Annotated in this window: 324 protein-coding genes, 9 tRNA genes, 1 rRNA gene and 1 other RNA gene; 161 read left to right on the top strand and 174 right to left on the bottom strand. The window is 72.4% G+C overall.

The annotated features are described in order from the left end of the window. The 5 genes from ABZ898_RS09220 to ABZ898_RS09200 form a co-directional block, all read right to left on the bottom strand. A partial coding sequence (locus ABZ898_RS09220; RefSeq protein WP_361654680.1) for a sugar phosphate nucleotidyltransferase occupies positions 1-230 on the bottom strand: 230 nt, incomplete at its 3' end. Positions 231-326: 96 nt separating this feature from the next. Then, positions 327-4,577: an Rne/Rng family ribonuclease gene (locus ABZ898_RS09215; RefSeq protein WP_361654677.1), complete on the bottom strand. Its 4,251-nt coding sequence runs from the start codon at positions 4,575-4,577 to the stop codon at positions 327-329. Positions 4,578-4,840: 263 nt separating this feature from the next. Next, positions 4,841-5,617 (bottom strand): TIGR03936 family radical SAM-associated protein, encoded by a 777-nt coding sequence (locus tag ABZ898_RS09210; protein ID WP_361654674.1) that lies wholly within the window; start codon positions 5,615-5,617, stop codon positions 4,841-4,843. Between the two features lie 46 nt (positions 5,618-5,663). Then, the gene (locus tag ABZ898_RS09205) at positions 5,664-6,821 is read right to left on the bottom strand and encodes a hypothetical protein (RefSeq protein WP_361654671.1); all 1,158 of its coding nucleotides are present in this window, start codon (positions 6,819-6,821) and stop codon (positions 5,664-5,666) included. A 38-nt stretch (positions 6,822-6,859) separates the two neighbouring features. Then, positions 6,860-7,474 carry a hypothetical protein gene (locus tag ABZ898_RS09200; RefSeq protein WP_361654668.1) on the bottom strand — a complete coding sequence of 205 codons (615 nt, stop codon included), beginning with the start codon at positions 7,472-7,474 and terminating at the stop codon, positions 6,860-6,862. A gap of 183 nt (positions 7,475-7,657) precedes the next feature. Here ABZ898_RS09200 and ABZ898_RS09195 point away from each other — a divergent pair, with 183 nt between their 5' ends. Then, positions 7,658-8,911: a dipeptidyl aminopeptidase gene (locus ABZ898_RS09195; protein ID WP_361654665.1), complete on the top strand. Its 1,254-nt coding sequence runs from the start codon at positions 7,658-7,660 to the stop codon at positions 8,909-8,911. A 118-nt stretch (positions 8,912-9,029) separates the two neighbouring features. After that, positions 9,030-9,383 carry a DUF805 domain-containing protein gene (locus ABZ898_RS09190; RefSeq protein WP_361654662.1) on the top strand — a complete coding sequence of 118 codons (354 nt, stop codon included), beginning with the start codon at positions 9,030-9,032 and terminating at the stop codon, positions 9,381-9,383. 121 nt (positions 9,384-9,504) lie between these two features. On the opposite strand, the gene ABZ898_RS09185 is transcribed toward ABZ898_RS09190, so the two are convergent. From ABZ898_RS09185 to ABZ898_RS09135, 11 genes are all read right to left on the bottom strand, one after another. Next, positions 9,505-11,460, bottom strand: coding sequence for a TIGR03960 family B12-binding radical SAM protein (locus ABZ898_RS09185; protein WP_361654659.1), 1,956 nt, complete (start codon positions 11,458-11,460; stop codon positions 9,505-9,507). A 119-nt stretch (positions 11,461-11,579) separates the two neighbouring features. Next, positions 11,580-13,079 carry a CYTH and CHAD domain-containing protein gene (locus ABZ898_RS09180; RefSeq protein ID WP_361654656.1) on the bottom strand — a complete coding sequence of 500 codons (1,500 nt, stop codon included), beginning with the start codon at positions 13,077-13,079 and terminating at the stop codon, positions 11,580-11,582. A 98-nt stretch (positions 13,080-13,177) separates the two neighbouring features. Continuing rightward, positions 13,178-14,374 (bottom strand): rod shape-determining protein RodA, encoded by a 1,197-nt coding sequence (rodA, locus tag ABZ898_RS09175; RefSeq protein ID WP_361654653.1) that lies wholly within the window; start codon positions 14,372-14,374, stop codon positions 13,178-13,180. Continuing rightward, positions 14,371-16,620, bottom strand: coding sequence for a penicillin-binding protein 2 (gene mrdA / locus ABZ898_RS09170; RefSeq protein ID WP_361654650.1), 2,250 nt, complete (start codon positions 16,618-16,620; stop codon positions 14,371-14,373). The genes rodA and mrdA overlap by 4 nt, the downstream gene beginning before the upstream one ends. Positions 16,621-16,736: 116 nt before the next feature. After that, complete coding sequence (gene mreD, locus ABZ898_RS09165; RefSeq protein ID WP_361654648.1) at positions 16,737-17,411, bottom strand: rod shape-determining protein MreD; 675 nt, start codon at positions 17,409-17,411, stop codon at positions 16,737-16,739. A gap of 13 nt (positions 17,412-17,424) precedes the next feature. Continuing rightward, the gene (gene mreC / locus ABZ898_RS09160; RefSeq protein WP_361654645.1) at positions 17,425-18,381 is read right to left on the bottom strand and encodes a rod shape-determining protein MreC; all 957 of its coding nucleotides are present in this window, start codon (positions 18,379-18,381) and stop codon (positions 17,425-17,427) included. A 162-nt stretch (positions 18,382-18,543) separates the two neighbouring features. Continuing rightward, the gene (locus tag ABZ898_RS09155; RefSeq protein ID WP_361654642.1) at positions 18,544-19,563 is read right to left on the bottom strand and encodes a rod shape-determining protein; all 1,020 of its coding nucleotides are present in this window, start codon (positions 19,561-19,563) and stop codon (positions 18,544-18,546) included. A gap of 341 nt (positions 19,564-19,904) precedes the next feature. After that, entirely contained in the window at positions 19,905-20,318 is a 414-nt protein-coding gene (ndk, locus tag ABZ898_RS09150; protein WP_361654640.1) for a nucleoside-diphosphate kinase, read from the bottom strand. A 61-nt stretch (positions 20,319-20,379) separates the two neighbouring features. Beyond that, positions 20,380-20,745, bottom strand: a complete 366-nt coding sequence (locus ABZ898_RS09145; RefSeq protein WP_361654638.1) for a DUF4233 domain-containing protein — start codon at positions 20,743-20,745, stop codon at positions 20,380-20,382. A gap of 12 nt (positions 20,746-20,757) precedes the next feature. After that, positions 20,758-22,272, bottom strand: a complete 1,515-nt coding sequence (locus tag ABZ898_RS09140; RefSeq protein ID WP_361654636.1) for a folylpolyglutamate synthase/dihydrofolate synthase family protein — start codon at positions 22,270-22,272, stop codon at positions 20,758-20,760. Positions 22,273-22,448: 176 nt separating this feature from the next. Next, positions 22,449-25,073 (bottom strand): valine--tRNA ligase, encoded by a 2,625-nt coding sequence (locus tag ABZ898_RS09135; protein ID WP_361654633.1) that lies wholly within the window; start codon positions 25,071-25,073, stop codon positions 22,449-22,451. Positions 25,074-25,210: 137 nt separating this feature from the next. On the opposite strand from ABZ898_RS09135, the gene ABZ898_RS09130 reads away from it, so the two are divergent. Further along, complete coding sequence (locus ABZ898_RS09130; protein ID WP_361654631.1) at positions 25,211-26,248, top strand: hypothetical protein; 1,038 nt, start codon at positions 25,211-25,213, stop codon at positions 26,246-26,248. Between the two features lie 69 nt (positions 26,249-26,317). Here the strand turns inward: ABZ898_RS09130 and clpX are convergent, their stop codons facing one another. The 5 genes from clpX to ABZ898_RS09105 form a co-directional block, all read right to left on the bottom strand. Next, complete coding sequence (clpX, locus tag ABZ898_RS09125; protein WP_361654628.1) at positions 26,318-27,604, bottom strand: ATP-dependent Clp protease ATP-binding subunit ClpX; 1,287 nt, start codon at positions 27,602-27,604, stop codon at positions 26,318-26,320. Between the two features lie 170 nt (positions 27,605-27,774). Next, complete coding sequence (locus ABZ898_RS09120) at positions 27,775-28,440, bottom strand: ATP-dependent Clp protease proteolytic subunit (protein ID WP_161189721.1); 666 nt, start codon at positions 28,438-28,440, stop codon at positions 27,775-27,777. Positions 28,441-28,510: 70 nt separating this feature from the next. Next, positions 28,511-29,116 (bottom strand): ATP-dependent Clp protease proteolytic subunit, encoded by a 606-nt coding sequence (locus tag ABZ898_RS09115; RefSeq protein WP_031182283.1) that lies wholly within the window; start codon positions 29,114-29,116, stop codon positions 28,511-28,513. Positions 29,117-29,478: 362 nt separating this feature from the next. Continuing rightward, the gene (gene tig / locus ABZ898_RS09110) at positions 29,479-30,852 is read right to left on the bottom strand and encodes a trigger factor (protein ID WP_361654625.1); all 1,374 of its coding nucleotides are present in this window, start codon (positions 30,850-30,852) and stop codon (positions 29,479-29,481) included. Between the two features lie 175 nt (positions 30,853-31,027). After that, positions 31,028-31,104: transfer RNA gene (locus ABZ898_RS09105), tRNA-Pro, on the bottom strand. Between the two features lie 180 nt (positions 31,105-31,284). Between ABZ898_RS09105 and ABZ898_RS09100 the strand changes: the two genes are divergently transcribed. Next, positions 31,285-31,355: transfer RNA gene (locus ABZ898_RS09100), tRNA-Gly, on the top strand. A 76-nt stretch (positions 31,356-31,431) separates the two neighbouring features. Here ABZ898_RS09100 and ABZ898_RS09095 read toward each other — a convergent pair. Further along, positions 31,432-31,626 carry a hypothetical protein gene (locus ABZ898_RS09095; protein ID WP_361654622.1) on the bottom strand — a complete coding sequence of 65 codons (195 nt, stop codon included), beginning with the start codon at positions 31,624-31,626 and terminating at the stop codon, positions 31,432-31,434. Between the two features lie 442 nt (positions 31,627-32,068). On the opposite strand from ABZ898_RS09095, the gene ABZ898_RS09090 reads away from it, so the two are divergent. Next, the gene (locus ABZ898_RS09090) at positions 32,069-33,277 is read left to right on the top strand and encodes an acyltransferase family protein (RefSeq protein ID WP_361654620.1); all 1,209 of its coding nucleotides are present in this window, start codon (positions 32,069-32,071) and stop codon (positions 33,275-33,277) included. Positions 33,278-33,285: 8 nt separating this feature from the next. On the opposite strand, the gene ABZ898_RS09085 is transcribed toward ABZ898_RS09090, so the two are convergent. From ABZ898_RS09085 to ABZ898_RS09070, 4 genes are all read right to left on the bottom strand, one after another. Further along, complete coding sequence (locus ABZ898_RS09085; protein ID WP_361654618.1) at positions 33,286-33,744, bottom strand: HD domain-containing protein; 459 nt, start codon at positions 33,742-33,744, stop codon at positions 33,286-33,288. Between the two features lie 23 nt (positions 33,745-33,767). Then, positions 33,768-34,940: a PP2C family protein-serine/threonine phosphatase gene (locus ABZ898_RS09080; RefSeq protein ID WP_361654616.1), complete on the bottom strand. Its 1,173-nt coding sequence runs from the start codon at positions 34,938-34,940 to the stop codon at positions 33,768-33,770. 263 nt (positions 34,941-35,203) lie between these two features. Further along, a complete protein-coding gene (locus tag ABZ898_RS09075) occupies positions 35,204-36,013 on the bottom strand; it encodes a DNA-formamidopyrimidine glycosylase family protein (RefSeq protein ID WP_361654613.1) in 810 nt (269 codons plus the stop codon). Positions 36,014-36,084: 71 nt separating this feature from the next. Beyond that, entirely contained in the window at positions 36,085-36,570 is a 486-nt protein-coding gene (locus ABZ898_RS09070) for a ribose-5-phosphate isomerase (RefSeq protein WP_361654610.1), read from the bottom strand. A gap of 245 nt (positions 36,571-36,815) precedes the next feature. On the opposite strand from ABZ898_RS09070, the gene ABZ898_RS09065 reads away from it, so the two are divergent. Next, positions 36,816-38,240, top strand: a complete 1,425-nt coding sequence (locus ABZ898_RS09065; protein ID WP_361654607.1) for an amino acid permease — start codon at positions 36,816-36,818, stop codon at positions 38,238-38,240. Between the two features lie 304 nt (positions 38,241-38,544). On the opposite strand, the gene ABZ898_RS09060 is transcribed toward ABZ898_RS09065, so the two are convergent. Next, entirely contained in the window at positions 38,545-39,123 is a 579-nt protein-coding gene (locus ABZ898_RS09060) for a biotin transporter BioY (RefSeq protein ID WP_361654605.1), read from the bottom strand. Between the two features lie 301 nt (positions 39,124-39,424). Here ABZ898_RS09060 and ABZ898_RS09055 point away from each other — a divergent pair, with 301 nt between their 5' ends. After that, complete coding sequence (locus tag ABZ898_RS09055) at positions 39,425-40,807, top strand: amino acid permease (RefSeq protein WP_361654602.1); 1,383 nt, start codon at positions 39,425-39,427, stop codon at positions 40,805-40,807. A 246-nt stretch (positions 40,808-41,053) separates the two neighbouring features. Here the strand turns inward: ABZ898_RS09055 and ABZ898_RS09050 are convergent, their stop codons facing one another. Next, on the bottom strand, positions 41,054-41,716 hold the full coding sequence (locus tag ABZ898_RS09050; RefSeq protein WP_361654599.1) for a DsbA family protein: 663 nt from the start codon (positions 41,714-41,716) through the stop codon (positions 41,054-41,056). 153 nt (positions 41,717-41,869) lie between these two features. Between ABZ898_RS09050 and pepN (ABZ898_RS09045) the strand changes: the two genes are divergently transcribed. Continuing rightward, positions 41,870-44,440, top strand: a complete 2,571-nt coding sequence (gene pepN / locus ABZ898_RS09045) for an aminopeptidase N (protein WP_361654597.1) — start codon at positions 41,870-41,872, stop codon at positions 44,438-44,440. Positions 44,441-44,646: 206 nt separating this feature from the next. Beyond that, complete coding sequence (locus tag ABZ898_RS09040) at positions 44,647-45,684, top strand: hypothetical protein (RefSeq protein WP_361654594.1); 1,038 nt, start codon at positions 44,647-44,649, stop codon at positions 45,682-45,684. Here the strand turns inward: ABZ898_RS09040 and ABZ898_RS09035 are convergent, their stop codons facing one another. Together ABZ898_RS09035 and ABZ898_RS09030 are read right to left on the bottom strand one after the other, a co-directional pair. Then, positions 45,685-47,442: a TIGR03767 family metallophosphoesterase gene (locus tag ABZ898_RS09035; RefSeq protein ID WP_361654591.1), complete on the bottom strand. Its 1,758-nt coding sequence runs from the start codon at positions 47,440-47,442 to the stop codon at positions 45,685-45,687. A 207-nt stretch (positions 47,443-47,649) separates the two neighbouring features. After that, positions 47,650-48,150, bottom strand: coding sequence for an NUDIX hydrolase (locus ABZ898_RS09030; protein ID WP_361654589.1), 501 nt, complete (start codon positions 48,148-48,150; stop codon positions 47,650-47,652). 200 nt (positions 48,151-48,350) lie between these two features. On the opposite strand from ABZ898_RS09030, the gene ABZ898_RS09025 reads away from it, so the two are divergent. After that, positions 48,351-51,647 (top strand): S8 family serine peptidase, encoded by a 3,297-nt coding sequence (locus tag ABZ898_RS09025; RefSeq protein WP_361654586.1) that lies wholly within the window; start codon positions 48,351-48,353, stop codon positions 51,645-51,647. 332 nt (positions 51,648-51,979) lie between these two features. After that, positions 51,980-52,996, top strand: coding sequence for an aspartate-semialdehyde dehydrogenase (locus ABZ898_RS09020; RefSeq protein WP_361654584.1), 1,017 nt, complete (start codon positions 51,980-51,982; stop codon positions 52,994-52,996). A gap of 49 nt (positions 52,997-53,045) precedes the next feature. Here the strand turns inward: ABZ898_RS09020 and ABZ898_RS09015 are convergent, their stop codons facing one another. Beyond that, positions 53,046-53,537: a DUF1203 domain-containing protein gene (locus ABZ898_RS09015; RefSeq protein WP_361654581.1), complete on the bottom strand. Its 492-nt coding sequence runs from the start codon at positions 53,535-53,537 to the stop codon at positions 53,046-53,048. Positions 53,538-53,649: 112 nt separating this feature from the next. On the opposite strand from ABZ898_RS09015, the gene pepN (ABZ898_RS09010) reads away from it, so the two are divergent. Next, on the top strand, positions 53,650-56,220 hold the full coding sequence (gene pepN, locus ABZ898_RS09010; RefSeq protein ID WP_361654579.1) for an aminopeptidase N: 2,571 nt from the start codon (positions 53,650-53,652) through the stop codon (positions 56,218-56,220). 132 nt (positions 56,221-56,352) lie between these two features. Then, positions 56,353-56,895: a UTRA domain-containing protein gene (locus tag ABZ898_RS09005; protein WP_361654577.1), complete on the top strand. Its 543-nt coding sequence runs from the start codon at positions 56,353-56,355 to the stop codon at positions 56,893-56,895. On the opposite strand, the gene ABZ898_RS09000 is transcribed toward ABZ898_RS09005, so the two are convergent. The 3 genes from ABZ898_RS09000 to ABZ898_RS08990 all read right to left on the bottom strand — a co-directional run bounded on the left by ABZ898_RS09000 (position 56,874) and on the right by ABZ898_RS08990 (position 59,310). Further along, positions 56,874-58,316, bottom strand: coding sequence for an FAD-dependent monooxygenase (locus tag ABZ898_RS09000; RefSeq protein ID WP_361654574.1), 1,443 nt, complete (start codon positions 58,314-58,316; stop codon positions 56,874-56,876). The two genes, ABZ898_RS09005 and ABZ898_RS09000, sit on opposite strands and share 22 nt — an antisense overlap. A 115-nt stretch (positions 58,317-58,431) precedes the next feature. Continuing rightward, complete coding sequence (locus tag ABZ898_RS08995) at positions 58,432-58,677, bottom strand: hypothetical protein (protein ID WP_361654572.1); 246 nt, start codon at positions 58,675-58,677, stop codon at positions 58,432-58,434. 48 nt (positions 58,678-58,725) lie between these two features. After that, a complete protein-coding gene (locus ABZ898_RS08990) occupies positions 58,726-59,310 on the bottom strand; it encodes a TetR/AcrR family transcriptional regulator (RefSeq protein ID WP_361654569.1) in 585 nt (194 codons plus the stop codon). A 116-nt stretch (positions 59,311-59,426) separates the two neighbouring features. Between ABZ898_RS08990 and ABZ898_RS08985 the strand changes: the two genes are divergently transcribed. Continuing rightward, on the top strand, positions 59,427-60,026 hold the full coding sequence (locus tag ABZ898_RS08985; RefSeq protein ID WP_361654566.1) for a hypothetical protein: 600 nt from the start codon (positions 59,427-59,429) through the stop codon (positions 60,024-60,026). A 5-nt stretch (positions 60,027-60,031) separates the two neighbouring features. Here ABZ898_RS08985 and malQ read toward each other — a convergent pair whose 3' ends face one another. Then, positions 60,032-62,149: a 4-alpha-glucanotransferase gene (gene malQ / locus ABZ898_RS08980; protein ID WP_361654563.1), complete on the bottom strand. Its 2,118-nt coding sequence runs from the start codon at positions 62,147-62,149 to the stop codon at positions 60,032-60,034. After that, on the bottom strand, positions 62,150-62,362 hold the full coding sequence (locus tag ABZ898_RS08975; RefSeq protein ID WP_361654720.1) for a hypothetical protein: 213 nt from the start codon (positions 62,360-62,362) through the stop codon (positions 62,150-62,152). It abuts the gene before it with no gap. Between the two features lie 421 nt (positions 62,363-62,783). Between ABZ898_RS08975 and ABZ898_RS08970 the strand changes: the two genes are divergently transcribed. The 4 genes from ABZ898_RS08970 (at position 62,784) to ABZ898_RS08955 (ending at position 65,871) form a co-directional block, all read left to right on the top strand. Beyond that, entirely contained in the window at positions 62,784-63,206 is a 423-nt protein-coding gene (locus tag ABZ898_RS08970; protein WP_361654560.1) for a hypothetical protein, read from the top strand. 381 nt (positions 63,207-63,587) lie between these two features. Beyond that, complete coding sequence (locus tag ABZ898_RS08965) at positions 63,588-64,556, top strand: hypothetical protein (RefSeq protein WP_361654557.1); 969 nt, start codon at positions 63,588-63,590, stop codon at positions 64,554-64,556. Beyond that, the gene (locus ABZ898_RS08960; protein ID WP_361654554.1) at positions 64,511-65,131 is read left to right on the top strand and encodes a hypothetical protein; all 621 of its coding nucleotides are present in this window, start codon (positions 64,511-64,513) and stop codon (positions 65,129-65,131) included. The genes ABZ898_RS08965 and ABZ898_RS08960 overlap by 46 nt, the downstream gene beginning before the upstream one ends. Next, positions 65,128-65,871: an ATP-binding cassette domain-containing protein gene (locus tag ABZ898_RS08955; protein ID WP_361654551.1), complete on the top strand. Its 744-nt coding sequence runs from the start codon at positions 65,128-65,130 to the stop codon at positions 65,869-65,871. The genes ABZ898_RS08960 and ABZ898_RS08955 overlap by 4 nt, the downstream gene beginning before the upstream one ends. A 44-nt stretch (positions 65,872-65,915) precedes the next feature. Here the strand turns inward: ABZ898_RS08955 and ABZ898_RS08950 are convergent, their stop codons facing one another. Next, on the bottom strand, positions 65,916-66,452 hold the full coding sequence (locus tag ABZ898_RS08950; protein WP_361654548.1) for an HNH endonuclease: 537 nt from the start codon (positions 66,450-66,452) through the stop codon (positions 65,916-65,918). A 305-nt stretch (positions 66,453-66,757) separates the two neighbouring features. On the opposite strand from ABZ898_RS08950, the gene ABZ898_RS08945 reads away from it, so the two are divergent. From ABZ898_RS08945 to ABZ898_RS08935, 3 genes are all read left to right on the top strand, one after another. Continuing rightward, the gene (locus ABZ898_RS08945; protein WP_361654545.1) at positions 66,758-67,852 is read left to right on the top strand and encodes a mechanosensitive ion channel family protein; all 1,095 of its coding nucleotides are present in this window, start codon (positions 66,758-66,760) and stop codon (positions 67,850-67,852) included. 118 nt (positions 67,853-67,970) lie between these two features. Beyond that, positions 67,971-69,236 (top strand): 6-phospho-beta-glucosidase, encoded by a 1,266-nt coding sequence (locus ABZ898_RS08940; RefSeq protein ID WP_361654542.1) that lies wholly within the window; start codon positions 67,971-67,973, stop codon positions 69,234-69,236. Continuing rightward, a complete protein-coding gene (locus ABZ898_RS08935; RefSeq protein WP_361654539.1) occupies positions 69,227-70,219 on the top strand; it encodes a BadF/BadG/BcrA/BcrD ATPase family protein in 993 nt (330 codons plus the stop codon). The genes ABZ898_RS08940 and ABZ898_RS08935 overlap by 10 nt, the downstream gene beginning before the upstream one ends. Here the strand turns inward: ABZ898_RS08935 and ABZ898_RS08930 are convergent. After that, positions 70,197-70,613 (bottom strand): SMI1/KNR4 family protein, encoded by a 417-nt coding sequence (locus tag ABZ898_RS08930; protein ID WP_361654536.1) that lies wholly within the window; start codon positions 70,611-70,613, stop codon positions 70,197-70,199. The two genes, ABZ898_RS08935 and ABZ898_RS08930, sit on opposite strands and share 23 nt — an antisense overlap. Before the next feature lie 320 nt (positions 70,614-70,933). Between ABZ898_RS08930 and ABZ898_RS08925 the strand changes: the two genes are divergently transcribed. The 7 genes from ABZ898_RS08925 (at position 70,934) to ABZ898_RS08895 (ending at position 81,653) form a co-directional block, all read left to right on the top strand. Continuing rightward, entirely contained in the window at positions 70,934-72,250 is a 1,317-nt protein-coding gene (locus ABZ898_RS08925; protein WP_361654533.1) for a hypothetical protein, read from the top strand. 14 nt (positions 72,251-72,264) lie between these two features. Next, positions 72,265-73,299, top strand: a complete 1,035-nt coding sequence (locus ABZ898_RS08920; RefSeq protein WP_361654717.1) for a glutamate ABC transporter substrate-binding protein — start codon at positions 72,265-72,267, stop codon at positions 73,297-73,299. A 49-nt stretch (positions 73,300-73,348) separates the two neighbouring features. Next, the gene (locus tag ABZ898_RS08915) at positions 73,349-74,650 is read left to right on the top strand and encodes a hypothetical protein (protein WP_361654530.1); all 1,302 of its coding nucleotides are present in this window, start codon (positions 73,349-73,351) and stop codon (positions 74,648-74,650) included. Then, complete coding sequence (locus ABZ898_RS08910; protein ID WP_361654527.1) at positions 74,647-77,100, top strand: tetratricopeptide repeat protein; 2,454 nt, start codon at positions 74,647-74,649, stop codon at positions 77,098-77,100. Before ABZ898_RS08915 ends, ABZ898_RS08910 begins: the two co-directional genes overlap by 4 nt. Before the next feature lie 2 nt (positions 77,101-77,102). After that, the gene (locus ABZ898_RS08905; RefSeq protein WP_361654524.1) at positions 77,103-78,413 is read left to right on the top strand and encodes a PP2C family serine/threonine-protein phosphatase; all 1,311 of its coding nucleotides are present in this window, start codon (positions 77,103-77,105) and stop codon (positions 78,411-78,413) included. A 141-nt stretch (positions 78,414-78,554) separates the two neighbouring features. Next, a complete protein-coding gene (locus ABZ898_RS08900) occupies positions 78,555-79,880 on the top strand; it encodes a VWA domain-containing protein (protein ID WP_361654521.1) in 1,326 nt (441 codons plus the stop codon). Positions 79,881-79,922: 42 nt separating this feature from the next. Next, entirely contained in the window at positions 79,923-81,653 is a 1,731-nt protein-coding gene (locus ABZ898_RS08895) for an FHA domain-containing protein (protein ID WP_361654518.1), read from the top strand. Between the two features lie 10 nt (positions 81,654-81,663). Here the strand turns inward: ABZ898_RS08895 and ABZ898_RS08890 are convergent, their stop codons facing one another. Further along, on the bottom strand, positions 81,664-82,641 hold the full coding sequence (locus ABZ898_RS08890; protein WP_361654515.1) for a methyltransferase domain-containing protein: 978 nt from the start codon (positions 82,639-82,641) through the stop codon (positions 81,664-81,666). Between the two features lie 96 nt (positions 82,642-82,737). Here ABZ898_RS08890 and ABZ898_RS08885 point away from each other — a divergent pair, with 96 nt between their 5' ends. Beyond that, complete coding sequence (locus ABZ898_RS08885) at positions 82,738-83,142, top strand: globin (RefSeq protein ID WP_361654512.1); 405 nt, start codon at positions 82,738-82,740, stop codon at positions 83,140-83,142. Positions 83,143-83,159: 17 nt separating this feature from the next. Here the strand turns inward: ABZ898_RS08885 and ABZ898_RS08880 are convergent, their stop codons facing one another. From ABZ898_RS08880 to ettA, 3 genes are read right to left on the bottom strand one after another with little or no spacing between them, the layout of a single operon-like run. Further along, positions 83,160-83,843 (bottom strand): hypothetical protein, encoded by a 684-nt coding sequence (locus ABZ898_RS08880; protein ID WP_361654510.1) that lies wholly within the window; start codon positions 83,841-83,843, stop codon positions 83,160-83,162. Beyond that, a complete protein-coding gene (locus tag ABZ898_RS08875) occupies positions 83,840-84,256 on the bottom strand; it encodes a thioesterase family protein (protein WP_161149682.1) in 417 nt (138 codons plus the stop codon). Before ABZ898_RS08875 ends, ABZ898_RS08880 begins: the two co-directional genes overlap by 4 nt. Before the next feature lie 7 nt (positions 84,257-84,263). Further along, the gene (gene ettA, locus ABZ898_RS08870) at positions 84,264-85,928 is read right to left on the bottom strand and encodes an energy-dependent translational throttle protein EttA (RefSeq protein ID WP_361654507.1); all 1,665 of its coding nucleotides are present in this window, start codon (positions 85,926-85,928) and stop codon (positions 84,264-84,266) included. Between the two features lie 341 nt (positions 85,929-86,269). Here ettA and ABZ898_RS08865 point away from each other — a divergent pair, with 341 nt between their 5' ends. Beyond that, on the top strand, positions 86,270-86,689 hold the full coding sequence (locus ABZ898_RS08865; protein ID WP_361654504.1) for a hypothetical protein: 420 nt from the start codon (positions 86,270-86,272) through the stop codon (positions 86,687-86,689). 44 nt (positions 86,690-86,733) lie between these two features. Here the strand turns inward: ABZ898_RS08865 and ABZ898_RS08860 are convergent, their stop codons facing one another. The 4 genes from ABZ898_RS08860 to ABZ898_RS08845 form a co-directional block, all read right to left on the bottom strand. Continuing rightward, positions 86,734-88,104 (bottom strand): Cys-Gln thioester bond-forming surface protein, encoded by a 1,371-nt coding sequence (locus tag ABZ898_RS08860; protein ID WP_361654714.1) that lies wholly within the window; start codon positions 88,102-88,104, stop codon positions 86,734-86,736. A 302-nt stretch (positions 88,105-88,406) separates the two neighbouring features. Then, on the bottom strand, positions 88,407-88,961 hold the full coding sequence (locus ABZ898_RS08855) for a single-stranded DNA-binding protein (protein WP_361654501.1): 555 nt from the start codon (positions 88,959-88,961) through the stop codon (positions 88,407-88,409). 439 nt (positions 88,962-89,400) lie between these two features. Continuing rightward, positions 89,401-91,242: a YfjP family GTPase gene (locus ABZ898_RS08850; protein WP_361654498.1), complete on the bottom strand. Its 1,842-nt coding sequence runs from the start codon at positions 91,240-91,242 to the stop codon at positions 89,401-89,403. A gap of 3 nt (positions 91,243-91,245) precedes the next feature. Continuing rightward, positions 91,246-92,856: a dynamin family protein gene (locus ABZ898_RS08845; protein ID WP_361654495.1), complete on the bottom strand. Its 1,611-nt coding sequence runs from the start codon at positions 92,854-92,856 to the stop codon at positions 91,246-91,248. Between the two features lie 271 nt (positions 92,857-93,127). Here ABZ898_RS08845 and ABZ898_RS08840 point away from each other — a divergent pair. The 6 genes from ABZ898_RS08840 (at position 93,128) to ABZ898_RS08815 (ending at position 95,701) form a co-directional block, all read left to right on the top strand. Further along, a tRNA-Arg gene (locus ABZ898_RS08840) sits at positions 93,128-93,200 on the top strand. A gap of 294 nt (positions 93,201-93,494) precedes the next feature. After that, positions 93,495-93,746 (top strand): hypothetical protein, encoded by a 252-nt coding sequence (locus ABZ898_RS08835; protein ID WP_361654492.1) that lies wholly within the window; start codon positions 93,495-93,497, stop codon positions 93,744-93,746. Between the two features lie 61 nt (positions 93,747-93,807). Next, entirely contained in the window at positions 93,808-94,239 is a 432-nt protein-coding gene (locus ABZ898_RS08830) for a hypothetical protein (protein WP_361654489.1), read from the top strand. Between the two features lie 113 nt (positions 94,240-94,352). Further along, a complete protein-coding gene (locus ABZ898_RS08825) occupies positions 94,353-94,700 on the top strand; it encodes a hypothetical protein (protein WP_361654486.1) in 348 nt (115 codons plus the stop codon). A gap of 79 nt (positions 94,701-94,779) precedes the next feature. After that, the gene (locus ABZ898_RS08820; protein WP_361654484.1) at positions 94,780-95,163 is read left to right on the top strand and encodes a DoxX family protein; all 384 of its coding nucleotides are present in this window, start codon (positions 94,780-94,782) and stop codon (positions 95,161-95,163) included. A gap of 235 nt (positions 95,164-95,398) precedes the next feature. After that, positions 95,399-95,701 carry a chaplin gene (locus ABZ898_RS08815; protein ID WP_361654481.1) on the top strand — a complete coding sequence of 101 codons (303 nt, stop codon included), beginning with the start codon at positions 95,399-95,401 and terminating at the stop codon, positions 95,699-95,701. A gap of 95 nt (positions 95,702-95,796) precedes the next feature. Here ABZ898_RS08815 and ABZ898_RS08810 read toward each other — a convergent pair whose 3' ends face one another. The 5 genes from ABZ898_RS08810 to chpG all read right to left on the bottom strand — a co-directional run bounded on the left by ABZ898_RS08810 (position 95,797) and on the right by chpG (position 98,640). Continuing rightward, positions 95,797-96,663, bottom strand: coding sequence for a tyrosinase family protein (locus tag ABZ898_RS08810; protein WP_361654478.1), 867 nt, complete (start codon positions 96,661-96,663; stop codon positions 95,797-95,799). After that, positions 96,647-97,147, bottom strand: coding sequence for a tyrosinase family oxidase copper chaperone (locus ABZ898_RS08805; protein ID WP_361654475.1), 501 nt, complete (start codon positions 97,145-97,147; stop codon positions 96,647-96,649). The genes ABZ898_RS08810 and ABZ898_RS08805 overlap by 17 nt, the downstream gene beginning before the upstream one ends. A gap of 99 nt (positions 97,148-97,246) precedes the next feature. Continuing rightward, entirely contained in the window at positions 97,247-97,738 is a 492-nt protein-coding gene (locus ABZ898_RS08800; protein WP_361654472.1) for a DUF5949 family protein, read from the bottom strand. 157 nt (positions 97,739-97,895) lie between these two features. Then, the gene (locus tag ABZ898_RS08795; RefSeq protein WP_161149687.1) at positions 97,896-98,183 is read right to left on the bottom strand and encodes a hypothetical protein; all 288 of its coding nucleotides are present in this window, start codon (positions 98,181-98,183) and stop codon (positions 97,896-97,898) included. Between the two features lie 217 nt (positions 98,184-98,400). Continuing rightward, on the bottom strand, positions 98,401-98,640 hold the full coding sequence (chpG, locus tag ABZ898_RS08790; protein WP_361654470.1) for a chaplin ChpG: 240 nt from the start codon (positions 98,638-98,640) through the stop codon (positions 98,401-98,403). 569 nt (positions 98,641-99,209) lie between these two features. Here chpG and ABZ898_RS08785 point away from each other — a divergent pair. The 8 genes from ABZ898_RS08785 to ABZ898_RS08750 all read left to right on the top strand — a co-directional run bounded on the left by ABZ898_RS08785 (position 99,210) and on the right by ABZ898_RS08750 (position 108,445). Continuing rightward, entirely contained in the window at positions 99,210-100,373 is a 1,164-nt protein-coding gene (locus tag ABZ898_RS08785; RefSeq protein WP_361654468.1) for a glycosyltransferase, read from the top strand. A 38-nt stretch (positions 100,374-100,411) separates the two neighbouring features. Further along, entirely contained in the window at positions 100,412-101,782 is a 1,371-nt protein-coding gene (locus ABZ898_RS08780) for an exopolysaccharide biosynthesis polyprenyl glycosylphosphotransferase (protein ID WP_361654711.1), read from the top strand. Between the two features lie 3 nt (positions 101,783-101,785). Next, the gene (locus ABZ898_RS08775; protein ID WP_361654465.1) at positions 101,786-103,093 is read left to right on the top strand and encodes an O-antigen ligase family protein; all 1,308 of its coding nucleotides are present in this window, start codon (positions 101,786-101,788) and stop codon (positions 103,091-103,093) included. Next, complete coding sequence (locus tag ABZ898_RS08770) at positions 103,090-104,748, top strand: lipid II flippase MurJ (protein WP_361654462.1); 1,659 nt, start codon at positions 103,090-103,092, stop codon at positions 104,746-104,748. The genes ABZ898_RS08775 and ABZ898_RS08770 overlap by 4 nt, the downstream gene beginning before the upstream one ends. A gap of 67 nt (positions 104,749-104,815) precedes the next feature. Next, a complete protein-coding gene (locus tag ABZ898_RS08765; RefSeq protein ID WP_361654709.1) occupies positions 104,816-105,505 on the top strand; it encodes a polysaccharide deacetylase family protein in 690 nt (229 codons plus the stop codon). Next, complete coding sequence (locus ABZ898_RS08760; RefSeq protein ID WP_361654459.1) at positions 105,505-106,662, top strand: glycosyltransferase; 1,158 nt, start codon at positions 105,505-105,507, stop codon at positions 106,660-106,662. The genes ABZ898_RS08765 and ABZ898_RS08760 overlap by 1 nt, the downstream gene beginning before the upstream one ends. Continuing rightward, entirely contained in the window at positions 106,659-107,315 is a 657-nt protein-coding gene (locus tag ABZ898_RS08755) for a lipopolysaccharide biosynthesis protein (RefSeq protein ID WP_361654456.1), read from the top strand. Before ABZ898_RS08760 ends, ABZ898_RS08755 begins: the two co-directional genes overlap by 4 nt. After that, positions 107,312-108,445 (top strand): GNAT family N-acetyltransferase, encoded by a 1,134-nt coding sequence (locus ABZ898_RS08750; protein WP_361654453.1) that lies wholly within the window; start codon positions 107,312-107,314, stop codon positions 108,443-108,445. Before ABZ898_RS08755 ends, ABZ898_RS08750 begins: the two co-directional genes overlap by 4 nt. On the opposite strand, the gene ABZ898_RS08745 is transcribed toward ABZ898_RS08750, so the two are convergent. The 4 genes from ABZ898_RS08745 to ABZ898_RS08730 form a co-directional block, all read right to left on the bottom strand. Continuing rightward, complete coding sequence (locus tag ABZ898_RS08745; RefSeq protein ID WP_361654450.1) at positions 108,442-109,704, bottom strand: glycosyl hydrolase; 1,263 nt, start codon at positions 109,702-109,704, stop codon at positions 108,442-108,444. The genes ABZ898_RS08750 and ABZ898_RS08745 overlap by 4 nt on opposite strands. Positions 109,705-110,008: 304 nt before the next feature. Then, positions 110,009-110,989 carry a chaplin family protein gene (locus ABZ898_RS08740; RefSeq protein ID WP_361654447.1) on the bottom strand — a complete coding sequence of 327 codons (981 nt, stop codon included), beginning with the start codon at positions 110,987-110,989 and terminating at the stop codon, positions 110,009-110,011. Between the two features lie 121 nt (positions 110,990-111,110). Then, positions 111,111-111,338 (bottom strand): chaplin ChpD, encoded by a 228-nt coding sequence (gene chpD, locus ABZ898_RS08735; protein ID WP_130333422.1) that lies wholly within the window; start codon positions 111,336-111,338, stop codon positions 111,111-111,113. Between the two features lie 269 nt (positions 111,339-111,607). Continuing rightward, a complete protein-coding gene (locus ABZ898_RS08730) occupies positions 111,608-112,018 on the bottom strand; it encodes a rodlin (RefSeq protein ID WP_361654444.1) in 411 nt (136 codons plus the stop codon). Positions 112,019-112,302: 284 nt separating this feature from the next. Between ABZ898_RS08730 and ABZ898_RS08725 the strand changes: the two genes are divergently transcribed. Next, positions 112,303-112,704 carry a rodlin gene (locus ABZ898_RS08725; protein ID WP_361654441.1) on the top strand — a complete coding sequence of 134 codons (402 nt, stop codon included), beginning with the start codon at positions 112,303-112,305 and terminating at the stop codon, positions 112,702-112,704. Between the two features lie 226 nt (positions 112,705-112,930). Beyond that, positions 112,931-113,338 carry a rodlin gene (locus ABZ898_RS08720; protein WP_361654438.1) on the top strand — a complete coding sequence of 136 codons (408 nt, stop codon included), beginning with the start codon at positions 112,931-112,933 and terminating at the stop codon, positions 113,336-113,338. A gap of 69 nt (positions 113,339-113,407) precedes the next feature. On the opposite strand, the gene ABZ898_RS08715 is transcribed toward ABZ898_RS08720, so the two are convergent. The 8 genes from ABZ898_RS08715 to iolC form a co-directional block, all read right to left on the bottom strand. Continuing rightward, positions 113,408-114,271, bottom strand: a complete 864-nt coding sequence (locus tag ABZ898_RS08715; protein WP_361654435.1) for an ABC transporter permease — start codon at positions 114,269-114,271, stop codon at positions 113,408-113,410. Further along, positions 114,268-116,904: an alpha/beta fold hydrolase gene (locus ABZ898_RS08710; protein ID WP_361654432.1), complete on the bottom strand. Its 2,637-nt coding sequence runs from the start codon at positions 116,902-116,904 to the stop codon at positions 114,268-114,270. The genes ABZ898_RS08715 and ABZ898_RS08710 overlap by 4 nt, the downstream gene beginning before the upstream one ends. Before the next feature lie 118 nt (positions 116,905-117,022). Continuing rightward, positions 117,023-118,423 (bottom strand): APC family permease, encoded by a 1,401-nt coding sequence (locus ABZ898_RS08705; protein ID WP_361654429.1) that lies wholly within the window; start codon positions 118,421-118,423, stop codon positions 117,023-117,025. Between the two features lie 299 nt (positions 118,424-118,722). Beyond that, positions 118,723-120,225, bottom strand: a complete 1,503-nt coding sequence (mmsA, locus tag ABZ898_RS08700; protein WP_361654426.1) for a CoA-acylating methylmalonate-semialdehyde dehydrogenase — start codon at positions 120,223-120,225, stop codon at positions 118,723-118,725. A gap of 16 nt (positions 120,226-120,241) precedes the next feature. Then, positions 120,242-122,119: a 3D-(3,5/4)-trihydroxycyclohexane-1,2-dione acylhydrolase (decyclizing) gene (gene iolD / locus ABZ898_RS08695; RefSeq protein WP_361654423.1), complete on the bottom strand. Its 1,878-nt coding sequence runs from the start codon at positions 122,117-122,119 to the stop codon at positions 120,242-120,244. After that, positions 122,116-122,928: a 5-deoxy-glucuronate isomerase gene (gene iolB / locus ABZ898_RS08690; RefSeq protein ID WP_361654420.1), complete on the bottom strand. Its 813-nt coding sequence runs from the start codon at positions 122,926-122,928 to the stop codon at positions 122,116-122,118. The genes iolD and iolB overlap by 4 nt, the downstream gene beginning before the upstream one ends. An 8-nt stretch (positions 122,929-122,936) precedes the next feature. Further along, positions 122,937-123,836 (bottom strand): deoxyribose-phosphate aldolase, encoded by a 900-nt coding sequence (locus ABZ898_RS08685; protein WP_361654417.1) that lies wholly within the window; start codon positions 123,834-123,836, stop codon positions 122,937-122,939. Positions 123,837-123,972: 136 nt separating this feature from the next. Next, positions 123,973-124,938: a 5-dehydro-2-deoxygluconokinase gene (iolC, locus tag ABZ898_RS08680; RefSeq protein ID WP_361654414.1), complete on the bottom strand. Its 966-nt coding sequence runs from the start codon at positions 124,936-124,938 to the stop codon at positions 123,973-123,975. Between the two features lie 126 nt (positions 124,939-125,064). On the opposite strand from iolC, the gene ABZ898_RS08675 reads away from it, so the two are divergent. The 4 genes from ABZ898_RS08675 (at position 125,065) to ABZ898_RS08660 (ending at position 129,301) form a co-directional block, all read left to right on the top strand. Then, positions 125,065-125,979, top strand: a complete 915-nt coding sequence (locus ABZ898_RS08675; protein ID WP_361654411.1) for a sugar phosphate isomerase/epimerase — start codon at positions 125,065-125,067, stop codon at positions 125,977-125,979. A 324-nt stretch (positions 125,980-126,303) separates the two neighbouring features. Continuing rightward, positions 126,304-126,504 carry a MerR family transcriptional regulator gene (locus ABZ898_RS08670; RefSeq protein ID WP_361654409.1) on the top strand — a complete coding sequence of 67 codons (201 nt, stop codon included), beginning with the start codon at positions 126,304-126,306 and terminating at the stop codon, positions 126,502-126,504. Positions 126,505-126,679: 175 nt separating this feature from the next. Next, positions 126,680-126,919: a heavy-metal-associated domain-containing protein gene (locus tag ABZ898_RS08665; protein WP_361654406.1), complete on the top strand. Its 240-nt coding sequence runs from the start codon at positions 126,680-126,682 to the stop codon at positions 126,917-126,919. Between the two features lie 114 nt (positions 126,920-127,033). Beyond that, complete coding sequence (locus tag ABZ898_RS08660; RefSeq protein WP_361654403.1) at positions 127,034-129,301, top strand: heavy metal translocating P-type ATPase; 2,268 nt, start codon at positions 127,034-127,036, stop codon at positions 129,299-129,301. Between the two features lie 540 nt (positions 129,302-129,841). Here ABZ898_RS08660 and ABZ898_RS08655 read toward each other — a convergent pair. Together ABZ898_RS08655 and ABZ898_RS08650 are read right to left on the bottom strand one after the other, a co-directional pair. Continuing rightward, a complete protein-coding gene (locus ABZ898_RS08655; RefSeq protein ID WP_361654400.1) occupies positions 129,842-131,140 on the bottom strand; it encodes a citrate synthase in 1,299 nt (432 codons plus the stop codon). Between the two features lie 132 nt (positions 131,141-131,272). Continuing rightward, positions 131,273-133,591 carry an ATP-dependent RecD-like DNA helicase gene (locus ABZ898_RS08650; protein WP_361654397.1) on the bottom strand — a complete coding sequence of 773 codons (2,319 nt, stop codon included), beginning with the start codon at positions 133,589-133,591 and terminating at the stop codon, positions 131,273-131,275. Between the two features lie 179 nt (positions 133,592-133,770). On the opposite strand from ABZ898_RS08650, the gene ABZ898_RS08645 reads away from it, so the two are divergent. The 4 genes from ABZ898_RS08645 to ABZ898_RS08630 are packed head-to-tail and all read left to right on the top strand — an operon-like array spanning position 133,771 to position 139,252. Then, positions 133,771-134,829 carry a LacI family DNA-binding transcriptional regulator gene (locus tag ABZ898_RS08645; RefSeq protein WP_361654394.1) on the top strand — a complete coding sequence of 353 codons (1,059 nt, stop codon included), beginning with the start codon at positions 133,771-133,773 and terminating at the stop codon, positions 134,827-134,829. Next, positions 134,826-136,370, top strand: a complete 1,545-nt coding sequence (locus ABZ898_RS08640; protein ID WP_361654391.1) for a sugar ABC transporter ATP-binding protein — start codon at positions 134,826-134,828, stop codon at positions 136,368-136,370. The genes ABZ898_RS08645 and ABZ898_RS08640 overlap by 4 nt, the downstream gene beginning before the upstream one ends. Then, positions 136,360-138,312, top strand: a complete 1,953-nt coding sequence (locus ABZ898_RS08635) for a substrate-binding domain-containing protein (protein ID WP_361654388.1) — start codon at positions 136,360-136,362, stop codon at positions 138,310-138,312. Before ABZ898_RS08640 ends, ABZ898_RS08635 begins: the two co-directional genes overlap by 11 nt. 31 nt (positions 138,313-138,343) lie before the next feature. Continuing rightward, complete coding sequence (locus ABZ898_RS08630) at positions 138,344-139,252, top strand: ribokinase (RefSeq protein WP_361654386.1); 909 nt, start codon at positions 138,344-138,346, stop codon at positions 139,250-139,252. A 178-nt stretch (positions 139,253-139,430) separates the two neighbouring features. Here the strand turns inward: ABZ898_RS08630 and ABZ898_RS08625 are convergent, their stop codons facing one another. The 6 genes from ABZ898_RS08625 to ABZ898_RS08600 all read right to left on the bottom strand — a co-directional run bounded on the left by ABZ898_RS08625 (position 139,431) and on the right by ABZ898_RS08600 (position 149,243). Continuing rightward, positions 139,431-141,272 (bottom strand): glycoside hydrolase family 3 protein, encoded by a 1,842-nt coding sequence (locus tag ABZ898_RS08625; protein WP_361654383.1) that lies wholly within the window; start codon positions 141,270-141,272, stop codon positions 139,431-139,433. Between the two features lie 161 nt (positions 141,273-141,433). After that, a complete protein-coding gene (locus ABZ898_RS08620) occupies positions 141,434-142,867 on the bottom strand; it encodes a S28 family serine protease (protein WP_361654380.1) in 1,434 nt (477 codons plus the stop codon). A gap of 87 nt (positions 142,868-142,954) precedes the next feature. Next, the gene (locus ABZ898_RS08615) at positions 142,955-143,344 is read right to left on the bottom strand and encodes a hypothetical protein (protein WP_361654377.1); all 390 of its coding nucleotides are present in this window, start codon (positions 143,342-143,344) and stop codon (positions 142,955-142,957) included. Between the two features lie 105 nt (positions 143,345-143,449). Beyond that, on the bottom strand, positions 143,450-147,169 hold the full coding sequence (locus tag ABZ898_RS08610; RefSeq protein ID WP_361654374.1) for an ABC transporter ATP-binding protein: 3,720 nt from the start codon (positions 147,167-147,169) through the stop codon (positions 143,450-143,452). Between the two features lie 89 nt (positions 147,170-147,258). Continuing rightward, positions 147,259-148,272 (bottom strand): esterase-like activity of phytase family protein, encoded by a 1,014-nt coding sequence (locus ABZ898_RS08605; protein WP_361654371.1) that lies wholly within the window; start codon positions 148,270-148,272, stop codon positions 147,259-147,261. A gap of 53 nt (positions 148,273-148,325) precedes the next feature. After that, positions 148,326-149,243: a serine hydrolase gene (locus ABZ898_RS08600; RefSeq protein ID WP_361654368.1), complete on the bottom strand. Its 918-nt coding sequence runs from the start codon at positions 149,241-149,243 to the stop codon at positions 148,326-148,328. 206 nt (positions 149,244-149,449) lie between these two features. Here ABZ898_RS08600 and ABZ898_RS08595 point away from each other — a divergent pair, with 206 nt between their 5' ends. Both ABZ898_RS08595 and ABZ898_RS08590 read left to right on the top strand, forming a co-directional pair. Beyond that, on the top strand, positions 149,450-150,148 hold the full coding sequence (locus ABZ898_RS08595; protein WP_361654365.1) for an alpha/beta hydrolase: 699 nt from the start codon (positions 149,450-149,452) through the stop codon (positions 150,146-150,148). 123 nt (positions 150,149-150,271) lie between these two features. Continuing rightward, entirely contained in the window at positions 150,272-151,075 is an 804-nt protein-coding gene (locus ABZ898_RS08590) for an endonuclease (RefSeq protein ID WP_361654362.1), read from the top strand. An 85-nt stretch (positions 151,076-151,160) separates the two neighbouring features. Here ABZ898_RS08590 and ABZ898_RS08585 read toward each other — a convergent pair whose 3' ends face one another. Genes ABZ898_RS08585 through ABZ898_RS08575 form a run of 3 tightly spaced genes read right to left on the bottom strand, consistent with a single transcriptional unit; the run spans position 151,161 to position 155,340 of the window. Then, positions 151,161-152,846: a thiamine pyrophosphate-binding protein gene (locus tag ABZ898_RS08585; RefSeq protein WP_361654359.1), complete on the bottom strand. Its 1,686-nt coding sequence runs from the start codon at positions 152,844-152,846 to the stop codon at positions 151,161-151,163. Between the two features lie 5 nt (positions 152,847-152,851). Further along, a complete protein-coding gene (gene speB / locus ABZ898_RS08580; protein WP_361654357.1) occupies positions 152,852-153,823 on the bottom strand; it encodes an agmatinase in 972 nt (323 codons plus the stop codon). A 56-nt stretch (positions 153,824-153,879) separates the two neighbouring features. Next, the gene (locus ABZ898_RS08575; RefSeq protein ID WP_361654354.1) at positions 153,880-155,340 is read right to left on the bottom strand and encodes a sodium:solute symporter; all 1,461 of its coding nucleotides are present in this window, start codon (positions 155,338-155,340) and stop codon (positions 153,880-153,882) included. A 195-nt stretch (positions 155,341-155,535) separates the two neighbouring features. Here ABZ898_RS08575 and ABZ898_RS08570 point away from each other — a divergent pair, with 195 nt between their 5' ends. Continuing rightward, a complete protein-coding gene (locus tag ABZ898_RS08570; RefSeq protein WP_361654352.1) occupies positions 155,536-157,131 on the top strand; it encodes a PucR family transcriptional regulator ligand-binding domain-containing protein in 1,596 nt (531 codons plus the stop codon). A 70-nt stretch (positions 157,132-157,201) separates the two neighbouring features. Next, on the top strand, positions 157,202-157,990 hold the full coding sequence (locus ABZ898_RS08565) for a phosphatase (RefSeq protein WP_361654349.1): 789 nt from the start codon (positions 157,202-157,204) through the stop codon (positions 157,988-157,990). A 67-nt stretch (positions 157,991-158,057) separates the two neighbouring features. Here the strand turns inward: ABZ898_RS08565 and ABZ898_RS08560 are convergent, their stop codons facing one another. The 5 genes from ABZ898_RS08560 to ABZ898_RS08540 form a co-directional block, all read right to left on the bottom strand. Then, positions 158,058-158,501: a hypothetical protein gene (locus ABZ898_RS08560; RefSeq protein ID WP_361654346.1), complete on the bottom strand. Its 444-nt coding sequence runs from the start codon at positions 158,499-158,501 to the stop codon at positions 158,058-158,060. A gap of 426 nt (positions 158,502-158,927) precedes the next feature. After that, the gene (gene tesB / locus ABZ898_RS08555; protein WP_361654344.1) at positions 158,928-159,794 is read right to left on the bottom strand and encodes an acyl-CoA thioesterase II; all 867 of its coding nucleotides are present in this window, start codon (positions 159,792-159,794) and stop codon (positions 158,928-158,930) included. A gap of 36 nt (positions 159,795-159,830) precedes the next feature. Beyond that, positions 159,831-160,988 (bottom strand): acyl-CoA dehydrogenase family protein, encoded by a 1,158-nt coding sequence (locus tag ABZ898_RS08550; RefSeq protein WP_361654341.1) that lies wholly within the window; start codon positions 160,986-160,988, stop codon positions 159,831-159,833. A gap of 114 nt (positions 160,989-161,102) precedes the next feature. Further along, positions 161,103-161,678: a Uma2 family endonuclease gene (locus tag ABZ898_RS08545; protein ID WP_361654338.1), complete on the bottom strand. Its 576-nt coding sequence runs from the start codon at positions 161,676-161,678 to the stop codon at positions 161,103-161,105. A 39-nt stretch (positions 161,679-161,717) separates the two neighbouring features. After that, on the bottom strand, positions 161,718-162,314 hold the full coding sequence (locus ABZ898_RS08540) for a TetR/AcrR family transcriptional regulator (protein ID WP_361654336.1): 597 nt from the start codon (positions 162,312-162,314) through the stop codon (positions 161,718-161,720). Positions 162,315-162,400: 86 nt separating this feature from the next. Between ABZ898_RS08540 and ABZ898_RS08535 the strand changes: the two genes are divergently transcribed. From ABZ898_RS08535 to ABZ898_RS08490, 10 genes are all read left to right on the top strand, one after another. Continuing rightward, the gene (locus ABZ898_RS08535; RefSeq protein WP_361654333.1) at positions 162,401-164,017 is read left to right on the top strand and encodes a carboxyl transferase domain-containing protein; all 1,617 of its coding nucleotides are present in this window, start codon (positions 162,401-162,403) and stop codon (positions 164,015-164,017) included. Positions 164,018-164,034: 17 nt separating this feature from the next. Continuing rightward, positions 164,035-165,969, top strand: a complete 1,935-nt coding sequence (locus ABZ898_RS08530; protein WP_361654331.1) for an acetyl-CoA carboxylase biotin carboxylase subunit — start codon at positions 164,035-164,037, stop codon at positions 165,967-165,969. After that, positions 165,970-166,920, top strand: a complete 951-nt coding sequence (locus ABZ898_RS08525) for a hydroxymethylglutaryl-CoA lyase (protein ID WP_361654329.1) — start codon at positions 165,970-165,972, stop codon at positions 166,918-166,920. A gap of 5 nt (positions 166,921-166,925) precedes the next feature. Then, a complete protein-coding gene (locus tag ABZ898_RS08520; RefSeq protein ID WP_361654326.1) occupies positions 166,926-168,086 on the top strand; it encodes an acyl-CoA dehydrogenase family protein in 1,161 nt (386 codons plus the stop codon). Between the two features lie 118 nt (positions 168,087-168,204). Beyond that, a complete protein-coding gene (locus ABZ898_RS08515; protein ID WP_361654323.1) occupies positions 168,205-169,248 on the top strand; it encodes an ABC transporter substrate-binding protein in 1,044 nt (347 codons plus the stop codon). A gap of 40 nt (positions 169,249-169,288) precedes the next feature. After that, the gene (locus ABZ898_RS08510) at positions 169,289-170,134 is read left to right on the top strand and encodes a siderophore-interacting protein (protein WP_361654321.1); all 846 of its coding nucleotides are present in this window, start codon (positions 169,289-169,291) and stop codon (positions 170,132-170,134) included. A 132-nt stretch (positions 170,135-170,266) separates the two neighbouring features. Continuing rightward, the gene (desA, locus tag ABZ898_RS08505) at positions 170,267-171,709 is read left to right on the top strand and encodes a lysine decarboxylase DesA (RefSeq protein WP_361654318.1); all 1,443 of its coding nucleotides are present in this window, start codon (positions 170,267-170,269) and stop codon (positions 171,707-171,709) included. Continuing rightward, a complete protein-coding gene (locus ABZ898_RS08500; protein WP_361654316.1) occupies positions 171,693-172,967 on the top strand; it encodes a SidA/IucD/PvdA family monooxygenase in 1,275 nt (424 codons plus the stop codon). The genes desA and ABZ898_RS08500 overlap by 17 nt, the downstream gene beginning before the upstream one ends. Further along, on the top strand, positions 172,964-173,494 hold the full coding sequence (locus ABZ898_RS08495) for a GNAT family N-acetyltransferase (RefSeq protein WP_361654313.1): 531 nt from the start codon (positions 172,964-172,966) through the stop codon (positions 173,492-173,494). Before ABZ898_RS08500 ends, ABZ898_RS08495 begins: the two co-directional genes overlap by 4 nt. Next, complete coding sequence (locus ABZ898_RS08490; protein ID WP_361654310.1) at positions 173,491-175,260, top strand: IucA/IucC family siderophore biosynthesis protein; 1,770 nt, start codon at positions 173,491-173,493, stop codon at positions 175,258-175,260. Before ABZ898_RS08495 ends, ABZ898_RS08490 begins: the two co-directional genes overlap by 4 nt. Positions 175,261-175,328: 68 nt before the next feature. Here ABZ898_RS08490 and ABZ898_RS08485 read toward each other — a convergent pair whose 3' ends face one another. Next, the gene (locus ABZ898_RS08485; protein WP_361654307.1) at positions 175,329-176,897 is read right to left on the bottom strand and encodes a metallophosphoesterase family protein; all 1,569 of its coding nucleotides are present in this window, start codon (positions 176,895-176,897) and stop codon (positions 175,329-175,331) included. A gap of 164 nt (positions 176,898-177,061) precedes the next feature. Between ABZ898_RS08485 and ABZ898_RS08480 the strand changes: the two genes are divergently transcribed. Both ABZ898_RS08480 and glmS read left to right on the top strand, forming a co-directional pair. Next, complete coding sequence (locus ABZ898_RS08480; RefSeq protein WP_030816599.1) at positions 177,062-177,319, top strand: hypothetical protein; 258 nt, start codon at positions 177,062-177,064, stop codon at positions 177,317-177,319. A 25-nt stretch (positions 177,320-177,344) separates the two neighbouring features. Next, a complete protein-coding gene (glmS, locus tag ABZ898_RS08475; protein ID WP_361654304.1) occupies positions 177,345-179,162 on the top strand; it encodes a glutamine--fructose-6-phosphate transaminase (isomerizing) in 1,818 nt (605 codons plus the stop codon). 278 nt (positions 179,163-179,440) lie between these two features. Here the strand turns inward: glmS and ABZ898_RS08470 are convergent, their stop codons facing one another. Continuing rightward, positions 179,441-179,968, bottom strand: a complete 528-nt coding sequence (locus tag ABZ898_RS08470) for a universal stress protein (protein WP_361654302.1) — start codon at positions 179,966-179,968, stop codon at positions 179,441-179,443. A gap of 315 nt (positions 179,969-180,283) precedes the next feature. Here ABZ898_RS08470 and ABZ898_RS08465 point away from each other — a divergent pair, with 315 nt between their 5' ends. From ABZ898_RS08465 to ABZ898_RS08450, 4 genes are all read left to right on the top strand, one after another. Further along, positions 180,284-180,541, top strand: a complete 258-nt coding sequence (locus tag ABZ898_RS08465) for a hypothetical protein (protein WP_361654299.1) — start codon at positions 180,284-180,286, stop codon at positions 180,539-180,541. Positions 180,542-180,918: 377 nt separating this feature from the next. After that, positions 180,919-182,142 carry a helix-turn-helix domain-containing protein gene (locus tag ABZ898_RS08460; RefSeq protein WP_361654296.1) on the top strand — a complete coding sequence of 408 codons (1,224 nt, stop codon included), beginning with the start codon at positions 180,919-180,921 and terminating at the stop codon, positions 182,140-182,142. 104 nt (positions 182,143-182,246) lie between these two features. Then, positions 182,247-182,849, top strand: coding sequence for an oligoribonuclease (orn, locus tag ABZ898_RS08455; RefSeq protein ID WP_361654294.1), 603 nt, complete (start codon positions 182,247-182,249; stop codon positions 182,847-182,849). A gap of 106 nt (positions 182,850-182,955) precedes the next feature. After that, positions 182,956-183,028 (top strand) — tRNA-His (locus ABZ898_RS08450). 78 nt (positions 183,029-183,106) lie between these two features. Here ABZ898_RS08450 and ABZ898_RS08445 read toward each other — a convergent pair. Further along, on the bottom strand, positions 183,107-184,165 hold the full coding sequence (locus ABZ898_RS08445; protein ID WP_361654291.1) for a LacI family DNA-binding transcriptional regulator: 1,059 nt from the start codon (positions 184,163-184,165) through the stop codon (positions 183,107-183,109). A gap of 343 nt (positions 184,166-184,508) precedes the next feature. Between ABZ898_RS08445 and ABZ898_RS08440 the strand changes: the two genes are divergently transcribed. The 4 genes from ABZ898_RS08440 to ABZ898_RS08425 all read left to right on the top strand — a co-directional run bounded on the left by ABZ898_RS08440 (position 184,509) and on the right by ABZ898_RS08425 (position 189,271). After that, positions 184,509-185,831, top strand: a complete 1,323-nt coding sequence (locus tag ABZ898_RS08440) for an ABC transporter substrate-binding protein (RefSeq protein ID WP_361654288.1) — start codon at positions 184,509-184,511, stop codon at positions 185,829-185,831. Further along, a complete protein-coding gene (locus ABZ898_RS08435) occupies positions 185,828-186,859 on the top strand; it encodes a sugar ABC transporter permease (protein WP_361654285.1) in 1,032 nt (343 codons plus the stop codon). Before ABZ898_RS08440 ends, ABZ898_RS08435 begins: the two co-directional genes overlap by 4 nt. Then, on the top strand, positions 186,846-187,730 hold the full coding sequence (locus ABZ898_RS08430) for a carbohydrate ABC transporter permease (RefSeq protein WP_361654282.1): 885 nt from the start codon (positions 186,846-186,848) through the stop codon (positions 187,728-187,730). Before ABZ898_RS08435 ends, ABZ898_RS08430 begins: the two co-directional genes overlap by 14 nt. Positions 187,731-187,819: 89 nt before the next feature. Continuing rightward, a complete protein-coding gene (locus tag ABZ898_RS08425) occupies positions 187,820-189,271 on the top strand; it encodes a GH1 family beta-glucosidase (protein WP_361654279.1) in 1,452 nt (483 codons plus the stop codon). A 61-nt stretch (positions 189,272-189,332) separates the two neighbouring features. On the opposite strand, the gene ABZ898_RS08420 is transcribed toward ABZ898_RS08425, so the two are convergent. The 3 genes from ABZ898_RS08420 to ABZ898_RS08410 form a co-directional block, all read right to left on the bottom strand. Further along, the gene (locus ABZ898_RS08420) at positions 189,333-190,772 is read right to left on the bottom strand and encodes a cellulose binding domain-containing protein (RefSeq protein ID WP_361654277.1); all 1,440 of its coding nucleotides are present in this window, start codon (positions 190,770-190,772) and stop codon (positions 189,333-189,335) included. Positions 190,773-190,927: 155 nt separating this feature from the next. After that, a complete protein-coding gene (locus ABZ898_RS08415; RefSeq protein WP_361654275.1) occupies positions 190,928-192,304 on the bottom strand; it encodes a HAMP domain-containing sensor histidine kinase in 1,377 nt (458 codons plus the stop codon). Next, a complete protein-coding gene (locus ABZ898_RS08410) occupies positions 192,301-193,005 on the bottom strand; it encodes a response regulator transcription factor (RefSeq protein WP_361654272.1) in 705 nt (234 codons plus the stop codon). Before ABZ898_RS08410 ends, ABZ898_RS08415 begins: the two co-directional genes overlap by 4 nt. Positions 193,006-193,116: 111 nt before the next feature. Here ABZ898_RS08410 and ABZ898_RS08405 point away from each other — a divergent pair, with 111 nt between their 5' ends. Further along, on the top strand, positions 193,117-193,659 hold the full coding sequence (locus tag ABZ898_RS08405) for a hypothetical protein (protein ID WP_361654270.1): 543 nt from the start codon (positions 193,117-193,119) through the stop codon (positions 193,657-193,659). Positions 193,660-193,715: 56 nt separating this feature from the next. On the opposite strand, the gene ABZ898_RS08400 is transcribed toward ABZ898_RS08405, so the two are convergent. After that, the gene (locus ABZ898_RS08400) at positions 193,716-194,582 is read right to left on the bottom strand and encodes a fused MFS/spermidine synthase (protein ID WP_361654267.1); all 867 of its coding nucleotides are present in this window, start codon (positions 194,580-194,582) and stop codon (positions 193,716-193,718) included. Positions 194,583-194,628: 46 nt separating this feature from the next. After that, a complete protein-coding gene (locus ABZ898_RS08395) occupies positions 194,629-195,036 on the bottom strand; it encodes a hypothetical protein (protein WP_361654264.1) in 408 nt (135 codons plus the stop codon). A gap of 265 nt (positions 195,037-195,301) precedes the next feature. On the opposite strand from ABZ898_RS08395, the gene ABZ898_RS08390 reads away from it, so the two are divergent. After that, complete coding sequence (locus ABZ898_RS08390; protein WP_361654262.1) at positions 195,302-196,726, top strand: hypothetical protein; 1,425 nt, start codon at positions 195,302-195,304, stop codon at positions 196,724-196,726. Between the two features lie 33 nt (positions 196,727-196,759). On the opposite strand, the gene ABZ898_RS08385 is transcribed toward ABZ898_RS08390, so the two are convergent. Beyond that, positions 196,760-197,356 (bottom strand): histidine phosphatase family protein, encoded by a 597-nt coding sequence (locus ABZ898_RS08385; protein WP_361654259.1) that lies wholly within the window; start codon positions 197,354-197,356, stop codon positions 196,760-196,762. A gap of 214 nt (positions 197,357-197,570) precedes the next feature. Here ABZ898_RS08385 and ABZ898_RS08380 point away from each other — a divergent pair, with 214 nt between their 5' ends. The 8 genes from ABZ898_RS08380 to ABZ898_RS08345 all read left to right on the top strand — a co-directional run bounded on the left by ABZ898_RS08380 (position 197,571) and on the right by ABZ898_RS08345 (position 203,984). Continuing rightward, on the top strand, positions 197,571-198,524 hold the full coding sequence (locus ABZ898_RS08380; RefSeq protein ID WP_361654256.1) for a phosphatase PAP2 family protein: 954 nt from the start codon (positions 197,571-197,573) through the stop codon (positions 198,522-198,524). Continuing rightward, on the top strand, positions 198,505-199,614 hold the full coding sequence (locus ABZ898_RS08375; RefSeq protein ID WP_361654706.1) for a hypothetical protein: 1,110 nt from the start codon (positions 198,505-198,507) through the stop codon (positions 199,612-199,614). The genes ABZ898_RS08380 and ABZ898_RS08375 overlap by 20 nt, the downstream gene beginning before the upstream one ends. Beyond that, positions 199,605-201,203, top strand: coding sequence for a hypothetical protein (locus tag ABZ898_RS08370; RefSeq protein WP_361654253.1), 1,599 nt, complete (start codon positions 199,605-199,607; stop codon positions 201,201-201,203). The genes ABZ898_RS08375 and ABZ898_RS08370 overlap by 10 nt, the downstream gene beginning before the upstream one ends. Beyond that, positions 201,200-202,537: an AAA domain-containing protein gene (locus ABZ898_RS08365; protein WP_361654251.1), complete on the top strand. Its 1,338-nt coding sequence runs from the start codon at positions 201,200-201,202 to the stop codon at positions 202,535-202,537. The genes ABZ898_RS08370 and ABZ898_RS08365 overlap by 4 nt, the downstream gene beginning before the upstream one ends. After that, complete coding sequence (locus ABZ898_RS08360; RefSeq protein ID WP_361654248.1) at positions 202,534-202,710, top strand: hypothetical protein; 177 nt, start codon at positions 202,534-202,536, stop codon at positions 202,708-202,710. Before ABZ898_RS08365 ends, ABZ898_RS08360 begins: the two co-directional genes overlap by 4 nt. A 156-nt stretch (positions 202,711-202,866) precedes the next feature. Continuing rightward, positions 202,867-203,238 (top strand): hypothetical protein, encoded by a 372-nt coding sequence (locus tag ABZ898_RS08355; protein ID WP_361654245.1) that lies wholly within the window; start codon positions 202,867-202,869, stop codon positions 203,236-203,238. 52 nt (positions 203,239-203,290) lie between these two features. After that, on the top strand, positions 203,291-203,920 hold the full coding sequence (locus ABZ898_RS08350; protein WP_361654242.1) for a bifunctional DNA primase/polymerase: 630 nt from the start codon (positions 203,291-203,293) through the stop codon (positions 203,918-203,920). Further along, a tRNA-Lys gene (locus tag ABZ898_RS08345) sits at positions 203,911-203,984 on the top strand. Before ABZ898_RS08350 ends, ABZ898_RS08345 begins: the two co-directional genes overlap by 10 nt. 52 nt (positions 203,985-204,036) lie before the next feature. Here the strand turns inward: ABZ898_RS08345 and ABZ898_RS08340 are convergent. Beyond that, the gene (locus ABZ898_RS08340) at positions 204,037-205,251 is read right to left on the bottom strand and encodes a M6 family metalloprotease domain-containing protein (RefSeq protein WP_361654703.1); all 1,215 of its coding nucleotides are present in this window, start codon (positions 205,249-205,251) and stop codon (positions 204,037-204,039) included. A gap of 369 nt (positions 205,252-205,620) precedes the next feature. Between ABZ898_RS08340 and ABZ898_RS08335 the strand changes: the two genes are divergently transcribed. Beyond that, positions 205,621-207,435, top strand: a complete 1,815-nt coding sequence (locus ABZ898_RS08335; protein ID WP_361654240.1) for an EAL domain-containing protein — start codon at positions 205,621-205,623, stop codon at positions 207,433-207,435. On the opposite strand, the gene ABZ898_RS08330 is transcribed toward ABZ898_RS08335, so the two are convergent. Together ABZ898_RS08330 and ABZ898_RS08325 are read right to left on the bottom strand one after the other, a co-directional pair. Continuing rightward, positions 207,414-208,502: an LLM class flavin-dependent oxidoreductase gene (locus ABZ898_RS08330; RefSeq protein ID WP_361654237.1), complete on the bottom strand. Its 1,089-nt coding sequence runs from the start codon at positions 208,500-208,502 to the stop codon at positions 207,414-207,416. The genes ABZ898_RS08335 and ABZ898_RS08330 overlap by 22 nt on opposite strands. A 92-nt stretch (positions 208,503-208,594) precedes the next feature. Then, positions 208,595-209,323: a decarboxylase gene (locus ABZ898_RS08325; protein ID WP_361654234.1), complete on the bottom strand. Its 729-nt coding sequence runs from the start codon at positions 209,321-209,323 to the stop codon at positions 208,595-208,597. 297 nt (positions 209,324-209,620) lie between these two features. Between ABZ898_RS08325 and ehuB the strand changes: the two genes are divergently transcribed. From ehuB to ABZ898_RS08295, 6 genes are all read left to right on the top strand, one after another. Beyond that, complete coding sequence (ehuB, locus tag ABZ898_RS08320; protein WP_361654231.1) at positions 209,621-210,547, top strand: ectoine/hydroxyectoine ABC transporter substrate-binding protein EhuB; 927 nt, start codon at positions 209,621-209,623, stop codon at positions 210,545-210,547. Continuing rightward, on the top strand, positions 210,544-211,188 hold the full coding sequence (ehuC, locus tag ABZ898_RS08315) for an ectoine/hydroxyectoine ABC transporter permease subunit EhuC (protein WP_361654228.1): 645 nt from the start codon (positions 210,544-210,546) through the stop codon (positions 211,186-211,188). The genes ehuB and ehuC overlap by 4 nt, the downstream gene beginning before the upstream one ends. Next, positions 211,185-211,835, top strand: coding sequence for an ectoine/hydroxyectoine ABC transporter permease subunit EhuD (gene ehuD, locus ABZ898_RS08310; protein WP_361654226.1), 651 nt, complete (start codon positions 211,185-211,187; stop codon positions 211,833-211,835). Before ehuC ends, ehuD begins: the two co-directional genes overlap by 4 nt. Further along, positions 211,825-212,598, top strand: a complete 774-nt coding sequence (ehuA, locus tag ABZ898_RS08305) for an ectoine/hydroxyectoine ABC transporter ATP-binding protein EhuA (RefSeq protein ID WP_361654224.1) — start codon at positions 211,825-211,827, stop codon at positions 212,596-212,598. The genes ehuD and ehuA overlap by 11 nt, the downstream gene beginning before the upstream one ends. Before the next feature lie 217 nt (positions 212,599-212,815). Further along, positions 212,816-213,574, top strand: coding sequence for an IclR family transcriptional regulator C-terminal domain-containing protein (locus ABZ898_RS08300; protein ID WP_361654222.1), 759 nt, complete (start codon positions 212,816-212,818; stop codon positions 213,572-213,574). A gap of 88 nt (positions 213,575-213,662) precedes the next feature. Beyond that, positions 213,663-213,736, top strand: a tRNA-Lys gene (locus ABZ898_RS08295). A gap of 63 nt (positions 213,737-213,799) precedes the next feature. Here the strand turns inward: ABZ898_RS08295 and ABZ898_RS08290 are convergent. The 3 genes from ABZ898_RS08290 to ABZ898_RS08280 form a co-directional block, all read right to left on the bottom strand. After that, on the bottom strand, positions 213,800-214,414 hold the full coding sequence (locus ABZ898_RS08290; RefSeq protein ID WP_361654219.1) for a lytic polysaccharide monooxygenase: 615 nt from the start codon (positions 214,412-214,414) through the stop codon (positions 213,800-213,802). Between the two features lie 122 nt (positions 214,415-214,536). After that, positions 214,537-215,676 carry an SPFH domain-containing protein gene (locus tag ABZ898_RS08285; protein ID WP_361654216.1) on the bottom strand — a complete coding sequence of 380 codons (1,140 nt, stop codon included), beginning with the start codon at positions 215,674-215,676 and terminating at the stop codon, positions 214,537-214,539. A 91-nt stretch (positions 215,677-215,767) separates the two neighbouring features. Then, positions 215,768-217,063 (bottom strand): peptidoglycan-binding protein, encoded by a 1,296-nt coding sequence (locus ABZ898_RS08280; RefSeq protein ID WP_361654213.1) that lies wholly within the window; start codon positions 217,061-217,063, stop codon positions 215,768-215,770. Positions 217,064-217,249: 186 nt separating this feature from the next. On the opposite strand from ABZ898_RS08280, the gene ABZ898_RS08275 reads away from it, so the two are divergent. The 3 genes from ABZ898_RS08275 to ABZ898_RS08265 all read left to right on the top strand — a co-directional run bounded on the left by ABZ898_RS08275 (position 217,250) and on the right by ABZ898_RS08265 (position 221,517). Then, positions 217,250-217,323 (top strand) — tRNA-Lys (locus ABZ898_RS08275). Between the two features lie 367 nt (positions 217,324-217,690). Then, positions 217,691-219,586, top strand: coding sequence for a cellulose synthase catalytic subunit (locus ABZ898_RS08270; RefSeq protein ID WP_361654210.1), 1,896 nt, complete (start codon positions 217,691-217,693; stop codon positions 219,584-219,586). Next, entirely contained in the window at positions 219,583-221,517 is a 1,935-nt protein-coding gene (locus ABZ898_RS08265) for a kelch motif-containing protein (protein ID WP_361654207.1), read from the top strand. The genes ABZ898_RS08270 and ABZ898_RS08265 overlap by 4 nt, the downstream gene beginning before the upstream one ends. Positions 221,518-221,532: 15 nt before the next feature. Here the strand turns inward: ABZ898_RS08265 and ABZ898_RS08260 are convergent, their stop codons facing one another. The 5 genes from ABZ898_RS08260 to ABZ898_RS08240 all read right to left on the bottom strand — a co-directional run bounded on the left by ABZ898_RS08260 (position 221,533) and on the right by ABZ898_RS08240 (position 225,981). Further along, the gene (locus ABZ898_RS08260) at positions 221,533-222,525 is read right to left on the bottom strand and encodes a glycoside hydrolase family 6 protein (RefSeq protein WP_361654204.1); all 993 of its coding nucleotides are present in this window, start codon (positions 222,523-222,525) and stop codon (positions 221,533-221,535) included. Positions 222,526-222,631: 106 nt separating this feature from the next. Next, positions 222,632-223,288: a class F sortase gene (locus tag ABZ898_RS08255; protein ID WP_361654202.1), complete on the bottom strand. Its 657-nt coding sequence runs from the start codon at positions 223,286-223,288 to the stop codon at positions 222,632-222,634. Between the two features lie 12 nt (positions 223,289-223,300). Then, positions 223,301-223,906: a hypothetical protein gene (locus tag ABZ898_RS08250; protein WP_361654199.1), complete on the bottom strand. Its 606-nt coding sequence runs from the start codon at positions 223,904-223,906 to the stop codon at positions 223,301-223,303. A 106-nt stretch (positions 223,907-224,012) separates the two neighbouring features. After that, positions 224,013-224,792: an HAD-IIA family hydrolase gene (locus ABZ898_RS08245; RefSeq protein WP_361654196.1), complete on the bottom strand. Its 780-nt coding sequence runs from the start codon at positions 224,790-224,792 to the stop codon at positions 224,013-224,015. A 91-nt stretch (positions 224,793-224,883) separates the two neighbouring features. After that, positions 224,884-225,981 carry a hypothetical protein gene (locus tag ABZ898_RS08240; protein WP_361654193.1) on the bottom strand — a complete coding sequence of 366 codons (1,098 nt, stop codon included), beginning with the start codon at positions 225,979-225,981 and terminating at the stop codon, positions 224,884-224,886. Positions 225,982-226,027: 46 nt separating this feature from the next. Here ABZ898_RS08240 and ABZ898_RS08235 point away from each other — a divergent pair, with 46 nt between their 5' ends. Beyond that, positions 226,028-226,165, top strand: coding sequence for a hypothetical protein (locus ABZ898_RS08235; protein ID WP_361654190.1), 138 nt, complete (start codon positions 226,028-226,030; stop codon positions 226,163-226,165). Between the two features lie 131 nt (positions 226,166-226,296). Here the strand turns inward: ABZ898_RS08235 and ABZ898_RS08230 are convergent, their stop codons facing one another. After that, positions 226,297-227,421, bottom strand: coding sequence for an ROK family transcriptional regulator (locus tag ABZ898_RS08230; RefSeq protein WP_361654187.1), 1,125 nt, complete (start codon positions 227,419-227,421; stop codon positions 226,297-226,299). 56 nt (positions 227,422-227,477) lie between these two features. Between ABZ898_RS08230 and ABZ898_RS08225 the strand changes: the two genes are divergently transcribed. The 3 genes from ABZ898_RS08225 to ABZ898_RS08215 all read left to right on the top strand — a co-directional run bounded on the left by ABZ898_RS08225 (position 227,478) and on the right by ABZ898_RS08215 (position 229,998). Beyond that, positions 227,478-228,551 (top strand): Gfo/Idh/MocA family oxidoreductase, encoded by a 1,074-nt coding sequence (locus tag ABZ898_RS08225; protein WP_361654184.1) that lies wholly within the window; start codon positions 227,478-227,480, stop codon positions 228,549-228,551. After that, positions 228,551-229,024: a heme-degrading domain-containing protein gene (locus ABZ898_RS08220; RefSeq protein WP_361654182.1), complete on the top strand. Its 474-nt coding sequence runs from the start codon at positions 228,551-228,553 to the stop codon at positions 229,022-229,024. The genes ABZ898_RS08225 and ABZ898_RS08220 overlap by 1 nt, the downstream gene beginning before the upstream one ends. Before the next feature lie 92 nt (positions 229,025-229,116). Next, entirely contained in the window at positions 229,117-229,998 is an 882-nt protein-coding gene (locus ABZ898_RS08215) for an LLM class F420-dependent oxidoreductase (protein WP_361654179.1), read from the top strand. Between the two features lie 13 nt (positions 229,999-230,011). On the opposite strand, the gene yidC is transcribed toward ABZ898_RS08215, so the two are convergent. Both yidC and ABZ898_RS08205 read right to left on the bottom strand, forming a co-directional pair. Continuing rightward, the gene (yidC, locus tag ABZ898_RS08210; protein ID WP_361654176.1) at positions 230,012-230,710 is read right to left on the bottom strand and encodes a membrane protein insertase YidC; all 699 of its coding nucleotides are present in this window, start codon (positions 230,708-230,710) and stop codon (positions 230,012-230,014) included. A 156-nt stretch (positions 230,711-230,866) separates the two neighbouring features. Next, on the bottom strand, positions 230,867-231,211 hold the full coding sequence (locus ABZ898_RS08205; RefSeq protein ID WP_361654173.1) for a DUF6412 domain-containing protein: 345 nt from the start codon (positions 231,209-231,211) through the stop codon (positions 230,867-230,869). A gap of 205 nt (positions 231,212-231,416) precedes the next feature. On the opposite strand from ABZ898_RS08205, the gene ABZ898_RS08200 reads away from it, so the two are divergent. The 3 genes from ABZ898_RS08200 to ABZ898_RS08190 all read left to right on the top strand — a co-directional run bounded on the left by ABZ898_RS08200 (position 231,417) and on the right by ABZ898_RS08190 (position 236,109). Continuing rightward, positions 231,417-232,430, top strand: a complete 1,014-nt coding sequence (locus tag ABZ898_RS08200; RefSeq protein WP_361654170.1) for a hypothetical protein — start codon at positions 231,417-231,419, stop codon at positions 232,428-232,430. An 82-nt stretch (positions 232,431-232,512) separates the two neighbouring features. Then, positions 232,513-235,665, top strand: coding sequence for a DUF3427 domain-containing protein (locus ABZ898_RS08195; RefSeq protein ID WP_361654167.1), 3,153 nt, complete (start codon positions 232,513-232,515; stop codon positions 235,663-235,665). 141 nt (positions 235,666-235,806) lie between these two features. Further along, on the top strand, positions 235,807-236,109 hold the full coding sequence (locus ABZ898_RS08190; RefSeq protein WP_361654165.1) for a hypothetical protein: 303 nt from the start codon (positions 235,807-235,809) through the stop codon (positions 236,107-236,109). Between the two features lie 106 nt (positions 236,110-236,215). Here the strand turns inward: ABZ898_RS08190 and ABZ898_RS08185 are convergent, their stop codons facing one another. Next, a complete protein-coding gene (locus ABZ898_RS08185; protein WP_361654162.1) occupies positions 236,216-237,709 on the bottom strand; it encodes an MFS transporter in 1,494 nt (497 codons plus the stop codon). A 229-nt stretch (positions 237,710-237,938) separates the two neighbouring features. Beyond that, positions 237,939-239,201 (bottom strand): DUF445 domain-containing protein, encoded by a 1,263-nt coding sequence (locus tag ABZ898_RS08180; protein WP_361654159.1) that lies wholly within the window; start codon positions 239,199-239,201, stop codon positions 237,939-237,941. A gap of 276 nt (positions 239,202-239,477) precedes the next feature. On the opposite strand from ABZ898_RS08180, the gene ABZ898_RS08175 reads away from it, so the two are divergent. Both ABZ898_RS08175 and rdgB read left to right on the top strand, forming a co-directional pair. Then, a complete protein-coding gene (locus ABZ898_RS08175) occupies positions 239,478-240,812 on the top strand; it encodes an SGNH/GDSL hydrolase family protein (RefSeq protein ID WP_361654157.1) in 1,335 nt (444 codons plus the stop codon). A gap of 43 nt (positions 240,813-240,855) precedes the next feature. Further along, positions 240,856-241,458, top strand: a complete 603-nt coding sequence (gene rdgB / locus ABZ898_RS08170) for an RdgB/HAM1 family non-canonical purine NTP pyrophosphatase (protein ID WP_361654154.1) — start codon at positions 240,856-240,858, stop codon at positions 241,456-241,458. A 4-nt stretch (positions 241,459-241,462) separates the two neighbouring features. On the opposite strand, the gene ABZ898_RS08165 is transcribed toward rdgB, so the two are convergent. Continuing rightward, positions 241,463-241,549 (bottom strand) — tRNA-Leu (locus ABZ898_RS08165). A 39-nt stretch (positions 241,550-241,588) separates the two neighbouring features. Beyond that, on the bottom strand, positions 241,589-242,056 hold the full coding sequence (gene bcp, locus ABZ898_RS08160; protein ID WP_361654151.1) for a thioredoxin-dependent thiol peroxidase: 468 nt from the start codon (positions 242,054-242,056) through the stop codon (positions 241,589-241,591). Between the two features lie 93 nt (positions 242,057-242,149). On the opposite strand from bcp, the gene ABZ898_RS08155 reads away from it, so the two are divergent. Both ABZ898_RS08155 and ABZ898_RS08150 read left to right on the top strand, forming a co-directional pair. Next, the gene (locus tag ABZ898_RS08155) at positions 242,150-242,479 is read left to right on the top strand and encodes a DUF3618 domain-containing protein (RefSeq protein WP_217463198.1); all 330 of its coding nucleotides are present in this window, start codon (positions 242,150-242,152) and stop codon (positions 242,477-242,479) included. Between the two features lie 94 nt (positions 242,480-242,573). Beyond that, entirely contained in the window at positions 242,574-242,933 is a 360-nt protein-coding gene (locus ABZ898_RS08150) for a co-chaperone GroES (RefSeq protein ID WP_031182591.1), read from the top strand. A 67-nt stretch (positions 242,934-243,000) separates the two neighbouring features. Here the strand turns inward: ABZ898_RS08150 and ABZ898_RS08145 are convergent, their stop codons facing one another. After that, positions 243,001-245,712 (bottom strand): transglycosylase domain-containing protein, encoded by a 2,712-nt coding sequence (locus ABZ898_RS08145; RefSeq protein ID WP_361654701.1) that lies wholly within the window; start codon positions 245,710-245,712, stop codon positions 243,001-243,003. Positions 245,713-246,428: 716 nt separating this feature from the next. On the opposite strand from ABZ898_RS08145, the gene ABZ898_RS08140 reads away from it, so the two are divergent. The 4 genes from ABZ898_RS08140 to ABZ898_RS08125 are packed head-to-tail and all read left to right on the top strand — an operon-like array spanning position 246,429 to position 249,769. Beyond that, entirely contained in the window at positions 246,429-247,229 is an 801-nt protein-coding gene (locus ABZ898_RS08140; RefSeq protein ID WP_361654147.1) for an ABC-2 family transporter protein, read from the top strand. 49 nt (positions 247,230-247,278) lie between these two features. Next, positions 247,279-248,043 (top strand): ABC transporter permease, encoded by a 765-nt coding sequence (locus ABZ898_RS08135; protein WP_361654698.1) that lies wholly within the window; start codon positions 247,279-247,281, stop codon positions 248,041-248,043. Positions 248,044-248,047: 4 nt separating this feature from the next. Further along, the gene (locus ABZ898_RS08130; RefSeq protein ID WP_361654144.1) at positions 248,048-249,019 is read left to right on the top strand and encodes an ATP-binding cassette domain-containing protein; all 972 of its coding nucleotides are present in this window, start codon (positions 248,048-248,050) and stop codon (positions 249,017-249,019) included. A gap of 9 nt (positions 249,020-249,028) precedes the next feature. Then, positions 249,029-249,769, top strand: coding sequence for a DUF1707 domain-containing protein (locus tag ABZ898_RS08125; RefSeq protein ID WP_361654141.1), 741 nt, complete (start codon positions 249,029-249,031; stop codon positions 249,767-249,769). A 3-nt stretch (positions 249,770-249,772) separates the two neighbouring features. On the opposite strand, the gene ABZ898_RS08120 is transcribed toward ABZ898_RS08125, so the two are convergent. The 3 genes from ABZ898_RS08120 to ABZ898_RS08110 all read right to left on the bottom strand — a co-directional run bounded on the left by ABZ898_RS08120 (position 249,773) and on the right by ABZ898_RS08110 (position 251,359). Further along, positions 249,773-250,168 carry a hypothetical protein gene (locus ABZ898_RS08120; RefSeq protein WP_361654138.1) on the bottom strand — a complete coding sequence of 132 codons (396 nt, stop codon included), beginning with the start codon at positions 250,166-250,168 and terminating at the stop codon, positions 249,773-249,775. 141 nt (positions 250,169-250,309) lie between these two features. Next, positions 250,310-251,047 (bottom strand): ribonuclease PH, encoded by a 738-nt coding sequence (gene rph, locus ABZ898_RS08115; protein ID WP_361654135.1) that lies wholly within the window; start codon positions 251,045-251,047, stop codon positions 250,310-250,312. A 78-nt stretch (positions 251,048-251,125) separates the two neighbouring features. Next, positions 251,126-251,359, bottom strand: a complete 234-nt coding sequence (locus tag ABZ898_RS08110) for a PTS glucose/sucrose transporter subunit IIB (protein ID WP_361654132.1) — start codon at positions 251,357-251,359, stop codon at positions 251,126-251,128. A gap of 261 nt (positions 251,360-251,620) precedes the next feature. Here ABZ898_RS08110 and ABZ898_RS08105 point away from each other — a divergent pair, with 261 nt between their 5' ends. Beyond that, positions 251,621-252,886, top strand: coding sequence for a PTS transporter subunit EIIC (locus tag ABZ898_RS08105; protein ID WP_361654129.1), 1,266 nt, complete (start codon positions 251,621-251,623; stop codon positions 252,884-252,886). Positions 252,887-252,969: 83 nt separating this feature from the next. Here the strand turns inward: ABZ898_RS08105 and ABZ898_RS08100 are convergent, their stop codons facing one another. The 8 genes from ABZ898_RS08100 to clpS form a co-directional block, all read right to left on the bottom strand. Beyond that, on the bottom strand, positions 252,970-253,722 hold the full coding sequence (locus ABZ898_RS08100; RefSeq protein WP_361654126.1) for an MBL fold metallo-hydrolase: 753 nt from the start codon (positions 253,720-253,722) through the stop codon (positions 252,970-252,972). Positions 253,723-253,996: 274 nt separating this feature from the next. Continuing rightward, positions 253,997-254,389: a hypothetical protein gene (locus ABZ898_RS08095; RefSeq protein ID WP_361654123.1), complete on the bottom strand. Its 393-nt coding sequence runs from the start codon at positions 254,387-254,389 to the stop codon at positions 253,997-253,999. Positions 254,390-254,482: 93 nt separating this feature from the next. Beyond that, on the bottom strand, positions 254,483-255,433 hold the full coding sequence (locus ABZ898_RS08090) for a cysteine synthase (protein WP_361654120.1): 951 nt from the start codon (positions 255,431-255,433) through the stop codon (positions 254,483-254,485). A gap of 17 nt (positions 255,434-255,450) precedes the next feature. Further along, on the bottom strand, positions 255,451-255,729 hold the full coding sequence (locus tag ABZ898_RS08085; protein ID WP_361654117.1) for a MoaD/ThiS family protein: 279 nt from the start codon (positions 255,727-255,729) through the stop codon (positions 255,451-255,453). A gap of 162 nt (positions 255,730-255,891) precedes the next feature. Then, positions 255,892-256,314 (bottom strand): M67 family metallopeptidase, encoded by a 423-nt coding sequence (locus ABZ898_RS08080; RefSeq protein ID WP_361654114.1) that lies wholly within the window; start codon positions 256,312-256,314, stop codon positions 255,892-255,894. Between the two features lie 145 nt (positions 256,315-256,459). After that, positions 256,460-257,878, bottom strand: coding sequence for an amino acid permease (locus ABZ898_RS08075; protein ID WP_361654111.1), 1,419 nt, complete (start codon positions 257,876-257,878; stop codon positions 256,460-256,462). Between the two features lie 372 nt (positions 257,879-258,250). Continuing rightward, positions 258,251-258,859: a DUF2017 domain-containing protein gene (locus ABZ898_RS08070; RefSeq protein ID WP_361654108.1), complete on the bottom strand. Its 609-nt coding sequence runs from the start codon at positions 258,857-258,859 to the stop codon at positions 258,251-258,253. Between the two features lie 10 nt (positions 258,860-258,869). Beyond that, positions 258,870-259,178, bottom strand: a complete 309-nt coding sequence (clpS, locus tag ABZ898_RS08065; protein ID WP_361654105.1) for an ATP-dependent Clp protease adapter ClpS — start codon at positions 259,176-259,178, stop codon at positions 258,870-258,872. A 65-nt stretch (positions 259,179-259,243) separates the two neighbouring features. Here clpS and ABZ898_RS08060 point away from each other — a divergent pair, with 65 nt between their 5' ends. Then, positions 259,244-260,590, top strand: a complete 1,347-nt coding sequence (locus ABZ898_RS08060) for a nicotinate phosphoribosyltransferase (RefSeq protein WP_361654102.1) — start codon at positions 259,244-259,246, stop codon at positions 260,588-260,590. Between the two features lie 96 nt (positions 260,591-260,686). Beyond that, positions 260,687-261,280 (top strand): isochorismatase family protein, encoded by a 594-nt coding sequence (locus tag ABZ898_RS08055; protein WP_361654100.1) that lies wholly within the window; start codon positions 260,687-260,689, stop codon positions 261,278-261,280. Positions 261,281-261,311: 31 nt separating this feature from the next. On the opposite strand, the gene ABZ898_RS08050 is transcribed toward ABZ898_RS08055, so the two are convergent. After that, on the bottom strand, positions 261,312-261,617 hold the full coding sequence (locus tag ABZ898_RS08050) for a hypothetical protein (RefSeq protein ID WP_361654098.1): 306 nt from the start codon (positions 261,615-261,617) through the stop codon (positions 261,312-261,314). Positions 261,618-261,738: 121 nt separating this feature from the next. Next, positions 261,739-264,096, bottom strand: coding sequence for an immune inhibitor A domain-containing protein (locus ABZ898_RS08045; protein WP_361654095.1), 2,358 nt, complete (start codon positions 264,094-264,096; stop codon positions 261,739-261,741). Positions 264,097-264,467: 371 nt separating this feature from the next. Between ABZ898_RS08045 and ABZ898_RS08040 the strand changes: the two genes are divergently transcribed. Beyond that, positions 264,468-264,758: a hypothetical protein gene (locus ABZ898_RS08040; RefSeq protein WP_361654093.1), complete on the top strand. Its 291-nt coding sequence runs from the start codon at positions 264,468-264,470 to the stop codon at positions 264,756-264,758. 90 nt (positions 264,759-264,848) lie between these two features. Here ABZ898_RS08040 and ABZ898_RS08035 read toward each other — a convergent pair whose 3' ends face one another. Then, the gene (locus ABZ898_RS08035) at positions 264,849-265,610 is read right to left on the bottom strand and encodes an RDD family protein (protein ID WP_361654090.1); all 762 of its coding nucleotides are present in this window, start codon (positions 265,608-265,610) and stop codon (positions 264,849-264,851) included. 59 nt (positions 265,611-265,669) lie between these two features. After that, positions 265,670-267,016 (bottom strand): RDD family protein, encoded by a 1,347-nt coding sequence (locus tag ABZ898_RS08030; RefSeq protein ID WP_361654087.1) that lies wholly within the window; start codon positions 267,014-267,016, stop codon positions 265,670-265,672. Positions 267,017-267,251: 235 nt separating this feature from the next. Between ABZ898_RS08030 and ABZ898_RS08025 the strand changes: the two genes are divergently transcribed. Next, entirely contained in the window at positions 267,252-267,665 is a 414-nt protein-coding gene (locus tag ABZ898_RS08025) for an SsgA family sporulation/cell division regulator (protein WP_361654085.1), read from the top strand. Between the two features lie 26 nt (positions 267,666-267,691). On the opposite strand, the gene ABZ898_RS08020 is transcribed toward ABZ898_RS08025, so the two are convergent. Further along, positions 267,692-269,107 (bottom strand): FAD-linked oxidase C-terminal domain-containing protein, encoded by a 1,416-nt coding sequence (locus ABZ898_RS08020; protein ID WP_361654082.1) that lies wholly within the window; start codon positions 269,105-269,107, stop codon positions 267,692-267,694. A gap of 92 nt (positions 269,108-269,199) precedes the next feature. Between ABZ898_RS08020 and ABZ898_RS08015 the strand changes: the two genes are divergently transcribed. Beyond that, positions 269,200-270,678: a tetratricopeptide repeat protein gene (locus ABZ898_RS08015; RefSeq protein ID WP_361654079.1), complete on the top strand. Its 1,479-nt coding sequence runs from the start codon at positions 269,200-269,202 to the stop codon at positions 270,676-270,678. Positions 270,679-270,731: 53 nt separating this feature from the next. On the opposite strand, the gene hppD is transcribed toward ABZ898_RS08015, so the two are convergent. Next, positions 270,732-271,877 (bottom strand): 4-hydroxyphenylpyruvate dioxygenase, encoded by a 1,146-nt coding sequence (gene hppD / locus ABZ898_RS08010; protein ID WP_361654076.1) that lies wholly within the window; start codon positions 271,875-271,877, stop codon positions 270,732-270,734. A gap of 123 nt (positions 271,878-272,000) precedes the next feature. Between hppD and ABZ898_RS08005 the strand changes: the two genes are divergently transcribed. Continuing rightward, positions 272,001-272,486: an Lrp/AsnC family transcriptional regulator gene (locus tag ABZ898_RS08005; protein ID WP_361654073.1), complete on the top strand. Its 486-nt coding sequence runs from the start codon at positions 272,001-272,003 to the stop codon at positions 272,484-272,486. Positions 272,487-272,502: 16 nt separating this feature from the next. Here ABZ898_RS08005 and ABZ898_RS08000 read toward each other — a convergent pair whose 3' ends face one another. From ABZ898_RS08000 to ABZ898_RS07985, 4 genes are all read right to left on the bottom strand, one after another. Then, a complete protein-coding gene (locus ABZ898_RS08000) occupies positions 272,503-273,294 on the bottom strand; it encodes a S16 family serine protease (RefSeq protein WP_361654070.1) in 792 nt (263 codons plus the stop codon). Positions 273,295-273,344: 50 nt separating this feature from the next. Further along, positions 273,345-273,986 (bottom strand): helix-turn-helix domain-containing protein, encoded by a 642-nt coding sequence (locus ABZ898_RS07995; protein ID WP_361654067.1) that lies wholly within the window; start codon positions 273,984-273,986, stop codon positions 273,345-273,347. 315 nt (positions 273,987-274,301) lie between these two features. Further along, positions 274,302-276,095, bottom strand: a complete 1,794-nt coding sequence (locus ABZ898_RS07990; protein WP_361654064.1) for a DEAD/DEAH box helicase — start codon at positions 276,093-276,095, stop codon at positions 274,302-274,304. A gap of 148 nt (positions 276,096-276,243) precedes the next feature. Further along, a complete protein-coding gene (locus ABZ898_RS07985) occupies positions 276,244-277,647 on the bottom strand; it encodes an MFS transporter (protein ID WP_361654062.1) in 1,404 nt (467 codons plus the stop codon). A gap of 177 nt (positions 277,648-277,824) precedes the next feature. Between ABZ898_RS07985 and ABZ898_RS07980 the strand changes: the two genes are divergently transcribed. Next, positions 277,825-277,896 (top strand) — tRNA-Cys (locus tag ABZ898_RS07980). Here the strand turns inward: ABZ898_RS07980 and ABZ898_RS07975 are convergent. From ABZ898_RS07975 to ABZ898_RS07945, 7 genes are all read right to left on the bottom strand, one after another. Beyond that, the gene (locus ABZ898_RS07975; RefSeq protein WP_361654059.1) at positions 277,896-279,050 is read right to left on the bottom strand and encodes an SUKH-4 family immunity protein; all 1,155 of its coding nucleotides are present in this window, start codon (positions 279,048-279,050) and stop codon (positions 277,896-277,898) included. The two genes, ABZ898_RS07980 and ABZ898_RS07975, sit on opposite strands and share 1 nt — an antisense overlap. A gap of 181 nt (positions 279,051-279,231) precedes the next feature. Further along, positions 279,232-281,538 (bottom strand): molybdopterin cofactor-binding domain-containing protein, encoded by a 2,307-nt coding sequence (locus ABZ898_RS07970; protein WP_361654056.1) that lies wholly within the window; start codon positions 281,536-281,538, stop codon positions 279,232-279,234. After that, positions 281,535-283,115 carry a 2Fe-2S iron-sulfur cluster-binding protein gene (locus ABZ898_RS07965; protein ID WP_361654053.1) on the bottom strand — a complete coding sequence of 527 codons (1,581 nt, stop codon included), beginning with the start codon at positions 283,113-283,115 and terminating at the stop codon, positions 281,535-281,537. Before ABZ898_RS07965 ends, ABZ898_RS07970 begins: the two co-directional genes overlap by 4 nt. Next, positions 283,112-284,005 (bottom strand): FAD binding domain-containing protein, encoded by an 894-nt coding sequence (locus ABZ898_RS07960; RefSeq protein WP_361654050.1) that lies wholly within the window; start codon positions 284,003-284,005, stop codon positions 283,112-283,114. The genes ABZ898_RS07965 and ABZ898_RS07960 overlap by 4 nt, the downstream gene beginning before the upstream one ends. A 224-nt stretch (positions 284,006-284,229) precedes the next feature. Beyond that, entirely contained in the window at positions 284,230-285,903 is a 1,674-nt protein-coding gene (locus tag ABZ898_RS07955; protein ID WP_361654695.1) for a beta-N-acetylhexosaminidase, read from the bottom strand. Between the two features lie 259 nt (positions 285,904-286,162). Beyond that, positions 286,163-286,447 carry a DUF3039 domain-containing protein gene (locus tag ABZ898_RS07950; RefSeq protein WP_030810948.1) on the bottom strand — a complete coding sequence of 95 codons (285 nt, stop codon included), beginning with the start codon at positions 286,445-286,447 and terminating at the stop codon, positions 286,163-286,165. Positions 286,448-286,476: 29 nt separating this feature from the next. Then, positions 286,477-287,046, bottom strand: coding sequence for a YqgE/AlgH family protein (locus ABZ898_RS07945; RefSeq protein ID WP_361654047.1), 570 nt, complete (start codon positions 287,044-287,046; stop codon positions 286,477-286,479). Positions 287,047-287,294: 248 nt separating this feature from the next. Between ABZ898_RS07945 and murA the strand changes: the two genes are divergently transcribed. After that, entirely contained in the window at positions 287,295-288,635 is a 1,341-nt protein-coding gene (murA, locus tag ABZ898_RS07940) for a UDP-N-acetylglucosamine 1-carboxyvinyltransferase (protein ID WP_361654044.1), read from the top strand. A 66-nt stretch (positions 288,636-288,701) separates the two neighbouring features. On the opposite strand, the gene ABZ898_RS07935 is transcribed toward murA, so the two are convergent. The 10 genes from ABZ898_RS07935 to ABZ898_RS07890 all read right to left on the bottom strand — a co-directional run bounded on the left by ABZ898_RS07935 (position 288,702) and on the right by ABZ898_RS07890 (position 301,272). Continuing rightward, the gene (locus tag ABZ898_RS07935; RefSeq protein ID WP_018549700.1) at positions 288,702-288,983 is read right to left on the bottom strand and encodes an HU family DNA-binding protein; all 282 of its coding nucleotides are present in this window, start codon (positions 288,981-288,983) and stop codon (positions 288,702-288,704) included. Positions 288,984-289,249: 266 nt separating this feature from the next. Continuing rightward, positions 289,250-290,674 carry an NAD-dependent malic enzyme gene (locus tag ABZ898_RS07930; protein WP_361654041.1) on the bottom strand — a complete coding sequence of 475 codons (1,425 nt, stop codon included), beginning with the start codon at positions 290,672-290,674 and terminating at the stop codon, positions 289,250-289,252. 324 nt (positions 290,675-290,998) lie between these two features. Then, a complete protein-coding gene (locus ABZ898_RS07925) occupies positions 290,999-293,314 on the bottom strand; it encodes a UvrD-helicase domain-containing protein (protein WP_361654038.1) in 2,316 nt (771 codons plus the stop codon). Positions 293,315-293,390: 76 nt separating this feature from the next. Next, positions 293,391-294,161: a zf-HC2 domain-containing protein gene (locus tag ABZ898_RS07920; protein ID WP_361654035.1), complete on the bottom strand. Its 771-nt coding sequence runs from the start codon at positions 294,159-294,161 to the stop codon at positions 293,391-293,393. Between the two features lie 47 nt (positions 294,162-294,208). Then, positions 294,209-294,802, bottom strand: coding sequence for a sigma-70 family RNA polymerase sigma factor (locus ABZ898_RS07915; protein WP_030810966.1), 594 nt, complete (start codon positions 294,800-294,802; stop codon positions 294,209-294,211). Positions 294,803-295,073: 271 nt separating this feature from the next. Further along, on the bottom strand, positions 295,074-295,643 hold the full coding sequence (locus ABZ898_RS07910; protein ID WP_361654032.1) for a CGNR zinc finger domain-containing protein: 570 nt from the start codon (positions 295,641-295,643) through the stop codon (positions 295,074-295,076). An 85-nt stretch (positions 295,644-295,728) separates the two neighbouring features. Further along, on the bottom strand, positions 295,729-296,913 hold the full coding sequence (locus ABZ898_RS07905) for an acyltransferase (protein WP_361654029.1): 1,185 nt from the start codon (positions 296,911-296,913) through the stop codon (positions 295,729-295,731). Continuing rightward, on the bottom strand, positions 296,910-299,057 hold the full coding sequence (locus ABZ898_RS07900) for a bifunctional polysaccharide deacetylase/glycosyltransferase family 2 protein (RefSeq protein ID WP_361654026.1): 2,148 nt from the start codon (positions 299,055-299,057) through the stop codon (positions 296,910-296,912). Before ABZ898_RS07900 ends, ABZ898_RS07905 begins: the two co-directional genes overlap by 4 nt. A 29-nt stretch (positions 299,058-299,086) precedes the next feature. After that, entirely contained in the window at positions 299,087-299,944 is an 858-nt protein-coding gene (locus ABZ898_RS07895; protein ID WP_361654023.1) for a hypothetical protein, read from the bottom strand. Positions 299,945-300,306: 362 nt separating this feature from the next. Further along, a complete protein-coding gene (locus ABZ898_RS07890; protein ID WP_361654020.1) occupies positions 300,307-301,272 on the bottom strand; it encodes a LysR family transcriptional regulator in 966 nt (321 codons plus the stop codon). An 85-nt stretch (positions 301,273-301,357) separates the two neighbouring features. Here ABZ898_RS07890 and ABZ898_RS07885 point away from each other — a divergent pair, with 85 nt between their 5' ends. Continuing rightward, positions 301,358-302,542, top strand: coding sequence for an MFS transporter (locus ABZ898_RS07885; RefSeq protein ID WP_361654018.1), 1,185 nt, complete (start codon positions 301,358-301,360; stop codon positions 302,540-302,542). A gap of 74 nt (positions 302,543-302,616) precedes the next feature. On the opposite strand, the gene ssrA is transcribed toward ABZ898_RS07885, so the two are convergent. From ssrA to ftsE, 5 genes are all read right to left on the bottom strand, one after another. Continuing rightward, positions 302,617-302,985: a transfer-messenger RNA gene (gene ssrA / locus ABZ898_RS07880) on the bottom strand. Between the two features lie 109 nt (positions 302,986-303,094). Continuing rightward, positions 303,095-303,634 carry an SsrA-binding protein SmpB gene (smpB, locus tag ABZ898_RS07875; protein ID WP_361654692.1) on the bottom strand — a complete coding sequence of 180 codons (540 nt, stop codon included), beginning with the start codon at positions 303,632-303,634 and terminating at the stop codon, positions 303,095-303,097. A 78-nt stretch (positions 303,635-303,712) separates the two neighbouring features. Continuing rightward, complete coding sequence (locus tag ABZ898_RS07870; protein ID WP_361654015.1) at positions 303,713-304,909, bottom strand: S41 family peptidase; 1,197 nt, start codon at positions 304,907-304,909, stop codon at positions 303,713-303,715. A 67-nt stretch (positions 304,910-304,976) separates the two neighbouring features. Beyond that, positions 304,977-305,897, bottom strand: coding sequence for a permease-like cell division protein FtsX (gene ftsX / locus ABZ898_RS07865; RefSeq protein WP_030810990.1), 921 nt, complete (start codon positions 305,895-305,897; stop codon positions 304,977-304,979). Between the two features lie 34 nt (positions 305,898-305,931). Then, the gene (gene ftsE / locus ABZ898_RS07860) at positions 305,932-306,621 is read right to left on the bottom strand and encodes a cell division ATP-binding protein FtsE (protein WP_030810993.1); all 690 of its coding nucleotides are present in this window, start codon (positions 306,619-306,621) and stop codon (positions 305,932-305,934) included. 235 nt (positions 306,622-306,856) lie between these two features. On the opposite strand from ftsE, the gene ABZ898_RS07855 reads away from it, so the two are divergent. Beyond that, positions 306,857-307,054 (top strand): hypothetical protein, encoded by a 198-nt coding sequence (locus ABZ898_RS07855; protein WP_361654011.1) that lies wholly within the window; start codon positions 306,857-306,859, stop codon positions 307,052-307,054. A 118-nt stretch (positions 307,055-307,172) separates the two neighbouring features. Here ABZ898_RS07855 and ABZ898_RS07850 read toward each other — a convergent pair whose 3' ends face one another. From ABZ898_RS07850 to ABZ898_RS07835, 4 genes are all read right to left on the bottom strand, one after another. Beyond that, positions 307,173-308,036, bottom strand: a complete 864-nt coding sequence (locus ABZ898_RS07850) for an LPXTG cell wall anchor domain-containing protein (protein WP_361654008.1) — start codon at positions 308,034-308,036, stop codon at positions 307,173-307,175. Between the two features lie 327 nt (positions 308,037-308,363). Continuing rightward, positions 308,364-309,470, bottom strand: coding sequence for a peptide chain release factor 2 (gene prfB / locus ABZ898_RS07845; RefSeq protein ID WP_361654005.1), 1,107 nt, complete (start codon positions 309,468-309,470; stop codon positions 308,364-308,366). Between the two features lie 349 nt (positions 309,471-309,819). Next, positions 309,820-311,034, bottom strand: coding sequence for a serine/threonine-protein kinase (locus ABZ898_RS07840; RefSeq protein ID WP_361654002.1), 1,215 nt, complete (start codon positions 311,032-311,034; stop codon positions 309,820-309,822). 131 nt (positions 311,035-311,165) lie between these two features. Then, entirely contained in the window at positions 311,166-312,863 is a 1,698-nt protein-coding gene (locus ABZ898_RS07835; protein WP_361653999.1) for a protein kinase, read from the bottom strand. 374 nt (positions 312,864-313,237) lie between these two features. Between ABZ898_RS07835 and ABZ898_RS07830 the strand changes: the two genes are divergently transcribed. The 7 genes from ABZ898_RS07830 to ABZ898_RS07800 all read left to right on the top strand — a co-directional run bounded on the left by ABZ898_RS07830 (position 313,238) and on the right by ABZ898_RS07800 (position 327,138). Then, the gene (locus ABZ898_RS07830; protein WP_361653996.1) at positions 313,238-316,420 is read left to right on the top strand and encodes an FHA domain-containing protein; all 3,183 of its coding nucleotides are present in this window, start codon (positions 313,238-313,240) and stop codon (positions 316,418-316,420) included. 177 nt (positions 316,421-316,597) lie between these two features. Continuing rightward, a complete protein-coding gene (locus ABZ898_RS07825) occupies positions 316,598-317,977 on the top strand; it encodes an ABC transporter substrate-binding protein (RefSeq protein WP_361653993.1) in 1,380 nt (459 codons plus the stop codon). Between the two features lie 70 nt (positions 317,978-318,047). Further along, complete coding sequence (locus ABZ898_RS07820; RefSeq protein ID WP_361653990.1) at positions 318,048-319,328, top strand: ABC transporter permease subunit; 1,281 nt, start codon at positions 318,048-318,050, stop codon at positions 319,326-319,328. Continuing rightward, the gene (locus tag ABZ898_RS07815) at positions 319,325-320,242 is read left to right on the top strand and encodes a carbohydrate ABC transporter permease (protein WP_361653987.1); all 918 of its coding nucleotides are present in this window, start codon (positions 319,325-319,327) and stop codon (positions 320,240-320,242) included. Before ABZ898_RS07820 ends, ABZ898_RS07815 begins: the two co-directional genes overlap by 4 nt. 141 nt (positions 320,243-320,383) lie before the next feature. Beyond that, positions 320,384-322,588, top strand: coding sequence for a bifunctional glycosyltransferase family 2 protein/CDP-glycerol:glycerophosphate glycerophosphotransferase (locus tag ABZ898_RS07810; RefSeq protein WP_361653984.1), 2,205 nt, complete (start codon positions 320,384-320,386; stop codon positions 322,586-322,588). 125 nt (positions 322,589-322,713) lie between these two features. Continuing rightward, on the top strand, positions 322,714-324,915 hold the full coding sequence (locus tag ABZ898_RS07805; RefSeq protein WP_361653982.1) for a bifunctional glycosyltransferase family 2 protein/CDP-glycerol:glycerophosphate glycerophosphotransferase: 2,202 nt from the start codon (positions 322,714-322,716) through the stop codon (positions 324,913-324,915). Positions 324,916-324,921: 6 nt separating this feature from the next. Continuing rightward, complete coding sequence (locus tag ABZ898_RS07800) at positions 324,922-327,138, top strand: CDP-glycerol glycerophosphotransferase family protein (protein WP_361653979.1); 2,217 nt, start codon at positions 324,922-324,924, stop codon at positions 327,136-327,138. A 33-nt stretch (positions 327,139-327,171) separates the two neighbouring features. Here the strand turns inward: ABZ898_RS07800 and ABZ898_RS07795 are convergent, their stop codons facing one another. Beyond that, entirely contained in the window at positions 327,172-327,585 is a 414-nt protein-coding gene (locus ABZ898_RS07795; protein ID WP_361653977.1) for an organic hydroperoxide resistance protein, read from the bottom strand. 128 nt (positions 327,586-327,713) lie between these two features. Between ABZ898_RS07795 and ABZ898_RS07790 the strand changes: the two genes are divergently transcribed. Beyond that, positions 327,714-328,217 carry a MarR family transcriptional regulator gene (locus ABZ898_RS07790; protein ID WP_361653974.1) on the top strand — a complete coding sequence of 168 codons (504 nt, stop codon included), beginning with the start codon at positions 327,714-327,716 and terminating at the stop codon, positions 328,215-328,217. Here the strand turns inward: ABZ898_RS07790 and ABZ898_RS07785 are convergent. Continuing rightward, the gene (locus ABZ898_RS07785; protein ID WP_361653971.1) at positions 328,159-329,736 is read right to left on the bottom strand and encodes a glycosyltransferase family 39 protein; all 1,578 of its coding nucleotides are present in this window, start codon (positions 329,734-329,736) and stop codon (positions 328,159-328,161) included. The two genes, ABZ898_RS07790 and ABZ898_RS07785, sit on opposite strands and share 59 nt — an antisense overlap. Before the next feature lie 154 nt (positions 329,737-329,890). Between ABZ898_RS07785 and ABZ898_RS07780 the strand changes: the two genes are divergently transcribed. Then, on the top strand, positions 329,891-331,153 hold the full coding sequence (locus ABZ898_RS07780) for a glycosyltransferase 87 family protein (protein ID WP_361653968.1): 1,263 nt from the start codon (positions 329,891-329,893) through the stop codon (positions 331,151-331,153). A 25-nt stretch (positions 331,154-331,178) separates the two neighbouring features. After that, the gene (locus ABZ898_RS07775) at positions 331,179-332,771 is read left to right on the top strand and encodes a glycosyltransferase (RefSeq protein ID WP_361653966.1); all 1,593 of its coding nucleotides are present in this window, start codon (positions 331,179-331,181) and stop codon (positions 332,769-332,771) included. A gap of 30 nt (positions 332,772-332,801) precedes the next feature. Here the strand turns inward: ABZ898_RS07775 and ABZ898_RS07770 are convergent, their stop codons facing one another. Continuing rightward, positions 332,802-333,425 carry a TetR/AcrR family transcriptional regulator gene (locus ABZ898_RS07770; RefSeq protein WP_361653963.1) on the bottom strand — a complete coding sequence of 208 codons (624 nt, stop codon included), beginning with the start codon at positions 333,423-333,425 and terminating at the stop codon, positions 332,802-332,804. Positions 333,426-333,602: 177 nt separating this feature from the next. Between ABZ898_RS07770 and ABZ898_RS07765 the strand changes: the two genes are divergently transcribed. The 4 genes from ABZ898_RS07765 (at position 333,603) to ABZ898_RS07750 (ending at position 339,328) form a co-directional block, all read left to right on the top strand. After that, positions 333,603-334,511 carry an ABC transporter permease gene (locus ABZ898_RS07765; protein ID WP_361653960.1) on the top strand — a complete coding sequence of 303 codons (909 nt, stop codon included), beginning with the start codon at positions 333,603-333,605 and terminating at the stop codon, positions 334,509-334,511. Next, positions 334,504-335,334: an ABC transporter ATP-binding protein gene (locus ABZ898_RS07760; RefSeq protein WP_361653958.1), complete on the top strand. Its 831-nt coding sequence runs from the start codon at positions 334,504-334,506 to the stop codon at positions 335,332-335,334. Before ABZ898_RS07765 ends, ABZ898_RS07760 begins: the two co-directional genes overlap by 8 nt. 140 nt (positions 335,335-335,474) lie before the next feature. Beyond that, positions 335,475-337,667 (top strand): CDP-glycerol glycerophosphotransferase family protein, encoded by a 2,193-nt coding sequence (locus tag ABZ898_RS07755; RefSeq protein ID WP_361653955.1) that lies wholly within the window; start codon positions 335,475-335,477, stop codon positions 337,665-337,667. After that, positions 337,664-339,328 carry a glycosyltransferase gene (locus tag ABZ898_RS07750; protein WP_361653952.1) on the top strand — a complete coding sequence of 555 codons (1,665 nt, stop codon included), beginning with the start codon at positions 337,664-337,666 and terminating at the stop codon, positions 339,326-339,328. Before ABZ898_RS07755 ends, ABZ898_RS07750 begins: the two co-directional genes overlap by 4 nt. Before the next feature lie 7 nt (positions 339,329-339,335). On the opposite strand, the gene ABZ898_RS07745 is transcribed toward ABZ898_RS07750, so the two are convergent. From ABZ898_RS07745 to ABZ898_RS07730, 4 genes are all read right to left on the bottom strand, one after another. Further along, positions 339,336-340,733, bottom strand: coding sequence for a hypothetical protein (locus ABZ898_RS07745; protein WP_361654689.1), 1,398 nt, complete (start codon positions 340,731-340,733; stop codon positions 339,336-339,338). Positions 340,734-340,935: 202 nt separating this feature from the next. Further along, positions 340,936-345,879 (bottom strand): NAD-glutamate dehydrogenase, encoded by a 4,944-nt coding sequence (locus tag ABZ898_RS07740; protein WP_361653949.1) that lies wholly within the window; start codon positions 345,877-345,879, stop codon positions 340,936-340,938. 538 nt (positions 345,880-346,417) lie between these two features. Beyond that, positions 346,418-347,086, bottom strand: a complete 669-nt coding sequence (locus ABZ898_RS07735; protein WP_361653946.1) for an HAD hydrolase-like protein — start codon at positions 347,084-347,086, stop codon at positions 346,418-346,420. A gap of 75 nt (positions 347,087-347,161) precedes the next feature. Next, positions 347,162-347,656, bottom strand: coding sequence for a hypothetical protein (locus ABZ898_RS07730; RefSeq protein ID WP_361653943.1), 495 nt, complete (start codon positions 347,654-347,656; stop codon positions 347,162-347,164). A 344-nt stretch (positions 347,657-348,000) separates the two neighbouring features. Between ABZ898_RS07730 and ABZ898_RS07725 the strand changes: the two genes are divergently transcribed. Next, a complete protein-coding gene (locus ABZ898_RS07725) occupies positions 348,001-348,456 on the top strand; it encodes an Rv3235 family protein (RefSeq protein ID WP_361653940.1) in 456 nt (151 codons plus the stop codon). A 157-nt stretch (positions 348,457-348,613) separates the two neighbouring features. On the opposite strand, the gene secA is transcribed toward ABZ898_RS07725, so the two are convergent. Next, positions 348,614-351,463, bottom strand: a complete 2,850-nt coding sequence (gene secA, locus ABZ898_RS07720) for a preprotein translocase subunit SecA (protein ID WP_361653937.1) — start codon at positions 351,461-351,463, stop codon at positions 348,614-348,616. A gap of 384 nt (positions 351,464-351,847) precedes the next feature. On the opposite strand from secA, the gene ABZ898_RS07715 reads away from it, so the two are divergent. Further along, a complete protein-coding gene (locus tag ABZ898_RS07715) occupies positions 351,848-353,038 on the top strand; it encodes a crosslink repair DNA glycosylase YcaQ family protein (protein ID WP_361653934.1) in 1,191 nt (396 codons plus the stop codon). 10 nt (positions 353,039-353,048) lie between these two features. On the opposite strand, the gene ABZ898_RS07710 is transcribed toward ABZ898_RS07715, so the two are convergent. From ABZ898_RS07710 to mtrA, 6 genes are all read right to left on the bottom strand, one after another. Then, positions 353,049-353,795, bottom strand: coding sequence for a response regulator transcription factor (locus tag ABZ898_RS07710; RefSeq protein WP_361653931.1), 747 nt, complete (start codon positions 353,793-353,795; stop codon positions 353,049-353,051). A gap of 203 nt (positions 353,796-353,998) precedes the next feature. After that, positions 353,999-354,691 (bottom strand): ribosome-associated translation inhibitor RaiA, encoded by a 693-nt coding sequence (raiA, locus tag ABZ898_RS07705; RefSeq protein WP_361654686.1) that lies wholly within the window; start codon positions 354,689-354,691, stop codon positions 353,999-354,001. Between the two features lie 325 nt (positions 354,692-355,016). After that, on the bottom strand, positions 355,017-355,868 hold the full coding sequence (locus ABZ898_RS07700; protein ID WP_361653928.1) for a ComF family protein: 852 nt from the start codon (positions 355,866-355,868) through the stop codon (positions 355,017-355,019). Positions 355,869-356,062: 194 nt separating this feature from the next. Beyond that, complete coding sequence (locus ABZ898_RS07695) at positions 356,063-357,922, bottom strand: LpqB family beta-propeller domain-containing protein (protein ID WP_361653925.1); 1,860 nt, start codon at positions 357,920-357,922, stop codon at positions 356,063-356,065. Further along, positions 357,912-360,002, bottom strand: coding sequence for an MtrAB system histidine kinase MtrB (mtrB, locus tag ABZ898_RS07690; RefSeq protein WP_361653922.1), 2,091 nt, complete (start codon positions 360,000-360,002; stop codon positions 357,912-357,914). Before mtrB ends, ABZ898_RS07695 begins: the two co-directional genes overlap by 11 nt. Position 360,003: 1 nt before the next feature. Beyond that, positions 360,004-360,693, bottom strand: coding sequence for a two-component system response regulator MtrA (gene mtrA, locus ABZ898_RS07685; RefSeq protein WP_190045392.1), 690 nt, complete (start codon positions 360,691-360,693; stop codon positions 360,004-360,006). A gap of 226 nt (positions 360,694-360,919) precedes the next feature. On the opposite strand from mtrA, the gene ABZ898_RS07680 reads away from it, so the two are divergent. Then, positions 360,920-361,339, top strand: a complete 420-nt coding sequence (locus tag ABZ898_RS07680; RefSeq protein WP_361653919.1) for a hypothetical protein — start codon at positions 360,920-360,922, stop codon at positions 361,337-361,339. Between the two features lie 160 nt (positions 361,340-361,499). Here the strand turns inward: ABZ898_RS07680 and ABZ898_RS07675 are convergent, their stop codons facing one another. Together ABZ898_RS07675 and ABZ898_RS07670 are read right to left on the bottom strand one after the other, a co-directional pair. Next, positions 361,500-362,357 (bottom strand): hypothetical protein, encoded by an 858-nt coding sequence (locus tag ABZ898_RS07675; RefSeq protein ID WP_361653916.1) that lies wholly within the window; start codon positions 362,355-362,357, stop codon positions 361,500-361,502. Between the two features lie 6 nt (positions 362,358-362,363). Next, the gene (locus ABZ898_RS07670) at positions 362,364-362,738 is read right to left on the bottom strand and encodes a hypothetical protein (RefSeq protein WP_361653913.1); all 375 of its coding nucleotides are present in this window, start codon (positions 362,736-362,738) and stop codon (positions 362,364-362,366) included. A gap of 1,073 nt (positions 362,739-363,811) precedes the next feature. On the opposite strand from ABZ898_RS07670, the gene ABZ898_RS07665 reads away from it, so the two are divergent. Together ABZ898_RS07665 and ABZ898_RS07660 are read left to right on the top strand one after the other, a co-directional pair. Then, entirely contained in the window at positions 363,812-364,087 is a 276-nt protein-coding gene (locus ABZ898_RS07665) for a hypothetical protein (protein WP_361653910.1), read from the top strand. 380 nt (positions 364,088-364,467) lie between these two features. Further along, positions 364,468-365,226, top strand: a complete 759-nt coding sequence (locus ABZ898_RS07660; RefSeq protein ID WP_361653907.1) for a DUF6551 family protein — start codon at positions 364,468-364,470, stop codon at positions 365,224-365,226. A gap of 545 nt (positions 365,227-365,771) precedes the next feature. On the opposite strand, the gene ABZ898_RS07655 is transcribed toward ABZ898_RS07660, so the two are convergent. Continuing rightward, entirely contained in the window at positions 365,772-366,437 is a 666-nt protein-coding gene (locus ABZ898_RS07655) for a YdcF family protein (RefSeq protein ID WP_361653904.1), read from the bottom strand. After that, positions 366,434-367,228, bottom strand: coding sequence for a GntR family transcriptional regulator (locus tag ABZ898_RS07650; RefSeq protein ID WP_361653901.1), 795 nt, complete (start codon positions 367,226-367,228; stop codon positions 366,434-366,436). The genes ABZ898_RS07655 and ABZ898_RS07650 overlap by 4 nt, the downstream gene beginning before the upstream one ends. 159 nt (positions 367,229-367,387) lie before the next feature. On the opposite strand from ABZ898_RS07650, the gene ABZ898_RS07645 reads away from it, so the two are divergent. From ABZ898_RS07645 to ABZ898_RS07585, 13 genes are all read left to right on the top strand, one after another. Next, a complete protein-coding gene (locus ABZ898_RS07645; RefSeq protein WP_361653898.1) occupies positions 367,388-367,717 on the top strand; it encodes a hypothetical protein in 330 nt (109 codons plus the stop codon). Between the two features lie 2 nt (positions 367,718-367,719). Then, on the top strand, positions 367,720-369,060 hold the full coding sequence (locus ABZ898_RS07640) for an FtsK/SpoIIIE domain-containing protein (RefSeq protein ID WP_361653895.1): 1,341 nt from the start codon (positions 367,720-367,722) through the stop codon (positions 369,058-369,060). A gap of 13 nt (positions 369,061-369,073) precedes the next feature. After that, entirely contained in the window at positions 369,074-369,250 is a 177-nt protein-coding gene (locus tag ABZ898_RS07635) for a hypothetical protein (protein WP_361653892.1), read from the top strand. Between the two features lie 5 nt (positions 369,251-369,255). Next, positions 369,256-369,912, top strand: coding sequence for a DUF2637 domain-containing protein (locus tag ABZ898_RS07630; RefSeq protein WP_361653889.1), 657 nt, complete (start codon positions 369,256-369,258; stop codon positions 369,910-369,912). Between the two features lie 22 nt (positions 369,913-369,934). Further along, the gene (locus tag ABZ898_RS07625) at positions 369,935-370,123 is read left to right on the top strand and encodes a mobile element transfer protein (protein ID WP_361653886.1); all 189 of its coding nucleotides are present in this window, start codon (positions 369,935-369,937) and stop codon (positions 370,121-370,123) included. A 15-nt stretch (positions 370,124-370,138) separates the two neighbouring features. Then, entirely contained in the window at positions 370,139-370,441 is a 303-nt protein-coding gene (locus ABZ898_RS07620; protein ID WP_361653883.1) for a SpdD protein, read from the top strand. Positions 370,442-370,446: 5 nt separating this feature from the next. Continuing rightward, complete coding sequence (locus ABZ898_RS07615) at positions 370,447-370,995, top strand: GGDEF domain-containing protein (RefSeq protein ID WP_361653880.1); 549 nt, start codon at positions 370,447-370,449, stop codon at positions 370,993-370,995. A gap of 19 nt (positions 370,996-371,014) precedes the next feature. Continuing rightward, positions 371,015-371,254 carry a hypothetical protein gene (locus ABZ898_RS07610; RefSeq protein ID WP_161199553.1) on the top strand — a complete coding sequence of 80 codons (240 nt, stop codon included), beginning with the start codon at positions 371,015-371,017 and terminating at the stop codon, positions 371,252-371,254. Positions 371,255-371,347: 93 nt separating this feature from the next. Beyond that, a complete protein-coding gene (locus ABZ898_RS07605; protein WP_361653878.1) occupies positions 371,348-371,530 on the top strand; it encodes a hypothetical protein in 183 nt (60 codons plus the stop codon). Between the two features lie 5 nt (positions 371,531-371,535). After that, positions 371,536-371,706, top strand: coding sequence for a hypothetical protein (locus ABZ898_RS07600; protein WP_361653876.1), 171 nt, complete (start codon positions 371,536-371,538; stop codon positions 371,704-371,706). After that, positions 371,703-373,094 (top strand): replication initiator protein RepSA, encoded by a 1,392-nt coding sequence (gene repSA / locus ABZ898_RS07595; protein WP_361653873.1) that lies wholly within the window; start codon positions 371,703-371,705, stop codon positions 373,092-373,094. The genes ABZ898_RS07600 and repSA overlap by 4 nt, the downstream gene beginning before the upstream one ends. After that, positions 373,091-373,279, top strand: a complete 189-nt coding sequence (locus tag ABZ898_RS07590) for a helix-turn-helix domain-containing protein (RefSeq protein ID WP_030811113.1) — start codon at positions 373,091-373,093, stop codon at positions 373,277-373,279. The genes repSA and ABZ898_RS07590 overlap by 4 nt, the downstream gene beginning before the upstream one ends. Then, a complete protein-coding gene (locus ABZ898_RS07585) occupies positions 373,279-374,487 on the top strand; it encodes a tyrosine-type recombinase/integrase (protein ID WP_361653870.1) in 1,209 nt (402 codons plus the stop codon). Before ABZ898_RS07590 ends, ABZ898_RS07585 begins: the two co-directional genes overlap by 1 nt. A 233-nt stretch (positions 374,488-374,720) precedes the next feature. On the opposite strand, the gene mtnA is transcribed toward ABZ898_RS07585, so the two are convergent. Next, a complete protein-coding gene (gene mtnA / locus ABZ898_RS07580) occupies positions 374,721-375,866 on the bottom strand; it encodes an S-methyl-5-thioribose-1-phosphate isomerase (RefSeq protein WP_361653867.1) in 1,146 nt (381 codons plus the stop codon). 140 nt (positions 375,867-376,006) lie between these two features. Between mtnA and ABZ898_RS07575 the strand changes: the two genes are divergently transcribed. Genes ABZ898_RS07575 through ABZ898_RS07555 form a run of 5 tightly spaced genes read left to right on the top strand, consistent with a single transcriptional unit; the run spans position 376,007 to position 381,629 of the window. After that, positions 376,007-377,374 (top strand): hypothetical protein, encoded by a 1,368-nt coding sequence (locus ABZ898_RS07575; RefSeq protein ID WP_361653865.1) that lies wholly within the window; start codon positions 376,007-376,009, stop codon positions 377,372-377,374. Between the two features lie 4 nt (positions 377,375-377,378). Beyond that, positions 377,379-378,161, top strand: a complete 783-nt coding sequence (locus tag ABZ898_RS07570) for a DUF4129 domain-containing protein (RefSeq protein ID WP_361653863.1) — start codon at positions 377,379-377,381, stop codon at positions 378,159-378,161. After that, entirely contained in the window at positions 378,158-379,330 is a 1,173-nt protein-coding gene (locus ABZ898_RS07565) for a DUF4350 domain-containing protein (protein WP_361653861.1), read from the top strand. Before ABZ898_RS07570 ends, ABZ898_RS07565 begins: the two co-directional genes overlap by 4 nt. After that, complete coding sequence (locus tag ABZ898_RS07560; RefSeq protein WP_361654683.1) at positions 379,330-380,319, top strand: MoxR family ATPase; 990 nt, start codon at positions 379,330-379,332, stop codon at positions 380,317-380,319. The genes ABZ898_RS07565 and ABZ898_RS07560 overlap by 1 nt, the downstream gene beginning before the upstream one ends. Then, on the top strand, positions 380,319-381,629 hold the full coding sequence (locus tag ABZ898_RS07555; RefSeq protein ID WP_361653859.1) for a DUF58 domain-containing protein: 1,311 nt from the start codon (positions 380,319-380,321) through the stop codon (positions 381,627-381,629). The genes ABZ898_RS07560 and ABZ898_RS07555 overlap by 1 nt, the downstream gene beginning before the upstream one ends. 102 nt (positions 381,630-381,731) lie before the next feature. Here the strand turns inward: ABZ898_RS07555 and rrf are convergent. Further along, positions 381,732-381,825, bottom strand: a 5S ribosomal RNA gene (gene rrf / locus ABZ898_RS07550); the annotation flags it as partial.

The raw sequence follows: 381,825 nt of genomic DNA, 5'->3' as shown, positions 1-381,825 counted from the left end.
TACTTGGCCTCCAGGGCCGCCTTACGGTCGTACACGGCCTCCTTGCGGTAGCCGACGATCACCCCGACCTCGGTCAGACCGACCTCCGCGAAGTTCCCCAGCGTCAGGTCCAGCACCGTCAGCGACTCCTCGTCGCCCTCCGGGCCCACCGGCACCAGAGCCTTGGGCAGCGTGTCGGTGTAGGGGCGCAGACGCCGTCCGGCGCCGGCCGCCAGCACGAGACCTATCATCGCGGGTTCTCCTTACTTCCCCGCTCCAGCGGGGTGTGGGGGGACAGCCGTGTGGCCCTGCCGCGAGCGACAGGACCACACGAGGGGTTGTTCGGATCAGCTCTCGTCGTCCGACGCGGAGACCGCGGCGGCCTTCTTCGCCGTCGACCCGGCGGCCTTCTTGGCGGTCTTGGTGGCCGCCTTCTTGGCCGTCGTCTTCTTCGCCGTCGTCTTCTTGGCCGTCGTCGTCTTGGCGGCGGCCTTCTTGGCCGTCGTCTTCTTGGCGGCGGTGGCCTTCTTCGCGGCCGTCTTCTTCGCCGGTGCCTTCTTGGCCGCCTTGCGGGCGGTCTTCTTGGCGGGCTCGGCGTCCTCGACGGCCTCGGTCTCCGCCTCGACGGCGTCCTCCTCGGCGGCCGGCTCCGGCGCGGACGACGGGACGACCAGGACGGCCGCCTCCTCCGTCCCGCCCGGCGCGGTGGCCTTGCGCACCGCGCGGCGGCGCGGACGGGCCGGGGCGGCGCTCTCGGCGGGCGCCTCCTCGGCCGCCGGGGCGGCCTCCGGCTCCGGCTCGGCGACCGGCGCGGGCTCGGCGACGGTCACCACGGCGGCCTCGGCCCCGGCCGGCGAACCGGCGGGCGCCGACACCTTGCGGGTGACCCGGCGACGGGCGCGGCCCTTGGGCGCGGCCTCCTCGGCGGCGGGCTCGGGCGCGACCACCGGGTCCTCGGCGGCCATGGGCGCGGCCTGCGCCTCGGTGGCCTGCTCCGGCTGGACGGTACGGACGGCGCTCTCCTCGGCGGTCACCGACGCGGCGGTCGGCGCCTCCTGCTGGGCCCGCTCGAAGCGTTCGGCCTGCGCGGCACCCCGGCGGCTGCCCTCCTTCGGCGCACCGGCCGGGGCCGAGGCCCGGCGGCCGGCCCGGCGGCGCGAGCGGCCGCGGCCCGCGGCCGCCTCCGCCTCGGCGACGGAGCTGTACAGGTCCTCGTCCGGGGTGAACTCCGGCGAGGGCAGGGCGAGCGGCTCGGCGGCCTCGGCGGCCACCTCGTCGGCCGTCTCGTCCGGCGCGGGCGCCTCGGCCACGGCCGTCTCGGCCGTCACGGTGACGGTGTCGCCCTCGTGGGTGTGGCCGTCGCCGCCGCGGCCGCGCTTCTTGCGCTTGCCGCCACCGCCGCCGCCGGCGGCCGTGGGCTGCTCCATGTGGACGATGACACCGCGGCCGTTGCAGTGGACGCAGTTCTCGGAGAAGGACTCCAGCAGGCCCTGGCCGACCCGCTTACGGGTCATCTGCACCAGGCCCAGCGAGGTCACCTCGGCCACCTGGTGCTTGGTCCGGTCCCGGCCCAGGCACTCCAGCAGACGGCGCAGCACCAGGTCCCGGTTGGACTCCAGCACCATGTCGATGAAGTCGATGACGATGATGCCGCCGAGGTCGCGCAGCCGGAGCTGGCGCACGATCTCCTCGGCCGCCTCCAGGTTGTTCCTGGTGACCGTCTCCTCCAGGTTGCCGCCCTGGCCGGTGAACTTGCCGGTGTTGACGTCGACCACGACCATCGCCTCGGTCCGGTCGATCACCAGCGAACCGCCGCTGGGCAGCCAGACCTTGCGGTCCAGCGCCTTGGCGAGCTGCTCGTCGATCCGGTACGTGGCGAAGACGTCGGTCTCGCTGGTCCACTTCTGGAGCCGGTCGGTCAGGTCCGGGGCGACGTGGGAGACGTAGCCGTGGATGGTCGACCACGCCTCGTCACCGCTGACGATGACCTTGGAGAAGTCCTCGTTGAAGATGTCGCGGACGACGCGGACGGTCATGTCCGGCTCGCCGTACAGCAGCGCCGGGGCGTTGCCCGTCTTCGCCTTCTTCTTGATCTCCTCCCACTGCGCCTGGAGCCGCTCGACGTCACGGCGCAGCTCGTCCTCGCTCGCGCCCTCGGCGGCGGTGCGCACGATGACGCCCGCGTCCTCGGGGACGATCTTCTTGAGGATGGTCTTCAGCCGGGCGCGCTCGGTGTCGGGCAGCTTGCGGCTGATGCCGGTCATCGAGCCCTCGGGGACGTACACGAGGTAGCGGCCCGGCAGGGAGACCTGGCTGGTGAGGCGGGCGCCCTTGTGGCCGATCGGGTCCTTGGTCACCTGGACCAGGACCGGCTGGCCGGACTTGAGGGCGGCCTCGATGCGGCGCGGCCCGTTGGCCATGCCGAGCGCCTCGAAGTTGACCTCACCGGCGTACAGGACGGCGTTGCGGCCCTTGCCGATGTCGATGAAGGCGGCCTCCATGGACGGCAGCACGTTCTGGACCTTGCCCAGGTAGACGTTGCCGACGTAGGAGGTGGCCTGCTCCTTGTTGACGTAGTGCTCGACGAGCACGCCGTCCTCCAGGACGCCGATCTGGGTGCGCTCGCCGTGCTGGCGGACGACCATCGTCCGCTCGACGGCCTCGCGGCGGGCGAGGAACTCGGCCTCGGTGATGATCGGCACGCGGCGGCGGCCCTGCTCGCGGCCCTCGCGGCGGCGCTGCTTCTTCGCCTCCAGGCGGGTCGAGCCCTTGATGGACTGGACCTCGTCGGACGGCTCGGCGGCCTTACGGGGCTCGCGGACCTTGACGACGGTGCGCTCGGGGTCGTCGCCGGCCTCGGCCTCGCCCCCGGAGTCACCGGCACGGCGGCGACGACGGCGGCGACGGCGGCTGGAGCTGGAGCCGCCGGACTCCTCGCCCCGCGCGTCCTCGGCGTCCTCTTCCTCCTGCTCGGCGGTGTCCTCGGCGTCCTGGTCGGCCTGCTCGGCGGCCAGGTCGCCGGACTCGCCGTCCACGCCCTCGCCGTTCTCGCTGTCGTCACCGTCGAAGGCGTCGCCACGGCGGCGACGACGGCCGCCCCGGCGGCGACGGCGGCGGGAGCCGGAGTCGTCCGCGCCCTCGGCGTCGTCGGAGTCGTCGCCCTCGGCGAGGTCCTCGGCGGGCTCCTCGGCCGGCTCCGGCTTCTCCTCGGCGGCGCGGGTCTCCTCGGCGGGGGCACCGCGGCGGCGACGGCGACGGCGGCCGCTGTCGGCGCGCTCGTCGGCGAAGGTCTCGGTGGCGGCGCTCTCCTCGGGCTTCTCGGCCTCCTCCTCGCGGACACCGGCGGCCTGGGCCGCGGCCTCGGCGGCGGCGCGCTGCGGGGTCTGGAACCTCGGCTCGGTGAAGACCGGCGCCTGGAAGGTGGCGACAGCGGGGCGGCCGGACCTGCGGGGGGCGTCGCCCTCGGCGGGGGACGGCGCGGAGAACCCGCCCGCGGCCTGCCGCACGGCACGGCGACGGCGGCGGCCGCCCTCGGGCTCGGTCTGCGCGGGCTCGGACTGCGTCGCCTTGCGGGGGGCACGCGGCTCGGGCTCGACGGCCTCGGTCTTCTCCTCGGCGGCGGCCGGGGCACCGGCAGGCGCGGAGGCACGACGGGTCGCGCGGCGGCGCGAGCGGGCCGGAGCGGCCTCCGCCTCCGCCTCGGGCTCGGCCTCGGCGGCGGGAGCGGGCTCGGCGGCGGGGACCGGCTCGGCGGCGGGGGTCTCCTCGGCGGCGGCCGGGGCACCGGCGGGCGCGGAAGCGCGGCGGGTGGCGCGGCGGCGCGAGCGGGCCGGAGCGGCCTCCGCCTCGGGCTCGGCGGCGGGGGCCGGCTCGGCATCGGCGGCGGGGGCCTCGACGGCGGTCTCGGTGGTGGCGGCCTCGGCGGCGGGCGCGGTGGCACGACGGGTGGCACGGCGGCGCGGGCGGGCCGGAGCGGCCTCGGCCTCGGGCTCGGCGGCGGCCGGAGCGGGCTCGGCGGGCGTCTCGGCGGCGGGCGCGGTCTCGGGCACCTCGGCGGCCTTCGGCGCGCCGGCCGGGGCGGAGGCCCGGCGGGTGGCGCGGCGACGCGGACGCGCGGCCGGGGTCTCGGTGGCGGACTCGGCGGGCGCGGTGGCCGCCTGGTCCTCGGTCTCCTTGGCCACGGCGGCCTCCTCGGGCTTGTCGTCCTCGGTGACGACCGGAGCGGGTGAACCGGCGGGCGCGGAGGACCGGCGGCGGGTACGGCGGGGCGCGGCGGCGGTCTCGTCGGACTCGGCCTGCTCGGCGGCGGGCGCGGCCGGTGCGGCCGTCTCGGTGGTGGTTTCCGCCGTCGCCGGGGCCCCGGTGGGCGCGGAAGCGCGGCGGGTGGCACGGCGACGCGGCCGGGCGGCCGTCTCGTCAGGGGTCTCGGGGGCCTCGGCCGCCGGGGCGGCGGCCTCCGGCTCCGCGGTGGTCCCGGCGCTGCCCGCGGCGGGCGAACCCGCCGGGCGGGAAGCGGCGCGGCGACGCCTGCGCGGGGGCAGCGTGTCGCTGGGGGTGTTCAGTTCGGAGCCCTCGTTGGGCTCGGTCGGTTCGAGCATGCGGGCGTTTCTCCCGTCGGAGCTCCCGGTCGCCGCGCCTGGCCCGGGGCCGGGCTCTGAGAGCCGGCCACCGCTGACGTCCGCGGCCCGCGCTGTGCGCGATGGCCGCCGTCCGGGGCGCGGGCGCCGCACGGGAGCACTCTGTGTCCTGTCTCACCGGTTCCGTACGCCTTGTCGGTACGGCCTGGCGAAAGTCTTCTGGTCGGTGCGCTGCCCGACCCAGGTGGCTCCCGGATACGAGGGCGGCGCTACGGCGTCCGTCCCTACGCGGGACCTTCCGGCGTCGGCGCCGTCGCGGCGGCAACCGGTTCGGCCTTCGGGGCCTGGGCTGCCTCGCGGTCGGGCGCGAGCGGGTCGGTCACCGTGCCGGTCTCTTCATCGAACAGCCCCTGCGCCAGCCTGGTCACCGCTGCGGGGACCGGCGGCGCCAGGTCGGCCACGGCGCGAAGACCGGACAGGACGTCGTCGGGTCGAACGGCAGGCGTCACGTGCCGAACAACCAGGCGCAGTATCGCACAGGGCCGGTCGCTGGGCCTATCAGCCGACTCGTCCCGTGTTTCGAGGCTGACCACGGCGGCGCGGGCGTCGAAGGTGCGGACACCGTTCTTGGCCATGCGCTGCACCTCGACCGTCTCCGCGGCCATGAAGGCGTCGGTGGCGGCCTCGGCGTCCTTCGGGGTCACGCCGTCCAGCCGCAGCTCCCACACGGAGGCGGTCAGCCGGTCGGCGAGTCCGGAGGTACGGCCCTCCACGGCGTCGACGATGTCGAGCCCGGCGGGCATCGACTCGTCGAGCAGGGCGCGCAGGGTCTCGGGGTCGCGCGCCGCGGTCAGCGCGATCTCCAGGTATTCCGCCTCACTGCCCGTGCCGGTGGGTGCGGCATTGGCGTAGGACACCTTCGGGTGCGGCGTGAACCCCGCCGAGTACGCCATGGGTACCTCGGCGCGGCGCAGCGCACGCTCGAAGGCGCGCTGGAAGTCACGGTGGCTGGTGAACCGGAGGCGGCCGCGCTTGGTGTAACGCAGTCGGATGCGCTGCACCGCGGGTGCGGGCGGCGGGCCTTCGGGCTGTCGCTTGCCCAGTGTCCTAGTCCTTCGTGAGAACGGTCGTACTGCTACCAAGAGTACGTGTGTCGGGCCCGTGGGGTTCCCGCCGGTCCACCGTGACCGGTCGCCGGGGGTCGCCGAAGAGGGCCCGCCGGAGGTCCCGGCGGGTCTCGCGCAGGGTGTCGCGGGCGGAGGCGAGGGTCTGCCGGGCGACCCGTCCGACCTCGCGCGCGACCCGGGCGGCGGGCCTGAGGACACCGTCGCGCACGGCGTGGCCGACGGGGGTGAGGACGGTGCGGTACACCCAGCGCGCGGGCTCCACGAAGATCCACCGGAAGAGGGTCCCCAGAGCCCGGCCCACGACGCGGGAGACGTGCCCGGCGATCCGCCATGCGTGCCCGAGCGCGTCGGCGGTCTCGCGCCCGACGACGGCCAGGAACCGGCCGACGGGGGCGAGGACCCAGCGCCACAGGGCGAGGGCGGGCAGCACGAACAGGATGCGCAGCGTCCAGTACAGGACCGCGCCCGCGCCGGCGGCCAGGGCTCGGGCGAGCCACGCCAGGGCCCGCCCGGCCGGGGCCAGCACCCGGGTGCCGAGCCACCGCGCCGGGACCACGACCAGGTACCGGGCGAGCCGGGCGGCACCGGCGTAGAGGCCGAGCCCGGCGGCTGCCAGCAGGGTGCCCAGACCCCGTACGAGCCACGCCAGACCGGCGCCGACGGGTGCCAGCACCCAGGTGTGGAGCCACCGGGCCGGGACGACCACCAGGTACCGGACGAGCCAGGCGGCGGCCTCGAAGGCGCCGGCCCCGACGGCGGCCAGCAGTGCGCCCAGGCCGCGTACGAGCCAGGCCAGACCGGCGCCGAGCGGGGTCAGGACGTGGACGTACACCCAGGACAGCGGCACTACGACGAGCACCCGGCCGAGCCATCCCAGCGCCCTGCCCACCGGGGCCAGCACCCAGCGCCAGAGCGCGACGAAGGGCAGGACGAAGAGGGCGCGGCCGGTCCACAGCAGGGCGCGTCCCAGCGGGCGGAGCACGGTGGCGTGCAGGAACCGGGCGACGGCGGCCAGCGCGTCCCACACCAGCCGCACCGGCACCACGAGCACCAGCACGACGATGCGTACCGGCAGCCGGACGGCGACGACGAGGCATCCCTCCGGGGGCGGCGGCGCGGGTGGCTTGTCGAGGTCCATACCGGTACAGACGCCGCCGGACGGGATTCGGATGCGTGTCAGGACGCCGGGTTGAGCCGTGCCTTGTAGCTCTCCGGGTAGCGCTGGGTGAACTTGACCGCGATCACCAGCAGGGCGATGGGGATGACCCAGTTGAACCAGTCGTCCTGGCCGGGGAAGTGGATGGCGAGCCAGGTGGAGGCCGTCATCACGGCGAAGGTGACGCCCCAGAAGGTGGTGAGGACGCGGTTGATGTGCCGGAAGACGGGCGAGTCCCAGTACTGGCGCGGGGTCGACTCGCGGGCGTACTGCGCGGTGAACGGGTCGTACAGCAGGGACGCGAACGCCACGACGGCGACCAGGCCGTTGGAGATGACCTGGGCGTAGGTCTCCAGCCAGAGCAGTTCCGAGCGGTTCAGGGCGAGGGCGAGGACGGAGAGGACGGCGAAGAACACGATGCCGACCACGTCGAGGATGCGGATCTTCCCGTGCAGCAGGTCCTGGCTGGCCAGCACGAGGGAGGCGACCAGCGCGGCGAGGGCCGCGTACTCCCAGGTGCTGGGACCGGCCACCACGCCGAAGATGATCCAGGGGGCGAACGAGAGGAAGACGCTGCCGGTGCCGACGGGCTTCTTGCCGGCCGAGGTCTGTTCCGTGGTCGCCTGCTGCACCATGAGGACGTCCTCCCGTGAGGTGTGCCGTCGTGGGATGTCGCCGGCCGTTCCCCCTTCCCCATCGTCACGCCGGGCGACCCGGCCCGCACGCCGCCCGTGGTGCGGGGCGGCGTGCGGGCACCTACCGTGAGAGGTGCGGTTCCGGACGAGCGAGGGGGCTCACCCGGCATGCCTGGAGCCGTCATGAGGTATCGCTTCAGCGACAACGACCAGTTCGACTACGAGATCCTGCTCGCCCTCGGTTCGGTGTGGCGGCAGGGAGCCGATGCGGGCGAAGTGCTCGGCACCGCCGCTTCGGTGGCGGAGGGAGACGGTCAGGCGTGGTTCGACGCCTGGCTGGACCTGGGCCGCCGCGTCCGGGTGGAGGCGGAGGAGTGCGCGGCGGCCGGCCATCTGGTGAGCGCCCGCGAGGGCTGGCTGCGCGCGGCCGGCTATCTCGGCACCGCGATGGTGGGCGTGGACGCGGTCCCGGACGCGGGCAAACGCGCGGCGGAGGCGTTCGCCGAGCACCGGGCCTGCCTGGACCGGTTCCTGCTGGCCTGCGACCCGCCCGCGGAGCCGGTGTCGATCCCCTACGAGGACACCACGCTCCCCGGCTATCTGGTGAGCCCGCCCGGCACGGACGAGCCGCTGCCGGTGCTGATCGTCAACAACGGCAGTGACGGCCCGCTCAGTTCCGCCTGGACGCTGCTCGGTGCCCCGGCGGTCGAGCGCGGCTACCGCGTGCTGCTCTTCGACGGTCCCGGCCAGCAGTCGATGCTCTTCGAGCGCGGGGTGAACTTCCGTCCCGACTGGGAGAACGTCGTCACCCCGGTCGTGGACTTCCTGCTCGCCCGGCCCGACGTGGACCCGCGCCGGATCGCGCTGGCCGGGATCAGCCAGGCCGGGTACTGGGTGCCGCGCGCGCTGGCCTTCGAGCACCGGATCGCGGCGGCGGTCGCCGATCCCGGTGTGGTGCGGGTGGCGGAGAGCTGGTGGCACAACCTGGGCCCCGATCTGCGCGCGCTGTGGGAGTCCGGGGACCGTGACGCGTTCGACGCGATCATCGAGGAGGCGCTGGAGCAGAACCCGGCGCTGGCGGCGACCTGGCGATGGCGGGCCAAGCCGTACGGGGTCGACGCGCCCTACGACCTGCTGTGCGAGGTCTCGCGGTACGACCTGCTGACCGAGGTCTCCCGCGACGACCTCACCCGTGTCGTCGACCGGATCACCACCCCGCTGCTGATCACCGACCCGGAGGGCGAGCACTTCTGGCCCGGCGCCTCGCGGCAGTTGTACGACGCGCTGCCCGGTCCGAAGGAGCTGGTCCGCTTCACCGAGGAGGAGGGCGCGCATCTGCACTGCGAGCCGCTGGGGCGGGCCCTGTTCGAGGAACGGGTCTTCGACTGGCTGGACGCGCGGCTGGCCCTCGCCGGGGTCACGGGGCCGGGGGTTTGATCACCGTACGGACGCGGCCTCGTAACGCATTGACTTGGGCACGCCAAAGCTATGGATTCCGGCCACCGGTGCTGCTTCCATGGGAAGCCAATCACGCACTTCCCTGGGGGGACGAGAAATGCACTGGTACCTGGACGTGCTCAAGAAGTACGCGGTGTTCAGCGGTCGCGCGCGGCGGCAGGAATACTGGATGTTCTTCCTGTTCAACCTGATCATCAGCATCGTGCTGGCGATCGTGGACGCGGCCCTGGACACCCAGGTTCTGCAGCTCGTCTACGCGCTCGCCGTGCTGCTGCCGTCCCTCGCCGTCGGTGTCCGCCGCCTGCACGACACCGGCCGCTCCGGCTGGATGATGCTGATCGGTCTGATCCCGCTGGTCGGCCCGATCATCCTGCTCGTCTTCCTCGCCTCCGAGGGCAAGCCGGAAGCCAACGAGCACGGCGCCAACCCGAAGTACGCCCCGGCGGTCTGACACAGACCCGCCACCACGGAGAAGGGCCCACCGGACACATCCGGTGGGCCCTTCTCCGTGTGCGGTCCTCGAGGGGACTCGACGGGAGGGGCCGGTGGTGCTCACCGGCCCCTCCCTCCGCTCAGTGCGTGTGGCCGCTCGGGGCCGGGGCTGCGTTCTTCACGGCCAGGGGCAGGAGCTTCTTGCCCGTCGGGCCGATCTGGATCTGGGTGTCCATCTGGGGGCAGACGCCGCAGTCGAAGCAGGGGGTCCAGCGGCAGTCCTCGACCTCGGTCTCGTCGAGGGCGTCCTGCCAGTCCTCCCACAGCCAGTCCTTGTCGAGGCCCGAGTCCAGGTGGTCCCAGGGGAGGACCTCCTCGTAGGAGCGCTCGCGGGTGGTGTACCAGTCGACGTCCACACCGAACTCGGCCAGCGCCTTGTCCGCGCAGCCCATCCAGCGGTCGTAGGAGAAGTGCTCGCGCCAGCCGTCGAAGCGGCCGCCGTCCTCGTAGACCGCGCGGATCACCGCGCCGACGCGCCGGTCGCCGCGCGAGAGCAGGCCCTCGACGATGCCGGGCTTGCCGTCGTGGTAGCGGAAGCCGATCGAGCGGCCGTACTTCTTGTCGCCCCGGATCTTGTCGCGGAGCTTCTGCAGGCGCGCGTCGGTCTCCTCGGCGGAGAGCTGCGGCGCCCACTGGAAGGGCGTGTGCGGCTTGGGCACGAACCCGCCGATGGAGACCGTGCAGCGGATGTCGCCCGAGCCGGAGACCTCACGGCCCTTCTGGATCACGTGGGTCGCCATGTCGGCGATCTGGAGGACGTCGTCGTCCGTCTCGGTGGGCAGGCCGCACATGAAGTACAGCTTCACCTGGCGCCAGCCGTTGCCGTAGGCGGTGGCGACCGTGCGGATCAGGTCCTCCTCCGAGACCATCTTGTTGATGACCTTGCGCATCCGCTCCGAACCGCCCTCGGGGGCGAAGGTCAGGCCCGAGCGGCGGCCGTTGCGGGTCAGCTCGTTGGCCAGGTCGACGTTGAACGCGTCGACGCGGGTGGAGGGGAGCGAGAGGCCGATCTTGTCTTCGGTGTAGCGGTCGGCGAGGCCCTTGGCGATGTCACCGATCTCGGAGTGGTCCGCCGAGGACAGCGACAGCAGGCCGACCTCCTCGAAGCCGGTCGCCTTCAGACCCTTGTCGACCATGTCGCCGATGCCCGTGATCGAGCGCTCGCGGACCGGGCGGGTGATCATGCCGGCCTGGCAGAAGCGGCAGCCGCGCGTGCAGCCGCGGAAGATCTCCACCGACATCCGCTCGTGCACCGTCTCGGCGAGCGGGACCAGCGGCTGCTTCGGGTAGGGCCACTCGTCCAGGTCCATCACCGTGTGCTTGGACACGCGCCACGGCACACCGGAACGGTTGGGGACGACCCGGCCGATACGGCCGTCGGGCAGGTACTCCACGTCGTAGAACGCCGGGATGTACACCGCGCCGGTCTTCGCCAGCCTGAGCAGGACCTCCTCGCGGCCGCCGGGACGGCCCTCGGCCTTCCAGGCGCGGATGATCTCGGTCATGTCCAGCACGGCCTGCTCGCCGTCACCGATGATCGCCGCGTCGATGAAGTCCGCGATCGGCTCCGGGTTGAACGCCGCGTGCCCGCCGGCCAGAACGATCGGGTCGTCGACCGTACGGTCCTTCGACTCCAGCGGGATGCCCGCCAGGTCCAGCGCCGTGAGCATGTTGGTGTAGCCCAGCTCGGTGGAGAAGGACAGGCCGAACACGTCGAACGCCTTCACCGGACGGTGGCTGTCCACCGTGAACTGGGGGACCTGGTGCTCGCGCATCAGCGCCTCCAGGTCCGGCCACACGCTGTAGGTGCGCTCGGCGAGGACGCCCTGGCGCTCGTTGAGCACCTCGTACAGGATCATGACGCCCTGATTGGGCAGACCCACCTCGTACGCGTCCGGGTACATCAGCGCCCAGCGGACCTCGGCCTCGTCCCAGGGCTTGACCGTGGAGTTCAGTTCTCCACCGACGTACTGGATCGGCTTCTGCACATGCGGGAGCAAGGCTTCGAGCTGCGGGAAGACCGACTCGACAGACATCGCGGCATTACCTTCGTGAGCGGACTGGGGGGCATCTCCCGGCCGGAGGCTGGAAGGGTGACCATCAAGCCTAACCCGTTCGGACGCCTCCTCCGTACGCCTCCCTCCGTACGCCGGTCTCAGCGCGGGAACGCCGACCGGGCCTTCTCCCACGCGCCGGGCAGCCGCTCCTCCGTCCGCCGGGCGGCCCGCTCCTCCCGCTCGTGCAGCACCCCGTAGGTGAAGGCGCTCTCCCCCGCCGCGTGCGCCACCGCGGCCAGCTCCACCAGGGTCCGGCGGGCCAGCACGCTGTCCTGGTGCTCGCCGAGCAGGCTGGTCAGCTTCTTCGCCCTGCGGGCCAGGGCGCGGGCCGTACCGCCGAGCGCCGGGACGGCGGCCTCGGCGGCGTAGCGGGCGCGCTTGGCCCGCTTGCGGGCCTCGTGCAGGGCGTGGTCGCGGTCCTCGCCGGGCGGCAGCTCCAGCGCGGCCGTGATCAGCCCGGACAGCTTGCGGCCCTCCTTGGCCAGCGCGCGGGTGAGCACCGCGCGGGGGCTGTCCGCCGCCCTCTTGCGCAGCGGCGGATCGGCGAGGAGGGTGTCGAGGCTGTCCAGCAGGGCGAGGTAGCGGGCGGAGTCCAGCACGCCGAGCAGATGGCCCCGGGTGCTGCCGTGCCGGGCGGTGGCCCAGGAGGCGAGGCGCTCGTGGACGGGGCCGGTGACCTGGACCCGCGGCAGGGCGTCGAGGGCCTCGGTCAGCCGGTCCGCCAGCACCTCCTGGTCACGGTCGACCCCGAGTTCGCGCGCCAGCCACTTCAGCTCGGCGGCGACGGGGGCGGTGGCGTCCCGGTCCAGGACCGAGCCGAAGCCGCGGAAGGCGGACCGCATCCGGCGGGTGGCCACCCGCATCTGGTGCACGGAGTCCGGCAGGTCCCGGCGGACACCGGGGTCGCGGGCGAGGATCGCCTCGCGCTGCTCGCGCAGATACGCGAGGACGTGGTCCCCCGCCGTCACCGGCTCGGCCGTGCGCGCGGACCGGGCCCGGGAGCCGCCGGTACGGCGCAGCGCCTCGGCCACCTTCGACGACGCCTTCGACGGCCGCACGCCCGCCGCGCCTAGCCGCTCCTCCACGGCGTCCAGCAGGGCGGGGTCGGCGCCGTCGGCCAGCTCCACCTCGATCTCGGTCCAGTGGGCGGTGCCGCCGGCCCGGTTGAGCCGCTCGGCGTCCACGGTGTCGACGCTCGCCTCGGCCAGCAGCGCGCCGTCGGCGCCGATCAGGTGCCGCACGTCGCGGGCGGACCGCAGCCGCACCACGGGCACCAGCTCGGCGCCCCGGACCCGCGAGCGCACCAGCGCGGCGATCTCCCCGGGCACGGTGTCGGAGAGCGGCGCCCTGATCTCGTCCCGGACGCCGGGAGCGACGGGGAACTTCAGATGCCATCCGGCGTCCGAACCCCCGGTGCGGCGGCGCAGCGTGAGCGAGGCCGCGCCCAGCCGCTCGTCGGCGGTGTCGTAGTAGACGGCGTCCAGCTCGACCAGCCCCCGGTCGACGACCTCCGCCACCCCGCCGGCGCCGGTCAGCTCGGGCAGAGCGCCGTCCGCCACCTCGTACTTCCGCTCGATCTCCCGCTTCACGTCCGCCATGAACCGAATCTAGAACGCGTCCGCGATCTCAACCAGCCCCCGGACGCGGGTGAGGGCCGGGAGCCAGGCTCCCGGCCCTCATGAGGCATCGCTTCAGCTCACGCGGACATCGGCCGCTGCGCCCTGATCGACTGCAGCAGCCCCACCGCCACCCAGACCGCGAACATCGAGGAGCCGCCGTAGGAGACGAACGGCAGGGGCAGGCCGGTCACCGGCATGATGCCCAGCGTCATGCCGATGTTCTCGAAGGACTGGAAGGCGAACCAGGCGACGATCCCGGCGGCGACGACCGTGCCGTACAGCTCGGTCGAGTCGCGGGCGATACGGCAGGCCCGCCACATGATGACCCCGAGGAGGAGGATGATCAGGCCGGCGCCCAGGAAGCCCAGCTCCTCCCCCGCGACCGTGAAGACGAAGTCGGTCTGCTGCTCGGGCACGAACTGGCCGGTGGTCTGCGAGCCGTGGAACAGCCCGGAGCCGGTCAGGCCGCCGGAGCCGATGGCGATGCGGGCCTGGTTGGTGTTGTAGCCGACGCCCGCCGGGTCCAGCTCCGGGTTGGCGAAGGCCGCGAAGCGGTTGATCTGGTAGTCGTCCAGGATGTGCAGCTGCCACACCGCGAGGGCGCCGAGGGCACCCGTCGAGATGAGGCCGAACACCCAGCGGTTGGAGGCGCCGGAGGCGAGCAGCACGCCCAGGATGATGATGACCATCACCATGACCGACCCGAGGTCGGGCATGAGCAGCACGATCAGGATCGGCACGGCGGCCAGGCCGAGCGCCTGCAGGACGGTGCGGTGGTCGGGGTAGGCCTTGTCGCCCGCGTCGACCCGCGCGGCCAGCAGCATCGCCATGCCCAGGATGATCGTGATCTTCACGAACTCGGAGGGCTGGAGCGAGAAGCCGCCGCCGAAGACGATCCAGGAGTGGGCGCCGTTGACGGTGGAGCCGAGCGGGGTGAGCACGGCGAGGATGCCGGCCACCGAGAGGCCGTAGAGGACCGGTACCGCGTTGCGCAGGCCGCGGTGGCCGAGCCACAGGGTGGCGACCATCAGGGCGAGTCCGATGCCGGTGTTCATGAAGTGCCGGATCAGGAAGTAGTACGGGTCGCCCTGGTTGATCTCGGTGCGGTTGCGGGTCGCCGAGAACACCAGCAGGGAGCCGATCATCGACAGCGCGAGCGCCGCCAGCAGCATCGGCCAGTCGAGTCTGCGGGCCAGCGAGTCCCGGGCGAAGATCCTGGTCCAGCCGGCCCGCTCCGGGCCGTACCCGGAGACGGAGAAGGTGTTGCCGGTCATGTGCGCGTCCTCCGGCTCCCCCTCCGGCGGGGCCGCCTGCGGGTGTTGCTGTTGGTGTTGTCCGTGGGCGCCGTGGCGGCGGGCTGGTCGGCCTCCCCGTTGGCGGGGTTGTTCTTCTGCGCGGCCTCGACGTCCTTGGCCGGGTCCTTGCTGACCTTGGGCGAGGCGACCGTGCCGTCGGGGCGGACCTGGGGCAGGGTCTTCTGCGGCTCGGGCAGCATCGCCTTGTTCTTGTCGATGGAGCCGTCGCCCTGCACGCCGTACAGCGCGCTGTAGATGTTGCGCACGGCCTCACCGGAGGCTCCGGAACCCGTACCGGCCTGGGCGATCGTCATGATCACCGTGTAGTCCTTGGAGTAGGTCGCCAGCCAGGAGGTGGTCTGCTTGCCGTAGACCTCCGCCGTACCCGTCTTGCCGTGCAGCGGGATCTTGTTCTGCGGCCAGCCGCCGAACTTCCAGGCGGCGGTGCCTCGGGTGATGACGCCCGCGAAGGCGTCGTCCATGCCCTTGAGGGTGGCCTTGCTGACGGGCAGCTTGCCGGACTGGCGCGGCTTCAGCTCGCGCACCGACTTGCCGTCCGCGCTGATGACCGCCTTGCCGATGCTGGGGTGGTACATCGTGCCGCCGTTGGCGACCGCGCCGTAGATCACGGCCTCCTGGATCGGCGTGACGAGGGTGTCGCCCTGGCCGATGGAGTAGTTGATGGAGTCGCCCTCACGCATCTTGTTGCCCTCGAGGCAGTTCTCGTAGGCGATCTTCTGGACGTACGAGCCGTCCTTCTTGCCGTACTTGCACCAGGCGTCCTTGTTGGCCTTCCAGTAGTCCTGCTTCCACTGGCGGTCGGGGACGCGGCCGGTGACCTCGTTGGGCAGGTCGACGCCGGTCTCCTTGCCGAGGCCGAACTGGTGCGCGGCCTTGTAGAAGAAGTCCTTGGGCTGGCCCTTCTTGGGGTTGATGCCGCCGTCCTTCTTCCACTCCTGGTCGGAGAGGTAGTAGAAGACGGTGTCGCAGGAGACCTCCAGCGCCCGGCCCAGCGGGATCGGGCCGAAGCTCTCGCCCTCGAAGTTCTTGAAGACCTGGCCGCCCACCGAGTAGGAACTGGTGCAGGGGTAGCGGCCGTCGAAGTCGTACCCCGCCTCGACCGCGGCGGCGGTGGAGATCACCTTGAACGTCGAACCCGGTGCGGCCTGGCCCTGGATGGCGCGGTTCAGCAGCGGGTAGTCGGAGTTCTTTCCGGTGAGGGCCTTGTAGTCCTTGCCGGAGATGCCGCCGACCCAGACGTTGGGGTCGTAGTCGGGCGCGGAGGCCATGGCGACGATGCGGCCGGTCTTGGCCTCCATCACCACCGCCGCGCCGGAGTCGGCCTTGTAGTTGGTGCCGGTGATCTTGTCGAACTGCTGGCGGGCGACCTTCATCGCCTTGTCCAGCTCGAACTCCGTGACCCGCTGGATGCGGGAGTCGATGCTGGTGACCAGGTTGGAGCCGGACTCCGCGGGGTCGGCCTGGGCCTTGCCGATGACCCGGCCGAGGTTGTCCACCTCGTAGCGGGTGACGCCCGCCTTGCCGCGCAGCTCCTTGTCGTACTGCCGCTCCAGGCCGGACCGGCCGACCATGTCGGAGCGCAGGTACGGCGAGTCGGTGTCCTCGGCCTTCGTGATCTCCTCGTCGGTGACCGGCGAGAGGTACCCGAGGACCTGGGAGGTGTTGGCCTTGCCGGGCGCGCCGTACCGGCGGACGGCCTCGGGCTCGGCGGTGATGCCGGGGAAGTCCTCGGCACGCTCACGGATCTGGAGGGCCTGCTTGGGCGTGGCCTCGTCGGTGATGGGGATCGGCTGGTAGGGCGAGCCGTTCCAGCAGGGCTGGGGGGTCTCGGCGTCGCAGAGGCGGACCTTCTGCTCGACCTCCTCGGGCTTCAGGCCGAGGACGCCGGCGAGCTTGGCCAGCACGCCCTTGCCGTCGTCCTTCTGCTTGAGCAGGTCGGTGCGCGAGGCGGAGACGACGAGACGCGTCTCGTTGTCCGCGAGGGGCACTCCGCGCGCGTCGAGGATGTCACCGCGCACCGCCGGGTCCACGACCTGCTGGACGTGGTTGCCGGAGGCTTCCCGCTGGTACTCGGCGCCCTCGCGGATCTGGAGGTACCACAGGCGGCCGCCGAGGGTGCCGAGCAGGGAGAGGACAAGGATCTGGATGACGACCAGCCGGATCTGGACCCGTGGGGTCCGCCCGGTCTCGGGAATGTTGGTCACTGCTGCTGACTCCCCCTCTCAGCGCGGGAACTGGTGTGCGCGTACGCAGGATGAACGGGCGGCAGAACCGGGCGGGTTCCGCCGTTTCCTCCTCGTACGGGTGAATCCGTGGGCGGTCACAGCCGCTTGACCCCCTTGATGCGGCCGACGCGGGCCGAACGGGTGCGGGCCTTGGCCTTCAGCGCGCCGAAGCCGCGCTGGGAGCCGAGGCGCAGGCCGGTGCCGGAGGAGAGCCAGCCGGAGGAGATGTTCCCGGCCTTGGACGCCGGGCCCGACTCGGCCAGCGGGTCGTTGTCCGCGCGGCGGGCCAGCCACATCACGCCGGGCACCACGAACGGGGCCAGCAGCAGGTCGTACAGCGCGGCCGAGAACAGCAGGCCGGGCAGGCCGACATGGCGGGCGGCGGTGTCGCCGACCAGGGCGCCGACGCCCGCGTAGAGCAGGGTGGAGCCGATCGCGGCGGCGACCACGACGGCCATCGGGCCGGTCGCCGACTTCAGCCGGCCGGTCTCGGGCTTGACCAGCCCGGCGAAGTAGCCGATGACGCACAGCACGAGGGCGTAGCGGCCGGCCGCGTGGTCGGCGGGCGGCGCGAGGTCGGCGAGGAGTCCGGCGCCGAAGCCGACGAGGGCGCCGCCGACATGGCCGTACACCAGGGCGAGGCCGAGGACCGTGAGCAGGAGCAGGTCGGGCACGGCACCGGGCAGGTGGAGGCGGGCGAGGACACTCACCTGGATCACCAGGGCGACGACGACCAGCACGGTGGAGAGCAGGACGCGGTTGAGGCGCATGGGGGTTCAGCTCCTACTGCTGCTGGCCGTCGGTGTCGGCGTCGTCCGGCGCGGAGCCGTCCGCCGAGGGGGTGACCGTGACGGTCACCGTGGGCGTGGGAACCGGCTTGGGCTTGGCCGGCAGGACCTCGTCGCGCGGGTCCTTCTTCGGTCCCGCGACGACCACGCCGACGATGTCGAGCTTGCTGAAGCCGACGTACGGCGTGACGTAGAGGGTGCGGGTCAGGCCGCCGCCGGACGGGTCGACGCGGGAGACCACGCCGACCGGGACGCCGGGCACGAACGGCTTGTCGGCCTGCGAGCCGAAGGTGACGAGCCGGTCGCCCTTCTTCACCTCGGCCTTGCCGTTGAGGAGTTCCACGCGCAGCGGGCGGTCGCCCTGCCCGGAGGCGAAGCCGAGCTCGTCGTTGCCCTCCATACGGGTGCCGACGGTGAAGTCGGGGTCGTTGGCGAGCAGCACGGTGGCGGTGTCGGGGCCGACCGTGGTGACGCGGCCGACCAGGCCGTCGCCGTTGAGCACGGTCATGTCGCGCCGGATGCCGTCGTCGGCGCCGGCGTCGATGGTGATGGTCCAGGAGAAGCCCTGGGCCGCTCCTATGGCGATGACCTGGGCGCCCTTGATGCCGTACTGCCCCTGCCCGGCCACCTTCAGCATCCGGTCGAGCTGGCCCAGGCGGCTGCGGTTGCGGTCGTCGCTGCCGAGCTTGGCCTTGAGCGCCGCGTTCTCCTTCTCCATGACGGCGAGCCGGTCATGGCGGCTTCCGGAGTCCCGGACGGCGGAGACGGCGTTGCCGACCGGGTCCACCGCCGAGGACAGTCCGTTCTCGATCGGGCCGAAGGCCGCGGCCGCGGCCTGCCGGGCACCGTCGACCGGGGAGTTCCGGCCTCCGCGGATGTCCACCGTGATCAGTGCGAACGCGATGGCGATCAGCAGGACCAGGAGCAGCCGGCTCTCTTTCGTGTCCCTCACGTGCGGCGGCCGTGCCCTTCCTCTATAGGAATTCGGGGACCCCTGAGAAGCGCCGTTGCCGTGCGCGATGCGAAGGGGTCCGTTGGGGGAGCTTGTGCCTCTATATCAACGATCCGCCGCACGAGAGCAGAACGTCTCGTACGGCGGAATCGAAGTGTTGTGTCATCTGCGCGGCTGGGCGTCGAGCACCTGCTGCAGTGCCTCGAACTCCTCGACGCACTTGCCGGAACCGAGCGCGACGCTGTCGAGCGGGTCCTCGGCGATGTGGATCGGCATGCCGGTCTCGTGGCGCAGCCGCTCGTCGAGGCCGCGCAGCAGGGCGCCGCCGCCGGTCAGCACGATGCCCCGGTCCATGATGTCGCCGGACAGCTCCGGCGGGCACTTGTCCAGGGTCGTCTTCACGGCGTCGACGATCGCGTTGACCGGTTCCTCGATCGCCTTGCGCACCTCCGCCGCGGAGATGACGACGGTCTTGGGCAGCCCGGACACCAGGTCCCGGCCGCGGACTTCGGTGTGCTCGTCGGAGTCGAGGTCGTACGCCGAACCGATCGTGATCTTGATCTGTTCGGCCGTCCGCTCACCCAGGAGAAGGCTGTACTCCTTCTTGATGTACTGGATGATCGCGTTGTCCAGTTCGTCACCCGCGACGCGGATGGACTGGGCGGTGACGATGCCGCCGAGGGAGATGACCGCGACCTCCGTGGTGCCGCCGCCGATGTCCACCACCATGTTGCCCGTGGCCTCGTGGACCGGCAGGCCGGAGCCGATGGCCGCGGCCATGGGCTCCTCGATGATGTGCACCTGGCGGGCGCCCGCCTGGGAGGATGCCTCGATGACGGCGCGACGCTCGACGCCTGTGATGCCCGAGGGGACACAGACGACGACCCGAGGCCGGGCCAGATACCGCCGCTTGTGGATCTTCAGGATGAAGTAGCGGAGCATCCGCTCGGTGATCTCGAAGTCGGCGATCACGCCGTCCTTCAGCGGTCGCACGGCCACGATGTTGCCGGGCGTGCGGCCGATCATCTTCTTCGCTTCGGCGCCGACCGCGAGGATGCCACCGGTGTTGGTGTTGATCGCCACGACGGACGGCTCGTTGAGTACGATCCCGCGACCCCTGACGTACACCAGCGTGTTGGCGGTCCCGAGGTCGACAGCCATGTCACGGCCGATGAACGACATTGAGTTCCCCATCAGGATTCGACGGGCCTTCCCTGGGAGCTTTTGAGGGCTTTTCAGGTCGGCGAGGTGGGTGCGGTGACGTGAAGGCTTCCATCGTAGACGCGCCTGCACGAACACCGCGCGAGGGTCTTCGCCAATTGTCAGCAGATGGCGCGGCGCCTCGCTTGTGGAGACGGTCCATCGGGGGCACGCGTTCCCCCGAACGCCGACGCATATGCCGAGGGACGGCCGAAATGGTACGGCCGTCCGGCGGCGGGATATCCGAGAGCGCTGACGGACCCTCAGAAAAAATTCCCTAAAACTCCTTACGGCGTGGCCCGGACGGGCCCGCACCGCACCGGTCAGTCACGGCCCGGAAAGAAAATCTTCACCTCGCGCTCGGCGGATTCCTCCGAGTCCGAGGCGTGGATCAGGTTCTCGCGCACGATGACACCGAAGTCGCCCCGGATGGAGCCGGGGGCCGCGGCGATCGGGTCGGTCGGGCCGGCGAGCTGCCGCACGCCCTCGATGACCCGCTCACCCTCGACGATCATGGCGACGACCGGGCCGGAGGACATGAACTGCACCAGCGGCTCGTAGAAGGGCTTGCCCTCGTGCTCGCCGTAGTGCTGCTCCAGCGTGCCCCGGTCCAGGTTCCGCAGCTCCAGCGCGGCGATACGCCAGTCGGCCTTGCGCTCGATACGGCCGATGATCTCGCCGACCAGGCCACGACGGACGGCGTCGGGCTTGAGCAGGACGAGGGTGCGCTGGGTCACGGAAGGCTCCTTACGACTGACGTGCGGTGGCACGAGGTTACAGGGCGTGTCCACACCCTCGTCACGCAGCGTCAGCCCTGGGGGATGACCCGGCCTCGGCGGCCGCCGCGAAGCGGGCCCTGGCCTCGTCGATCTTGCGGCCGAAGTGGACCGACGCCCACCACAGGGCCGCGAACACCGCGCCCATGAAGTACATCATCGGCACGAAGAAGCCCGAGGCGATCAGGGCGAGCTGGAGTGCCCAGCCGAGGACGATGCCGCCCGGCCGCGTGACCACGCCGCACAGCAGCACGGAGAGCACCATGGCGACCCCGCAGACCCACCACACCGTGGACATGGCCAGCGAGGGGTCCTTCATGGCGACCAGACCGGCGAACCCGATGACGAAGAACTCGCCGATCAGCGTCGATGAACAGAGCGTACGCACGAGCGGTTTACCTCAGCCCTTCCGAAGCAGCAGGCGGGCCTCGCCCACCGTGATGACCGAACCGGTGACCAGCACACCGCCGCCGGTGAACTCGCCCTCCTCCTCGGCCAGGGTGATCGCCGCCTCCAGCGCCTCCGGCAGCCGGGGCTCGACCTGGACCCGGTCCTCGCCGAACACCTCGACGGCGATGCCGGCCAGTTCGTCCGCGTCCATCGCCCGGTGGCTGGAGTTCTGCGTGACGACGACCTCGGCGAAGATCGGCTCGAATGCCTCCAGCACTCCGCGCACGTTCTTGTCCGCGCTCGCGCCGACCACACCGATCAGGCGGCTGAAGTCGAACGACTCCCGCACCGCCTCGGCGGTGGCCTCCGCGCCGGCCGGGTTGTGGGCCGCGTCCAGCACGACGGTCGGGGAACGGCGGACGATCTCCAGCCGGCCCGGCGAGGAGACGGCGGCGAACGCCTTGCGCACGGTGTCGATGTCCAGCGGCTCGGCGCGCTCGGCACCGACGCCGAAGAACGCCTCGACGGCGGCGAGGGCGACGGCCGCGTTGTGCGCCTGGTGGGCGCCGTGCAGCGGGAGGTAGACCTCGGGGTACTCGCCGCCGAGCCCGCGCAGGGTGAGCAGCTGGCCGCCGACGGCGATCTGGCGGTCCACCACGCCGAACTCCATGCCCTCGCGGGCCACGGTGGCGTTCTCCTCGACGGCCTTCTTCAGCAGCACCTGCGCGGCGTCGACCGGCTGCTGGGCCATGATCACGGTCGAGTCCGGCTTGATGATGCCGGCCTTCTCGGTGGCGATCAGCTCCGGCGTCCCGCCCAGGCGGTCGGTGTGGTCCAGCGAGATCGGCATGACCACGGCGACATCGCCGTCGATCACGTTGGTCGCGTCCCAGCTGCCGCCCATGCCGACCTCGACGACGGCGACGTCCACGGGCGCGTCCGCGAAGGCGGCGTACGCCATGCCGGTGAGCACCTCGAAGAAGGACAGCCGGTGCTCCTGGGCGGTGTCGACCATCCCGATGTACGGCTTGATGTCCTCGTACGTCTCGATGAACCGCTCGGCGCTGATCGGGGCGCCGTCCAGGCTGATGCGCTCGGTCACCGACTGCACGTGCGGGCTGGTGTAGCGGCCGGTGCGCAGCTCGAAGGCGCCGAGCAGGGCCTCGATCATGCGGGCGGTGGAGGTCTTGCCGTTGGTGCCGGTGATGTGGATGGAGGGGTACGTGCGCTGGGGGTCGCCCAGTACGTCCATCAGGGCGGCGATCCGGGTGACGGAGGGCTCCAGCTTGGTCTCGCCCCAGCGGGTGGCCAGCTCGGTCTCCACCTCGCGCAGGGCGCGGTCCACCTCGGGGTCCTCGGGGCGGGCCGGTACGTCGGCCTCCGGCGGGCCGCCCTGGGTGCGCAGGGTGCGGCTGCCCGCCTCGATCACGGCGAGGTCGGGGTCGCGGTCCGTCTCCTCGGCGATGATCTCGTCGAAGGGGTCGAGGGGGTCGGGCGTGTCGTTGTTACCGGGCGAGTCGCTCACATCGCCCAGTCTACGGAGGGGGCGGTGTCTTGCGCGTGGTGGTCCGGCGGCGGGCCCGTCGTGGCTTGTCGCGCAGTTCCCCGCGCCCCTGGGTGGGCGCGGCGGCACCCCCGCGGCGCCGCGGGCAGACGACAGCCCCCGGCGTCGCGTGGACACCGGGGGCTGTCTGAATTCGGTTACGCCTGCGGCAACCGGTCCAGCTGGGACTGGAGGCGACGCATGTCTTCCTCGGACTTGGCCAGGCGGCCGCGGATCTTGTCGACGACCGCGTCCGGGGCCTTCGCGAGGAACGCCTCGTTGCCGAGCTTGGCCGTGGCGGCGGCCTTCTCCTTCTCAGCGGCGGCCAAGTCCTTCGCGAGTCGCTTGCGCTCCGCCGCGACGTCGATCGTCCCGGAGAGGTCGAGCGCCACTTCCGCCCCCGCCACGGGCAGCGTGGCCGTGGCCGTGAAGGAATCGCCCTCCGGCTGGAGACGGAGGAGCTGGCGGATCGCGGCCTCGTGCGGGGCCAGCGCCGTACCCGTCAGCGTGAGCCGCGCAGGCACCCGCTGGCCCGGCTGGAGACCCTGGTCGGCGCGGAAGCGGCGGACCTCGGTGATGACCGACTGGAGCGACTCGATCTCCCGCTCGGCCGAAGCGTCACGGAACCCGGAGTCGGAGGGCCACTCGGCGATGACCAGCGACTCCCCGCCCGTCAGCGTCGTCCACAGCGTCTCCGTGACGAACGGAACCACCGGGTGCAGCAGCTTGAGCGTGACGTCGAGGACCTCGCCCAGGACCCGCTTGGAGACCTCGGCCGCCTCGCCGCCCGCCTGGAACGTCGTCTTGGACAGCTCGACGTACCAGTCGAAGACCTCGTCCCACGCGAAGTGGAAGAGGGCGTCGGAGAGCTTGGCGAACTGGTAGTCCTCGTAGTGCGCGTCGACCTCGGCCACGACGGAGTTGAGGCGGGAGAGGATCCAGCGGTCGGTCGCCGACATCCGCGAGGCGTCCGGCAGCGGGCCCTCGACCGTCGCGCCGTTCATCAGCGCGAAGCGGGTGGCGTTCCAGATCTTGTTGGCGAAGTTGCGCGAGCCCTGGACCCAGTCCTCGCCGATCGGCACGTCGACGCCGGGGTTGGCGCCGCGCGCGAGGGTGAACCGGAGCGCGTCGGAGCCGTACTTGTCCATCCAGTCCAGCGGGTTGACCGCGTTGCCGAAGGACTTGGACATCTTCTTGCCGAACTGGTCGCGGACCATGCCGTGCAGGGCGATGGTGTGGAACGGCGGGGTGCCGTCCATCGCGTACAGGCCGAACATCATCATCCGGGCGACCCAGAAGAAGAGGATGTCGTAGCCGGTGACCAGGACGGAGTTCGGGTAGAACTTCGCGAGCGACTCGGTCTGCTCGGGCCAGCCCATCGTGGAGAAGGGCCACAGGCCGGAGGAGAACCAGGTGTCGAGGACGTCGGTGTCCTGGTGCCAGCCCTCGCCGGCCGGGGGCTCCTCGTCCGGGCCGACGCAGACGACCTCGCCGTCGGGGCCGTACCAGACCGGGATGCGGTGGCCCCACCACAACTGCCGTGAGATGCACCAGTCGTGGAGGTTGTCGACCCAGTCGAAGTACCGCTTCTCCATCTCCTGCGGGTGGATCTTGACCTTGCCGTCGCGGACCGCGTCACCGGCGGCCTTGGCGAGCGGGCCGACCTTGACCCACCACTGCATGGACAGGCGCGGCTCGATGGTGGTCTTGCAGCGCGAGCAGTGGCCGACGGAGTGGACGTAGGGGCGCTTCTCGGCGACGATCCGGCCCTCGGCGCGCAAGGCGGCGACGATGGCGGAGCGGGCCTCCAGGCGGTCCAGGCCCTGGAAGGGGCCGTGGGCCGTGATGACGGCGTGCTCGTCCATGACGGTGATGGACGGCAGGTCGTGCCGCTGGCCGATCTCGAAGTCGTTCGGGTCGTGCGCGGGAGTCACCTTGACGGCGCCGGTGCCGAACTCGGGGTCGACGTGCTCGTCGGCGACGACCGGGATGGAGCGGTCGGTCAGCGGCAGCTTGATGAGCTTGCCGACCAGGTGCTTGTAGCGCTCGTCGTCGGGGTGGACGGCGACGGCCGTGTCACCGAGCATCGTCTCGGCGCGGGTGGTGGCGACGACGATCGTCTCGTCGCCCTCGCCGTACGTCATGGAGACGAGCTCGCCGTCGTCGTCCTGGTACTCGACCTCGATGTCGGAGATCGCGGTGAGGCAGCGCGGGCACCAGTTGATGATGCGCTCGGCGCGGTAGATCAGCTCGTCGTCGTAGAGCCGCTTGAAGATGGTCTGGACGGCCTGGGAGAGGCCCTCGTCCATGGTGAAGCGCTCGCGGGACCAGGCGACGCCGTCGCCGAGGCGGCGCATCTGGCCGGAGATCTGGCCGCCGGACTCGCCCTTCCACTGCCAGACGCGCTCGATGAACGCGTCGCGGCCGAGGTCGTGGCGGGACTTGCCCTCCTTGGCGAGCTCGCGCTCGACGACGTTCTGGGTGGCGATGCCCGCGTGGTCCATGCCGGGCTGCCACAGCGTCTCGAAGCCCTGCATGCGCTTGCGGCGGGTGAGGGCGTCGATGATCGTGTGCTCGAAGGCGTGGCCCAGGTGGAGGCTGCCGGTGACGTTGGGCGGGGGGATGACGACGGTGAAGGGCGGCTTGTCGCTCTTCTCGTCGGCCTCGAAGTAGCCCCGCTCCACCCAGCGCTCGTACAGCGGCCCCTCTACGTCGGCCGGCGCGTACTGGGTCGGCAGTTCGGTCTCGGGCGCTGATGGCTGCTGCTGAGCGTTCTCGGTCACGGGGGTCAGTTTAGAGGTGCCCCGGGGTGCTCCCGAAACGCGTTTGTTCTGTAACGGTGCGGCCCCCGGTGCCACCCGCCCCCGGGCGCTGGGCAAGGATGGCGGCAACACCTGAACATCTGGAGGGGAACCCAGCCATGAGCAGCAACCAGCCGGGCCCGTACGGCGGACCGCCCCCGCAGCCGGGTCCTTACGGTCAGGCTGGTCAGCCCGGCCCGTACGGGCAGCAGCCCCCGGCCCAGCCGGGCCCCTACGGCACTCCCGGACCCTACGGCCGGCCTCCGCAGGCGCCGCAGCCCGGCTACGGCTACCCGCAGTCCCCGCCGCCCCCGCCCGCTCCCCCGGCCCCGCCCGGCGCCCCCTACGGGTACCCGCAGCAGCAGGGCGTGCCCCCGCAGCCGGGTCCCTACGCCCAGCCCCAGCAGAACCCCTACGGGCAGCAGCAGCCCCCGTACGGCGCCCCCGCCTCCTACGGCGCCCCGCAGCCCCCGGTACAGGGCCGGGCGGGCGGCAGGCGGAACGCCCTGATCATCGGCGCGGTGGCCGTGGTCGCCGCGGTGGCGGTCGGCGTCTACTTCCTGACCAGCGGCAGCGGCGGGGACGTCGCCGACGACGGCCCGCACAAGCTGGTCGCGCCCTCGACGGTGCTCTCGGAGTACAAGAAGGGCAAGAGCGGCAACGGCGCGATGACCGAGGACGACCTGAAGGACGCCGAGACCTGGGGGGTCAGCGACCCGAAGGACGTCAGCGCCGAGTACGCGGCCGGCGACGTGGACAACCCGCTGAGCAAGAAGGTGATCGAGTTCGCCGGGGTGTACGGCACGATCGCCGACCCGGAGAAGACGGTCGACGCGCTCTTCGCCTACATGAAGGACCAGAGCAGCAAGGACGCCGAGCACAAGTACACGCTGATCGGCGAGCCGAAGCGCTACGAGCCGGAGGCGCTCGGGGACGCGATCCTCAAGTGCCAGCAGGCCAAGGGCGATACGTCGGGCAGCGGTGAGGGCGTGCCGAAGGAGATGACGTTCTCCTTCTGCGTGTGGGGCGACCACAGCACGGTCGGGTTCGTGATGCCGATGGACATCGCCACCCTGGCCGCGGGCCGCACCAGCGACCCGGCGGCGGACGCCGAGCTGACCGCCAAGTTCCGCGCGGCGGTGCGGGTCAAGGCCTGAGCGGCGCACACGCGAGAGGGCCCCGGCCGGTCGGCCGGGGCCCTCTCGCGTACGACGCGTGCGACGGGGTCAGGCGGTCTTCTGCTCGCCCTGGCCCCGGCCCCGGGAGTCCCTCGGGATCAGGGTCGGGTTGACGTTGGAGTGGACGACGTCGGCGGTGATGACGACGCGGGCCACGTCCTTGCGGGAGGGCACCTCGTACATCACCGACATCAGCACCTCCTCCATGATGGCGCGCAGGCCGCGCGCGCCGGTCTGGCGGAGGATGGCCTGGTCGGCGATGGCCTCCAGCGCCTCGCGCTCGAAGTCCAGCTCCACACCGTCGAGTTCGAAGAGGCGCTGGTACTGCTTGACCAGCGCGTTGCGCGGCTCGACCAGGATCTTCAGCAGGGCCTCGCGGTCGAGGTTGTGCACCGAGGTGATGACCGGGAGACGGCCGATGAACTCGGGGATCATCCCGAACTTCACCAGGTCCTCGGGCATGATGTCCTCGAAGATGTCCTTGGACGCCAGCTCGCGCTTGGAGCGGATGGTGGCGCCGAAGCCGATGCCCTTCGCGCCGGCCCGCGACTCGATGATCTTCTCCAGGCCGGAGAAGGCACCGCCCACGATGAACAGCACGTTCGTCGTGTCGATCTGGATGAACTCCTGGTGCGGGTGCTTGCGTCCGCCCTGCGGCGGCACCGAGGCGGTGGTGCCCTCCAGGATCTTCAGCAGGGCCTGCTGGACGCCCTCGCCGCTGACATCGCGGGTGATCGACGGGTTCTCGCTCTTGCGGGCGACCTTGTCGATCTCGTCGATGTAGATGATGCCCGTCTCGGCCTTCTTGACGTCGTAGTCGGCGGCCTGGATGAGCTTCAGCAGGATGTTCTCGACGTCCTCGCCGACGTATCCCGCCTCGGTGAGCGCGGTGGCGTCCGCGATGGCGAAGGGGACGTTGAGCATGCGGGCCAGGGTCTGTGCCAGCAGGGTCTTGCCGGAGCCCGTGGGGCCGAGCAGGAGGATGTTGGACTTGGCCAACTCGATGGCGTCCTCGCGGCCTTGGCCGCCGCCGTTCTCGCCGGCCTGGACCCGCTTGTAGTGGTTGTACACCGCGACGGAGAGAGCCTTCTTGGCCGCTTCCTGGCCGACCACGTAGCTCTCGAGGAACTCGTAGATCTCGCGGGGCTTGGGGAGTTCCTCCCAGCGCACCTCGCTGGTCTCGGCGAGCTCTTCCTCGATGATCTCGTTGCAGAGATCGATGCATTCGTCGCAGATGTACACACCGGGACCTGCGATGAGCTTCTTGACCTGCTTCTGGCTCTTGCCGCAGAACGAGCACTTGAGCAGATCGCCGCCGTCACCGATGCGTGCCACGGTGTGCTTCCCCTTCGCCTGGGAGACGACTGGACACTGATGAGGTCCAACGACTCCTGGTGCTGCCTTATGTCGACGGTACCTTGCCGGGCCCCGTGTTCGGGCCCCCCTTGGCAGGGTTCACTTTGACGTGCACCCTGCCAAGCGGACCCGGAAGTGCGCAACCGCGGTCAGCGGACCGCTTCGTTGTTCATCTTGCGGGTGGAGATGATCTGGTCGACCAGGCCGTACTGGAGCGCTTCCTCGGCCGTGAGGATCTTGTCGCGCTCGATGTCCTCGCGGATCTTGTCCAGCGGCTGGTTGGAGTGCTTCGCCAGCATGTCCTCCAGCTGCTCACGCATCCGGGTGAACTCCTTGGCGATGATCTCCAGGTCGGAGAGCTGACCGCGGCCGGTGGAGCCCGCCGGCTGGTGGATCAGCACGCGCGAGTTCGGCAGCGCCATGCGCTTGCCGGGGGTGCCCGCGGCGAGCAGGATGGCCGCGGCCGAGGCGGCCTGGCCCATGCACACCGTCTGGATGTCGGGCTTCACGAACTGCATGGTGTCGTAGATGGCCGTCAGGGCCGTCATGTCACCACCGGGGCTGTTGATGTAGATCGAGATGTCCCGGTCGGGGTCCATCGACTCCAGGCACAGCAGCTGCGCCATGACGTCGTTGGCGGAGGCGTCGTCGATCTGGACGCCCAGGAAGATCACGCGCTCCTCGAAGAGCTTCGCGTACGGGTCGTACTCGCGGACGCCCTGAGAGGTGCGCTCGACGAAGCGCGGGATGATGTAACGGCTGTCGGGGCGGGGGCCCTCGTACATGCCGCTGGCGGCGCCGGGGAAGTCGTTCATGGGGTGTTCACCGTCCTGGTGGCGTTCTGGGAGCTGTCGGTGGCGTGCGTGCGTGGTGCGGCCGGGCCGGTCAGGCGCCGGTGCCGCCGCCTCCCGGGACACCCGAGGCGTGCGTGATGATCTCGTCGATGAGACCGTACTCCTTGGCCTCCTCCGGGGTGAACCAGCGGTCGCGGTCACCGTCGCGGATGATCGCCTCCACGGTCTGGCCGGAGTGCTGGGCGGTCAGCTCGGACATGCGCTTCTTGGTGCGCAGCAGGTACTCGGCCTGGATCTTGATGTCCGAGACCGTACCGCCGAGGCCCGCGGAGCCCTGGTGCATCATGATGTCCGCGTGCGGCAGCGCGAAGCGCTTGCCGGCGGCGCCGCCGGTGAGCAGGAACTGGCCCATCGAGGCCGCCATGCCCATGGCGATCGTGACCACGTCGTTCGGGATGTACTGCATGGTGTCGTAGATCGCCATGCCGGCCGTCACCGAGCCGCCGGGGCTGTTGATGTAGAGGTAGATGTCCTTCTCGGGGTCGGCCGCGAGGAGGAGCAGCTGTGCGGTGATCTTGTTGGCGATGTCGTCGTCGACCTGCTGGCCGAGGAAGATGATCCGCTCACCCAGCAGCCGGTTGTAGACCTGGTCACCGAGGCCACCACCGATGGAGGGCTCGCCGGCGGCGGTAGGCATCAGATTCGTCACGTATCCACCTGCTCGTCTTAACGACGGCGCCGGGCCGTCTCACGTCGTCCTGCCGGGGCTTGGCGGGGGGCGCTCGTAGGCTCCCCTGCCCCTCGTATTCATGGACCCTAACGCTCTGGTCCCCCGGGTGAATCCCGTGGAAGCAGGTGTTCGCCGGGGGCGTAGTGCTCCGCGGTGGGGCGGGGGCGGTTCGGGGTGCGTGGTGGCTGTCGTGTTCGGGGTGCGGGTGCCTTGTGGCCTGTCGCGCAGTTCCCCGCGCCCCCAGGACAGCGGCACTCTCAGCCGGAATGCAGCAGGCCCCCGGAAGACTCGCTTCCGGGGGCCTGCTGTCAAACGGACGTACTTCGGGCTCAGCCCTCGGTCTTCTCGTCGGCGGCCTCGGTGGCCTCGGCGGCCTCCGTGGTCTCCTCGTCCTCGTCGTCCAGGTCGACGACCTCGCCGTTGGTGTCCTTCACCGTGGCGGCCTCGACCACGACGGCCAGGGCCTTGCCGCGGGCGACCTCACCGACGAGGAGCGGCACCTGGCCACCCTCGACGACGGCCTGGGCGAACTGGTCGGGGGACATGCCGGAGGAGGCGGCGCGGCGCATGAGGTGCTCGGTGAGCTCCTCCTGGTTGACGCCCAGGTTCTCCTTCTTCACCAGCTCGTCCAGGACGAACTGGGTCTTGATGCCCTTGACCGCGGCGTCGCGGGTCTCGGTGTCGAACTCCTCGGCGGTCTTGCCCTGGATCTCCAGGTACTTGTCGAGGGTCAGACCCATCTGGCCGAGCTGGTGGTGCTCCAGGTTGTGCTTGCGGGTGTTGACCTCGTCCTCGAGGAGCTTCTCGGGGACGGGGACCTCGACCAGCTCGAGGAGCTTGTCGAGCACGCGCTCCTGGGCCTGGGTGGCCTGGTCGTACTGCTTCATGCTGGCCAGACGCTTGGTGCTGTCGGCCTTGAGCTCGTCCAGGGTGTCGAACTCGGAGGCGAGCTGCGCGAAGTCGTCGTCCAGGGCGGGCAGTTCACGGGCGGCGACCTGGGTGACCTTGACGGTCACCTCGGCCTCGCGGCCGGCGGCGGAGCCGCCCTTCAGCTCGGAGGTGAAGGTGGCCTCCTCACCGGCGGACAGGCCCTTGACGGCGTCGTCGATGCCGTCGAGCAGCTCGCCGGAGCCGATGGTGTAGGAGACGCCGCTGGCGACGCCGTCCTCGAGGACCTCGCCGTCGACCTTGGCCTCGAGGTCGATCGTCACGACGTCGCCGTCCTCGGCGGCACGCTCGACCGGGGAGGTGGAGGCGAAGCGCTCACGGAGCTGCTCGACCGACTTCTCGATGTCCTCGTCGGTGACCTCGATGGCGTCGACCTCGACCTCGATGCCGGAGTAGTCCGGGATCTCCAGGGTCGGGCGGATGTCGACCTCGGCGGTGAAGTTCAGCGTCTCGCCGTCCTTCAGCTCGGTGATGTCGACCTCGGGCTGGCCCAGCGGGGTCAGCTCGGCCTCGTTGACCGCCTCGGTGTAGAACTTCGGGAGCGCGTCGTTGACGGCCTCTTCGAGCACCGCACCGCGACCGAACCGCTGGTCGATGACCCGGGCCGGGATCTTGCCCTTGCGGAAGCCCTTCACCGTGACCTGCTGGTTGATCTTCTGGTACGCCGCGTCGAGGCTGTCCTTGAGCTCCTCGAAGGGCACCTCGACAGTGAGCCGAACCCGAGTCGGGTTCAGGGTCTCCACGGCGCTCTTCACGGTTCGGTCTCCTTGTGGCTGACTTCTTGGGTTCTGCCGGAGCCAGAAGGCACCGGCGGATAGCCGCCCGGAGGGAGTAGCAGGCCATGAGGCCGGACACACGGGCGCGCAACCTGCATAGTAACCGCAGGCGGTCAGCGCCCCAAAAGGCGATCATCACGACACCGTGAGGCAGTGGTCGGGGTGGCGGGATTTGAACCCACGGCCTTCCGCTCCCAAAGCGGACGCGCTACCAAGCTGCGCCACACCCCGTCTGGTGCGAGTCGTAGGGTACATGCCCCGGCCGGGCGCGTCCGCGCGTCGCGCGCGGCACTGTGTGACGCGCCTGTGGCGCGCCGGGGGCATCCCGTGACGCCACCACGTTCGCCCGCACGCCGGGGGACCCGCTACGATGCCTGATGTGCCGCCGTCACCGACGCGCGGTGCGCCCTCGCGGGCGTAGCTCAATGGTAGAGCCCTAGTCTTCCAAACTAGCTACGCGGGTTCGATTCCCGTCGCCCGCTCCGTATGACTCAGGGGCCCGGTCGCCGTCTCGGCGGCCGGGCCCCTGAGCCGTTCTCCGGCCGCCCCCGGACTCCGTCAGAACCTGATCGAGTTGACCATGTCCGCTATCGAGTTCAGGAAGCGGCTGATGGAGGGCGCCATCCCGGTGGAGGCGAGGAAGAAGCCGAAGAGGATCGCCACGATGGCGGGACCCGCCTTGATGTTCCCTCCTCGCATCAGCACCACCAGGATGATCGCCAACAGCAGCACCACGGACAGTGAAATGGCCACAACTGATCACACCCTCGGTCGGTTCGCTCTCCCGGCCTGGAGGCACCGTGCAGCACACCTCCGCCAGAACCATCGTGCCACCAACCAGCCCTCTGTATGCGGCTCGTGACACATCGTCGGTGAACCGGACGGGCGGGGCCGGCGGCACCCCCGGCAATTCGGCGCCTCATCCGCACTGACGGCGACGGGAATTGCCCAACATCATTTCCATACCCACACATCATTGCCGCGTGTAATTCGAATTGGGCGCGCGCTGACGGACTATGACCTCATTCGCATGGATGAATCACGACATCAAGGGGCACAAAACCGCTCTCGATGTGGCCGCGATCACGCGGTACCGGCAGGCAAGTTGTGCGAATAAGTGGGTATCCGGAGCCGATAAACGGGAGTGACCTGGATGGTTTTACGGACTCCCACGCTCGACGCTAGGGTGCCTGAGATGTTTGAAGCCTCCCCGTCCCCCGGCCAGACCCGCGCGCCCGCGTCACCGGCAGCCCAGCCGGACGCCGTGGCACCGACACCTCGTGTCCCGCCCAGCGCGGACGCACGGGAGGCCGAGTCCGGGAAGCCGGCCAAGCAACGCGACTCGTTCTTCGACAACGCGAAGTTCCTGGCGATCGTGCTCGTCGCGATGGGGCACTCATGGGCGCCGATCAAGGGCGACAGCCGCGTCCTCGAAGGTCTGTACGACGTCGTCTACACCTTCCACATGCCGGCCTTCATCATCATCTCCGGCTACTTCTCGCGCAGTTTCGACATGCGCCCGGACCGGCTGAAGCGGCTGGTCACCGGTGTCCTCGTGCCGTATCTGGTGTTCCAGACGGCCTACTCGCTCTTCCGGCACTACGTCGGCCACACCGGTGACCCGTTCGACCTGGTCTCGCCCTGGTACCTGATGTGGTTCCTGTGCGCGCTGTTCGTCTGGCGGCTGACCAGCCCCCTGTGGAAGCTCGTGCGCAACCCGCTGCCCGTCGCGCTCGCCATCGCCATGATCGGTTCGCTCTCCCCCGTGGCGGGCGGCGGCTTCGCCCTGGGCCGGGTGCTGCAGTTCATGCCCTGCTTCGTCCTGGGTCTGTGCATGAAGCCCGAGCACTTCGAGGCGCTGCGCCGCCCGTGGCTGCGGATCGTCTCGGTGCCGGTCTTCGCCGCGGCGCTCGTGGTGGGCTGGTGGGCGGCCCCGCGCATGGACGACAACTGGTTCTACCGGGAGAGCGCCGCGCAGAACCTGGGCGCGCCCTGGTGGACCGGCCCGCTCATGACGCTCGCGCTGTTCGGCGGCGCGGTGGTGCTGACGGCCTGCTTCTTCGCCTGGGTGCCGAGCCGCCGGACCTGGTTCACCGCGCTGGGCCGCGGCACGATGTACGGCTACCTGCTGCACGGCTTCGTGATCAAGTTCGCCACCTTCCACGGCTGGCTCGACAACCCCCGGCTGCACGGCCCGCTCGGCGAGATCGCCGTGACCGCGCTCGCGGGCGCCACCGTCACCGTGCTGTGCACGACCCCGTTCCAGCGGATCTTCCGGTTCGCGATGGAGCCCAGGATGGAGTGGGCGTTCAAGCAGGACGCCGCCGCGCTGGCCCGCGCGCGGCAGCAGCAGCAACAGCCGCAGCCCCAGCAGCAGCGGCAGCTGGAGAAGTCCTCCGTCTGAGGCGCCGGCTAGGCGGGGCGGTCCTGACCGAGAAGCGCACGCATCCGCGTGTACTTCTCGGTCAGTCGTTTCCGGGTCGCCTCGTCGAGGACGGCCAGCCGGTCCGGGTCGGCGTTGTGCGCGAGGTCGGACCGCTTGACCAGTGCGGCGCCCGGGGTGGCGAGGATGCGGCGCGCGTACTCCTCGGGCGGCTCGCCGGGACGCTTGGTCAGGGCGAGCACGATGGCCTTGGTGCGCGGGGTGAGGGCGGCCCCGGCCAGCCACTCCTCGCTGAGGGCGTCGTCCTCGACGGCGTCGTGCAGCCACGCCGCAGCGATCTGCTCCTCGTCCCCGCCGCGTGCGCGTACCCCCTCGGCGACGGCGGCGAGGTGTTCGGCGTAGGGGCGGCCGGCCTTGTCGGTCTGCCCGGCGTGGGCGCCGCGCGCGAGGTCCTCGATCTGGGCCAGGGTGAGCGGGTCCGGTGTCATCGCCCCAGTGTTCCAGGCGGAGTTCAGCGGACGGGTGCGGAGGCCTCGCGGCAGATCAGCAGCAGTGCGCGGTCGTCGTTGACGTCCTTGGCGACGGCTTCGATGAGGTGCCAGGCGGCGCCGTGGAAGCCGCCCGCGACATAGCGGTCGGCCTCGCCGGTGAGGCGGTCGATGCCCTCGACCATGTCCCGGTCGGACGCCTCCACCAGGCCGTCGGTGAAGAGCATGAGCACGTCCCCGGGCCGCAGGGTGCCCTTCATGGAGTCGAACTGGCCGCCGTCGTAGACCCCGAGGAGCGGGCCCTCGGCGGCCTTCTCCTCCCAGCGGCCGGTGCCCGCGCTGAGCTGGAGGCCCGGCGGATGGCCCGCGGAGTACAACTCGTAGTCGCCGGAGTCGAGATCGAGCACCAGGTGGATGGAGGTGGCGAAGCCCTCGTCCCAGTCCTGGCGGAGCAGATAGCCGTTGGCGGCCGGCAGGAAGGCGTGCGGGGGGAGCGAGCCGAGCAGGCCGCCGAAGGCGCCGGACAGCAGCAGGGCACGGGAACCGGCGTCCATGCCCTTGCCGGAGACGTCGGTGAGGACGACCTCCAGGGTGCGGCCGCCGTTGGTGCGGGCGGCGACGACGAAGTCGCCGGAGAAGGACTGGCCGCCCGCCGGGCGCAGCGCCATCTCCTGGTGCCAGCCCCGGGGCAGCTTGGGCAGTTCGCTCTGGGCGCGGATGCGCTCGCGCAGGTCGAAGAGCATGGTGCCGCCGCGCCGCCAGGGCACGCCGACCCGGCTGCGGAACTGCGCGGTCAGCAGTCCGAAGGCGCCGCAGGCCGCGACGACCAGCACGACGCCGGGGGTGACTCGCGAGGGTCCCTCGGTGTACGGGCCGAGCCGCACCGACTCCACGATGAGGGCGGTGGCGGCGGCCGCGTACAGGCCGAGCAGGCTGGCGGGGCGCAGCAGCAGTCCGCCGGCGACGATGGGGATCACGAGGGTGGCCGGGGAGCACCAGACGGAGTTGGCCAGTGTGAGGGCCATGAGGGCGGGAATGGTGAGGAGCAGACCGACCAGGGCGATCCAGTCGGGGCCGTCGCCGCGGAAGTAGTCGACCGCGCTTCTGCGCAGCGCGACGCGGACCCGGTGCCACTGCATCTTCCACCGGGCCGTGAACGTCTCGGCCTTCGCGCGCCGTTCTCGTCCTGCTGCCATCAGTTCGGGACCCTATCCATCCAGCCGGCCGCATGGCACGGGAGGTCCCACTTGTCCCCCGTGCGGGGCTCCACTTCGTGTTCCGACCATGCGGTCCGACTACACAGTGAACGGCACCGCGGGCCGTCGCGCTGCCACCAGGGCGAAATTTCCCACGTCGTCCGGTCCCGGAACGGGGGCCCGGGACAACTGAACGGGGCGCACGACCGGTTCATGGATGCGTGCGGGGCGCACGGGGCCGGCGGGCCCGGGCGGGACGGCGGTCAGCGGGTCTGACAGCCGGGACACCAGAAGAGGTTGCGGGCGGCCAGATCCGCGGTGCGGACCTCGGTGCCGCAGACGTGGCAGGGCATTCCGGTGCGGCGGTAGACGTAGACCTCGCCGCCGTGGTCGTCGACGCGGGCCGGGCGGCCCATCGCCTCGGGGGTGTGCTCGGGGCGGACGGTGTCGATGCGGTTGTCGCGCACGCCCTCGCGCATCAGCGCCACGAGGTCGGCCCAGATCGCGTCCCACTCGGCCGGGGTGATGTCGCGGCCGGCGCGGTAGGGGTCGATGCCGTGCCGGAAGAGGACCTCGGCGCGGTAGACGTTGCCGACGCCGGCGATGGTCTTCTGGTCCATGAGCAGCGCGGCGACGGAGGTGCGGCTGCGCCTGATCCGTTCGTGTGCGGCGCCCGGGTCGGCGTCGGGGCGCAGGGGGTCGGGGCCGAGGCGGTCGTGGACGGCCCGCTTCTCGGTGTCGGTGATCAGCGCGCAGGTGGTCGGGCCGCGCAGGTCGACGTACGCGGTGTCGTTGGCCAGGCGGAGCCGGACGGTGTCGGCGGGCGGTGGCGCGGGGGCCGGGCCGAAGGCGACCTTGCCGAACAGTCCGAGGTGGATGTGGACCCAGTCGCTGTCGCGGAAGCCGAGGAAGAGGTGCTTGCCGTGGGCGTCGGTGGCCCTCAGCTCGGCGCCGCTGAGCAGCTCGGCGGCGTCGGTGAACTTGCCCTGGGGGCTGGTCACCAGCGGGGCGGTGCCGAGGAAGCGCTCGGCGTAGTCGCGCGCCAGCCGGTGGATCGTGTGCCCTTCTGGCAAGGCCGGGCGTCCTTCCTGGGGTCCGGTACCGCGGGGCCCCCGCCGTGCGGGACGGCGGGGGCGGGGCGGTGTTACTGCTGGGGGTGGTGCGCCGGGACGGGCGGGAGGTCGCCGGTCTCCTCGTACCGCGCCAGCATCTCGATGCGGCGGGCGTGGCGCTCCTCGCCGGTGAACGGGGTGTTCAGGAAGATCTCGACGAACTTGGTCGCCTCGTCCTCGGTGTGCTGCCGGGCGCCGACGGAGATGACGTTGGCGTCGTTGTGCTCACGGCCGAGCGCGGCGGTCGCCTCGCTCCAGGCGAGGACGGCACGCACCCCCTTGACCTTGTTCGCGGCGATCTGCTCGCCGTTGCCGGAGCCGCCGATGACGACGCCGAGGGAGCCGGGGTCGGCCACCGTGCGCTCGGCCGCCCGGAGGCAGAAGGGCGGGTAGTCGTCCTGGGCGTCGTAGATGTGCGGCCCGCAGTCGACGGGCTCGTGCCCAGCCGCCTTCAGCCACTCGACGAGGTGGTTCTTGAGTTCGTAGCCCGCATGGTCGGAGCCGAGGTACACGCGCATGCACCGAGTGTGTCACGCCCGATTCGGGGCAGCAGCTCCGGGTTCGACAGGGGAAATGTGAGACGGGCCATAGAACCTCAAGGAAACCTCAAGTAACAATCCGGATTCAGAGGTTCCCGAATTCGTTCCCCTCAGATTCACTGGACCGCCTCGTACACCGCTCGTGCGAGGGCCCGTACGACGACGTACGACTGCTTCGCCGTTCGTTCGGGAATCGCTCCACCTGGCGCAAAGGAATTCCGTCCATGACCCAAGGTTCCGGGCTGCAAGCAGGTCTCAAGAACCGTCACCTGTCGATGATCGCCATCGGTGGTGTGATCGGTGCCGGCCTTTTCGTCGGCTCCAGCACGGGTATCGCCACCGCGGGCCCCGGCATCCTGCTGTCCTACGCCCTCGTCGGCACCCTCGTCGTCCTCGTGATGCGGATGCTGGGCGAGATGTCCGCGGCGAATCCGACCTCCGGCTCCTTCTCGGCGCACGCCGACCGCGCGCTGGGCCGCTGGGCCGGCTTCTCCATCGGCTGGCTGTACTGGTTCTTCTGGGTGGTGGTGCTCGCCGTCGAGGCGACGGCCGGCGCGAAGATCCTCGAAGGCTGGATACCGGCCGTCCCGCAGTGGGGCTGGGCGCTGATCGTGATGCTGGTGCTCACGGCCACCAACCTGGTCTCGGTCGGGTCGTACGGCGAGTTCGAGTTCTGGTTCGCCGGGATCAAGGTCGTGGCGATCGGCGCGTTCATCGTGGTCGGCGCGCTGGCGATCTTCGGTGTGCTGCCGGGTGCCGACACCGACAAGGCCGGACTGGGCAACCTCACCGCCCACGGCGGCTTCCTCCCGCACGGTCCGGGCGCGATCCTCACCGGTGTGCTGCTGGTCGTCTTCTCCTTCATGGGCAGCGAGATCGCCACGCTGGCGGCCGGCGAGTCGGAGAACCCGCAGCGCGCGGTCACCAAGTCGACCAACAGCATCATCTGGCGCATCGCGGTGTTCTACCTGGGCTCGATCCTCGTCGTGGTCTCGCTGCTGCCGTGGAACGACCCGTCGATCAAGTCCGACGGTTCCTACGTCGCCGCGCTGAACTCCCTCGGTATCGCCCACGCCGGCGAGATCATGAACTTCATCGTGCTGACCTCGGTGCTGTCCTGCCTGAACTCGGGCCTGTACACCGCGTCCCGCATGGCCTTCTCGCTCGGTGAGCGCGGCGACGCGCCCAAGGCGTTCGCGAAGACCAACTCCCGCGGTGTGCCGATGGCGGCCATCCTGGCCTCGGTGCTGTTCGGCTTCGTCGCGGTGTTCTTCAACTACAAGTTCCCCGACTCGGTCTTCCTGTTCCTGGTGAACTCCAGCGGCGCGGTCGCGCTCTTCGTGTGGCTGGTCATCTGCTTCTCGCAGCTGCGGATGCGGAAGATCATCCAGCGGGAGGCTCCGGAGAAGCTCGTCGTGAAGATGTGGCTGTACCCGTACCTCACCTGGGCCACGGCCGCCCTGATCGTCTTCGTCCTCGGCTACATGCTGACCGACACGGAGCACGACGGCCGCGAGACGGTCCTGCTGTCCCTGATGGTGGCCGCGGTCGTCCTGATCATCGCCTTCGTCAAGCAGTCGATGACGGCGAAGCGGGCCCCCTCGGAGGTCCCGGCCACGGAGGACCCGGAGAAGGTCCCGACCGCCTGACCGGTGACACCCCGCCGAAGCCCGGTGCCGTGAGGACGCCCCCTCACGACACCGGGCTTCGCCGTGTCGCCCTCCGCGGTCCGCCCTCCGGCGAGGTGAGCGGCGGGTGTACGCGGTGGTCCTGGTCCCGTCCACCGGGCGGCCCCGGGGGCGTTCACGGAGGCGGTGGGCGGGTTCCTCGGCGTCCTGCGGCCCGGCAGCCGGTGGCCGGTGGCCCGTGGCCCGTGGCCCGTGGCCCGTGGCCGGGAACGGCGAAGGCCCGCCCCCTCCGCGTGGGTGGGGGCGGGCCTTCGTCGGCGAAAGCTCAGCTCTTGTTCGTCAGCTTCCACGCCGTCGGGAGCACGCCCATCGCCAGCGCGGCCTTGAGGGCGTCACCGATGAGGAACGGGGTCAGGCCCGCCGCGATGGCCTGCGTCGCGGACATGTGGGCCGCGAAGGCGAGGTAGGGGACGCCGACGGCGTAGATGATCGCCTCGCCGAGCAGCATCGTGCCCGCCATCCGCAGCGGGGAGCGGTCCGCGCCCCGGCGGGCCAGGGCGCCGACGGCGGCGGCGGCCAGCAGCATGCCGAGGACGTAGCCGAAGGAGACCGACATGCCGGAGCCGCCCTGGGCGAACCACGGCACCCCGGCCAGGCCCGCGAGGGCGTACAGCGCGAGGGCGGCGACACCGCGGCGGGCGCCGAGCGCCGTGCCGACCAGGAGCGCGGCGAAGGTCTGCCCCGTCACCGGCACCGGGGAGCCGGGCACCGGCACCGCGATCTGAGCCGCGAGACCCGTGAGCGCCGCGCCGCCGAGCACGAGGGCGGCGTCGCGCACGCGCGAGGCGGGAAGGAGGTCGGCGAGGACGGCGCCGGGCCGGGCGGTGACGCTGGCGGTGCTCATGGGGACTCCGCGGGTGTGTGGACAGGGGGCAACACCGCGACGCTATACCGGCCCGCACCCCCCGATCACCGTCTGTGCTCGACAAAGGCGTGAACAGGGGCTTGGTGGGCTTCGCACAAAGGATGCGTCTTACACCGGCAGCGGCGTGACAACGGTCACGGAGCGACTGTGACGGGTAAGCGGACGTACGCATTCCGTATGCGGAACGTCCGCATAGCGGACACCTCCGGCGGTGCCGGGTCGGCTTCACCCAGACTGATGGAGTTTTTTACCCACCTAACGCACTGGACGAGCCGCGCCGATGCCCAGCACCACCACGCAAGCGCCCCAGGAGCAGAAGCAGGGCGTCCCGCTCTCCTCCGGCCTCAAACAGCGCCACCTGTCCATGATCGCCCTCGGCGGTGTGATCGGGGCAGGCCTCTTCGTCGGGTCCGGCGCGGGCATCGCCGCCGCCGGTCCCTCCATCGTCGTCGCCTACACCCTCTCCGGTCTGCTCGTGCTGCTGGTGATGCGGATGCTGGGCGAGCTGTCGTCGGCGTACCCGTCGTCCGGCTCCTTCTCGGCGCACGCCGAGCGGGCGATCGGGCCGTGGGCCGGGTTCACGGTCGGCTGGTCGTTCTGGGTCATGCAGTGCACGGTCGTCGGCCTGGAGGGCATCGGCGCGGGGAAGATCGTCAGCGGCTGGCTGCCGGGCACCCCGCAGTGGGCCTGGGTCGCGCTGTTCATGCTGATCTTCTGCGGCGCGAACCTCAGCGCGGTGAAGAACTTCGGCGAGTTCGAGTTCTGGTTCGCCGCCCTGAAGGTCGCCGCCATCTGCGCTTTCCTGCTGCTCGGCGTGCTGGCCATCGCCGGCGTGCTGCCGGGCACCGACTCCCCCGGCGCCTCCCACCTCACCGACTTCCTGCCCAACGGCAGCCAGGGCCTGGTCCTCGGCCTGCTCGCGTCGGTGTTCGCGTACGGCGGTCTGGAGACCGTCACCATCGCGGCGGCCGAGTCGGAGGACCCGGTCAGGGGCGTGGCGCGGGCGGTGCGCACCACGATGTGGCGGATCGCGCTGTTCTACGTCGGCTCGATGGCCGTCGTCGTCACGCTCGTGCCGTGGGACTCCGCGGAGGTCGTGGAGCGCGGCCCGTACGTCGCCGCCCTGGACACCCTCGGCATCCCCGGCGCCGGCCGGGTGATGGACGTGGTGGTGCTGGCAGCGCTGCTCTCCGCGATGAACGCCAACATCTACGGCTCCTCGCGCATGCTGCACTCGCTGGTCCATCGGGGTCTCGGTCCGAAGGTGCTGGCGAAGGTGTCCGGCGGGGTGCCCCGGATCGCCGTCCTGGTCTCGTCGGTCTTCGGCTTCGGCTGTGTGCTGCTGAGCTACTGGCGCCCGGACGACGTGTTCATGTGGCTGCTGAACATGATCGGCGCGGTCATCCTGGTCGTCTGGATCTTCGTCGGCGTCTCCCAGCTCCTGCTGCGGCGCCGGGCCGAGCGCTCCGGTGACGCGGCGCCCGCCGTGCGGATGTGGGCGTTCCCGTGGCTGACCTGGGTGGCGCTGCTGGGCATGGCGGTCATCCTGGTCCTGATGGCGAAGCAGCCCGACACGCGCGTCCAGGTCTACTCCACCGGCGGCCTGACGCTGGCCCTGGCGGCCGGCGGGTACGTCTGGCAGCGGGCGCGCGCCCGCTACTGAGCACTCCCCCTCTCCCCCTTCGAAGGCCCCCGCGTGGACGACACACGGGGGCCTTCGCGCACCCCCGCACCCGGCGCCCCGCTTTTGTTGCTAGCGTGTAGTTGCAAGTTACTTGCAATAAGGCTCCCGCCTCGTGATCGTCTTCTCAGCCTTCACCGGGCGGGCGGATGAAGGAAGCCCCCTGTGAGGACGTGACTCACAGGGGGCTTCTTCACGCGCCGGGCGGGGTGCCGGCCGGATCGCCGGTCAGAGGTTGCTGAAGTCCGGGCCGACCGTGCGGCTCCGCTTGAGCTCGTAGAAGCCCGGCACGGAGGCGACCGCGAGGGTGCCGTCCCACAGGCGGGCCGCCTGCTCGCCCTTGGGGGCGGGAGTGACGACCGGGCCGAAGAAGGCGATCTGCTCGCCGTCGGGACCGGGGACCGCGATGACCGGGGTGCCCACGTCCTGGCCGACCTTCTCGATGCCCTCCTTGTGGGAGGCGCGCAGCTCGGCGTCGAACTCGAAGTCGTTCTGGTCGAAGTAGTCGATCAGGCCGGCCGGCAGGCCCACCTCGGCGAGCGCGCCCACGACGGCCTCGCGGGTCGGCCCCTCGCCGTCGTTGTGGATACGGGTGCCGAGGGCGGTGTACAGCGGGCCGAGGACGTCGGCGCCGTGCTTCTGCCAGGCGGCGGTGACCACCCGGACCGGCTGCCACGCCTTGGTGGCGAGCATCTCGCGGTACTCCTCGGGCAGCTCGTCGATCCGGTCCTCGTTGAGGACGGCGAGGCTCATGATGTGCCAGCGCACCTCGATGTCGCGGACCTTCTCCACCTCCAGCACCCAGCGGGAGGTCATCCAGGCCCAGGGGCACAGCGGGTCGAACCAGAAGTCCACAGGGGTCTTGCCCGACGTGGTCGCGGTCTCGGACATGTCTCTCCTTGCGCAACGGTCTTTTCCAGCGGCAACATCGCCCCCGCCCCCGCAATTCCCCGCTGCCGCACGTCAGGACCGCATGGCAGGATCGTGCCGTTCGGTGCCCGGATTCCGGGGCCCGCTGTCCGCGAACACAAGGGAGTGCCGCCCGTGCCCGGTGAGAATCTGTCCCGTGACGAGGCCCGCGAGCGGGCCGCCCTGCTGTCGGTCGAGGGGTACGACGTCGCGCTGGACCTGCGCTCCGCGGTGGGCGGGACCGACGGCGAACCGCGCACCTTCCGCTCGGTGACCACGATCCGCTTCCGCTGCGCCGAACCGGGCGCCTCCTCCTTCGCCGACCTCATCGCGCCGGACGTGACCGCGGTGTCGCTCAACGGCCGCGACCTCGACCCCGGCCAGGTGTTCGACGGCTCCCGGATCGCCCTGGAGGACCTGGCGGCCGACAACGAGCTGATCGTGGACGCCCGGTGCGCCTACTCCCGCACCGGTGAGGGCCTGCACCGCTTCGTCGACCCGGAGGACGGCGAGGTCTACCTCTACACCCAGTACGAACCGGCCGACTCCCGGCGGGTGTTCGCCAACTTCGAGCAGCCCGACCTGAAGGCGCCCTACCGCTTCGAGGTCCGCGCCCCCGAGGGCTGGACGGTGTGGAGCAACGGCGCGGGCGAACTCGTGGACGGCGTCTGGCGGTTCGCGGAGACCAAGCCGATCTCCACGTACATCACCTGCGTGGTCGCGGGCCCGTACCACTACGTCACCGACGTCTACGAGCGCGTGCTGGAGGACGGGAGCAAGCTGGAGATCCCGCTCGGCGCGATGTGCCGCAAGGGCCTGGCGCCCTACTTCGACGCCGACGACATCTTCCTCATCACCAAGCAGGGCCTGGACTTCTTCCACGAGCACTTCGCCTACCCGTACCCCTTCGGCAAGTACGACCAGGCGTTCGTGCCCGAGTACAACCTCGGCGCGATGGAGAACCCCGGACTGGTCACCTTCCGGGAGGAGTTCGTCTTTAGGGGCAAGGTCACGCAGGCGTCCTACGAGGCGCGGGCCAACGTGATCCTGCACGAGATGGCGCACATGTGGTTCGGCGACCTCGTCACCATGGTCTGGTGGGACGACCTGTGGCTGAAGGAGTCCTTCGCGGACTTCATGGGCACCTTCGGCAACGTCGGCGCGACCCGCTTCAAGGACGCCTGGACCACCTTCGCCAACCGCCGCAAGGCATGGGCCTACCGCGCCGACCAGCTCCCCTCCACGCACCCCGTCACCGCCGACATCCGCGACCTGCAGGACGCCAAGCTCAACTTCGACGGCATCACCTACGCCAAGGGCGCCTCCGTCCTGAAGCAACTGGTCGCCTACGTCGGCCAGGACGCCTTCCTGGAGGGCGCCCGGCGCTACTTCGAGCGGCACGCCTACGGCAACACCCGGCTGGAGGACCTGCTGTCGGTGCTGGCGGAGACCAGCGGGCGGGACATGTCGGCGTGGGCCCGCTCGTGGCTCCAGACGGCGGGCGTCAACTCCCTCACTCCGCAGGTGCTGGTGAGCCCCGAGGGGCGCGTCGACGAGCTGGCCGTGCTCCAGGAGGCCCCCGAGTCGCACCCCGAACTGCGCCCGCACCGGGTGAAGGTGGGCCTGTACCGGCGCACCGGACAGGGCACGCTGGAGCGCTACCGGAGTACGGAGGCGGACGTCGAGGGTCCGCGCACGGTGGTGCCGGAGCTGGCCGGCGCCGAGGTCCCGGACCTGGTGCTGGTCAACGACGACGACCTCACCTACTGCAAGATCCGCTTCGACGAGACCTCGCTCGCCACCCTCCGCGAGCACCTCGGCGAGCTGACCGACCCGCTGGCCCGCGCCCTGTGCTGGTCGGCGCTGTGGAACCTGACGCGGGACGGACTGCTGCCCGCGCGGGACTTCGTGGCGCTGGTGCTGCGGTTCGCGGGCCGGGAGTCCGACATCGGCGTGCTCCAGATGCTGCACGCCTGGGCCGACACCGCCCTGGAGCGGTACGCGGCCCCCGAGTGGCGGACCACGGGCGGCGAGCTGCTGGCGCGGGGCGCGCTGGAGGGGCTGCGGGCGGCCGGGCCGGGCAGCGAGCAGCAGCTGGCGTGGGCCCGCTTCTTCGCCGCCGTGGCATCCGGGCCGGCCGACCTGGCCCTGCTGAAGGACCTGCTGGACGGCACCGAGACCGTCGAGGGCCTGACCGTGGACCAGGAGCTGCGCTGGGCGTTCCTGGAGCCGCTGGCCGCGCACGGGGTGGCGGACGAGAAGGTGCTCGCGGCCGAACTGGCCCGTGACGACACCGCGTCCGGCAAGCGCCATCAGGTGCGCTGTCTGGCCGCGCGGCCCTCGGCGGCCGTCAAGGCGCAGGCGTGGGCCCAGGTGGTGGAGTCGGACGCGCTGTCCAACGCCCTGGTGGAGGCGACGATCGCGGGCTTCGGACGGGCGGAGCAGCGGGAACTGACGGCGCCGTACGCGGAGAAGTACTTCGCGGTGATCGAGCGGGTGTGGCGGGAGCGGTCGATCCAGATCGCCATGCACATCGTCAGCGGGCTGTTCCCGGCCCACCAGGACCGGCCCGGCACGCTGGCGGCGACGGACGCCTGGCTCGCCGGGCACGCGGACGCGGCCCCGGCGCTGCGGCGGCTGGTGCTGGAGGCGCGGGACGATCTGGCGCGGGCGCTGCGCGCACAGGAGTGCGACTCCGGCCACTGATCCTTGGCCTGAGCTTCGTCGCCCGGTGACCGTTACGGAATCCGGGCACGGCAGCCCGTAACCCCTGGTCCGCCCCGAACGGACCAGGGGTTTCCGTCGCCCCATCGGCATCCGAACACCCGTCCTTTAGTCCCGTGTTGTCCGCATTCATCGACGGACGTGTAACAGCGGTTACGGGTGGGCCGGGAGTAGGGCATTCCAGAGCCATGACGCACAACACCCCGCTCTCCCCCCGCCCGCTCCACCACCTCACCGAGGTCCACCGCCGTGTGCTGACCGCCGCCCAGCTCCGCACCCACGGAGTGACGACGGCCGAACTGAACGAGCGGTGCCGGGCCGACGGCCCCTGGCGGCTGCTGCTGCCCAACGTGGTCCTGCTGCACTCCGGGGCGCCCACGAGCGAGGAGCGTCTGCACGGCGCGCTGCTGTACGCCTCCCGCGAGTCCGTGCCGGGCGTGCCGGCCCAGCCGGGCGCGGGCGACCCGCACCGGGGTGCCTACGCGGAGGCGATGCTCACCGGCCTGGCCGCGCTGGCCCTGCACGGCCTGCCGTCCGCGCCGCCGCTGATGTCCCTGGAGCGGATCGACGTCCTGGTCCCGAGGCTGCGCCGGCTGCGCTCGACGGGGTACGTGCGGGTCGTACGCACCCCGGACCTGCCGGCGGCGCACGCGGTGGCGGGACTGCCGGTGGCGCCGGCGGCGCGGGCGCTGGCGGACGCGGTGGCCCACCTGACGGACGCGGACACGGTACGGCTGCTGCTGACCGAGGCGGTGCGCGACGGCAAGTGCGAACCGGCGGCCGTGGTACGTGAGTTGTCCGAGGCGAAGCTGATGGCCCGGAGCCATGTGGCGGACGCGGTGGAGTCGCTGGTGGCGGAGGGGCGCGCGGTCGCGGAGGACCTGCTGTACCGGCTGGTGACCGAGCAGGGGCTGCCCGACCCGGTGTGGAACGTGGACCTGCGGCTGCCCGGCGGCCCCCACCTGGGCGGCCTGGACGCCTACTGGCCGGAGCAGGCGGTCGCCGTCGAGCTGGACACCCGCGCCCCGCGCCGGGACGAGGACGCGACGTGGTCGGAGTACGCCCGCAAGCGGGAGCACCTGGAGCGGCTCGGCATCACGGTCGTGCACATCACGCCGAAGAAGCTCCGGGAGTCGCCGGAGCAGCAGGCCGCGGTGGTGCGCACGGCGCTGATGGCCGCGGGCGACCGCGACCCGGCCGCGTACGTGGTCGTGCTGCCCCGCTGATCAGCGCTTTCTCAGCAGCAGTTCGGTGTTGCGGTCGGCCGGCAGCCCGGCGAGTGTCGTGAGGGCGTCGGGGGCGTTGTGGGCCAGTTCGCGGTAGAGCGAGGCCAGACCGCGCGGGGAGAGGTCGTCGCGTTCGGCGCGGTAGGGGGCCGCGGACTCCACCAGGGTGGTGAACAGCGACAGGGTGCCGTCGGCGTTGTCCACCAGCTCGACGACCCGGGCGAGCTGGGGGTGGTCGAGGTGGGAGGCGGTGGAGACCTCCCAGAAGCCGCCGCCGGAGGGCGAGCGGTGCGGGGTGACGATGTTCTGGTGGACATGGCCGTTCACCCAGGCCAGCACATTGCGGTGGGCTCCGAGGACCGAGATCAGCTCGGCCCCGTCGTGGCGGCGCTCCCGGGGCCGGGCCGGGTCGGGGCGGGTGTTGGTCATAGAGGCGCCGGTGTGGTGGCTGAACACGATGACGTGGGAGTCGGCGTGTTCCTTCAACGTCCGCTCCAGCCATCCGAGCTGGGCGGTGCCGACGGAGCCCTGGTAGTGGCCGCCCGCGTCGACGGTGTCGAGGCTGACGCCGGTCACGTCGTCGGAGATCCGGAAGGCGTAGTACCGGGTGCCCGCCGCGAGGTTGGCCAGCGTGTAGCCGTGGCCCAGCGGACCGTGGCCCCGGTGGGCGGGGTCGAAGTGGGCGCGCACGTATTCGGCCGGGGTGAAGGGGGCGCGCCGCTCGTCCGGGGTGACCTGGCGCGCCGCGCGGGCGTGGGCCTTGAGGAAGTCGCGGTACACGGTGCCCGTCAGGTCGCGTCCCGTCTCGTAGGCCCGTTTCAGTGCCTGGGCGTCGGCCGGGGTGGCGTCCATCAGCTTGCGTCCGCCGACGGACACCTCCGTGAGGTAGGGGTCGTGCCGGGCGGCGAAACCGCCGCCGAGCAGGGCGTCGTGGTTGCCGACGGTGGAGTACCAGGGGATGTCCAGGCCGGGGCTCGTGACCTCGCGGACGGCGGCGGTGAGGAAGTCGGGCAGGCGGGGGAAGCCGAGCGCCTTGTCCTGGTCGCGGACGGCGGAGCCGGGCTGCCAGTAGAGCGACAGGCCGCTGTTCTGGACGCCCTCGTAGTGTCCGGGGTCGCCGGAGTCCGGGGTGATGCGGCCGCCGCTCATCACCTTCAGGAACCAGTCGAGTTCCAGCCGGGAGTTGTTGTCGGTGTTGTCCCCGGTGGTCATGACGAACTGGAGCGGGCTGCCGGTGACCGGTCCGCCGCGCAGGGAGTTGATCCGCTCGACCAGCGAGACGGCGCCGGGCACGGTGAGCGCCTCCTGCGGGCGCCAGCCGCGTGGCGTGGCGGCGCGCAGGAACTCCATCCGCCGCGGGTGCTGCACATCGGTCAGGTGCAGGTCGGTGACCTGGACGAACGCGGCGAGGGTGGCACGCCGCGCGGAGCGCCCGGAACGGGGCTCGGCCAGTTCACCGCGGACGACGCGCGACCAGCCGGGGCCCTCGCCGAGGGTGCGGTAGGCGGCGGACCCGCGCGGCGTGGCCACGGTGGCGAGGGTGGTGCCGCGGGTGTACGGGGCGAGCGGGGCCGGGGCGGTCGTGCGGGCGGCCGGTGCCGGAACGGGCGGCGCGGCGGCCTGCGTGGCGGCGCTGCTCTCGGCGGGGCGCAGGCTGAAGCCGACGCCCGCGGCGAGCGTGACGGCTCCGGCGGCGGCGAGGACGGATCGGCGGTGGAGCCCCTGGGCGGGGGCGTCGGCAGAGCGTGAGCGCGACATGCGCGGTCTCCCCTGAGTGCGGTCCCGACGGCGGTCGCGGGCCACCGCTCGGACCGGCACCCCGCTCGCTCTGGATCGTCGGCAGCGGGGATGAAACGCGCGTGAACGCCGAAGCAACGCACGACGCCGAACACCGCACGTCGATCAGCGTGGGTCAGCGGGGAGGGCGGACCGCCGCCGAACGGCCGGACGGCGGCCCGGCGGCGGTCACTCCTCGTTCATCAGCCGGGGAAGGGCCTCCTCCGCCCCGCCCGGCGCGGCGCCGAGCCGTCCGGTGGGCGGGCGTTCGCGCCACAGGCGCAGGGCGTTGTCCACCAGGGACACCCGGGTCAGCCCGGTCACGGCCGTCAGGTCGTGCCAGGCGGCGAGGTCGGTGGAGCCGTTCACCTCGTTGCGGAGCTCCCCGCCGGTGACGCGTGCCGCGTACAGGATGCGTACGCCGTGGTGGTCGACGGGCCGGGCGGGGAAGCGGCCGGGCAGCACCACCCGGCCGGTGTGCACGCCGAGCAGGTCGGTCACCTCCACCCGGTAGCCGGTCTCCTCGGTCACCTCGCGGCGGACGGTGTCGTACGGGTCCTCCCCGAACTCCGCCCCGCCGCCCGGCAGTACCCATTCGTGGCCGCCTCCCGGCGCGGGCGAACGGGCGAGCAGGAGCTGTCCGTCCCGGACGCACACGGCGTAGGCCGCCACCCTCAACTTACGTCGCATGCGGGGACGTTAGCGCGGAGCACCGGGGAACCGATTGAATTCGGGCGGATTCGGTCCCCAACCGCACACATCGCATCGCGGGTTTTCCCCATACATGGATCTCGATTCGGTCAACGAACCCCAAAAACAGGTCGCTTGGGAAAAGCTGCGCTGGTCCGGCACTGGACCTCGCGGACAACCCTCACCGACAAAGGGATGCGATGACCCACTCCCCCGACCGTGACCCGATACCCGGCCCGAGACGCCTGGCGCGCCTGACCCTGGCCGTCGGCGTGGTGGCCGCCCTCTGCGCGGCCGGCCCCGTGCCGATGGCGCTGGCCGCCGACGCGCCGCCCGCCGCAGACCCCGGCGCCAAGTCCGCGCCCCGCAAGCTCGGCGCCGACGACGCCGACCGGCTCGCGGAGGCCAAGGCGGACGGCGCCAAGAGCGTCACGATGATGATCGCCACCGCGCCGGGCTCCACCGAGCAGGTCGCCTCGCAGCTGGACTCGGCCGGCACCGTGGGCCGCACCTTCGACAAGGTCGGCTACGTCCGCGCGACGGTGCCCACCGCCAAGGCGGACTCGGTCATCGCCGCCGCGGCCAAGCTGTCCTCGGTGCACGCGATCGACCTGCGCCAGGAGATCCCGCTGGACGACCCGGCGCCGGGCGCGGACACCGCGAAGGACGCCAGGAACGCCCGTACGGCGGCCGCTTACCCGGCGCCCGACAGCAAGACCCCGGCGAAGAACCCGTACAACCCGTCCTTCGAGACCGGTGCCGTCGACTTCGTGAAGAACAACCCGAAGGCGGACGGGCGCGGGGTCACCATCGGCATCCTGGACTCCGGTGTGGACCTCGGCCACCCGGCGCTGCAGAAGACCACCACGGGTGAGCGCAAGATCGTGGACTGGGTCACCGCGACCGACCCGGTGAGCGACGGCGACGGCACCTGGCGGCGGATGACCGCCGCGGTCTCCGGCCCCTCCTTCTCCGTCGGGTCCGGCGCGAACGCCGAGACCTTCAAGGCCCCGGCCGGCGCCTACAAGTTCAACTACCTGTACGAGTCCGCCACCACCGGCGGCGACATGCAGGGCGACCTCAACCGCGACGGTGACACCACCGACGCCTGGGGCGTGCTGTACGACCCGGCCGCCGGCACGGTCCGCGTCGACACCGACGACGACCTGGACTTCGGCGACAACGCGCCGATGAAGGCGTACAAGGACGGCTACCAGGTCGGCTACTTCGGCACCGACGACCCGAAGACGGACGTCGTCGAGCGCATCCCGTTCGTGGTCGAGGTCCGCAAGGACGTCGTCTACAACTCCTCGGGTGCCAAGGCCGATTACGTCAACATCGGGGTCATCGAGTCCGAGCACGGCACCCATGTCGCGGGCATCACCGCCGCCAACGGGCTGTTCGGCGGCAGGATGAGCGGTGCCGCGCCCGGCGCGAAGATCGTCTCCTCGCGGGCCTGCACCTGGTCCGGCGGCTGCACCAACGTCGCCCTCACCGAGGGCATGATCGACCTGGTGACCAACCGGGGCGTGGACATCGTCAACATGTCCATCGGCGGCCTCCCGGCGCTGAACGACGGCAACAACGCCCGCGCCGAGCTGTACACCCGGCTCATCGACACCTACGGCGTCCAGCTCGTCATCTCGGCGGGCAACTCCGGCCCCGGCGCCAACACCATCGGCGACCCCGGCCTCGCCGACAAGGTCATCTCGGTCGGCGCCGCCATCTCCAAGGAGACCTGGGCGTCGAACTACGGCTCGGCCGTCACGACCCCCTACGCCCTGATGCCGTTCTCCTCGCGCGGCCCGCGTGAGGACGGCGGCTTCACGCCGACCGTCACGGCGCCCGGCGCCGCGATCAACACCACGCAGACCTGGCTGCCGGGCTCGCCCGTAGCCGAGGCGGGCTACACCCTGCCGGCCGGCTACTCGATGCTCCAGGGCACCTCGATGGCCTCCCCGCAGGCGGCGGGCGCGAGCGCCCTGCTGCTGAGCGCCGCCAAGCAGAAGGGCACGGACCTCACCCCGGCCGTGCTGCGCACCGCGCTCACCTCGACCGCGCACCACATCAAGGGCGCGCAGGCGTACGAGGAGGGCTCCGGCCTGATCGACGTCGTGGACGCCTGGAACGCGATCCGCCTCGGCGCCTCGGCGCACGAGTACACGGTCAAGGCCCCGGTCGACACCGCGATCGACTACGCCCTGAAGACCCCCGGCTACGGCACCGGCCTCTACGACCGCGAGGGCGGCCTGAAGTCCGGCCAGCGCAAGACGTACGAGGTCACGGTCACCCGCACCACCGGCGCCGACCGCGCGGTCTGGCACCTGCTGAGCTTCGGCACCGACCCGGAGCGCACCTTCCGCGTCGTCGGCAGCCCCCTGGTCAGGCTGCCGCTGAACCAGCCGGTCACCGTCAAGGTGGAGGCCGCGCCGAAGTCGGCCGGGCTCAAGAGCGCGATCCTCCGGGTCGACGACCCGCTGACCGTGGGCGTCGACAAGCAGATCCTCAGCACGGTCGTGGTGGCGAGCCCGGTGGACTACACCCGCTCCTTCTCCGGCTCGGTGCAGCGCAACAGCACCCGCTCGTACTTCCTGACCGTGCCCGAGGGCGCGAAGTCGCTGGAGGTCGCCATCGGCGCCCTGAAGTCCGGCAGCCAGACCCGGTTCATCGCGATCCACCCCTACGGGACGCCGGTCGACAACACCAGTACCCCGTACTGCTACAACAACTACCTCGACGGCAACGGCTGCAAGCCCGACGTGCGCTCCTACGCCGACCCGCAGGCCGGTGTCTGGGAGGTCGAGGTCGAGTCCCGCCGCACCTCCCCCCTGCTGGACAACCCCTACAAGCTGGACGTCTCCGTGCTCGGCGCGGTCTTCGACCCGGAGACCGTGACCGTGCCCGAGGCCAAGGTGGGCGTCCCGGCCACCGCGTCCTGGAAGGTCACCAACAAGTACGCCGCGCTCGACGGCAGGCTGACCGGCGGCCCGCTGGGCTCCGCCAAGGCCGCCCGTCCGGCGATCGAGGAGGGCGAGACCGTGACCACCACGGTCGACGTCCCGGCCGGCGCCAAGTCCCTGGACGTGGTCATCGGCAAGGTCTCCGACCCGGCCGCCGACCTCGACCTCGTGGTCTACGACGCCTCCGGCAAGGAGGTCGGCACCTCCGCCGACGGCGACTCGGAGGAGGCCGTCTCCATCCCCACCCCGGCCGCCGGGACGTACACCGTCGAGGTCGTCGGCTACTCGGTCCCGGCCGGCTCCACCGACTACGACTACCGGGACGTCTTCTTCTCCGACGCGCTCGGCACCGTCTCGGTCGACGGTTCGGCTCCGGTGAAGCTCGCCACGGGCGCCTCCGCCACCGTGTCCGGCAAGGTCACGGCCGCCGCCGAGGCCCCGGCCGGCCGCGAGTTCTTCGGCCGGGTCCAGCTGGTGAACGCGCGCGGCACCGTCGCGGGCGCCGCGAGTGTCCAGATCGGCAAGGTCACGCCCTGACCTGCTGATCCTCAGGCTCAAGGGGGCGGGCGTCCTGGCGGGCGCCCGCCCCTTCGGCGTGTGCGGTGTACGTCACACCGCCGTATGGCGCCGGGCCGACCGGGCAGGGACCGGACAGCACGGCTTGCGGCCGGCCGGGCCGGGGGAGAGAACTTCTGCGGCCGTTCCCGGCGCGGCACCGCAGGTCCGCGGGCCGTCCGCCGGGTACGCGTGTCCCTGGCACCGGGCACACCGGTGCAAAGGATTGGACACGCGGCCCTGTGTCGGCCGCATGATGGAAAAGTGCCGGTCAAGCGAATGAGCCGGTATCTGAACAGACAGAGGGAGTCGTCGTGAGGGTCGGAATCGTCGGAGCCACCGGTCAGGTCGGCACGGTCATGCGCAAGATCCTCAAGGAGCGGGACTTCCCGGTCACCGAGCTGCGCCTCTTCGCCTCCGCCCGCTCGGCCGGGACCGTGCTGGACGGGGTGACGGTGGAGGACGCCTCGACGGCCGACTACTCCGGCCTCGACATCGTGCTCTTCTCGGCGGGCGGCGCCACGTCCAAGGCGCTGGCGGAGAAGGTCGCCGCCCAGGGCCCCGTCGTCATCGACAACTCCTCGGCCTGGCGCCGGGACCCCGAGGTGCCGCTCGTGGTGTCCGAGGTGAACCCGCACGCCATCGCGGACCGCCCCAAGGGCATCATCGCCAACCCGAACTGCACCACGATGGCCGCGATGCCGGTGCTGAGGCCGCTGCACGAGGAGGCCGGCCTCGAAGCGCTGGTCGTCGCCACCTACCAGGCGGTCTCCGGCTCGGGTCTCGCGGGCGTGGCCGAGCTGCACGGGCAGGCGCAGAAGGTCGTCGCCGACGCGGACAAGCTGACCCACGACGGCGGCGCGGTGGACTTCCCCGAGCCGGGCGTCTACCAGCGCCCGATCGCCTTCAACGTGCTCCCGCTGGCCGGGTCCATCGTGGACGACGGCCTGCACGAGACCGACGAGGAGCAGAAGCTCCGCAACGAGTCCCGCAAGATCCTGGAGATCCCGGAGCTGAAGGTCTCCGGCACCTGTGTGCGCGTCCCGGTCTTCTCCGGGCACTCCCTCCAGGTCAACGCCCGCTTCGCCCGCCCGATCAGCGTCGAGCGCGCGACCGAGCTGCTGGCGCAGGCACCGGGTGTCGCGCTGTCCGAGATCCCGACCCCGCTCCAGGCGGCCGGCCAGGACCCGTCGTACGTGGGCCGCATCCGCTCCGACGAGACGGTGGACAACGGCCTGGCCCTGTTCATCTCCAACGACAACCTCCGCAAGGGCGCCGCGCTGAACGCGGTGCAGATCGCGGAGCTGGTGGCGGCCGAGCTGCAGGGCTGACGCACGGAGGGAAGGGGCGCGTGCCACCCGGTGGCACGCGCCCCCTTTTTCATGCCCTCGGGACCTCGTACAGGAAGCAGCCGTACTCCACCGCCCTCACGTGCACCAGCGCCACCGCGGGGTCGGTGAACGCCTCGGTGAGGGCGGCGGCGAAGTCCTCGGCCGGGGTGACCAGGCGGCCGCCGAGGATGCGGCCGTCGCGGGAGTAGCGGCGCAGGACGCGGTGCGCCTCCGTGAAGGCGGGGCCGTCGGAGGCCGGTCCGCCGCAGGGTTCGGCGTGGATGAAGACCGGCCCCTGTTCGTCGTAGGCGCCGGGCTCGGCGCCCGTGGCGGCCGCCCAGCGGCGCAGGGGCGCGTAGGAGACCAGGGCGACGCGCTCGCCGGGTTCGGCGCAGCGCAGACAGCAGCGCAGGGGGGCGCCGCCCTCCGGGTCGGTGACCGCGCTCATCGGGCGGCCCGCGTCGTCCCGCGCGCGCAGTTCCGCGAGGACGGGCCCGTCGATGGCGCGCGCCGTGCGGGCGGTGGTGGTGTGTGTCGTCATGCCGTCGAGACTGGCCCCGCGACGGCCTGGTGACCGGCGGGATAAGGACATCGCGTTCCCGGATCTCCCGTGGAAGGATGGCGCAACCCACACATAACGAGGAGATGACCGCGTGCCTGGCACAAACCTGACTCGGGAAGAGGCGCAGCAGCGGGCGAAGCTGCTCACCGTTGACTCGTACGAGATCGATCTCGACCTCTCCGGCGCGCAGGAGGGGGGCACCTTCCGGTCCGTGACCACGGTGCGCTTCGACGTGGCCGAGTCCGGCGCCGACTCCTTCATCGACCTGGTCGCACCGGCCGTGCTTGAAGTGACCCTCAACGGGGACGCGCTGGACCCGGCCGAGGTCTTCAAGGACTCCCGGATCGCGCTGCCGGGCCTGCTCGACGGCCCCAACATCCTGCGGGTGGTCGCCGACTGCGCCTACACCAACACCGGTGAGGGTCTGCACCGGTTCGTGGACCCGGTCGACGAACAGGCTTATCTGTACACGCAGTTCGAGGTGCCGGACGCGCGGCGCGTGTTCGCCTCCTTCGAGCAGCCGGACCTCAAGGCGACGTTCCGGTTCACCGTGACGGCGCCCGAGGGCTGGACGGTGATCTCCAACTCCCCGACGCCGGAGCCCAAGGACAACGTCTGGGCGTTCGCGCCGACCCCGCGCATCTCGTCGTACATCACCGCGCTGATCGCCGGTCCGTACCACGCGGTGCACAGCGTGTACGAGAAGGACGGGCAGAGCGTGCCGCTCGGCATCTACTGCCGGCCCTCGCTCGCGGAGTTCCTCGACTCCGAGGCGATCTTCGAGGTCACGCGGCAGGGCTTCGACTGGTTCCAGGAGAAGTTCGACTACGCGTACCCCTTCGAGAAGTACGACCAGCTCTTCGTGCCGGAGTTCAACGCGGGCGCGATGGAGAACGCGGGCGCGGTGACCATCCGCGACCAGTACGTCTTCCGGTCCAAGGTGACCGACGCGGCGTACGAGGTGCGCGCGGAGACCATCCTGCACGAGCTGGCCCACATGTGGTTCGGCGACCTGGTCACCATGGAGTGGTGGAACGACCTGTGGCTGAACGAGTCGTTCGCCACCTTCACCTCGATCGCCTGCCAGGCGTCGGCACCGGGCTCGCGCTGGCCGCACTCGTGGACCACGTTCGCCAACTCGATGAAGACGTGGGCGTACCGCCAGGACCAGCTGCCGTCCACCCACCCGATCATGGCGGACATCCGCGACCTGGACGACGTGCTGGTCAACTTCGACGGCATCACGTACGCCAAGGGCGCCTCGGTGCTCAAGCAGCTCGTGGCGTACGTCGGTGAGGACGAGTTCTTCCGGGGCGTGCAGGCGTACTTCAAGCGGCACGCGTTCGGCAACACGCGGCTCTCCGACCTGCTGGGCGCGCTGGAGGAGACCTCCGGACGCGACCTGAAGACCTGGTCGAAGGCGTGGCTGGAGACGGCCGGGATCAACATCCTCCGTCCCGAGCTGGAGACGGACGCCGACGGTGTCATCACCTCCTTCGCGGTCCGCCAGGAGGCCCCGGCCCTCCCGGCCGGCGCCAAGGGCGAGCCGACGCTGCGCCCGCACCGCATCGCCGTCGGTCTGTACGACCTGGACGAGGCGGGCAAGCTGGCGCGGGTGAAGCGCGTCGAGCTGGACGTGGACGGCGAGCTGACGGCCGTGCCCGAGCTGACCGGCGTCCGCCGTCCGGCCGTGATCCTGCTCAACGACGACGACCTGTCGTACGCGAAGGTCCGCATGGACGAGGAGTCCCTGGCGGTCGTCACCGAGCACCTCGGCGACTTCGCGGAGTCGCTGCCGCGCGCGCTGAGCTGGGCGTCCGCCTGGGACATGACCCGTGACGGCGAACTGCCCACCCGTGACTACCTCTCGCTGGTGCTGTCCGGCATCGGCAAGGAGTCCGACATCGGTGTCGTGCAGTCCCTGCACCGCCAGGCCAAGCTGGCGATCGACCTGTACGCCGACCCGGCCGCCCGTGAGGCCCTGCTGACCCGCTGGACCGAGGCGACCCTGGCCCACCTGCGCACGGCCGAGCCCGGCAGCGACCACCAGCTCGCCTGGGCCCGCGCGTTCGCGGCGACGGCCCGTACCCCGGAGCAGCTGGACCTGCTGGAGGCCCTGCTCGACGGCTCGCAGACCGTCGAGGGCCTGGCCGTCGACACCGAGCTGCGCTGGGCGTTCGTGGAGCGCCTCGCCGCGGTGGGCCGCTTCGACGAGGCGGAGATCGCCGCCGAGTACGAGCGCGACCGCACGGCGGCCGGCGAGCGTCACGCGGCCACCGCCCGCGCGGCCCGCCCGACCGCCGAGGCCAAGGCGGAGGCGTGGGCGTCGGTCGTGGAGTCCGACAAGCTCCCCAACGCGGTCCAGGAAGCCGTCATCCGCGGCTTCGTCCAGACCGACCAGCGCGAACTCCTCGCCCCTTACACGGACCGCTACTTCGAGTCCGTGAAGACGGCCTGGGACTCCCGCTCCCACGAGATGGCCCAGCAGATCGCGGTCGGCCTCTACCCGTCGGTCCAGGTCTCCGAGGACACGCTCCGCAAGACGGACGCCTGGCTGACGACCGTCGACCCGACCCCGGCCCTGCGCCGCCTGATCTCGGAGTCCCGCGCGGGCGTCGAACGCGCCCTGAAGGCCCAGCGGGCGGACGCGGCTTCGGCGTAGCCGGCCAGCAGTCGAGAAGGGGCGCCCGGCACAGTGCCGGGCGCCCCTTCGCCGTCAGGCCGGCCACTCCTCCGGCAGAGCCGGACGGGTCGCCTGACGTGTGGTCCGGAGAGCCCGAATGAGGAGGACGCCGTGAGTGAGAGCAAGTGGGTCAGTGCCTCGATGCCGTATCTGACGCCGCGAGAGCGGGGGCAGACCGACGCGTGGGGCGCGGAGGCGGCTGCGCACGGCGGGAAGGGCAGCCAGCGGATCGTCCACGCCGGCGAGGTTCCCGCATCGGACGAGGTCGCCGCTCTGCTGGGAGTGGCCGCCGGAGAGGCGGTCGTGGTCCGCCGCCGGATCATCGAACTGGACGGTGTGCCAGTCGAGTTGACCGACACCTATTACCCGGCCGCCATCGCGCGGGGCACCCGTCTCGCCGAGCGGGGCAAGATCCCCGGCGGGGCGGTGACGCTGCTCGCCGAACTCGGCCATCGCGGCGTCCGTGCGCGCGAGGACGTGACGGCCCGGGCGCCCGGCCCGGAGGAGCCCGAGGCCCTGCGGCTGGAGATCGGCGAGCCCGTCCTGCGATTGAGCAGGGTCACCTTCGACGACGCCGACCAGCCCATCCAGGCCGACTTGATCGTGATGCCCGCCCATCGCCAGCAGCTTCGCTACGAGATCCGGATCGGATGACCTGGTCGAGGCGGCCCCGCATGGACGAGCAGGGCCTGTTCCAGTGATGTCGGGGACGGGGACTTCGCCGACCAGGCGATGTGGCCGTCGGGGCGGATCAGGAGGGTGGTCGGGCCGGGCCATTCGGATGCCGTGAGGTGGGGGCGGCCCGGGTTCTCGTAGGGGGTCTGGGTCAGGAGGACGAAGCCGCCCGGGCGCAGGGCCTCGTAGAGGCGGGTGCCGCCCGGCAGGGGGATGTCCGGGGCCCGTCTGCCCGTCAGGCCGTGGCCGTAGTGATAGCCCAGGCCCGTCACCTGGCGCATCGCCTTGCGGCGGAGGGCGGGGACGTGGGTCACCAGGGCCGTCGCGGCGGACCTCAGCGCCCTGGTCCACGGCCGGTCGGCCATCGCCAGGCGGATCAGGGTGCCGCTGCTGCGCAGGACCGTACGGCCCACGGGGTGGCGTTCGGTGTCGTACGTGTCCAGGAGGGACGGGGCCGCGCGGCCGCTCAGGACCGCCGCCAGTTTCCAGCTCAGGTTGGCCGCGTCCTGGAGGCCGGTGTTCATGCCCTGGCCGCCCGCCGGGGAGTGGACGTGGGCCGCGTCGCCGGCCAGGAAGACCCGGCCCGCGCGGTACGTCGGCGCCTGGCGTTCGTCGCTGTGGAAGCGGGACAGCCAGCGCGGGTCGTGCATGCCGTGGTCCCGGCCGAGGGCGAGGCGGACGATGTCCTTGATCTCGGCCAGGTCCAGCGGCGCGTCGTCGGGGACGTCGTGCGCGCGGTGCCAGCCGACCACCCGGTGGTAGCCGTCGCCGAAGGGCACGAGCAGGGCGAAGGCGTCCCCCACCGTGCCGGCGGTGAGCAGAGCGGGCGGGTCCTCGGCGAGCCGTACGTCCGCGAGGACCACGGACCGGATGACCGACCGCCCGGGGAAGGGCAGCCCCACCGCCTCCCGTACGGCGCTGCGCATCCCGTCCGCACCGACCACGTACGCGGCCCGCAGCGGCTCGGTACCCCGCGCCCGTACGGTGACGCCGGTCGCGTCCTGGGTCAGTCCGGTCACCTCTGTGTCGTACCGGAACTCGGCGCCGGCGTCCCGCGCGCGGCGCTCCAGCACGCGTTCGACCTCGTACTGCGGGATCACCAGGACGTGCGGGAAACGGGTGGGCAGGCCGGAGAGGTCGAGGGTGAGGCCGTCGAAGAGGCCGAGCCGGGTCAGCGGGTGGCCGAGGGCCTCCAGCTCGTCGGCGAGGCCCCGCATGTCGAACTGCTCCAGCGTGCGCGCGTGCAGGGCGAAGGCGCGGGTGAGGTTGCTGATGCCGCGCGGCCGTTTCTCCAGCACGGTGACCGGGATTCCGGCCTCGGCGAGGTCACCGGCGAGCAGCAGTCCGGTGGGGCCGCAGCCCACGACGACGACGCGGTCGGTACCGGTGGTGCCTGCCATCTGCGGCTCCTCGGTGGCACGTTGCCGGAGAAACACGCCAGGGCGCCGTCCGGGCCCGCGCGACGCCGTGCGTGCGCGGGCGGACCGGCGCCCTAGGTCGTGACGAAGGCGTCCGTCAGCTCTTCGAGGCGGACGAGGACGGCCGCGACTTGTCCAGCACCATCACCAGACCGGTGATGACGACGAACAGGCCCAGCGGGATCAGCACGTACAGGCCGATGGTCTCCCAGGCGGAGAGACCGGTACCGGGGTCGTCACCGTCGTCGCGGGTGAGCGCGAGCGCGGGGGACGACATGAGCAGCATCATCAGCGTCGTGCCGGCCGCCAGGGCTCCGGCGCGCAGGGCGTTCTTCTTGTCCACGTTCCCCAAGTTAGCGAACCACCGCACCGGCCGCGCGTCCGGGGTGCCCTACGCGGGGCCGGTGCGCAGGATGCCCTCGACGCCGTCCAGGAGCGTTTCGCCGATCAGCGCGGGGTCGGAGAGGCAGCCGGCCGCCATGGCTCCGTCCCGGAGCATGACGAAGTGCCGGCCCGCCGCGTCGGCGGGAGAGCACCCGGCGTCCGCCATCAGCTCCGTGGCGGTCCGCAGGAACCACTGCCGGTGGGCGAGCACGGCCCGGTGGACGGGATGCTCCGGGTCGGGATACTCGGCCGCCGCGTTCAGGAAGGCGCAGCCGCGGAAGCCGGGCGACTGGATGCCGTCGGCGATGGAGCGGCCCACCGCCCGGACCGTGTCGGCCGCGGGCAGCCCCTGGGCCCGGACGGCGGCGATCTGCGCCCGGATGCCGTGGTCGGCCTGCTGGAGGTAGGCGAGGATCAGCTCCTCCTTGCCCTTGAAGTGCCGGTACAGCGTGGCGCGGGTGACCTGGGCCTCGGCGATGATCCGGTCCACCCCGACCGAGTGGATGCCCTCGGCGTAGAAGATCCGGGTCGCCGTGCCGAGGAGACGCGCCCGCGCCTCGGAGGTGCTCCCGCTCGCTGTGCCGGTACTCATGGCAGCCACGGTAGCAGTCGGCGAGGGAGAACGTTCGGTCTTGACAGGCGCGACCGGGGTTCGTTGAATGAGAGGGGAGACCGAACGTTCTCCCTCTCTCGCCGAAAGGGCACCCCATGGACTCGTCCGTCGCCGCCCGCACCTCCACCCCGCCCCCCGCCTCCGGCCCTACGGCCCGGCTGCGCCGCCTGTACTACCTGCGCTTCGCGTTCGCCGCGGCATGGGCCGGCCTGCTCCTCGCCTCCGCCCACACGCTGAACCCCCTCAGCGCGACGCTGCTGGTGGTCTACCCCCTGTTCGACGTGGGGTGCGCCGTCGCCGACGCCAGGTCCGCCCGGGCGGAGCGCGGGCCTGTGCGCGGCCTCCGCGTGAACATCGCGCTCAGCTCCCTGGCCTGCGCGGGGCTGGTCGCCGCCGCCGCGTCCGGCATCCCGGCCGTCCTCAGGGTCTGGGGCGCGTGGGCCGTCACGGCGGGACTGGTGCAGCTCGCCGTCGGCGTCCAGCGGCGCGGGATGCCGGGGCAGTGGCCGATGATCGCCAGCGGGGCCATCTCCGTCCTGGCCGGCGCGTCCTTCGCGGCCCAGGCGGGCAGGGCCGACGCCACCCTGGGCTCGCTGGCGGGCTACGCCTTCCTCGGCGGGGTCTTCTTCCTTCTCTCCGCACTCCGCCTGGGACGAGCCGGCAACACCCGGCCCGCCCAGGGCGACACCCCCTAGTGGCCCTAACCCCCGCTGTGCTCCAGCCCCGCCCGGACCGCCGCGAGCAGCGCCCGCAGCCTCGGTGACGAGGTCAGCTCCTCCAGCGGGACCGGCCGGCCCTGCGGGTCGGCCACCGGCAGGCGCCAGTTGGGGTACTGGTCCCAGGTGCCGGGGACGTTCTGCGGACGCCGGTCACCGATGCCGTCCGGGAGCCAGACACCGACCAGGCGGGCCGGGGTGCGCAGCAGGAAACGGTGGAAGCCCTGGATCTCGGCCTCCTCGTCGGAGCCGGGCGGTCCGGCGGCGGGGCTGTCGAGCAGGCCGAGACTGCCCAGCAGGGCGAGCCATTCGGCGGTGTCCGCGACCGCGTCCGCCCGCTCGTCGGCGCCGGACCTGACGAGCAGGCCGAGCTTCTCGCGCAGGTCGACGTGCTCGCCGGTGAGCCGGGCGGCGGTGGGCGGCAGGTCGTGGGTGGTCGCGGTGGCCAGGCAGTCCGCGCGCCAGCTCTCCGGGGGCAGCGGACGTCCGTCGCCGGTCCAGTCCCGCTCGAACCACAGCACGGAGGTGCCCAGCACCCCGTGCCGCTGGAGCGTCTCGCGCACCCCGGGCTCCACGGTGCCCAGGTCCTCCCCGATCACCAGCGCACCCGCGCGGGACGCCTCCAGCGCGAGCAGGGCGAGCATCGCCTCGGCGTCGTAGCGGACGTAGGTGCCCTCGGTGGGCGGGCTGCCCTCGGGGACCCACCAGAGCCGGAACAGGCCCATGACGTGGTCGATGCGCAGCGCTCCCGCGTAGCGGAACAGGGCGCGCAGCAGGTGACGGTAGGGGGCGTGGCCGGACTCCGCGAGACGGTCGGGGCGCCAGGGCGGCAGGCCCCAGTCCTGGCCGCGCGCGTTGAAGGCGTCCGGCGGGGCGCCGACCGAGGTCCCGGCGGCGAAGTGGTCCTGCTGGGCCCAGGCGTCGGCGCCGACCGGATGCACCCCGACCGCGAGGTCGTGCACGAGCCCGATCGGCATACCGGCCTCCTCCGCGGCCCGCTGGGCGGCGCGGAGCTGGCCGTCGGTGAGCCAGGCGAGCCGGGTGTGGAACTCGACCCGGTCGGCGAGGCGGGCGCGGGCCCGCGCGGTGTCCGCGGAGCGGGGGTCGCGCAGCGGCCCGGGCCAGCTCCGCCAGTCGGGGCCGTGCTCCTCGGCGAGGGCGTACCAGGTGGCGTGGTCCTCCAGCGCCTGGCCCTCCTCGGCGCGGTAGGCGTCGTACGCCGCCTGCCGCCCCGGTCCGAGCGGGACCCGTACGACCTGCTCCAGCGCCTCGCGCTTCAGCTCCCACACCGCGTCCCGGTCGATGTGGGCGCCCTTGTCGAGCACGTCGGCGCGCAGCCGCTCGGCCCGCTCGCGCAGCCGGGGGGAGGGTTCGGTGTAGGCGTACTCCGGGACGTTCTCGACGCGCAGGTGCACCGGGTCGGGGAAGCGGCGGGAGGAGGGACGGTAGGGGGAGGGGTCGGTGGGTGCCCCGGGTACGGCCGCGTGCAACGGGTTGACCTGGACGAACCCGGCGCCGTGCGCGCGCCCGGCCCAGGCGGCCAGCTCGGCGAGGTCACCGAGGTCGCCCATGCCCCAGGAGCGGTGGGAGAGCACGGAGTACAGCTGGGCGAGGAGGCCGTAGGAGCGGCCGGCGGGGGCGGGGAGGCGCTCGGGGGCGACGATGAGGTGCGCGTGGCCGGTGCGTCCGTCGGGGGCGGTGACGGTGACGTGGTGGACGCCGGTGGGCAGGCCCTCGACGCCGGTACGGAGCTCGCCCTGCTCGGTGTCGATCCGCACCTCGGTGCCGGGCGGCAGGACGTCGAAGGGGTCGGGGGTGCCGACGGGTGTCTCCGGGCCGGGGGCCGTGGGCGCGGCGGGCAGGCCGGTCCAGCGGACCACTGTGGGCGGCAGCAGCCGGTCCCGCAGCTCGCGCTCCCGCTCGGCGAGAGCGGCGCGGACGGCGTCCGGGGTGCTCGCGTCGACGTCCAGGGCGGCCAGGGCGGCGATCACGGCGGCGGCGGGCACCGCGACCGTGACGTCCGGGGAGGGGCTGTAGGAGGTGGCGACGCCGTGCAGCTCAGCGAGCGCGCGCAGCTCCTCGTCGTCGAGCGCCGCGGCCATCTAGTCGGCCGGACCGAAGCGGACCGGGACGGGGTCGGGGTCGCCGGTGAGCGGCGCGAGGTCGGCGAGCGGGGGCTCGCTGGTCAGCGGTTCGGCGCCGGGCAGCGGCGGCTCGCTGGTCAGCGGCGCCTCCACGCAGGCGCTCTCCGCGCTGAACGCGCAGTCGGCGAGGTCGCCGGGGGTCTCCGCCTCGGGTTTCCACTGGGCGGGCAGAACGAGGTGAGCGGCCACGGGGGCCTCCTTGGTCGAGTCGGCATCGTGCGGATTACCGCAGCCCTACCCAGTGCGCGCGACGGCAGACATGGCCGTGACGAACCGCACGGTACTGATCACACTCCGCGAGCATACGGCGACGGCGGGCCGCACGCCCGGGGCCGCCACGTCGCACATCCTGGCGAATTGCCACCATTTACCACCCTCAGGCCAACGATCATGAACAATCGGTCGCCATTTCGTTCATAAGCGACATCGAAAATGTGTGATCGATCAAAAATGGTTGCCCGCCCTTGAACGGCGCTGCTAGATTTCGTCCGCTCGGGCAAAAGCCTCGGCACACGGGGGAGGAAAAAAGTGTGGGGGAGAATTATCTGCTTCACGAGTACCCACCTCCGTATTTCACAGGGGAAGAGGGAAAATGAAGCGTAGCGCACGCATTTCCATGGTCGCCGGAACCGCCGCCGTGATCACGCTCGCACTGGCACCCATCGCCGAGGCCAACTGGTCCAGCTCCATCACGGCCGCGAGCGTGGGCTTCGAGTCCCGTCGCTGGTCGGACGAGCTGTACTCGCAGATCACCTTCCACAACTGCGTCACCGACGGCTCGAAGAGCACCGACGTGCAGATATGGAACGACATCTCGCTGCAGCCGGACGAGTCCTACGACAACAAGACGTTCACCGCCTGCTTCAACGGCAGCGTCAGCAACGGCGAATGGACGGACCTGCCCTCCGGCAAGCGCGACTACTACTTCCAGATCATGAAGATCGGCGGCTCGACCTTCGGTCCGCAGCTGACCGTCGGTTCGCTCACCGTGGACACCACCAAGGCCGACGGCTGACATTCTCACCTTTGGGGGTGCCCCGCCGGGGCGCCCCCGTCTCCCCCACACGCGGTTCAGTGAGATTCCATGAAATTCAGCACCAGCCTGCGCAGCGGTAGTGTGCGATGGGCCGGCCCGGCCGTCGTCCTGTTGGCACTGCTCTATTACGTGGTGGGAGAATCTACCCCGCCCTCCGGCTTCTACCATTACGCCCCCAGCATTGTCGCGGAGCCACTGAAAACCCTTTATGCCCTGGCTTACGCGTCGGCAGCGGCGCTTTCCTGCTGGGAAAGCGGGCGCCTGCGCGAGGCGCGCGTATGGTCACTGGCTCCGGCGCGCACCAGATACCGCATCGCGGCGAACGCCCTCGCACCCGTCATAGCCCTTTCGTGGCTCGTCGTGCTGGTGCCCCCGGCGGTCTCCCTGGCCCGTTCCGCGACGATGCCGACCCCCGGCAGCCTGCTGCTGCCGCTCGCGGCGCTGGTGCTGTGCGTGGCGCACGCCGTCCTCGGCTTCGCGGTGGGGTGTGTGCTCCCCCGCCTCATCGCCACCCCGATCCTGGCCGTCGCCGACTGGATCGTCGTCGCCTTCACCCGCTCCGTGCTGCCGTACTGGCCCCGCCACGTCTCGGGACAGTTCGGCAGCATCGGCTACGGCGAGGTGCCCGACCTGGTCACCGCCGCGGTCCCGGTGCTGCTGGCGGGCGGCATCGCCCTGGGTCTGATGACACTCTGGCTGCCCCTGGGGTGGCGGGTGCTGCGGGTCGCGGTCGCGGCCGCGATCGCCGTGGGCTCGGTCCTCGGCGCCTACCGGACGGCCGTGAACTGGTCGGCCACCCCGCCGCTGACCGGCGGGAACGTGGCCATGGTGTGCGAGGGAACCGCCCCGCGGATGTGCGTGCCGGAGATCAACGCCGACCGCCTCCCGCAGGTCCAGCGGGACACCGCCGAGGCACTGCGGACGCTGCGCGCCTCCGGGGCGACCGCGGCGGACCCCGAGCTGATCACCGACAGCTACGCCGACGGCCGCCGCCAGCGGAAGTCCACCGACACCGAGTGGCGCATGGTCCTGATGAACCCGGTGCGCGACGGCACCGCGGTGTACCAGATCGTCATACGGTCCCTGCACTTCCGCTGCCAGAACGTCGACGCGGTCTCCGCGCACTCGGCCTGGCTGTGGGCGGCGATGAAGACGGGCCAGGAGGACGTCTACAACAAGCGCCGGGAGCTGGAGGGGCGCGACCCGGTGGCCGTGAAGCTGGAGCGGCAGGTGCGCCAGGACGTCGGCCGGGTCCGCGACGAGCCGGCGGCCGAGCAGACCAGGTGGATCAAGCGGACGCTCGCGTCCTGCCCGGCGAGGTCGTCGTGAGGTGGTGGTTCAAGGCCCGCAAGGGCCACGCGCTGCTGCCGCTCGCGCTGGTCCTCTTCGCGGGGGGCCTGATCGCGGTGCAGGACACCTCGGTGCTGCTGCCCTCGCTCACCGGGGCGCCCCGCGTGGCGCTGTCCCTGTTCGTGCCGGTGCCGCTGCTGGCCTGCCTGATGGCCGTCCTGGAGTCGCGGCTGCCCGCGGCGGAGGTCTCCGGCGTCCGGCCGATGACCCGGCTCGACAACCTCCTCGTGACCTCCGTCGCCGCCCTGGCGGTGCTCTGCGCGGTGCTCGTCGCCCCCCTGAACGGGACGTCCACCGCCGTGTCCTGCGGCCGCAACGCGGTGTTCCTCACCGGGCTGATGCTGCTCGGCCGGGCCTGGGCCGGGCAGACCGCAGTGATGATCCCCGTGGGGTGGCTCGTCACCGTGGTCGTCGTCGGGTTCCGCGGGAACGTGCCCCATCTCTGGACCGTCATCGCGCTCCCCGCGGACAACGTGTTCGCGGCTCTCGCGTCCCTGACCGTCTTCGCCGCCGGCCTTGCCGCCCAGATCCGTTCGTCGAGGAAAACAGCGTGACACTCGAAATCGACCACTGCACCTACGGCTACCGGCGCTGGAAGCCGCCCGTGCTGCGCGACTTCTCCTACGCCCTCCCCGACGGCCTCACCGTGCTGCTCGGCCCCAACGGCGCCGGCAAGTCGACCCTGCTGAAGCTCGCCGCCTCGGTGACCAGGCCGCAGCGGGGCCGGGTGACGCTGGACGGTGCCCCGGCCGGCACCGCCGCCTACCGGCGGTCGGTGGCGTGGATGCCGCAGGACATCGTGCCGATGCCCACGCTCACCGCGCGGGAGTACGTCGCCTACATCGGCTGGCTCAAGGGCATGAACCGCGCCGATGCCTGGCAGCAGTCCCGCCGGGCCCTGGGGCGGGTGAACCTGGCCGACCAGGCGGGGGCCCGCACCAGCACCCTCTCCGGCGGCCAGCTGCGCCGGGTCGGTGTCGCCGGAGCGCTGGTCCACGGGGCGCGCGTGCTCCTGCTGGACGAGCCCACCGCGGGCATGGACCCGTACCAGCGCCGGGTCTTCCGGGACATCCTGCGGGGTCTCACCGAGGACGTGCGGGTGCTGCTGTCCACGCACGACGTGGCCGACCTCGCGGAGGAGGCGGACCACGTCACCGTCATGTACGGGGGCAGCGTGCTGCACCACGGCGACACCGGCAGCTTCCTGACCCACACCCCGCCCGGCACCCTGGAGGGCCGCGCCGCCGAGGCCGCGTACACCGCCCTGCTCACCAGCCGGGGCGTCACCGCCTGACCTGGCCGGTTCCGCCGCCGGGCCCTGCCGGCGGCGGACGCCCCTCAGGCCGAGATCCCGTCGATCCGGGCCAGTGCCGCGTCCGCGCCGTAGGGCTGGAGGTAGGGGAGCCAGCGCGGGTCCCGGTGGCCGGTGCCGATGATGCGCCAGGCCAGGCCGGTGGGCGGGGCCGGCTGGTGGCGCAGGCGCCAGCCCAGTTCGACCAGGTGCCGGTCGGCCTTGACGTGGTTGCAGCGGCGGCAGGAGGCCACGACGTTGTCCCAGACGTGCTTGCCCCCGCGTGAGCGCGGGACGACGTGGTCGACGCTGGTCGCGACGCCGCCGCAGTACGCGCACCGGCCCCCGTCCCGCGCGAACAGCGCCCGCCGGGTGAGAGGAACGGGCCCCCGGTAGGGAACCCGCACGAAACGCTTGAGCCGGACCACGCTGGGTGCGGGGACTGTGACGGACGCGCTGTGCAGATAGGCGCCGGATTCCTCGAGGGAGACGGCCTTGTTCTCCAGGACGAGGACGAGCGCGCGGCGGAGCGGTACGACGCCGAGGGGCTCGTACGACGCGTTGAGGACCAGGACATGCGGCACGGGTGCCTCCTTGGGCGTCGGCGACGCGTGGCTCGCGCCGGGACGATCTGGTTCAGTCTCCCCTCATGCCTGGCCCCGGCGCCACCATGTGCCGGTAACGGGCTCGAAGTGTTTTCGACCACATGAGCGGCGCCTCCCGGTCAGCATGGCCTGTTCAGGCACGGGTGGGGCGGGCGGTCTGCCGTGAACGGGCGAGTGGGCGCGCGATGCCCCGTTAGTGTGGTGGTTCTGTCCGCCCGGTGACCTTTTCGTGATCTTCCCGCCACGCCGGAGCGGACCGCGCAGCACCACTGGAGGTACCCGCCGTGTCCCTGCCCGTCGCCCTACTGGCCGCCGGAGCGTCGCCGTCTCCCTCGCCCTCGGGCTCGGACCCGGCCGTGCCGTCGCTGCAGGACGCCCAGCAGAACGCGGCGAACGCGGCGAGCTGGGTGGAGCAGAACTGGTCGACCTGGCTGGCGATGGGCCTGCAGATCCTGCTCATCGTGATCATCGCCGTCGCGCTGCGCGCGGTGGTGCGCCGGGCCATCACCAAGCTGATCGAGCGCATGAACCGCACCGTGCAGGCGGTGGACCACACCGCGCTGGGCGGGCTGCTGGTCAACAACGAGCGGCGGCGCCAGCGCTCGGCGGCCATCGGCTCGGTCCTGCGGTCGGTTGCGTCCTTCGTCATCCTCGGCACCGCCGCGCTGATGGTGCTCTCCACCTTCAAGATCAACCTGGCTCCGCTGCTGGCGTCCGCCGGTGTGGCCGGCGTCGCGATCGGTTTCGGCGCCCGGAACCTGGTCACCGACTTCCTGTCCGGCGTCTTCATGATCATCGAGGACCAGTACGGCGTGGGCGACACCATCGACGCCGGGGTGGCCTCCGGCGAGGTGGTCGAGGTCGGCCTGCGCGTGACCAAGCTGCGCGGCGACAACGGCGAGATCTGGTACGTCCGCAACGGCGAGGTCAAGCGCATCGGCAACCTCTCCCAGGGCTGGGCCACGGCCAACGTGGACGTCACCGTCCGCGCCGGCGAGGACCTGGACAAGGTCAAGTCCGTGCTGGACGAGGTCGCCGAGAAGATGAGCAAGGAGGAGCCGTGGAACGAGCTGCTCTGGAGCCCCATCGAGGTGCTGGGCCTGGACAGCGTGCTCATCGACTCCATGGTCATCCGGGTCTCCGCCAAGACCATGCCGGGCAAGTCGGTGTCGGTCGAGCGCGAGCTGCGCTGGCGGATCAAGCGGGCCTTCGACAAGGCGAGCATCCCGATCGTCGGAGGTGCCACGGCCGTGGTCCCGGAGGACGAGACGGCGGACCCGTCGGCGTCGGTCGCCGCGCCCTCGGCGTTCAACAACGCCACCTCCCCGCAGACCCTCGCCACCGACCCGCTCACCACGGTCAAGCCGCCGGTGAAGTGACAGCCCCCGACGCGCCCCCGCACGCCTTCGCGTGCGGGGGCGCGCTTCGTTGACGGGATCTCCCGGCTGCGCCTAGGTTCTGCTGGCCCGAGGACCGTCGTACGCGAGGGAGTCGCCCGTGAGACTGACCGTGGTGGGTGGAGGTTCGACCTACACCCCGGAACTCGTCGACGGTTTCGCGCGGCTGCGGGACACGCTGCCGGTGACCGAGCTGGTGCTGGTGGACCCGGCGGCGGACCGGCTGGAGCTGGTGGGCGGCCTGGCCCGCCGGATCTTCGCCCGGCAGGGGCACGACGGCCGGATCGTCACCACCTCCGACCTGGACGCCGCCGTGGCGGGCGCGGACGCGGTGCTGCTCCAGCTCCGGGTGGGCGGGCAGGCGGCGCGCGAGCGGGACGAGACCTGGCCGCTGGAGTGCGGGTGCCTGGGCCAGGAGACGACCGGCGCGGGCGGCCTCGCCAAGGCGCTGCGCACGGTCCCGGTGGTGCTGGACATCGCCGAACGGGTCCGGCGGGCCAACCCGGACGCCTGGATCATCGACTTCACCAACCCCGTCGGCATCGTCACCCGCGCCCTGCTGAAGGAGGGGCACCGCGCGGTCGGCCTGTGCAACGTGGCGATCGGTCTCCAGCGGAAGTTCGCCGCGCTGCTCGGCACCGGGCCGGGCGAGGTCCACCTCGACCACGTCGGCCTGAACCACCTCACCTGGGAGACCGCCGTACGCCTCGGCGGGCCCGGCGGCGAGGACGTGCTCCCCCGGCTGCTCGCCGAGCACGGCGACGCGGTCGCCGCCGACCTCAGATTGCCGCGCCCGCTGCTGGACCGGCTGGGCGCGATCCCGTCGTACTACCTGCGCTATTACTACCTGCACGACGAGGTGGTGGGCGAGCAGCGCGTGAAGCCCTCGCGGGCGGCCGAGGTCGCGGCGCTGGAGCGGGAGCTGCTGGCGATGTACGCCGATCCGGCGCTGGACGAGAAGCCCGCGCTGCTGGCCCGGCGGGGCGGGGCCTTCTACTCCGAGGCGGCGGTGGACGTGGCCGCCGCGCTGCTGGGCGGCGGGGGCAGCCCGTACCAGGTGGTGAACACGGTCAACGGGGGCACGCTGCCGTTCCTGCCCGACGACGCGGTGATCGAGGTGCCCGCCGCGGTCGGCCCCGCCGGGGCGAAGCCGCTTCCGGTGCCGGGGGTCGACCCGCTGTTCGCGGGGCTGATGGCGAACGTGACGGCGTACGAGGAACTCGCGCTGGACGCGGCCCTGCGCGGCGGGCGGGACCGGGTGTTCCGGGCGCTGCTGGCGCACCCGCTGGTCGGGCAGTACGCGTACGCCGAGAAGCTCACCGATCTGCTCCTCTCCCACAACCGGGAGCACCTCGCGTGGGCCTGACCGGGACGGTCCTCGCCGTCGACGCGGGCAACAGCAAGACGGACGTGGCCGTGGTCGGCGCCGACGGCGAGGTGCGGGCGACGGCGCGCGGCGGCGGCTTCCGACCGCCGGCGGTGGGCGTGGACCGGGCGCTGGACGCGCTGGCGGTGCCGGTGGAGCGGGCGCTGGCCGAGGCGGGGGTGTCGCACGTCTCGCACGTCTCGGCCTGCCTAGCCAACGCCGATCTCCCGGTGGAGGAGGAGCGGTTGGCGGCGGCGGTGACCGCGCGGGCCTGGGGCGCGTCGGTGGCGGTGCGCAACGACACCTTCGCCGTCCTGCGCGCCGGGGTGGCCGAACCGCGCGGTGTGGCCGTGGTGTGCGGGGCCGGGATCAACTGCGCCGGCATGCGCCCCGACGGCCGTACGGCACGCTTCCCGGCGCTCGGCCGGCTCTCCGGCGACTGGGGCGGCGGCTGGGGTCTGGCCGAGGAGGCCCTGTGGCACGCGGCACGCGCGGAGGACGGCCGGGGCGCTCCGACGGAGCTGGCCCGCACCCTCCCGGCCCACTTCGGCCTGCCCACGACGGCGGCCCTGATCGAGTCCCTGCACCTGGGCCGTCTCGCCCCGGACCGCCGCCACGAACTGACCCCGGTCCTCTTCGCCACGGCGGCCGCCGGCGACCCGGTGGCCCGCTCCCTGGTCGACCGCCTGGCGGAGGAGGTGACCCTGATGGCCACGGTCGCCCTGACCCGCCTGGACCTCCTCACCGAGCCGACCCCGGTCCTGCTCGGCGGCAGCGTCCTGGCGGCGGGCCACCCCCGGCTCGACCAGGGCATCCGCACCCGCCTCGCGGCCCGGGCCCCGCTGGCGGAGCCCCGGTCGGTCACCGCTCCCCCGGTCCTGGGCGCGGCCCTGCTGGGCCTGGACCACCTGGACGCGACCCCCGAGGCCCTGGAGCGGACCCGCGAGCACTGGGAGGCGTCTACGGATCGAGCGCCCCGCTGACCGACCGCTCCAGGTAATCGGCGAGACTCCGCGCGACCCAGGTGCGGCTGTCGGTCTCGTGGTCCCAGACGAACACGTCGGGCCGGTCGACGCGGGCGAGAAGGGCGAAGAGGCCACCGCCGCCGGTCTCGCCGAAGAAGACCAGCGGGTCGAACGGCATGTACAGCTCGGCGAATTCGGTGCCGCCGCGCAGGGCCAGGTTCTCCGCCGCGATCCGCTCGGCGGACCAGACGAGTTCGGTGCCGTACTCGCCGGTGACGCCGTCGGCCGCCGCTAGCAGTCCGGTGAGGTCTGCGGGCAGCGGGTGCCCCAGCGCGGCGGCGCAGTCGGCGAGCGCCGTCTCGGAGGCGGGTGGCCCGGTGTCGGGCAGTGTCGCGATCAGTTCGGGCCACATGGCGGGGTCGTTTCTCCAAGTAAGGGCCGGTGGGGAACCGTTGGGGAATGGTACGGCGTGTTTCTGGACAGAGGGGGTAGAGCCCGCTTCCCTGCCTGATCCGATCAAGATGCGGTGAAGGCTGGTGCGAAGGGGGACGTGGGCGGCGATACTGGCGGCCAACGGATGACCATGGGGGAGGTCGGGTGACACAACCGCCGCAGAGCAGAGCCGGGTTGGCACCACCGGCCACCTCTGCCACCTCTGCCACCTCTGCCACCTCTGCCACCTCTGCCACCGCCACGATCCCCGCCCAGCGCGGGCCGTCCGGCGTACCCCCCGTGCGGCGCACCGCCTTCGCCGAGGGTGCCGAGCGGCTGCGTGCCGCCGCGACCACCGAGCCGGGGCGGCTGAGGGTGATCGGGGCCGTACTGGCCCTGGTGGTCGTCGCGTTCGGCGCCGTCACCGCCTGGCAGAGCGGCGAGCGGGCTACCGCCGCCGACGACGTGCTGACCCGCAGCCAGCCGCTGAGTTCGGGCGCGGCGGCGATCTACCGCTCGCTCGCCGACGCCAACACCGCGGCCTCCACCGGCTTTCTGGCGGGCCCGAGGGAGAGCGCCGCGAACCGCGAGCGGTACGAGGAGGACATCCGTACCGCCGCCTCCGGTCTGGTCCGCGCGGCCGCCGACACCGAGCCGGGCTCCCCCTCCGAGGCCACCGTCCGCAAGCTGAACCGGCTGCTGCCCGAGTACAAGGGCCTCATCGAGCGGGCCCGGGTCTACAACCGCCAGGGTTATCCGGTGGGCGGCGCCTATCTGCGCTACGCCAACGAGAAGATGCGCACGGAGATGCTCCCGGCCGCCCAGGACCTGTACACCAAGGAGAACCGGCGCCTGGACGCCGACTACGACGACGCCACCCCCTACCCCTGGGCGGCGATCGGGCTCGGCCTGCTCGCGCTGACCGCGCTGGGCCTGGCCCAGTACCGGGACTTCCGCCGCACCAACCGCGTCCTGAACCACGGTCTGGCCGCCGCCTCGGCCGCCACGGTGGTGGTGCTGCTGTGGCTGGTCGTCGGGCACACGGTCGCCCGCTCCGGCCTGTCCGACTCCTACACCCACGGCATCCGCTCGCTGAACGTGCTGCACAACGCCCAGATCGCCGCCCTGAAGGCGCGCGGGAACGAGAACCTGAGCCTGGTGGCGCGCGGGGCGGAGACCGTCGAGGTGAACGGCGCCAAGCAGGACGCGTACTACTACGCCTTCGACCGGGACCTGGCCACGCTGGGCGCCCGGCTCACCGAGGCCCGGCGGTTCGCCGACGACCGCGCGGGCGGCGAACCGGTCGGCTCGGCCCTGAAGGACACGGCCGAGTGGCGGCAGCGGCACCGCACGGCCCGCGACGAGGACGAGAAGGGCAACTACCAGCGGGCGCTGGACCTGGTGATCGGCGCCGACGGCACGACCGGCGCGTCCTTCGACGGCGTCGACCGCAGCCTGTCCCGTGCCCTCGGCCACGAGCAGGCGGAGTTCGACCGGGCCGCGACGGGCGGCCGGGACGCCATGACCGGGCTGCCCGAGGGCGCCGCCGTGCTCGGTGTGCTGGGCGCGGCGGGCGCGGTGTACGGCATCGGGCGCAGGCTTTCGGAGTACCGGTGACAGGGGGCCAGGCGATGGAGGCGGTGCGCAGGCGCACCCGGCCGCGCGGCTGGGGCGGGGTCGGCGCGATGGCGGTGCTGTGCGCGCTGGCGCTGGCGTTCGTGACGCTGCTCCCGCGCACCCAGGCGCACCCGGCGTCGGGTGTCGGCGCGCCGGGCGGCGGGCCGGTCGTCGGCACCCCGGCCCGCGCGGACGACTGCGAGGAGTCCCGGGCGCAGGACCGGACCCCGGCGCCCTCGGGCGCGGACGGCCCGACCATCGACGCCATCAAGGCCCGCGAGGGCGACCGGCGCAAGCTGATCGTCGGCGTCGACCAGAACAGCTACCGCTGGGGCTACCGCAATCCCGGCACCGAGGGCGCGGAGCTGGAGGGCTTCGACATCGACCTGGTGCGCCGCATCGCGAAGGACATCCTCGGCAGCCCGGACGACGTGCAGTTCAAGGCGATCCCGACCAGCCAGCGCATCCCCGCGATCCAGGAGGGCCGGGTCGACATGGTGGTCCGCACGATGACCATCACCTGCGACCGGCTGCGCGACGTGGCGTTCTCCGCGCCGTACTTCAAGACCGGCCAGCAGCTGCTGGTCCCGGACGCCTCCGCCATCAACGGCTACGACGGGACGCTGGCCGGCAAGAAGGTCTGCACGGCGGCCGGTTCGACGGCGTACGGCAAGCTGAAGGCGGACCGGGAGCGCGCGGCGCTGCCCGCCACGACCGACTTCTCCGCGACCGTGCCGAACCAGCTGGACTGCCTGGTCCGGCTCCAGCTCGGCGAGGCGGACGCGGTGGTCACCGACGGCGCGCTGGCCGCCAGCCAGGCCGCGCAGGACCCCACGGTGAAGGTGCTGGGCAAGCCGTTCACCACCGAGTACTACGGCGTGGCGATGAAGAAGGACGCCACCGATCTGGTGCGCCGGGTCAACCGCGTCCTGGTGGACTACCGCGGCGACGGCTGGCAGGCGTCGTACGACAAATGGCTGTCGGCCACACTGGGCGAGGACGCGCGCTCCTCCAGACCGCCCGCCCCGAAGTACCTGCGCGAGAGCTGAACCGGACACGTACGGGCCGAAGTGACCACACTGCAGCGAGAGGTGATCGATGGGCGTCACGGACCCCGCCGGGCCGGTGATGGACCGGGACGAGGTGGACCGTGCGCTGGCGCGGCTCGGCCAGGAGCACGAGGCCGTCGAGACCTCGCTGTTCGCGCTCCAGGACCACGCCGGCCGCAGGCTGCTCGAAGGAGCCGAGCTGACCGGTGTCACCAAGGAGCGGTGGGCCGCCACGGAGGCGTCGATCACCCTGCTCTGGACCTGTTTCGACGCGTACACGGCCGCCCTGCGCGAGGCCCGCGAGATCCGCTCCCGGCGCCGGTGGTCCAGCCGTGAGGACCTGGTCGAGCTGACCGGTCTGCTGCGCGGGGAGGCGGTCACGGTCGCGGGCGGCGCCTCGGGTTCTGCCGTGCTCAGCGAGAGCTTCACGCTGGCAGCCCTGGTGGACCGGATGAACGAGCTGTACGCCTCCTCGCTGGACATGGTCGTGGCCGCGGACGCCGTCTGGTCGGCGCTGCCCGCCCGGATCGACCTGCTGGCCGCCGAGCTCCAGCGCACCCGCCGGCTCGCCCACTCCGTCGGTGTCCGCCCCGGCGAACACCCCTCGGGGGACGACCTGGAGGGGATCACCCGCACCCTGACCGGGCTGCGCGAGGACGTCGTCCGCGATCCGCTGGCCCACTGGGTCCCGGCCGGGGGCGGCTCCGCGCCCGGCGGGGGCCGCCCGGACACCACGGTGTACGACAGGGAAGCGCGGGCGCTGGAGGACGTGCGCCGGGAGATCGAGGCGGTGCTGACCGTCCGCCAGGACGCCGAGGAGCGGCTGATCCGGCTGCGGGACGTGCTCTCCCGCGCCGACCGCACCCTGGCGGAGGCCCGTACCGCGCGCGGCGAGGTGCTGGCGAAGATCGCCGCGACCGAGGTGCCGGTGGTCAGCGGGCCGCCGACCGCGCTGCAGGAGCAGCTGGCGACGGCGGCGGAGTACCGGCGGCAGGCCCGCTGGCACCGCCTCTCCCCGCTGCTGGAGTCCCTCGAACAGCGGGCGGAGGACGAACTGCTGCGCGCTCGCGAGTCGTTGACGGCCGTCACCGCGCCGCTCGCGGTCCGCGCCGAGCTGCGCGGCCGCCTGGACGCCTACCGGGCGAAGGTCACCCGGCACGGCCTGGCCGAGGACCGCCTGCTGATCGAGCGGTACGACGCGGCCCGGCGGATGCTGTGGAGCGCGCCCTGCGATCTGCGCGTGGCCGAGCAGGCGGTGCTGCGCTACCAGCTGGCGGCGGCCGAACTGCTGGCCCCGCCGGACGTGCCGGAGCGGCCCGCGCCCGAGGACGGGAAGGGGGAGCGGGAGTGAGCGGCGAACGGCGCGCCTGCCAGCGTCCGGACTGCGCGGGCACCTACGAGGACATGGGCGGCGGCGAGCTGTACTGCGACACCTGCGGGCTGGCCCCCGTGGTCGCCCCGGCCGCCGGCCCGGTGCCGGACCCGGCGGGCTCGGTCGGCTCGGCGCCCACCGGCATCAACGGCGGCACCACCCGCAGTTCCTCGCAGTCCGCACGCTCGCGGCGCTCGGTGTCGGGGCGCCTGTCCCGCTCGCTGCCGGGCAGGCCCGGCAGCCGCTCGGTGTCGGTGCGCGGCTCGGGCTCGGCGTCCGGGCCCTCGGCGCGCGGGCGGCTGGGCGCCGGTCTGGTGGAGGTGCCGCAGGTCCCCAGGCCCGACCCGCGCGCGATGGTGCTGGACGGTCCGCAGGTGCCCGAGCGCAAGCGGTACTGCTCCCGCTCGGACTGCGGGGCGCCGGTCGGCCGGGCGCGCGGGGAGCGGCCGGGCCGCACGGAGGGCTTCTGCACCAAGTGCGGGCACCCGTACTCCTTCGTGCCCAAGCTGCGCTCCGGGGACATCGTGCACGGCCAGTACGAGGTGGCGGGCTGTCTCGCGCACGGCGGCCTCGGCTGGATCTACCTCGCGGTGGACCGTGCGGTGTCCGACCGCTGGGTGGTGCTCAAGGGCCTGCTGGACACCGGTGACCAGGACGCGATGGCGGCGGCCATCTCCGAGCGCCGGTTCCTCGCGGAGATCGAGCACGCGGGCATCGTCCGGATCTACAACTTCGTCGAGCACCTCGACCAGCGCACCGGCTCCCTGGACGGCTACATCGTCATGGAGTACGTCGGCGGCAAGTCGCTGAAGGAGATAGCCAACTCCCGCCGCACACCGGACGGCAGGCGGGACCCGCTGCCGGTGGAGCAGGCGTGCGCGTACGGCATCGAGGCGCTGGAGGCGCTCGGGCACCTGCACAGCCGCAACCTGCTGTACTGCGACTTCAAGGTCGACAACGCCATCCAGACCGAGGACCAGCTCAAGCTGATCGACATGGGCGCCGTGCGCCGCGTGGACGACGAGGAGTCCGCGATCTACGGCACGGTCGGCTACCAGGCGCCCGAGGTCGCCGACGTCGGCCCCTCCGCCGCCAGCGACCTGTACACGGTGGGCCGCACCCTGGCCGTCCTCACCTTCGACTTCCAGGGCTACACGACCGTGTACGCCGACTCGCTGCCCGACCCGGACACCATCGAGGTGTTCCAGCGCTACGAGTCCTTCTACCGCTTCCTGGTCCGCGCCACCGACCCCGACCCGGCCCGCCGGTTCGCCTCGGCGCGGGAGATGGCCGACCAGCTCACCGGGGTGCTGCGCGAGGTCGTGTCGCTGAGCACCGGGCAGGCCCGGCCCGCGCTGTCGACCCTGTTCGGGCCCGAAGTGCGGGTCCCGGACACCGGGTTGTTCCCGGTGCTGGACGGCGAGGTGTCCCGCCTGGGCGCCCGTGAGCTGCCCGGACCGGGCCGCGCGCCCGCCGCGCCGCCCGCGCTGGTCAGCCCCGTCGACTCCCCGGCCGCGGCGCTCGCCCTGCCCGTGCCGCTGGTCGACCCGGCCGACCCGGACGCCGGTTTCCTCGCGGGTCTGGCCGCGTCAGCGCCGGGCGAGCTGATCAGCGCGCTTCAGGCGGCGCCCGGCCAGAGCGTGGAGACCCGGCTCAGACGGGTGCGGGCCCAGCTGGAGCACGGCGACCGGCAGGCCGCGCTGACCTCGCTGGCCCGGCTGGAGGAGGAGCGGCCCGACGACTGGCGGGTGGTCTGGTACCGGGGCGTGGCCGCCCTGGTCACCGGCGACTTCGAGAGCGCCGCGCTGGCCTTCGACGCGATCTACGACGCCTTCCCGGGCGAGGCCGCGCCCAAGCTGGCGCTCGGCCTGTGCGCGGAGGTGCTGGGCCAGTCGGACAACGCCGCCGAGTACTACCGGCTGGTGTGGACGACCGATCCGAGCTTCGTCAGCGCCGCGTTCGGCCTGGCGCGCGTGCGCCTGGCGGGCGGGGACCGGAGCGGCGCGGTCCGTACGCTGGAATCCGTGCCGGAGTCGTCCATCCACTACACCGCCGCGCGGGTCGCGGCGGTGCGGGCGCGGCTGCGGCGACGCACGGCGGCCGCGGGTGACGTACCGTTCCTGGACGACCTGACCGCCGCGGCGGGCCAGGTCGAGGCGCTGGACGCGTACGGGCTCGACCCGGCGCGACGTGAGCGGTTGTCGGCCGAAGTCCTCGGCTGCGCCCTCGACTGGATACTCTCCAGGGGTGGGGGCACCGCTCCGCCGGCCACCGGCCGACGGGTGCTCGGCAGCGGTCTGGACGAGCGGAGTCTCCGCTTCGGTCTGGAGCGCGCCTACCGCACGCTGGCCCGGCTGGCGCCCGGCGGCGAGGAGAGGATCGAACTGGTGGAACGGGCCAACCGTTACCGCCCCCGGACGTGGGTGTAGTCATGTCACAGATGCCCCAGCAGGCCGCACTGCCGAAGTGCCCGAGCTGCGCGGAGCCGCTCGAACCCGGCGACCTCTTCTGCGGCGCCTGCGGATACGACCTGTCGGCCGTGCCCCCGCCGCCCGAGGACCAGCCGACGCTCACGATGACCGGCGCCGCGCGGGAGGACGTCGACTGGCCCGAGCCGGAGCAGCCCACCGGCAGCACCGAACCGCGGGCCCACCGGGCGGCGGACGTGCCCGGCACCGACTCGGGCGGCTCCCCGCTGCCCGCCCCCGGACCGGCCGCGTCCGGGGTGCGTTTCGACCGGCCCGACCGGCCCGCCGAGCCCGACGACTACCCGCTCCAGGCACCGGACCCGCGCGTCGAGCACCCGGCCGTCGAGGCGGGCGGGACCGCGCCGGTGTGCGTGGCCTGCCGCGCCGGCCGGGTGGACGGCGACGGCTACTGCGAGAACTGCGGGCACGCCCAGCCCCGCGAACGCGACCACATGGAGCGGGAGTCGGGCCCGGTGGCCGCCGTGAGCGACCGGGGGCTGCGCCACCACCGCAACGAGGACGACTTCGCCATCGCGCACACCGCGCTGCCCGACGGTTCGCCCGCCGTGCTCGCCGTGGTCTGCGACGGCGTCTCCTCCGCGACCCGCCCGGACGAGGCGTCCACGGCCGCCTCCCGGACCGCCGGGGAGGTGCTGCTGGGCGCCCTGCCGCGCGGCACGCATCCCCAGGCGGCGATGCACGAGGCGATCGTGTCGGCCGCCCGGGCGGTGGACGCCCTCGCCGGGGAGCCCGACGCGGCCCGCGAGCACGCCCCGCACCAGAACGCCCCGGCCTGCACGATCGTCGCCTCGGTGGTCGCCACCGGGCTGCTGGTGGTCGGCTGGGTCGGCGACAGCCGCGCCTACTGGGTGCCGGACGACCGCTCCGCTCCCCCGGCCCGGCTGACCGAGGACGACTCCTGGGCGGCGCAGATGGTGGCGGCCGGCCTGATGAACGAGGCGGAGGCGTACGCCGACGAGCGCGCCCACGCGATCACCGGCTGGCTCGGCGCCGACGCCTACGAACTGGAGCCGCACACCGCGTCGTTCAAGCCGGACCGGGCCGGTGTGGTGGTGGTGTGCACCGACGGTCTGTGGAACTACGCCGAGACGCCGGAGGAGATGGCCGAGGTGCTGCCCGCCGACGCGGCCGCCCGCCCGCTGCACGCCGCGCGGGTGCTGGTGGGGCACGCGCTGGACGCCGGGGGCCACGACAACGTAACAGTGGCCGTCGTGCCGTTCCCCGCGCCGCCGCAGGGGGCAGGATCGGCCTGAGGCCGTCGCCGCGCGGGCGACCGCGCGCGGACGCGGCGGCCTCGCGCACGGGGAAGCACGGGCGGACACGGAGGGGACCGGTCCGCCCGGACGCACCGCCTCGCGCCGAGCGGGGCGTGTCCTAGGGGGATGTGAACCAGCATGGCCAATTTCGCCAAGCCGGGCGGGCCGCAGTTCTCGGTGGACGTCTACCAGAACGAGTTCCTGCCGGAGGGCGGCCGCGAGGTCAACGCCATCGTGACCGTGACGGCCAGGGGCGGCGGTGCGCCCGCCGGGGCACCGGCCGGGCCGGCCGCTTCGGCCGCCGTGGTGCTGATGGTGGACTGCTCGGGTTCGATGGACTATCCGCCCGCCAAGATGCGCAACGCCCGTGACGCCACGGCCGCCGCCATCGACACCCTGCGCGACGGGGTGCGCTTCGGCGTCGTCGACGGCACCCATGTGGCGCGCGAGGTCTATCCGGGCGGGGGACGGCTCGCGGTGGCCGACCCGGCCACCCGTGCCCAGGCCAAGCAGGCGCTGCGGCGGCTGAGCGCGGGCGGCGGCACCGCGATCGGCACCTGGCTGCGGCTGGCGGACCGGCTGCTGACCGGGGCCGACGTGGCGATCCGGCACGGCATCCTGCTGACCGACGGGCGCAACGAGCACGAGTCGGCGGCGGAGCTGAAGGACACCCTCGACGCGTGCGCCGGCCGTTTCACCTGCGACGCGCGGGGCGTGGGCACCGACTGGGAAGTGAAAGAAGTCACAGGCGTCGCCTCGGCGTTGCTCGGCACGGCCGACATCGTCGCCGATCCGGCCCGGCTCACCGAGGACTTCACCCGGATCATGGAGTCGACGATGGGCAAGGGCGTCGCCGACGTCGCCCTGCGAGTGTGGACGCCGGTCGGCACGCGTATCAGATTCGTCAAGCAAGTGGCGCCCGCCGTGGAGGATCTGACCGGCCGGCGGACCGAGGCGAACCCGCGCGCCGGGGACTACCCCACCGGTTCCTGGGGCGACGAGTCCCGCGACTACCACCTCTGCGTGGAGGTCCCGGCGGCCGGACTGGGCCAGGAGATGCTGGCCGCGCGGGTGTCCCTGGTCGTGCCCCGGCCGGACGGAACGGCACAGAACGTCGGCGCGCAGGGGCTCGTACGGGCCGTGTGGACCGACGACATGGCGGCCTCGACCTCGCTCAACTCCCAAGTCGCCCACTACACCGGTCAGGCCGAACTGGCGCAGGCCATCCAGGAAGGGCTGGATCTGCGCAAAGCGGGTGATCTGGACGGAGCGACGGCCAGACTGGGACGTGCCGTTCAGCTCGCGGGGGCGTCGGGGAACGCGGATACTGCGAAACTGCTTGCGAAGGTGGTGGACGTGGTCGACGCCCCGACCGGTACTGTGCGGTTGAAGGCGAAGGTCACGGAGGCCGACGAGATGACTCTCGAGACCCGGTCCACGAAAACCGTTCGCGTCAAGAAGTGACCCTGTAGACATCGATCCCTCAGCAGAAGGGGTACCACCGACATGCCGACCTGCCCGAACGGACACCAGTCGGGTTCCGACGACTGGTGCGAGGTCTGCGGTCACCGCATGGCCGGTGCCGTTCCTCCGCCCCCGCCCCCGTCCGGCGGCGGCTACGGATTCCCGCCCCCGCGCGCCGAGGGGCGTCCCTCCTCGCCCGGCGCGGAGGCGGAGCTGTGCCCGCAGTGCCGTACGCCCCGCGAGGGCGGCGCGCCCTTCTGCGAGGAGTGCCGGTGGAACTTCCTGACCAACACCGCCACCTCCTACACCCCGGCGGCCCCGCCCCGGCAGCAGCAGCCCCGCTACCAGCCGCCGAGCGGTCCGTTCGGCGGCGGTGACGACGGTTTCGACTACCAGGGGTCGCGGCCCTCGCAGGTGAACCGGCCCGCCGAGCCGATACCCGCGTTCGACAACGAGCCCTCGGGGCCGACGCCGTTCGGCGCCGAGCGCGGCCCGGCGTCCCCGCCGCCCACCTCGGGCGGCGCCTCCCCCTTCGGCGAGCGCCGGCCGGGCCCCCCGCCGGGCTTCGGCGGCGGCCCGGGCCAGCGGCCCGGAGGCCCCGGCCCCGGCACTGGTTCCGGGCCCGGTCAGCAGGGCGGTCCGGGTGGGCCTGGTGCGCCTGGCGGGCCTGGTTACGGCGGTCCCGGTGGTCAGGGCGGTCCCGGTGGTCCCGGTGGTCCTGGCGGCTTCGGTGGCCAGCGCGGGCCGGGCGGCCAGGGTGGCCAGGGTGCTCCCGACGCCTTCGGTGGCCAGCGCGGCCCCGGCGGTCCGGGCGGCCAGGGTGCCCCCGACAGCTTCGGAGGCCAGCGCGGGCCGGGTGGTCCCGGTGGCCAGGGCGCTCCCGACAGCTTCGGCGGCCAGCGCGGGCCGGGTGGTCCCGGGGGCCAGGGTGGCCAGGGCGCTCCCGACGCCTTCGGCGGCCAGCGCGGCCCCGGTGGACCGGGCGGCCAGGGCGGCCAGGGTTCACGTGACGGCTTCGGCGGCCAGGGGGGCTTCGGCGGTCGGCGTGGGCCCGGTGAGCAGGGCGGTCCCGCGGGTCCTGGCGGCCCGTCCGGCGCGCCGCCCTTCGGGCGGGAGCCCTCCGCCTTCGGCGACGCCCCGTCCCGGCAGGCCTCGCCGGCCTCCGGCCCGTCCGCGCCGGCCGGTTTCCCGCAGGAGGGCGGCCGTACCCCGGCCGGGGGCCCGTCCTTCGGCGACGACGACTGGGTGATCTCCCCGCCGCCGTCGAACGGTCCGTCCGCGAACCCCGGTGGCGGCTACGGCTACCCGCAGTCCGGCGCCGCCCAGACGTCGGGCTTCCCGCAGGGCCGCCCGCCCGCGCAGGGTCCGGCCACCTGGACCGCGACCATCGGCCCGGACCGCGAGTACTTCATGGCGATGATGCAGCGCTCCGGCCCGGAGGCCGCGGGGCTCAACCTGCCCGCGTACTCCCCCGAGCAGCAGCGCACGCTCACCGGCAACCAGGTGACCATCGGACGCCGCCGGCACTCCACCGGCGACACCCCCGACGTCGACCTGTCGGTGCCGCCGGAGGACCCCGGTGTCTCGCACCAGCACGCGGTGCTGGTGCAGCAGCCGGACGGCGGCTGGGCGGTCGTCGACCAGAACTCGACGAACGGCACCACGGTCAACGGCTCCGACGAGCCGATCCAGCCGTTCGTGCCCGTACCGCTCCAGGACGGCGACCGGGTGCACGTGGGCGCCTGGACGACGATCACCGTCCACCGGGGCTGAGTCCCCGCGCTCACGGCAGCGGCCAGGCGTGGCGGCCCCCCGGGTCGTCCAGCCAGGCCCAGGCGCGGGGGCCGCTGACCGTGACGCCGTACCGTTCCCGGCCCGGCATCCCCGCGCCCTCCCAGAGCGCGTACGCCCGTGACGGTTCCAGCGCGCCCCGGACCAGGCCGAGCAGGAAGCGGAACGACTCCTGGTCCCGGGCCCTCCCGGGCAGGCCGCGCAGCGACACCGGCTCGTCGGGGGCCCTGCCGTCCCCGCGCAGTGGCACGAAGTAGGCGCCGGTGCGCAGGAAGCGGCCCTCGGCGCGGCCGGACTCGTCGACGCCGAGGGCGAGCAGCCCGTTGTTCAGCGGCGCGATGATCCGGGCGCCGGGCGCGCACTGGGCGATCCAGGGGCGCGGCACGGTGGGCAGCATGCAGGTGGCGATGATCCGGTCGTAGGGGGCGTGCGCGGGCACCCCGTACGCCCCGTCGCCGGTGACCACCACCGGACGGTGGCCGGCCCTCGCCAGGTTCCGCACGGCCGGGCCGGTGATCTCCTCCTCCATGTCGACGGTGGTGACCAGCGCGTCGTCGCCGAGGCGGTGGGCGAGCAGGGCCGCGTTGTAGCCGGTGCCGGTGCCGACCTCCAGCACCCGGTCGCCGTCCCGGACGCGGAGGGCGACGAGCATGCGCGCCATCAGCGAGGGCTGGCTGGAGGAGGAGACCAGCTCACCGTCGTGCAGCCGGGTGGCCAGCGGGGCGTCCGCGTAGGCGCCGCGCGCCCAGCGCTCGCGTCCGGCGGGGTCCGGGTCGTCGGCCGCGTACCGCTCGTAGCCGCCGAGGACGCCGACGTAGTAGTACGGCACGAACAGGTGCCGGGGCACCGCGGCGAACGCCTCCCGCCACACGGGGTCCGCGCTCCAGGCTCCGTCGCGGTCGATCTGCCGGACCAGCGCGGCCCTCGCCTCGGCGGCCACCTCGGTCAGCACGGAGTCGTAGGCGCCCATATGTCCACAGTAGGGGCGATCCGCGCGGGGAAGCGGCGGATGACGGCCGGTCCTACGCCTTGGGTCCTCGGCCCCCCGGTCTGAGACCATGGACGGGTGAACGAGATCCGACGTGGCACGCTTCAGGAGCAGACCTTCTACGAGCAGGTGGGCGGGGAGGAGACCTTCCGCCGGCTGGTCGGCCGTTTCTACGAGGGCGTCGCCGAGGACCCGCTGCTGCGGCCCATGTACCCGGAGGAGGACCTCGGTCCGGCCGAGGAGCGGCTCACCCTGTTCCTGATCCAGTACTGGGGCGGCCCCACCACCTACGGCGAGCAGCGCGGCCACCCCCGGCTGCGGATGCGGCACGCCCCGTTCGCCGTGGACCGGGCCGCGCACGACGCGTGGCTGAAGCACATGCGGGTCGCGGTGGACGAGCTGGAGCTGTCCGAGGAGCACGAGCGGACGCTGTGGAACTACCTGACGTACGCGGCCGCCTCGATGGTGAACACCGCGGGCTGAGGCGCCCCGCGCGCCGGTCAGCGCACGCTGACGCCGAGCGTCCCCAGGCCCGCGCGCCGCACGGCGACGGAGCCGTAGGGGGTGCGCAGCCGGAGCCACGCCCCGCAGGAGAACAGGCCGGTGTCCTCGCCCGAGGCGGGGTCGCCCGGCCGCAGGAAGCCCAGCGACTGGGCGGCGTGCACGGCGCGCACGGGCAGCGGGGTCGGGCCGACCTCGCGGGACCAGATCTCCCGCCCGATCCGGTCCAGTTCGGCCCGGGTACGCGCCTCGGGCGCCAACTCCTCGGTGCGGGAGCGGAATTCGGCCACCGACCGGGCAACGGTGCTGTGCAGCACGGCCGGCCCGGGCAGGCCCGGCTCGGGGCGCCAGCCGCCGCGCGGCGGCAGCACTCCGGCCCACGGGGGTCCGGTGACGGCGCCGGGGACGGCGGCGGTGGCCGCCCGCTCGTCCACCGACTCCAGCAGCTCACCCGCCGAGACGGTCACGTCGAGGGTGGCGTCCAGCCCGTCCTCGTACGGCTTGGCGAGGCGCACCGCGCGGACGGCGAGCACCTCGAAGGAGGGCGGCCGCCCGAACACGGCGAGCGCGGTCCCGGCGGCCTGGAGGCGTACGGCGGCGCCGCGGTCGTAGCGGAGCAGCCTGGTGAGGAAGCCGGCGAGATCTGCCGCCTCCGTCTCGTCGGCGAGGTGGAGCACCGTCATGCGGCGACGGCCTCCTCCTCGGCGGCCTCGTCCCGGTACTCCTGGAGGAACTCCCGCTCCTCCGCGGTGATCCGGCGCGGCCGCTGGGCCTCGAAGTCGAAGGGCACGACGACGGTGGAGGCCCGTACGTACACGGTGTCCGCGTCCTTCACCTCGTAGGTGATGGTGAAGGACGCGGCCCGGATCTCGGTGATCCACAGCTCGACGTCCACCGGGTGGTGCCGGTGGACGAGCTGCCGCTTGTAGTCGATCTCGTGGCGCGCCACGACCGACCCCTGCTGGAAGTCCTTGTCCGGGCGGAACAGGAAGTCGATACGGGCTTCCTCCAGATAGCGGAGGAACACCACGTTGTTGACGTGGCCGTAAGCGTCCATGTCCGCCCAGCGCAGGGGGCAGCGGTAGATGTGGCGCAAGGTGTGATCAGCCCCGGGTCAGCTTCTTGTAGGTGGCACGGTGCGGACGCGCGGCGTCGGCACCGAGCCGCTCGATCTTGTTCTTCTCGTAGGACTCGAAGTTGCCCTCGAACCAGAACCACTTGGAGTCACCCTCGTAGGCGAGGATGTGCGTGGCGACCCGGTCCAGGAACCAGCGGTCGTGGGAGACGACCACGGCCGCACCCGGGAACTCGAGCAGCGCGTTCTCCAGGGAGGACAGCGTCTCGACGTCGAGGTCGTTGGTGGGCTCGTCGAGGAGCAGCAGGTTGCCGCCCTGCTTGAGGGTGAGCGCCAGGTTCAGGCGGTTGCGCTCACCGCCGGAGAGCACACCGGCCGGCTTCTGCTGGTCCGGGCCCTTGAAACCGAACGCGGAGACGTAGGCGCGGGACGGCATCTCGACCTGGCCGACGTTGATGTAGTCCAGCTCGTCGGAGACGACGGCCCACAGCGTCTTCTTGGGGTCGATGTTCGCGCGGCTCTGGTCGACGTACGAGATCTTGACGGTTTCGCCGACCTTGATGGAGCCGGCGTCCGGCGTCTCCAGGCCCTGGATCATCTTGAACAGGGTGGTCTTGCCCGCACCGTTGGGGCCGATGACGCCCACGATGCCGTTGCGCGGCAGCGTGAAGGACAGGTCGTCGATGAGGACCTTCTCACCGAACGCCTTGGAGAGGTTGTTGACCTCGACCACGATGGAGCCCAGACGCGGGCCCGGCGGGATCTGGATCTCCTCGAAGTCCAGCTTCCGCATCTTGTCGGCCTCGGCCGCCATCTCCTCGTATCGGGCGAGGCGGGCCTTGGACTTGGCCTGGCGGCCCTTGGCGTTGGAGCGGACCCACTCCAGCTCTTCCTTGAGCCGCTTGGCGCGCTTGGCGTCCTTCTGGCCCTCGACCTTCAGACGGGTCTGCTTGGTCTCCAGGTAGGTGGAGTAGTTGCCCTCGTAGGGGTAGGCGCGGCCGCGGTCGAGCTCGAGAATCCACTCGGCGACGTTGTCCAGGAAGTACCGGTCGTGGGTGATCGCCACGACGGTGCCCGGGTACTTGGCGAGGTGCTGCTCCAGCCAGTTCACCGACTCGGCGTCGAGGTGGTTGGTGGGCTCGTCGAGGAGCAGCAGGTCGGGCTGCTCCAGCAGCAGCTTGCAGAGCGCCACGCGGCGCTTCTCGCCACCGGAGAGCTTGGTGACCGCCCAGTCGCCGGGCGGGCAGCCCAGCGCGTCCATGGCCTGCTCGAGCTGGGCGTCGAGGTCCCAGGCGTTGGAGTGGTCCAGATCCTCCTGGAGCTTGCCCATCTCGTCGAGCAGCGCGTCGGAGTAGTCCGTCGCCATGAGCTCGGCGATCTCGTTGAACCGGTCGAGCTTGCCCTTGGTCTCGGCGACACCCTCCTGGACGTTCTCCAGGACGGTCTTCTCCTCGTTCAGCGGGGGCTCCTGGAGCAGGATGCCGACGCTGTAACCGGGGGTGATGAAGGCGTCACCGTTGGAGGGCTGCTGGAGGCCCGCCATGATCTGCAGGACGGTCGACTTACCGGCACCGTTCGGGCCGACGACACCGATCTTCGCTCCCGGGAGGAAGTTCAGGGTGACGTCGTCGAGGATCACCTTGTCGCCGTGCGCTTTGCGCGCCTTGCGCATGGTGTAAATGAACTCAGCCAAGAGAAACCGTCCGGCAGCTTGAAATCAGGCAGTGGGCAGATACACCCCATCTTGCCGTACGGCCAGCCCTGTGCGGAAACCCGTATCAGCGCGGAGCCCGTGAGCTGGGGCTTCACCTCCGGCGCCGGTGACCCGGACGTCACTGCCGGTCGCGCCGGGAACACCGACCCGGCTGTCACGGACCGCCGGCCGGCGCCCCACCCGGCAGCACTTCGGCACCGGAACGCCAACACCCCCTGGCGGCAGGCTGGTTCGCGGAAATCGCGTTGACCCGCCCGAGACCGTCGGCCTAGATTTGCCGCGCCCCATCAATCGAACGTCCGTCTGATTTGGAGAGCATCATGAAGCGACGCCTCGCACTGGCCGTGGGACTCTCGGCCTCGGCGATGCTGGCCGGCCTCGTCACCGCCACCCCCGCCTCCGCCGCGACGCTTCTCGCGCGCTGCAACACGACCGGCGCCAGCGGCGGAGTGACCGTGGACGACTTCTACGGAGCCACCGACGAGATCAACTTCTTCATGGGCGTCGACGACACCCTCGCCGACGGCCACCACGCCCGCGTCCGGCTGATCACCAAGAACGCCGCCGGAACCACCAAGTACTGGGCCTGGCACGCGAACTACGACGGCGCGGGCACCAGCAAGGAGATCCGCAGCTACGCGCACGACGACAGCGGGATCTTCGACGTCGGCATCCAGGTGGCCAGGTTCGAGGGCAGCTCGCTCCTGAACTCCTGCACCAAGTGGACCACCGCGACCTGAGCCGGGCCCCGCTCAGCGGGGAGGCGTGAGCCGGTGCGGGGTCCTCACTCCCCCGCCCGGTTCTCCCGCCCGCGCAGGATCACCAGCACCGCCCCGCCGATCACGACGAACCCGATGGCCGCTCCCGTGATCACCGGCGTCAGGGCGGACCCGCCCGTGGCCGCGAGGTCGGTCCCCGTCGGGGCCTCGCCCGGCAGCGCGACCGGGGTCGGCTCGCTCAGGGTCTGGGCGGACTCGGCCGTGGCCGGGCCCTGGACGGCGCAGTCGAGGACGCCGGTGAAGCGCTGGGCGAAGCCGTTCGGTCCGGTGACGGTGAAGTCGTACGCCTGGTCCTCCTCCAGCGGGACCGTGACCGTCTCGGCCTTGCCCGGGGCGACCGTGTGCGAGGCGCCCATCAGCTGGAAGGTGAACGGCTGGTCGCCCTTGTCGGCGACCGTGACGTCCACACCGCCCTCGGCACAGTTCTTGCGGGCCGACACCGCAGGCACGGCACCCTGGGCCGCCCAGGTCGCGTCGACGGTCGCGGAGACCGTGGACTCGCTGGAGCCGGCGAGGATCTGCGTCTGGCTGCGCGACTCGGAGGCGAAGGCCCGGCCGACCGGCACGGTGGTGGACGCCTGCACGGCGACCTGGACCGTGGCGTCCGGCGCGTCCTCGGGGATGTCGAAGTAGAGCTGACTGCCGTCACGCGCGGAGGTGATCACCTTGCCGGTGCGGTCGATGATCCGCACCCCCTCGGCCGCCGCGTCCGCCGGGGGCGAGACGGTCACACCTGCGGCGTCGGTGTGCACGGTCACCGGTCCCAGCAGATCGCCTGGACGGCCGGACACCGCGGGCGGGTCCAGGGTCAGCGAGGCACGGGGCTCGGCGGCGGGGCGGGCGCTCTTCTCCAGGTAGTCGGCGAGCTTCTCCGCCCGCGGGTCGACCGCCTCGACCTTCGCCGCGTCCGAGTAGCGCCAGATGGCCACCTGCGTACCGGCCGCCGCGTCCTGCTCGGTCAGTCCGGTCGCGCCGGCCTTGCGGGCGAGGGCGGCGAGGTCGTTCACCTGCGGGTAGGAGTGCTGGAGTATCCAGCGGATGCGCCCGGCGTTGCGGTTGGCGCCCAGCGAGGTGCCGCTCCAGGGGGTCTCCTGGTACTTGGCGTCGCGCTGGGTGGGGTTGTGCACGTCGACGCAGTACGTCTGGAGGGTGCCGCCACCGTCCACCGACATGTCGAACAGGCCCGCCGGCACCCGCAGGTCGGTGCCGTCCTCGTGGATCACGGCCTCGCCGTACGTCTTGAGGCCGTTGATCGTGGCGGTCGCGCCGTTCTGCGTCTGCGGCGTCTCGTCGGCCAGGGCCGTACCGGCACCGGACAGCACACCCGCCGCCGCAAGCCCGCAGGCCAGCGCCAGGGCACCGGCCCGGACGGGCACGGTGGTCCGGGTGGACCCAGAGAACGCAGCAAGCACAGAATTCCCCTTCGAGCAGGACCCGTTGGACATGTGGGGGCGGTCCTACCAGCAGAAACACCAACCCCTGGGGGTACGCCTGGGCATCCTATGGATCAACGGACCCCCTACCCGGCGGTCAGATGGCCGGACGGGTGATCCGAGCCGTAATCGTTATCGCGGGCACACATCTTGGGCTGGGCTCATCGACAGATCCGCCACTTCACGCGGGACGTTCGAGGCGCATCGCCCGATAAGCCGCACCACGGTGCGAGTGCGCCCTGACGTCACGTCACCATCGTTGCTCGCGCGTCCTGTTGGCCTGTCACTACGGTCCGCGCCTGCCCGTCCGCGACCCCCTCCATCGCGCCCTCCAACACCGCCTCCGCAGCCGCCTCCACCGAGGCATCACCCGGCGCCTCACCCGGCGGTGTCTCCCACTGCGGCTCCGGACGCGCGACCGGCCTCGGCAGGGTCTCCGGTTTGGCGGAGCGGCGGAACGCGGCCGTGCCCCGCGTCAGATCGTGGCCGATCGTCACCGCGTCGATGTCGGCCGACGCCCACGCCTGCTGTCCCTCGCGCGCCTCGGTCCGCACCTTCAGCCGGCCCTGCACCACGAGCGGCTGCCCCACCTCCACCGACGCGGCCACGTTGACCGCGAGCTGCCTGTTGGCCCACACGGTGAAGAAGTTGGTGTGCCCGTCGGTCCAGAGGTTCTTCTCCCGGTCCCAGTACCGCGCGGTCACCGCCAGCCGGAACCGGGCCGACGGACCGCCCGGCAGCTCCCGGTACACCGGTCGCGTCGCCACGTTGCCCACCACGCACAGCACGGTCTCGTTCATCGTGAACCCCTCCCTCGCCCGGCGTTCACCGCCGGAGCAGCCGGTGCCGGTACGGGTCCGTCCCGTACGGCTTCCTGTGCCGTACGGCGCGCACCGGTCTCACTCGTGGCGCGCCGCACGGACGCCGACCGCGAGATCCGCCCGCCCCAGCTTCCTCGACTGGTCCGCCGGGCAGGCGGTGCGATCGCCGTGGCACCAGACTGCCCCGGCCCCGCCCGACCCCGCCGAGCGCTGTGGACAGCTACCGGCTTGTGGACAACTCCGCCACCCGATCAGGTGGTTCACCCCACCGGGAGCCCCACGCCGGAGCACACCGCCCGGAGCCCCCCGGCCAGATCCCGCGACCGAGGCGGTCCGAAGCCCCCAGCGGCCCCGGCGGTCCCAGCCGTCCCGCCCGTCTCGCCCGCCCCAGCCGTCCCGCCCGTTCCGTCAGGCGCCCTCACCGGCCGACCCCCACCCCCGCGATCCGCCCGTACTGCTCCCGCACCTCCCGGTACCGCAGCAGCTCCGCCGCCACCGGGTCCAGCACCCGCGCCCGCCCGCAGCTCGCCGCGGCCTCCCGCAGGCGCCGCTCCGCCTCCTGGCCGTACCGCCGTGCGGGCCCCCGCGCCGCCAGTCGGCAGCTCCACTCCACCAGCGGCCCGCCCACGATCCCGCACAGCATCAGCAGCACCGGCACACCCAGGTTGGGTGCCAGCAGGCCCGCGATCTGCCCGGCCAGCCACAGCCCGCCCACGACCTGGAGCAGGGTCATCGCGGCCTGCACCAGCACCGCCACCGGCCACCAGCCCGGCCTGGGCGGACGGCCCGGGGGAAGCCCGGCCCCGACCGCGAGCTCGTCCAGCGACTCCGACAGCCCCTGCGACCCGCGTACGGCCGCCTCGCGCACCGCCTGCGCCCAGGGCGTCGGCAGCTCCGCCGCGGCCTGGTCGGACACCGTACGGACCGCCTGCTCCACCCGCTGGCGCGCGGTCGCCTCGGCGTCGGCCTGCGGGCGCACCGGCAGGCTGCCCGTCTGCGGGCCGCCGCGGTCGTGGTACCAGCGCCACAGCCGCAGCCAGGGCGTGCCGCAGGCGCGGTTGGCGCTGCGCAGCCAGGCCCGCTCGGCGGCCTCCCCGGCGGCCGTCGCCCCGACCGCGTCCGCGAGCCGGCCGGAGAACTCCTCCCGCGCCTGTTCGCTCAGGCCGACGCCCTGGCCGGCGGCGTACACCGGGCGCAGGTCGGCGGCGGCGGCGTCCACGTCGGCCGAGACCCTGCGCGCCGCGGCGCCCCGCTCGGCGACGAACCTGCCGAGCACCTCTCGCAGATCGCCCACGCCGTCGCCGGTGAGGGCGGAGAGGGCGAGCACGGTGGCGCCGGGCTCGTCGTACTCGCCGAGCGCGATGCCGTCCTCGTCCAGCAGGCGGCGCAGGTCGTCGAGGATCTGCTCGGTGGCCTCGGCGGGCAGCCGGTCGGTCTGGTTGAGGACGACGAACATGACCTCGGCGTGGCCCGCCATCGGCCGCAGATAGCGCTCGTGCAGCGCGGCGTCGGCGTACTTCTCCGGGTCGACCACCCAGATGACGGCGTCGACGAGCCCCAGGACCCGGTCGACGTGCTCGCGGTGCCGCACGGCCGCCGAGTCGTGGTCGGGCAGGTCGATCAGGACCAGGCCGCGCAGCTGCGCCTCGGCCTCGGCGCTCTGCAGCGGACGGCGGCGCAGCCGGCCGGGGATGCCGAGGCGGTCGATGAGGGCGGCGGCGCCGTCGCTCCAGCTGCACGCGATCGGCGCGGCGGTCGTCGGGCGGCGCACCCCGGTCTCCGAGATGGGCACACCGGCGAGCGTGTTGAAGAGCTGGGACTTGCCGCTGCCGGTCGCGCCCGCGATGGCGACGACGGTGTGCTGCCCGGAGAGCTTGCGCCGGGCGGTGGCCTCGTCCAGGACGCGGGCCGCCTCGGCGAGCGTCTGGTTGTCCAGGCGCGCACGGGACAGGCCGACCAGTTCGCGCAGCGCGTCCAGCCGGGAGCGCAGCGGGCCGTCGTAGGCGAGGGGCTCCGGGGGGCCGCCCCCGGTCGCGGCGCGCACGGGGGCCTCGGGGGGTGGGGTGTCCTCGGTGGCGCGGCGGGCGATGAGTCCGTCGTCCCAGGCGCCGCTCTCGGCGGGGTCCTCGCCGTCGTCGCCGGGGCGCTGCCCGCCGCCCTCGGGACGCCGGTCGTCCTCCACGCGCGCGTGCGCCTCGTCACCGGCGGGGCCGGTGTCGTCGACGTGATCCATCTGGTCCTGTTTGGCGACGGCGGTCACCGGTCACCTCTCCTTCTGCAGTACGGACAGCGCGGCGATGAGTTCGGCCTGCGACTCGGCGTGGACGTCCAGGGCGTCGAGCGGGGAGAGCCGGCGTTCGCGTTCGCCGTGCAGGACCCGGTCGACGTGCTCGGTGAGCAGGCGCCCGGCGCGGTCGCGCAGCCGCATCGCGCCGTGCGCGCCGACCCGCTCGGCCAGCCCCTCTCCCGCCGTACGCGCCCGGCGTCCGCCGAGGACGGCGGCGGCGGCGAGCGCGGCGACCGTCTCGGGTTCGGGGGCGCTGCCGCGTTCCAGCTCGCGGACCTCGTCCTCGGCGTACTCCTCCAGCTCGCGCCGCCAGCGCCGTACGGCGAGACCGATGCGGTGCTCGGCGCTCTCCGGCGAGGGGTCGCGGTCGGCGAGTTCGGGGGCACGGGCGGCGGGTTCGCGGCGCCACGCGTCGTCGACGCGTTCGTCGGCGGCGGTGACGGCGCACAGCAGCAGCGCGGCGAGGCTCTCCACGAGGGCGTCCAGGAGTTCACCGGCGGTGCAGTCCAACGGGTAAGCGCGCCAGCGTTTGAGGGCGTCACCGGCGAGGACGGTGCCGGACTGGAGGCGGCCGCGCACGCGCGTGTGCTCGCTGTCGTACGCGCCGTCCACGGCCGAGGTGAGGCGGAGCGCGGCCGCGTACTGCGCGGCGGCCGCACCGGCCAGCTCGGGCATGCGCGTGGCCAGGGAGTCGAGCAGGCCGTACGCCGTGCGGCTGAGGGCGCTGCGGCGGGCGCCGGGGTCCTGGGCGTGGTGGTGGAGCCAGGTGCGCAGCGGGGCGACGGCGGAGGCGGGCAGGAGGCCGCCGCCACCGGCGGACTCGGGCAGCTCGGGCACCGTGAACCGGGGCACCTCGCCGAGCCCGGCCTTGGTGAGCAGGGCGCCGTACTGCCGGGAGACCTCGGCGACGACCTGGTGGGGCACCCGGTCGAGGACGGTGATCAGGGTGGCCCGGTACTCCTTGGCGGTGCGCAGCAGGTGCCAGGGGACGGCGTCGGCGTAACGGGCGGCCGTGGTGACCATGATCCAGATGTCGGCGGCGCAGATGAGCTGGGCGGCGAGGACGCGGTTGTCGGCGATCAGGGAGTCGACGTCCGGGGCGTCGAGCAGGGCGAGCCCGAGCGGGAGGGTCTCGGCGGTCTCGACGCGCAGCACGCGCGCGTGGTCCTCGCCGGGGGTCTCGCCGTCCTTGGCGGGTTTCTCCTGGTGGGGCACCCAGAGACGGGTGAGGTCGGGCAGCACGCGCATGCCGCTGAACCAGTGCTGGTCCTCCGGGTGGCAGACGAGTACGGGGGTACGGGTGGTCGGCCGGAGCACACCCGCCTCCGTGACCCGCCGTCCGACCAGGGAGTTCACCAGGGTCGACTTCCCGGTCCCGGTCGATCCGCCGACGACGGCCAGGAGCGGCGCCTCGGGCGAGCGCAGTCGGGGTACGAGGTAGTCGTCCAGTTGGGCGAGCAGCTCGTCCCGGTTGGCGCGCACGCGCGGGGCTCCCGCCAGGGGGAGCGGAAAGCGCGCGGCGGCGACACGGTCGCGCAGAGCAGCGAGTGCGTCGAGTAGCTGGGGGCGTACGTCCAAGGTCACCACATGTGAAGAATGCCCAATTTTAGGGGAATTCTGAAGCATATGGACATGCCTGCGCGCCGAAGGGACAGACCGGACAGAAGGGAGGACTGGGACGCGAGCCCCCTCCCGGCATAACGAGTGCACAACACCCGGCGCGTCAAGGCGCGAAAGCGATGCATGATTCGTACCCGCCTGCGATTATCTTGACCGCTTCACCGAACCTCCACATCGAGCCACGGAGGCGCGGCGACGGGGTCAAGGAACCGGGAGCTTTATCCTTGACCCGCACCAGGCCCCCGTAGCTCAGTGGATAGAGCAGGCGCCTTCTAAGCGCTTGGCCGCAGGTTCGAGTCCTGCCGGGGGCGCGTGTCCCAGCCCTCCCTGCGGGGAGGGCTTTTTGCTGGTCAGGGGCAGTTTCGGCAGGCGGGGTCCCAGCCGCCCCCCCTGACGATCGCGAGCAGGCTCCTGGGCCGTCCGGGCGTCACCGGGTTGTGGAGGGTGGCCGTGTCGATACGTGTCGAAATTGCGGGGTGCCCGTCAGTCGGCATTCGGCCGCTCGGACACTCCGCAAGGGTTTCCCCCAGGGCGAGGAAGGCAGGCCCCGCGAGACGTCAGCAGACTGGAAAGGCGTGCGCTTGCGCCCGGGTACTGTGCTGGTCGTGTCAGTCGAACATCTCTGTCCACGCTGCGAGCAAGACTACGTGCGGCCCTACCGCTTCAAGGCGGACGGGTCACACCTCACGCTCTGCACCGAGTGTGACTCGTTGTGGTGGCCGCACGAGACGGTCAGCGTCGCGCATGCGCACTTCCTCGACGATGTCGTCGCGGCACGCCTGGGCGTGGAGGGCGATCCGTGGGGTGACCGCGTCTGGGCTGACGTCCTCGAGCCGGAACCTGAACTCCAGCGCTGAAGTCCGCCGCCCTTTGCTCGAGCGCCAATCCGGTCGACCATACGCAGCCTGCAATAAGCCGTTGCCCTCCCCCGACCGCACCCCGAACATGGCCCGCATGAGCAGAGATTGTGAAGTCATCGTCATCGCTCGCGGTGCCGATGACGTGATGCGGCCCCTCACTCAGCCCGATGAGCATCGTCAGTGGCACCAGTGCTTCGAGCCCATCCCCGGCATGGACGCATGGGCCATCGACTTCTGGCGGCTCAACTGGTCAGGTCTGCTGCCTCACTTGGAGCAGTTGCCCTGGCCCATCCCCGGCTCGGTTCAGGTGCTGCTCCGGGATCAGGACGACGAGTGTTTCGGGCTCTGGATGATGCATGAGGGCAAGCTGAAGGAGGTTCCGCTGCCCTGCACCGTCAGGGAGGCCGATGACGTGGCTCCGCTGGGTTCCATGCTCACCCGTACCGACCGGGACGGATGCTCTGCCGCCTCTGCCGCTCCTGCCGCCTGACGGAACCATCCCCGCGCGCAGGCGCGTCCGCCGCGAAACTCCGTGGATCACGCGCCGGAGGCGTCGGTATCGTCACGCCCCCACCGGCCGACCCGAGAGAGCGACGCGACCCCATGCCGACGACCACCACCACCCTCTGGCGCCCCACCGGCCCCGAAGAGCTGCGGCTGGTGCGGGAGTCGGGCTTTCGGGTCTGGCCGCCGCGGCTGCCCGGGCAGCCGATCTTCTATCCCGTGCTGAACGAGGACTACGCGGTCAGGGTCGCGCGGGACTGGAATGTGCGGTTCGACGGCGCGGGGTTCGTCACCCGGTTCGAGGTGGAGTCGGAGTTCCTGCGCCGCTACCCCGTCCAGCGGGCCGGCGGCAGCACCATTCTCGAGTTGTGGGTGCCCGCCGAGGAGCTGGACGAGTTCAACGCGCACATCGTCGGCCAGATCGAGGTCGTGCACGAGTTCCGCTGAGCCGGGACATGTCACAAACGGAGGCCGTCCTCCGTCACATCCCCGGAAGCTGTGTCGACCGGCAAGGGAAGTGGGACGGATGAACCTCGCTCTGTGGATCAGTGCCTGGGTGCTGGCCGTGGTGGCGCTCGTCGGCGGGGTCAGCAAGACCTTCGTAACGAAGGAGAAGCTGGCCGCGGCCCACGGGGGCGGCTGGACCGAGGGGGTGGACGGCCGGAGCGTGAAGGCGCTCGGGGTGCTGGAGCTGTTCGCCGCCGTCGGGCTCGTCCTGCCCGCGCTGGCCGACCGCGCGCCCGTCATGGTGCCGGTGACCGCCGCCTGCTGGGTGCTGCTGATGATCGGCGCGATGGTCACCCACGGCCGCCGCGGCGAGTCCGGCTTCGTGGCCCTGAACCTGGCCTACCTCGCCCTCGCCGCCTTCATCGCCTGGGGACGCTTCGGGCCCACACCCTTCTCCGGCTGAGCGGAGCACGCCGTACGCCTCCGTTCCCGGACCGAAGATCCGAAGGTCCGAAGGCCCGCCGCTGCCACAACTCCCCCACCCCAGGGGACGCCTTCGCCGGGCGCGTACGAGGAGTGATGGGGGAAAGGGTGATCCGCCCCCTACCGCCCGTGACCACCTTCCCCGCGCGCCGTTGTAGAGGAAGTGTGGTGGCCGAAACCTGTCGCCACTCCCCCGAGCTACAAAGGAGAACGTCATGTCTCGCATGGCGAAGGCAGCCGTCGTGGCCCTCGGTACCGGTGCCGTGATGATCGGTGGCGCCGGTCTGGCGCTGGCCGACGCGAACGCCGGGGCCGCGGCCGTCGGCTCGCCCGGTGTGGGCTCCGGCAACGTCGTCCAGGTTCCGGTCAACATCCCCGTCAACCTGTGCGGGAACACCATCAACGTGGTCGGCCTGCTGAACCCGGCCTTCGGCAACACCTGCGCCAACGTCGGTGAGACCGAGCCGGAGCCCGAGCAGCCGATCCAGGAGACGCCCGACTACGGTTACGGCAACTGAGCCTCACCCCCCGCGAAGAGCCCCGGCCCCCTGAGCGCCGGGGCTCTTCGCATGCCCGCTCGGCCTGTCCGGCCTGTCCGGCCTGTCCGGCCGCCTCAGGCGTAGCGGTAGATCCCGCTCACGTCGTCCAGCGAGTCCGGGGTGACGTTCCACGGCGGCATCTTGTCGAACCGGGCGACGACCCGGCCGCGCTGCTTGTCGCCGGGCCCGGGCTGGGTGGCCGGCAGGTAGCGGTGGGTCTTGTGCGCCCGCTGCCAGCGGTACCACTGGTAGTCGACGAAGGCGTGGTGCAGCCAGAACACCGGGTCGTTGACGGAGGCGCCGCCGACCATCGCGCCGCCCACCCAGCGGTGCACCCGGTTGTGGTTGTGCCAGGAGGCGCTGCCGCCGCCGGTCCCCCAGCCTTCCAGCTTGTTGCGGAAGCCCCGGGTGACGGTCGAGTCCCAGGGGGCGACGTCGTACGCCGGGTCGTCCAGGGCCCTCTGCAGGTCGCTCCTGGTGGGCAGTTGGAGGGGGGCGGCGGCGCGCCCGAGGTCGCGGGTGAGGTACTTGCCGTCGGTGACGCCGACCTTGAGGTTCCAGTGTCCGGCGGCGTGGGCGAACGGCCCGGTCGTCACCTGACGGTCGCTCTTGCGTCCGTTGCCGCCGAGGAGGTCCTTCGTCCAGGGCACCGAGGCGGCGGTGCGGTCGCGGGTCCAGTCCCAGTACGGCACGGTCACCGAGGAGTCGACGCGGCGCAGGGACCGCTCCAGGTCCAGCAGGAAACGGCGGTGCCAGGGCAGGAAGGAGGGGGCCATGTGGGCGGCGCGCAGGCCCTTCTCGCCGTCCGCCGTGTAGTAGTCGATGTGCAGGCGGACGAATTCGTCGTACTCGCCGCGCCGTTTCACCTCCAGCAGGGCGTTGACGAAGCGCTTCCGCTCGGTCGCGGTGAGCGTGGCGGCGTTCTTACGCACGTACGCCATGCATGCCCCCCGCCCCGTGTCCCGCGTGCCCGCCGCCGACCGGGCCGGGCGCCAGCTCGCGCAGCCGCTCGCCGGGGCCGATCTCGTCCACGGCGGCACGGGCCGCCGCCAGCGGGGTGGCGTACGAGGTGTAGTGGTCGACCATGCTCATCCAGGTGCCGTCGGCGCGGCGCATCAGGTGCAGCGGGCGTCCGTCGACGCTGACCCGCCACTCGCCCTCGTCCCCGCCGACGGCCGTGCGGCGCGCGTCGGCCGGGACCAGGGAGCCCTGGATGCGGTGGCCCCGGTAGGTCTCGTCGAAGGAGTCGCCCTCCGGGCCCCGGGCCGGGGGCAGCGGCCGGGAGGCGGCGACCACCGGGGCCAGCGCCAGCGCGGCGGCCGAGGCCAGCACCCCGCGGGCCACCTCCCGCCGTGACGGTCTGTCCGCGCCCTCTCTGACCTGCCGTTCCGTTCCCACGGCCACACCGCCGGCACCGACGACCATCACTCACTCCCTAGTCCGCAGTAAGGCTGTCGACATCGGTAACCGTGCCGAGGGGCCCGGGGTCACCGCCCGGAGGCCATCCGGGTAGGCGGACCGGGGTCAGCCGCGCAGACTGCGGGCGGGCAGCATGACGTGGACGGCGGCGGTGAGGGTCTCGTCGGCGCCGGCGAACTCGGCCAGCGCGGCGGGGTCGACCTCGACCCCGGGGCGGCCCTCGGGCCAGGGGCGGGTGGTGAAGACGAGGTAGGCGTGGCCGCGCCGGGCGACGGCGTCGAGCCACTCGGGCGGGGCGACGGCCTGGGCGACCAGCTGGGGCAGCCGGACGACGGCCTGTCCGGCCTCGACGAGCAGGGAGACGGGCAGGCTCGGCCGGGCGGCGCCGTCGACGACGGAGCCGATGGACAGGCCGTTCATGGCGAGCAGTTGGGCGACGGCGGCCGTGGTGGCCTCCGGTCCGCCCTCGGCGTCGCCGAGGGAGTACGCCAGCAGGTAGGGCATGTCCATGCCGTCGGGGGCCTCGCCGCTCCAGGCCAGGACGACGAGGGTGCCGAGGTCCGCGGCGCGGAAGGCTTCGCTTGTGGTTGAGGTCACCGCGCGACCCTATCCACGGGCCGGGGCCCGGACGGGGGGCCGCTCACTCGTCCGGGGGACTGCCGGGAGGTGCTCCACACGATCGGGGGACGCCCGCCTCGAACACGGCAGGAGGGCCGGTCCGCGCGGCGCGGACCGGCCCTCCTGCCACCGGGGCTCAGCTCTGCAGGGGCAGACCGCCGAGCAGCGGGTTGTGCGAGTTCAGGGCGGTGGTGGCGCCCTTGACGGTGCTGAGGACGGAGTCCTTGTTCTCGGTGTTCAGCGCGTCCGACTGGTGCTGCAGCGGCATCACGTCACGCACCGTCAGGCCGCCCTTGGCGATCTGGTCGACGGCACCGTTGACGCTGCTGGGCGTCAGGTCGCCGGAGTAGGCGAACGCGGGGGCGGCGACGCCGGCGAGGGCGACGGAACCGGCCAGGACGGCGGCGGCCTTCAGGGACTTCATGATGTTCCTCTCCTCGGCAACTCGCGTCGCCCCAGGGGATGTCCGACGCCGTGTACAACGAGTCGGGGCCGGGCCGGAAACCCTGTGCGCACAAGACATATGAGATCCCCCTGACGCAAGAGGCGGTCGCAGGGGGCGGCCACACGGAAAAGCGGCCCGGCCGCCCACTCGCGCGGTACGCGCGTGCGGACGGCCGGGCCGAGGGTGCGTGACGACCTCAGTCGTTGACGCAGGTGTTGCCGAAGGCCGGGTTCAGCAGGCCGATGACGTCGATGGTGTTGCCGCAGACGTTGACCGGCACGTGGACCGGGACCTGGACGACGTTGCCCGAGAGGACGCCCGGCGAGTTCGCCGCGACGGCCTGCGCGCCGGAGTCGGCGGAGGCGATACCGGCGCCGCCGGCGACGGCCGCCACGGCGGCGGAGGTCAGGACCAGACCCTTCGCGATACGCGACATGGAGAGGTGCTCCTTGAAATTTCGAGACAAACATCCGGGCGGGCTGCCCGACGCTGTGTCAACGCGTGCCGCCCCGAGTGGTTGTGCCGCCAAAGGGGTGATCTGAACGGCGGCCGCCGGGCCCGGTGCCGTCCGTTCGCGTCGCTGCGCCGCGCGGACCCCCGCGCTCACTAGAGTCGCGGCCCTCTCCTCCGACCAGGTCCGGACGCCGTGCGCGGCGGTCACCGGCACACGCTTCCGGGAGGCACCGTGCCGCGCCGTCGTACGCCGGGCGCGCGGAAGTGGCCGTGCGCGGGTCCTGCGGGCGACGTACCGGAGCGCACGCCGTGCGCCTCGGTCCGTGTACCGGGCCCGCGCCAGGCGCTCTACGCCATGCCGTCCGGGCGGACGCCCGAGGCGGGCCGATCTCGGCCGCGCCACGCGCCGCCGGGGGTGACCAGCCGGGCCACCTGCTCGTTCCCCACCAGGACGCGGCGAGGGCCGGTGTGCTCCTCACCGCGGAGGACGCCCGGCAGCGCGGCGCGGTCCCGACCAGATCCGAGCGCCCCTGTGAGCGAGGTACCCCGCCCATGCACCAGCCAGTTCCCGACGCCCGAGAACGGGTCCTGCATCTCGCGCAGCCCGTCGACGGCGGTGTCGCGCGGGTCGTCCTCGACCTGGCACGGGCCCAGCTCACGGCGGGCGTACGCGTCGTGATCGCCTGCCCGGGCGGGCGGCTGGCCTCGGAGGCCCAGGAGATAGGCGCCGAGGTGCGGCTCTGGCGGGCCACCCGGTCCCCGGGCCCCACGCTCCCCGGCGAGGTGCGGCGGCTGGCCCGCCTGGTCCGGGAGGTGGGGCCCGCACTGGTGCACGCGCACAGCGCCAAGGCCGGACTCGCCGCCCGGCTCGCGCTGCGCGGCCGGGTGCCGACCGTGTTCCAGCCGCACGCCTGGTCCTTCGAGGCCGTCGGCGGGGCCACCGCCGCGTTCGCCCTGCGCTGGGAGCGGTTCGCCGCCCGCTGGGCCGAGCGGGTGGTCTGCGTGAGCGAAGCGGAGCGTACGACCGGCGTGCGCGCCGGGGTGCGCGCCTCGTACACCGTGGTCCGCAACGGCATCGACCTCGACCACCACTCCCCCGCGCCCGCCGCGGCGGCCCGCGCCGGGCTGCCGGCGGCGCTCGGGTCCGGTCCGCTGGTGGTGTGCGTGGGGCGGCTGTGCCGGCAGAAGGGCCAGGACGTGCTGCTGGCCGCGTGGGAGCGGGTGCTGCGCGTGCTGCCGGAGGCCCGGCTCGCGCTGGTCGGCGACGGACCGGACCGGGAGGCGCTCGGACGGCGGGCCCTGCCCGGCGTGCTGTTCGCGGGCGACGTCGCCGACGTGCGGCCCTGGTACCGGGCCGCCGACCTGGTGGTGCTGCCGTCCCGCTGGGAGGGCATGGCGCTCGCCCCGCTGGAGGCGCTGGCCTGCGCGCGGCCCGTCGTGCTCGGCGATGTCGACGGCGCCCGGGAGAGCCTGCCGCCGGAACTCGCCGGGCGCTGCCTGGTGCCGCCCGAGGACCCGGCCGCGCTGGCCGCCGCCGTCACCGGGCTGCTGTCGGACGCGCCGCTGCGCGCCGAACTCGGCGCCCTGGGCCGCCGGCACGTCGTGGCCACGCACGACGTGCGACTGACCGCCGAGCGGATCGCCGGCGTCTACCGCGACCTCCTCGGCCCCCGGCCGTCCGTGTCCTTTGAGTGCAGGGAGTCGACCCACCCGTGACCGCGGAAAGCATCGTCCCCTCCCCCAGCGCCTCCGGCATGGAGTCCGGCTACGCGGGAAGCGCCGTCCGGCCCGTCCCGGGGTTCCGGTTCCCCGCGCGGCGCCCGCACACCCCCGCCCTCTCACCGGTGCCGCTGCTCACCGCCGACCTCGCGGCGGCGCTCGCGGGCGCGGCCGCGCTGGACGTGTCCGTGCGGCGGCCGTTCCTCGTCGTGGCGCTGCTCGGTGCCGCCCTGCTGCTGCGGCCGCGCCCGGCGCGGACGGCGGCCGGCACGCTGGACGAACTCCCCTCCGTCTGGGGCCGGATCGCGGTCGGCTGGCTGGCGCTCGCCGCGCTGGCCGCCGCCCAGGACCCGGCTCATCCCCTGTCCCCGGCCGCGCTGCTGTCCGGCTGGGCGGTGCACGCGGCGGCGGCCCCGGCGGGCCGGGCGCTGGTGCACCGGCGGCGCCGGGTGCTGCGGCTGCGGCAGCCGAGCACGGCGCTGGTGATCGGCCCCGCCGCGACGGCCCAGCGGGTGGCGGCCGCGCTGCTGCGGCAGCCGGAGTGCGGGGTACGTCCCGTCGGCGTCGTCACCGACCACCCGGACGGCAGCGCCGGGCTCCCCGTGCTGACCCTGGGCGAGCAGGTGGAGCGGGCGCTCATCCAGAACGGCGTGGGCACCGTGCTCACCGTCGACCCCGCCGTGCGCACCGAGAAGGGCCCGCTGCTGCGGGCACTGGCCGAATCGGGCTGCACGGTGTGGGAGATGGACGCGGACTGCCCCGCGTACGAGATGCGCGAGCAGCTCGCCGGGTTCTCGGTGCGCCGTCTCGACCTCGGCACCCGGCGGCGCGGCAGCGTCGGCAAGCGGTTGCTGGATCTCGGGGTGTCGGGCGCCCTGCTGGTGCTGGCCGCGCCGCTGCTGCTGGGCTGCGCGCTGGTGCTGCGGTTCAGCCAGGGGCCGGGTGTGGTGTTCCGGCAGGAGCGCATCGGCCAGGACGGCCGCCCCTTCACCCTGCTGAAGTTCCGCACCTACCGCCCGGTGGACGAGCGGGAGTCGGCGACCCGGTGGAGCGTGGCGGACGAGGGGCGGATGAACCCGTTCTGCCGGTTCATGCGCCGGACCTCGCTGGACGAGCTGCTCCAGCTGTGGAACGTCTTCCGGGGTGACATGAGCCTGGTCGGCCCGCGCCCCGAACGCCCGTACTTCGTGACCCAGTTCAGCCAGTGCTACCCCGGCTACGCGGCCCGGCACCGGATGCGTGTGGGCATCACGGGTCTGGCGCAGGTCAGCGGACTGCGCGGGGACACCTCGATCGAGGACCGGGCCCGCTACGACAACGCCTACATCGACAACTGGTCGCTGTGGCAGGACGTCTGCATCCTGCTGCGCACCGCGGCGGCCGTCGTGCGCTCGACCGGGAGCTGACGGATGAGCCTCGTGCTGCCGCTCGGCCGCCCGCGGCACTGGTCCCCGGTGCTGCCGGTGCTCGCCGTGCTCGTGCTGCTCGCGCTGCCCCTCTCCTCCAGCGAGGGGGGCGGCGCGGGCCCGGCCGACGCGGCGTCGGCGCTGGTCGTCGGCGCGTGTGCGGTGCGGCTGCTGCGGGAGCGGGCCCGCCCGCTGACCGCGCGGTCCGCGCTGGTGCTGGGGCTGCCCGTGGCCGGGGCGGCGCTCGCCGCGATGGGCGCCGCCTCCCCGGGCGCCGGGGTCGCCGGACTCGGCCGCTACCTCCAGGTCTTCGTCCTGGTCCCGGCCGCCGTGCTCCTCCTGATCCGCGACCGCCGGGACTTCCGGCTGCTGGCCTGGGCGCTGGTGGGGCTGGCGCTGTGGCAGGGCGGGGTCGGCGTGAAGCAGTACGCCACCGGGACCGGTGCCTCGTACCAGGGCCGGATGATCCGCGCGGTCGGCACCTTCGGGCCGTACGACGTGATGGGCATGGCCACCGTGGTGGCGTTCGGGCTGCTGTGCGCGGTGGGACTGGCGCTGGGCCGGGGACCGGTGCGCGGGCGGGCGGTCGCGGCCGGGTGCGCGCTGGCTCTGCTGGTGCCGCTGGCGCTCTCCTTCAGCCGGGGCGCGTGGATCGCGACCGGCGTCACCCTCACCGCGCAGCTGCTGCTGGCCGGGGTGCGGCGGGCGCTGAAGGTGGGCGCGGCCGTGGTCGCGGCCGGCGTGGTGCTGGTGGGCGGCCTCGGGGTGGGCACGTCGATGCTCCAGGAGCGGATCGACAGCATCACCAAGGTCGCCGACGCCCCCGACCAGTCGGTCACCGACCGGTACACGATGTGGGCGGCCGCCACCGGCATGTGGCGCGAACACCCGCTGACCGGGGTCGGGTTGAAGGGCTTCCCGGAGTACCGGGACAGCCACGCCTCGCTCGCGCTGTCCTCGGGCAGCGACACCGAGGGCGCGGGCGTCGGCTTCCGCAGGCAGCCGCTGCTGTCCCCGCACAACATGTATCTGCTGGTCCTCGCCGAGCAGGGGCTGATCGGGCTGCTGTGTCTCGCGGGCGGCTGGCTGGCCCTGCTGGTGCTCGGCCTGCGCGGCGGCCTTCGGACGGCCCGCCGTACGGGCCGGGGCCTGGACTGCGCGCTGATCGGCTGCGGCCTGCTGCTGTGGCAGCTCGTGGACTTCGCGTACGCGGACATCGGCGGCCCCTCCACCGTGCTGACCGCGGTGTGCCTCGGTCTGGTGGCCTGGTGGGCGCTGGTGGGCGCCGCGACGGACGGGCGGGCCCGATGACGCTGACGCCCGCGCCGGGGCCGGAGACGACCGACTGGAAACCTCCGCCGCCCGAGCCCGAACACGCCCCGGTGACACGGCGGTTCCTCGCCAGGGCCGCCCTGCTCACCGCGTCCCTGTCGGCCGCCGGGGCCCTGCTCGGTCTGGTCCGGGACCAGTCGCTGGCCCGGCTGTTCGGCGCGGGGCGGGACACCGACGCGTTCCTGGTCGCCTGGACGGTGCCGGAGTTCGCGGCCACGCTGCTGATCGAGGACGGGCTGGCGTTCGCGCTGATCCCGGCGTTCAGCGTGGCGCTGGCCCGCCGCGACCAGGGCGCTCCGGGGGACCCGGTACGGGCCCTGGTCGCGGGCACGCTGCCCCGGCTGATGCTGGCCTTCACGGTGGTGGGGGCGGTGCTCGCGGCCGGTGCGCCGCAGCTCGTGCGGGTCCTCGCGCCCGGCCTGCCCGACCCGGCCCTCGCGGTGGACTGCACCCGGCTCACCTCGACGTGCGTGCTCACCTTCGGGCTCGCCGGGTACTTCAGCGCGGCTCTGCGCGCGCACCGGCGCTTCCTGGCCCCGGCCGCGATCTACGTGGCCTACAACACCGGCATCGTCACGGCGATGTTCGCGCTCGGCGGCCTGTGGGGGGTGCGGTCGGCGGCGTTCGGGGTCGCGGCGGGCGGGGTGCTGATGGTCCTCACCCAACTGCCTTTCCTGGTGGCCAGATTACGCGGCCGGCAACCCGAGGAGACGGCTCCGGCCGCCCCCTCGGCCAAGACGCACTCGGTGGACCTGCCGCTGATGGCGACCGTGCTGCTGTTCGCGCTGTGCCGTCAGTCGCAGGTGCTGATCGAGCGGTTCCTCGCCTCCAGTCTGCCGTCGGGGGCCATCTCCCACCTGAACTACGCGCAGAAGATCGCGCAGATCCCCATGACGATGTCGATGATGCTGTGCACGATCACCTTCCCGGTGGTCGCGCGGGCGCTGGCCGAGGGGGACACCGAGCGCGCCCGCGTCCGGGTGGAGCGGGACCTCGCGGTCGCCTCCGGTCTGGTGCTGCTCGGCACGGCGGCGGTCGTGGCCTGCGCGCCCCAGATCGTCCATCTCCTGTTCCAGCGGGGCGCGTTCACCGCCGGGGACACGGCGGCGACGGCGGGCGTGATGCGGGTGTACGCCGTCGGCCTGCTGGGCCAGACGCTGACCGGTGTCCTGGTCCGCTCCTACTTCTCGGCGGGCCGCCCCACCTGGTACCCGCTCGGCGCCATGACCACCGGCGTGCTCGCCACCTGCGCCATCGGCGCGGCCACCGTCGGCACATGGGGCGTCACCGGCATCGCCGCCGCCAACGCCACCGGCATCACCCTCACCGCCGCCCTGCTGCTGTCCGGGATGCGCGACCCCCGGCACGGCAGGCGGCGCGGGGTGCCGATCCGCACCCGGCGCGTGCTGCGCGAGCTGAGCCGCCCGGCGGGCGCCGCGCTCGGGGCCGCCCTGGCCGGGGCCTGGGCGGCGAGTCTGCCCGCCGGGCCGCTCGCCGGGCTCGCCGCCGGGGGCCTCACCGTGACCACCGTCTTCGTCCTCCTCGGCTGGGCCCTGGGCGCCCAGGGCTTCGCATCCGCCGTCCGTTCCGTGACCACCCACACCCGAAGGCTCGCCCATGCCGTCTTCCGTTGAGTCCGAGTCCGCCGTCCGCACCGGCTCCACGGGTCCGGGCGGAGGAAGTCCCGTCCCGTGGATCGCCATGTACCACTCCGTCGGCGACTGCTCCGACGACCCGTACCGCGTCACCGTCACCCCGGCCCGGCTGGAGCGCCAGTTGCGCTGGCTGCGCGGGCGGGGGCTGCGGGGCGTGTCGGTCGGTCAGCTGCTGGACGCCCGCGCGCGGGGCGCCGGGCGCGGACTGGTCGGGCTGACCTTCGACGACGGGTACACCGACTTCGTCACCGACGCCCTGGCCCTGCTGACCCGCTGGGAGTGCACGGCCACCCTGTTCGTGCTGCCCGGCAGGCTGGGCGGGGAGAACGCCTGGGACCCGCTCGGCCCGCGCAAGCCGCTGCTCACCGCCGACGCCGTGCGCGAGGCCCACCGCGCCGGGGTCGAGATCGGCTCCCACGGGCTGACCCACGTCGACCTCACCACCGCCGACGACTCGACGCTGCGCGCCGAGGTCGCCGAGAGCCGCGCCCTGCTGACCGAGCTGACCGGCGCCCCGGTGGACGGCTTCTGCTACCCCTACGGCACGGTCGACCAGCGGGCCGTGGACGCGGTGCGCGCGGCCGGGTACCGCTACGCCTGCGCCATCGACCCCGGCGAGCTGAGCGGCCCGCACGTGCTGCCCCGCGTGCACATCGGGCAGAACGACAACGCGCTGCGCCTGTTCCTGAAGTACCGGCTGCACCGGCTGCGCCGCCGTCCCGTGGCGGGGCTGTGATGCGGGCGCTGCACATCATCACCGGCCTCGGGGTGGGCGGCGCCGAGCAGCAGCTGCGGCTCCTGCTGCGCCATCTGCCCGTCGAGTGCGACGTGGTCACGCTGACCAACCCCGGCCCGGTGGCCGCCGGGCTGCGGGCCGACGGGGTGCGGGTGGCCGACCTCGCCATGGGCGGCAACCGGGACCTGGCCGCGCTGCCCCGGCTGGCCCGGCTGATCCGGCGCGGCCGCTACGACCTGGTCCACACCCACCTCTACCGGGCGTGCCTGTACGGCAGGCTGGCGGCCCGGCTCGCCGGGGTGCGCGCGGTCGTGGCCACCGAACACTCCCTGGGCGACTCGCAGATGGAGGGCCGTCCGCTCACCTTCGGGGTGCGGGCGCTGTATCTGGCCGGGGAGCGGCTGGGCCGCTCGACGGTCGCGGTCTCCCCCACGGTCGCCGCCCGGCTGGCCGACTGGGGTGTGCCGAAGCCGCGTATCGCGGTCGTCCCCAACGGCATCGACCTCGGACCCTTCCGCTTCGACGCCGGACGCCGGCAACGGGTGCGCGCCGGGCTGGGCGTTCCGCAGGACGCGTTCGTGATCGGCGGCATCGGCCGGCTGGCCCCCGGCAAACGCTTCGACATCCTGGTGCACGCCCTCGCCCGGCTCCCGGACGACTGCCGCCTGCTGCTGGTGGGCGGTGGCCCCGAGGAGGGCGCGCTGCGCCGGAGCGCGGCGGAGGCGGGGGTGGCCGGCCGGGTGGTGTTCACCGGCGAGGTCCCCGGGCTGCCCGACGGCTCGCCCGGCCCGGACCTGCCCTCGCTCACCTCCGCGATGGACGTGGTCGCCGCCCCGTCCCCGGAGGAGGCGTTCGGCCTGGCCGTGGTCGAGGCGCTCGCGGCGGGGCTCCCGGTGCGCTACGCCTCCTGCCCGGCCGTCGAGGACCTGCCGCCCGAAGCCGCCCCGGCGGCGGTGCGCGTACGCGGCGGGGCCGAGCGGTACGCCGCCGCGCTCGCGGAGGTCCGCGCCGCCGGACCCGGTACCCGCGCCGTCCCGGAGGCGGCCCGCCACTACTGCGTCACCCGCAGCGCCGCCCGGCTGATGGACGTCTACGCGTCCGCCCTCGCCCGTCCCGTCCCCTCGCCCCGACACCCTCACGGAGAAAGCTCCTCATGACCGAGAACTCCACCCGGCGCCACCGCACCGGCCGTGTGCCGGGCTCCCGTTCCCTGCCGCCCTGGTCGCTGGTGGCCGCCGGGGTCGTGGCGGGCGGGCTGATCGGCGGCGGGTACGGCCTTCTGAAGCCGCCCGCGTACACCGCGACCAGCTATGTCATCGCCGTCCCCGCGGAGCGCTCCGACACCTCCACCGCGCTCGGCTTCGCCCAGGCGTACGGCAGGGTCGCCACCCAGCCCGCGGTGCTCGCCCAGGCGCAGGTGCGGGCCGGGGTGCCGGTGGCGACCCTGAGCGAGAGCGTGCGCACGGCCACCTCGCCGGACGCTCCGATGGTCGCCGTCTCCGCCACCTCCACCGAGGCCGCGCGGGCCGCCGCCATGGCCAACGCGGTCGCCACCGCCCTGACCGAGCAGGCGGCGGCGAGCAGGAAGGCCACCGGCGTCGAGCTGCTGCTGTTCTCCCGCGCGGTCCGGCCGGCCGAGCCGTCCTCGGCGTCGGCCGGGGTGACCACGCTGGTCGGCGCGGGCGCGGGCGGGCTGCTCGGCGGGCTCGCGCTGCTGGTCCGGCCGGGCCGCCGCGAGGAGCCCGACACCGTGCCGGCGGCCCCGCTGCCCGGCCCGGCCCTCGCCGCCGACGCCCACAGTCGGCTATGACGGCGACGTACGCGGCGCGCCCGGCCCCGTTCGCGCGTCCCGCGCTCACCACCGAGATCGTCACCGAAGAGGCCGCGTTCGCCGCGCTCGCGCCGGCCTGGGGGCGTCTGTACCGGCGGTGCGCCACCGCGACGCCCTTCCAGAGCCACGCCTGGCTGCACTCCTGGTGGCTGTCGTACGGCCGGCCGGGCGGGCTGCGGGTCCTGCTGGTCCGCTCGGGCCCCGACCTGCTGGCCGCCGCGCCCCTGACCCTGACCCGGCATCCGCTGCCCGCGCTGGTCCCGCTCGGCGGCACGGTCTCCGACTACGGCGACGTCCTGCTCGACGACGCCGACGACGGCCGCGCCCTCGACGCCCTGACCGGGGCCCTGTGGACGGCGGCCCGCACCGCGCTGATCGACCTGCGCGAGGTACGCCCCGGCGGCGCCGCCGAGCGGGTCTACGAGCGCTGGACCGGCCCGCGCCGACGGCTGCCGGACTCCCTGTGCCTGGAGCTGCCCCCGGTGCCCATGGACGAACTGCTCGCCCGGCTGCCGTCCAACAAGGCGCAGCGGGTGCGGGCCAAGCTGCGCAAGCTGTCCTCGCTGGGGGTGGACCGGCGCACGGCCGGTCCCGGTGAGGCGGGGGCCGCGGTGACCAGGCTGCTGGAGCTGCACCGGCTCCAGTGGCAGGGACGGAGGGTGACGCCCGAGCATCTGCTGCCCCGCTTCCAGCAGCATCTGGCGCGCGCGGTGGAGCCGATGGTGCGCTCCGGGGACGCGGTGGTGACCGAGTTCCGCATCGGCGCCGAGGTGGTCGCCGTCGACCTCACCCTGCTCTCCCCGGGCCTCGCGGGCGGCTACCTCTACGGCGCCCATCCCTCGCTGCGCGAACGCAAGGCGGACGTGGCCGTGATGCTGCTGGACGCGTGCGCCGCCCACACCTCGGCGGGCGCCCACGGCACGCTGAGCCTGATGCGCGGCGACGAACCGTACAAGCACCACTGGCGCCCCGATCCGGCGCCCAGCGGCCGTCTGCTCCTGGCCCGCCGCCGCACGGCCCCGCTGCTGTCGGCCGCGCGGTACGACGCGGCGGCCCGGCGCCGCGGCAAGGCGGCGCTGGCCCGTCTCGGCGAGCGGCGCCCCGGCTAGCCGGCGTCCGGCAGGCGGTCGAACCGGAGGCAGATCCGGCCGCCGGTCCAGAACTCCACCCAGTCGCCCAGCGCCAGCCGGGTGCAGTCGGCGGGTGCCTTGGTCCCGGAGGAGGCACCGGGGTCGGGCTCCGGGACGGGCCCGGAAGCCGTCGGGCTCGGGGTGGGCGTGGGGGTCGGGGTGGGAGAGGGGGTGGTGGGGGTCGGGGTGGGTGTCGGCTGGTCGGTGCGGCCGTACAGCGTCGAGCGGTACACCCTGGCCGCTCTCGGATTCGTCGGGCACTGCCACACGCCGTGCGGGCAGTAGTCGGTGAGCGTGTTGTAGAGCGGCTTGTGCTCGTCCATCCAGGCGAGCATCCGGCGCATGTACTCGGGGTTGTCGCCGTTGCGGAACAGCCCCCACTCCGGGTACGAGACCGGCTTGCCGTGCGCCTTGGCGAAGTCCACGTGGGCCTGGAGGCCGTAGGGCTGGGTGATCTGCTCGTCGAAGGACATCCCGGCGGGCTGGTCGTAGGAGTCCATACCGATGATGTCGACGGTGTCGTCCCCCGGGTAGCACTCGGTCCACGGCACCGCGTCCCGGCCCCTGCTGGGCGCGAAGTCGAATCGGAACCGCTGTCCCGGCACCGCGCGCATGGTGGTGACGACGCGCTTCCAGTACGCCTTCCACGCCTCGGGGTCGGGCCCGCAGCGGTGGGTGTAGGTGATGCCGTTCATCTCCCAGCCGAGCACGAGCACCGTGTCGGGCACCCCGAGGCCGACCAGTCTCTCGGCCAGGGCGCGGAAGTGCCGGTCGAACTGCCCGTCGGCGGCCTGACGCAGCAGCGCCCGCACCTGGGCGTCGGACACCTGCTCCTCGTTGCGCTCCTGGAGGGGCACGTTGAGCACGAGGGTGCGGTCGGGCTTCGCGCGCCGCCAGTCGGCCCAGGCGTCCAGGAAACCGGGCTCGCCCTCGATGTCCTGCCAGCGGCCGCCCGGCAGATAGGTGTGCGCGACCTTCAGTTCGGCACCCCCGAGCCAGCGGCTGAGCCCGGAGATACGGGCCACGCCGAGCGGGCCGGAGTCGAGGAACGCGCCGAAGTCGGGCCCCGGGCCGCGGACCGGGGGCGCGGCGGTCGCGGTCGGCGCGGGGGCCGGTCGCGTGGCCGGCCGGTGCGGTCCCGCCGCGAAGCCGGGGGCGGCCAGGGCGACCGACACCGTGATCGCCGCGGCGATGAGGGACGACCGTCCTCGCCGGGTCCTGCGCCACTGTGGAGCCATGTCGGCCCCTCCCTCCGCCGTCCCTGCCCTCGCGCCGCGCACGGCGCCTTCACTGACACCCAGTCACATCCGCCGCGAGCCCGCCAGCGCGGTTACGGCTTGCGGGTGGCCGGGGCCCCCGGGTGGGTCAACGGCGAAGGCCCCGCCCGGGTTGTCGGTGCGGGGCCGCTCGGCTGGCCGCGGCCGGCCCGTCGGCGTGGCGAGGTGCCGGAGGGGAGGCGGCCCGAAAGGATGCGGTACGGCGCCGTGGCGGTACGGCGCCGTCACCACCGGGTGCCGGGCGCTCGGGTCCGGCACCCGGTGGTCACCGGTGGCGGGACGTGCTCCGGCCGCGGCGGTACAGCAAGGCTCCGGCGGCGATCAGCGCGGCGCTGGCCGCCGAAGTGACCCACATCGCGCGTGAGTCGCCTCCGGTGTCCGGAAGGTGGGGCGGTGTGGTGTGGTCCCACGGAGGGGGCGTGGTGTGCCCGCCGGGAGGTGGTGTCGTGTGGCCGCCGGGCGGGGGCGTGGTGTGCCCGGTCGGCGGAGGCGTGGTCTCCTCGCCGCCGTACGGGGGCGGAGTCGTCTCCTCGCCGCCGTAGGGAGGTGGAGTGGTCTCCTCACCGCCATAGGGGGGCGGAATCGTTTCCTCACCCCCGTATGGCGGGGGCGTGGTGTGCCCGGTCGGCGGAGGTGAGGTCTCCTCGCCGCCGTAGGGCGGGGGCGTCGTCTCGTCGTCGTCGCCGTACGACGGCGGCGGCGTGGTCTCGTCGTCGTGGCCGTACGACGGCGGGGGTGTCGTCTCGTCGTCGTGGCCGTACGACGGCGGGGATGTCGTCTCGTCGTCGTGGCCGTACGACGGCGGGGGTGTCGTCTCGTCGTCGTCGCCGTACGAGGCGGGCGCGGTGGTCTCCGGGGCGCTCGGCTCGTCGTCGCCGTAGGACGGCGGCGGTGTGGTCTCGTCGTCATGGCCGTACGACGCGGGCGGGGTCTTCACCGGGGTGCTGGGCTCGTCGTCGTCACCGTAGGACGAGGGCGGGGTCTTGGTGGGCGCCTTCGGCATCGCCGCGTCGACACAGGCGTCGGCGAGGGACGGGTTCAGCGCGGCCGCCACGTCGACGGTGTTGCCGCAGATGTCGACGGGGATGTGCACCGGGATCTTGGCGGTGTTGCCGGTCAGCGCGCCGGGAGAACTCTGCGCGGCTCCGTGCGCTCCCGTATCGGCGAGCGCCTGACTGACGTACAAGGACAGCACACCCGTCGCGGCGGCGGCCACGACAATGCCCTTGCTCAGGGTCTGTCGCAATCTCGTGGTCTTCCTGCTCGAAGAAGTGGGAAGGCCGGCCCCGGAACGCGGATTCGAAATGGATCAACGGTTCCGGGGCCGGCCTCGACGCAGCCGTGGGGCTGGTGCCTTGCGTGGTGCGTCAGTCGTTGACGCAGGCGTTGCCGAACGCCGGGTTCAGCAGGCCGATCACGTCGATGGAGTTGCCACAGACGTTGACCGGGATGTGGATCGGGACCTGGATCACGTTGCCGGACAGCACGCCCGGAGAACCGACCGCGGCACCCTCGGCACCCGCGTCGGCGAAGGCGGGAGCCGCCCCACCCAGAGCCAGGATGGCGCCGGCGACGACAGCAGCGCTCTTCTTCATGGTCTTTCCCTTCTCTGCGGTCATGCCCTGTGACGGCCGAAGCCGAGCGAGCACAACTTGAACGGCTCGCACCATGACCGGCAGGCTGTAGAACGAGGGATAGACGGCGGAAGAAACTACGGAACGCGAGTCGCCCTTCAATTCACTCGAACGCTCCCAGGGAATTGACAGATCGGAGCAACCCGAAGGCCCGGAAAAGGGCAGCGAAAAACGCCCGGACAGCACGGTCTCCCGTGCCGCCGGGCGTTTTCCCGGGGGTTGAGCGTGCGTCAGTTGTTGGCGACGCCGTTGCCCGCGAGGACGGAGATGTCGTCGAGCACGTGCGAGAGCGGCTCGTCGTTCTTCGCCTGGGTGGAGTTCTCGGCGCACTGCTGGTTCTGCGGGGAGGACAGGACGGGGATGTCCTGGACACCGACGTTGACCAGAGCCAGCACCGACTGGACATTCGCCTTGACCGGCAGGCCGACGCAGAGCTTGTTCAGGGAGCTCTGCACCAGCGTGGCCTGCGGGCTGAGGTCGCCGTTGGTCACGTTGTTGCCGAACGCCTCCGTGGCGCCGTTGCCGCTGAACGACGTGGTGCCCGTGTCGTTGCCGATGGCAAGCGCCTGAGGGGCCGCCGCCGCCGACACGCCCACGAAGGACGCGGCGACCGCCGCCGCGGCCATTGCCTTCTTCAGCATTTCGCTTTTCCTTTCCTGGCTGCTCGCCAAGACGTTTCCTGGCTGCTCGCCAAGACGTTCGTTCCTGCGGAGACATCAACCGGCGTGACATCGAATGGTTGCGGTAAGTCACCCGATCGGATCGCTCCCGGTGCACGGAGGAGACGGAATTCCCCGGACGGCGCGCGGCGGATTTCCCGTGCGCCCCGTCGGCCGTTGGGGTGAAGGGGAGCAACCCCGCACAGCGCCGGGCAGTTGTGCCGTGCACCCCCGATGGACGGGGTCTCTCCAGAAGGGAACCGCAAGTGATCAAGAAGGTTCTGGCCGCCGCCGCGGTCGCCGCCGGCGTCTCGGCCGCCGTCGCCTCGCCGGCCCTGGCCATCGGCAACGACACCGGCACCACGTCCTTCAGTGGCAACAACGCCGCGCAGTCGTTCGGCAACTCCGCCACCTACGGCAACATGAGCCCGCAGATGGCGCTCATCCAGGGCTCCCTGAACAAGCCCTGCATCGGCCTGCCCGCGAAGCTCAACCTGCAGTCCCTGGTGGGTGCGCTCAACGTCGGCGTGCAGGACATCCCGATCCTGTCCTCGCCGCAGAACCAGCAGTGCGTCGAGAACTCGACCCAGGCCAAGGGCGACGAGCCGCTGTCGCACATCCTGAACGACATCTCCGCGCTGTCCGGCAACGGCGCCGGCAACAACTGACCCTCCGAGTTCTCCCGGACCCCGCCCGGGGTCCGGCCCCACGGGCCGCCGGCACGACCGGCGGCCCGTGCGTGTTGTCCGAGGTGGCGAGGCGGCGGGGGGCGCTTGTGAACTCATCGGACTGCGCTGCCCCGATAGGGTCAAAGACCGCAACCCCGGCGGCCGGTTCCCCGTTGACGATCACGCAGCTCCTCCCCGGAGTCCGCCTTTTCGAAAGGGAACCAACATGAAGAAGCTGTGGGCAACCGCGGCCGTCGCCGCCTCCGTCGCCGGTCTCGCGGGCGCTGCCGCCCCGCAGGCTCTCGCCATCGGTGACGACCAGGGCACCACGTCCTTCAGCGGCAACGGCGCCTCGCAGTCGTTCGGCAACTCCGCCACCTACGGCAACATGAGCCCGCAGCTCGCTCTGGTCCAGGGTTCGCTGAACAAGCCCTGCATCGGCCTGCCGGCGAAGCTCAACGCCCAGTCCCTGGTGGCCCTGGTCAACGTCGGCATCCAGGACATCCCCGTCCTGTCCTCGCCGCAGAACCAGCAGTGCGTCGAGAACTCGACCCAGGCCAAGGGCGACGAGCCGCTGTCGCACATCCTGGACGACATCTCCGCCCTCTCCGGCAACGGCGCCGGCAACGGCTGACCGAAGCCCCTCGCGACGGCGGCCCACCGGATCTTCCGGTGGGCCGCCGCCCGCGTTTCCAGGGCCGGGTCAGGACACGATGTCCTTGCGGGCGAAGCCGCGGAAGGCCAGGGCGAACAGGACCAGGGCGTAGGCGAGCGAGACCGAGGCGCCCTGCGCCATGCCGGCCCATTCCGCGTGGGGCTGGAGGACGTCCGCCCAGGCGTACTGCCAGTGCGCGGGAAGGAAGTCCCGCCAGTGGCCGAGGGCCGTCACCGCGTCCAGGACGTTGCCGACGATGGTCAGTCCGACCGCGCCGCCCACCGCGCCGAGCGGGGCGTCCGTCCGGGTGGAGAGCCAGAACGCGAGCCCGGCGGTGACCAGTTGCGAGACGAAGAGGTACAGCACCACCACGGCCAGCCGTCCGACCGCGGTGCCCGCCTCCACCGCCCCGCCGGTCGGCACGAGCAGCGGACCCCAGCCGTACGCGGCCGTGCCCACCGCCAGCGCCACCACGGGCAGCAGGATCATCGCGGCCAGGCTCGTCCCCAGCCCCACGACCAGCTTGGACCACAGCAGGCGGGCCCTGGGCACCGGCGCCGCCAGCAGGTAGCGCAGCGAGGACCAGCCGGCCTCGGAGGCGACCGTGTCCCCGCAGAACAGGGCGACCGGGATCACCAGCAGGAAGCCCGCCGAGACGAAGAGGCTGACGGCGGCGAAGTTGGCGCCGGACGCGGTGGCCGTGTCCATCAGGGTGATCCGGCGCCCCCGCCCGGCCGGGTCGCCGCCGATCGCGAACGCGGCCACCAGGATCAGCGGCAGCGCGGCCAGGATCGCGCCCATGACGAGGGTGCGGCGCCGCCCGAGCTGGCGGACGAGTTCCACGCGTACGGGCAGGGTGCGGGAGGCGCGGTAGCCGGGAGCCGTCTCCGCGCTCTCGGTGAGCGTGCTCACGCGGAGCCTCCGATCAGGGTGAGGAAGGCGTCCTCCAGACGCCGGTGCGGGCCGACCGAGGCGACGGGCACCTCCAGGCGGACCAGGTCCACGACCAGTTCCGCGGCCGTGCCGCCGGGTCCGAGCCGGACCAGCAGCCCGTCCTCGGCGCGTACGGCGGAGGCGACGCCGGGCAGCGCGGCCACCTTCTCCACCAGCGGTTCGGCGACCGGGGCGCCGGTGCCGACGAGCAGGGTGTCGCCGGAGCCGACGATGTCGCGGACCGGGCCCGCCTGGACCAGCCGGCCCCGGTCCATGACGACCAGGTGGGTGCAGGACTGCTCGACCTCGGCCAGGAGGTGGCTGGAGACGATGACGGTGCGTCCGGCGGACGCGTACCGGATCATCACCTCGCGCATCTCGCGGATCTGGGGCGGGTCGAGGCCATTGGTGGGCTCGTCCAGGATCAGCAGGTCGGGCAGGCCCAGCATGGCCTGGGCGAGGGCGAGGCGCTGGCGCATGCCCTGGGAGTAGGTGCGTACCGCGCGGGCCAGGGCGTCGCCGAGTCCGGCGATCTCCAGGGCCTCGTCCAGGTGGGCGTCCCCGGGCGGGCGGCCGGTGGCACGCCAGTACAGGTCCAGGTTCTCCCGGCCGGTGAGGTGGGGCAGGAAGCCGGCGCCCTCCACGAAGGCGCCGACGCGGGAGAGGACGGGGGCGCCGGGGCGGATGGCGTGGCCGAAGACACGGATCTCGCCGCCGTCGGGGCGGATCAGGCCCATCAGCATGCGCAGGGTGGTGGTCTTGCCCGCGCCGTTGGGCCCGAGCAGGCCGAGGACCTGGCCCTTCTCGACGCGGAAGGAGAGGTCGCGTACGGCGTACCGGTCGGAGGACTTGGCGTAGCGCTTGCTCAAGTCGGTGATGGCCAGTGGGACTTCCGCCAGCTCGGGGTCGGCGGCGGGGGCGCTGGTGCGGCGGCGGACGGTGAGCAGGAGGGCGAGGGCGGCGGCGGCGCCGGCGAGGGGGAGCCACCAGACCCAGGCGGGCAGCGGGGCGGCCTCGGTGGTGACGGCGGGGGCCGTGGGCACGCTCAGGGGGCCCTTGACGGAGACCGTGTAGGTCGCGGGGGCGTTCGGGGAGGCGTAGCCGAGGTCGGTGGCGGCGAGGACCAGACGCAGGTGGTGGCCCTGCTGCACCTCGTGGTCGACGGGCGGCAGGGTGACGGTGACGTCCTTGCCGGACTTGGCGCCGGTGATCCTGAGCGGGGTCACCAGCCGGCCCGGGAGCACCTGGCCGCCGCTCGAGCCGACGTCGTAGAGCTTGGCGAAGAGGACCGCGTCGTCGCTGGTGGACTTCACGTGGATACGGGTGGTCGGGGAGCCGGTGATCCGCAGGGCGGTGCGCTGGGGGCGCGCGTCGAACTCGGCGTGCTGGCCGGGGAAGTCGAGGGAGACGCCGGTGCCGAGGGCGGAGAGCTGGGCGAGGCCGCCGATTCCGCCGAGGCCGGGCAGGGCGGAGACGGCGGGCGGGCTGGCGCCGGCCGGGTTGGCGACGCGCTGCTCGCGGCCGCCGAGGGCGAGGATGCGGGGGTCGGAGCGCAGGCCGGGGTAGGCGGCGGCGGTGGCGCCCCGGCTGCGGGTGCTGCCGTCGGTGGAGTCGACGCCGCCGGTGCGGGTGATCCGGAAGGCGGGCCCGGTGCCGGTGGCCGGCTCGCCCTTGAGGTAGTGGTCGAACCAGTCGCGCACCCGCCCCTGGACGCGGCCGGTCTCCAGGTCTCCGCCGTCGTGGCCGCCCGAGATCCAGTCGATCTTGACGGGCGCGCCGTTTGCCCGGATCGCGCGCTCGGCGGCGTCGGACTGGGCGAGGGTGAACAGGGAGTCGGTCTGGCCCTGGAAGAGCAGGGTGGGGACCTTGATCCGGCCGGCGACGGCGGACGGGGAGCGGCGCTGGAGCAGGGCTCGGGCGTCGGCGTCGGGGACGCCGGACTGGGCGACGCGCTGGTACATCGCGCACAGCTCGGTCTCGAACCGCCCGCAGCCGCCACCGGAGTTGAAGAAGACCCCGGTCCACAGCTTCTTGAACACGCCGCCCGGGAAGAGGGCGTCGGCGAGGTTCCAGTAGGTGACGGCGGGCGCGATGGCGTCGACGCGCGGGTCGTGTCCGGCCGCGAGGAGGGAGACGGCCCCGCCGTACGAGCCGCCCGCGATGCCGACGCGCGGGTCGCCGGGCTTGTCGAGGCGGACCTCGGGGCGGGCGGCCAGCCAGTCGACGAGCCGGGAGACGTCCTCGACCTCGTGCGCCGGGTCGTTGAGCCCGATCTTCCCGCCCGAGCGGCCGAACCCGCGTGCCGACCAGGTGAGTACGGCGTACCCGTGTCCGGCGAGGTCCTCGGCCTGGGCGCGCAGGTCGTCCTTGCTGCCGCCGAAGCCGTGGGCGAGCAGGACGGCCGGCCTGCGCCCGCCGCCCCCGGAGGTGAAGTAGGAGGTGTCGACGCGGGTGCCGTCCGCCATGGTCAGAACGCGGTCGCTCCGGTGGGCGCGGGGGGTGTCGGCGGCGGTCGCCGTCCAGGTGCCGGTGGCGGCCAGCAGCAGGGCGGCCGCCGCCGCGGCGGCCGCCCGCCGGGGTCTGTTCAGCAGCCGGGGCACTCGCAGTTCCATGGCCCAACGGTACGGGCCGGTCCGGCCGGGGGCGGGCGCCGCCGGGCTGAACCTCCGCCCCTCCTTCGGGAGTAGGCGCCCGCCCGGGTGTACTGCGGGCGCTGTAGCGGGAGTCGGGTCAGTCCCGGGTGTCCTCGGGGAGCGAGACCAGCCAGTGGGTGTCGCGGCGGGGCCGCAGGTACAGGGCCCAGTAGAGGGTGGCGACGGCGGTGATGCCGCCGGTCCACAGCAGGTAGGCGGGGTCCTGCCGGACGAGGACGTAGGCGAGGACGGCGATGAGCAGGACGGGCACGGCGGGCCACAGCGGCATCCGCCAGGCGGCGGTGTGCCGGTGGGCGTCGCGCCGGCCCAGCAGGGCGGCGACGGCGACGAGCAGGTACATGGCGGTGACGGAGACCCCGGTGACGCCGTAGAGGGTGTCCAGGTCGACGAAGCAGAGCAGCGCGCCGGGGACGCCGACGACGAGGGTGGCCACCCAGGGCGAGCCGAAGCGGCCGAGCCGGGACAGGAGGCTGTTGACCGGGGCGGGCCACGCCTTGTCGCGGGCGGAGGCGAACAGGACGCGGGAGTTCTGGATGACCATCACGATGCCCGCGTTGACGATGGCCAGGGCGACGCAGAGGCTGACGAAGGTTCCGACGGCGGAGTCGGACCAGGCGGTGACCATGGTGCTGAGGTCGCCCCCGGTCAGCTCGGCCAGGTCGGTGGCGCCGAGGGTGATGGCGGCGACCGGGACCAGGATGATCACGGTGGAGATGGCGAGGGTGGCGAGGACGGTACGGGCGACGTCCCGGCGGGGGTGCTCCAGTTCCTCGGAGAGGTAGACGGCGGTCGAGAAGCCCTGGGTGACGAAGAGGGCGATGGCGAGGCCGGAGACGACGAGCGCGGCGGTGACGGGGTCGGTGCCGCCGTGGGCCCCGGCGACCTGCATCGACACCAGGCTGCCGGCGCCCCGGTGGGCGTGGGAGAAGCCGAGCACCGCGACGACGGCCGCGGCGATCACCTCGAGGACGAGGAAGACGCCGGTGATCCAGGCGTTGGCGCGCAGGTCGAGCAGCCCGGCGAGGGTGGCGAGCAGCATGACGGCGGCGCCGGTGAGCGCGGGGTCCAGGTGGACGAGGGGGGCGAGGTAGTCGGCGGTGCCCATGGCGATGACGGGCGGCACGATCACGACGACCAGCAGGGAGAGCACGAACACCAGCCAGCCCGCCAGCCGTCCGGCGAGGGTGGAGACCATCGCGTACTCGCCGCCCGCACTGGGGACGAGGGTGCCCAGCTCGGCGTAGCAGAAGGCGACGGCGACGCAGAGCAGGGAGCCGATGGCGATGGTGAGGGCGGTCGCGGTGCCGAGGGTGCCGAAGAGGTCGGGCACGACCACGAAGAGGGTGGAGGCGGGCGTCACGCACGAGAGGGTCAGCAGGGTGCCGCCGACGACACCGATGGAGCGCTTGAGTTTCCGCTGACCGTCGCCGTTCTCTTCGGCACTGGCGGGCTCGGCGGGGCGGAGCGTGTCGGTCATGCGGCGTCCGATCGACTCGTGCGGTGAGGACTCGGGCGGGAGCGGTATCGCCTCCGGCGGCTCGCTGTGTGTCGTACGTCTCGCTCCCGGCGCTGCATGGAACACCGACGAAAACCGCCACGTCAATGGGTGTTCGCCTACGGAATCCGCAGCTGTCAGCCGCTTTCGGCGACGTAAACGGCAGCATCTCGCAGGCGCCCGTGCGCTTGTCGCCCGTACGGGAACCGCAGGCGGTGGCCGAAAAAAGACCGGGCCCCGAGGCAGCGGGTGCTGTCTCGGGGCCCGGATGCGCGCCCGGATCAGTGGTTGCGCGGGAAGCCCAGGTCGACGCCTGCCGGGGCGTCGGCGGGGTCGGGCCAGCGGGTGGTGACGACCTTGCCGCGGGTGTAGAAGTGCGTGCCGTCGTTGCCGTAGATGTGGTGGTCGCCGAAGAGGGAGTCCTTCCAGCCGCCGAAGGAGTGGTAGCCGACGGGGACCGGGATGGGGACGTTGACGCCGACCATGCCCGCCTCGATCTCCAGCTGGAAGCGGCGGGCGGCGCCGCCGTCGCGGGTGAAGATCGCGGTGCCGTTGCCGAAGGGCGAGGCGTTGATGAGGGCGACGCCGTCCTCGTAGGTGTCGACGCGGAGCACGGACAGCACCGGGCCGAAGATCTCGTCCTGGTACGCCTTGGCGCCGGTCGGCACCTTGTCGAGCAGGGAGATGCCGATCCAGTGGCCGTTCTCATGGCCGTCCACGGTGTAGCCGGTGCCGTCGAGCACGACCTCGGCGCCCTCGTCGGCGGCGCCGGAGACATAGGAGGCGACCTTGTCGCGGTGGACCTTGGTGATCAGCGGGCCCATCTCCGAGGTGGGGTCGTTGCCGGGGCCGATCTTGATCTTCTCGGCGCGCTCGCGGATCTTCCGCACCAGCTCGTCGCCGATGGAACCGACCGCGACGACCGCCGAGATGGCCATGCAGCGCTCGCCCGCCGAGCCGTAGGCGGCGGACACGGCGGCGTCGGCGGCCGCGTCGAGGTCGGCGTCGGGGAGCACCAGCATGTGGTTCTTGGCGCCGCCGAGGGCCTGCACCCGCTTGCCGTTGGCGGAGGCGGTGGTGTGGATGTAGCGGGCGATCGGGGTGGAGCCGACGAAGGACACCGCCTTCACGTCCGGGTGCTCCAGCAGGCGGTCCACGGCCACCTTGTCGCCGTGCACGACGTTGAACACGCCGTCCGGCAGCCCGGCCTCGGCGAGCAGCTCGCCCAGCAGGACGGCGGCCGAGGGGTCCTTCTCCGACGGCTTGAGCACGAAGGTGTTGCCGCAGGCGATGGCCAGCGGGAACATCCACATCGGCACCATCGCCGGGAAGTTGAACGGGGTGATGCCCGCGACCACGCCGAGCGGCTGCCGGATCGCGGCCACGTCGACCCCTGAGGCGACCTGGGTCGACAGCTCGCCCTTGAGCTGCACGCTGATCCCGCAGGCCAGGTCGACGATCTCCAGGCCGCGCGCGACCTCGCCGAGCGCGTCGGAGTGCACCTTGCCATGCTCGGCGGTGATCAGCGCGGCGATGTCGTCGCGGCGCTCGTCCAGCAGCGCCCGGAACCGGAAGAGGATCGAGGTGCGCTGGGCCAGCGAGGAGCGGCCCCAGGCCGTGAAGGCGTCCTTGGCGGCGGCGACCGCGGCGTCCACCTCCTCGACGCTCGCGAAGGCGACCTTGGTGGTGACCTCTCCGGTCGCCGGGTCGGTGACCGGCCCGTACGTGCCCGAAGCGCCCTCGGCGGTCTTGCCGCCGATCCAGTGGTTGACGATCTTCGTCATGTCCTCGGACTCCTTGTCACAGATGGCGGCGGCGGGCCGGCAGGTGCCGTTCGTACAGCTCGCGTGCCTCGACCGCCGACGGCCTGGTCGCGGTCTCGGCCACAGGAACATCCCACCAGGCCGCGGCACCGGGCGCGCCCGACACACTGTCGGCCGTTTCGGTCTCCACGTAGACACAAGTGGGAGTGTCGGCGGCGCGTGCCTCGGCGAGGGCGGTCCGCAGGTCGGCGACGGTCCGGGCACGCAGCACCCGCATGCCGAGGCTGGCCGCGTTGGCGGCGAGGTCGACCGGGAGCGGCGGCCCGGTGAGGGTGCCGTCCTCGGCGGGGTACCGGTAGGCGGTGCCGAAGCGCTCGGCGCCGACCGACTCCGACAGACCGCCGATGGACGCGTACCCGTGGTTCTGGATCAGCACCATCTTGACCGCGACGCCCTCCTGCACGGCGGTGACGATCTCGGTCGGCATCATCAGGTACGTGCCGTCGCCGACCAGCGCCCAGACGTTCCGCCCGGGGGCGGCGAGCTTCACGCCGAGGGCGGCCGGGATCTCGTAGCCCATGCAGGAGTAGCCGTACTCCAGGTGGTACTGGTCGCGGGCGCGGGTGCGCCAGAGTTTGTGCAGGTCGCCGGGGAGGGAGCCGGCCGCGCCCACGATGATGTCGCTCTCGTCGGCCAGGGCGTCCAGGGCGCCGATCACCTGCGCCTGGGTCGGCACGGCGTCCGGGTCCTTCGCGGCGAAGCAGGCGTCGACGCGGGCCTCCCAGCGGGCCTTGCCCTCGGTGTACCGGGCCGCGTAGGCGTCCGGCACCCGGTGCCCGTGCATCCCCAGCGCCTCGGTCAGCTCGCCCAGGCCGCTGCGGGCGTCGGCGATCAGCGGGAGCCCGGCCATCTTGTGGCCGTCGAAGGGCGCGATGTTGAGGTTGAGGAAGCGCACCCCGGGGTCGGCGAAGAGGGTGCCGGAGGCGGTGGTGAAGTCGGTGTACCGGGTGCCGATCCCGATCACCAGGTCTGCCGTGCGGGCGAGTTCACCGGCGGTGTCGGTGCCGGTGTGGCCGATGCCGCCCACGTCCTGGGGATGGTCGTGGGGCAGGGACCCCTTGCCGGCCTGGGTGGAGGCGACCGGGATGCCGGTGGCGGCCGCGAACTCGGCGAGCGCGTCCTCGGCGCGGCTGTGGTGGACCCCGCCGCCCGCGACGGCGAGCGGACGCCGGGCGGCCCTGATCACCCGTACCGCTTCGGCGAGTTCGGCCGGGTCGGCGCCGGACCTGCGGACGGTCCACACCCGGTCGGTGAAGAACTCCTCGGGCCAGTCGTACGCCTCCGCCTGCACGTCCTGCGGGAGGGCGAGGGTGACGGCACCGGTGTCCACCGGGTCGGTGAGCACCCGCATGGCCGCCAGCGCGCTCGGGATCAGCGCCTCGGGGCGGGTGATCCGGTCGAAGTACCGGGACACCGGCCGCAGGGTGTCGTTCACCGACACATCGCCCGCGTAGGGGAGTTCGAGCTGCTGGAGGACGGGGTCGGCGGGGCGGGCGGCGAAGACGTCGCCGGGGAGCAGCAGGACGGGCAGGTGGTTGATCGTGGCGAGGGCGGCGCCGGTGACGAGGTTGGTGGCGCCGGGGCCGATGGAGGTGGTCACCGCGTGGGTGGAGAGGCGGTTCGACTGGCGGGCGTACCCGACGGCCGCGTGCACCATCGCCTGCTCGTTGCGGCCCTGGTGGTACGTCATCAAGTCCCGGTTCTCCACGAGGGCTTGGCCGATCCCGGCGACGTTGCCGTGGCCGAAGATCCCCCAGACGGCGGGGACGAGCCGCTGCCGTACGCCGTCGCGTTCGGTGTGCTGGGCGGCGAGGAAGCGGACGAGCGCCTGCGCGACCGTGAGCCGGATGGTCACCGGTAACCCCCTGCGTGGTCGGGGTGGAAGCTGATCCGCCATTCCCGGTCGGCGCCGGGTCCGGCCATCACGTTCAGGTAGTACATGGCGTGGCCCGGCTGGGCGATCGACGGGCCGTGCCAGCCGTCGGGGACGAGCACCGCGTCCCCCGTGCGGACCTCGGCGAGCAGGTCGGCGCCGCCCGCGCGGGAGGGGAAGACGCGCTGGTAGCCGAGGCCGCCGTCCTCGATCTCGAAGTAGTAGATCTCCTCCAGCTCGGACTCCTCGCCCGGCTTGTGCTCGTCGTGCTTGTGCGGCGGGTAGGACGACCAGTTGCCGCCGGGGGTGACGACCTCGACGGCGATGAGCCGGTCGCAGTCGAAGGTGTCGGCGGCGGCGAAGTTGCGTACCCGGCGGGCGCAGGTGCCGCTGCCGCGCTCCTCGACGGGGACCTCCGGCGCGGGGCCGTAGCGGGCGGGGAGTCGTCGCTCGCACTTCGCTCCTGCCAGGGCGAAGCGGCCTCCCGCGCCGGAGGCGATCTGGACCCGGCTGTCGCGGGGGGCGTACGCGAAGTCGGAGACTGCCGCGAACACGCTCTCCCGGCCCCGGATATGAAAGTCGTTCCCGTCAATTTGTACGGTACATGCACCCTGGAGGGGGAGCACGATCCACTCGGTGTCACCGGTGTCGAAGGTATGGGTGCCGCCCGCCTCCAGCGCCACGACGCGCAGGCGGGTGTGTGCCCAACCCTCCTGACCTGGACCGATGTCGAGCGTGTACGGGCCGCTCGCGGCCTCGCCGTGCGGGAGATGGAGTCGGGTGCTGGTCATGCGGGCCCTCACAGCAGTCCTGCGGCGGTGTCGACGGCGGCGGCCACGTCGCCGTCCGCCGGGTACAGCAGTGTGCGGCCGACGACCAGGCCGCGCACGGTGGGGAGCCGGAGCGCGCCGCGCCACTTCTCGTACGCGGCGGCCTGCTCCTGGGGGGAGCCGCCCGTCTCGCCGCCGAGCAGGACCGCGGGCAGGGTGGTGGTCGCCATGACCTCGGCCATGTCGTCCGGGTTCTCGGTGACGGGCACCTTCAGCCAGGTGTAGGCGGAGGTGCCGCCGAGGCCGGAGGCGATGGCGAGGGAGGTGGTGACGGCCTCGGCCGACAGGTCGTTGCGCAGCCGCCCGTCCGGGCCGCGCCGGCTGAGGAACGGCTCGACGAACACGGGGAGCCGGCGCTCCGCCATCGCGTCGACGGCGCGGGCGGCGGCCTCCAGCGTGGTCAGCGAGCCGGGGTCGGTGTGGTCGATGCGCAGCAGCAGCTTGCCCGCGTCGAAACGACGGCGCTGGATGTCCTCCGGGCGGTGTCCGGTGAAGCGGTCGTCGAGCTCGAAGCGGGCGCCCTGGAGGCCGCCGCGGTTCATGGAGCCGAGGACGACCTTGCCGTCCAGGGCGCCGAGCAGCAGCAGGTCGTCGAGGATGTCGGCGGTGGCCAGCACCCCGTCGACGCCGGGCCGGGACAGCGCCAGGCACAGCCGGTCCAGCAGGTCGGCGCGGTTGGCCATGGCGAGGGGGCGGCCGCCCGCGCCGAGCGCGCCGCGCGCCGGATGGTCGGCGGCGACGATCAGCAGCCGCTCGCTCGGCCCGAGCAGCGGGCGCCTGACCCGGCGGGCGGCCGCCTCGGCGATCGCCTCGGGGTGCCGGGCGCGCAGGTGGACGAGCGCGGCGACGTCGGCCTGGGCGGTGGTCATCGCGGGGCCCCCGCGGTGGCCTCGGCGGGGCGGCCTCCGGGCGCGCTCCAGAGTCGGCGGGCGGTCGCGGCCCGCGCCCCGCGGGCGTCTCCGTCGACGGCCGCCGTGCCATGCGCCGCGCCCCTCCGGGCCGGGCTCATCGCACCGCTCCCGCCGCCAGCGCCGCCGCGATCTCGTCCGGTGTCGGCATGGCCGACGAGCACTCCAGGCGCGAGGCGACGATGGCGCCCGCGGCGTTGGCGTGCCGCATGACCGTCTCCAGGTCCCACCCGGCGAGCAGGCCGTGGCAGAGGGCGCCGCCGAAGGCGTCCCCCGCGCCGAGGCCGTTGAGCACGGTGACCGGCAGCGGCGGCACCTCGGCGCTCTCGCCGTCGCGGTGGACGGCCAGCACGCCCTTGGGGCCCTGTTTGACGACGGCCAGTTCCGCTCCGGCCGCCAGCAGCGCGCGGGCGGCGGCGTGCGGCTCCCGGGTGCCGGTGGCGATCTCCACCTCGTCCAGGTTGCCGACGGCGACGGTGGCGTGGCGCAGGGCCTCGGCGTAGTGGGCGCGGACCGCTTCGGGGTCCCGCCGGGCGGAGTCGCTCCACAGGACGGGCCGCCAGTCGAGGTCGAAGACGGTGATGCCGGACCTGGCGCGGTGGGCGAGGGCGCCGAGGGTGGCCGTGCGGCTCGGTTCCTCGCTCAGGCCGGTTCCGGTGACCCACAGGACGCGGGCCGCGCGGACGGCGTCGAGGTCGAGGTCGTCGAGGCGGATCTCCAGGTCGGGCGCCTTGGGATGCCGGTAGAAATAGAGCGGGAAGTCGTCCGGCGGGAAGACCTCGCAGAAGGTGACCGGGGTGGGCAGGCCGGGGACCGGGGTGACCCAGCGGTCGTCGACGCCGAAGCCGCGCAGGGCCTCGTGCAGGTAGCCGCCGAACGGATCGTCACCGGTACGGGTGATCACGGCGGCGCCGAGGCCGAGCCGGGCCGCCGCGACGGCGACATTGGTGGCGGAGCCGCCGAGGAACTTGCCGAAGGAGGACACCCGGGCGAGCGGGACACCGGCCTGGAGGGGGTAGAGGTCCACTCCGATACGTCCCATGGTGATCAGGTCGTACGCCATCGACTCCCCTTCGTCAGGACTCTCCCCCGGCTTTCTAGTCCGGTCCGGTGAGCCCTGTCAACGTTTTGTCCAGACATTCGGACCAGCTATTGACACTCTCTCAGGGCGGCCCGCACGCTGGCGGCCATGACGTCGATGCCGCCCTCACCGCTGTCCCGTGTCCGCGTCGGCTCGGCGCCCGACTCCTGGGGCGTCTGGTTCCCGGACGACCCCCGGCAGGTGCCCTGGCGGCGCTTCCTCGACGAGGTGGCCGAGTCCGGCTACGAGTGGATCGAACTGGGCCCGTACGGCTATCTGCCGACCGACCCCGGGGTGCTCGCCGAGGAGACCGCCCGGCGCGGCCTGAAGGTGTCGGCGGGGACCGTCTTCACCGGACTGCACCACGGACCGGCCGTGTGGGAGAAGACCTGGGAGCACGTCTCCGCCGTGGCCGCGCTGACCCGGTCGGCGGGCGCCCGCCATCTCGTCGTCATCCCCTCCTTCTGGCGGGACGACAAGTCCGGCGAGGTGCTGGAGCCGTCCGGGCTGACCCCGGCCCAGTGGCGCGACCTGACCGCGCAGACCGAGCGGCTGGGGCACGAGGTGCGCGAGCGCTACGGCCTGACGATCGTCGTCCACCCCCACGCCGACACCCACATCGACACCGAGGCCAACGTCACCCGCTTCCTCGACGCCACCGACCCCGACCTGGTCTCCCTCTGTCTGGACACCGGCCACTACGCCTACTGCGGCGGCGACAGCGTGCGGCTGATCGAGACCTACGGCGAGCGGATCGGCTACCTCCACCTCAAGCAGGTGGACCCGGAGATCCTGGCCGAGGTGCGCGCCGAGGGCACGCCGTTCGGGCCGGCGGTGGCGCGGGGCGTGATGTGCGAACCCCCCGCCGGGGTACCCGCGCTGGGCCCGGTGCTGGACGCGGCGGCGAAGCTGGACACCGATCTGTTCGCCATCGTCGAGCAGGACATGTACCCGTGCGCGCCGGACGCGCCGCTGCCGATCGCCCGGCGCACCCGAGCGTTCCTGCGGTCCTGCGGGGCCTGACCCGCACCGGTCCGCACCAGTCCGTCCCGATCCCCCAGATCCGCACGACGTGACGTTTCTGCGGATCAGCCGGACCCGTCCGGGTCAACCCGCCACGCCTGCCGCGCGTCCGCTTCCTCCGCTGCGGTCGTGTCACGAACGCACCCCTCGTGTCACATTTGTCGCGCTTACGCGGCCCCTCGGTCACACCCGGCCCACAGGCCCCGACGCACGGTCACTCAGTGTCGTTGACCGGGCACAGGCTTGGTGATCACCAGCACAGCGCCCGGCCCCCCGACGGCCGTTCCCAGGCCGCCGCCGCGGCGCGCGCAGGAGGTGCGACTCATGACCGACCGCAGGCTCTGGTCCTACAAGGAGATCGCGGCACACATCCGGGTGCAGCCGGACACCGTACGGTCCTACCGCAAGCACGGCCTGCTGCCGCCGCCCGACCTCGTCGAGAGCGGCAAGCCCTACTGGTACGCCGACACGGTGCGCGCCTGGGTCGCCTCCCGGCCCGGCAACCGGGGCCGCAAGGACGGCTGACCGCGCATCCGCGCTGCGACAAAGCGGGCTTGTGCATAGGGTTCCGGAGAATTCACCCCCACCCCGACCCCCTCTTGGGAAATACCCCCTAGGGGTATAGTGTTCGAAGGGTGGGGGTTCCCCGAGGACCCCAGGGGCATCGCCCGCCCCCACCGTGTGCGACGAGGAGAACGACATGAGCGCCCAGACCGACACCCCCGGCTCCGTCACCGCCGTCTACCAGGTGAGCGGCATGAGCTGCGGCCACTGCGAGGGCGCCGTCTCCGGCGAGCTGTCCGAGCTTCCCGGCGTCACCTCGGTGAAGGCCGTCGCCTCCAGCGGCGAGGTCACCGTCGTCTCCCAGGCGCCGCTCGACGAGGAGGCCGTGCGCGCCGCCGTCGACGAGGCCGGCTTCGAACTGACCGGCCGCGCCTGAGCACGAGCGAAGGCCGCACCCCCGCGCGGCCCCCGAGAACCTTCCCCGACCGGGCCCCGCCGGCCAGCTCATACTGGATTCCGTGAGGTCCGGTCCGATGTCTGGAGTCCGGGCATGACCAGTACCACCACACAGAGCGGGAGTACGGCCCCCGCAACGGAGGCCGGCAACCGGGTCGAGCTGCTCATCGGCGGCATGACCTGCGCGTCCTGCGCCGCACGGGTGGAGAAGAAGCTCAACCGCATGGACGGCGTGAGCGCCACCGTGAACTACGCGACGGAGAAGGCGAAGGTCAGCTTCGCCGACGGCGTCGGCGTCGCGGACCTGATCGCGGTCGTCGAGAAGACCGGGTACACCGCCGAGGAGCCCCCGCCCCCGGAGCCCGCCCCCGCCGCCGGGAAAGAGGAGTTGGCCGGTGCCGCCGGGCGCGACCCCGAACTCGCCGCGCTCAGGCAGCGCCTGCTGGTCTCCGCCCTGCTCGCCGTGCCCGTGATCCTGATGGCCATGGTCCCGGCCCTGCAGTTCGACAACTGGCAGTGGCTCTCGCTCACCCTGGCCGCACCCGTCGTCGTGTGGGGCGGATGGCCCTTCCACCGCGCCGCCTGGACCAACCTGCGGCACGGCGCGGCCACCATGGACACCCTCGTGTCCGTCGGCACGCTGGCCGCCTTCGGCTGGTCGCTGTGGGCCCTGTTCTTCGGCCACGCGGGCATGACCGGCATGCGGCACGACTTCAGCTTCACCGTCTCCCGCACCGAGGGCACCTCCGTCATCTACCTGGAGGTGGCCGCCGGGGTCGTCGCGCTGATCCTGCTCGGCCGCTATCTGGAGGCCCGCTCCAAGCGCCGTGCCGGTGCCGCGCTGCGGGCGCTGATGGAGCTGGGCGCCAAGGACGTCACCGTGCTGCGGGGCGGACGGGAGGTCCGGGTGCCGGTGGGCTCGCTCGCCGTGGGCGACCGGTTCGTGGTCCGGCCCGGCGAGAAGATCGCCACCGACGGCACGGTCGTCGACGGGGTCTCCGCCGTCGACGCCTCGATGCTGACCGGCGAGTCCGTCCCCGTGGACGTCTCCCCCGGCGACCGGGTCACCGGCGCCACCGTCAACGCGGGCGGCCGCCTGGTGGTGGAGGCGACCCGGGTGGGCGCCGACACCCAGCTCGCCCGCATGGCCCGGCTCGTGGAGGACGCGCAGAACGGCAAGGCCGAGGCGCAGCGCCTGGCCGACCGGATCTCGGCGGTGTTCGTGCCCGCCGTCATCCTCATCGCGCTCGGCACCTTCGGCGTCTGGCTCGGCGTCACCGGGGACACGGTCGCCGCGTTCACCGCCGCCGTCGCCGTGCTGATCATCGCCTGCCCCTGCGCCCTGGGCCTCGCCACGCCGACCGCGCTCATGGTGGGCACCGGGCGGGGCGCCCAGCTCGGCATCCTCATCAAGGGCCCCGAGGTGCTGGAGTCCACCCGCCGCGTGGACACCGTCGTCCTGGACAAGACCGGCACCGTCACCACCGGGCGGATGACCCTCCAGGAGGTGTACACCGCCCCCGGCGAGGACGAGAAGGAGGTGCTGCGGCTCGTCGGCGCCCTGGAACACGCCTCCGAGCACCCCGTGGCGCGTGCCGTCGCGGCCGGCGCCGAGGAGCGGATCGGTGAGCTGCCCCCGGCCGAGCACTTCGAGAACGTTCCCGGGCGTGGCGTACGCGGCCGCGTGGACGGCCGCGAGGTGGCCGCCGGACGGCTCTGGGACACCCTGCCCGAGGAACTGGCCGCCGCGCGCTCCAGGGCCCAGCAGGAGGGCCGTACGGCCGTCGTGGCGGGCTGGGACGGGCAGCCGCGCGCGGTGCTCGCCGTCGCGGACGCGGTGAAGGAGACCAGCGCCGAGGCGGTACGGGAGCTGCGCGCGCTGGGCCTGACGCCCGTGCTGCTCACCGGGGACAACCGCACGGTCGCCGAGGCGGTCGCGCGCGAGGTCGGCATCGACGAGGTCGTCGCCGAGGTGCTGCCCGAGGACAAGGTGGACGTCGTCGAGAAGCTGCGGCGCGAGGGCCGGACCGTCGCCATGGTCGGGGACGGGGTGAACGACGCGGCCGCGCTCGCCACCGCCGACCTGGGGCTCGCCATGGGCACCGGCACCGACGCGGCGATCGAGGCCGGGGACCTCACCCTGGTCCGGGGCGACCTGCGGGTGGCCGCGGACGCCATCCGGCTCTCCCGGCGCACGCTGGCCACCATCAAGGGCAACCTGGTGTGGGCCTTCGGCTACAACGTCGCCGCCCTGCCGCTGGCCGCGGCCGGACTGCTGAACCCGATGATCGCGGGAGCGGCGATGGCCTTCTCCTCGGTGTTCGTGGTCACCAACAGCCTCAGACTGCGCAGGTTCCGCTGATGCGGGCGCACATCGGGCGAGGAGAAGTAAGAGTCCCCCTGGAGTCCGGCGCGCACCTCACATAAGCTCTTCACAAGGCTCGCGCATCTTCCTTACGCTTGGGTCCCGATCCCCGTATCGGGGCTCTTGCGCACCTATGGGACGTATGCAAGAGACGCAAGTCACAGTGACGCGAACGTAACCATCGAAGGGGTTCGAAGGTCTAAGTTGGCGGTGTCAGTCCAGCGTCTTGGGGGGCGCCGGCTGGCATCTGGAGTCGTCTTGGGGGACTTCTCCAGAGATGCGTTGCCGGGGCACGTACACCGGGGAGCTTTGAGCGGCCCTCCCAGCGTGCGCTGTCCCGGCAGACCGCAACCGTTTCATGTCACTGGAGCACGACGGGTCCGCCCGTCCTGCTCAGGCGGCGAATTCAGGCGCTGCCCTCCGAGCGCCCGGCCCGGATCCCGTGGGGGGAATCCGCACCGGGGCATGGGAAGGCGCCCTGGACGTCGGCCCGTGGGGGGACCGACGCCAGGGCGCCTTCCGCTTTTTCCTGAGCTTTTAGCGCTGCTCGACCGGGACGAAGTCCCGCTCGACGACGCCCGTGTAGATCTGGCGCGGGCGGCCGATGCGCGAACCCGGCTCCTTGATCATCTCGGTCCACTGGGCGATCCAGCCCGGCAGGCGGCCGAGGGCGAACAGGACCGTGAACATCTCGGTCGGGAAGCCCATGGCCCGGTAGATCAGACCGGTGTAGAAGTCGACGTTGGGGTAGAGGTTGCGCGAGACGAAGTAGTCGTCGGAGAGCGCGTGCTCCTCCAGCTTCAGCGCGATGTCCAGCAGCTCGTCGGACTTGCCGAGCGCGGAGAGGACGTCGTGCGCGGCGGCCTTGATGATCTTGGCGCGCGGGTCGAAGGACTTGTACACCCGGTGGCCGAAGCCCATCAGGCGGACGCCGTCCTCCTTGTTCTTCACCTTGCGGATGAAGGAGTCGACGTCGCCGCCGTTGGCCTGGATGCCCTCCAGCATCTCCAGCACCGACTGGTTGGCGCCGCCGTGCAGCGGGCCCCACAGCGCGTTGATGCCGGCGGAGATCGAGGCGAACATGTTGGCCTGCGAGGAGCCGACCAGGCGGACCGTGGAGGTCGAGCAGTTCTGCTCGTGGTCCGCGTGCAGGATGAGCAGCTTGTCGAGCGCCGAGACCACGACCGGGTCCAGCTCGTACTCCTGCGCCGGGACGGAGAACGTCATGCGCAGGAAGTTCTCGACGTAGCCGAGGTCGTTGCGCGGGTAGACGAACGGGTGACCGATCGACTTCTTGTACGCGTACGCCGCGATCGTCGGGAGCTTGGCGAGCAGGCGGATGGTGGAGAGGTCGCGCTGCTTCTCGTCGAACGGGTTGTGGCTGTCCTGGTAGAAGGTGGACAGCGCCGAGACGACCGAGGACAGCATGGCCATCGGGTGGGCGTCGCGCGGGAAGCCCCGGTAGAAGTTCTTGACGTCCTCGTGCAGCAGGGTGTGCCGCGTGATGTCGTCCTTGAACTTGGCCAGCTCGTCGACGGTCGGCAGTTCGCCGTTGATGAGCAGGTACGCCACCTCGAGGAAGGTGGAGCGCTCGGCGAGCTGCTCGATCGGGTAGCCGCGGTAGCGGAGGATGCCCGCCTCGCCGTCGAGGTAGGTGACGGCGGATTTGTAGGCGGCGGTGTTGCCGTAGCCGCTGTCCAGGGTCACCAGACCGGTCTGGGCGCGGAGCTTCCCGATGTCGAAGCCCTTGTCACCGACGGTGCTGTCGACCACCGGATAGGTGTACTCGCCGTCTCCGACCCTCAGTACTACGGCGTTGTTGGTGTGCTCGCTCACGTCTTCCCTCACCGACTTAGTGCCTCATCTTCGAGGTGCCCTGACTGTCTCTACCATCCCCCATTTGGCTCAGGAGAGTGCACTCGGGGTCGCCACTTGGCCCATTGGCGGCACTCAGTGCCGCCAACCTGCTCATCCTGCCCGCTGGACGGGGGTTCCGGAAGTGCTCTGTGACCTTCGTGACTCATTTGATCGATCATTTTTGCCGACGAGTCTGAAGTCGAGCGCCGTACACCGCCGTCCGGCCGACACCGTGCGCACGGCCTGCCCGATCGCCTTGCGCGAACCCACCAGCACGACCAGCCTCTTGGCGCGGGTGACCGCCGTGTACAGCAGGTTCCGCTGGAGCATCATCCACGCCCCCGTGGTGACCGGGATCACCACCGCCGGGTATTCACTTCCCTGGGAGCGGTGAATGGTCACGGCGTACGCGTGGGCCAGTTCGTCCAGTTCGTCGAACTCGTACTCCACCTCCTCGTCCTCGTCCGTCAGCACCGTCAGACGCTGCTCGACCGGATCGAGTGAGGTGACCACGCCGACGGTGCCGTTGAAGACACCGTTCTCGCCCTTGTCGTAATTGTTGCGGACCTGGGTCACCTTGTCGCCGACCCGGAAGACCCGGCCGCCGAACCGCTTCTCCGGCACGTCCGGGCGGCCCGGGGTGATGGCCTGCTGGAGCAGCGCGTTGAGGGCGCCGGCGCCCGCCGGGCCCCGGTGCATCGGGGCGAGGACCTGCACGTCCCGGCGCGGGTCGAGGCCGAAGCGGGCCGGGATGCGGCGGGCGGCCACGTCCACGGTGAGCCGGCCGGCCTCCTCGGTGTCGTCCTCGACGAAGAGGAAGAAGTCCTTCAGCCCGTCGGTGAGCGGGTGTTGCCCCGCGTTGATCCGGTGCGCGTTGGTGACCACACCGGACTCCTGGGCCTGGCGGAACACCCGGGTGAGCCGGACCGCGGGCACCGGGCTCCCCTCCGCCAGCAGGTCGCGCAGCACCTCCCCGGCGCCGACGCTGGGCAACTGGTCCACATCGCCGACGAAGAGCAGGTGCGCGCCCGGGGGTACGGCCTTGACCAGCTTGTTGGCGAGGAGGAGGTCCAGCATGGACGCCTCGTCGACCACCACGAGGTCGGCGTCCAGCGGGCGCTCGCGGTCGTAGGCGGCGTCCCCGCCGGGCTTCAGCTCCAGCAGCCGGTGCACGGTGGACGCCTCGGCGCCGGTCAGCTCGGCCAGCCGCTTGGCGGCGCGTCCGGTGGGCGCGGCGAGCAGCACCTTGGCCCGCCGGGCGCGCGCGAGTTCGACGACCGAGCGGACGGTGAAGGACTTGCCGCAGCCGGGGCCGCCGGTGAGGACGGCGACCTTCTCGGTGAGCGCGAGCCGGACGGCCGCCTCCTGCTCGGGGGCGAGGTCGGCGCCGGTACGGCCCCTGAGCCAGCCGAGCGCCTTGTCCCAGTTCACGTCCCGGAAGACCGGCATCCGGTCCTCGCCGGTGCGCAGCAGGCGCGACACCTGGGCGGCGAGGGAGAGTTCGGCCCGGTGGAAGGGGACGAGGTACACGGCGGTGACGGGCTCCCCGCCGTCCGGTCCGGGCACCTTCTCCCGTACGACGCCGGGCTCCTCGGCCTCCTCGCCGGGGGCGGCCAGCTCGGCCAGGCACTCGATGACCAGGCCGGTGTCGACCTGGAGGAGCTTGACCGCGTCCGCGATGAGGCGCTCCTCGGGGAGGTAGCAGTGGCCCTGGTCGGTGGACTGGGAGAGGGCGTACTGCAGGCCGGCCTTGACGCGTTCGGGGCTGTCGTGCGGGATGCCGACGGACCGCGCGATCCTGTCGGCGGTGAGGAAGCCGATGCCCCAGACGTCGGTGGCGAGCCGGTAGGGCTGGTTCTTCACCACGGAGATCGAGGCGTCGCCGTACTTCTTGTAGATGCGCACGGCGATGGAGGTGGAGACCTCGACGCTCTGGAGGAAGAGCATCACCTCCTTGATCGCCTTCTGCTCCTCCCAGGCGTCGGCGATGCGCGCGGTGCGTTTGGGGCCGAGGCCGGGGACCTCGATCAGGCGCTTCGGCTCCTCCTCGATGATCTTCAGGGTGTCCAGGCCGAAGTGCCGGGTGATCCGGTCGGCGAAGACCGGGCCGATGCCCTTGACCAGGCCGGAACCGAGGTAGCGGCGGATTCCCTGGACGGTGGCGGGCAGGACCGTCGTGTAGTTCTCGCAGGTGAACTGCTTGCCGTACTGCGGATGCGAGCCCCAGCGGCCCTCCAGGCGCAGCGACTCCCCCACCTGGGCGCCGAGCAGCGCGCCGACCACGGTGAGGAGATCACCGCCGCCTCGGCCGGTGTCGACGCGGGCGACGGTGTACCCGGTCTCCTCGTTGGCGTAGGTGATGCGCTCCAGCACGCCTTCCAGCACGGCCAAATGCCGTTCGCCGGTGGGGTTTCCCGTCTTCTGCGCCATGGGGTGACGGTACCGGCGGGGGCCGACAGCGAGCCCCGGACCGGGTTCGCTCATGTGAGCGGGGTTCATCACAATCCGATTTCAGCCACTGCTGAGGGGGTTGTCCCGAGGCCGTGTAATCGATTCCAATCCTCCGGACACGTCGTTGAAAACGATTCCACAAGGAGGTGGAGCCGTCGATGGCGAGCATCAAGGACGTCGCCGCGGCGGCGGGTGTCTCCGTCGCCACGGTCTCGCGCGTGCTGAACGCTCATCCCTCGGTGAGCGCCGAGGCGCGCTCCCGTGTGCTGGCCGCCGTGGCCGCGCTGGGCTACCGGCCCAACGCCGTGGCCCGCTCCCTGCGCACCGACCAGACCCACGCGCTCGGCCTGGTGATCGGCGATGTGCTGAACCCGTACTTCACCGAGCTGGCCCGCTCGGTGGAGGAGGCCGCCCGCGACCTCGGGTACAGCGTGATCATCGGCAACGCCGACGAGCGCCCCGACCTCCAGGACCATCACGTCCGCACCCTGCTGGACCGCCGGATCGACGGTCTGCTGGTCTCCCCGGCCCCCGGTGACTCCCCGCTGCTGCTCGACGCGGCCAGCGCGGGCACCCCGGTGGTCTTCGTGGACCGCTGGATACCCGGTGCCGAGGTGCCGGTGGTCCGGGCCGACGGGCGCCGGGCGGTACGGGACCTGGTGGCGCATCTGCACGGGCTCGGGCACCGGCGGCTCGCGATCATCGCGGGCCCGGCCGGCACCACGACCGGCAGCGAGCGGGTGTCCGCCTTCCGGGACGCGATGGCCGCGTACGGGCTGCCGCTGGCGGCCGAGTACATCGGCCACGGCGACTTCCAGGCGGCCAGCGGCCGGCGGGTCACCGAGAGGTTCCTCGCGCTGCCCGAGCCGCCCCGGGCGGTGTTCGCCGCCGACAACCTGATGGCGCTGGGCGCGCTGGACGCCATCCGGGCGCACGGGCTGCGGGTGCCGGACGACATCGCGCTGGCGGTGTTCGACGACATCCCGTGGTTCGTGCACACCGAGCCGCCGATCACCGCCATCGCCCAGCCCACCGGCGACCTCGGCCGGGCCGCCGTGCGCGCCCTGGTCGACCGGATCGAGGGCCGGACCGCGCGGTCCGTCACCCTCGACGCCCGCCTGGTCGTGCGCCGCTCCTGCGGTGCCCCGGCCGCCGTACTCGTCCCTCCCCCGTCCCCCGCAACAAGGAGCAACCCCGTGCAGAGGAGCACACCGTGAGCGATCCCGACGAACTGCTGCGCGTCGAGGGCGTCCGCAAGGCGTTCCCCGGTGTGATCGCCCTGGACGGCGTCGACTTCGCCCTGCGCCGGGGTGAGGTCCATGTCCTGCTCGGCGAGAACGGCGCGGGCAAGTCCACCCTGATCAAGACCCTCTCGGGCGCCTACCAGCCGGACTCCGGGCGCATCCTGGTCGACGGCACCGAGGTCCGGGTGCGCGGCGCCCGGGACGCGGAGGCGCTCGGCATCGCCACGATCTACCAGGAGTTCAACCTGGTCCCCGATCTGACGGTGGCCGAGAACATCTTCCTGGGCCGCCAGCCGCGCCGGTTCGGCATGGTCGACCGCAAGCGGATGGAGGCCGACGCCGAGGCCCTGCTGAAGCGGGTCGGGCTGGACGTGTCCCCGCGCACCCGGGTGCGCGAACTCGGCATCGCCCGGCTGCAGATGGTGGAGATCGCCAAGGCGCTCAGCCTCGACGCCCGGGTGCTGATCATGGACGAGCCGACCGCGGTGCTCACCTCCGAGGAGGTGGGCCGGCTGTTCACGCTGGTGCGCACGCTGCGCGCGGACGGCGTCGGCATCGTGTTCATCACCCACCACCTGGACGAGATCGCCGCCCTCGGCGACCGCGTCACCGTGATCCGGGACGGCCGCAGCGTCGGCCAGGTCCCGGCGTCCACGCCCGAGGACGAACTCGTACGCCTCATGGTGGGCCGCTCCATCGAGCAGCAGTACCCGCGCGAACGCCCCGAGCGGGGCGAGCCGCTGCTCGCGGTGGAGGGGCTGACCCGTGACGGGGTCTTCCACGACGTGAGCTTCGAGGTGCGCGCCGGTGAGGTCGTCGGCATCGCCGGACTGGTCGGCGCGGGCCGTACCGAGGTCGCGCGGGCGGTGTTCGGCGCCGACCCGTACGACGCGGGCACGGTCAAGGTGCGCGGCACCGCGCTGCGGCGCCACGACGTGGACGCGGCGCTGAGCGCCGGGATCGGTCTGGTGCCCGAGGACCGCAAGGGCCAGGGTCTGGTGCTGGACGCCTCCGTGGCGGAGAACCTGGGTCTGGTGACCCTGCGGTCCTCCAGCCGGGCCGGGCTGGTGGACCGCAAGGGCCAGCACGAGGCCGCCGGGCGGATCGCCGAGCGGCTCAACGTGCGCATGGCGGGCCTCGGCCAGCACACGCGCACCCTGTCCGGCGGCAACCAGCAGAAGGTCGTCATCGGCAAGTGGCTGCTGGCCGACGCCCGGGTGCTGATCCTCGACGAGCCGACGCGCGGCATCGACGTCGGCGCGAAGGTGGAGATCTACCAGCTCGTCAACGAACTCACCGCGGCCGGTGCCGCCGTCCTGATGATCTCCAGCGACCTGCCCGAGGTGCTCGGCATGAGCGACCGGGTGCTGGTGATGGCCCAGGGCCGGATCGCGGGCGAGCTCGACGCGTCCGAGGCCACCCAGGACACCGTCATGTCCCTCGCCGTGGGCACCCCCACGGCCGACCCCACGACCGACCCCAGTAGCGAGACGGAGGCCCCCGGTGGCCACTGACACCCTCAAGAGCCGGGCGGACTCCGGCAGTTCCACGGCGGGCGGCTTCGGCCGGCTGCTGCTCGACAACGGCGCGCTGACCGCGCTGATCGTCCTCGTCATAGCCCTGTCGGTGCTGTCGGGCGACTTCCTGACCACCGACAACCTGCTCAACATCGGTGTGCAGGCGGCCGTGACGGCGATCCTCGCCTTCGGTGTGACCTTCGTGATCGTCTCGGCGGGCATCGACCTGTCGGTGGGTTCGGTGGCCGCGCTGTCGGCGACCGTGCTGGCCTGGAGCGCCACCTCGCACGGCGTCCCCGTCGCCCTCGCGGTGGTCCTGGCGCTCGCCACGGGCATCGCGGCGGGCCTGGTCAACGGCTTCCTGACGGCGTACGGGAAGCTGCCGCCGTTCATCGCCACGCTGGCCATGCTGTCGGTGGCGCGCGGTCTGTCGCTGGTGATCTCCGGCGGTGTGCCGATCCCGTTCCCGGACTCCGTCTCCCACCTCGGGGACACCCTCGGCAGCTGGCTGCCGGTGCCGGTGCTGGTCATGGTGGTGATGGGGCTGCTCGCGGCGTTCGTGCTGGGGCGGACCTACATCGGCCGGTCCATGTACGCGATCGGCGGCAACGAGGAGGCCGCGCGCCTCTCCGGCCTCAGGGTGAAGCGGCAGAAGCTCGCCGTGTACGCGCTGTCCGGTGTGTTCGCGGCCGTCGCCGGTGTGGTGCTGGCCTCCCGGCTGTCCTCGGCGCAGCCGCAGGCGGCCGACGGCTACGAGCTGGACGCCATCGCGGCCGTCGTCATCGGCGGTGCCTCGCTGGCGGGCGGCACCGGCAAGGCGTCGGGCACCCTGATCGGCGCGCTGATCCTGGCGGTGCTCCGCAACGGCCTCAACCTGCTCTCGGTCTCCGCGTTCTGGCAGCAGGTCGTCATCGGTGTGGTCATCGCGCTGGCGGTGCTGCTGGACACCGTGCGCCGCAAGGCCGGGGCCACCCCGGTGGCGGCCGGTACCGGCGGCGGGAACCGGGGCAAGCAGGCGGCGACGTACGGGCTCGCGGCCGTGGTGACGGTGGCGATCGTCGGCGCGACCTCCTTCCTGCACAATGGCTCGGCCCCGGCGAACCCGAAGCTGGGTCTGTCGCTGTCGACGCTGAACAACCCGTTCTTCGTGCAGATCCGGGACGGCGCGCAGGCGGAGGCGAAGAAGCGGGGCGTGGACCTCACCGTCACCGACGCCCGTGACGACGCCTCCCAGCAGGCCGACCAGCTCCAGAACTTCACCAGCTCCGGCTACGGCGCGGTCATCGTCAACCCGGTGGACTCCGACGCGGCCGGCAACTCGGTGAAGGCCGCGGGCAAGGCGGACATCCCGGTGATCGCGGTGGACCGCGGCGTCAACAAGGCGAAGGTGGCCGCGCTGGTCGCCTCCGACAACGTGGCGGGCGGCGAGCTGGCGGCGAAGTCGGTCGCGGAGAAGCTCGGCGGCAAGGGGAAGATCGTCGTCCTCCAGGGCCAGGCGGGCACCTCCGCCGCGCGTGAGCGGGCCCAGGGCTTCGCCCAGGGGCTGAGGAAGTACCCCGGCATCAAGGTGCTGGCCCAGCAGCCCGCCGACTTCGACCGGGCCAAGGGTCTGGACGTGATGTCCAACCTGCTCCAGGCCCACCCCGACGTGCAGGGCGTCATCGCGGCCAACGACGAGATGGCCCTCGGCGCGATCAAGGCGCTCGGCTCCAAGGCGGGCAAGTCCGTGCAGGTCGTCGGCTTCGACGGCACCCCGGACGGACTGAAGGCGGTCGAGGGCGGCACGCTGTACGCGTCGGTGGCGCAGCAGCCGAGCCAGCTCGGCCGGATCGCCGTCACCAACGCCCTCAAGGCGCTCGACGGCGGCAGGCTCGCGCCGATGGTGAAGGTGCCGGTGAAGGTCGTCACCCGGGAGAACGTGGCCGGCTTCACCGGCTGACCGCGCCTCCATATCTCTGTAGGGAGCCTTGATGTACGACTACGACCTGCTGGTCGTGGGGTCCGCCAACGCCGATCTGGTGGTCGGGGTGGAGCGGCGGCCGGGTGCCGGGGAGACGGTGCTCGGCGGCGACCTGGCCGTCCACCCGGGCGGCAAGGGCGCCAACCAGGCGGTCGCCGCCGCCCGCCTCGGCGCCCGTACGGCGCTGCTGGCGCGGGTCGGCGACGACGGCCACGGCCGGCTGCTGCTGGACTCGCTGCGCTCGGCCGGGGTGGACACCTCGGCGGTGCTGGCCGGCGGGGCGCCGACCGGGGTCGCGCTGATCACCGTCGACCCGTCCGGGGACAACAGCATCGTGGTCTCCCCCGGCGCCAACGCCCGCCTCACCGAGGGCGACGTCCAGGCGGCGGCCGGGGTGCTGGGCGCGGCGCGGGTGGTGTCGGCGCAGCTGGAGATCCCGCTGGAGACGGTGTCGGCCGTGGTGCGGGCCCTGCCCGAGGGCACCCGGTTCGTGCTGAACCCGTCCCCGCCGCGTCCGCTGCCCGCCGAGGTGCTGGCCGCCTGCGATCCGCTGGTGGTCAACGAGCACGAGGCCCGGGTGCTGCTCGGTGACGGGGAGAGCGGTGACGATCCGGCCGGGTGGGCCCGCGGCCTGCTGGCCCTCGGCCCGCGCTCGGTGGTGGTGACGCTGGGCGCGGAGGGCGCCCTGGTCTGCGACGCCTCGGGTGTGCGGGCGGTGCCGTCGCTCCCGGTGGACGCGGTGGACACCACGGGCGCCGGGGACGCGTTCACGGCCGCGCTGGCCTGGCGGCTGGGCGCGGGCGGGGAGTTGCCGGAGGCGGCCGCCTACGCGGCCCGGGTGGGCGCCGCGGCGGTCACCCGGCGCGGGGCCCAGGAGTCCTACCCGACGGCGGCGGAAGTGCCGCCGCCCGCCGCCTGACATGTTTCGAGGGGGCGTGCCCGGTCGATGCGACCGGGCACGCCCCCTCGGCTTTCCCCCTGTGCGCCGGAGCTTCGCGATCCCCCCACGGAATCCCCCCCCGAAGCCCTGACGGGTAGTACGACACCGAAGGGCGGCGAAGGGTTGCACGATCCGCGGAAGTTTTTTTCGCGGGCTCCTAGTAGGTCAGTCCGTGGCCCAGTGGATACAGGATTTGTGCCGGGTCGTCCGCCCGCGCGACCGGCACCGGGAGCTTGCCGCGCGGCTTCACCCGGCCCGCGATGACCCGTGCGGCGGCGCGGAGTTCGACGTCGGTCCAGCAGTAGGCGGCCAGGTGCGCCTTGACGTCGGCGAGCTGGGCGGCGTCGTACGGGTTGCGGATCGCCAGCGCGACCACCGGGCGGCCGGTGGCCAGCAGGCGCTGGACCAGGGTGCGCTGGGAGCTGGACGCGGTCACGTTGTACGTGGCCACGACCACCGCGTCGGCGTCCTGCGCGGCGGCGACCGCCCTGGTGACGGCGTCCGCGGTGGGCGCGGTGCCGGTGGACAGCGCCGTCGCGGTGAAGCCCAGTTCGGTGAGGGCGGTGGCCAGGACCCCGGTGGGCGGTCCGGTGGTGCCGGACGGGGAGGCCGGGTCGGCGCCGACGACCAGCACCCGGGGCTGCCTGCGCCGGTCCAGCGGGAGCAGGCGCCCCTCGTTGGCCAGCAGGGTCGTGGTGCGCTCGGCGATGCGGTCGGCGGTGGCCAGGTGCCGCTCGACGCCCACGGTCCGGTCCACACCGGCGTGGGTGACACGGGTGCCCTTGAAGAGGCCGAGCCGCGCCTTCATCCGCAGGATGCGCAGAACCGATTCGTCCAGCCGGGCCACGGTCAGCTCCCCGCCGCGGACGGCGGCCAGCACCGCGTTCCAGGCCACCTCCATGGAGGGCGGGTTGAGCAGCTGGTCCACCCCGGCCTTCAGCGCCAGCACCGGCACCCGGTCGTCGCCGTACTTGGTGCGGACGCCTTCCATGCCGAGGGAGTCGGTGATGACGACGCCGTCGTAGCCGAGTTCGCCGCGCAGGATGCCGGTGACGATCGGGTGGGAGAGGGTCGCGGGGTCGCCGGAGGCGTCGAGCGCGGGGAACTGGATGTGCGCGGTCATGACCGAGTCGATGCCCGCGGCGACGGCGGCCCGGAAGGGCACCGCGTCCAGCTCGTCCCACTGCTCCCGGCTGTGGGTGATGACGGGGAAGCCGGTGTGGCTGTCGACGGCGGTGTCGCCGTGGCCCGGGAAGTGCTTGGCGGTGGCGGCGACCCCGGCCGACTGGTAGCCCTTCACCTCGGCCGCCACCAGGGCGCCCACCAGTTCCGGGTCGGCGCCGAAGGACCGTACGCCGATGACCGGGTTGGCCGGGTTGACGTTGACGTCGGCGTCCGGCGCGTAGTCCTGGTTGACGCCCATCGCGCGCAGTTCGGCGCCGGAGACGCGGCCGGTGGTGCGCACGTCGGTGCGCGAGCGGCCGGCGGCGAGCGCCATGGCGCCGGGGAGCAGGGTGGCGGGCTTGCCGATCCGGCAGACGGCGCCGTGCTCCTGGTCGGTGGCGACGAGCAGGGGCAGCCCGCGGGGGCGGGACAGCGAGGAGTGCTGGAGCCCGTTGGACAGGTCCGCGATCTGGTGGGGGTCGCGGGTGTTGTGCGCCCAGGTGAAGTAGATGATGCCGCCGACCCGGTACCGCTCGATCAGCTCGTCGGCGGTACGGACGCCGAGTTCCTTGAGGTTGGCGTCGATGTCGGCCTGGTCGGGGGCGGTGGCGGAGTGGCCGTAGATCCGGGAGACGAAGAGCTGGCCGACCTTCTCCTCCAGCGTCATCCGCGCGATGACCGCGCGCAGCGCCGCGTCGCCCGGGGTGGCGGCGTGGGCGGTGCCGGAGGCGGTGGGGACGGCGAGGGCGGCGCCGAGGCCGGCCGTCGCCGCGAGGAGGGCCCGTCGTGAGGTCCGTGCGGTGTTTCCCGTGCTTCCCGTGCTGGCGTGGTGCACGTGCGCCCCTTCCGAAGGAGAACCGCTGAAGGAAACTTTCGGAAGTCACCAATATCCGGGAAGTTTCTTTCCGTCAAGGGAACTCACGGGGCGTCACCCACCGCGGCGGGAAACGGCGGAGGGGGCGCCGGACGGACCCGGCGCCCCCTCCCCCGGCCGTCCTACGGGCGCAGCGCGGGCTCGCGCTCCGCGTCACGGACGTCGAGCCCGCTGTCGAAGCGGGCCAGCGGCCTGGCCGCCGACGGGTCCGACTGGACCGCCGGGGACGCCACCCCGGCCCACTTCAGGATGCGCGCGGTGGCGAAGGCCCGCTCGTCGGCGACGAGCCCGGCGACGTTGGCGCCGTGGTTCATGCCGGGCGCGGTGAACACGTGGGAGTCACGGGCGCCCGCGCCGGGGCGGAACCGCTCCGAACCCCAGGGGTCGTTCTGCCCGTACACGAACAGCATCTGCCGGGCGTGGTGCCTGACCCAGGTGTCCACGTCCCGCATGGCGCCCTTCTGGAAGCGCATCGGGATGGAGCGGGGCACGAAGTTGCGCGGCGGCTGGTAGCCGTAGCGGATCAGCTTCCGCTCGATGTGCGGGAAGCCGATGGTGGGCGCGCCGAGCTGGGTGCCCGCCTGGTAGTAGTACGGCGTGTACTGCTCCAGGCCCTGGTCGGTGTAGGCGGAGAAGCCGGAGATGGTGTCGACCGAGTCCCAGATCGCGTCGTCGCTCGCGGTGGGCGCGCCGGCCGGGACCGAGTCGCAGTCGGCGAGGCCGCTGTACTGCCAGAAGCCCCACACGTAGTCGAGGACGACGGCCTCGTACGCCTTGTCCAGGGAGCCGATGGTGGTGAAGGTGTAGCCGTTGTCGGCGGCGTACTGCGCGTACCGCTTCTCCAGCGCCTCGCGGCGGACCAGGGCCTCACGCTGTACGGCGTTCAGCTTGTCGCGGCACTCCTTGGTGCCGACGCCCGCGAAGAAGCGGTCGTAGGCGGAGTCCTCGTCGTTCACCACGTCGTTGGGGGCGACGTAGGCGACCACGCCGTCCATGTCGCGGGGGTAGAAGCGCTCGTAGTAGGTGGCCGTCATACCGCCCTTGGAGCCGCCGGTGGCCAGCCAGTTGGCGGAGTACAGCGGCTTCAGCGCCTCGTGGACGGCGTGCTGGTCGCTGGCGGCCTGCCAGATGTCCAGCTTGGACCAGTCGGCCGGGGCCGGGCGGGACGGGGTGAAGAAGCGGTACTCCAGCGAGACCTGGTTGCCGTCCACGATCTGGGTGGGCTCGCGGCGGGACGGCGTGGTGGAGACGTTGTAGCCGCTGGTGTAGAAGACGGTCGGGCGGCTCACGTCCTTGTGCAGCACGGTGATCCGCTGCTGGAAGGTGCCCCTGGCCGGGTGCCGGTGGTCGACCGGCTGGGTGAAGTTCAGGACGAAGTAGCGGTAGCCGGTGTACGGCTTCTCCTCCACCAGGCTGATGCCGGGTATCGCCAGCAGCCGGTCCTTGATGTCCGTGGGTGCCGGCGGTGCGGCGGTGGCCGCCCCCGCTGTGCCCGCCGTGCCCAGTGTGCCGATGAGCACCGTGAGCGCCAGCAGCCATCTCAGCGCCTTGCGCATGCGCACTCTCCCCTGTGAGACAGATGTCCGCCGGAAGCTATCCGAGCAACTGCCTTCACACCAGAGGGGATTGGCCGGATCGTGCGATCAGCACAGAATCCAGCCGGAGCTGACCGTCCCCGTGCCGACCGCTCCGCGCACCTTGACGCACCGGTGCCCGGCGTGGACGGTCACGGGTCCGGCGTGGTGCCGGTAGCGGCCCCGGTCGGTCACCGGGCGGCCGCCGCGCGCCTGCACGCTGACCAGGAGGACGCGGGTGCCGGGCTTCGCGGCGACGGTGGTGGCGCAGACGTAGCCGTCGTCGCGGTAGAGGTGCACGGTGCCGGTGGAGAAGCGCAGGGCGCGCACCTCGCGCCCCGCGCACCGGACGCCGCCGGCCGCCTCGGCCGTCCCCGGGGCCGCGAGGGCGAACGCCCCGGACAGGGTCAGCGCCGTCGCACCGAGCGCCGCCCATCGCCGTACCGCACCGCCGTCCACGGCCGTCCTCCCCCGCCCCATGGGCACACTTTTCGATCTCCGTACTGATGTACGGACGCGTCCGGTGTGCCGGATGGTTGCACGGCCGTCAGGGAAACGCGCCGCTCAGGAGGTCACACCGACCGGCTCCTCCGGCTCCGGCCGCCCCGTGAAGGTCCGCCACATGTCGGCGTACCGGCCGTCGAGGGCGAGGAGTTCGGTGTGGTGACCGTCCTCCACGACCCGGCCGTGCTCCATCACCACGACCCGGTCGGCGCGGGCGGCGGTGGTCAGCCGGTGGGCCACCACCAGGGTGGTGCGGCGGCCCGCGAGCCGGTCGGTGGCCTGGTTGACCTGCGCCTCGGTGGCCAGGTCCAGCGCGGCCGTCGCCTCGTCCAGCAGCAGCACGTCGGGGTCGACCAGCTCGGCGCGGGCGAGCGCGATGAGCTGGCGCTGGCCGGCCGAGAGGTTGCGGCCGCGCTCGGCGACCTCGTGCAGATAGCCGCCGTCCAGGGTGGCGATCATCTCGTGCGCGCCGACCGCCCGCGCGGCCGCCTCCACCTCGGCGTCGGTGGCGTCGGGCCGCCCGTAGGCGATGGCGTCCCGGACCGTGCCGGGGAAGAGGTACGCCTCCTGCGGCACCACCCCGAGCCGGTGGCGGTACGAGGTGAGGTCGAGGGCGCGCAGATCGGTGCCGTCGGCGGTGACCCGGCCCGAGGTCGGGTCGTAGAACCGGGCGACCAGCTTGACCAGGGTCGACTTGCCCGCGCCGGTCTCACCGACGAAGGCGACGGTCTGCCCGGCCGGGATGGCCAGGTCGATGCCGGTGAGCGCCTCCTCCTCGTCGCCGTAGGCGAAGGCCACGCCCTCGAAGGCGATGTCGCCGCGCAGCGAGAGCACGTCCAGCGGGGCGTCGGCGGCCCCGGTGGACGCCGGTTCGCGCAGCAGTTCCTGGATGCGGCCCAGCGACACGGTGGCCTGCTGGTAGCCGTCGAAGACCTGGGAGAGCTGCTGCACGGGGGCGAAGAACAGGTCGATGTAGAGCAGGTAGGCGACCAGCGCGCCGGTGGTCAGCGTGGCCGCCTCCACCCGCCCGGCGCCCGAGATCAGCACGGCGGCGGCCGCGACCGAGGACAGCAGCTGCACGAACGGGAAGTAGACGGAGATCAGCCACTGGCCCCGTATACGGGCCTGCCGGTAGGAGTCGCTGCGCTCGGCGAACCGGCGCCCGCCGTCCCGCTCGCGGCGGAACGCCTGCACGATCCTGAGGCCGGCCACCGACTCCTGGAGGTCGGCGTTGACCACGGAGACCCGCTCCCGCGCCAGCTCGTACGCCTTCACGCTGGCCCGGCGGAAGAAGAAGGTGGCGATGATCAGCGGGGGCAGCGTGGCGAACACGACCAGCGCCAGCCGGACGTCCAGCACCAGCAGGGTGCCCATGATGCCGAAGAAGGTGACGACCGAGACGAACGCGGTGACCAGGCCGGTCTGCAGGAACGTGGACAGCGCGTCCACGTCGGTGGTCATCCGGGTCATGATCCGGCCGGTCAGCTCGCGCTCGTAGTAGTCCAGGCCGAGCCGCTGGAGCTGGGTGAAGATCTTCAGCCGCAGCGCGTACAGCACCCGCTCGCCGGTGCGGCCGGTCATCCGGGTCTCGCCGTACTGCGCCGTCCACTGCACCAGCACGGTGAGCAGGCCGAGCAGGGAGGCCGCCCACACCGCGCCGAGGGCGGTCCGGGTGACGCCCTCGTCGATGCCGTGCCGGATCAGCACCGGCAGCAGCAGGCCGGAGCCCGCGTCCACGGCGACCAGCAGCAGGCTGATCAGCAGGGGGCGCCCGAAGCCGTGCAGCAGCCGGCGCAGGCCGTAGGAGTCCTCGGCGCGCACCGCGCGGGCCTCGTCGACGTCCGGGGTGTCGGTGGCCGGGGGCAGCGCCTCGACCTGGGCGAGCAGCTCGGGGGTGGCCGGGGTGCCGGAGAGGGTCTCCTCCCGCGGGGTGCGGTCGCCGGTCCACAGCCGGGGGGTGACCCCGCGCTCGGCGTCGAACTCGGCGTCCAGCTCCTCGCGGACGGAGGTGTCCTCGGCCGGCTCGGCCGGGCGGGCGTGGCCCGGGGAGGGGGCGCCCAGCTCGTCGGGGTCGGTGAGCAGCCTGCGGTAGAGCGCACAGCGCTCCTGGAGTTCCGCGTCGGTGCCGACGTCGACCAGACGGCCGGCGTCCAGCACGGCGATGCGGTCGGCCAGGCCGAGGGTGGAGCGGCGGTGGGCGACGAGGAGGGTGGTGCGGCCCGCCATGACCTGGGCGAGCGCCTCGTGGATCTCGTGCTCGACGGTCACGTCCACCGCCGAGGTGGCGTCGTCCAGCACCAGCAGGCGGGGGTCGGTGAGCAGGGCGCGGGCGAGCGCGAGGCGCTGGCGCTGGCCGCCGGAGAGGGTCAGGCCGTGCTCGCCGACCTTGGTGTCGTACCCCTCGGGCAGCTCGGAGACGAAGCGGTCGGCCTGGGCGGCGCGGGCGGCGGCCTCGATCTGGTCCTGGCCGGCGTCGGGGCGGCCGTAGGCGATGTTCTCGCGGACGGTGGCGGAGAACAGGAAGGAGTCCTCCGGGACCAGGCCGATCGCGGCCCGCAGCGAGTCGAGCGTCAGCTCGCGCACGTCGCGGCCGCCGACCAGGACGGCGCCGTGGGTGACGTCGTAGAAGCGCGGGAGCAGCAGGGAGAGGGTGGACTTGCCGGAGCCGGAGGAGCCGACCACGGCCAGGGTCTCGCCGGGCCGGATCTCCAGGCTGAGCCCGTCGAGCACCGGGCGCCCGGGGTCGTAGCCGAAGGAGACGTCGTCGAACTCGACGGAGGCGGGCGCGTCGGCCGGGAGGGTCCGGGTGCCGTCCTTCAGGGACGGCTCGGTGTCGATCAGCTCCAGCACGCGTTCGGTGCCCGCGCGGGCCTGCTGGCCGACGGTGAGCACCACGGCGAGCATCCGGACCGGGCCGACGAGCTGGGCGAGGTAGGTGGAGAAGGCGACGAAGGTGCCCAGCGTGATGTGCCCGCGCACCGCGAGCCAGCCGCCGAGGGCCAGCATGGCGACCTGGCCGAGCGCGGGGACGGCCTGGAGGGCGGGGGTGTACCTGCTGTTCAGCCGGATGGTGCGCAGCCGCCCCGCGAACAGCCGGCGGCCGACCTCGCGCAGCTTCCCGGTCTCCTGCTCCTCCTGCCCGAACCCCTTCACCACGCGTACGCCGCTCACCGCGCCGTCGACCACGCCCGCGACGGCGGCGGCCTGGGCCTGGGCGTACCAGGTGGCGGGGTGCAGCCGGGTCCGGCTGCGGCGGGCTATCCAGCCGAGGGCGGGGGCGACGGCGAGGGCGACCAGGGTCAGCGGGAGCGAGAGCCAGGCCATGATGCCGAGCGAGATCAGGAAGAGCAGGACGTTCCCGATGGTCATCGGGAGCATGAACAGCAGGCCCTGGATCAGCTGGAGGTCGCTGGTGGCGCGGCCGACGACCTGCCCGGTGGACAGCTCGTCCTGGCGGCGGCCGTCGAGCCGGGTGATCGTGTCGTACATCCCGGTGCGCAGGTCGTGCTGGACGTCCAGCGCGAGCCGGCCGCCGTAGTAGCGGCGGACGTAGGTCAGGGCGTAGATCAGCACGGCGGCGGCAAGCAGGGCGCCCGCCCAGGGGGCCATGTCCCGGGTGTGGTCGCCGATCACGTCGTCGATGATCACCTTGGTGATCAGCGGGACCACGGCCATGACGGCCATCCCGCCCAGGGAGGCGCCGAGCGCCAGGACGACGTCCTTCGGATGGCGCCAGGCGTAGCCCGCCAGTCGTCGTGCCCATCCCCGTTGCGGTCCCACGCGGGTGTCCTCCGTCTGCCTGCCCGATCTTCCGTGAGGCACAAACAAGGGGGTGCGAGGGGGTATTCCGGGGGATTTCCGGGGGAGGGTCAGCCGGTGCCGGGTGCCGTCACGCGGAGCCGGTACAGGCGGGTCGTCTGGGACGGGTTCTGGTTGTCGTCGCTGACGAGGGTCACCTTCAGCCGGTGCGCGTGGTCCCGGCCGGTGACGGCCATGCCCTCGATGTTGTCCAGCAGCGGGTTGGGCTGGGGCTGGCGGGCGGTCGCGCCGAGGCTGGGGCAGTCGGCGAGGTCGGCGAGCGGGGTCCTGCCGAGGGGGCGGACTCCGGGCTGCCCGGTGAGGTGCCCGACACGGGAGGTGTCGGTGGCGTGGCGGAGGTCGGCGAGGCTGAGCCGGACGGTGTTGCCGACGCCCGCCTCGAAACCGCGCTCCAGGACGAGGAGGCGGCCGTCGGGAACGGCCCGCACCTCGGACACGCCCAGCGCGGGGCCGTCCGTCCGGTACGCGTACTGCGCGCCCGGCCGGAACCGGCCGTGCTCCCGCGTCCAGGTCTGGAAGCGGACGGTGCCGGGGTCGTCCCCGGCGAGGGCGTACTCCATGGACGCGAGGAGGGTGCGGCCGCCGGGGAGGAGGGTGAGGCCCTCGAAGGTCTGGTTGGCGGTGGCGCGCCCGGCGGGGGCGACCTGGAGGTCCGCCGGTACGGGGAGCCGCTCCAGGAGCTTGCCCTCACGGGAGTAGCGGCGTACGGAGGGCTCGGTCTCGGAGGTGACCAGCATGCTGCCGTCCCGGTCGACGGCCAGTCCCTCGGAGTCGAGGCCGCCGGGGAGCGTCACGGCCCCGGTCGGGCCCTTCGCGCCGAGGCGGAACAGGGTGGACCGGTCCGAGAGCGCGGCGAGCGAACCGTCGCGGTCGACGGCGAGGGCGGAGAGGTTGCCGACGTAGGCCCCGTCGAAGGTGGTCTTGTCGAGGGCGTCGGAGAAGCCGTCGATGGCGACGGAGGCTGAACAGGCGTGTTTCTGGCGGCTGTCGGCGTCCGCGTTCGCGGTGCCGGTGGCGGCGAGGGTGGCGGCGGCGAGGGCCGCGAGCACGGTTCGGGTGCGCATGCCGGTCACCGTAGGGCCGCGCGGTGACCGGCGGGAGAGCGCCCGGTGAAGGATCAGCCCTGCGGCGGGGCCTCGACGAACGCCTCGCGGGGCGTGTCGGTGGGGACGTACAGGGCCGTCTTCGACGCGGTCGGGACGAGGTCCTTGTGGACGGCCCTGGAGACGTTCTGGATGGTGGCGACGCCGTAGTCCATCGAGCTGTTGTCCTGCGTCAGCACGGTGATGGTGTAGTCGTGGCCGGCGCCGTTGAAGGTGCCGAGGCTGTGCACGCGCCAGCCGTGGGTGGCCCGGCTGAGCCAGCCGTTCTTGACGTGCACGGCGACGGTGGAGGGGGCGCCCGCGGGGGTGCCCCAGCGCTGGGAGGAGACGACCTGGCCCATCAGCTTCAGGATGTAGGCGCGGGAGTTGTCGCTCAGCACCGAGTTCTTGGCGGTGACGAGCTTGAGCAGCTTCTGCTCGTCGGTGACGTTGATCTGGGTGAGCCCCCAGTAGCCGTCGGCGCCGGGCGTGGTCTTCGTCATCCCGGCGGCCGACAGGAAGCCCTTGATCTTCGTCGTGCCCAGCTGCTTCCACAGCTTGCTGGTCGCGGCGTTGTCCGACTTCGTGATCATGGCGGTGGCGAGCGAGGCCTCGGTGCTCGTCAGGTACCGGTTCCGCTTCTTCGCGTCCCACAGCAGGGTCGCCAGCACGGTGACCTTGACGGTGCTGGCCGAGTCGTACGCGCTGGTCGCGCGCAGCGTGCAGGTGGTGTTGGTGCCGCGCTCGTACACCCCGAGCGCGACACTCCCCTTGCGGCCGGCGAGCGCGGCGTCGATGTCCTTGCTGAGCTTGGCGGCGAGGCCCGCCTTGGCCGAGGTGCAGCTCACCGAGGTGGTGGCGGAGGCCGGCGCGGCACTCACCACGGGTATGAGCAACGCGCCACCGAGCACGGCGGCGATCGCTCCCTTGCGTCCTGATGTCCGGTGCGTCATGCATCGGTTGACTCGTGGGGGTGGGGGAGGGTTGCACTGGCGTTCGTGAAGGTATGGGGGGCGGCTGGGGTCTTCGGGTCGACGGGCCTGCGGAGGGGACGAGGATGACGGCCTCACAGCGCGCAGGTGCGTCTGTCCGGCGCCGGTGTCCGTGAGCTGGAAAAAGGGGTCATCATCACCGCACGGTGAGCGGCTACGGTCAGCCCATGGTCAACTTCGTACTGGTGGCGGGCCTCCGCCTCGGCTCATGGGCGTGGGACGACGTCGTACCGCACATACGGGAGGCCGGGCACGGCGCGCATCCGCTGACGCTCTCCGGGGTCGCGGAGAGGCGGGGGACACCGGCCGGGCAGGAGATCCACGTCCAGGACATCGTGGACGAGGTCGTACGGCGGGATCTGCGCGATGTCGTGCTGGTGGGGCACAGTTACGCCGGTGTGCCGGTCGGGCAGGCGGCGCAGCGGATCGGGGAGCGGCTGGCCGGGGTGGTGTTCGTCGACTCCAGCGTCCCGGTCGACGGGAAGTCGTTCGTCTCGGTCTGGCCGGACGGCGGGGCGGAGATGACGGCGGCCATCGAGCGGAACCAGGGGTTCTGGCCGCCCGTCCCCGCGTCCCACTACGACGGGCACGGCCTCACCGCGGAGCAGATCGCACGGATCGTGGACGACTCCACGCCCCAGCCTGGCCTCCCGCTGACCGAGCCCGCCGTGCTGACCGAACCGCTCGGCTCGCTGCGGGCGACCTACGTCCTGTGCGGCCAGGCGGGGGACGAACCCGATGACGACGTAGTCCAGTTGGTGGCCGGCGGGCACTGGCGGCTGGTCCGGATGGACACCGGGCACTGGCCGATGTTCTCCCGGCCGCGCGAGCTGGCGCGGGTGCTGCTCGACGCGGCCGCCGAATAGGGCTCAGTACGCGCGGCTCGCCGGATCTCGACACACAAAAGCCACCTCTTCTTCACCGCCATGTATGCGTGTCCATGTCACGCTCGTTGTCCGCTCAATCAACCCGCGTAGATCGGCACCCTCATGCCCGTGACGCACATGCACCGTTGGAAGGCTCCGGCACTGGCCGTCTCGGCCCTGCTCGTCGGCCTCACCCTGCCCGCGGCGGTCGCCACCCCGGCAAGCGCGACGACGGCGGCGTACGACAGCACGTACTACAAGAACGCCGTCGGCAAGACGGGCGCGAGTCTCAAGTCCTCGCTGCACACCATCATCAGCAGCCAGAGCAAGATCTCGTACTCGGCGGTCTGGGACGCGCTGAAGGTCACCGACCAGGACCCGAACAACAGCAACAACGTGATCCTGCTCTACAGCGGCGTCTCACGCGCCAAGTCCCTCAACGGCGGCGACCTCGGCGACTGGAACCGCGAGCACACCTGGGCCAAGTCGCACGGCGACTTCGGCGAGGTGACCGGTCCCGGCACCGACCTGCACCACCTGCGCCCCGCGGACGTCCAGGTCAACAGCATCCGCGGCAACAAGGACTTCGACAACGGGGGCAGCGCGGTCAGCGGCGGGGGCGGCAGCCTCACCGACTCCGACTCCTTCGAGCCGCGCGACGCGGACAAGGGCGACGTGGCCCGGATGATCCTCTACATGGCGGTCCGCTACGACGGGGGCGACGGCTTCGCCGACCTGGAGCCCAACGAGAGCGTCAGCAACGGCAGCGCCCCGTACATCGGCAGGCTGTCCGTCCTCAAGCAGTGGAACGACGAGGACCCGCCGAGCGCCTTCGAGGAGAAGCGCAACCAGGTCATCTACGACACCTACCAGCACAACCGCAACCCGTTCATCGACCACCCGGAGTGGGTCGAGGCGATCTGGTGAGAGCGCGACGGTGGTGAACTCCCCCCTGTGGAAGGGGGGAGTTCACCACCGTCTCGTGCCGGGCGCGGCCGGGGTGTGACGCAGCTCAGTCCAGGTGGGTCGGGGCGAACATCCGCAGCAGCGCCGGGAGTACGACCACCGAGGGGCCGGGTGAGGCCAGGGCCTTGGACAGGTCCGCCTCCAGGGTCTCCGGGGACGTCCGCACGCCCGGCACCCCGAAGGACTCCGCGAGCGCGACGTAGTCCGGGCGGGTCAGTTCCGTGGCCGTGGCCTGGCCGAAGGCGTCCGTCATGTACTCGCGGAGGATGCCGTAGCCGCCGTCGTCCACGATGAGCCAGGTGACGGGGAGGTCGTACTGCCTCGCCGTCGCCAGCTCCGCGATGGAGTACAGCGCGCCGCCGTCACCGGACACCGCGAGGACCGGGCGGGCCGGGTCGGCCGCCGCCGCGCCGAGGGCCGCCGGGAAGCCGTAGCCGAGGCCGCCCGCGCCCTGGGCCGAGTGCATGGTGTTGGAGCCGCGCGGGTCGAAGGCGGACCAGGCCCAGTAGGCGAGGATCGTCATGTCCCAGAAGGACGGGGAGCCGGCGGGCAGGGCGCGGCGCACCGAGGCCAGGACGTCCTGTTCCAGGGTGAGTTCCTGGCCGGCGATCCGGTCCGCGACGCGGGTGAGCACATCCCGGACCCGGTCCGGCGCCGTCTCGTCCGTCCGCTCCTGCACCGTCTCCAGCAGGGCCTGGAGGGCGAGGCGGGCGTCCGCGTGGATGCCGAGCGCCGGGTGGTTGGACTCCAGCTTGCCGAGGTCCGCCTCGATCTGGATCACGCGGCCGCGCGGCTTGAACGTGTGGTAGTTCGAGGAGAGTTCACCGAGCCCCGAGCCGACGACCAGCAGGACGTCCGCGTCCTCCAGGAGGTCGGTCATGTGCCGGTCCTCCAGCCAGGACTGGAGGGACAGCGGGTGCTCCCAGGGGAAGGCGCCCTTGCCGCCGAAGGTGGTCACCACGGGGGCGTCCAGCTTCTCCGCGAGCTGCCGCAGCTTGCCCGAGGCGTCCGACCGTACGACTCCCCCGCCCGCGATGACCGCCGGGCGCTCGGCGTTGGACAGCAGGTCGGCCGCCACCGCCGTGAGTTCGACGCGCGGGGGCAGGTCCTCCGGGAGCGCGTCCGGGGCCGTCACCACCGGGAGGGAGGTCTGGGCGAGGAGCACGTCCTGCGGGATCTCCACCCACACCGGTCCGTGCGGGGCGGTGAGCGCGGAGCGCCACGCCTCCGCGATCGCCGACGGGATCTGCGACTGGGTGCGGACCGTGTGAACCGACTTCACCACGCCCCGGAACGACGCCGACTGATCGGGGAGTTCGTGCAGATAACCGTGCCGGCCACCGCCCAGCCCGGCGGTGGGGATCTGGCTGCTGATCGCCAGGACGGGCGCCGACGCCGACGCCGCCTCCTGGAGCGCGGCCAGCGAGGTCAGCGCGCCCGGTCCGGTGGAGAGCAGCAGCGGCGCCGCCTCCCCCGTGATCCGGCCGTACGCGTCCGCCGCGAAGCCCGCGTTGTTCTCCACGCGCAGGCCGACGTACCGCAGCGAGGAGCGGCGCAGCGCGTCGAACATGCCGAGGGCGTGCTGGCCGGGCAGGCCGAAGACGGTCGTCGCGCCCAGCCCGGCCAGGGTCTCCACGACCAGGTCGCCCCCGTTGCGGCCGGACGGTGGGTTCAGGGCCGCCTCGGTCTGCGCCTCGGTCGGCCGGAGTACCAGGTCGTGGTCGTGCGTCACTGTGCTTACGCGTCCTTCCGGGCCGCCGCGATCTGACGGCTCATGATGGTGGTGAGTTCGTAGGCCGTGTGGGAGGCCGCGACCGACGTGATCTCGGCGTGGTCGTAGGCCGGGGCGACCTCGACCACGTCGGCCGAGACCAGGTTGCAGGAGGCGAGGCCGCGCAGGATCTCCAGCAGCTCGCGGGATGTCATGCCGCCCGCCTCGGGGGTGCCGGTGCCGGGGGCGTGGGCGGGGTCGAGGCAGTCGATGTCGATGGAGATGTAGAGCGGGCGGTCCCCGATGCGCTGGCGCAGCTGGTCGGCGACCTCGTCGGCGCCCCGGCGGTAGACGTCCGCCGAGGTGACGATGCCGAAGCCCATCTTCTCGTCGTCGGTGAGGTCCTGCTTGCCGTACAGCGGGCCGCGGGTGCCGACGTGGGAGAGCGCCTCGGTGTCGAGGATGCCCTCCTCCACCGCCCGGCGGAACGGGGTGCCGTGGGTGTACTCGGCGCCGAAGTAGGTGTCCCAGGTGTCGAGGTGCGCGTCGAAGTGGAGCAGCGCCACCGGGCCGTGCTTCCTGGCGACCGAGCGCAGCAGCGGCAGCGCGATGGTGTGGTCGCCGCCCAGCGTCATCAGGCGGGCGCCGGTGCCGAGCAGGTCGTCGGCGGCGGCCTCGATGGTGTCGACGGCCTCGTTGATGTTGAACGGGTTCACCGCGATGTCGCCGCCGTCCGCGACCTGCGCGAGGGCGAAGGGGGAGGCGTCCTGGGCGGGGTTGTACGGGCGCAGCAGCCGGGACGCCTCGCGGATGGCGTTGCCGCCGAAGCGGGCGCCCGGCCGGTAGGAGACGCCCGAGTCGAACGGCACGCCGACCACGGCGACGTCGGCGCGGCCGACCTCGTCCAGGCGGGGCAGCCGGGCGAAGGTCGCGGGGCCCGCGTAGCGCGGGACGCGGGAGGAGTCGACGGGCCCGCGGGGCGTCTCGGTGCTGCTCATCGTGAAATGCCTTCTTCCTTGCGCTTCGTCGCGCATGTACTGCTTTCCGTACGACTCTACTGGTGAGCCGGGACCGGTTCGGACGGGAGTTCGGGGGACTTCCCGGCGAGGCGGTCGCGCCAGACGGCGAGGACCTTCTCGTCGGTGGGCTTCGTGGCCAGGGAGACCGCGACGTAGGCGGCGAGGGAGGCGAGCAGGCCGTAGTAGACGGGCTCGTTGGCGAGGATGCCGTACCCGGCCATCAGGGCGATCACCGCGAGGCCGCCGACGATCACCGAGGCGAGCGCGCCCTGCACGGTGCCGCGCTTCCACAGCAGGCCGCCGAGGATCGGCACGAGCAGTCCGCCGACCAGGAGGTTGTAGGCGACGGTGAGCGCCTCGACCACGTTGTTCAGGGCGATGGCGGTGCCGATCACCGCGAGGCCCATGATCAGGATGAAGGCCCGGTTGCCCTTCACCTCGTCGTGCTCCTCGCCGCCGGGCCGCACCAGCCCCCGCAGCCGGGACCAGATGTCGTTGTTGGCGACGGTCGCGCAGGCGATCAGCGCGCCGGAGGAGGTCGACATCACGGCGGCGAGAGCGGCGGCAAGCACCAGGCCCCGGACGCCGATGGGGAGTTCGTCCTTGACGATGGTGGCGAAGGCGTCGTCCGGGCTGGAGAGCTTGGGGTAGAGCACCTTGGCGGCGGTGCCGATCACCGCGCCGGCGACGGCGTAGACCAGGCAGTAGGTGCCCGCCACCGTGCCGCCCCACTTGGCGGTGCGGTCGTCGCGGGCGGTGAACACGCGCTGCCAGATGTCCTGGCCGATCAGCATGCCGAAGGTGTAGATCAGCACGTAGGTGAAGATCGTCTCGCCGCCGATGCCCAGCGGGTCGAAGTACGAGGTCGGCAGCTTCGCCTTCATCTCCGAGAAGCCGCCCGCCTTGACCACGGCGATGGGCAGCAGCAGGAGCAGCACACCGATGGTCTTGACCACGAACTGCACCATGTCGGTGAGCGTGATCGACCACATGCCGCCGAGGGTGGAGTACGCGACGACGATCGAGCCGCCGAGAATGATCGCCAGGGTGCGGTTCATGTCGAACAGCACGTCGAAGATCGTGGCGTAGGCGATGGTCGAGGTGACCGCGAGCATCAGGGTGTACGCCCACATGACCACGCCGGAGATGACCCCGGCCCGGCCGCCGTAGCGCAGGTCCAGCATCTCGGAGACGGTGTAGACCTTCAGCCGGGCGATGCGGGCCGAGAAGAACACCGACAGGGCGAGCAGCCCGAGGCCGATGGTGAAGACCATCCAGGCGCCGGAGAGGCCGTACTTGTAGCCGAGGCCGACTCCGCCGATGGTGGACGCGCCGCCGAGCACGATGGCGGCCATGGTGCCGGAGTACATGGCCGGGCCCAGTCTGCGGCCGGCCACCAGGAACTCGCTCTTCGACTTGGCGCGGCGCATGCCCCACCAGCCCATGGCCAGCATCCCGACGAGATAGACGACGATCACGGTGTAGTCGACGGCCATGGGCTGGGGCCCTCCTTCGCGCGCTGTTCCGGTGGCGTGTCGTGCGGTGGCATGGGGGTTTCGACGGCAGCGGTTCGCGGGGACATCCGCCCGTACCCGCGGCTGCCGTTCCGCTAGACACTAGGTGGCCGGAAAGCGACTGCGAAGTGTACGTTTCATCCATATGAACGGGGCTGGCAGGAGGATGTGCACACCATGTCTGAGCCGATCGCGCCGGCCGTCCCGCCGACCCCGCCGGTCGCCCTCTCCGCGCTGCTGGCCCGCGAGGACCTCGGCCTGCGCCAGATCGCCGGTCCCCCGGCCTCGGGCACCGTCATCCACTGGGCGCACACCTCGGAGATGGCCGACCCCTACCCCTATCTGCTGGGCGGCGAGCTACTGCTGACGGCCGGGGTGCACGTGCCGGAGGCGGCGGGGACCGGGGGCTACTTCGAGGACTACGTGTCCCGGATCGTCGCCGCGGGCGGCGCGGCCCTCGGCTTCGGCCTGGCCCCGGTGCACGACACGGTGCCGCGCGCGCTGGTCGCGGCCTGCGAGGCGTACGGGCTTCCCCTGATCGAGGTGCCGCCCCGGACCACGTTCTCCGGGGTCGCCCGCGCGGTGTGGCAGCTCATGGCGCAGGCCCGCCTCGCCGAACTGCGCCGCGTCACCGAGGCTCAGCAGAGCCTGGCGGCCGCGGCCTCCCGCCCCGACCCCGTCCCCTCGGTCCTGCGCCAGCTCGCCCAGCGGCTCTCCGGACACGCCCTGCTCTACGGGCCCGACGGCACGGTGGTCGCGGGCGCGGGCCGCGCTCCCGAGTCCGGCACCCGGGAGGCGCTGCGGAAGCTAACGGCGGTGGTACGGCCGGGCGGCACCGAGCGCGACGCGGGTCCGGCCGGTCCGCCCGCCGACCGCGGGCACGACGAGCACCCGCCGGCCCCGGCCGCGCCGCACATCCCCGGCGAGGGGCACACCGGCTCCCCGCACACCGGCTCCCCCACCCCCGCCTCGGCCGCCGACAGCCTCGGTGACACCCAGCTCGCCGCCTACGCGCTCGGCGGCGGCAGCGGTTTCGTGCTCGGCGTGGCCACCCGGCGGCGCGAGACGGCGGACCACACCATCGCCTCCGTCGCGGCCGTGCTCCTCTCCCTGCTGACCGGCGAGCACCAGAGCGGGGCGGGCGCGGCACGCTCCTCGGCGCTGGTCCGGCTGCTGCTGGGCGCGGCCCCGGCGGACGTGGCCGCGCTGCTGGGGGACGGCGGGCGCTGGCTCGTCGTGCACGCCCGCCCGGAGAACGGTCTGCCGGACCCCGTGGGCGCCGCCGCGCTCGGCGCGGCGCTCGGCTCGCCCCTGATCGACCTGGCCCGTGACGTCGTACGGGTCCTCGTGCCCGGTGAGCGCGAGCCGGCCGCGCAGCCGGGGTGGACGCTCGGCGTCGGCGCCCCCGCAGACCCGGCCGACTGGCCGTCGGCCGACGCGCAGGCCGCCCGCGCGCTGGCCCGCGCCCGCGCCACCCGCACGTCGCTGGTGCGGCACGGCGCCCGGCCCGGCCTGACGGATCTGGTGCCGCGCGCGCAGGCCCAGGAGCACGCGCGCACACTGCTGGCACCGCTGGCCGCGGGCCCGGCACTGACCGAGACCCTGCGCACCTGGCTGTCCCTGCACGGCAGTTGGGACCGCACGGCAGTGGCGCTGGACGTGCACCGCAACACCGTGCGCCAGCGCATCAGCCGCTGCGCGGCCCTCCTGGACACGGATCTGGACGATCCGGACGTCCGCATGGAGCTGTGGTTCGCCCTCCGTCAGGAGTAGGCGCACAAGATCCACCGGAAGAGGGGCGTCCCGGAGACGGAGGATCGTTCGCTGCCCCACAATGGGGGGCATGCCGATATCCGGGACGCCCAGCCGTGCTCAGCTCGTCGACCATCTGGTGAGGTCGCGTATCGCGGGGGACGTCGCCACGCCCCGCGAGAACAACCTCTCCCACTACCGCAGGCTGGCCAACGGCGACCGGCACTTCTGGCTCGGTCTGGAGCTGGGCGACAGGTGGACCGACGAGCAGGACGTGCTCGCGGTGATGGCCGAGCGGGTCGGCGTGAACGACGACGCCGAGCACCGGTACGGCCAGGACACCATCGACCCGGAGCTGACCGTGGCCGCGCTGGAGCGCCTCGCGCAGCGGCTGCGCAAGGCGGCCGAGGACCGGCAGCGGGTGCTGTTCGCCACCGGTCATCCCGGCGGTCTGCTGGACGTGCACCGGGCCACCGCCGCCGCGCTGCGCGCCGCGGGCTGCGAGATCGTCGTCATCCCGGAGCGGCTGCAGACCGACGAGGGGTACGTCATGCAGTTCGCGGACGTGGCCGTGCTGGAGCACGGCGCGACCCTGTGGCACACCCACTCCGGGGAGCCGATGCGCGCCATCCTGACCGGGCTCGAGCGCGAGGGCCGCGAGCTGCCCGACCTCGTCGTGGCCGACCACGGCTGGGCCGGGTACGCGGCGCAGCACGGAGTCGACGCGGCCGGGTACGCCGACTGCAACGACCCGGCGCTGTTCCTCGCCGAGGCCGAGGGCACCCTCCAGGTGGCGGTGCCGCTCGACGACCACGTGGTCAGCCCCCGCTACTACGACCCGATGACGGCGTATCTGCTCGATCAGGCCGGCCTGGTCTGAGCCCGTCCGGAACGCGGTGTGCGACCCCGCTCAGGGGGCCGCACATCGCGTTCAGGTTGCGGTGTTCCTATCGGCCGCCGCCTCCGTGGCCGCCGCCTCCGTGGCCGCCGCCACCGTGACCGCCGCCGCCGTGACCGCCGCCGCCGTGGCCGCCGCCACCCCAGCCGCCGCCGCCGTGGCCGCCGCCCCAGCCGCCGCCGTGGCCGTAGCCACCGTTGTGGTGACCGTTGCCCCAGCCGTTACCCCAGCCGTAGCCCCAGTCGTTGTCCCAGTAGTTGTTGTACCGGTTGTGGTGACGGCCGTAGCCGTAGTCGTCGTTCCACCAGCCGCGGTCGTTGCCCCACCTGTTGTGGTGACCGCCGCGGTAGTCCCTGTCGTACGAGCTGTAGGAGCTGTGGTGGCCGTTGGGGGTCGCCGAAGCGGTGCCCGCGGCGCCTATCGCGGCTCCTCCGGCCAGCAGCAGACCGGTTGCGGAAAGGGCGACAAGGCGCCTCGCGCGCTGTGATCGCATGGGAAAGTACCTTCCATCTCCATCGTCTCTCGCTGTCCCGATCTGGGCACGAGGTGGATGGCCGTCACCGCGAAGACTGAAGATTGCGGCACGGTCTTCAGGTGTCACCGCAGTGTGCTGACCGGCACGATCGTGCTCCGTCGACGCCTGCGAACCACCCGGACGCGATCACGCGATCAGGTGCTGCGGCTGAGGTTCCCGGGAAATGCGGACACCTCGTCGCCGGGCATGCCGTGTGCTGCGGCTTTCACTCATAGAGCCTAGTCCCGGATGCGTCGCGCGTCCTGTTGAGCGGTGTACCGAGTGACGGGCCCTCTCAGCCGCCACCCGCACGGCGCGCACCCCCTGGCAACCGACAGCCGCGAGGGGGTGACGAGGGTCCGGGACGACGGGTCAATTCCCGTGCCGGGCAGCGGACATGACGCCTCAGCGGGGGACGCGGACCACGCCCTCCTGGACGACGGAGATGGCCAGCGCGCCGTCCCGCGTGTAGATCCGGGCCTGGCCCAGGCCCCGGCCGCCGTGCGCGGAGGGTGACTCCTGGTCGTACAGCAGCCACTCGTCGGCGCGGAAGGGGCGGTGGAACCACATCGCGTGGTCCAGGGAGGCCCCCACGACGTCCCCGACGGCCCAGCCGCCGCGCCCGTGGGCGAGCAGCACCGAGTCCAGCAGGGTCATGTCGGAGACGTAGGTGGCGAGGACGACGTGCAGCAGCGGATCGTCGTCGAGCTTGCCGTTGGCCCGGAACCAGACCTGGCTGTGCGGCTCCCGCGGGACGCCGAACTCGCCGTACGGCGGCTCGTCCACGTACCGCAGGTCGATCGCCTCGCGCGCCTCCAGGAAGCGCTCCACGATCTCGGGGTCGAGGTGGGCGTAGCCGCGCAGGCGCTCCTGCGAGGTGGGCAGGGTGGCCGGGTCGGGCGCCGGGGGCATGGGCGCCTGGTGGTCCAGGCCGTCCTCCTCGCTCTGGAAGGACGCCGAGAGGTGGAAGATCGGCTTGCCGTGCTGGACGGCGACCACGCGGCGGGTGGTGAAGGAGCGGCCGTCGCGGATGCGGTCGACGTTGTAGACGATCGGCGCGCCGGGGTCGCCGATGCGCAGGAAGTACGCGTGCAGTGAGTGGGCGGCGCGGTCGGCGGGGACCGTGCGCCCGGCGGCGACCAGTGCCTGCGCGGCGACCTGCCCGCCGAAGACGCGGGGGACGACGGCGGAACGGGACTGGCCGCGGTAGATGTCCTCCTCGATCCGCTCGAGGTCGAGCAGATCGAGGAGGTCCTGAAGTGCCTGGCTCATGTCGTGTAGTTGTACCGGCCAGTGATTGCGGGGACCTTACAGACCCATGTCCTTGGCGATGATCGACTTCATGATCTCGCTGGTGCCGCCGTAGATGCGGTTGACGCGGTTGTCCGCGTACAGGCGGGCGATCGGGTACTCGTTCATGTAGCCGTAGCCGCCGTGCAGCTGGAGGCAGCGGTCGATCACGCGGTGCGCGACCTCGGTGCAGAACAGCTTGGCGGAGGCGGCCTCGGCGGGGGTCAGCTCGCCGGCGTCCAGCGCCTCGGTCGCGCGGTCGGCGACGGCCTCGGCGGCGTCCACCTCGGCCTGGCAGGCGGCCAGCTCGAACTTGGTGTTCTGGAAGTGGGCGACCGGCTTGCCGAAGACCGTGCGGTCCTGGACGTAACTCTTGGCGAAGCGGACGGCTGCCTTGGCCTGGGCGTAGGCGCCGAAGGCGATGCCCCAGCGCTCGGAGGCCAGGTTGTGACCGAGGTAGGAGAAGCCCTTGTTCTCCTCGCCGAGCAGGTCCTCGACGGGGACCTTGACGTCCACGAAGGCGAGTTCGGCGGTGTCGGAGGTCTTCAGGCCGAGCTTGTCCAGCTTGCGGCCGACCGAGTAGCCCTCGGACTTGGTGTCCACGGCGAAGAGGGAGATGCCGAACCGGCGGTCGTCCTCCTTCGGCGCGGAGGTGCGGGCGCAGACGATGACCTTGTCGGCGTGCACACCGCCGGTGATGAAGGTCTTGGCGCCGTTGAGGACGTAGTGCGTGCCGTCCTCGGAGAGCTTGGCGGTGGTCTTCATGCCCGCGAGGTCCGAGCCGGTGCCGGGCTCGGTCATCGCGATGGCCCACATCTCCTCGCCGGTGACGAACTTCGGCAGGAAGCGCTTCTTCTGCTCGTCCGTGGCCAGCATCTTGATGTAGGGGAGGGCGAGCAGCACGTGCACGCCGGAGCCGCCGAACTGGACGCCCGCGCGGGAGGTCTCCTCGTAGAGGACGGCCTCGAACTTGTGGCTGTCCAGGCCCGCGCCGCCGAACTCCTCGGGCACGTTGATGCCGAAGATGCCCAGCTCACCGAGCTTGTGGTAGAAGTCCCGCGGCGCCTGGCCGGCCGCGAACCACTCGTCGTAGACCGGAACGACCTCGGCCTCGATGAAGGCCCGGATGGTCTCCCGGAACGCCTCGTGATCCTCGTTGAAAACCGTACGGCGCACGCCGCCACCTCCACGTACCTCGGCATGACACAGGGCATGTCTAAGCGCTTGCTCAACCGAAGGTACCGGCGAGTACGTTCACCCGTCCAGGGTGAGCTTCCCCACCCTCGACCGTCAGCTCCCGGCCTTGCCGTACCGCTTGAAGTCGGCGGTGTCGATCAGCCAGGGGCCGAAGGGGACGGTGTCGCCGAAGATGTACGCGTCCTTGCGGGCGTAGCGGCCCTTGCAGGGGTCGGAGTGGGCCTCGATCGTGCCGGTGCGAGGGTCGACGATCAGGCAGTGGGCGATGCCCATGGCGGGATACTCCGCCAGCTTCTCGACGTAGTCATTGGCCGGGTTCAACGGAGACACGATCTCGATGACCGCCAGCACCTGGGTGGCGTCAACCGCGATGCCCTCCTCGTCCAGGGCTGCATCCGGAATGACCAAGGCGTCCGGGCGGCGCATGCGGCCCATCGCCGGGTGCTCGATCTCGGGGCCGTTCTCGCAGCTGTAGCCCGGGTGAGTGGTGGGCAACTGCCTGTTGAGCTGGTTGCGGATGCGACTGACCGTGCCCTCATGACGCTTCGACGGGCACATCATGGCCAGTATCGGGCCGGACGGACCGATCTCGACGCTCCAGGCTCCTTCGAGCCGCTCGGCGTAGGCGCCGAGCTCCTCGGCGATCGCGCGCATCTTCGCGTAGTCCATGCGGTCAGCGTACTGAGATGCCTCCTGCTGCGGGCCCGTTCAAGACCCGGCCGCCGCGAACGCCCCCCGTGCCATCCGGTGCAGCAGGGTCGCCGTCGTCGCCCGGCCCGGGAGGGTGCCTGCTCGGCCGAGGTGGGGGGTGGAATTGAGGAGGCCGAAGACCGAGTGGACCGCGGAGCGGGCCGCGGGTTCGGTCAGGGCGGGGTGGGCCTCGCGGACGACGCCGACCCAGAGTTCGACGTACTGGCGCTGGAGCTGGCGGACCAGCTTGCGGTCGCTGTCGCGCAGGCGGTCCAGCTCGCGGTCGTGGAGGGTGATCAGGGGGCGGTCGTCAAGGGCGAAGTCGATGTGGCCCTCGATGAGGGAGTCCAGCACCTCGGAGGCGCCGGCGTGGCCGTCCGTCTCCGCCAGGCGGCGGCGCGCGCCGGTCAGGAGCTGGCCGCTGATGCCGACCAGCAGCTCCGCGAGCATCGCGTCCTTGCCGGGGAAGTGCCGGTAGAGGCCGGGGCCGCTGATGCCGACCGCCGCCCCTATCTCGTCCACGCCGACGCCGTGGAAGCCGCGCTCGGCGAAGAGGCGGGCCGCCTCCTTGAGGATCTGCTGCCGCCGGGTCGGGGCGTCGGTTCTGGTGGCCATGCGGTTCATTCTAGACAGGGAGGTTAGCGGTCGTTAACCTGAAGGAAATGCGTTAACGCTCATTAACAAGGTGAGGGGTTCGCAGGATGCACGAGGCACCGGAGCTGACGAGCGCGGCAGACCCCGCGTCGGAGGCCTGGCGGGCCAATGAACAGGCCCATCTCGCCCTGGGCGAGGAGCTGCGCGCCAAGCTGGCGTCGGCGGCCCTCGGCGGCGGGGAGAAGGCGCGCGCCCGGCACACCGCGCGCGGCAAGCTGCTGCCGAGGGACCGGGTGGACGCCCTGCTCGATCCCGGCTCCCCCTTCCTGGAGCTGGCCCCCCTCGCGGCCGACCAGATGTACGACGGACAGGCCCCGGCGGCGGGGGTGATCGCCGGGATCGGCCGGGTCAGCGGCCGCGAGTGCGTGATCGTCGCCAACGACGCGACCGTCAAGGGCGGCACGTACTACCCGATGACGGTGAAGAAGCACCTGCGCGCCCAGGAGGTGGCCCTCGACAACCGCCTGCCGTGCGTCTACCTGGTGGACTCCGGCGGCGCCTTCCTGCCCATGCAGGACGAGGTCTTCCCCGACCGCGACCACTTCGGCCGCATCTTCTACAACCAGGCCCGCATGTCCGCGGCCGGCATCCCGCAGATCGCGGCCGTCCTCGGCTCCTGCACGGCCGGCGGCGCCTACGTCCCGGCGATGAGCGACGAGGCGGTGATCGTCCGCGACCAGGGCACGATCTTCCTCGGCGGCCCCCCGCTGGTGAAGGCCGCCACCGGCGAGGTCGTCACGGCCGAGGAGCTGGGCGGCGGCGAGGTGCACTCCCGTGTCTCCGGCGTCACCGACCACCTCGCGGAGGACGACGCGCACGCGCTGAGGATCGTGCGGAACATCGTCGCCACCCTGCCCGCCCGCAAGGACGCCCCCTGGGAGGTGACCCAGGCCGTCGAGCCGAAGGTCGACCCCTTCGGGCTGTACGGCGCGGTCCCGGTCGACTCCCGCACCCCCTACGACGTCCGGGAGATCATCGCCCGCGTGGTGGACGGCTCGCGGTTCAGCGAGTTCAAGTCCGAGTTCGGCCAGACCCTGGTCACCGGCTTCGCCCGCATCCACGGCCACCCGGTCGGCATCGTCGCCAACAACGGCATCCTCTTCTCCGAGTCCGCCCAGAAGGGCGCGCACTTCATCGAGCTGTGCGACCAGCGCGGCATCCCGCTCGTCTTCCTCCAGAACATCTCCGGCTTCATGGTCGGCAAGGACTACGAGGCGGGCGGCATCGCCAAGCACGGCGCCAAGATGGTCACCGCCGTCGCCTGCACCCGCGTGCCCAAGCTGACGGTCGTCGTCGGCGGCTCCTACGGCGCGGGCAACTACTCGATGTGCGGCCGCGCCTACTCCCCCCGCTTTATGTGGATGTGGCCCGGCGCCAAGATCTCCGTCATGGGCGGCGAACAGGCCGCCTCGGTGCTCGCCACCGTCAAGCGGGACCAGATGGAGGCACGCGGCGAGGACTGGCCCGCCGAGGACGAGGACGCCTTCAAGGCCCCGATCCGCGCGCAGTACGAGGACCAGGGCAGTGCCTACTACGCCACCGCCCGCCTCTGGGACGACGGCGTGATCGACCCGCTCCAGACCCGTCAGGTGCTCGGACTCGCCCTGACCGCCTGTGCCAACGCGCCGCTGGGAGAGCCCCGGTTCGGCGTCTTCCGGATGTGAGAGGGAGGGGAACTTCCGTGTTCGACACAGTGCTGGTCGCCAACCGGGGCGAGATCGCCGTACGGGTCATCCGTACGCTCCGTGCGCTCGGCGTGCGCTCGGTGGCGGTCTTCTCCGACGCCGACGCCGACGCGCGGCACGTCCGGGAGGCCGACACGGCCGTCCGGATCGGCCCGGCCCCGGCCTCGGAGAGCTATCTGTCGGTGGAGCGGCTGCTCGACGCCGCCGCCCGCAGCGGCGCCCAGGCCGTCCACCCCGGCTACGGCTTCCTCGCCGAGAACGCCGGCTTCGCGCGCGCCTGCGAGGAGGCGGGGCTCGTCTTCATCGGCCCCTCGGCCGACGCCATCGCCCTGATGGGCGACAAGATCCGCGCCAAGGAGACGGTGGCGGCGTACGGGGTGCCGGTCGTGCCGGGCTCCAGCGGCAGCGGACTGACCGACGCCCAACTGGCCGACGCGGCCCGGGAGATCGGCACCCCTGTGCTGCTCAAGCCCTCGGCGGGCGGCGGCGGCAAGGGCATGCGTCTCGTGCGGGACGTCTCCGCCCTGGAGGAGGAGATCGCGGCCGCCCGCCGCGAGGCCCGCGCCTCCTTCGGCGACGACACCCTGCTGGTGGAGCGGTGGATCGACCGCCCCCGGCACATCGAGATCCAGGTGCTGGCCGACGGCCACGGCAACGTGGTCCACCTCGGCGAGCGCGAGTGCTCGCTCCAGCGGCGCCACCAGAAGATCATCGAGGAGGCGCCGAGCGTCCTGCTGGACGAGGCGACGCGCGCCGCGATGGGCGAGGCGGCCGCGCAGGCGGCCCGCTCGTGCGGCTACCGGGGCGCGGGCACGGTGGAGTTCATCGTGCCCGGCAACGACCCGTCCTCGTACTACTTCATGGAGATGAACACCCGTCTCCAGGTGGAGCACCCGGTCACGGAACTCGTCACCGGTCTCGACCTGGTCGAGTGGCAGCTCCGGGTCGCCGCCGGTGAGCCGCTGGGCTTCGCCCAGGAGGACGTCACGCTGACCGGGCACGCGGTGGAGGCCCGCATCTGCGCGGAGGACCCCTCCCGCGGCTTCCTCCCCTCGGGCGGCACGGTCCAGCTGCTGGCCGAGCCCCAGGGCGACGGCGTACGCACCGACTCCGGGCTCAGCGAGGGCACCGAGGTCGGCAGCCTGTACGACCCGATGCTGTCCAAGGTGATCGCCTACGGCCCCGACCGCGCGACCGCCCTGCGCAGGCTCCGCGCGGCCCTCGCGGAGACGGCCACCCTGGGCGTCCCCACCAACGCGGGCTTCCTGCGCCGGCTGCTGGCGCACCCCGCGGTGGTCGCGGGCGAGCTGGACACCGGGCTGGTGGAGCGCGCGGTGGACGACCTGATCCCCGACGGGGTGCCGGAGGAGGTCTACGAGGCGGCGGCGGCCGTCCGCCTGGAGGAGCTGCGCCCCACGGGCGGCGGCTGGGTGGACCCCTTCTCGGTGCCGGACGGCTGGCGGCTGAGCGGGACGCCGAAGCCGGTGTCGTTCCCCCTGCGCGTGCCCGGGGAGGAGCCGGTGGCCCACGCCCTGCGCGGCACCGGCGCCCATGTCACGCCCGACACGGTGAGCGTCACCCTGGACGGTGTCCGCCACACCTTCCGCCGCGCCGCCGACTGGCTCGGGCGGGACGGTGACGCCTGGCAGGTGCGGGACCACGACCCGGTCGCCGCCTCACTGAGCCGCACCGCGCACGCGGGCGCCGACTCGCTGACCGCGCCCATGCCGGGCACGGTGACGGTGGTGAAGGTGGCCGTGGGCGACGAGGTCGAGGCCGGGCAGAGCCTGCTGGTGGTGGAGGCGATGAAGATGGAGCACGTCGTCTCCGCCCCGCACGCGGGCACGGTCGCCGAACTCGACGTGACCCCCGGCACCACGGTCGCCATGGACCAGGTGCTGGCCGTCATCGCGCCGAAGGAGGAGGCTTAGATGAGCGCCCTGCCCATGACCGTCCCCGAGCCCGGCCTGCCCGCGCGGGTCCGCATCCACGAGGTGGGCGCGCGGGACGGGCTGCAGAACGAGCAGACGGCCGTACCGACCAAGGTGAAGGCGGAGTTCATCCGCCGCCTGCGCGAGGCGGGCCTGACCACCATCGAGGCGACCAGCTTCGTACACCCCAAGTGGGTGCCCCAACTGGCCGACGCCGAGGAGCTGTTCCCGCAGGTCTCCGACGTGGACGCCGAACTCCCCGTGCTGGTCCCCAACCAGCGCGGCCTGGACCGGGCGCTGGCGCTCGGGGCGCGCCGGATCGCGGTGTTCGCCAGCGCGACGGAGTCCTTCGCCAAGGCCAACCTCAACCGCACGGTGGACGAGTCGCTGGCCGTGTTCGAGCCGGTGGTGCGGCAGGCCAAGGACGCGGGCGCCCATGTCCGCGGCTATGTGTCCATGTGCTTCGGCGACCCCTGGGAGGGCGCGGTACCGCTCCCCCAGGTGGTCCGGGTGTGCGCGGCCCTGAGGGACATGGGCTGCGACGAACTGAGCCTCGGCGACACCATCGGCGTGGCCACACCGGGCCAGGTCCGCGCCCTGCTCACCCTGCTGAACGAGGCGGGCCTGCCCACGGCCGGACTGGGTGTCCACTTCCACGACACCTACGGCCAGGCGCTCGCCAACACCTACGCGGCCCTCCAGCACGGCGTCACCACGGTCGACGCCTCCGCGGGCGGCCTCGGCGGCTGCCCGTACGCCAAGTCCGCCACCGGCAACCTCGCCACCGAGGACCTGGTGTGGATGCTGCGCGGCCTCGGCATCGAGACCGGCGTCGACCTCGGCCTGCTGACCGCCACCAGCGTCTGGATGGCCGGGCAGCTGGGCCGCCCGAGCCCCTCCCGCACCGTCCGCGCCCTCGGCCCCACGACCCAGCCCGACAAGGACCAGTGATCAGCATGGACCACCGCCTCAGCCCCGAGCTGGAGGAACTCCGCCGCACGGTGGAGGAGTTCGCACACGACGTCGTGGCGCCGAAGATCGGCGACTTCTACGAGCGGCACGAGTTCCCGTACGAGATCGTCCGCGAGATGGGCCGCATGGGCCTGTTCGGGCTGCCGTTCCCGGAGGAGTACGGCGGGATGGGCGGCGACTACCTGGCGCTGGGCATCGCGCTGGAGGAGCTGGCCCGGGTGGACTCCTCGGTGGCCATCACCCTGGAGGCGGGCGTCTCGCTCGGCGCCATGCCCCTCCACCTGTTCGGCACCGAGGAGCAGAAGGCCGAGTGGCTTCCCCGGCTGTGCTCGGGCGAGATCCTGGGCGCGTTCGGCCTGACCGAGCCCGACGGCGGCTCGGACGCGGGCGCGACCCGGACCACGGCCCGCCTGGACCCGGACACGGACGAATGGGTCATCAACGGCACCAAGTGCTTCATCACCAACTCCGGCACGGACATCACCGGCCTGGTGACGGTCACCGCGGTCACCGGCCGCAAGCCGGACGGCAAGCCGCTGATCTCCTCGATCATCGTGCCCTCGGGCACCCCGGGCTTCACGGTGGCCGCCCCCTATTCCAAGGTCGGCTGGAACGCCTCCGACACCCGTGAACTCTCCTTCCAGGACGTCCGGGTGCCCGCCGCCAACCTGCTCGGCGAGGAGGGCCGCGGCTACGCCCAGTTCCTGCGCATCCTGGACGAGGGCCGCATCGCCATCGCCGCGCTGGGCACCGGGCTCGCGCAGGGCTGCGTGGACGAGTCGGTGCGCTACGCCAAGGAGCGGCAGGCGTTCGGCCGGCCGATCGGCGCCAACCAGGCCATCCAGTTCAAGCTGGCCGACATGGAGATGAAGGCGCACACCGCCCGGCTCGCGTGGCGGGACGCGGCGGCCCGGCTGGTGGCGGGCGAGCCGTTCAAGAAGGAGGCGGCCATCGCCAAGCTGTACTCCTCCACGGTCGCCGTGGACAACGCCCGTGACGCCACCCAGATCCACGGCGGGTACGGCTTCATGAACGAGTACCCGGTGGCCCGCATGTGGCGGGACTCCAAGATCCTGGAAATCGGCGAGGGCACGAGTGAGGTCCAACGCATGCTGATCGCACGGGAGTTGGGCCTGACCGGCTGACCTCGGCGAACCTGTCGACAGGGGCGGGCGCCCCAGCCCTGGACATACAGCAAGGTTAGGCTAACCTTGCTGCGAATTGGTCAGGCGGTGTCCGCCCCGGTCGAAAGCAGTCATACCCATGTCCCACACCCGTGCCACCCACCTCACTCGCCGCGGCATCCTGGCCGCGGGCGGCGCCCTCGGTCTCGGCGCCGCGCTCGCCGCCTGCGGCGGTGACAAGGGCACGAGTGGCTCCGAGGGGCAGGCGAAGCCCGGCAAGTCCGGCGCGTGGAGCTTCAAGGACGACCGGAACAAGACCGTGAAGCTGGACGCGGTCCCCACGAAGATCGTCGCCTTCACCGGTGTCGCCGCCGCGCTGTACGACTACGGCATCGAGGTCAAGGGCGTCTTCGGCCCGACGAAGACCAAGGACGGCAAGGCCGACGTCCAGGCCGGCGACATGGACGTCAGCAAGCTGACCGTCTTCGGCAACGTCTTCAACCAGTTCAACGTCGAGCAGTACGCGGCCTTCGCCCCCGAGGTCCTCATCAGCACGACCTTCGACCCCAAGGGCACCCTCTGGTACGTGCCGCTGGAGTCCGCCGCGAAGATCGCCAAGCTGGCCCCGAGCGTCGCCGTCTCGGTCTACGACCGCCCGCTCACCGGCCCGCTCCAGCGCATGTGGGAGCTGGCCGAGTCCCTCGGCGCCGACACCAGGTCCGCCAAGGTCACCGACGCCAAGAAGCGCTTCGAGGCGGCCGCGGCCCGGCTGCGCAAGGCCGCCAAGTCCCGCCCCGAGATCAGGGTGATGGCCGGCTCGGCCGCGCAGGACGCGTTCTACGTCTCCGGCACCAACCTCTCGGCGGACCTGGAGTACTTCAAGTCCCTCGGCGTGAACTTCGTCGAGCCCTCGGAGTCGGCCAAGAAGTCCACCGGCGGCTGGTTCGAGACGCTGAGCTGGGAGAACGTCGACAAGTACCCGGCCGACGTCATCATGATGGACGACCGGTCCGTGGCCCTGCAGCCCGCCGACATCACCAAGGCCACCTGGAAGAAGCTGCCCGCCGTCAAGGCCGGCCAGGTCATCCCCCGCTCCTCCGAGCCGATCCTGTCCTACGACAAGTGCGCGCCGCTGCTGGAGAACCTCGCCAAGGCCATCGAGACGGCCAAGAAGGTCGGCTGACCCCTGCCAGTACCCCCTTCCTGACGTTCAGGAGCTTCGCATGACGACGGCCGTAGCCGCCCCGTTCCGTTTCTTCGCCCTCTCGGTGGCCCGGACGAGGCGGCTCGGTCCGTCTCTGCTCCGCGTCACCTTCACCGGCCCCGAGCTGGCCGGGTTCCACTCCCTGGGCCGCGACCAGTCCCTTTCCCTGTTCCTGCCGCAGCCGGGTCAGAGCGAACCCGCGGTCCCGCTGGAACTGGGCGACGACTGGTGGCACGGCTGGCGCGAACTCCCGGACGACGTACGGGCGGTGATGCGCTCGTACACCCTGCGGGCGCTGCGCCGGGACCCGGACGAGATCGACATCGACTTCGCGCTGCACGGCACCGAGCCCGGCGCCCCGGTCCCGGCCGGGCCCGCCTCCCGCTGGGCGGCCGGTGCCGCGGCCGGCGACCGGGTGCTGCTGCTCGGCCCGGCGATCGCCGACAACCGGGCCGTCCGCTTCCGGCCGCCCGATGACACCGACCTGATCGTGATGTGGGGCGACGAGACCGCCGTACCGGCCGCGACCGCCGCGCTGGAGTCGCTGCCCGCCTCCGCCCGCGTGCGCGCCTGGCTGGAGGTGCCGCACGCCGGGGACATCCAGGACGTGCGGACCGCGGCGGACGCCCGCATCACCTGGCTGGTACGGCACCAGGGCGCCCCCTCGGCCGTGGAGGCCCTGCGCGCCGCCCAACTGCCCGCGCACACGAACCCGTACGTCTGGCTCGCGGGCGAGTCCGGACAGGTCCGCGAGCTGCGGCGGCACTTCGTCGGCGAGCGCGGCACCGACCGGCGGCGCGTCACCTTCGTCGGCTACTGGCGGCGGGGGCTGACGGAGGAGCAGTTGCGCGCGAGCGGCGCGTAGTCCGCGGACCCCCGAGAGTGACGGCCGTCACGGGAGGGGTGTGATCAAAGAACGGTGACTTAGGTTAGGCTTACCTAAGTTGAAGCCGCGGAAACTTCACGCCCCCTCGTGTTTCCCCCGGAGGACCCCCTCATGCGCTCGCACCTGCTCAATGGCCTCACCGCGGAGTCGTACCGCCGCTCCGTGACCGAAGGAGTAGAGCGGGTGGCGGCCAAACTCGCCACCACCACAAGCCCGTTCAGCGGTGTCACCGTCGACGGCCTCGCTCCCCGCGTCGACGCCGTCGACCTCGACCGGCCGCTCGGCGACACCGCCGCCGCGCTGGACGAGCTGGAGGAGGTCTACCTCCGCGACGCCGTCTACTTCCACCACCCCCGCTACCTCGCCCACCTCAACTGCCCGGTCGTCATCCCGGCGGTGGTCGGCGAGGCGGTGCTCTCCGCGGTCAACTCCTCGCTGGACACCTGGGACCAGTCGGCCGGGGGCACGCTCATCGAGCGGAAACTGATCGACTGGACCAACGCCCGCATCGGCTTCGGACCCGCCGCCGACGGCGTGTTCACCTCCGGCGGCAGCCAGTCCAACCTCCAGGCGCTGCTGCTGGCACGCGAGGAGGCGAAGGCCGAGTCGTACGGGCAACTGCGCATCTTCACCTCCGAGGTCAGCCACTTCAGCGTGAAGAAGTCCGCCAAACTCCTCGGCCTCGGCCCGGACGCGGTCGTCGTGATCCCGGTCGACCACGAGAAGCGGATGCACACCGTCGCGCTCGCCCACGAGCTGGAGCGCTGCGTCCAGGACGGACTCGTCCCGATGGCCGTCGTCGCCACCGCGGGCACCACCGACTTCGGCTCCATCGACCCGCTCCCCGAAATCGCGGAACTCTGCGCGCGGTTCGGGACGTGGATGCACGTGGACGCCGCCTACGGCTGCGGACTCCTCACCTCGCTCAAGCACCGCGACCGCATCGACGGCATCGAGCGCGCCGACTCCGTCACCGTCGACTACCACAAGTCCTTCTTCCAGCCGGTGAGTTCCTCTGCCGTGCTGGTCCGGGACGCGGCCACCCTGCGGCACGCCACCTACCACGCGGACTATCTCAACCCCCGCCGCATGGTGCAGGAACGCATCCCCAACCAGGTCGACAAGTCCCTGCAGACCACCCGTCGCTTCGACGCGCTCAAGCTGTGGATGACGCTGCGCGTGATGGGCGCCGACGGCATCGGCGAACTCTTCGACGAGGTCTGCGACCTGGCCGAGGAGGGCTGGCGCCTGCTCGCCGCCGACCCCCGCTACGACGTGGTCGTGGCGCCCTCGCTGTCCACCCTGGTCTTCCGCTACATCCCGGCGACCGTCACCGACCCGGCCGAGATCGACCGCGCCAACCTCTACGCCCGCAAGGCCCTGTTCGCCTCCGGCGACGCCGTGGTCGCGGGCACCAAGGTGGCGGGCCGCCACTACCTGAAGTTCACCCTGCTCAACCCCGAGACCACCGCGGCCGACATCGCCGCCGTCCTCGACCTGATCGCCGGCCACGCCGAGCAGTACCTGGGAGAGTCCCTTGACCGCGCTTCCTGAAGCCAGCCCCGTCCTCGACTTCGTGGGGATCGGCCTCGGTCCCTTCAACCTCGGCCTGGCCTGCCTCACCGAGCCCATCGAGGAGCTGACCGGCGTCTTCCTGGACTCCAAGCCCGACTTCGAGTGGCACGCCGGGATGTTCCTGGACGGCGCCCACCTCCAGACGCCGTTCATGTCGGACCTCGTCACCCTGGCCGACCCGACCTCGCCGTACTCCTTCCTCAACTACCTGAAGGAGAAAGGCCGGCTGTACTCGTTCTACATCCGGGAGAACTTCTACCCGCTGCGGGTCGAGTACGACGACTACTGCCGCTGGGCGGCCAACAAGCTGACCAGCGTCCGCTTCAGCACCACGGTCACCGAAGTCACCTTCGAGGACGGGCTGTACGCGGTGCACACCGACGCCGGTGACACCTACCGCGCCAAGCACCTGGTCCTCGGCACCGGCACCCCGCCGTACATCCCGGAAGCCTGCGAGGGCCTGGGCGGCGACTTCATCCACAACTCCCGCTACCTCGCCCACAAGGCGGAGCTGCAGAAGAAGCGCTCCATCACCCTGGTCGGCAGCGGGCAGTCGGCCGCCGAGATCTACTACGACCTCCTCAGCGAGATCGACGTCCACGGCTACCGGCTCAACTGGGTCACCCGCTCCCCGAGGTTCTTCCCGCTGGAGTACACCAAGCTCACGCTGGAGATGACCTCCCCGGAGTACGTCGACTACTTCCACGCGCTCCCCGAGGACACCCGCTACCGGATCACCGCCCAGCAGAAGGGCCTGTTCAAGGGCATCGACGGCGAGCTGATCAACGAGATCTTCGACCTGCTCTACCAGAAGAACCTCGGCGGCCCCATCCAGACCCGGCTGCTCACCAACTCCGCGCTGAACAGCGCCTCCTACGAGAACGGCACATACACCCTGTCCCTTCGCCAGGAGGAGCAGGGCAAGGACTACGAGCTGGACAGCGAGGGCCTGGTGCTGGCCACCGGCTACCAGTACCGCGAGCCGGAGTTCCTCAAGCCGGTCCGCGACCGCCTGCGCTACGACTCCCACGGCAACTTCGACCTGGCCCGCAACTACGCCATCGACGTCACCGGCCGCGGGGTCTTCCTCCAGAACGCCGGCGTCCACACCCACAGCATCACCAGCCCCGACCTGGGCATGGGTGCCTACCGCAACGCGTACATCATCCGAGAGCTGCTCGGCTCGGAGTACTACGGGGTCGAGAAGACCATCGCTTTCCAGGAGTTCGCCATATGACCTTCACGATCCGCCCGCTCGACCCCCTGAAGGACGCGAGTCTGGTGCACGGCTGGGTGACCGATCCGAAGGCCGCGTTCTGGATGATGCAGGACGCCAAGCTGGTGGACGTCGAGCGTGCCTACATGGAGATCGCCGCCGACGAGCACCACCACGCCTTCCTCGGCCTGGACGACGGGGTGCCGGTGTTCCTGATGGAGAGCTACGACCCCGCGCACCGCGAGCTGGCCGGGCTGTACGAGGCCCAGCCGGGCGACGTCGGCATGCACTTCCTGGTGCCGCCCACCGACACCCCCGTGCACGGCTTCACCCGGCGGGTCATCACCGCCGTGATGGCGCACCTGTTCACCGACCCGAGCACCCTGCGGGTCGTCGTCGAGCCCGATGTGCGCAACACCGCCGTGCACGCGCTGAACGAGGCCGTCGGGTTCGTGCCCGAGGGCGAGATAGAGAAGCCGGAGAAGCGCGCCTTGCTGAGTTTCTGCACCCGGGACCGGTTCGAGGCGGCGACGGGGGTGGCGGCATGACCCTCGCCGACTCCGTGGCCCACCTCTCCCCCGAGCGCTGGGGCCTGGCCAACCGCCTCCTGATCCGCAAGGCCATCGCCGAGTTCGCCCACGAGCGCCTGCTCACCCCCGAGGCCGAGGGCGACGCGTACGTCGTCCGCAGTGACGACAAGCTCACCTCGTACCGCTTCTCCGCCGTGCGCCGGGGCCTGGACCACTGGCAGGTGGACGCCGACTCGATCACCCGCACCCGCGAGGGCGAGGAACTCCCGCTCGCCGCGCTGGACTTCTTCATCGAGCTGAAGGAGACCCTGGGGCTCAGCGAGGAGATCCTGCCGGTCTACCTGGAGGAGATCTCCTCCACCCTCTCCGGCACCTGCTACAAGCTGACCAAGCCCCGGGTCAGCGCGAAGGAACTGGCCCGCGCCTCGTTCCAGGACATCGAGACCGGCATGACCGAGGGCCACCCCTGCTTCGTGGCCAACAACGGCCGGCTCGGCTTCGGCGTCCAGGAGTACCTGGCGTACGCGCCGGAGACGGCGAGCCCGGTGAAACTCGTCTGGCTGGCCGCGCACCGCTCGCGCGCCGCCTTCACCGCCGGCGCGGGGGTCGAGTACGAGGAGTTCTTCCGGCGCGAGCTGGGCGAGGCCACCCTGGAGCGGTTCCGGGGCGTGCTCACCGGCCAGGGTCTCGACGCGGACGACTACCTGCTGATCCCGGTCCACCCCTGGCAGTGGTGGAACAAGCTCAGCGTGACCTTCGCCGCCGAGGTGGCCCGCCGCAACCTGGTGTGCCTGGGCGAGGGCGACGACGAGTACCTGGCCCAGCAGTCCATCCGGACCTTCTTCAACCGGACGCACCCGGAGAAGAACTATGTGAAGACGGCGCTGTCCGTGCTCAACATGGGCTTCATGCGCGGCCTGTCGGCCGCGTACATGGAGGCGACCCCGGCGATCAACGACTGGCTGGCCCGGCTGATCGGGAACGACCCGGTGCTCTCCGCCACGGGTCTCACGATCATCCGCGAGCAGGCGGCCGTCGGCTACCGGCACCTGGAGTACGAGCGGGCCACCGACCGCTACTCCCCCTACCGCAAGATGCTGGCCGCCCTGTGGCGGGAGTCCCCGGTGTCCCGCCTCGCCGAGGGCGAGTCGCTGGCGACGATGGCGTCCCTGCTGCACACCGACCACGAGGGCGCCTCGTTCGCGGGCGCGCTGATCGAGCGCTCCGGCCAGGCGCCCGCCGACTGGCTGCGCGACTATCTGCGCGCCTACTACGTGCCGCTGCTGCACAGCTTCTACGCCTACGACCTGGTGTTCATGCCGCACGGCGAGAACGTCATCCTGGTGCTGGAGGACGGCAAGGTCCGGCGCGCGGTGTACAAGGACATCGCCGAGGAGATCGCCGTCATGGACCCGGACGCGGCCCTGCCGCCCGAGGTGCGGCGCATCCGGGTGGAGGTGCCCGAGGACAAGAAGCTGCTGTCGATCTTCACGGACGTCTTCGACTGCTTCTTCCGCTTCCTCGCCGCCGACCTGGCCGCGGGGGGCGTGCTCACCGAGGACGAGTTCTGGGAGACGGTCGCGGAGATCACCCGCGAGTACCAGGGGGCGAACCCCCAGCTGGCGGAGAAGTTCGAGCGGTACGACATGTTCGCGCCGGAGTTCGCGCTGTCCTGCCTGAACCGGCTCCAGCTGCGCAACAACAAGCAGATGGTGGACCTCGCCGACCCGTCCGGCGCGCTCCAGCTCATCGGCACCCTGGAGAACCCGCTCGCCGGGCGCTGAGGCGCCGTACGCAGGACCACGGGCACCCCGGAGACGGTCCTCCGGGGTGCCCGTACCCGTGCCCGGCCTCACTTGGCGCGGCGGGCCACGGTGAAGTGGTCGATGCGCTCGCCGGTCTCGGCGATGCCGGACACCGTCAGCGTGGTGTGCCGGCCCCTCGGGGCGGGCGTGACGTCCACGCGCAGGAAGGAGTAGTCGAGGTAGCGCACCCGGGACCAGGCGACGGTCTCGGGCTTCTTGCCGTCCTTGAGGTTGACGAAGGAGGCCACGGACTCCGTCTCGTGCTCGTGCCCCTCGTAGGTGTCGGGGGCGGTGAAGGCGTACAGGCCGCGCCCGGCCGCGCCCGCGGTGACGTAGACGACGCCCTCGGTCTCCGGGTAGGCGGTGCCGCCGATGGGGAGCTTCTTCGCCACCGTGTCGCCCTTGATCACGTCGGTGCGCTCGTACTGGTGGTTGTGGCCGTTGATGACCAGGTCCACGGTGTACTTCTCGAACAGCGGCACCCACTCATGGCGCACCCCGCCCTCGGAGGCGTGGGCGGTGGAGGTGCAGTAGGCGCAGTGGTGGAAGAAGACCACCACGAAGTCGACGTCCCGCGCGGCCCGGAACTTCTTGAGCTGGGCCTCCAGCCACCGGGTCTGGGTGCCGCCGGAGATCCCGAGGTTGGCCGGGATCTCGTAGGAGATGTCGTTGGCGTCCAGCGAGATGACGGCCGTGTTGCCGTAGACGAAGGAGTAGACGCCGGGCAGGTTCTCGGCGTCGGGGCCGTTGCCGGGCAGGCTCCAGCGGGCGTCCTGGCCGCCGTAGCCGTTGGGCGAGTACCAGGCCTCCATGTCGTGGTTGCCGTAGGCGGGCATCCAGGGGATCTGCTTGGCCACGGACTCGGTCTGGTGCAGGAACTGGTCCCAGGTGCGGGAGTCGAAGCCGGTGTCGGTGGTCTTGCCGGCGCCCGCGGGGTCGCCGTAGGCGATGTCGCCCGCGTGCAGGTGGAAGGCGGGGTTCTGGCCGAGGATCAGGGCGTTGTTGGCCAGGCCGTGGTAGCCGACGCCCTCGTCGCCGAAGGCGGTGAAGGTGAAGGGCGCCTTGTGCGCGGGGGCGGTGGTGAAGGTGCCCAGGGTGCCGAGCAGGTGGGGTTCGGCGGGGTCGAAGCCTCGGTGGCCGACGCCGTAGTAGTAGGTCTGGCCGGGGCGCAGGCGGGTCAGCCGGGCGTGCACGTAGTACTGGGTGTGGTCGCCGCTCGCGCCGACCCCGGCGGGGGTGTGCAGGGCGCGGACCTCGGCGTCGATCCTGCGGGAGAGGTCCGTGGGGTGGGCGCCGATCCGGATGAAGGGGCGCTCGACCGCGACCGGTACCTGCCAGGAAACGGTGATCTCGGTGCGGGGGTCGTCTCCCCAGGCCAGGTGGCGGCCGAAGGGGGCGGCGAGGGCGCCGTCCACGTGCTCTGCGGGCCGCCGGGCCGGGGCCGGGGGCGCGGCGGCGGCCAGGGGCGCCGCGCCGGGCACGAAGGCACCGCCGGTGACGGTGCCGAGGGTGACGGCACCGCCCCTGATCAGGGTGCGGCGGGAGAATCTGCTGCGCAGATACTCGTGCCGCTCGGCCATGCTCATCCGCTCGGCCGTCTTCTCGGGTACGCCCATGCGAGGAATGTCCATGACCAGCAAACTCGTGGCCGGCGGCAACGCGGTCCGGGACGGGAAGTGGACGCCGGACGAACAGCGTCCCATGAGCACGCCAACAGGTGCTTGCCCGGAATCGGGCACGATTCTTGCGAAACCGGCGTCCGTACCCGAAGATCTACCGGGTGCACGAGGAACTTGTCGATCATTTGACGCGCTCCACCCCGCTCAGCCGGGGCGAGGCGCTGCGAGTGATACAGGACGTGCTCGCCTTCTTCGACGAGACGACCCAGGACTACGTCCGTCGTCGACACCGAGAACTGCAGGCCCAGGGCCTGCAGAACGCGGCGATCTTCGAACGGATCGATGCGGACCTGAAATACCGCGCGGTGGCGCCGCCGGAGCTGACGCTCAGGCAGCTGCGCCGCATGGTCTATGGCTGAGAAGCCAGGGTGAGGGAGCTAACACATGTGCGGAATTGTCGGATACATCGGTAAGCGGGACGTCGCTCCCCTGCTGCTGGAGGGGCTGCAGCGCCTGGAGTACCGCGGCTACGACTCGGCCGGCATCGTCGTCACCTCCCCCAAGACGGCCGGTCTGAAGATGGTCAAGGCCAAGGGCCGGGTGCGTGACCTGGAGGCCAAGGTCCCCGCGCGCTTCAAGGGCACCACCGGTATCGCCCACACCCGCTGGGCCACCCACGGCGCCCCCTCCGACGTGAACGCCCACCCGCACATGTCGGGCGACAACAAGGTCGCCGTCGTCCACAACGGCATCATCGACAACGCCTCCGACCTGCGCCGCAAGCTGGAGGCGGACGGTGTGGAGTTCCTCTCCGACACCGACACCGAGGTGCTCACCCACCTGATCGCCCGCTCCGAGGCCGAGAAGCTCGAGGACAAGGTCCGCGAGGCGCTCCGCGTGGTCGAGGGCACCTACGGCATCGCCGTCATGCACGCCGACTTCTCCGACCGCATCGTGGTGGCCCGCAACGGCTCCCCGGTCGTCCTCGGCATCGGCGAGAAGGAGATGTTCGTCGCCTCGGACATCGCCGCCCTGGTCACCCACACCCGCCAGATCGTCACCCTGGACGACGGCGAGATGGCCACCCTGAAGGCCGACGACTTCCGCACCTACACCACCGAGGGCACCCGCACCAGCGCCGAGCCCACCACCGTGGAGTGGGAGGCCGCCTCGTACGACATGGGCGGCCACGACACCTACATGCACAAGGAGATCCACGAGCAGGCCGACGCCGTGGACCGCGTGCTGCGCGGCCGCATCGACGACCGCTTCTCCACCGTGCACCTGGGCGGCCTCAACCTGGACGCCCGGGAGGCGCGCCGCATCCGCCGCGTGAAGATCCTCGGCTGCGGCACCTCGTACCACGCGGGCATGATCGGCGCCCAGATGATCGAGGAGCTGGCCCGCATCCCCGCCGACGCCGAGCCGGCGTCGGAGTTCCGCTACCGCAACGCGGTCGTCGACCCCGACACCCTGTACATCGCGGTCTCCCAGTCCGGTGAGACGTACGACGTGCTGGCCGCCGTGCAGGAGCTCAAGCGCAAGGGGGCCCGCGTCCTCGGCGTGGTCAACGTGGTCGGCTCGGCCATCGCCCGCGAGGCCGACGGCGGCATCTACGTGCACGCCGGCCCCGAGGTGTGCGTGGTCTCCACCAAGTGCTTCACCAACACCACGGTCGCCTTCGCGCTGCTCGCCCTGCACCTGGGCCGCACCCGCGACCTGTCGGTGACCGACGGCAAGCGGATCATCGAGGGCCTGCGCAAGCTGCCCGGGCAGATCGCCGAGATCCTCAAGCAGGAGGAGCTGGTCCGCGAGCTGGCCGAGGAGTACGCGGAGAGCCGCTCGATGCTCTTCATCGGCCGTGTCCGGGGCTACCCGGTCGCCCGCGAGGCCTCCCTGAAGCTCAAGGAGATCACCTACATCCACGCCGAGGCGTACCCCGCCTCCGAGCTGAAGCACGGCCCGCTGGCCCTGATCGAGCCCGCCCTGCCGACGGTCGCCATCGTCCCGGACGACGACCTGCTGGAGAAGAACCGCGCCGCGCTGGAGGAGATCAAGGCCCGCAGCGGCAAGATCCTCGCGGTCGCGCACCAGGAGCAGGAGAAGGCGGACCGGACCATCGTGGTCCCGAAGAACGAGGACGAGCTGGACCCGATCCTCATGGGCATCCCGCTGCAGCTGCTCGCCTACCACGCGGCCAAGGTGCTGGGCCGTGACATCGACAAGCCGCGCAACCTGGCCAAGTCGGTGACCGTGGAGTAGTCCACGCCCCGGAGCGCCCCGGAGTGCAGAAGAAACGGACCCTCGCGTGAGCCACCGGCACGTGGGGGTCCGTTTCCGTGCCGCTGTCCTCGGCCGGTGGCCGTCACCCCCCGGCCGGCAGCACGACTCATCCGCGGCGTCGGCCGTTATATGCCCCGCACAGGGAAGGGGACACCCCTACGCGCGAGTAGCTTCACGCAGTGCGAAGCGACAGCACGGCAGGGGCGGTTGAGGCGGTCGGCGTGCTCAGGGCGTCAGGGGATCAGGGGATCAGGGGATCAGGGGATCACGATCACGGGACGCCGGGCGCGCTTGGTGAGGCGGCCGGCCACGGAGCCGAAGATCCGTCCGGCGATGCCGTGCGTGGAGCCGACGACGATCGCGTCCGCCTCGTACTCCCGCCCGACCTCCTCCAGTTCGTGGCAGATGTCGCCGCCGCGCTCCACCAGGATCCAGGGCACCTCGGCCAGGTGGTCGGCGCAGGCGAGCTCCAGACCGAGCACCTCGGTGCGGTGGTCCGGCACGTCGACGAAGACGGGGGGCTCGCAGCCCGCCCACACCGTGGTGGGCAGCCGGTTGGCCACGTGGACGATGATCAGGCCCGAGCCGGAGCGATGGGCCATGCCGACGGCGTAGGCGAGGGCGCGCTCGCTGGAGGTGGAGCCGTCGAAGCCGACGACCACTCCGTGCTTGAAGGCGGGATCGCAGGAAGGGCGTGCCTCTTGCGCCGCCAGGGGCTCGGCCGCCGTGGGTTCGGCTACCGGCCGCTTGCGGTCCGCGGGTTCGAAGAATTCGTGACCGGCCATGGCTGTCTCGGCGTCGTGATCCTTGTATGGAGGGGGAACATCGTGCGGCGGAGCTGTGTCCGGGAAACGTCTTCCCCTCCCCATACCCCCAAGGGTACGGCGGCACGCCTCCGATTCGCAGTTCGCGCACACGCTCCGTGAGCGCCCCCACGGGCGGTCCCGAGGGGTTCCCCGGAGCATGCACGAGCGGCGCCCCTTACGCAATGGTCGCTGCCCCGTACAGGCGTTTTGCCGGGACCCCGGGCGACACGGGGGTGACCGTCCTGCCCGCCGCGCGTTGAACCCCCAGAACCTCCGCCCCCAGGGAGCCCGCAGATGTCCGCACCGCGCTCGGCGCACCGCTCCGCCCCCGGCTCGGACACGGCGCGTGAGCTGATCCGCTGGGCGGCCCTCGGCTGCGTGCTGGTGCCGCTGGTCCTGCTGTGGTGCGGCACGGCTCCGGTCGTGGCCGTGGGTACGGGGGTGGGCCTGGCGGCCGGCGCCGGCGTGTGCCGGATGCTGTTCCGGCACTCGCTGCGTCAGGCCGCGCGGGGAGTCACAGATCACACGAGGGCCGGTACACCGGTCGACTGACCGGTTTCCGCACCCCCGAACGCTGCTTTTCAGCCAAGTTCTGAATATCGATCCGGAGGGGTCCCAACCACCCCCCAACCCCCGTTCCACCTGCACAAACAGGGGTCGTCCGACCTGTCGCACCCTATGCGGTTTGGCCACCCCGCGGAGGCGTACTTCCCTGCACGCCCCACGAGTGCAACCCTTCGTGATCGAATGCTTCACGCCAAGTTGTCATGTCGACAATGCACCGCGTGTGGAACTGGCCACCGGCAGACCGCGGCAGCCAGTAGATTCGATCTTGATGTCTTACGGCGGGGGACTCGTGCAGGACCGAGGGGAAACGTGCAGGAGCGACACAGCCGAGGAGCCGCGACCACCGAGGGGGGCTTAGCAGTATGAGCCACGACTCCACCGCCGCACCGGAATCCGCAGTCCGGAAACTGGCCGGGCGACGCCGCAAGGAGATCGTCGCGGTGCTGCTGTTCAGCGGCGGCCCCATCTTCGAGAGTTCCATACCGCTTTCGGTGTTCGGGATCGACCGCCAGGACGCCGGAGTACCGCGCTACCGACTGCTGGTGTGTGCCGGCGAGGACGGCCCGCTGCGGACCACGGGGGGCCTGGAACTCACCGCGCCGCATGGCCTGGAGGCGATCTCCCGCGCGGGCACGGTCGTCGTGCCGGCCTGGCGCTCGATCACCTCCCCGCCACCGGAGGAGGCGCTCGACGCGCTGCGCCGGGCGCACGACGAGGGGGCCCGCATCGTCGGCCTGTGCACCGGGGCGTTCGTCCTGGCCGCGGCCGGCCTGCTGGACGGCCGCCCGGCCACCACCCACTGGATGTACGCGCCGACGCTGGCCAAGCGCTATCCGTCGGTGCACGTCGATCCGCGTGAGCTGTTCGTCGACGACGGCGACGTGCTCACCTCGGCCGGTACGGCGGCCGGGATCGACCTGTGCCTGCACATCGTGCGGACGGACCACGGCAACGAGGCGGCCGGCGCGCTGGCCCGCCGCCTGGTGGTGCCGCCCCGCCGCAGCGGCGGCCAGGAGCGCTACCTCGACAGGTCTTTACCCGAGGAGATCGGCGCCGACCCGCTGGCCGAGGTCGTCGCCTGGGCGCTGGAACACCTCCACGAGCAGTTCGACGTGGAGACGCTGGCGGCACGCGCCTACATGAGCCGCCGCACGTTCGACCGCAGGTTCCGCTCGCTCACCGGGAGCGCGCCGCTGCAGTGGCTGATCACCCAGCGGGTGCTCCAGGCGCAGCGGCTGCTGGAGACCTCCGACTACTCCGTGGACGAGGTGGCGGGCCGCTGCGGCTTCCGCTCCCCGGTCGCGCTGCGGGGGCACTTCCGCCGCCAGCTCGGCTCGTCGCCCGCGACCTACCGGGCCGCCTACCGGGCCCGCAGGCCGCAGGGTGAGCGGCCCGTCGAGCAGGAGCAGCAGCTCGCGCAGCACGGCGCGCCGCAGGGTCCGGGTCCGGCCGGGCTGCCCGGCCACGGCCCGGTGGCGGTGCCCTCGGTCCTGCACCCGGACCGGGAGGGCGGGGTGCCGCTGCAGAGCCGCCGTCACGCGGCGGGCGCGGTGAGTCTGCTGCCGGGGCCGCGCGGAGGCGGCTGAGGCCCACCGGCGGAAGGGGGTGGGGGAGGTCCGGCCTCCCCCACCCCCTTCTCCGTGCGTACGGGCGGGTCCGGCCGGGTCCCGGTCCCCTTAAGGTGAGACACATGAACGATCGCATGGTGTGGATCGACTGCGAGATGACCGGCCTCTCGCTGTCCGACGACGCGCTCATCGAGGTGGCCGCCCTCGTCACCGACTCCGAGCTGAACGTGCTCGGCGAAGGGGTGGACATCGTCATCCGCCCGCCGGACTCCGCGCTGGAGACGATGCCCGAGGTGGTGCGCCAGATGCACACCGCGTCCGGCCTGCTGGAGGAGCTGCCCGGCGGCACCACGCTCGCGGACGCCGAGGAGCAGGTCCTCGCCTACATCCGTGAGCATGTCAAGGAGCCCGGCAAGGCCCCGCTGTGCGGCAACTCCGTCGGCACCGACCGCGGCTTCCTGCTGCGCGACATGCCCACGCTGGAGTCCCACCTCCACTACCGGATCGTCGACGTGTCCTCGGTCAAGGAGCTGGCCCGGCGCTGGTACCCGAGGGCGTACTTCAACAGCCCGGAGAAGAACGGCAACCACCGGGCGCTGGCGGACATCCGCGAGTCCATCGCCGAGCTGCGCTACTACCGCGAGGCGGTCTTCGTCCCGCAGCCCGGACCGGACTCCGACACGGCGAAGTCGATCGCCGCGAAGTACGTCCTGCCGCCTTCGTAGCCCTCCGGGAACACCTGCGCGGAAACGTGTGCGCGAGCACCCCTTCGGACCCTGTAGACTTCTTCTCGGCCGGTCGGGGAAACGACAAGTTCCACCGCCGGTCGTGGTGGGTGTAGCTCAGCTGGTAGAGCACCTGGTTGTGGTCCAGGAAGTCGCGGGTTCAAGTCCCGTCACTCACCCTGAATGTCAGGGGCCGATCCGTTCACGGATCGGCCCCTGACGCGTTTCCGGAGCCCCCCTCCCGGGAGGGGGGAGCGTCAGGACGACTCCCGCTCCACCAGTTCCGTGGCCAGCACCGCGTGCTTCCGCTCCAGCCCCCGTGTCCCCGCCGGGCGCCGGTCCGCGATCTCGGTGAGGAGCAGGTCGATCATCGCCCGGCCCATCTCCTCTATCGGCTGGCGGACGCTGGTGAGGGGCGGGTCCATGTGGCGGGCGATGGCGGAGTCGTCGTAGCCGATCAGGGCCACGTCGTCCGGGATGCGGCGGCCCGCCTCGCGCAGGGCCCGGCGGGCGCCGGCCGCCGTGACGTCGGAGGCGGCGAAGACCGCGTCCAGGGCGGGGCGGCGGGCGAGGAGCGCCGCCATCGCGCGGCGGCCGCCCTCCTCGGTGAAGTCACCCGGCTCCACGAGCAGGTCGTCCACCTCCAGCCCGGCCCCGAGCAGCGCGTCCCGGTAGCCGTCCAGGCGGCGCTGGGCGCCGTAGACGTCCGGGCGGCCGGTGATGTGGGCGATGTGGCGGCGGCCCCGGCCGAGGAGGTGCTCGACGGCCGAGCGGGCGCCGCCGTAGTTGTCGGAGTCCACCGAGGTGAGCGTCTCCCCCGCCGACCGGGGGCCGCTGATCACGGCCGGGATCTCCAGGCGGTCCAGGAGGTCGGGCAGCGGGTCGTCGGCGTGGACGGAGACCAGGAGGACGCCGTCGACGCGGTGGGCGGAGAGGTAGTCCGCGAGCCGCTGCCGCTTGCGGTCGCTGCCGGCGAAGATCAGCAGCAACTGCCACTCGGTGTCCGCGAGTTCGGCACCGACCCCGCGCAGCATGTCCGAGAAGTACGGCTCGGCGAAGAACCGGGTCTCCGGCTCGGGCACGACCAGCGCGATGGAGTCGGTGCGGTTGGCCGCGAGGGCCCGGGCCGCGGTGTTGGGGACGTAACCGAGCTCGGCGACCGCCGCCTCGACGGCCGCGCGGGTCGCGTCGCTGACGCGCGGGGAGCCGTTGATCACGCGGGAGACCGTGCCCCGGCCGACCCCGGCCCGGGCGGCCACCTCCTCCAGCGTGGGCCGCCCTCCGCCCCGGCCGCCGCGCGCTCCGTGGCTCGTCATGGCCTCCGCCTCTCTCGGCCGTCCTGCTCCGGCCTGGAATCTAACAGTGCCCGCCGGCCCGGCCGGTCCGAGCCCTCACCACCGCCGGGCGCCCGGCGCGTGACCGGTGGCCGGTTAACAGCCCGATAACTGAACGCCGTTGGGCGTGCGCACTCCCTTGACACCCCGTCCCGAACGGACGACTCTTCAACCCATCACATGTGGGAGCGCTCCCACAGTACCTGACACCTACACAACCCGCACGTTCCCCGCCCGAGCCGCAGCGAGTACGAACGGGCCCAGATCCACGCGATTTCCATGCAGTTGGCCGGGGGGTCGGCACGTCAGGCAACAGGAGGACGCAATGCGTACGAGCATCCGCAGGTCTCGCGGCACGGTGGCCATGGCGGCCGCGGCCGCGCTGGCCACGGGTCTGCTGGCGGGCTGCGCCGGCGACTCGGACGACGGCTCGTCGGACGCGGGCGGCGGCGACGGCAAGGGCAAGATCACGCTGACGGTCGGCACCTTCGGTGTGTTCGGCTACAAGCAGGCCGGTCTGTTCGACGAGTACACGAAGCTGCACCCGGACATCAGCATCAAGGAGAACGTCACCACCCGCACAGACGTGTACTGGCCGAAGGTGCTCACCCGCCTCCAGGCCGGTTCGGGCACCGACGACATCCAGGCCATCGAGGTCGGCAACGTCACGGAGGCCGTCCAGACCCAGGCCGCCAAGTTCGTCGACCTCGGCAAGGACGCGGACAAGTCCCAGTGGCTGGACTGGAAGAACGCCCAGGCCACCACCCAGGACGGCAAGATGATCGGCCTCGGCGTCGACATCGGCCCGATGGCGATCTGCTACCGCAAGGACCTCTTCGAGAAGGCCGGTCTGCCCACCGACCGCACCAAGCTCGCCGAGCAGTGGAAGGGCGACTGGTCCAAGTACGTCGACCTGGGCAAGCAGTACATGAAGAAGGCGCCGAAGGGCACCAAGTTCGTCGACTCGGCGTCCTCGGTGTACAACGCGTCCCTGGGCGGCGCCTCGCTGCGGTACTACGACAAGAACGGCAAGATCGTCTGGGACAGGTCCCCGGGCGTGAAGGCGGCCTGGGACGACGCGATGAGCGTGGCGACGTCCGACATGTCGGCGAAGCTGAAGCAGTTCGACCCCACCTGGGACAAGGGCTTCGCCAACGGCAGCTTCGCCTCGGTGGCCTGCCCCGCCTGGATGCTCGGCTACATCGGTGAGAAGGCCGGCGACTCCGGCAAGGGCAAGTGGGACGTGGCCGCGGCGCCGACCGCGTCCAACTGGGGCGGTTCCTTCCTCGGCGTGCCGACGGCGGGCAAGCACCAGAAGGAGGCCGTCGAGCTGGCCAAGTGGCTGACCGCGCCGGAGCAGCAGGCCAAGGTCTTCGCCAAGCAGGCGAGCTTCCCCTCCACCCCGTCGGCGTACGCGGGTCTGAAGCCGCAGGCCGACACCACCGCCTACTTCTCGGGCGCGCCGCTCACCCAGATCTTCTCCGACTCGGCCAAGACCATCCCGGCCCAGCCGCTCGGTCCGAAGGACAAGCCGATCGACACCGCGATCAGTGACATCGGCATCCTCCAGGTCGAGCAGAAGGGCAAGTCCCCGGCCCAGGGCTGGGACGCCGCGTCCAAGGAGATCAAGGACGTGCTCGGCCAGTGACCTCCAAAGAGGCTCTCGCGCATCACGCGTCGAGCGCCGAGACCGCGCCCGGCATCCCGCCGGGCGCGGTCCGGGGCGCTCGGGGTCGCGGCGCGCCGGACGGCGCCCCCTCCTGGCGCGGCCGGCTGTACCGCTGGGACACGAAGGCGTCGCCGTACGCGTTCGTGACCCCCTTCTTCGTGCTGTTCGGTGTGTTCACGCTGGTCCCGCTGCTGTACACGGTCTGGTACTCGCTGCACGACGTGCAGCTGTCCGCGCTGGACCACCAGAGCTGGGCGGGCCTGGAGAACTACCGCAACCTGCTGTCCTCGGACTTCTTCTGGAACGCGCTGAGGAACACGTTCACCATCGGCCTGCTCTCCACGGTCCCGCAGCTGATGGCGGCGCTCTGGCTGGCCCACATGCTCAACTACCGGCTGCGCGGCTCGACCGTGTGGCGCGTGGTGATGCTGACCCCGTACGCGACCTCGGTGGCGGCGGCGACGCTGGTGTTCGCGCTGCTGTACTCGTGGGACGGCGGCATGGTGAACTGGATTCTCCACTTCTTCGGTGTCGACCCGGTCAACTGGCGTGAATCGGACTGGGGTTCGCAGTTCGCGGTGTCGACCATCGTGATCTGGCGCTGGACCGGCTACAACGCGCTGATCTACCTGGCCGCGATGCAGGCCATCCCGGCCGACCTGTACGAGTCGGCCGCGCTGGACGGCGCCAACCGGCGCCAGCAGTTCTGGCACGTGACGATCCCGCAGCTGCGGCCGACGGTGCTGTTCACGATCGTCGTCTCGACCATCGGCGCCACCCAGCTCTTCGGCGAGCCCCTGCTGTTCGGCGGGGTCAGCGGCTCCAAGGGCGGCTCCGAGCACCAGTACCAGACCCTCGGTCTGTACATGTACGACCAGGGCTGGATCATCGGCAACCTCGGCAAGGCGTCCGCGATCGCCTGGTCGATGTTCCTGATCCTGCTGATCGTCGCTGCGGTCAACCTGCTGTTGACCCGCTGGCTGAGGAGGTCCGATGACCACCGGTGACCTCGCCCTCCCCCGGGAGCGCACCGTCCGGCGCCGGGCCATGGGCGCGGGCAAGCAGCTGCACGCCGGTCCGGTGACCTACGTGGCGCTGACCGTGTTCGCGCTGGTCTCGCTGGCTCCGCTGGTGTGGACGGCGGTCGCCGCCTCGCGCACCGACCGGCGGCTCGCCCAGTCGCCGCCGCCGCTGTGGTTCGGCGGCAACCTGTTCAAGAACCTCCAGGCCGCCTGGGAGCAGGCCGGGCTCGGCACCGCGATGCTCAACTCGCTGATCGTGGCGGGCACGATCACGGTCAGCACGGTGGTCTTCTCCACGCTGGCCGGCTTCGCCTTCGCCAAGCTGCGGTTCCGGTTCTCCGGGCTGCTGTTGCTGCTGACCATCGGCACGATGATGATCCCGCCGCAGCTCGCCGTCGTACCGCTGTACCTGTGGATGAGCGACCTGGGCTGGTCCAACCAGCTCCAGACGGTGATCCTGCCGAGCCTGGTGACCGCGTTCGGCACCTTCTTCATGCGGCAGTACCTGGTGCAGGCGCTGCCGACCGAGCTGATCGAGGCGGCGCGGGTGGACGGGGCGAGCAGCCTCAGGATCGTCTGGCACGTGGTCTTCCCGGCGGCACGGCCCGCGATGGCGGTGCTCGGGCTGCTGACCTTCGTGTTCGCCTGGAACGACTTCCTGTGGCCGATCATCGCCCTGAACCAGCAGAACCCGACCGTGCAGGTCGCCCTGAACGCGCTCGGCACCGGCTATGTCCCGGACCAGGCCGTCATCATGGCGGGCGCGCTGCTGGGCACCCTGCCCCTGCTCATCGCCTTCCTGCTGTTCGGCAAGCAGATCGTGGGCGGCATCATGCAGGGCGCGATCAAGGGCTGAACCGTCGTACGGAGGGCCGGGTCACCGCCGTCCCGGCCCCTCCCCCCTTATCCCCCAAGGTCTTCCCGACTCTCGATGGGAGCGCTTCCATGCCCGACTCCTCCTCCACGGTGTCCCCCGTGGCCCCCGAGGTCACCTTCCCGCCGGCCTTCCTCTGGGGGGCCGCGACCTCCGCGTACCAGATCGAGGGGGCGGTGCGCGAGGGCGGCCGCACCCCCTCGATCTGGGACACCTTCAGCCATACGCCCGGCAAGACGGCGGGCGGCGAGACCGGTGACGTGGCCGTCGACCACTACCACCGCTACCGCGACGACGTGGCCCTCATGGCGGACCTGGGGCTCGGCGCGTACCGCTTCTCCGTCTCCTGGTCGCGGGTGCAGCCCACCGGGCGGGGGCCCGCGGTGCAGATCGGCCTGGACTTCTACCGGCGGCTGGTGGACGAGCTGCTGGAGAACGGCATCAAGCCCGCCGTGACCCTCTACCACTGGGACCTCCCGCAGGAGCTGGAGGACGCGGGCGGCTGGCCGGAGCGGGACACCGCGCACCGGTTCGCCGAGTACGCCCACCTCGTCGGCGAGGCGCTGGGCGACCGGGTGGAGAACTGGATCACCCTCAACGAGCCCTGGTGCAGCGCCTTCCTGGGCTACGGCTCCGGTGTGCACGCGCCTGGCCGCACCGACCCGGTGGCCTCGCTGCGGGCCGCCCACCACCTCAACCTGGCGCACGGGCTGGGCGCGGCGGCGCTGCGCGCGGCGATGCCGGCCCGCAACCAGATCGCGGTCAGCCTCAACTCCGCCGTGGTGCGCCCGGTCTCGCAGAGCCCGGCCGATCTGGCGGCGGCCCGGCGGATCGACGACCTGGCCAACGGGGTCTTCCACGGCCCGATGCTGCACGGCGCCTACCCCGAGTCCCTGCTCACCGCGACGGCCCCGCTGACCGACTGGTCGTTCGTGCTGGACGGCGACCTCGCCTCGGCGAACGCCCCGCTGGACGCGCTGGGCCTGAACTACTACACCCCCGCGCTGGTCTCGGCGGCCGACGACAAGGTGAGCGGCCCCCGCGCGGACGGCCACGGCGCCAGCGCGCACTCCCCGTGGCCCGGCGCGGACGACGTCCTGTTCCACCAGAGCCCCGGCGAACGCACCGAGATGGGCTGGACGGTCGACCCGACCGGTCTGTACGACCTGCTGATGCGCTACGCCCGCGAGGCACCCGGACTGCCGCTCTACGTGACGGAGAACGGCGCCGCCTACGACGACGCCCCGGACGCGGACGGCCGGGTGCACGACCCCGACCGCGTCGCCTACCTCCACGCCCACCTCTCGGCGGTCCGGCACGCGCTGCGCGACGGCGCCGACGTGCGGGGCTACTACCTGTGGTCCCTGATGGACAACTTCGAGTGGTCCTACGGCTACGAGAAGCGGTTCGGCGCGGTGTACGTGGACTACGAGACGCAGGCGCGGACCCCGAAGTCCAGCGCCCGCTGGTACGGCGAGGCGGCCCGCACGGGCACGCTGCCGTCGGTGGAGTCGGCGGGCTGACCGGCACGCGTGAGTGAGGCCCGGCGGTGCCCCCACCACCGGGCCTCGTTCTCGGTGCCGCTCAGTTGAAGGCGGCGAACGCCTTGGAGAAGGCGAACTTGTCCTGGGCGATGGAGCTGCAGCTGGCGTCGGCGGTGGGCTTGGTGCCGCCGTCGCACGCGTTGTCACGGGTGCCGGACCACATGGACAGCGAGCCGATGCCCTTGGACTTGGCGAAGTCGACGAGCTGCCCGGCGTCGTCGACCTTGAAGATCTCCGTGGCGACGTCGTTGACGCCGATCATCGGGGTGACGCCGACCGTCTTCCAGGCGTCGTCCTCGGAGAGCGCGAGGACACCCTTGATCTGGGCCTGGGTGGCGGTCGCGGCCTGGATCGCGTAGTCGCCCATGTCGCCGCTGTACGCCGGGCCGTAGTCCATCGCCATGATGTTGACGCCGTCGACGCGGACGCCGTTGGCCTTGGCGTCGGCCAGCAGGTTCACGCCGTCCTGGGTGAGGCCCTCGGGCATCACCGGGAGGGTGTAGGAGACGTTCAGGTCGGGGTGGCCGGCCTGGAGCTTGGCGATGGCCTGGGCCCGCTTGGTGTTGGCGGCGGTGTTGGGCAGCGCGCCGCCCTCGACGTCGAAGTCCACCTTGGTCAGCTTGAAGGCGTCGACGGCCTTGGCGTAGACGGCGGCCAGGGCGTCGGCGGAGGAGCAGGTGGTGGCGAGCTCCGAGCCGGAGGCGCCGCCGAAGGAGACCCGGACGTCGCCGCCCTTGGCGCGCAGGGCGCCGATCTGGGCGGCCACGGCGTCGGTGGTCAGGTCGCTGACGCCGCCCCACTTGGGGGTGCAGCCGCCGCCGTCGGTGACGAAGGCGAGGTTGAAGTTCTTCACGCCGGTGGCGTCGGCGGTGCCCAGGAGGTCGAAGGCCGGGTAGAGCGAGGTGTCGACGTAGGGGGCGAAGCCGGCCGCCGCCTTGGTGCCGTTGCCCGCCGCCTTGGTGGGGACCGGCGTCTCGGGCGTGCTGGGGGCGCTCTGGCCGGGCGCGGGGGTCTCGGGCTCGGTGGGGCGGCCGCTGGGCTCGGGGGTGGCACCGGGGTCGGCGGCACACTCGGCGCCGTCGATCCGGCAGCCGGACGGGTCCCCGGCGCCGTCGACGACGAAGCCGACGGTGACCGACTTGCCCGCGGCCAGCCCGTCGGTGTCCCACTTGGCGGCCTTCACGGTGACGTGCTGCCCGCTCACGCTGGACTCGGCGTTCCACAGCGAGCCGAGCTTGGCGCCGGCCGGGAGGTCGAACTCCAGGCTCCAGTCCTTCTTGGCCGCTCCGGTGTCGTTGGTGACGACGTACTGGGCGCTGTACCCGGTCGACCACTCGCTGGTCTTCGTGTACGCGGCGCCGACACCGGCGGCGTGGGCGACCCCGGTCACCAGGACCGCGCCGCCACCGGCCACGGCGGCCGCGACCACGCCGCCTATCGCCTTGTTCCTGCCACTGATCCTGCGCCGGTGCGTGCTCATGGCGTGCCTGTCCTTCGTGCGGGGGTGGGGGGTGGTGGCAGCACGCTAGCGGCGCGGAATCCGGCAATCGGCCTATCAGGGACGGCCGTCGGAAGGCTTAGGGCGCGCTTAAGGAAGGGATCGGGACCGGTTAAAGATCGGGCCCGGTGCCGGTCTCATCGGGTGGGTGTCAGCCTGCGCCGCCTGCGTACGGTGCCGCGGTGGCCGCGTCCGGCGGGCTTGCGGGCGCCGAGCTGGAGCCAGATCCGCACCTCGGTGCCGCCGAGCACGGAGGAGCCGATGCGCACGTCGCCGCCCGTGGACTCGGCCAGGCGGCGCACGATGTCCAGTCCGAGTCCGGTCGACCCCGCCGTGCCGGAGCCGCTGCCGCGGGCCATCGCCGCGCGGGGGTCGGATATGCCGGGGCCCGCGTCGGAGACGAGCACGATCACCGCGTCCTCGGCTTGGTGGACGTCGACCGCGAAGGCGGTGCCCTCGGCGGTGTGCCGGAAGACGTTGCCCAGCAGGGCGTCCAGGGCGGCGGCCAGATCGGCGCGGGCGACCGGGACCCGCACCGGGCGCTCCGCTCCGGCCACCCGCCACTTGCGGCCCTCGTCCTCGGCGAGCGCGGACCAGAACTCCATGCGCCCGCGCACCACTTCGGCCGCGTCACAGCCCGCGCCCGGCCCGGCGGCCGCCGTCCGCGGCTTGGCCTCGCGGGCGGTACGGATGATCGTGTCGACCTCGCCCTCCAGCTGGGCCACGGCGGCGCGGGTCTGGTCGGCGGCGGCCCCGGCACCGAGCGAGGCGGCGTTCAGCCGGAGCACGGTGAGCGGGGTGCGCAGCCGGTGCGAGAGGTCGGCCGCCAGTTCCCGCTCGTTGGCGAGGAGCTGGACGACCTGGTCGGCCATGGAGTTGAACGCGACGGCGGCGAGCCGCAGTTCGGTCGGCCCGTCCTCGGGGACGCGGGCGCCGAGCTTGCCCTCGCCCAGTTCGTGCGCGCCCTCCACCAGCCGGCGGGCGGGGCGCACCATGCGGACCCCGAGCCGGTCGGCGACCGCGACCGACCCGGCGATCAGCGCGAGCCCCACGGCGGCGAGCACCGCCCAGGCCGTGCCCACGCCGTTGCTCATCGCGGCCTCGGGCACCCACACCTCGACCACGGCGATCGCGCCGGAGCCGAGCGCGACCGGCTGGAGCAGGGCGGAGCCGCCGGTGACCTCGGCGGTGGAGGCGCGGCCCATCCGGCGCACTGCCTCTATGTCCCGCTCGGCGGCCCGGCCCCGGCCGAGGTCGAGCGCGCCCCGGTCGCCGTCGGCGGGCAGGTGCACCGACATCCCGGAGTCGGCCCCGGCGGCGGCCACCACGCGCTCCAGCTCGTCCCGGTCGGTGGTGATGGACAGCGCGGGCGCGACGGCGGCGGCCTCGCGCTCGGCGCCCGCGAACGCGCGGTCGCGGGCCATCTCCTTGACGACCAGGCCGAGCGGGACGGCGAAGGCGACGACGACCATCGTGGTCACCGCGAGGCAGACCTTGACCAGCGCCCATCTCATCGCGGGTCCCCCGCGCCGGGCGGCTCCAGCTTGACCCCGACCCCGCGCAGGGTGTGCAGATAGCGGGGGCGGGCGGCCGTCTCGCCCAGCTTCCGCCTGAGCCAGGACAGATGGACGTCGATGGTCTGGTCGTCGCCGTAGGACTGCTGCCAGACCTCGGCGAGGAGTTCCTTGCGCGGGACGACCACGCCGGGGCGGCCGGCGAGGAAGGCGAGCAGGTCGAACTCGCGGCGGGTCAGGTCGAGTCGGGCGCCGTCCAGCTCGGCCTGGCGGCGCAGCGGGTCGACGGTGAGGCCGCCGACCCGGATCACCGGCGAGGGCGGTGCCTCGGTGGCGCCGGAGCGGGAGCGGCGGAGCACGGCGGCGATGCGGGCGGAGAGGTGCTCGACGGAGAAGGGCTTGGTCAGGTAGTCGTCCGCACCGGCGTTGAGCAGCCGGACGACCTCCGTCTCGTCGTCGCGCGCGGTGGCGATGATGACGGGCACGTCGGTGATGCCGCGCAGCATCTTCAGCGCCTCGGAGCCGTCCAGGTCGGGCAGTCCGAGGTCGAGTATCACGACGTCGAACCGGAAATGGGCGACCTCGCGCAGCGCCTCCAGGGCGGTGCCGACGCTGCGCACCACGTGGGCGGCGTCGGTCAGATGCCGGATCAGCGCCGAGCGGACGAACTGATCGTCCTCGACCACGAGCACACTTGCCATGCGCCGCACCGTACGCCATGCGGACCTGCGAAGTGTTGGCCTGTGGACAACTCCCTGTGGACAACTCGCCTCTGCTGCGCGGCGGGTGACGGCTGAGGCAGTATGGCCCCGATGCGCAGAGGACTCGTACACGTGATGGCGTGGCTGCTGGCCACCGCGGCGGCGACCACGCTGTCCTGGTGGGGTGTGCACACGGTGATGGCGGGCACGGCGTACGACCCGCCGCGCGCCGTCCCGATCTCCGCGGCCGAGGCGGCGGCCCACGCCTCCGGCACCTCGCCCGCGCCCCCCGGCCCGGACCCGACGCCCACGCCCCGCCGCACCACCGCGTCCCCGTCCCCCACCCCCTCCGCGTCCACGTCCACCAAGCCGCCGCGCACCCCGGCGCCCTCCGCCCCGGCCCCGGCTCCCCCGGCACCCACCACCGCGTCCGGCGACGTCAAGGCGTACGACACGGGTGGCGGCCGGGCGGTGTTCGACCTGGGACCGGCGAGCGCGACCCTGGTCTCGGCGACCCCGGGCACGGGCTGGTCGATGCAGGTCTTCAAGACGGAGACCTGGATCAGGGTCGAGTTCAGCCGCAGCACGGACCGGGTGACGGTCTTCTGCGACTGGCACGACGGCCCGCCGCACGTGGACGTGCAGACATACTGACCACCCTGGTCATGCCGGCTGTGCTGACAGTGCTGACCCCGGCGGCCACCGTGGTGTCAGCGGAACACCGAGGGTGGCGGGGCCGGTGACGCCACCGCCGAGAGGTCCGTGACCGGGCGGGCCCCGCCGGTGAAGTCCGTGAGTGGGGAGCCGTGTTCGACACGGGCCGGGTGCGGGTCGGAGGCGGCCCTGCGGGTCAGCTCCGCCAAGGGCAGCGGGGTGTCGGAGGCGACGAGGATGGCGTTGCCGAAGCGCTTGCCGCGCAGCACCGCCGGGTCGGCGATCAGGGCCAGTTCGGCGAAGCGGGCGGCCGCCGTGGCTATCTGGCCGCGCAGGTGGGTGAGCGGGGGGCCGTCGGCGAGGTTGGCGGTGTAGACACCGCCGGGGCGCAGCGCGCGGCGGACCTCGTCGAGGAACTCGGCGGACGTCAGGTGGGCGGGGGTGCGGGCGCCGCTGAAGACGTCGGCGACGATCAGGTCGGCCCATCCGTCCGGCACCCTGGCGAGCCCCTCGCGGGCGTCGGCCGAGCGCACCCGTATCCGGGCACCGGGGTCCAGGGGGAGTTCGCGCCGGACGAGTTGGACGAGGGCCGCGTCGCGCTCCACCACCTGCTGGGTCGAGCGGGGCCGGGTCGCGGCGGTGTAGCGGGCCAGGGTGAGCGCGCCGCCGCCGAGATGCACGGCCTGCACCGGCTTGCCGGGCGGGGCGACGAGGTCGATGACATGGCCGATGCGGCGCTGGTACTCGAAGGAGAGGTGCGCCGGGTCGTCGAGGTCGACGTGCGACTGGGGGGCGCCGTCGATCAGCAGCGACCAGGCCCGCGCGCGGTCCGGGTCGGGTATGAGTTCGGCGAGGCCGCCGTCGACCGCCTCCACCACCGCCTCGGCGGCTGTCCTGCGCCGATTGTCCCTGGACCTGCCCATCGGCCCATTCTCGCAGGCGGCGCGGGGGCCCGCCGCACGGCGCCGGTCAGCGGCAGCTGTCGGCGGCCTCGATCAGCCGGGCCGCCTCGCCGAGCGCGCGGCGCAGCACCGCCGGGTCGGTGGCGAGGTCGGCGTCGCCGGGCGGGAGCAGCCAGTCCGAGCCCTGCACGGGCGGCTCCGGGGCGAGTCTGAGGCCGCGTCCGGAGGTGCGGGTGCAGGTGCTGCCCGGCATGTCCCAGCTCCCGGCCGTGCCGGGCGGGACCAGGAAGCCGAGGGTGTCGCACCCGTCGTCGTGCAGGACGGGACCCACGCCCTCACCGGCCTCGCGCCGCAGGATGTCGACGGCCTCCAGACCCTGGCGGGCCGGCACCGTGACCAGGTCGCACGCCGCGTCCCCGGCCGGTCGCGGCCATGACGGCACCGGACACGGATCGTTGTTCGGACGGGTCTCCATGCCGGCCTCCAGCACGCTGCCTTTTGCGGTCCGTGAGGTACAACGTGCCGCGGCGTCAAGGGCTACGGCGCAAGTGCGCCGCAAAGGATGGCAGTTCATGGCAGATCGTGGATGAGATATCCGGTTTGTAGCTAAACCCTGCGTGTCGGGTCGGACACAGCGGGTACGTTCTTGCCCCGCCGGACCCACGGTGTCCCACGGGCAACCCCGCCCGCACAAGGCCCCGTTCCGGCATGGTTCGACGGTTCGCACGAGAGGACCGGCCATGGCGTCGTCAACCGATACCTCGGCGCAGCCCGACCGGCCGCCCCGCCCCAACACCGCCTTCCGGCAGCTTCGCGGCCGCCGTTCCCCGGCCGAGTTCGCCGCCCTGGTGCGGCGCGCGGCGCGGGAGATCGGCGAGCGGGTGAGCTGTGACGCGCGCTATGTCGGGAGAGTCGAGGCGGGCGAGATCCGCTGTCCCAACTACGCCTACGAGCGGGTGTTCCTGCACATGTTCCCCGGCCGCACGCTCACCGATCTCGGCTTCGCGCCGCGCTCGACGGTGCGCGGCCGGGGCGCGCGCCCGGCCACGGCCCGGGCCGCGGCCGCCCTCGATCCCTTCTGCGACCGCGACGCCCCGTACGGCGCCCACCGGCCGTACCCGAACGACCCCCTGAACCACGAGGAGAGCGACGTGCTGCGTCGCGCATTCATGACCGGTACGGGTGCCACGGTGGCGGCCGCCGCCACGCTGGGCCCGCTGGGCATCGCCACGGACGCCTCGGCGGCCTCACGGCGGCCCGGCACGTCGGAGGCGGCCGCCGTCGAGGAGGCCGTCCGGCGCATCAGGCTGCTGGACGACAAGCACGGCGCGGACGGCCTGTACCGGCGCGCGGCGGAACCGCTGCGCGCCGCGTACGCCCTGCTGGACGCGGGCGCCACCCGGCAGACCACCGCCGAGCGGCTGCACTCGGGCGCCGGTGAACTGGCCATCTCGGTCGGCTGGCTGGCCCACGACTCGGGCCGCTTCGACGACGCCCGCTCGCACTACGCGGAGGCGCTGGCCACCTCCCGGATGACCGGGGACGCGGCGCTGGAGGCGCACGCCTTCTGCAACACCGCCTTCCTCGCGCGGGACGCCGGGCGCCCCCGCGAGGCGGTCCGCGCCGCCCAGGCCGCGCAGCGGGCCGCCCGTCCACTGGGCTCGCCCCGGCTGATGTCGCTGCTCGCGCTGCGCGAGGCGGGCGGCTGGGCGGGGCTCGCCGACCGCGCCGGCTGCCGGCAGGCGCTGGTACGGGCACAGGCGCTGTTCGGGCGCGGCACCTCCGAGGCCGACCCGGAGTGGATGAGCTTCTACGGCGAGGCCGAGCTGGCCGGTCTCGAGGCGCAGTGCTGGTCCACGCTGGGCGACTGGCGCCGCGCGGCCCGGCACGCTCGCCGCGCGACCCGGCTCCAGGACCCGCACTTCTCCCGCAACATCGCGCTGTACACCGCCGAGCTGGCCGACGACCTGGCCCGTGACGGCCACCCCGACGAGGCGGCGACGGCGGGGCTCAGCGTCCTCGACCTGCTGGCGCAGGTGCAGTCCTCCCGCATCCAGTCGATGCTGGCGGGCACGGCCCGGGTGCTGCTCCCGCACCGCCGCGCCTCGGGCGTGGCGGACTTCCTGGACCGCCACGCCTCGCTGCCGCGGCCCCGGCGCGGGTAGCGCGGGGCGCGCCCGCCCGCGCGGGGGCGTTCCTCAGCCCGCGAGGTGGCCCGTGTCGTTCCAGTGCTCGATCGCCGGCTCGCCGTAGGCCCAGCCGAGGGTGGAGAGCGAGGTGGGGTTCAGGCGCAGGCGGGCGGCGAAGTCGAGGGGGAGGCCGAGCCAGCGGGCGCCGATGGAGCGCAGGATGTGGCCGTGGGCGAAGATCAGGACGTCCCGGTCGGCGGAGCGGGCCCAGGCCACGACCTCGTCCGCGCGGGCGGTGACCTCGGCGAGGGTCTCGCCCTCGGGGACGCCGTCGCGCCAGATCAGCCAGTCGGGGCGGCCGGCCCGGATCTCGGCCGGGGTCATGCCCTCGTAGGCGCCGTAGTCCCACTCCATCAGGGTGTCCCAGGTGCGGGCGCGGTCGCCGAACCCGGCCAGTTCGCAGGTCTCGTGCGCGCGGACCAGCGGGCTGGTGCGCACCTCAGCGTCGGCCAGGCCGTCCAGCGGGGCCTGCCGCAGTCGTTCACCGAGCAGCTTGGCGCCGCGCCGGCCCTCCTCCAGGAGCGGCACGTCGGTCCTGCCCGTGTGCTTGCCGGACAGCGACCAGGCCGTCTGTCCGTGCCGGGCGAGCAGGATGCGCGGTGCCATGGGGGACCTTTCCGGAAGAGGGACGCCGAGTGGACGCCGGGGAAACCCGATACGAGGTCCCTCCATCATCGCGCACCCCTCGCGCGGGCAACCTGGAGGGCGATCCGGGCGTCTTCGAGAGCCGGAACGCCCGCGCGGACGGGCGGGCCGACACCGTACAGTGTCACGGCGCCCGAGGGGGGTGTCTGGCAGCGCGAAGGGGGAGGGCGATCGGATGCCGCAGACCGAGGCACCGGGCATCGGGGCGGTCCCGGGAACCCGCCCGCGCTGGTGGACCGAGCTGCCGCTGATCCTGCTGGTCTACGGCTGCTACACCGCCGGCCGGCTCCTGGCGCGCGGGGACGTCTCCACCGCCGTCGACCACGGCCTGGCCATCCTGCGTGTCGAGAAGGCGCTGTACCTGAACGCCGAGCACCCGCTGAACCGTGTCTTCACGGCCGAGCCCTGGCTCGGGGTGCCGGCCGACTTCTGGTACGCCTCGCTGCACTACGTCGTCACGCCGGTGGTCCTCATCTGGCTCTTCCGGGCCCGCACCGAGCACTACCGGGCGGCCCGCACCTGGCTGATGACGTCGACGTTCATAGGGCTCATCGGCTTCACCCTGCTGCCCACCTGCCCGCCCCGCCTGCTCGCCCCGGCCCACGGTTTCGTGGACACCATGGCGTACTACAGCGCGTACGGCTGGTGGGGCGGCGAGGCCAGCGCCCCGCGCGGCATGGGCGGCATGACCAACCAGTACGCGGCGATGCCGAGCCTGCACGTCGGCTGGGCCCTGTTCTGCGGGGTCATGCTGTGGCGCTGCGGCCGTACCCGCTGGGCGAAGGCGGCCGCGGTCGGCTACCCGCTGCTGACCGCGATCGTGGTCATGGGCACCGCCAACCACTACTTCCTGGACGCGGTCGCGGGCGCGGCCGTGATGGGTCTCGGCCTGCTCCTGAGCCCGTACGTCACGCGCGGCGCGACGGCGGCGCGGCTGCGGCTCGCCGCCTGGGCGGCGCCGCTCGGGAAGAGCGGGAACAGCGGTCCCGCCCCGATTGTCAGTGACGGATGCCAGACTTCCGCGGGTGAGCGAATTCCACGGCAGCGCGAGTCGCGGCTCGACCCCGCGGCCGGACCCGACGCCTCCCCCAGCGACGCGGGGGACGGCGCTGCGGCACCGGCTCGCTGAGCTGCGCGGTCCCGAGGTACCGGCCAAGGCGCTGGACGCGCGCGCCCTCGCGGCGCTCGCGGCCAACCCGGGCTGCCGCAGACGCGCGATCCTGGACGGCGCCGGGGTGGACAAGGCCGCGCTCGCGGGCGCGCTGGGCGCCCCCTCGGACTACGGCCAGTCCCAGTTCGCGCTGATCCGGGGCAACACCTTCGAAGCCCGCGTGAAGGCGGACGGCGGCGCCGAGCTGCTGCGGCTCACCCGCACCCTGCTGGACCCGGCCGCCGAACCGCCCGCCCGGGCGGCGGTGCCGGACCTGAGCGCGCCGGGCCCCGAGGGCCGCACCGCGCGTACGGCGCTGGCGCTGCGGGAGGCGGCCCTGGCGGGCGGCTGGACGCTGCTGGACCATCCGATGCTCGCCCTGGACGTAGCGGGCTCGCCCGTCTTCCTGGAGCCGGACGCGGTGGTGGTGCACCCCGACGGCGGCTGGACGGTCGTGGAGATCAAGTCGTTCCCGATGCTGGACGGCTCGGCGGACCCGGCGAAGGTGGGCGCGGCCGCCCGCCAGGCGGCGGTGTACGTACTGGCGCTGGAGGCGGTCGCGGCCCGGCTGGCCCCGCCGCCCCGGGTGCGGCACGAGGTGCTGCTGGTGTGCCCGAAGGACTTCTCCAACCTGGCGACCGCGCGCGCGGTCGACGTACGGGCGCAGCGGGCGGTCACCGCGCGGCAGCTCGCCCGGCTGACCCGCGTGGAGGCCATCGCGGAAGAGCTGCCCGAGGGCACCTGTTTCGCGCCGGACCGCCCGGCAGAGGAACTGACCGCCGCCGTCGACGCGGTCCCGGCGACGTACGCGCCCGAGTGCCTGTCGTCGTGCGAGCTGGCCTTCCACTGCCGCGAGCGCTCCCGCGCGGCCGGCGCGGTGACCCGGCTCGGCCGTCCGCTCCGCGCCGAGCTGGGCTCTCTGGGCACGGTCCATGAGGTGCTGTCGGCGGCGCGCGGCGTGAGCGGCGATCCCGCCGACCCGGTGGTGGCCGCGCTGCGCCGGGCCGCCGCCCTGCGCGCCGAGGCGCTCGCCCTCGCCGCGGACCGGGAGGCCGTGCCGTGTCCCTGATCGCCACCCTGGCCCGCCTGGAGGCGGTCGCCGACGGCCGGGCGCAGCCCGCCGCCACCGTGCGGCACCGGCATCTGTCGGACCGGCCGCTGGTGTTCGTGCCGCTGACCACCGCCGGTGAGACGGGCGCCCCGCTCGGCGCGCTCGTCGGCACCGACCGGGACGCGCCCCGGCTGCTGGTCGTGCCGCAGCCCCGCGACCGCGATCTGCGCTTCGCGTTCCTCACCGAGCTGGCCGACGTCGTGCTGCCGTACCTCGACTCCTGCGCGGAGGCGGTGGAGACGGCCGAGCGCACCGACACCGACCCGGAGACCGGCAAGCGGGTCAAGGTCGAGGTCGACCTGTGCGTGGACGCGCCCCAGCTGATCGTGCCGAGCCGCGCGGGCCTGGACCTCGTGCGGCTGCTGGGCCGCTCGATGCGGTTCAGGCGCACGGCCGAGCAGGACCCGGAGACGCCGTATCCGGCGCCCCCGCGCGTGCCGTTGCTGGGCCGCTGGCTGACCCACTACGGCGAGCGGTCCCGGGTGCCGGGCTCCTCGCTGCTGCTCGCGCTGACCGACGTGCTGTCCCGGCACTGGGCGACCGGCCAGTCCGCGGCGGAGGACCAGCATCTGGGCGCCCTGCTGGCGTGGATCGACCCGCCCGGGGGCGCCTCGGGCGCGGAGGCCGCCGGGCGGGCGGAGCGGGCGCGGGACGAGGCGGGCCAGTTGCTGTGTCCCCCGGCGGGCCCGGCCACCGACCCGGCGTTCGACAACAAGCTGCTGGCCCCGGCGATCGAGCGGTACGACCGGGCGCGCACCGCGCTGGCCGGCGCCGAGGACGCGGCGAGCGCGGAGGACCTGCTGACCGCGCTCACCGCCGCCGAGCGGGAGATCCGCGACCTGGTCGAGAGCCGTACGCGGCCCACCTGGGACGCGGTCTGGCGCGGGCTGGACCTGCTGCGGACGCTCCCCGAGGGCGGGTACGCCGGGGAGCGGTGGACCAGGGACCGCTGGTCGTTCACCGCGCACCGGGACCGGATCACCGCGGGCGAACCCCCGCAGCCGCGCCGGGACGACGCGGTGACCGCGGCGAACAAGCTGGCCTCGCGGGAGCGCGAGCAGGCCCGGCTTCAGGCGCAGGAGGCGCTCGACGACCCGCTGGTGATGGCGGCCCGGCGGCTGGCCGGGGAGGCGTTCGCGGGCGAGGTGACCGAGTCCGTCATGGCGTACAGCGAGGGCAGGCGGCCCAGTCCGCGCCCGCTGGTGACCGTGCGCACCGGGGACCGCCCGCATCTGGGCGAGCGCGCCAAGGTGTACCGCTCGCGCGACGGCAAGCCGCAGACGGCGGAGTTCGTGGGGTACGAGGGCGCGCCGGAGGACGGTGTGATCGTGCTGCGGATCATGGACAAAATGGGCCGGGGCAAGGAGCCGGAGGCCGGTTCGGTGCCGGAGAAGGGCGACGCGGTGTGCTTCACGCTCTTCGAGCACGAGCAGCGCGGCGGCGCGAAGCTGCCCGACCCCGAGCGGACTCCGTGGACGCACGGCGGGCCGCCCGGTGAGCCGGTGCCGGAGGCGCCGGACGCGGTGACCGAGGAGGACGTGCTGTGACGACCGTGGACTTCGACCCGTCGGCCGCCGCCACGCGCGCCACCGACGCGATCCTCGCCGACACCCTGCACGGCACCGAGCGCGGTGTCGTGGTCGACTCCCCGCCCGGCGCGGGCAAGTCCACGCTGGTGGTCCGGGCGGCGCTGGAGCTGGCCGACGCGGGCCGCCCGCTGATGGTGGTGGCGCAGACCAACGCCCAGGTGGACGACCTGGTGCTGCGGCTCGCGGAGAAGAACCCCGAGCTGCCGGTGGGCCGTCTGCACAGCAGCGACACCGACGCCTACGACAAGGCGCTGGACGCGCTGCCGAACGTCCGCACCTCCGCCAAGGCGGGCGATCTGGGCGGGCTGCCCGTGGTGCTGTCCACGGCCGCCAAGTGGGCGCACGTCACGGTGGACGAGCCGTGGCCGCACGCGATCGTGGACGAGGCGTACCAGATGCGCTCGGACTCGCTGCTGGCCGTGGCCGGGCTGTTCGAGCGGGCGCTGTTCGTCGGCGACCCGGGCCAGCTGGACCCGTTCTCCACGGTGGGCGGCGACCAGTGGGCGGGCCTGTCCTACGACCCGTCCGCCTCGGCGGTCTCCACGCTGCTCGCGCACAACCCGGGGCTGCCGCAGCACCGGCTGCCGGTGTCCTGGCGGCTGCCCGCGTCGGCGGCGCCGCTGGTGTCGGCGGCGTTCTACCCGTACACGCCGTTCCGCAGCGGCACCGGGCACGGACAGCGGCGGCTCACCTTCGCGGTGCGCTCGGACGGTTCGGCGCCGGACAGGGTGATCGACGAGGCGGCGGAGTCCGGCTGGGGGCTGCTGGAGCTGCCGGCCCGGCACACCCCGCGCACCGATCCGGAGGCGGTGCGGGCGGTCGCCTCGGTGGTGCGGCGGCTGCTGGACCGAGGGGGCGCGGCCGTCTCCGAGCGCTCCGGGACGCCGAGCCCGCTGACCGCCGACCGGGTCGCCGTGGGCACCGCCCACCGGGACCAGGCGGCGGCGGTGCGCGCGGCGCTGGCGGACCTGGGCGTGGCGGGTGTCACCGTCGACACGGCCAACCGGCTCCAGGGCCGGGAGTACGACGTGACGGTGATCCTGCACCCGCTCTCCGGCCGCCCCGACGCCACCGCGTTCCACCTGGAGACCGGCCGCCTGTGCGTGCTGGCCTCCCGCCACCGGCACGCCTGCGTCGTGGTGTGCCGCGCCGGGGTGGGCGACCTGCTGGACGAGTACCCGTCGACGGAGCCCGTGCAGCTGGGCACGCTGGTGAAGTTCCCGGACGGCTGGGAGGCGAACCACGCGGTCCTCGCGCACCTGGCCGAGCACCGGGTGAGCTGGCGGCCGTGAGTCCCGGTGCCGGGCACGCCTCCGGGTTCGGCCGCCCCAGGCACCGCCCCGCCCGCCGGACGGAGTCCGGCACGCCGCCGGAGGCGGCCGAAGGACACAGTCCGGACGGCTGGGAGGCCAACCACGCGGTCCTCGCGCACCTGGCGGAGCACCGGGTGAGCTGGCGGCCCTGATCCGGCGGCTCCGGCCCCGGGCGCGTCCTGACCGTCGGTGCATGCCTGGCCCGGGGGCCCTCTTGCGTCGGCGCGGGACAATGGACGGTGGTCCGGCCGCAGGCGGGGCCGAGTGGAAGCGAACGTACAGCGCACGTACGAGGAGGAGATGAAGACATGGCGGAGCCCTCGCCGCGTCGGAACGAACCGCGGCTACGCCCCGCGCCCCTGCTCTTCGAGCCCGCGGAGGCGGCCGCCGATCCGGAGCACTTCTTCGACCTGGAGTCGATCGACGATCCGCGCGCGCTGCTGTCGCGGGCCACGGAACTGACCCAGGCGTTCCGCGCCGCGGCCGACCGGGCCATGGAGTTCCAGGCCGTGGCCGCGGCCCAGCTCGCCGATCCGCACAGGTTCGACCGGCTGACGGCGGCGGACATCGCCGAGCGGGCGGAGTGGACCGAGGACTACGCCAAGAAGATGGTGGAGTTCGGCCGGGACCTGCTGCGGGGCGCCGATCCCGAGGGCCGCAGGGCGGCGGACCCGCACTAGCCCACCCACGTGGCATATGCCAGGCGGGCAAGATACCCCCTCCCGCCCCCTGGTGTCCCCAATTTCCGCAACCCAGGGAAACCGTCCGCTCACCGGCGGTAGATCTGTGTGCATGACCAGTGCACCGGACGTCACCGCAGCCACCGCCGAGGGAGCCTCCTGGCTCGCCTCCGCCGGAACGTATCCGCGCAGCACGCTCGCCCTCTGGGAGGAGCGGCCCGGCTCCCCGGTGGTGCTGCCCTGTGGCACGGTCTTCGACGTGGTGAGCGCGCCCGCGGTCTTCGGGCGCCGGATGCTGGACCGGCTGTGGGAGGAGGGGCCGGGCTGCGGCCCGGTCGCGGTGCACCGGGGCCGGACCCTGCTGTTCGCGGCGCCCGGCACCGCCCAGCGGCTGCCCTCACTGCTGGCCTGGGAGGAGTGGGGCCCGCGCACCCACGCCGTCCCGCCGCTGCTGTGCCACGGCACCGGGGACGCGGTGACCGTCCCGGCGCTGGAGAGCGGCTCCCGGACCACCGCGGGCTCCCGCTGGCTGGTCGCGCCGGACACCCGGCACCCCTGGCTGCCCGGCCCCGAGGTGATGCTCTGGGCGGCGGTGCGGGCGGCCCGCGCGGCGGCCCGGTTATCGATTTTTCCTCCCGCCGACCAGGGTGCTAAGGTCTACGACGTCAGCAGGCGCCGCTAGCTCAGTTGGTTAGAGCAGCTGACTCTTAATCAGCGGGTCCGGGGTTCGAGTCCCTGGCGGCGCACAGACGACGAAGGCCCTCGCGCGAGCGGGGGCCTTTCGTGTACCCCGCGCTCTCAGCCGCCCTCCCCCGGCGTGATCCGTACCGTCCACGCCCCGGCGCCGGTGCGTTCCTCGACCTCGACCCGCACCCCGTCCCCCGGCGCGGTGAAGCTCTCCCCGAGCGACACGGGCGCGTCGGCCAGCGGCGGGTAGACCGAGTTCTCCCAGCACGCCTCGCTGCGCGGGTGGGCGTCCACCACCTCGATCGGGCCGTCCCCGGACTCGACGTCGGCGCGCACCCGGTAGACGAGGATGCCCTGCCTGCACGCCGTGCGGTCGTTCCCGGCCGGCCCGCGCGCCTCGAAGGCGAGGGCGGTGTCCGGGCCGGTGCGCACCACGGCGAGCTTGGTGCCGTTCCCGAGCCCGAAGGCCGGCTCCCCGCTCGCGCCGCGCACCGGCACGCCGGGCCCGGCGGCGAGCGGCTCCAGGGTGAGCCGGGTCGGTCCGGTCCCCCGTACGCAGGCCACCTGGCGGGGGTCCAGCCAGCCCAGCTTCCATTTGTGCCAGCCGAACAGGTCGGGGGCCTCGCCGAACTGGCTGCCCATCAGGTCCCAGTCGCCGACATGGGTGTCCCAGTCGCCCTTGCTGTCGCTGGGGCGGTGGTAGAGGTCCGGGAGGTCGAAGACGTGCCCGGTCTCGTGCGCCAGCACCAGCCGGTCGGGCGGGTGCTGCTCGAAGACCGTCACGACCCGGCGTACGTCGGTGCCGTCCAGCCGGACGGGCGAGTCGAGGTTGACCACCTTGGTGGCGTCGGAGTCGACGCCGGGCGCGTCCGGGTCGGCCACGAGGTAGACCACGTCGTAGCGGGAGAAGTCCAGCGCCCTGTCGGCGACCGCGAACGCGTCCCGCAGGTAGGCGGAGCGGTCCGAGGCGGCCCAGTCCCGTCTTATGGCGTAGTCGGTGGACGGGCGGGGCATCCTCAGCCAGCGGTTCACGGGGTGCGGGTTCAGGGTGAAGCGGCCGTAGGAGGACTGCTCGAAATAGCGGCTGGTGGCCGGGAAGTGGTCGGCGGTCAGCTCGGCGGGGGTGGTGCGCGGGGTGGCGTCCGGGAAGGACAGGAAGACCAGGGCCGCGTCGAGCCGGCCCTCGGGGCGCGGGTAGGCGGGGTTCCAGGCGTCCAGCCCCTCGGAGTGGTGGGCGTCGGTGCGGTGCAGCGCGCAGGGCTCGGGTGAGAAGGAGTCGGCCACCGAGGGGCCGGACAGGATCGAGGTCGCGGCGAGCGCCGACATCGTGGTGGCCACGGCGGCGGTGCTGCGCAGCTTGGGCACGTCAGGGACCTCCGGATGCGGTTCGCGGGACACCGCCACCCAGACTGTGTGCTTATGTTGCGCTATGCCCTGTTTACCTGAACCGGAAGGGTGAGTACGCCCGTTTGCCGTCCCGGTGACCGCCCCGTGGCCGACACCCCGAACCACTCACGGAACGTCACAAGCGGTCGTGGGCCTCAAGAACCCGTCCAGGTCCGGGCAGAAACGATCTGTCAGGAGGGCGGGTCGGTCGGGGACACTGGAGACCGGCTGGAAGGGGCCGGGACCAGCCTCTATGATCGGCACACTTTCCGGCACGGACAGGGATCGAGTGCACTGCGGGAGCGAGCGGTGAGCGGAACGTCCGAAGGGCCGACGCCCGGGGCAGACCTCGACCGGTCAGCCGTCACAGACGGTGACCCCATGACCTACCACCGGGTCTTCACGACCGCTCCGCTCCCCATGGCCGTGGTGACGCCCGACGGGCTGGTCGCGCACGCCAACACCGCCATGGGAGCGCTGCTGGGCACGACCGCCGACGCACTGGCCGGGCGCCCCGCGGCCGACCTCGTCGACCTGGCCCCCGACCCGCGCACCCGGCAGGTCTACCGCGAGGTGCTCGCGGGCCGCCAGGACCGGCTGCGCTGCACCCGGCGGCTCAAGCAGCCCGACGGCGACCCGGTGTGGGTGCGGATCACCGTCACCCCGCTGACCGAGGGCACGCCGGGCGCCCTGCTGTCCGTCTCCGACATCAGCGCCCGGCGCGAACTCCAGGCACGTCTGCGGCACTTGCGCATGCACGACCCGGTGACCCGGCTGCCCAACCGCACCCTGTTCTTCGAGCGGCTGTCGGCCGCGCTGGAGGCGGAGCCGGAGGACGGCGTCGGCACCGGGCGGATCGGCCTGTGCTGTCTGGACCTCGACGGCTTCAAGGCGGTCAACGACACCCTGGGCCACCGCGTCGGCGACCGCCTGCTGGAGGCCGTGGCCAAGCGGCTGACCCATGTGGCCGAGGAGACGGAGGGCACGCGGGCCGGCGCCCCGCTGGTGGCCCGGCTCGGCGGGGACGAGTTCGCGCTGCTCGTGGAGGACTCCACCGGCACCGAACAGCTCTCCGACCTGGCCGCCTCCGCGCTGCGGGCGCTCGCGGAGCCGTTCGACCTGGCGGGCCGGCGGCTGTCGCTGACCGCGTCCATCGGGGTGGTGGAGCGGCACATGGCCGGGACGACCGCGACCGGTCTGATGCAGGCCGCGGACACCACGCTGTACTGGGCGAAGGCCGACGGCAAGGCCCGCTGGACCCTCTTCGACCCCGAGCGCAACGCGCACCGGATCACCCGTCAGGCCCTGTCCTCGACGCTGCGCCCGGCCATCGAGCGCGGGGAGTTCGCGCTGGAGTACCAGCCGCTGGTCGGCATGGAGGACGGACGGCTGAGCGGGGTGGAGGCGCTGGTGCGCTGGCATCACCCGCAGTTCGGGATGCTGACGCCGAATCGGTTCATCCAACTGGCCGAGGAGGACGGCTCCATCGTGCAGCTCGGCCGCTGGGCGCTGCTCACCGCCTGCCGCCAGGCCCGGCAGTGGCAGCTCGCCCACCCGGACGAGCCGCCCATCTTCGTCAGCGTGAACGTCGCCGTGCGCCAGGTGTGGGACTCCGACCTGGTGGCGGACGTGGCCGGCACGCTCAGGGAGACCGGGCTCGCCCCGCACCTGCTCCAGCTGGAGCTGACCGAGTCGGCCGTGATGGGGTCGGGCGGCCGCCCGATCCAGGCGCTGCAGGCCCTCAGCGACATGGGCGTGCGCATCGCCATCGACGACTTCGGCACCGGCTACTCCAACCTCGCCTACCTGAGCAGGCTCCCGGTCTCGGTGCTGAAGCTGGACGGGTCCTTCGTACGCGGCTTCCAGTACGAGGGCGGCGACCCGGGCCCGGCCGGCGCGGCGGCCAATCCGGCCGACGAGGTGATCGTGGAGGCGATGATCCAGCTCGCCCACCGGCTCGGGCTGACGGTCACCGCGGAGTGCGTGGAGACCTCCGCGCAGGCCACCCGGCTGCGCCGGATCGGCTGCGACACCGGACAGGGGTGGCTGTACTCCCGCCCGGTGCCGCCGGACCGCATCACGGAGCTGCTCGGAAGCCAGAGTTACGCGGCGGGCAGGCCGTAGGCGTCGGCGATCAGCTCGTAGGAGCGCAGCCGCAGCTCGCCGCGGTGGGCGTGGCTGGTGAGCATCAGCTCGTCGGCGCCGGTGCGCTTGTGGAGGTCGTCCAGGCCGGCCCTGACCTCCTCCGCCGTGCCGTGCACGATGTTGCGGGTGAAGGAGGACGCGAACTCCTCCTCCATGGGGCTGAACTCGTGCCGGGCGGCGACCTCGGGGTCGGGGAACAGCCCCGGGCGGCCCATGCGCAGCGAGAGCATGTTGAGCGCGGTCGCGCGGACCTGGCGGGCCGCCTCGGCCTCGTCGTCGGTGGCCAGCGCGGAGACCCCGATGAGGGCGTAGGGCTCGGCCAGCACCTCGGAGGGGCGGAAGGTCTCGCGGTACAGGTCGAGCGCCGGGACGGTGTTCTGCGCCGAGAAGTGGTGGGCGAAGGCGAAGGGCAGGCCGAGCATTCCGGCCAGCCGGGCGCTGAAGCCGGAGGAGCCGAGCAGCCAGATCACCGGCCGGTGCGCGGACTGCACCCCGCCGGGCGTGCTGCCCTGGACGGGGCCGGGGATGGCGTGGATACGGGCGTAGCGGTGCCCGTCGGGGAAGTCGTCGTCGAGGAAGCGGGTGAGTTCGGCGAGCTGCTGCGGGAAGTCGTCGGCCCCCTCGTTCAGGGTGTCCGAGCGGCGCAGCGCGGCCGCCGTCGCCCCGTCCGTGCCCGGCGCCCGGCCGAGGCCCAGGTCGACGCGGCCCGGCGCCAGGGCCTCCAGGGTGCCGAACTGCTCGGCGATGACCAGCGGGGCGTGGTTGGGCAGCATGACGCCTCCCGAGCCGAGCCGGATGCGCTCGGTGTGGGCGGCGAGGTGGGCCAGGATCACGGCGGGCGAGGAGGAGGCGACGCCCGGCATCGAGTGGTGCTCGGCGACCCAGTAGCGGTTAAAGCCGCGTGCCTCGGCGGACCGGGCCAGCTCGACGCTGGTGCGCAGCGCGTCGGTGGCCGTGCTCCCCGCTCCGACGGTGACCAGGTCGAGTACGGAGAGGGGCACGGGGGCGGTGCCGTGCACGGCGCCCCGGATCTCGTCTGCCGACACGGTGGATGCCTCCTGTTTACGGCGTGCTCTGTCCTGCGTGCCGCAACAGGAGGCAGTCCCCGCTTATTCCCGCGGCCGTGCCGAGGGGCTGGTCAGAGCCGTGAGACGGGCTCGCGGGTGAAGAGGGTGCCGAGGGTGTCGGTGTGCAGCCGGCGATCGGTCAGCCGCAGCCCCTCCCACACCGAGACCTGGGACGCGGTGAGCACCGGCTTGGCGAGCGCGGCCTCCAGGGCGGGCAGGTGGGCGGCGGTGCGCAGCGCGGTGTCGGGCAGCAGCACCGCCTCGGCGTCGGGGGTGTCGGCGGCGCGCGCCAGGGCCAGGAGCTCCGCCTCGCCGCCGTCGGCGGACGGCTCGGCGGCGGCGTCGCTGCCGTCGGCGCCGGTGACCTCCAGCCCGCCGTCGCCGAGGAACGCGCGCAGGAGTTCCGCGGTCTTCGGCGGATAGACGTGGGCGACGGCGACCCGGCGGACGCCGAGCGCCCGGGCGGCGTGCACGAAGCCCAGCGAGGTCGAGGACGCGGGCAGTCCGGCGAGCCGGGCCAGCGCGGTCGCCTCGGCGTGCGCGCCGTCCCAGCCGTGCGCGAAGCCGCCGGCCGGGCTCGTCCAGACCACCGCCTCCGCGCCGGTCAGCCGCAGCCCCTCCATGGCGGCCGTGAGCCGCCCGGCGAAGTCCGCGCCGTGCAGCGGGTCCACCGCGTGCGCGTCCTCGCCGGTGCCGGTGTGCACCAGGTCCAGCCGGACCGCGCCGGCGAGCAGTTGCTCGACGCGTGGATAGTCGTCCTCGCCGCGATGGCCCGGACAGAGGAATCCGATTGCTGTCATGTCGGCCTTTCTGTGTTCTCCAAGGTCTGCCCAGGGGTCTCCCCCGCGCCTTCCCTCTCTTCCCGCGAGGGCGCCCCGCGTGGCCCGCACGGCGGTACGGGCACCCCCGCTCCGTGTTCGGGTACCCAGCCGGAGCCCGATCGCCCCCGGGAGCCCCGTACGGACCACGGCGGACGGAAAGATCCCTGGTCAACGGGGCTGGCGGTGCGCACGGTTGGGTTCCGGGCCGCCGAACTCCCCCTGTGCGGCGAGATATCGACGCGCATGACGTGTGCGGACCTGGGTAGCGGCGCCGCCATGGCTTCTCGACTTGGCAAGGACACGGAAAGAATCCGGCCGGTGCGCCTGCGGGAGAGACGGGCGGTGCTCCTGGGCGCACTGGCACTGGGCGGGGTGGGCGCGCTGGGTGCGACGGGCTGCACGCGGGTGGCGGCCGCGTCAGGGGAGAAGGGCGGGGGCCTGCTGGACCGGCTCCGCGCCCAGGGTGTCGTACGGCTGGGAATCGCCGGTGAGGTGCCTTTCGGGTTCATCGACCGGGACGGCCGGCTCACCGGGGAGGCGCCGGAACTCGCCAGAGTGATCTTCAAGCGGCTCGGGGTGGAGCGGGTGCAGCCGGTGCCGACGGAGTTCGGTTCGCTCATACCGGGCCTGAACTCCCAGCAGTTCGACGTGGTGGCCGCCGGGATGTACGTCAACCCCGAGCGCTGCCGCCAGGTGATCTTCGCCGACCCGGACTACCAGATGAAGGACGCCTTCATCGTCCGCAAGGGCAACCCCGAGGGCCTGCGCTCCTACCGGGACGTGGTGGAGAAGAAGGCCAGGTTCGCCACCGGCGCCGGCTACGCCGAGATCCAGTACGCCGTCGAGGCGGGCTACCGGGAGGGCGACATCCTCATCGTGCCGGACCAGGTCGCCGGGCTGAACGCGGTGGAGGCCGGCCGGGTCGACGTGTTCGCCGGTACGGCGCTCACCGTCCGCGAGGTGGTCAGGAAGTCCCGCAAGGCGGAGTCCACCGAGCCGTTCGCGCCACTGGTGAAGGGCGAACGGCACATCGACGGGGGCGCGTTCGCGTTCCGGCCCGGCGAGACGCGGCTGCGGGACGCCTTCAACACCGAACTGCGCGAGCTGAAGCGGACCGGTGAACTGCTGCGCGTCCTCAAGCCGTTCGGGTTCACCGAGGCCGAGATGACGGACCTCACCGCGAAGGAGCTGTGCGGCGGATGACCTCGGGACTGTGGGAACTCGTCCTGCGGGGTGTCTGGACGACCGTCCAGCTCCTCGTGCTGAGCGCGCTGCTGGCGTCGGCGGTGTCCTTCGCCGTCGGGATCGCGCGCACCGGCCGGCGCCGGCTCGTGCGCTTCCTCGCGGGCCTGTACACCGAGGTGTTCCGCGGCACCTCGGCGCTGGTGATGATCTTCTGGGTGTTCTTCGTGCTGCCCATCGCCTTCGGCTGGCAGCTGGTCCCGCTGTGGGCGGGCACCCTGGCGCTGGGGCTGACGTACGGCGCCTACGGCTCGGAGATCGTGCGCGGCGCGCTGAACGCGGTCGACCCGGCCCAGCGCGAGGGCGGGATCGCCCTCGGCTTCACCTCCTGGCAGCGGCTGCGGCTGATCCTGCTGCCGCAGGCGGTGCCCGAGATGGTGCCGCCGTTCTCCAACCTGCTGATCGAGCTGCTCAAGGGCACCGCGCTGGTGTCGGTGATGGGCATGGGCGACCTGGCCTTCAGCGCCAACCTGGTGCGGCTCGCCCTCCAGCAGAGCGCGGAGATCTACACGTACGTCCTGCTGATCTACTTCGTGATCGCGTTCGGGCTGACCCGGCTGATGCGCTCGCTGGAGAAGCGGCTGAAGGGGGGTGCCGCGTGAGGTGGGACTGGAACGCCGTGGGCGACTTCATGCCGTACTTCTGGCACGGTCTGCTGGTCACGCTCCAGGTGGTGGCGCTCGGCTCGCTGCTGTCGTTCTCGCTGGGGCTGGTGTGGGCGCTGCTGATGCGGGTGCCCTCGCGCTGGGTGCGCTGGCCGGTGGGCGCGGTCACCGAGTTCGTACGGGACACCCCGCTGCTGGTGCAGCTGTTCTTCCTCTTCTACGTGCTGCCCGAACGGGGCGTCGCCTTCTCGGCGCTGACCACGGGCGTCCTCGCCATCGGGCTGCACTACTCGACGTACACCATGCAGGTCTACCGGGCGGGCATCGAGGCCGTGCCGGCGGGCCAGTGGGAGGCGGCGACTGCGCTGAGTCTGCCCCGGTGGCGGACCTGGACCGCGGTGATCCTGCCGCAGGCCGTGCGCCGGGTGATTCCCGCGCTCGGCAACTACGTGATCGCCATGCTGAAGGACACCCCGATGCTGATGGTGATCACCGTGCTGGAGATGCTCGGCCGGGCGCGGCTGTTCTCGCAGGCGAGCTTCCAGTTCACCGAGCCGCTGACCGTGATCGGCGTGGCCTTCATCGTCCTGTCCTACCTGGCCTCCCTTCTCCTGCGAGCACTGGAGCGACGTCTTGTCCGCTGATATCGACCTGCCGAAGCAGACCCGGTCCGGTGAGCTGATCCGGCTGGAGAGCGTCACCAAGCGCTTCGGCGCCAACACGGTCCTCGACCGCCTGGACTTCTCGGTGGACGCGGGCAGGCACGTGACCCTGATCGGCCCCTCCGGGTCGGGCAAGACCACGATCCTGCGCCTGCTGATGACGCTCACCGAGCCGGACGAGGGCACCATCACCGTGGACGGCCAGGCGCTGTTCCCGGCGCCGGAGAAGCAGGTCCGCGAGGTGCGGAAGAAGATCGGGATGGTGTTCCAGCACTTCAACCTGTTCCCGAACATGTCGGTGCTGCGCAACATCACCGAGGCGCCGGTCCAGGTGCTGGGGCTCTCCCGGGACGAGGCGGAGGCGCGGGCGCGGGAGCTGCTGGAGCTGGTCGGGCTCTCCGACAAGCTCGACGCGCGGCCCACCCGGCTCTCCGGCGGACAGCAGCAGCGGGTCGCCATCGCGCGGGCGCTGGCCATGCGGCCGCGGGTGCTGCTGCTGGACGAGGTGACCAGCGCGCTCGACCCGGAGCTGGTCGCGGGCGTGCTGGACGTGCTGCGGGACATCGCGCGCGGCACCGACATCACCATGCTCTGCGTCACCCACGAGATGGGCTTCGCCCGCGACATCTCCGACCAGGTGCTGATGTTCGACCAGGGTCGGGTGGTGGAGTCCGGTCCGCCGGAGAAGATCTTCGGCGATCCGGAGCAGGAGCGGACGCGGGAATTCCTCGGCGCGGTGCTGTAGGCGCGGCGGGCGGAGGAGGGTGAAGGCGGGAAGCCGAGGTCCAGGCACTGGATGATGTCCCTGGCATATGCCAGGGGGCGGCCGTCGCAGCTCCCGGGGCTGCCGGCGCGGCCCGAATCCCGTCAACACCCCCTCCGCGCGCGCCCCTTGCCCGTTATCGTGGAAGCGATCCGCCGACCGGATCTCGCGGCCAAGGAAGCGAGCGCAGGGGGAAACCGTGGCGCTGAAGCACGAGCCGACCGCCCCGCACCACTCCGCCCGGGACGCGCTGCGCGTGCTGGAGACCGTCGCCCGCCACCCCGCCGGGGTCGCCGGGTCCGGACTGGCCCGCGAGGCCCGCCTGGACGCCGCGCGGCTGGCCGCGCTGCTGCGCATGCTGCGCCGCGAGGGGTACGTCGAGCGGACCGCCGACGGCGCCTACGTCACCGGCGACACCCTGCGCCGCCTCACCTCCGCGCACGACCACGAGCGCGCCCTGCGCGAGAAGCTCCAGCACACGCTGGACCGGCTGCGCGACTCGGTCGGCGCGGCGGTCTACATCAGCCGGTACGAGGACGGCGAGGTGCAGGTCACCCAGTACGCGGCCGGGCCGAGCGCCCCCGCGGTCAACGAGTGGGTGGACTTCCGCTCCTCCGCCCACGCCACCGCCGTCGGCAAGAGCCTGCTGACCCAGCTCGACCACGACGCCCGGCGCGACCACCTGTCCCGGCACCGGATGGCCCGGCTGACCTCGCGCACGATCACCAGCGACAAGCTGCTGCTCTCCCGGCTGGAGTCCCAGCCGCCCACCGTCCCCGTCCTGGACCTCCAGGAGTACGCGGTCGGCACGGTCTGCGCGGCCGTCCCGATCACGGCCGGTTCCTCGGTCGGCTGCCTGGCGGTCTCGCTGCCGGTGGAGCGCGCGCACCGGCTGCGGCAGGCCGCGGACGCGCTCAACCGGCACGCCGCCCCGGTGCTGCTCTCGCTGGCCCTGTAGCGCCGCCGGCGGTGGTCCGGAGCACCCCCGGGGACCAGGTAGTATTTTCTCTGTCGCCGGCCGCTCAAGAGCGGAAGGCGAGAGTCATGCGCCGCTAGCTCAGTTGGTTAGAGCAGCTGACTCTTAATCAGCGGGTCCGGGGTTCGAGTCCCTGGCGGCGCACAGATACCGAGGGCGGGTCGAGGAATCGACCCGCCCTCGGTGCTTTCCGTCCGGGGCCCTCACTCAGAAGGTGACGTCCGAGCAGGCGTAGAAGGCGTTCGTCGTGTCGGCCACGTTCCATACCGCGAGGATGACGTGGTGGCCGCTCAGCCCCCTGGGAAGGGTGCCGCTGTGGCTCAGCGTGGACGGAGGACGCTGGCCGTTGTACGGGACCGTCAGGAACGGGGTCAGGTTGAGGTCGGAGCGGGCCAGGGCGTGGTTCTGGTTCCAGCCCTGCTTGGTGACGTAGTACGTGAAGTCGCTGGTCGCGTGCATGGCGGTGAACTGCCAGCGGAAGGTGTACGACTGGCCGCCGGTGACCCTGGTGGTGGGCCAGGCGCCGCCCGAAGGGGTGTTCGGGGCGTTGAGCTGGCCGAAGCGGCTGTTCCCGCCGCCGCAGAGCTGGCCGTCGCCGGGGCCGGAGCCGGGGAAGCCCTTGGGGCCCTCGACGCTCTGCGGCTCCCACTGGATGTCGCCGCAGTTGGTCACGGAGCCGTTCTGGCAGAGCTTCTGCCGGCTGACCGGCAGATCGGTGTAGCCGTGGCCGCTGGCGCCGCCGGTGGAGAGCACGAAGACGCCGGCGGTGGCCATGCCGAGCACGGCCGCGGACAACGCTGACAACCTGGTCCTGGTACGCATGCTGCCGCTCCTGGGGAACGTCGTGGGGGAAGGCTCACTGAGCCGAGCCGTGCGGATGGTCCAGACCAAGTCCCAGATTATTGCCGGGAGTTGAACATGTCCATACCATCCGGCGGCCCTCGTCAGACCGGCTCGCTGCGGGCGGAGCAGAACGCCACCGTGAGGTCCCGCACCAGCACCTTGCGCTCGTAGTCGTCCAGCTCGACCAGCCCGCGCGTGGTCAGCCGGGTCACCGTGTCCTCCACCGAGTCCACCACCGAGCTGAGCATGGTGGCCCGCTGCTGGGCGTCCAGCGCGGCGATCCGGCGCCGGTGCATCGCGGCGGCGACCTCGGGCGCGTACTCCACCCGGACCGGCTGCACGGAGAACACCTCCACCCCGACCGGCGCCACATCGGCCGCCACCAGGCGGGTCAGCGCGTCCCCCGCCGCGTCCGCCCCGCTGCGCGCCCCGCCCGGCAGCTCCACCGGGACCCGCGCCAGCGCGGCCTCCACGCACTCGCGCAGATAGGTCTCGTGCTCCTCGATCCCGAGCAGCGCCCGCGCGGTGTCCCGCACCCGCCACACCACCAGCACCACCACGCGCAGCGCGACCCCGTTCGCGTCCGCCGCGGGCACCGCCCCGCTGCGCCAGTGCCGCAGCCGCACATCGGCCCGGCGCCGGCGCAGCAGCGGGTTGATCCACAGCAGTCCGGTCCGCCGCACCGTCCCCCGGTACCGGCCGAACAGGCCCAGCACCCAGGCCCGTCCGGTGCGTCCGCGGGCCAGCCCGCCGAAGCCGGACAGCCCCAGCGCCCCGGCCCCCGCGTACGCCGCCCACTGCGCGGCGCCGAGTCCCGCGCCGGGATGGACGGGCAGCCCCACCGCCTGCCCGGCGAGGGGCGGCAGCACCCCCGCCCACCACGAGGTGGCCAGGCATCCGGCGACTCCGCCGAGCCCCGCCAGCACCCCGGCCGCGCCGGGCAGCACCCGCGCCGGACGCTCCTTGAGCTCCGGGTCGGGAAGCAGCTCGGGCCGTCTGCGGACCGGCGCCGGACGGCCGGCCCTGGGCTGCTCGCCGGTGCCCTGCCGGCGGCTCACCACGGCGGGCCGCCCCGGCCGCGGACCGGGGGCGGGCTCGTCGCGGAAGAGCAGGTGGACGGGGATCTCGGTGGTCGCCTCGTTGTGGATGACCCGGGGCGGCCTGAGGACGGCCGCGGTGCCGCCCGGCAGGCCCTCCGGGTGCTCCTCGGACTCGTGCGTGTGTGGTGTGGTCGTGCTCATGGGTGCCTCCAGCCTCCGCGCCAGATGCGTCATGACAGGGGATGCGGGGTTCCCGCGCGAGCGCGGAGGACCCCGGGGCGGACCGGCGCCTTCAGGCGAACAGGCGCCGCCAGGTCTCGGGGCCCGGCCAGCCGTCCGCCGCTCCGCCGCGCCAGCCCTGGGCGCGCTGGAACGCCTCCACGGCCCGCCGGTCGGACTCGCTCCAGCGCGGTCCGGGGCCGGTGGTGTAGTACCTGCCGAATCCCTTCTTCACGAGTTGCCGTCCGAGCCGGGTGACGTGCGCGTTCTCGGCGCCCGCCCGGAAGTACTGCTTGCCGGGGAAGGCGCGCCCGGCGGTGGAGCCCGGTGTGGCGGGGGCGATGTCCTTGCCGCCGCCGGTGACCAGCAGCTCCCAGGTGCGCGGCCCCGGCAGCCCGTCGGCGGCCGAGCCGGTCCAGCCCTGGGCCTTCTGGAACGCCTGGGTCGCGAGCCGGTCGGCCTCGCCCCAGACCGGTCCGGGGCCCTTGGTGTAGAAGGAGCCGCCGCCCCTGGCCACGAGCATCTCGCCGAGCATGGTCACGTACTTGTTGTTCGCGCCGGGCCCGAAGTACGAGGTGCCGGGGAAGGGCACCGGGGTGGTGGTCGACGGCTCGGCGCCCGCCGAGCCCGCGGTCACGCCCTTGTAGCGGTAGGGGAGGTACTTGGCGCTGTTGTTCCAGTACGCGTAGGGCGTGCTCTGGCGGCGGGTGTGCGGCGGCGTCTGCTCGTACGCCGTGTAGGCGGTGTGGGTGTGGTCGGTCCAGCCGCCGAAGATCACGACGTGCGAGCCGCCCTGGGGGTCGGCCGGGTTGTGGAAGAGCAGGATGTCGCCGGGCTGGAGCTCCTCCTTGGTGATCTTCACCGCGAACTGGCCGAGGCTTCCCGTCCACTCGTTGGAGAGCAGCCCCCAGGCCATGGAGACGTAGCCCGAGCAGTCCTGGCGGTACCCGTCCGACCAGAAGGCGGTCATGCTGTACGGCACCTTCGCGGTGACCCAGAGCTTGGCCCGGTTGATGATCTCGGTCCGGGTGGTGGCCGGGGTCCGGGCGAGCGGCCGGGCGGGCGAGCCGCCCGGACCGTGCAGCGGCACGGCGGTGCCCTGCGGGGTGGCGGGCCCCTCGTCCGCCGCCGGGGCGCCGGGGCGGTGGGGGGCGGTGTGCCGGGGCGGCTGCGCGGTGAGGGCGGTGGCCGGGGGGACGGCGCCGAGGACGGCGGACGCCGCGGCGGCCATGACCACGGCGCTGCGCGCGGCCGGGCGGCCGCCGGTACGGGCGGACGACGGCCGGGGGGCGACCCGCCGCCACCGGGCGCAGCCGAGGCAGTCGCAGTCGCTCGCCGGATCGAATTCCTCGAACACCGGAGCAGTCATGCGACCTGCCTCACATTCGGGGTGGGTTTGTCCGGGTGTGTGCACGTTGATCAGTCTCACAACTGTCCCCGTGACGCGCATGTTGACGGTCCGAATGGTGCACACGACCCTCCGGGCGGCTCCCCGGGCGGCCCGGCGGTGGTCGGGAGCACCCTGGCCGGTCCTGTAGAGTTTTCCTGTCAGCAGGCGCCGCTAGCTCAGTTGGTTAGAGCAGCTGACTCTTAATCAGCGGGTCCGGGGTTCGAGTCCCTGGCGGCGCACAGACAACGAGCAGGCCCCCCGTGCGAACGGGGGGCCTGCTTGCGTTTCCCTTCACCGCAATGAACGGTTTTGACCGGTAAACAACAGGTTTCGCATCTTGCGATCATGCTCATAGCCGTAGAACCCTGTTGTCCATGATGCCGTGGAAACACGGCAGTTGGGGGGAAGTACCGGTCGCGCACCGAGCCCAGGGGGCCGTCTCGCGCCGCGACCGGAGCATCGCCGTTCCCTGCCCTGCTCACGGTGAGTCAGGGCTCGGTCACGGCCGCATGCCATGGAGTCGCCCGCGCCGGCCCTGGGGAGGTCCGTCGCGGGCGGAAGGACTGACGGAACACGCGCCGACCCGCGCGTGTGGGGGGATGACACATGACGGACGATCCGTCACGCACCACCGGGCCGAGAACCGTCGCGCACCGGCCCGGCCGGACGGGACCGGGCCTGCCGGGATACGACTACGAGCACTACAGCAGACTCGCCGGCCCGCTCACCGAGCCGCCCGCCGGGCGGCCCTACACCGTGCGCCACCGCTCGCTGCTCTCGCAGGAGACCCACCGGATACGCGCCGCGCTCATGCTGGGCGCCGCCCCGCTGCTCTCGCTCGTCCTGCTGGCCTGGCTGCTCCAGCCGGACCACTGGACCGAGCGCGACCACCCGGCAGGCGGCTTCCTGCCGGTGCTGGACACCGCCATGCTGATCTCGATCGGCCTGATCGAGTTCTTCCGCTGCGTGAACGTGCTGTCCAACGCGCACGCCACCCTCGTCGCCCGGGACCCGGTGCCGGTGGTGCCCGAGGCCGGCACCCGCGTGGCCTTCCTGACCTCCTTCGTGCCCGGCAAGGAGCCGCTGGAGATGGTCACGCGCACCCTTCAGGCGGCCGTCCGGCTGCGGCACCGGGGCGTCCTGCACGTCTGGCTGCTGGACGAGGGCGACGACCCGGCCGTCAGGGAGGTCTGCGCCCGGCTCGGCGTCCGCCACTTCACCCGCAAGGGCGTGGCCCGCTGGAACACGCCCTCGGGACCGCACCGCGCGAGGACCAAGCACGGCAACTACAACGCCTGGCTGGACGCGCACGGCGACGGCTACGACTTCTTCGCCTCCGTCGACACCGACCACGTACCGCTGCCCAACTACCTGGAGCGGATGCTCGGCTACTTCCGCGACCCGGACGTCGGCTTCGTCATCGGCCCGCAGGTGTACGGCAATTACGACTCGTTCGTCACCAAGGCCGCCGAGTCCCAGCAGTTCCTCTTCCACGCCCTCGTCCAGCGCGCCGGGAACCGCTACGGCGGCGCGATGTTCGTCGGCACCTCCAACGCGGTGCGCATCCGCGCGCTGAAGCAGATCGGCGGGCTCTACGACTCGATCACCGAGGACATGGCGACCGGCTTCGAGATGCACCGCGCCACGAACCCGGCCACCGGCCGCAAGTGGCGCTCGGTGTACACCCCGGACGTGCTGGCGGTGGGCGAGGGACCGAACGCCTGGACCGACTTCTTCACCCAGCAGCTGCGCTGGTCGCGGGGCACCTACGAGACGATCCTCAAGCAGTACTGGAAGGGCTTCTTCACCCTGCCGCCCGGCAAGCTCTTCAACTACACGATGATGATCGTCTTCTACCCGATGTCCGCCCTCAACTGGATTCTGGCCTCGCTGAGCTGCGCCCTCTTCCTGGGCCTGGGCGCCTCGGGCGTGAACATCGACCCCACCGTGTGGCTGATGCTGTACGGCAACGCCTCCGCGCTGCAGATCGGGCTGTACGTCTGGAACCGGCGGCACAACGTCTCCCCGCACGAGCCGGAGGGCTCCGGCGGGGTCGCGGGCATGATGATGTCGGCGCTGTCCGCGCCGGTGTACGCCCGCTCGCTGCTGGACGCGGTGCTGCGCCGCGGGAGCAGGTTCGTGGTGACCCCCAAGGGCGACTCGGCCAGCCCCGACACGCTGTTCGGGACGTTCCGCGTCCACTGGTTCTTCATCGCGGTCTTCGCCGGCTCGCTGGCCGCGGGCCTCACGCTGGGCCACGCCCACCCGGCGATGATCACGTGGGCGGCCCTGGCGCTGCTGATCACCGCCTCCCCGATCCTCGTCTGGCGGTGGTCCCTGGGGCGGGAGCGGTCCGGCGCACGCGCGGCGGGCGTGGCCGCCGCGCCCGTACCGGAGCCGCTGCCCGCGCCGCGCGTCCCCGCGCAGCGCACGGCCCGCGACGGTGACGGCGAGCAGACCCTGCGGATCGCCCTGGGCGGGCTGGGGGGAGTCAAGGAATGAGGCACCTCACCGGCCGCCGCCGCGCCCGCCGACTGGGGATGAGCGCGGTGGTGGTCCTCGCGCTGGCCGGGATGAACGGCCCGTGGCTCTACCGCTTCGGCACCGTGCGGTACCACCAGTACAAGATCGACAAGCCGGAGTACAAGGCCGCCAACGGCCGCTGGGAGATCGTGGAGTTCCCCGAGGAGTACCGCCAGGACACCATCCACGCGGCCCTGCTGCGCACCGGGAAGGTGCTGCTGGTGGCGGGGTCGGGCAACAACCAGGACAACTTCGACGCCAAGAAGTTCGACACCCGGCTGTGGGACCCGGTCAAGGGCACGGTCAAGAAGATCCCCACGCCCAAGGACCTCTTCTGCACCGGCCACACCCAGCTCGCCGACGGCAACCTGCTGATCGCGGGCGGCACCAAGCGGTACGAGAAGCTGAAGGGCGACGTGACCAAGGCGGGCGGCCTGATGATCGTCCACAACGAGAACCCGGACAGGCCCGTCACCCTGCCCGCCGGCACCCGCTTCACCGGCAGGGACAACGGCCGCACCTTCGCCTCCAAGGACCCCGTCCTCGTCCCGCGCGCCAAGAAGGTCTTCGACCGCGCGGGCCGCTTCCTGCGCAACGACCCCGGCCTCGGCCGGATCTACGTCGAGGCGCAACGCAGCGGCACCCGGTACCAGACCGGCACGCAGGACAACTACCGGGTGCGGGGCCTCACCGGCGCCGAGGCGCGCAACACGTACGGCATCGCGCAGAAGCTGGCGCTCGACAAGAAGGACTTCCAGGGCATCCGCGACGCCTTCGAGTTCGATCCGGTGGCCGAGCGGTACATCAAGGTCGACCCGATGAAGGAGGCCCGCTGGTACCCGACGCTCACCACCCTGTCGGACGGCAGGGTGCTCAGCGTCTCGGGCCTGGACGACATCGGGCAGCTGGTGCCGGGCAAGAACGAGGTGTTCGACCCGGCGACGAAGAAGTGGGCGTACACCGCCGAGGTCCGGCAGTTCCCGACCTACCCGGCGCTGTTCCTGACGCGGAACGGCAAGGTCTTCTACTCGGGCTCCAACGCGGGGTACGGCCCCGACGACGTGGGCCGCGAGCCGGGGATCTGGGACGTGGACACCAACGAGTTCACCGTGCTGCCGGGGATGAGCGATCCCGGCCGGCTGGAGACCTCGGGGACGGTGCTGCTGCCTCCGGCGCAGGACGAGCGGTACCTGGTGATCGGCGGGGGCGGGGTCGGCGAGTCCCGGCTGTCCAGCAGGAAGACCCGGCTGATCGACCTCAGGGCGCGCGAACCGCGCTTCGTGGACGGGCCCTCGCTGGACCAGGGCACCCGGTACCCGCAGGCGTCCGTGCTGCCGGACGACACCGTGCTGGTGTCGGGCGGGTCGCGGGACTACCGGGGCCGGGGCGGCTCCGACATCCTCCAGGCGCGGATCTACCACCCGGGCACCGGCCGCTTCACCCGGGTCGCCGATCCGCTGGTGGGGCGCAACTACCACTCCGGATCGGTCCTGCTGCCGGACGGGCGCGTGCTGTTCTTCGGCTCGGACCCGCTCTACGGGAACCGGGCCGACACCGAGCCGGGGAGCTTCGAGCAGCGGATCGAGATCTACACCCCGCCCTACCTGTACCGGGGTTCGCGGCCCTCGCTCGGCAGGGGGCCGGAGAGCATCGCGCGGGGCGGTTCGGGGACGTTCACCTCGCCGCACGCGTCGAGCATCCGCAAGGCCCGGCTGATCAGGCCGAGCGCGGCGACCCATGTGACGGACGTGGACCAGCGGTCGATCGCGCTCGGCTTCGGCGTCTCGGGCGACCGGATCACCGTACGGGTGCCCGCCGACCGGAACCTGGTGCAGTCCGGGTGGTACATGCTGTTCGTCGACGACGACCAGGGGACGCCGTCGAAGGCCAGGTGGGTGCGCGTGCCGTAGGTCGCGGAACCCGGCCTACGGGACGAGGCCCAGGGCGTACTCGGGCCACCAGGCCCCCGCCCTGGGCCCTCCCCGGCACTCGCCGTCCGACTCCCCCGGCCGCTTGATCCACAGGTAGGCGTCGGCCAGCGGGTCGGCCGTCCTGGTGGTCGGGGGTTCGCCCAGCCTCCGGCCGGGCGGGTTGCACCAGCGCTCGGCCGGATCGCCCCCGGTGTACGGGCCGTTGCCGTTGCGGCTGGTGTCGACGACGAAGTGCTTGCCGCCGACCTCGGCGGCCAGCCGCTTGCCGTAGCGGACGGAGTCCTCGGTGGAGTAGAAGTTGGAGACGTTGACGGCGAAGCCGTCGGCGCGCTCCACGCCCGCCGATCGCAGCGGCCCGAAGATCTGGCCCGGGTGTCCCCAGCCGGCGTTGCCCGCGTCGAGGTAGACCCGGGTGCGCTTGAGGGCCGTGAGGGTGGTGACCGCGCCCCGCAGCAGGTCGTAGCGCTCCTCGTGGAACTCCTCGGGGGTGCAGCCGTCCACGAGGTGGAGCAGGGCGTCCGGTTCGAGGATCACGGTCGCGGCGCGGTCCCCGATGCCGCGCGCGACGCCGTCGATCCACGCCCGGTAGGCGGCCCCGTCGGCGGCGCCGCCCCGGGAGTACTGGCCGCAGTCGCGGTGCGGGATGTTGTAGAGGACCAGCAGGGCCCTGCGGCCGGACGCGGCGGCCGCCCCGGTGAAGCCGCGGGCCTCCCGCTCCGGGTCCTGAGGGCCGATCCACTCCCCCACCGGCTGCTCGGCGATCCGCCGTATCCGCCGCGCCTCGGCCGCCTTGCCGGCCTTCTCGTAGGCGGCGGCCTGGCGGGCGGCGTTGCCGTCCGGGTTGACCCAGTAGGGGCCGGCGGCACGGGGAGGCTCGCCGGGTGTTCCCCCCGCGCCGTGACCGTCGCCCCCCGGCGAGCACCCGGCCGTCAGCAGTGCCGCCCCCAGCAGCACCGCGGACGCCCGCCCGCCCCATTTCCCGTCCATGCGGTTCCCCCCTGGGCGCATTTGTTCCGGTGGACCGATCCTGGCATACCGGCCGTGCCGGACAGGGGGCGATCGGGAAGTCAACGCCCTTGACAACAGGGGGCGTTCAGGAGCCCTCGCCGGTGAGGTACGCGGAGACGACCACGTTGGCGGTGTAGCTGCGGCTCGCCCGGTCGTAGCTGCCGCCGCAGGTGATCAGGCGCAGTTCGGCGCGGCCGGGGTGGCGGGTGCCGTAGGCGCGTCCGGCGTCGAAGCCGGCGGCGGGGAGCACCGCGACGTCGTCGATGGTGAAGCGGGCGACCCGGCCGTCCGCGCGGACCACCCGGACGGTCTCGCCGGGTTCGAGGGTGCTGAGCCGGTAGAAGACGGCGGGCCGGGTGTCGGTGTCGACGTGGCCGACCAGCAGCGCGGTCCCGGCGGCGCCGGGTGTGGTGCCTGCGCCGTACCAGCCGACCACTCCCGGCTGGTCGAAGGGCGGCGGGTCGATGCCGCCCCGGCTGTCCAGTCCGCGCGCCGTCACCGGCGCCTGGACGGCCAGTTGGGGGATGTCGACGCGCTGCGGGACGGAGTCGGGCAGCGGGGCCGCCGGGGCGGGCAGGGTGATCCCGCCGAGTCCGGCCACGTCACCGCGCGACGTGCCGCCCAGGCGGTCGGGCAGCCCGGTCACGTCCCGTCCCCAGAGCCAGAGTCCGAGCAGCAGCACGGCCCAGGCCGCGGCCGTGATCAGCCGGCCGGTGGCGGGATGCCCCCGCTCCTCGGACATGACGGCTCCCGCTCAGCCGTTGCCGCGGCTCCGGCGGGCCCGGAGCGCGCCGACCGTGACCGCCGCGCAGCCGGCGAGGGCCAGCCCGGTCAGGGCCTGGGCGGCGCCGGGGCCGGAACCGGTGGGGGCCACGGTGGCGAACAGCGTGCTGGTGTCGGCCCCGGCCGCCGTGCCGCCGCCGCCCGCGTGGACGGGGGCGACCGGCGAGGGGCCGGTGTCCGGCTCGTCGTCGTCGGAGTCGGGGCGGGCGCCCGGCCCGGACTCGTCGACGCTGATCCGGCCGGTGAACGAGTAGTCGGCGCAGGTGATCCGCACGTCGTACGCGCCCGCCGCGAGGGAGCTGCGCACCCGGGTCTGCCCGGAGAGGTCGCCCTGCCCGCCGGTCAGGCGGGCGTCCGAGACGAACGCGTTCGACACCGCCGTGCCCTGCGAGGCCGTGCAGCCGCGCACCCGCAGCGAGACGTCGGTGCCGGGGACGGGGGCGGCCGGAGCCACGGTGAGCCCGCCGGTGCCGTGCGCGGCACCGTCCTGCGAGCCGCCGTCCGCCGCGTGCGCCGCCGGGGTCAGCGCGGTGACGACGAGGATCGAAGTACAGAGAGTGAGGCGAAGAGAGCCCATCGTGAACCTCCAGATAGTGGGAGGTTCCCCCGTCCGGTGCCCGTCCGCATCCGCAGGGGGCGTCCGGTTGCTCCGTCCGGGTGGGACCGGGTTTGGAAGCCCCAGCTCAGACGAGGTCCACGAGGTCCGCGATGGAGTCGACGACCTTGGACGGACGGAACGGGTAGCGGTCGATCTCGTCCTCCTGGGTGACCCCGGTGAGCACCAGGAAGGTGCGCATGCCGGCCTCCAGTCCCGCGAGCACGTCGGTGTCCATGCGGTCGCCGATCATCGCCGACGTCTCCGAGTGCGCGCCGAGCACGTTGAGCCCGGCGCGCATCATCAGCGGGTTGGGCTTGCCCACGAAGTAGGGCTTCTTCTTGGTGGCGGCGGTGATCAGGGCGGCGACCGAGCCGGTGGCGGGCAGCGCGCCCTCGGTGGAGGGGCCGACGTTGTCCGGGTTGGTGGCGATGAACCGGGCGCCGTCGTTGATCAGCCGGACCGCCTTGGTCATGGCCTCGAAGGAGTACGTCCGGGTCTCGCCGAGGATCACGAAGTCGGGGTCGTGGTCGGTGAGGATGTAGCCGACGTCGTGCAGGGCGGTGGTGAGCCCGGCCTCGCCGATGACGTACGCGCTGCCGCCGGGCCGCTGCTCGTCCACGAACTGGGCGGTGGCCATCGCGGAGGTCCAGATGTTCCGCACCGGCACGTCCAGGCCCAGCCTGGTCAGCCGGGCGTGCAGGTCGCGGGCGGTGTAGATGGAGTTGTTGGTCAGCACCAGGAACGGCCGCTCGGCCTCGCGCAGCTTCTTCAGGAACGCGTCGGCGCCGGGGATGGGCACGCCCTCGTGGATCAGGACGCCGTCCATGTCGGTGAGCCATGACTCGATGGGCCTACGGTCTGCCATGCGTATGTCCTCCCGCGATTACCTGCCGACGGCTGACAGGTCCAGCGTAGTGAGGCGGGGGTGCCCGTGGGGTGAGGGGGGGCGGGCGGGGTCAGCGGCGCCGCCGGGCCGTGAGCAGCGCGGCGCCGCCGAGGACGAGAAGCGCGGCGGCCGCCGTGAGGGGGCCGCGCGGCAGGGCCGGTCCGGTGCGGGCGAGTTCGGGGGCGCCGCGGCCGGCTTCCCCGGAGCCGTCGTGGGCTTCTCCGTCGTCGTCCGGGTCCCCGGCTTCGCCGTAGCGGTCCCCGGTCTCGTCGCCGGCGTCGCCGTCGCCGTCGCTGTCGGTGGCCTCTCCGTCGGTGGCCTCGTCGCCTTCGTCGCTTTCGGGGTCGACGGGGGCGAGGGGGGCCACGGGGACGGCCTCCGTGGCGGTGGGCTCGTCGGCGGCCGGGGTGACGCCCTCCTCGGTGGTGTCGGGGGCGCGGCTGGGGTCGGCGGGGGCGGCGGTGCCGGGTTCGTCGGGGTCCGCGGGACCGGTCGGGCCGGGGGTGCGGCCGGGGTCCCCGGTACCGGCCGACGCGTCGGGGCGGTCCGGGTAGCCGGGGGGTACGGGGCCCTGAGTGCGGCCGGGGTCGGGCCGCCCGTGCGGGTTCCGTCCGGGCTTCTCGCCCTCGATGTCGAAGGCGTAGTCCCCGGACTCGCCGACCCACTCCCCGTCCTGTCCGCGCCGCTGGACCAGGGCGGCCTTGGCGGTGACGTGGTCGGCGAAGGCGTCGGAGGTGATCATCAGCCGGAGCCTGACGGTGACCGTCCCGCCGGGCGCCACGGTGTACCCGGCGAAGCCGTCGGCCCCCACCACGCCGACCAGTTCCTGCTGGTCGGTGCTCTCCAGCCGGACCGGGCGGCGTCTGCGGCCGTCGTAGAAGTCGAGTTTGGCCTGCGCGGGCCGCAGAAGACGCTCGTCGTCGACGAGGACCACGACCGGGTGGACGCCCGCGCACGCCTGCGCGCCGGTGTTGACGAGGTCGATGTACCAGGTGCCGGGCGCCCCGCCGGCCTCGTAGGAGTCGGGGCCGCCGTGGATGCGGGTCTCGAGCGGGAAGGAGCCGTCGTCGCCCGCCGGACAGGGGGCGACCGGGGCGGCGGACGACACGGGAGCGAGCGCGACGACCGCGACCAGGCAGAGCGCGGCGGGCGAGGAGAGGGCCGCCACGGAACGGGGCGAGAAGCGGGACGCGGAACGGGGGGTGGATCGGGGGGTGGAACGGGGTGGGGAACCGGGCGCGGAACCGGGCGACGAGCGGCGGGACAATGACGACTGGGACGACTCGGACGACCTGGACGACCTGGACGACCTGGACGACGACAGAGCGGTGGACAATCGCATGAACACATGAACATGCCGGACCCCCGCCCGCTCCCCCCGCGCCACTCCGGCCCCGCCCCCATCTCCGCCCGATCAGTGGACCGGGGATGCGCCAACCGGCAGCCCCGCCGGGCCCGGCCCCCTCGCGCGAGCCGAGTCCCCTCAGCCCCCCGCCCGCCCGAAGACCGGCGCCAGCAGCAGCTGGCCCGCGCCCACGGCCACCATCCGCTCCCCGCCCGGCGCCGGTTCGACCGCGACCGTGTCCCCGGGCAGCCCCTCGCGGCGGGCCCGCGCGGCGAGAATCCCGGAGACCCCCTGGACGTAGACCCCCGGCGCCGAGGCGACGGTCCGCCCGCCGAGCAGCACCCGGTCGATGTCGAGCAGCCCCGCGAGGTTCCCCGCGCCCACGCCCAGCACCCGGGCCGCCTCCTCGGTGTCGCCACGCCCGACGGCCGCCAGGCACAGGGCCTCCAGACAGCCCCGGTCACCGCACTCGCACGGCGGCCCGTCGAGCTGGATCACCTGGTGCCCGAACTCCCCGGCCCCCGTGCGCGCCCCCCGGTGCACGCTGCCGCCGATCACCAGGCCGGCGCCGAGACCCGTACCCAGGTGCAGGTAGGCGAACGACCCCCGCTCGCCCCCCGCCGCCAGCCCGAGCGCCGCCGCGTTGGTGTCCTTGTCGACCACCACCGGCACCCCGAGCCGCCCGGCGAGCGCGTCCCGCAGCCCGAACCCCTCCCACTCGGGGAAACCGGTCACCCGGTGCAGCACCCCGCCCGTGTGGTCCAGCGGACCGGGCAGGGCGACCCCGGCCCCGAGCAGCGTCCGGGCGTCCGCGGGCCGGGCAGCGCCGAGCACCTCGGCGACCAGCGCGGTCACCTCGGCCACGACCAGCGCGAGCACCTGCTCCGCCCCGCCGCCGAGCCCGGTCGCACCGCGCCGCTCGCCCACCACCGTGCCGTCCAGGTCGAGCAGCACCACCCGCAGCTCGTCCCGGTCCAGGTGGACGCCCACCGCGTGCCCGGCCTCGGGGACCAGCCGCAGCACGGTGCGCGGCTTGCCGCCGGTGGAGGCCCGGCGTCCGGCCTCGGCGGCGAAGCCGTCCTCCCGCAGCCGTCCGGTGATCTTGCTGACGGCCTGCGGGGTGAGCCCCGTGCGCTCGGCGAGTTCGAGCCTGCTGATGCCCTCCGCCCCGGCGCCGCGCAGCAGATCGAGCACGAGTGCGGTGTTGTGGGACCGCACCGCGAGCAGATTCGCCCCCGCCGGGTTGCTCCTCGTCCTGTTCACGTGTCCATTCTCCCCGGCGCTTGCACTTTGGCAACAGCGTTGCGAAAGTAGGAGGCATGACTGCTGCACCCCTCCGCGTCGGCCTGATCGGCTACGGCCTCGCCGGCTCCGTCTTCCACGCCCCGCTGATCGCCGCCACGGACGGCCTCGTCCTGGACACGGTCGTCACCTCGAACCCCGAGCGCCAGGAGCAGGCCCGCGCCGAGTTCCCGGACGTCCGCCTCGCCGCCACCCCCGAGGAACTGCTCGCGCGCGCCGGTGAGCTGGACCTGATCGTCATCGCGTCCCCGAACAAGACGCACGTGCCGCTCGCCACCGCCGCGATCAAGGCGGGCCTGCCGGTCGTCGTGGACAAGCCGATCTCCGGCACCGCAGCCGAGGCCCGGGAGCTCGCCGCCCTCGCCGACGAGCACGGGGTGCTGCTCTCCGTCTTCCAGAACCGCCGCTGGGACAACGACTTCCTCACCCTGCGCAAGCTGGTGGCCGACGGCGACCTGGGCGACGTCTGGCGCTTCGAGTCCCGCTTCGAGCGCTGGCGCCCGCAGCTCAAGGGCGGCTGGCGCGAGTCCGGCGACCCGGCGGAGATCGGCGGCCTGCTGTACGACCTCGGCAGCCACGTCGTCGACCAGGCCCTGGTCCTGTTCGGCCCGGTCACCGAGGTGTACGCCGAGGCGGTCGTCCGCCGCGACGGCGCCGAGACCGACGACGACACCTTCCTCGCGCTGACCCACGTCAGCGGCGTCCGCTCGCACCTCTACGTCTCCGCCGCCACCGCCCAGCTCGGCCCCCGCTTCCGGGTGCTCGGCTCGCGCGCCGGCTTCGTGAAGCACGGCCTGGACCCGCAGGAGGCGGCGCTGCGCGACGGCGCCCGCCCCGACGCCGAGGCCGCGTGGGGCGTCGAGGAGGAGTCGCTGTGGGGCCGCCTGGGCGCCGGCGAGTCCCCGGTCACCGGCGGCGGCACGGCCGTCGAGACGCTGCCCGGCGACTACCCCGCCTACTACGCGGCCGTGGCCGCCGCCGTCCGCGGCACCGGCCCCAACCCGGTGACCGCGCTGGAGGCCGCCGAGACCCTCGACGTACTGGAGGCGGCCCGCCGCTCCGCCCGCGACAAGGTGACGGTGACCCTCTGATGACGCAGCAGCAGACCCCGAGCGTGGCGGACCTGGAGGCTCAGGAGAGCCGCCTCGTCTTCCGCACCTTCACCCACGACGACGCCTGGGCGCTGGGCTCCCTCCTGGTCGAGCTGGGCCGGGAGCGGCAGGCGCCGATCGCCGTCGACATCCACCGCGCGGGCCAGCAGCTCTTCCACGCGGCGCTGCCCGGCTCGACCCCGGACAACGACGCCTGGATCGCCCGCAAGCGCCGGGTGGTGGAGCGCTACGGCTCCGCGTCCTACCTGGTCGGCTCGCGCTTCCGCGCCAAGGGCACCACCTTCGAGGAGTCGTCCCGGCTCGACCCCGACCGCTACGCGGCGCACGGCGGCTCCTTCCCGATCACCGTTCAGGGCGCCGGAGTCGTCGGCTCGGTGACCGTCTCCGGTCTGCCCCAGATCGAGGACCACCGTCTGGTCGTCGAGGCGCTGGAGCGTTTCCTCGGCGAGTGATCCGGGCGCGGAATGACCGCGCGGCTCCCTCCGGTTGGACCTGTCGTGCACGACGATCGACGGCACGACATCCAGCCGGAGGGAAGGACCCGATGAGCGACTCGACGAGCAGGAGCATCTCCAAGGCCGAGATCGGCCGGTACGGCGTGTGGAGCGTGGCCCTGCGCAGCGAGGACCCGAGCCGCCGCGGTGAGATCGAGGAGGCGGCGGCCGAGCTCCAGGAACTCGGCTACGGCACCGCCTGGCTCGGCGGCAGCAGCGCGCCCGTCAACGCCCTTCCCCTGCTGAAGGCGACGGACCGGCTGATCGTCGGCACCAGCATCCAGAGCATCTGGCAGTACGACGCCGAGGTGAGCGCCGCCGGGTTCGCCGAGGTCGAGGCCGCGCACCCCGGCCGCTTCCTGCTCGGCCTGGGCGTGAGCCACGCCAAGCTGGCCGAGCAGTACCGCAGGCCGTACTCGGCCCTGGTCGGCTACCTGGACGCGCTGGACGCGGCCGGTGTCCCGGCCGGGCGGCGCGTCCTGGCCGCCCTCGGCCCGAAGACCGTACGCCTGTCCGGTGAGCGCGCCCTGGGGGCGATCCCCTACCTCGTCACCCCCGAGCACACGGCGGGCGCCCGCGAGATCCTGGGCCAGGAACCGCTGCTGGCACCGGAGTTCGGCGTGGTGCTGGAGGCCGACCCGGCCCGCGCCCGTGAACTGGCCCGCGCGCACCTGGACATGTACCTCCAGCTCCCCAACTACACCACCAACTTCCTGCGTCTCGGCTTCGGCGAGGACGACCTGCGCGACGGCGGCAGCGACCACCTGATCGACTCCCTGTACGCCTGGGGGGACGAGGGACGCATCCGGGAGAAGGTGAACGCCTTCCTCGCCGCGGGCGCCGACCATGTCGCCCTGCAGGTCGTGGAGAACGTGTCCCGCGACGACCTGCAGCGCGCGGCCTGGCGGAGGCTGGCGGACATCCTCGCCTGACCCTCCCCGCCGTTCACGACAGCATCGCCCGCTCCACCGCGCTCCAGGTCGTGCTGGTGACGACGTAGAGCGCGGCGGCCAGGGGGACCACCGCGACGGTGACCAGGGTGAGGAAGGAAAGGAACGGGGCCACCTTCCCGACCGCGCCGAGCCCCGGCACCGCCTCGCCCGCCCCGGCCGGACTCCCGGCCGCCGCCCGCCGCGCCCGCACGCAGGTGACGGTCGAGACGGCCGCGACGACGGCGAAGAGGACCAGGTACACCAGCCCGGCCGCGCCGAAGAGGTCACCGCCCGCCGCGTCCGTCCAGTGTCCGCCGAGCGGGGCGATGAACAGGTCGTGACCGAGCAGGGCGTTGGGCTCGCCGCCGATCGTGGTGCTGGAGAAGAGGTGGTAGAGCAGGAAGAACGCGGGGAGTTGCAGCAGGCCGGGCAGGATGCCGGAGAACGGGGAGACCTTCGCCTCGGTGTGCAGCTCCAGCACCGCCCGCCGCAGCCGCTCGGGGTCGCGGGCATGGCGCCGGCGCAGCTCGGCGAGCCTCGGCTGGAGCGCGGCACGGGCCCGCTGCCCCCGGGCGGCGGCGCGGGCGAGGGGGTGGGCGGCCAGCCGTACCAGCGCGGTGAACAGGACGATCGCGGCGGCGGTCGCTGAGGCGTGGAAGAACGGCTGGAGCAGGTCGGCGAGTTGCTCGACCAGGCGGGCGAAGACGGACATGGGTGACCCTCCGTGCGGGTGGCGTGCGTGGGTGCGTGCGGGACGGCGTCGTGCCGGGTGCGGAACGCGGCCGCGGCCCGGCCGGAAACGGCTGGGAACGACCGGGAGCGACCCGGAGGGGCATGACGACCCGCGTGGAGAGGGCGGAACAGGGATTCAGCGGATGGTGCGGCCCTGCGCGCAGGTCATCGCGCGGGCCCGGCCCGGTGCCCGGGGACGGCGGCGCCCCCGCGCGTCGGGGTCACGCTGCGCCAGGAACGCCGTACGGCGGGCCCTGTCCCGTATCGCGGTACGGACCCGCGTCGGCGGGACGGCCGGGACACGGCGGGCGGCGAGGAGGGAGCAGAGGGCGAGAGCGGTGCCAGCGGCGGCGGTCGCCGCGAACGCGACGGCGGCGGTGGGACCGGCGGAGCCGAGCAGGGCGGCGTGGATCAGCGGCAGTTGGACCAGCACGAGCAGCGGCAGCAGGGCGCGCACGGTGAAGGAACGGCTGCTGTTCAACGAGGCCCCCCTCCGATCGGCGTTCCGCGTCCGCCCGACTCCCTGCCCGAGCCACGGTTGCCCGATCCACACGCTGCGGGAGCCCGTTCACCCCGTACGAACGCCCGCCGCCGCACGCCGGTTCCCGATCTTCGCCAGGAGTTGGAGGAATCTCCTCCTCAGGCGCCCTCCTCCGCTGTCACCCCTCGGCAGTACCGTGTCACCCATGCGCCCCGACACGCCTGCCGAGAACGTCGACCACACCGCCGAAGCGGCACGCCTGGAGCGGACCGCCGACCTGTACCCCGAGGACGCGGAGTCACTGCTCCTGCGGGCCGCCGCCCACCTCGAACTGTCCGGCGACCGCCCCGCGGCGACCGCGCTCTACGACCGCCTGCTGTCCGCCGCCGGCCCGCTGGAGAGTCCGCAGCTCGTACGCGCCCTGAAGGCGGCGAACCTGTGGGAGTACGGCCACGAGGCCGAGGCGCGGGCGATCATCGACGGCATCCGCATGGCCGCTCCGCGGGACGCGGCGCCCTGGGTGATCGTCGCGGAGTCGCTGGAGTCGCACGACGAACTGGAGGCGGCGCACGAGACGTTCCACGCGGGCGCGGCCCTGCTCCTGACGGACGCCCCGGAACCCCCGTACGCGACGCACCCCCTGCTCTTCGGCCGCCACCGTGTCCGCCGCATGCTGGGCCTGCCCCACGACACATGGGACGCCCTCGCCGACACCCTGCACGCCTCCCCGGTCTCCCTGGACGAGCTGCACGACCCCAAGCGGGTCTGGTCCCTCGGCTCGGAGAACCCGGCGGAACTGGAGGCCGAACTCTCGCGCCTCCGCGCCGAACTGAGCGCCGCCCGCGAGGCGTTGTCCCGCCCGTACCCGGTGGCCGTCCTGCACTGGCCCGCCGCGGAACTGACGGAACTCCTCGCGGCGTACCCGGCCCTCGCCGACGAGTACCCCTCCCACCCCCACCACCTGGCGACCATAGAGACCTCCCTCCGCGAACTCGCCGCCTCCGGCACCCCGAACCTCGGCATCGTCACGGGCACGGTCCCGTCGTACGAGGCGTTCGCCGCCTCGGAGGGCTCCTCCCCGGCGGACCCCGCCCTGCTCCCGCAGTACGCGACGACGCTGGCGGCGCGGGGGTTGGCGGTTGCCTGGCCTCCGGGGCGGGGGGCGGGGTGCTGGTGCGCGAGCGGGCCGGTTTACGGGGAGTGCCACGGGGTGCAGTAGGGCGCGCTGAACACCCCCTTAGCCGCTGTCAGTGGTTGCTGTTACAACTGATCCACATTGACAGGGGCCTGAGGGGGTTGCAGTGGCGGAGGCAAAGGGGCCAGCAGAGCTGGTTGCTGGGGTGTACGAGAAGCTGATCACGCAGGATGACGAGCGTGAGCTGGATCAGCTAGAGGCTCTCGGGTGGAAGGCCATCAACGCACAGGTCAGCGCGGAGTCCGCTCCACATGTGCTGGCTCGGCATATCGGCGAGGTGGTGACTCGGAAGCTCCTTCACCTTCCTCCTGAGCAGCGGGTCCCCTTCGCCAACGAGCTCCTGGCATCGCTTGCCAGCAAGAACACCACCGCTGAAAGCGACCCAGAGCAGGTCAGCACCCTTGTCGAGGGTCCGCAGCAGCTCCTCGCGCTAGCCAAGCAAGAGGCTCCGGGTGCCTACTCCATCCGCCCGCTGACCCCGCTGTCCGAAGCTTCCCTGCTGACGAACTCCCCGGAAGACCTGAGCCTCGGCACCGAGCTTCGTGCCGAACTTGCCACCGCGGACCGCATCGACCTGCTGTGCGCCTTCGTGAAGTGGTACGGCATACGCGTCCTTGAGGACGCCCTGCATGCGGCCAAGGAACGCGGGGTGCCCATTCGCGTCATCACCACCACGTACATGGGTGCCACGGACCGCCATGCGCTCGACCGGTTGGTTCGGGACTTCGGCGCCACCGTGAAGGTCAATTACGAGATCCGGTCCACCCGTCTACACGCGAAGGCGTGGCTCTTCCGCCGCAACACTGGCTTCGACACTGCTTACGTGGGCAGTTCCAACCTTTCGCGGGCTGCGCTACTCGACGGACTCGAATGGAACGTACGGCTGTCTTCCGTAGCCACACCAGCGGTACTGGACAAGTTCGAAGCGACCTTCGACGCGTACTGGAACGACATCGCCTTCGAGACCTACGACCCCGACCAGCACGCTGCACGGCTGGACGAAGCGCTGGCGCAGGCGGGCGGTTCCGGCTCCGGCACCGACCTGAAAATCAACCTCTCCGGCCTTGAGGTACGCCCCTTCCCGCACCAGCGGGACATGCTGGAGCGGCTTACGGTCGAGCGCGAAGTACGGGGTCGCCACCGGAACCTCCTGGTTGCTGCCACGGGCACTGGCAAGACCGTGATGGCCGCTCTTGATTACCGAGGCTTGCGCCAGAAGTTCGAGGGTCGGCAGCCGAGGCTGCTCTTTGTCGCCCACCGCAAAGAGATCCTGCGGCAGTCTCTTCGCACCTACCGCGAGGTGCTCGACGACGGCTCGTTCGGTGAGCTTCTGCACGGTGGGCAAGAACCACGCGAGTGGAATCACGTCTTCGCCAGCGTTCAGTCGCTCAATGTGCAGCGGCTGGAGCAGTTGGCTCCCGACCACTTCGACATCATCGTGATCGACGAGTTCCACCATGCCACCGCCTCTACGTACCGGCGGGTCATCGACCACTTCGCACCCAAGGAACTGCTGGGGCTGACCGCTACCCCCGAGCGCATGGACGGACGTAACGTCCAGGATGAGTTCTTCGAAGGACGCATCGCGGCCGAAATGCGCCTCTGGGAGGCGTTGGAGAACGATCTCCTCTGCCCCTTCCACTACTTCGGTGTCCCGGACGGCACGGATCTGACGAACCTCAACTGGCAGAAGGGTTCGTACACCGACCAGGATCTCGACAAGGTCTACACAGGCAACCATGCTCGCGCCCGCATTGTGGTGAAGCAGATCCAGGACAAGGTCTCCAACCCCGGAAGCATGCGGGCCCTCGGCTTCTGCGTCACCAAGGCACATGCCCATTTCATGGCGGACTTCTTCCGCGCGGCCGGCTTCCAGGCTGTAGCGCTTGACAGCGATTCGTCCTCGGACGCTCGCGCCCAGGCCCTCACCGATCTCCGCGACGGCAAGCTTCAGGTGATCTTCTCCGTCGACCTGTTCAACGAGGGCCTCGACATCCCGGATGTGGACACCCTGCTCCTGCTCCGCCCGACAAACAGCGCCACCATCTTCCTCCAGCAACTGGGCCGAGGACTGAGGCGTACGGAGTCCAAGCCGGTACTCACCGTGCTGGACTTCATTGGCCAACATCGGGCGGAGTTCCGCTTCGAGGAGCAGTTCCGAGCGCTGACCAACCTGACCCGGAACCGACTGGTCGATCACATCGAGCATGATTTCCCGCAGCTCCCGTCGGGCTGCCAAATCATCCTGGAAGGGAAGTCCAAGGACTTCGTCCTCGACAACATCCGGACCCAAATCGGGGCCACGGTCAAGACCCTGGTCTCGGAAGTGAAGTCCTACCAGACGCTTCGCCTGGCCGACTACCTTCGAGAGAGCCGGCGCGACATCAAGGAGCTCTACAAGTCCGATAACTCCTGGACCACGGTCCTGCGGCGAGCGGGTTTCCTTGACCAGACCCCGCCGTCTGCCGAGGCGGCTCTACTCAAGCGTGTCCATGCCTTCCTGCACATCGACGATCCCGAGCGTGCGGACGCCTACCAGCGGCTGCTCCAGGACGACGCCCCCGGCTATGCGGACCTGAGCTCCCTCGACCAGGCTTACGCTCGGATGCTGTTCTTCAACATTTGGGACAACGCCGGGGGCTTCACCAGCTACCAAGAGGGACTTGAGTCGCTGCGTCCGCTTACGGACTTCCGCGACGAGCTGCGCCAGCTCCTCACGTACGTCATGGAGCGAGCGGACCACTTCCCCATCCCCCTGACCGGGCGGCTGGGCCAGGTACCGCTGAAGGTGCACAGCGCTTACAACCGCTCGGAGATCCTCTCCGCCCTGGGTGTCGCTCGCTTCGGCGGCCAGATGCCGCGCACCTTTGCGCAAGGGGTGCAGTGGGTTGATGAGCTGCAAACGGATGCCCTGCTCATCACGCTGGAGAAGAACGAGAAAGACTTCTCTCCCACCGTCAGGTACAAGGACTATGCGCTCACTCCGACCAGCTTCCACTGGGAGTCGCAGAACGCCACAGCCGCTGACTCTCGAACGGGTAAGCGCTACCAACAGCATGAGGAATTGGGCAGTGAAGTCCTGCTCTTCATGCGGCGGTACAAGAACACCGACATAGGGAAGTCGCAGCCCTGGATGCTGCTCGGACCGGCTACGTACGACACCCACAAGGGCAGCAAGCCGATGGCCATCACCTGGCATCTCGAGCATGAGCTGCCGGCTGACGTGTGGACGTACTCAGCAGCCGTACAGGCGAGCTAACGCAGGTCACCGACTGCACCGCCGCTATCCACCGACACCGCCCCACCGCCCCGCTCGTCCCGTGTGCGTCCCTCCGCGCTAGCCTCATCCCGAGACAACCCGGACAACGCACCCGGGACGACGGACGATCAGGAGACCCCCATGCCCAGGATTCCCGGCGCCGCCCTCGCCGCCGCAGGCCTCGTCGGTGGATATGGCGTCGCCCGCTGGACCAAGAAGCGGCCGCTCGGTGGGGTCGTGCTGGCCGGGGCCGGGGCTGTCGCCGCACGGGAGTGGAACGCGCGGGCCGGGGCTCCCACGGCGGCCGCGCTGACCGGTGCCTACCTCGCCGGCTTCGCCGGTTCGCACCCCCTCGCCAAGAAGGTCGGCGCCTGGCCGTCCGTCCTCGGCGTAGCCGGCGCGGTCGCCCTCGCCTCCTGGGCGCTGGCCGACCGCCGGGGCTGAATACCACGGGACCCTCTCGTCCCCGGCCCCTCGCCGACCGCCGGGGCTGAACCCCGCGGGGCCACCCGGCGGACGTGGGCGGCCCCGGTTGCCCGGAACAGGGTCCCTACCCCACCCCCACCCCCTTCCCCGCCTCCTCCGGCGCGGACGACAGCGGCGTGGCCACGTCCTCCAGTGACCGCCGCTCCGCCCGTACCGCCAGTGCCGCCGCCACCAGGCCCGCCAGGCACATCAGCGCCGCGCCGATCTGGAAGGCGAGGACGGTGTCGCCGACGCGGCCCGTGCTGGTGAGGTCGGCGAAGAGGAGGGGGCCGCTGATGCCGCCGGCCGCCGTGCCCAGGGCGTAGAAGAAGGCGATCGACATCGCCCGCGTCTCCATCGGGAAGATCTCCGAGACCGTGAGGTACGCGCTGGACGCGCCCGCCGAGGCGAAGAAGAGGACCGCGCACCAGCAGGCGGTCAGGGTCGTCGCGTTCAGGGAGCCCCGGCCGAAGAGCCAGGCGGTGCCGAACAGGAGGATGCCGGACAGCAGGTAGGTCGAGGAGATCATCACCCGGCGTCCGACCGTGTCGAACAGCTTCCCCAGCAGCAGCGGGCCGAAGAAGTTGCCGACCGCGATGGCGGCGAAGTAGTAGCCGGTGCGGTCGGCCGGGACGTCGAAGAAGCGGGTCAGGATCGCGCCGAAGCCGAAGGTGATCGCGTTGTAGAGGAACGCCTGCCCGATGAAGAGAGAGAAGCCGAGCACCGCGCGCTTGCGGTAGCGGCCGAAGACGGTGCGGGCGATCTCGGTGAACGTCACGTTCCCGCGCCGCCGGATCTCCAGCCGGCCCTCCGGCGCGGGCAGCGCCACCCCGCGCTGCTCCTCGATCTTCCGCTCGATCCCGGAGACGATCTCCTCCGCCTCCCGGTCCCGCCCGTGGATCAGCAGCCAGCGCGGGCTCTCCGGTACGTGCCGCCGAACCAGGAGGATCACCAGCGCCAGTACGGCGCCGAGCGCGAACGTCAGGCGCCAGCCGATGTTCTCCGGCAGGAAGGCCGTGTCGAGCGCCAGGATGGACAGCAGGGAGCCGCCCACCGCGCCGAGCCAGAAGCTGCCGTTGATCATCAGGTCGACGCGCCCCCGGTAGTTCGCCGGGATCAGCTCGTCGATCGCGGAGTTGATCGCCGCGTACTCGCCGCCGATGCCGAAGCCGGTCAGGAACCGGAACAGGAAGAACCACCACGCCTCGGTGGACAGCGAGGTCAGCGCCGTGGCCGCGAGATACACCGCCAGCGTGATCATGAACAGCTTGCGGCGTCCGAAATGGTCCGTCAGTCGGCCCCAGAACAGCGCTCCGACGCACGCGCCGGCGACGTACAGCGCGGCCGCGGTGCCCGTGACCTGCCCGGAGCTGATCGCCAGGCCGCTGCCGGGCTCGGAGAGCCGGCCCGCGATGTTGCCGACGACCGTGACCTCCAGGCCGTCGAGAATCCAGACCGTGCCCAGGCCGATCACGATCGTCCAGTGCCAGCGGGACCAGGGCAGGCGGTCCAGCCGGGCCGGGATGTCGGTGGTGGTCGTGCCGCCGGACTGCGACGGCGTCCCGGTTCCCGCGCTCATAGACACCCCTCGCTCATCGGCACCCCTCTTCGTCGAAGGACGAGTTACGGGTGCCCGCGCCGCGCGGGATCAGACCGGCGCGCCGGGCAGGCTCACCTGGCCGGGGGAGCCTTTCCGACCGCCTCCCGGGCAGCCGGCGCCACCTCCTGGGCATCCGGCGCCACCTCCTGGGCAGCCGCCGCCGCTCCCTCTGCGCCCAGCACCATCCCCTAGGGCGCCCAGCGCCCCCCTACGCCCCCAGCGCCCGCGACACCGTGTAGATCACCACTCCGGCCAGGGAGCCGACCACCGTGCCGTTGATCCGGATGAACTGCAGGTCGCGCCCGATGTGGGCCTCGATCTTCCGCGTGGTGTGCTCCGCGTCCCAGCCGGCCACCGTCTCGGTGATCAGGGAGGTGATCTCCTTGCGGTAGGTCGTGACCACGTGGACGGCCGCGCCCTCCACCCAGGCGTCGACCTTGCCCTGCATCTTCGGCTCGGTCGCCATCCGCTGCCCGAGCGAGATCAGTCCGGCCCGCACCCGCAGCCGCAGTTCGCTGCGCTCGTCCTCCGCCGCCGCGACGATCATGGACCGTACGGCGGTCCAGGCCGACGCGATCAGGTCCTGGACCTCGTCCCGCGCCAGCACCTCGCTCTTGAGCCGCTCCACCCGCGCCCGGGTCTCGGTGTCGGACTGCAGGTCGGAGGCGAAGTCGGTGAGGAAGCGGTCCAGGGCCGCGCGCGCCGGGTGCGCGGGCATCTCCCGCATCTCCGTGACGAAGCGCAGCAGTTCCCGGTAGACGCGGTCGCCGACCTTGCGGTCCACGAAGCGCGGGGTCCAGCCGGGCGCGCCGCCCTCGACGGCCACCATCACGTCGTCGCGGTGGCGCTCCAGCCACTCGTGGGCGCGACCCACGACCAGGTCGACCACGCGCCGGTGCCCGCCGTCGGCCACGATCCGGTCCAGCAGCTTGCCCACGGCGGGCCCGATCTCCCGCGCGTCGGCCCGCCGGGTGATCGCCTCCCCCACGACCGCCTGCACGTCGGAGTCGCGCAGCACGGTCAGCGCGCCGCGCAGCGCGGTGGCCAGCTCGGCGGTGACGCGGCCGGCGTTGTCCGGCTGGGCCAGCCAGTCGCCGAGCCGGCTGCCGATACCGACGGCGGCGAGCCGCTGCCGTACGACGTCCTCGGAGAGGAAGTTCTCGCCGACGAACTCGCCCAGGGAGACGCCGAGCTGGTCCTTCTTGGTGGGGATGATCGCGGTGTGCGGGATGGGCAGGCCCAGCGGATGCCTGAACAGTGCGGTGACCGCGAACCAGTCCGCGAGCGCGCCGACCATCCCGGCCTCGGCGGCCGCCGCGACATAGCCCGTCCAGGGGCCGGCCCCGGCGTGCCCGGCCCAGGTGGCCAGGGCGTAGACGACGGCGACGAACAGCAGCAGTCCGGCCGCCGTGAGCTTCATGCGCCGTACGCCCCGCTGCCGCTCCTCGTCGGCCGCCGTGAAGGCGGTCATGGTCCGGTAGGACCCGGCACGTCCGGCGGCCGCCGGACGTGGGGTACCCGCCGGCTCCGCCTCTTCCGTTTGCGCGCGTTCCATCTCGCTCCGCCCGATCGGTGATCCCGCACACACATTGTCCCTTCCCGTCGGCCCGGCGGAACGGAGGGGAAGCCACCGGCGTCTGACTGGGAGGAGGTTTGGGGCAGGTGCCCGTCAACTCCACGCGCACCATGCCTCATCATGGTGAACCGATCCATACGGCTCCCGTCGTCCTAGGAGAACAACGACAGCGTGACCAAGCGCCACGGTTATGCCCTGCTCAGTGCGTTCGTCGCACTCGTCGTCGCCCTTTCCGTCACGATCCTCCTCAGGACGGCTTCCGGCGACAGCACCTCGGGGTCCACGGCCACGGGCCGGCGCCCCCACCACGGTTCCTCCGCCGCCCCCGCCTCCGCGGGCACCTGGGTCGGCTCCTGGGCGACCTCGCCCGTGGGCGCCGAGCCGGGCACCGAGACCACCGGCCTGGCGGGCCGCTCGGTGCGCAACGTCGTGCACGCGAACACCGGCGGTACGAGCGCCCGGGTCACCCTGTCCAACCTGTACGGCCAGTCGCCCCTGACCATCACGCACACCACGCTCGCCCTCTCGGCGGGTGCGGGGACCGCCGCCGCACGTGCGGAAACGATGCGGCGCCTGACGTTCGACGGTGCCTACACGGTCACGATCCCGGCCGGGGGCCAGGCGGTCAGCGACGCCGTGCGGATCGTCGTACCGCACGACCAGGACGTCCTGGTCACCACCTTCTCGCCCACGCCGTCCGGCCCGGTCACCATCCACCCGCACGCGCGGCAGGTCTCGTTCGTCGCGACCGGTGACCGCTCCGAGGAGTCCACGGGCGCCCCGTACACGCGGCGCAGCACGTACTGGCGTTACCTGACCGCCCTCGACGTGCTCAGCAACGAGGCGGACGGCACGGTCGTCGCGTTCGGCGACTCCATAACCGACGGCCTCACCTCGACCATCGGTGAGAACCGCCGCTGGCCCGACGTGCTCGCCTCCCGGCTGCGCTCCGCCGCCGGACGCGGTGCCGACGCGCCGCGCTACTCGGTCGTCAACGAGGGCATCAGCGGCAACCAGGTACTGACGGACGGCCTCGGCAGGCCCGCCGAGAACCCGAGCGGGCTGTCCCGCTTCGGCCGCGACGCGCTCTCCCGGCCGAACGTGAAGGTCGTCGTCATCGACCTCGGCATCAACGACATCACCCACTCCAGGACGCCCGCGGACGGCGAGAAGATCGTCGATGGGCTGCGCACCCTGGTCCGGCAGGCGCACGCGCGCGGTCTGAAGGTCCTCGGCTCCACCCTGACGCCCTTCGGGGGCTACCGGCGCTGGACCCCGTCCCTGGAGGCCATGCGCCAGCGGGTGAACGCGGAGATCCGCTCCGGCCGGGTGTACGACGCGGTCGTCGACTTCGACCTCGCCCTGAGGGACCCCGCCGCCCCGCAGCGGATGCGGCCGGTCTACGACTCCGGCGACCACCTGCACCCCAGCGACCTCGGGTTCCGCGAGATGGCCGACACCCTGGACCTGGGCCTGCTCAAGGGCGCGGGACAGACGGAGCTGTAACCCCTCGCGGGGCACGGACGGGGGGCCGGGGATACTGGCCCCCATGACCCGCTTGATCCTCGCCACCCGTAACGCCGGAAAGATCACCGAGCTGAGGGCCATCCTGGCCGAAGCCGGGCTGCCGCACGAGCTGATCGGCGCCGACGCCTTCCCCGAGGTCCCGGACGTCAAGGAGACCGGCGTCACCTTCGCGGAGAACGCCCTGCTCAAGGCGCACGCGCTCGCCCGGGCCACCGGTCTTCCGGCCGTCGCCGACGACTCCGGGCTCTGCGTCGACGTGCTGAACGGCGCCCCCGGCATCTTCTCCGCCCGCTGGGCCGGCCGCCACGGTGACGACCGCGCCAACCTCGACCTGCTGCTCGCCCAGCTCTCCGACATCGCGGACGAGCACCGGGGCGCCCACTTCGCCTGCGCGGCCGCCCTGGCGCTGCCGGACGGTACGGAGCGGGTGGTGGAGGGGCAGCTGCGCGGCACCCTGCGCCAGGCCCCCGCGGGCACCGGCGGCTTCGGGTACGACCCGCTCCTCCAGCCGGAGGGCGTAAGCCGTACGTGCGCGGAGCTGAGCGCGGACGAGAAGAACGCGATCAGCCACCGCGGGAAGGCGTTCCGTGCCCTGGTCCCGGTGGTGCGGGAGCTGCTGGGCTGATCTCTGGTGCGGCCGGAGGGACTCGAACCCTCACGGGAGTTACCCCACTGGGACCTAAACCCAGCGTGACTGCCAATTCCACCACGGCCGCCTGCTGCTGCCCGGCCATGCTAGCGGCCGGGCGGCGGCCTCAGACGCCCAGATCCTTGATGATCTTCGCCACGTGCCCGGTGGCCTTCACGTTGTACAGGGCACGCTCGACCTTGCCGTCCTCGTCCACGACGACCGTGGAGCGGATGACGCCGACGACGGTCTTGCCGTACAGCTTCTTCTCGCCGAAGGCGCCGTACGCCTGAAGGACCTTCTTGTCCGGGTCGGCGAGGAGGGTGACCTTCAGGTCCTCCTTCTCCCGGAACTTGGCCAGCTTCTCCGGCTTGTCCGGCGAGATGCCGACGACGTCGTACCCGGCACCGGCCAGCAGGGCGAGGTTGTCGGTGAAGTCGCACGCCTGCTTGGTGCAGCCGGGGGTAAGCGCCGCGGGGTAGAAGTACACGATGGTCTTGCGGCCCTTGTGGTCGGCCAGGGACACCTCGTTCCCGTCGGCGTCGGGCAGCGTGAAGGCGGGGGCCACGTCCCCGGGCTGAAGTCGCTCGCTCATCCGCCCAGCCTAACGGGGCGCCCCTGCCGTGCGGTGTGGCGCGGAGCTGACAGACTGTTCGGAACAGCACCAGGAGATTTCGGAGGCCGTACGGTGGCGGAGACGTCGGACACCAGAACACCGGCGCAGATCGAGGCGGACATCAAGCGCCGTCGTGAAGTGCTGGCCGAGACGCTCGACGAGATCGGCGTGCGAGTGCACCCGAAGACGATCGTCGGGGATGCCAAGGCGAAGGCCGTCGCCAATGTCGATCGTGTCTTCGGACGGGCGTACGTCCAGGTCAATCGCGTGATGACCGAGGTACGGGACCAGTTCGTGGACGACGACGGCGCGCCCCGCATGGAGCGCGTCGTGCCCGCCGCGCTGATCGTGGCCGGAACGGTCGGACTGATCGTCGCGGGCACGCGGCGGCGCAAGCGCTGAGCGTCGTCCGGACGGACGTGCCGGGTCGCAGTGGCGGGGAGCCGCGGCGACCCGGAGGCGTGTCCGCGCGGCGCGGGCAGGTAGGTTCGACGGCGTGAGCGCCAACAGAGACGAGCAGAGCACCTCCCAGCACGACAAGCTGCCCATCCGGATGCTGCACGACCGGGTGCTGGTGCGGCAGGAGACCGGTGAGGGCGAGCGCCGTTCGGGCGGCGGCATCCTGATCCCCGCGACCGCGGCGGTCGGGCGGCGGCTGGCCTGGGCCGCGGTCGTCGCGGTCGGACAGAACGTGCGGACCGTGGAGCCGGGCGACCGGGTGCTGTTCGACCCGGAGGACCTGGCCGAGGTCGAGGTCCGGGGCGTGGCCTACGTGCTGATGCGCGAGCGCGATCTGCACGCGGTGGCCGCGGACCGCTTCGAGGGGTCGGAGGACTCCACGGGGCTGTATCTCTGACACCCGCCCTGACACGGAGAAAGGGGCTGACGACCGGTGGTCGTCAGCCCCTTTCCCGTGTCCGTCCCTACTGGCGCCGGGTCGTGGTCTGCGGTGCCACGAACCCGCCGGGGAGCCCGGTCGTGCCGGGGTCCGCGCCGCCGCCCGTGGCGCCTCCGCCCGGCTGGCCGCCGGGCTGGCCGCCGCCGGTGACGCCGCCGTCCGAGGTCGGGGCGCCGGTGGTGCCGTCGGTGGTGGCGGCACCGCCCGTGGTGGTCGGGTCGGCCGGGGTGGTGCCCTGGCTCGGGGTGCCCGTGGTGCCGGCGTTGTCCTGGCCGCCGTCGGCCGGGGTGGTGCCCTGGCTCGGGGTGCCGGTGGTGCCGCCGTTGTCCTGGCCCGCGTCGGTGCCGGGCGAGGTGGAGGGCAGCGTGCTGGGGGCCACGACGTCGGCACCGGCCTGGAGCTCCAGGTCGAAGCCCCGGGCGGGCTTGCCGCGCAGCGCGTCGCGCGTGTACTGCGCCCAGATCTCGGTGGGCGGGCCGCCGCCGTTCATGCGGGGCGCGCCGAGCGCGCCGTACAGCGGCTTGTGCCGCGCGGTCACCGGGTCCTGGCCCATCACGGAGACGACCGTGGCGAGGTCGGGGGTGTAGCCCGCGAACCAGGCGGCGGTGTCCTCCTCGGCGGTGCCGGTCTTGCCCGCGGCCGGTCGGCCGGCGGCCTGCGCGGCCGTGGCGGTGCCGCCCTCGACCACGCTCTTCAGCACGGAGGTGGTGGTGTCGGCGGCCTCACGGCTGACGGCCTGCTTGGTGTGCCGGCCGGGCAGGTCGACCGGGATGTTGTCCTTGCTGATCTTCTCGATGATCGTGTACGTGCCGTGCCGGCCGTGGTTGGCCAGGGTGGCGTACGCCTCGGTCATCTCCAGCACGCTGGCGGTGGCGGTGCCCAGCGCGATGGACGGGGACGGGTACAGGTCCGGGGTGTCGGCGGGGACACCGAGGGCGATCGCGGTCTCCTTGACCTTGGCGCCGGTGACGTCGGCGGCCATCTGCGCGTACACCGAGTTGACCGAGAGGTCGGTGGCCTTGCGGATGGTGATCTTGCCGTACGACCTCTGGTCCTCGTTCTCCGGGGCGTAGGCGCCGCCGCTCCAGCCCTGTACGGGACGCTTGTTGGTGCCGTCGTAGTACGAGTTGGGCGTGATGCGCTGGCCGTCCTGGGTGCTGGAGGCGTTCTGCACCGCCGAGGTGAACACGAACGGCTTGAAGGTGGAGCCGACCTGGAAGTCGCCGCGCGTCGCGCCGTTGGTGTACTGCTGCACGTAGTCGATGCCGCCGTACATCGCGACGATCTTGCCGGTCTTCGGGTCGATCGAGGCGCCGCCCGCGCGGACGTAGCTGTCGGCCTTGCGGTTCTTCTTGTCCAGCAGGGAGATGAGCCGGTCGTCGACGGCCTTGACGAAGGCGTCCTGCTTGGGCTTCTGGATGGTGGTCGTGATGCGGTAACCACCCGCGGCGAGCTGGTCCTTGGTCAGGATGTCGTGGCCGGTGAGGTAGTCCTTGACGGCTTCGACGAGGTAACCGCGCTGGCCGGACATGCCGGTGGAGACGGTCTGCTCCTTCGGCATCGGGAACTTCATGCCGGTGCGCTCGGACTGGGCCAGCCAGCCCTTGGAGACCATGCCGTCCAGGACGTAGTTCCAGCGGGCGAGCGCGGCCGACTTGTTCTCGGGGTGGGCGACGACGTCGTACTCGCTGGGCGCGTTGACCAGCGCGGCGAGGTAGGCGGCGCGGGCCGGGTCGAGGTCGAGGGCGTCACGGCCGTAGTAGGCCTGGGCGGCGGCCTGGATGCCGTAGGCGTTGCGGCCGAAGTAGCTGGTGTTGAGGTAGCCCTCCAGGATGTCGTTCTTCGACTTCTCCCGGTCCAGCTTGATGGAGATGAAGAACTCCTTGGCCTTGCGGCTGACCGTCTGCTCCTGGGCCAGGTAGTAGTTCTTCACGTACTGCTGGGTGATGGTGGAGCCGGACTGCTTGCCCTTGCCGAGGGCCGTGTTCCAGCCCGCGCGGAGCATCGCCTTGGGGTCGACGGCGGACTCGGTGTAGAAGTCGCGGTCCTCGGCGGCCAGGATGGCGTGCTGGGCACCCTTGGAGATCTGGGCGAGGCCGACGTTCTCGCGGTTGATCTCGCCGTCACGGGCGAGCTGGGAGCCGTCCGCGTAGAGGTAGACGGTGGCCTGCTTGGTGGCGAGCGCGTTGGCGGCGGGGATGCGCACCATCGAGTAGCCGAGGAACAGCAGGCCGATGATCACCATCGCGCCGAGCACGAAGGTGCCGAGCACCATGCGCCAGGTGGGGAAGATCCGCCGCCAGCCGGTGCGCTTGGGACGCTTGGGCTTCTTGCCGCCGCCACCGCCGCCGGCGCCGTCACCGCTGCCGCCGGCCCCGCCGTCGCCGCCGCTGACCTGCGGGGTGGCGGTGGACTCGGAGGGGGTGCGGGGCAGGACGGTGGTGGCCGCCGCCGCGGGGGCCGCCTTGGCGGGCGCCGGGGCGGCGGGGGCCGCGCCGGGCTTGCCGCCGGCCTGGGGGGCGTCGCCGGACCGGGGCGCGTTGACCCGGCGCAGGACCTGGGTGCTCTCCGCCGCCGGGGGCGGGTCGTTCTTGACGCGGCGGAGCACCTGGGTGCTCTCGGCCGGCTGCTCGGGCTTCCCGCCCCCGGCAGGGGGCTTGGCGGGCCCGACAGGGGGCTTGGCGCTCCCGGCAGTCGGCTTGGCAGGCCCGGCCGGCGCCTTGACGCGCCGCAGCACCTGCGTGCTCTCGGCCGCCGGGGGCTCCTGCCCACCGGACTTCCCGGCCGCGGCACCGGCACCGGAGGCGGCCGCGGCACCGGAGGCGCTCTGCGGCCGCGCGGAACGCTCGGCACCTTCGGCCCGCTGGGCAGCGCCGGTCCGCTGGGCACCGTCGGTCCGGTCGGCGCGGGGGGTGGGCACGGCGGGCGTCCGCCCGGTCCCGGCCGGCTCCCCCGCCGCCTTCGCGGCGTCCTTCGGCGCCGGGGCGTCCTTGACGCCGGCCGGGCCGTCGGCCTTCGTCTCCCGCTCCGCGCCGGGCTTCCCTCCCGCGGCCAAGGGCGCCGCCGGGCGGGGGGCGTCCGGTGCGGCGGTGTCGCGCGCGGGGACGTTCTCCGTCCGCCCCGGCTTCGCCGGCTCGCGGGCGGCCGGACCCTTCGCGGGTTCGGCCTGCGGTCGCGCTGCTGCGGTCCCCTCAGCCGGCCGAGGTTCGTTCGGCGCCCCGCCCTCGTTCGGCTGCTGCGGCTCGTCGCTCATGTCGTGCACGGACTCCTGTTTCGTCGTACGTTCCCGTACGCCTAGTACGCCTTCTGCGCCCCCTGTTTGAAGACTCTCGCACCTGGCGAACCGTTCCCTGATTCCGGCACGCTTCGGTCACGGAAAACGCGTGGCCGTCAGCGCTGCCGAGGGCTAGGCTCCTGCGCTTCGGTGTCGACAGTCCGAGGAGGTGGACTTGCGTGGGCACTGGACGGTTGTACGTGGCCGTCGCGGCAGGGGGATTCAGACGGTACGCGACCTACCGGACCGCCACTGCGGCAGGGGTGTTCACCAATACGGTCTTCGGGCTCGTCATCGTGTGCACCTACCAGGCCCTGTGGGAGGCCAAGCCGCACTTGGGCGGATATGACCAGACGCAGGCCGTGACCTATGTGTGGCTCGGACAGGCCCTGCTGTCGACGCTGGCGATCGGCGGCGGAGGCATCGAGGAAGAGCTGATGGAGCGCATCCGTACGGGTGACGTCGCGGTCGACCTCTACCGGCCCGCCGACCTCCAACTGTGGTGGCTGGCGGCCGATCTGGGCCGGGCCTGCTTCCAGCTGCTGGGGCGCGGGGTGCTGCCCTTCGCCATCGGGACGTTCTGGTTCCCCGCCTACCTGCCCTCGGACGCGGGGACCTGGGCGGCGCTGCTGGTCACGGTGGCGCTGGCGATGCTCGTCGGCTTCGGCATCCGGTACCTGCTGGCGCTGAGCGCGTTCTGGCTGCTGGACGGCACGGGGATCGCCCGGATCGCCTGGCTGGCCGGGTATTTCTGCTCGGGCATGCTGCTGCCGCTGAACGTCTTCCCGGGCACGCTCGGCGAGGTCGTGCGGGCGCTGCCGTGGTCGTCGCTGCTCCAGGCCCCGGCGGACGTGCTGCTCGGCCGCGCGGACCCCCTGGCCACCTGGCTGTTCCAGGGCGCCTGGGCGGTGGTGCTGCTGGGCGCCGGACGGCTGACGCAGTCGGCGGCGACCCGGCGGGTGGTGGTCCAGGGTGGCTGAGTACGGCCGGGTCCGCGAGGGGGTGCGGGCGTACGGGCTGATCGCCGGGATGTGGGTGCGGTCCACGATGGCGTACCGGACGTCGTTCGTGATGACCACGTTCGGCAACTTCGCGGCGACCTTCTTCGACTTCGTCACCATCATGCTGATGTTCTCCCGCGTGGACTCCCTGGCGGGCTGGTCGCTGCCCGAGGTGGCGTTCCTCTACGGGCTGTCCGGGGTGGCGTTCGGTCTGGCGGACCTGCTGATCGGGTCGATGGACCGGCTCGGGCGCCGGGTGCGCGACGGCACGCTGGACATGCTGCTGGTGCGTCCGGCGCCGGTGCTGGCGCAGGTCGCCGCGGACCGGTTCGCGCTGCGGAGGCTGGGCCGGCTCACCCAGGGGGCGATGGTGCTGGGCTGGTCGCTGAGCCGGCTGGACGTGGACTGGACGCCGTCGAGGCTGCTGCTGATGCCGCTGATGATCGTGGGCGGCTGCGGGATCTTCTGCGCGGTGTTCGTGGCGGGGGCGGCCTTCCAGTTCCTGGCGCAGGACGCCTCGGAGGTGCAGAACGCCTTCACCTACGGCGGTACGACGCTGCTCCAGTACCCGCCGGTGGTGTTCACCGAGGAGCTGGTGCGCGGGGTGACCTTCGTGCTGCCGCTGGCCTTCGTCAACTGGGTGCCCGCCGCCTTTGTGCTGGGGCGCCCGTATCCGCTGGGGCTGCCGGGGTGGGCGGCGTTCGTCTCCCCGCTGGTGGCGCTGGCGTGCTGTGCGCTCGCCGGGCTGGCCTGGCGGGCGGGACTGCGTTCGTACCGGAGCACGGGGAGCTGAACTGATGGCGGACGGCGAGGGGTTCATCGCGCTGGAGAAGGTCGGCAAGGTCTTCGAGGTGCGCAGGAAGACGGGGTTCCTCAAGCGGGAGCGGCGCGAGGTGCGGGCGGTGGACTCGATCTCGTTCGGCGTGGCGCGCGGCGAGATGGTCGGCTACATCGGGCCGAACGGCGCGGGCAAGTCGACCACGATCAAGATGCTGACCGGCATCCTCACCCCCACCTCGGGGCGGCTGCGGGTGGCCGGGATCGACCCCGCGCGGGAGCGGACGAGGCTGGCGCACCGGATCGGGGTGGTGTTCGGGCAGCGCACGACCCTGTGGTGGGACCTGCCGCTGATCGACTCCTACCGGCTCGCGCACCGCATGTACCGCATCCCGGACGCCCGTTACCGCCAGAACCTGGACCGCTGCGTCGAACTCCTGGAACTGGAGGATCTGTTGGACGTGCCCGTCCGGCAGCTCTCGCTGGGCCAGCGGATGCGCGGCGACATCGCGGCCGCCCTGCTGCACGACCCCGAGGTGCTCTACCTGGACGAGCCGACGATCGGCCTGGACGTCGTCTCCAAGGCGAAGGTGCGCGGCTTCCTCAAGGAGCTGAACACCGAGCGCGGCACGACGGTGCTGCTGACCACCCATGACCTCCAGGACATCGAGCAGTTGTGCTCCCGGGTGATGGTGATCGATCACGGCCGTTTGGTGTACGACGGCTCGCTGGCCGGGCTGCACGAGGCCGGGGACGGGGAGCGGACGCTGGTGGTGGACCTGGAGCGGGAGCTGCCGCCGATCGAGGTGCCGTCGGCGCGGGTGGTGCGGGTGGAGGGGCCCCGGCAGTGGCTGGCGTTCCCGGCCGGGCAGTCGGCGGCTCCTCTGGTGGCGCACATCGCGGCCGGGTACCCGCTGGTGGATCTGTCGGTGCGCGAGCCGGACATCGAGGCGGTCATCGCCAAGATGTACGCGGAGAAGGCGGTCTCGTAGTCTGCTGTCATGAGCGACGACGCTGCCCCGGACCGCCGTTCCCCCTCCCCCGTCCCCGACCTGCGCGCCTCCGACGCCGACCGTGAGCGGGTCGTGGAGATCCTGCGCGACGGGCTGGCCGAAGGCCGCCTGGACATGGCGGAGTTCGAGGAACGGCTGGAGTCGGCCTACAAGGCACGCACCTACGGCGAGCTCGCCCCGCTGACCAGCGACCTCCCCGCTCCCGGCGCCGCCGCTCCCCCGGTGTCCTTCATCAAGGAGCCGGTACGGGAGGGGAGTTGGGCGTCCCGGATCGTCGGCGGCGAGGGCACGTCGACCAGTGCGGTGGCGGTGCTGTCCGGGTTCCAGCGCAAGGGGCGCTGGACGATGCCGAAGAAGTTCACCTGCTTCGCGTTCATGGGCGGCGGCGAGATCGACCTGCGCGAGGCGTACTTCGCGGACCGCGAGGTGGAGATCTCCTGCGTGGCCGTGATGGGCGGCCTGGAGGTGATCGTGCCGCCGGGTGTCGAGGTGGTGGTGCGCGGCATCGGCGTGATGGGCGGCTTCGAGCACCTCGACCGGGACGAGCCGGGCGAGCCGGGCGCACCGCGCGTGATCATCAGCGGGTTCGCGTTCTGGGGCGGGGTCGGCGTGGAGCGCAAGCTCACCCGGGCCGAGCGGCAGCGGCTGAAGGAGCGGCGCCGTCAGGACCGGCTCGACCGCCGCGAGGCCCGCGGCGAACTGCGCCGGGGCCGCCGCGAGGGCCGCTGAGCGCTACGGGGTGCAGACCTTGGTGAGTTCGCCGGCCGCGGCGGTGACCGGGGTGACGTCCGGGGTGTTGTCGCCGTTCCTGATGGCGGTGCGGACGTTGGACACGGCCTTCTGAAGGTCGTCCACCGCCTTGTTGACGTCGGCGTCGTCGGTGCGGTCGCCGATCTTGTCGAGGTTCTTCTCGATGGAGTCCAGGGAGGCGTCGGCCTGCGCCGGGTCGTTCGCCGCGTTCTCCACGGCCTGCTGGAGGTCGGTGACGCTGTCGGCGATGGAGTCGGCGGTCTGGACGCAGTCCAGGGCCTTGCTCACGGCGTCGCAGCCGGTGGTGAGCCCCACGGTGAGCGCGGCGGCCGCGACGGCGGCTATGGCGGTGGTACGGCGTCGGCGGCTGGCGGGCATGCGGTGGTCCTCCCCTGGTACGGCTGGCCGGGCGCGCGGGATCGAGCCGCGCGCCCGTACCGTCCAAGACGCCGTCCGCCGGGGCGGGGTTGCCCGTGGGGCCGAGGGTTTTTTGTGTTCCCTTTACCCGGCGGGCCGCCGCTACTCGGGCAGGGTGAGCGCGAGGGCGGCCCGCTGGAACTCGGCGAGTTCGGCGCAGCCGGCCACGCCCAGGTCGAGCAGGGCGTTCAGTTCCTCGCGGGCGAAGGGCTCGGCCTCGGCGGTGCCCTGGATCTCCACGAAGCGGCCGTCACCGGTGCAGACCACGTTCATGTCGGTCTCGGCGCGCACGTCCTCCTCGTAGCAGAGGTCCAGCAGCGGGACGCCGTCCACGATGCCGACCGAGACGGCGCCGACGGTGCCGGTGAGCGGCTGCCGGTTCGCCTTGATCAGCTTCTTGCGCTGGGCCCAGGCGATCGCGTCGGCGAGGGCGACGTAGGCGCCGGTGATGGCGGCGGTGCGGGTGCCGCCGTCGGCCTGGAGGACGTCGCAGTCCAGGACGATGGTGTTCTCGCCGAGCGCCTTGTAGTCGATGACGGCGCGCAGCGAGCGGCCGATCAGGCGGGAGATCTCGTGGGTGCGGCCGCCGATCTTGCCGCGGACGGACTCACGGTCGCCGCGGGTGTTGGTGGAGCGGGGCAGCATGGAGTACTCGGCGGTGACCCAGCCCTCGCCGCTGCCCTTGCGCCAGCGGGGGACGCCTTCGGTGACGCTGGCGGTGCAGAACACCTTGGTGTCGCCGAAGGAGACGAGGACGGAGCCCTCGGCGTGCTTGCTCCAGCCGCGTTCGATGGTGACGGGGCGGAGCTGTTCAGGGGTGCGGCCGTCGATGCGAGACATGCGGATGAGCCTATCGGGAGTGACGCGAGGGGCTCCTCCCCCATGGGAAGAAGCCCCTCGTGCCGGTGAGCGCGAAGCTCACATCATGTCTTCGATCTCCGCGGCGATCGGGTCGGCGTCGGTGCCGATGACGACCTGCACGGCGGTGCCCATGCGCACGACACCGTGGGCGCCGGCGGCCTTCAGGGCGGCGTCGTCGACCAGCGAGGGGTCGTGGACCTCGGTACGGAGGCGGGTGATGCAGCCCTCGACCTCGTCGATGTTGTCGATGCCGCCGAGCCCGGCGACGATCTTCTCAGCCTTGGTGGCCATGTTCCTTCTCCCTGGTCCGAACTGGTCCGAACGAGAACCGTCCGAAGACTGGTCTACACCACCAAGGGGAACCCCACCAAACCGCCTCTCACAACTCGCGGGCCCTGCACACCGTGTAGCCCCTCGGTCGCTGATTTCACGGGTTCCTTATATCCGTGCCATCGTGCTACAACAGGTCTACACCACAAGTGGTGTAGACCACAGACGCTGCCGTCCCCTCCCAGGGTCTCAGGGCGGCGCCCTGCCCATCTGGAGGAAGTTGTGACCACGGCCAGCGCCGCGCCCCCGGCCGAGAACAAGAGGGGCGCCAAGGTGATGGGCGTCCTGCAGCGGATCGGCCGCAGCCTGATGCTGCCGGTCGCGGTGCTCCCCGCCGCCGCCCTCCTGGTGCGGCTCGGCAACACCGACATGCTGGGCGACCCCTCCTTCCCGGCGTTCCTGACCAAGATCGCCTCCTTCATGGCGGCGGGCGGCAACGCGATCCTGGACAACATGCCGCTGCTGTTCGCGGTGGGCATCGCCATCGGCTTCGCCAAGAAGTCGGACGGCTCCACGGCCCTCGCCGCGGTCGTCGGCTACCTGGTCTTCAAGAACGTGCTGGCCACGTTCACCGACAAGAGCCTGCCGAAGGTGGCCACCGCCGTCGACGGCAAGGTCGTCATGGTCGACGCCCCGGTGGACGCCAAGGTCCTCGGCGGCGTGGTGATGGGCATCGTCGTCGCCCTGCTCTACCAGCGCTTCTACCGCACCAAGCTGCCCGACTGGGCCGGCTTCTTCGGCGGCCGCCGCCTGGTGCCGATCCTCTCCGCGCTGGCCGGCCTGCTCATCGGCATCGTCTTCGGCTACATCTGGCCGGTGCTCGGCACCGGTCTGCACAGCTTCGGTGAGTGGCTGGTCGGCTCGGGCGCCGTGGGCGCGGGCATCTTCGGTGTCGCCAACCGGGCGCTGATCCCGATCGGCATGCACCACCTGCTGAACTCGTTCCCGTGGTTCCAGGCGGGCGACTACCAGGGCAAGAGCGGCGACATCGCGCGCTTCCTCGCCGGTGACCCGCACGCGGGCCAGTTCATGACCGGCTTCTTCCCGATCATGATGTTCGCGCTGCCCGCCGCCTGCCTGGCGATCGTGCACTGCGCCCGCCCCGAGCGCCGCAAGGTCGTCGGCGGCATGATGTTCTCCCTCGCGCTGACCTCGTTCGTCACCGGTGTCACCGAGCCGATCGAGTTCACCTTCATGTTCATCGCCCCGGTGCTGTACGCGATCCACGCGGTGCTCACCGGTGTCTCCATGGCGCTGACCTGGTCGCTGGGCATGCGGGACGGCTTCGGCTTCTCGGCCGGCGTGGTGGACTTCGGCCTGAACTGGGGCATCGCGTCCAACCCGCTGGGCCTGATCCTGGTCGGCCTGTGCTTCGCGGTCGTCTACTACGTGGTCTTCCGCTTCGCCATCACCAAGTGGAACCTCCCCACGCCGGGCCGCGAGTCCGACGAGGAACTGGCCGAGCTGCGGAAGGCCGAGGCCAAGTAACCCGGCCGACGTACGCGCAAGGCCCCGGAACCTCTCCAGGTTCCGGGGCCTTCGTCGTGCCCGGGGCCGGTGCCCCGGGGCTGCTACAGCTCGTACGTCATGCGGGGCACCGCCAGCTCCACCCGGCCGGCGAAGGTCTCGCGGGCGTGGGCCAGGTTGACCTGGGGGTCGGTCCACGGCGGGATGTGGGTGAGGACGAGCATCCGGGCGCCCGCGCGGGTGGCGGTCTCCCCGGCCTCGCGGCCGTTGAGGTGCAGGTCCGGGATGTTCTCCTTGCCGTGCGTGAACGCCGCCTCGCACAGGAACAGGTCGGCGTCCCGCGCCAGCTCCTCCAGCGCGCCGCTGACCCCGGTGTCCCCCGAGTACGTCAGGGACCTGCCGCCGTGCTCGATCCGGATCGCGTACGCCTCCACCGGATGCCGCACCCGCTCGGTGTGCACGGTGAACGGGCCGATCTCGAACGTGGACGGCTTGACCGTGTGGAAGTCGAAGACCTCGCTCATCGACGATGCCGAGGGCGTGTCGGCGTAGGCCGTGGTCAGCCGGTGCTCGGTGCCCTCGGGGCCGTACACCGGGATCGGCTCGCAGCGGCCGCCCTCGTGCCGGTAGTACCGGGCGACGAAGTACGCGCACATGTCGATGCAGTGATCGGCGTGCAGATGGCTGAGGAAGATCGCGTCGAGGTCGTAGAGACCGACATGGCGCTGCAGCTCGCCCAGGGCGCCGTTGCCCATGTCGAGAAGCAGCCGGAAGCCGTCGGCCTCGACGAGGTAGCTCGAACAGGCCGATTCCGCGGACGGGAACGACCCCGAGCAGCCGACGACGGTGAGCTTCATGAAACAGAAACCTCCGTTGGCGGAAAAAGGGGTGAGCGAAGAGCGGGAGGGCTGGGTTGTGCGGTTTGTCGAGCGTAAGGCGCGAAAGCGCGGGTCGCTCCTTCGCCAGGGGCCGTTGTGGGCGAACTCACCTGTGCTGTCACCGGTTCGGCTGGACCGGGGGCGCATGGGGACGATTCAGGGGCGCGCGGTGAACCACGCACGCCGTCAACTCCCCTGCGGGGCACCCCACACCGCCGTCGGGGGAGTTGACGGGCCGTCCGCGTCCGGCCGGTCAGCCGACCCGGACGGTCACCTGCCAGCGCTCGTCGCCACGGGTGGAGGTCAGTTCGACGGTGCCGGTCCGCTGCGCGCGGTAGGCGGCGCTGGCGTCGCCCGGCTGGAGGACGAAGCCGGAGTTGATCGCGGTCAGCGCGGCGCCCTCGGCCCGGACCGGCTTCCAGGGGCGGGCCTTGTCGCCGTCGAGGGAGAGCCGCAGCTCACCGCCCTCGGCCAGGCACAGGGTGCGGCCGGAGTCGGCGGCGGTCAGCCGGAGCGCGCTCGCACAGGACTCGCGGGACGGCTTCGGCGACACCGTCCCGCCCGCGTCGCTCCGGTCCGTCCCGCACCCCGCGAGCAGCAGGGCCGCCGCGAGCGCGGCGAGGGCAGGGGCTGTCGTACGGCGCATGGGTCCGCCTCTCCGTCCGGGGCCGGCCGGGACACCGGCACCACTGGTACCGGTGTGACGCGCGACCGCCCTGGACGGCTCCCGCGGGGGGCCTCAGGCCCAGAGCTGGCCTTGCAGGGTCTCGACGGCCTCTTCGGTGGTGGCCGCCGTGTAGACCCCGGTGGAGAGGTACTTCCAGCCGCCGTCGGCGACGACGAAGGCGATGTCCGCGCTCTCCCCCGCCTTGACCGCCTTGCGGCCCACCCCGAGTGCCGCGTGCAGCACCGCGCCGGTGGAGACGCCCGCGAAGATGCCCTCCTGCTGGAGGAGTTCGCGGGTGCGGGCCACCGCGTCCGCCGAGCCGACGGAGAAGCGGGTGGTGAGCACGGAGGCGTCGTACAGCTCGGGCACGAAGCCCTCGTCGAGGTTGCGCAGGCCGTACACCAGGTCGTCGTAGCGCGGCTCGGCGGCGACGATCTTCACGTCCGGCTTCTGCTCGCGCAGGTAGCGGCCGACGCCCATCAGGGTGCCCGTGGTGCCGAGGCCCGCGACGAAGTGGGTGACGGAGGGCAGGTCGGCCAGGATCTCCGGGCCGGTCGTGGCGTAGTGGGCGCCCGCGTTGTCGGGGTTGCCGTACTGGTAGAGCATCACCCAGTCCGGGTGCTCCGCGGCCAGTTCCTTGGCGACCCGGACGGCGGTGTTGGAGCCGCCGGCGGCCGGGGACGGGATGATCTCCGCGCCCCACATGCCGAGCAGGTCGCGGCGCTCGCGGGAGGTGTTCTCCGGCATCACGCACACCATGCGGTAGCCCTTGAGCTTGGCGGCCATGGCGAGGGAGATGCCGGTGTTGCCGGAGGTGGGCTCCAGGATCGTGCAGCCCGGGGTGAGCCGGCCGTCCTTCTCCGCCTGCTCGATCATGTGCAGGGCGGGCCGGTCCTTGACGGAGCCGGTCGGATTGCGGTCCTCCAGCTTGGCCCAGATCCGGACGTCGGGGGACGGCGAGAGCCGCGGCAGGCGCACCAGAGGGGTGTTGCCCACCGCGGCCAGCGGGGAGTCGTAACGCATGGGAGCGCTGCGGCCGATCAGGCCATGCCGCCGGCCACGGCCGGCAGGATGGTCACGGTGTCGCCGTCCGACAGCTTGGTGTCGATGCCGTCGACGAAGCGGACGTCCTCGTCGTTCAGGTAGACGTTGACGAAGCGGCGCAGCTTTCCGCCGTCCACCACGCGGTCCTGGATGCCCGCGTGCCGGGTCTCGAGGTCGGCGAACAGGTCGGCGAGGGTCTCCCCGGCGCCTTCGACCGCCTTCTGGCCGTCGGTGTACTGGCGGAGGATGGTCGGGATGCGGACCTCGATGGCCATGGTTGCGGGCTCCTGTTCGAAGGTGTTCGTCGGGGCTGCGGCTCGGTACGTCAGCAGAAGGCGCGCACCACTGTCAGAACCATGGGCTCATCGTATCGATTCCCGGTCCACCGACCGGAATCCCGTCCCGGATGCCGGACGGTTTCCGACCGGAGAGTGGGATCAGTACGCCTCGACGACCTCGACCTCCTCCTCGGTGACCTCACCGTCCAGGATGCGGAACGACCGGAACTGGAAGTCGCCGAGGCCGTCGGCGTCCGCCGTGGAGACCAGCACGTAGTGCGCGCCGGGCTCGTTCGCGTAGCCGATGTCGGTGCGGGAGGGGTACGCCTCGGTCGCGGTGTGGGAGTGGTAGATGACCACCGGCTCCTCGTCGCGGTCGTCCATCTCGCGGTAGAGCTTCAGCAGGTCCTGGGAGTCGAACTCGTAGAACGTGGGCGAGCGCGCGGCGTTCAGCATCGGGATGAAGCGCTCGGGGCGCCCGGCGCCCTCCGGCCCGGCCACCACTCCGCACGCCTCGTCGGGGTGGTCCGCGCGCGCGTGGGCGACGATCCGGTCGTGCAGGTCCTTGGTGATGGTCAGCATGCGGGCCAGGATAGGGGGACGGGCCGTCCCGTACCGCAGTGCGGTACGGGACGGCCCGCATGGCGGACGCCCTGAGCGGCGGCCGCCGGGGGTGCCACGAGTACTCCCGGCGGCCAGGCGTCCTCGATGGCCCTTTGTGGCGGGTCTAGCCCACCTTCTCCAGCGCCGGCTCGTCACGCTCGTCGCTCTGCGGCGTGCGGGACTTCATGATCTGCCAGCCGATCCCGAGCGCGACGGCCCAGACGGCCATGACGTACAGGCAGACGCGGGAGTCGGCATCGTACGCGATGATGCCGGTGACGAAGAGCAGGAAGACGATGGCGACGTAGGAGAAGACCGAGCCGCCGGGCGCCGGGAAGGACGAGGCGGGCAGCTTGCCCGCGACGACCGCGCGGCGGTAGAGCACGTGGCTGATGAGGATCATCAGCCAGGTCCAGATGCCCGCGGCGGTGGCGACCGAGGTGACGTAGCCGAACGCCTTCTCCGGGACGACGTAGTTCAGCACCACGCCGATGCCCATGAACAGCACCGAGACGGTGATGCCGAGCGCCGGGGTCTTGGTGGAGGAGAGCTTGGCGAAGACGCGCGGGGCCTCGCCGTTGTCCGCCAGGGTGCGCAGCATGCGGCCCGTGGAGTACATGCCGGAGTTGCAGGAGGACAGCGCGGCGGTGAGGACGACGAAGTTCACGATGCCGGCGCCGGCCGGGATGCCGATCATGGCGAACGCCTTCACGAACGGGCTGACGCCCGGCGCGAACTCGGTCCACTTGACCACGCAGAGGATGACGGTGAGGGCACCGACGTAGAACAGCGCGATGCGCCAGGGCAGGGTGTTGATCGCCTTGGGCAGCGTCTTCTCCGGGTCCTCGGACTCGCCGGCGGTGACGCCGACCAGCTCGACCGCGAGGTAGGCGAACATGACGCCCTGGAGCGTCATCAGCGAGGAGCCGACGCCCTTGGGGAAGAAGCCGTCGAACTGGTAGAGGTTCGCCACCGAGGCGGTGTCACCGGCGGCGCTGAAGCCGAAGGTCAGCACGCCGAGGCCGATGACGATCATGCCGATCAGGGCGGTGACCTTGACCATCGAGAACCAGAACTCCAGCTCACCGAAGAGCTTCACGGAGATCAGGTTGACGCCGAACAGGACCACCAGGAAGACCAGCGCCGTGACCCACTGCGGGACGGCCGGGAACCAGTAGTTGACGTAGATCGCGGCGGCCGTCAGCTCGGCCATGCCGGTGACGACCCACATCAGCCAGTACGTCCAGCCGGTGAAGTAGCCGAAGAACGGGCCGAGGAACTCGCGCGAGTACTCGGCGAACGAGCCGGAGACCGGGCGGTAGAGCAGCAGCTCGCCCAGGGCTCGCATGATGAAGAAGATGATCGCGCCCGCGAGCGCGTACATGAGGATGAGGCTGGGACCCGCCTTGGCGATGTTCGCCCCGGCGCCCAGGAACAGGCCCACTCCGACGGCGCCACCGATGGCGATCATCTGGACCTGACGGCTGCCGAGCCCTCGCTCGTACCCCTCTTCAGGAGCTTCGGTGACCTTCTCAGAGGCCATGGTGGTGCGCCTTTCTCCATGCCGACCCGTGGCCTTCGCTCGGCCTCGGATCGGGTCTCGATCCCCCCGGAACTGATGGAGTGAGCAGGTCAGCGACCCGCTCGTTGCCTGGCCGGCGGTCGCCGGCTCGGTGGCGCACCCGGCCGAACATGGGTGGTGTTCGCCGGGCGATCGTGCAGATTTATCACGACCGCAATATTGAGCAAAGAGGCGTCCACGGGGGCCTTGTGGCGCACGACACAGGAAGAACCGGACAAAGTGCGACCAAACGCGGCAAAAGCGGCCGCAACGGTGACGCGATCGTTATCCGGAGTTGAGCGTCCTCTGAGCGAACAGGAAAATCACTCCTTGTCCGCCCCTTTCGGACACGCCCTACGGCATCAGGGTCGAGACCAGGGTCTCCTGGAGGCCGCCGAGCCAGAGATAGGCGAGCACCATGGGCTTGCGCGGGTCGTCGTCCGGGAGGCGGTAGAGCGGGTCGGTGTCGTCCTCGTCGGAGATCTCCAGCCGGGAACCGATCGCCAGGCGCAGGTCGTTCAGGGCGCCGAGCCACTGCCGGGACCCCTCCGGGGACAGTTCGAGCACCGCCTCGCCGCCCTCGGCCGAGGACGCGATCCTGTCCAGGGTGCGGATGACCGCCAGGGCGTTCTCCCGCTTGCCGGCCCGCAGGTCGTTCTCGGTGTAGCGGCGGAACTCGGCGGAGTGCGCGCGCCGCTCCTCGGCCTCGACGGGATCGCCCGGCTCGTGCGCGGGGTCGGTGTAGGCGTCGGGGAAGAGCCTGCGCAGCACCGGGTCGGCGGGCGGCTCGCTGGGGCCCTCGGCGAACAGCTGGGCGAGCGGGTCCTCGCCGGCGTCCTCGGCGGGGCCGGGTCCGATCAGCTCCAGGAGCTGCACGGCCAGCGAGCGGATGATGGAGATCTCGACCTCGTCGAGCGCGACGGCCGCGCCGCCGCCGGGGAGCGGTTCGAAGTGTCCGGGCATCAGTGTCGGTTTACTTCCGGTCCTGCTGGAGGGTGGCCCACAGTCCGTAGCCGTGCATCGCCTGCACGTCGCGCTCCATCTCCTCGCGGCTCCCGCTGGAGACGACCGCCCGGCCCTTGTGGTGGACGTCGAGCATGAGCTCGGTGGCCTTGTCCTTGGAGTAGCCGAAGTACGACTGGAAGACGTAGGTCACATAGCTCATGAGGTTGACCGGATCATTGTGGACGATCGTGATCCAGGGGACGTCCGGCTCGGGTACGGCGAAGGTCTCCTCCGCCGGTTCGGTGCGTTCGATCTCTACGGGCGCGGGTGACGTCACACCGCCATGCTGCCACGCGGCCCTGAAATCGTCACACTGACGAAATGGGAGTACGCTTCATCGTCATGAACACAGCGGACCTTGGGCTGCCGGTCGAAGTCCCGTCGACGGCGCTCTTCACGGACCAGTACGAGCTGACCATGCTGCAAGCCGCCCTGAAGGCCGGGACGGCCGAGCGGCACAGCGTGTTCGAGGTCTTCACCCGGCGGCTGCCGCACGGCCGCCGCTACGGGGTGGTGGCGGGCACCGGACGGGTGCTGGACGCGGTGGCGAACTTCCGCTTCGACGCCGGGATGCTGGCCTTCCTCCGCGAGCGGGGGATCGTCGACGAGGCCACCCTGACGTGGCTGGCGGACTACCGCTTCCAGGGCGACATCTGGGGCTACCCGGAGGGCGAGGTCTACTTCCCCGGCTCGCCGCTGCTGCGGGTCGAGGGCAGCTTCGCGGAGTGCGTGCTGCTGGAGACGGTGATCCTCTCCATCCTCAACCACGACTCGGCCATCGCGGCCGCCGCCTCCCGGATGTCCTCCGCCGCGGGCGGCCGGCCGCTGATCGAGATGGGTGCCCGCCGCACCCACGAGCTGGCCGCCGTCGCCGCGGCCCGCGCGGCCTACGTGGGCGGTTTCGCCACCACCTCCGACCTCGCGGCGGGCTTCCGGTACGGCATCCCGACCGTGGGGACCTCCGCGCACGCCTTCACCCTGCTGCACGACCGGGAGCGGGACGCCTTCCGCGCCCAGGTCGACGCCCTCGGCGCGGACACCACCCTGCTGGTGGACACCTACGACGTCGCGGAGGCCGTCCGCACGGCGGTGGAGGTGGCCGGGCCCGGGCTGGGCGCGGTGCGCATCGACTCCGGCGACCTGCTGCTGGTCGCGCACCGGGTGCGGCAGCAGCTGGACGAGCTGGGGGCGCGGGACACCCGGATCGTGGTCACCTCCGACCTGGACGAGTACGCCATCGCCTCGCTGGCGGCGGCGCCGGTGGACGCGTACGGGGTGGGCACCCAGCTGGTCACCGGCTCGGGGCATCCGACCTGCTCGATGGTCTACAAGCTGGTCGCCCGCGCCGAGTCCGCCGACGCCTCGGCGCCGCTGGTGCCGGTGGCGAAGAAGTCCACCGGCGGCAAGACCTCCATCGGCGGCCGCAAGTGGGCGGCGCGGCGGCTGGACCGGTACGGGGTCGCGGAGGCGGAGGTCGTGGGCACCGGGCCGGTGCCGGACGAGCTGGCCGACCGGCAGCTGCTGGTGGAGCTGGTCAAGGGCGGCGAGGTCGTCGCGCGTGAGCCGCTGGACGCGGCGCGTGAGCGGCACATCGCGGCGCGGGGGAACCTCCCGCTGTCCGCCACCCAGCTCTCGCGGGGGGAACCCGTCATTCCGACGGAGTACCTCCACCTGCCCTCGGGTAGCTAGAGCGGGAGCGGCGTACGCCCCTCCTCACGCCCCCTCCCGCCGGAGGCCGGAAGTCTCTAGGCTCGATTCCTTGGACCCCACTCGAAGGACACCACCATGCGCCGCGCGTTGATCGTCGTAGATGTGCAGAACGACTTCTGCGAGGGGGGCAGCCTCGCGGTGGCCGGTGGGGCCGACGTGGCCGCCGCGATCACGGAGCTGATCGGCCAGGCGGCCGGGTCCGGCTACCGGCACGTGGTGGCCACCCGTGACCACCACATCGCACCGGGCGGTCACTTCGCCGACAACCCGGACTACGTCCACTCCTGGCCCGCGCACTGCGTCGCGGGCACGGAGGGGGTGGGCTTCCACCCGAACTTCGCCCCGGCGGTCGCCTCCGGCGCGGTCGACGCGGTCTTCGACAAGGGCGCGTACTCGGCCGCCTACAGCGGGTTCGAGGGCACCGACGAGAACGGCCGCTCCCTGGCGGAGTGGCTGCGCGAGCGGGGCGTGGAGGAGGTCGACGTGGTCGGCATCGCCACGGACCACTGCGTACGGGCCACCGCCCTGGACGCGGCCCGCGAGGGCTTCCGCACCCACGTCCTGCTGGAACTGACGGCGGGCGTGGCCCAGGAGACGACGGCCCGCGCACTGGAGTCCCTCCGCGAAGCAGGAGTCCAGCTCACGGGCAAGCCGGTCGTGAACGCCTAGCCCCACCCTGCGGACCCGCCGTGCCCGGCGTCTATCGCGGAACCGCAGAGGATCGCAGTGCTCGGATGGGGCGCCACAAGCCCGTGCCCTCCGTCGGGGCCGTGCGCCATATGAGCCCGTCGGGGTGGTGGAGGACGGCGGTCACCTCGTCCGGGGTGGGCGGGGCCGCGTTGCCCCGCAGGTAGATCGACCACAGGCCGAGATTCCGCAGCCGGGTGAGCGCCCTCGCACGATTCCCCGCGTGCACGAGGACCCGTACCCCGGCGGAGCCGTGCGGCAGGTTCACGGCCACCACGACCGTCCCGTTCGGCAGCTTGCAGAATCCTCCTGCGGCCATGCGGTCACATCCTCGTCCGGGTAGGTGTCAATAAGCGATCCACAGGACGCACCTAAACACGATCGGCGGCGACCCGCTAGGGGGTCACCGCCGATACGTCTCTGACCTGCGAAGATTCCGCTTACTTCACCGCAGGGCCGACTTCGAGCTCGATCGTGGAGCCGTCGTCCGCCTGCTTCTTGATCTTGATCTTGGTGTTGGTGTCAGTGATCTTGACGCCGCCGGTGGGGTTCGACGGGTCCCAGTACGTGTGGGTGCGGTCGTTGAAGACCGACACCCCGTTCTGCGCCTTGATCTTCGTCGCGGCGCCCGCCTTGTGCAGCGTGATGCCGTCCGTCGGATCGAGCGAGAAGGGCGAGTCGTACGCCTGCATCCGGTTGCGCAGCAGCGTCCCGTCGGACCACTTCAGCGCCTTCGGGTGGGCGTCGATGGGCAGGATCAGACCGGTGCCCGGGTGCGCGTCGGCGTTGGTGTTGTTGTCCGCCTGGGAGGTGTCCCACTTCCAGATCAACAGGCCGTCCTGGTACGGGTAGTGCTCCACCCAGTCGGGCCGGTCGGTGCCGGTGTAACCGAAGTTGTACGGGCCGACCTTCAGCGTCTTGTCGTACGACACGTACTGGCGGTTCTCCGCGAGGTAGTACTGCTTGTAGTCCTTGGTGAAGGACGCGCCGATGCGGGAGAACCCGGTCGCGGCCCAAGCGGCGTCCGCCGTCTCGGCGTTGTCGGAGAACAGCGCCCCACCGTCCGCGGTGACCGTGATCTCGTCGGCCGCGAAGCCCTTGAGGGCGACCCCGCCGTCGGTCTGGTAGCGGAAGCGGAGCTGGATCTTCTTGCCCGCGTAGGCGTCCAGCGAGTACGACAGCTTCTTGTAGCCGTCGAGCGTGCCGGTCAGCGCGGGCTTGTCGGAGCCGTCGCGCGGGATCGGCTGCCCGTCCACCGTGCCGTCCAGGGCGGTCCAGTTGGCACCGTCCGCGGAGACCTCGGCGTAGAGGTAGTCGTAGCCGGCCTCGATGTCGTACCAGCCGTCCAGGCCGAGCGTGGCCTTGGACTTGCCGGTCAGGTCGACCGAACGGGTCAGCGTGTTCTTGAGGTTGTCACCGCTGCCGCTCCACCACTGGGTCGCGCCCTGGGCGGGGGTGACGATCTCGGTCTTGACGGCCTTGTCCGGCAGCGAGACCAGCAGGGCCTGGCGGTACTTGGTGTTGTACTCCGCGAGACCGAGCTTGTGCCAGGAGGAGACGCCCGCCTTGGCGGTGTCGTACGTCAGCCAGCCGAGCTGCAGCTTGTCCCAGGCGTTCATGTCGCCGGGCAGGTCGCCGATGGCCTCCTTGCCCGTGCCGAGCCAGGAGCCGGAGGACATCAGGGTCCAGAAACCGGTGGAGTTGTCGCCGCCGGCGGTGTCGTACTCGTCCGGCAGACCGAGGTCGTGGCCGTACTCGTGGGCGAAGACGCCGAGTCCGCCGTTCTCCGGCTGGATGGTGTAGTCGCCGACCCAGACACCGGTGTCGCCGACCGGGGCGCCGCCGAGCTTGTTGCCCGTGGGGCCGGTCGCGCCCGCGTCGGTGCCGAACGCGTACCAGCGGTGCGCCCAGATGGCGTTCTCGCCCTCGGCGCCGCCACCCGCGGACTCGTCCTCACCGGCGTGCACGATCTGGAAGTGGTCGACGTAGCCGTCCGGCTCGTTGAAGTTGCCGTCGCCGTCGAAGTCGTAGCGGTCCCACTGGTCGTACTGGGCCAGGTCCGCCTTGATGGCCGCGTCGGTCTTGCCGGCCGCCTTCTGCCCGGCGACCCAGGACTTCAGGCCGTCGCTGACGACGTTCCACACGCTGGTGCAGTTGGTCTGACCGCAGGCGTTGTTGCCGTAACGGGCCTCGTTGAAGGGGACCTTGACCCAGTCGGAGACCTCGCCGTCGACCGAGTAGCGGCCCGAGGACTGCTTCTCGTAGTACTTCTTCAGGGACTCGGTCTTGGCACCGGTGCCGAAGTAGAGGTCCTGGTAGTGCTTCTGGTTGTAATCCGCCTGCCAGGCCGTGGAGTTGTCCTTCTTGCGGTCCGGCGCGGCGATCTTGTTGTGCAGCGGGCCGGGGGTGCCGCCGAACTTCGGGTCGGTCTGGTCCCCGAACTCCACCAGGATGGTGAAGATCTTGTCGGTCTTCTCCCGGCTCAGCTCGACGTACTTGCTGTCGCCCTTCTTGCTCTGGAGCTGGACGACCTTGGAACCGTTGCGCTCCTTCGCCTCGGCCTTGCCGGCGATGAGCTGGTTCAGGGCCTCCTGGCGCTGAGCGTCCTGGGTCTTGCTCAGCGGGCCGTCGAGGTCGTGCTCCCGCTGTCCGGCCGGGGCCGGGTCGTGCCGGTTCTCGGCCGCCGGGCGGGCCATCGTGCCGGCCTCGGCCACGGCGAACGTGGCGAATCCGGCGGACGACGCCGCGAGGGCCACGCCTATCGCCGCGGCTCTGAACGTCCAGGGTCTGCTGGTCACTTGATTTCCTCCCCCGCGCCGCGCGCACGGCAGGAGGGTTCCGGACCTTGGAAGATTCCGTGCGCGCACGATCAACGCGTGTAGTCAAGTGCCGTAATTTGACTAGAGGTTCAGCGGAAAAGACAGACCTTGACTTGTGCAGGACAACTGCACTATGCGGAGTGGGCGTTCGCTTTGCGGACAGCCGCTTCCACTGAACGGGCGCGTGCATCAGCCCAGTTGAGACGGACCATGACTCCGTGCGCCCCCTGTGCACCACCCCCCGGGGTGAGGTGTGGCTTACCTGGCACAGGACTCGGGCATGCACGCGAATAGAGTCGAAATGGCACCCAGGTTCATCTCATCCCCCGTCTTCCGAGGACACGATCGCCATGCCTCGTCCGACCGTCGCACAGCTCGTCTACGGTTCCTGCACCGTGATCCTCTCCACCGTCGCCATGCTCGCCCTGTCCCAGACCGGTTCGGGCATCGGGGTCGCCGTCATCGCGCTGGCCGCGCTCGCCCTCGGGCTGCTCGTGGCCATGACGGTGCCGCTGCCGGGCTCGCGGCCGGGCCGCCCGGCCGCCGCCGAGCAGCACCCGGCCGAGCCCGCCCGGCTGGCCGAACGGCGCCGTCCCGTCGGCGCCTCGGGGGACACGGTGCGCGGCCGCGCGGCCTCCTGAGGGCTGCCGCGAGCACACCGCCCACGCCGGAGCGGCGGGCCGGGGACTCCTCCCCCGCCCGCCGCTCCGGCGCGCCGCGCCCCGGCCCGGTCAGGTGGTGCTGACGACCACCGTCCTGGCCGCCTTGTCGTGCAGACCCTGCTTGTAGGGGCGGTCGAAGTAGCTCCAGCCGCCGCAGATCGCGGTCCAGACGCAGGCGCAGCAGAACGCGAACGGCAGCCACAGCACAAGCGCCCGGATCAGCGAGGACTGCGGCGAGGGCGTGGCTCCGTCATGGAGGTTGGCCACGCGCATCTTGAACCAGCGCATGCCGAGCGTCTGTCCGGTGCGGGCGATCAGGATGGTGTCGTAGGCGACGTAGAGGACGGCGGCGATGATGGACTGGCCGAGCGACTTGCCGACCTCCATCCGGTCGCCGTTCACGTCGTACTGGTGCACCCCGAACGCCCAGGTCAGCAGCCAGACGGCGATACCGACGATGATCATGTCGATGATGCGGGCGACGGTGCGCTTGCCGCTGTCCGCGAGCGGGGGCATTCCCGCGAGGGGGTCGCCGGGACGCCCCGGCCCGCCCCCGTACGGCCCACCGCCGTAGGGACCGCCGCCGTAAGGGCCGCCGCCCTGCGGCCCGCCGCCGTAGGGGCCGCCGGAGCCGTAGGGGTCGCCGCCCTGGGGCGGGGGCTGGCCGGCGCCGTGCGGGGGCGGCTGCTCACCGCCGGGCGGCGGAGGCTGCTGGGCGCCGTACGGGCGGTCGTACGGCGAGCCCGACCCCTGGTCCGACGGGGGCCGCTTCCTCAGCGGGTCGTCGTCGGGGGGCTGCGGTCCGGAGCCGGGGGGCGGTTCACTGCTCATGGCCCGAGTCGACCGCGAACACCCGGGCGCCGCACCCGGCGGGCGGCCGTACGGGCTACCTACTCGGCCACGAAGGTGTGCGCCGCCTTGTCGTGCCAGCACTGGCGCCACGGCCGGTCGAACAGCCCCCACAGCACGCCGACGACCCCGACGAGGAGCACGCCGGGCAGGCTGTAGACGAGCCAGCGGCGCAGCGCGGCCCCGAAGGACGGGGGCTCGTGCGCCTCGATGTCCCGGACCTGGATGCCGCACAGCCGCTTGCCCAGGGTGCGGCCCCAACGGGCGGTCGGCAGCACCTCGTACACCACGCCGAAGACGAACAGGACGCCGAGCACGATGCCGAGCGAGGTCGCGGTGGTGCCGTCGAGCAGCCAGACGGTGACGGTACGGCCGGACAGCCGGGCCGCCTCGATCTTGCTCTGGACGTGGTCGACGGCCCGCACCCCGAGCGGCACGGCCGCGGCCGCCGTGACCGCGCCGATGAACGCGTTGTCGATCAGGCGGGCGGCGACGCGCTTGCCCATCCCGGCCGGGCGGGCCTCCCCCTGACGCCGGACCACCGCGAGGAACGGGTCCTCCACGGGCGGCTTCCAGGGCACCACGGGCTGGTCCTCGGCGCTCCCGGCGAGCCGGTGCACCTGCTGCGCCCAGGACGCCTGACCGCCGCCGGGCCCGGGGGCGAGGGGACCCGCGGCCTGGGGCGGGAGCCCCGGGGACGGTACGGCCGCCTGCGGGGGCGGGCCGGGCCGGCGCGGGTCGGCCGCGCCGGGCGTGCCCTGCGGCGGGACCGGAGGGGCCACGGCGGCCCGTGCGGGCTCCGATCCCGCGCGGGCAGGGCCGCCGGCGGCGAAGGCACCCCCGGCTCCGGACCCGGCCGCGGACCCGTGTGCCGCGCCTTGTTCCGGTGCGGGCCCGAAGCCCGCGACGGGACCGGCCCCACCGGAGGGCGGGGGCCCGAAGCCCGCGGCCCCGGACCGGTCCTCTCCCCCGGCGCCTCCCGCCGCTCCCCGGGCTCCGGCCTCCTGCGCGGGCGCGCCGCCCGGACCGGCCCCCGGCGTCACCCGGCGGAACGTCATCGTCCCGTCGTCCCGCTGAACGTCCGCCGCCGGGCCCGGAGTCGGGCGCCGGAAGAGGAACGTGTCGGGGGCCGCCTCGCCCTGGGCCGCCGGGGCGTCGGCGGTGCCGCCCTCGTCGAAGAAGTGCGGACCCGTCTCCTCCACGGCGGGAGCCGAGGGGCCGGGCGCCGACGGCGCGGTGAGCGGCCGGCCGTCCGCGGGGGCGGGGCGACTGGTGCCGGGCACCCAGGCGGTGCCGTTCCAGTAGCGGACGTAGCCGGGGATGGACGGGTCCGGGTAGTAGCCCTCGCGGGGCCTGTCGTCACCGTGGGCCGGCGTAGGGGCGCTCATGTCCGTCGTCCCGTATCTGCTCGGGGGTGGAAGGGAGCCTCCACATCTATCAGACCCGGGGCGCCCCATACCCCTCTCCTGCCGGACCCGCCCCCTTCCGGGCGACGCGGTGGGGGCACGGCGGGGCCGGTTGGAAAAAAATCTCCGGGAACCCGCGTAATGACCGCGCCCCTGCCCCCTCTCTCCTGGCACGGGCCCGTTATGGCGGCCCCCGGTCCTACGAAGGAGACAGGTCATGGAGCACACGGTGGTGGAGCGGGAACTGGAGCTCAGGCTCATCCTCTCGCCCGAGCGGAGCATCGCGGTCCCGGCCCGGCTCGCCTACCGGTCGGACGACCCCTGCGCCGTCCACATCACCTTCCACATCAACTCCGAGTCCCCCGTGCACTGGACGTTCGCCCGCGAGCTGCTGGTGGAGGGCGTGTTCCGGCCGTGCGGGCACGGGGACGTGCGGGTGTGGCCGACGAAGGTGAACGGCCGCAGCGTGGTCCTGATGGCGCTCAGCTCGCCGGACGGCGACGCCCTGCTGGAGGCGCCCACCCCGCAGGTGTCCGCCTGGCTGGAGCGGACGCTGCGGGCGGTGCCGCCGGGCGCGGAGGCCGGGCGGCTCGGGATCGACGACGCGCTCGACCAGTTGCTGGCCCGGTGAGGGGCCCCGGCGCACGACGGCTCGGGTCAGAACAGCTTGCCGGGGTTGAGGATGCCGAGCGGGTCGAAGACGTTCTTCACGGCCCGCTGCATCTCCATGCCGACGGGCCCGAGTTCGCGTGCCAGCCACTCCTTCTTCAGCACGCCCACCCCGTGCTCGCCGGTGATGGTGCCGCCGAGTTCGAGGCCGAGGGCCATGATCTCGTCGAAGGACTCGCGGGCGCGGCGGGACTCGTCGGGGTCGCGGGCGTCGAAGCAGACGGTGGGGTGGGTGTTGCCGTCGCCGGCGTGCGCGCACAGGCCGATGGTCAGGTCGTACTTGGCGGCGATCCGCTCGACGCCCTCCAGCATCGCGCCGAGCTTCGAGCGGGGCACGCACACGTCGTCGATCATCGTGGTGCCCTTGACCGCCTCCAGCGCGGTCAGCGACATCCGCCGCGCCTGGAGGAGGAGTTCGGACTCGGCGGCGTCGTCGGCGACGACCACCCCGGTGGCTCCGGCCGCCTCGCACAGGGCGCCGACGGCGGCGAGGTCGGCGGCGGGGTCCGGGGTGTCGAAGGCGGCCAGCAGCAGCGCCTCGGTGGTCTCGGGCAGACCCATCCGGGCGAAGTCGTTGACCGCCTTGACGGTGGTGCGGTCCATCATCTCCAGCAGCGAGGGCACATGGCCGCCCGCCATGATCCGGCACACCGCGTCGCAGGCCCCGGCGGCCGTGGCGAACTCGGCGGCCAGCACCAGTTGCCGGGGTGGCTCGGGCCGGAGCGCGAGCACGGCGCGGACCACGATGCCGAGCGAGCCCTCGGAGCCGACGAAGAGCCGGGTCAGGTCGTACCCGGCGACGCCCTTGGCGGTGCGGCGGCCGGTGGACATCAGGCGGCCGTCGGCGAGGACGACGTCCAGGCCGAGGACGTACTCGGCGGTCACCCCGTACTTGACGCAGCACAGGCCGCCGGAGGCGGTGCCGATGTTGCCGCCGATGGTGCAGGTCTCCCAGCTGGAGGGGTCCGGCGGGTAGTACAGGCCGTGCTCGCCCACCGCGCGGGAGAGCACGGCGTTGACGACGCCGGGTTCGACGACGGCGATGCGGTCGACGGGGCTGATCTCCAGGATGCGGTCCATCTTGGTGAGCGACAGCACGATGCACCCGTCGGAGGCGTTGGCCGCGCCGGACAGCCCCGTGCGGGCCCCCTGCGGGACGACCGGCACCCGCAGCTCGGTGGCGGTGCGCATGACGTGCCGCACCTCTTCGACGGTGCGTGGCAGGACCACGGCGGCGGGGGCCCCGGCCGGGCAGAAGCTCGCCATGTCGTGGGCGTAGGAGGCGGTGACATCGGGATCGGTCAGCACGGCCCCGGCGGGGAGCCCCGCCAGCAGCCGTTCGGTGAGACTCTCGGCGGGCGCGGTGTCCTCGTCGCGGGGCGCTTCGATACGGCTCATGATCACAGGTTGGCACTCGGGGCCATCGGTGTGAACCCCGCACGCGCCGTGCTTGGGCCACCCGGATGTGGTCGTCATATTGACGCACAGTGACCGTCATGGCGAAGAGACAGTACGGCGAGTCGGAGCCCGGTACGTCCCTGGTGGCCGAGCCTGAGCCGCGCCGCCCCGGACGGTGGCTGGGCCGTGCGCTGCTCACCGTGGTGGCGGGCGGCGCGGCGGCGGGCGCGGCGCTGACGCTGCTGCCGCAGGAGGCGCCGCGGCCGTTCCGGCACCGCCCCCCGGCACCCGCGCCCGGACCGCAGGCGCGGGCGCTGACGGCGGTGACCTCGGGCGTCCCCGCGGCCCTGCCGGACCTGACGAACCTGATCACCCGGCAGGAGAGCGCGGTGCGGGCCCGCCCGGCCGACGCCCGCGCCTGGGCGGTGCTCGGCGCGGCCTACGTGGCGCGGGCCCGGCGCACGGCCGACGCGGCGGACCTCCCGCGCGCCGAGCGGGCCCTCGGCACCTCGCTGAAGGCGCGCGCCACGAAGAACCCCGAGGCGCTGGCCGGGATGACGGCCCTGGCCAACACCCGCCGCGACTTCCCCTCGGCCAAGCGGTACGGGGAGCAGGCGCTCAAGCTGGACCCGAAGCGCTGGTCGGCGTACCCCCCGCTGATCGACGCGTACAACGGGCTCGGCGACTACACCGCCGCCCGCAACACCCTGGACCGGCTGCTGGCCCTGCGCACCGCGCCGGCCGACCGGCCCGCCGTGATGGCGCGGGCGTCGGCGGTGTACCGGGACCGGGGCTGGCGGGAGGACGCGGCGGCCCAGCTGGCGGACGCCGCGGCGGCCGCCGCCACCCCGGCCGAGCAGGCCGCCTACCGGGCCGGGGCCGGACAGCTGGCGTGGGAGCGGGGCGAACCGGCGGAAGCCCTGCGCCAGTTCACGGAGGCGCTCCGGCTGGACCCGGCCGAGGCGACGGCGGGCGTCGGCCGGGCCCGCGCCCTCGCCGCGCAGGGCCGCACCACGGACGCGCTCACCGCGTACCGCACCGCCCTGGCCGCGCGGCCCGACGCACGGGCCACCCTGGAGCTGGCCGAGCTGTACGAGTCGCTGAACCGCGCCCAGGACGCCGGGACGGAGTACGGACTGGTGCGCGAGCGGGCGGAGAAGGCGGCGGCCGGCGGGGTCGACGAGGAGCTGGTGCTCGGCCGGCTGGAGGCGGACCACGGGGACCCGCAGGAAGCGGTGACCCGGCTGCGGGCGGAGTACGAGCGCCAGCCCGGCATCGAGGTGGCGGACGCCCTGGGCTGGGCGCTGCACCGGGCGGGTCTGGACGAGGAGGCGCTGAAGTTCGCCACCACCGCGACCGACAAGGCCAAGGGCGGCGGGGTGCGCAGCGCGCTGCACGCCTTCCACCGGGGCATGATCGAGATCGAGGTGGAGCGGTACGGGTCCGCGCGGCGCCACCTTCAGGACGCGCTGCTGGTCAACCCGGCGTTCTCCCCGCTGTGGGCGCCCGAGGCCCGGGCGGCGCTGCGGGACCTGGGTGACGCGGAGGACGGATCGCTGCCCGCCGACGCCCTGTGAGCCGGGGGCGCGACCGCTCACCGCGCCCCCGGCTCAGTCTCATGGCAGGCGGATCACAGGTTGCCCCGCTTCTCCTGCTCCCGCTCGATGGCCTCGAAGAGGGCCTTGAAGTTGCCCTTGCCGAAGCCCATCGAGCCGTGGCGCTCGATGAGTTCGAAGAACACCGTCGGCCGGTCCTGGACCGGCTTGGTGAAGATCTGCAGCAGGTAGCCGTCCTCGTCGCGGTCGGCGAGGATCTTCAGCTCGCGCAGGGTCTCGACCGGCACCCGGGTGTCGCCGACCCACTCGCCGAGGGTGTCGTAGTAGGAGTCCGGGGTGTCGAGGAACTGCACCCCGGCCGCGCGCATGGTGCGTACCGTGCCCACGATGTCGTTGGTGGCCAGCGCGATGTGCTGGACGCCGGGGCCGCCGTAGAACTCCAGGTACTCGTCGATCTGGGACTTCTTCTTGGCGACGGCGGGCTCGTTGAGCGGGAACTTCACCTTGAGGGTGCCGTCCGCGACGACCTTCGACATCAGCGCGCTGTACTCGGTGGCGATGTCGTCGCCCACGAACTCCTTCATGTTCGTGAAGCCGAGGACGTTGTTGTAGAACGCCACCCACTCGTCCATCTTGCCGAGTTCGACGTTGCCGACGCAGTGGTCGATGGCCTGGAAGGTGCGGCGGGCCGGCGGCTCGACCATCGGGGTGGCGGCGACGAAGCCGGGCAGGTACGGGCCGTCGTAGCCGGTGCGCTCGACCAGGGTGTGCCGGGTCTCGCCGTAGGTGGCGATGGCGGCGAGGACGACGGTGCCGTGCTCGTCCTTCACCTCGTGCGGCTCGACGAGCGGGCGGGCGCCGCGCTCGACGGCGTGGGCGAAGGCGGCGCGGGCGTCCGGGACCTGGATGGCGAGGTCCACGACGCCGTCACCGTGCTCGGCGACGTGCCGGTCGAGGAACTCGCCCCAGGGGGTGCTGGGGCGGATCACCGAAGTGAACACGAACCGGGCGGCGCCGTTCTCCAGGACGTAACTGGCGGTCTCCCGGCTGCCGTTCTCCGGTCCGGAGTAGGCGACCAGGCGCATGCCGAACGCGCTGGAGTAGTAGTGCGCGGCCTGCTTGGCGTTGCCCACGGCGAAGACGACCGCGTCCATTCCCTTGACCGGGAAGGGGTCGGCCTGCCGGGCGGTGTCGGGAGTGTGCTGAGTGGTCTGCGTCATGCTCGAAGGGTGGCCCCGCCCTGCAAGGTGCGCAATAGTTCGCGTATTCGCTGGTCAGTCTGTTCAGCCGGACGGCGGTACCGGCGGGCTTTCTGTGCAGGATGACCATCCCGGGAGGGCGTCGTGGCGATCGATCATCTGGACGGGCGGATCATCGTGCTGCTGGCCGAGGAGCCGCGCATCGGCGTGCTGGAGATGTCCCGGCGGCTCGGGGTGGCGCGGGGCACGGCGCAGGCGCGGCTGGACCGGCTGCGCTCGCGCGGGGTGATCCGGGGGTTCGGGCCGCAGGTCGACCCGGCCGCGCTCGGCTATCCGGTGACCGCGTTCGCCACGCTGCAGATCCGCCAGGGGCAGGGTCCGGACGTACGGGCGCACCTGGCGGGGGTGCCGGAGGTGCTGGAGCTGCTGACCACCACCGGCACCGGGGACATGCTGTGCCGGCTGGTCGCCCGGTCCAACGCCGATCTGCAGCGGGTCATCGACCGCGTGGTCGGCTTCGAGGGGATCGTCCGCGCCTCCACGACGATCGTGATGGAGAACCCGGTACCGCTGCGGATCATCCCGCTGGTGGAGCAGGCGGCGGGGGAGTTCTCCGACGACACCCTCTAGCAGCTGACGACACCCTCTAGCAGCTCGGGACCTTGCCGGTGCCCTTCTCCAGGGCCACCAGCGAGTCCACCGCGCCGTCGAGGTTCGTGACCGGGATCAGGCGCAGCCCCTTGGGCAGGTTGGTGTGGGCGTCGGCGCACTCGGCCTTCGGCACCAGGAAGACGGTGGCGCCGTCGCGCCGGGCGGCCTGCGTCTTCAGGGCCACCCCGCCGACCGCGCCGACCTTGCCGTCCGCGTCGATCGTGCCGGTACCGGCGATGGTGCGGCCGCCGGTGAGGTCGCCGCCGCTGCCGTCGCCGTCCAGCTTGTCGATGATCCCGAGGCTGAACAGCAGGCCCGCGCTGGGGCCGCCCACGTCGGCCAGCCGCAGCGTGACCTTCACGTCCCCGGGGTCCTTGCCGAGGTGGTCCAGGGCCGCGCTGGTCGCCGCGTCCTGGGACTGCCGCATCTGGGCGCTGTTGTGCTTCTCGATCTCCTCGACGGTGTCGCCGGTCGGGTACACCGCGTCGTACGGCATGACCGCGCGGTCGGTGCGGAACCAGTTGTCGGCCACCTGCCCGAGGGAGACCCGCGTGTCCGGCGAGGTCGCCTCGATGGTCGTCATCCGCAGCTCGCCGGAGGTCTTCCGGGCCGGCGCCCCGGACACGGTGATCACCGGCGTCCCGTCGTTCTTCCCGAGCACGTTCGCCGTCATCCCCGGCTGCGCCACCGCGAACGGCAGCGGCGCGAAGACCGCCGCGGCGAGCAGGCCCGCCACGGGCAGGGCGCAGAGGGCGAGGGTCCGGGGACGCGAGAGACGAGAGAGCACGGAGTAAATCTAACGCGCCGCCTCCGTCCCGGACGGAGGGGCGGTGCGGCCTACCGCAGGGCGTCGGCGACCTCTCTGGCCGCTTCCACCACGCGGGGGCCCACGCGTTCGGGGACGGCGTCGGTCAGCATGACCACGCCCACGCTGCCCTCCACGCCGGTGACCCCGAGGAGGGGGGCGGCGGCGCCGCTCGCGCCGGCCTCCAGCTCGCCGTGCGTGAGGACGCAGTCGGGGTCGGCGCCCGGGGACTGCCGGGCGGCGAGGATGGCCTTCCCGGCCGCGCCGCGGTCCAGCGGGTGACGGAAACCGGCCCGGTAGGCGACGTGGTAGTCGGTCCAGGTCGGCTCGACCACGGCGACGGCGAGCGCCTCCGTGCCGTCGACCAGGGTCAGATGGGCCGTGGCGCCGATGTCCTCGGCCAGCGAGCGCAGCGCGGGCAGGGCCGCCTCGCGTACCAGCGGATGCACTTGGCGGCCCAGGCGCAGCACCCCGAGGCCGACGCGGGCGCGGCCGCCGAGGTCGCGGCGGACGAGCGCGTGCTGCTCCAGCGTGGCCAGCAGCCGGTACACCACCGTCCGGTTCACCCCGAGCCTGCCGGACAGCTCGGTGACGGTCAGTCCGTGGTCGGTGTCGGCGAGCAGCTTGAGGACGCGCAGTCCCCGGTCGAGCGTCTGGGAGGTCTCCGCGGTCACGACGCCCCCTCCTTCTGCGGTGAGGCCGGCGTCCTCCGAGCGGCGGATGCGTCACCGAGCCCCGTCGGCGACGCGTTTCAGAGGCCGCCGATCGGCAGGACGGCCCGGCGGCTGTCGGACCCGTCGCTTCACGGCTGCGCTCCGCGGCGGCGCTGCCACGGGGCGTGTGCGTAGCGGGACAGTAGCGAGCCGGTCCGCTCAGCGGAAGACTCGGTCCAGAATCCGGTCATCGGCCGCCGCGACCTGCCAGTGTTCGTCCGCATACGCGTACCGCCCCCGCGAGGTCGCGGGGGCGGTGAGGAGTTCGCGCGCGGGTCAGCGCATCCGGGTGGCCCACTCGCCCATCTTGGCGATGCGCTGCTTGAGCTGGCCGGCGGTGGCCTCCGCGCTCGCCGGGCCGCCGCAGACCCGGCGCAGCTCGGTGTGGATCACGCCGTGCGGCTTGCCGCTCTGGTGGACGTAGGCGCTGACCATGGTGTTGAGCTGCTTGCGCAGCTCCATCATCTCCTTGTGGCTGACCACCGGGCGCCGCTCGGCGGGCAGCTCCAGCAGGTCGGCCTCGGTGTCCGGGCGCTTCTTGCTGTGCGCGATCTGCCGGGCCTGCCGCTTCTGCAGCAGCAGCTGCACCTGCTCGGGCTCCAGCAGTCCGGGGATGCCGAGGTAGTCCTGCTCCTCCTCGCTTCCCGGGTGGGCCTGCATGCCGAACTCGGCGCCGTCGTAGAGGACGCGGTCGAAGACGGCCTCGGACTCGAGCGCCTCGAAGGAGAACTGCTCCTGCTCCCCGGTGTCCTCGTCCTCCTGCCGGTTCGCCTCCTCCATCTCCTTCTCGGACTCGGCGTACGGGTCCTCCTCGCCGGCCTTCTTCGGCTTGTCGAGGGCGTGGTCCCGCTCCTTCTCCATCTCGTTGGCGAAGGTCAGCAGGTCGGGGACGGTGGGCAGGAAGACGGACGCGGTCTCGCCGCGCCGCCGGGACCGCACGAAACGGCCGACGGCCTGGGCGAAGAACAGCGGGGTGGAGATGGTGGTGGCGTACACGCCGACGGCGAGCCGGGGCACGTCGACGCCCTCGGACACCATGCGGACCGCGACCATCCAGCGGTCGTTGCTCGCGCTGAAGTCGTCGATGCGCTTGGAGGCGCCGACGTCGTCGGAGAGGACCAGGGTGGCCTTGGAGCCGGTGATCTCGCGGATCAGCTTGGCGTAGGCGCGGGCGGAGTCCTGGTCGGAGGCGATGACCAGGGCGCCGGCGTCCGGGATGGCCTTGCGCACCTCGGTGAGCCGCTGGTCGGCGGCGCGCAGCACGCTCGGCATCCACTCGCCGCGCGGGTCGAGCGCGGTGCGCCACGCCTGGCTGACCGCGTCCTTGGTCATGGGCTCGCCGAGCCGGGCGGCGATCTCGTCGCCCGCCTTGGTGCGCCAGCGCATCTGGCCGCTGTAGCTGAGGAAGATGACGGGGCGGACGACGTGGTCGGCGAGCGCGTTGCCGTAGCCGTAGGTGTAGTCGGCGGCGGAGCGCCGGATGCCGTCGTTGCCCTCCTCGTAGGCGACGAACGGGATCGGGTTGGTGTCCGAGCGGAACGGCGTACCGGTCAGCGCCAGGCGCCGGGTCGCGGGCTCGAACGCCTCCAGGCACGCCTCGCCCCAGGACTTGGAGTCGCCCGCGTGGTGGATCTCGTCCAGGATCACCAGGGTCTTGCGCTGCTCGGAGCGGTTGCGGTGCAGCATGGGGCGGACGCCGACACCGGCGTACGTCACGGCGACGCCGTGGTAGTCCCTGCCGACCGGGCCCGCGCTGTACTCCGGGTCGAGCTTGATGCCTATCCGTGCGGCGGCCTCGGCCCACTGCTTCTTCAGGTGCTCGGTCGGCGCGACGACGGTCACCTGCTGCACGACGTGGTGGTGCAGCAGCCAGGAGGCGAGCGTCAGCGCGAAGGTCGTCTTGCCGGCGCCGGGGGTGGCGACCGCGAGGAAGTCGCGCGGCTGCTCCTGGATGTACTTGTCCAGCGCCCCCTGCTGCCAGGCACGCAGCTTGCTGGCGGTACCCCAGGGGGCACGGCCGGGAAAGGCGGGGGACAGATGGTTCGAGACGGAAGCGGCGGTGGTAGTCACGGTCTCCGGGGGTGGGGGCGTAGGGCGGCTCGGCTACGTATGACAACCGGGCCACCCTACCGGCGCGCACGGCTCCGCCGGGGTCGGACGGGGCGGGGGCTGGGGCGGGTGGGACTGAGGTCACAGTGGGGGACGGGCGGGCTGCCGGTCAGCTCGACGTCCGCAGCCGGGTCGTCACCCAGGCCCCCACCAGCGCGACTCCGGCCATCGGCAGGAAGACCGCGGCGAAGGCGGTGGTGCCGTCGCTGCCGAGGGTGGCGAAGGCCGCGCCCGCGGCGGCGAGGAGGACGACGTTGGAGAGGGCGTCGGAGATCTGGAGGGCGGCGGAGTTGGCGCCGGCCTCGGCGGGGGCGGAGAGCTTGAGCAGGAGCACGCTGGTGGAGGAGATCACCAGGCCCATCCCGAAGCAGCCGAACCCCCATGCGACGGCGACCGTCCACACCGGTACGGCCGGGACGAGCACGGCGGGCGCGGTGGCGATCGCGGCGGCCACCAGCACCATCCCGGAGGTCATCAGCCGCTCCCGGTACGGCTCGGTCCACGGCCGGGACTGCACCCAGGACGCCGCCGCCCAGGTCAGCCCGCCCGCGGCCAGCGAGAACCCGGCGAGCGTCGGGGAGAGCCCGCGCTGGGTGACGAGCATCAGCGGTACGAAGGACTCGGCGGCGATGAACGACCCCGCCGCCACCCCGCGCAACAGCACGACGGAGGGCAGCCCGCGCGCCGCCCGGTACGTCCCCCTCGGCAGCAGCCGCAGCACGGCGGGCACGAGCAACGCCGCCCCGAGAAGACCGGGCACCAGCGACAGCGGGCGCAGCTCCTGAGCCGCGTACTGCACGAGCCCGGCCCCCAGCGAGACGGCGAACGCGAGCCGGATGCGTCGCCGGTCGAAGGCGGGGGTGGCGGAGGTGGAGTCCACGGCTCCGCCCGCCCGGCGCCGGATCTGCGGCAGGGCGAGGCCCAGCGGAAGCAGCACGAGCAGCGGGATGCCGAGGAAGACCCAGCGCCAGCCGAGGTGTTCGGCGACGGCTCCGGAGGCGAGGGGGCCGACGATGGAGGGCACGACCCACGCGGCGGCGAAGCCCGCCATGATCGCGGGCCGCAGCCGCTCGGGGTAGGCCCGGCCGACGACCACGTACACGGCGACGATCACCAGCCCGCCGCCGAACCCCTGCACCGCGCGCCCCAGGATGAACACCCACATCACCTGCGCGGTCCCGGACACCACGAGCCCGGCCGCGAAGGCGCCGATCCCGGTGGCCAGCGCGGCGAGCGGCCCCCGCCGGTCCGCCCACTGCCCGGCGAGCACCATGCCGGTGAGGCTGGTGGTGAAGTAGCCGGAGAACGCGAAGGCGTACAGCGAGACCCCGTCCAGCTCGCGCGCCGCGACCGGCATGACGGTGCCGATGGCGGTCGCCTCGAAGGCGATGAGCAGCACCACCGAGACGATCCCCACGCTGAGCGCCCGGTGCGCCCGTGACAGCACCCCGCCCTCGTCATCGGCGGGGACCGTACCGGCGCGTGTGCTGTCGGAGGATTCGAGGGCGGCCATACGGGCCAGCGTAAGGCCCGCAGCACAGTTTTACCCCTGTCGTAAGCCCTACCCGCCCTACGCCGTTCGCCCTACGCCCCGCCCCTCGTATGAACGCGGCATGGCAGTCCCGTTGCACCCGGTCCGGCCCCCTTGTCCCCCCTCCCCCGCCCCGCCTACGTTCGTTCCACGACACACGGCCGTGTGCCCGAGTGGCTCAGGGACTCGCCTGCAAAGCGAGTTACGCGGGTTCGATTCCCGCCACGGCCTCAGATTCCGCCGCCCGACTCCCCCCGCAGCAGCTCCGTCCAGTAGTGCCACGTGGGGACGGGGGAGGTGCCGGTCGGGTCCAGGACCGTCAGGGTGTCGATCATCGCCGCCGCGAGCTGGTCGTACGCCGTCGTCGTCAGCTCGTGGGAGAGGTGGTCGTCGATGGTGCGTTCGTGGTGGAGGAGCCAGAGGGTGTAGGCGAGGGTGGAGACGTCGGTGTTGAGGGGGTGGAGGGCGGCGTCCGGCTCGGAGTAGGTGAGGACCGCGCCGGTGCGGCCGTCGAGGACGAGGACGGTGTCCGCGCTCAGGTCGCCGAGGCGGATCAGGTGGTCGGCGTGGGCCGGGAGCCGGTCCAGGGGGCGGCCCGCGCAGTCCGGGGCGAAGTACTCCGTCAGCGTCGGCAGCGGCACGTCGGTGTCGGCGCGGGACAGCACCGCCTCCTCCGGCAGCCCCGTCTCGCACAGGAAGCGGCGCGTCGGCTCGTGGGTGAGCGTGGCCGGGAAGTCGACCTCCTCGAAGCGGGCCACCCGGCCGTGCCCGAACTCCTGGTCCAGCAGCCGCCCGGGCATCTCCAGCGCGAGCCCGCCGAGTCCGGGCGCGGCGACCAGGGACAGCGGGCGGATCAGCGCCGCCGCCTTCCAGTACGCCGGGACCGCCCCGTCGGTGCCCTCCTCGAACAGCGCCAGCAGCCGCCGGGACGCCTCGGTGACCGCGCCCGGTCCGTACCGCCCGGCCAGGGAGGCGAACCGGCCGCGCAGACCGGCGAGTTCCTCGGTCACGGCGGCGAAGCGCAGCATGGTGGTGAGGGACGGCGCGAAGGGGCGCGCGCCGGAGGGGTCGACGAGGTACGCGGTGGTGATCTCGCCGGTGGCGCCGTCGAGCAGTATCGACTCGCGCTCCATCCCGGCCGGGTTGAGCAGTTCGCCGATGACCAGCCGGTCCCGCAGCTCGTCGGCGAGCCGGCACGGCCCGTCGGTCGCGTCGGCGAGCCTGCGCAGGCCGTGCGTGCGCAGCGGGGCGAAGGTCAGCAGGCCGGTGTCCGAAGGGAGTCCGGGCCCGGCGAGCAGCCCGCGTGTCGGCGCGTGCGTGACCCAGCGGTCCAGCTCGGCCTCGGTCAGCGTGATCCCCGTGACCCCGGCATCGGCCATGCTCATGACTCGCTCCCCCGCGATCTTCCTCGATACGGCGGGCTCCGCGCGCGGCGGCCGTCCCCGACTTCAAGGACCCTACGCCGCACCACTGACAACGCCCCCGGAGAGGAAGACGCGAAAGAGCGCGTCCGCGTTGCCCCGAGGGAGCGCCGGAGTTCACCGGCAGGCCCTCACCGGCAGGCGCTCACCGCGCGTTGACCACCGCGGCCTGCGGCCGGATCGGCAGCCGGTTCACCGGGCGCCCGGTGGCCGCCCGCACCGCCGACGCGATCGCCGCCGGGGAGGTCACCACCGGCACCGCGCTGACCGGTTTGGCCCCGAAGGGCGCCACCACGTCCCGCTCCTCGACCAGTTTCACGATCCGGATGTCCGGCGCGTCCAGCGCGGTCGGCAGCGCGTACCCGGTGAGGTCGGGATGGCGGATCAGGCCGCGCGGGGTGCGCAGGTTCTCGGTGAGCGCGATGCCCACGCCCTGCGTGACCCCGCCCTCGATCCGGGCCGCCAGCTGCGCGGGGTTGAGCACCCGGCCCACGTCCTGGGCGACCGCCAGCTCCACCACCCGTACCGAACCGAGCTCGACGTCGACGTCGACCACCGCGCGGATCGCGCAGAAGGCGAGGCCGACGAAGGCGTCACCCTGTCCGGCGCCGTCCAGCGGCTCGGTCGGATGGGGGCGGCACTGGGCCGTGGCCCACAGTTCCTTGCCCTCCAGGGCCTCGCTGACGGTGGTGGAGAGCACCCCGTCGTACGAGGTGATCTTGCCGTCGGTGATCTGGAGCAGCTCGGTGGACATGCCGAACTTGTGCGCCAGCGGCTGCAGGAGCTGGGTGCGGACCATCTTCGCCGCGCGCTCCACCGCCCCGCCGGACACCCAGGTGTGGCGGCCCCGGCAGCCGGGGCCGGCCGGGGGCTGGTCGGTGTCGACCGGTGCGACGTGCACCTCGTCGATGCCGAGCGTCTCCTGCACGATCTGCCGGGCCAGCGTGGTGAAGCCCTGTCCGGACTCCACGGCCGCGCACAGCACGGTCGCCACGCCGTCGTGGACCCGGACGGTCGCGGTGGACACCTCGTCGGTGCCCTCGGCGCCGAGCATGTGGACCATCCCGAGCGCGTAGCCGACGCCCCGGCGCACCGCGGCCGGTTCGCCCGCGCCCTCGGGGCCGCCGGGCAGCAGCCAGTCCTCCTCCGGGCCGTCCTTGGGCAGCGACGGGAGCGGGAAGTCCCGTACCGCCTGGAGGAGTTCGGCCACGGGGGCCGGGCAGGTCACGGTCTGGCCGATGGGCAGTACGTCACCGGTGGCCAGGACGTTGCGCAGCCGCACGTCGGCCGGGTCCAGGCCCAGCTTCCTGGCCAGCTTGTCCATCTGCGCCTCGTAGGCGGCGCAGACCTGCATGGCGCCCTCGCCGCGCACATGGCCGGAGGGCGGGTTGTTGGTGCGCACCGCCCAGCCCTCGATGAAGGCGTTCGGGACGACATAGGGGCCGCACGCGAAGGAGACCGCGGCGGCCAGGGCGTCGGCGGAGGTGTCGGCGTAGGCGCCCGCGTCGAGCAGGATCTGCGCCTCGACCTTGACGAGTCTGCCCTCGGCGTCGGCGTGGTGGCGGTAGCGCAGCAGGGTGGGGTGGCGGTGGGCGTGCCCGAGGAAGGACTCCTCGCGGCTCGCGGCGAGCTTGACCGGGCAGCCGGTGCGCAGCGCGAGCAGGCCGAGCGGCAGCTGGAAGCCCTGGTCCTCGCGGTCGGCGGTGGCGCCGGGCACGCCGGTGACGACGATCTTCACGCGGTCGGCGGGCAGCCCGAAGCAGGCGGCGGCGGTGTTGCGGTCGCTGTGCGGGTCGGTGGAGGCGAGGTACAGCTCCACCCCGCCGTCCGGGCGCGGTACGGCGAGCCCGGCCTCGGCGCCGATGGGCGCCGGGTCCTGGCGTCCGATGCGGTACAGGCCCTCGACGACGATCTCGCCGGCCGCGTCCGGGTCGCCGTGGCGCAGCGGGATGTGCCGGATCAGGTTGCCGTCCGGGTGCAGCGGTCCGGCCTCGAAGGCCCGCTCGGGGTCGGTGACCGGGTCGAGCGGTTCGTACTCGACGATCACGGCGGCGGCGGCCATCCGCGCGGTGTCGGGGTGGTCGGCGGCGACGGCGGCGATGGGCTCGCCGTGGTGGCGCACGACCTCGGAGGCGAACACCGGGCGGTCGGGGGTGCCCCGGCCGTGCCGGGAGGTGCCGGGCACGTCCTCGTGGGTGACGACGGCGCGCACGCCGGGCATGGCCCGCGCGTGCGTGGTGTCGATGGAGACGATGCGCGCGTGCGCGTGCGGGGAGCGCAGCACGGCGGCCCACAGCAGGCCCTCGGCCCACAGGTCGGCCGCGTAGGGGAAGGTCCCCTCGGTCTTGGCGCGGGCGTCGGCGTGGGGCAGCGAGGCGCCCAGGCCGTGCGGCAGGGGTTCGGCCGCGGGTGCTTCCGCCGCCGTGGTCGCGGTGGCGGCTTCGTCGCTCACGCCTGGCCTCCGTCCTGGCCGTGGTGCGGGTCGTACGGGTGGTCCTGCGGGGCGCCGTACGCCCCGAAGGCGCCGGGTGCCTCGAACGCCGAGGGGTTGACGCCGCCGGAGCCGGGGCCCGCCTGGTGCGGGATGCGCGCGGTGTCGGCGTCCGCCTCCAGGTCGGCGCCCGCGCCGGCCTCGCGCTCGGCGACGACCTCGCGGACGGCGTCGAGGACACCCCGGTAGCCCGAGCAGCGGCACAGGTTGCCGCAGAGCGCCTGGCGGGTCTCCAGCTCGGTCGGGGCGGGGTTGCCCTCCAGCAGGTCGTGCAGGGTCATGGCGATGCCGGGTACGCAGAAGCCGCACTGCACGGCGCCGCAGCGGGCGAGCGCGCGCTGGACGTCGGAGGAGTGGCCGCCGGTGGCCAGGCCCTCGACCGTGCGGACCTCGCTGCCCGCGGCGGTGACGCCCGGGACCAGGCAGGAGGCGACGAGCCGGCCGTCGACCTGGACGTTGCAGGCCCCGCACTCGCCCTGCGAGCAGCCGTCCTTGGCGCCCGCGAGGCCGAGCCGCTCGCGCAGCACGTAGAGCAGGGACTCGCCGATCCAGGCGTCGGTGACGGGCCGGTCGGCGCCGTTGACACGCAACACGTAGGAGGCGAGGGGGTGTTCTTCGTGGGGCGGGGGCGGTGGGCCCTCGTCCTCGGCCGTGTCCTCCTCGAAGGCGGCCTCGAAGGCGGTGTCGGCCCCGTCGGCCGCCACGGGCTCCTCCACGGCCTCCGGCGCGGCCTCGGGCTCCTCGCCCTCGTCCTCGTCCGACGGGCCGTCAGAGGCGTCTTCAGGGGCCTCCACGAGGGCTTCGGCGTCCGGGGCGGCCTCGGCGGACTCCTCGGGCCCGGCCGCGTGGACCGGCTCGAAGGCCCCGGCGGGATCGGCGGCATCGGCGGACTCGCCGGACTCCGCGTACTCGGCGTGCTCGGCCGCCTCGTCAGGGTGGCCGGGGTGCCCGGGGTGCGCCTCGCCGGGCGCGGGAGCCACGCCCTCCTGCGGGCCCCAGGCACCGCCGATGGTGTCGGTGACCCAGGGCGCGGCGGCGCCGCCGGGCAGGACCGGCGGGGCTGCGCCCCACTGCTCGGCCAGCGCGGAGGTGGTGAACTCGCCGGACTCGTCGGGCAGCTCGCCCCCGGCGACCGGCACGGACCACTGCCCGGTGACGTCGTGCCCGGACGCGGCGGCCGCCTCCTCGGCGGTCCAGTGCCCCTGCGTGCCGGGCTGGTAGGTGAACCGGTCGTCGCCGTACGGCTGCTGGGCCGGGACGGCGTCCTGGGCGGGCCACTGTTCCTGTGGCATGCCCCAGGAACCGGTGTCGGGGCTCTGGTGGTCCCCGCCCTCCGGCGGGGTCGTTATCCGGGGCGGCACGAAGCCGTGGCCCGGCGCGGCCAGCGGGCTGTCGGCGGCCAGCAGGGCCTCGATGCCGCCCTCGGGGAGCTGGACGAAGGCGGTCGCGCCGTCGTCGTACTCGCCCTGGGGCAGCGGGTTCCAGCGGCCGCCGCCCTGGGACGTGTCGTCTCCGTGTCCGTGCTGGTCGTCCGTCACGACAGCGCCCTCCCCAGTGCTCGCCGGGCCAGCGCGGCGACGGTGCGCCGCAGGTGCAGTACGGCGGGCGGCAGCGGGACGACCGTGCCGTCCGGCTCCGGCGCCGGGTCGGGGATGCAGGCCGCGGCGACGTACTCGCCGAACGCCTGGAGGGCTTCGGGGACGAGGGTGCGGTCGTTGTCCCAGTCGATGAGCTGCGCGACCCACTGCTCGGCGTCCAGCGGGCGCAGCGGCATCGGCGCTATGGCGCCCACCGCGCACCGCACTCCGCGCCGCGCGGGGTCGAGGACCAGGGCGACGGAGGCGACCGAGCGGCCCGGCCCGGTGCGGCCGGTGGCCTTGAGGAAGACCTGGGGGGCGTGCAGCAGCGGAACCCTGACGTAGCCGATGAGTTCGCCACCGCGGAGCATGTCCACGCCGGCCAGCAGGTGCGAGACGGGAACCTCGCGGCGGGCGCCGTCCGGGCCCGCGACGATCAGCGTGGCCTCCAGCGCGGCCAGCACCGGCAGCGCGTCGCCGGTCGGGGCGGCGGAGGCGATGTTGCCGCCGAGGGTGCCCGCGTTGCGGATGTGCGGCGGCCCGGCGGCGCGCGCGGCGGCGGCGAGCGCCGGGATGAGCGCGGCGAAGTCGGGGCGGCCCATGCGGGCGTGGGTGAGGCCGGCGCCGAGCAGGGCGTGGCCGTCCTGGTACTGCCAGCCGCGGATCTCGCTGATCCGGCCGAGGCCGACCAGCGCGGCGGGCCTGAGCTGCCCGGAGTTGACGGCGGCCATGAGGTCGGTGCCGCCGGCGACGGGGACGGCCGCGGGCATGGCGGTCAGGGCCGCCACCGCCTCGTCCAGCGTCGCGGGCAGCGTGACGGCCTGTGCCGCCTGCGGTGCGTGCGTGGTCAAACCGGCTGCCCCTTCCCGCTGCCCCACCTGGTCGCGCCTGTGCTGCCGTACGGTACGTGCTGACAGGGCGGACGTGGCAACTCTGGCACATCTTCGCAAGGCTCGGACGCGCGGGTCGGCCAAGGGGTGTTGACCCACTCCATCGGGCGGATGGTCCCGTTTACACCAGCATCTTGGGATGGGTCCGATTGACCCTCTTCGGTGACGGCCGGGCGGTTCTCCCGTTACGCGTCCGGGTGGGCGCCCGAGGGTGCGGGGGCCGGGGGCCACGCCTCGGCGGGCGGTCCGGCGAAGGGCCGTCCGGGCACTCCGGGGCGCCGCTGCCAGGGCCGGGGGCCGCCGGGCGGGCGGTGGGCGACGCCGAGCGCGTCGAGCCGCAGGCGGTGGGAGTCCATCCGGCGCCCGAAGTCCGCGACATCGCGTTCACCGGGGGCGGGCAGCGGGCTCCAGACGACCTCGGCGAAGGCGGCGAGCCGGGGGAAGACCTGGTAGTCGACGCGTCCGGCGTCCTCGGTCACCTCGGTCCACATGTTGGCCTGGGCGCCCAGCACATGGCGGGCCTCCCCGGCGCTGAGCCCGTCCGGCACGGGCTCGAACCGGTAGACGTCCTCCAGCGTGCGCACGTAGCCGATGGGCACCGGTTCGTCCGGTCCGGGCGCCTGCCGGTGGTCGAGGTAGACGTGCTGCTCGGGGCACATGACCACGTCGTGCCCGGCCCGCGCCGCGGCCCGGCCGCCGCCGTGCCCGCGCCAGGAGGAGACCACCGCGCCGGGCGGCAGCGGGCCGTCGAGGATCTCGTCCCAGCCACCGAGCCTGCGTCCGCGCGCGGCGAGCCAGGCGCCGAAGTGCCCGGCGAACCAGGAGCGCAGCCCGTCCACGTCCGCGAGCCCGAGTTCCGCGGCGCGGGCCCGCGCGGTGGCCGAGGCGCGCCACTGGTCCGGCGGGCACTCGTCGCCGCCGAGGTGCACGACGGGCGACGGGAACAGCGCGAGCACCTCTTCGAGGACGCCCTCGTAGAAGCGCAGGACGGCCTCGGTGGGGGCGAGCACGTACGGGGAGATCCCCCAGTCGTCCCGGACGGCGAGGCCCGAGGTGTCGACGGCGTCGGTGTTGCCGAGTTCCGGATAGGCGGCGATGGCGGCCTGGGAGTGGCCGGGAAGATCGATTTCCGGGACGACGGTGATATGGCGTTCGGCGGCGTAGGAGACGATCTCCCGGATGTCGTCCTGGGTGTAGTGGCCGCCGTGCGGTTTCGCGTCCCAGAGAGGGGACGAGCGGTGGCCGAATTTGGTCCGCGCACGCCAGGAACCCCTCTCCGTGAGTCCCGGGTACCGCCCGATCTCGATCCGCCATCCCTGATCGTCCGTCAGATGCAGGTGGAGGACGTTGAGTTTGTGCGCGGCCAGCAGATCGAGATAGCGCAGCACGCCTTCCTTGGGCATGAAGTGCCGGGCCACGTCGAGCAGCAGTCCGCGCCAGCCGAAGCGGGGCGCGTCGGCGATCCGCACCGCCGGCAGCCGCCAGGTCCGGCCGGGCAGCGGGGCCCGCCGGAAGGCGTCGGGTCCCAGCAGCTGCCGCAGCGTCTGGGCGCCCCAGAACAGTCCGGCCGGGCCGCCGCCGCGCAGGTCGGCGCCGGTGGGCGTGATGTCGAGCCGGTAGCCCTCGGCGCCGAGTTCCCCGGTGACACGCGGGTCGACGGCGAGGCGTACGGCGTTGCGGGCGGTGCCGTCGCAGGGGGCCAGGGCGTGGCCGGTGGCGGCGCCCAGGGTGGCGCGCAACCACCGCTCGGTGCCGTGCGCGCCCTCTCCCGCGGCGGCCAGACCGGTGTCCGGCCCCAGGACGAAACCCTCCCCCGGAACCTGTTCGGCCCGGGCCGGCGCCGGAATCACATCCGGAATCTCACGCGTCACTTCAGCCCCCGAAATCCCTCGGCGCACATCCCGGAATCCGTACCACGGGGACGATGCCCCGGCGCCGGGCGAAACACGCACGGGAACGCCGTGAACACACACGGCGAGCGTTCGCCTAAAGGGGGCCGGGAAGGCCCGGAAGCGCGACGGACGGATTCCGCTCGATGCCCCGGGACCGGAAAGCGCGAAGGCCCCGCGGGCGCGTGCGCGCCTGCGGGGCCTTGCCGAGCCGGGGCCGGGGAGGCCGTTACTTCTTGTCCTTGTCCCCGCCCTTGTCGCCACCGCTGCTCATGGATTCGTAGATCTCTTTGCACATGGGGCAGACGGGGTACTTCTTGGGGTCGCGGCCGGGCACCCACACCTTGCCGCACAGCGCCACGACGGGGGTGCCGTCCAGGGCGCTCGCCATGATCTTGTCCTTCTGGACGTAGTGGGCGAAGCGCTCATGGTCGCCGTCGCCGTGGGACACCTGCGGCGTCGGCTCTACGAGGGTCCCCGTACCAGTCCCGCGCTCGGGCTCAAGAGTGCTCATACCGCCAAGGGTACTGAAGCTCACAGGCATCAGTTGAGCGATGGGTCGTCCGGATACGTGGCCACCATGGCCAGGTCTCCGCGCTGGCGGCGCAGCACCTCGCGCCACAGCCGCTCCGGGGCCGGGGAGGAGACGTCACCGGGCTCGGACTCGACCACGTACCAGGCGCCCTGGTCCAGCTCGTCCTGGAGCTGGCCGGGGCCCCAGCCCGCGTACCCGGCGAAGATCCGCAGCGCCCCGAGGGCGGAGGCGACCAGCTCGGGCGGGGTCTCCAGGTCGACCAGGCCGATCGCGCCGTGCACCTGGCGCCAGCCCAGCGGGGCGCCCTCCCCCTCGCCGCCGGGGACCACCGCGATGCCGAGGGCGGAGTCCAGCGAGACGGGGCCGCCCTGGAAGACCACACCGGGCTCGCCGGCCAGGGCGGCCCAGTCGGCCAGCACGTCGCGCACGTCCACCGGGGTGGGCCGGTTGAGGACCACTCCCAGGGACCCCTCCTCGTCGTGGTCGAGCAGGAGCACCACCGCACGGTCGAAGTTCGGGTCCGCCAGGGCGGGGGTCGCCACGAGCAGCCGCCCTGTGAGCGAGGACACCTCGGTCATGCCAGACATGATCCCGCATCCCGGCCCCGCATGGGGAGCCGAAAGGCACATGAACAGCGAGCACGCCGTCTCGCGGGGCACGGCCGGGCGGTGACCCCGCGTGCGCGGGAGGAAACCGTTCGTGTTGTGACACGGCTGGCGGGTGCTCGGGCTTACGGGCGGGGGGTGATCGGCGATTACCCTGTCTCTCCGGCCCCTGCGCAAAGTGACCGGCCGGCCCCTGCCCGACTCATCGGAACGCGAGATTCATGACCGTCAACGACGATGTCCTGCTTGTCCACGGCGGAACCCCGCTGGAGGGCGAGATCCGTGTCCGCGGTGCGAAGAACCTCGTGCCGAAGGCCATGGTCGCCGCCCTTCTGGGCAGCGCGCCCAGCCGCCTGCGCAACGTCCCGGACATCCGTGACGTGCGGGTCGTGCGCGGCCTGCTCCAGTTGCACGGCGTGACGGTGCGTCCGGGCGAGGAGCCGGGCGAGCTGGTCCTGGACCCGACCTACGTCGAGAGCGCGAACGTCGCCGACATCGACGCCCACGCGGGTTCCAGCCGTATCCCGATCCTGTTCTGCGGCCCGCTGCTGCACCGTCTGGGTCACGCCTTCATCCCCGGCCTCGGCGGCTGCGACATCGGCGGCCGTCCGATCGACTTCCACTTCGACGTGCTGCGCCAGTTCGGCGCCACGATCGAGAAGCGGGACGACGGGCAGTACCTGGAGGCCCCGCAGCGGCTGCGCGGCACGAAGATCGACCTGCCGTACCCGTCGGTGGGCGCCACCGAGCAGGTGCTGCTGACGGCCGTGCTGGCCGAGGGCGTCACCGAGCTGTCCAACGCGGCCGTGGAGCCCGAGATCGAGGACCTCATCTGCGTGCTGCAGAAGATGGGCGCGATCATCGCCATGGACACCGACCGGACGATCCGCATCACCGGTGTGGACTCGCTGGGCGGCTACAACCACCGCGCCCTCCCGGACCGCCTGGAGGCCGCCTCCTGGGCTTCCGCGGCACTCGCGACCGGCGGCAACATCTACGTCCGGGGCGCCCAGCAGCGCTCGATGATGACGTTCCTGAACACCTACCGCAAGGTCGGCGGCGCCTTCGAGATCGACGACGAGGGCATCCGCTTCTGGCACCCCGGCGGCCAGCTCAAGTCCATCGCGCTGGAGACGGACGTGCACCCCGGCTTCCAGACCGACTGGCAGCAGCCGCTGGTGGTGGCCCTGACCCAGGCCACGGGCCTGTCGATCGTCCACGAGACGGTCTACGAGTCCCGCCTCGGCTTCACCTCGGCGCTGAACCAGATGGGCGCCCACATCCAGCTCTACCGCGAGTGCCTGGGCGGCTCGGACTGCCGCTTCGGCGCGCGGAACTTCCTGCACTCGGCGGTCGTGTCCGGCCCGACCAAGCTGCAGGGCGCCGACCTGGTCATCCCCGACCTGCGCGGCGGCTTCTCGTACCTGATCGCGGCGCTGGCCGCCGAGGGCACCTCACGGGTCCACGGCATCGACCTGATCAACCGCGGCTACGAGAACTTCATGGAGAAGCTCGTGGAACTGGGCGCGAAGGTCGAGCTGCCGGGCAAGGCGCTCGGCTAGGTCCCACGCAGAACGCGAAATGGGCGGTCCCCCGATCGGGGGACCGCCCATTTCGCGTTGTCGGGGTTACTTACCCTTTGCCGCTTCCTTGAGCTTCGAGCCCGCGGAGACCTTCACGCTGAAGCCGGCCGGGATGTTGATGGGCTCACCGGTCTGCGGGTTGCGCGCGGTACGAGCGGCACGGTGGGTGCGCTCGAAGGTCAGGAAGCCGGGGATGGTGACCTTCTCGTCGCCCTTGGAGACGATGTCGCCGACGACCTCGGCGAACGCGGCCAGCACGGCGTCGGCGTCCTTGCGGGTCACCTCGGCGCGGTCGGCCAGCGCGGCCACCAGCTCACTGCGGTTCATGTTCTTACTCCCGTGTTCTTCTTGCCAATGAGGCGTGAGGTGAGATCGATGCCGATGCGCTCGCGCCCAGAGACGCATCCTGCCCCTACCTGCGGCGGGAAAGCCAATCCGGCACCCGTAGGAGTCATGAGAACACCCTAGGGAGTCACACGAAAAGCGCCTGCCCCGCCGCCACCCTAGAGGGCGGCACGACCGGGCAACGGGCGACTCGCCGCAGGGGAGGCCGCATCGGTCCCACGACCTCCCCGACCCTACGGCAAGGGCTGCTAGGACGTCGCAGCCGCCGCCCCGGCGGCCTTGGCGGCTTCGCGGACCGCTCCGGCCACCGCTCCGGCGACCTTGTCGTTGAAGACGCTGGGGACGATGTAGTTCGGGTTCAGCTCGTCCTCGGTCACCACGTTGGCGAGCGCCTGCGCGGCGGCGAGCATCATCTCGGTGTTGACGGTGCGGGACTGGGCGTCCAGCAGGCCCCGGAAGACACCGGGGAAGACCAGCACGTTGTTGATCTGGTTGGGGAAGTCGGAGCGGCCGGTGGCCACCACGGCGGCCGTCTGCCGGGCCACCGCGGGGTCGACCTCGGGGTCCGGGTTCGCCAGTGCGAAGACGATCGCGCCGTCCGCCATGGCCGCCACGTCGGTGCCGTCCAGGACGTTCGGGGCGGAGACGCCGATGAAGACGTCCGCGCCGCGCACGGCCTCCTTGAGGGTGCCGGTGAGGCCCTCGGGGTTGGTGTTGTCCGCGATCCAGCGCAGCGCGGAGTCCGCCGGGGCGTCCACGAGGTCCTCGCGGCCCGCGTGGACGACACCGTGGATGTCGGCGACGACGGCGTTCTTCACGCCCGCGGCCAGCAGCAGCTTCAGGATGGCCGTACCGGCCGCGCCGGCGCCGGACATGACGACCCGGATGGACTCCATCGAGCGGCCGGTGACGCGCAGGGCGTTGGTCAGCGCGGCCAGGACGACGATGGCGGTGCCGTGCTGGTCGTCGTGGAAGACGGGGATGTCCAGGGCCTCGCGCAGCCGGGCCTCGATCTCGAAGCAGCGGGGCGCGGAGATGTCCTCCAGGTTGATGCCCGCGAAGCCGGGGGCGATCGCCTTGACGATCTCCACGATGGCGTCGGTGTCCTGGGTGTCCAGGCACAGCGGCCAGGCGTCGATGCCGGCGAACCGCTTGAAGAGGGCAGCCTTGCCCTCCATGACGGGCAGCGCGGCCTTGGGGCCGATGTTGCCGAGGCCGAGCACGGCCGAACCGTCCGTCACGACCGCAACGGAGTTGCGCTTGATGGTCAGGCGCCGGGCGTCCTCGGGGTTCTCCGCGATCGCCATGCAGACGCGGGCGACACCGGGCGTGTAGACCATGGAGAGGTCGTCACGGTTGCGGATGGGGTGCTTGGACTGCATCTCGATCTTGCCGCCGAGGTGCATGAGGAACGTACGGTCGGAGACCTTGCCGAGGATGACGCCGTCGATCCCCCGCAGCTCCTCGACGATCTCGTCGGCGTGCGCGGTGGAGCTGGCCGCGATGGTGACGTCGATACGGAGCTTCTCGTGCCCGGACGCGGTGACGTCGAGGCCGGTGACCGAGCCTCCGGAGGACTCCACGGCGGTGGTGAGCTGCGAGACGGCCGTTCCGCTCGCGGGCACCTCCAACCGGATGGTCATCGAGTAGGAGACGCTGGGCGCCGTTGCCATGGCCGACTTCCTCTGCTTTCACCGTGTCGCGTGTTGTGCCGTCCGATCGTCGCACCTACCGCCGAGTACGTGGTAGTCGCCCCCGATTGCGGACGTTGTGTTCTCGGGGACTTCCCCAAGACGAGAGGCCCACGTCACAGGTGACGTGGGCCTCTCGCGAACGTTCATGACACCGACCCGCCATGCTCGCCTCGCGGCAAGTGGTCGCTCGTAGCGACGAAGGTTGGGCCCGGGGGCTTGGATCGGGCCGGTGCCACGACAAGGCTAACAAACGGACCCCCGGGGGCATTCCCCCGTGCACGGGGTTCCGTGAACGCGTCGCGGTCAGTCCCGCAGCAAGTCCGGCACCCCGGCCTCGTCCGGTTCGTCGCGGTCGCCGGAGACGACGGTGAGCTGCTGGGTGGCGCGAGTGAGGGCGACGTAGAGCACCCGCAGGCCGGCCGGGGACTCGTCGGCGATCTCCGCGGGCGAGACGACCACGGTCGCGTCGTACTCCAGGCCCTTGGCCTCCAGGCTGCCGAGGGCGACCACGCGGTCGCCGAGCCCGGCGAGCCAGCGGCGGGCCTCCTCGCGGCGGTCCATGGCGACGACCACGCCGACCGTGCCGTCGACCATGCCGAGCAGCCGCTCGGCCTCCGCGCGGACCGTGCCGCCCAGGGAGTCGCCGGCCGGACGGAAGCGCGGCCGGACGCCGGTGGAGCGGACGGCGCGGGGGGACGTGGAGCCGGGCATGGCGAGGGCGAGGACCTTGGCGGCCAGCTCGGCGATCTCGGCCGGGTTGCGGTAGTTGACGGTCAGCTCGAAGCGGCGCCGGGGTCTGGAGCCCAGGGCCTCGTCGCGGGCCTCGGCCGCCTCGTCCGGGTCGGACCAGGAGGACTGGGCGGGGTCGCCGACCACCGTCCAGGTGGCGTGCCGGCCCCGGCGGCCGACCATGCGCCACTGCATCGGGGTGAGGTCCTGCGCCTCGTCCACGATGACGTGCGCGTACTCGGTGCGCTCCTGGGCGAGCCGCTCGGCGCGCTCGCGCTGGGTCTCCTCGCGCACCGGCATCAGCTCCTCCAGGCCGGTGAGCTGGTCCAGCGGGTCGAGCTCGCGCTTCTTGCGGGGGCGGGCGGGGGCGCCCAGGATCGCCTGGAGCTCGTCCAGCATGGCGATGTCGTGGACGGACAGGCCGTCCCGCCTCAGCGCGCGGGCCACCTTGCGGACCTCGCCGGGGTTGAGCACGCGGCGCGCCCAGCGGCCGAGCCGCTTCTCGTCCGCCATGGCCGCGAGGACGCCCTTCGGGGTCAGTTCGGGCCACCAGGCGTCGAGGAAGGCGATGAAGGAGTCCTCGTCGGCCACGTCGTCGTCGAAGGAGGCGCGCAGCTCGGCGGCCAGCTCCGGGTCGGTGTGCCGGCCGGCGGCGCCGGACCTGGCCCACAGGGCATCCAGCAGCAGCTTGCGGGCGCGCGGGCGGAGCAGGTTGACCGGGGCGGTGCCGCCGAGCGCGGTGCGCCGTACGGTCTCCAGCTCCTCCGTCTCCAGTTCGAGGCGGCGGCCGAAGGCCACCACGCGGAGCCGCTCGGGCGGGGTGCCGCCCTGGGCGCCGAGTTCGAGGGTGCCGCGCGCGGCCCGGCGCAGCACCTTCAGCATCCGGTACGAGCCCTTGGCGCGGGCCACGGCCGGGGAGTCGTGGAGCGTGGCCTCGGCACCGTCGACCAGGGAGCCGATCGCGCGGATGGCGACCTGGCCCTCCTCTCCGAGGGAGGGCAGCACGCCCTCGGTGTAGGCCACCAGCAGCGGGGTCGGCGAGACGATGAGGATGCCGCCCGCGTAGCGTCTGCGGTCCTGGTAGAGCAGGTAGGCGGCGCGGTGCAGGGCGACGGCGGTCTTGCCGGTGCCGGGGCCGCCCTCGACGTAGGTGACGGAGGCGGCGGGGGCGCGGATGACCTGGTCCTGCTCGGCCTGGATCGAGGAGACGATGTCCCGCATGGTGTGCCCGCGGGCCTGGCCGAGGGCCGCCATCAGCGCGCCGTCGCCGATGACGGGCAGTTCCTCGCCGTCCAGGGTGGCCTTCAGCTCGGGGCGCATCAGGTCGTCCTCGACGCCGAGGACGCGGCGGCCCTTGGAGCGGATGACCCGGCGCCGCACGACCCGGCCGGGGTCGACGGGGGTGGAGCGGTAGAACGGCGCGGCGGCGGGCGCCCGCCAGTCGATGACCAGCGGGGAGTAGTCCTCGTCGAGGACGCCGATCCGGCCGATGTGCAGGGTCTCGGCGATGTCGGCGGTGCTGTCCGGGCGCACGGCCCCCTCGGCGGGCTCGACGGCGGTGTACGCGCCGTCGGGGCCCTTCTTGCCGTCCTTGCCCTGGAGCAGGTCCACCCGGCCGAAGAGGAAGTCCTCGAACTCGTTGTTGAGCCGGTTGAGGTGGATGCCGGCCCGGAAGACCTGCGCGTCCCGCTCGGCCAGCGCGCCCGGTGTGCCCACATGGCCGCGCTGGGCGGCGTCGTGCATCAGGAACTCGGCCTCGTGGATCTTCTCCTCGAGCCGCCGGTACACCCGGTCCAGGTGTACCTGTTCGACGCTGATCTCTCGGTCACGTACGGAGTCGTGTGCGTCGTGTACCGAGAGATCCGCGGGATGCTGAACCTGAGCGGCCACCGGGCCCCCTTCTGACGTGCTGGGCAGCCGTCAACCGTACGCGAAGAGGACCCGGCAAAGCTACGCGGGCGTGATCTCAGGCATCCACTTGGACGAGCTTCTTCCCGTCGAGGGTCATCACGTCGAAGTGGTCGATCTCGCCCGGCTGGAGCGCGGTGCCGCCCCCGATGAACAGCGGGTTGCGGGCCTGCTCGGTCTTGGCGTCCGGGATGCCGTACCCGTCCTTGGGGACGCTCCAGGAGCCGAGGGTCTGCCGCTCGCCGTTGGTGCCGACCGCGATCAGGGAGCACTTCAGCTCGCCCTTGACGCCGGTGAGCCGCAGCACGGCGTCGGTGCCCCAGGTCTTGCCCTGCATGGCGACGGTGGCGGAGACACCGGTGCCGGCGTCCGTGCCGGTGACCTTGTGGGAGAGCTGCCCGAAGTGGTCCTTGGCGGAGGCGGCCAGCGGGGTCGCCGTCTGCCCCGTGTCGCCGCCGGCGGACATCACGGCCACCGGGCCGCCGATGATCAGCGCGGCGGCTGCCGCGACCAGGTAGAAGCCGCGGCGCCGCTTGCTCGCGCGCCGCTCGGAGACCTCGTCGACGAGCTTCTCGACGAGCCTCGGGGTCGGCCGCGCGGACAGCGACTCGCCGATGACGGGGGTGCTGCCGGTGCCCGGCAGGTCCGCGAGGGCGGCCAGCATGGGCTCCATCCCCGCGAGTTCGTCCAGTTGCTGGGCGCACCACTCGCAGCCCGCGAGGTGCGTCTCGAAGGCGGTCGCCTCGGTGTCGTCCAGGATTCCGAGGGCGTAGGCGCCGACGGTCTCGTGCTCGTTCGGCACCGGAGATCCCTGCATGGGGCCAGACATACCCGTACCGCCCGCGCCGAATCCTCGCATTCCTCCGTACACACTCATCACGCCGTCACCCCCCGCTCCTCCAGCGCCAGCTTCATCGACCGCAGGGCGTAGAACACCCGTGAGCGCACCGTGCCGCTGGGTATCCCGAGGGTCTGCGCCGCCTCGTTGACCGTACGCCCCTTGAAGTAGGTCTCGACGAGGACCTCCCGGTGGGCCGGGGTCAGGTCGTCGAGCGCGTCCGTCAGCGTCATCAGCCAGAGCGCCTTGTCGATCTCGTCCTCCGCGGGGATGACCTCCAGCGGCGACGGGTCGACCTCCTGCGGCCGGGCCTGCCGGCTGCGGTGGCCGTCGATGACGATGCGCCGGGCGACCGTCACCAGCCAGGGGCGTACCGATCCGGTCGCCCGGTTGAGCTGGCCGGCGTTCTTCCAGGCACGGATGAGGGTTTCCTGTACGACGTCCTCGGCGCGCTGCCGGTCACCGGCGACCAACCGGAGGACGTAGGCGAGGAGTGGTCCGGCGTGCTCCCGGTACAGGGCACGCATCAACTCCTCGTCGGGTTCCGACGACTGTGAGGGCTGCGAGGACATGCGATGTCGGGCCCTCGATCCACGTTCATTGGCCACGGCCGCATCCTTGCGCACGCCCACCTCCGGTGTCCGGGGCTTGCCCCCGTCGGTCGCTCGCCCCTTCGTACGGGGCGGGTGGCGCGCTTGTTCAAGGTGAGGTGGTGTTTTTCTCAAGTGCCACGTGACGAGCGGGACATGCGCGCACATTCCCACCGCGCGATCTTTACATTTCCGACACGGCGTCAACTCGTCGGGGACTGCCCCTACTTACCGGTAACCAAACCTCGGTGTTGCGCAAATCACGCGCCTCAAGTGCAGGTGTGTTTCCGGCACTTGGGCCGTACCCGGACGATCAGGACCGCGTCAGCGCGGCCCGCCTCCGGTGCCGGGCGACCCGCTCCCGGTTCCCGCACCCCTCGCTGGAGCACCACCGCCTGCGGCGGCCGCGGGAGGTGTCGAGGTACAGCAGCGGGCACCCCTCGGCCTCGCACTCGCGCACGGCGGACCGCGCCAGGGGGTCGGTGAGGAGGTCGATGGCGTCGCGGGCGAGCAGGGAGAGGAGGGCGTCGGAGCGGGGCGGCTCGGCCAGGTCCCGCTTCAGCCGGCCGCTCCCGTCCGGTACGGCACCGACGGCCGGGGGCGCGGCGGCACGGGCGGCGCGGTTGATCCGGTCCAGCGAGTCCAGGGGCACCGCGAGCCCGTCGCGCCGCACCAGCCGGTCCACGTCCAGCCGCAGCTCCCGGAACCCGGCGACCCAGCCCCCGTCGACCCCCTGGAGCCGCACCCCCGCGGGCACCAGCCCTGCCCCGGTGATCCACCGGGCCAACTCCCGCGCCGTACCGATCCGTTCCTCCGGATGCGCGGTGGCCAGCAGATCCAGGCAGCTTCGCCCGGCGTCGAATCGTGGCGTACCCGGTGCCATGCGTCACGTCACCACCCAGACAGGAGACGTCCTTCTCGCTCCCGTCCACAGTGCCCGTCCCGCCCCGCGCCCGGAACCCCCCGCGTCAGACGGCCCGGTGGCGGCTGCCCCGCCGCACGCGTCCGTCCGGCCACAGTCGCGGCCCCCGCCCAGCCGCGAGATCCTCCGCCCAGCCGAAGGCGACGACGCAGCCGCAGATCAGGGTCCAGGTGAGGGCGAGGACGGGCCAGGGGCTCTCCAGGAGCCAGGGGCAGTCCTCGTCGAGGACGTCGTAGCGCCAGAGCTGGTCCCAGAGGGTGGAGGCGGCCAGGATGCAGAGGTTGTGCCAGAGATAGACGGTCACCGCACGGGAGTTGAGCAGGGTGATCAGGCGCTCGAAGGGCCGCAGCGCGCGCGGCCAGTCGGTCCACGCCGGGCTGACGTGCAGCAGGAGCAGCACGGTGGCCAGGGACCACAGGGACTGGGCGAACGGGATGTCGTCCAGGTCGTGGCCCTGCCGGAAGCCGTGCGTGAGCGCGTACCAGAGGCCGAGCCCGGCCACGAGCGGGGCGACGGACGGCACGACGTAGCGCGGAACGCGCTTCAGGACCCCCTGCTGGTGGGCCATGCCGAGAATCCAGCAGGCGCCGAAGGTGCTGAAGTCGGTCAGCGCCGACGGGACGCGCTCGCCGGGGAGCTGGAGGTGGCCGAACTCGAAGGCGGCCGCGAGCGCGACCGGGGAGAGCACGGTGATCCACGGGATCGCCTTCAGCGCCCGGAGCAGGACCGGGGAGAGCAGCACGAACCACAGGTAGGCGCGGATGTACCAGAGCGGTCCGGCCAGTTCGGCCGCCCAGTCCGGGCCGAGCACCCCGTGGACGCCGGGCAGCGTGCCCGCGTACGGCGGGTCGCTCAGCGGCAGCACCCAGAAGCCGAGGTGCGCGAACCACCAGAAGGGATGCCCCTCGGCGCCGGGGCGCCACCCCTGGAGCACCATGCCCGAGACCCCCAGCGCGCCCAGCAGCCAGAGCGGGGGCAGCAGGCGGCGCATCCGGCCCCGTACGACACCGAGGGCAGGGCGCTTCAGCGAGCGGGCCATCAGGTTGCCGGCGAGGGCGAACATCACGCCCATGGACGGGAAGACGACGGGCAGCCAGGCCCAGCCCATGAGGTGGTAGAAGACGACGCGGAAGAGCGCGAGGGCGCGGAGCAGGTCGAAGTAGCGGTCCCGGACCGGGGCCTGCCGCCGTACCGGCTCGGGAGCCACCTCGGGAGTGAGTGCCGTCGTCATCGCAGCGCCCCCTCGGCCGGGACCGGCGCCGACACCCCGCCCTTGCGGCGCAGCTTCTGCCAGCGCAGCCGGCCGCCGGTGAGCGCGGTGATCCAGGACTGGAGGAGCACCACGTACATGAGCTGGCGGTACAGCAGTTGCTGGAGGGGCAGGGAGATCAGCGGGGTGAGCCGCTCCCGGTCGAGCGCGAAGGCGTAGCCCGCGCAGACGGCCTGGACGGCCAGCACCGCGAACCAGGACGCGATCGTCCTGCCCGTGGGGCCGAAGACCAGGCCGTAGACGAGGAAGACGTCGATCAGCGGGGCCAGCAGCGGGGCGACCACCATGAACAGGGACACCAGGGGCAGCCCGACCCGGCCGAACCGCCCGGAGGGCCCGCGTTCGAGGACGGCCCGGCGGTGTTTCCAGATGGCCTGCATGGTGCCGTAGGACCAGCGGTAGCGCTGGGACCACAGCTGCCGCACGGACTCCGGGGCCTCGGTCCAGGCGCGGGCCTTCTCGGCGTAGACGACGCGCCAGCCGTCCCGGTGCAGGGCCATGGTGATGTCGGTGTCCTCGGCGAGGGTGTCGTCGCTCATCCCGCCGACCCGCTCCAGCGCGGTGCGGCGGAACGCGCCGACGGCGCCGGGGATGGTGGGCATGCAGCGCAGCACGTCGTACATGCGCCGGTCGAGGTTGAAGCCCATCACGTACTCGATGTGCTGCCAGGCCCCGATGAGGGTGTCCTTGTTGCCGACCTTGGCGTTGCCCGCGACGGCGCCGACGCGCGGGTCGGCGAAGGGCTGCACCAGCTCGGCGACGGTGGACGGCTCGAAGACCGTGTCGCCGTCCATCATCACGATCAGGTCGTGACGGGCGTTGGCCAGGCCCCGGTTGAGGGCGGCGGGCTTGCCCGCGTTGTGCTGCCGGACGACGCGGACGCCGGGCAGCCCGAGCGCCTCCACGATCCGGGCGGTGCCGTCGGTGGAGCCGTCGTCGACGACGACGACCTCCACCGGGTGGTCGCCGCCCACCAGTGAACGCACCGTGTTCTCGATGCACTTGGCCTCGTTGTACGCCGGGACCAGCACGGTCGCCGGTTCGGTGACCGGCTCCCGGCCCCAGCGGAAGTCACGGCGCCGGGTACGGCGGGCGTGCGCGGCGGACAGCAGCAGCATCAGCCCGAACCGCCCGAAGACCAGGACGCCGACGACGGCGAGGCCCGCGACGAGCACGGTGGTGCTGCTGTCCGCCGCCTTCACCAGCACGATCCACGCCTTGCCCGTCCACAGCCCGGCCCCGGTGACGGGGGTGTCGCCGCTCGGCGCGTCCAGGGCCCGGGTGAGGGTCTGGAAGCGGTAGCCCTCGGCCCGCAGCCTGGGCAGCAGGGTGTCGATGGCCTGGACCGTCTGGCTCCGGTCGCCGCCCGAGTCGTGCATGAGGACGACCGCGCCCTCGCCGTCGCGGGGCGTGGCCCGGCGGATGATCTCCTCGACGCCCGGCCTGCGCCAGTCCTCGCTGTCGCGGTCGTTGAGCACGGTGAGATAGCCCCGCCCGCCGACGTACCGGGTGACCGGCCAGGACGTGTCGTCCATCGCGGAGGCGAAGGAGGAGTACGGCGGCCGGAACAGCGAGCTGCGGATGCCGGCCGCGCCCGCGAGCGCCAGCTGCCCCTGGGACAGCTCCCAGTCGATCCGGCGCTCCGACTGGTAGGAGAGGTCGGGGTGGTTGAAGGTGTGCAGGCCGACCTCGTGGCCCTCGGCGACCATGCGCCGGACCAGCTCCGGGTGGCGGGAGGTCATCGTGCCGGTCACGAAGAACGTGGCCTGCGCGTGGTTCCGCTTCAGCGCGTCGAGGACCTTGGGCGTCCAGGTCGGGTCGGGGCCGTCGTCGAAAGTGAGGACGATACGGCCCTTCGGCACCCGGAGGCTGTCGGTGCGGCCGCCCCGGGTGTCGATGACGGGGCCGCCCCCGGTGACCTTCGCGGGCACCCGCCCGGCGGGCGCCTCGGGCCGGACGCGGTGGTCGGCGAGGATCTCGTTGTGGACGTAGCCGTGCAGCATGAGCATGGCCAGCGTGGCGAGCAGCAGCAGGAAGGCCAGCAGCGGGCGCAGCGGGAGCCGGCGGCGCCGGGGCAGCGCCCGGCGATCGGTTCGCGGAGTCATCGGGTTCTTCCGGTCGGGGTCGCGGCGCGTCATCCGGCGGCGGGGCGGGCGGCCGAGCCGTGCGGCTGCGGGCCGTTTCCGCCGGCCGGGGACTCGGTGACGGCCGGACTGGGCGCGGTGCTGCTCGGCGCCTGGGACGGCTCGGCCGACGCGGTCGCGCTGGTCGCGGGCCTGGGACTGCTCCCGCCGGGCGCGGGCGGCACGGACCGGCCGGACGTCGGGCTCGCCGCGGCGGGCGGCCGGGCGGCGGTGGTGCCGCCGGCCGCGGGGCTCTGCCGCCCGGGTACGGGCACGGCGGCGACGGTGGCGGGTGCGGTGCCCGGCGCGGCGGGTCCGGTGCCCGTGCGGCCGCGGCCCTTCCCACCGGTGGCGGCCGGGGCCGAGGCGGTGGGCGCGGGCGAGGTGTCGACCCGGCTCGCGGGCTCGTCCTCCTTCTGCGGCATCGGCAGCCAGGGCGCGTCGGAGCTGCCGGAGAGCAGGGTGACGCCGATGACGGCGGCGTAGCCCGCGCAGAGTCCGGCGACCAGCAGGCCGAGGCGCCGGAAGGTGCGGCTGCGGCGGCCGGACTCGTCCACGAACACCGGTGCGTCCGCCGCCTCGGCCCCGCCCGCGCGGTCGGCGGCCGTCGCGCCGTCGGCCTGGACCGAGTCCAGCTGGACGGTCACCTCGTGCGGATCATGGGCCGCGCGTCCCGCCGGGGCGGCGTCCGGCGGGACGGCATCCGGCCGGACGGGCAGCAAGGCCGTCCGTTCGATTTCGGACCCGCCGCCCGAGGGGCGGAAGTCGGCCGCCGCGCGCGGGGTTCCCGGGCGCGGGAGCAGGGCCGTCGCGTCGGTCGCGGACAGGGCGGCCGGGCCGCCCCGGAGTATCTCCGCCGCCGCGAACACACCGGCGTCGAATGGGCGTACGACGCGTGGGAACGCGGCGCGCCCTCCGCCCGGCGGATTCCCGCGCGGAGCTGCCGATTCAGCCTCCGCCACGGTTCCGGTTTCCGGAAAAGCCTGGGTGGAACCCCCTGCCACCTGCATGTCTTCTGCCGCCGACGCCACATCGGGCCATTCCGGTCGACGGTCGTCTCGCCACTGTTCCACGTGCGCACATCCCCCCACGGGACTGTTCCGGGGTGCGCCGGCGACACCCGAGCACGCGCCGGCCGGACCAGGCCCCCACCCGGTCCGAGCGCCCCCCTCTACCCCAGTGCTCGGGTCCCCGAATGTAGCGCATGGTGAGTTTCCGTGTGCTCGGAGTGTCAGAACGGGCGACTCATCACCTCGATGTCGGTGGCCGGAATCCATCGGTCGGCGGGCAGGGAGAGCCACTTCCCGGCGCGGGTCAGCTCGGCCGCCGCCGCCCGCAGGGCGTCCAGCGCGGGATGGACCAGCCCCTTCCGCCACACCAGCGACAGGGGTGAAAGCGGAACGGGATCGGCCAGGGGTCGCAGCACCGCGCCCGACATGGCCGGAAAATCCACCACCGCGAGCACCGGCATCCGGCTCGCCGCCATCACGCGAGTGAACTCCTCGGCGCCGAGAACCACCGGATGGGGTGGTGCGAGCCGGATACCGCGTCCCTCGAAGAGCTGACGCGCGAGCTCGGTCCACTCCCGCGTGCCGGGGTTGCCCGCCCCGGCGTACACCGTCTCCCCGGCGAGCGCCCCGAGCGGCACCTCGGACAGCTCCGCCAGCGGGTGGTCCTCGGGCAGCAGCACCGCCATCCGCTCGTAGCGCACGGGCTGTTGGGTGAGCCCGGAGCGCAGTGCCGGGTCCAGACCGGCGTAGCGGCCGAAGGAGACGTCCAGCCGCCCGGCGAGCAGGGCGGTGGCCGCTCCGGTGAGGCCGCGCTCGTAGCGAGCCAACAGCTCCTGACCGGGCGCCAGTTCACGGGCCCGGAGCAGCACCCGGTGTGCGGTCAGGGGCCCTTCGGAATTGACGTCGACCAGCAGCGGGCGGGCGCCGCCGAACGCGGCGAGCAGATCCTCCTGGGCGGCGAGCACGCGCCGGGCGTGCGGCAGCAGACGCTCGCCGTCGGCGGTGAGCGTCACCTGCCGGGTGGTACGGACGAACAGCTCGGCGCCCAGCTCCCGTTCGAGCCGCCGCACGTCCCGGCTCAGCGCCTGCTGGGCGACGTAGAGCCGGGCGGCGGCGCGGGTGAAGTGCAGTTCCTCGGCGACGGCGACGAAGGCGCGCAGCAGCCGGGGTTCGATCGCGGGGGGCATGGCGGCGAACCTACAACGCGGGTGCGTGAATCGGTGCCGGACAGGTGTTGGACCACCGGCTGGGGTGCGCGGGAGCGTGAGCGGCATGCCCACGCTGACCGCACCCGCCTACCGTCGCCTCTTCACCCGCCCCGGCGCCCTCGCCTTCACCGCCGGCAACCTGCTCGCCCGGCTCCCGGTGGGGATGGCCGGGGTGAGCGCGGTCGTGATGATCGCCGGGGCGCGGGGCTCGTACGCCCTGGCCGGTGCGGTCAGCGCGACCGGGCTGGTGGCGAGCGGCCTGGCGGGCCCCTGGCTGGCCCGGCTGGTGGACCGGCACGGGCAGGCCAGGGTGGCCAGGCCCGCGACCCTCGTGGCGGTGCTCGGCGCCCTGGCCCTGCTGCTGTGCGTGCGGTACGACGCCCCCGACTGGACGCTGTTCGCCGCGTACGCCTCCTGGGCGGCCACGCCCAACATCGGCGGGCTCTCCCGCGCCCGCTGGGCCCACCTGCTGGACGACGACCCGGCGTCCCTGCACACCGCGAACGCCTTCGAGCAGGCCGCCGACGAGCTGTGCTTCATGCTGGGCCCGGCGCTGGCGTCCTTCCTGACCGGTGTCCTCTTCCCCGAGGCGGGCACCCTCGCCGGGGCCGTGCTGCTGCTCACCGGGATGCTGCTGTTCACCGCGCAGCGCGCGACCGAGCCGCCGCCGAGCCCCCGCACCCGGGCGCCGTCCCCGCTGCGCGCCCCCGGCGTCCGGCCGCTGCTGGTCTGCTTCACGGCGACCGGCGCGGTGTTCGGGTCGATGGAGATCGTCACCGTGGCGTACGCCGACGCCCAGGGGCAGCGCGCGGTGGCCGGCGCGGTGCTCGCGCTACAGGCCGCGGGGTCGTGCGCGGCGGGGCTGCTGTACGGGGCGCTGCCGCCGGGGCCCGCCGGGCGGCGGCTCATGCGGTGCCTGCCCGCGATGGCCGCGCTGATGACGCTGCCGTGGCTCGCGGCCGGGACCGGGTCGCTCTGGGTACTGGCCGGTGCGCTGCTGGTGGCCGGCACGGCGACCGCGCCGACCATGGTGACGGCGATGACGCTGGTCCAGGAACGCACCCCGCCCGGCCGCCTGAACGAGGGGATGAGCCTGGTCGTGACGGCCCTGCTCACCGGTATCGCCTGCGGTTCGGCGGCCGGCGGCTGGGCGGCGGACCACCTCGGCGCGACGACGGCCTACGCGGTACCGGCGCTGGCGGCCTCGGCGGCCTGCCTGCTCGGCCGGGCATCGCGCGGGCCCCGGTGAAAGACGAAGGCCCCGCCGCTCAGCGCGACGGGGCCTTTGCCCACATGGGTTCCGGAGACCCGAGGGCCTCCCGATCGTGGAGATGGCGGGAATCGAACCCGCGTCCACCGGTGCGGAAACAGGGCTTCTCCGTGTGCAGTCCGCTTCGATTTTCTCGGCCCCGGAGATCACGCGGACAAGTCTCCGACGGGCTCAGTCACTGTTAGGTTTCCCTCTTCACCCCGTGACCGGGATCAAGGTTTAGTTCCCTAGCTGATGCCAGGATCCGGGTCGGGAACAGCCCCGGGCTGACACTTCGCAAGTCGCTACTTAGGCAGCGAGGGCGAAGGAATCGCGCTTGGTGTTGGCGATTATTGGTTGCGACATATGGTTTACGAGATCATTGCCGCTTCCTCGACACGCTTCCCCTGCTTCGACATCCGCTGTCGAAACCGATCATCCCCATGTTGTTTTTTCAATGCCCCCCGCAGGAGGCGGCGCACCCTCGATGGAGTGCTGTGCCATCGTACGTGACCAACGCACGACAGTGCCAGCCTATTCCCGCCGGGCCGGCTAGGAGCCGCGCTGCTTGCGCTTGGCCGCCGCGATGGCACGGTCCGACTCGCGCCGGTCCTGCTTCTCGCGCAGGGTCTGCCGCTTGTCGTACTCCTTCTTGCCCCGCGCCAGCGCGATCTCCGCCTTGGCCCGGCCGTCCTTGAAGTACAGGGCGAGCGGCACGATGGTGTGGCCCGTCTCCTGGGACTTCGCCTCCAGCTTGTCGATCTCCTCGCGGTGCAGGAGCAGCTTGCGCTTGCGGCGCACGGAGTGGTTGGTCCAGGTGCCCTGGCTGTACTCCGGGATGTGGGCGTTGTGCAGCCACGCCTCGTTCCCGTCGATCTGGACGAAGCCGTCGGCCAGCGAGGCCCGCCCCTGGCGCAGCGACTTCACCTCGGTGCCGGACAGTACGATCCCGGCCTCGTAGGTGTCGATGATCGCGTAGTCGTGCCGCGCCTTCTTGTTCTGGGCGACGAGCTTGCGCTTGCCGTCCTTCACCTTGGCCTTGCCGGAGCCCGCGCCGCCCTGCTTGGGCTGGGACTCCTTCGGTACGTACATTCCCTTGCTCATAGTGCTGGCCATTTTCGCACCAAGGAGGGGGGCGAAGGGAAGCGCATTAGCGCGGGGCCGGGACGGCTAGCGCGGGTCGCCCAGGCCCGTGAGGACCTTGCGGGCCCGCTCCAGCGCGCCGGGGCCCGCGTCGAGGTCGGGGGTGATGCCCCGGCCGTCGACGGCGTGGCCGGAGGGGGTGCGGTAGTGGCCGACGGTCAGCTCGGCCACCGAGCCGTCCGGCAGCTCGGTCGGCATCTGCACCGAGCCCTTGCCGAAGGTGCGGGAGCCGATCACCACCGCCCGGCCCCGGTCCTGCAGGGCGCCGGTCAGCAGCTCGGCCGCGCTCATCGTGCCCCCGTCGACCAGGACGACCAGCGGACGGGCGGTGTCGCCGCCGGAGGCCGCGTGCAGGGCGCGCTGGGCGCCGTCGACGTCGTAGGTGGCGACCAGGCCGCCGTCGAGGAAGCAGGAGGCGGCGGAGACGGCCTCGGTGACCAGGCCGCCGGAGTTGCCGCGCAGGTCGAGCACGATCCCGCTGTCCGCGGGGGCGGCCGCGACGGCGTCCCGTACGGCCCCGGCGGCGCCCTTGGTGAAGGCGGAGACCCGGACCACGACGACCCCGTCGGCCTGCCGGGCGACGGTCACCGGGTCGGTGGAGAGCCGGGCCCGGTGCAGGGTCCGGGACCAGGAGGCGGTGCCGCGCTGGATGCCGACGGTGACCGGGGTCCCGGCGGAGGCGTCCTCGGCGTCGCCGCGGAGCAGGGACACCACCTCGGTGACCGGGCGGCCGTCGACCCCGCGCCCGTCGACGCTGCGCAGCCGGTCGCCCCGGTGGATGCCGGCGTCGGCGGCGGGCGAGCCGGACCGCACGCGGCTGACGGTGACATGGCCGTCGCGCTCGCGCCTGGCCCACAGTCCGACGCCGGTGTACTCGCCGTCGAGCGCGTCGCGGAACTCGGCGTACTCGTCCTCGGAGTACACGGCGGCCCAGCGGTCCCCGCTGCGGCTGACGGCCTGTTCGGCGGCCTCGGTGGGCGACTCGCCCTTGGCCATCGCCTCGGCGGCGGCCCGGCGCACGTCCTCCGGGCGGGGCACGGCCCGCTTCCCGGCGTCCTGACCGCCCTGCGCGGCCTCGGCCTTGGCGTCCATGCGGCGGGCCTCGGCGGTGCCCGGGAGGGAGCCCGTGACCGCGCCCGCGGTCAGCGCTCCGGCGAACACCAAGGTCAGGGCGGCCCCGCGGCGTTTGCGGCGGGGCTGACGGAACAGGGCTCGGCCTGACATGGCGGTGAGTCTAGGACAACGCGAAGGGCCGTACAGACGGATGCCTGTACGGCCCTCTTGGTATGTGTCACACCTTCAGGTACTTGCGCAACGCGAAGAACGCCGCCAGGGAGGGCATCAGCACGCTGGTCGCGAGGATCAGCGGGAGCTTGGTCAACACCGAGTCCCAGCCGATGAAGTTGATGAGCGTCAGCTTGCTGGAGAGGGCCATGCCGTGGTCGATGGTGAAGTACCGGCCCAGCACCAGGAAGACGCACGCCAGGCTGCCGCCGATGAGGCCGGCGACCGCGGCCTCCATGATGAACGGCGCCTGGATGTAGAAGCCGGAGGCGCCGACCAGCCGCATGATCCCGGTCTCCCGGCGGCGGCTGAACGCGGACACGCGGACGGTGTTGACGATCAGCAGCAGCGCCACGAACAGCATCAGCGCCATCAGGAAGAGCGCGGCGCGGTTCATCAGGTTGAGGAGCTGGAACAGGTTGTCGAGGATGCTCCGCTGGTCCTGCACCGACTGCACGCCGGCCCGCCCGTTGAACGCGGTGGCGATCACCTGGTACTTCTGCGGGTCCTTGAGCTTGATCCGGTACGACTCCTGCATCTGGTCCGGCGTCAGCGAGCTGGCCAGCGGGGAGTTCCCGAACTGCTCCTTGTAGTGCTTGTAGGCCGTGTCCTGGGACTCGTAGGTGACCTTCTCCACGATGGAGGACATCTTGCCGAGGTCGGCCTGGATCTGCTTCTTCTGGTCCTCGGTGGCCGCGCCCTTGGCGCAGTTCACGTCGGACTGGGCGTCGCTCTTGTTGCAGAGGAAGATCGAGACGTTGACCTTGTCGTACCAGTAGCCCTTCATGGTGCTCACCTGGTCGCTCATCATCAGGGAGCCGCCGAAGAGGGCCAGGGACAGGGCGACGGAGACGATGACGGCGAAGGTCATCGTCAGGTTGCGGCGGAGACCGACACCGATCTCCGACATGACGAACTGGGCGCGCATGGCGTCTGGTCAAGCCTTTCCGTCGTGAACTTGCTTAGTGCTGGTAGCCGTAGACGCCGCGGGCCTGGTCGCGCACGAGGCGGCCCTTCTCCAGCTCGATGACGCGCTTGCGCATCTGGTCCACGATGTTCTGGTCGTGCGTCGCCATGATGACGGTGGTGCCCGTCCGGTTGATCCGGTCGAGCAGCTTCATGATGCCGACGGAGGTCTGCGGGTCGAGGTTGCCGGTGGGCTCGTCGGCGATCAGCAGCTTGGGCCGGTTGACGAACGCCCGCGCGATGGCGACGCGCTGCTGCTCACCGCCGGACAGCTCGCCCGGCATGCGGTCCTCCTTGCCGCCGAGCCCGACGAGGTCGAGCACCTGGGGCACGGACTTGCGGATCTCGCCGCGGGACTTGCCGATGACCTCCTGCGCGAAGGCCACGTTCTCCGCGACCGTCTTGTTGGGCAACAGGCGGAAGTCCTGGAAGACCGTCCCGAGCTGGCGGCGCATCTGCGGCACCTTCCAGTTGGAGAGGCGCGCGAGGTCCTTGCCGAGGACGTGGACCTGGCCGTGGCTGCACCGCTCCTCGCGGAGCACGAGCCTGAGGAAGGTCGACTTGCCGGAGCCGGACGACCCCACGAGGAAGACGAACTCGCCCTTCTCCACTTCCAGGGACACCTCCCTGAGGGCGGGGCGGGTCTGCTTGGGGTAGACCTTGGAGACACTGTCGAATCGGATCACGGATGCACCACGGGTCGCCGGGGGATGATGAGCGTGACCATACGCGAACCGGGAGTGCCTACGCAGGGCCCGGTCGCGGTTGGGAGAGACTTGTGGCTTTTTGTACGGCCGGTGCTCTCCGCTTTCCCGGGCGCCCGCGCTCTTTCGGGGGGAACCTGGCAGAGTGGAGGGGGAACGTTCTCGTTCCCGACGGCGTTGTACGGGGTTGAGGGCCTGGCACGAGGAGGGCGAGCGCATGACGTACGACCGGTTGGTGTGCGCTAACTGCGCGGCCCCTGTGAACGAGGGCCGGTGCCCGGTGTGCCGTGCAAGCCGCGAGCGGCTGCAGCAGCAGCAGTCGGGCTTCATGGCCGGGGTGAGCCCGGTGGCACTGATCGCGCTGTTGGTGGTGCTGATCGCGCTGACGGCGATCCTGGCGCACCAGGGCGTCTAGACGGGGCACTGCGGGGGCCCGGAACAACGAAGGGGGCCCGGAGCGCGTGGATGCGCTCCGGGCCCTTCTGTTCGCCCGCTCCGGCGCGCGGTGGCGCGGAGTGACGAGGCGGCTACCTTCAGGCGGCCGTGCCGTCGCGGTTGCCCGCCATGCGCGGAAGGACGCGGAAGGCGACGCCGCCCGCGATCATCGTCGCGGCGCCGACCAGCAGGAACGTGGTCTGGCCCGCACCGGTCTCGGCGAGCTGCTTGCCGTTGCCGGTCTGCTGCGGAGCGGTGTCCGAGCCGGTGTCGGTGAGGGCGGAGGTGCCCTCCTCCTGGGAGACGTTGTCGTTGCCGCCGCCGTCGGGGGTGGTGCCGGTGCCGCCGGTGGAACCGCCGGTCGAGCCGTTGCCGCCGGTGGAACCGGTCCCGCCGTTGCCGCCGGTGGTGGAGGTGCCGCCGTTACCGCCGGTGGTGGAAGTGCCACCCGTGGTGGACGTGCCGCCCGTGGTGGAGGTGCCACCCGTGGTCGAGGTGCCGCCGGTGGTCGACGTACCGCCCGTGGTGGAGGTGCCGCCGGTGGTCGAGGTGCCACCCGTGGTCGACGTACCGCCCGTGGTCGAGGTGCCGCCGGTGCTGGTCGAGCCGCCCGTGGTGGAGGTCCCGCCGATCACACCGCCGATCACGCCGCCGAGGGCTCCGCCGGTCGTGTTGCCGCCGTTGGTGGTGCCGCCGGCGGTGGTGCTGCCGGTGGTGTTCCCGCCGTTGGTGTTACCGCCCTGGGCACCGGCGTTCCCCGTGCCGCCCTGCGCGCCGGCGTTGGCGCCGCCCTCGGTGTTGCCGCCCGGGTCGGGCTCGGTGCAGGTACCGATGGTGCACGACGGGTCGGGCTCGGGGCGCGGGTCGGCCGAGGCGACACCGGCCACCATCAGCGAAGCGCCGGCCGCGATCACGGCGCCGGCGGCTATACGTGCGACGCGAACACGCGTCTTCTTCGTCATATGTGTGCTACCCCCAGTAGCTGTTGTCGATGAGGCTGCGCTTGGGGCGGGCCGTGCTCGACGGGGGTAGCCGACGACGCCGGGTCCGACTGTCGCGTCGGCACCCGGCACTCTCCCGTTCCCCCGGTTCACATGCGCCCCATGGACACGCATGCCGCGATTCACCATTCCCATTTTTCAAAGCAACGTCAAGGCCGTTGCGGGCGCAATGTCCTATGGGAGGGTGTTTGCCGGGAGTTGACTGCTCTGACTGTGACCTAAAACCCAGAAACAAAAGAACTGCCGCCCCAAGGACGGCAGTTCTCCAAGGTTGTCATGTCGACAAACTTACTTCTCCTGCTGCTTGCGCCAGCGAATTCCGGCTTCCAGGAAACCGTCGATCTCGCCGTCGAGCACGGACTGCGGGTTGCCGACCTCGAAGTCCGTACGCAGGTCCTTGACCATCTGGTACGGGTGCAGGACGTACGAACGCATCTGGTTGCCCCAGGAACTGCCGCCGTCGCCCTTGAGGGCGTCCATCTTGGCGCGCTCCTCCTGCCGCTGGCGCTCCAGCAGCTTGGCCTGGAGCACGTTCATGGCCGTGGCCTTGTTCTGGATCTGCGAGCGCTCGTTCTGGCAGGAGACCACGATGCCGGTGGGCAGGTGGGTGAGGCGGACCGCGGAGTCCGTCGTGTTCACGCCCTGGCCGCCGGGGCCCGAGGAACGGTAGACGTCGATGCGCAGGTCCGACTCGTCGATCTCGACGTGGTCGGTCTGCTCCACCACCGGGAGCACCTCGACGCCCGCGAAGGACGTCTGACGGCGGCCCTGGTTGTCGAAGGGCGAGATGCGCACCAGGCGGTGCGTGCCCTGCTCGACGGAGAGCGTGCCGTACGCGTACGGGATCTGGACGGCGAAGGTGGTCGACTTGATGCCGGCCTCCTCGGCGTACGACGTCTCGTAGATCTCCGTCTTGTAGCCGTGGCGCTCGGCCCAGCGCAGGTACATGCGCTGGAGCTGCTCGGCGAAGTCGGCGGCGTCGACGCCGCCCGCCTCCGCGCGGATGTTGACCAGCGCCTCGCGGGAGTCGTACTCACCGCTCAGGAGGGTACGGACCTCCATCTCGTCCAGCGCCTTCTTCACCGCGGCCAGCTCGGACTCGGCCTCGGCACGGGTGTCCGGGTCGTCCTCCTCCTCGGCCATCTCGAAGAGGACGGCGAGATCGTCGATCCGGCCGCGCAGCGCCTCCGCCTTCCTGACCTCGGCCTGGAGGTGGGAGAGCTTGCTGGTGATCTTCTGCGCCTCGTCCGGGTTGTCCCAGAGGGAAGGCACGGCCGCCTGCTCCTCGAGCACGGCGATGTCTGCCCTCAGCTTGTCGAGGTCCAAAACGGCCTCGATCGACTCCATGGTCGAGGAGAGGGACTTCAGCTCTTCGGATACATCGACGACTGCCACGCCCCCAGCGTAACGGCTCCGCCGGGTGCGGTCGGTCCTCGGCGGTCGGTACCACCGGGGTGCGGGGTGTTGCTCGCGGCGTACCAGGGGCTGCGCCCCCGGACCCCCGCTGTCGGCCCTTGAGGGGCCTCGTCCTCAAACGCCGGACGGGCTGAATGTGGCTGACCTGGGCTGGATGGCCCGGCCGGAACGGCTGCCGCCGGTCAGCCGCCAGGCGCGCATGGGGCCTCGAACGCAGGACGGACCGGGCATCCTCGACCGGGCCCCGTACCCCTCCTCCGTGCCTCGCCTCTTCGCCTACCGAGACGGGTGGGTGGGAAAGCGGGGTCTGGGGCGGAGCCCCAGGGGGTCAGGGGGTCGACGTGGTCTGGGTGTCCTGGGGTGGGGTGTCGTCGGTGGAGGTGGTCCAGACTCCGTAGCCGACCGCCGCCACCAGGAGGGTGCCCGCCAGCGTCAGCGTGACTCTGCGGCGCCGGGCCGCGGCCCGGTGGCGGGCGGAGCCGGGGCGGGGGGCGCCGGAGGAACGCGGGGCGCGGGCCGTGCCGTGGGCGCCGCCGGCGAGTTCGTCGGGGGCGGGGACCCGCATGGAGGTGTGGGTGTCGCGGTTGGAGTCGGGCTTGGCGCCGGGGACCAGGGAGACGGCGCCCCGGCGGCGGGCCGGCTCGGTGGGCGGGAGCGGCGCCGGGGGTTCCTCCGGGGCGGACTCGGGGTCGGGCTCGTCCACCTCCAGCGGGGGCAGGCCCTCCAGGGTCGGCAGCTGCTCGCGCAGGCGGGCGGCGAGCTCGGAGGCGCGCAGGCGGGAGGCGGGGCCCTTAGCCAGGCACTGGACGACGAGCTGCCAGAGCTCCTCGGGGATGCCGGGCAGCGGGACGACGGTCTCGGTGACGTGTCTGCGCAGCACCGCGCCGGGGTGGCCGCCGCCGAAGGGGGTGAAGCCCGCGAGCAGTTCGTACAGGACCGTGGCCAGGGCGTAGATGTCCACGGCGGCGCGCGGGGGCAGGCCCTCGACGATCTCGGGGGCGAGGTAGTCGGGGGTCCCGATGATCTTCGTGGCGCGGGTGCGCTTGGGCGAGTCGATGAGCTTGGCCACACCGAAGTCGGTGAGCAGCGCCGGGTGGGCGCCGCCGGGGCCGAGCGGGCCGCGCATGTCGAGGAGGATGTTCTCGGGCTTGACGTCCCGGTGGACGACCCCGGCCGCGTGCGCGGCGGCGAGGCCGTCGGCGACGTCGGCGACGATCGCCACGGCGGCCTCGGGGGCGAGGCGGCGCTCGCGCTCCAGGCGGGTGCGCAGGTCGGTGCCGCGGACGATGTCCATCACCAGGGCGAGGTCGTTGCCGTCGACCACCAGGTCGCGCACGGTGACGATGTGCGGGTGTTCGAGACCGAGCAGCGCGGTGCGTTCCTGCACGAAGCGGCCGACCAGTTCCTGGTCGGAGGCGAGGTCCTCGCGCAGCAGCTTGATGGCGACGGGTCCGTCCGGTCCCTCGCCCAGCCACACTGTCCCGGCGCTGCCCCGACCCAGGATCTGGTTGGCGATGTACCGGCTGCCGATCTTCCGTGCCAAGACTGCTCCTACAGACGCGTGTTGCCCCGGTCGACAAAACTACGCGGCTGCCGGGCCCGCCTTCACCGCGGAGCCGGAAATCACCCGCTGGGTGTCGACAAGTCCCCAGAACCGGCTCCGCGAGCGGCCGTTCAGTTGCCGCCGCCGCCCGTCGAACTGTCCAGGTTCTTGAACCAGTCGGAGACGGAACCGGCCCAGTCGCTGAGCTGGTCCCAGTAGCCCTTGCCCTGGCCGACCCAGGTGTGCAGCGGGGTCAGCTCCCAGATGAGCCAGCTCGCCACGACCAGGATGAGGATCGTGAACAGGCAGCCCTTGAGGCAGCCGAGGCCGGGGATCTTCATCGGGTTGGCGCTGCGCTGCCGGGGCGCGCGGGGCTCGCGCGCGGGCCGCTGCGGCTCCGGCGGGGCGTACCGCTGGGGCTGCGGCGGCGGGGAGTACTGCTGCGGCTGCGGGGTCTGGCGCCGGGGCTGCGGGCGGGCCTGCGGCTGCTGCGAGCGGGGCTGCTGGGCCTGGTGCTGCGGGCGGGCGGCCTGCCGCTGGGGGCGGCGGCGCAGCGGGTCGTCGTCCGGGTCGAGGTACTGGACCTGGGTCTGCTCGTTGCGGTCGCGGGCGGCGCGGAGCTGGGTCTGCCACGGGTGCGGCTGGTCCGGCTGCTGCTGGTTCTGCCCGTAGGGGTCCTGCGGGTCGTACTGGCCCGGCCGGCCCTGGGGCACCGGGGGCATGACCGTGGTGGGGTCGGCGGCGCCGGTGCTGGGGAGCACGGTGGTCGGGTCGGCGGCGCCCTGCGGGCCCGCGGTGTGCGGGAGGAAGCTGGTGGCGGCGTTGGGGTCGTAGTGGTCGTAGGCGCCCTGGGCGGCGTTCGGGGGGAGCACCTGGGTGGCGTCGGCGGCGCCGGGCACCTCCGGCACGGGGGCCGGGGCGGGGTCGGGCGCGAGGAGGGCGCCGACGCCCTCGGCCGCGGCGATCTGCGCGGGGCCGGCGTGCACGCCGACGCCGTCGGCGACCACGCGCAGGGCGCGGGCGAGGTTCTCGGCGCTCGGCCTCTGTCCGGGGTTCTTGCGCAGGCAGCGCTCTATGACGGTCCACAGCGGGTCGGGGACCGTGGAGGGGCGGCGCGGTTCGGCGCTCAGGTGCTGGTGCAGCACCTCCAGGGCGGTGGCGCCGGAGAACGGCGGACGCCCGGTGACCAGCTCGTACAGCAGGATGCCGGCGCCGTAGACGTCGACGGCCGAGGTCTGCGGGCGGCCCTCGGCGGACTCCGGGGCCACGTAGGCGGGGGTGCCGACGAACTCGTGGGTGCGGGTCAGACCGGGCGAGTCGGCCAGGCGGGCGATGCCGAAGTCGGTCAGCATCGGGTACATCTGGCCGTCGTACTGGCGCAGCAGCACGTTGGCGGGCTTCAGGTCGCGGTGGACGACGCCGTCGGCGTGGCTGGCGGCGAGCGCGTCGGCGACCTGTGCGGTGAGCAGGGCGGCGGCGACGGGCGAGAAGGTGCCGTTCTCCCGCAGGTAGCGGTGCAGGTCGGGGCCCTCGACGAGGTCCATGACGAGCGCCAGCAGATCGCCCTCGACGACCAGGTCGCGGACCCGGACGATGTTGGGGTGGGTGAGACGGAGCAGTACGGAGCGCTCGCGCAGGAAGCGCATCACGATGTCCGGGTCGCTCGCCAGCTCCTCCTTGAGGACCTTGATGGCGACCGTCTCGCCGGGCTGGCCCGCCACGGCCGCCTCGGCGCCCGCCGTCTCCCGCTGGCGGGCGCGCCAGACGGTGCCCGTGGCGCCGCGTCCGAGCGGCTCCTCGAGCAGGTACTTGCTGCCGACTGGCCGCACGTCACGCGCTCCCTGCTTGCTATTGGCTGCTTGCTCGCTGATTGCCGCCGGTGTTCCGGCGTTCCGACCACTGTAGTGGCCCGTCCCAAAGCCGCCCCCTGAACCAGTACGCGCGGCTCGTGGTCCGTGTTCGGAGAAAAGACGCTCACCTCGGTCCGCCGGTTGCCCATTCGGGTGCGTGACCGATCTCAAGTGATCGCCGCCGCGTCACCGGTCAGGCACTTTTGGGGGCAGAGCTGACCAATCAAGATCACTTCGCCTCGGGACGCGGGCGGGAGGGCCGCGACAGGTGCGAGGATGCCTGCAGTACTGGCCTACGTGCCCGTGCGGAGTGGGGGACCTCCGCGGCCGGGCAGAAGGGACCGCTGACGGCGATGCAGATCCGGCTGACCGTCGTAGATCCGCTGGGTGCGTCCCCGAGGCGGGGTGGCGCCGCGACGCGCGACGTGCTGGTCACGGCGCCCACGGGCACCGAGCTGGCGTCGGTGGCGCCCGCGCTCGCCTCGGCGGTCACCGGGGAGAGCGGGGCCGGGCGGGACGGCGGCGGCGCCCAGGTGGTGCTGTACGCGGGCGCGGACCGTCTGGACCCGCGCCGCCACACCCTCGGCGAGCCCCCGCTGGTCGACGGCGCGGTGCTGTCCCTGGGCGCCCCGGCGGCCCCCGAGCCGCATCCCGAACTGGACGACGCCCCCACCCAGCTCCACGTGGTCGCCGGCCCGGACGCGGGCGGGGTCCACCTGCTGCACGGGGGCCGGATAACGGTCGGCCGCTCCGCCGACGCCGACGTGCCCCTGGACGACCCGGACGTCTCCCGGCTGCACTGCGCGGTCACGGTGGGCGCCGAGGGCCGGGTCACGGTCACCGACCTCGACTCCACCAACGGCACCACGCTGGACGGCGCCCGCGTGGCCGACCGCCCGCTGCGCGTCCCCGCGGGCGGCCTGCTGCGCCTCGGCGAGTCCGCGCTCAGGGTCACCCCGTCGGCGGGCCCCGGAGCCCGGGTGCGCACGGTGCCCGACGGCGAGGGCTGCGTCCGGGTGCCCCTCGGGGACGACCCCGAAGCCTGCCCCTGGGACACCCCGGACACCCCCGCCCCGGCACCGGACGCGGCCGCGCCGGACGGCCCGACCGGGCACGGGTACGGCACGGCCGGACGCGTCGGCGCCGAGCGCCCGCGGCGGGCGGGGGTGCCCGAGCAGGGCCGGGCGCCCCGCATCGAGAGCAGGCCCGCCGGCCGGTACCAGGAGCACGACACCCACCCCGGCCACCGGCCCGACGACCCGCACCCCGAGGAGCCGGACTCCCCCACCCGCAAGGGAACCCCCGTACGGGGCACCGACATGGCGGCGGCCCGGCGGCGCGGCGGCATCGGCGCCTGGGCGCGCAAGCTCACCGGCGCCCGGGACGAGGACACCGAGGCCGGCTCCGCCGCGTACGCCGAGACGGCCCCCGCGGCCCCGCCCGAGGCGTTCCGGCGCCCGGAGACCTGGCCCGACCCGGCCGCGCTGCTGCTGACGGCGCTCGGTCCGGGCCCCCGGCTCTGGGACCGGGGTCCGGGGCACCCGGAGGCGCTGGCGGTGCGGCTCGGCACCGCCGACCGGACGGGGCCCGACGGCGCGCCCCTGCTCGCCGTGCCGGTGACGGCCGCGCTGCGCGAGGCGGGCGCGCTGGGTCTGGCCGGTCCGCGCCCCCGGCTGGCCGGGCTGGCCCGCGCGGTGGTGGCCCAGCTCGCCGCGCTGCACTCCCCCGAGCTGCTGGAGATCGTGCTGATCAGCGCGGACCGCTCCCGCCCGGTGGAGGAGCGCACGGCCGAGTGGTCGTGGCTCGGCTGGCTGCCGCACGTACGGCCCGGACACGGGCAGGACTGCCGGCTGCTGCTCGCCTTCGACCGCGAGCAGGCGGCGGCCCGTACCGGGGAACTGCTGCGCCGGGTCGAGAGCGGGACGGACCCCGCCGCCTTCCGGCACGGCCCGGGGGGCCACCCGGGGCCGTACACGGTGGTCGTGGTGGACGGCGACCCCGGCGGGTCGGCGCTGCGCGAGGACGTGGCGCGGCTGGCGGTGAGCGGACCGGCGGCCGGGGTGCACGTGGTGTGCCTGGCCGAGACGGCGCCCGCCTCCCCCGCCTCCCCGCTGACCGCCACCTACGAGGCGGCCTGCGCGGCGACGCCCACCTTCCGGGAGTGCGGGGCGGTGGCGCTGCTCAGCGGCGACGTGGCGACCGCGCTGCGGCTGATGCGGGTGGCGCCGACCGGCCCGGTGGGGCCGGGCACGCTCGCCGCCGTGGACGCGGTGTCGGGGGCGTGGGCGGAACGGTTCGCGCGGGCGCTCGCCCCGCTGCGCCCGGACACCCCGGCCGACGCCCGGCACCCGCGCGTGGCGGTGCCGCTGCCGCTGTCGGCCCGGCTGCTGGACGAACTGGGGCTGGCGCGGGCCACCCCGGCCTCGCTGATGGCCCGCTGGGCGGACGCGGCCGACGACACCGAGTCGCTGGGCGGGCGCGCCCGCGTGGTGCTGGGCGCCGGTCCGCGCGGTCCGGTGACCGCCGACCTGGTGGCCGACGGCCCGCATCTGCTGGTCGAGGGGCCGCCCGGCAGCGGCCGTACGGAACTGCTGCGGGCGGTGGCGGCGTCGCTGGCGGCGGCCGAGCGCCCGGACCGGCTCGGCATGGTGCTGATCGACGGCAGGGACGGCGTCGGCACGGCCTCCGGGGCCGGCGAGGGCCTGCGGTCCTGTACCGACATACCGCATGTGACGACCCATCTGATCGCCAACGACCCGGTGCGCATGCGGGAGTTCGCGCAGTCGCTGAGCGCGGAGCTGAAGCGGCGCTCGGAGCTGGTGGGGCTGACGGACTTCGCGCACTGGCACACCTCGCACGAGGTGTCCGGCCGCATGGTCGCCCAGCGCGGCCCCGGCGGGCGCGGCACCGGTGACGGCGATCTGGACACGCCGCCCAGCTCCACGCTGCGGCTGCGGCCCGGCGCCGCCCGGCAGCACACCGAGGCGGCGCCCCCGCTGCCCCGGCTGGTGGTGGTCGTCGACGACCTGGACGCGCTGGTCTCCCCCGCGCTGGGCTCGCCGGGCCGGCCCGCCGCCGGGTCCGTCGTCCGGGCGCTGGAGGCGGTGGCCCGCGAGGGCGAGCGGCTCGGCGTGCACCTGGTGGCCGCGTCCGGGACGGGCGGCCGTACGGCGGAGACGGAACCGGCGCGGCGGGCCACCCTGCGGGTGACGCTGGAGGCGCCGGCCGGCGGACGCGGCACGGGCCCGGCCGAGCGGAGCGCGGAGGGCGAACCGGCGCCGGGGCGCGGCGTGCTGGCGTACCCGGACGGCCGGGTCACCGGGGTGCAGGGCGGCCGGGTGACGGGCCGTATCCCGCGCACCGCGACCCAGCGGCCGACCGTGCTGCCGCTGGACTGGCAGCGGATGGGCGATCCCCCCGCCCGGCGCCCGGTGCGCGAGCTGGGCAACGGCCCCACCGACCTGGCCCTGCTGGCGAGCGCGGTGGAGCGCGCGGCCCGGCAGGTCTCGGCCGGTCAGGTGCCCTCGCTGCTGTGACCGGCGGGGCGCCGGAGCTTGTGGCGCCCCCCGCACGCATACCCCGATGATCACGAGCCGGTCACGATGCGTGGCCGGACCCTGCGGGTGCTCTTGCCGCACCGGGGCGGCCCGGCGTACACCGGAGCGCACAAGCAGAGTTCAGGCGTTCAACGGAGAACGACGAACGGGGAAGTGATGCGCAAGCCGAGCGACACCATCCGAGGGCACCGGGCCGGCACCGCCGTCGCCGCGCTGCTGGCGGGGGCCCTGACGCTGACCGCCTGCTCCGGCGGGGACGGCGGGAAGAAGGACGGTGAGGAGGGCGGCGGCGGTGCCACCGGCTCCACCGTGAACCTGCCGAAGCTGGACGGCGCGGAGCTCGAGGTCGCCGCCGTCTGGACCGGCACCGAGCAGGCGAACTTCAAGAAGGTGCTGGCGGAGTTCGAGAAGCGCACGGGCGCGAAGGTGACCTTCGTGCCCGCGCAGGACCCGATCATCAACTTCCTCGGTTCCAAGATCGCGGGCGGGCAGCCGCCGGACGTGGCGCTGCTGCCGCAGCCGGGCGCGATCAAGCAGGCGGTCGAGAAGAAGTGGGCCAAGCCGCTCGGCCCGGAAGCCGTGAAGGAGCTCCAGAAGAACTACTCGGCGGGCTGGCAGGACATCGGCAAGGTCGACGGCAAGCCGTACGGCGTCTACTACAAGGCCGCCAACAAGTCGCTGTTCTGGTACAACGCGCCCGTGTTCGAGAACGCCGGCGCGAAGGAGCCCAAGACCTGGGCCGAGCTGCTGACCGCGGCGCAGGCGGTGTACGACTCCGGTGTCACCCCCTTCTCCGTGGGCGGCGCGGACGGCTGGACGCTGACCGACTGGTTCGAGAACGTCTACCTCTCCCAGGCCGGCCCGGAGAAGTACGACCAGCTCGCCAAGCACGAGATCAAGTGGACCGACCCGTCGGTGAAGCAGGCGCTCACCACGCTCGGCCAGATCTGGGGCAAGAAGGACTATGTGGCGGGCGGCTCGGACGGCGCGCTCCAGACCGAGTTCCCGGCCTCGGTGACGCAGACCTTCACCGGCGGCGACCAGCCGAAGGCGGGCATGGTCTTCGAGGGCGACTTCGCGCAGGTCAACATCGGCGAGACCAAGGCGAAGGTGGGCACGGACGCCAAGGCGTTCCCGTTCCCGTCGGTCGGCTCGACCGCGCCGGTGGTCTCCGGCGGTGACGCTGCGGTGATCCTGAAGGACTCCAAGGCGGCCCAGGCGCTGGCCACGTTCCTGGCCTCCCCGGACGCGGCGACCGTCCAGGCCAAGCTGGGCGGTTATCTCTCGCCCAACAAGAACGTGCCGGAGTCGGCCTACCCGAACGAGACGCAGCGCACCATCGCCAAGGCGCTGATCGCGTCCGGCGACGACTTCCGCTTCGACATGTCCGACCAGGCGCCGCAGGCGTTCGGCGGCACCCCGGGCAAGGGCGAGTGGAAGGACCTCCAGGACTTCCTGAAGAACCCGAAGGACGTCGCGGGCGCCCAGGCGAGGCTGGAGAAGGACGCGGCGGCCGCGTACGGGAACAAGGGCTGATCCGGTCATGGCATCGGCAACGGCGGCCGGGTCCCCTCCGGGCCCGGCCGCGCCGAAGAGCCGCGCGAGTGTGACCGGGACGCGCAAGGCGGTGGCGGCGCTCTTCCTGCTGCCCGCCCTGGTGCTGCTCGGCGCGCTCGTGCTCTACCCGATCGGGTACTCCGTCGTCCGCAGTCTGTACGACTCCTCGGGCAGCCAGTTCGCCGGATTCGACAACTACCAGGCGCTGTTCACCGACGACGGCATCCGCACCGCGCTCAAGAACAACGTGATCTGGGTGGTGTTCGCGCCCACCGTGTCCACCGCGCTCGGCCTGGTCTTCGCCGTGCTGACCGAACGGGTGCGCTGGGGAACGGCGTTCAAGCTGGTCGTCTTCATGCCGATGGCGATCTCGATGCTGGCCGCCGGGATCATCTTCCGGCTGGTGTACGACCAGGACCCGGACAAGGGGGTCGCCAACGCGGTGTGGGTCGGGGTGCACGACTCCTTCGCCCAGTCCTCGGCGTTCCCGAAGGCGCACCCCGGCCGCGAGTCGCCGCTGGTGGGCCAGGGCGGGGCCTTCGTCACCAAGGACCCGGTGAAGGCGGGCAGCCCGGTCGCGCTGCCCATGGTCGGGGTGGCCCCGGACAAGCTGCCGGACGGCGTACGGAGGGCGGCGGCCGCCCGGCCGGAGCCGGGGAAGGTCACCGGCACGGTCTGGCAGGACTTCACCCGCGGCAAGGGCGTCGGCCGGCTCGGCGCCCCGGACCCGGCCGAGGTCGGGTACGCCGGGATGCGGGTCGAGGCCGTGAAGGACGGCAAGGTGGTGGCCTCCGCCGAGGCGGCCCCCGACGGCACCTTCACCCTGCCCGCCTCGGCGGACGGGGCCCGGCTGCGGCTCCCGGCGGCCAACTTCAAGGAGCCGTACAACGGCGTCGACTGGCTGGGGCCGGCCCTGGTCACCCCGGCGATCATCGGCTCCTACGTGTGGATGTGGGCGGGCTTCGCCATGGTGCTGATCGCGGCGGGGCTCGCCGGGGTGCCGAGGGAACTGCTGGAGCAGGCGCGGGTGGACGGCGCCAGTGAGTGGCAGGTGTTCCGCAAGGTCACCGTGCCGCTGCTGGCTCCGGTGCTCGCGGTCGTCACCGTCACGCTGATGATCAACGTGCTGAAGGTGTTCGACCTCGTCTACATCATCGCGCCGGGCTCGTCCCAGGACGACGCGAACGTGCTGGCGCTGGAGCTGTACCGCAAGGGCTTCTCCGAGGGGCGGCCCGGCGTGGCCAGCGCCATCGCGGTGTTCCTGCTGCTGCTGGTGATCCCCGTGATGCTGTTCAACATCCGCAGGCTGCGGCGGGAGGGCAGGCGATGAGCGCGCACACCGAGAGCGCGGGGCGGGTGCGTGAGCTGCCCGCCGAGGGCACGGCACGGGCCCGGCGCTCGCCGGCCGCCCGGCTGGTCGAGGGGCTGGGCGGCGGGCTGGTCCGCTTCGTCCTCGTCGTGGTGGGCCTGTTCTGGCTGGTCCCGACGGTCGGCCTGCTGATCTCCTCGCTGCGCTCGCCCGAGGACATGAACGCGAGCGGCTGGTGGACGGTGTTCACCGAGCCCTCGAAGCTGACCTTCGAGAGCTACGGCAAGCTGCTGGAGAACGGCGACATCACCCACTCCCTGCTGAACACCGTGCTCATCACGGTGCCGGCGACGGTGGGCGTGGTGGTGATCGGCTCGCTGGCGGCCTACGCGTTCGCGTGGATGGAGTTCCCCGGCCGCGACTGGTGGTTCCTCGGCGTGGTCGCGCTGCTGGTGGTGCCGGTCCAGGTGGCGCTGATCCCGATCGCCGAACTCTTCGGCAACATCGGGCTGTTCGGCTCGATCCTCGGTGTGGTGCTGTTCCACATCGGGTTCGGGCTGCCCTTCGCGGTGTTCCTGCTGCGGAACTTCTTCGCGGAGATCCCGCGCGAGCTGCTGGAGGCGGCCCGACTGGACGGCGCGGGCGAACTGCGGCTGTTCGCCCGGGTGGTGATGCCGCTCGCCGCGCCCGCGATCGCCAGCCTCGGCATCTTCCAGTTCCTGTGGGTGTGGAACGACATGCTGGTGGCGCTGGTGTTCACCAAGTCCGGCTCCCAGCCGATCACGGTGGCGCTCCAGACCCAGGTACGGCAGTTCGGCAACAACATCGACGTGCTCGCGCCCGGCGCGTTCCTGTCGATGGTGATCCCGCTGGCGGTGTTCTTCGCCTTCCAGCGGCAGTTCGTCTCCGGGGTCATGGCGGGCGCGGTCAAGTAGGCGCGTCCGCACAGGTGTTGCCCGGGGGAGTCATGTACGGCTCCCCCGGGTGTCCCCCGTATGCCGTAGGAGCCGTAACCAAGTCACCAGGACGGCCGTTGCCGGGCAGAAGGCCCGCGCCGACCGACCCATGGATGTGCCTTGCCCAGGTTCAGCGTCATCGTCCCCGCGTACGAGGTACAGGCGTACCTCTCCGAGTGCCTGGATTCGGTGCTCTCGCAGTCGTGTCCGGACTTCGAGCTGATCGCGGTGGACGACCGCTCGCCGGACGGCTGCGGCGCGATCATCGACGAGTACGCGGCCCGCGACCCCCGGGTGCGGCCGGTGCACCTCGCGGAGAACGCCGGGCTCGGCCGGGCCCGCAACGCGGGGCTGGCGAAGGCGTCCGGCGACTACCTGATCTTCCTCGACGGCGACGACACCCTGACGCCGGGCACCCTGGCCGCCGTCGCCGAGCGCCTCGCGGCGACCGACGACCCGGACGTGCTCGTCTACGACTACGCCCGCACCCACTGGGACGGCACCGCCCTGCGCAACCGGCTCGCGGACCGGCTCACCGAGGACGGCCCCGCCCCCTTCACCCTCGCCGACCGCCCGGACCTGCTGCGGGTGCTGATGGTGGCGTGGAACAAGGCGTACCGCAGGGAGTTCGTGGCCCGCGAGGGCTTCGTCTTCCCGCCGGGCTACTACGAGGACACCCCGTGGACCTTCCCGGTGCTGATGACGGCCGGGTCGATCGCCACGCTGGACCGGGTGTGCGTGCACTACCGCCAGCGCCGCCGGGGCAGCATCCTGCGCACCACCAGCCCCCGCCACTTCGACGTGTTCGACCAGTACGACCGGGTCTTCGCGCACCTGGCCGAGCGGCCGGAACTGGAGCGCTGGCGGCCCGAGTTGTACGCCCGCATGCTCGACCACCTGGCCACCGTCGCCACCCGCCGGGACCGGCTCCCGCGCGGCAGCCACGCCGCGTTCCTGCGCCGGGCGCGTGCCCACTGCCGCCGTCACCGCACCCCCGGCACCCCGGCGCCGCCCGGCATCCGGCGCACCCTGGTCCGGCACGGCCTGCACCGCACCTTCCGCGTGCTGCGCCTCGCCGCCGCCCTCCGGCGCCGCGCGCGGGCCTCGGCCGGGCGGTCGGCGCGCGCCCTGCGGGCCGCCGCCCTGCGGCTGCACTACCGGCTCCAGCGCTGTCTGCCGCTGCGCGCCGACCGCGCGCTGTTCGCCGCCCGGACGGGCGCGGACCACGGCTGCGACCCGAGCGCGCTGGAGGCCGCCTTCCACGCGCACGCCCCGCACATCCGCACCGCCTGGCTCGGCCGGCCCGGCACCGCCGCGCGCTTCACGGCGCTGGCCCGCTCCAAGTACCTGGTGCACAACGCCGGTTTCGGCCCGGACCTGGTCAAGCGGCCCGGCCAGGTCTTCGTGCAGACGCGCTACGGCACCCCGCTCGGCCACACCGGCCTCGACCTCCAGGAACGCCCGGCGGCGTCCCACGGCACGGACTTCGCCGGGCAGTTGCGCGATGTCGACCAGTGGGACTACGTCCTCTCCGGCAACCGGCACTCCACCCTGACCTGGGAGCGGGTCCACCCGGGCGCGTACACCACGCTGGAGTACGGCTGCCCGCGCAACGACGCCCTGAAGCGGGCCACCCCGGCCGACGTGTCCCGGCTGCGCGCGTCGCTGGGCGTGCCGGAGGGGTCGGTCGCCGTGCTGTACGTGCCCGCGCACCGCGACCACCGGCGCACCCAGACCCCGCCGCTGGACCCCGAGCGGCTGGCCCGCCTGCTCGGGCCCCGGTTCACCGTCCTGACCCGCGCCCCCCGCACCGGCCCGGCGCGCCCCGGCGACCGGCTCGTGGACGTCTCCGGCCGGCCCGACCTGCCGTCCCTGTGCCTGGCCTCGGACGCGCTGCTCACCGACTTCTCGCCGCTGATGTTCGACTACGCGGGGCTGGACCGCCCGGTGGTGGTGCACACCGGGGACTGGGACACCTTCCGCGCGGTCCGGGGCACCTACATCGACCTGCTCGCCTGCCCGCCGGGACCGCTCGCCCGCACCGAGCGGGAGGTGGCCGACGTGTTCGGCTCGGGGCACTGGCGCGGGGTCCGCTCGGCCCGGCTGCGGGCCGCGTTCCGCGACCGCTTCTGCCCCTACGACGACGGCGGCGCCGCCGAGCGGGTCGTCCGGCATGTGGTGCTGGGCCGGCCGGCGAGCCCGCCCGGGGCGGTCGCGCCGGGGGCGCGCGGGCCGGGGCGGCCGGCCGCCGAGGGGCTCGTGCGGGCGCCGCTCGCGTCCGTGCCGCAACCTTCCGGTCCGCTCCCCGTCACCGAGGGCCGCTGAACACCGTTGAACCTTCCGGGAGTCTCCATGCCCCTCGGCACGACGCGGCCCACGCCGACCCGGCCGTCCACCTGGCGCCCCGCCGGTCGGCCGGGCCGCGGCCGCAAGACGACAGAAAGAACAGCATGCCCCGCTTCAGCATCATCGTCCCCTCCCACGGGGTCTCGGGCCGGCTGTCGCAGGCCCTGGACTCGGTGCTCGCCCAGTCCTTCGGCGACCTGGAACTGATCCCGGTCTGCGACTCCCCCGACGCTCCCGCGGCCGCCGTGGCCGCCGTGTACGCCGAGCGCGACCGGCGGGTGCTCCCGGTGAACTCACCGCCGTCGGCCGGACTGGGCGGGGCGCGCAACGCCGGGCTGCGGGCCGCGCGCGGCGGGTACGTGCTGTTCCTGGACGGCGACGACCTGATGCTGCCCGGCGCGCTGGCCGCGCTGGACCGGCGGCTGACCGAGACCGCGGGCGTCGACATGCTGCACGCCGAGTACGAGCGCGTGCCCTGGTGGGAGGGTGAGCCCGCCCGTCCGGCCGCGCCCGTGCTGGCCGGCGCCCCCAAGGGCGCCTTCACGCCCGGCGAGGCACCCTGGCTCACCGGGGCCCGGCTGCCCGCCTTCAGCTCCTGTTACCGGCGCGCCTTCCTCACCGAGCACGAACTCTCCTTCCCCGAAGGTCACTTCACCGACCTCGGCTGGGGTGGCCTGGTCACCGTCGCCGCCGGCCGGATCGCGGTGCTGCGCCGGCCGGTCGTCCGGCACCGGGCGCGGCGCCAGGGCAGCAGGCTGAACGCGCCCGGCGCGCACCAGCGCGAACTGCTGGACCAGGTGGACCGGGTGATGCGCCGGGCCGCCGAGTGCGCGCTGCCCGCGGAGCGGGCCAGGGCCCTGTTCGGGCAGCTCTTCACGCAGGTGCTGAAGACCGCGTCCCGGCCCGAGCGGATGACCGAGGGGCACCGGGCGTTCTTCCGCCGTGCCGGGCGCCTGTACCGCAGGCACCGCCCGGCCGGGTACCGCCCGCCCGGCGGGAGCCTCGGTGTCCAGCACCGGCTGCTCGCGGTGGGCGCGTACACCCCGTTCCGCGCGCTGCGCGGGGCCAACCGGGTGGCGGCCGGGGTGGCGGCGCGGCTGCCGCGTCCGCGCATGCCGCTCACCCGGCTGCGTTACGCCCGCGCGCTGCGCCGCCCGCTCGATCCCGCCCTCGCGGTGTACTGCGCCTACTGGGGCCGGGGTTACGCCTGCAACCCGGCCGCGATCCACGCCAAGGCCCGTGAACTCGCCCCGCACATCCGGTCGGTGTTCCTGGTGGAGGCCGGCCAGGCGCACACGGTGCCGGACGGCGTGGAGCACGCGGTGATCGGCTCGCGGAAGTACTGGGAGGTGCTGGCCCGCGCCACGTACCTGGTGAACAACGCCAACTTCGCCGAGGGGATCGTCAAGCGGCCGGGCAGTGTGCATGTGCAGACCCAGCACGGCACGCCGCTGAAGAAGATGGGCGTGGACCAGTCGACGTACCCGGTGGTGGCCGCGCGTTCGGGCAGCTTCGCCAAGCTGCTGGGCCGGGTGGACCGCTGGGACTTCAACCTGTCCTCCAACCGGCACTCCACGCAGATGTGGGAGCGCGCCTTCCCCGGCTCCTACGAGCATCTGGAGTACGGCTATCCGCGCAACGACGTGTACGCGACGGCGACCGCCGAGGACGTGGCCCGCGTCCGGCGCGAGCTGGGCGTCCCGGAGGGGGCGACGGCCGTGCTGTACGCGCCCACCCACCGCGACCACGCCACCGGCTTCGAACCCGGCCTGGATCTGGCGGAGTTCTGTGCCGCGGCCGGTGACGACGTGGTGGTGCTGCTGCGCGCCCACTACTTCTACGACCAGGGCACCGCACGCGGTTCGGACCGGGTCATCGACGTCACCGCGCACCGCTCGGCGGAGGACGTGTGCCTGGCGGCGGACGCGCTGGTCACGGACTACTCCTCGATCATGTTCGACTACGCCAACCTGGACCGGCCGATCGTCGTGTACGCGGACGACTGGGAGGTCTACCGCGAGACGCGGGGCGTGTACTTCGACCTGATGGCCGAGGCGCCCGGCCCGGTGGCCCGTACGTCCGGGGAACTGGCCCGGATCTTCCGCGAGGGCGAGTACCGGGGCGAGGAGTCCGCCGCGCGCCGGGCCGCGTTCCGGGAGCGTTTCTGCGAGTTCGACGACGGCCGCGCCGCCGAGCGCGTCGTACGGCGGGTGCTGCTCGGCGAGCCGCCCGAGGCCCTGCCGCCGGTGGTGCCGCTCGCAGAGCGTGTGCCCGCCCCCGCCGCCGCGTCCCTCGTGAGGAGCTGATCCGCCGTGCCCCGCTTCAGTGTCATCGTCCCCTGCTTCAAGGTGCAGGGATTCCTGCGCGAGTGCCTGGACTCGGTGCTCGGGCAGTCCTTCGGCGACCTGGAGGTGATCGCCGTGGACGACCGCTCACCGGACGGCTGCGGCGCGATCCTCGACGAGTACGCCGAGCGCGACCCGCGCGTGAAGGTGCTGCACCTGCCGGAGAACGTGGGCCTCGGCCGCGCCCGCAACGCGGGCATGCCGCACGCCACCGGCGACTACCTGCTCTTCCTGGACAGCGACGACACCCTCACCCCGGGCGCCCTGGAGGCCGTCGCCGGCCGGCTGGCGGAGAGCGCGGACCCGGACGTGCTGGTCTTCGACTACGCGCGCACCTACTGGTGGGGCGGCACCCGCCGCAACGTGCTGGCGCATCTGCTCTCGGCTCAGGACGGCACCTTCACGGCGGCCGAGCGGCCGGAGATCCTCGACCTGCTGATGGTGGTGTGGAACAAGGTCTACCGCCGCGACTTCGTGACCGCCCACGGCTTCGCGTTCCCGCCCGGGTACTACGAGGACACCCCGTGGACGTTCCCGGTGATGCTGAGCGCCGGGCGGATCGCCACCCTGGACCAGGTCTGTCTGCACTACCGCCAGCGCAGGCAGGGCAACATCCTCTCCACCACCAGCCGCAAGCACTTCGACGTGCACGAGCAGTACGAGCGGGTCTTCGCGTTCGTCGGCGAGCGCCCCGCGCTGTGGCGGTGGCGGCCGTATCTGCACCGCAAGATGGGCGAGCACTGCCTGGACATCCTGGCCAAGCCGGACCGGCTGCCGCCGGGGGACAGGGCGGAGTTCTTCCATCGCACGGCGGAGATGTTCCGTACGCACAGGCCGGAGGGCACCCGCGCGGAGGGTGAGACGCGGCTGCTGGAGGGCGGGTACGGGGCGTATCTGCTGCGGCGCCGGGCGGCGCAGGCGGGCCGGGAGGCCGGCCGGCGCGCGGCCCGGGTGCGGACGGCGGCGGCGCGGCGGGCCCGGCGCGGCTGGTCGGCGGTGCAGTCGCGCCGCCCGCTGGACGAGTCGCTCGTGGTGTACTCGGCGTCCTCGCACCGGGGGATGCTCGGCGACCCGGCGGCGGTGTACCGGGCGGCGCGGGTGATCGCGCCGCGGCTGCGCGGGGTGTGGGTGGTGCGGGACGAGGAGACGGCCGCGGCCCTGCCCCCGGACACCGAGCACGTGCTGCTGGGCTCGCGGCGCTATCTGGAGGTCACCGCGCGGGCGGCGTTCTTCGTCAACGACGTCAACTGGCCCGGCGCGCTGGTCAAGCGTCCCGGCGCGACGCACATCCAGACCCATCAGGGCACCCCGCTGAAGTACCTGGGCGCCGATCTGCTGGACAAGCCCGGCGCGCGGCTCGGTCTCGACGTGCCCCGGATGCTGCGCCGGGCGGACCGCTGGGACTTCGGCCTGGTCGCCAACCGGCACGCGGAACTGGTGTGGGAGCGGGCCTTCCCCTGCCACTTCACCTCGGTGCGCACCGGCAGCCCGCGCAACGACGCGCTGGTCGGCGCGGGTTCCTCGCGGGGCCGGGAGTTCCGGCGGCGCCACGGCATCCCGGAGGGGAACACGGTGGTGCTGTACGCGCCGACCCGCCGGGACCACCTGCGGGGCGGGCACGTGGACCGGATCGGCCTGGCCGGCTTCGCGGCGGGGCTGGGCGAGGGGCACACGCTGGTGGTGCGGCTGCACCCGTCGCTGGCGAACGGCCCGGCGCGCGGGGCGGGGCTGGCGGAGCTGGCGCGGCGCGGGGTGGTGGTCGACGCGACGGACGAGCCGGACGCGGCGGAGGTGATGCTGGCCTCGGACGCGCTGGTCACGGACTACTCGTCGATCATGTTCGACTACGCCGTCCTGGACCGGCCGATCGTCGTCCACGCGGACGACTGGGACACGTTCCGGGCGAGCCGGGGCGCCTATCTGGACGTCACCGCCCGGCCGCCGGGTCATGTGACGCGCTCGGAGCGCGAGTTGGCCTGGCTGTTCGAGTCCGGGGCGTGGCGGGACGGGGAGTCGGCGGCGCTGCGGGCCGACTTCCGGGCGCGGTTCTGCGAGTTCGAGGACGGCCGGGCCGCCGAGCGGGTGGTGCGCACCCTGCTGCTCGGTGAGGCGATGCCCGCCACCGGGGCGGCGCGCATCCCCGGCCCGTCCGTGGGGAGCGATCAGCTCACCCGGTCCACGTGAGGCGGCGCGGGCCCTCGCCCGCGCCGCGGGGGCTCACTCGACGACGAGGGTGACCTCGATGTTGCCGCGGGTGGCGTTGGAGTAGGGGCAGACCTGGTGGGCGGTCTCGACCAGCTTGCGGCCGGTGGCCTGGTCCACGGTGTCGGGCAGCTCGACGCGGAGCGTCACCTGCAGGCCGAAGCCCTCGCCCTGCTTGCCGATGCCGACCTCGGCGGTGACGGCGGCGTCGGAGACGTCCACCTTGGCCTGGCGGCCGACCAGGCCGAGGGCGCTGCCGAAGCAGGCGGCGTAGCCGGCGGCGAAGAGCTGCTCGGGGTTGCTGCCCTGGCCGTCGCCGCCCATCTCCACCGGCATGGCCAGCGGCAGGTCGATACGGCCGTCGGAGGAGACGGCGCGGCCCTCGCGGCCGTGGGTGGCGGTGGCGACGGCGGTGTAGAGCGCGTCCATGGGAAGACCGGTCCTCTCGGGGAAGTCGGTGGCGGCGGACCGTGAGGCCGGCCGCCCTCGACTCCGAGTAGAGCACACAATTAAATTGTGCACAACCAAACTCTCGGCGCTTGGCTATCCTGGAGCCCATGACCGCCTCGCCCACCCCGTCGGCCGCCCCCGCCACCGACCCGGACTGGCTCCGCCTGGACCGGCAGATCTGCTTCTCCCTGAACGCCGCCTCCCGCGCGTTCAACAGCGTCTACCGTGTGCTGCTCAAGGACCTCGGGCTCACCTACCCGCAGTACCTGGTGATGCTGGTGCTCTGGGAACGCGACGGCATGCCGGTCAAGCAGCTCGGCGAACAGCTGCGGCTCGACTCCGGCACGCTGTCCCCGCTGCTCAAGCGGCTGGAGGCGGCCGGGCTGGTGCGCCGGGAACGCAGCGCGAGCGACGAGCGCTCGGTGCGGGTGACGCTCACCGGCGAGGGCGCGGCCCTGCGCGAACGGGCACTGGAGGTGCCCCGGCGGATCGCGGCGGCGACCGGGGCGGACCCCGCCGAGATCGAGCAGCTGCGCGCGCGCCTCGACCTGCTCACCGGGGCCCTGGACGCGGCGGCACGGGAACTGGAACAGGACCAGGCTCGGCACTGACGGCGACCCGGCGGACGTAGAGGCGTACGCCCGCGTCCCCCTCGGACGCTTCCTCGGCGGGCATGAACTCCTCGGTCAGCACGGCGAGTTTGGCCCGCTCGGCGGCGCCCGCCGGGCTCCACCGCCCGGCCAGCAGGGCCCGGTCGGCCACCACCCACACCCGGTCCAGACCGGCCAGCCGCCGCTTCATCTCCGCCGCGTCCGCCTCCCGGCCGTACAGCGTCCCGGACCCGGGGCCCGGCTCGTCGAGGGCGACGTCCCGCACGCCCGCGAAGGCGCGCGGGTAGGCGAGGGCGGCGTTGCGGGCCTGGACCGGCAGGAACAGCACCGGCTCCCCGGCCCGCACCGCACGCGCGGCGACCCGCGCGGTGGCGGCCAGGTCGTCCGGGCGGCGGGCCGGGTCGCGGTCGCCGCTCATCAGCGGAAGCTGGAGGCAGAGCGCCAGGACGGCCAGGGCGGCCCCGGTGAGGGCGAGCACGGGGGGCCGGGGCACCCGCAGCCGCAGCCGGGCCCCGGCCCGCGCCACCGTGTCCGCCCCGGCCGCGACCAGCAGGGGCGCGCCGGACAGGGCGTACAGGACGTAGCGGTCGACGTAGAGCGGGGAGACCTGCGAGGCGAGCATCAGCGCGGCGGGCGGCACCACCGCCAGCGGCAGGCCCACCCGGGCGCAGGTCAGCCGCCCCGGCGGCGCCGCCAGCTGGGTGAGGCCGAGCACGGCGAGCACGAGACAGGTCCAGTACACGCCGTCGCCGGGGCCGAGGAACCAGCGCAGCAGCCCCTGCGCGGTCGCCCAGGTGGGCGGGCGCAGCCAGGCGAGCTGGGCGGACTGGGCGTGCGAGACGGCGACCATCGGCAGCAGCGCGAGCCCCACGACCCCGGCCGCGCTCCCCCAGCCCCGCCACACGCGTGCGCCGGGGCGGGCGAGGGCGAGGGTGGCGGCGTGGGCGAGGAGCAGCAGCACGGCGAACTCGTGCAGCCAGCAGGCGGCCGCGAGGACGGCGCCGTAGGCCCGCCAGGCTCCGGTGCGCACGGCACGGACGAACAGCAGGGTCGCGCCGGTGGCGCCCGCGGCGACCAGCGCGTAGGAGCGGCCCTCCTGGGCGTAGTGGCCGGCCATCGGCGAGACGGCGTACAGCAGTCCGGCCCACAGCCCGACGCGCGGTCCGGCCAGGCGGACGCCCAGTTCGCCGACGAGGGCGGCGGTGACGGCGGCCGCGCAGACGGAGGGCAGCCGCAGCACGACCTCGCCGGACGGGACGCCGGGGAGGGCGAGGACGGCGTGCATCAGCAGGTAGTACAGGCCGTGCACCGCGTCGACGCCGTGCAGGAGCTGCCAGATCTGCGGCACCGAACGGCGGGCGACCTGGAGGGTGACGGCCTCGTCGCGCCATATCCCGCCGCGGTCCACGCCCCAGAGCCCGAGCCCGAGCATCACCAGCGCGGGCAGGCACACGGGCGCGCCCCAGCGGACGCGCCAGGGCACCCGGCCGGTCCGCCGTCCGCCCGAGCCGCCCGGCACGACAACCGTTCTTCCAGCCGCTCTGGGCGACTGCGCTTCCACAAGAGGCCCGACGTTCACCACGGCCCGATCTTTTGCGATTAGCCAATCTTTTCCGGTCATTGACGGCGTATCGGCATGGATACACCATCCGCGCGGATTAGGCTCCCACGCGATGAACCGTCTCCGTGTCACCTCCGGCCCGGTCCTCACCCTCGTCGCCGGCTGGCTGGCCACCCGCGCGCTGATGCTGGGGCTGCTCACTCTCGGCTCGGCGCGTCTGCTGGGCGGCGGATCGGTGTCGCGCGAGGTGTGGCGGCTGTACTTCCACTGGTACGGCGTCCTGGCGCACGGCGCCTTCCCCGCGCACGACACGCTGTGGCAGTACCCGCCGGGCGCGGGGCTGGTGCTGCTCGCGCCCGGACTGCTGCCGGGGCTGTCGTACTTCCGGGCGTTCGTGCTGCTGACGCTGGTGGCGGACGCGGCCGTCACGGCGGCGCTGGCGGTCGCCGGGCGGCGCACCGGGCGCAGCCTGCGCGGCGCCGCGCTGTGGGTGGGCGGGCTGCCGCTGCTGCTGCATCTGCCGCTGGCGCGCTACGACGTGCAGGTGACCGCGCTGGGGGTCGCCGCCCTGCTGGCGCTCGGCCGGTCGCCGCGCGCGGCCGGGGTGTTCGGGGCGCTCGGCGCGGTGGTGAAGGTGTGGCCCGCGCTGGTGCTGCTCGGCGTGTCACGCGGACGGGCGACACGGTCGGCGTGGTCGTGGGCGACGGCGGCCGGGTGCGCGTCGCTCGCCGTGCTGGCGGCGATGTTCACCGGCCCGTTCGGCTTCCTGCGCGAGCAGGGCGGCCGGGGCGTGCAGATCGAGTCGCTCGGCGGCACCGCGCTCAACCTGGCCCGGCACGCGGGCTGGCCGGGCCGGGTCCGCTACCAGTACGGCTCGATGGAACTGGTCGGCCCGCACGTGCACACGGTCGCCACCGTGTCGCTGGCACTGACGGCGGCGGCGTTCGCGCTGCTGGTCGTGTGGCGGCTGCGCGCCCGGCACTTCAGCCCGGCCACGCCGTACGACGCGGCGCTCACGGCGGTGCTGCTGTTCACCGTCACCAGCCGGGTCATCAGCCCGCAGTACCTGATCTGGCTGCTGGGGCTGGCCGCCGTCTGCCTGACCTCGCGGCACACCCGCCAGCGTCCGGTGGCGGTCCTGATCCTGGCCGCGACGGCGCTGAGCAGCGTGATCTTCCCGCTGGCCTACGGCGAGGTCGTCGCCGGGACCTGGACGGGCTGCCTGCTCACCCTGGCCCGCAACGCGCTCCTGCTGGCCGCCGCCGTCCTGTCCTTCGCCCGGCTGTGGAACTCCACCCGGCCCCCGGTCCGCCTCCCGGCGACCCGCGCCGTCCCCGCCGGCCGGGTCCCGGAGCGCGCCTTGACCCGTTCCTGACGGCCCGGCACCGACCATGGACCCCATGTCAGAAGCCGCGCCCCAGGTGGCCGTCGTCGTCATCGGCTACGACGACGCCGCCCATGTGACCGACGCCGTGCGCTCGGCGCTCGGCCAGGGCCCCGCCGTGGGCCAGGTGATCGCCGTGGACGACCGCTCCACGGACGGCAGCGCCGGCCTCCTGGACCGGCTCGCGGCCTCGGAGGACCGGCTGCGGGTGATCCGGCACGCCGTCAACAGCGGCGGCTGCGGCACCCCGCGCAACACCGGGATCGACGCGGTGACCATGCCGTACGTCATGTTCCTGGACAGCGACGACCTGCTGCCGCCCGGCGCCGCGGACGCGCTGCTGGGGGCGGCGTCCGCGACCGGGGCCGAGGTGGCGGCCGGGCTGTGCGTGCGCCGGGAGGTGCCCTCGGGCCGCGAACACCTCTGGCAGTCGGCCCTGTACGCGCGCGAGGCCACCATCGGACACCCGGCCGAACGGCCGCACCTGGTCCACGACACCCTGTGCGTCAACAAGCTGTACCGCACGGACTTCCTGCGCTCCCACGGCATCCGCTTCCCCGACGGCCGCTTCCTCTACGAGGACTTCGTCTTCACCGCCCGCGTCCTGGCCGCCGCCCCGCGCATCGCGCTCGTCCCGGACCGGGTCTACGTGTGGCACGTGCGCCGCGCCGCCGGGCACCTGTCGCTCTCGCTGGACCGCGAGCGCATCGGCAACTGGCAGGCCCGCACCCTGGCGTGCGCGCAGGCGTACGAGATCCTGCTGGACGCGGGCGAGGAGGAGCTGGCGCGGGCGGCCAGGGCGAAGTTCCTCGACCACGAACTGCGCATGTACCTCGCCGAACTGGACCTGCGCGACGCGGAGTACCGGCGCGCCTGGTGGGACCACACCCGCGCCCACCTCGCCGGGTACGAAGCGGAGGACTGGGAGCGGGACCCGGCCGCACCCGGCACGCTGCTCGGCCGGTTCGTGCTGGACTCGCCCGAGCCGCGCGACCTGCCCCGGCTGCGGGAGCTGGCCGCCCGCCCGGCCCGCCTGCTGCCGCCCTACGCCCGTACCCCCGAGGGCGGACCCGTCTGGTCGGCCGCGCACCCCGGCGTGGACCTGACCCCGCTGCTGACCTGCCCCACCGGGGCGCTGCCCTGCGCGATGGACGCCGAACTGCTCCCCCGCGCCCGCCTCTCCGTGCTCCGGCTGCGCCTGCACGAGCTGTACGGCCTGCTCGCCGACGCGGGCCCGCTCGCGGTGACGGCCCGCTGGCTCGACCGCGTGACCGGCCGCCCGGTCCGGCACATCACCCTGCCCCTGGTCCCCGCCTCGCCCGGCCTGTGGACGGCGGAGACGGCCGTGGACCTGAGCGCGCTGGGCGCCGGGATCTGGGACCTGTCCCTCACCGTCCACTTCAAGAACGGCGCCGAGCGGGACATCACCGCCCACGCCCGCACGGACACCCCCCACCTCCGCAGACGCGCCCTGCCCAGCCCCCGCCACCTCGTCCTCCTGGCCCACCCCTACGCCACCCACTCCGGCGCCCTCTCCCTCCGCGTGGCGACCGGCGCGACGGGGGCGGCCCGGGTGGCCCGGGGGCGGGTACGGAGGCTGTTGCGGTGAGGAGCCCCTACAGCGCATGGCGAGGGCTTCCTACAGCGCCTTCAGCGCCCCCGCCGTGGCCCGGGAGAGGTTCGCCAGGTAGCCCTTGGGGAGCTTGGGGCTGCGGATGATCACCGCGCGCCAGTAGAGGGGGCCGGAGATCAGGTCGAGGGCGAGGTCGAGGTCGAGGGCGGGGCTCACCTCGCCGCGCGCCTGTGCCGCCGCCACGATCTTGGACGCGACCCCGTCCTGGCCGTCGCGCACGGCCTTCTGGAGGGTCTCGGCCATCTCCGGGTTGCGGGCGGCCTCCGCCTGGAGGTCGGGGATGATCTGCGAGGCGACCGGGTGGCGCAGGGCGCGCGACATCACCTCGTACAGCAGCCGGAGGTCGCCCTCCAGGGTGCCGGTGTCCGGGACCGGCAGGCCGAGCACCGCCATGGCGGAGACCACGTCCAGCACCAGGTTCAGCTTGGAGCGCCAGCGCCGGTAGACCGCCGTCTTGCCGACTCCGGCCCGGCGCGCGATGCCCTCGATGGACATCCGCGCGTACCCCACGGCGGCCAGTTCCTCGAAGACGGCCGCGCGGATGGCCTCGGTCACGTCCTCCCGGAGCACGGCGGCCCCGGCCGGGGCCCGGCGCGGGCGCGCCGGGGGTTCGTCGGCGTTGGTCGTCATGGGACCCAGCATAGGGCGGGACGACGAAACGGTTGCGTTCCGTCGTCGGATGGGCCTACTCTCCCGTTGCGACGATACGGTCCCGTCCCGACGTGAGTGAACGCATGGGGAAGCGTGCGGATACGGCGGGCATCGGCCGGACCGCGCCTATCCACCCCCCGACCGAAAGCAGCGGATGTGAGCCAGGTCCTCGACGCACCGCCCCCGATGAAGGCTCCGGCCGACGGCGACCTCGCGGCGCTGGCCGCCCGGCACGGCCTGACCGTCAGCGGCGCCCGCCCCTCCGTGCCGGCGTACGTCCGGCAGCTGTGGGCCCGGCGGCACTTCATCACCGCCTTCGCCACCGCCAAGCTGACCGCCCAGTACAGCCAGGCCAAGCTCGGCCAGCTCTGGCAGGTGATGACCCCGCTGCTGAACGCGGCGGTCTACTACTTCATCTTCGGCGTGCTGCTGGGCACCAAGCGGGGCGTCGCCGACTTCATCCCGTTCCTGGTCACGGGCGTGTTCGTGTGGACGTTCACGCAGAGCTCGATCATGGCGGGCACCCGGGCCATCTCCGGCAACCTCGGCCTGGTGCGCGCGCTGCACTTCCCGCGCGCCGCGCTGCCCATCTCTTTCTGCCTCCAGCAGCTCCAGCAGCTGCTGTTCTCGATGCTCGCGCTGGTCGCCATCGTGCTCTGCGTGGGCGTGCCGGTGACCGCGTCCTGGCTGCTGGCGCTGCCGGCGCTGTTCCTCCAGTTCGTGTTCAACGCGGGCGTGTCGATGGTGCTGGCCCGGATGGGCGCCAAGACCCCGGACATAGCCCAGCTGATGCCGTTCCTGCTGCGCACCTGGATGTACGTGTCCGGCGTGATGTGGAGCATCGACCAGCTCGCCAAGGACCAGCCGCGGCCCCTTCTGCTCCTGCTGGAGTACAACCCGGCCGCGCTGTACATCGACCTGATGCGGTTCGCGCTGATCGACAGCTTCGGCGCGGACAAGCTGCCCCCGCACGTGTGGCCGGTGGCCATCGGCTGGGCGCTGGCGGCCGGGATCGGCGGCTTCATCTACTTCTGGAAGGCTGAGGAGACCTACGGCCGTGGCTGAGCAGACCACCTCCCCCGTCGGGACCGCGCACGGCACGAGCGCCGAGCAGATCCCCACCGTCGTCGCCGACGGCGTCGACATCGTCTACCGGGTCAACGGCACCGGCGCGGGCCGGGGCTCGGCCACCGCCGCCCTCAACCGCATCCTGCGCCGCGGCAAGGCCGAGAAGGCGGCCGGGGTGCGCCGGGTGCACGCGGTGAGAAACGTGTCCTTCGCCGCCTACCGGGGCGAGGCCATCGGCCTCATCGGCACCAACGGTTCGGGCAAGTCCACCCTGCTCAAGGCGGTGGCCGGCCTGCTCCCGGTGGAGAACGGCCACATCTACACCGACGGCCAGCCCTCGCTGCTGGGCGTCAACGCGGCCCTGATGAGCGACCTGACCGGCGAGCGCAACGTCCACCTCGGCGGCCTCGCCATGGGGATGTCCCGCGAGCAGATCAAGGAGCGCTACCAGGACATCGTGGACTTCTCCGGGATCAACGAGAAGGGCGACTTCATCACCCTGCCGATGCGCACCTACTCCTCCGGCATGTCGGCCCGGCTGCGCTTCTCCATCGCCGCGGCCAAGGACCACGACGTCCTGCTGATCGACGAGGCGCTGGCCACCGGCGACCGCTCCTTCCAGAAGCGCTCCGAGGCCCGCATCCGCGAGCTGCGCAAGCACGCGGGCACGGTCTTCCTGGTCAGCCACAACAACAACTCCATCCGCGACACCTGCGAGCGCGTGCTGTGGCTGGAGCGCGGCGAGCTGCGCATGGACGGCGCGACGGAGGACGTGCTGAAGGAGTACGAGGCGTTCACGGGCGACCGGAAGAAGAAGTAGGCGTCCGCCCGGGCCGCCCCTCGGCCCGGGTTCCTGAACCGGGGCTTCCACTTCACGCGTGGATATCCCTTTCAGTCATGTAATGACAGTATGTTATGAAAGGTGACCGCCGGGACGACGAGCCGAAGGAGCCCTTCCAGATGCCCCAACTCAGCGTCATCGTCTACGGACCGAACACCCAGGGGCATCTGGCCGAACTCCTCGACTCGCTCGACGCCCACCCGCTGCCGGACACCGAGGTGATCGTGGCCGCGGTGGGCGACTGGGCCCGGGAGACGGCCGAGGGCCACGCCCCGGAGACGGTCACCGTGGCACTGCCCGAGGGCACGGGGGACGCCGAGGCCCGCTCGGCGGGGGCCGCGCGGGCGTCGGGCCGCTGGCTGCACTTCGTGCACGCCAAGGACGGCCTGCCCGCCGGAGCCCCGCGCCTGCTCGCCGAGCGCACCGCCGAGCTGGACGAGCGCGCCGACGTACTCCTGCTGGACCACGTCACCACCACCTGGCGCACCACCGCCGTCCCCTCCCGCGACGGCCGTCTGCTGGCCGGCGCGGGCCGCGCCGACCTCGCCCTGGACGACTCCCCGAACCTGCTCCGCCTCACCCCGCTGCTCGGCACCCGCGCGGTGCGCGCCGCGTTCTGGCGGGCGCACGAGGAGGAGTTCGGCGGCGACGAGAACTTCGCCGCCCAGGCCGCCCTGCTGCGGGCCGGCCGGGTGGCCTGCCTCGACCAGACGGCGTACGACGACCGCAGACTGCGCCGGGAGAGCCTGCCGCCGCGCACGCCCGAGGACCGCTACACCCTGATCGACCGCTACGAACGGCTGCTGGCCCTCACCGAAGGACGCCGCCCGGTCCGTACCGTGCTGTACGGGCTGATGGTCCGCGACCTGGTGCGGGTCTTCGCCCGCGAGGACCTGCCCGAGCCGGTGGCCCGCGAGTTCTTCCGCCGCGCCTCCGCCGCCGCCGTCCGCTGGCGCCCCGAGGGCCACCAGCGCCCGGCCGGCCTGGAGGGCGTGCGGCACGCCCTGCTGGAGGAGGGCGCGTACACCCGCTACCGGGCGCTGCAGAGCGCCAACCGCACCCGGCGCGCGGCCCGCAAGGCGGTACGGGCCCGCAAGCGCCGGCTCGGGGTGCGGATGCGCGAGCAGCAGTACCGCAGGGCGCTGAGCCGTCCGCTGGACCCGGACCTGGCCGTGTTCGCCGCCTACTGGGACCGGGGTGTCGCCTGCAACCCGGCCGCCGTCGCCGCCAAGCTCGCCGAACTCGCCCCGCACATCCACCCGGTGTGGGTGGTGACCAAGGAGAACGCGGCTCTCCTCCCCCACGGCACCGACCACGTGATCCCCGGCACCCGCCGCTACTGGGAGACGCTGGCCACCGCGAAGTACCTGGTCAACAACGTCAACTTCCCCAACGCGGTGGTCAAGCGCCCCGGCTCCGTCCACCTCCAGACCCACCACGGCACCCCGCTCAAGCGCATGGGCCTGGACCAGCGGGACCACCCGGCCGCCGCGCAGGGGCTCGACTTCGCCGCACTGCTGTCCCGGATCGACAAGTGGGACTACAGCGTCAGCGCCAACAGCCACTCCACCCGCATGTGGGAGCGCGCCTACCCGGCCCGCTACACCTCGCTGGACCACGGCTATCCGCGCAACGACGTCTTCTACACCGCCACCGCCGACGGCGTGCGCGCAGCCCGCGAGCGCCTCGGCATCGCGCCGGGCCGCACCGCCGTCCTGTACGCGCCCACCCACCGTGACTACGAGGCCGGGTTCACCCCGCGCCTGGACCTGGCCACGCTCGCCGACCGCCTCGGCGAGGACACCGTGCTGCTGGTGCGCGCCCACTACTTCTACGGCGGCGGCGCCTCCCCGCTGACCGGGCTGCGCCGCACCGGCCGCATCATCGACGTCTCCACCTACGACCCGGTCGAGGAACTCTGCCTGGCCGCCGACGTCCTGGTCACGGACTACTCGTCGATCATGTTCGACTACGCCAACCTGGACCGCCCGATCGTCGTGCACGCCGACGACTGGGAGACCTACCGCACCACGCGCGGCGTCTACTTCGACCTGATGGCCGAGGCCCCCGGCCGGGTCGCCCGCACCCAGGAGGAGCTGACCGAGATCCTCACCTCGGGTGCCTGGCGCGACGAGACCGCGACGAAGGCACGGACCGCGTTCCGGCGCCGGTTCTGCGAGTTCGACGACGGCCGGGCCGCCGAACGGGTGGTCCGCCGGGTGTTCCTCGGCGAGCCCGAGGAGGCGCTGCCGCCCGTGCTTCCGCTGGAGGAACGTATCCCCGCCCCGACGCCCGAGGAGCTCGAAGGATGACGACCCCCGACGTCACCGTCACCGTGATCGTCTACAACGACGCGGCCCGGCTGCCCCGCGCGGTCGCCTCCCTGCGCGCGCAGACCCACGGCAACATCGAGATCGTCATCAGCGACGACCACTCCACCGACGACACCCCCGAGGTGGCCCGGCGGCTGGCCGCCGAGGACGGCCGGGTGCGCTACCTGCGGCTGCCGGAGAACAGCGGCGGCTGCAGCGCCCCGCGCAACCGGGCCGTCGACATCGCCCGCGCCCCCTACCTGATGTTCCTCGACAGCGACGACGAACTCCCGCCGCGGGCCGTGGAACTGCTGCTGGCCGCCCACCGCGAGCGCGAGGTCGACTTCACCATGGGCGCGGTGCGCCGGGTCCGGGTGGACAACGGCCGCCGCGGCACCTGGATGCCGCACCTGGTCCGCGAGCGCCGCACCCTCGACGGCATCGCCGACGACCCGCGGCTGTTCTTCGAGCACCTGTCGACCAGCAAGATGTACGCCCGCGCCTTCCTCGACCGCCACCACCTGCGCTTCCCCGAGGGCATCCACTACGAGGACCAGCTCTTCTCGGCCCAGGCCTACTGCCTGGCACGGGCGTTCACGATCATCCCGGACCCGGTCTACACCTGGTACATCGAGCCGTACGCGGCCGCGTCCAGCGCCTCCATCTCCAACCAGCGGCACAAGATCTCCAACGTCGCCGACCGGGTGCACGTGCAGCGCCTGATCGACGCCTTCCTGGTGGAGAGCGGGCGCGCGGACCTGCGCGAGGACAAGGATTTCAAGTTCCTCAAGCACGACTTCCGGATGTACGCGGGCGACCTGCCCTACCGGGACGACGCCTGGCTGGCCGAGTTCGCCGAGATCATGAACCCGTACCTGGACACCCTCGCCGACGGCGCCCTCACCCGGCTGCCCCGCCCGGAGCGGGTGGTGCTGGAGCTGCTGCGCCAGGGCGACCTCGACGGCCTCCGGCTCGCCGCCCGCGGCCTGGGTCACCCGGTGGCGCCCCGCGAGGTCACCGCCGGCGCCGACGGCACGCCCTACTGGGGCGGCGCGGTGCCCGCCACCGAACGGGGGCGCCGGGAGCTGGACCTGACCGACCTGGAGCTGGAGACCCGCCCCTTCTCCACCGCCTACTTCCGCCACGAGATCACCGGCCTGCGCCCCGGCCCCGGCGCCGCCCTCACCCTGACGGTGCGCACCTACGACCCCGGACTGCGCCTGCCGGTCGGCCCGCAGCGGGCCTCGCTGCTGCTCTCCCCCGGCCGGCGGCGCCTGACGGTGCCGTTCCGGCTGGACCCGGTGCGGCCCGGGGTGTTCGAGGGGCGCGTCCACCTGGACCTGACCGAGGCCCGGCTTCCCGTCCAGGGCTTCGACGGGGTACGGCATCCGCAGATCCGGCTCCAGCAGCAGGGGCTCGCCCACTCGGGCCTGCTGCTCGCCGCGCCGCTCTTCCCGGTCCTCACCGCGCGGCTGGACCACCCCTCCGGCGCCGTCTCGCACCGGATCACCGTGGAGCCCGAGGGGCGCAACCCCGGCCGGCTCCAGATCCGCTGGCAGCCGGTGGGGGTCACGGCCCGGCTGGTGCGGCCGGTGGTGCGCAAGGTGGACCGGCCGAAGATCCGCAGCGCCCTCCGGCTGGTGACGAGCGCGCTGAAGTGAGCCCCGCTCAGCCGCGCACCTCGTACAGCACCTGTCCGGCCGGGCCGGTCGTCACCGGGCGCAGCCAGGGCTCGGCGTCGGCGGCCGGTCCGATCACCCAGCGCACCCCGTACCGGCGCGCTATGGCCAGCCGGGCGCCGGAGGTGGTGTCCGCCGCGAAGTACCGCTCCACCGCCGCGTCCCGCCCGTGCTGGTCCGGCAGGAACACGTCGGGGTAGCCGGGCGCCACGGTGTACGGCCCGTAGGCCGGGATCTGCCGGGAGGGCACGGTACGGGCCATGACCACGTCCCCGTAGCCGACCCAGGGCGTGATCCAGTGGTAACCGGCCCACGGCGGGCGGTACTTGGCGGCGAGCGGGGCGGGCAGCGCGTCGCGCGGGACCACGTATCCGAGCATTCCCGCCTGCCCCCACGCGCCGACGGCCAGGGCGGCGGCGAGCACGCAGGCCCAGCCGAGCCGGACCGCCCGCCGCCCGGCCGACACGGTCTCCAGCGCGGCCGCGAGCTGGGCCGGGATCAGCGCGGCGGGCGCGGCACGGCCCCACGAGTAGTGGCCGGTGAGGCCGCCGGCCGCGAACAGCAGCGCGCCGAGCGCGAAGAACAGCACCAACGGGTCGCGGTGGTCGCGCCGCCACCGCAGGACGAGCGCGGCCACCCCGAGCAGGGCCAGCCCGAACCGCCCCGCCAGGTCGGAGTAGAGCGAACGGTGGATCGCCTCAAGCCCGGTGCCGGCGGAGAACAGCGCGAAGAAGTCGTAGTACGGCCACAGCCACAGCAGGACGATACCCACGGCGAGCGCGGCACCGAGCCTGGGGAGGACTTCCAGGGAGGGGCGGGCGGCGAGCAGCGTGGCCAGCGCGCCGAGGGTGGCCACCACACCGGTGAACTGATGGCAGAGCAGGATCAGCGCCCACAGCGCCCCGAGGCCCGCCCAGACGGCCCAGCCGGGGTGCGCGCGCAGCGCGGCGGTGAGCCACGCCCAGAAGTGGAAGGACAGCCCGAGCGCGAACACGCTGGGGTAGGCCACCGTCAGCGCGAGGGAGTTCAGGCCGAGGAAGCCGCTCCAGTTGAGCAGGTCAGGGCCCCACAGGAGGACCAGGCAGAGGAGGGCGAGCGCGGGCGCCGCCCGGTGCGCGCTGAGCGTGCGGACGTACCGCCACAACCCGGTGAACAGCAGCCCGAGCCCGGCGAGCGCGCCGATCCGCAGCACCGTGAACACCGGCAGTCCGGTGAGCCGGGCCAGCACGCCGAGCACCAGCATCCACGGCGAGTAGTAGGGGCTCGGCGTGTCCGCGTCGACCAGCGGGTTGCCCGGATCGACGAGGCTGTGCCGCAGCCGCTGCACGGTCGCCGCGTGTATGCCCAGGTCACCGGCCCAGGGAAGCCGGACGACGGCCAGCAGCATCAGCAGCGGGACGAGCGCGGCGAGAGCGACGGCCACCAGTGACGGGCGGCCGTGTCCCGCGCGGGACCCGGTGGGGTTCGCTGTCACGGGCCAGACCCTATCCGAACCATCCGAACCGGACAGATCACCCGGAGAACGGCGAGGGCGCCCCGGCCGGGTTCTCGGGTCCGGGGCGCCCTCGTCCTCAAGGCACCTGTGTCGGTCAGGCGTGCGTGCGCAGCAGCGTCCGCATCGTGCGCATCGCCACCGACAGGTTGGCGAGGTCGAACGCGTCCGAGCCGCGGATCTCCTCCAGCGTGGCGCGGGCCCGGCTCAGGATGGGCGCGTTCTTCTCCTCCCACGCCTTGAACCGCTGCTCCGGCGTGTCGGTGCCGTTGCCCGCCGCGAGCACGTCCGCGGTGAGGGCGGCGTGCGCCGCGTACAGGTCCTCGCGGATGGATGCGCGGGCCATGGACTGCCAGCGGTCGGCACGGGGCAGCTCGATGATGCGGTCCATGAGCTGGGTGATGTGCAGCCGGTCGGCGAGGTCGTAGTACACCTCGGCGACGTCCAGCGGCTCCTTGCCCATGCGGTCGGCCACCGAGACGATGTCCAGCGCCGGGAAGGCGGAGGAGAACCCGGCCACGCGGGTGGCGAGCTCGTCCGGGACCCCGGCCTCGGACAGCTCGTCGTACACGTGCTGGTACCACTCCAGGTCCGCGCCGCGCAGCAGCTTCGGCATCTCCTGCCACACCTGCTCGACCCGGTCCGCGAAGAACTCCACGGTCTCGGCGAGCTGGAGCGGCTGCGGCCGGTTGTTGAGCAGCCAGCGGGTGCCGCGCTCGACCAGGCGGCGCGAGTGCAGCCGGATGCGGGTCTGGACGGCCGCCTCGACCTTGTTGTCCAGGGCCTCCACCGCGTCCCACACCGGCGAGGAGCGGAAGATCGCGCGGGCCGCGGTCTGGGCGCGGACGATCTCCTCCAGCGAGGCTCCGGTCTCCTCGCGCAGCCGGTGCAGATAGGTCGTACCGCCCGTGTTCACCGTGTCGTTGACCAGCACGGTCGTGGTGATCTCACGGCGCAGCGGGTGGCTGTCGACGACCTCGGTGAACCGCTCGCGCAGCGCCGACGGGAAGTAGGCGTGCAGCAGACCGCGCAGGTACGGGTCGTCCGGCAGCGAGGTGTGCAGCAGCTCCTCGGCGACCGTGATCTTCGTGTACGCCAGCAGTACGGCCGTCTCGGGGCTGGTGAGGCCCTGGCCCTGGTTCAGCCGCTCACGGATCTGACGGTCGGTGGGCAGGAACTCCAGCGCCCGGTCGAGGTGGCCCTCGCGGACCAGGTGCCGGATGAACCGGGCCTGCGCGTGCAGCATGTCCTTGGACTGGGCGAGCGCGTTGGCCAGGGCGGTGTTCTGCGCGTAGTTGTTGCGCAGGACGAGCGCGCCGACCTCGTCGGTCATCTCCGCGAGCAGCTTGTTGCGCTGCTTGACGGTCATGTCCCCGTCGGTGACCAGGCTGTTGAGCAGGATCTTGATGTTCACCTCGTGGTCGGAGGTGTCCACACCGGCGCTGTTGTCGATGGCGTCGGTGTTGATCCGGCCGCCCTGGAGCGCGAACTCGATCCGGCCGAGCTGGGTCAGGCCCAGGTTGCCGCCCTCGCCGACGACCTTGACGCGCAGGTCGGCGCCGTCGACGCGGATGGCGTCGTTGGCCTTGTCACCGACGTCGGCGTCGGTCTCGGCCGAGGACTTCACATAGGTGCCGATGCCGCCGTTCCACAGCAGGTCGACCGGCGCCTTCAGGATCGTCTTCATCAGGTCGGCCGGGGTCATCTTGGAGACCTTCTCCTCGATGCCCAGCGCTTCCCGGATGTGGTGGTTCAGCGGGATCGACTTGGCGCTGCGCGGGAAGATCCCGCCGCCCGCCGACAGCAGCGAGGTGTCGTAGTCGGCCCAGCTGGAGCGGGGCAGCTCGAACAGGCGGCGGCGCTCGGCGTAGCCGGTGGCCGCGTCCGGGACCGGGTCGATGAAGATGTGCCGGTGGTCGAATGCGGCGACCAGGCGGATGTGCTCGGAGAGCAGCATGCCGTTGCCGAACACGTCGCCGGACATGTCACCGATGCCGACGACCGTGAAGTCCTCGGACTGGGTGTCGAGGTCCAGCTCGCGGAAGTGCCGTTTCACCGACTCCCAGGCACCGCGCGCGGTGATGCCCATGCCCTTGTGGTCGTAGCCGGCGCTGCCGCCGGAGGCGAAGGCGTCCCCGAGCCAGAAGTCGTAGGACTGGGCGACCTCGTTGGCGATGTCGGAGAACGTCGCGGTGCCCTTGTCGGCCGCGACCACCAGGTAGGTGTCGTCGCCGTCGTGGCGCACCACGTCGCGCGGCGGGACGACCTCGCCCGCCACCATGTTGTCGGTGATGTCGAGCAGCGCCGAGATGAACGTCTTGTAGCTCTCGATGCCCTCGGTCAGCCAGGCGTCCCGGTCCACGCTCGGGTCGGGCAGCTGCTTGGCGACGAAGCCGCCCTTGGCGCCGACCGGCACGATGACGGTGTTCTTCACCATCTGCGCCTTGACCAGGCCGAGGATCTCGGTGCGGAAGTCCTCACGCCGGTCCGACCAGCGCAGGCCGCCGCGCGCGACCTTGCCGAAGCGCAGGTGCACACCCTCGACCCGCGGCGAGTACACCCAGATCTCGTACGCCGGGCGCGGCGCGGGGAGGTCCGGGATGGCCTGCGGGTCGAACTTCATCGACACGTACGCGTGCGGGCCGCCGTCGCGGGCTTCCTGGAAGAAGTTGGTGCGCAGGGTGGCCTTGATGACGGTCAGGAAGGAGCGCAGGATGCGGTCCTCGTCCAGGCTCGCCACCTGGTCCAGCGCGGCGTCCAGCTCCTCCAGCAGGGCGTCGGTGATCTCCAGCCCGGCCTTCTGCCGGTCCGGGGACATCCGGGCCTCGAACAGGGAGACCAGCAGCCGGGTGGTGTGGACGTTGTTGCGGAGGGTGTCCTCCATGTAGTCCTGGCTGAAGGTGGAGCCGGCCTGGCGCAGGTACTTGGCGTAGGCGCGCAGCACCATCGCCTGACGCCAGGTCAGTCCGGCGCTCAGCACGAGGGAGTTGAAGCCGTCGTTCTCCGCCTGGCCGGTCCAGGTCGCGGCGAACGCCTCCTGGAAACGCTCCCGGCCGTCCTCGCCGAGGTGGTCGCCGCCGCCGGCCGTCTGGGGCAGGCGCAGGCCGAAGTCGTAGATCCAGGCGGTGCTGCGGTCGGCGCGGCGCAGCTCGTAGGGGCGCTCGTCGACGACCTCGACGCCGAGCCGGTTGAGGACCGGCAGCACGGCGGAGAGGGAGACCGCGTCGCCCTTGCGGTAGATCTTGAAGCGGCGCTCGCCGGGCGCGGCGCCCACCGGCTCGTACAGGCTGAGCGAGAAGTCGTTGCCCTTCTCGTTGCTGAGCCGCTCCAGGTGGACCAGGTCGGCGACCGCGGAGCGCGGGGAGTGGTCCGCCTTGTAGCCCTCGGTGAAGGCGTTGTTGTAGCGGCGCAGCAGCTCGGCGGCGCGCTCCTCGCCGCACTCGGCGTTCAGTGCCTCGGAGAAGCCGTCGGACCAGGAACGGGTGGCCTCGACCAGGCGGGCCTCGATGCGCTCCTTGTCCGCGTCGGACAGGTGGGGCAGCTCGGTGCCGGGCTGGACGCGGACGACGAAGTGCAGCCGGGACAGGATCGACTCGGTGTTCCAGGCGGTGAAGTCGACGCTGGTGCCGTCGAGCTCCTCCTTGAGGATGTCGATGATCCGCAGCCGGACGCCGGTGGTGTACCGGTCGCGCGGCAGGTAGACGAGGGCCGAGTAGTAGCGGCCGTACTCGTCCTGGCGCAGGTACAGCCGCAGCCGGCGGCGCTCCTGGAGGTAGAGGACGCTGGTGGCGATGGACTGGAGCTCGGCGGGCGGGGTCTGGAACAGCTCGTCGCGCGGGTAGGTCTCCAGGATCTGGAGCAGGTCGCGGCCGTCGTGGCTGTTGGGCGAGAACCCGGCGCGCTCCAGCACCTCGGCGACCTTGCGGCGGATCACCGGGACCCGGCGCACCGACTCGGTGTACGCGGCGGAGGAGAACAGGCCGAGGAAGCGGCGCTCGCCGACGACGTTGCCGTCCGCGTCGAACTTCTTGACGCCGATGTAGTCCAGGTAGGAGGGCCGGTGCACGGTGGCCCGGCTGTTGGCCTTGGTCAGCACCAGCAGCTTGTGCTCGCGGGCCTTGGCGCGGGCGTCGGCCGGGAGCCGCTCGAAGGAGGGGCTGACCGGGTGCTCGTCGTCCTCGGAGTGGTGCGGGTCGGAGCGCAGGATGCCGAGTCCGGTGCCGGGCTTGGCGCTCAGGCAGTCGTCGCCGAGCAGCTCGTACTCGCGGTAGCCGAGGAAGGTGAAGTGGTCGGCGGAGAGCCAGCGCAGCAGCTCGCGGGCCTCCTCCACCTCGGCGGCGGGCAGGTCGGCCGGCTGGGGCTCGTCCCGCAGGCCGTCCGCGATCCGGACCGAGGCCTCGCGCATCTTCTCCCAGTCCTCGACGGCCTCGCGGACGTCGGACAGGACGCGCAGCAGGTCGGCGGAGATCTGCTTGAGGTCGGCGCGGTCGGTCTCCCGGTCCGTCTCGACGTGGATCCAGGACTCGACGTGGGCGTCGTGCGGGAGGTCGCCGTGCGGCGTGGTGGGCAGGACCTCGATCAGCTTGCCGGTCAGGTCGCGGCGTACGACGACCTGGGGGTGGATCACGACGTGGATGCCGCGGCCCTGGCGGGTCAGCTCATTGGTGACCGAGTCGACCAGGAAGGGCATGTCGTCGGTGACGACCTCCACGACGGTGTGGCTGCACGTCCACCCGTTCTCCTCCACGGTCGGGGTGTGCACCCGCACGTTGGCCGTGCCCTGGGGACGGGTCTCGGCCAGACGGTAGTGGGAGGCCGCGGCGCCGAAGACGTCGACCGGGTCGCGGTCGGCGAGGTCCTCCGGGGCGGTGTGCAGGTAGTAGCGCTGGAGGAACGCGAGGACGGCTTCGCTGTCCGGGGTGCCGGAGGTGCCCTCGCTCGTGGTCCCGGTCGGTAGGTGCCCCCCGGCCGGGCTGTTCTCAGCTACCCGAGCGGCCCGATCGAGCAGCTCGGCCTTGGCTTCGTCCAGCTTGGTCTGCATTGTCCTCTGGCTCCTGTCGCGCGCCGTTGCGTGACGTAGAAGGAAGTACGGTCTCTCCCCCTCCGGCATGACGCCACGGCCCGAGGTGTCCGGTCCGCTCAGACGCTATGCCGCGAGATGAGATGGGCGGAGGGATTTCGGCCATTGTCGACAGACTTGTCGGAAGCGACGCTGCTCTCCACACCGTCGTGCCGGGGGCCGTGCCCGGTGTCCGGGGGGCCGTGGCGCCCCCGTCCCGCCCGCGAGGACCAGCGACCGCCGCCCGGCCACGGAGTTCGTCCGTGCGGTCCGGGCGCAGGGCAGGGACAGTGGCGTCCCCGCGAGATATCGCGCTGATCACGCCACCAGGCTATCGCCCCCGACGGGGGCCCCGTCATGAGCCGTATGTGTACAAAACCGGGGGGTGAAGTTTGACGTTCTGCACAGCGGTGGCGCGGCGCCCGGTGGCGTATCCGGCGCGTGCGCCCGCACGCGCCGGGCGGCTCCGGCTCGTACGGCAGGCGCGGCGTCGCGCGGGTGTTCCCCTCGGGGGATGCGATCAGGCCGCTATGCGACGGGCCTCGGCGACCGCCTCGGCCAGGCTGTCCACCACCGGGGCGCCGGTGCCGCGCAGGCTCTCGGGGCCGTGCGAGCCGCCCGTGTAGAGCACGGCACGGGCGCCGACGTGGTGGGCGGCCAGCGCGTCGTCGGCGGCGTCGCCGATGACCACGGTCCGCTCCGGGTCGACCAGGGTCTCCAGCGCCTTCAGGTGGCGCACCATGTGCTCGGCCTTGCTGCCGCCGGAGGGGCCGGTGCGCCCGTCCACGCGCAGGAAGTGCGGCTCTATGCCGAAGCGGCGCACCAGCGGGACGAGGTCCTCGTGCCCGTACATGCTCAGCAGGGACTGGCTGTGGCCGTCCGCGCCCCAGCCGGCCAGCAGGTCGGCGGCGCCCTCGGTGAGCCCGCAGCGGGCGCGGTGCTCGACGTAGTGCCGGTGGAAGGCCCCGTCCATGACCTCCCACTCCAGGTCGCTGGGCATCCGGCCGATCAGGCGCTCGTAGAACTTCGGGACGGGGACGCAGTACAGCGCGCGGTACCGCTCGAGCGTGATCGGCTCAAGGCCCAGCTCGGCGAAGGCCCCGTTGGTCGCCGCGATGATCGCGTCGTTGTCGTGGAACAGGGTGCCGTTCCAGTCCCAGACGATGTGCGCGCTTGTCTGCTTCCCCATGCCAAAACCGTACCGGGCACCGGTGACAACGCGGAGGGCTGAGGAGACCGGTGCGGGTCAGGGGGCGGACGGGGCTCAGCGGCGGCCGAGCAGGGCGGGGATCTCCTGGGTGGCGAACCACAGCAGCTCGTGGTCCGCGGCGCCGTCCACGGCGATCCGCGCCGCGTCGTCCCCGTCGTCGGCCGCCTCGACCGCGCGCGCGGCGGCGGTCACGTCCGCCGCGGCGTCGCCGGCGTCGGCGTGCACCGCCGCCGCCTTGGCGAGCTTCGCCGACGCGGCGACCGTCACCTCGCCGAGGCCGTCCGCGTCCGGGGTGACGGCGCCGTCCGCCACGTCGACCGCGACGACGATCCGGCACGGCGCCGCCTCGGGGTCGGCCGCCAGCAGCCGCAGCGAGGCGTTCGCCGCCTCGCCGAGCGCGGTGTACTCCAGCTCCTCCAGGTCCTCCGTGCCGCACCACTCGCGCAGCGCGGGCGTCACGGCGTAGGCGGCGAAGGGGTCCGCCGCCAGCACACCCGTCTCGTGGGCCGTGGCGAGGCCGGGGAGGGTCAGGGGTACGTAGACGCGCATGCGGGCCGCTCTTTCCTGGTCAGAGGCTCCGGGTTGTGGCCCCCTGGGGAGACCCGCGCGGGCCTCCCGGAGGGCCTCCAGAATACGTGCGGCCGTCCCCTTTCGAGTCCCCGCCCGGCCTCCGTACGGCGTCTACCCGGCGCCCCGCAGCTCACCCCGCCGCACGCGCCGCCGCAAGGTTTCCGGACCTCGGCGTCACCCGGATAAGTGAACCCCGCGCGGCCCGCGGCACGAGCCCGGCCGCCTTGCCGGGCCCGTCCCCGTACCCGTACAAGATCCCCACCACTGAGTTACCGCCCGGTATCCGCCGGGCCGGCCGAACGGGGACTTCCATGAACAAGGTCATGAGCCGCACACCGCGGACCCGGCCCCAGCACCGCCCGCCGACCCGGCACGACACCCGCCGTCCCGGCGCCGCCCCGACCCGTACGCCGGTCAGGGGCCGCACCGCCACGGCGCGGACCCGGCCCACGGACCTGTTCGCGGACCGGCTGCTGGCCGTGCTGAGCGGACAGCGCCCGGTCCACTGGATGCTGCGCCACACCGCGGGCCCCGCCTACGACGACCTCGTACGCCTCGCCGAACGCGCCCCGCTGCGCACCCGGGGCTCCCGCCCCACCGTCCGCGACCTCGGCTGGTTCGTGCCCCGCGAGGGGGCCCTGGAGGTGTTCGCCCGCATCGCCGCCGGCGACCACCTGCGCGCCCTCGCCTTCCGGCTGGAGAAGTCCCACGACCTCCGCTGGCGCTGTACGGCGGTCGAGCTGGCCGCTCCATCGACCCGGCGGCCCCCGGGCCCCTGAGGGCCGCCTGGAGGGCTTCAGGGGGCGTTCCGGCCGGGTCGGCACTGTCGGAACACGGTCCGGAACACGACCCGGGCACGGTCCGGAACACGCCTCGGGGCCGGACCCCCCCACTTGGGAGGGCCCGGCCCCGGTCGTCGCTCGCGCCGCGCGGGCGCTACTTCTTGCGGCGGCGTCCGCCCTTGGCCTGGCGGCGGCGCTCCGCGCGGGTCAGGCCGTCGGACTCGGACTCGTAGCGGACCGGCTCGTCGTCCTCCAGGTCGCGCTCGACGATGCCGCCCTCGCCGTCCACGGTGGGCGCGGAGAAGTGGAGTTCGCGGCGCTGCGGCACGTCCAGGCCCTTGGCCCGGATCTCCGGACGGGCGCCCGCGGGCACCTGCGCGGGGACGGCGTCCTGGACGCCCTCGCCGGCCGGCTGGGCCTCGACCGGGACCTCCTCGACCTGCTGCTCGACCTGGACCTCCAGGTTGAACAGGTAGCCGACGGACTCCTCCTTGATGCCCTCCATCATGGCGGTGAACATGTCGAAGCCCTCGCGCTGGTACTCCACCAGCGGGTCCTTCTGCGCCATGGCGCGCAGACCGATGCCCTCCTGGAGGTAGTCCATCTCGTAGAGGTGCTCGCGCCACTTGCGGTCCAGCACCGACAGCACGACCCGGCGCTCCAGCTCACGCATGATCTCGGAGCCGAGCTGCGTCTCGCGCGCCGTGTACTGCTCGTAGATGTCGTCCTTGATGGACTCGGAGATGAACTCGGCGGTCAGACCGGCCCGGTCGCCCGCGGCGTCCTCCAGCTCCTCGATGGTGACCTTCACCGGGTAGAGCTGCCGGAAGGCGCCCCACAGACGGTCCAGGTCCCAGTCCTCGGGGAAGCCCTCGGCGGTCTCGGCGGCGATGTACGCGTCGATGGTGTCGTTCATGAAGTGCTGGATCTGCTCCTGCAGGTCCTCGCCCTCCAGGACGCGGCGGCGCTCGCCGTAGATGACCTCGCGCTGACGGTTGAGCACCTCGTCGTACTTCAGGACGTTCTTGCGCGTCTCGAAGTTCTGCGTCTCCACCTGCGACTGCGCCGAGGCGATGGCGCGGGTGACCATCTTGTTCTCGATCGGCACGTCGTCGGGGACGTTGGCCATCGCCATCACGCGCTCGACCATCTGGGCCTTGAACAGGCGCATCAGGTCGTCACCGAGGGAGAGGTAGAACCGGGACTCGCCGGGGTCGCCCTGACGGCCGGAACGGCCGCGCAGCTGGTTGTCGATCCGGCGCGACTCGTGCCGCTCGGTGCCCAGGACGTAGAGGCCGCCGCTGAGTTCGACCTCCTCCTTCTCCGCCTTGACCGCCTGCTCGGCACGGGCCAGGGCGGCGGGCAGCGCGCCCGCCCACTCCTCGATGTGCTCCTCGGGGTCCAGGCCGTGCTGGCGCAGCTCCGCCTCGGCGAGGTCCTCGGGGTTGCCGCCGAGCTTGATGTCCGTACCGCGGCCGGCCATGTTGGTGGCCACGGTCACGGCGCCCTTGCGGCCCGCCTGGGCGACGATCGACGCCTCACGCTCGTGGTGCTTGGCGTTGAGCACCTCGTGCTGGATGCCGCGCTTGCTGAGCTGCTGGGAGAGGTACTCCGACTTCTCCACCGAGGTGGTGCCGACCAGGATCGGCTGGCCCTTCTCGTGCTTCTCGGCGATGTCGTCGACGACGGCCTCGAACTTGGCGACCTCGGTGCGGTAGATCAGGTCCGACTGGTCCTTGCGGACCATCGGCCGGTTGGTCGGGATCGGGACGACGCCGAGCTTGTAGATCTGGTGGAACTCGGCCGCCTCGGTCATCGCCGTACCGGTCATGCCGGACAGGCCCGGCACTTCCTTGCCGCCGTGGTCGTGACGCTTGTAGAGGCGGAAGAAGTTCTGGAGGGTGATCGTGGCGAGCGTCTGGTTCTCGTCCTTGATGTCCACCCCTTCCTTCGCCTCGATCGCCTGGTGCATGCCCTCGTTGTAACGGCGGCCGGCGAGGATACGGCCGGTGTGCTCGTCGACGATCATGACTTCGCCGTCCATGACGACGTAGTCCTTGTCCTTCTTGAACAACTCCTTCGCCTTGATGGCGTTGTTCAGGTAACCGACGAGCGGGGTGTTCACCGACTCGTAGAGGTTCTCGATGCCCAGCCAGTCCTCGACCTTGGCGACACCGGTCTCGTGGATGGCGACGGTGCGCTTCTTCTCGTCGACCTCGTAGTCGCCGGTCTCCTCGATGCCCTTGAGGGGGTTGCCGGGCTCGCCCCTCTTGAGGCGGACGACCAGCTTGGCGAAGTCGCCGTACCACTTCGTGGCCTGGTCGGCGGGGCCGGAGATGATCAACGGCGTACGGGCCTCGTCCACGAGGATGGAGTCCACCTCGTCGACGATGGCGAAGTTGTGGCCGCGCTGCACCAGCTCGTCCGCCGCCCACGCCATGTTGTCGCGGAGGTAGTCGAAGCCGAACTCGTTGTTCGTGCCGTAGGTGATGTCGCACGCGTACTGCTCGCGGCGCTCGGCCGGCGTCATGTTGGCCAGGATGCAGCCGACTTCCAGCCCGAGGAACCGGTGGACGCGGCCCATCATCTCGGAGTCGCGCTCGGCCAGGTAGTCGTTCACCGTGATCAGGTGGACGCCTTCACCGGAGAGGGCGTTCAGATACGCGGGCAGGGTGCCGACGAGGGTCTTGCCCTCACCGGTCTTCATCTCGGCGACGTAGCCGAGGTGGAGCGCGGCGCCGCCCATGATCTGCACGTCGTAGTGACGCTGGCCGAGGACGCGCTTGGCGGCCTCACGGACGGTGGCGAACGCCTCGGGGAGCAGGTCGTCCAGGCTCTCACCGTCCGCGTACCGCTGCTTGTACTCCTCGGTGAGGGCCCGCAGCTCGGCGTCGGAGAGGTCGACGAAGTCCTCTTCGATGGAGTTGACCTGGTCCGCGATGCGGTGCAGCTTGCGCAGGATCTTGCCTTCGCCTGCACGCATGATCTTCGAGAGGACGGACACGGGGGGTGGTCTCCTTGCCGGTCGGGCCTGGGACGGTCGGTTTCCATGTGACTTGATTGAGCAACGGCCATCGTATGCGAGGACCCCGCCGCGCCGGGAGGCCCGGAGGCGCAGCGGTCCCTCCACTACGGACAACGTCCCGGAAGCCCGGATGGTGCCGCGCCACGCCGAGGATTTGCGCGAAGGATGAGCCAACGGTGACACCTCGCTCACGCGGGGCGAAACCGCGGCCCGGGACACGGCCGCCGCCGGGCCCCGGCCCAGGCCCCGGTCGAGGCCCCGGTCCGGGCCCCCGCCGCCGCGTCCGCCCGCTCGTCCCCGGCCCTCGAAGACGAAGGCGCAGGTCGGCGCGGACTGTCAGTGGTACCCCCTATCGTCGCCGTCATGACGACCCTGCCGCGCCCCGCTCTCACCCTCACCGCGGACGACGCCCGCCGCATCGCCCTGCGGGCCCAGGGCTTCCTCGGAGCGCCCGACCGGCGCTCCGGCGCGCGTGGGGTGCTCCGGGCGCTCGGCGCGGTCCAGCTCGACACCATCTCGGTGCTGGCCCGGTCCCACGAGCTGATCCCGTACGCGCGTCTGGGCGCGGTCGGCCGCAGGTCCGTGGAGTCGGCGTACTGGTCCACGCCGGACTCCGGCGCGCCCCACGCCTTCGAGTACTGGTCGCACGCCGCGTGCGTCCTGCCCGTCGAGGAGTGGCCGCACTTCGCGTTCCGCCGCCGCGCCTACCGCGACCGCCCGCACTGGAACCACCAGCTCCCCGACGGCGCCTACGACCAGGTGATCAAGCAGCTGCGCACCGAAGGGCCGCTCACCGCGACCGAGTTGGGCGGCGCGAAGCGGACCAGCGACTGGTGGGACTGGTCCGGCACCAAGGTCGCCGTGGAACGCGCGCTGATGTACGGCGAGGTGGTCTGCGTGGAGCGCCGGAGCTGGAAGCGGGTGTACGACCTCGCCGAGCGCGCGATCCCGGCGGAACTGCTGCACGACGACCTGGACGACGCCGAGTGCCTGCGCCGGCTGGTCCGGCTGGCCGGCGAGGCGCTGGGCGTGGGCACCCGCGCGGACATCGCGGACTACCACCGCCTCAAGGGCGAGCAGGTCGACGCGGTGATCGCCGACTCGGGGCTGGTGCCGGTGGAGGTCGAGGGCTGGGCCAAGCCCGCCTGGGCCGACCCGGCCGCGCTGGCGGCGCCCCCGCGCGGACGGCACCGCACCACGCTGCTCTCCCCGTTCGACTCGCTGATCTGGGAACGGGCGCGCACGGAGCGGATCTTCGGCTTCACCCACCGCCTGGAGGCGTACGTGCCCAAGCCGAAGCGCGTGTACGGCTACTTCGCCATGCCGGTGCTCTCCGGCGGCCGGCTGATCGGCCGGGTCGACCCGGCGCGCGAGGGGCACACGCTGGTGGCCCGGCAGGTCACGCTGGACGGCCCGAAGGCGGTGCCGGGCGTGGCCGCCGCGCTGGTGGAGGCCGCCTCCTGGGTGGGCTGCACGGACGTCCGCGTGGAGCGGGTCGACGCCCCCGCACTCCGCACGCCGCTCACACTGGAGCTGTCCCGCGCGCTCGCCTAGGCCCGCGCCGTCAGCGGATCTCCAGGATCTTCTCCCGCATGGCGTAGACGACCGCCTCCATGCGGGAGTGCAGCTGCAGCTTCTCCAGGATGTTGCGCACGTGGTTCTTCACGGTGTTCTCGGAGATGAACAACTCCTTGGCGATGTCCCGGTTGTTCATGCCGGTGGCGACGAGCTTGAGCACCTCCAGCTCCCGGTCGGTCAGCCGGGGCGCGGGCACCAGCCGCCGCTCGTCGGTGCGCTGGATCATCGACTTGAACTCGGTGAGCAGCTTGGACGCCATGGAGGGGCTGATCTGCGACTGCCCGTCCGCGACGGCGCGGATGGCGGTGGCCACCTCGTCCGTGGAGATCTCCTTGAGGAGGTAACCGGTCGCGCCCGCCTTGATGGCGTCGTAGAGGTCGGCCTCCTCGTCGCTGATCGTCAGCATGATGATCTTCGCGCTGGGGGCGACCTCCTTGATGGAGGTGCACGCCTCGATCCCGCCCCGTCTCGGCATCCGCACGTCCATCAGCACGATGTCGGGCAGCAGATCGGCCGCCTTGTCCACCGCCTCGGCGCCGTCGCCCGCCTCGCCGACGACCTGGATGTCCTCCTCGGCCGCGAGCACGATCTCCAGGCCGCGACGGAAGAGCGCGTGGTCGTCGACCACCAGCACCCGGATCGGTTCGTCGCGTGGCGAGTCCGGGTCCGGCTCCATGCCGATGGCGCCGTCGTCGGCTCCCACGCCGCGCATCGGTCCGAAGGTGTCCGCCATCGTTCCTCCCCCTGAAGGCCGTGGCCCGTGATCCCGTGCCATCGCCAACCCAAGGCAGCGGCCCACCGGTTGGGCCGGTGCGGTCATGATTTCATGCTCCGGCGCCCGAACGGTGACGCACAGGGGGCGGAGTGGTCGCACACCGGTGCCCCTGGGGGCGCACACACGCCCCAGGGGCACCTGCTCCGCTTCCGCCGGGCAGGTCAGCCGCCCAGCGTGTCACCTGCCGCGGGCGGCTGGGCCTGAGCCACCATCGGGTCGGTGTTCAGATGGATGACGCCGTAGTCGTAGGCGTGTCGCCGGTAGACGACGCTCGGCTCCTTGGTCTCGGAGTCGACGAACAAGTAGAAGTCGTGGCCGACCAGTTCCATCTCGTAGAGGGCCTGGTCGAGGCTCATCGGGGAGGCGACGTGGGTCTTCTCGCGGACGATCAGCGGGCCGTCGCCCTTGATCTCCAGCGAGCCGATCTTCTTGGTGGGCACTCCGTCGGACTCGGCGGTGGGGACGGGCTCACCGTCGGGGAAGAGCGTCGCCACACCGGGGACGACGTCGGGGACTTCCGCGGCCGGGGTGCGTCGTGCGCCCCGGCGCACGACCCGCTTGTCGTGCTGCTTGCGCAGCCGTGCGTCCAGCTTCTCCGCGGCCATGTCGAGGGCCGCGTACGGGTCGCTGGCCGATGCCTCCGCCCGGATCACCGGACCGCGGGAGTGGAGCGTGATCTCCACTCGGTCACAGCGGTCGGCCTGTCGGGGGTTGGGCTCCTTGGACACCTCGACGTCGAGGCTGATCACCTTGCCGTCGAGCCTCTGGATCTTCTCCAGCTTCAGCTTCTCGGCCACGTGCTTGCGGAACCGCTCAGGTACTTCGGTCTTGCGGCCCTTGACGACGATGTCCACGCAGAACTCCGTTCCCGGATCGCTCACGCCGACGGCGGAGCGTCTCCCTTTCGCACCAGGTCCCGGTGAGTCCCGGAACCTCGGACTCGGTGACTTCCACCTCCTCCTCCCCCATGGGCGAGATCTCCATCCCCGTCGCGCGGGTGTTTACGGAAAACCCACGACGCGGCAATCGGATACGAGAGGTGTGGCCTGGGCCTTTCCTCACAACCGAACATATCTCGCCCGGACGGATGTCGTCACCCTCTACTGAGGCGTACCTCCGTTCAGGTGAATTACCCCTCTCGCTACCTGCAACGACGCAAGTTCTCGGCCGGTTCCCTGTTTATTCGAAGGAATCGCGGGGGGCGGCGATCACCGCGGCCCCGACGGCTTCTCCGATCATCTTCACCGGCCCCTTTTCCGGTGCCCCAGGCACCGACTTTCCTCTCTGTGATCGCGGCCCGATCCGTCGTTCCTCCCTACCTTCCCGAGTTGCGGCGCGATACACAGCCCCCCGCGCCTCATGGCGTGTTCCGGTTGCGGCGCGCAGGGCGCGCGCCGCCTCGGCCAGGCTCGCGCCGGTGGTGACGAGGTCGTCGACGAGCACGACCCGGCCGCCGGCGAGCAGACGCGCGCCGCCCGCCCTCACCTCCAGCGCGCCGGCGAGGTTCTCCCGGCGCCGCCGCGCATCCAGCCCCGCCTGGTCCGCCACCGGCCGGTGCTGCCGCAGCACGGCGGCCACTTGTGCCGGGGTACCGGTCCGCCGCAGCCCCGCGGCCGCCGCGAGTGCCATCCGCCGCACCGGGTCGTGTCCCCGCCGCCGCACGGCCCGGCGGGCGGAGGGTATGGGCACGAGGATCACCGGCCCGGGCCGCGACCGGGCCGCGCACCGGTCAGGTCCCGGTCCGAGCCCGGTGCGCACGGCTCCGGCGAGGGCCGCGCCGAGCGCCCCGGTGAGTGCCAGCGCACCCCGCTCCTTGTGCGCGAGGAGCAGTGCCCGTACCTCTCGCGCGTAGGGAGCGACGGCGTGCACCTCGGGAAGTCCCGGCGGCTCGGGCACCGGTCGCACCCGGCGTGGCGCCGCGCGCTCCAGCAACGCCCGGCACCGTGCGCACAGCACGGCCGGGGGTGCCCCGCAGCCACCGCATTCCGTCGGCAGCGCGAGGTCGGTGAGGTCCTGCCACCATTCCCGCATGTCCCTCACTGTGCCGAGGCGCGAGCGGCCCGGCCACCCCTGTGGACAAAGGCCCTGTGGACAACCCCGGCCGACGTCCGGCACCGCTCACCCGCGAGAGTGACCACTGCGGGGAAGCCGTAGGAAAACCGCAGCTCACACCGGCCGGCCCCGACTCGTACCAGTCAGCCCCGCGCAGTGTGCGCGGACACGGCCTATCCCGGATAGACCGGCGCCGTACCGTCCTTGTCCACCTTCTGCCACTGCGCACCCGAGGGCAGCCGGACGATTCCGTCCTCCGAGCAGGCCACGAGCGGCACCCGCTCGTCCTCGGCGGCGGCGATCGCCTTCACCCGGGAGAGCGCGGCCGGTGCCGGGCCCTCCAGCGTGGAGCCGTCCACCTGCACATAGCGCATCTGGTGCACCCCGCCCTGCTCGCGGCCCACCACGACGAGGCGGCTGTCACCGGCCCAGGACATCGCGGTGACCAGCTCCATGTCGGGCGCGGCCGGACGCGGATCGACGAGGGCGGGCGGCTCGGCCGGGGTGTCCCCGCTGCCGTCGCCCATGTCGTCGCCGCCCTCGATCCTGCCGATGAGCAACGACTGCTTGCCGCCCTCGCCCTCCACGACCAGCGCGACCCGCGCCCCGTCGGCGGCCACCCGCACGTCCCTGACCGGGCCGGGCAGGTCGGGCAGCGTCACCGTGACCGGCTTGCCGGTGCCCTGCGGGACGACGTACAGCCGGGTCCGGGCCGGGTTCAGGTCGGCCACCCACAGGTCGCCCCGGGCGTCCCAGGCGGGCCGGGTCAGCCGGGTCTCCTCGCCGGGGCCCTGGCTGGTCAGCACGGGCGGCTCCAGCGGGGCGGTCGCGGCGAGCGGGGCCACGTACAGCGACCTGCCGTCCGCGCTCACCCCGGCCGCGGCGTGCTCGTCCCGCGCGACGGCGACCGACCTGAACTGCCGGGCACCGGTGCCGAGCACGCCCGGCACCGTGGTGGCGCCGGTGGCCGCGCCCGTAGCGGGGAGCCGTACCAGCCGGTGCTTGCCGTCCAGGAAGTAGAGGTTGTCCGGGCTCTGGGCCGAGGCACGCCAGGCGACGGTGTCCGCGCGGCTCTCGCTCAGCTCGCACAGCCGGTCGCCACCAGGTCCGCGCAGCTCGACCGACTCCAGGGTCGGCGCCAGGTTCCGCAGCGTGAACAGCAGCTGGGTGGCCATCTCCGTGCACCGGGCCGGACCGACGCGGGCCGCCCCGGCGTTCAGCGGCACCGTGAGCCGGTTCTCGTCGTCGGGGGTGAGGCCGGTCGTGCCGTTCTTCAGCGCCGTACCGGTCGGGAAGCTGGACCTGACCACCGGTTCGAGCCAGTGGGTGGGCCCGCTCAGCAGCGACCGCACGAGCTGGGTCATCGGGTCGACCTTGCTGCGCACGAACACCGGGTCGGCGACCGCCACAGGGTCGCTCGTCGTGCCCACCCTGGTGTGGCTGGCGAAGTAGTACTTGTCGACGGACGTGTAGTTGCGCTGGAAGTCCGACTTGCCCATCACGACGCCCTCGGGCGGCGCGTCGATGCGCCACTGCCCGCTCTTGGCGTCCTGCGCCAGATGCACCTTGGCCCGGTAGTCGCCCTGCGCCGGCGCGTAGGCCTGCTGCTCGTCCACCGTGGCCACCCTGCTGCCCGCCAGGACATAGGTGCGGCCGGTGTTCGGCTCCCGGCCGGTCGGCGGGGTCTCGGCCATGATGCCGGGCCCGTCCGCGAGCACGGTGGCCGACCGCTCCGGCCGCCAGGCGCGCGCCGCCTGGACGGTGAGGTACTTGCGCGCCGTGTCGTAGTGCGGATCGTCGCTGGTCAGAGCCTCCAGGAAGCCCTGCATGATCTCGTTGGCCGAGGCGTTCTCGGCCGGCGGCACGGCGAACACCCGTACCCCGGTGTCCTGGCGGGGCGTGGACTCCACGTTGCGCAGGTCCCCGCTGTCGGGCATCGAGGCGCACCCGCCGAGCAGTACGGCCCCGCAGACCGCGTATGTCACCGCGCGCCCCGGCGTGCGCCGGGCGCCCCCCTCGCGGTCAGCGACCACGGAAAGCCTCCCCTGCCTCGGTCGAGTCCTGCCCGGCCGGGTGTCCCGCCGGTTCCGGCTGCCCCGCCGGCCGCGGGTCGGGCACCTGGGTGCCGGTCCTGTCGTCCGGGCGCCGTCCGCCTCCGGCGGGCCGGGGCACGACCCGCGCGCCGTTGCCGCTGCCGGGCAGCGCCGTCGGGTCGACCGCGGGCGTGGCGGTGCCCTGGCGCGGCGGGAGCGCCGACCCGTTGCCGCCGTTCGGCTGCATCGGGACCGTCGCCAGCTTCTCCGCTCCCCCGCGCGGAGTGCCGCCGTCGTCCAGGCCCCGGTTGCGGCGCGAGTCCTTGGGCTCCAGCGGTATCGGCGAGCCCCGCAGCGGTTCGTCGGCGGTACGCGGCAGCGTCAGCCGGAACTGCGAGCCGCCGCCCGGCTCGCCCCACGCCTGGAGCCAGCCGCCGTGCAGCCGGGCGTCCTCCAGCGCGATCGACAGGCCGAGACCGGTGCCGCCGGTGGTACGCGCGCGTGCCGGGTCGGCCCGCCAGAAGCGGCTGAAGACGCGGGTGGCCTCGCCGGGCTTGAGCCCGACACCGTAGTCCCGCACGGCGACGGCGACGGCGCCGCCCGCGCTGGCGAGCTTGACCACCACGTCCTTGCCGTCGCCGTGCTCGACGGCGTTGACGACGAGGTTGCGCAGCACCCGCTCCACCCGCCGCGCGTCCGCCTCGGCGACGACCGGCTGCAGGTCGCCGACCACGCGGATACGGCTGCCCTTGCGCTCGGCGAGCGGCATGGCACCGCCGACGACCCGCCGCACGACCTCCCTGAGGTCGATCGGCTCGGCCTCCAGCGCGGCCGCGCCCGCGTCGAACCGGCTGATCTCCAGCAGGTCGGCGAGCAGCGACTCGAACCGGTCGAGCTGGTCGGCGAGGAGTTCGGCGGACCGCGCGGTCATCGGGTCGAAGTCCTCGCGGGCCTCGTGGATGACGTCGGCGGCCATCCGCACGGTGGTCAGCGGGGTGCGCAGCTCGTGCGAGACGTCGGAGACGAACCGCCGCTGCATCCGCGACAGGTCCTCGAGCTGCTGGATCTTGAGCTGGAGGTTCTGCGCCATCTTGTTGAAGGCCTCGCCGAGACGCGCGATGTCGTCCTCGCCGGTGACCTTCATCCGCTCCTGGAGCCGCCCGGCGGACAGCCGCTCGGCGATCCCGGCCGCCATCCGCACCGGTGTGACGACCTGCCGCACCACGAGCCAGGCGATGGCCCCGAGGAGTACGACGACGAAGAGTCCGGCGGTCGCCAGGGTGCCCTTGACCAGGCTCAGCGACTTCTCCTCCTGCGTGAGCGGGAAGAGGTAGTACAGCTCGTAGGGGTGCCCGTTGGGGTCGTTGACCTGCTTGCCGATGACCAGCGCGGGCTGGGATTCCTTGCGGTTGCTGTAGACGATGCGGGTGTAGCTCTGCGCGGCGGCGGTGCTGGTGCTGCTGTTGACCCGGTCCCGGAGGGGGGCGGGCACGCTCTCGGCCGGGCTGACGTACCCGGAGCCGCGCGGGCTGCGGCCACCGCCGCTGTCGTCGCCGACGGGCAGGGTGACCACGTCGAAGGCGCCCGAGCCGCCGCTGGAGAGCGACTCCACGAGGTCGCTCATCCACTGGATGACGTTCTGGGACTGCTGTCCGTCGGTGCCGTTGCCGCCCGTGGTGCCGTGGGTGGCGGCCGCGGTCTCGTCGGCGCTCTGCCTGGCCACGGCGAACCCGCCGGTGGCCTGGCTCTGCGACGCCTTCACCTTGGCGTCCAGCAGTCCGTTGCGGACCTGGCCGATGACGACGAAGCCGAGCAGCAGGACCACGCCGAGCGACATCAGCAGGGTGGTGGCGACGACCCTCAGCTGGATGTTGCGCCGCCACAGCCTCATGACGGGCAGCAGCGGACGGCGCACCCAGCGGACGAGCAGCCGGACCACCGGGCTGCCCTGGACGCCGCCCCTCAGGAGGGCGGCGGTGAAGAGGCGGCCCCGGCGCGGGCTGTCCGCGCCGTGGCCGGACGCGCGTCCCGGACCGGCGCCGGGCCGGCCGGGAGCCGAAGCGGCGCTGTCCCCGGACACGTCAGCTCGGTCCGGCCTTGTAGCCGACACCCCGGACGGTCACCACGATCTCGGGCCGCTCCGGGTCCTTCTCGACCTTGGAACGCAGCCGCTGCACATGCACGTTGACCAGCCGGGTGTCGGCGGCGTGCCGGTAGCCCCAGACCTGTTCGAGCAGCACCTCGCGGGTGAACACCTGCCACGGCTTGCGCGCGAGCGCGACCAGCAGGTCGAACTCCAGCGGGGTGAGCGCGATCGACTGGCCGTTCCGCTTCACGGAGTGCCCGGCCACGTCGATCACCAGGTCACCGATGGTGAGCTGCTCCGGCGCCGGCTCCTCCGACCTCCGCAGCCGCGCCCGTATGCGGGCGACCAGCTCCTTCGGCTTGAACGGCTTCACGATGTAGTCGTCGGCGCCCGACTCCAGGCCCACGACGACGTCCACGGTGTCGCTCTTGGCGGTGAGCATCACGATCGGCACGCCGGACTCCGCCCTGATCAGGCGGCACACCTCGATGCCGTCCCGGCCGGGCAGCATCAGGTCCAGCAGCACCAGATCGGGCTTGGACTCGCGGAAAGCGGCCAGCGCCTTGTCCCCGTCGGCTACGAAAGACGGCTCAAAACCTTCACCACGCAGCACGATGCCGAGCATCTCGGCCAGTGCGGTGTCGTCGTCGACGACAAGGACTCGTCCCTTCATAAACGACATCATCCCATTCTCATAACGACGACAGAGCCGCAGGTGAGGCACGTCACTGACCTGTGACGATAGTCGTACCGAGCGGTCACTGTCTGCCCCTGTCCGTGGACGTTGATGTCGAGGGTGGATGTCAGGTCGCTGGCCCTCCGAAGCCCACCGGACGCTCTGCTTCCACGGCGCTGGCAGGAAGTCAAAGGATCTTCTTCCCATCACATGACACTTTGGCTAGCGTTCTTGGATGGACTGGGGACCTCTCGCATCTGTGGCTGTATCCGTGGTGGGCGTCGGCGGCGTCATGCTCGAGCGCCGGCGCAGGGAGCCAGACGGCCGCGAACGGATAAAGGCGGATCTCGAACTGTTGAGCCTACTGCCTGAAGACAGCCCGGCGGTCCCCGTCCTGCGGGGGCACGTTGAGGACGCGATCAAGCAGATGATCGAAGTAGAGGACCAGAAGCGCCGCGATCCTCTCGGCATCGCTCTGGCGATCGTCTTCATCCTCATTGCCTTGGGTCTCGTAGCCGCCAGCTTCCTCAACGGTGGGTGGTACTGGTGGCTCACCGTTCCCGGCGCGTTGACCGGAATCTTCGGTATCGCCGGCCTAGCCCAAGATGCGACCAGAAGAACCCGAGACGAACGCGGACGCCCCATACCCGAGTAGGCAGCCAACCACCTCGCCCCTCAACTCTGTTGGTGGCCTTGGACGCCTGGGACGGGTCCGTTCACCTGCGTTCATGGGCGGAGGTCACGGGAGCGGCTACCACCTAGGGTCTTGTCTTAACGGCCGTGAACGGCGCTGGATGAGACGGAAACTGAGACGGTCAGCTGGTGCCGCGACGACGGTTTCCACGTAGAGACAGCAGCCTGCGGGGCCGGCTGCCCGCCGCGCGTCGTAGCTCTGCGTACCGGGTCACTGAGTCTGGGCTTGCCGTCCGCACCCACACAGGGGCGCCGATCAAAATGCGGTCTGCGCCCCCTCTGTTGTCGTGGAAGTCCCAACGAGTCCGAGTCAACTCGACATCGGTGTAGATCTGAGCGAACCACTCACAGTCGTGAGCGTGAGCAAGCGTGAGCCCACGGGTCCAAGGTTCTTCGTGATCGGTCCCAGGATGGTCACTTCCTTGGTTCAGGGCGATGTGCAGCGCCTCAACGGAAAGTGATTCAGGATCGTCCCACTGTGACGTGTTCCGAGTACCACGACTCTCCAGCAGCTCCGCAATGGCATACCAAGCAGAGGAGAACCAGCCGGCCTCCGGGGCGTCTGAAGGCCGAAAGGGGTGGCCAGGGAAGCTGTCCAGGCTACCGAAGAGGACTAGATCGACTTGTCGGCCTTCAATACTGCTTGTTTTGATATGGAGCACTGCGCCCTTATCTCGCTCCGGCCCGCCAATGAACCGCGCGATGTGAACCTGACCGACGCCTTTGGCGAAGCGAGCGGGAGGCGGGGCACTAAAAGCGGAAACAGCCTGATCGCCAATCATTTTTTCGATCTTGCGCGCCTTCTCCCGGCGGGTCAGACCCACCCGCTCTCGGTTTCCAACCTCCGCCCCGACGCCCTGCGGGGCAGCCTTGAGGGTCCAGCTCAGCTGGCTGTCCCAGGTGACGCCGTTGTCGGATGCAATCTCGTCGACGCGGCGCTCTGACCAGTACAGGTAACTACCGGCGTCGGCTTCCCTCACCACTACTTACACTTCTCCGATCAAATGGTTGCCGTGGATCTTGGCGGCTCGACTCCAGCCGCACGCCGAGCATCGTTCCAGGTAGGCGTACGGAGACGCGTCCATGGCATCGATCTCCGGCATGACCTGGAAGTTTTGCCGGTGGTGCACTCGTCCGCAGGGAGCATCAGCCGAGTGGTACACCGTCAACTCGGGTCCAGGCGTCAGGCGCACGAGACAGGGAAGCCTCGCGCTGGCGTCTCCCAGCTGACTGATCTCTCGATCGATGTTCGAGAGCTCAGAGTTGAGGGCACGCTGCAGTTTTTGAATCCTCTTGTTGTGGTCGTCCAGGATCTTGAGCTTGCGGAGCCGAAGTGCTTGCACTCGGTCAGCGAATGACATGCCTCCTCCTAAGAGGTGCTAAGCGAGATGAACACTTCTTAGTGGCTAGATGCCGGTCGCGTCTTCCGGCCTACTTCCTTCGAGGGAATTTCGGTGTGTTCTCGGCACCGTTGGGGCGACGTGTGCTAGGAGCGAGCGTCGGTGAAACGACGTTGCTCAAGTTCTCAGCCGGGGAAGCTTGGGTCTCTAACGGCCGATCGGTGGGCTGACCTGCGGCGGAGCGGCGACGGAACCTGCCTCAGTGGCGGCCGGGTCACCGCTATTCCCCATGGCTTCCTGCCTGACCCGGCACGGTTCTGGCACGCCGACACGGGTGATCTCTTGTTGCTGGGCTTGGCCGCCTGGACGCTGCGAATCAACTCAGCTGTCTGCGCTGACCGTTTCGACCCCACTGTTGTCAGTGGGCCCTCATACAATCGGAGTTGACCGTCATGGCCCTGATGCGAAGGAGGTGAATGATGGCCAGGAAGGGAAGCGGTGGCAGCTCCGGGAGCAAGGCCCGGAGCGCCGTAACCGGCCGGTACGTGACCAAGAGCTATGCGAAGGCTCACCCGCGTACCACGGTGGTAGAGGCTCCGAAGAGGCGTTCCGGCAAGAAGTGACCTCTTGAAGTCCAAACAGGAGGGGTGTCGCTCACGCGGCGCCCCTCCGCTTCTCCCACCATATCGACCCGTACGCGGACGGCTAGCCGCGGGGACGTCCGATCAGGACAATCTTTTGACCATCAACGCTGCGACCTGCGACTTAGCTATCGGCGGTTGTCGGCGTTGGTCGTTGTTGTCCGCCCTCGGACTGCCCCGCCATGGCCCGCACGCCATCAGCTATCGACCTCTATTTCGAAACCCATAGCGGGCGCGGCGGGGACTTCATACTGTGGCTGCGTGGTTGATACGTGGGCCCCTCTTCAAGGGATCGGTGCTGGCGCCGGCATGGTGGCGTTGGGGATTCAGGCTGGGGCGGGCTGGCGACGGCGGCACGCTCCACGTGACGTCGATGGCCTGCGACAGTTGCTAGACACGGCATACAGCCACGTGCTGCCGATTGCGTCGCGGCCCGTCAACGGAAGCCCTTCCTTGGACCTGGTTGAGAATGATGCTGCCGTAATGGCCGTGATTGATATGCCTCGCTACGCAGGTCGGCTGAAAGATCCGGTTCTTGCTTCAGCAGTCCGGGAAGCGGGCCTCAAGTACCATTTGGCCTTCGCGCTGGGCTCGAACCTGAACAGGCCTTGTGACGAGCGTGATCGAACCATCATCGACCACCAGAATCAGGCAGCCCAGGAAGCTATGGACGCGATTCGAAGGGCTGTTGATCGTCTCGATCAGATCGAGCGTCGGTTGCGTCCGTGAGGTCGGCGGAGCGGCTTTGGGTTGGAATCTCCATTGCCCAGTCAAGCGCCACCGCGCGGCCCGGAGAGCCAGTTTGGAAGATCGCGTATGCGTCTGGGTCCGGACCTGACAAGGCGCTGACCTGCGCCATGGTGAGCCGCTCACCGAGCTTTACCGTGGTTCCCCGTGTCGTGCCGCCTGATCGGGCACCTGGGGGCACGGTCGCCCCTTGATCCTGGCTTGGGCGAGCCGGTCGCTCGCTACGCCGTTCGTGTACTGTGGCCGATCACGTCGCATCCCCCCTTCGGCAATAAGCCATCCTCCTGAGCGCGACGTTGAGAGGCACAGTCATGCCCAAAAAGTATGCGTACGAGCTCCGTAAGCACCGTGTGGATCACGGAGTGAAGATCCCCGTCGAGGAGCTGCAGATCGACGAGAAGGCCCAGCGCACTCTGAACGAGGCCAGGGCGAGGAGCATGGCGAACAACCTGGTTCCCGAGGCTCTCGGCACCATCGTTGTCTCGCAGCGGTCCAATGGAGATCGCTTCATCGTAGACGGCATGCACCGCTGGCACGTGTGCAAACTGACGGACATCCCTGAGCTTGTCGCTGAGGTCCATCATGGCCTTGACCAGCAGGAAGAGGCTGTCCTGTTCTTGATCAAGAATCGGGAATCGAGCAAGCCCACCCCGCTGGACGAGTACAAGATTGGCCTCACCGCCGGCCTGCCGCTCTTCGTCGACACTGAGTCGGCCCTGCGCAAGCGGAATCTGGCGATGGGCTCGACCGGAACGAACATGGTCGGTGCGGTTGCCGGTGTGCTGCGGATCACTGATTTGTATGGCCCGGAGACGCTTGAGCGAACTCTCAAGGTCGCAGAGGAAGCCTGGGGTCGGACCAAGGAGACTTGGGACGGGATGCTGCTCGGGGGCATCGGTATGTTCCTTGGACGTCACGGAGATGACGTTGACGACAAGGTGCTTGCCGAGAAGATCGGCAAGAAGGACCCGGCTTTCCGTTGGCGCGCCAACATCACGGCTCTGGCTTCCGCCGGTGGCACGCGACACAGCGGCACGGGGTCCAGGATCAGTACCTGCTACACGCTCATCGTGACCGAGTGGGACAAGGGTAGGCGCAAGGAGAACCGTATCGGCGTCTGACGGCATGCGGGCGCGCTGGAGGTCATCCACTGGGTTGGCCTCCACGTGCTTCCGCAACCTCAACCCACCACTCACCCAGCTCCCATCCCGTCCGCCGTCGACCCACACACCGTGGAGCGGGCGTGGTTCATGGCGTCCAGGTGGAGCGCGCCACTGTACGAACGACCTGGACGCCATGGGCCGCGTCTGCTCGGCTCTGCCTGGGTCGGCGGTGGACGGGATGGGAGCTCCCGCGCACGCCGCCTACGGGCCCGCAGCCGGCGACGGCGCCACCTTCATCCCGGTGCCGGCCGATCCCCCGCCGGAGGCATCGTCTTTGACCGCGGGCCGCTCTATACGGTGATCAAACTCTTGACCTCCGGCCCTCTCCACATGTGGGCGCGCGTCGGCGCAGCGCGGGCGGAGCGGGCCGAAGGCAGGAGCGGCGCCCGCAGCGGAGCCGGGAAGCGCGCCCGGCGGAGCGGAGCGCAGCCGGGGCTTGATGAGGTAGAGAAACCTGTAACAACTCAGCTCGGAACGGGCTGGGACAAGGTGATTTCGCGTGGTCAGGAAGAGGTCGCGTCGCTCCGGAGGAGCCGGCTGGTGAAGCCTCGCTGACACAGGCGGTCGTACGCCTGGAGAACGTTGTCTGGGACGTGCTGACTGATCATGAAGCCCTGCTCCGGGTAGATCAGAAGCCGCTGAAGTGCCCCCACAAGCATGTCGATCACCAAGCGGGCGTCGCCGATGGAGTCGACGTAATCCTGCAGCGTCATCGGGGTGGACGCACTGATGATCTCCACCTCGGGCCAAAGTTTGCGCGCGGTGGCGTACGCCCTCCTCTCCTCGTACGGCTTACTGATCAAGAGGACCGACGTCACGTCGACTCCCTCCCTCTCCAGCAGCTCCCGCGAGAAGTGGATGTTCTCCCCGGTGTTGCGAGCCTGAGGCTCGACGAGGATGGCGGAGCCGGGCACGCCGAGTTCCAACGCCCGCTCCCGGTAGTGCACAGCCTCGCCTCGGGGCATCCTTTCCCGAGTCGTCGGGCTGGTGGCCCCGGTGAAGAGGAGCAGGGGCGCCATACCGCGCTTGTAGAGATCAACGGCAATGTCAGCCACTCCCAGATCATGGCTCCCCAACCCCACGGCAACAGAACAGGGCCGCGCAGAGTGCCCCATCTGGTGGTAGTCCCAAAGGCACCGTGTGTCGGCCCAGTCCTGTGCTGAGATCACGTCTGCGCTTCCTCGTCCCTGGCCGAATCCGGCACCTTGAAGTCGTACTCCCAAGCGAAGCGGGAGGCCGCATGCACTCCGATGGCGAACTCCACCACTGTGCCAGAGGCGGTGTAAGTGGTCCGATGCAACTCCACTACGGGCTCACCTGAAGGTAGTTGCAACAGTCTCGCCTCTTCCGGTGTGGCAGCACGAGCCGAGAGTTCTTCCTTCATGTGGTCGATCTCGTAGCCGGCGTCGTACAGCACTCGGAAGCCGCCACCCCGGCCGGCCGGACCCGGCGTAGGGTCCACCAAGCGCGTGCCCTCGACGTGCTCGGGACGGTAATAGCTGGTCAACGTGTGGGTTGGCTGGTCGCCTTCCTTCACCAGTCGCGCGCGGGCGTACACGTCGGCGCCTTCTGCAAGGCCGAGCGCTGCCGCAACCTCCGGAGAAGCCTGGACCCGCGCGACGGTCTGCGTCTGCTCGTTGCGGCGATACCCGCGACCGGAGGCCACCCGGTCCGCGATGAACGCCACCTCGTCGCCATCGCGCCACTTGGCCTTGTCGTAGCGGAAGATGCCAAGACGCTTCAGCGGGACCTGCTGCCGCACCACCGTTCCGTGCCCTCGTGATGACGTGACCAAGCCTTCCGCCTCCAGTGCCTTGTAGGCGCTGTGGACGGTGGATTTGGAGCCCTCGCCCGCTTCCACCAGCTCCCTGATGTGCGGCAACTGCTGGCCGGGGGCGTAGTCACCCCTCCTGATCTGCTCGGCCAGCCGGTCGGCCAGCTCCCGCCACTTCGGCGCCATCTAGAACCCCTCTCATCAGGGACTAGTCAAACACAGTCCCAGGACTGTTGACAGTCTCGGGACTGCGCTGCACTATCTTGCTTAGCAGCTCGCAGTCCTAGGACAGTGAACGGCTGACAGTCCTATTTGGGCTGCCTCCACCTCTTCAGGGAGTACCTGATGCCGTCGTTCAAGATCGACCTTTCGTCCGCCGTGGTGTTCGTGGCGACCGCGCCGGAACCGAAGATGGTGAACAAGAAGACCGGGGAGCGGGCCGTGGACCGGGAGACCGGCGCGGACATGTCGACCGTGGGCCTGCTGGTCTCGGACGAGGGGGAGGGCAACCTCTACCAGGTGACCGTCCCGGAGACCGGCTGCCCGGAGGGCTTGGCGCCGGGTACCCCGGTCAAGGTCGTGGGGCTGAAGGCGCGGGACTGGGAGAACGAGTTCAACGGCCAGAAGCGGCACGGGATCTCGTTCCGCGCCGTGGCGATCACCCCGGCGGTCTGATCATGACCGACCTGTCCACGGTCCTGGAGACCACGGGAGCGTTAGCGGGGGCCGGCGGTCTCGGCTACGCCAAGGTCCGCGCGCCGCGCGTTTACTGGTCGCTGGTCGGGTTGCCGGTCACCTGGGGCCGGTTCTCCTTCACCTACCGCTCCACGATGGACGTGTGCGGGCTGACGGTTCAGCCGTCCCGCCTGCGGGCCTTCCTGGCGCGGAACATCGCCCACACCGCAGTTCAGCCGGTCCCGCCGAAGGTCCGCCACGTCCGCGGCACCTCCACCGGCCTGCGGGTGACCCTGCGCCTCCCCGCCGGCCTGGAACCGGCCGACCTGGTGGCCGCCTCGGAACGGCTCCGCCACGCCTGGGGTGTGCACTCGGTGACGGTCACGGAGACCAAGCCCGGCCACGTCGAACTCCGCATGACCGGCTATGACGTGCTGCGTCGGGTCCGGATGCCGCGCGGTGCTCGTGCTGAGGGGTTGTCGGTGCCGGTGGCGCTGCGGGAAGACGGGACCGCGTTCCTGCGGGACTACCGCCAGATCCCGATGGCGCTCACCCTCGGCGCGAACAACTCCGGGAAGTCGGTCTATCAGCGCAACCTGATCAAGGGCTTGGCCAAGCTGCCGGTGGCCCTGGTCGGGATCGACTGCAAGCGCGGCGTCGAGCACTCCGCGTACGCGGCTCGGCTGTCGGCGCTGGCGACCACCCCGGACGACTCCGCCTCCCTGCTGGATGTCCTGGTGGGCGAGATGGAATCCCGGTTCGACCTGCTGAGCCTGCACGGCGTCTCCGACGTGTGGGACCTGCCCGCCGGCTTACGTCCGGTGCCCGTGGTCGTCCTGGTGGACGAGGTGGCGGAGCTGTTCCTGATCTCCGCCAAGAAGGATGAGGACCGCCGGGAGCGGATCGTCACCGCCCTGATCCGGCTGGCGCAGATGGCGCGTGCGGTCGGGATCTATCTGGAGGTGTGCGGGCAGCGCTTCGGCTCGGAACTCGGACGCGGCGCGACCATGCTCCGTGCCCAGCTCACCGGCCGGGTGGTGCACCGTGTCAATGACAAGCAGACCGCCGAAATGGGTCTGGCGGACGTGGCCCCGGACGCCGTGCTGACCGCCTCCCTCATCCCCGCCGAACGTCCCGGCACCGCCGTGGCCACCGACTCGACCGGGGGCTGGGCGAAGATCCGCACTCCTCATACCACTCGCGTCGAAGCGGCGGCCGTGTGCCGGGAGTTCGCGCATCTCGTGCCTGACCTCCCCGCCCTCTACCCCTACCGGCCGCACGTGCCCGCCGACGTTCCGGTTTCGGGTCCGTCGCTGGTCAAGCCGTTCCCGGCCACGGACTGAGAGGGGGCACGTCATGGCCACGCGCAAGAAGACCCCGCCGAAGCCGGCCGCCTGCCCGGACTGCTCCGGTAATGGGGAGATCACCGAGACCGTTCGCGTCGGCGCCCGTAAGGGCCGCGCCACCGAGAACCGGCAGGCCGCCTTCTGCCTGACCTGCCTGGGCACCGGCGAAGCACCGGACGGGGAGTGATCACCGTGAACCGCCCTCTCCGCCGCCCTGACGCCGTACTGATCCAAGCCGTGATCGCCGGGGCTCTGTCCTTCGCCCACCTGCATGACCTGGCCGCCGCTGCCGGTCAGTCCGGCTGGAAAGCCTGGGCCTATCCCGTCTCCGTCGACCTGCTGCTGGTGGCCGCGTGGCGTCGGCTTCGGATCGGCCGGGACGGGGCCTCGTGGACCTGGTTCGCCATCGCGCTCACCGCTTCCCTGGGCGCCAACATCGCCACCGCCGGACTCCTCGACCTCGATCACGTGCCCGCCTGGCTGCGCATCCTGGTGGCCGGCTGGCCCGCCCTCGCCTTCCTCGGCGGCACCCTGCTGGTCCACACTCCCGCACCCTCGGCTGCACCCGAGGACATCGGCCAGGAGCAGGAACCGGCGGCGCCGGAAGTCGAGTTGCACCGCGCCGACACCACACCAGTCCCGGCCCCCGTGACGGCTCCTGCGGAGCTGGACCCCGCGCCGGCCAAGCCGCCCACGGTTCCAGTTGCCCTGGTCGAGCACGCCCGCTCCATCGCGGACACCCACCGCAAGACCACGGGTGAGCCGATCAGCGCCGCCGCGCTCACCGCCCGGCTCGGGCTTCCCGGGCCGACCTGCCAGGCCATCGCCGCACAGCTCGAACTCACCTGACCCGGAAAGGGAGGTTGATCCCGTGAGTGTGTACCGCCGGTTCCGTGACGTGCGCCGCTTCGGCCCGGTCACCGTCGCCACCTACCACGACGGCCGGGGCCGCAACCGGCACACCGCCGCCTGCTCCGCCCCCGGCTGCGGCTTCTCCACCAACTACGCCGACCGCTCCGCCGCCGAACTCGCCGCTCGCACCCACCGCTGCAACCCCTGACAGGAGGAACCACTGATGCTCACCCCCAAGTACCCGCCCACCGACCACGCCCCGCCCCCGGCGCCCACCGCGTCCTCGACCGTGCCAGCCGCCACCGCCTCGGCCCCGGTGGCCCCGGTCCCGGTGTCGAACCGGCCGACCATCCAGCTCACCCCTGGCAGCACCCTCGCGCTCGTCGGCGGCGGCACCGCCGTGGCCCTGATCGTCGGCACCGTGCTGGTCTCCATGCTCCTGGCGGTCGCCATCACTGGCGTGAGTGTGGCCATCTGCGCCGTGGTCCTGCGTTCGCTGCTCAACGACTCCGGCAAGGGCCGGTGACTGGCATGGACCTCGCGCCCGTCGCTGCCGCATTACCGGCCCTGGGCTGGGCCGTGCACGGCAGCGTCCTCGCCCGCCGCCTGGCTGGTGCCCGCCGTGACCCGTTGACCGGCCTGCACACCCGCGCCGGATGGACCGCCCGCGCCGAACGCCTCCTCGACCGACACCCGAACGCCCTCGTGGTCCTGGTCGACCTGGACGACTTCAAGGCCATCAACGACCGCCACGGCCACCCCGCCGGGGACGCGGTACTCACCGCGACCGCCCGCCGGCTGAACGACTGGTGCGGACGCCACGGCATCGCCGCCCGGATCGGCGGAGACGAGTTCGTCGCCATCGTCACCGACCCCACCCACACCAGCGGCCTCACCGCCCTGCGGGCCGCCATGGACCGTCCCGTCCACCACAACGGCGAGGTGCTGCCGGTCTCCGCCTCGGTCGGCCGCTGCCACCGCGCGGACCTGCCGGTCCCCACCCTCACCGACGCACTCTCCGCCGCCGACACCGCGATGTACGCGGTCAAGGGCCACAGCAGGCGCAACACCCACCACTGACCTCAGAAAGAAGGACTCCATGGGCCTCTTCAGCCGCAAGAACGACACCCCTGAGCCCGCGCGCAACGAGCGCATGACCGAGCTGGGCCGTGACTACGCCATCGCCCGCCGGCACCGCGACACCAAGGCCATGAACCGGATCATGCGCGAGATCGGCACCGACAAGGACGTCACTGACCTCAGCGACTTCCGGTCCGGCCAGGAGTCCTACGACTCCATCCCGCCCATCCCGCGTGGACGCAACCGCCGCAGCCAGTAACGGCCCCCGGAGCGGCCTCGGTCGCCAAACTTCCGCCGCTCCGGGCGCCTGCACCCATTCCTGATCCAACGGACCCGAAAGGGAAGCCCCATCATGCCCGAGAACACCTCCGCCCCGCGTGTCTGCCGCGACTGCGACGGCTTCGCCTCCGTCGCCATCACCACCGGCACCCGCCACCTCGACGGCACCCGCGCCACGCTCACCGTGGTCTGCCAGACCTGCAAGGGCACCGGCCACCGCACCCCCGCCCTCGGCTTCGCCCGCGTGGGGAGGTGACCGCGATGGCGCTCCTCGACTGGCGCTCGCCCGAGCACTACGACCCGACCGGCGACAAGCCCTGCGTCGTGTGCGACAAGCCGACCCCGCTGCGCTCCGACCGGGGCAAGCCCGTCCACAAGGTGTGCGCCGAGGACTGGACCGACGCCCACACCGACCGGGAGGACGGCAAGTGATCGACGCCGCCACTCCGGCGGGCCTGGACCCGGCCACCCTCACCGACGTGCTGAGGCTGGCCGGGTCTCCGGGCTTCCACCGCATCCAAGACCAGATCCGCCGCACCGGCGGCTGCACCGACCCCATCCGGCTCACCGGGACCACCGTCACCCACGACGCCTCGACCAGGCATGTCCTGCACCACTACTCCACCGACACCGAACCCGGCGGCGTCCTCCGGATCGCGTGCGGCAATCGGCGTGCGTCGCGCTGCCCGGCCTGCGCCTGGACCTACGCCGGCGACACCTACCACCTGATCCGCGCCGGCCTCGTCGGAGACCCCAACAAGGGCACTCCGACAACGATCCGGGATCACCCGCGCGTGTTCGCCACGCTCACTGCCCCGTCGTTCGGGCCGGTCCATAACCGGCCCGGCACCCGGCCCTGCCGTTGCGGCACCCGCCACGGTGAGGATGCACCCGAGCTGGGCACCCCGCTCAACCCCGACAGCTACGACTATGCGGGGGCTGTGCTGTGGAACAACCACGCCTCCGACCTGTGGCGCTACTTCACGATCTACCTCCGCCGAGAGATCGCCCGCATGGCCGGCCTCACCCAAAAGGCAGCGAAAGAGGCGTCTCGGGTCTCGTTCGGGAAGGTCGCGGAGTACCAGAAGCGCGGCGCCGTGCACTTCCACGCCGTGATCCGCTTCGACGGACCGGACGGCCCCGACACCCCGCCCCCGCACTGGGCGACCGGCGACCTCCTCGACGCCGCGATCCGCGCCGCCGCCGCCCGCGTCGCGGTCGACGTCGACCCCGCCGGGGACCAGCCGGCCCGCACGCTGCGGTGGGGCGAGCAGGTCGACGTGCGCCCGATCCGCGCGTTCGGGGACGGTGCCGAGATCACCGAACAGGCCGTGGCCTCCTACGTCGCCAAGTACGCCACCAAAGCCGCCGAAACGACGGGAACCGTGGATCGCCGGATCGGTAACAAGGAAGCCCTGGACCTGCTCGACGTGCCCGAGCACCCGGCCCGGCTCATCGCCGCCTGCCTCGACCTCCACCCGCTCTACCCCGAGCGGAAGTTACGGGACTGGGCCCACATGCTCGGCTTCCGAGGCCACTTCTCCACCAAGTCCCGCAGCTACTCCACCACCCTCGGCGCTCTCCGCCAGACCCGCGCCGACTACCGCGCCGCACAGCAACGTGCCGCCCTCGGCCTCCCCGACCCCGACGACGAAGAGGCGACCACCCTGACTCTCGCGCACTGGGCCTACGCCGGCCACGGCCACACCCCCGGCGAATCCTGGCTCGCCGCCAACATCCGCCGCGAGATCGCCCAGAACCGCGAGACCGCACGCGAGGAACTACCCGCCCTGCTCGACCTGGAAGGAGCCGCCGCGTGACCACCGCACCTGTCGAACTGCTCACCGTGCCCGAGGTCATGGCGCGGCTGAAGCTCGGTCGCAGCAAGGTCTACGACCTGATCCGTTCCAAGCGGCTGGTGTCGTTCACCGAGGGCCGGTGCCGGCGCATTCCGGAGAGCGCGCTGCGCGACTACGTGCAGAACCGGCTTGAGGAGGCGTCCTGATGGCCCGACGCCGCAAGCGGAACCCGAACGGTGCGGGCACGGTCACCCTGCGGGCTGATGGCCGCTATCAGGCTGCCGTGTACGTGCCACAGCCGGACGGGACTGTGAAGCGAAAGTTCGCCTATGGCCGGTCGTTCGAGGAGTGCGACCGGAAGCGCCGTGAGCTGATCGACCGGGCCAACGGCGGCATCCCGACGCCAACGCGGGACATGACGTTGGGTCAGTGGTTCGACTACTGGCTGGAGGTCGTCGTCAAGCCGAACCTGGCGCCGAGCAGCTACGACGCCTACGCGTCTCCCGTGCGCCTGCACCTTCGCCCTCGGCTGGGATCGAAGGTGATGGTCAAGCTGGGCGTCAAGGAGCTGCGTGGGGTCATGCAGCGCCTCGTGGACGACCGAGGGGCCAAGACCGCCAAGCGTGCTCTGCGGGTGCTCTCAGCGGCGCTCACGGCCGCCATGGTGGAGGACATCGGCGTCACGCGGAACGTGGCCAAGCTCGTCCACGTCCGTGCGAGTACCGACAGTGGCAAGAGCTGGGACGCCGTGACAGTGCTCCGGTTCCTGGCGGCTGCTCGTCGGCTGACGCCGTACTACCCGGCGTTCCTGCTGCTGTGCCTCCTGGGTCTGCGCCGCGCCGAGGTGTGCGGCATCCGCTGGGAGAACATAGACCTTGGGAACCGGGTCATCTGGGTGGAGCAACAGCGGCAGCGCACCAGTGCTGGAACCATCGACGCCGAGCTGAAGACTGAGACGTCCAAGGCACCTCTTCCGCTGCCGGCGCAGTGCATCGCGCCGTTGCGGTGGACCCGGATGCGCACGGCCATGCTGCGTGAACGAGCCGAGCGACTCGGCCGCGTCTGGTTCGAGGACCCCGAGGGGCACGTGTTCGTCACCCGCACGGGGCGCCCGCTCCTGACCGCGCACCTGTACATCGTCATGCAGCGGATCATCCGGATCGAGGGACTGGGCAAGATGAACCCCAAGGGGCTGCGGAAGTCGTGCGGCACCCTGCTCGTCCACCTCCGGGTGCACCCCCGGATCGTGAAGGCCATCCTGCGGCACAGCCGGATCGCCACCACAATGGACATCTACGCTGAGGCTCTCGACCCCGACGTGATCGAGGCTGTGGGGCAGCTCGACCGCCTGTTGCGGCAGCCGGCTCGCATCCGTGAGCTGGAGGCGTCCCACCCCGTTCCACCCGGCGACTGATGTCGCATTTGGATGTCACGGCCCTTCGCCCCGCGCTTTCGCGCAGGTTGGGGGGCCGTTGCCGTTGATCAGGGCAAGAGCATCCCATTCTCATAACGACGACAGAGCCGCAGGTGAGGCACGTCACTGGCCTGTGACGATAGTCGTACGACACCGTCACTGTCTGCCCCTGTCACGGAGTGGGACGCCTGCCGGGGCCGACCGGGCGGACGGTCCCGGCAGGGGTACGCGGATCAGCCGGGCGCCGGTGCGGTCCGCGCCCTCGCGCCCAGGGCCGCCAGCGCCTCCGGGGTCACCGGCGACACCGTGCCCTCCTCGGTGACGATCGCCGTCACGAGTTCCGGCGGCGTCACATCGAACGCCGGGTTGTACGCCTGCGTCCCCAGCGGGGCCAGGGGCACCCCGCCGGTTCCGCCCACCGCCGACGCCCGGGGCGGGACGATCTCCGTGACCTCCTGGCCGGGCCGCTGCTCGACCTCGATGGACGCGCCGTCCGGGGTCATGGGGTCCACCGTGGTCACCGGGGCCACCACGATGAACGGCACATGGTGGTAGCGCGCCAGCACCGCCAGCGGGTAGCTGCCCACCTTGTTGGCCACCGACCCGTCGGCCGCGATCCGGTCGGCGCCGACCAGCACCGCGTCCACCTCGCCGGCCGCGAACAGCGAACCGGCCGCGCTGTCCGTGAGCAGCGTGTACGCCATCTGGCTGCGCGCCGCCTCGTACGCCGTGAGCCGCGCCCCCTGCAGCAGCGGGCGCGTCTCGTCCACCCAGAGGCGGCGCAGGCGGCCCGCCCGGTGCGCGGCCAGCGCCACCGCGAACGCCGTCCCCTCCCCTCCCGACACCAGCGAACCGGTGTTGCAGTGGGTCAGGACGCGGTGCCCGCCGCCCGGCATCAGCTCGTCCAGCAGCGCCAGACCGTGCGCGGCCATCCGCGCGCTCGCCTCCGCGTCCTCCTGGTGCAGTGCCCGCGCGGCCGCCAGCGCCGCGCCCGCCGCCACCGTGGGGTCGCCGGTCCCGGCCAGCGCGTCCCGGTGCGCGGTCAGGGCCCGGCGCACGCCGACGGACAGGTTCACCGCGGTCGGCCGGGCGCTCTCGAGGGCCTCGGCGGCCTCGTCCGTGTCGAAGCCGCGCGCGGCGGCCAGCGCGACGCCGTACGCGCCCGCGATGCCGAGTACCGGCGCCCCGCGCACCGCGAGCGAGCGGATCGCCTCCACCAGCGCGGAAGCGTCCGTGCACACCAGCTCGACCTCCTCGGAGGGAAGCCTCGTCTGGTCGAGAAGGATGAGTACGGGTCCTTCGGGTGGTTCCTCCCATCGGATCACCGGTATGCCGGTCGGCCGCTTGTCCTCGCCGGGTCGCGCCTGCTGATCAGCCATGCGGTGAGTCTGCCCCGTATCCGGCGGAGAATTGGTGGAGCACGGGGCCCACCACGCCAGGTCACACCGCGACCCGGCCATGGCACGATGGCCCCCGAACTGCCGCCGCGCCCGCGGACGGGCACCGTGAAGGAGCTTCGATGAGTGACACGCCGGGCTGGACTCCGCCCGGACCCGACCCGTCGTCGGAGGGACGGAAGACCGGCGCGGCCGGCGCCGCCGAGCCCACCGGCACGCCCACGCCGGAGCCCGGTGCCGCGCCCGCCGCGCCCGCCGAATCGCCCGAGCCGGCCGCGCAGCCGGGCGAGGCGCCGCGGAGCCCGGACGCGAAGTGGGCCGAGGGTCAGCCGCCGCCCGGACAGTGGTCGGCGCCCACCGGCGCGCCCGCTCCCGGCGGCCCGCCTCCCCCGCCGCCCGGCGCGGGCTGGGGCGGTCAGCCTCCGGCCGGCTCCGGCGGCTGGGGCGGACCCCCGGCCTGGGGCAACGGCTGGGGCGGGCCCCCGCCCGCGGCCAAGCCCGGCGTGATCCCGCTGCGCCCGCTCGGCGTCGGCGAGATACTCGACGGCGCCATCTCCACCATGCGCGCCTACTGGCGCACCGTCCTCGGCATCTCGCTGACGGTGTCGGTGCTCATCGAGCTCAGCGCGCTCCTCCTCCAGGGCGTCATCCTGAAGGACACGACCAGCACGCTCAGCGACCCGGGGGTCTCCCCGGAGGAGGCGCTGCGCTCCCTCGGTTCGGTCGCGGCCGGGGCGGGGCTCGTCGGTGTGGTCTCCCTGATCGGCACCATCGTGGCCACCGCGCTGCTGACGACCGTGACCAGCCGCGCCGTCCTCGGCAAGCCGGTCGGCATAGGCGAGGCGTGGCGCGAGTCGCGGAGTCAGCTCCTCAAGCTGCTCGGGCTCCTCATGCTGCTCGGGCTCATCACCGTCGTGGTCCTGGCCGCCGGTCTGCTGCCCGGACTCGTCCTGGGGGCCGTATCGGGCTTCAACGCCCCTTCCGTCGTCCTGATGGTCCTGGGTGTCCTGGCCGCCGTCGTCGTGGTGATCTGGCTGACCGTCCGCTTCTCGCTCGCCTCGCCCGCGCTGATGCTGGAACGGCAGGGCGTGTGGAAGTCGCTGAGCCGCTCGGCCAAGCTGGTCCAGGGCTCCTGGTGGCGCGTCCTCGGCGTGCAGTTCCTCGCCGGGATCATCGCCAACGTGGTCTCCTGGATGACGGTGATCCCCTTCACCATCATCGCGTTCGCCGTGAACGGCGAGAACATGGACTCCCTGCTCGGCACCGCCGACCAGCCGCCGGGCTGGTCGTTCCTGCTCATCACCGGCATCGGCTCGGTGATCGGCGGCACGCTCACGCTGCCGATCAAGGCCGGGGTGACCGTCCTCCTCTACATCGACCAGCGGATCCGCCGCGAGGCCCTCGACCTCGAACTGGCCCGCGCGGCCGGCGTCCAGGCCGACACCCCCGGCACCCCGGGTACCCCGCCCGGCCCCGTGCCCGGGAGCTGATGCGGTGAGCATGACGGGGGGAGTTCTCATGGCGGCGTCGGCCCTGGCCGGCGCCGCCGCCTCGCCACTACGGCACCTGCCCGGCACCACAGCTCCGGCGCACACCGTCGCGTTCGCGCTGAGCGGCTCCGGTGACGAGCCGCCCGTGACCGTCCCGCGTGATCCCGCACGTGAGGCGGCACGCCGTGAACTGGCCAAGCGGATGTACCACGAGAACGACCCCGGCCTGCTCCAGCGCGCCCTCGACGCCTTCTGGGAGTGGCTCGGCCGGCTGCTCGCCAGGGCCGCCTCGGCGACACCGGGCGGCTCGCTCGGCCTCCTCGTCGTGGTGCTGTGCGTCATCGCCGTGCTGGCCGCCCTGTGGTGGCGGCTCGGCACCCCCCGCCGCACCCCTGCCCCGGCCGCGCCGCTGTTCGACGAGGTCCCCCGGACCGCCGCCGCGCACCGCTCCGCGGCCGAGGCGCACGCCGCCCAGGGCCACTGGACCCAGGCGGTCCAGGAGCGCATGCGGGCCATCGTCCGCTCGCTGGAGGAACGGGCCCTGCTCGACCTCCGCCCCGGCCGTACCGCCGACGAGGCCGCCGCCGAGGCGGGCCGCGCCCTCCCCGGCCAGGCCGATGGACTCCGCGCCGCCGCACGGCTCTTCGACGACGTCACATACGGCGGCCGCACCGCCGACCAGCAGGCGTACCGACGCGTCGCCCTGCTCGACGACGCTCTCGAACGTGCCCGCCCCGCCGAGCCGTCCGGCATCGCGGGCGCCGCCGGTGACGGGGGAACCGGATGACCACCTCGTCCGCCCTCACCGCCCGTCAGATCTGGACGCGCACACGCGGCATCGCCCTCGCCGCCGTCCTGCTGCTGATCGGCGCCGTCGCCATCGCCGTGGTCCGCTCCCAGACCGGGCACGGCAACCTGGACCCCCGCTCCGCCGACCCCCGCGGCAGCCGCGCCGTCGCCGAACTCCTCGCCGACCGGGGTGTCACGACCCGCGTGGTCACCACGCTCGACGCGGCGCGCTCGGCCGCCGGCCCCGACACCACCCTCCTGGTCGCCGTGCCCGACCTGCTGAGCCACCGCCAGCAGTCCCGGCTCACCGCGGCCACAGCCTCCTCCGGCGGCCGCACCGTGCTCGTCGCCCCGAGCCGCTGGTCCGTGGGCCGCCTCGCCCCTGGCGTCAGCGCGACCTCTCTCACCACCGACGCCACGCTCGCCCCCGCCTGCGCGCTCCCCGAGGCACGGCGCGCGGGCTCCGCCGAGACCGGCGGCCTGCGCTACACCACGACCGTCCGCGACGCCGAGTCCTGCTACCCGAGCGAGCGGCGCGGCACCCTGCTCCGCGTCCCGGCGGCCTCCGGCGACGGCGACACCGTCGTCCTGGGCACGTCCCGCATCCTCCTCAACAACCGTCTCGACAAGCAGGGCAACGCCTCGCTCGCCCTGCAACTCCTCGGCTCGCGGCCTCATCTGGTCTGGTACCTCCCCTCGCTCGCCGACTCCTCCGCCACCGGCGACGACGGCGAAAGCCTCCTCGGCCTGCTCCCCTCGGGCTGGCTCTGGGGCACACTGCAGCTGTTCCTCGCGGCTCTCGTCGCCGCCCTCTGGCGCGGCCGCCGCTTCGGTCCCCTCGTGCCCGAGCGCCTGCCGGTCGCCATCCGCGCCTCCGAGACGACCGAGGGCCGCGCCCGCCTCTACCGCAAGGCCGACGCCCGCGACCGCGCCGCCACCGCCCTGCGCTCCGCGACCCGCACCCGCCTGGCCCCGCTCACCGGTGTCCCGGCAGCCCAGGCCCACGCCCCGGAAGTCCTGCTCCCCGCCCTGTCCGCCCGCCTCCCCGAGCACGGCGAACAGGCCCTGCGCACCGTCCTCTTCGGAGCCCCGCCCCGCGACGACGCGGCCCTCATCGCACTCACCGACCGACTCGACGCCCTCGAAAGAGAGGTACGCCGTTCATGATGGACCCGACCACCGACAACGCAGGGAACACCGAGGACGCGGACGCCGCCCGTGCCTCCCTGGAGACCCTGCGCACGGAGATCGCCAAAGCCGTGGTCGGCCAGGACCCCGCTGTGACCGGCCTCGTCGTCGCCCTGCTGTGCCGAGGCCACGTCCTCCTCGAAGGCGTCCCCGGAGTCGCCAAGACCCTCCTGGTCCGCGCCCTGGCATCGGCACTCGAACTCGATACCAAGAGGGTCCAGTTCACGCCCGACCTCATGCCGAGCGACGTCACCGGCTCACTCGTCTACGACGCACGCACCGCGGAGTTCTCCTTCCAGTCAGGTCCGGTCTTCACCAACCTCCTTCTCGCCGACGAGATCAACCGCACCCCGCCCAAGACCCAGTCCTCCCTTCTGGAGGCCATGGAGGAGCGCCAGGTCACCGTCGACGGCACCCCGCGCCCTCTGCCCGAACCGTTCCTGGTCGCGGCAACCCAGAACCCGGTCGAGTACGAGGGCACCTACCCCCTCCCGGAAGCCCAACTGGACCGCTTCCTGCTCAAGCTGACGATCCCGCTGCCCTCCCGCGAGGACGAGATCGACGTGCTGACCCGTCACGCCTCGGGCTTCGATCCCCGTGACCTGCGTGCGGCGGGCGTACGCCCCGTCGCCGGCGCCGCCGACCTCGATGCCGCCCGCGCCGCCATGGCCCGGACGACCGTCTCCCCCGAGATCACGGCCTACGTCGTGGACATCTGCCGCGCCACCCGTCAGTCCCCCTCCCTCACTCTCGGCGTCTCCCCTCGTGGTGCCACCGCCCTGCTCGCCACCGCCCGCGCCTGGGCCTGGCTGACGGGCCGTGACTACGTCACCCCTGACGATGTGAAGGCTCTGGCTCTGCCCGCTCTGAGGCACCGGGTCCAACTCCGCCCGGAGGCCGAGATGGAGGGAGTGACCCCCGACTCGGTGATCAACTCCGTGCTGGCCCAGGTCCCGGTGCCCCGCTGATGCCGGTCACCGGACGCGCCGCCCTCGTGGCGGCCCTCGGCTCCCTCCCCGTCGGCCTGCTGGAGCCCGGCTGGACGGGCGTCCTGGCGGTCAACGGCACCCTGGCTCTGGCCTGTGCCTGCGACGCCGCACTGGCGGCGCCCGTACGACGCCTCCTTCTCTCCCGCTCCGGCGACACCTCCGTCCGTCTCGGCGAAACCGCCGACATCACCTTGACCGTCACCAACCCGTCCCGGCGCCCGCTGCGTGCGCGGCTCAGGGACGCGTGGCCACCCAGCAGCCACGAAGCGAACCCCGAAGTCGAGGGGCCTCGGCACCGCTTGGCCATCCCGCCCGGTGAACGCCGCCGTGTGACGACCCGGTTGAACCCCACCCGCCGCGGCGACCACAGAGCAGACAGAATCACGATCCGCTCCTACGGCCCCCTCGGCCTGTTCTCCCGTCAGGGCACTCACCACGTTCCCTGGACACTACGTGTTCTGCCCGCTTTCACCAGCCGAAAGCACCTTCCGTCCAAACTCGCACGTTTGCGTGAATTGGACGGCCGGACCAGCGTTCTGACGCGAGGTGAGGGGACGGAGTTCGACAGCCTCCGCGAGTACGTACCCGGCGACGACACCCGATCCATCGACTGGCGAGCCACCGCCCGCCAGTCCGCGGTCGCCGTACGCACCTGGCGCCCTGAGCGTGACCGCCGCATCCTGCTGGTGCTCGACACCGGCCGCACCTCGGCCGGTCGCGTGGACGACGTGCCGCGCCTGGACGCCTCGATGGACGCCGCTCTGCTCCTGGCCGCCCTCGCTTCTCGCGCCGGCGACCGGGTGGACCTGCTCGCCCACGACCGCCAGGTCCGTGCACTGGTCCAGGGCAAGTCCGCCGGCCAGCTGCTGCCGTCCCTGGTCAACGCGATGGCCACTCTGGAGCCGGAACTCGTCGAGACAGATGCCCGGGGCCTCACCGCGGCCGCCCTGCGTGCGGCACCGCGCCGCTCGCTCGTAGTCCTCTTCACCACGCTCGACGCCGCACCGGTGGAAGAGGGACTGCTGCCGGTGCTCCCCCAACTCACCCAACGCCACACCGTCCTCGTGGCGGCCGTGGCCGACCCGCACCTCGCGCGCATGGCGAAGGCCCGAGGGAACATCGACGCGGTCTACGAAGCCGCAGCGGCGGCGCAGGCCGGCCAGGAACGGGAGCGCACCGCCGAGAAGCTCCGTCGTCATGGCGTGACGGTCGTGGACGCGACACCTGAAGACCTGGCTCCCGTATTGGCTGACGCGTATCTGGCTCTGAAGTCGGCGGGACGTCTCTGAGGCATTTGAGACAGGGAGGCCGGAGAGAAGAGAGCCCTGAAAAAAGGGTCCTGAACGCAGAAAACCCCCGCACCAAAGGTGCGGGGGTTTTCCCTAAAATTAGTTCGGCGGCGTCCTACTCTCCCACAGGGTCCCCCCTGCAGTACCATCGGCGCTGTGAGGCTTAGCTTCCGGGTTCGGAATGTAACCGGGCGTT

It is taken from the genome of Streptomyces sp. NPDC046860, from assembly GCF_040645115.1.
GTDB lineage: Bacteria > Actinomycetota > Actinomycetes > Streptomycetales > Streptomycetaceae > Streptomyces.
This window is presented reverse-complemented; position numbering and strand designations above follow the sequence as displayed.

What these genes read in the sequence shown, in the direction of transcription:
- ABZ898_RS09205 (WP_361654671.1), bottom strand. Translation starts at nt 6,821, where the DNA reads ATGGACCTCGACAAGCCACCCGCGCCGCCGCCCCCGGAGGGATGCCTC.
- ABZ898_RS08805 (WP_361654475.1), bottom strand. Translation starts at nt 97,147, where the DNA reads ATGGTCGTCGGTGCCGGCGGTGTGGCCGTGGGAACGGAACGGCAGGTC.
- ABZ898_RS08970 (WP_361654560.1), top strand. Translation starts at nt 62,784, where the DNA reads ATGAAGCGTAGCGCACGCATTTCCATGGTCGCCGGAACCGCCGCCGTG.
- ABZ898_RS07735 (WP_361653946.1), bottom strand. Translation starts at nt 347,086, where the DNA reads ATGGGGAAGCAGACAAGCGCGCACATCGTCTGGGACTGGAACGGCACC.
- ABZ898_RS08415 (WP_361654275.1), bottom strand. Translation starts at nt 192,304, where the DNA reads ATGAGATGGGCGCTGGTCAAGGTCTGCCTCGCGGTGACCACGATGGTC.
- ABZ898_RS08560 (WP_361654346.1), bottom strand. Translation starts at nt 158,501, where the DNA reads ATGCGATCACAGCGCGCGAGGCGCCTTGTCGCCCTTTCCGCAACCGGT.
- ABZ898_RS08780 (WP_361654711.1), top strand. Translation starts at nt 100,412, where the DNA reads ATGGAGTCCGGCTACGCGGGAAGCGCCGTCCGGCCCGTCCCGGGGTTC.
- ABZ898_RS08490 (WP_361654310.1), top strand. Translation starts at nt 173,491, where the DNA reads ATGACCCTCGCCGACTCCGTGGCCCACCTCTCCCCCGAGCGCTGGGGC.
- hppD (WP_361654076.1), bottom strand. Translation starts at nt 271,877, where the DNA reads ATGACGCAGACCACTCAGCACACTCCCGACACCGCCCGGCAGGCCGAC.
- ABZ898_RS08515 (WP_361654323.1), top strand. Translation starts at nt 168,205, where the DNA reads ATGTCCCACACCCGTGCCACCCACCTCACTCGCCGCGGCATCCTGGCC.
- ABZ898_RS08710 (WP_361654432.1), bottom strand. Translation starts at nt 116,904, where the DNA reads ATGGAACTGCGAGTGCCCCGGCTGCTGAACAGACCCCGGCGGGCGGCC.
- ABZ898_RS08930 (WP_361654536.1), bottom strand. Translation starts at nt 70,613, where the DNA reads ATGTGGCCCGAACTGATCGCGACACTGCCCGACACCGGGCCACCCGCC.
- ABZ898_RS08600 (WP_361654368.1), bottom strand. Translation starts at nt 149,243, where the DNA reads ATGACGCACCGGACATCAGGACGCAAGGGAGCGATCGCCGCCGTGCTC.
- ABZ898_RS07710 (WP_361653931.1), bottom strand. Translation starts at nt 353,795, where the DNA reads ATGGCGGACACCTTCGGACCGATGCGCGGCGTGGGAGCCGACGACGGC.
- ABZ898_RS08545 (WP_361654338.1), bottom strand. Translation starts at nt 161,678, where the DNA reads ATGGACTACGCGAAGATGCGCGCGATCGCCGAGGAGCTCGGCGCCTAC.
- ABZ898_RS09040 (WP_361654594.1), top strand. Translation starts at nt 44,647, where the DNA reads ATGACGCACAACACCCCGCTCTCCCCCCGCCCGCTCCACCACCTCACC.
- ABZ898_RS08720 (WP_361654438.1), top strand. Translation starts at nt 112,931, where the DNA reads ATGAAGAAGCTGTGGGCAACCGCGGCCGTCGCCGCCTCCGTCGCCGGT.
- ABZ898_RS08110 (WP_361654132.1), bottom strand. Translation starts at nt 251,359, where the DNA reads ATGGCCACCAAGGCTGAGAAGATCGTCGCCGGGCTCGGCGGCATCGAC.
- ABZ898_RS07775 (WP_361653966.1), top strand. Translation starts at nt 331,179, where the DNA reads ATGTCAGAAGCCGCGCCCCAGGTGGCCGTCGTCGTCATCGGCTACGAC.
- ABZ898_RS09215 (WP_361654677.1), bottom strand. Translation starts at nt 4,577, where the DNA reads ATGCTCGAACCGACCGAGCCCAACGAGGGCTCCGAACTGAACACCCCC.
- ABZ898_RS08265 (WP_361654207.1), top strand. Translation starts at nt 219,583, where the DNA reads ATGAGGCACCTCACCGGCCGCCGCCGCGCCCGCCGACTGGGGATGAGC.
- ABZ898_RS08745 (WP_361654450.1), bottom strand. Translation starts at nt 109,704, where the DNA reads ATGGCTCCACAGTGGCGCAGGACCCGGCGAGGACGGTCGTCCCTCATC.
- ABZ898_RS08810 (WP_361654478.1), bottom strand. Translation starts at nt 96,663, where the DNA reads ATGGCGTACGTGCGTAAGAACGCCGCCACGCTCACCGCGACCGAGCGG.
- ABZ898_RS07905 (WP_361654029.1), bottom strand. Translation starts at nt 296,913, where the DNA reads ATGACGACGGCACTCACTCCCGAGGTGGCTCCCGAGCCGGTACGGCGG.
- ABZ898_RS08485 (WP_361654307.1), bottom strand. Translation starts at nt 176,897, where the DNA reads ATGGGCGTACCCGAGAAGACGGCCGAGCGGATGAGCATGGCCGAGCGG.
- ABZ898_RS08220 (WP_361654182.1), top strand. Translation starts at nt 228,551, where the DNA reads ATGACGCAGCAGCAGACCCCGAGCGTGGCGGACCTGGAGGCTCAGGAG.
- ABZ898_RS08440 (WP_361654288.1), top strand. Translation starts at nt 184,509, where the DNA reads ATGCGTACGAGCATCCGCAGGTCTCGCGGCACGGTGGCCATGGCGGCC.
- ABZ898_RS08390 (WP_361654262.1), top strand. Translation starts at nt 195,302, where the DNA reads ATGGCGTCGTCAACCGATACCTCGGCGCAGCCCGACCGGCCGCCCCGC.
- iolB (WP_361654420.1), bottom strand. Translation starts at nt 122,928, where the DNA reads ATGACCAGCACCCGACTCCATCTCCCGCACGGCGAGGCCGCGAGCGGC.
- ABZ898_RS08525 (WP_361654329.1), top strand. Translation starts at nt 165,970, where the DNA reads ATGAGCGCCCTGCCCATGACCGTCCCCGAGCCCGGCCTGCCCGCGCGG.
- ABZ898_RS08280 (WP_361654213.1), bottom strand. Translation starts at nt 217,063, where the DNA reads ATGACTGCTCCGGTGTTCGAGGAATTCGATCCGGCGAGCGACTGCGAC.
- ABZ898_RS07620 (WP_361653883.1), top strand. Translation starts at nt 370,139, where the DNA reads ATGCTCACCCCCAAGTACCCGCCCACCGACCACGCCCCGCCCCCGGCG.
- ABZ898_RS08070 (WP_361654108.1), bottom strand. Translation starts at nt 258,859, where the DNA reads ATGCCCGGACACTTCGAACCGCTCCCCGGCGGCGGCGCGGCCGTCGCG.
- ABZ898_RS08815 (WP_361654481.1), top strand. Translation starts at nt 95,399, where the DNA reads ATGTCTCGCATGGCGAAGGCAGCCGTCGTGGCCCTCGGTACCGGTGCC.
- chpG (WP_361654470.1), bottom strand. Translation starts at nt 98,640, where the DNA reads ATGTCGCGTATCGCGAAGGGTCTGGTCCTGACCTCCGCCGCCGTGGCG.
- ABZ898_RS08430 (WP_361654282.1), top strand. Translation starts at nt 186,846, where the DNA reads ATGACCACCGGTGACCTCGCCCTCCCCCGGGAGCGCACCGTCCGGCGC.
- ABZ898_RS07670 (WP_361653913.1), bottom strand. Translation starts at nt 362,738, where the DNA reads ATGTCATTCGCTGACCGAGTGCAAGCACTTCGGCTCCGCAAGCTCAAG.
- malQ (WP_361654563.1), bottom strand. Translation starts at nt 62,149, where the DNA reads ATGGCCGCGGCGCTCGACGACGAGGAGCTGCGCGCGCTCGCTGAGCTG.
- ABZ898_RS07610 (WP_161199553.1), top strand. Translation starts at nt 371,015, where the DNA reads ATGGGCCTCTTCAGCCGCAAGAACGACACCCCTGAGCCCGCGCGCAAC.
- ABZ898_RS09025 (WP_361654586.1), top strand. Translation starts at nt 48,351, where the DNA reads ATGACCCACTCCCCCGACCGTGACCCGATACCCGGCCCGAGACGCCTG.
- ABZ898_RS08190 (WP_361654165.1), top strand. Translation starts at nt 235,807, where the DNA reads ATGCCCAGGATTCCCGGCGCCGCCCTCGCCGCCGCAGGCCTCGTCGGT.
- ABZ898_RS08425 (WP_361654279.1), top strand. Translation starts at nt 187,820, where the DNA reads ATGCCCGACTCCTCCTCCACGGTGTCCCCCGTGGCCCCCGAGGTCACC.
- ABZ898_RS08185 (WP_361654162.1), bottom strand. Translation starts at nt 237,709, where the DNA reads ATGAGCGCGGGAACCGGGACGCCGTCGCAGTCCGGCGGCACGACCACC.
- mmsA (WP_361654426.1), bottom strand. Translation starts at nt 120,225, where the DNA reads ATGACGAAGATCGTCAACCACTGGATCGGCGGCAAGACCGCCGAGGGC.
- rdgB (WP_361654154.1), top strand. Translation starts at nt 240,856, where the DNA reads ATGACCCGCTTGATCCTCGCCACCCGTAACGCCGGAAAGATCACCGAG.
- ABZ898_RS08920 (WP_361654717.1), top strand. Translation starts at nt 72,265, where the DNA reads ATGGAGGCGGTGCGCAGGCGCACCCGGCCGCGCGGCTGGGGCGGGGTC.
- ABZ898_RS08050 (WP_361654098.1), bottom strand. Translation starts at nt 261,617, where the DNA reads ATGGCCGCAGGAGGATTCTGCAAGCTGCCGAACGGGACGGTCGTGGTG.
- ABZ898_RS08590 (WP_361654362.1), top strand. Translation starts at nt 150,272, where the DNA reads ATGCCCGTGACGCACATGCACCGTTGGAAGGCTCCGGCACTGGCCGTC.
- ABZ898_RS09030 (WP_361654589.1), bottom strand. Translation starts at nt 48,150, where the DNA reads ATGCGACGTAAGTTGAGGGTGGCGGCCTACGCCGTGTGCGTCCGGGAC.
- rodA (WP_361654653.1), bottom strand. Translation starts at nt 14,374, where the DNA reads ATGACCGGCAACACCTTCTCCGTCTCCGGGTACGGCCCGGAGCGGGCC.
- ABZ898_RS07920 (WP_361654035.1), bottom strand. Translation starts at nt 294,161, where the DNA reads ATGTCTGGCCCCATGCAGGGATCTCCGGTGCCGAACGAGCACGAGACC.
- yidC (WP_361654176.1), bottom strand. Translation starts at nt 230,710, where the DNA reads ATGTCCGTCTTCGCCCGCCTGGTCGAGCAACTCGCCGACCTGCTCCAG.
- ABZ898_RS08900 (WP_361654521.1), top strand. Translation starts at nt 78,555, where the DNA reads ATGGCCAATTTCGCCAAGCCGGGCGGGCCGCAGTTCTCGGTGGACGTC.
- ABZ898_RS08075 (WP_361654111.1), bottom strand. Translation starts at nt 257,878, where the DNA reads ATGGCCTCTGAGAAGGTCACCGAAGCTCCTGAAGAGGGGTACGAGCGA.
- ABZ898_RS08705 (WP_361654429.1), bottom strand. Translation starts at nt 118,423, where the DNA reads ATGACCGACACGCTCCGCCCCGCCGAGCCCGCCAGTGCCGAAGAGAAC.
- ABZ898_RS07815 (WP_361653987.1), top strand. Translation starts at nt 319,325, where the DNA reads ATGAGCGCGCACACCGAGAGCGCGGGGCGGGTGCGTGAGCTGCCCGCC.
- ABZ898_RS08060 (WP_361654102.1), top strand. Translation starts at nt 259,244, where the DNA reads ATGAACACAGCGGACCTTGGGCTGCCGGTCGAAGTCCCGTCGACGGCG.
- ABZ898_RS09050 (WP_361654599.1), bottom strand. Translation starts at nt 41,716, where the DNA reads ATGTCCGAGACCGCGACCACGTCGGGCAAGACCCCTGTGGACTTCTGG.
- ABZ898_RS08015 (WP_361654079.1), top strand. Translation starts at nt 269,200, where the DNA reads ATGGCGAAGAGACAGTACGGCGAGTCGGAGCCCGGTACGTCCCTGGTG.
- ABZ898_RS07715 (WP_361653934.1), top strand. Translation starts at nt 351,848, where the DNA reads ATGACGACCCTGCCGCGCCCCGCTCTCACCCTCACCGCGGACGACGCC.
- ABZ898_RS07585 (WP_361653870.1), top strand. Translation starts at nt 373,279, where the DNA reads ATGGCCCGACGCCGCAAGCGGAACCCGAACGGTGCGGGCACGGTCACC.
- ABZ898_RS07650 (WP_361653901.1), bottom strand. Translation starts at nt 367,228, where the DNA reads ATGGCGCCGAAGTGGCGGGAGCTGGCCGACCGGCTGGCCGAGCAGATC.
- ABZ898_RS08285 (WP_361654216.1), bottom strand. Translation starts at nt 215,676, where the DNA reads ATGAGCACGACCACACCACACACGCACGAGTCCGAGGAGCACCCGGAG.
- ABZ898_RS07745 (WP_361654689.1), bottom strand. Translation starts at nt 340,733, where the DNA reads ATGCTGCTGGCCGTCGTCCGGCTTCCCTGGGCCGGTGACCTGGGCATA.
- ABZ898_RS08035 (WP_361654090.1), bottom strand. Translation starts at nt 265,610, where the DNA reads ATGAGCAGTGAACCGCCCCCCGGCTCCGGACCGCAGCCCCCCGACGAC.
- murA (WP_361654044.1), top strand. Translation starts at nt 287,295, where the DNA reads ATGACCGTCAACGACGATGTCCTGCTTGTCCACGGCGGAACCCCGCTG.
- ABZ898_RS09085 (WP_361654618.1), bottom strand. Translation starts at nt 33,744, where the DNA reads ATGACACCGGACCCGCTCACCCTGGCCCAGATCGAGGACCTCGCGCGC.
- ABZ898_RS07850 (WP_361654008.1), bottom strand. Translation starts at nt 308,036, where the DNA reads ATGACGAAGAAGACGCGTGTTCGCGTCGCACGTATAGCCGCCGGCGCC.
- ABZ898_RS08400 (WP_361654267.1), bottom strand. Translation starts at nt 194,582, where the DNA reads ATGGGCAGGTCCAGGGACAATCGGCGCAGGACAGCCGCCGAGGCGGTG.
- ABZ898_RS08325 (WP_361654234.1), bottom strand. Translation starts at nt 209,323, where the DNA reads ATGACAGCAATCGGATTCCTCTGTCCGGGCCATCGCGGCGAGGACGAC.
- ABZ898_RS08200 (WP_361654170.1), top strand. Translation starts at nt 231,417, where the DNA reads ATGCGCCCCGACACGCCTGCCGAGAACGTCGACCACACCGCCGAAGCG.
- ABZ898_RS08630 (WP_361654386.1), top strand. Translation starts at nt 138,344, where the DNA reads ATGTACGACTACGACCTGCTGGTCGTGGGGTCCGCCAACGCCGATCTG.
- ABZ898_RS09195 (WP_361654665.1), top strand. Translation starts at nt 7,658, where the DNA reads ATGAGGTATCGCTTCAGCGACAACGACCAGTTCGACTACGAGATCCTG.
- ABZ898_RS08595 (WP_361654365.1), top strand. Translation starts at nt 149,450, where the DNA reads ATGGTCAACTTCGTACTGGTGGCGGGCCTCCGCCTCGGCTCATGGGCG.
- ABZ898_RS07645 (WP_361653898.1), top strand. Translation starts at nt 367,388, where the DNA reads ATGCCGTCGTTCAAGATCGACCTTTCGTCCGCCGTGGTGTTCGTGGCG.
- ABZ898_RS07700 (WP_361653928.1), bottom strand. Translation starts at nt 355,868, where the DNA reads ATGCGGGAATGGTGGCAGGACCTCACCGACCTCGCGCTGCCGACGGAA.
- ABZ898_RS08270 (WP_361654210.1), top strand. Translation starts at nt 217,691, where the DNA reads ATGACGGACGATCCGTCACGCACCACCGGGCCGAGAACCGTCGCGCAC.
- chpD (WP_130333422.1), bottom strand. Translation starts at nt 111,338, where the DNA reads ATGAAGAAGAGCGCTGCTGTCGTCGCCGGCGCCATCCTGGCTCTGGGT.
- ABZ898_RS09065 (WP_361654607.1), top strand. Translation starts at nt 36,816, where the DNA reads ATGACCCAAGGTTCCGGGCTGCAAGCAGGTCTCAAGAACCGTCACCTG.
- ABZ898_RS08520 (WP_361654326.1), top strand. Translation starts at nt 166,926, where the DNA reads ATGGACCACCGCCTCAGCCCCGAGCTGGAGGAACTCCGCCGCACGGTG.
- ABZ898_RS07780 (WP_361653968.1), top strand. Translation starts at nt 329,891, where the DNA reads ATGAACCGTCTCCGTGTCACCTCCGGCCCGGTCCTCACCCTCGTCGCC.
- mtrA (WP_190045392.1), bottom strand. Translation starts at nt 360,693, where the DNA reads ATGATGTCGTTTATGAAGGGACGAGTCCTTGTCGTCGACGACGACACC.
- ABZ898_RS07900 (WP_361654026.1), bottom strand. Translation starts at nt 299,057, where the DNA reads ATGACTCCGCGAACCGATCGCCGGGCGCTGCCCCGGCGCCGCCGGCTC.
- ABZ898_RS09120 (WP_161189721.1), bottom strand. Translation starts at nt 28,440, where the DNA reads ATGAACGACTTCCCCGGCGCCGCCAGCGGCATGTACGAGGGCCCCCGC.
- ABZ898_RS09080 (WP_361654616.1), bottom strand. Translation starts at nt 34,940, where the DNA reads ATGGCAGCAGGACGAGAACGGCGCGCGAAGGCCGAGACGTTCACGGCC.
- tesB (WP_361654344.1), bottom strand. Translation starts at nt 159,794, where the DNA reads ATGAGCCAGGCACTTCAGGACCTCCTCGATCTGCTCGACCTCGAGCGG.
- ABZ898_RS09015 (WP_361654581.1), bottom strand. Translation starts at nt 53,537, where the DNA reads ATGACGACACACACCACCACCGCCCGCACGGCGCGCGCCATCGACGGG.
- ABZ898_RS08575 (WP_361654354.1), bottom strand. Translation starts at nt 155,340, where the DNA reads ATGGCCGTCGACTACACCGTGATCGTCGTCTATCTCGTCGGGATGCTG.
- ABZ898_RS08855 (WP_361654501.1), bottom strand. Translation starts at nt 88,961, where the DNA reads ATGAACGAGACCGTGCTGTGCGTGGTGGGCAACGTGGCGACGCGACCG.
- ABZ898_RS08645 (WP_361654394.1), top strand. Translation starts at nt 133,771, where the DNA reads ATGGCGAGCATCAAGGACGTCGCCGCGGCGGCGGGTGTCTCCGTCGCC.
- ABZ898_RS08355 (WP_361654245.1), top strand. Translation starts at nt 202,867, where the DNA reads ATGGCGGAGCCCTCGCCGCGTCGGAACGAACCGCGGCTACGCCCCGCG.
- ABZ898_RS08225 (WP_361654184.1), top strand. Translation starts at nt 227,478, where the DNA reads ATGACTGCTGCACCCCTCCGCGTCGGCCTGATCGGCTACGGCCTCGCC.
- ABZ898_RS08760 (WP_361654459.1), top strand. Translation starts at nt 105,505, where the DNA reads ATGCGGGCGCTGCACATCATCACCGGCCTCGGGGTGGGCGGCGCCGAG.
- ABZ898_RS08095 (WP_361654123.1), bottom strand. Translation starts at nt 254,389, where the DNA reads ATGCGCCGTACGACAGCCCCTGCCCTCGCCGCGCTCGCGGCGGCCCTG.
- ABZ898_RS07890 (WP_361654020.1), bottom strand. Translation starts at nt 301,272, where the DNA reads ATGCCCCCCGCGATCGAACCCCGGCTGCTGCGCGCCTTCGTCGCCGTC.
- speB (WP_361654357.1), bottom strand. Translation starts at nt 153,823, where the DNA reads ATGAGCAGCACCGAGACGCCCCGCGGGCCCGTCGACTCCTCCCGCGTC.
- ABZ898_RS08445 (WP_361654291.1), bottom strand. Translation starts at nt 184,165, where the DNA reads ATGACGAGCCACGGAGCGCGCGGCGGCCGGGGCGGAGGGCGGCCCACG.
- ABZ898_RS08385 (WP_361654259.1), bottom strand. Translation starts at nt 197,356, where the DNA reads ATGGCACCGCGCATCCTGCTCGCCCGGCACGGACAGACGGCCTGGTCG.
- ABZ898_RS09090 (WP_361654620.1), top strand. Translation starts at nt 32,069, where the DNA reads ATGTTTGAAGCCTCCCCGTCCCCCGGCCAGACCCGCGCGCCCGCGTCA.
- mreD (WP_361654648.1), bottom strand. Translation starts at nt 17,411, where the DNA reads ATGCGCCTCAACCGCGTCCTGCTCTCCACCGTGCTGGTCGTCGTCGCC.
- ABZ898_RS09180 (WP_361654656.1), bottom strand. Translation starts at nt 13,079, where the DNA reads ATGGCGGACGTGAAGCGGGAGATCGAGCGGAAGTACGAGGTGGCGGAC.
- ABZ898_RS07640 (WP_361653895.1), top strand. Translation starts at nt 367,720, where the DNA reads ATGACCGACCTGTCCACGGTCCTGGAGACCACGGGAGCGTTAGCGGGG.
- ABZ898_RS08395 (WP_361654264.1), bottom strand. Translation starts at nt 195,036, where the DNA reads ATGGAGACCCGTCCGAACAACGATCCGTGTCCGGTGCCGTCATGGCCG.
- desA (WP_361654318.1), top strand. Translation starts at nt 170,267, where the DNA reads ATGCGCTCGCACCTGCTCAATGGCCTCACCGCGGAGTCGTACCGCCGC.
- ABZ898_RS08730 (WP_361654444.1), bottom strand. Translation starts at nt 112,018, where the DNA reads ATGCTGAAGAAGGCAATGGCCGCGGCGGCGGTCGCCGCGTCCTTCGTG.
- ABZ898_RS08915 (WP_361654530.1), top strand. Translation starts at nt 73,349, where the DNA reads ATGGGCGTCACGGACCCCGCCGGGCCGGTGATGGACCGGGACGAGGTG.
- ABZ898_RS07750 (WP_361653952.1), top strand. Translation starts at nt 337,664, where the DNA reads ATGACGACCCCCGACGTCACCGTCACCGTGATCGTCTACAACGACGCG.
- ABZ898_RS07825 (WP_361653993.1), top strand. Translation starts at nt 316,598, where the DNA reads ATGCGCAAGCCGAGCGACACCATCCGAGGGCACCGGGCCGGCACCGCC.
- ABZ898_RS08775 (WP_361654465.1), top strand. Translation starts at nt 101,786, where the DNA reads ATGAGCCTCGTGCTGCCGCTCGGCCGCCCGCGGCACTGGTCCCCGGTG.
- ABZ898_RS08540 (WP_361654336.1), bottom strand. Translation starts at nt 162,314, where the DNA reads ATGGCCACCAGAACCGACGCCCCGACCCGGCGGCAGCAGATCCTCAAG.
- ABZ898_RS08880 (WP_361654510.1), bottom strand. Translation starts at nt 83,843, where the DNA reads ATGACGGTGCTCCACCTCGCCGACGAGACGGAGGCGGCAGATCTCGCC.
- ABZ898_RS08985 (WP_361654566.1), top strand. Translation starts at nt 59,427, where the DNA reads ATGGACTCGTCCGTCGCCGCCCGCACCTCCACCCCGCCCCCCGCCTCC.
- ABZ898_RS08090 (WP_361654120.1), bottom strand. Translation starts at nt 255,433, where the DNA reads ATGCGTTACGACTCCCCGCTGGCCGCGGTGGGCAACACCCCTCTGGTG.
- ABZ898_RS07935 (WP_018549700.1), bottom strand. Translation starts at nt 288,983, where the DNA reads ATGAACCGCAGTGAGCTGGTGGCCGCGCTGGCCGACCGCGCCGAGGTG.
- ABZ898_RS08215 (WP_361654179.1), top strand. Translation starts at nt 229,117, where the DNA reads ATGAGCGACTCGACGAGCAGGAGCATCTCCAAGGCCGAGATCGGCCGG.
- ABZ898_RS08460 (WP_361654296.1), top strand. Translation starts at nt 180,919, where the DNA reads ATGAGCCACGACTCCACCGCCGCACCGGAATCCGCAGTCCGGAAACTG.
- ABZ898_RS07730 (WP_361653943.1), bottom strand. Translation starts at nt 347,656, where the DNA reads ATGCGCGTCTACGTACCCCTGACCCTCCCCGGCCTCGCCACGGCCCAC.
- ABZ898_RS07975 (WP_361654059.1), bottom strand. Translation starts at nt 279,050, where the DNA reads ATGAGCATGGCCGATGCCGGGGTCACGGGGATCACGCTGACCGAGGCC.
- ABZ898_RS08100 (WP_361654126.1), bottom strand. Translation starts at nt 253,722, where the DNA reads ATGAAGCTCACCGTCGTCGGCTGCTCGGGGTCGTTCCCGTCCGCGGAA.
- ABZ898_RS07615 (WP_361653880.1), top strand. Translation starts at nt 370,447, where the DNA reads ATGGACCTCGCGCCCGTCGCTGCCGCATTACCGGCCCTGGGCTGGGCC.
- ABZ898_RS08135 (WP_361654698.1), top strand. Translation starts at nt 247,279, where the DNA reads ATGTGGGTGCGGTCCACGATGGCGTACCGGACGTCGTTCGTGATGACC.
- ABZ898_RS09115 (WP_031182283.1), bottom strand. Translation starts at nt 29,116, where the DNA reads ATGCCTACCGCCGCCGGCGAGCCCTCCATCGGTGGTGGCCTCGGTGAC.
- ABZ898_RS09035 (WP_361654591.1), bottom strand. Translation starts at nt 47,442, where the DNA reads ATGTCGCGCTCACGCTCTGCCGACGCCCCCGCCCAGGGGCTCCACCGC.
- ABZ898_RS08665 (WP_361654406.1), top strand. Translation starts at nt 126,680, where the DNA reads ATGAGCGCCCAGACCGACACCCCCGGCTCCGTCACCGCCGTCTACCAG.
- ABZ898_RS08755 (WP_361654456.1), top strand. Translation starts at nt 106,659, where the DNA reads ATGACCGAGAACTCCACCCGGCGCCACCGCACCGGCCGTGTGCCGGGC.
- ABZ898_RS08410 (WP_361654272.1), bottom strand. Translation starts at nt 193,005, where the DNA reads ATGGCAAGTGTGCTCGTGGTCGAGGACGATCAGTTCGTCCGCTCGGCG.
- ABZ898_RS08085 (WP_361654117.1), bottom strand. Translation starts at nt 255,729, where the DNA reads ATGGCCATCGAGGTCCGCATCCCGACCATCCTCCGCCAGTACACCGAC.
- ABZ898_RS08420 (WP_361654277.1), bottom strand. Translation starts at nt 190,772, where the DNA reads ATGAGCACGCACCGGCGCAGGATCAGTGGCAGGAACAAGGCGATAGGC.
- ABZ898_RS08820 (WP_361654484.1), top strand. Translation starts at nt 94,780, where the DNA reads ATGAACCTCGCTCTGTGGATCAGTGCCTGGGTGCTGGCCGTGGTGGCG.
- ABZ898_RS08470 (WP_361654302.1), bottom strand. Translation starts at nt 179,968, where the DNA reads ATGGCCGGTCACGAATTCTTCGAACCCGCGGACCGCAAGCGGCCGGTA.
- rph (WP_361654135.1), bottom strand. Translation starts at nt 251,047, where the DNA reads ATGTCTCGCATCGACGGCCGCACCCCTGAACAGCTCCGCCCCGTCACC.
- ABZ898_RS09190 (WP_361654662.1), top strand. Translation starts at nt 9,030, where the DNA reads ATGCACTGGTACCTGGACGTGCTCAAGAAGTACGCGGTGTTCAGCGGT.
- ABZ898_RS07805 (WP_361653982.1), top strand. Translation starts at nt 322,714, where the DNA reads ATGCCCCGCTTCAGCATCATCGTCCCCTCCCACGGGGTCTCGGGCCGG.
- ABZ898_RS07790 (WP_361653974.1), top strand. Translation starts at nt 327,714, where the DNA reads ATGACCGCCTCGCCCACCCCGTCGGCCGCCCCCGCCACCGACCCGGAC.
- ABZ898_RS07930 (WP_361654041.1), bottom strand. Translation starts at nt 290,674, where the DNA reads ATGGCAACGGCGCCCAGCGTCTCCTACTCGATGACCATCCGGTTGGAG.
- ABZ898_RS07560 (WP_361654683.1), top strand. Translation starts at nt 379,330, where the DNA reads ATGGACCCGACCACCGACAACGCAGGGAACACCGAGGACGCGGACGCC.
- ABZ898_RS09200 (WP_361654668.1), bottom strand. Translation starts at nt 7,474, where the DNA reads ATGGTGCAGCAGGCGACCACGGAACAGACCTCGGCCGGCAAGAAGCCC.
- ehuB (WP_361654231.1), top strand. Translation starts at nt 209,621, where the DNA reads ATGGCTTCTCGACTTGGCAAGGACACGGAAAGAATCCGGCCGGTGCGC.
- ABZ898_RS07870 (WP_361654015.1), bottom strand. Translation starts at nt 304,909, where the DNA reads ATGTCAGGCCGAGCCCTGTTCCGTCAGCCCCGCCGCAAACGCCGCGGG.
- ABZ898_RS09070 (WP_361654610.1), bottom strand. Translation starts at nt 36,570, where the DNA reads ATGCGCGTGTACCTCGGCTCCGACCATGCGGGCTACGAACTCAAGAAC.
- ABZ898_RS08535 (WP_361654333.1), top strand. Translation starts at nt 162,401, where the DNA reads ATGCACGAGGCACCGGAGCTGACGAGCGCGGCAGACCCCGCGTCGGAG.
- glmS (WP_361654304.1), top strand. Translation starts at nt 177,345, where the DNA reads ATGTGCGGAATTGTCGGATACATCGGTAAGCGGGACGTCGCTCCCCTG.
- ABZ898_RS07565 (WP_361653861.1), top strand. Translation starts at nt 378,158, where the DNA reads ATGACCACCTCGTCCGCCCTCACCGCCCGTCAGATCTGGACGCGCACA.
- ABZ898_RS08125 (WP_361654141.1), top strand. Translation starts at nt 249,029, where the DNA reads ATGAGCGACGACGCTGCCCCGGACCGCCGTTCCCCCTCCCCCGTCCCC.
- ABZ898_RS08260 (WP_361654204.1), bottom strand. Translation starts at nt 222,525, where the DNA reads ATGGACGGGAAATGGGGCGGGCGGGCGTCCGCGGTGCTGCTGGGGGCG.
- ABZ898_RS08670 (WP_361654409.1), top strand. Translation starts at nt 126,304, where the DNA reads ATGACCGACCGCAGGCTCTGGTCCTACAAGGAGATCGCGGCACACATC.
- ABZ898_RS09185 (WP_361654659.1), bottom strand. Translation starts at nt 11,460, where the DNA reads ATGTCTGTCGAGTCGGTCTTCCCGCAGCTCGAAGCCTTGCTCCCGCAT.
- bcp (WP_361654151.1), bottom strand. Translation starts at nt 242,056, where the DNA reads ATGAGCGAGCGACTTCAGCCCGGGGACGTGGCCCCCGCCTTCACGCTG.
- ABZ898_RS07985 (WP_361654062.1), bottom strand. Translation starts at nt 277,647, where the DNA reads ATGGCCGCCCTCGAATCCTCCGACAGCACACGCGCCGGTACGGTCCCC.
- ABZ898_RS08650 (WP_361654397.1), bottom strand. Translation starts at nt 133,591, where the DNA reads ATGGCGCAGAAGACGGGAAACCCCACCGGCGAACGGCATTTGGCCGTG.
- ABZ898_RS07725 (WP_361653940.1), top strand. Translation starts at nt 348,001, where the DNA reads ATGAGCCGCACACCGCGGACCCGGCCCCAGCACCGCCCGCCGACCCGG.
- ABZ898_RS07770 (WP_361653963.1), bottom strand. Translation starts at nt 333,425, where the DNA reads ATGACGACCAACGCCGACGAACCCCCGGCGCGCCCGCGCCGGGCCCCG.
- ABZ898_RS08765 (WP_361654709.1), top strand. Translation starts at nt 104,816, where the DNA reads ATGTACCACTCCGTCGGCGACTGCTCCGACGACCCGTACCGCGTCACC.
- ABZ898_RS08895 (WP_361654518.1), top strand. Translation starts at nt 79,923, where the DNA reads ATGCCGACCTGCCCGAACGGACACCAGTCGGGTTCCGACGACTGGTGC.
- ABZ898_RS08890 (WP_361654515.1), bottom strand. Translation starts at nt 82,641, where the DNA reads ATGGGCGCCTACGACTCCGTGCTGACCGAGGTGGCCGCCGAGGCGAGG.
- orn (WP_361654294.1), top strand. Translation starts at nt 182,247, where the DNA reads ATGAACGATCGCATGGTGTGGATCGACTGCGAGATGACCGGCCTCTCG.
- ABZ898_RS08660 (WP_361654403.1), top strand. Translation starts at nt 127,034, where the DNA reads ATGACCAGTACCACCACACAGAGCGGGAGTACGGCCCCCGCAACGGAG.
- ABZ898_RS08025 (WP_361654085.1), top strand. Translation starts at nt 267,252, where the DNA reads ATGGAGCACACGGTGGTGGAGCGGGAACTGGAGCTCAGGCTCATCCTC.
- ABZ898_RS07945 (WP_361654047.1), bottom strand. Translation starts at nt 287,046, where the DNA reads ATGACCGAGGTGTCCTCGCTCACAGGGCGGCTGCTCGTGGCGACCCCC.
- ABZ898_RS08785 (WP_361654468.1), top strand. Translation starts at nt 99,210, where the DNA reads ATGCACCAGCCAGTTCCCGACGCCCGAGAACGGGTCCTGCATCTCGCG.
- ehuC (WP_361654228.1), top strand. Translation starts at nt 210,544, where the DNA reads ATGACCTCGGGACTGTGGGAACTCGTCCTGCGGGGTGTCTGGACGACC.
- ABZ898_RS08865 (WP_361654504.1), top strand. Translation starts at nt 86,270, where the DNA reads ATGAAGCGACGCCTCGCACTGGCCGTGGGACTCTCGGCCTCGGCGATG.
- ABZ898_RS08495 (WP_361654313.1), top strand. Translation starts at nt 172,964, where the DNA reads ATGACCTTCACGATCCGCCCGCTCGACCCCCTGAAGGACGCGAGTCTG.
- ABZ898_RS08990 (WP_361654569.1), bottom strand. Translation starts at nt 59,310, where the DNA reads ATGAGTACCGGCACAGCGAGCGGGAGCACCTCCGAGGCGCGGGCGCGT.
- ABZ898_RS09000 (WP_361654574.1), bottom strand. Translation starts at nt 58,316, where the DNA reads ATGGCAGGCACCACCGGTACCGACCGCGTCGTCGTCGTGGGCTGCGGC.
- ABZ898_RS08770 (WP_361654462.1), top strand. Translation starts at nt 103,090, where the DNA reads ATGACGCTGACGCCCGCGCCGGGGCCGGAGACGACCGACTGGAAACCT.
- ABZ898_RS08080 (WP_361654114.1), bottom strand. Translation starts at nt 256,314, where the DNA reads ATGCTGACCATCACCAAGGACCTGCACGACCGGATCGTCGCCCACGCG.
- ABZ898_RS08255 (WP_361654202.1), bottom strand. Translation starts at nt 223,288, where the DNA reads ATGTCCGAGGAGCGGGGGCATCCCGCCACCGGCCGGCTGATCACGGCC.
- ftsX (WP_030810990.1), bottom strand. Translation starts at nt 305,897, where the DNA reads ATGCGCGCCCAGTTCGTCATGTCGGAGATCGGTGTCGGTCTCCGCCGC.
- ABZ898_RS08120 (WP_361654138.1), bottom strand. Translation starts at nt 250,168, where the DNA reads ATGCCCGCCAGCCGCCGACGCCGTACCACCGCCATAGCCGCCGTCGCG.
- ABZ898_RS08825 (WP_361654486.1), top strand. Translation starts at nt 94,353, where the DNA reads ATGCCGACGACCACCACCACCCTCTGGCGCCCCACCGGCCCCGAAGAG.
- ABZ898_RS08040 (WP_361654093.1), top strand. Translation starts at nt 264,468, where the DNA reads ATGCCTCGTCCGACCGTCGCACAGCTCGTCTACGGTTCCTGCACCGTG.
- iolC (WP_361654414.1), bottom strand. Translation starts at nt 124,938, where the DNA reads ATGGCGTACGACCTGATCACCATGGGACGTATCGGAGTGGACCTCTAC.
- ABZ898_RS08245 (WP_361654196.1), bottom strand. Translation starts at nt 224,792, where the DNA reads ATGGCAGACCGTAGGCCCATCGAGTCATGGCTCACCGACATGGACGGC.
- ABZ898_RS08055 (WP_361654100.1), top strand. Translation starts at nt 260,687, where the DNA reads ATGCGCCGCGCGTTGATCGTCGTAGATGTGCAGAACGACTTCTGCGAG.
- ABZ898_RS08565 (WP_361654349.1), top strand. Translation starts at nt 157,202, where the DNA reads ATGCCGATATCCGGGACGCCCAGCCGTGCTCAGCTCGTCGACCATCTG.
- ABZ898_RS07830 (WP_361653996.1), top strand. Translation starts at nt 313,238, where the DNA reads ATGCAGATCCGGCTGACCGTCGTAGATCCGCTGGGTGCGTCCCCGAGG.
- ABZ898_RS08795 (WP_161149687.1), bottom strand. Translation starts at nt 98,183, where the DNA reads ATGAAGTCCCTGAAGGCCGCCGCCGTCCTGGCCGGTTCCGTCGCCCTC.
- ABZ898_RS07600 (WP_361653876.1), top strand. Translation starts at nt 371,536, where the DNA reads ATGGCGCTCCTCGACTGGCGCTCGCCCGAGCACTACGACCCGACCGGC.
- smpB (WP_361654692.1), bottom strand. Translation starts at nt 303,634, where the DNA reads ATGTACGTACCGAAGGAGTCCCAGCCCAAGCAGGGCGGCGCGGGCTCC.
- ABZ898_RS08290 (WP_361654219.1), bottom strand. Translation starts at nt 214,414, where the DNA reads ATGCGTACCAGGACCAGGTTGTCAGCGTTGTCCGCGGCCGTGCTCGGC.
- ABZ898_RS08675 (WP_361654411.1), top strand. Translation starts at nt 125,065, where the DNA reads ATGACGTCGATGCCGCCCTCACCGCTGTCCCGTGTCCGCGTCGGCTCG.
- ABZ898_RS09130 (WP_361654631.1), top strand. Translation starts at nt 25,211, where the DNA reads ATGAGCAGCAACCAGCCGGGCCCGTACGGCGGACCGCCCCCGCAGCCG.
- ABZ898_RS07605 (WP_361653878.1), top strand. Translation starts at nt 371,348, where the DNA reads ATGCCCGAGAACACCTCCGCCCCGCGTGTCTGCCGCGACTGCGACGGC.
- ABZ898_RS07950 (WP_030810948.1), bottom strand. Translation starts at nt 286,447, where the DNA reads ATGAGCACTCTTGAGCCCGAGCGCGGGACTGGTACGGGGACCCTCGTA.
- ABZ898_RS07740 (WP_361653949.1), bottom strand. Translation starts at nt 345,879, where the DNA reads ATGCAGACCAAGCTGGACGAAGCCAAGGCCGAGCTGCTCGATCGGGCC.
- ABZ898_RS07635 (WP_361653892.1), top strand. Translation starts at nt 369,074, where the DNA reads ATGGCCACGCGCAAGAAGACCCCGCCGAAGCCGGCCGCCTGCCCGGAC.
- ABZ898_RS08750 (WP_361654453.1), top strand. Translation starts at nt 107,312, where the DNA reads ATGACGGCGACGTACGCGGCGCGCCCGGCCCCGTTCGCGCGTCCCGCG.
- ABZ898_RS07885 (WP_361654018.1), top strand. Translation starts at nt 301,358, where the DNA reads ATGCCCACGCTGACCGCACCCGCCTACCGTCGCCTCTTCACCCGCCCC.
- ABZ898_RS08605 (WP_361654371.1), bottom strand. Translation starts at nt 148,272, where the DNA reads ATGCGCACCCGAACCGTGCTCGCGGCCCTCGCCGCCGCCACCCTCGCC.
- ABZ898_RS08405 (WP_361654270.1), top strand. Translation starts at nt 193,117, where the DNA reads ATGCGCAGAGGACTCGTACACGTGATGGCGTGGCTGCTGGCCACCGCG.
- ABZ898_RS08620 (WP_361654380.1), bottom strand. Translation starts at nt 142,867, where the DNA reads ATGCGCAAGGCGCTGAGATGGCTGCTGGCGCTCACGGTGCTCATCGGC.
- ABZ898_RS08685 (WP_361654417.1), bottom strand. Translation starts at nt 123,836, where the DNA reads ATGACCACCGCCCAGGCCGACGTCGCCGCGCTCGTCCACCTGCGCGCC.
- ABZ898_RS08250 (WP_361654199.1), bottom strand. Translation starts at nt 223,906, where the DNA reads ATGGGCTCTCTTCGCCTCACTCTCTGTACTTCGATCCTCGTCGTCACC.
- ABZ898_RS08570 (WP_361654352.1), top strand. Translation starts at nt 155,536, where the DNA reads ATGTCTGAGCCGATCGCGCCGGCCGTCCCGCCGACCCCGCCGGTCGCC.
- ABZ898_RS07855 (WP_361654011.1), top strand. Translation starts at nt 306,857, where the DNA reads ATGACGTACGACCGGTTGGTGTGCGCTAACTGCGCGGCCCCTGTGAAC.
- ABZ898_RS08510 (WP_361654321.1), top strand. Translation starts at nt 169,289, where the DNA reads ATGACGACGGCCGTAGCCGCCCCGTTCCGTTTCTTCGCCCTCTCGGTG.
- ABZ898_RS07555 (WP_361653859.1), top strand. Translation starts at nt 380,319, where the DNA reads ATGCCGGTCACCGGACGCGCCGCCCTCGTGGCGGCCCTCGGCTCCCTC.
- ABZ898_RS07910 (WP_361654032.1), bottom strand. Translation starts at nt 295,643, where the DNA reads ATGGCACCGGGTACGCCACGATTCGACGCCGGGCGAAGCTGCCTGGAT.
- ABZ898_RS08380 (WP_361654256.1), top strand. Translation starts at nt 197,571, where the DNA reads ATGCCGCAGACCGAGGCACCGGGCATCGGGGCGGTCCCGGGAACCCGC.
- ABZ898_RS09155 (WP_361654642.1), bottom strand. Translation starts at nt 19,563, where the DNA reads ATGTCGTTCATCGGCCGTGACATGGCTGTCGACCTCGGGACCGCCAAC.
- ABZ898_RS07680 (WP_361653919.1), top strand. Translation starts at nt 360,920, where the DNA reads ATGGACTGGGGACCTCTCGCATCTGTGGCTGTATCCGTGGTGGGCGTC.
- ABZ898_RS08340 (WP_361654703.1), bottom strand. Translation starts at nt 205,251, where the DNA reads ATGTCGGCGCTCGCCGCGACCTCGATCCTGTCCGGCCCCTCGGTGGCC.
- ABZ898_RS07755 (WP_361653955.1), top strand. Translation starts at nt 335,475, where the DNA reads ATGCCCCAACTCAGCGTCATCGTCTACGGACCGAACACCCAGGGGCAT.
- ABZ898_RS08465 (WP_361654299.1), top strand. Translation starts at nt 180,284, where the DNA reads ATGTCCGCACCGCGCTCGGCGCACCGCTCCGCCCCCGGCTCGGACACG.
- mtnA (WP_361653867.1), bottom strand. Translation starts at nt 375,866, where the DNA reads ATGGCTGATCAGCAGGCGCGACCCGGCGAGGACAAGCGGCCGACCGGC.
- ABZ898_RS08180 (WP_361654159.1), bottom strand. Translation starts at nt 239,201, where the DNA reads ATGACCGCCTTCACGGCGGCCGACGAGGAGCGGCAGCGGGGCGTACGG.
- ABZ898_RS09060 (WP_361654605.1), bottom strand. Translation starts at nt 39,123, where the DNA reads ATGAGCACCGCCAGCGTCACCGCCCGGCCCGGCGCCGTCCTCGCCGAC.
- ABZ898_RS08030 (WP_361654087.1), bottom strand. Translation starts at nt 267,016, where the DNA reads ATGAGCGCCCCTACGCCGGCCCACGGTGACGACAGGCCCCGCGAGGGC.
- ABZ898_RS09055 (WP_361654602.1), top strand. Translation starts at nt 39,425, where the DNA reads ATGCCCAGCACCACCACGCAAGCGCCCCAGGAGCAGAAGCAGGGCGTC.
- ABZ898_RS07795 (WP_361653977.1), bottom strand. Translation starts at nt 327,585, where the DNA reads ATGGACGCGCTCTACACCGCCGTCGCCACCGCCACCCACGGCCGCGAG.
- ABZ898_RS08130 (WP_361654144.1), top strand. Translation starts at nt 248,048, where the DNA reads ATGGCGGACGGCGAGGGGTTCATCGCGCTGGAGAAGGTCGGCAAGGTC.
- ABZ898_RS07575 (WP_361653865.1), top strand. Translation starts at nt 376,007, where the DNA reads ATGAGTGACACGCCGGGCTGGACTCCGCCCGGACCCGACCCGTCGTCG.
- ABZ898_RS08905 (WP_361654524.1), top strand. Translation starts at nt 77,103, where the DNA reads ATGTCACAGATGCCCCAGCAGGCCGCACTGCCGAAGTGCCCGAGCTGC.